The sequence below is a fragment of the Glutamicibacter halophytocola genome, from assembly GCF_001302565.1.
GTDB lineage: Bacteria > Actinomycetota > Actinomycetes > Actinomycetales > Micrococcaceae > Glutamicibacter > Glutamicibacter halophytocola.
Genome location: NZ_CP012750.1, coordinates 458567 through 913105, shown reverse-complemented (window position 1 = coordinate 913105; position 454539 = coordinate 458567). Strand labels below are relative to the sequence as shown.

429 protein-coding genes, 13 tRNA genes, 7 rRNA genes, 1 pseudogene and 5 riboswitches (2 of these 455 only partly in view) are annotated in these 454539 nt (G+C 59.6%); of the genes and pseudogenes, 162 read left to right on the top strand and 288 right to left on the bottom strand.

The window, feature by feature from the left end:
* The 3 genes in view from AOZ07_RS04300 to AOZ07_RS19180 are tightly spaced (each overlapping or abutting the next) and all read right to left on the bottom strand, a layout consistent with a single transcriptional unit that may run on beyond the window.
* Nucleotides 1-21 carry the 5' end (the start) of a DUF5719 family protein gene (locus AOZ07_RS04300; protein WP_060700868.1) on the bottom strand. 2553 nt of this gene lie to the left of the window's left edge, so only the first 21 of its 2574 coding nucleotides appear in the window; the start codon lies at nucleotides 19-21; the stop codon falls past the left edge of the window.
* On the bottom strand, nucleotides 21-3551 hold the full coding sequence (locus tag AOZ07_RS04295) for a glycosyltransferase family 2 protein (RefSeq protein WP_075972415.1): 3531 nt from the start codon (nucleotides 3549-3551) through the stop codon (nucleotides 21-23). Before AOZ07_RS04295 ends, AOZ07_RS04300 begins: the two co-directional genes overlap by 1 nt.
* The gene (locus tag AOZ07_RS19180) at nucleotides 3497-4021 is read right to left on the bottom strand and encodes a WhiB family transcriptional regulator (protein ID WP_075972560.1); all 525 of its coding nucleotides are present in this window, start codon (nucleotides 4019-4021) and stop codon (nucleotides 3497-3499) included. The genes AOZ07_RS04295 and AOZ07_RS19180 overlap by 55 nt, the downstream gene beginning before the upstream one ends.
* A 288-nt stretch (nucleotides 4022-4309) precedes the next feature.
* Here AOZ07_RS19180 and AOZ07_RS04285 point away from each other — a divergent pair, with 288 nt between their 5' ends.
* Nucleotides 4310-5038: a TIGR03089 family protein gene (locus AOZ07_RS04285; RefSeq protein WP_194943794.1), complete on the top strand. Its 729-nt coding sequence runs from the start codon at nucleotides 4310-4312 to the stop codon at nucleotides 5036-5038.
* Here the strand turns inward: AOZ07_RS04285 and AOZ07_RS04280 are convergent.
* Nucleotides 5035-5604: a GtrA family protein gene (locus AOZ07_RS04280; protein WP_060700865.1), complete on the bottom strand. Its 570-nt coding sequence runs from the start codon at nucleotides 5602-5604 to the stop codon at nucleotides 5035-5037. The genes AOZ07_RS04285 and AOZ07_RS04280 overlap by 4 nt on opposite strands.
* 176 nt (nucleotides 5605-5780) lie before the next feature.
* Between AOZ07_RS04280 and AOZ07_RS04275 the strand changes: the two genes are divergently transcribed.
* The 4 genes from AOZ07_RS04275 to manA all read left to right on the top strand — a co-directional run bounded on the left by AOZ07_RS04275 (nucleotide 5781) and on the right by manA (nucleotide 10475).
* Nucleotides 5781-6941 carry a 5-(carboxyamino)imidazole ribonucleotide synthase gene (locus tag AOZ07_RS04275; RefSeq protein WP_060700864.1) on the top strand — a complete coding sequence of 387 codons (1161 nt, stop codon included), beginning with the start codon at nucleotides 5781-5783 and terminating at the stop codon, nucleotides 6939-6941.
* A gap of 76 nt (nucleotides 6942-7017) precedes the next feature.
* Nucleotides 7018-7548, top strand: coding sequence for a 5-(carboxyamino)imidazole ribonucleotide mutase (gene purE, locus AOZ07_RS04270; RefSeq protein ID WP_171918595.1), 531 nt, complete (start codon nucleotides 7018-7020; stop codon nucleotides 7546-7548).
* 18 nt (nucleotides 7549-7566) lie between these two features.
* Nucleotides 7567-9201, top strand: coding sequence for an LCP family glycopolymer transferase (locus AOZ07_RS04265; protein ID WP_060700862.1), 1635 nt, complete (start codon nucleotides 7567-7569; stop codon nucleotides 9199-9201).
* A 65-nt stretch (nucleotides 9202-9266) separates the two neighbouring features.
* The gene (gene manA, locus AOZ07_RS04260) at nucleotides 9267-10475 is read left to right on the top strand and encodes a mannose-6-phosphate isomerase, class I (RefSeq protein WP_075972414.1); all 1209 of its coding nucleotides are present in this window, start codon (nucleotides 9267-9269) and stop codon (nucleotides 10473-10475) included.
* A 93-nt stretch (nucleotides 10476-10568) separates the two neighbouring features.
* Here the strand turns inward: manA and glpX are convergent, their stop codons facing one another.
* Nucleotides 10569-11603: a class II fructose-bisphosphatase gene (glpX, locus tag AOZ07_RS04255; protein ID WP_060703296.1), complete on the bottom strand. Its 1035-nt coding sequence runs from the start codon at nucleotides 11601-11603 to the stop codon at nucleotides 10569-10571.
* Nucleotides 11604-11787: 184 nt separating this feature from the next.
* Between glpX and AOZ07_RS04250 the strand changes: the two genes are divergently transcribed.
* The 3 genes from AOZ07_RS04250 to AOZ07_RS04240 all read left to right on the top strand — a co-directional run bounded on the left by AOZ07_RS04250 (nucleotide 11788) and on the right by AOZ07_RS04240 (nucleotide 14674).
* Nucleotides 11788-12432 (top strand): DUF4245 domain-containing protein, encoded by a 645-nt coding sequence (locus AOZ07_RS04250; protein ID WP_060700860.1) that lies wholly within the window; start codon nucleotides 11788-11790, stop codon nucleotides 12430-12432.
* A 68-nt stretch (nucleotides 12433-12500) separates the two neighbouring features.
* Entirely contained in the window at nucleotides 12501-13130 is a 630-nt protein-coding gene (locus AOZ07_RS04245) for a carbonic anhydrase (RefSeq protein ID WP_060700859.1), read from the top strand.
* A 131-nt stretch (nucleotides 13131-13261) separates the two neighbouring features.
* Nucleotides 13262-14674: a class II fumarate hydratase gene (locus AOZ07_RS04240; RefSeq protein WP_060700858.1), complete on the top strand. Its 1413-nt coding sequence runs from the start codon at nucleotides 13262-13264 to the stop codon at nucleotides 14672-14674.
* 149 nt (nucleotides 14675-14823) lie between these two features.
* Here the strand turns inward: AOZ07_RS04240 and AOZ07_RS04235 are convergent, their stop codons facing one another.
* Nucleotides 14824-15393: a GNAT family N-acetyltransferase gene (locus AOZ07_RS04235; RefSeq protein ID WP_060700857.1), complete on the bottom strand. Its 570-nt coding sequence runs from the start codon at nucleotides 15391-15393 to the stop codon at nucleotides 14824-14826.
* A 113-nt stretch (nucleotides 15394-15506) separates the two neighbouring features.
* On the opposite strand from AOZ07_RS04235, the gene AOZ07_RS04230 reads away from it, so the two are divergent.
* The gene (locus AOZ07_RS04230) at nucleotides 15507-16172 is read left to right on the top strand and encodes a TetR/AcrR family transcriptional regulator (RefSeq protein WP_060700856.1); all 666 of its coding nucleotides are present in this window, start codon (nucleotides 15507-15509) and stop codon (nucleotides 16170-16172) included.
* 33 nt (nucleotides 16173-16205) lie between these two features.
* The gene (locus AOZ07_RS04225; protein ID WP_060700855.1) at nucleotides 16206-17915 is read left to right on the top strand and encodes an MDR family MFS transporter; all 1710 of its coding nucleotides are present in this window, start codon (nucleotides 16206-16208) and stop codon (nucleotides 17913-17915) included.
* Between the two features lie 87 nt (nucleotides 17916-18002).
* Here AOZ07_RS04225 and AOZ07_RS04220 read toward each other — a convergent pair whose 3' ends face one another.
* Together AOZ07_RS04220 and AOZ07_RS04215 are read right to left on the bottom strand one after the other, a co-directional pair.
* Nucleotides 18003-18467, bottom strand: a complete 465-nt coding sequence (locus AOZ07_RS04220; RefSeq protein ID WP_060700854.1) for an NUDIX hydrolase — start codon at nucleotides 18465-18467, stop codon at nucleotides 18003-18005.
* Between the two features lie 4 nt (nucleotides 18468-18471).
* The gene (locus AOZ07_RS04215; protein ID WP_060700853.1) at nucleotides 18472-18975 is read right to left on the bottom strand and encodes a prepilin peptidase; all 504 of its coding nucleotides are present in this window, start codon (nucleotides 18973-18975) and stop codon (nucleotides 18472-18474) included.
* Between the two features lie 83 nt (nucleotides 18976-19058).
* Between AOZ07_RS04215 and AOZ07_RS04210 the strand changes: the two genes are divergently transcribed.
* Nucleotides 19059-19838, top strand: coding sequence for a hypothetical protein (locus AOZ07_RS04210; RefSeq protein WP_060700852.1), 780 nt, complete (start codon nucleotides 19059-19061; stop codon nucleotides 19836-19838).
* A gap of 91 nt (nucleotides 19839-19929) precedes the next feature.
* Here AOZ07_RS04210 and AOZ07_RS04205 read toward each other — a convergent pair whose 3' ends face one another.
* The 5 genes from AOZ07_RS04205 to mca form a co-directional block, all read right to left on the bottom strand.
* Nucleotides 19930-21246: a PhoH family protein gene (locus tag AOZ07_RS04205; protein ID WP_060700851.1), complete on the bottom strand. Its 1317-nt coding sequence runs from the start codon at nucleotides 21244-21246 to the stop codon at nucleotides 19930-19932.
* A 249-nt stretch (nucleotides 21247-21495) separates the two neighbouring features.
* Nucleotides 21496-22257 (bottom strand): isoprenyl transferase, encoded by a 762-nt coding sequence (locus tag AOZ07_RS04200; protein WP_060700850.1) that lies wholly within the window; start codon nucleotides 22255-22257, stop codon nucleotides 21496-21498.
* Between the two features lie 110 nt (nucleotides 22258-22367).
* Nucleotides 22368-24497 (bottom strand): thioredoxin domain-containing protein, encoded by a 2130-nt coding sequence (locus AOZ07_RS04195; protein WP_075972413.1) that lies wholly within the window; start codon nucleotides 24495-24497, stop codon nucleotides 22368-22370.
* Between the two features lie 32 nt (nucleotides 24498-24529).
* Nucleotides 24530-24811: a hypothetical protein gene (locus AOZ07_RS04190; RefSeq protein WP_194943793.1), complete on the bottom strand. Its 282-nt coding sequence runs from the start codon at nucleotides 24809-24811 to the stop codon at nucleotides 24530-24532.
* A 43-nt stretch (nucleotides 24812-24854) separates the two neighbouring features.
* Nucleotides 24855-25721 carry a mycothiol conjugate amidase Mca gene (mca, locus tag AOZ07_RS04185; RefSeq protein WP_060703295.1) on the bottom strand — a complete coding sequence of 289 codons (867 nt, stop codon included), beginning with the start codon at nucleotides 25719-25721 and terminating at the stop codon, nucleotides 24855-24857.
* A gap of 242 nt (nucleotides 25722-25963) precedes the next feature.
* On the opposite strand from mca, the gene AOZ07_RS04180 reads away from it, so the two are divergent.
* The 3 genes from AOZ07_RS04180 (at nucleotide 25964) to greA (ending at nucleotide 27172) form a co-directional block, all read left to right on the top strand.
* The gene (locus AOZ07_RS04180) at nucleotides 25964-26383 is read left to right on the top strand and encodes a DUF4307 domain-containing protein (protein ID WP_060700847.1); all 420 of its coding nucleotides are present in this window, start codon (nucleotides 25964-25966) and stop codon (nucleotides 26381-26383) included.
* 145 nt (nucleotides 26384-26528) lie between these two features.
* A complete protein-coding gene (locus AOZ07_RS19150) occupies nucleotides 26529-26654 on the top strand; it encodes a hypothetical protein (protein WP_257720420.1) in 126 nt (41 codons plus the stop codon).
* A 20-nt stretch (nucleotides 26655-26674) separates the two neighbouring features.
* On the top strand, nucleotides 26675-27172 hold the full coding sequence (greA, locus tag AOZ07_RS04175; protein ID WP_060700846.1) for a transcription elongation factor GreA: 498 nt from the start codon (nucleotides 26675-26677) through the stop codon (nucleotides 27170-27172).
* A 79-nt stretch (nucleotides 27173-27251) separates the two neighbouring features.
* On the opposite strand, the gene ilvA is transcribed toward greA, so the two are convergent.
* The 25 genes from ilvA to AOZ07_RS04050 form a co-directional block, all read right to left on the bottom strand.
* The gene (ilvA, locus tag AOZ07_RS04170; protein ID WP_060700845.1) at nucleotides 27252-28523 is read right to left on the bottom strand and encodes a threonine ammonia-lyase; all 1272 of its coding nucleotides are present in this window, start codon (nucleotides 28521-28523) and stop codon (nucleotides 27252-27254) included.
* Nucleotides 28524-28526: 3 nt separating this feature from the next.
* Nucleotides 28527-29834 (bottom strand): AI-2E family transporter, encoded by a 1308-nt coding sequence (locus AOZ07_RS04165; RefSeq protein ID WP_060700844.1) that lies wholly within the window; start codon nucleotides 29832-29834, stop codon nucleotides 28527-28529.
* Between the two features lie 186 nt (nucleotides 29835-30020).
* Nucleotides 30021-31460, bottom strand: a complete 1440-nt coding sequence (locus AOZ07_RS04160; RefSeq protein WP_060700843.1) for an APC family permease — start codon at nucleotides 31458-31460, stop codon at nucleotides 30021-30023.
* Between the two features lie 344 nt (nucleotides 31461-31804).
* The gene (locus AOZ07_RS04155) at nucleotides 31805-32617 is read right to left on the bottom strand and encodes a Bax inhibitor-1/YccA family protein (RefSeq protein WP_060703294.1); all 813 of its coding nucleotides are present in this window, start codon (nucleotides 32615-32617) and stop codon (nucleotides 31805-31807) included.
* A 262-nt stretch (nucleotides 32618-32879) separates the two neighbouring features.
* Nucleotides 32880-32964, bottom strand: a tRNA-Leu gene (locus AOZ07_RS04150).
* Between the two features lie 117 nt (nucleotides 32965-33081).
* Entirely contained in the window at nucleotides 33082-34449 is a 1368-nt protein-coding gene (locus tag AOZ07_RS04145; RefSeq protein ID WP_060700842.1) for an NAD(P)/FAD-dependent oxidoreductase, read from the bottom strand.
* A gap of 191 nt (nucleotides 34450-34640) precedes the next feature.
* Nucleotides 34641-36119 (bottom strand): S8 family serine peptidase, encoded by a 1479-nt coding sequence (locus AOZ07_RS04140; RefSeq protein ID WP_236995308.1) that lies wholly within the window; start codon nucleotides 36117-36119, stop codon nucleotides 34641-34643.
* Between the two features lie 88 nt (nucleotides 36120-36207).
* A complete protein-coding gene (locus AOZ07_RS04135; protein WP_060700840.1) occupies nucleotides 36208-37146 on the bottom strand; it encodes a Ppx/GppA phosphatase family protein in 939 nt (312 codons plus the stop codon).
* Entirely contained in the window at nucleotides 37146-37847 is a 702-nt protein-coding gene (locus AOZ07_RS04130) for a DUF501 domain-containing protein (RefSeq protein ID WP_060700839.1), read from the bottom strand. The genes AOZ07_RS04135 and AOZ07_RS04130 overlap by 1 nt, the downstream gene beginning before the upstream one ends.
* A gap of 30 nt (nucleotides 37848-37877) precedes the next feature.
* Nucleotides 37878-38717, bottom strand: coding sequence for an FtsB family cell division protein (locus AOZ07_RS19025; RefSeq protein ID WP_236995263.1), 840 nt, complete (start codon nucleotides 38715-38717; stop codon nucleotides 37878-37880).
* A gap of 124 nt (nucleotides 38718-38841) precedes the next feature.
* A complete protein-coding gene (eno, locus tag AOZ07_RS04120) occupies nucleotides 38842-40122 on the bottom strand; it encodes a phosphopyruvate hydratase (RefSeq protein ID WP_060700838.1) in 1281 nt (426 codons plus the stop codon).
* A 90-nt stretch (nucleotides 40123-40212) separates the two neighbouring features.
* Nucleotides 40213-40911 carry a MazG nucleotide pyrophosphohydrolase domain-containing protein gene (locus tag AOZ07_RS04115; protein WP_060700837.1) on the bottom strand — a complete coding sequence of 233 codons (699 nt, stop codon included), beginning with the start codon at nucleotides 40909-40911 and terminating at the stop codon, nucleotides 40213-40215.
* A gap of 108 nt (nucleotides 40912-41019) precedes the next feature.
* Nucleotides 41020-42222 (bottom strand): adenosine deaminase, encoded by a 1203-nt coding sequence (locus AOZ07_RS04110; protein ID WP_060700836.1) that lies wholly within the window; start codon nucleotides 42220-42222, stop codon nucleotides 41020-41022.
* 91 nt (nucleotides 42223-42313) lie between these two features.
* Nucleotides 42314-42988: a DedA family protein gene (locus tag AOZ07_RS04105; RefSeq protein ID WP_060703292.1), complete on the bottom strand. Its 675-nt coding sequence runs from the start codon at nucleotides 42986-42988 to the stop codon at nucleotides 42314-42316.
* A gap of 285 nt (nucleotides 42989-43273) precedes the next feature.
* Entirely contained in the window at nucleotides 43274-44587 is a 1314-nt protein-coding gene (locus tag AOZ07_RS04100; RefSeq protein ID WP_194943792.1) for a thymidine phosphorylase, read from the bottom strand.
* 43 nt (nucleotides 44588-44630) lie between these two features.
* Nucleotides 44631-45041, bottom strand: a complete 411-nt coding sequence (locus AOZ07_RS04095; protein ID WP_060700834.1) for a cytidine deaminase — start codon at nucleotides 45039-45041, stop codon at nucleotides 44631-44633.
* A 9-nt stretch (nucleotides 45042-45050) separates the two neighbouring features.
* Nucleotides 45051-46295 (bottom strand): ABC transporter permease, encoded by a 1245-nt coding sequence (locus tag AOZ07_RS04090; protein ID WP_236995262.1) that lies wholly within the window; start codon nucleotides 46293-46295, stop codon nucleotides 45051-45053.
* 23 nt (nucleotides 46296-46318) lie between these two features.
* Nucleotides 46319-47530 carry an ABC transporter permease gene (locus AOZ07_RS04085; protein WP_060700832.1) on the bottom strand — a complete coding sequence of 404 codons (1212 nt, stop codon included), beginning with the start codon at nucleotides 47528-47530 and terminating at the stop codon, nucleotides 46319-46321.
* Nucleotides 47527-49128, bottom strand: coding sequence for an ABC transporter ATP-binding protein (locus AOZ07_RS04080; RefSeq protein ID WP_060700831.1), 1602 nt, complete (start codon nucleotides 49126-49128; stop codon nucleotides 47527-47529). Before AOZ07_RS04080 ends, AOZ07_RS04085 begins: the two co-directional genes overlap by 4 nt.
* Before the next feature lie 140 nt (nucleotides 49129-49268).
* Nucleotides 49269-50357, bottom strand: a complete 1089-nt coding sequence (locus AOZ07_RS04075) for a BMP family lipoprotein (RefSeq protein WP_060700830.1) — start codon at nucleotides 50355-50357, stop codon at nucleotides 49269-49271.
* A gap of 286 nt (nucleotides 50358-50643) precedes the next feature.
* On the bottom strand, nucleotides 50644-51840 hold the full coding sequence (locus tag AOZ07_RS04070; protein WP_084793358.1) for an amidohydrolase: 1197 nt from the start codon (nucleotides 51838-51840) through the stop codon (nucleotides 50644-50646).
* A gap of 142 nt (nucleotides 51841-51982) precedes the next feature.
* Nucleotides 51983-53554, bottom strand: coding sequence for a GMC family oxidoreductase (locus AOZ07_RS04065; protein ID WP_060700828.1), 1572 nt, complete (start codon nucleotides 53552-53554; stop codon nucleotides 51983-51985).
* 16 nt (nucleotides 53555-53570) lie between these two features.
* The gene (locus tag AOZ07_RS04060; protein ID WP_084793129.1) at nucleotides 53571-55121 is read right to left on the bottom strand and encodes an aldehyde dehydrogenase family protein; all 1551 of its coding nucleotides are present in this window, start codon (nucleotides 55119-55121) and stop codon (nucleotides 53571-53573) included.
* On the bottom strand, nucleotides 55114-57339 hold the full coding sequence (betT, locus tag AOZ07_RS04055) for a choline BCCT transporter BetT (RefSeq protein ID WP_084793128.1): 2226 nt from the start codon (nucleotides 57337-57339) through the stop codon (nucleotides 55114-55116). Before betT ends, AOZ07_RS04060 begins: the two co-directional genes overlap by 8 nt.
* Before the next feature lie 160 nt (nucleotides 57340-57499).
* On the bottom strand, nucleotides 57500-58615 hold the full coding sequence (locus AOZ07_RS04050) for a mannose-1-phosphate guanylyltransferase (RefSeq protein WP_060700827.1): 1116 nt from the start codon (nucleotides 58613-58615) through the stop codon (nucleotides 57500-57502).
* Nucleotides 58616-58861: 246 nt separating this feature from the next.
* Between AOZ07_RS04050 and sdhC the strand changes: the two genes are divergently transcribed.
* From sdhC to AOZ07_RS04030, 4 genes are read left to right on the top strand one after another with little or no spacing between them, the layout of a single operon-like run.
* On the top strand, nucleotides 58862-59275 hold the full coding sequence (gene sdhC / locus AOZ07_RS04045; RefSeq protein ID WP_206693663.1) for a succinate dehydrogenase, cytochrome b556 subunit: 414 nt from the start codon (nucleotides 58862-58864) through the stop codon (nucleotides 59273-59275).
* A 3-nt stretch (nucleotides 59276-59278) separates the two neighbouring features.
* Nucleotides 59279-59725, top strand: coding sequence for a succinate dehydrogenase hydrophobic membrane anchor subunit (locus tag AOZ07_RS04040; protein WP_060700825.1), 447 nt, complete (start codon nucleotides 59279-59281; stop codon nucleotides 59723-59725).
* A 56-nt stretch (nucleotides 59726-59781) separates the two neighbouring features.
* Nucleotides 59782-61569: a succinate dehydrogenase flavoprotein subunit gene (gene sdhA, locus AOZ07_RS04035; protein WP_060700824.1), complete on the top strand. Its 1788-nt coding sequence runs from the start codon at nucleotides 59782-59784 to the stop codon at nucleotides 61567-61569.
* Nucleotides 61569-62351 carry a succinate dehydrogenase iron-sulfur subunit gene (locus tag AOZ07_RS04030; RefSeq protein ID WP_060700823.1) on the top strand — a complete coding sequence of 261 codons (783 nt, stop codon included), beginning with the start codon at nucleotides 61569-61571 and terminating at the stop codon, nucleotides 62349-62351. Before sdhA ends, AOZ07_RS04030 begins: the two co-directional genes overlap by 1 nt.
* 65 nt (nucleotides 62352-62416) lie before the next feature.
* Here the strand turns inward: AOZ07_RS04030 and AOZ07_RS04025 are convergent, their stop codons facing one another.
* From AOZ07_RS04025 to AOZ07_RS03990, 8 genes are all read right to left on the bottom strand, one after another.
* Complete coding sequence (locus AOZ07_RS04025) at nucleotides 62417-63739, bottom strand: cation:dicarboxylate symporter family transporter (RefSeq protein WP_236995261.1); 1323 nt, start codon at nucleotides 63737-63739, stop codon at nucleotides 62417-62419.
* A gap of 197 nt (nucleotides 63740-63936) precedes the next feature.
* A complete protein-coding gene (locus AOZ07_RS04020) occupies nucleotides 63937-65034 on the bottom strand; it encodes a tartrate dehydrogenase (protein WP_060700822.1) in 1098 nt (365 codons plus the stop codon).
* A 114-nt stretch (nucleotides 65035-65148) separates the two neighbouring features.
* Nucleotides 65149-66054: a LysR family transcriptional regulator gene (locus tag AOZ07_RS04015; protein ID WP_060700821.1), complete on the bottom strand. Its 906-nt coding sequence runs from the start codon at nucleotides 66052-66054 to the stop codon at nucleotides 65149-65151.
* Nucleotides 66055-66061: 7 nt separating this feature from the next.
* On the bottom strand, nucleotides 66062-66565 hold the full coding sequence (locus AOZ07_RS04010; protein WP_060700820.1) for a 2'-5' RNA ligase family protein: 504 nt from the start codon (nucleotides 66563-66565) through the stop codon (nucleotides 66062-66064).
* Nucleotides 66565-67581: a tryptophan--tRNA ligase gene (gene trpS, locus AOZ07_RS04005; protein ID WP_060700819.1), complete on the bottom strand. Its 1017-nt coding sequence runs from the start codon at nucleotides 67579-67581 to the stop codon at nucleotides 66565-66567. Before trpS ends, AOZ07_RS04010 begins: the two co-directional genes overlap by 1 nt.
* Before the next feature lie 10 nt (nucleotides 67582-67591).
* A complete protein-coding gene (locus tag AOZ07_RS04000; RefSeq protein WP_098945536.1) occupies nucleotides 67592-68407 on the bottom strand; it encodes an exodeoxyribonuclease III in 816 nt (271 codons plus the stop codon).
* A gap of 119 nt (nucleotides 68408-68526) precedes the next feature.
* The gene (locus AOZ07_RS03995) at nucleotides 68527-69024 is read right to left on the bottom strand and encodes a hypothetical protein (RefSeq protein WP_060700817.1); all 498 of its coding nucleotides are present in this window, start codon (nucleotides 69022-69024) and stop codon (nucleotides 68527-68529) included.
* A gap of 69 nt (nucleotides 69025-69093) precedes the next feature.
* Nucleotides 69094-69870: a GAP family protein gene (locus AOZ07_RS03990; protein ID WP_060700816.1), complete on the bottom strand. Its 777-nt coding sequence runs from the start codon at nucleotides 69868-69870 to the stop codon at nucleotides 69094-69096.
* 110 nt (nucleotides 69871-69980) lie between these two features.
* Between AOZ07_RS03990 and AOZ07_RS03985 the strand changes: the two genes are divergently transcribed.
* Nucleotides 69981-71147 carry a sensor histidine kinase gene (locus AOZ07_RS03985; protein ID WP_060700815.1) on the top strand — a complete coding sequence of 389 codons (1167 nt, stop codon included), beginning with the start codon at nucleotides 69981-69983 and terminating at the stop codon, nucleotides 71145-71147.
* Nucleotides 71144-71812 carry a response regulator gene (locus AOZ07_RS03980; RefSeq protein WP_060700814.1) on the top strand — a complete coding sequence of 223 codons (669 nt, stop codon included), beginning with the start codon at nucleotides 71144-71146 and terminating at the stop codon, nucleotides 71810-71812. Before AOZ07_RS03985 ends, AOZ07_RS03980 begins: the two co-directional genes overlap by 4 nt.
* Here the strand turns inward: AOZ07_RS03980 and AOZ07_RS03975 are convergent.
* Both AOZ07_RS03975 and AOZ07_RS03970 read right to left on the bottom strand, forming a co-directional pair.
* Entirely contained in the window at nucleotides 71760-72116 is a 357-nt protein-coding gene (locus AOZ07_RS03975; protein WP_060700813.1) for a VOC family protein, read from the bottom strand. The two genes, AOZ07_RS03980 and AOZ07_RS03975, sit on opposite strands and share 53 nt — an antisense overlap.
* Before the next feature lie 32 nt (nucleotides 72117-72148).
* Complete coding sequence (locus AOZ07_RS03970; RefSeq protein ID WP_060700812.1) at nucleotides 72149-73048, bottom strand: LysR substrate-binding domain-containing protein; 900 nt, start codon at nucleotides 73046-73048, stop codon at nucleotides 72149-72151.
* A 123-nt stretch (nucleotides 73049-73171) separates the two neighbouring features.
* Between AOZ07_RS03970 and AOZ07_RS03965 the strand changes: the two genes are divergently transcribed.
* Nucleotides 73172-74554, top strand: a complete 1383-nt coding sequence (locus AOZ07_RS03965) for an MFS transporter (protein WP_060700811.1) — start codon at nucleotides 73172-73174, stop codon at nucleotides 74552-74554.
* A gap of 52 nt (nucleotides 74555-74606) precedes the next feature.
* On the opposite strand, the gene AOZ07_RS03960 is transcribed toward AOZ07_RS03965, so the two are convergent.
* The 5 genes from AOZ07_RS03960 to AOZ07_RS03940 all read right to left on the bottom strand — a co-directional run bounded on the left by AOZ07_RS03960 (nucleotide 74607) and on the right by AOZ07_RS03940 (nucleotide 78180).
* Nucleotides 74607-74840, bottom strand: coding sequence for an SHOCT domain-containing protein (locus tag AOZ07_RS03960; RefSeq protein ID WP_060700810.1), 234 nt, complete (start codon nucleotides 74838-74840; stop codon nucleotides 74607-74609).
* A gap of 135 nt (nucleotides 74841-74975) precedes the next feature.
* Nucleotides 74976-75314 (bottom strand): TM2 domain-containing protein, encoded by a 339-nt coding sequence (locus AOZ07_RS03955; protein ID WP_084793125.1) that lies wholly within the window; start codon nucleotides 75312-75314, stop codon nucleotides 74976-74978.
* Nucleotides 75315-75408: 94 nt separating this feature from the next.
* Nucleotides 75409-76080, bottom strand: coding sequence for a response regulator (locus AOZ07_RS03950; protein ID WP_060700809.1), 672 nt, complete (start codon nucleotides 76078-76080; stop codon nucleotides 75409-75411).
* Nucleotides 76077-77195 (bottom strand): sensor histidine kinase, encoded by a 1119-nt coding sequence (locus AOZ07_RS03945; protein ID WP_060700808.1) that lies wholly within the window; start codon nucleotides 77193-77195, stop codon nucleotides 76077-76079. The genes AOZ07_RS03950 and AOZ07_RS03945 overlap by 4 nt, the downstream gene beginning before the upstream one ends.
* 79 nt (nucleotides 77196-77274) lie before the next feature.
* Complete coding sequence (locus AOZ07_RS03940) at nucleotides 77275-78180, bottom strand: LysR substrate-binding domain-containing protein (RefSeq protein WP_194943791.1); 906 nt, start codon at nucleotides 78178-78180, stop codon at nucleotides 77275-77277.
* Between the two features lie 106 nt (nucleotides 78181-78286).
* On the opposite strand from AOZ07_RS03940, the gene AOZ07_RS03935 reads away from it, so the two are divergent.
* The 4 genes from AOZ07_RS03935 to AOZ07_RS03920 are packed head-to-tail and all read left to right on the top strand — an operon-like array spanning nucleotide 78287 to nucleotide 82552.
* Complete coding sequence (locus AOZ07_RS03935) at nucleotides 78287-79552, top strand: cytochrome P450 (protein WP_084793123.1); 1266 nt, start codon at nucleotides 78287-78289, stop codon at nucleotides 79550-79552.
* A 19-nt stretch (nucleotides 79553-79571) separates the two neighbouring features.
* Nucleotides 79572-79895, top strand: a complete 324-nt coding sequence (locus tag AOZ07_RS03930) for a 2Fe-2S iron-sulfur cluster-binding protein (RefSeq protein ID WP_060700807.1) — start codon at nucleotides 79572-79574, stop codon at nucleotides 79893-79895.
* 1 nt (nucleotide 79896) lies between these two features.
* Entirely contained in the window at nucleotides 79897-81120 is a 1224-nt protein-coding gene (locus AOZ07_RS03925; protein ID WP_060700806.1) for an NAD(P)/FAD-dependent oxidoreductase, read from the top strand.
* Nucleotides 81121-81163: 43 nt separating this feature from the next.
* Entirely contained in the window at nucleotides 81164-82552 is a 1389-nt protein-coding gene (locus AOZ07_RS03920; RefSeq protein WP_060700805.1) for an MFS transporter, read from the top strand.
* A 47-nt stretch (nucleotides 82553-82599) separates the two neighbouring features.
* Here AOZ07_RS03920 and AOZ07_RS03915 read toward each other — a convergent pair whose 3' ends face one another.
* A complete protein-coding gene (locus tag AOZ07_RS03915; RefSeq protein WP_060700804.1) occupies nucleotides 82600-83466 on the bottom strand; it encodes a bifunctional methylenetetrahydrofolate dehydrogenase/methenyltetrahydrofolate cyclohydrolase in 867 nt (288 codons plus the stop codon).
* A gap of 40 nt (nucleotides 83467-83506) precedes the next feature.
* Nucleotides 83507-83583: riboswitch (ZMP/ZTP riboswitch) on the bottom strand.
* A gap of 53 nt (nucleotides 83584-83636) precedes the next feature.
* Here AOZ07_RS03915 and AOZ07_RS03910 point away from each other — a divergent pair.
* Nucleotides 83637-84671: an FAD-dependent oxidoreductase gene (locus AOZ07_RS03910; protein ID WP_098945488.1), complete on the top strand. Its 1035-nt coding sequence runs from the start codon at nucleotides 83637-83639 to the stop codon at nucleotides 84669-84671.
* Nucleotides 84672-84680: 9 nt separating this feature from the next.
* Here the strand turns inward: AOZ07_RS03910 and AOZ07_RS03905 are convergent, their stop codons facing one another.
* Nucleotides 84681-86537: a hypothetical protein gene (locus tag AOZ07_RS03905; protein WP_060700803.1), complete on the bottom strand. Its 1857-nt coding sequence runs from the start codon at nucleotides 86535-86537 to the stop codon at nucleotides 84681-84683.
* A 215-nt stretch (nucleotides 86538-86752) separates the two neighbouring features.
* On the opposite strand from AOZ07_RS03905, the gene purU reads away from it, so the two are divergent.
* Both purU and AOZ07_RS03895 read left to right on the top strand, forming a co-directional pair.
* Complete coding sequence (gene purU, locus AOZ07_RS03900; protein ID WP_060700802.1) at nucleotides 86753-87595, top strand: formyltetrahydrofolate deformylase; 843 nt, start codon at nucleotides 86753-86755, stop codon at nucleotides 87593-87595.
* Between the two features lie 37 nt (nucleotides 87596-87632).
* On the top strand, nucleotides 87633-88151 hold the full coding sequence (locus tag AOZ07_RS03895; RefSeq protein WP_060700801.1) for a gamma carbonic anhydrase family protein: 519 nt from the start codon (nucleotides 87633-87635) through the stop codon (nucleotides 88149-88151).
* On the opposite strand, the gene AOZ07_RS03890 is transcribed toward AOZ07_RS03895, so the two are convergent.
* From AOZ07_RS03890 to AOZ07_RS03870, 5 genes are all read right to left on the bottom strand, one after another.
* Nucleotides 88148-89797 carry an HNH endonuclease signature motif containing protein gene (locus tag AOZ07_RS03890; protein WP_060700800.1) on the bottom strand — a complete coding sequence of 550 codons (1650 nt, stop codon included), beginning with the start codon at nucleotides 89795-89797 and terminating at the stop codon, nucleotides 88148-88150. The genes AOZ07_RS03895 and AOZ07_RS03890 overlap by 4 nt on opposite strands.
* A 63-nt stretch (nucleotides 89798-89860) precedes the next feature.
* A complete protein-coding gene (locus tag AOZ07_RS03885) occupies nucleotides 89861-90730 on the bottom strand; it encodes an AraC family transcriptional regulator (RefSeq protein WP_060700799.1) in 870 nt (289 codons plus the stop codon).
* A gap of 71 nt (nucleotides 90731-90801) precedes the next feature.
* Nucleotides 90802-92007: a cystathionine gamma-synthase gene (locus AOZ07_RS03880; protein ID WP_060700798.1), complete on the bottom strand. Its 1206-nt coding sequence runs from the start codon at nucleotides 92005-92007 to the stop codon at nucleotides 90802-90804.
* On the bottom strand, nucleotides 92004-93308 hold the full coding sequence (locus AOZ07_RS03875; protein ID WP_060700797.1) for an O-acetylhomoserine aminocarboxypropyltransferase/cysteine synthase family protein: 1305 nt from the start codon (nucleotides 93306-93308) through the stop codon (nucleotides 92004-92006). Before AOZ07_RS03875 ends, AOZ07_RS03880 begins: the two co-directional genes overlap by 4 nt.
* A gap of 88 nt (nucleotides 93309-93396) precedes the next feature.
* A riboswitch (SAM riboswitch) is annotated at nucleotides 93397-93487 on the bottom strand.
* A 232-nt stretch (nucleotides 93488-93719) separates the two neighbouring features.
* Entirely contained in the window at nucleotides 93720-94661 is a 942-nt protein-coding gene (locus AOZ07_RS03870; RefSeq protein ID WP_060700796.1) for a LysR family transcriptional regulator, read from the bottom strand.
* Nucleotides 94662-94783: 122 nt separating this feature from the next.
* On the opposite strand from AOZ07_RS03870, the gene AOZ07_RS03865 reads away from it, so the two are divergent.
* The 3 genes from AOZ07_RS03865 to AOZ07_RS03855 are packed head-to-tail and all read left to right on the top strand — an operon-like array spanning nucleotide 94784 to nucleotide 97371.
* Nucleotides 94784-95776: a DUF1852 domain-containing protein gene (locus AOZ07_RS03865; protein ID WP_060703286.1), complete on the top strand. Its 993-nt coding sequence runs from the start codon at nucleotides 94784-94786 to the stop codon at nucleotides 95774-95776.
* 19 nt (nucleotides 95777-95795) lie between these two features.
* Nucleotides 95796-96836: a methionine synthase gene (locus AOZ07_RS03860; protein ID WP_060700795.1), complete on the top strand. Its 1041-nt coding sequence runs from the start codon at nucleotides 95796-95798 to the stop codon at nucleotides 96834-96836.
* Nucleotides 96823-97371: a flavin reductase family protein gene (locus AOZ07_RS03855; RefSeq protein WP_236995260.1), complete on the top strand. Its 549-nt coding sequence runs from the start codon at nucleotides 96823-96825 to the stop codon at nucleotides 97369-97371. The genes AOZ07_RS03860 and AOZ07_RS03855 overlap by 14 nt, the downstream gene beginning before the upstream one ends.
* A 268-nt stretch (nucleotides 97372-97639) precedes the next feature.
* Here AOZ07_RS03855 and AOZ07_RS19020 read toward each other — a convergent pair whose 3' ends face one another.
* The 7 genes from AOZ07_RS19020 to AOZ07_RS03825 form a co-directional block, all read right to left on the bottom strand.
* Nucleotides 97640-98371, bottom strand: coding sequence for an SAVED domain-containing protein (locus AOZ07_RS19020; RefSeq protein ID WP_236995259.1), 732 nt, complete (start codon nucleotides 98369-98371; stop codon nucleotides 97640-97642).
* 427 nt (nucleotides 98372-98798) lie between these two features.
* Nucleotides 98799-100682, bottom strand: coding sequence for a ThiF family adenylyltransferase (locus AOZ07_RS03845; RefSeq protein ID WP_075972409.1), 1884 nt, complete (start codon nucleotides 100680-100682; stop codon nucleotides 98799-98801).
* The gene (locus AOZ07_RS03840; RefSeq protein ID WP_060700792.1) at nucleotides 100679-101704 is read right to left on the bottom strand and encodes an SMODS domain-containing nucleotidyltransferase; all 1026 of its coding nucleotides are present in this window, start codon (nucleotides 101702-101704) and stop codon (nucleotides 100679-100681) included. Before AOZ07_RS03840 ends, AOZ07_RS03845 begins: the two co-directional genes overlap by 4 nt.
* Entirely contained in the window at nucleotides 101701-102057 is a 357-nt protein-coding gene (locus AOZ07_RS18685) for a hypothetical protein (RefSeq protein ID WP_194943790.1), read from the bottom strand. Before AOZ07_RS18685 ends, AOZ07_RS03840 begins: the two co-directional genes overlap by 4 nt.
* Before the next feature lie 336 nt (nucleotides 102058-102393).
* Nucleotides 102394-103560 (bottom strand): hypothetical protein, encoded by a 1167-nt coding sequence (locus AOZ07_RS03835; protein WP_194943789.1) that lies wholly within the window; start codon nucleotides 103558-103560, stop codon nucleotides 102394-102396.
* 826 nt (nucleotides 103561-104386) lie between these two features.
* Complete coding sequence (locus tag AOZ07_RS03830; RefSeq protein WP_060700790.1) at nucleotides 104387-104851, bottom strand: hypothetical protein; 465 nt, start codon at nucleotides 104849-104851, stop codon at nucleotides 104387-104389.
* Nucleotides 104839-105498: a hypothetical protein gene (locus AOZ07_RS03825; RefSeq protein ID WP_060700789.1), complete on the bottom strand. Its 660-nt coding sequence runs from the start codon at nucleotides 105496-105498 to the stop codon at nucleotides 104839-104841. Before AOZ07_RS03825 ends, AOZ07_RS03830 begins: the two co-directional genes overlap by 13 nt.
* Nucleotides 105499-105930: 432 nt before the next feature.
* Here AOZ07_RS03825 and AOZ07_RS03820 point away from each other — a divergent pair, with 432 nt between their 5' ends.
* The 3 genes from AOZ07_RS03820 (at nucleotide 105931) to AOZ07_RS03805 (ending at nucleotide 108394) form a co-directional block, all read left to right on the top strand.
* Complete coding sequence (locus tag AOZ07_RS03820) at nucleotides 105931-107316, top strand: hypothetical protein (RefSeq protein ID WP_194943788.1); 1386 nt, start codon at nucleotides 105931-105933, stop codon at nucleotides 107314-107316.
* 111 nt (nucleotides 107317-107427) lie between these two features.
* A complete protein-coding gene (locus AOZ07_RS03815; protein WP_060700787.1) occupies nucleotides 107428-107661 on the top strand; it encodes a DUF2188 domain-containing protein in 234 nt (77 codons plus the stop codon).
* A gap of 304 nt (nucleotides 107662-107965) precedes the next feature.
* Nucleotides 107966-108394 carry an 8-oxoguanine DNA glycosylase OGG fold protein gene (locus AOZ07_RS03805; RefSeq protein WP_335334231.1) on the top strand — a complete coding sequence of 143 codons (429 nt, stop codon included), beginning with the start codon at nucleotides 107966-107968 and terminating at the stop codon, nucleotides 108392-108394.
* 550 nt (nucleotides 108395-108944) lie between these two features.
* On the opposite strand, the gene AOZ07_RS03800 is transcribed toward AOZ07_RS03805, so the two are convergent.
* On the bottom strand, nucleotides 108945-109175 hold the full coding sequence (locus AOZ07_RS03800; protein ID WP_060700784.1) for a hypothetical protein: 231 nt from the start codon (nucleotides 109173-109175) through the stop codon (nucleotides 108945-108947).
* A gap of 132 nt (nucleotides 109176-109307) precedes the next feature.
* Here AOZ07_RS03800 and AOZ07_RS03795 point away from each other — a divergent pair, with 132 nt between their 5' ends.
* The gene (locus AOZ07_RS03795) at nucleotides 109308-110228 is read left to right on the top strand and encodes a 2-hydroxyacid dehydrogenase (RefSeq protein WP_060700783.1); all 921 of its coding nucleotides are present in this window, start codon (nucleotides 109308-109310) and stop codon (nucleotides 110226-110228) included.
* Nucleotides 110229-110268: 40 nt separating this feature from the next.
* Complete coding sequence (locus AOZ07_RS03790) at nucleotides 110269-111801, top strand: deoxyguanosinetriphosphate triphosphohydrolase family protein (RefSeq protein WP_060700782.1); 1533 nt, start codon at nucleotides 110269-110271, stop codon at nucleotides 111799-111801.
* Nucleotides 111802-113180: 1379 nt separating this feature from the next.
* Here the strand turns inward: AOZ07_RS03790 and AOZ07_RS18675 are convergent.
* Nucleotides 113181-113318, bottom strand: coding sequence for an NADP-dependent isocitrate dehydrogenase (locus AOZ07_RS18675; RefSeq protein WP_194943854.1), 138 nt, complete (start codon nucleotides 113316-113318; stop codon nucleotides 113181-113183).
* Between the two features lie 156 nt (nucleotides 113319-113474).
* On the opposite strand from AOZ07_RS18675, the gene AOZ07_RS03785 reads away from it, so the two are divergent.
* The gene (locus tag AOZ07_RS03785; RefSeq protein ID WP_194943786.1) at nucleotides 113475-114737 is read left to right on the top strand and encodes a hypothetical protein; all 1263 of its coding nucleotides are present in this window, start codon (nucleotides 113475-113477) and stop codon (nucleotides 114735-114737) included.
* 273 nt (nucleotides 114738-115010) lie between these two features.
* Here AOZ07_RS03785 and AOZ07_RS03780 read toward each other — a convergent pair whose 3' ends face one another.
* The 4 genes from AOZ07_RS03780 to AOZ07_RS03765 all read right to left on the bottom strand — a co-directional run bounded on the left by AOZ07_RS03780 (nucleotide 115011) and on the right by AOZ07_RS03765 (nucleotide 118865).
* On the bottom strand, nucleotides 115011-115436 hold the full coding sequence (locus AOZ07_RS03780) for a type II toxin-antitoxin system VapC family toxin (protein WP_060700780.1): 426 nt from the start codon (nucleotides 115434-115436) through the stop codon (nucleotides 115011-115013).
* Nucleotides 115433-115666, bottom strand: a complete 234-nt coding sequence (locus AOZ07_RS03775; RefSeq protein ID WP_060700779.1) for a FitA-like ribbon-helix-helix domain-containing protein — start codon at nucleotides 115664-115666, stop codon at nucleotides 115433-115435. The genes AOZ07_RS03780 and AOZ07_RS03775 overlap by 4 nt, the downstream gene beginning before the upstream one ends.
* 157 nt (nucleotides 115667-115823) lie before the next feature.
* Nucleotides 115824-118046, bottom strand: a complete 2223-nt coding sequence (locus AOZ07_RS03770; RefSeq protein WP_060700778.1) for an NADP-dependent isocitrate dehydrogenase — start codon at nucleotides 118044-118046, stop codon at nucleotides 115824-115826.
* A 219-nt stretch (nucleotides 118047-118265) separates the two neighbouring features.
* Nucleotides 118266-118865: a TetR/AcrR family transcriptional regulator gene (locus AOZ07_RS03765; protein ID WP_194943785.1), complete on the bottom strand. Its 600-nt coding sequence runs from the start codon at nucleotides 118863-118865 to the stop codon at nucleotides 118266-118268.
* Nucleotides 118866-119011: 146 nt separating this feature from the next.
* On the opposite strand from AOZ07_RS03765, the gene AOZ07_RS03760 reads away from it, so the two are divergent.
* A complete protein-coding gene (locus tag AOZ07_RS03760) occupies nucleotides 119012-120478 on the top strand; it encodes an MDR family MFS transporter (RefSeq protein WP_060700776.1) in 1467 nt (488 codons plus the stop codon).
* 868 nt (nucleotides 120479-121346) lie between these two features.
* Here AOZ07_RS03760 and AOZ07_RS03755 read toward each other — a convergent pair.
* Nucleotides 121347-121898 carry a hypothetical protein gene (locus AOZ07_RS03755; protein WP_194943784.1) on the bottom strand — a complete coding sequence of 184 codons (552 nt, stop codon included), beginning with the start codon at nucleotides 121896-121898 and terminating at the stop codon, nucleotides 121347-121349.
* Nucleotides 121899-122184: 286 nt separating this feature from the next.
* On the opposite strand from AOZ07_RS03755, the gene AOZ07_RS18670 reads away from it, so the two are divergent.
* Nucleotides 122185-122412, top strand: a complete 228-nt coding sequence (locus AOZ07_RS18670) for a hypothetical protein (RefSeq protein WP_194943783.1) — start codon at nucleotides 122185-122187, stop codon at nucleotides 122410-122412.
* A 253-nt stretch (nucleotides 122413-122665) separates the two neighbouring features.
* A complete protein-coding gene (locus AOZ07_RS03745; RefSeq protein WP_060700773.1) occupies nucleotides 122666-124348 on the top strand; it encodes a formate--tetrahydrofolate ligase in 1683 nt (560 codons plus the stop codon).
* Between the two features lie 191 nt (nucleotides 124349-124539).
* Here AOZ07_RS03745 and AOZ07_RS03740 read toward each other — a convergent pair whose 3' ends face one another.
* Nucleotides 124540-124737, bottom strand: coding sequence for a hypothetical protein (locus AOZ07_RS03740; protein ID WP_194943782.1), 198 nt, complete (start codon nucleotides 124735-124737; stop codon nucleotides 124540-124542).
* Between the two features lie 153 nt (nucleotides 124738-124890).
* Between AOZ07_RS03740 and AOZ07_RS03735 the strand changes: the two genes are divergently transcribed.
* From AOZ07_RS03735 to AOZ07_RS03715, 5 genes are all read left to right on the top strand, one after another.
* The gene (locus AOZ07_RS03735) at nucleotides 124891-125649 is read left to right on the top strand and encodes a LamB/YcsF family protein (protein ID WP_060700771.1); all 759 of its coding nucleotides are present in this window, start codon (nucleotides 124891-124893) and stop codon (nucleotides 125647-125649) included.
* Entirely contained in the window at nucleotides 125646-127244 is a 1599-nt protein-coding gene (locus tag AOZ07_RS03730; RefSeq protein ID WP_060700770.1) for a 5-oxoprolinase subunit B/C family protein, read from the top strand. The genes AOZ07_RS03735 and AOZ07_RS03730 overlap by 4 nt, the downstream gene beginning before the upstream one ends.
* A 15-nt stretch (nucleotides 127245-127259) precedes the next feature.
* On the top strand, nucleotides 127260-128999 hold the full coding sequence (locus AOZ07_RS03725; RefSeq protein WP_060700769.1) for an acetyl/propionyl/methylcrotonyl-CoA carboxylase subunit alpha: 1740 nt from the start codon (nucleotides 127260-127262) through the stop codon (nucleotides 128997-128999).
* Between the two features lie 52 nt (nucleotides 129000-129051).
* On the top strand, nucleotides 129052-129729 hold the full coding sequence (locus AOZ07_RS03720) for a GntR family transcriptional regulator (RefSeq protein WP_060700768.1): 678 nt from the start codon (nucleotides 129052-129054) through the stop codon (nucleotides 129727-129729).
* Between the two features lie 385 nt (nucleotides 129730-130114).
* Nucleotides 130115-131104: an adenosine deaminase gene (locus AOZ07_RS03715; RefSeq protein WP_060700767.1), complete on the top strand. Its 990-nt coding sequence runs from the start codon at nucleotides 130115-130117 to the stop codon at nucleotides 131102-131104.
* Between the two features lie 71 nt (nucleotides 131105-131175).
* Here AOZ07_RS03715 and AOZ07_RS03710 read toward each other — a convergent pair whose 3' ends face one another.
* Together AOZ07_RS03710 and AOZ07_RS03705 are read right to left on the bottom strand one after the other, a co-directional pair.
* A complete protein-coding gene (locus AOZ07_RS03710; RefSeq protein ID WP_060700766.1) occupies nucleotides 131176-131985 on the bottom strand; it encodes a putative hydro-lyase in 810 nt (269 codons plus the stop codon).
* A 12-nt stretch (nucleotides 131986-131997) separates the two neighbouring features.
* Entirely contained in the window at nucleotides 131998-133218 is a 1221-nt protein-coding gene (locus tag AOZ07_RS03705) for an NRAMP family divalent metal transporter (RefSeq protein WP_060700765.1), read from the bottom strand.
* An 847-nt stretch (nucleotides 133219-134065) separates the two neighbouring features.
* Between AOZ07_RS03705 and AOZ07_RS03700 the strand changes: the two genes are divergently transcribed.
* Genes AOZ07_RS03700 through AOZ07_RS03690 form a run of 3 tightly spaced genes read left to right on the top strand, consistent with a single transcriptional unit; the run spans nucleotide 134066 to nucleotide 136691 of the window.
* A complete protein-coding gene (locus AOZ07_RS03700) occupies nucleotides 134066-134818 on the top strand; it encodes an ATP-binding cassette domain-containing protein (protein ID WP_060700764.1) in 753 nt (250 codons plus the stop codon).
* Nucleotides 134818-136098, top strand: a complete 1281-nt coding sequence (locus AOZ07_RS03695) for a hypothetical protein (RefSeq protein ID WP_060700763.1) — start codon at nucleotides 134818-134820, stop codon at nucleotides 136096-136098. Before AOZ07_RS03700 ends, AOZ07_RS03695 begins: the two co-directional genes overlap by 1 nt.
* Before the next feature lie 35 nt (nucleotides 136099-136133).
* Complete coding sequence (locus tag AOZ07_RS03690) at nucleotides 136134-136691, top strand: hypothetical protein (protein WP_060700762.1); 558 nt, start codon at nucleotides 136134-136136, stop codon at nucleotides 136689-136691.
* An 89-nt stretch (nucleotides 136692-136780) separates the two neighbouring features.
* On the opposite strand, the gene purH is transcribed toward AOZ07_RS03690, so the two are convergent.
* Both purH and AOZ07_RS03680 read right to left on the bottom strand, forming a co-directional pair.
* The gene (purH, locus tag AOZ07_RS03685) at nucleotides 136781-138451 is read right to left on the bottom strand and encodes a bifunctional phosphoribosylaminoimidazolecarboxamide formyltransferase/IMP cyclohydrolase (protein ID WP_060700761.1); all 1671 of its coding nucleotides are present in this window, start codon (nucleotides 138449-138451) and stop codon (nucleotides 136781-136783) included.
* 97 nt (nucleotides 138452-138548) lie between these two features.
* Nucleotides 138549-139325 (bottom strand): hypothetical protein, encoded by a 777-nt coding sequence (locus AOZ07_RS03680; protein ID WP_060700760.1) that lies wholly within the window; start codon nucleotides 139323-139325, stop codon nucleotides 138549-138551.
* 150 nt (nucleotides 139326-139475) lie between these two features.
* Here AOZ07_RS03680 and AOZ07_RS03675 point away from each other — a divergent pair, with 150 nt between their 5' ends.
* Nucleotides 139476-140813, top strand: coding sequence for an MFS transporter (locus AOZ07_RS03675; protein ID WP_060700759.1), 1338 nt, complete (start codon nucleotides 139476-139478; stop codon nucleotides 140811-140813).
* Between the two features lie 130 nt (nucleotides 140814-140943).
* Nucleotides 140944-141441, top strand: a complete 498-nt coding sequence (locus tag AOZ07_RS03670) for a hypothetical protein (RefSeq protein ID WP_060700758.1) — start codon at nucleotides 140944-140946, stop codon at nucleotides 141439-141441.
* Nucleotides 141442-141594: 153 nt separating this feature from the next.
* Here the strand turns inward: AOZ07_RS03670 and AOZ07_RS03665 are convergent, their stop codons facing one another.
* Nucleotides 141595-142167, bottom strand: coding sequence for a TetR/AcrR family transcriptional regulator (locus AOZ07_RS03665; protein WP_060700757.1), 573 nt, complete (start codon nucleotides 142165-142167; stop codon nucleotides 141595-141597).
* A gap of 267 nt (nucleotides 142168-142434) precedes the next feature.
* On the opposite strand from AOZ07_RS03665, the gene AOZ07_RS03660 reads away from it, so the two are divergent.
* A complete protein-coding gene (locus AOZ07_RS03660) occupies nucleotides 142435-145455 on the top strand; it encodes an alpha-mannosidase (RefSeq protein ID WP_060700756.1) in 3021 nt (1006 codons plus the stop codon).
* An 83-nt stretch (nucleotides 145456-145538) separates the two neighbouring features.
* On the opposite strand, the gene AOZ07_RS03655 is transcribed toward AOZ07_RS03660, so the two are convergent.
* Nucleotides 145539-146057, bottom strand: coding sequence for a COG4315 family predicted lipoprotein (locus tag AOZ07_RS03655; protein WP_075972408.1), 519 nt, complete (start codon nucleotides 146055-146057; stop codon nucleotides 145539-145541).
* A 123-nt stretch (nucleotides 146058-146180) separates the two neighbouring features.
* Between AOZ07_RS03655 and AOZ07_RS03650 the strand changes: the two genes are divergently transcribed.
* Nucleotides 146181-146762 (top strand): sigma-70 family RNA polymerase sigma factor, encoded by a 582-nt coding sequence (locus AOZ07_RS03650; protein ID WP_084793119.1) that lies wholly within the window; start codon nucleotides 146181-146183, stop codon nucleotides 146760-146762.
* 9 nt (nucleotides 146763-146771) lie between these two features.
* Here the strand turns inward: AOZ07_RS03650 and AOZ07_RS03645 are convergent, their stop codons facing one another.
* Together AOZ07_RS03645 and purN are read right to left on the bottom strand one after the other, a co-directional pair.
* On the bottom strand, nucleotides 146772-148286 hold the full coding sequence (locus AOZ07_RS03645; protein WP_060700754.1) for an SDR family NAD(P)-dependent oxidoreductase: 1515 nt from the start codon (nucleotides 148284-148286) through the stop codon (nucleotides 146772-146774).
* A gap of 61 nt (nucleotides 148287-148347) precedes the next feature.
* Nucleotides 148348-148917, bottom strand: coding sequence for a phosphoribosylglycinamide formyltransferase (gene purN / locus AOZ07_RS03640; RefSeq protein ID WP_060700753.1), 570 nt, complete (start codon nucleotides 148915-148917; stop codon nucleotides 148348-148350).
* Between the two features lie 108 nt (nucleotides 148918-149025).
* Between purN and AOZ07_RS03635 the strand changes: the two genes are divergently transcribed.
* Nucleotides 149026-149556, top strand: coding sequence for a DinB family protein (locus AOZ07_RS03635; protein WP_060700752.1), 531 nt, complete (start codon nucleotides 149026-149028; stop codon nucleotides 149554-149556).
* A 42-nt stretch (nucleotides 149557-149598) separates the two neighbouring features.
* On the opposite strand, the gene AOZ07_RS03630 is transcribed toward AOZ07_RS03635, so the two are convergent.
* From AOZ07_RS03630 to AOZ07_RS03615, 4 genes are all read right to left on the bottom strand, one after another.
* Nucleotides 149599-150909 carry a cell division protein PerM gene (locus AOZ07_RS03630; RefSeq protein ID WP_236995257.1) on the bottom strand — a complete coding sequence of 437 codons (1311 nt, stop codon included), beginning with the start codon at nucleotides 150907-150909 and terminating at the stop codon, nucleotides 149599-149601.
* Between the two features lie 84 nt (nucleotides 150910-150993).
* Nucleotides 150994-151803 carry an aldolase/citrate lyase family protein gene (locus AOZ07_RS03625; protein WP_060700750.1) on the bottom strand — a complete coding sequence of 270 codons (810 nt, stop codon included), beginning with the start codon at nucleotides 151801-151803 and terminating at the stop codon, nucleotides 150994-150996.
* A complete protein-coding gene (gene hpaH / locus AOZ07_RS03620; protein ID WP_060700749.1) occupies nucleotides 151788-152573 on the bottom strand; it encodes a 2-oxo-hept-4-ene-1,7-dioate hydratase in 786 nt (261 codons plus the stop codon). The genes AOZ07_RS03625 and hpaH overlap by 16 nt, the downstream gene beginning before the upstream one ends.
* Nucleotides 152574-152705: 132 nt before the next feature.
* Nucleotides 152706-153392, bottom strand: a complete 687-nt coding sequence (locus tag AOZ07_RS03615; RefSeq protein ID WP_060700748.1) for a CE1759 family FMN reductase — start codon at nucleotides 153390-153392, stop codon at nucleotides 152706-152708.
* A 121-nt stretch (nucleotides 153393-153513) separates the two neighbouring features.
* Here AOZ07_RS03615 and kynA point away from each other — a divergent pair, with 121 nt between their 5' ends.
* Together kynA and AOZ07_RS03605 are read left to right on the top strand one after the other, a co-directional pair.
* Complete coding sequence (gene kynA / locus AOZ07_RS03610; protein WP_060700747.1) at nucleotides 153514-154380, top strand: tryptophan 2,3-dioxygenase; 867 nt, start codon at nucleotides 153514-153516, stop codon at nucleotides 154378-154380.
* Nucleotides 154370-155248 (top strand): PaaX family transcriptional regulator, encoded by an 879-nt coding sequence (locus tag AOZ07_RS03605; protein WP_060700746.1) that lies wholly within the window; start codon nucleotides 154370-154372, stop codon nucleotides 155246-155248. The genes kynA and AOZ07_RS03605 overlap by 11 nt, the downstream gene beginning before the upstream one ends.
* Here AOZ07_RS03605 and AOZ07_RS03600 read toward each other — a convergent pair.
* A complete protein-coding gene (locus AOZ07_RS03600) occupies nucleotides 155210-156580 on the bottom strand; it encodes a CoA transferase (RefSeq protein WP_236995256.1) in 1371 nt (456 codons plus the stop codon). The genes AOZ07_RS03605 and AOZ07_RS03600 overlap by 39 nt on opposite strands.
* 111 nt (nucleotides 156581-156691) lie before the next feature.
* A complete protein-coding gene (locus AOZ07_RS03595; protein ID WP_060700745.1) occupies nucleotides 156692-157438 on the bottom strand; it encodes a transglycosylase family protein in 747 nt (248 codons plus the stop codon).
* 675 nt (nucleotides 157439-158113) lie between these two features.
* On the opposite strand from AOZ07_RS03595, the gene AOZ07_RS03590 reads away from it, so the two are divergent.
* Entirely contained in the window at nucleotides 158114-159271 is a 1158-nt protein-coding gene (locus tag AOZ07_RS03590; protein WP_194943781.1) for a YihY/virulence factor BrkB family protein, read from the top strand.
* On the opposite strand, the gene AOZ07_RS03585 is transcribed toward AOZ07_RS03590, so the two are convergent.
* Nucleotides 159254-159973: a M50 family metallopeptidase gene (locus AOZ07_RS03585; RefSeq protein WP_060700743.1), complete on the bottom strand. Its 720-nt coding sequence runs from the start codon at nucleotides 159971-159973 to the stop codon at nucleotides 159254-159256. The genes AOZ07_RS03590 and AOZ07_RS03585 overlap by 18 nt on opposite strands.
* A gap of 159 nt (nucleotides 159974-160132) precedes the next feature.
* Here AOZ07_RS03585 and AOZ07_RS03580 point away from each other — a divergent pair, with 159 nt between their 5' ends.
* Together AOZ07_RS03580 and AOZ07_RS03575 are read left to right on the top strand one after the other, a co-directional pair.
* Entirely contained in the window at nucleotides 160133-160534 is a 402-nt protein-coding gene (locus AOZ07_RS03580) for a hypothetical protein (protein WP_236995255.1), read from the top strand.
* A 28-nt stretch (nucleotides 160535-160562) separates the two neighbouring features.
* Complete coding sequence (locus AOZ07_RS03575) at nucleotides 160563-164018, top strand: TM0106 family RecB-like putative nuclease (protein WP_060700742.1); 3456 nt, start codon at nucleotides 160563-160565, stop codon at nucleotides 164016-164018.
* A 20-nt stretch (nucleotides 164019-164038) separates the two neighbouring features.
* Here the strand turns inward: AOZ07_RS03575 and AOZ07_RS03570 are convergent, their stop codons facing one another.
* Nucleotides 164039-165295 carry a polysaccharide deacetylase family protein gene (locus AOZ07_RS03570; protein WP_060700741.1) on the bottom strand — a complete coding sequence of 419 codons (1257 nt, stop codon included), beginning with the start codon at nucleotides 165293-165295 and terminating at the stop codon, nucleotides 164039-164041.
* 224 nt (nucleotides 165296-165519) lie between these two features.
* On the opposite strand from AOZ07_RS03570, the gene AOZ07_RS03565 reads away from it, so the two are divergent.
* The 3 genes from AOZ07_RS03565 to AOZ07_RS03555 are packed head-to-tail and all read left to right on the top strand — an operon-like array spanning nucleotide 165520 to nucleotide 170993.
* Nucleotides 165520-166980, top strand: coding sequence for a DUF3375 domain-containing protein (locus AOZ07_RS03565; protein WP_060700740.1), 1461 nt, complete (start codon nucleotides 165520-165522; stop codon nucleotides 166978-166980).
* The gene (locus AOZ07_RS03560; RefSeq protein ID WP_060700739.1) at nucleotides 166977-167663 is read left to right on the top strand and encodes a DUF4194 domain-containing protein; all 687 of its coding nucleotides are present in this window, start codon (nucleotides 166977-166979) and stop codon (nucleotides 167661-167663) included. The genes AOZ07_RS03565 and AOZ07_RS03560 overlap by 4 nt, the downstream gene beginning before the upstream one ends.
* Before the next feature lie 3 nt (nucleotides 167664-167666).
* Nucleotides 167667-170993: an ATP-binding protein gene (locus AOZ07_RS03555; protein WP_060700738.1), complete on the top strand. Its 3327-nt coding sequence runs from the start codon at nucleotides 167667-167669 to the stop codon at nucleotides 170991-170993.
* Nucleotides 170994-171059: 66 nt separating this feature from the next.
* On the opposite strand, the gene AOZ07_RS03550 is transcribed toward AOZ07_RS03555, so the two are convergent.
* From AOZ07_RS03550 to AOZ07_RS03530, 5 genes are all read right to left on the bottom strand, one after another.
* Complete coding sequence (locus AOZ07_RS03550; protein WP_060700737.1) at nucleotides 171060-171404, bottom strand: DUF6176 family protein; 345 nt, start codon at nucleotides 171402-171404, stop codon at nucleotides 171060-171062.
* A gap of 101 nt (nucleotides 171405-171505) precedes the next feature.
* Nucleotides 171506-174001: an ABC transporter permease gene (locus AOZ07_RS03545; protein ID WP_060700736.1), complete on the bottom strand. Its 2496-nt coding sequence runs from the start codon at nucleotides 173999-174001 to the stop codon at nucleotides 171506-171508.
* Between the two features lie 3 nt (nucleotides 174002-174004).
* Entirely contained in the window at nucleotides 174005-174754 is a 750-nt protein-coding gene (locus AOZ07_RS03540) for an ABC transporter ATP-binding protein (protein ID WP_060700735.1), read from the bottom strand.
* A gap of 142 nt (nucleotides 174755-174896) precedes the next feature.
* Nucleotides 174897-175823: a cation diffusion facilitator family transporter gene (locus AOZ07_RS03535; RefSeq protein WP_060700734.1), complete on the bottom strand. Its 927-nt coding sequence runs from the start codon at nucleotides 175821-175823 to the stop codon at nucleotides 174897-174899.
* 2 nt (nucleotides 175824-175825) lie between these two features.
* Nucleotides 175826-176197: an ArsR/SmtB family transcription factor gene (locus tag AOZ07_RS03530; RefSeq protein ID WP_060700733.1), complete on the bottom strand. Its 372-nt coding sequence runs from the start codon at nucleotides 176195-176197 to the stop codon at nucleotides 175826-175828.
* A 318-nt stretch (nucleotides 176198-176515) separates the two neighbouring features.
* Between AOZ07_RS03530 and AOZ07_RS03525 the strand changes: the two genes are divergently transcribed.
* Nucleotides 176516-177109 (top strand): DNA-3-methyladenine glycosylase I, encoded by a 594-nt coding sequence (locus tag AOZ07_RS03525; protein ID WP_060700732.1) that lies wholly within the window; start codon nucleotides 176516-176518, stop codon nucleotides 177107-177109.
* A 5-nt stretch (nucleotides 177110-177114) separates the two neighbouring features.
* Entirely contained in the window at nucleotides 177115-177966 is an 852-nt protein-coding gene (locus AOZ07_RS03520) for a DNA-3-methyladenine glycosylase family protein (protein WP_060700731.1), read from the top strand.
* A 353-nt stretch (nucleotides 177967-178319) separates the two neighbouring features.
* On the opposite strand, the gene AOZ07_RS03515 is transcribed toward AOZ07_RS03520, so the two are convergent.
* The 8 genes from AOZ07_RS03515 to AOZ07_RS03480 all read right to left on the bottom strand — a co-directional run bounded on the left by AOZ07_RS03515 (nucleotide 178320) and on the right by AOZ07_RS03480 (nucleotide 186473).
* Nucleotides 178320-179174 carry a siderophore-interacting protein gene (locus AOZ07_RS03515; RefSeq protein ID WP_060700730.1) on the bottom strand — a complete coding sequence of 285 codons (855 nt, stop codon included), beginning with the start codon at nucleotides 179172-179174 and terminating at the stop codon, nucleotides 178320-178322.
* 63 nt (nucleotides 179175-179237) lie between these two features.
* Nucleotides 179238-179705 carry an acyl-CoA thioesterase gene (locus AOZ07_RS03510; protein ID WP_060700729.1) on the bottom strand — a complete coding sequence of 156 codons (468 nt, stop codon included), beginning with the start codon at nucleotides 179703-179705 and terminating at the stop codon, nucleotides 179238-179240.
* Between the two features lie 14 nt (nucleotides 179706-179719).
* Nucleotides 179720-180793 carry an App1 family protein gene (locus AOZ07_RS03505; protein ID WP_060700728.1) on the bottom strand — a complete coding sequence of 358 codons (1074 nt, stop codon included), beginning with the start codon at nucleotides 180791-180793 and terminating at the stop codon, nucleotides 179720-179722.
* A gap of 91 nt (nucleotides 180794-180884) precedes the next feature.
* Nucleotides 180885-181742, bottom strand: coding sequence for a 3-hydroxyacyl-CoA dehydrogenase family protein (locus tag AOZ07_RS03500; protein ID WP_060700727.1), 858 nt, complete (start codon nucleotides 181740-181742; stop codon nucleotides 180885-180887).
* Nucleotides 181743-181777: 35 nt separating this feature from the next.
* A complete protein-coding gene (locus AOZ07_RS03495) occupies nucleotides 181778-183241 on the bottom strand; it encodes an aldehyde dehydrogenase family protein (RefSeq protein WP_236995254.1) in 1464 nt (487 codons plus the stop codon).
* Between the two features lie 30 nt (nucleotides 183242-183271).
* On the bottom strand, nucleotides 183272-184450 hold the full coding sequence (locus tag AOZ07_RS03490; protein WP_060700726.1) for an acyl-CoA dehydrogenase family protein: 1179 nt from the start codon (nucleotides 184448-184450) through the stop codon (nucleotides 183272-183274).
* Between the two features lie 49 nt (nucleotides 184451-184499).
* Nucleotides 184500-185645, bottom strand: a complete 1146-nt coding sequence (locus AOZ07_RS03485; RefSeq protein WP_060703282.1) for a CaiB/BaiF CoA transferase family protein — start codon at nucleotides 185643-185645, stop codon at nucleotides 184500-184502.
* Nucleotides 185646-185753: 108 nt separating this feature from the next.
* Entirely contained in the window at nucleotides 185754-186473 is a 720-nt protein-coding gene (locus AOZ07_RS03480) for a GntR family transcriptional regulator (RefSeq protein ID WP_060700725.1), read from the bottom strand.
* A gap of 109 nt (nucleotides 186474-186582) precedes the next feature.
* On the opposite strand from AOZ07_RS03480, the gene AOZ07_RS03475 reads away from it, so the two are divergent.
* Nucleotides 186583-187449 (top strand): inositol monophosphatase family protein, encoded by an 867-nt coding sequence (locus tag AOZ07_RS03475; RefSeq protein ID WP_060700724.1) that lies wholly within the window; start codon nucleotides 186583-186585, stop codon nucleotides 187447-187449.
* 70 nt (nucleotides 187450-187519) lie between these two features.
* Nucleotides 187520-187732, top strand: a complete 213-nt coding sequence (locus tag AOZ07_RS18665) for a hypothetical protein (RefSeq protein ID WP_146277706.1) — start codon at nucleotides 187520-187522, stop codon at nucleotides 187730-187732.
* A 94-nt stretch (nucleotides 187733-187826) separates the two neighbouring features.
* Here AOZ07_RS18665 and AOZ07_RS03470 read toward each other — a convergent pair whose 3' ends face one another.
* The 4 genes from AOZ07_RS03470 to AOZ07_RS03455 all read right to left on the bottom strand — a co-directional run bounded on the left by AOZ07_RS03470 (nucleotide 187827) and on the right by AOZ07_RS03455 (nucleotide 191838).
* A complete protein-coding gene (locus AOZ07_RS03470; protein WP_060700723.1) occupies nucleotides 187827-189470 on the bottom strand; it encodes a thiamine pyrophosphate-binding protein in 1644 nt (547 codons plus the stop codon).
* Nucleotides 189470-190456: an agmatinase gene (gene speB, locus AOZ07_RS03465; protein WP_060703281.1), complete on the bottom strand. Its 987-nt coding sequence runs from the start codon at nucleotides 190454-190456 to the stop codon at nucleotides 189470-189472. Before speB ends, AOZ07_RS03470 begins: the two co-directional genes overlap by 1 nt.
* 305 nt (nucleotides 190457-190761) lie before the next feature.
* Nucleotides 190762-191178 (bottom strand): hypothetical protein, encoded by a 417-nt coding sequence (locus AOZ07_RS03460; RefSeq protein WP_194943780.1) that lies wholly within the window; start codon nucleotides 191176-191178, stop codon nucleotides 190762-190764.
* Between the two features lie 96 nt (nucleotides 191179-191274).
* Nucleotides 191275-191838 carry a helix-turn-helix domain-containing protein gene (locus tag AOZ07_RS03455; protein ID WP_060700721.1) on the bottom strand — a complete coding sequence of 188 codons (564 nt, stop codon included), beginning with the start codon at nucleotides 191836-191838 and terminating at the stop codon, nucleotides 191275-191277.
* Between the two features lie 175 nt (nucleotides 191839-192013).
* On the opposite strand from AOZ07_RS03455, the gene AOZ07_RS03450 reads away from it, so the two are divergent.
* The 3 genes from AOZ07_RS03450 (at nucleotide 192014) to AOZ07_RS03440 (ending at nucleotide 194222) form a co-directional block, all read left to right on the top strand.
* Complete coding sequence (locus tag AOZ07_RS03450) at nucleotides 192014-192598, top strand: DinB family protein (protein WP_060700720.1); 585 nt, start codon at nucleotides 192014-192016, stop codon at nucleotides 192596-192598.
* A 72-nt stretch (nucleotides 192599-192670) separates the two neighbouring features.
* Nucleotides 192671-192783: riboswitch (SAM riboswitch) on the top strand.
* 13 nt (nucleotides 192784-192796) lie between these two features.
* The gene (locus AOZ07_RS03445; protein ID WP_060700719.1) at nucleotides 192797-193063 is read left to right on the top strand and encodes a hypothetical protein; all 267 of its coding nucleotides are present in this window, start codon (nucleotides 192797-192799) and stop codon (nucleotides 193061-193063) included.
* A gap of 55 nt (nucleotides 193064-193118) precedes the next feature.
* Nucleotides 193119-194222, top strand: coding sequence for a VIT1/CCC1 transporter family protein (locus AOZ07_RS03440; protein WP_060700718.1), 1104 nt, complete (start codon nucleotides 193119-193121; stop codon nucleotides 194220-194222).
* A 77-nt stretch (nucleotides 194223-194299) separates the two neighbouring features.
* Here AOZ07_RS03440 and AOZ07_RS03435 read toward each other — a convergent pair whose 3' ends face one another.
* Nucleotides 194300-195478, bottom strand: coding sequence for an LOG family protein (locus AOZ07_RS03435; protein ID WP_075972407.1), 1179 nt, complete (start codon nucleotides 195476-195478; stop codon nucleotides 194300-194302).
* Nucleotides 195479-195564: 86 nt separating this feature from the next.
* Between AOZ07_RS03435 and AOZ07_RS03430 the strand changes: the two genes are divergently transcribed.
* The 3 genes from AOZ07_RS03430 to AOZ07_RS03420 all read left to right on the top strand — a co-directional run bounded on the left by AOZ07_RS03430 (nucleotide 195565) and on the right by AOZ07_RS03420 (nucleotide 201480).
* Nucleotides 195565-198912, top strand: a complete 3348-nt coding sequence (locus tag AOZ07_RS03430) for a DEAD/DEAH box helicase (protein WP_060700717.1) — start codon at nucleotides 195565-195567, stop codon at nucleotides 198910-198912.
* Nucleotides 198913-199074: 162 nt separating this feature from the next.
* Nucleotides 199075-199359, top strand: coding sequence for a hypothetical protein (locus AOZ07_RS03425; protein WP_146277698.1), 285 nt, complete (start codon nucleotides 199075-199077; stop codon nucleotides 199357-199359).
* Nucleotides 199360-199929: 570 nt separating this feature from the next.
* Nucleotides 199930-201480, top strand: coding sequence for an MFS transporter (locus AOZ07_RS03420; RefSeq protein WP_060700715.1), 1551 nt, complete (start codon nucleotides 199930-199932; stop codon nucleotides 201478-201480).
* A 208-nt stretch (nucleotides 201481-201688) separates the two neighbouring features.
* Here AOZ07_RS03420 and sucD read toward each other — a convergent pair whose 3' ends face one another.
* The 3 genes from sucD to pcrA form a co-directional block, all read right to left on the bottom strand.
* Nucleotides 201689-202591 carry a succinate--CoA ligase subunit alpha gene (sucD, locus tag AOZ07_RS03415; protein WP_060700714.1) on the bottom strand — a complete coding sequence of 301 codons (903 nt, stop codon included), beginning with the start codon at nucleotides 202589-202591 and terminating at the stop codon, nucleotides 201689-201691.
* A 16-nt stretch (nucleotides 202592-202607) separates the two neighbouring features.
* Complete coding sequence (gene sucC, locus AOZ07_RS03410; RefSeq protein WP_060700713.1) at nucleotides 202608-203780, bottom strand: ADP-forming succinate--CoA ligase subunit beta; 1173 nt, start codon at nucleotides 203778-203780, stop codon at nucleotides 202608-202610.
* A gap of 241 nt (nucleotides 203781-204021) precedes the next feature.
* On the bottom strand, nucleotides 204022-206400 hold the full coding sequence (gene pcrA, locus AOZ07_RS03405; RefSeq protein ID WP_060700712.1) for a DNA helicase PcrA: 2379 nt from the start codon (nucleotides 206398-206400) through the stop codon (nucleotides 204022-204024).
* Between the two features lie 83 nt (nucleotides 206401-206483).
* Here pcrA and AOZ07_RS03400 point away from each other — a divergent pair, with 83 nt between their 5' ends.
* The 3 genes from AOZ07_RS03400 (at nucleotide 206484) to AOZ07_RS03390 (ending at nucleotide 207722) form a co-directional block, all read left to right on the top strand.
* Nucleotides 206484-207146 (top strand): hypothetical protein, encoded by a 663-nt coding sequence (locus AOZ07_RS03400; RefSeq protein WP_146277696.1) that lies wholly within the window; start codon nucleotides 206484-206486, stop codon nucleotides 207144-207146.
* A gap of 65 nt (nucleotides 207147-207211) precedes the next feature.
* Nucleotides 207212-207285: transfer RNA gene (locus tag AOZ07_RS03395), tRNA-Arg, on the top strand.
* 230 nt (nucleotides 207286-207515) lie between these two features.
* The gene (locus AOZ07_RS03390) at nucleotides 207516-207722 is read left to right on the top strand and encodes a hypothetical protein (RefSeq protein ID WP_060700710.1); all 207 of its coding nucleotides are present in this window, start codon (nucleotides 207516-207518) and stop codon (nucleotides 207720-207722) included.
* Between the two features lie 50 nt (nucleotides 207723-207772).
* Here AOZ07_RS03390 and AOZ07_RS03385 read toward each other — a convergent pair whose 3' ends face one another.
* The 4 genes from AOZ07_RS03385 to AOZ07_RS03365 all read right to left on the bottom strand — a co-directional run bounded on the left by AOZ07_RS03385 (nucleotide 207773) and on the right by AOZ07_RS03365 (nucleotide 212750).
* The gene (locus AOZ07_RS03385; protein WP_236995253.1) at nucleotides 207773-208366 is read right to left on the bottom strand and encodes a recombinase family protein; all 594 of its coding nucleotides are present in this window, start codon (nucleotides 208364-208366) and stop codon (nucleotides 207773-207775) included.
* A 201-nt stretch (nucleotides 208367-208567) separates the two neighbouring features.
* On the bottom strand, nucleotides 208568-210352 hold the full coding sequence (locus tag AOZ07_RS03380) for a DUF262 domain-containing protein (protein ID WP_060700708.1): 1785 nt from the start codon (nucleotides 210350-210352) through the stop codon (nucleotides 208568-208570).
* Between the two features lie 295 nt (nucleotides 210353-210647).
* Nucleotides 210648-211430: a hypothetical protein gene (locus tag AOZ07_RS03375; protein WP_060700707.1), complete on the bottom strand. Its 783-nt coding sequence runs from the start codon at nucleotides 211428-211430 to the stop codon at nucleotides 210648-210650.
* Between the two features lie 1092 nt (nucleotides 211431-212522).
* Nucleotides 212523-212750: a MerR family transcriptional regulator gene (locus tag AOZ07_RS03365; RefSeq protein ID WP_060700705.1), complete on the bottom strand. Its 228-nt coding sequence runs from the start codon at nucleotides 212748-212750 to the stop codon at nucleotides 212523-212525.
* Between the two features lie 393 nt (nucleotides 212751-213143).
* Between AOZ07_RS03365 and AOZ07_RS03360 the strand changes: the two genes are divergently transcribed.
* Nucleotides 213144-214328 (top strand): tyrosine-type recombinase/integrase, encoded by a 1185-nt coding sequence (locus tag AOZ07_RS03360; RefSeq protein WP_060700704.1) that lies wholly within the window; start codon nucleotides 213144-213146, stop codon nucleotides 214326-214328.
* Nucleotides 214329-214577: 249 nt separating this feature from the next.
* Here the strand turns inward: AOZ07_RS03360 and AOZ07_RS03355 are convergent, their stop codons facing one another.
* The gene (locus AOZ07_RS03355) at nucleotides 214578-215807 is read right to left on the bottom strand and encodes an ROK family transcriptional regulator (protein ID WP_060700703.1); all 1230 of its coding nucleotides are present in this window, start codon (nucleotides 215805-215807) and stop codon (nucleotides 214578-214580) included.
* A gap of 187 nt (nucleotides 215808-215994) precedes the next feature.
* On the opposite strand from AOZ07_RS03355, the gene AOZ07_RS03350 reads away from it, so the two are divergent.
* The gene (locus AOZ07_RS03350) at nucleotides 215995-216405 is read left to right on the top strand and encodes an NUDIX hydrolase (protein WP_084793117.1); all 411 of its coding nucleotides are present in this window, start codon (nucleotides 215995-215997) and stop codon (nucleotides 216403-216405) included.
* Nucleotides 216406-216447: 42 nt separating this feature from the next.
* Here AOZ07_RS03350 and AOZ07_RS03345 read toward each other — a convergent pair whose 3' ends face one another.
* The 4 genes from AOZ07_RS03345 to AOZ07_RS03330 all read right to left on the bottom strand — a co-directional run bounded on the left by AOZ07_RS03345 (nucleotide 216448) and on the right by AOZ07_RS03330 (nucleotide 220317).
* Complete coding sequence (locus AOZ07_RS03345) at nucleotides 216448-216942, bottom strand: HNH endonuclease (protein WP_060700701.1); 495 nt, start codon at nucleotides 216940-216942, stop codon at nucleotides 216448-216450.
* Between the two features lie 239 nt (nucleotides 216943-217181).
* Nucleotides 217182-217913, bottom strand: a complete 732-nt coding sequence (locus AOZ07_RS03340) for a C40 family peptidase (protein WP_236995252.1) — start codon at nucleotides 217911-217913, stop codon at nucleotides 217182-217184.
* Between the two features lie 103 nt (nucleotides 217914-218016).
* A riboswitch (cyclic di-AMP (ydaO/yuaA leader) is annotated at nucleotides 218017-218187 on the bottom strand.
* 123 nt (nucleotides 218188-218310) lie between these two features.
* A complete protein-coding gene (locus AOZ07_RS19015; protein WP_060700699.1) occupies nucleotides 218311-219357 on the bottom strand; it encodes a M23 family metallopeptidase in 1047 nt (348 codons plus the stop codon).
* Nucleotides 219358-219361: 4 nt separating this feature from the next.
* Nucleotides 219362-219527, bottom strand: a riboswitch (cyclic di-AMP (ydaO/yuaA leader).
* Between the two features lie 91 nt (nucleotides 219528-219618).
* Nucleotides 219619-220317, bottom strand: a complete 699-nt coding sequence (locus AOZ07_RS03330; protein WP_060700698.1) for an iron-dependent transcriptional repressor DtxR — start codon at nucleotides 220315-220317, stop codon at nucleotides 219619-219621.
* Between the two features lie 261 nt (nucleotides 220318-220578).
* Between AOZ07_RS03330 and serC the strand changes: the two genes are divergently transcribed.
* Nucleotides 220579-221700, top strand: coding sequence for a phosphoserine transaminase (gene serC / locus AOZ07_RS03325; protein WP_060703279.1), 1122 nt, complete (start codon nucleotides 220579-220581; stop codon nucleotides 221698-221700).
* A gap of 65 nt (nucleotides 221701-221765) precedes the next feature.
* Here the strand turns inward: serC and AOZ07_RS03320 are convergent, their stop codons facing one another.
* Both AOZ07_RS03320 and AOZ07_RS03315 read right to left on the bottom strand, forming a co-directional pair.
* Nucleotides 221766-222386 (bottom strand): DUF3027 domain-containing protein, encoded by a 621-nt coding sequence (locus AOZ07_RS03320; RefSeq protein ID WP_060700697.1) that lies wholly within the window; start codon nucleotides 222384-222386, stop codon nucleotides 221766-221768.
* A 3-nt stretch (nucleotides 222387-222389) separates the two neighbouring features.
* On the bottom strand, nucleotides 222390-222773 hold the full coding sequence (locus AOZ07_RS03315; protein WP_060703278.1) for a cold-shock protein: 384 nt from the start codon (nucleotides 222771-222773) through the stop codon (nucleotides 222390-222392).
* 253 nt (nucleotides 222774-223026) lie between these two features.
* Between AOZ07_RS03315 and AOZ07_RS03310 the strand changes: the two genes are divergently transcribed.
* From AOZ07_RS03310 to AOZ07_RS03290, 5 genes are all read left to right on the top strand, one after another.
* A complete protein-coding gene (locus tag AOZ07_RS03310; protein WP_194943779.1) occupies nucleotides 223027-223245 on the top strand; it encodes a hypothetical protein in 219 nt (72 codons plus the stop codon).
* A 59-nt stretch (nucleotides 223246-223304) separates the two neighbouring features.
* Nucleotides 223305-224012, top strand: a complete 708-nt coding sequence (locus tag AOZ07_RS03305) for a response regulator transcription factor (RefSeq protein ID WP_060700695.1) — start codon at nucleotides 223305-223307, stop codon at nucleotides 224010-224012.
* Between the two features lie 76 nt (nucleotides 224013-224088).
* Nucleotides 224089-225582, top strand: coding sequence for a sensor histidine kinase (locus tag AOZ07_RS03300; protein ID WP_236995251.1), 1494 nt, complete (start codon nucleotides 224089-224091; stop codon nucleotides 225580-225582).
* Nucleotides 225583-225706: 124 nt separating this feature from the next.
* A complete protein-coding gene (locus tag AOZ07_RS03295; RefSeq protein WP_022874761.1) occupies nucleotides 225707-225997 on the top strand; it encodes a WXG100 family type VII secretion target in 291 nt (96 codons plus the stop codon).
* Nucleotides 225998-226039: 42 nt separating this feature from the next.
* Complete coding sequence (locus AOZ07_RS03290) at nucleotides 226040-226930, top strand: DUF4031 domain-containing protein (RefSeq protein WP_060700693.1); 891 nt, start codon at nucleotides 226040-226042, stop codon at nucleotides 226928-226930.
* 90 nt (nucleotides 226931-227020) lie between these two features.
* On the opposite strand, the gene groL is transcribed toward AOZ07_RS03290, so the two are convergent.
* The 3 genes from groL to AOZ07_RS03275 form a co-directional block, all read right to left on the bottom strand.
* Nucleotides 227021-228658 carry a chaperonin GroEL gene (gene groL / locus AOZ07_RS03285; RefSeq protein ID WP_060700692.1) on the bottom strand — a complete coding sequence of 546 codons (1638 nt, stop codon included), beginning with the start codon at nucleotides 228656-228658 and terminating at the stop codon, nucleotides 227021-227023.
* Nucleotides 228659-228954: 296 nt separating this feature from the next.
* A complete protein-coding gene (locus AOZ07_RS03280; protein WP_060700691.1) occupies nucleotides 228955-229566 on the bottom strand; it encodes a LytR C-terminal domain-containing protein in 612 nt (203 codons plus the stop codon).
* Between the two features lie 42 nt (nucleotides 229567-229608).
* Nucleotides 229609-229899 (bottom strand): DUF3263 domain-containing protein, encoded by a 291-nt coding sequence (locus AOZ07_RS03275; RefSeq protein ID WP_060700690.1) that lies wholly within the window; start codon nucleotides 229897-229899, stop codon nucleotides 229609-229611.
* A gap of 156 nt (nucleotides 229900-230055) precedes the next feature.
* Between AOZ07_RS03275 and AOZ07_RS03270 the strand changes: the two genes are divergently transcribed.
* The gene (locus AOZ07_RS03270; protein ID WP_236995250.1) at nucleotides 230056-230829 is read left to right on the top strand and encodes a uracil-DNA glycosylase; all 774 of its coding nucleotides are present in this window, start codon (nucleotides 230056-230058) and stop codon (nucleotides 230827-230829) included.
* On the opposite strand, the gene AOZ07_RS03265 is transcribed toward AOZ07_RS03270, so the two are convergent.
* On the bottom strand, nucleotides 230826-232496 hold the full coding sequence (locus AOZ07_RS03265) for a threonine/serine exporter family protein (RefSeq protein ID WP_060700689.1): 1671 nt from the start codon (nucleotides 232494-232496) through the stop codon (nucleotides 230826-230828). The genes AOZ07_RS03270 and AOZ07_RS03265 overlap by 4 nt on opposite strands.
* 201 nt (nucleotides 232497-232697) lie before the next feature.
* Here AOZ07_RS03265 and AOZ07_RS03260 point away from each other — a divergent pair, with 201 nt between their 5' ends.
* The gene (locus AOZ07_RS03260; RefSeq protein ID WP_060700688.1) at nucleotides 232698-233744 is read left to right on the top strand and encodes an Atu2307/SP_0267 family LLM class monooxygenase; all 1047 of its coding nucleotides are present in this window, start codon (nucleotides 232698-232700) and stop codon (nucleotides 233742-233744) included.
* A gap of 66 nt (nucleotides 233745-233810) precedes the next feature.
* Here AOZ07_RS03260 and AOZ07_RS03255 read toward each other — a convergent pair.
* A tRNA-Val gene (locus AOZ07_RS03255) sits at nucleotides 233811-233884 on the bottom strand.
* Nucleotides 233885-234297: 413 nt separating this feature from the next.
* On the opposite strand from AOZ07_RS03255, the gene AOZ07_RS03250 reads away from it, so the two are divergent.
* Nucleotides 234298-234915: a GNAT family N-acetyltransferase gene (locus AOZ07_RS03250; protein WP_194943778.1), complete on the top strand. Its 618-nt coding sequence runs from the start codon at nucleotides 234298-234300 to the stop codon at nucleotides 234913-234915.
* A 3-nt stretch (nucleotides 234916-234918) separates the two neighbouring features.
* Here AOZ07_RS03250 and AOZ07_RS03245 read toward each other — a convergent pair whose 3' ends face one another.
* From AOZ07_RS03245 to AOZ07_RS03225, 5 genes are all read right to left on the bottom strand, one after another.
* Nucleotides 234919-235845, bottom strand: a complete 927-nt coding sequence (locus AOZ07_RS03245; protein WP_236995249.1) for a hypothetical protein — start codon at nucleotides 235843-235845, stop codon at nucleotides 234919-234921.
* Nucleotides 235846-235847: 2 nt separating this feature from the next.
* Nucleotides 235848-237497, bottom strand: a complete 1650-nt coding sequence (locus AOZ07_RS03240) for an HsdM family class I SAM-dependent methyltransferase (RefSeq protein WP_060700685.1) — start codon at nucleotides 237495-237497, stop codon at nucleotides 235848-235850.
* A 106-nt stretch (nucleotides 237498-237603) separates the two neighbouring features.
* Nucleotides 237604-238554 carry a DUF808 domain-containing protein gene (locus AOZ07_RS03235; RefSeq protein ID WP_060700684.1) on the bottom strand — a complete coding sequence of 317 codons (951 nt, stop codon included), beginning with the start codon at nucleotides 238552-238554 and terminating at the stop codon, nucleotides 237604-237606.
* 200 nt (nucleotides 238555-238754) lie between these two features.
* Nucleotides 238755-238831: transfer RNA gene (locus AOZ07_RS03230), tRNA-Thr, on the bottom strand.
* A gap of 170 nt (nucleotides 238832-239001) precedes the next feature.
* Nucleotides 239002-239868 (bottom strand): DsbA family protein, encoded by an 867-nt coding sequence (locus AOZ07_RS03225; RefSeq protein WP_060700683.1) that lies wholly within the window; start codon nucleotides 239866-239868, stop codon nucleotides 239002-239004.
* A 402-nt stretch (nucleotides 239869-240270) separates the two neighbouring features.
* Between AOZ07_RS03225 and AOZ07_RS03220 the strand changes: the two genes are divergently transcribed.
* The 3 genes from AOZ07_RS03220 to AOZ07_RS03210 all read left to right on the top strand — a co-directional run bounded on the left by AOZ07_RS03220 (nucleotide 240271) and on the right by AOZ07_RS03210 (nucleotide 243687).
* Nucleotides 240271-241734 carry an alpha,alpha-trehalose-phosphate synthase (UDP-forming) gene (locus AOZ07_RS03220; RefSeq protein ID WP_060700682.1) on the top strand — a complete coding sequence of 488 codons (1464 nt, stop codon included), beginning with the start codon at nucleotides 240271-240273 and terminating at the stop codon, nucleotides 241732-241734.
* A 40-nt stretch (nucleotides 241735-241774) separates the two neighbouring features.
* A complete protein-coding gene (gene otsB / locus AOZ07_RS03215) occupies nucleotides 241775-242554 on the top strand; it encodes a trehalose-phosphatase (protein WP_060700681.1) in 780 nt (259 codons plus the stop codon).
* A gap of 65 nt (nucleotides 242555-242619) precedes the next feature.
* On the top strand, nucleotides 242620-243687 hold the full coding sequence (locus AOZ07_RS03210; protein WP_060700680.1) for an ABC transporter ATP-binding protein: 1068 nt from the start codon (nucleotides 242620-242622) through the stop codon (nucleotides 243685-243687).
* Between the two features lie 118 nt (nucleotides 243688-243805).
* Here the strand turns inward: AOZ07_RS03210 and rrf (AOZ07_RS03205) are convergent.
* From rrf (AOZ07_RS03205) to AOZ07_RS03185, 5 genes are all read right to left on the bottom strand, one after another.
* Nucleotides 243806-243922: ribosomal RNA gene (gene rrf, locus AOZ07_RS03205) — 5S ribosomal RNA — on the bottom strand.
* Between the two features lie 225 nt (nucleotides 243923-244147).
* Nucleotides 244148-244783 carry an IclR family transcriptional regulator gene (locus tag AOZ07_RS03200; RefSeq protein WP_075972406.1) on the bottom strand — a complete coding sequence of 212 codons (636 nt, stop codon included), beginning with the start codon at nucleotides 244781-244783 and terminating at the stop codon, nucleotides 244148-244150.
* A 133-nt stretch (nucleotides 244784-244916) separates the two neighbouring features.
* Nucleotides 244917-245033 (bottom strand): 5S ribosomal RNA (gene rrf, locus AOZ07_RS03195).
* A gap of 170 nt (nucleotides 245034-245203) precedes the next feature.
* A 23S ribosomal RNA gene (locus AOZ07_RS03190) occupies nucleotides 245204-248335 on the bottom strand.
* 646 nt (nucleotides 248336-248981) lie between these two features.
* Nucleotides 248982-250507, bottom strand: a 16S ribosomal RNA gene (locus AOZ07_RS03185).
* Together the 16S, 23S and 5S rRNA genes form the textbook arrangement of a ribosomal RNA operon.
* Nucleotides 250508-250604: 97 nt before the next feature.
* Between AOZ07_RS03185 and AOZ07_RS18660 the strand changes: the two genes are divergently transcribed.
* Together AOZ07_RS18660 and AOZ07_RS03180 are read left to right on the top strand one after the other, a co-directional pair.
* Nucleotides 250605-251102: a hypothetical protein gene (locus AOZ07_RS18660; protein ID WP_194943777.1), complete on the top strand. Its 498-nt coding sequence runs from the start codon at nucleotides 250605-250607 to the stop codon at nucleotides 251100-251102.
* A gap of 1248 nt (nucleotides 251103-252350) precedes the next feature.
* Nucleotides 252351-253547 carry an IS1249 family transposase gene (locus tag AOZ07_RS03180; RefSeq protein ID WP_060700362.1) on the top strand — a complete coding sequence of 399 codons (1197 nt, stop codon included), beginning with the start codon at nucleotides 252351-252353 and terminating at the stop codon, nucleotides 253545-253547.
* Between the two features lie 146 nt (nucleotides 253548-253693).
* Here AOZ07_RS03180 and AOZ07_RS03175 read toward each other — a convergent pair.
* From AOZ07_RS03175 to AOZ07_RS03165, 3 genes are all read right to left on the bottom strand, one after another.
* Nucleotides 253694-253766 (bottom strand) — tRNA-Glu (locus AOZ07_RS03175).
* Nucleotides 253767-253814: 48 nt separating this feature from the next.
* Nucleotides 253815-253886: transfer RNA gene (locus AOZ07_RS03170), tRNA-Gln, on the bottom strand.
* 526 nt (nucleotides 253887-254412) lie between these two features.
* Nucleotides 254413-254730 carry a hypothetical protein gene (locus tag AOZ07_RS03165; RefSeq protein WP_060700678.1) on the bottom strand — a complete coding sequence of 106 codons (318 nt, stop codon included), beginning with the start codon at nucleotides 254728-254730 and terminating at the stop codon, nucleotides 254413-254415.
* A gap of 488 nt (nucleotides 254731-255218) precedes the next feature.
* Between AOZ07_RS03165 and AOZ07_RS18080 the strand changes: the two genes are divergently transcribed.
* Both AOZ07_RS18080 and AOZ07_RS03160 read left to right on the top strand, forming a co-directional pair.
* The gene (locus AOZ07_RS18080) at nucleotides 255219-255437 is read left to right on the top strand and encodes a helix-turn-helix transcriptional regulator (protein ID WP_075972405.1); all 219 of its coding nucleotides are present in this window, start codon (nucleotides 255219-255221) and stop codon (nucleotides 255435-255437) included.
* Between the two features lie 48 nt (nucleotides 255438-255485).
* Entirely contained in the window at nucleotides 255486-256058 is a 573-nt protein-coding gene (locus AOZ07_RS03160; RefSeq protein ID WP_060700677.1) for a hypothetical protein, read from the top strand.
* 60 nt (nucleotides 256059-256118) lie between these two features.
* On the opposite strand, the gene AOZ07_RS03155 is transcribed toward AOZ07_RS03160, so the two are convergent.
* From AOZ07_RS03155 to AOZ07_RS18515, 69 genes are all read right to left on the bottom strand, one after another.
* Complete coding sequence (locus tag AOZ07_RS03155; protein WP_060700676.1) at nucleotides 256119-256490, bottom strand: hypothetical protein; 372 nt, start codon at nucleotides 256488-256490, stop codon at nucleotides 256119-256121.
* 115 nt (nucleotides 256491-256605) lie between these two features.
* Complete coding sequence (locus AOZ07_RS03150; RefSeq protein ID WP_060700675.1) at nucleotides 256606-257004, bottom strand: hypothetical protein; 399 nt, start codon at nucleotides 257002-257004, stop codon at nucleotides 256606-256608.
* Nucleotides 257005-257017: 13 nt separating this feature from the next.
* A complete protein-coding gene (locus AOZ07_RS03145) occupies nucleotides 257018-257818 on the bottom strand; it encodes a M15 family metallopeptidase (RefSeq protein ID WP_060700674.1) in 801 nt (266 codons plus the stop codon).
* A gap of 144 nt (nucleotides 257819-257962) precedes the next feature.
* Nucleotides 257963-258439 (bottom strand): hypothetical protein, encoded by a 477-nt coding sequence (locus AOZ07_RS03140; RefSeq protein ID WP_060700673.1) that lies wholly within the window; start codon nucleotides 258437-258439, stop codon nucleotides 257963-257965.
* A gap of 49 nt (nucleotides 258440-258488) precedes the next feature.
* Entirely contained in the window at nucleotides 258489-260567 is a 2079-nt protein-coding gene (locus AOZ07_RS03135; protein ID WP_060700672.1) for a glycosyl hydrolase family 18 protein, read from the bottom strand.
* Nucleotides 260564-260944 carry a hypothetical protein gene (locus tag AOZ07_RS03130; RefSeq protein WP_060700671.1) on the bottom strand — a complete coding sequence of 127 codons (381 nt, stop codon included), beginning with the start codon at nucleotides 260942-260944 and terminating at the stop codon, nucleotides 260564-260566. The genes AOZ07_RS03135 and AOZ07_RS03130 overlap by 4 nt, the downstream gene beginning before the upstream one ends.
* A 101-nt stretch (nucleotides 260945-261045) precedes the next feature.
* Complete coding sequence (locus AOZ07_RS03125; RefSeq protein WP_194943776.1) at nucleotides 261046-261786, bottom strand: hypothetical protein; 741 nt, start codon at nucleotides 261784-261786, stop codon at nucleotides 261046-261048.
* Between the two features lie 30 nt (nucleotides 261787-261816).
* On the bottom strand, nucleotides 261817-264399 hold the full coding sequence (locus AOZ07_RS03120; RefSeq protein ID WP_194943775.1) for a phage tail protein: 2583 nt from the start codon (nucleotides 264397-264399) through the stop codon (nucleotides 261817-261819).
* 72 nt (nucleotides 264400-264471) lie between these two features.
* Nucleotides 264472-265260, bottom strand: a complete 789-nt coding sequence (locus AOZ07_RS03115; protein WP_060700668.1) for a phage tail family protein — start codon at nucleotides 265258-265260, stop codon at nucleotides 264472-264474.
* Nucleotides 265257-268868, bottom strand: coding sequence for a phage tail protein (locus AOZ07_RS03110; RefSeq protein ID WP_060700667.1), 3612 nt, complete (start codon nucleotides 268866-268868; stop codon nucleotides 265257-265259). Before AOZ07_RS03110 ends, AOZ07_RS03115 begins: the two co-directional genes overlap by 4 nt.
* Before the next feature lie 81 nt (nucleotides 268869-268949).
* Nucleotides 268950-269351, bottom strand: a complete 402-nt coding sequence (locus AOZ07_RS03105; RefSeq protein WP_194943774.1) for a DUF5361 domain-containing protein — start codon at nucleotides 269349-269351, stop codon at nucleotides 268950-268952.
* A 74-nt stretch (nucleotides 269352-269425) separates the two neighbouring features.
* On the bottom strand, nucleotides 269426-269776 hold the full coding sequence (locus tag AOZ07_RS03100) for a hypothetical protein (RefSeq protein WP_060700665.1): 351 nt from the start codon (nucleotides 269774-269776) through the stop codon (nucleotides 269426-269428).
* 97 nt (nucleotides 269777-269873) lie between these two features.
* Nucleotides 269874-270407 carry a phage tail tube protein gene (locus tag AOZ07_RS03095; RefSeq protein ID WP_060700664.1) on the bottom strand — a complete coding sequence of 178 codons (534 nt, stop codon included), beginning with the start codon at nucleotides 270405-270407 and terminating at the stop codon, nucleotides 269874-269876.
* A 36-nt stretch (nucleotides 270408-270443) separates the two neighbouring features.
* Nucleotides 270444-270836, bottom strand: a complete 393-nt coding sequence (locus AOZ07_RS18655) for a hypothetical protein (protein WP_194943773.1) — start codon at nucleotides 270834-270836, stop codon at nucleotides 270444-270446.
* Entirely contained in the window at nucleotides 270829-271071 is a 243-nt protein-coding gene (locus AOZ07_RS03085) for a hypothetical protein (protein WP_060700662.1), read from the bottom strand. The genes AOZ07_RS18655 and AOZ07_RS03085 overlap by 8 nt, the downstream gene beginning before the upstream one ends.
* A 2-nt stretch (nucleotides 271072-271073) precedes the next feature.
* On the bottom strand, nucleotides 271074-271418 hold the full coding sequence (locus tag AOZ07_RS03080; RefSeq protein WP_060700661.1) for a hypothetical protein: 345 nt from the start codon (nucleotides 271416-271418) through the stop codon (nucleotides 271074-271076).
* A 2-nt stretch (nucleotides 271419-271420) separates the two neighbouring features.
* Nucleotides 271421-271816, bottom strand: coding sequence for a hypothetical protein (locus AOZ07_RS03075; protein WP_060700660.1), 396 nt, complete (start codon nucleotides 271814-271816; stop codon nucleotides 271421-271423).
* A gap of 2 nt (nucleotides 271817-271818) precedes the next feature.
* A complete protein-coding gene (locus AOZ07_RS03070) occupies nucleotides 271819-272214 on the bottom strand; it encodes a hypothetical protein (RefSeq protein ID WP_060700659.1) in 396 nt (131 codons plus the stop codon).
* A gap of 70 nt (nucleotides 272215-272284) precedes the next feature.
* The gene (locus AOZ07_RS03065) at nucleotides 272285-273307 is read right to left on the bottom strand and encodes a major capsid protein (protein WP_060700658.1); all 1023 of its coding nucleotides are present in this window, start codon (nucleotides 273305-273307) and stop codon (nucleotides 272285-272287) included.
* A 12-nt stretch (nucleotides 273308-273319) separates the two neighbouring features.
* Nucleotides 273320-273688 carry a hypothetical protein gene (locus tag AOZ07_RS03060; protein ID WP_060700657.1) on the bottom strand — a complete coding sequence of 123 codons (369 nt, stop codon included), beginning with the start codon at nucleotides 273686-273688 and terminating at the stop codon, nucleotides 273320-273322.
* Nucleotides 273689-273718: 30 nt separating this feature from the next.
* Nucleotides 273719-274363 carry a hypothetical protein gene (locus tag AOZ07_RS03055; RefSeq protein ID WP_194943772.1) on the bottom strand — a complete coding sequence of 215 codons (645 nt, stop codon included), beginning with the start codon at nucleotides 274361-274363 and terminating at the stop codon, nucleotides 273719-273721.
* Nucleotides 274364-274506: 143 nt separating this feature from the next.
* Nucleotides 274507-274752 carry a hypothetical protein gene (locus tag AOZ07_RS03050; RefSeq protein ID WP_194943771.1) on the bottom strand — a complete coding sequence of 82 codons (246 nt, stop codon included), beginning with the start codon at nucleotides 274750-274752 and terminating at the stop codon, nucleotides 274507-274509.
* The gene (locus AOZ07_RS03045; RefSeq protein WP_060700654.1) at nucleotides 274745-275848 is read right to left on the bottom strand and encodes a VG15 protein; all 1104 of its coding nucleotides are present in this window, start codon (nucleotides 275846-275848) and stop codon (nucleotides 274745-274747) included. Before AOZ07_RS03045 ends, AOZ07_RS03050 begins: the two co-directional genes overlap by 8 nt.
* A 37-nt stretch (nucleotides 275849-275885) precedes the next feature.
* On the bottom strand, nucleotides 275886-277319 hold the full coding sequence (locus AOZ07_RS03040; protein WP_194943770.1) for a hypothetical protein: 1434 nt from the start codon (nucleotides 277317-277319) through the stop codon (nucleotides 275886-275888).
* A gap of 19 nt (nucleotides 277320-277338) precedes the next feature.
* Nucleotides 277339-278808, bottom strand: coding sequence for a hypothetical protein (locus AOZ07_RS03035; RefSeq protein ID WP_060700652.1), 1470 nt, complete (start codon nucleotides 278806-278808; stop codon nucleotides 277339-277341).
* Nucleotides 278809-278885: 77 nt separating this feature from the next.
* Nucleotides 278886-279287: a hypothetical protein gene (locus tag AOZ07_RS03030; protein WP_060700651.1), complete on the bottom strand. Its 402-nt coding sequence runs from the start codon at nucleotides 279285-279287 to the stop codon at nucleotides 278886-278888.
* 10 nt (nucleotides 279288-279297) lie between these two features.
* On the bottom strand, nucleotides 279298-279831 hold the full coding sequence (locus AOZ07_RS18075; protein WP_075972404.1) for a hypothetical protein: 534 nt from the start codon (nucleotides 279829-279831) through the stop codon (nucleotides 279298-279300).
* Between the two features lie 269 nt (nucleotides 279832-280100).
* Nucleotides 280101-280406: an HNH endonuclease gene (locus AOZ07_RS18070; RefSeq protein WP_075972403.1), complete on the bottom strand. Its 306-nt coding sequence runs from the start codon at nucleotides 280404-280406 to the stop codon at nucleotides 280101-280103.
* Between the two features lie 168 nt (nucleotides 280407-280574).
* Nucleotides 280575-280976, bottom strand: coding sequence for a YheU family protein (locus AOZ07_RS03020; protein ID WP_194943769.1), 402 nt, complete (start codon nucleotides 280974-280976; stop codon nucleotides 280575-280577).
* Nucleotides 280977-281376: 400 nt separating this feature from the next.
* Nucleotides 281377-282033 (bottom strand): FmdB family zinc ribbon protein, encoded by a 657-nt coding sequence (locus AOZ07_RS03010; protein ID WP_194943768.1) that lies wholly within the window; start codon nucleotides 282031-282033, stop codon nucleotides 281377-281379.
* Between the two features lie 490 nt (nucleotides 282034-282523).
* Complete coding sequence (locus AOZ07_RS03000; RefSeq protein ID WP_060700646.1) at nucleotides 282524-282745, bottom strand: hypothetical protein; 222 nt, start codon at nucleotides 282743-282745, stop codon at nucleotides 282524-282526.
* Between the two features lie 5 nt (nucleotides 282746-282750).
* Nucleotides 282751-283125, bottom strand: a complete 375-nt coding sequence (locus AOZ07_RS02995; protein ID WP_060700645.1) for a hypothetical protein — start codon at nucleotides 283123-283125, stop codon at nucleotides 282751-282753.
* The gene (locus AOZ07_RS02990) at nucleotides 283122-283361 is read right to left on the bottom strand and encodes a hypothetical protein (protein ID WP_060700644.1); all 240 of its coding nucleotides are present in this window, start codon (nucleotides 283359-283361) and stop codon (nucleotides 283122-283124) included. Before AOZ07_RS02990 ends, AOZ07_RS02995 begins: the two co-directional genes overlap by 4 nt.
* Complete coding sequence (locus AOZ07_RS02985; RefSeq protein WP_060700643.1) at nucleotides 283358-283537, bottom strand: hypothetical protein; 180 nt, start codon at nucleotides 283535-283537, stop codon at nucleotides 283358-283360. Before AOZ07_RS02985 ends, AOZ07_RS02990 begins: the two co-directional genes overlap by 4 nt.
* A gap of 190 nt (nucleotides 283538-283727) precedes the next feature.
* Entirely contained in the window at nucleotides 283728-283901 is a 174-nt protein-coding gene (locus AOZ07_RS18650; RefSeq protein ID WP_194943767.1) for a hypothetical protein, read from the bottom strand.
* The gene (locus tag AOZ07_RS02975) at nucleotides 283898-284173 is read right to left on the bottom strand and encodes a hypothetical protein (RefSeq protein WP_060700641.1); all 276 of its coding nucleotides are present in this window, start codon (nucleotides 284171-284173) and stop codon (nucleotides 283898-283900) included. The genes AOZ07_RS18650 and AOZ07_RS02975 overlap by 4 nt, the downstream gene beginning before the upstream one ends.
* Before the next feature lie 26 nt (nucleotides 284174-284199).
* Nucleotides 284200-284406: a hypothetical protein gene (locus AOZ07_RS02970; protein WP_060700640.1), complete on the bottom strand. Its 207-nt coding sequence runs from the start codon at nucleotides 284404-284406 to the stop codon at nucleotides 284200-284202.
* A gap of 259 nt (nucleotides 284407-284665) precedes the next feature.
* Nucleotides 284666-284962 carry a hypothetical protein gene (locus tag AOZ07_RS02960; RefSeq protein ID WP_060700638.1) on the bottom strand — a complete coding sequence of 99 codons (297 nt, stop codon included), beginning with the start codon at nucleotides 284960-284962 and terminating at the stop codon, nucleotides 284666-284668.
* On the bottom strand, nucleotides 284949-285251 hold the full coding sequence (locus tag AOZ07_RS02955; protein WP_060700637.1) for a hypothetical protein: 303 nt from the start codon (nucleotides 285249-285251) through the stop codon (nucleotides 284949-284951). Before AOZ07_RS02955 ends, AOZ07_RS02960 begins: the two co-directional genes overlap by 14 nt.
* Nucleotides 285251-286171 carry a phosphatase domain-containing protein gene (locus AOZ07_RS02950; RefSeq protein ID WP_060700636.1) on the bottom strand — a complete coding sequence of 307 codons (921 nt, stop codon included), beginning with the start codon at nucleotides 286169-286171 and terminating at the stop codon, nucleotides 285251-285253. Before AOZ07_RS02950 ends, AOZ07_RS02955 begins: the two co-directional genes overlap by 1 nt.
* Entirely contained in the window at nucleotides 286164-287210 is a 1047-nt protein-coding gene (locus AOZ07_RS02945; protein WP_060700635.1) for an RNA ligase, read from the bottom strand. The genes AOZ07_RS02950 and AOZ07_RS02945 overlap by 8 nt, the downstream gene beginning before the upstream one ends.
* A 77-nt stretch (nucleotides 287211-287287) precedes the next feature.
* Nucleotides 287288-287749 (bottom strand): RusA family crossover junction endodeoxyribonuclease, encoded by a 462-nt coding sequence (locus tag AOZ07_RS02940; protein ID WP_075972402.1) that lies wholly within the window; start codon nucleotides 287747-287749, stop codon nucleotides 287288-287290.
* Nucleotides 287707-287904 carry a hypothetical protein gene (locus tag AOZ07_RS02935; protein WP_060700633.1) on the bottom strand — a complete coding sequence of 66 codons (198 nt, stop codon included), beginning with the start codon at nucleotides 287902-287904 and terminating at the stop codon, nucleotides 287707-287709. Before AOZ07_RS02935 ends, AOZ07_RS02940 begins: the two co-directional genes overlap by 43 nt.
* 1 nt (nucleotide 287905) lies before the next feature.
* Nucleotides 287906-288361, bottom strand: coding sequence for a hypothetical protein (locus AOZ07_RS02930; RefSeq protein WP_194943766.1), 456 nt, complete (start codon nucleotides 288359-288361; stop codon nucleotides 287906-287908).
* A complete protein-coding gene (locus AOZ07_RS18955) occupies nucleotides 288358-289281 on the bottom strand; it encodes a hypothetical protein (RefSeq protein ID WP_207758469.1) in 924 nt (307 codons plus the stop codon). The genes AOZ07_RS02930 and AOZ07_RS18955 overlap by 4 nt, the downstream gene beginning before the upstream one ends.
* Nucleotides 289282-289290: 9 nt before the next feature.
* Entirely contained in the window at nucleotides 289291-289650 is a 360-nt protein-coding gene (locus tag AOZ07_RS02920) for a hypothetical protein (RefSeq protein ID WP_060700631.1), read from the bottom strand.
* Nucleotides 289647-289964 carry a hypothetical protein gene (locus AOZ07_RS02915; protein WP_060700630.1) on the bottom strand — a complete coding sequence of 106 codons (318 nt, stop codon included), beginning with the start codon at nucleotides 289962-289964 and terminating at the stop codon, nucleotides 289647-289649. Before AOZ07_RS02915 ends, AOZ07_RS02920 begins: the two co-directional genes overlap by 4 nt.
* Nucleotides 289954-290565 (bottom strand): DUF6378 domain-containing protein, encoded by a 612-nt coding sequence (locus AOZ07_RS18950; protein ID WP_207758468.1) that lies wholly within the window; start codon nucleotides 290563-290565, stop codon nucleotides 289954-289956. The genes AOZ07_RS02915 and AOZ07_RS18950 overlap by 11 nt, the downstream gene beginning before the upstream one ends.
* Complete coding sequence (locus AOZ07_RS02905; protein WP_060700629.1) at nucleotides 290562-290777, bottom strand: hypothetical protein; 216 nt, start codon at nucleotides 290775-290777, stop codon at nucleotides 290562-290564. Before AOZ07_RS02905 ends, AOZ07_RS18950 begins: the two co-directional genes overlap by 4 nt.
* Nucleotides 290774-291055 carry a hypothetical protein gene (locus AOZ07_RS02900; protein WP_194943765.1) on the bottom strand — a complete coding sequence of 94 codons (282 nt, stop codon included), beginning with the start codon at nucleotides 291053-291055 and terminating at the stop codon, nucleotides 290774-290776. The genes AOZ07_RS02905 and AOZ07_RS02900 overlap by 4 nt, the downstream gene beginning before the upstream one ends.
* Nucleotides 291055-291288, bottom strand: a complete 234-nt coding sequence (locus AOZ07_RS02895) for a glutaredoxin family protein (RefSeq protein WP_060700627.1) — start codon at nucleotides 291286-291288, stop codon at nucleotides 291055-291057. Before AOZ07_RS02895 ends, AOZ07_RS02900 begins: the two co-directional genes overlap by 1 nt.
* Before the next feature lie 121 nt (nucleotides 291289-291409).
* The gene (locus AOZ07_RS02890; protein ID WP_060700626.1) at nucleotides 291410-291901 is read right to left on the bottom strand and encodes a hypothetical protein; all 492 of its coding nucleotides are present in this window, start codon (nucleotides 291899-291901) and stop codon (nucleotides 291410-291412) included.
* Between the two features lie 9 nt (nucleotides 291902-291910).
* Nucleotides 291911-292408: a single-stranded DNA-binding protein gene (locus AOZ07_RS02885; protein WP_060700625.1), complete on the bottom strand. Its 498-nt coding sequence runs from the start codon at nucleotides 292406-292408 to the stop codon at nucleotides 291911-291913.
* Nucleotides 292409-292591, bottom strand: a complete 183-nt coding sequence (locus AOZ07_RS02880; protein WP_060700624.1) for a hypothetical protein — start codon at nucleotides 292589-292591, stop codon at nucleotides 292409-292411.
* Nucleotides 292592-293164: a hypothetical protein gene (locus AOZ07_RS02875; RefSeq protein ID WP_194943764.1), complete on the bottom strand. Its 573-nt coding sequence runs from the start codon at nucleotides 293162-293164 to the stop codon at nucleotides 292592-292594.
* A 20-nt stretch (nucleotides 293165-293184) separates the two neighbouring features.
* The gene (locus tag AOZ07_RS02870) at nucleotides 293185-294006 is read right to left on the bottom strand and encodes a lambda exonuclease family protein (RefSeq protein ID WP_194943763.1); all 822 of its coding nucleotides are present in this window, start codon (nucleotides 294004-294006) and stop codon (nucleotides 293185-293187) included.
* 301 nt (nucleotides 294007-294307) lie between these two features.
* Entirely contained in the window at nucleotides 294308-294688 is a 381-nt protein-coding gene (locus AOZ07_RS02865; protein ID WP_060700621.1) for a hypothetical protein, read from the bottom strand.
* Nucleotides 294689-294790: 102 nt separating this feature from the next.
* Nucleotides 294791-295030, bottom strand: a complete 240-nt coding sequence (locus tag AOZ07_RS02860) for a DUF7446 family protein (RefSeq protein ID WP_060700620.1) — start codon at nucleotides 295028-295030, stop codon at nucleotides 294791-294793.
* Nucleotides 295027-295479, bottom strand: coding sequence for a hypothetical protein (locus AOZ07_RS02855; protein ID WP_060700619.1), 453 nt, complete (start codon nucleotides 295477-295479; stop codon nucleotides 295027-295029). Before AOZ07_RS02855 ends, AOZ07_RS02860 begins: the two co-directional genes overlap by 4 nt.
* Nucleotides 295472-295750, bottom strand: coding sequence for a hypothetical protein (locus AOZ07_RS02850; protein ID WP_060700618.1), 279 nt, complete (start codon nucleotides 295748-295750; stop codon nucleotides 295472-295474). The genes AOZ07_RS02855 and AOZ07_RS02850 overlap by 8 nt, the downstream gene beginning before the upstream one ends.
* 162 nt (nucleotides 295751-295912) lie before the next feature.
* On the bottom strand, nucleotides 295913-296158 hold the full coding sequence (locus AOZ07_RS02845; protein ID WP_060700617.1) for a hypothetical protein: 246 nt from the start codon (nucleotides 296156-296158) through the stop codon (nucleotides 295913-295915).
* Nucleotides 296159-296590: 432 nt separating this feature from the next.
* Nucleotides 296591-296737, bottom strand: coding sequence for a hypothetical protein (locus AOZ07_RS18645; protein ID WP_194943762.1), 147 nt, complete (start codon nucleotides 296735-296737; stop codon nucleotides 296591-296593).
* Nucleotides 296730-297026, bottom strand: coding sequence for a hypothetical protein (locus AOZ07_RS02840; RefSeq protein WP_194943761.1), 297 nt, complete (start codon nucleotides 297024-297026; stop codon nucleotides 296730-296732). Before AOZ07_RS02840 ends, AOZ07_RS18645 begins: the two co-directional genes overlap by 8 nt.
* Before the next feature lie 25 nt (nucleotides 297027-297051).
* The gene (locus AOZ07_RS02835; RefSeq protein WP_060700615.1) at nucleotides 297052-297390 is read right to left on the bottom strand and encodes a hypothetical protein; all 339 of its coding nucleotides are present in this window, start codon (nucleotides 297388-297390) and stop codon (nucleotides 297052-297054) included.
* Nucleotides 297387-297668, bottom strand: a complete 282-nt coding sequence (locus AOZ07_RS02830; protein WP_060700614.1) for a hypothetical protein — start codon at nucleotides 297666-297668, stop codon at nucleotides 297387-297389. Before AOZ07_RS02830 ends, AOZ07_RS02835 begins: the two co-directional genes overlap by 4 nt.
* Before the next feature lie 147 nt (nucleotides 297669-297815).
* Entirely contained in the window at nucleotides 297816-298643 is an 828-nt protein-coding gene (locus tag AOZ07_RS02825) for a phage antirepressor KilAC domain-containing protein (protein ID WP_060700613.1), read from the bottom strand.
* Nucleotides 298644-298826: 183 nt separating this feature from the next.
* Nucleotides 298827-299051, bottom strand: a complete 225-nt coding sequence (locus AOZ07_RS02820) for a hypothetical protein (RefSeq protein ID WP_060700612.1) — start codon at nucleotides 299049-299051, stop codon at nucleotides 298827-298829.
* 118 nt (nucleotides 299052-299169) lie between these two features.
* Entirely contained in the window at nucleotides 299170-299415 is a 246-nt protein-coding gene (locus AOZ07_RS02815) for a hypothetical protein (RefSeq protein WP_060700611.1), read from the bottom strand.
* The gene (locus tag AOZ07_RS18515; RefSeq protein WP_075972401.1) at nucleotides 299412-299648 is read right to left on the bottom strand and encodes a helix-turn-helix domain-containing protein; all 237 of its coding nucleotides are present in this window, start codon (nucleotides 299646-299648) and stop codon (nucleotides 299412-299414) included. The genes AOZ07_RS02815 and AOZ07_RS18515 overlap by 4 nt, the downstream gene beginning before the upstream one ends.
* A gap of 188 nt (nucleotides 299649-299836) precedes the next feature.
* Here AOZ07_RS18515 and AOZ07_RS02810 point away from each other — a divergent pair, with 188 nt between their 5' ends.
* Nucleotides 299837-300271 carry a hypothetical protein gene (locus AOZ07_RS02810; protein ID WP_060700610.1) on the top strand — a complete coding sequence of 145 codons (435 nt, stop codon included), beginning with the start codon at nucleotides 299837-299839 and terminating at the stop codon, nucleotides 300269-300271.
* Complete coding sequence (locus AOZ07_RS02805) at nucleotides 300240-300662, top strand: ImmA/IrrE family metallo-endopeptidase (protein WP_060700609.1); 423 nt, start codon at nucleotides 300240-300242, stop codon at nucleotides 300660-300662. The genes AOZ07_RS02810 and AOZ07_RS02805 overlap by 32 nt, the downstream gene beginning before the upstream one ends.
* A gap of 48 nt (nucleotides 300663-300710) precedes the next feature.
* Here AOZ07_RS02805 and AOZ07_RS02800 read toward each other — a convergent pair whose 3' ends face one another.
* The 10 genes from AOZ07_RS02800 to AOZ07_RS02755 all read right to left on the bottom strand — a co-directional run bounded on the left by AOZ07_RS02800 (nucleotide 300711) and on the right by AOZ07_RS02755 (nucleotide 314292).
* Nucleotides 300711-301898: a tyrosine-type recombinase/integrase gene (locus AOZ07_RS02800; RefSeq protein ID WP_060700608.1), complete on the bottom strand. Its 1188-nt coding sequence runs from the start codon at nucleotides 301896-301898 to the stop codon at nucleotides 300711-300713.
* 84 nt (nucleotides 301899-301982) lie between these two features.
* A tRNA-Pro gene (locus tag AOZ07_RS02795) sits at nucleotides 301983-302059 on the bottom strand.
* Nucleotides 302060-302163: 104 nt separating this feature from the next.
* Nucleotides 302164-303540 carry an FAD-binding oxidoreductase gene (locus AOZ07_RS02790; protein WP_084793356.1) on the bottom strand — a complete coding sequence of 459 codons (1377 nt, stop codon included), beginning with the start codon at nucleotides 303538-303540 and terminating at the stop codon, nucleotides 302164-302166.
* 243 nt (nucleotides 303541-303783) lie between these two features.
* Nucleotides 303784-303900, bottom strand: a 5S ribosomal RNA gene (gene rrf / locus AOZ07_RS02785).
* Between the two features lie 170 nt (nucleotides 303901-304070).
* Nucleotides 304071-307202, bottom strand: a 23S ribosomal RNA gene (locus tag AOZ07_RS02780).
* 645 nt (nucleotides 307203-307847) lie between these two features.
* Nucleotides 307848-309373: ribosomal RNA gene (locus tag AOZ07_RS02775) — 16S ribosomal RNA — on the bottom strand.
* 560 nt (nucleotides 309374-309933) lie between these two features.
* Complete coding sequence (rlmB, locus tag AOZ07_RS02770; RefSeq protein WP_060700607.1) at nucleotides 309934-310881, bottom strand: 23S rRNA (guanosine(2251)-2'-O)-methyltransferase RlmB; 948 nt, start codon at nucleotides 310879-310881, stop codon at nucleotides 309934-309936.
* A 44-nt stretch (nucleotides 310882-310925) separates the two neighbouring features.
* A complete protein-coding gene (gene cysS, locus AOZ07_RS02765; protein ID WP_060700606.1) occupies nucleotides 310926-312377 on the bottom strand; it encodes a cysteine--tRNA ligase in 1452 nt (483 codons plus the stop codon).
* 85 nt (nucleotides 312378-312462) lie between these two features.
* The gene (locus AOZ07_RS02760; RefSeq protein ID WP_075972400.1) at nucleotides 312463-313701 is read right to left on the bottom strand and encodes a bifunctional 2-C-methyl-D-erythritol 4-phosphate cytidylyltransferase/2-C-methyl-D-erythritol 2,4-cyclodiphosphate synthase; all 1239 of its coding nucleotides are present in this window, start codon (nucleotides 313699-313701) and stop codon (nucleotides 312463-312465) included.
* Between the two features lie 105 nt (nucleotides 313702-313806).
* Nucleotides 313807-314292: a CarD family transcriptional regulator gene (locus AOZ07_RS02755; RefSeq protein WP_022877089.1), complete on the bottom strand. Its 486-nt coding sequence runs from the start codon at nucleotides 314290-314292 to the stop codon at nucleotides 313807-313809.
* Nucleotides 314293-314645: 353 nt separating this feature from the next.
* Here AOZ07_RS02755 and AOZ07_RS02750 point away from each other — a divergent pair, with 353 nt between their 5' ends.
* Entirely contained in the window at nucleotides 314646-315185 is a 540-nt protein-coding gene (locus AOZ07_RS02750; protein ID WP_060700605.1) for a hypothetical protein, read from the top strand.
* A gap of 79 nt (nucleotides 315186-315264) precedes the next feature.
* Here AOZ07_RS02750 and AOZ07_RS02745 read toward each other — a convergent pair whose 3' ends face one another.
* Both AOZ07_RS02745 and AOZ07_RS02740 read right to left on the bottom strand, forming a co-directional pair.
* Nucleotides 315265-315945 carry a response regulator transcription factor gene (locus AOZ07_RS02745; protein WP_060700604.1) on the bottom strand — a complete coding sequence of 227 codons (681 nt, stop codon included), beginning with the start codon at nucleotides 315943-315945 and terminating at the stop codon, nucleotides 315265-315267.
* A complete protein-coding gene (locus tag AOZ07_RS02740) occupies nucleotides 315942-317147 on the bottom strand; it encodes a sensor histidine kinase (RefSeq protein ID WP_060703273.1) in 1206 nt (401 codons plus the stop codon). The genes AOZ07_RS02745 and AOZ07_RS02740 overlap by 4 nt, the downstream gene beginning before the upstream one ends.
* 235 nt (nucleotides 317148-317382) lie before the next feature.
* On the opposite strand from AOZ07_RS02740, the gene phoU reads away from it, so the two are divergent.
* Nucleotides 317383-318036: a phosphate signaling complex protein PhoU gene (phoU, locus tag AOZ07_RS02735; protein WP_060700603.1), complete on the top strand. Its 654-nt coding sequence runs from the start codon at nucleotides 317383-317385 to the stop codon at nucleotides 318034-318036.
* A 176-nt stretch (nucleotides 318037-318212) separates the two neighbouring features.
* Here phoU and AOZ07_RS02730 read toward each other — a convergent pair whose 3' ends face one another.
* The 4 genes from AOZ07_RS02730 to AOZ07_RS02715 form a co-directional block, all read right to left on the bottom strand.
* Nucleotides 318213-318515 (bottom strand): DUF4193 domain-containing protein, encoded by a 303-nt coding sequence (locus AOZ07_RS02730; protein WP_022877094.1) that lies wholly within the window; start codon nucleotides 318513-318515, stop codon nucleotides 318213-318215.
* Between the two features lie 198 nt (nucleotides 318516-318713).
* Nucleotides 318714-319460, bottom strand: a complete 747-nt coding sequence (locus AOZ07_RS02725; protein WP_060703272.1) for a phosphoglyceromutase — start codon at nucleotides 319458-319460, stop codon at nucleotides 318714-318716.
* Nucleotides 319461-319590: 130 nt separating this feature from the next.
* Nucleotides 319591-319896, bottom strand: coding sequence for a DUF2516 family protein (locus AOZ07_RS02720; RefSeq protein ID WP_060700602.1), 306 nt, complete (start codon nucleotides 319894-319896; stop codon nucleotides 319591-319593).
* 48 nt (nucleotides 319897-319944) lie between these two features.
* Entirely contained in the window at nucleotides 319945-321102 is a 1158-nt protein-coding gene (locus AOZ07_RS02715; protein WP_060703271.1) for a trans-sulfuration enzyme family protein, read from the bottom strand.
* Between the two features lie 146 nt (nucleotides 321103-321248).
* Between AOZ07_RS02715 and tmk the strand changes: the two genes are divergently transcribed.
* The 4 genes from tmk to AOZ07_RS02695 all read left to right on the top strand — a co-directional run bounded on the left by tmk (nucleotide 321249) and on the right by AOZ07_RS02695 (nucleotide 324767).
* On the top strand, nucleotides 321249-321902 hold the full coding sequence (tmk, locus tag AOZ07_RS02710; protein ID WP_060700601.1) for a dTMP kinase: 654 nt from the start codon (nucleotides 321249-321251) through the stop codon (nucleotides 321900-321902).
* Entirely contained in the window at nucleotides 321899-323053 is a 1155-nt protein-coding gene (locus AOZ07_RS02705; protein WP_060700600.1) for a DNA polymerase III subunit delta', read from the top strand. Before tmk ends, AOZ07_RS02705 begins: the two co-directional genes overlap by 4 nt.
* A gap of 22 nt (nucleotides 323054-323075) precedes the next feature.
* Nucleotides 323076-324614, top strand: coding sequence for an alpha/beta hydrolase (locus AOZ07_RS02700; RefSeq protein WP_060700599.1), 1539 nt, complete (start codon nucleotides 323076-323078; stop codon nucleotides 324612-324614).
* Nucleotides 324615-324695: 81 nt separating this feature from the next.
* Nucleotides 324696-324767 (top strand) — tRNA-Thr (locus tag AOZ07_RS02695).
* Between the two features lie 66 nt (nucleotides 324768-324833).
* On the opposite strand, the gene AOZ07_RS02690 is transcribed toward AOZ07_RS02695, so the two are convergent.
* The 6 genes from AOZ07_RS02690 to AOZ07_RS02665 form a co-directional block, all read right to left on the bottom strand.
* Nucleotides 324834-325148: an EthD family reductase gene (locus AOZ07_RS02690; RefSeq protein ID WP_060700598.1), complete on the bottom strand. Its 315-nt coding sequence runs from the start codon at nucleotides 325146-325148 to the stop codon at nucleotides 324834-324836.
* A 92-nt stretch (nucleotides 325149-325240) separates the two neighbouring features.
* On the bottom strand, nucleotides 325241-326083 hold the full coding sequence (locus AOZ07_RS02685) for an aldo/keto reductase (RefSeq protein ID WP_060700597.1): 843 nt from the start codon (nucleotides 326081-326083) through the stop codon (nucleotides 325241-325243).
* A gap of 68 nt (nucleotides 326084-326151) precedes the next feature.
* Nucleotides 326152-326601, bottom strand: a complete 450-nt coding sequence (locus tag AOZ07_RS02680; RefSeq protein WP_060700596.1) for a hypothetical protein — start codon at nucleotides 326599-326601, stop codon at nucleotides 326152-326154.
* Between the two features lie 148 nt (nucleotides 326602-326749).
* Nucleotides 326750-326941, bottom strand: coding sequence for a YbdD/YjiX family protein (locus AOZ07_RS02675; RefSeq protein ID WP_060700595.1), 192 nt, complete (start codon nucleotides 326939-326941; stop codon nucleotides 326750-326752).
* Between the two features lie 2 nt (nucleotides 326942-326943).
* Nucleotides 326944-329187 carry a carbon starvation CstA family protein gene (locus AOZ07_RS02670; protein ID WP_060700594.1) on the bottom strand — a complete coding sequence of 748 codons (2244 nt, stop codon included), beginning with the start codon at nucleotides 329185-329187 and terminating at the stop codon, nucleotides 326944-326946.
* 101 nt (nucleotides 329188-329288) lie between these two features.
* Complete coding sequence (locus AOZ07_RS02665; RefSeq protein ID WP_060700593.1) at nucleotides 329289-330266, bottom strand: NAD(P)H-quinone oxidoreductase; 978 nt, start codon at nucleotides 330264-330266, stop codon at nucleotides 329289-329291.
* Between the two features lie 62 nt (nucleotides 330267-330328).
* Between AOZ07_RS02665 and AOZ07_RS02660 the strand changes: the two genes are divergently transcribed.
* A tRNA-Ser gene (locus AOZ07_RS02660) sits at nucleotides 330329-330416 on the top strand.
* Nucleotides 330417-330463: 47 nt separating this feature from the next.
* Here AOZ07_RS02660 and AOZ07_RS02655 read toward each other — a convergent pair.
* Nucleotides 330464-332467, bottom strand: a complete 2004-nt coding sequence (locus AOZ07_RS02655) for an FAD/NAD(P)-binding protein (protein WP_060700592.1) — start codon at nucleotides 332465-332467, stop codon at nucleotides 330464-330466.
* A 69-nt stretch (nucleotides 332468-332536) separates the two neighbouring features.
* On the opposite strand from AOZ07_RS02655, the gene AOZ07_RS02650 reads away from it, so the two are divergent.
* The 3 genes from AOZ07_RS02650 (at nucleotide 332537) to AOZ07_RS18640 (ending at nucleotide 335102) form a co-directional block, all read left to right on the top strand.
* Complete coding sequence (locus tag AOZ07_RS02650; RefSeq protein ID WP_060703270.1) at nucleotides 332537-334624, top strand: prolyl oligopeptidase family serine peptidase; 2088 nt, start codon at nucleotides 332537-332539, stop codon at nucleotides 334622-334624.
* Nucleotides 334625-334687: 63 nt separating this feature from the next.
* Nucleotides 334688-334779 (top strand) — tRNA-Ser (locus tag AOZ07_RS02645).
* Between the two features lie 86 nt (nucleotides 334780-334865).
* Nucleotides 334866-335102 (top strand): hypothetical protein, encoded by a 237-nt coding sequence (locus AOZ07_RS18640; RefSeq protein ID WP_171919333.1) that lies wholly within the window; start codon nucleotides 334866-334868, stop codon nucleotides 335100-335102.
* 1507 nt (nucleotides 335103-336609) lie between these two features.
* Here the strand turns inward: AOZ07_RS18640 and AOZ07_RS02640 are convergent.
* Both AOZ07_RS02640 and AOZ07_RS02635 read right to left on the bottom strand, forming a co-directional pair.
* Nucleotides 336610-337524, bottom strand: a complete 915-nt coding sequence (locus AOZ07_RS02640; protein WP_060700591.1) for a hypothetical protein — start codon at nucleotides 337522-337524, stop codon at nucleotides 336610-336612.
* 30 nt (nucleotides 337525-337554) lie between these two features.
* Nucleotides 337555-339675 carry a RecQ family ATP-dependent DNA helicase gene (locus AOZ07_RS02635; RefSeq protein ID WP_060700590.1) on the bottom strand — a complete coding sequence of 707 codons (2121 nt, stop codon included), beginning with the start codon at nucleotides 339673-339675 and terminating at the stop codon, nucleotides 337555-337557.
* 176 nt (nucleotides 339676-339851) lie between these two features.
* Here AOZ07_RS02635 and AOZ07_RS02630 point away from each other — a divergent pair, with 176 nt between their 5' ends.
* The 4 genes from AOZ07_RS02630 (at nucleotide 339852) to AOZ07_RS02615 (ending at nucleotide 343614) form a co-directional block, all read left to right on the top strand.
* Nucleotides 339852-341276, top strand: coding sequence for a phosphomannomutase/phosphoglucomutase (locus AOZ07_RS02630; protein WP_171918632.1), 1425 nt, complete (start codon nucleotides 339852-339854; stop codon nucleotides 341274-341276).
* A 12-nt stretch (nucleotides 341277-341288) separates the two neighbouring features.
* The gene (locus AOZ07_RS02625; protein WP_060700588.1) at nucleotides 341289-341759 is read left to right on the top strand and encodes a hypothetical protein; all 471 of its coding nucleotides are present in this window, start codon (nucleotides 341289-341291) and stop codon (nucleotides 341757-341759) included.
* A gap of 77 nt (nucleotides 341760-341836) precedes the next feature.
* The gene (locus AOZ07_RS02620) at nucleotides 341837-342295 is read left to right on the top strand and encodes an RrF2 family transcriptional regulator (RefSeq protein WP_060700587.1); all 459 of its coding nucleotides are present in this window, start codon (nucleotides 341837-341839) and stop codon (nucleotides 342293-342295) included.
* Nucleotides 342296-342438: 143 nt separating this feature from the next.
* Nucleotides 342439-343614, top strand: coding sequence for a globin domain-containing protein (locus AOZ07_RS02615; RefSeq protein WP_060700586.1), 1176 nt, complete (start codon nucleotides 342439-342441; stop codon nucleotides 343612-343614).
* Between the two features lie 66 nt (nucleotides 343615-343680).
* Here the strand turns inward: AOZ07_RS02615 and AOZ07_RS02610 are convergent, their stop codons facing one another.
* The 3 genes from AOZ07_RS02610 to AOZ07_RS02600 form a co-directional block, all read right to left on the bottom strand.
* Nucleotides 343681-344733 (bottom strand): alpha/beta fold hydrolase, encoded by a 1053-nt coding sequence (locus AOZ07_RS02610; protein ID WP_060700585.1) that lies wholly within the window; start codon nucleotides 344731-344733, stop codon nucleotides 343681-343683.
* Complete coding sequence (locus AOZ07_RS02605; protein ID WP_060700584.1) at nucleotides 344730-345257, bottom strand: PadR family transcriptional regulator; 528 nt, start codon at nucleotides 345255-345257, stop codon at nucleotides 344730-344732. The genes AOZ07_RS02610 and AOZ07_RS02605 overlap by 4 nt, the downstream gene beginning before the upstream one ends.
* 177 nt (nucleotides 345258-345434) lie before the next feature.
* Nucleotides 345435-347267 (bottom strand): phosphoenolpyruvate carboxykinase (GTP), encoded by a 1833-nt coding sequence (locus tag AOZ07_RS02600; RefSeq protein WP_060700583.1) that lies wholly within the window; start codon nucleotides 347265-347267, stop codon nucleotides 345435-345437.
* 316 nt (nucleotides 347268-347583) lie between these two features.
* On the opposite strand from AOZ07_RS02600, the gene AOZ07_RS02595 reads away from it, so the two are divergent.
* The 3 genes from AOZ07_RS02595 (at nucleotide 347584) to AOZ07_RS02585 (ending at nucleotide 348496) form a co-directional block, all read left to right on the top strand.
* A tRNA-Arg gene (locus AOZ07_RS02595) sits at nucleotides 347584-347657 on the top strand.
* Between the two features lie 58 nt (nucleotides 347658-347715).
* Nucleotides 347716-348261, top strand: coding sequence for a GNAT family N-acetyltransferase (locus AOZ07_RS02590; protein WP_060700582.1), 546 nt, complete (start codon nucleotides 347716-347718; stop codon nucleotides 348259-348261).
* A gap of 161 nt (nucleotides 348262-348422) precedes the next feature.
* A tRNA-Arg gene (locus AOZ07_RS02585) sits at nucleotides 348423-348496 on the top strand.
* 68 nt (nucleotides 348497-348564) lie between these two features.
* Here AOZ07_RS02585 and AOZ07_RS02580 read toward each other — a convergent pair.
* The 6 genes from AOZ07_RS02580 to AOZ07_RS02555 all read right to left on the bottom strand — a co-directional run bounded on the left by AOZ07_RS02580 (nucleotide 348565) and on the right by AOZ07_RS02555 (nucleotide 356688).
* A complete protein-coding gene (locus AOZ07_RS02580; protein WP_236995248.1) occupies nucleotides 348565-349578 on the bottom strand; it encodes a LacI family DNA-binding transcriptional regulator in 1014 nt (337 codons plus the stop codon).
* 104 nt (nucleotides 349579-349682) lie between these two features.
* Nucleotides 349683-351101, bottom strand: coding sequence for a GH1 family beta-glucosidase (locus tag AOZ07_RS02575; protein ID WP_060700580.1), 1419 nt, complete (start codon nucleotides 351099-351101; stop codon nucleotides 349683-349685).
* Nucleotides 351101-351988, bottom strand: a complete 888-nt coding sequence (locus AOZ07_RS02570; RefSeq protein WP_098945485.1) for a carbohydrate ABC transporter permease — start codon at nucleotides 351986-351988, stop codon at nucleotides 351101-351103. Before AOZ07_RS02570 ends, AOZ07_RS02575 begins: the two co-directional genes overlap by 1 nt.
* Nucleotides 351981-353081 (bottom strand): carbohydrate ABC transporter permease, encoded by a 1101-nt coding sequence (locus AOZ07_RS02565; protein ID WP_236995247.1) that lies wholly within the window; start codon nucleotides 353079-353081, stop codon nucleotides 351981-351983. The genes AOZ07_RS02570 and AOZ07_RS02565 overlap by 8 nt, the downstream gene beginning before the upstream one ends.
* A 90-nt stretch (nucleotides 353082-353171) precedes the next feature.
* A complete protein-coding gene (locus AOZ07_RS02560) occupies nucleotides 353172-354503 on the bottom strand; it encodes an ABC transporter substrate-binding protein (protein WP_060700578.1) in 1332 nt (443 codons plus the stop codon).
* Nucleotides 354504-354771: 268 nt separating this feature from the next.
* Complete coding sequence (locus AOZ07_RS02555; RefSeq protein WP_060700577.1) at nucleotides 354772-356688, bottom strand: ExeM/NucH family extracellular endonuclease; 1917 nt, start codon at nucleotides 356686-356688, stop codon at nucleotides 354772-354774.
* A 198-nt stretch (nucleotides 356689-356886) separates the two neighbouring features.
* Here AOZ07_RS02555 and AOZ07_RS02550 point away from each other — a divergent pair, with 198 nt between their 5' ends.
* Genes AOZ07_RS02550 through AOZ07_RS02540 form a run of 3 tightly spaced genes read left to right on the top strand, consistent with a single transcriptional unit; the run spans nucleotide 356887 to nucleotide 360604 of the window.
* Entirely contained in the window at nucleotides 356887-357666 is a 780-nt protein-coding gene (locus AOZ07_RS02550; protein ID WP_060700576.1) for a hypothetical protein, read from the top strand.
* Nucleotides 357666-359996, top strand: coding sequence for a YhgE/Pip domain-containing protein (locus AOZ07_RS02545; RefSeq protein WP_060700575.1), 2331 nt, complete (start codon nucleotides 357666-357668; stop codon nucleotides 359994-359996). Before AOZ07_RS02550 ends, AOZ07_RS02545 begins: the two co-directional genes overlap by 1 nt.
* Nucleotides 359993-360604 (top strand): TetR/AcrR family transcriptional regulator, encoded by a 612-nt coding sequence (locus tag AOZ07_RS02540; protein WP_060700574.1) that lies wholly within the window; start codon nucleotides 359993-359995, stop codon nucleotides 360602-360604. The genes AOZ07_RS02545 and AOZ07_RS02540 overlap by 4 nt, the downstream gene beginning before the upstream one ends.
* Here AOZ07_RS02540 and AOZ07_RS02535 read toward each other — a convergent pair.
* From AOZ07_RS02535 to AOZ07_RS02520, 4 genes are all read right to left on the bottom strand, one after another.
* Nucleotides 360558-362162: an ABC transporter transmembrane domain-containing protein gene (locus tag AOZ07_RS02535; RefSeq protein ID WP_194943760.1), complete on the bottom strand. Its 1605-nt coding sequence runs from the start codon at nucleotides 362160-362162 to the stop codon at nucleotides 360558-360560. The two genes, AOZ07_RS02540 and AOZ07_RS02535, sit on opposite strands and share 47 nt — an antisense overlap.
* 8 nt (nucleotides 362163-362170) lie before the next feature.
* Complete coding sequence (locus AOZ07_RS02530; protein ID WP_060700572.1) at nucleotides 362171-363298, bottom strand: hypothetical protein; 1128 nt, start codon at nucleotides 363296-363298, stop codon at nucleotides 362171-362173.
* Nucleotides 363299-363526: 228 nt separating this feature from the next.
* Nucleotides 363527-364054: a SixA phosphatase family protein gene (locus tag AOZ07_RS02525; protein ID WP_060700571.1), complete on the bottom strand. Its 528-nt coding sequence runs from the start codon at nucleotides 364052-364054 to the stop codon at nucleotides 363527-363529.
* A gap of 69 nt (nucleotides 364055-364123) precedes the next feature.
* Nucleotides 364124-364909 (bottom strand): winged helix-turn-helix domain-containing protein, encoded by a 786-nt coding sequence (locus AOZ07_RS02520; RefSeq protein ID WP_060700570.1) that lies wholly within the window; start codon nucleotides 364907-364909, stop codon nucleotides 364124-364126.
* Between the two features lie 616 nt (nucleotides 364910-365525).
* Between AOZ07_RS02520 and AOZ07_RS02515 the strand changes: the two genes are divergently transcribed.
* Together AOZ07_RS02515 and AOZ07_RS02510 are read left to right on the top strand one after the other, a co-directional pair.
* Nucleotides 365526-366266, top strand: coding sequence for a response regulator transcription factor (locus AOZ07_RS02515; RefSeq protein ID WP_022875560.1), 741 nt, complete (start codon nucleotides 365526-365528; stop codon nucleotides 366264-366266).
* Nucleotides 366263-367780 (top strand): sensor histidine kinase, encoded by a 1518-nt coding sequence (locus AOZ07_RS02510; protein ID WP_060700569.1) that lies wholly within the window; start codon nucleotides 366263-366265, stop codon nucleotides 367778-367780. The genes AOZ07_RS02515 and AOZ07_RS02510 overlap by 4 nt, the downstream gene beginning before the upstream one ends.
* 31 nt (nucleotides 367781-367811) lie before the next feature.
* Here AOZ07_RS02510 and upp read toward each other — a convergent pair whose 3' ends face one another.
* A complete protein-coding gene (gene upp, locus AOZ07_RS02505; protein WP_060700568.1) occupies nucleotides 367812-368459 on the bottom strand; it encodes a uracil phosphoribosyltransferase in 648 nt (215 codons plus the stop codon).
* Between the two features lie 147 nt (nucleotides 368460-368606).
* On the opposite strand from upp, the gene tadA reads away from it, so the two are divergent.
* Together tadA and AOZ07_RS02495 are read left to right on the top strand one after the other, a co-directional pair.
* Nucleotides 368607-369083, top strand: coding sequence for a tRNA adenosine(34) deaminase TadA (gene tadA / locus AOZ07_RS02500; protein ID WP_060700567.1), 477 nt, complete (start codon nucleotides 368607-368609; stop codon nucleotides 369081-369083).
* Nucleotides 369084-369177: 94 nt separating this feature from the next.
* Nucleotides 369178-369268 (top strand) — tRNA-Ser (locus AOZ07_RS02495).
* A gap of 62 nt (nucleotides 369269-369330) precedes the next feature.
* Here the strand turns inward: AOZ07_RS02495 and AOZ07_RS02490 are convergent.
* The 9 genes from AOZ07_RS02490 to modA all read right to left on the bottom strand — a co-directional run bounded on the left by AOZ07_RS02490 (nucleotide 369331) and on the right by modA (nucleotide 377196).
* The gene (locus AOZ07_RS02490; protein ID WP_060700566.1) at nucleotides 369331-370533 is read right to left on the bottom strand and encodes a glycerophosphodiester phosphodiesterase family protein; all 1203 of its coding nucleotides are present in this window, start codon (nucleotides 370531-370533) and stop codon (nucleotides 369331-369333) included.
* A gap of 97 nt (nucleotides 370534-370630) precedes the next feature.
* Nucleotides 370631-371173, bottom strand: a complete 543-nt coding sequence (locus AOZ07_RS02485; protein WP_060700565.1) for a YaeQ family protein — start codon at nucleotides 371171-371173, stop codon at nucleotides 370631-370633.
* A gap of 58 nt (nucleotides 371174-371231) precedes the next feature.
* Nucleotides 371232-372686: an HNH endonuclease gene (locus AOZ07_RS02480; RefSeq protein WP_060700564.1), complete on the bottom strand. Its 1455-nt coding sequence runs from the start codon at nucleotides 372684-372686 to the stop codon at nucleotides 371232-371234.
* A 95-nt stretch (nucleotides 372687-372781) separates the two neighbouring features.
* A complete protein-coding gene (locus AOZ07_RS02475) occupies nucleotides 372782-373054 on the bottom strand; it encodes a DUF6457 domain-containing protein (protein WP_060700563.1) in 273 nt (90 codons plus the stop codon).
* A gap of 1 nt (nucleotide 373055) precedes the next feature.
* Entirely contained in the window at nucleotides 373056-373637 is a 582-nt protein-coding gene (gene mobA, locus AOZ07_RS02470; RefSeq protein ID WP_060700562.1) for a molybdenum cofactor guanylyltransferase, read from the bottom strand.
* Nucleotides 373634-374881: a molybdopterin molybdotransferase MoeA gene (locus AOZ07_RS02465; RefSeq protein ID WP_060700561.1), complete on the bottom strand. Its 1248-nt coding sequence runs from the start codon at nucleotides 374879-374881 to the stop codon at nucleotides 373634-373636. The genes mobA and AOZ07_RS02465 overlap by 4 nt, the downstream gene beginning before the upstream one ends.
* Nucleotides 374878-375630, bottom strand: coding sequence for an ATP-binding cassette domain-containing protein (locus tag AOZ07_RS02460; RefSeq protein WP_060700560.1), 753 nt, complete (start codon nucleotides 375628-375630; stop codon nucleotides 374878-374880). The genes AOZ07_RS02465 and AOZ07_RS02460 overlap by 4 nt, the downstream gene beginning before the upstream one ends.
* Complete coding sequence (locus AOZ07_RS02455; RefSeq protein WP_060700559.1) at nucleotides 375627-376433, bottom strand: ABC transporter permease; 807 nt, start codon at nucleotides 376431-376433, stop codon at nucleotides 375627-375629. The genes AOZ07_RS02460 and AOZ07_RS02455 overlap by 4 nt, the downstream gene beginning before the upstream one ends.
* Entirely contained in the window at nucleotides 376426-377196 is a 771-nt protein-coding gene (modA, locus tag AOZ07_RS02450) for a molybdate ABC transporter substrate-binding protein (RefSeq protein WP_060700558.1), read from the bottom strand. The genes AOZ07_RS02455 and modA overlap by 8 nt, the downstream gene beginning before the upstream one ends.
* Before the next feature lie 132 nt (nucleotides 377197-377328).
* Here modA and moaA point away from each other — a divergent pair, with 132 nt between their 5' ends.
* Nucleotides 377329-378369 carry a GTP 3',8-cyclase MoaA gene (moaA, locus tag AOZ07_RS02445; protein WP_084793352.1) on the top strand — a complete coding sequence of 347 codons (1041 nt, stop codon included), beginning with the start codon at nucleotides 377329-377331 and terminating at the stop codon, nucleotides 378367-378369.
* On the opposite strand, the gene AOZ07_RS02440 is transcribed toward moaA, so the two are convergent.
* The 3 genes from AOZ07_RS02440 to AOZ07_RS02430 all read right to left on the bottom strand — a co-directional run bounded on the left by AOZ07_RS02440 (nucleotide 378366) and on the right by AOZ07_RS02430 (nucleotide 380106).
* Entirely contained in the window at nucleotides 378366-378914 is a 549-nt protein-coding gene (locus AOZ07_RS02440) for a DUF6036 family nucleotidyltransferase (RefSeq protein ID WP_075972399.1), read from the bottom strand. The genes moaA and AOZ07_RS02440 overlap by 4 nt on opposite strands.
* Nucleotides 378905-379498, bottom strand: a complete 594-nt coding sequence (locus AOZ07_RS02435) for a helix-turn-helix domain-containing protein (protein ID WP_060700555.1) — start codon at nucleotides 379496-379498, stop codon at nucleotides 378905-378907. The genes AOZ07_RS02440 and AOZ07_RS02435 overlap by 10 nt, the downstream gene beginning before the upstream one ends.
* A 62-nt stretch (nucleotides 379499-379560) precedes the next feature.
* A complete protein-coding gene (locus AOZ07_RS02430; protein ID WP_060700554.1) occupies nucleotides 379561-380106 on the bottom strand; it encodes a DinB family protein in 546 nt (181 codons plus the stop codon).
* Between the two features lie 104 nt (nucleotides 380107-380210).
* On the opposite strand from AOZ07_RS02430, the gene AOZ07_RS02425 reads away from it, so the two are divergent.
* From AOZ07_RS02425 to AOZ07_RS02415, 3 genes are all read left to right on the top strand, one after another.
* Complete coding sequence (locus AOZ07_RS02425; RefSeq protein WP_060700553.1) at nucleotides 380211-381167, top strand: helix-turn-helix transcriptional regulator; 957 nt, start codon at nucleotides 380211-380213, stop codon at nucleotides 381165-381167.
* A gap of 363 nt (nucleotides 381168-381530) precedes the next feature.
* Nucleotides 381531-385730, top strand: a complete 4200-nt coding sequence (locus AOZ07_RS02420) for an NACHT domain-containing protein (RefSeq protein WP_060700552.1) — start codon at nucleotides 381531-381533, stop codon at nucleotides 385728-385730.
* 413 nt (nucleotides 385731-386143) lie between these two features.
* Nucleotides 386144-387280 (top strand): SIR2 family protein, encoded by a 1137-nt coding sequence (locus tag AOZ07_RS02415; RefSeq protein WP_194943759.1) that lies wholly within the window; start codon nucleotides 386144-386146, stop codon nucleotides 387278-387280.
* A gap of 37 nt (nucleotides 387281-387317) precedes the next feature.
* Here the strand turns inward: AOZ07_RS02415 and AOZ07_RS02410 are convergent, their stop codons facing one another.
* Both AOZ07_RS02410 and AOZ07_RS18400 read right to left on the bottom strand, forming a co-directional pair.
* Nucleotides 387318-387533 carry a hypothetical protein gene (locus tag AOZ07_RS02410; RefSeq protein ID WP_060700550.1) on the bottom strand — a complete coding sequence of 72 codons (216 nt, stop codon included), beginning with the start codon at nucleotides 387531-387533 and terminating at the stop codon, nucleotides 387318-387320.
* Nucleotides 387534-388016: 483 nt separating this feature from the next.
* Nucleotides 388017-388187, bottom strand: a complete 171-nt coding sequence (locus AOZ07_RS18400; RefSeq protein WP_236995246.1) for a molybdenum cofactor biosynthesis protein MoaE — start codon at nucleotides 388185-388187, stop codon at nucleotides 388017-388019.
* 491 nt (nucleotides 388188-388678) lie between these two features.
* Here AOZ07_RS18400 and AOZ07_RS02405 point away from each other — a divergent pair, with 491 nt between their 5' ends.
* Nucleotides 388679-389872 (top strand): M20 metallopeptidase family protein, encoded by a 1194-nt coding sequence (locus tag AOZ07_RS02405; RefSeq protein ID WP_060700549.1) that lies wholly within the window; start codon nucleotides 388679-388681, stop codon nucleotides 389870-389872.
* A 43-nt stretch (nucleotides 389873-389915) separates the two neighbouring features.
* Here the strand turns inward: AOZ07_RS02405 and AOZ07_RS02400 are convergent, their stop codons facing one another.
* Both AOZ07_RS02400 and AOZ07_RS02395 read right to left on the bottom strand, forming a co-directional pair.
* Entirely contained in the window at nucleotides 389916-390323 is a 408-nt protein-coding gene (locus tag AOZ07_RS02400) for a molybdenum cofactor biosynthesis protein MoaE (RefSeq protein ID WP_060700548.1), read from the bottom strand.
* Nucleotides 390320-391501 carry a ThiF family adenylyltransferase gene (locus AOZ07_RS02395; RefSeq protein WP_060700547.1) on the bottom strand — a complete coding sequence of 394 codons (1182 nt, stop codon included), beginning with the start codon at nucleotides 391499-391501 and terminating at the stop codon, nucleotides 390320-390322. Before AOZ07_RS02395 ends, AOZ07_RS02400 begins: the two co-directional genes overlap by 4 nt.
* Nucleotides 391502-391538: 37 nt before the next feature.
* Between AOZ07_RS02395 and AOZ07_RS02390 the strand changes: the two genes are divergently transcribed.
* From AOZ07_RS02390 to AOZ07_RS19195, 7 genes and pseudogenes are all read left to right on the top strand, one after another.
* Nucleotides 391539-391790, top strand: a complete 252-nt coding sequence (locus AOZ07_RS02390; RefSeq protein WP_060700546.1) for a MoaD/ThiS family protein — start codon at nucleotides 391539-391541, stop codon at nucleotides 391788-391790.
* A gap of 3 nt (nucleotides 391791-391793) precedes the next feature.
* Nucleotides 391794-393026: a molybdopterin molybdotransferase MoeA gene (locus AOZ07_RS02385; protein ID WP_060700545.1), complete on the top strand. Its 1233-nt coding sequence runs from the start codon at nucleotides 391794-391796 to the stop codon at nucleotides 393024-393026.
* Nucleotides 393019-393495, top strand: coding sequence for a cyclic pyranopterin monophosphate synthase MoaC (gene moaC, locus AOZ07_RS02380; RefSeq protein ID WP_060700544.1), 477 nt, complete (start codon nucleotides 393019-393021; stop codon nucleotides 393493-393495). The genes AOZ07_RS02385 and moaC overlap by 8 nt, the downstream gene beginning before the upstream one ends.
* Nucleotides 393485-393976: a MogA/MoaB family molybdenum cofactor biosynthesis protein gene (locus tag AOZ07_RS02375; protein WP_060700543.1), complete on the top strand. Its 492-nt coding sequence runs from the start codon at nucleotides 393485-393487 to the stop codon at nucleotides 393974-393976. The genes moaC and AOZ07_RS02375 overlap by 11 nt, the downstream gene beginning before the upstream one ends.
* A gap of 35 nt (nucleotides 393977-394011) precedes the next feature.
* Complete coding sequence (locus tag AOZ07_RS02370) at nucleotides 394012-394221, top strand: DUF1653 domain-containing protein (RefSeq protein WP_060700542.1); 210 nt, start codon at nucleotides 394012-394014, stop codon at nucleotides 394219-394221.
* Nucleotides 394222-394337: 116 nt separating this feature from the next.
* Nucleotides 394338-395264, top strand: a complete 927-nt coding sequence (locus tag AOZ07_RS02365; RefSeq protein ID WP_060700541.1) for a ketopantoate reductase family protein — start codon at nucleotides 394338-394340, stop codon at nucleotides 395262-395264.
* A gap of 108 nt (nucleotides 395265-395372) precedes the next feature.
* Nucleotides 395373-395786: pseudogene (locus AOZ07_RS19195) on the top strand (phosphotransferase); the annotation flags it as partial.
* A 365-nt stretch (nucleotides 395787-396151) separates the two neighbouring features.
* Here AOZ07_RS19195 and AOZ07_RS19010 read toward each other — a convergent pair.
* Nucleotides 396152-396583, bottom strand: coding sequence for a MarR family winged helix-turn-helix transcriptional regulator (locus AOZ07_RS19010; RefSeq protein WP_060700540.1), 432 nt, complete (start codon nucleotides 396581-396583; stop codon nucleotides 396152-396154).
* Between the two features lie 78 nt (nucleotides 396584-396661).
* On the opposite strand from AOZ07_RS19010, the gene AOZ07_RS02355 reads away from it, so the two are divergent.
* Nucleotides 396662-397759 carry an ABC transporter permease gene (locus AOZ07_RS02355; RefSeq protein ID WP_060700539.1) on the top strand — a complete coding sequence of 366 codons (1098 nt, stop codon included), beginning with the start codon at nucleotides 396662-396664 and terminating at the stop codon, nucleotides 397757-397759.
* 41 nt (nucleotides 397760-397800) lie between these two features.
* Here AOZ07_RS02355 and AOZ07_RS02350 read toward each other — a convergent pair whose 3' ends face one another.
* From AOZ07_RS02350 to AOZ07_RS02335, 4 genes are all read right to left on the bottom strand, one after another.
* A complete protein-coding gene (locus AOZ07_RS02350) occupies nucleotides 397801-398586 on the bottom strand; it encodes an IclR family transcriptional regulator domain-containing protein (RefSeq protein ID WP_060700538.1) in 786 nt (261 codons plus the stop codon).
* A gap of 75 nt (nucleotides 398587-398661) precedes the next feature.
* The gene (locus AOZ07_RS02345) at nucleotides 398662-399318 is read right to left on the bottom strand and encodes a 3-oxoacid CoA-transferase subunit B (protein ID WP_060700537.1); all 657 of its coding nucleotides are present in this window, start codon (nucleotides 399316-399318) and stop codon (nucleotides 398662-398664) included.
* Nucleotides 399318-399989 (bottom strand): 3-oxoacid CoA-transferase subunit A, encoded by a 672-nt coding sequence (locus AOZ07_RS02340; protein ID WP_060700536.1) that lies wholly within the window; start codon nucleotides 399987-399989, stop codon nucleotides 399318-399320. The genes AOZ07_RS02345 and AOZ07_RS02340 overlap by 1 nt, the downstream gene beginning before the upstream one ends.
* Before the next feature lie 66 nt (nucleotides 399990-400055).
* Nucleotides 400056-401267, bottom strand: coding sequence for a thiolase family protein (locus tag AOZ07_RS02335; protein ID WP_060700535.1), 1212 nt, complete (start codon nucleotides 401265-401267; stop codon nucleotides 400056-400058).
* A gap of 208 nt (nucleotides 401268-401475) precedes the next feature.
* Here AOZ07_RS02335 and AOZ07_RS02330 point away from each other — a divergent pair, with 208 nt between their 5' ends.
* The 8 genes from AOZ07_RS02330 to pcaC all read left to right on the top strand — a co-directional run bounded on the left by AOZ07_RS02330 (nucleotide 401476) and on the right by pcaC (nucleotide 408968).
* Complete coding sequence (locus AOZ07_RS02330) at nucleotides 401476-402669, top strand: MFS transporter (protein ID WP_060700534.1); 1194 nt, start codon at nucleotides 401476-401478, stop codon at nucleotides 402667-402669.
* Between the two features lie 9 nt (nucleotides 402670-402678).
* The gene (locus AOZ07_RS02325) at nucleotides 402679-403428 is read left to right on the top strand and encodes an IclR family transcriptional regulator (protein ID WP_060700533.1); all 750 of its coding nucleotides are present in this window, start codon (nucleotides 402679-402681) and stop codon (nucleotides 403426-403428) included.
* A 181-nt stretch (nucleotides 403429-403609) separates the two neighbouring features.
* Nucleotides 403610-404806 carry a 4-hydroxybenzoate 3-monooxygenase gene (locus AOZ07_RS02320; protein ID WP_060700532.1) on the top strand — a complete coding sequence of 399 codons (1197 nt, stop codon included), beginning with the start codon at nucleotides 403610-403612 and terminating at the stop codon, nucleotides 404804-404806.
* Between the two features lie 32 nt (nucleotides 404807-404838).
* A complete protein-coding gene (gene pcaH, locus AOZ07_RS02315) occupies nucleotides 404839-405645 on the top strand; it encodes a protocatechuate 3,4-dioxygenase subunit beta (protein WP_060700531.1) in 807 nt (268 codons plus the stop codon).
* Nucleotides 405645-406223 carry a protocatechuate 3,4-dioxygenase subunit alpha gene (gene pcaG, locus AOZ07_RS02310; protein ID WP_060700530.1) on the top strand — a complete coding sequence of 193 codons (579 nt, stop codon included), beginning with the start codon at nucleotides 405645-405647 and terminating at the stop codon, nucleotides 406221-406223. The genes pcaH and pcaG overlap by 1 nt, the downstream gene beginning before the upstream one ends.
* A gap of 143 nt (nucleotides 406224-406366) precedes the next feature.
* The gene (locus AOZ07_RS02305) at nucleotides 406367-407773 is read left to right on the top strand and encodes a lyase family protein (protein ID WP_060700529.1); all 1407 of its coding nucleotides are present in this window, start codon (nucleotides 406367-406369) and stop codon (nucleotides 407771-407773) included.
* The gene (locus tag AOZ07_RS02300) at nucleotides 407755-408552 is read left to right on the top strand and encodes an alpha/beta fold hydrolase (RefSeq protein ID WP_060700528.1); all 798 of its coding nucleotides are present in this window, start codon (nucleotides 407755-407757) and stop codon (nucleotides 408550-408552) included. Before AOZ07_RS02305 ends, AOZ07_RS02300 begins: the two co-directional genes overlap by 19 nt.
* A 17-nt stretch (nucleotides 408553-408569) precedes the next feature.
* A complete protein-coding gene (gene pcaC, locus AOZ07_RS02295) occupies nucleotides 408570-408968 on the top strand; it encodes a 4-carboxymuconolactone decarboxylase (protein ID WP_060700527.1) in 399 nt (132 codons plus the stop codon).
* A gap of 62 nt (nucleotides 408969-409030) precedes the next feature.
* Here pcaC and AOZ07_RS02290 read toward each other — a convergent pair whose 3' ends face one another.
* Both AOZ07_RS02290 and AOZ07_RS02280 read right to left on the bottom strand, forming a co-directional pair.
* Complete coding sequence (locus tag AOZ07_RS02290) at nucleotides 409031-409477, bottom strand: acyl-CoA thioesterase (RefSeq protein WP_060700526.1); 447 nt, start codon at nucleotides 409475-409477, stop codon at nucleotides 409031-409033.
* A 429-nt stretch (nucleotides 409478-409906) separates the two neighbouring features.
* Entirely contained in the window at nucleotides 409907-410659 is a 753-nt protein-coding gene (locus AOZ07_RS02280; RefSeq protein WP_194943756.1) for a hypothetical protein, read from the bottom strand.
* 179 nt (nucleotides 410660-410838) lie between these two features.
* Between AOZ07_RS02280 and AOZ07_RS02275 the strand changes: the two genes are divergently transcribed.
* A complete protein-coding gene (locus AOZ07_RS02275; RefSeq protein WP_060700523.1) occupies nucleotides 410839-412686 on the top strand; it encodes a calcineurin-like phosphoesterase C-terminal domain-containing protein in 1848 nt (615 codons plus the stop codon).
* A 126-nt stretch (nucleotides 412687-412812) separates the two neighbouring features.
* Nucleotides 412813-413784 (top strand): D-2-hydroxyacid dehydrogenase family protein, encoded by a 972-nt coding sequence (locus AOZ07_RS02270; RefSeq protein WP_060700522.1) that lies wholly within the window; start codon nucleotides 412813-412815, stop codon nucleotides 413782-413784.
* Here AOZ07_RS02270 and AOZ07_RS02265 read toward each other — a convergent pair.
* Nucleotides 413753-414466, bottom strand: a complete 714-nt coding sequence (locus tag AOZ07_RS02265; protein ID WP_171919580.1) for a phosphatase PAP2 family protein — start codon at nucleotides 414464-414466, stop codon at nucleotides 413753-413755. The two genes, AOZ07_RS02270 and AOZ07_RS02265, sit on opposite strands and share 32 nt — an antisense overlap.
* 63 nt (nucleotides 414467-414529) lie before the next feature.
* Here AOZ07_RS02265 and rlmH point away from each other — a divergent pair, with 63 nt between their 5' ends.
* From rlmH to AOZ07_RS02245, 5 genes are all read left to right on the top strand, one after another.
* Entirely contained in the window at nucleotides 414530-414988 is a 459-nt protein-coding gene (rlmH, locus tag AOZ07_RS02260) for a 23S rRNA (pseudouridine(1915)-N(3))-methyltransferase RlmH (RefSeq protein ID WP_171919581.1), read from the top strand.
* A gap of 61 nt (nucleotides 414989-415049) precedes the next feature.
* Complete coding sequence (locus tag AOZ07_RS02255) at nucleotides 415050-415523, top strand: hypothetical protein (protein WP_060700520.1); 474 nt, start codon at nucleotides 415050-415052, stop codon at nucleotides 415521-415523.
* The gene (locus AOZ07_RS18050) at nucleotides 415507-415806 is read left to right on the top strand and encodes a transcriptional regulator (RefSeq protein ID WP_075972397.1); all 300 of its coding nucleotides are present in this window, start codon (nucleotides 415507-415509) and stop codon (nucleotides 415804-415806) included. The genes AOZ07_RS02255 and AOZ07_RS18050 overlap by 17 nt, the downstream gene beginning before the upstream one ends.
* Nucleotides 415807-416003: 197 nt before the next feature.
* A complete protein-coding gene (locus tag AOZ07_RS02250; protein WP_060700519.1) occupies nucleotides 416004-416612 on the top strand; it encodes a GNAT family N-acetyltransferase in 609 nt (202 codons plus the stop codon).
* A 192-nt stretch (nucleotides 416613-416804) separates the two neighbouring features.
* Nucleotides 416805-417386 (top strand): nitroreductase family protein, encoded by a 582-nt coding sequence (locus AOZ07_RS02245; RefSeq protein WP_236995245.1) that lies wholly within the window; start codon nucleotides 416805-416807, stop codon nucleotides 417384-417386.
* 234 nt (nucleotides 417387-417620) lie between these two features.
* Here the strand turns inward: AOZ07_RS02245 and AOZ07_RS02240 are convergent, their stop codons facing one another.
* A complete protein-coding gene (locus AOZ07_RS02240; RefSeq protein ID WP_060700518.1) occupies nucleotides 417621-418076 on the bottom strand; it encodes a GNAT family N-acetyltransferase in 456 nt (151 codons plus the stop codon).
* Between the two features lie 230 nt (nucleotides 418077-418306).
* On the opposite strand from AOZ07_RS02240, the gene AOZ07_RS02235 reads away from it, so the two are divergent.
* The 4 genes from AOZ07_RS02235 (at nucleotide 418307) to AOZ07_RS02220 (ending at nucleotide 425848) form a co-directional block, all read left to right on the top strand.
* Entirely contained in the window at nucleotides 418307-422971 is a 4665-nt protein-coding gene (locus tag AOZ07_RS02235; protein ID WP_060700517.1) for an ATP-dependent helicase, read from the top strand.
* A gap of 25 nt (nucleotides 422972-422996) precedes the next feature.
* Entirely contained in the window at nucleotides 422997-423821 is an 825-nt protein-coding gene (locus AOZ07_RS02230; RefSeq protein WP_060700516.1) for a DNA-formamidopyrimidine glycosylase family protein, read from the top strand.
* Nucleotides 423822-423859: 38 nt separating this feature from the next.
* The gene (locus AOZ07_RS02225; protein ID WP_060703266.1) at nucleotides 423860-424873 is read left to right on the top strand and encodes a pseudouridine synthase; all 1014 of its coding nucleotides are present in this window, start codon (nucleotides 423860-423862) and stop codon (nucleotides 424871-424873) included.
* 75 nt (nucleotides 424874-424948) lie between these two features.
* Nucleotides 424949-425848: a hypothetical protein gene (locus AOZ07_RS02220; RefSeq protein ID WP_060700515.1), complete on the top strand. Its 900-nt coding sequence runs from the start codon at nucleotides 424949-424951 to the stop codon at nucleotides 425846-425848.
* 20 nt (nucleotides 425849-425868) lie between these two features.
* On the opposite strand, the gene AOZ07_RS02215 is transcribed toward AOZ07_RS02220, so the two are convergent.
* Nucleotides 425869-426645 carry an SDR family NAD(P)-dependent oxidoreductase gene (locus AOZ07_RS02215; RefSeq protein ID WP_060700514.1) on the bottom strand — a complete coding sequence of 259 codons (777 nt, stop codon included), beginning with the start codon at nucleotides 426643-426645 and terminating at the stop codon, nucleotides 425869-425871.
* A 141-nt stretch (nucleotides 426646-426786) separates the two neighbouring features.
* Nucleotides 426787-428235 (bottom strand): MDR family MFS transporter, encoded by a 1449-nt coding sequence (locus AOZ07_RS02210; protein WP_060700513.1) that lies wholly within the window; start codon nucleotides 428233-428235, stop codon nucleotides 426787-426789.
* Between the two features lie 208 nt (nucleotides 428236-428443).
* Between AOZ07_RS02210 and AOZ07_RS02205 the strand changes: the two genes are divergently transcribed.
* Complete coding sequence (locus tag AOZ07_RS02205) at nucleotides 428444-428983, top strand: NUDIX hydrolase family protein (RefSeq protein WP_060700512.1); 540 nt, start codon at nucleotides 428444-428446, stop codon at nucleotides 428981-428983.
* 2 nt (nucleotides 428984-428985) lie between these two features.
* Here the strand turns inward: AOZ07_RS02205 and AOZ07_RS02200 are convergent, their stop codons facing one another.
* The gene (locus tag AOZ07_RS02200; protein ID WP_236995244.1) at nucleotides 428986-430077 is read right to left on the bottom strand and encodes an FUSC family protein; all 1092 of its coding nucleotides are present in this window, start codon (nucleotides 430075-430077) and stop codon (nucleotides 428986-428988) included.
* Between the two features lie 133 nt (nucleotides 430078-430210).
* On the opposite strand from AOZ07_RS02200, the gene tgt reads away from it, so the two are divergent.
* Nucleotides 430211-431509 carry a tRNA guanosine(34) transglycosylase Tgt gene (gene tgt / locus AOZ07_RS02195; RefSeq protein ID WP_060700511.1) on the top strand — a complete coding sequence of 433 codons (1299 nt, stop codon included), beginning with the start codon at nucleotides 430211-430213 and terminating at the stop codon, nucleotides 431507-431509.
* A gap of 69 nt (nucleotides 431510-431578) precedes the next feature.
* Here tgt and AOZ07_RS02190 read toward each other — a convergent pair whose 3' ends face one another.
* The 4 genes from AOZ07_RS02190 to AOZ07_RS02175 all read right to left on the bottom strand — a co-directional run bounded on the left by AOZ07_RS02190 (nucleotide 431579) and on the right by AOZ07_RS02175 (nucleotide 435107).
* Complete coding sequence (locus AOZ07_RS02190; RefSeq protein WP_060700510.1) at nucleotides 431579-432034, bottom strand: GNAT family N-acetyltransferase; 456 nt, start codon at nucleotides 432032-432034, stop codon at nucleotides 431579-431581.
* 9 nt (nucleotides 432035-432043) lie between these two features.
* A complete protein-coding gene (locus AOZ07_RS02185; protein ID WP_060700509.1) occupies nucleotides 432044-433645 on the bottom strand; it encodes a hypothetical protein in 1602 nt (533 codons plus the stop codon).
* Entirely contained in the window at nucleotides 433635-434330 is a 696-nt protein-coding gene (locus tag AOZ07_RS02180) for an ABC transporter ATP-binding protein (protein ID WP_075972396.1), read from the bottom strand. Before AOZ07_RS02180 ends, AOZ07_RS02185 begins: the two co-directional genes overlap by 11 nt.
* A 66-nt stretch (nucleotides 434331-434396) precedes the next feature.
* The gene (locus AOZ07_RS02175; protein WP_060700507.1) at nucleotides 434397-435107 is read right to left on the bottom strand and encodes a queuosine precursor transporter; all 711 of its coding nucleotides are present in this window, start codon (nucleotides 435105-435107) and stop codon (nucleotides 434397-434399) included.
* A gap of 350 nt (nucleotides 435108-435457) precedes the next feature.
* On the opposite strand from AOZ07_RS02175, the gene AOZ07_RS02170 reads away from it, so the two are divergent.
* From AOZ07_RS02170 to AOZ07_RS02150, 5 genes are all read left to right on the top strand, one after another.
* A complete protein-coding gene (locus AOZ07_RS02170; RefSeq protein WP_060700506.1) occupies nucleotides 435458-436165 on the top strand; it encodes a TetR/AcrR family transcriptional regulator in 708 nt (235 codons plus the stop codon).
* Between the two features lie 125 nt (nucleotides 436166-436290).
* Nucleotides 436291-436905: a hypothetical protein gene (locus AOZ07_RS02165; protein WP_194943755.1), complete on the top strand. Its 615-nt coding sequence runs from the start codon at nucleotides 436291-436293 to the stop codon at nucleotides 436903-436905.
* Nucleotides 436906-436940: 35 nt separating this feature from the next.
* Nucleotides 436941-437762: a bifunctional hydroxymethylpyrimidine kinase/phosphomethylpyrimidine kinase gene (thiD, locus tag AOZ07_RS02160; protein ID WP_060700504.1), complete on the top strand. Its 822-nt coding sequence runs from the start codon at nucleotides 436941-436943 to the stop codon at nucleotides 437760-437762.
* Nucleotides 437763-438131: 369 nt separating this feature from the next.
* On the top strand, nucleotides 438132-438620 hold the full coding sequence (locus AOZ07_RS02155) for an FBP domain-containing protein (protein WP_060700503.1): 489 nt from the start codon (nucleotides 438132-438134) through the stop codon (nucleotides 438618-438620).
* Nucleotides 438621-438980: 360 nt separating this feature from the next.
* Nucleotides 438981-442268 carry a S8 family serine peptidase gene (locus AOZ07_RS02150; RefSeq protein ID WP_060700502.1) on the top strand — a complete coding sequence of 1096 codons (3288 nt, stop codon included), beginning with the start codon at nucleotides 438981-438983 and terminating at the stop codon, nucleotides 442266-442268.
* A gap of 91 nt (nucleotides 442269-442359) precedes the next feature.
* Here the strand turns inward: AOZ07_RS02150 and AOZ07_RS02145 are convergent, their stop codons facing one another.
* A complete protein-coding gene (locus AOZ07_RS02145) occupies nucleotides 442360-443400 on the bottom strand; it encodes a glycoside hydrolase family 3 N-terminal domain-containing protein (RefSeq protein ID WP_060700501.1) in 1041 nt (346 codons plus the stop codon).
* Between the two features lie 34 nt (nucleotides 443401-443434).
* Here AOZ07_RS02145 and AOZ07_RS18635 point away from each other — a divergent pair, with 34 nt between their 5' ends.
* Entirely contained in the window at nucleotides 443435-443593 is a 159-nt protein-coding gene (locus AOZ07_RS18635; RefSeq protein WP_194943754.1) for a hypothetical protein, read from the top strand.
* 76 nt (nucleotides 443594-443669) lie between these two features.
* Here AOZ07_RS18635 and AOZ07_RS02140 read toward each other — a convergent pair whose 3' ends face one another.
* The 3 genes from AOZ07_RS02140 to AOZ07_RS02130 form a co-directional block, all read right to left on the bottom strand.
* Complete coding sequence (locus AOZ07_RS02140) at nucleotides 443670-444962, bottom strand: Y-family DNA polymerase (protein WP_060700500.1); 1293 nt, start codon at nucleotides 444960-444962, stop codon at nucleotides 443670-443672.
* A complete protein-coding gene (locus tag AOZ07_RS02135; protein WP_084793103.1) occupies nucleotides 444952-445368 on the bottom strand; it encodes a LexA family protein in 417 nt (138 codons plus the stop codon). Before AOZ07_RS02135 ends, AOZ07_RS02140 begins: the two co-directional genes overlap by 11 nt.
* A gap of 72 nt (nucleotides 445369-445440) precedes the next feature.
* Nucleotides 445441-446583 carry a glycosyltransferase 87 family protein gene (locus tag AOZ07_RS02130; protein ID WP_060700499.1) on the bottom strand — a complete coding sequence of 381 codons (1143 nt, stop codon included), beginning with the start codon at nucleotides 446581-446583 and terminating at the stop codon, nucleotides 445441-445443.
* A gap of 442 nt (nucleotides 446584-447025) precedes the next feature.
* On the opposite strand from AOZ07_RS02130, the gene AOZ07_RS02125 reads away from it, so the two are divergent.
* A complete protein-coding gene (locus AOZ07_RS02125; RefSeq protein WP_060700498.1) occupies nucleotides 447026-447880 on the top strand; it encodes an NAD-dependent epimerase/dehydratase family protein in 855 nt (284 codons plus the stop codon).
* 67 nt (nucleotides 447881-447947) lie between these two features.
* Here the strand turns inward: AOZ07_RS02125 and AOZ07_RS02120 are convergent, their stop codons facing one another.
* On the bottom strand, nucleotides 447948-449225 hold the full coding sequence (locus tag AOZ07_RS02120; RefSeq protein WP_060700497.1) for an NAD(P)/FAD-dependent oxidoreductase: 1278 nt from the start codon (nucleotides 449223-449225) through the stop codon (nucleotides 447948-447950).
* A gap of 323 nt (nucleotides 449226-449548) precedes the next feature.
* Here AOZ07_RS02120 and AOZ07_RS02115 point away from each other — a divergent pair, with 323 nt between their 5' ends.
* Nucleotides 449549-450754 (top strand): hypothetical protein, encoded by a 1206-nt coding sequence (locus AOZ07_RS02115; RefSeq protein WP_060700496.1) that lies wholly within the window; start codon nucleotides 449549-449551, stop codon nucleotides 450752-450754.
* A 324-nt stretch (nucleotides 450755-451078) separates the two neighbouring features.
* Here the strand turns inward: AOZ07_RS02115 and AOZ07_RS02110 are convergent, their stop codons facing one another.
* Together AOZ07_RS02110 and AOZ07_RS18630 are read right to left on the bottom strand one after the other, a co-directional pair.
* Nucleotides 451079-452281, bottom strand: a complete 1203-nt coding sequence (locus AOZ07_RS02110) for a sensor histidine kinase (protein ID WP_060700495.1) — start codon at nucleotides 452279-452281, stop codon at nucleotides 451079-451081.
* Nucleotides 452282-452327: 46 nt separating this feature from the next.
* The gene (locus AOZ07_RS18630) at nucleotides 452328-452516 is read right to left on the bottom strand and encodes a hypothetical protein (protein ID WP_146277551.1); all 189 of its coding nucleotides are present in this window, start codon (nucleotides 452514-452516) and stop codon (nucleotides 452328-452330) included.
* An 84-nt stretch (nucleotides 452517-452600) separates the two neighbouring features.
* Here AOZ07_RS18630 and AOZ07_RS02105 point away from each other — a divergent pair, with 84 nt between their 5' ends.
* Nucleotides 452601-453275, top strand: coding sequence for a response regulator (locus tag AOZ07_RS02105; RefSeq protein WP_060700494.1), 675 nt, complete (start codon nucleotides 452601-452603; stop codon nucleotides 453273-453275).
* A 126-nt stretch (nucleotides 453276-453401) separates the two neighbouring features.
* Nucleotides 453402-454539, top strand: partial view of an ATP-dependent Clp protease ATP-binding subunit gene (locus tag AOZ07_RS02100; protein WP_060700493.1) — the 5' portion only. The gene runs 1421 nt beyond the window's last position; only the first 1138 of its 2559 coding nucleotides appear in the window; its start codon is at nucleotides 453402-453404; the stop codon falls past the right edge of the window.

The window sequence follows — 454539 nt, the reverse complement described above, 5'->3', positions numbered from 1 at the left end:
CACGTTCTTCTCGTCGCTCACTACTTCTTCTCCTGCTCGGCGTCATCGCCCGATATCCGGTCGTTGAGCTTCGGGGTCAAGTTGTCTCGGATCTCGCTGGCCCGTTCACGGGCTTCGCGTCGGCTCTGTGGAAGCATGCCAGTGGCCGCAGGGGGGCTGTGCACTTCGGCCGCGGCGAGAACCTCAGAGGCGTCAGCCAGTGCTTCGTCCTCTGCGCGGGGTTCGCGGAACCGGTACTCGCTATTGCGGTAGTTCGCGAAACGCCGCGAGCTTGGCACCGGAATGGCCAGCAACACGGTAATCAGCAGGACGACGCAAGCCAGAATCAAGAAAGGCATTGCCATGGCTTCCTTGTGCGACAGCGACAGTTCGCCGCCGCCTGCTGGAATCTCGAAGGCCTGTGCCCAGCGGGTCTCCGAATCCTCCGGGTAAGCCACGGAGCGCAGTTGCTCGCCGTCGATGCTTGCCCGCAGTTTCGGATCTGCTGCCGTGGCCAGAACCAGGGTGCGTTCCGAATCGGAAGCCGGGATCTGCACCTTGCTGATCTTGCCGCGGCTGGCAGGAAGCACGGTGACCGCGCCGTCCTCGCCGACGATGCGGGCAAAACCGGTGCCTTCGGCGCCGGCTGAGGTTCCATAGTCCACACGCCAGAGCCATCCGCTGTCGGTTTGTCCCACGGCGGCCAATCCGGTAGCAGAGTCAAGGGCGCGTACGGTTGCCGGAACCGATTCGCCGGTTTCGTTCAACACGATGTAGCCGATGCCCAACTCACGCAGGGACTTGCGGGAATCGAGTGCCGATTCGGAAAGCAGCATGGCTACGGCCTTGCTCTGCACCGATGCGGTAATGGAGCTTTCGTTGCGTTCTGGATCCAGCATGCTTCCCCGAAGCTGCTTGACCTGCGAATACCGGCTGATGCTATCGAGAGTTTCACCGGAGCCGGAGACCAGCTGGCTATCGATTTCGCCGGAAGACCGCGGACTGAGCACCAGGGTGCGCTCCTGGAATTCCGAACGGCCCGCATCCGCTGCTGTAGCCGGCAGGGTGCGCGGCTGCGAGGAGCCAACCTGCTGGGTGTTCACCAGCTTGGCCATGGATTCCGATGCGGCAGCTGGATTCAGCTGAGTCGCCAGGAGCACCGAGCCGGAGGCCAGTACGGCCACCACGCTGAGCGCAGCTGTCAAGGCCAAGGCCAAGCGGGGTGCGCCTGCGCGGACAGCGCGCGGCTTGTCCTCGTGCCGCAATGCGGCCAAAGCGTTCGCCGCGGCGGCGATCAACGCGAAAACCGCAAAGGAAACAAACGGACCGGTGTAGGCGGTGACCGCAGTGTGCGAATCCATGGTGACCGGGACGAAGCCAACAGCCCATCCAGCGGCCACAGCGATCACGGCGCCCCACAGCAGCCGCCGCGAGTTCCGGCGCATGACGGCATTGACGCTGAATGCGGAGCTCAGCGTGCCAAAAACGGCCATGAAAATGACCGGGGCGCCGACCAGCAGGGCTGCTACGAGCGCCCATGGACCGGCTGGCAGGATGTCCCAGCCCACCAGGCCGACCGCCGGGTTAAATGCTTCCGGGAAGCCCAGCAGCATCTGCCACGGCGACGCAGGCGAAAACGCTGTCGCAGCACCGGGCTCGGTGAACAACAGGCGCGGGTCGCCCAGTGCGGCAACCAGCAGAGGAAGGTTCCACACCACAGCAGGCAACGGGATCCACCACAGGCTGCGAGCTCGGCGCAGCGAGGAGAGAGCCAGCGCGTAGACCAGCACGGTTGCGGTCAGGAAGAATGCCATTGAGCCGGCGGAAATGGCCCAGAGCAGCAAGGCGGCAGACGCTGATGCGGTCCATGCGGATACGGATTGCTGCTTGGGGGTTTTGGGCTTGGCGCCTTCAACGGCTACCTGTGCGTTCACGGAACGCATGACAGCGAGCACAAAGACCGGAAGGAGAATGTGCACCATGGCCGAGCCAATTCGGCCCGATGCCAAGGAGGAGCCCAGCGATGGAAGGAACGCCCAAATAAGTGCTGCGAAGAATCGCACGGCGCGCGAGCGGCTCACCGCGCCGATACCCCACCAGGCGGACAGCGCGGCAAGCGGCATGGCGGCGAGGAACAAGTAGGGCGATGCTTGATTCGCGTGGCCAAACGTGACCAGCGAGAAGAGCCAGAACAGCACGTCCGAATTATCTGGCGGCGCGCCCGCTCCGGTGGAGATGCTTTGCCACCACGACAGCGCATTGGCGCCGATTTCCTCTGTGCTCTGCGAGAACGGGCGCAAGGCGCCGCCGGAGAGGGCCGAAGCGCCGAGCACATTGCGCCAGGCAATCAGCGAGGCAGCTGCCGAAAGCAACAGGGCAAGGATCAAGGAGAGCACCGCAGTGGTGCGTGGTGGGCGGGCGATGCGGACGAAGTCCGAGAAGTTGTCGCCGCTTGGCTCAACCATGGCGTCGGCGCCGCTGCCGTCGCCATAGACTTCAGTGTCGTCGCGACCGGTAGTCAGGTTGCGGCGGTATTCGCGAACCTGGGCCGCCGAGGTCATCAGCTTGCGTACCTGCCGGCGCGGAATCTGGCGAATCTGTGCGACATTGCGGCGCGAGGCCGCCAGCTTGCCTGGGGTAAACAGGCCACGCAGGACGGCACCGAGGTGGCTGAATCCATGGCCAGGATCCTTGGCGAGCAGGGCCAGCAAGAAGTGGCCAATGCCTCCAAGGAGCAGGCCGACCCACAAGAACGGCAATGCCAGCGGCGAGGCGAACTTCAAGCGCTGGAAAACTTCTGAACGCTTCGCTTCGCGCGGTCCAGCCAGGGAGTCGACAACCTCGACCTGGTGGTACATCTTTGCTATCGGAACCACTACTACGCGGTGCCCGGCCAGGCGGTTTCGCCAGCACAAATCCACGTCGTCGCCACGGCCCGGAATGGCAGGATCAAATCCGCCGAGGTCCTCGAATACTTCGCGCCGGATGAACATGCCCGCCGAGGAAACGGCAAAGTAATCGCTGCGGCCGTCGTACTGCCCTTGATCGACTTCGTCGGTATCGATCATGGTCAGCCGCTGGGCCTTGCGGTCTACGCTCAGGCCGACTTCGGCCAGGTGCCGGGGGTTGTCGATATCCAACAACTTGCATCCGGCGATGGACACGGACTCGGATGCTTCAACGGCACGAGTCAGGTGTTCAAGTGCATCGGGCGCCGGCATGGAGTCATCGTGGATGATCCAAAGCCATTCGTCACGGTCTTGCCGAGCTTCTGGCAGTTGTGAAACGGCCAATTCCAGAGACAGGCCCAAGGACCCTTCCTCGGCTACCAGCAGGGCTGCGTTGGAAGGCAGATTGGCTTGGAGCACCTCCAGGGAAGCATCGGAGGAAGAAGCATCGACTCCGACAAATCGTTCAATAGGCCGGGACTGGTTGCGCAGCGCGGCTAAGGTGCGTGGTAAAAAGTCAGCGCCATCGTGCGAAGCAACGATGGCGGTGACGTGAATTGGCGGACGAATTAGATTGCTCGTTTCCGTAGACGGCGACGTTCGCGCTCTGAGAGCCCTCCCCATATGCCGAAGCGCTCATCATTGCTCAAGGCATATTCTAGACATTCAGAACGGACAACACATGCGCCGCAGACACGTTTCGCGTCGCGAGTCGAGCCGCCCTTTTCAGGGAAAAACGCTTCAGGGTCAGTTTGCGCGCACAGCGCGCGGGCCTGCCAGCCCAGTTCGCCTTCATCAACTTCGCCGCCAACACCGAGCCATACTGCCTTGATGGTGTCGCGTACTTCATCGTCCTCATCGAGCTCCGGCGCCCAGGAACCAACTGAAGGAATTTCTTCAGCGTCCAGTTCCGCGTCGTGCTCTTTGAGATAGTTGTCGGCCGCGGTCTCCAGATCGGCTGCTACTGCAACACGTGCGGACTCACCGGCTTGAGGGTCGACAAACCAGTCAGACGGTGCGTCTTCGAGCCCGTACTGAGCGGACGCAACAGCCGAGGTCGAAAATTCGGAGTACCCCTGCTCCAGATTCGCCATGGTGATGTTGACCTTTCGATTGGTTTGAGTGGATTGGGCCATCTATGGTCCCTACCCATCCGGCAGCATTTATTCCATCAATCTAGAGAATGTGAGGGATCCTGCCGGACTCACACTCTAATTACATCCGTGTAACTCCGCTAGAGTCAAGTGGGGAGGTCATTCTAAGAAGACTTCTCAGGAAACTCTCGGCACAACACGCCGTCAAAACAGGCAGATGAGACGGGCGAGTCTTCACTTGCTTGAATTCTCGGTGAATTCTCAGTATCTAATTTCAAAGGACGTTCAATGAGCAGCATTCAACCACAACGAACTTTCGTGGAGGATCTACTTGCACCGCGACGGGCCTCGGCCTCGCCGTGGCTGACGTGGCATTCACTGAGCGGTGAGCGCATCGAGCTCTCCGGTCGAGTTTTTGACAATTGGGTAGCTAAAAGCGCCAATTTGCTCAGTGATCTTTTTGACCTCGACGAAGAGACCACCGTCGTCATCGATCTCGCCCCGCACTGGAAATCCGTGGTGCTCGCTCTGGCTGCTTTGCACCATGGCGCTACACTCGTTGACGCCGAACACAGCGACGCAGCTCATGCCGCGCTGTGGATCAGCTCCGAACCCAATGATGAACGCATTCCCGCAAGCAGTGAAATCCTCGCCGTGAACCCGGCAGCTCTCGCGCTGTCCTTCGGCTCGGATCTCGGCCCCGTCGCAGAGGACTTTAATGCTTCGGTGCGTTCATATGGCGACCAGTTCTACCCGTCAGCTGTTGCTTCTTCCGCAACGGCACTGGCCGCCACTGGCGGTTCTGCTATGACGCTCAATGAGCTTTTTGGGAGTTCCGTTCCAGCACGGGGCACCATTCTGGTGCGCGCACAGCAACCGCTGCTGCCCCTCCTCCCCTATCTGGTGAGCCAGTGGGCAGCCGGTGATGCAGTGGTTCTTGTGGAAGACGGCGTGGAAGTCACTGAGCGCCTGCGTGAAGGCGAACGCATCAGTTTCGACTACGAGCCTGCCAGCTAGCGCAAGACCTTCGGCGTGGAACCGGTATCGGTTGGACCAGTGGATCCATTCGCAGCCGCACCGATATCGGTTTTAGGCCGTCCGAGAAGTTCGTGATCGTGAGCGAACTCTTCCTCCTGGTCCATTTCCTTGCCAAAGACCCAGAACCGGTAGGCGAAGAAGCGGAATATGGTGCCCAGGATCAAACCGACCACCGAACCGGCGATGAACACCGAGGTCGGGTCGGTCAGGCCCATCCAGTATTTGGTGACCCACACACAGGCTGCGGCAATGCCCAGGCCGATGGCATTCATGATGATGAACATCACCAGCTCGCGCACCACGTTGGCTTGGCGGCGATGGCGGAAGGTCCAATAGCGATTGGCCACCCACGAGAAAATGGTTGCCACGACACCGGCAATAATTTTTGCCTTGACCTGCGAGTCGCTCATTGAGCCATGCAGCAGCCAGACATAGATGCCCGAGTCAATGATGAACGCGACTCCACCAACGACGCCGAACTTCGCAACTTCACGCCAGAACAGCGAGATGAGTCCGGCAATTTTTGATTTGATGCGTTCGAGCAAGGGTCCTCCAGGGAATGAGATTCCCGTCTGGCTAGCAGTAACAGGGCGCACAAAGTACAACTTGAAGCACGCGATCTAGCTATTTTATCGCCAATTTCTGAGGATTGTCCGAATTGTGAGAGTAATCAGACATCTCGCATGCGAATCTGATCCGCGCTTTCGATACCCTAGATAACGTGAGCTTTCCAAAAATTGGCGTGATTGGTGGCGGGCAGCTAGCCCGAATGATGGCCCCTGAGGCCCTGAACCTAGGATTCGAACTTCATATTCTGGCCGAAGGGCCTGAAGTTTCGGCTGCCCGAAGTGTTCCTGACGCACCGGTAGGTGACTACAAGGACCTCGATACCCTGCGCGCTTTTGCCAAGGGCAAGGACGTAGTCACCTTTGACCACGAGCATGTCCCCAACGAATTTTTGACCACGCTGATCAACGAGGGTGTCAATATCCAGCCTCGCCCCGCGGCACTGATCCATGCCCAGGACAAGCTGGTGATGCGCGAGGCCATTGAACGCTTGGGCCTTCCCAACCCGGCCTGGGCCAAGGTGGAGAACGTCGAGGAGCTGATCAGCTTCGGCGAACAGACCGGCTGGCCCATTGTGCTCAAGACCCCGAGGGGCGGCTACGACGGCAAGGGCGTGCGCATGCTCGATAGCATCCAAGATGCCAAAGACGCCGCCGACTGGTTTGCCAACGGCCCATTGCTGGCCGAGGACAAGGTCGGCTTCTCCCGTGAGCTCTCCGCCCTGGTGGCGCGCACCCCTTCCGGCGAAGCCAAAGCCTGGCCAGTAGTCCACACCATTCAGGTTGACGGGGTCTGCGACGAAGTGATCGCCCCGGCCCAGGACCTTGACGAGGCCACCGCACGCAGCGCCGCCGAGGCGGCCCTGCGGATCGCCAACGAATTCGGAGTGACCGGCGTCATGGCCGCGGAGCTGTTCGAGACTCCCGGCCAGGGAGCCGGCTATGTCATTAATGAATTGGCGATGCGCCCGCACAATACCGGGCACTGGACCATGAATGGTTCGGTCACCAGCCAGTTTGAGCAGCACCTGCGTGCCGTCCTTGATCTTCCGCTGGGCGACACCCGCGAGCTGGGGGTCACCGTCATGAAGAACTACCTCGGCGGCGCCAACCAGGACCTCTACTCGGCATTCAGCGCTGCACTGGCCGCGGCCCCCGAGGTCAAGGTGCACGCCTACGGCAAGTCCGTTCGCCCGGGCCGAAAGATCGGGCATGTGAACGTGGTGGCAAATGCCGGGCAAACCGTAGATGAACTTCGCGTGCAGGCAAACAAAGTTGCCGCGCTGATCCGCGACGGCGTCGACTCCAAGAACTAACCTGATATTCCGGCAAGAGCCACTGCGCGCAACGGCGCAGTGGCTCTTGCCAATGACACAACCAAGGATAAATCTGATGTCTGAAGCACCTCTTGTCGGCCTGGTCATGGGTTCGGATTCCGATTGGCCAGTAATGCGCCTGGCTGCCCAGGCCCTGGCCGAGTTCGGAATTCCATTCGAAGCCGACGTGGTCTCCGCCCACCGGATGCCAACCGAGATGATCGAGTACGGCAAAAAGGCACATGAGCGCGGGTTGCGCGTGATCATTGCTGGAGCAGGCGGCGCGGCCCACTTGCCCGGCATGCTCGCAGCTGTTACTCCGCTGCCTGTCATCGGAGTTCCAGTTCCACTGGCTAAGCTTGATGGAATGGATTCTCTGTTGTCCATCGTCCAGATGCCAGCAGGAGTCCCCGTCGCAACTGTTTCCATTGGCGGTGCACGCAACGCAGGCTTGCTCGCGGTGCGCACCCTAGCCGCGGGAACGGATGAGCTTGCACAGTCGTTGCAGGTAAAGTTGCTTCAGTTCGCAGATTCACTGCGCGAGTCAGCCCACGCCAAGGGCGCTGCACTGCGCGATGAAGTAGCCAACGAGAATTTCGCTTCCTAGGGAAAGTCAAACAAGTACATGGGTTCTGCCAGTCACCGCGCACCGAGTCCGTTGCGCCAGCCGGAGACAATTAGCGCTCCGCAACGCAGCAAACGTGCGCTGATCTTGGTTCTTCTGACCATCTTCTTCCCGGGCAGCGCTCAGCTGGTTGCCGGCAATCGAAAGCTCGGAAGGCTTGCGGTCTCCATTACGATGCTGTGCTGGGTCGCCATTCTTGGCATCCTGGCAATCTACTTCATCAACCGGTCGGTCATCCTCGGCTGGGTAGCGCACCCGAACTTCCAGCTGTTCCTGATCATCGTGCTCGGCAGCTTGGCTGTCGGCTGGTTCATCATGTTCATCAATACCCTGGTAATCATTCGGCCCGGCATGCTGGCTCCCGGCATGCGCGCCATCGTTACCGTTTTCACGCTGGCCGCGGTGGTCGCCACCAGTGGCGTGTTCATCTACGGTGCGTCCTTGTTGAATACCGGACGCGAGACCATTGTCTCGGTCTTCGATGAAGGACCTGCTTTTGACCCGATCGATGGCCGTTACAACATCGCGGTGTTCGGCGCTGACTCGGGATCCAACCGAGAGGGTGTGCGCACCGACTCGGTGGCACTGCTTTCGGTGGATGCCAAGACCGGCAAGACCCTGCTGATCTCGGTGCCGCGTAACTTCCAAGGCGCGCGCTTTGCAGATGACTCGCCAATGAAAAAGATCTGGCCCGACGGCTACAACTGCGGTAACGATTGCATCTTCAATGCCATCTACCGCAACGCGGCTGACGAGCATGCTGATGCTTTCCCGGCGTCCGTGAAGAATGTAGGCGCGCAGGCGGCCATGGATGCCCTGGAAGGAACTACCGGACTGCCCGTGCAGGGCTACGTCATGGTGGACATGGCAGGATTTGAGCAGTTTGTCGACGCCCTGGGCGGAGTCACCATCAATTCCGGCGGCTGGGTTCCATACAACGGCAAGTACTACCCCAACAGCACCGTGCGCACCCACTGGTTCGCCCCTGGCACCCAAACCTTCAATGGCAAGCATGCCCTGTGGTTTGCCCGCTCCCGCGACTTCACCGACGACTACCACCGCATCAAGCGCCAGCAGTGCTTGCAGCAGGCCATCATCAAGCAATTCACTCCGCAGACCATTCTGACGAACTTCACCAGCATCATGTCCGCTGGCGAGCAGCTGGTGGAGACAAACATTCCAGCCGGCCAGCTCGGCTCCTTCGTCTCCTTGGCCGAGAAGGTCTCTTCACAGCCGATGGCACGCCTGACCTTGGGCGCACCGGACTTTGAGCGATCCTTCTCCACATACCCGGACTTTGACAAGCTCCAGGAGCGAATCCGCACCCTGATTGCCAAGCAGTCGGAGAGCGAGAAGAAGAAGACTGAGAAGTCCGATTCTTCTAAGAAGAGCGAAGATTCTTCCAAGGCTTCCGAGTCCCCCAAGAGCTCGGAAAGTGAAGAAAGCACTGAAGAGAGCGCGGATACCACGGATATCAATAACGCTCCCAAGCTTTCCGGCGGCGGAGATCAGGAATTCACCCAGCCTGATGGAAGTCCAATCACCGAGGAGTACTTGGTGCAGCTGGAAATGGCTGGATACAACACCCGCATTTCACAGATCGCCGCTAACAACGACGAATGCTCTGTTCCGTAAACGGTTAGACCCCCCGACCGCAATGCAACCCAATCACTGTTCTTGAAAGGCTATGGTCAAACAACGTGTTCGAGTTGAAAAACGCGATGAGGGATTACCACTGGGGTTCTGATTCCCAGATCTCTGATTTGCTGGATCTGCCTGCGGATATTTCCCCGCAGGCAGAGATGTGGCTTGGCGCCCACCCGGGATGCCCCAGCCGGCTGGTTGATGAAGACATTGCCCTGAATGACTTCATCGCCCAAGACCCGCAGCAAGTACTGGGGGCAACTGTTGCGCAGCGATTTGGCCGCCTGCCCTACCTGTTCAAGGTGCTCTCGGCGACCCAGCCCCTGTCGATCCAGACGCACCCGACGCTCAAGCAGGCCCAGGAGCGTTTTGCCCTGGAAAACTCCAGTGGCAAGCCCCTTGATGCGGCCGACCGCAACTATCGGGATGACAATCACAAGCCAGAGATGCTTTATGCACTGACTGATTTTGTGGCGTTATCCGGATTCCGCCAGCCTGGCCAAATCATCAAGGATCTGCAGTTGTTGTCCGCCGGGCTGCCGGAAGACAAGCTGGGCGAGATTGAGACGATCATCCGTTCATTGCAGGGGCAGGATCCACTGGCCGCCGCTTTCAGCCATGTGCTGACCGCCGGGGAACCTGTTGCCCAAACCGTGGAGCTGATCTGCTCAGCCATTGAGTCCTCGGATCAGTTGAAGGCCAACGCGCACTTTGCCGAGCTGGTGTCGATCAACAAGATCTACCCCTCGGATCCAGGCGTATTGGTCGCACTGCTGCTGAATCTGGTGTTCTTGGAACCGGGCCAGGCCATCAGCCTGGGCGCTGGAAATGTTCATGCCTACTTGCGCGGGCTAGGCATCGAAGTCATGGCCAACTCGGACAACGTTCTGCGAGGCGGATTGACCAGCAAGCATATCGATGTTCCCGAACTTCTGGATGTCACCATCAGCCAGCCCTCCCCTGCGCCGGTCCTTGCCCCGGTCGCGCTGGACTCGCACGACCGCCTGTACAAGCCGGACTTCGAAGAGTTCCAGCTGCAGGTGCTCGATCCGCAGGCTGCAGGCCAGGCTTCCGAACTTCAGCTGCACGGTGCTGGAGTGGTCTTGTGCACCGCGGGCGAGTTCTTGGTGAAAACCCAGGAAGGCCAGCGAAGCATCAAGCGCGGACAGTCCCTCTTCATTACCGCCGCCGAGCTGCCTGCGACGGCGACATTGCAGGGCAATACACCTGGCCAGCTCTTTGCCGCCAGTGCACAGATCGATTAAAGAAGTCTCCTTGCTGGACCGAATCTAGCTCGGATACGCCGATGGCCATGAACCTTGAAAAGGTTCATGGCCATCGGCGTATCCCAGAAAGATTTAGCGGGTGTAGGCTTCCCACTTATCCTGGTGGTGCTCGCCTTCAACGAAGCGGATGGTTCCGGACTTCGCGCGCATCACGATCGACTGCGTGCTGATGCGGTTGCCCTTGTAACGTACGCCGCGCAGCAGGTCGCCATCGGTGATGCCGGTCGCTGCGAAGTAGCAGTTATCGGAAGTCACCAGATCGTTGGTGGTCAATACGCGGTCCAGCTGGTGGCCGGCGTCCAGTGCCTTCTGCTTTTCGTCGTCATCAGTTGGCCACAAGCGCCCCTGGATGACACCGCCCAGCGCCTTGATAGCGCAGGCGGTCACGATGCCCTCCGGCGTGCCACCGATACCCATCAGCGCGTCAACGCCAGTGCCTTCACGAGTTGCGGCGATGGCGCCGGCGACGTCGCCGTCCATGATCAACTTGGTGCGAGCACCAGCAGCACGGATCTCCTCGATCAGTCCGGCATGGCGCGGACGGTCCAAGATGGTCACGGTGATCTGGCTGAGCTTCTTGCCCTTGGCCTTGGCGATCAAGTGCAGGTTCTGCTTCACTGGCAAACGCAGGTCAACAAGGTCAGCAGCTTCTGGGCCGGTGACCAGCTTTTCCATGTAGAAAACAGCTGAAGGATCAAACATGGATCCGCGGTCAGCCACTGCCAATACCGACAGCGCATTGTTCAAGCCGAGGGCTGTCAAGCGGGTTCCGTCGATCGGGTCAACAGCTACGTCGCATTCGGCACCGGTGCCGTTGCCGACTTGCTCGCCGTTGAAGAGCATTGGGGCTTCATCTTTTTCACCCTCACCGATGACAACAACGCCATTGAAGTTCACGGTGGAGAGCAGACCTCGCATAGCGTCTACTGCAGCGCCGTCGGCCGCGTTCTTGTCGCCGAATCCAACCCATGGCGTGGACGCGATGGCGGCAGCTTCAGTAGCGCGCACCAGTTCCAGTGCTAGGTTGCGGTCCGGCTCCGAGTCGGTTACCGACAGTCGCGAGGAAAGGTGGGCATAATTGTTCTTTTCGGTCACGAAAGATCCCATCACTGAGTCGTAGTCATTGCGCCTATGCAAACATATTCATTCTATCTCTTTAGAATTTGCAGTGACAGTTCGTGTCGCCAGGGCTTTCGAAGCCCAACGTGGGGTTGGGCACGCTAGTTCCAATTACACAGAATCTTCGGGGAGAATAGAAGACGTGCAACTTGAGAACAACAGTGGGAACACCATGCCTGTGAACGAGCCGTCGGATCAGTCCGCAAAGTCGGCACCGGAGCCTCGTCGCGATTTGAATGATCCTGAGGCGACCTTTGAGGACTTGCCGTTCAAGCCGCAGCTCACCGAGAAGCAGGCCAAGCGTGCCAACCAGACCTTCAAGGGCATGGTGCTCTCGGTTGGCTTCACCCTCGCTGTTGTTATTCCGCTGGTCTTGCTCAACCCAGCTCCGAAAGATGAAGCCTTCGAGAGCAAGGTGAACTTGCAGCAGACCGCGGAGCAAACCGAACAAATTGCAGGTTTCGACGTCTTCGCGCCAAGCCTGGGCGATGGACAGTATGCCAACTTTGCCCGCTGGCAGGCCAACACCGCTCAAGGTGTCCCCTACTGGGAATTTGGCATCGTGACCAAGAACAAGGATTTTGTCTGGGTACGCCAGGCCGCTGAAGCAAACGCCACGTGGATCGCCTTGACTACCGACACCGCCGTTCCGACCGGCACCAGGACCATTGGTGGCTGGGAATGGGAAGTCCGGGTCAAGGACGAAACCACGTATCTGATTTCGGAGCGCAAAGAGTCAACGCTGATCCTGTCCACGGACACTTCCGAGCAGCAGCTTGAGGATGTGGCCGAGCTGGCAGAATCCACGCTTAGCTAGTCGGTATTGTGACTTCACTCTGACCGCAAATATTCGATATTCGAACATCTTCCCGTAGACTTTGGCTTATGCGATCTGAACCAACCACTCAATCCTTGTCCCCCAAAGAGGCTTGGGAGAAGCTTAGCGCCGGTAACCTGCGTTTCGTCAATGAAGAAACCGAACACCCTAATCAGGACAGTGCCCGGCGCCAGTCGCTGATTTCAGGCCAAGAGCCGTTTGCGGTGATCTTCGGTTGCTCGGATTCCCGGCTCGCAGCCGAAATCATCTTCGACGTCGGCCTCGGCGACATGTTCGTGGTCCGCACAGCTGGCCACGTGATCGATCCGGCCAGCCTCGGTTCGCTGGAGTTCGCGGTTGACGAGCTCAACGTGCCTTTGATTGTCATTCTGGGCCACAACTCTTGCGGCGCAGTCACGAGCGCCATCAAGGTCAAGGAGTCCGGGGACATGCCCAAGGGCTTCGTCCGGGATCTGGTCGAGCACATCACTCCATCCGTCCTGGCCGCCGAGCGCAAGGGCATCACCGATGTCAACGGCACGGTCGTTGAGCACGTAAAGCAAACCACGGACCGCCTTGTCGATCTGTCCACCATCATCGCGCACGCTATCGAAGAGGGCCGCACAGCCGTAGCTGGCGTGGCCTACCACCTCGACGATGGCCGGGCGCAGCTCGTCTCAAGCTTGGGCCTGGACTAGGGAGCATCCGCAGTGCGGTAACCGCCTTGCAGCGTGGGTTTTATTCCCGTATCGGCGCAGCGTCACTAGCGGTTGTGATGTTTGCTTCAGAGTCCTGTCCTTCCATTGCATTCGAGGCGTAATCTGGGCGCATGACTAACAGTGACGATTTCCGCATTGAACATGACACCATGGGTGAAGTCCGAGTTCCAGCCCAGGCTTTGTATCGCGCACAAACTCAGCGTGCGGTCGAGAACTTTCCAATCTCAGGCAAAACGCTGGAGTCATCGCATATCAAGGCCCTCGCCCAGGTGAAAAAGGCCGCGGCCCAGGCAAACCTCGCATTGGGTGTGCTTGATGCCGAGCGCGCCGGAGCTATCACCGATGCTGCCGAAGAGGTGGCCAGCGGAAAGTACGACGAGCACTTCCCCATCGACGTCTTCCAGACCGGTTCGGGAACCAGCTCAAATATGAACACCAATGAGGTCCTTGCCGAATTGGCCACCCGCGCATTGAAGGCAAAACAGAGCGCCACCGAAGTTCATCCCAATGACCATGTGAACGCTTCGCAGTCCTCCAATGACGTATTCCCGACTTCGGTCCACGTTGCTGCCACCGGCGCCCTGATCAATGACCTGGTCCCTGCCTTGGGCCAGCTGGCCGCCGCTCTGGAAGCAAAATCGGCCGAATTCAAGGATGTCGTCAAGTCCGGCCGCACCCACCTGATGGATGCCACACCGGTCACCTTGGGACAGGAGTTCGGCGGTTATGCAGCACAGGTGCGCTACGGCATCGAGCGAGTCGAGGCGGCCTTGCCACGAGTTGCCGAAGTCCCGCTGGGCGGCACCGCAGTCGGCACCGGCATCAATACTCCTGAAGGCTTCCCGCAGAAGGTGATCGAGTTCCTTCGCGAGGACACTGGCCTGCCTATTACCGAAGCACGCAATCATTTTGAAGCCCAGGCCAACCGCGATGGCCTTGTCGAGGCATCGGCTGCCCTGCGGACCATCGCCATATCGCTCATCAAAATCGCCAACGACTTGCGTTGGATGGGCTCTGGCCCGAACACCGGCCTGGGCGAAATCTCCATCCCTGATCTGCAGCCAGGCTCGTCGATCATGCCTGGCAAGGTCAACCCGGTAATCTCCGAAGCGACCATCCAGGTTGCCGCCCAGGTCATCGGCAACGACACCGCCATTGCGTGGGCAGGCACCAATGGAGCCTTTGAATTGAACGTGGGCATCCCGGTCATGGCCTCGAACCTGCTTGAATCAATCCGGTTGCTGGCCAACACCGCCACCGTGATGGCAGAGAAGATGATCGATGGAATCAAGGCCAACGTTGAACGCGCCCGCTTCCTGGCCGAGGCATCGCCATCCATCGTCACCCCGTTGAACAAGCTGATCGGCTACGAGAACGCGGCCAAGATTGCCAAGAAAGCCGTCGCCGAAGGACTGACCGTCCGCGAGGCCACCATTGCGCTGGGATTCGTCGAGCGCGGCGAAGTCACCGAAGCCCAGCTTGATGAACTGCTTGATGTCTCCACCATGGTGGGCAAGCACTAGAGCTCTCATAGACCAAGCGGCGGCCCCTTGCTATCCGGATCAATGATCGCGGAAGGCAAGGGGCCGCCGCTATTGCGGGGCTGGCAAGCTAGCCAGCCCCCGGAGCGCCCGAACAGCTCGCATCGGATAGCAGCTGCATGAAACGCCTGCTAATCCAGCGTGATCCAGTAGCGGCGCACATCCTCCGGTGAACCGAATATCGGGCCAACTTCGCTTTGCGGCTTGATGCTTTCAAGCACACCGCCACATGATTCGATAGTGCGAGCGGATCCGATGTTGGAGTCATTGCACGTGATCAGGACTTTCGGCAGCCCCAGGCTCCGTGCTTGCTCCAGCGATCCGGCGAGCGCCAGCTTGGCCAGGCCGCGCCGCCGCGCGCTGGGACGGATGCCGTAGCCTATATGGCCGCCGACCTCCGCCAGATAGCCGGTGCCAAGATCATGCCTCAGGCTCACGGCGCCTAAGTACTTGCCGTTTTCCACTACCCAGAGCGTGCTTTGCGAAACGAATCCTGGCGCTGGCGTGAATTCTGGCTTTGCCAGGTCGTTGAGAAGCTTCACCCAGCGCTCAAAATCCGTGTGGTCAGCCAAGTCCCAGCCATATTTAGCTGCGAAGAACATCGAAGCGCCGTCTTGTTCCTCGCCGTTCCATTCTGCGGTGCTTTGCATAAATGATTGGTGCAGGTCAGTGGTTGGCTCACAGAGATCTATCTGGCTCATGGGGTCAGCCTAGTACAGATCGCCATCCAGCTTTCCGCCCAGGCTTGGCAGGGATGGAATGCCGCAGATCACTTAAGTTGCACCCTCAAAGTCATAGTGCAATACTGCACTGTATGAAAGATAGTGCAAAAGACGCAGCGGGAGTGCCCACCGAGGCACCGACGTTGAGCGGACGCATGCAAAAAACCCGGACGTCCATCACTCGCCATTGCCGCGAGCTAACGGCCGAGTTCGGCTTCAACGGTTTCACCATTGAACAGGTATGCGAACGGGTAGGCATCTCCCGGAGAACCTTCTTCAACTACTTCCCCAGCAAAATCGACGCGGTCTTCGGGCACGATGCCGACGCCATGCCAGAAGGCATCATCGAGCGTTTCATGGCGGCTCGGCCGGAGGGCATCACCGGGATTTCCCCCACGCTTCTGGCGGACTTGGTGGACATGGTCATTGAACGGCTGAGTTTTGATGAAACCGAAATCGTGAGCACCCATGGGTTCTTCTCCGTGGCACACCGCGAACCGGAACTCCTTCAGCACATGGTCCAGGTCGGACCCAAGAAAGACGCGGAGTTCCGTGAACTCATTGCATCGCGCGAAGGAGTCGATCCGCAGGATCCACTGCTCTCAAGCCTTTTGCACATTCTCAAGCACACCACTCTCCAAGCCATCGAGGCTTATGTCGAAGGTTCTGGGAAACGCTCGCTCACCGAGGAGTTCCTGGAACTGATGGGCCGGATCCAAAACATCATGGGCCAGCCCCTGAGACGCAGCAACGACTAAATAATTCCTTCAACACCTCTCGCAAGGATTGCAATGACCGCAACTACCGGTTCCCGGGAAACCCCGGGCGATGCGCCCCTGGTATTGACCCAGCGGCGCATCTGGATCATCTTCTCCGCCTTGATCGCAGGAATGCTCCTGTCATCACTGGACCAAACCATCGTCTCCACTGCCATGCCAACCATTGTCGGCAAGCTCGGCGGCGTTGAGCACCAGGCCTGGATCACCACGGCCTACCTTTTGGCCACCACCATCGTGATGCCCATCTATGGCAAGTTTGGCGATGTCCTCGGACGCCGCAACCTGTTCATGATTGCCATCGCGTTGTTCACCTTGGCATCTGTCGGTGCCGCCTTCTCCACCACCTTCTGGATGTTCGTCGTCTTCCGCGCCATCCAGGGCCTGGGTGGCGGCGGCTTGATGATCCTCTCGCAGGCCATCATCGCTGACATCGTCCCGGCTTCCGAGCGCGGCAAGTACATGGGACCTCTGGGCGGCATCTTCGGCTTGTCGGCCGTCGCCGGCCCGCTGCTCGGTGGATTCTTCGTGGACCACATGACCTGGGAATGGGCGTTCTACATCAACATCCCTGTTGGCATTGCCGCCTTTGCCATCGCCTGGTTCGCATTGACCCTGCCAAACAAAAAGGCAGAAAAGAAGATCGACATCCTGGGCGTGCTCTTGCTGTCGATTGCCACAACCTGCCTGATCTTCTTCACCGACTTCGGCGGCTCCGCCGCTCACGGCTGGGGAGCTCTGGAAACTTGGGCCTGGGGTGCAGGCCTGGTGATCGCCGCTTCGCTGTTCATCCTGGCTGAAGCCAAGGCCGAAGACCCGATCATCCCGCTGAGCCTGTTCAAGAACAAGGTCTTCATCAACGCCACCGCCATCGGTTTCACCCTGGGCATCGGGATGTTCTCCGCGATCGCCTTTGTGCCAACCTTCCTGCAGATGTCCTCGGGCACCTCCGCCGCCGTTTCCGGCCTGCTGATGGTTCCAATGATGGTCGGCATGATGGGTACTTCCATTTACTCGGGCATGGCCATCTCCAAGTCCGGACGCTACAAGGGCTACCCGATCGCCGGAACCATCGTCACCGTTGCCGCCATGCTGGCATTCACCACCCTGACCGCGCAGACCCCGCTGTGGCTGATCTGCGCCTACCTGTTTGTCCTCGGCGCCGGCATGGGCCTGATCATGCAGGTTGTCGTCCTGGTAGTTCAGAACGCTGTCGGACCAGAGATGGTCGGCACCGCCACCTCCACCAACAACTACTTCCGTGAAGTCGGTGCATCGCTGGGTGTGGCCATCTTCGGCGCCTTGTTCACCAACCGCCTCTCCGAGAAGCTCCTGGATGTCTTCTCCGGCGCTGGAGCCAGCGCTGCTGATGCCGGACATGCGGCATCCACCTTGGATCCGCAGACGCTGTCATCACTGCCGGACGCTTTGCGTGATGGCATCGTGGACGCCTACGCCAGCTCTTTGGCGCCGGTGTTCTGGTACCTGATTCCGTTCCTGGTTGTGGCGTTCGCCCTGGCCTTGTTCCTCAAGCAGGTTCCACTCTCCGACACCGCAGGCATGGTTGCCCGCGGCGAGGCCATCGGCGGAGAAGAAGCAATAGCTTTCGAAGAGGCCCAGCGCGCCCAGCAGGCTGCGCCTGGGGAGAATGCAATGGAGTCCGAGGGCAATGTCTTGGTCGCTGAGCGCCCAAGCGACAAGAGCACCCCGCCGGAAGCCAAGTAGGGTTTCGGCAGCCACTAGTTCTATTGGCTCAAGAGCATCGGGATGCGGACCAGCTGGTCCGCATCCCGATGCTCTTTCCATTGTCAGCTAGGCGAAATAGCCACCTGGACGGGGTTCCAGCGCCCATGACAAAGCCCGTTCATGCAAGGGCGGCAGCTTAGGACGGTCCTGCAGATCGAAGTAGCCGACTTCGAGGTTTTCGTCATCGTTTATCCTCGCCTGCCCGGAAAGGTGCCGGGCCTTGAAGACGATGTCGAGATATTGGGCATGATCTCCATTGGGATAAACGGTTGGCGCGGTCACTCCTACCCCCACCAAATCGGTGACTTCGCAGGACACCCCGGTCTCTTCCTGGACCTCGCGCTGGGCAGTATGCGATGGCTCTTCTCCCGGGTCAATGATGCCGGCAGGCAAAGTCCACAGCCCGTTATCGGCACGGCGCACCAGCAGCACTCGATCACCGTGGAATACAACAACTTTTACCCCGGAGAGCCACAGCATCTCGTGCCCTATATGTGTTCGCAGCTTGGTGATGAATTCCGGAGTTGCCATAAATTCATCGTGCCACAAGCAGCACCGCAAATGCCCCAATGACCATGAATGGCCCAAACGGCACGGCCGACTTCAATGTCAGCTTGCGCACGATCACTCCCCCGATCACCCAGAATGTGGCCAAGACAAAAGTTAATAACGTGGCAAGAAACAGCGCAGGCAGGGAATAGTAACCCAGATTCAGGCCAAGGACGCCGGCCAGCTTTACATCGCCCATTCCCATGGCCCCAGCTGAAATCAGGCTGATCAGCAAATATCCGCCGCCGAGGAGCAGCATCCCCAGGAACCCTTGCAGAATTCCCAGCAGGCCCCCGCTGCTGGCGCCCAAGCAAATCACCAGGGCCAGGCTGGCCAGGAGCCACGAGCCCACAAGCCGATTCGGCAGTCGATGGCTGGCGATGTCGGCCTTGGACAGCAGTACTCCGAAAACGCCAAAGCACAGCAATTGGAGCGCCACCAGGACTCCCTCGATCGGCCCTTCTTGGGCAACGCTCCATATCTGCGACATGTATAGAGCATAGGCATCTTCCCAATGCCATGGGATGGCCAGCTCGCCCTTGTGAATAATTCAGGCACTTATACAATTAGATTATGGACGTGCCTTCAGCTCCGTTGTACTTCCCCGGCTCCCCTGAGCCGGATTCCACCGCGCGGCGAAGATTCCGCGCCTTGGCCCGGTCCGCGCCCTGGCTGAGCACCTCGCTCAAAGTCGAAATCGACATTCCCGATGAGCTGGGCGATCCCGGGCGCGGCCTGACCGGCACAGTGACCGCCAAAATTCGCCAGCGCGAAGGAATCGCCGTGCATAACGCCGCGGGCGCGCTGGTCTTCCAGAAAGAGACTTTCAGTGCCCAGCGAAGTCGTGATTATGTCGCCGCCACCAATGCGTCGTGGAAGTTGCCATCAACGCTGATCACACCGGTTTATACGACGGATCACCTAGTGCTCCGCCGCCCGGAGATCGCAGGATTTGATGGCTTGCTGCCGCTGGAATACTGGGCGGCGGTTTTGGATCCGGTGGAAATTGCAGGTACTGAGCCCGCAGCGCAGGACTTGGCCTTTGACCATCCCACCTATATCCATGAACTCAGCGAGATCATGCATGAGGGACGTCCAGCCTTGGCAGCGGTGCTCAGTTCCGGACACACATATCAAGCGGCCCTTGCCGATTTCGCGCTGGTTCCCGCTGGCACGCGCACGCTGCTGGTTTTGGATCTGGGCACCGGCGTTTGCCTTCTGCGCCAGCGGCTGTCCGGCCCCGCTCCAGCCGCACCTGATCTGAGGCTTCGGATTCTGGCCCAGGATGAGTACTACATCAATTCGCACTTCCAGAAGGTTCATTGGCTTGATCAGCCGATAGTGCGCTCGTAGCCCCCGTTCCATGCTTGCTCACGCAGTTCCGGCTCCCGTGCCGCTGGTGTTTGACCACCCGCGGCACGGGAGCCGGCGCATGTCCTGGAAGCTAGCGCAGCATCGGCGCATCGAGCATTTCGGTCACCAAAGCGGCGATCGCTGAACGCTCGGAACGAGTCAGCGTCACATGGCCAAACAGCGAGTGCCCCTTGAGCTGTTCCACCACCGCTGCAATGCCATCATGGCGTCCCACGTGCAGGTTGTCCCGCTGGGCCACATCGTGGGTGAGCACCACCTTGGAGTTCTGGCCGATGCGCGAGAGCACCGTGAGCAGCACATTGCGTTCCAGGGACTGCGCTTCATCAACAATGACAAATGAGTCATGCAGGGAACGCCCGCGGATGTGGGTCAGCGGCAGGACCTCGAGCATGCCGCGCTCCAGCACCTCGTCAATGGCGTTCTTCGACACGATGGAACCCAGGGTGTCGAACACGGCCTGGGCCCACGGGCCCATCTTTTCGCCTTCCGAGCCCGGCAAGTAGCCCAGCTCCTGGCCGCCCACGGCGTACAGCGGTCGGAACACGGTGATCTTGCGGTGCTCGCGTCGCTCCAGCACCGCTTCCATTCCGGCGCACAGAGCCAGAGCCGACTTGCCAGTACCGGCGTTGCCGCCCAGCGAAACGATGCCTACCGAAGGATCCATCAACAGGTCCAAGGCGATTCGCTGCTCGGCGCTGCGGCCGTGCAACCCAAAAGCCTGCTGGTCTCCACGAACCAGCTTGAGGGTAGTGTCATCGGTCTTTCGAGCCAGCGCGCTGCCGCGGGGCGAGGTGATGACAAAGCCGGTATTGACAGGCGCGTCGGCTGCCGCTGGCAAATTCAAGAGCTGCTCGCGCTCATACAGCGTGGCCATCGATTCCTCGTCCAGGTCCAGCTGCTGTATTCCGGTCCAGCCGGTGGAAGCGATCAGCTCGTTGCGGTACACCTCGGCGTGGATCCCCATCGCTGACGCCTTGATGCGCATCGGCAGGTCCTTGGTCACCAGGGCAACATCAAGTCCTGAATCCAGCAGATGCTTGGCGACGGCGAGGATGCGCGCGTCGTTGTCGCCCGAGCGCATGCCCACAGGAAGAACTTCCGGCGCTATGTGGTTCAGTTCAATGCGCAAGGTGCCGCCAGCCGATGACACGGGAACCGCCTGGGCAAGTCCCCCGTGGCTGGCGATCAGGTCATCGAGCAGGCGCAGGGCCTGGCGCGCGAAGTATCCGAGGTCTGGATCCTTGCGCTTGTGTTCCAGCTCGGTGACCACGGTCAATGGAATCACCACATGATGCTCTTCAAAGTGGAACATCGCTTTCGGATCGGAAAGCAATACCGAGGTATCAATGACGTAGGTTCGTACGTCCTGTTCGGCAGTTCGGCTCATGGCAGCGCACCCATTCTCGAATCCGGCGTGGGGACTCTCCCCACGCGTTAGTGGGGAAGCCCAACACCGGATGTCCAAGGCGTGTCCGGTAGCTGTACCGGCTGGCGCTGCTTTTGGTCATCTAGTGCGGAACCCTTCGATCAGCTGGAGCTTGATGCCCCTGCCTTATGATCACCATAGTCCTTGCACGGCCACCAGCAAGCAACTTCTGGGTAACGATTATTTAAATTCTGTTCGCCCAGCCGGGCGCTAGGCACCGAACCTGCGTTGGCGATCGGCAAAGTCGCGCAGGGCTCGCAGGAAATCAACACGCCGGAAGTCAGGCCACAGCGCTTCGCAGAAGTAGAACTCTGAATAGGCGCTCTGCCAGGTCAGGAATCCGCTCAGGCGCTGCTCGCCACTGGTGCGGATGACCAGGTCGGGGTCGGGCTGGCCCTTGGTGTACAGGGCCGATTCGATGTCATCCGTGGAGAGGTTTTCGGCCAGCTCTTCTAGCGTGCGTCCGTCGTGTGCGGCCTGCCCCAAAAGCGCTTTGAAGGCATCCAGGATTTCCCGGCGGCCCCCATAGCCGATCGCCACATTCACGTGGACTCCGGCGCGGTTTTCGGTAACGGTTTCCAAAGCCGCCAATTTCTGCGCCAAATCCTCTGGAAGCAGGTCCTTGGCACCGACTTGCTGGACCTTGACCCTGTTGGTTTCGCCCAAGCGGTCAAGGGTTCCGCCGATGACCTCCAAGAGGTCGCGCAGTTCGCTCGCCTCGCGATTCAAGTTGTCCGTGGAGAGCATGTAGAGCGTGACCATCTTGATGTTCAGCTCTTCGCACCAGTCCAGGAATTCCAGGATCTTGTCCGCCCCAGCTTGATGGCCGGCCATGGTTGGCGTACCTGCGAGCTTGGCCCAACGGCGGTTACCGTCAACCATGACTCCAATGTGGTGCGGAAGCCTGTCGGCTGGCAGTGACTTCGCCAAGCGCCGTTCGTAGTAACGGTACGCAAGGTTGGGAAGCTGCACCGTGGCACTGCCTTTCAATCGAATCCAAAAAGTCTAGGTTCTAAATCTACCGCGAATCCCCCGGCCCTTTGCTGATCTGCCGGGCGCAGCGGAAAAATGCCGGGCTATTCTCAGTTTGCCGATCCCCCTGCCCGGTCATTGATCTGCAGCAAATCCATTAATTTTTCGAAGCCCTCGACCGGCATCTGGCATAGTTCCTCGCGGCACGGCTGGATTTTGAGCCCCGCTGCTTCACCAGCCAATTCGGGCGCGTAATGAACATTCAATCCCAGCGCCCAGGCAAGCTTGCGAACCCGCTGGGCTTCGGCAGTGTCCCAGGAGCTCAAGGCCAGATAGTGCACGGGAGCAGAAATGATGCTCTGCACTTCCAGGGCGGTAGCCACTTGGGTAGCGGCCTCGGAAGCCAGCGCCACCGCATGGGCCGAAAGCGCCCGCGCGGTTTCGAGGCTCGCCGCATGGTTTTCGGAATAGTTTCCTTCGGCCATGCCCTGCATTGCGCGCAGTGCCAGGGCCTTTGCATAGAGCGCACCGGCAGCCGGAAGGGCATCATCAAGCACGCTGACCGCAGCGACGTCGCTGCGCTGCGCGGCAATACGCGCATCGACCTGGATAGCGTCGCGGGGCACCCCGGTCGCCGGGTCGACAAAGTCCTCGGCCCTGAGCAGCAGCTGGCTGGCGCGTTGGCCCCACTTCGCCTCGCCGGTAGCCTGCTTCAATGCCAGGAAGGCCAGGGCCAACGCGGCATAGTCCTGCAAGGTCCCTTCATTGTTCGGCGCTGGGCGACCGGCAAAGCTCACCCTGGCCAAGCGACATGTCTCTTCATCCCAGTGGGTGGCCCAGAGCGAGGCCGCAACACGCTCGGCGAGCTCCAGCGCCATGGGCTCCCCAAGCAGCACGAAGGCATCGCAGAGCGCTTCGATGGCCAGGGCATTCCAGCCCGCAACCACCTTTTCATCACGCACCGGCCGGATGCGCGAGCTGCGCAACTGGCGCAAAGCGCAGGCCAGTTCATCGATCGTGCCTTGTTCCCCGGGCTCGGGCATCCGGGCGAGCGAGAAGCAAAAGTACTGCGGATCCTCGGCAATGGGCGCAAAGCGGACCAGTCCCTGAGCTAAGCGGGAACGCAGTTGTTCGGTGGCCTGGGTAATCTGCTCGCGGTTGTAGCTGTAATAGGCGCCTTCGATCTGTGCGCCATCACGGGCTGAATCCGCGTCGAGGGATGCGGCAAAGGCCGGGTGGGGCCCGGATTCGATCAGCAGTTCTTCATGGAGGAAGCCAATGATGCCCAGGGCACTGCTCCTGGCCAGCTGCGCCAGGTTCTGCGCCCGCTCAGCAGCCTTGCCGCTGGTGCCTGCGGCAACTTCGGATGCCAGCACCGCGCTGCGCGCAGCCAGCGAAAGCAGCCCGGCATTGTCGTAGAGCATCTTTTCAAAATGCGGCACCGACCAGTTTTCATCCACGCAGTACCGCGCGAATCCACCGTCGACATGGTCCTGCAACCCGCCCAGGAACATCGCTTCGAGGCTGGTAGCGGCGGCATTGAAGGCTTCTTGGGAGCAGTCCGGGCGGGTGATGATCGAATGCCACAGCGTCTTCAGCGCCCAGGTGGGAGGGAATTTGGGCGCCGGGGTGAATCCGCCCTCGGCCCTGGTCGTGAGGATCCAGCGTTCGGTGGCCGTGGCCAGAGCCGACTGGGCCGGTTCCCGGGAGTCCAGGGCCAGCAGCGCGCTCTGCCTGCTGCCGAGTTCTGCCAGGTGATCGGCGAGCATTGCGGCCTGCTCTTCAAGGCCTTCGCGCTTGGTTTCCCAGGCTTCATGGACGGCCTGGAGCACCTGGCTGAACCCCGGGGTGCGGCCGCGGGGTTCTTTGGGGTAATAGGTCCCCGCATGCACGGTGCGCCCATCGGGCAGGGCAAAGATGGTCATGGGCCAGCCACCGGCACCGGTGAGCGCCTGGGTGGCCATCATGTAGGTATCGTCAACCAGCGGGTGTTCTTCGCGGTCGACCTTGATGGCCACAAAATTCTCGTTGAGCAGCGCGGCGATCTGCGGATCGTCGAATGACTCGTGGCTCATGACATGGCACCAGTGGCAGGCGGCGTAGCCGATGGACAGCATCACCGGCACATCTCGCAGGCGGGCCTGTTCGAAGGCTTCATCCCCGTAGGGGAACCAGTCGACTAGTTGGTGCGCGTGTTGTCTGAGATATTGGCTGGCAGCGCCAGCGAGTCGTTGAGCCACGCTTTCATGCTATCGCGTGGCTCACACCGCAGCTACTGGGATTCGTCGGTCTTCGGATCGACCGGGCCCTCGGGTTCTTGCAGCTTGCGCTGCTCGCCCTTGGCCACCATATCCTGCTGCTTGGACTCCGCTTCCGAGGTGTAGCGCACGCGGCGCACACGACGGACCATGTCGCGGATCAGGAAGATCACGGCGATGACCATGAGCGCGGTGAAAATGAAGCCGAGGAATCCGGGACCGTAGTCGCTGCTGGTCTCCGTGCCCAACTTGGTGGTCTGAGAAGCTACGGCCAAGGACGCGAAGATCGTACTCACGATGTACAGACAACTCTTTTCTGGAACGAGGAAGTGCTTATTGCTATCTTAGTCCGGCGAAGAGGTCCGACTCGGGCAAATCGGTGGATACCTTGGATGAGATCAAGGTGTAGTCCTCCCATGGCCAGTGCTCAGCGTAGACGTGCTCCGGCACCGCGAAGAAGAAACCTTCCGGGTCAATCTGGGTTCGGTGGGCCAGCAGCGCCTGATCACGCTGCGAGAAAAAGTCTGCGCAGTGAATCTGGGTGGTCGTGGTATGTGGCGAAACCCACTTGAACATCTGGTTGTCTTCGTCCGCTTCCCACTGGGCGACCCGTTCCGCATACGGCGAATCGTAGCCGGCTTCGATCATCGCGTAGTGCAGGGCGCGGAAGCGGTCCGGCGCGAAGGCGCGGTCGTAGTACAGCTTGCTGACCGACCATGGCTGGCCCAGCTCCGGGTACATCTCGGGGTTCGCGGCATGCTCGAAGGCGAAGGTCGCCACCTTGTGGCTGTGGATGTGGTCCGGGTGCGGATAGCCGCCATTCTCGTCGTAGGTCGTGATGACATGGGGACGGAATTCTCGGATCAGCTTGATGATGCCGGCAGCGGCAACTTCGACCGGCTGCAGGGCAAAAGCGCCAAAAGGCAGGTCGGGCAGCGGGTCGCCTTCGGGCAATCCGGAGTCCACATAGCCTAGCCAGCGGTGCTTAATGCCGAGCACCGCGGCCGCCTCGGCCATCTCGGTGCGGCGCACGCCGGGCAGATCGCGGTGTGCGTGTGCCAGTTCTCCTGCTGCTGCGTTGAGAATGTCTCCACGTTCGCCGCCGGTGCAGGAAACCACCATCACTTCTGCGCCTGCGTCGACATAGGCAGCCATGGTGGCAGCGCCCTTCGAAGATTCATCATCGGGGTGCGCGTGAATAGCCATGAGCCGGAGCCCCTGCGATGGGCCAATTTTCTTCACGTCGTGAATCTCCACTGATCTACTTTCCTTCGCCACTATGCTGAACAGCGGATTTTTTGAGAAAACTGTTCACCATTGATATCAACTGATACTCGACTGCCGGTTATTCCCAATTCAGCTCAGGCGGTAAACTTGTTGAAGGAACCAACATACGGCATTCCCAGTTCAAATGCCGCCCAGGCACAGAGAGTGGTGCAAGACAAGTAATGTCTGATCCAAGCTTAACGGCTCGCTACAACAACCCCAAGAAACGCAGCCTGAGTAAATCCTCGCGCAATTGGCTGATCACTTCGGCCATTGCTCTTGGCGTGGCCGGCGCCGCCTACATCGGGTTCAGCAACTACAGCGCCATTACCGCCCAGGACATTCATTATGAGGTCGTTTCGCCGACCTTGACCAAGACGACCATCGCCGTGGAATACAACGCCAAGGATCGTGTCCAATGCGATATCCGCGCGATGAACGAGTCCAAGGCTGTTGTCGGCTACAAGACGATCCTGCTTGATCCGGGAGAGGCCACCGGCTTGATCAATCAGCAGATCGACGTCGATCTGCACACCGATAACCTTGCGGTGACCTCTGGCGTCGAGACTTGCTACGAGGTTCCCCAGGACTACAAGGGTTAATATTTCAGCCCGTTCATTCCCTAATAGCTGAATCTATTGGGCTTAAAGCGTTTTGGCGACTACTATCGTTGAAAAGATACGTTTCGCCCCGCATCCGCGATTGGTCCAGGTATAAACCAGATCATGAAGCTGGCGGGGTCTTTGCTTGCATCAACAGAACAACGCAAGCCCGCAGATCCGTACCGAATCCGACTTCGTCGACGCCACCGTTCAGGTGGCGTTCGGCTTTGAGGGGCTCTTTGCAGTCCACCAAGCCACAGCGAAGTCCTAACTGACCAAAGGAAGTACAACGTGAGCACCAACAGCAACGAACCTGTCGTTTGGCTGACTCAGGAAGCCTTCGACCGGCTCCAGAACGAACTGACTTTCCTCTCAGGCCCGGGACGCGCCGAGATCGTTGCCCGTATCGAGCAGGCCCGTTCCGAAGGTGACCTGAAGGAGAACGGCGGCTACCACGCTGCCCGTGAAGAGCAGGGCAAAGCAGAAGCCCGCATCCTGTACTTGAAGGACCTGCTGCGCCGGGCCAACGTCGGCGAAGCGCCTGCAGATGACGGAATTGTCGAACCTGGCATGATGGTTGTCGCGAGCATCGCTGGCGATGAAACCACCTTCCTGTTTGGCTCCCGCGAAGTCGCTGGCGATACCGATTTGGAAGTTTACTCCGAGCAGTCGCCAATCGGCGTTGCCGTGCACGGCGCCAAGGTGGGCGACAAGCTTTCCTACGTGGCTCCCAACGGCCGCGACATCAAGGTTGAAATCATTTCGGCCAAGCCGTACGAAGCTTCCTGATACTGCTTCAAGCTTTAAAGTCCTCGCCGGCTGCCAGCTCCTTGAGCTGGCAGCCGGCGAGGACTTTTTTTGCTATAGATCAGGCGACGGATCCGCCAGCGTTATTGGTGATCTGCGGGTCAAAGCCCTCGGCCCGGAGGTTATTAAGCACGGCTTTGGAATGCTCATGGCCCTTGGTTTCCAGATCGATGGTGATTGCCACGTCGCCCATCGATAGCGAACCGCCGATGCGCGTGTGGTCCAAGCGGGTGACATTTGCATCGGAGTCGGCGATGATCCGCGAGATCTGGGCCAGGGCGCCGGGTCGGTCTGGCAGCATCATGCGGACGGTCAAGAATCGTCCAGCAGCCGACAAGCCTCGCTGGATCACCTTGAGCATCAGCAGCGGGTCGATATTTCCGCCGGAAAGGATCACCGCGGTGGTTGCCGGGTTGATCCCGTGCTCTTCGAGCCGGTTTTCCAGGAGGGCGGCGACGCCCACGGCGCCGGCTGGTTCAACTACCAGCTTGTTGCGTTCCAAGAGCACCACCAGCGCGCGGGCCAGGGCATCCTCGGAAACGGTCACCACGTCGTCAACGAGCTCCTTGATGATGGTGAATGGCAACTGGCCCGGCTTGCCGACAGCGATGCCGTCAGCGATGGTGTGCACGGTGTCCAGTGGCACCAGGGCATCGGCAGCCAGGGATGGCGGGTAGGCCGCGGCGTTTTCAGCCTGCACGCCAATGACCTTGATTTCGCGGCCCAGCTCGCGCGCCTTTTCTTTCAATGCTATGGCCACGCCTGCAAGCAGCCCGCCGCCGCCCACGCCCATCAGCACGGTCTCCACTTCTGGAAGCTGCTCCAGGAGTTCCAGGCCGATGGTGCCCTGTCCGGCAATGATGTCCGGGTGGTCGAAGGGGTGCACGAACACAGCACCGGTTTCGTCGGCGTAGCGCTGGGCTTCGGCCAAGGCCTCGTCAACGGTATCCCCGAAGAGCACTACCTCTGCACCGTGATCGCGGGTTGCAGTGAGCTTGGGAAGTGCGACGCCACGCGGCATGTAGATGCGCGCTTTGATCCCCAACTGGCTGGAAGCTTGTGCGACGCCCTGGGCATGGTTGCCCGCCGAGGCCGCGACCACGCCGCGTGCCTTCTCTTCAGCGCTGAGCTTGGACATGCGCACATAGGCTCCGCGGACCTTGAAGGAACCGGCACGCTGCATGTTTTCGCACTTCAGGAAGACCTCGGCACCAATGTGCTGGGAGAGCACTCGTGAGTGCTCCACTGGAGTCAACGCAATAACGGGTTTCAAGACCTGTGCAGCTGACTCGATATCTGCCAGGGTGACCGGCAACGTAGTTTCTGTGGTCATGGGTTATTCCTCATCTGCTGTTGTCTCAGGTTGCCGGTTCTCCGGCGAGGTGTGGGTTTCAGGGGCGCCCGGGCTGGCCGGCGTTTGCGCCGCCACGGTTTTTGCTGGTGGTTCCGGGGGCAGCTGGATGCCGTATTGCTTGAGCACGAATTCGTCGCTCTCCCAGGCCCTGCCGGAGAGGTATTTGACCACCGCGTTGAGCACCGCCAGCAGTGGCACTGCAAATAGCGCACCGGGGATTCCGGCGAGCATGGTTCCGCCCGCGACGGCCAGCACGACGGCTAACGGGTGCAGGCTGACGGCCTTGCCCATGATCAGCGGCTGGAGAATATTGGATTCCGCCTGCTGGACGAGGAGGACAACGGCCAGCATGATCAACGCATTGACCCAGCCGTTGGCGACCAAGGCGAGCAGCACGGCCAAGGCTCCGGTAATCAATGCACCCACCACAGGGATGAAGGAGCCGATGAATACCAAAACGCCCAACGGCATGGCCAGCGGGACACCGAGGAAGAAGGCGCCAAATCCAATGCCAATGGCATCGATGAAGGCAACAAGCATCTGCACTCGAACGTAGCTGACCAATGAGGCCCATCCACGGGTGAGCGCTCCGTCCATGGCTGGGCGGGCCCGGCGCGGCAGGAGGTTCACCAGGAACAGCCCAATTTTCCGCCCGTCGAGCAGCAGGAAGATCAAGACAAAGAGGGCCAGCAAAGTTCCGGTGAGGAACTGGCCTATGAACGAGGTCCAGCTGATGGCTTCGCTCAGGATGTTGGTGGCGTTGCCGCGCAGCTGGGCCAGGGCATCATCCAAAACGCCCTGCAGGTCATCGTTGGTGAGCTTCAGCGGGCCGTTGAACAGCCAGTCCTGGACCTGCTCGATGCCAAAGAGGGCTTGGCTCCACAGGGCGGTAAACCCCGCTGACAAGCGTTGCCCAGCCAGCGACAGTCCGGCAATGACCAACACCAAAAAGCCGATGAGCGTAATACCCACGGCAAGGCCGCGGGGTACTGCCAGCTTGCGATTCAAGGCATTGACCACGGGAGAAAGAAGTCCGGACAGCAGCGCTGCAACAAGTACCGGAATCACCAGGAGGGACACCTTGGACAGGGCCCAAACCAGCACGCCCAGGGCGGCTACGATGATCAGGAATCGCCACGCCCAGCTGGCCGCGAGGCGCACGGCATAGGGCATGTCTTCGGCGCTTTTGAAGTCGACAACTTCGGCGCGCGGCGCTGCGGGTTTCTCTGCGGACTTGCCCGGAAGGGAGACGCGAATACGTCGCAAACGTTCCAACCGGCTACTCTTCATGCAACTACGCTACCGCGTTTGAATCCTTGCCACTTGATCCATGTCGGAAATGTGACAAAAAACAAGGAGCAGTGCCCGATTTGGGCACTGCTCCTAGATTTCTAGTTCAATATGTTTATCGACAACCACAGAAATGGCCAGATTGTTCATCCCAGTCCTGTCGGTTGTTCCGCCGGCGCGGGTTTGCTATTTCCGCCGTGCTCGCACGGCCATGAGCACCTGCTCTTCGGCATCGATGCCCGGGGCGATGCCGCCGGGTACCTTGAAGAAGAACACTGCGCCAAGTACCCACCACACGGCAAAAATAACCCATGGTTCCCAGCTCAGCGAAGCGGGCATTCCGGGCATATAGAGGCTAAACAGTGCTGCCGTGAGGATGACCGATGCCCAGCCAATGACCAACCCTCCCGGGCCATTGCCGCCCACCTTCAGCGGCCGGTCCATCTGCGGTTCCTTCCGCCGCAAAACCAGGAAGGTTACCGACACCAGCAGGTAGGCCACGATAATGCTCGGGGCACCGGAATCCACCAGCCATCCGAGCATCTCAGCGCCGAAGAATGGTGCGAGCATTGAAATGCCGCCGATAAAAATCAGTGCATTGGCCGGGGTGCGATACTTCGGATGCAGCTGGCCGAACCATTCTGGCAGCATGCCGCTTCGCGCCAATGAATACACCAGACGCGAGGCTCCGAGAAGCAGTGAATTCCACGAGGTCAGGATGCCTGCGACGCCACCGGCGATGAGCACTTTGGCCATGAAGTCTGAACCGAAAAGGGCACCAAATGCGTCTGCCGTGGCGATATCGACACCGGACAATTGATCAGCGGGCATGGCCGAGGAGGTGGTCAGCACGACCATGACGTACCAGATGGTGGCAAGTACGACAGAGAAGACCACGAGCTTGCCAATTTGCTTGGCAGGGATATTCACTTCTTCCGCCGACTGGGGAATGACGTCGAAGCCGATGAACAGGAACGGGACTGCCACCAATACGGCGAAGAACCCGCTCATCCCGTTGCTGAATAGCGGCTGCATATTCTGCGCTTCGCCTCCGACAAAGGATCCAGCGATCAGCAATGCGCCGATGGCCAACAGGAAGATCACCACAAAGGTTTGCAATGCGCCAGCGTGCTTGACGCCTCGGATATTGATCCACGTAATCACGATGGCAGCGAGCACGCCAACCAGCGCCCAGGTGAGATTAACTTCGAATCCGGCGACCGTCCACAACGGGATTTGGGACATCCCTGGCAAGATGTACTCCACGGTGCGGGGAAATGCCACGGCTTCGAAGGCCACAATAGTGACGTAGCCGCCGGTGATAGCCCATGATCCAAGGAATGATGGCCGGGGCCCCAATGCACGAAGAATGAAGTTGTGCTCGCCACCGGCCTTGGGCATCGCCGCGGTGAGCTCTGCGTAGGCTAGCCCGACAACACCCATGATGCCGCCACCGACAATCATGGCAACAACCGCTCCCATGGTGCCCGCATTTTCTAGCCAACCGCCGGTCAGGACGACCCAGCCGAAGCCGATCATCGCGCCAAAGCCGAGAGCCAAAGCGTCAATATTGCCTAGCGTTTTAACCAGGCCAGGTGAGCTGTTTGGTGCATGACTGGTGCTCATAATCTCTCCCTCGTCGAACTGCGTGTGATGTGGAGCATCATAATGACTCTGGGTGCTCTTTGGGGCCAAACATGCAGAAATTCAGGCGTTCTTCAGTCCATGAGTCACCATCCGGGAGATCACACGTCGGCGCAATGCCAGCCCATTGCCTGAATATCAGCGGATTCGCATCATCATGGCATGCGGAATTATTACGGCGCCGTCGCAGTCCCCGTCCTATTTTCCATGTGCGTTTGTTGACCATAGGGTGATCTCCGCGGGTCGCTGCTACTGGCCTGAATCCATCTGGAGGCACTAAAAAGGACCAGCACCCGAAGGTGCTGGTCCTTGTCAGTTTTCAGTTACTAGTCGTCGCCACGCAGGATGGCCAGAATGCGCAGGATCTCGGTGTACAGCCAGATCAAGGTCATGGTCAGGCCGAAGGCACCGCGCCACGCCATGATTGCTGGAGCACCCTGGTTGGAGAGTTCCTCGATCATGGTGAAGTCGGAGACCAATGCGTAGGTGGCCAGCAAGACCGCCACAACACCGATTACCAGGCCAAGTACGCCGCCGCGCATGCCGAACATTCCGTCGATGACGCCTGTCATCATCAGGACCATGTTCAGAAGCGAGAAGACGACCAGGCCGATCATGCCGACCATGAAGATCTTGTTCAGCTTCGGAGTCATCCGGTACTTGCCCGAGCGGTACAGGGCCAGGGTTACACCGGCCACGCAGAAGGTTGCCAGTACGGCCTGGATGGCGATGCCCTGCATTCCTGGGCGCGATTCCAGGAAACCGGACAGCCCTCCGAGGAAGAGGCCCTGCGCTGCGGAGTACAGCAGAATCAGGGCTGGCGATGGGCGCTTCTTGAAGACGTTGACCAAGCCGAGGACAAAACCGACCAACGCGCCTGGGAGCATCAGTGCTGGCATGATCCAACCAACTGCTGCACCGATGACAACGAGGGCGAGGCAGAACACGGTCTTGTTGATCGTGTCGCCAATGGTCATGCGACCCATGTCGGCACCGGTAGCAGCAGGCTGCTGGTACATGTGCTGCAATTGGTCAGAGCTCATATTGGCGTTGTCACGGAATCCAACAGGACTTCCAGGCTTGGTCCCCCAAGCCTCTGATTGGCTGTTGGAACCAAAAATCGGGTTGCTCAACGTCATTCCCCCATAGGTTGCGATTGTGCAGCTCGCGGCTCGCGAGAGTTCGTTGCTGTCAATCCTATTGAGCATGCCTGTGAATTCACTCAGTCGGAAGGATGATATTGGCCGATTTTCCGGGGAAATACTACTCTCTGAGCGATATTCTTGAAAGTCTTACCAAGCATGGGGTGGCAATGGCTGTCTTTGGCCCCGCGACGCGGCGCCGCCCGCAAAAAGCTAGGCCCCTGCTCCCCGGCAATCGGGACAGCAGGAGCCTGAATATTGGTACCCCCAGTGGGACTCGAACCCACAAGCCTTGCGGCAGCTGATTTTAAGTCAGCCGTGTATGCCAATTCCACCATGGGGGCAAGACTCTCAAATCTTACGTGATCGTGAAAGCAAATAAAAAATCCGCTCTACGCAAGTGTGCGAGGGGCTGATTAGCTCAGCCCCTCGCTACTTAGTCGATCACCTAAGCCTTGCGCCTACTTCTTTGGCTTTGCCGACTCTTCGAAAGCAGTGCGTGGTGCTTCGAGGTTGTTCAGCTGCAGTGCATCGCGCTTGAAGAACAGCGCAACCAGCCAGTCGCCGACAACGCGGAACTTGCGCTCGAAGGTTGGCATGGCCATACCGTGGTAACCGCGGTGTGCCATCCATGCTGGCCAGCCCTTGAGCTTGATGCCAACAACCTTGGCTACACCCTTGTTGCGGCCGAAGCCGGCAACTGCACCGAGGTTTGCGTGCTTGTATTCCTTGATCGTGCCAACACCGTAGCGGGCAGCGTAAAGGTTCTTTGCCAACAGCTTTGCCTGGCGCACAGCGTGCTGGGCGTTTGGAACGCAGGTACCGTCTGGCAAGCCACCGGTAACGTCCTTGACGGCCGAGATATCGCCGGCAGCCCAAGCGCCTTCCAGAGGTTCGCCGTTGGCGTCCTTGATGCGCAGGTCGGTGCGGGTTTCGATACGGCCGCGCTGCTCGATTGGGAAATCGGTGGAGCGGACCATTGGGTTAGCCATAACACCGGCACACCAGATCAAGGTGTCTGCGCCGAATTCGCCCGCTGAGGACTTGTCAGCCATGTTGATCAGCTCGAGGTTGCCATCCACTGCGCTATTGAGCGAGGTGTTCAGCAGAACCTCTACGCCGCGGCTGCGCAGGTGGTCAACGACCCACTCGGCCTGCTGCTCGGTAACTTCTGGCATGATGCGGCCCATGGCTTCAACAAGAACGAAGCGGGCTTCCTTCTCATCGATGCGGTCGTTGAGCTTGATCAGGTGGCGAGCCATGTCTTCAAGCTCGGCAATGGTTTCGATGCCGGCGAAGCCGCCACCGACAACCACGAAGGTCAGTGCGCGCTTGCGAGCTACTGGATCGGTCATATTCGAAGCGGACTCGATGCGCTCGGCAACCTTGTTGCGCAGGGCGACAGCCTCTTCGATGGTCTTCAGGCCAATGCCGGTTTCAGCCAGGCCGGTGATTGGGAAGGTACGGGTGATCGCACCAGCCGACATGACAATGTCGGTGTATTCCAGCTCGAACTGCTCGCCGTTCTCCGGAGCGACGACAGCCTTCTTGTTGGCGTGGTCGATGCTCAGCACGCGGCCGTTAACCAGTTCGGAGTGCTTCAGGTGCTGGCGGTGGGAAACCACTACGTGGCGTGGTTCAATCTGGCCACCTGCAACTTCTGGCAGGAATGGCTGGTAAGTCATGTATGGGTTCGGGTCGACAACGGTGACGATGCCGCCGTGTGCCTTGACTTTCTTCTGCAACTTCATCGCGACGTACAGGCCAACATAGCCACCGCCAACGATAAGAATGCGCGGACGCTTCTGGGAGGATTCAATGATCGACATACTCTTGATTCTACGCGGATTTTCCGAGTTAGTGAAAACATTCACTAACTATTTACGTCAGATGTGTCACGTGGAGCTAACCGGCCGGTTTTCGGGTGTGAATACGGGCTATGACCGCATTGCTTCGCGGTTGGCGGGCACAACAAAAACTGGGGCGAAACCCGTAGGTTTCGCCCCAGCTTGGAGATGAATTATCTGTCTTCTTCGGGAATGTCATCGAAGAGATCATGTTTGCCCGCGGCCTTGCCGACCTTCAGCGAACTCAACGATGCCGACGCCACGCTCTGCGTCAGCCGCTCACGCCGGCGGCGCATCAGGGTCTGGGCGCTTCCAGCAGCAATGACCAAAAGCAATAGCACCCCTGCCCCGATGACCAGCAGCGGCTGCAGTGCCGGAGTCGACTGATCAGGCTGGATGGGTTCTGGAGCTGCGACCTGCTTGAGGTCCGATTTTTCCATCGAGACACCCGGAGCCGGGGCCTCGGTGGATTTCACATTGTTCCGGCGATGCACTCGAATCCATTCTTCAATGGTTCCCAATGGGTTTTCGGAGACCGATGGCACGTTGTTGTTCACTGCGGCATTGGCATTGATGATTCCGTAGCCATAGAGGTTGTCAACTCCGGCAGCACCGGTGTCGCGCGCAGTCTTCAGGATCCGGTTGATGACATCGGGAGCCTTCATATCCGGGTACTTGGATCGAATCAGTGCAGCCACGCCTGCAACCAATGGCGCGGCTCCGGAAGTACCGGACCAGCGCGCGTAGCCGTTATCCGGCAGCCCGCCAACGAGCTGTTCGGCTGGCGCGGCAACGCCGATGGAAATGCCCTCGGTGGACGAGTCCTGCGAGGCCTTGCCGCTTTCGTCAACACCTGCCACGGTGAGCACGCCCGGGATGGTGGCCGGGGCACCGACCTGGCTCATGCCACCGGAACGGTTGCCAGCGGCAGCCACGATTACGACATCATGATTTTCCGCGTACTTGAATGCATCGTCCCAGCTTTCGGGCCATGCAGGGCTGGTGGAGCCCAGGGACATGTTGATCACCTTGGCACCGGAATCCACGGCCCACTTCACGGCGCGGGGAATCTGTTCTTCCACTGGGATGTTGGCTGGATTGCCTTCGCCCATCCACAGCGAGACCGACAGCAGCTGCGCGGCCGGTGCTACGCCGAGCACTCCGTCGCTGCCAGCGGAAAGCTTGGGGACATCCTCGTATTCAGGTTCCTTGGGGACTTCAACGTCCTTGTCGTCGTCCTTCTGCTTTTCGTTTTCTTCCTCGGCTTCAGACTTGGCCTTTTCCCACGCGGCCTTGAGCCGTTCGTTTTCGGATTTAACCCGATTGATCTCGCCCTTGTTGTTGCCGCGTCCAGCCAGCAGGGTAGCCACCAAGGTGCCGTGTTCGCTCATGACGCCAATGGGCTTATTGCCGCCGGCTTCGCCGGCACCCGACATGTCCGCACCGCCAACAACGGCGCCCTTCAGATCAGGGTGCGAGGTATCAATGCCGGTATCAATGATCGCGACTTTAACGCCTTCGCCCTTGGTGCTCTGGTGCGCCTGGGTAATTCCCAATGAATCCAGCCAGTACTCCGACTCGCGCATGTTGTCAGCATGCGCCGGGGTGACCACGCTGAGCATAGCCAGCGCGAGGATCGCAACGACAAGCATTGAGCCGTACTGTTTCAGGCCCATCGCTTTCTTAGCGCGCAGAGCTGTGCTCAAGAGAGATCTCCTTGGTCGGTTCCGAATCAACGGGCTAGGCGTTGGCGGCTGCCGTAGCAGCGATTCCGTCGAGAATATCGTGTTCCGATGCAATTAGCCGCATCGGGCGCTGGCCGCTTGCCGACTCCAGATAATGGAGAATGCGCTGGACGATCGCTGCGCCAGCGCGAATGACGTCAACCCGGCCAGGGTGCATGAAGCCCAATGCCGCCCGCTCTTCACGCGAGTAGGAGAGCATGGCGCTGGTAGCTTCGCGCATCTGGTCGAAGCTCAACTGCGCGCCGTGGATCTTCTCGGACTCGTATTTCTCCAAGCCCAGCGCCTGTGCCGTGAGCGTGGTGAAGGTTCCTGCCACCAGGATCACCGCGTCAACTTCCGAAACATCTACGGCGCCATCCAAAGTCTGCAACGTGCTGTCCATGAACGCAACGGCTTCCGGCGATTCCAGGCCCTGCTGCTCGAAGCGCTCGGTGACGCGCACGCAGCCCATGTCAAGGCTCTTGGCGGCCACCGGCCCTGAATTATCGCCCAGGACGAACTCCGTGGAGCCGCCGCCCAGATCGATGACCAAGCTGCGGCCGGGCTGTCCGGCACGCACGGAAGCGGCACCGTTGAAGGACAGCGATGCTTCCTCGTCACCAGTGATGACTTCGGGTGCAACACCGATGATCTTGGTGATCTCTTCGGCAAAAACCTCGCGGTTGGATACGTCGCGGGCCGCTGAGGTGGCCACGAAGCGGATGGCCTCCACCTGATGCTCGTCGCACAGTGCCCGGTACTCGCGGGCGGCCGCAAAGGTGCGCTCCAGCGCTTCCGGAGCAAAGGCACCGGTTGCATCGACGCCCTGTCCCAGGCGAACGACGCGCATGGTGCGCAGGACATCAACAAGCCGAGTCCCGTTCGAATCCTGTTGCACATCAGCGATCAACAGGCGAATGGAGTTCGTTCCGCAGTCAATTCCGGCGACGCGCATTAGGCATCATCCTGGGCGGCTCGTTCTTGGGCTTCACGGGCTGCGCGCTTGGCTGCACGCTCGGCTCGCTTGGCCGCGGGGTCCTGCAGTTCCTGGGTCTTCACGTGACGTGAACGATCGCGGCTAGGCGCTGCCGATTCCGTATCCCAAGCCCCTGCGCAGTAGCACTTGTCCTTGGTCCACCACTCGGCAATTGCTTCCAGGGCCTCATCGCCCAACGGGTTCACGCCTTCACCGGCAGCCAGTGAATGGCCGACCAGCACGTGCAGGCATTTCACGCGGGTTGGCATGCCGCCAGCGGACACGCCATCAATTTCAGGCACCGCCCCGGTGCCAGAACGCGCGCCGATGGCATCGCGGTTGGCGAGGTACGACTCGTGGGCCGCCACGTAGGCCCGGGCCAAAACGGAATCGCCGCCCAGGCGTTCGTTCATCTCGTTCATCAGCCCGGCCGCTTCAAGGCGCGAGACAGCGGCGGTGATCACCGGGTGGGACAGGTAGTACGTGGTCGGGAATGGAATTCCCGAGGAAAGCCGTGGCGCGGTGGTGGCAACCAGCGGGTTTCCGCAGACGCAGCGTGCACCGATTTCCACCACATCGCGCACTGGTCGGTTCAGCTGGCGGGACAGGGTGTCAAGGTCGGCTTCGCTTGGTACTCGTCCGGCAGCGTCAAGGGCTTCGCGGATTGGCTGTTCAGTCACGGGTATTGGTTCTCTTCATGTTCAAAGTGGTTAGTCAGTGGCAGAACGCCGGACCGAGTCAAGCAATGCATCGACCCATGGAAGCTCTTGGCGCACCTCGAAGGTGCTGCCGTTGGCTTCGGTGTCCGTCTCGTTTTCTTTCGGCCGGTCGCCGACGACCATGTATAGCTTTTCGCCAGGCATGACCAAGTTTATCCGCTCGCGCGCTTGCTGCTTGATGTACAGCGGGTCATCCCAGCGGGCAATCTCGGCCTTCAAATCGTCGCGCTGCGCTTCCAGGGAATCGATGGAGGCGTGGAGCTCGTTGAGCTCGGCCATCTGGGTCCGGTAGTAATTCACCGTTGGCACCAGCATCACGGCGAAGAATGCGAGCACCACGATCAGCGCGGCAATGCGGCCGGAAAAACGGTGTGCGGCTACCGGTTCGCCCTCGGGCGTCGGCTTGCTCTCAACCGGTTTTTCCCCTGGCTTGCGGCGTACGGCAGCGGAGAATTTCATCCGGTCATCACGGCGCCGCTCGTTCTGCTTCTCCTTGGCCCGCTCGCGCAGCGGCACCTTGGGCTTGGCAGCATAATTGCCCGCAAATTTTTTTGGCTCACGTGACGAATCTGACGCCCGGCGTGCCTGCGCTGAGGCTCCCGGCGCGGTGCGCGGCGCAGTTTTCTGCGCGCTGCCGGCAGGCTTGGGGCGCGGCACTGAAGGAGCCTTCTTGGCTGGGGGTTGCGGTGCCACTACGTGCAATGCGTCGGTGGGCGGATCTGCAACTGTTCCTGGATCGGTATATTCGGACTGGTCAACAGGGTTATTCTGAGACAGTTCTTCCGGATCCGGAGTATTACGCCGAGGCATGCGTGGTGGTCGCTGTGCCATACTCCCCCAATTCCCCATAAAGCTCTACGCGCTGTGCTGCCGTGGAAACGGCGCATATGTCCATTAAATAACGAAAAGCTCGCCGGTATCCACTACCGACGAGCTTATTCGCTACAACTGGTAATTAGCTGTTGAAACGCGGGAAAGCGTCGCGACCAGCGTAAACCGCCGAAGCGCCCAGGTCTTCCTCGATGCGCAGCAGCTGGTTGTACTTGGCTACGCGCTCGGAGCGAGCTGGAGCACCGGTCTTGATCTGGCCAGCGTTGGTTGCCACGCAGATGTCGGCAATGGTGACATCTTCGGTTTCACCCGAACGGTGCGAGGTGATGGTGGTGTAGCCAGCGCGCTGGGCCATGGTCACAGCGTCGATGGTCTCGGTCAGCGAACCGATCTGGTTGACCTTCACCAGCAGCGAGTTGGCGGTGCCCTTGGCGATGCCGTCGGCAAGGCGCTCCGGGTTGGTCACGAACAGGTCGTCGCCGACCAGCTGGACCTTGTCGCCGATGGCGTCGGTCAGGGTCTTCCAGCCGTCCCAGTCGTTTTCGTCCAGTGGATCCTCGATGGAGACCAGCGGGAAGTCGGCAACCAGGGCAGCGTAGTAGTCGCTCATTTCCTGGGCGGACAGTGCCTTGCCTTCGAACTGGTATGCGCCGTTCTCGAAGAATTCAGAGGAAGCAACGTCCAGAGCCAGTGCGATGTCTTCACCCGGGGTGTAGCCAGCGCGCTTGATGGCTTCGGTGATCAGTTCCAGTGCTGCACGGTTGCTCGGCAGGTTTGGAGCGAAGCCGCCCTCGTCGCCCAGGCCGGTGGACAGGCCCTTTTCCTTCAGCACGGACTTGAGGTTGTGGTACACCTCAACGCCCCAGCGCAGGCCCTCGGAGAAGGTCTCGGCGCCCAGTGGGGCGATCATGAATTCCTGGATGTCGACATCCGAGTCGGCGTGCGAGCCGCCGTTGAGGATGTTCATCAGCGGCACTGGCAGCACGTGGGCGTTCGGGCCGCCCAGGTACTTGTACAGCGGCAAGTTGGAGCTCACGGCTGCGGCGTTGGCCACGGCCAGCGAAACACCGAGGATGGCGTTTGCGCCCAGCTTGGACTTGTTGCTGGTGCCGTCCAGGTCAAGCATGGCCTGGTCGATAGCGCGCTGGTCGGTGGCGTCCAGGCCTTCGAGCTCGTCGGCGATCTCGTCGATCACGGACTCCACGGCTCCAAGCACACCCTTGCCAAGGTAACGGTCCTTGTCGCCGTCGCGACGCTCAACTGCTTCGAACTGGCCGGTGGAAGCACCGGATGGAACTGCTGCGCGGCCGTGCGATCCGTCAGATAGCAGGACCTCAACCTCAACGGTTGGGTTACCGCGGGAATCAAGAATTTCGCGCGCGTGAATGGCGTCAATCAATGCCATGAGTATGGACTCCTTGTAGAAAGGGGTGGTCTAGGGGAAGGTCCGCCAGCGGTGCTGAAAAGACCGTCGGCGCCTTTGCCAGTCTCTAGCCTAGCGCTTCGAAGGTGATTTAGGCGATATCGTTGCAGTGAATTCCGAGCCGTACTGTTTCGACAAGGTTGCGCGCAAAACAGATTCTGCATCTAATCCCAGCTCTTCTGCCCGTGCAGAGACCTCCAAGAGGGCAGCAGCCAAGCTCTGTTCATCGGTAATTTTCGTACGGGTTGCCTCGGAAACTTGATGGCCCCCGGCCTTATCAGAGCCGTCTCTGGCGTGGCGGTCCAGCAGCTTCTGGGCCAAGGCCAGGGCCGGCAGGCCCGCAGGCAGCCCGGCATTTTTGCGTGGCTGCGGCTTGCCTTGGCGCTCGGCCTGCTTGGCCGCATCCCAGACCCGGATAATTTCCTCAACGTCCGTGATGATCTCTTCGCGCACCACGCCTTCTTCGTCAAAAATGTGCCGGTTTCGCCTCAGCAGCTTTTCATTCAGCGTCTGCGAAACATCGTCAAGATCGAAGTGTCCCTGCTCGGCTGCAATCAGCGCATGCAGCAGGATTTGGAAGTACAGGTCCCCGAGTTCCTCCTTGAGCAGCTGGGGATTCTGTTCGGAGATCGCGTCCAGAACCTCATAGCTTTCCTCGATCAGGTAGGTCCGCAGGGATTCATGGGTCAGGGCCTGGGTCCAGGCGCATTTATCACGCAGGATCCTCACCGTAGTGATCAGCTGCTGGGTCTGCGTTGAGTTCTGCGCCATGCTCCCATGCTAGCGAAGGCGGAGCCAGGCTCGGCGCAAACGCAGCTGAAGGCCGATTCCCCTTGGGGAACCGGCCTTCAGCTGCTTGCAGCCTGGCTGCGCGGAGAACTAGTCGGCGACGTTTTCGTATTCGTCTTCTTCGTAGTCCTCGTCGTCGTCATCGTCGAGCAGGTTGTCGTAGTAGTCGTTGATGTATTCAACAAGCAGCTCGCGCATTTCCAGCGGAACGAAAGCGGCTTCAGCCGCGTTCAGCGTCAGGTCCAGCAGGTCTTCCAGGTCATAGTCGAAAGCTTCGACCAGCAGCTCGAATTCCTCGGACAGGCTGGTGCCGGACATCAGCCGATTATCTGGCGAAATGGTGACGTTGAATCCGGTCTGGACCAGCAGGTCAATCGGGTGATTGCGGATGCCTTCGCCAAATTTGGCGGTGGCACCGGTCTGCAGGTTGGAGGACGGGCAGACTTCCAGCGGGATGCCGCGTTCGCGCACCCAGTTGGCCACGGGGCCCAGGGAAACCAAGCCGGTGTCGTCGCTGAGTTCTTCACCGTTTTCGTCGATGGCGCCGAACTCGATCTCGATATCTTCGGCAACACGCACGCCGTGGCCCAGGCGCTGGGCACGGCCGACCAGGATTGCGTCCTTGATCGATGCCAGTCCAGCGGCCTCGCCGGCGTGGACAGTTGTCGGGAAGAGGTTTTCGGCCAGCAGGTCGAAGGCTTCCTTCATATTCGATGGCGGGAAGCCATCTTCCGGTCCGGCAATGTCGAAAGCTACGACGCCGTGGCCGCGGTGGCGCAATGCCAGCTTGGCGATTTCCACGCCCTGATCGGATTGGCGCATGGCGCTGAGCACCTGGCCGACCTGCATTGGATGGCCTTCGCTGTTCAGCTGCTCGCAGGCCTGGTCAAGGCCTTCCTGGACTGCGTCAACGACGTCGTCCAGGCTCAAGCCTTCGCGGCGATGCTGTTCCGGGGCGTAGCGGACTTCACCGTAGATCACGCCGTCTTCAGCGAGGTCCTCGACAAATTCGCGGGCAACGCGGATCAGCGCTTCGCGGGTTTGCATCACCGCGAGGGTGTGCTCAAAAGTTTCCAGGTAGCGTGGCAATGAGCCTGAATCTGCAGATTCACGGAACCAGTCGCCCAAAGCCTCGGCTTCGGTCTCGGGCAGCTCGTGGCCAATTTCGGCTGCCAGGTCGATGATCGTTTGAGGGCGCAGTCCACCGTCAAGGTGGTCATGTAGCGAAACTTTAGGCAGATCCCGGAAGTCGAACTCGGGATCGTAGTCAGGATGAATCAATTCTTCAGTCACACCACTGAGCCTAGTCGCAATCCCGCGGAACTGACAGCTCCAGGAGGTAAAGATCTGCGAGCCACAATGTGACCCTGCTCAATACCGCAGGTTAACTCTCGTCGGTGCTTGGCGGCACCGTCTCGCGTGCTTCCTGCGCTGCGCGTTGCGCGGCCTTCTCAACGCGCACGTGGTAGCGATTCAGCGCCCAGCTGACGATTCGGTCAATGATGAACCCGAGCACCACGGCGATCACAATCGACAGCCCGATGCCCAGCAGCTTGTTGTCATGCATCCAGTTGCCGGCCAGGGCGCCGATGCTCACCGAATAGGCGGCCCACGTCAGCACTCCGATGGTGTCGAAGAGCGTGAAGCGCTTGTGGCTGAATCCGGTGGCGCCGGCGGTGAGGTTCACCGCGACGCGGCCGATCGGAATGTAGCGCGCGGTGAAAATCAGCAGCGCTCCGGAGGTTTCAAGCTTCTTTTCTGCGTAGTGCAGTACTCGTTGCGCCCGTTTGCCGCGCATCCACTTGAATCCGTGCGAACCGATGCTCCGGCCAATGGCGTAGGTGATCTGGTCCCCCAGCAGCGCTCCGGCGGCACCGAGGGCGCCGATCAGGAAGAGGTTCGGCGATCCGGAATGGATGCCTACTGCGGCCAGTGAAACCAGGAAGGATTCGCTGGGCACGATCGGGAAAAATGCGTCAATCAGGCAAAACAGGAACAAGAGAGGCAGCACCCACCATGCGTTGGCTGCCTGCGTAATGGCCTCGTTAACTAGTTCCATGTGGACTTGCATCTTCTTTCCCCAAAGCGCGTAGCGCGCTGCCTGTCCAACCATTTTCGCTCGAGCAGCTGCAGGGGCGCATCCTACTGATGTGGCAATGTGGACTTCTTTCTACCCCGACCTAGGTAGGAGCTAATCTTCCAACGATTGAACCGGGCCAGATGGTTCCCGGGGCATGTCTTGCGGACCTTGTTGCTTGTCCGGTTTCCTTCGCTTTCCAGGGCGGCAAATGCGAAAAGAACCGGGTCACCAGTGGTGATTCCCGGTTCTTCCCTGGAATATCAGTTACGAAGCGGCGATGCGATCGAGGATCAAGCGCATGTCCGGGCGGTCGTGCTCGGAGCCGATCATGATGGCCCGCTCTGCCAGTTCGATGGCGCGCGGCAGCTTGTCCGGGGTATCGGTCAGCAAGGTGGCGATCGGTTGGCCACGGCGCACCAAGGCGCCCGGCTTGACGTGCAGGCGCACTCCGGCTCCGGCCTGGACACTGTCTTCCTTGCGGGCCCGTCCTGCTCCCAGGGTCCAGGCCGCCAGCCCGATATCCATGGCATCCAGCTTGATCAGCACGCCTTCAGCTTCAGCCACTACGGTATGCGATTCCTTGGCCACCGGCAGCTTGGCATCCGGGTCGCCGCCCTGGGCGGCGATCATGGCCCGCCAGCTGTCCATGGCCCGGCCGTTCTTCAGCGCTGCACGCACATCAACGCCGTGAACACCAGCGCCAGCCAGCATTTCAATGGCCAGGGCCACGGTCAGATCGACAACGTCCTCGGGTCCGCCACCGGCGAGCACCTCCACCGATTCCTCGACCTCGATGGCGTTGCCAGCGGTCAGGCCCAGTGGCGTTTCCATATTGGTCAGCAGGGCGACAGTGTTCACCCCGGCATCGGTGCCGAGGTTCACCATGGTCTCGGCCAGTTCCCTGGCCATGGCTTCGTCCTTCATGAACGCCCCGGAGCCCACCTTCACGTCAAGCACCAGGCTGCCGGTGCCTTCGGCAATCTTCTTGCTCATGATCGAGGAGGCAATCAGCGGGATGGCCTCCACCGTGGCGGTGACATCGCGCAGCGCATAGAGCTTCTTGTCCGCCGGTGCCAGCCCGGCACCGGCCGCGCAGATGACCGCGCCGACTGAGGAGAGCTGCGAGAAGAGTTCTTCGTTGGACAGGTTGGCCCGCCATCCGGGGATGGCCTCCAGCTTGTCCAGGGTGCCGCCGGTGTGGCCCAAGCCGCGGCCGGACAGCTGTGGCACCGCAACACCGAAGCTGGCCACCAGCGGGGCCAGCGGCAAGGTGATCTTGTCCCCCACGCCTCCGGTGGAATGCTTATCGGTGGTCGCCAGCTTCTGGCCCGACGGGTTGGCCAGGGTGGAGAAGTCCATGCGTTCGCCGGAATTGATCATCGCGGTGGTCCATCGCGAAATCTCGCTGCGGTTCATGCCCTGGAAGTAGATCGCCATATTCAGCGCGGACATCTGCTCTTCGGCAATGACTCCGCGGGTATAGGCGTCGATGGTCCAGTCGATCATCTCGTTGCCCAGTTCCGCGCCGTCGCGCTTGGCACGTATGACTTCCACTGCGCTGAATTGTTCGGTAGCCATTAGCGGCACCATCCGTTCTGCTTGTGGCCGGTGATCGCCGGCACTAGGCGTTGAGGTTTTGCGGCCCGAAAGCGTCAGGCAAAAGGTCTTCGATGCCGACGATTCCACGGGCGGTCTTGATCAACAGGTTGGCTCCGCGGTGCTCGAAGAGGATCTGTCGGCAGCGCCCGCACGGGGTGATCAGTTCCAATTCCCCCTCGGCGAGCTGGCCGAAGCACAGGAAGTACTCCAGGGTTCCGCCGCCGGTGGCGAATAGCTGGCCGATCATGGAGCATTCGGCACAAAGGGTGACGCCGTAGGCGGCGTTTTCGACATTGCAGCCGGAAATCATGCGGCCGTCGCTGGTCTGGGCTGCAGACCCTACACGGAACGTCGAGTAGGGTGCGTAGGCCTGAGACAGCGCGGCCGCAGCCGCAGCTTCAAGCTGCGACCACGGCGCGGTGTTGGCAGTCATCTGTACCGGTTATTCCTTCACGTAGGGTTCGCCCGCAGCTGCCGGCCCGCGGGAGCGCCCCACGAGTCCAGCCACCGCGAAGATGGTCACCAGGTACGGCATCATGGCCATGAACTGGCTCGGCACGGGGGTGCCGATGATGGTCAGGATGACCTGCAGGTTATCGGCAAAGCCGAAGAGCAGGGCAGCCAGGAAGGCGCCAATCGGGTTCCAGCGCCCGAAGATCACCGCGGCCAAGGCGATGAAGCCGCGGCCGCCGGAGATCTCCTTGGTGAAGGAGTCGATGGCCACCAGGGTGAAGAAGGAGCCGCCGATGCCTGCCACGATGCCGCCGAGGGTGACATTCCAGAAGCGGGTGCGGTTGACCTTGATGCCCAGGGTGTCGGCAGCCTTGGGGTGCTCGCCCACGGCACGCACCCGCAGGCCCCATTTGGTCTTGAACAGCCCGAACCAGACGATGAACACCGCCAGGTACATCAGGTAGCCGATGACCGACTGCTTGAACAGGATCGGTCCGATCACCGGAATGGCTGAGAGCAGGGGAATCTCGATAACCGGCAGGTGCACCGGCGAGTTGAAGAGCTCGGGATCTTCCTGCATCACGGTGGTGAACAGGAATCCGGTGATTCCGGAGACCAGCACGTTGAGCACCACGCCGACAATGATCTGGTTGACCACGTACTTGATGGAGAACAGCGCCAGCACCAGGGAGACCAGGGCGCCGGCAATGCCGGCGGCGATCAGGCCCAGGAACGCGTTCTTGGTCAAGGAGGAAACCAGTGCCGCGGTGAACGCGCCGCCCAGCAGCTGGCCTTCGATGGCGATGTTGACCACGCCGGCTCGTTCGCAGAGCACGCCCGAGAGGGAGCCGAACACCAGCGGGACAGCCAGCACCACGGCACCAGCGAGCAGGCTGGCCAGGGAAATGGTGCTGATATCGGCGCCGGAGACCACCCAGATCAGGAAGGAGAGCACAAAGAGGACTGCGGCGATGGCAACCATCCAGGTCGCCAGGGTTTGGCCCTTTTTGCGCTGCATCCAGGAGTAGGCAGCGATGCCCACAAGCAGCAGTCCGATCACGATGTTGCTGGCCCTGCCCGGGAACACCAGTTCCGGCAGCTCAAAAGCATCGCCGGAGCTGTTCAGCTGGAAGTGCGCGCTTTCGCTGTTGCCCAGCAGGCCGAAGCACAAGAAGACGATGACGGCGATCGCCGAAAGGATGATCGAGGTCTTCTTGCTAGGCAATACGCTCATTGCCGGTTGCAAGGTGGAAGAGGTCACTTGGCACCTGCCTGGGTAGTTTCTAGCTTGGGGCTGCGCTTTTTCTTCTTGCGGTTCATGCCGAAGATCGCCTTGACCAGTGGTGGAGCGGCGATGAAGAGGACGATCAGCGACTGCACCACCGAAACGATATCGATCGGGGTGCCGGTGGTGATCTGCATGTTCACCGCACCGGCCTGGAAGGCGCCAAAGAGCAAGCCGGCGAAGAAGGTTCCCCATGGGGTGGAACGGCCCAGCAGCGCCACGGTAATCGCGTCGAAGCCCAGGGAACCGGCGATGCCGCTGGTCAGCACCTTCTCGGTGCCGGCCACCTGTGCGACACCGGCGGCGCCGGCCAAGGCGCCAGCCAGGGCCATGGCGATGATGGTGCTGCGGGCGACGTTGATGCCCGCGGTCTGCGCGGCATCGGGGTTATGCCCCACTGCGCGGAATTCAAAGCCCACGGTGGAGCGCTTGAACATCCAGGAAACCAGGATGACCAGCAGGAGGGCCATCACGAAGCCCAGGTGCAGGCGGGAACCGGGGATGGAGGGGAAAACTGCCGTCGAATCCAGGATCGGGGAAATCGGGTTGGTTTCGCCCGGACGGCGGAAGGCCTGGGTGTTCATCAGGAAGTCGATGAAGTACACGGCCACGTAGTTGAACATGATCGTCAGGATCACTTCGTGGGCGCCGGTCTTCGCCTTGAGCAGGCCGACCAGTCCGCCCCAGATGGCGCCGCCGATCAGGCCGAAGACGATGACCAGCAGCAGGTGCAGTCCCAAGGGCAGGTGCCAGGCGAACCCCACGTAGGCGGCCAGTACCGAACCGATGATGATCTGGCCCTGGGCACCGATGTTGAACAGGCCCGCGCGGAAGGCGACGGCCACACCGAGGCCTGCGCAGATCAGCGGGGTGGAGACCGTCAGGGTTTCCAGGAAGGGCTTGAAGCCCTGGGCCGAGTTGTAGATGGCGCCGTTGAACAGCGCCACATAGCTTTCGGTCGCCGCGCGCCATAGCTCGGAGAGGAAGTCGGCAGGACGGGCGAAGAAGTAGCCGGCCGTTTCGGCGACCTTTTCGTCGGTGATGGCAATGAGCAATCCGCCGATCACCAGTGCCACGATCACGCCGAGCACCGAGACCAGTCCCGGGCCCTGGGTGATTTGCTTCAAGAGGTCGTTGCCCGGTTTGCCGGGGTCGGGAATGACCGGTGATTTTTTCTCGCTCACTGGCCTTCTCCTTCCTGGTTTTCGCTGTGCTCGCCAGCCGGTGCTGCTTCCACGGGCTCGTTATCTGACTTGGTAAATTCCGCTTGTTCGGCGGCTTCTTCGGCCGAAACGCCGGCCATCATCAACCCGAGGACTTCGCGCGAGGTATCCCCCGGCACGATCCCGTTGATCCTGCCCTTGTAGAGCACGGCGATGCGGTCGGCCAGCTCCATGACCTCATCGAGCTCGGTGGAAACGATCATTACCGGGGTGCCCTTGTCGCGTTCGGCGACGATGCGGCGGTGCAGGAATTCGATGGACCCCACGTCCACGCCGCGCGTTGGCTGCGAGGCGATGAACAGCTTCAGCTCGCGGCTGAGCTCGCGGGCCATGACGACCTTCTGCTGGTTGCCGCCCGAGAGGCTGGAGGCCGGATTCAGCGCATTGTCGGTGCGCACGTCGAAGTCCTTGATCTGCGCGGCCGCGTTCTTCTTGATGGCATCCAGGTTCATCGAGATGCCCTTGCCGAAGGGCGCGCGGTCGTAGAGGTCCAAGACCAGGTTCTCCTCAATGGAGAATTCGGTGACCAATCCGTGCACCGAGCGGTCTTCCGGAACAAAGCCGACGCCGGTGCGCAGCACCTGCTTGACGGATTTGCCCACCAGTTCTTCGCCGGCCAGCTTGACCGAGCCGCCGGTCACGGCCTGGGTGCCCAGGATGGCTTCGGTCAGTTCGGTCTGGCCGTTGCCCTGCACGCCGGCCACGGCCAGGATCTCGCCTTCGTGGATATCGAAAGTGACCGAGTTCAGCGTGGTCGTGCCTGCATGGTCAACGACCGTCAGGTCCTTGACCTGGAGCACAGCCTCGCCCGGGGTGGCTGGGGCCTTGTTCAGGTTCAGTTCCACGGCGCGGCCCACCATCAGGTTGGCCAGCTCGGTGGTGGAGGATTCCGGGGAGACTGAGTCGATGACTTCGCCGCGGCGGATCACGGTGATCACATCGGAGACGGCGCGCACCTCGCGCAGCTTGTGCGAGATGAAGACGATGGAGGTGCCGTTGGCCTTGAGCTGGCGCATGATTTCGAGAAGCTCGTCGGTCTCCTGCGGGGTCAGCACGGCAGTTGGCTCATCCAGAATCAGGATTTTGGCCTCGCGCACCAGGGCCTTGATGATTTCAACACGCTGCTGCACGCCGACCGGCAGGTCTTCGACAATGGCGTCCGGATCCACGTCAAACCCGTAGCGGTCCGAGATTTCGCGGATCTTCTTGCGCGTGACCTGGAGGTCCAGCACGCCGCCGGCCTTGGTGGTTTCAGCGCCGAGGGCAATATTTTCTGCCACGGTGAAGACCGGGACCAGCATGAAGTGCTGGTGCACCATGCCGATGCCGGCGGCCATGGCGTCGCCCGGACCGGAGAACTCGACGGGGTTTCCATCAAGCAGGATTTCGCCCTCGGTCGGCTGGTACAGACCGTAGAGCACGTTCATAAGCGTGGATTTTCCAGCACCGTTTTCGCCGAGCAGACAGTGGATCTGGGCGTCATCAACCAGCAGGTCGATATTTTTATTGGCGTAGAAAGAACCGAAGGCTTTCGAGATTCCCCGTAGTTCGAGTTTCACGATTCCACCATCTTCATAGTTCGTTGTGCGAGGTAGTTTAGCCCGATAGCCGCTTTGGCCTCTAGGCATTCATAAAGCGCGTCACCGGCCCGCCGGATGCCGGCAGGCGGTGACGCGCTGAATGAAATAGGTGCCAAAGCCTACTTTGGGCTTGCTGCCGATTCGACCTTCAGGTCACCGGAGATGATCTGGGCCTTGAGGGCTTCGATCTCCTTCTTGGTGTCCTCGCCGATGGTCGAGTCGAAATCGTGGAACGGTGCCAGCGCGACACCTTCGTTTTCCAAGGTGCCGACATAAGGAGTAGCGTCGAATTTGCCTTCGGCATCAGCCTTGATGACGTCTTCTACAGCCTTGTCCATGGTCTTGACGACCGAGGTCAGCATGTATTCCTTGTAGTCAGGTGCGGTCAGGAAGCCATCGGAGTCGACCCAGATGAGCTTGGCCTTTTCGCCGCTCTTGTTGGCTTCGGCTACTGCAGCGCCAGCGCCCTTGCCCACTGGACCGGCAACCGGCATGATCACGTCAGCCCCTGCGGAGATGAAGTTCTTGGTGATCTGCTTGCCCTTGTCCTGCTTCTCGAAGTCGCCGGAGAAGGTGCCGTTCTGCTTCTTCTTGTCCCAGCCCAGCAGCTTCACGTTCTCGCCCTTGTCTTCATTGAACTTGGCAACGCCGTCGGCGAAGCCGTCCATGAAGATGGTGACGGTAGGAATCTGGATGCCGCCGAAGGTGGCAACGGTGCCAGTCTCGGAAGCAGCAGCCGCTGCGTAGCCAGCGAGGAAGGCCGCCTGAGCCGTGTCGTAAATGATCGGCTTGACGTTGTCGATGTTCTTCTCGTACTGGTTATCGACGATGGCGAAGTGCGAATCCGGGTTCTTTGCCGCTGCATCAGCAGTAGCGTCGGCCAGCAGGAAGCCCACGGTGACGGTCAGGTTGCAGCTAGCGCCCATCATGCCCTGGAGGTTGGTGGCGAAGTCGGCGTTGGACTTCGACTCTGCTTCCTTGATCGTGATGCCCAAGTCCTTTTCGGCGTTCTTCAGGCCGCGGTACGAAGACTCGTTGAAGGACTGGTCGTCGAATCCACCGGAGTCCGAAACAATGCAACCTACGTAGTCCGGGTATTTGCCAGCTGAGCTGGACTCTTCCGGTGCAGCGCCGCAGGCGCTCAAAGCCAAAGCCGAGATGCCGAGCATGGCCGCTGCCACACCGGTCTTGCGCGATACGAAGCGCATCTATTCCTCCAAAAGTCGTGCGAGATCCTGTGGGAGATAAGACACCAGCTACCGTTGTAGAGCACCTTTGCCTGGGCTTTACGCGAGCACGCCTAAAGTCGTAGCTTCCCCATCGTTTCCATAGCCTATCGGAGATACGTCACAGGTAAAGACGATAAAGATTACAAACGGATAACTAAGCGGCCTCGAAACGGCAAGCGCTTAACGTCAAATCCCAAGTCACTCAAACAATTGAGAAAGTGTCAAAGACTAGTTAAAAAGTTTTGAGTTTACTGTGACCAACACGCTATTTGGCGTTGGCTTCGCGCACGGCCTGCATCGCCGCGGCGGTCATTATACGCACGCCGATGCCAATGCAGGATTCATCTGGCATGTAATCGCCGCGGTGCAGGTCATAGGTCTTCCCGCCCGGAGTTCGCGTGCCCAGGCGCAGCATGGCCCCGGGAACCTTCTGGGTCATCCAGGCAAAATCCTCCCCGCCCATGGACTGCGGGGTCAGCTCGATCGCTTCAGCACCGAACTCGCGACGTGCGGCATCCTCGATCAACGCCGTCTCTGCGGGCGCATTCACGACCGGTGGAACGCCGCGCGTGTGCTGCAGCTTGATTTCCACGCCGTACGGAGCGGCAATCTGGCGCACCACATTATCCAGAAGCTCGCCGGCTTCGTACCAGATATCGCCATCCAGGCAACGCATGGTTCCGGCCAGGTATCCGGTGGCAGGGATCGCGTTGGGCGCGCTGCCGGCATGAATCTGGCCCCACACCACCGAGACCGCCGAGCGCACGTCGACTTTGCGGCCGAGCACTGCGGGAACCTGGGTGGCGATCTGGCTCATCGCAAAAACGATATCTTCGGTCAGGTGCGGCCGGGAGGTATGCCCGCCGTGGCCGTTGACCTCGATGCGGATCGTGTCGCTGGCAGAAGTGATGGCACCGATGCGGGTGCCGATATGCCCGGCGTCGATCCGCGGGTCGCAGTGCAGGGCCAATACCCGGGGCACCTCGTCGAGCAATCCCTGCTCGATGACCGAGAGCGCTCCCCCGGGAAGCTTCTCCTCGGCTGGCTGGAAGATGACGCGTACCCGGCCATTGAGCAAGCCGGCTTCATTGAACCTGCCCAGCGACAGGGCGACTCCCAGCATCACCGTGGTGTGGATGTCGTGGCCGCAGGCGTGGGCCACGCCCTCGACCAGCGAGCAATACTCAAGATCGGTTTCCTCGATGACCGGCAGCGCATCAATGTCGGCGCGGAAGGCGATCCGGATCGGCCCTTCGCCAATGTCCACATAGGCGCCGGTATTGGTCATCTTCTGGGGCGAGAGCCCCGCAGAACGCAGCCTTTCAAGGATGCGCTCGGTTGTCTGGTGTTCCGCGAAGGACAGTTCCGGGTTCCGGTGCAACTCGCGCCGAAAGTCGATCAGCTGACCGATTAACGGCTCGGTGAAGTCGCTGACGGAGGCAACATTGTCATAATCATTCACGGTGGACACCTTTCGAAGATACTCGTCCAACAGCTGCAGATAACAGTTCTTCGTAATGTTTGGCCACAACGCGAAACAGTTCGGAGCACGCAACCGGTGGTGGCCACCGGTTTCCCGATGGCCACCACCATTGTTTTGCGCCCTAGTTTTCGCGGATCAGCTCGGCACAACGCTCGCCGATCATCATCACCGTGATATTCGGGTTCACGGTTACCAGCTCCGGCATCACCGAGGCATCGGCAACACGCAGGCCGCTGACGCCCTTGACCCGCAGCTGCGGATCCAGAGGGCTCATCTCATCGTCCTCGGCGCCCATGCGCACCGAGCCTGCCGGGTGGTAGACGGTGTTGTGGGTGCGGCGCAGGTAATCGAAGATCTCCTCGTCGCTCTGCACATCCTGGCCCGGGAACTGCTCAACGCCGGCCCAGTCAGCCATTGGGGACTGGGCGACGATCTCGCGGGCCTTGCGGATGCCGAAGGTCATCACCCGCTTGTCGTGGCCCTCTGGATCGGTGAAGTAGCGCGGGTCCACCTTCGGCTTGTCGCGGAAGTCGCAACTGCGCAAGCGCACCGTGCCCCGCGACTTCGCATGCGTGACATTCGGAGTCAGGCAGAAGGTGTTCTCGCTGGTCGGGTAGCCCTGGCGCAGGGTATGCATATCGAAGGGCACCGAACCGTAATGCATCATCAGATCCGGGCGATCCAGCCCTTCCTCGGTGGGGGTGAAGATGCCGATTTCCCACCACTGGGTGGAGGATTCCACCATTGGCTTCTTCGCCTCCCACTGGATCACGCCTTCCGGGTGGTCCTGCAGGTGCTCGCCCACGCCCGGGGAGTCGACCAGCACCTCGACGCCGACCTCCTTCAGGTGCTCGGCCGGGCCGATGCCCGAAAGCATCAGCAGCTTCGGCGAATCGATGGCTCCGGCCGAAACGACGACCTCCTTGGCGGCATTCAGGGTCACGGTGCGGCCGAAAGCGCCATCCACTACGTCGACGCCGGTGCAGCGCTTGGACGCATCGAAGTTCAGCTTGCGCGCCTGCAGCCCGGTGAGCAGGAAGAAGTTCTCCCGGCCCTCGATCGGGTGGATGTAGGAGACCGAGGAAGAGGAACGGGTTCCATCTGGCAGGCGGTTGATCTGGAAGAAGTTCGCGCCGTTGATGACCGTCTCGTTGTTGTTGAACTTGGCGCGCGGGATGCCCGCCTGCTGCGCGGCATCCAGGATGGCCACGCCGCAAGGGTCGTTGGCCGGCACGTTCATCAGCTTGACCGGGCCCGAATCGCCGTGGTGCGGCGCCTCCGGCCCGGCATCCTCATTGGTTTCCAGCTTCTTGTACAGGCGGTAGGCCATCTCGGCGTTCCACCCGGTGGCGCCGAATTTCGACTCCCACTCGTCGATGTCCTCGCGCGGAGCCCAGAAGGCGATGCACGAGTTGTGGCTGGAGCAGCCGCCCATGACCTTGGCCCGGGCATGGCGCATGAAGGAGTTGCCGTTTTCCTGCGGCTCGATCGGGTAGTCCCAGTCAAGGCCCGATTCGAGCAGCTCCATCCAGCGGTCGAGCTGCAATACCTCGTCATAGCCGCGGTCGTCCGGACCGGCCTCGACCAGCGCAACGGAAACGGAGGGATCTTCGCTCAATCGCGATGCGACCGCGGCGCCTGCTGAACCGCCGCCAACAATGATGTAATCGAAGTCTTTTTTGTCAATGCTCATTTTTCTCCCTTTCCCGCTACTTCTCGGCAAACCAGCCGGTAACCTGCGGGTTCAGATTCTGGTAGATGTGCTTTGCTTCCTGGTACTCGCCAAGCCCGGTAGGGCCAAGCTCGCGGCCGTTGCCGGACTGGCCAAAGCCTCCCCATTCCGCCTGCGGCAGGTACGGGTGGTAGTCGTTGATCCAGATGGTGCCGTGGCGCAGGCGATTGGCGACGCGCTGGGCCTTGCCGGCGTCCTGGGTCCACACCGCGCCGGCCAAGCCGTAGACGGTGTCGTTGGCAATCTTGATGGCCTCTTCTTCGGTGGTGAAGGTTTCCACCGTCACGGTCGGGCCGAAGGCCTCGTCCTGGGCCACGCTCATGGAACCGGTGACCTGGTCGATCACGGTCGGCAGGTAGAAGTGGCCGGAGCCCAGGCCAGAGCCGTCCTCCTCGGTGGCCTTGCGCCCGCCGCAGCGCACCCGGGCGCCCTCGGCGATGCCGCCCTGCACGTAGGCGTCAACCTTGGCCAGGTGCTCGGCGGAAATCAGCGGACCCGTCTCGGCCTGCTCGTCGAACGGGCCGCCCAGGGTGATCTGCTCGGCCTTGCGCACCAGCGCATCCACGAACTTTTCGGCAATGCTTGCTTCGACCACTAGGCGGGAACCGGCCGAGCAGACCTGGCCCGAATGGACAAACGCGCCGTTCAGGGCGTTGTCCACGGCAGCGTCGAAGTCCGCATCGGCGAAGATCACGTTCGGGTTCTTGCCGCCCAGCTCCAGGGCCACCTTCTTGACCGTCCCGGCGGCCGCCGCGGCGATCTTCCGGCCGGTCACCAGCCCGCCGGTAAAGGACACCAGATCCACCTCCGGGTGCTCCGAAAGCACCGCGCCAGCAGTGGCTCCCGCACCGGTGACCAGGTTGGCCACGCCGTCGGGCAGGCCTTCCTGACGCAGCACATCCATCATGAGCACCGCGGTGGACGGGGTCAGCTCGGCAGGCTTGAGCACGAAGGAGCAGCCAGCAGCCAGCGCCGGGGCGATCTTCCAGGCTGCCTGCAGCAGCGGGTAGTTCCACGGGGTGATCATGGTCGCGACGCCCACCGGCTCGTAGGCGATGCGGCTGAGCACATTGGCGTCATCCGCGTCGACGATCCGCCCGGCATCCTGCCCGGCGAGCCTTCCGAAATACTCGAAGCAGGCGATGATGTCGTCCATGTCGATCCGGGACTCGATAATCCGCTTTCCGCTATCCAGGGTTTCGGCCAGGGCGAACTCCTCCTTGCGCTCGGCCAGCCGGGCCGCGACACGCAGCAGGAAGCGTCCGCGTTCCGGTGCCTGCACCGAGCTCCACACCCCCGAGTCGAAGGATTCGCGCGCCGCCTTGATGGCCCGGATGGAATCCGCTTCAGTCCCCTCGGAGGCCAGGGCAACCTGCTCGCCGTTGGCCGGGCAATGGATGGCCCGGGTTTCCCCGGAAGCCGACGGGCCGAAGCTGCCGCCGATGAAAATGGTCTCCCCGCTGGCCAGCAATTGCGGGTTGGGGCTGCCCTTGAGCTGCACCGAGCCCGAATCGAGAGTATTAGTCATTGAGGTTCTCCTTGATTTTTTCGTCGTCTTCGATTGCAACTAGTTCCTTGTCCAGCTCATCGGAATCCGATGGCGGCTGGATCCGTGGCAGCATGCCGGTGTCAAAATCGCGTTCCCAGTCGGTCTTGGCGCATCCGTCATCGTTGATCTGGCTCTTGGAATCGTGCAGGTTCTGGTGGTGGATGAATTCCATATGCGTCTCGTACTGGTCCAGCACATCGGCGATGACCTGTTCCTGGGACAACGACATCAGGTCGAACCCGTGGCTGCCTTCCTGGTTGAAGGCTTCGAGCCGGAAGTAGACGTCGGCGCTGCTGGAGACGCGGGAATAGGTGGGCAGATCCATGCGCACCGGATAGACCTGGTACTTGAACGGCCGCTGGTCGGCGTGGGTCACGGCGACCAGGTCGATGGAGTTGAGCCTAAGCTCGCCCACCGGCCTGATCTCCAATTCGACCTCAACACCCTGGGCGGCGAATTCGTCATGGACATCGCGCAGGGCCGGCTCGATCACTTCCTGGATGTAGCGGGCGGTCTGCCGGCGTCCTGGATAGACCATCGTGCGCGACAGGCGCTGGCGCCAGTTGCGCTTGTCCCCTGCCGTGCTGCTGCGGCTGGTGAGCATCGCGTGCAGCGACTTGTCGTAGCTGTCGGCCAAGGCGGTCTCGACCCTCAGCGATTTGTACAGGCCCAGCATCACGAATATCAGGACCACGGAGAACGGCAGCCCCATGATCACCGTGGCGCCCTGCAAGGTGGGCACTCCGCCGACCAGCAGCATGGCCAGCGTCAGGATGCCGATGGCCAGGGACCAGAACAGCCGGACCGGCTTGGAGCCATCTGCCTCGGAATCCTTCAGATGCGAGGTGAAGTTCGCCATCACCAGCGCGCCCGAGTCGGCGCTGGTGACGTAGAACAGCAGGCCAGTGAAAGTTGCGATGCCTGCCACCAGCGGCACGGCGGGATACTGCTCGAGCAGCGCGTAGAAGGCGCGTTCCGGGGTGTTCATGGCGATTTCGCCGAATTCGGTGTTGCCGTTGATGATCAGCGCCAGCGCGCTGTTGCCGAAGATGGAGATCCAGATCAGGATGAAGGCCATCGGCACGACCAGCACGCCGGTGACGAACTGGCGGATGGTGCGTCCGCGGGAAATGCGGGCGAGGAACAGGCCGACAAAAGGCGCCCAGGCGATCCACCAGGCCCAGAAGAACAGCGTCCAGCTGTTCAGCCAGGCATCAGGGCGGTCATAGGCGAAGGTATCGAGCGCCATGAACGGGAACTGCGCGAGCATGTCTCCCACGTTGCCCACCAGCGCGTCCATCAGGAATGCGGTATTCCCGGTCACCAGGATGTAGCCCAGCAGGACAATGCACAGCACCACATTCAATTCGGAGAGCCGCCGGATGCCCTTCTCAACACCGGTGAGCACCGAGATCGTGGCCATGACCACCGACAGCCCGATCAGGGCAATCTTCCATGCATTGCTCTCCGGAACGCCGAAGATGAAGTGCAATCCGTAGTTCAGCTGGGCGACGCCGATGCCCAGCGAGGTGGCGATGCCGAAGATCGTTCCCATGACCGCTGCGATATCCACGCCGTGGCCGATGGCGCCGTTGATCTTCTTCCCGAAGATCGGGTACAGGGCCGAGCGGATGCTCAGCGGCATGTTGTGGCGGTAGGCGAAATATCCAAGCGCCATCCCCACCAGCGCGTACAGTCCCCAGCCGATGAGCCCGTAGTGGAACAGCGTCCAGACGAGCGCCTGGCGGGCGGCCTCGGCGGTGGCTCCGTCCCCGCGCGGCGGAGCCAGGTACTGGGTCACCGGTTCGGAAACCGAGAAGAACATCAGGTCGATGCCGATGCCGGCGGCAAAGAGCATCGAGGCCCAGGTGAAGAAGCTGAAGGTCGGACGGGCGTGGTCCGGTCCCAAGCGCGTCTTGCCGACCTTGCTGATGGCTACGAGAATGACAAAAACCAGGACCGAAACGACGACCAGGGTGTAGAACCAGCCCAGATTCTTGCCGACCCAGCCGACTAGGGCGTTGATCGCCAGATCGGCCGATTCCTTGTCGAGTATGGCCCACAGGGCGATGGCCAGCACGCCGGCCGCCGAGCCATAGAAAACTACCTTGTTGATCCGCGTGCGAGGTTCGACTTCATCCGACGAACTCCCCAGCGTCGGCCCACTGCGATCGCTTGACTCGTGTTTGATTGTCATGCCGCTTGACCCTAGCAACGACAACAGATCACATTCAAGGTATTGATATATCAATAATATATGTGCTTCATTTACAGCCATCATTTTTCAAAACAGGAAAATAACAGGTCAAATGCGCATTAGCCACCCGAAGCCTTTGGTGGATCCCGGAAGAAAATTCCTACAAAACGTCTTCGCGACCCTGTTCCTTAAGCCTTTCGACCGTCTGTTTCACCCGCTGCGCGTGCTCTTTTGTGGTCACCAGCAGCGCGTCAGCGGTATCCACCACCACCACGTCCTCGATCCCCACCAGGGCGATGACCCGCGGGCGATCCGAGTAGACCACGCCGGTGGCGTTATCGGCATAGACGCGCACCTGCTTGTCACCGAGGTTGATAATGCCCTCCTCGGCGCTGGCCTTGTTCAGGCGGCCGATCGCGGCGAAATCTCCCACGTCATCCCAGTTGAAGACACCGGGGATCACGGCTACATCGCCGGCAGCAGCGGCAGGCTCCGCCACCGCGTAGTCGATTGCGATCTTCGGCAGCCCTGGCCAGACTTCGCGCATGACCTGATCGCGGCGCCCGGTCTCCCAGGCGTCGGCAATCTTCATCAACCCAGCGTGCAGCTCCGGCTCATTGGATTCGAGGTGCTTGAGCATCAGGCTGACCGGGGCCACAAACATGCCTGCGTTCCAGAAGAAGCCGCCGGAGGCCAGGTACTTGCGCGCGGTATCCTCATCGGGCTTCTCCACGAATTCGACCACGCCGCGCGCGGTCGGCGCATTGGGCACGTCCAGCGGTTCGCCGGTGCGGATGTAGCCGAACCCGGTGGACGGATGGGTGGGGTGAATGCCGATGGTGACGATCTTGCCGGTAGCGGCAGTATGAATCGCTTCGCTCAGCGCAGCCTGGAACACTTCCACCGGCTCGATCACCTGGTCCGCGGCGAAGGACCCCATGATGATGTTGGGGTCGCGGCGGTAGAGGATGGCCGCGGCCAAGCCGATGGCGGCGGCCGAGTCGCGGGGCTCGGGCTCGAGCACCAGATCCTCGTCGCACAGCTCGGGAAGCTGGCTCACCACGGCTCCGCGGTGGGCGCGTCCGGTGACCACCATGATGCGCTCGCCTGCCAACGGCACCAGCCGGTCATAGGTGGCACGGATCAGGGTTGAGCCGGACCCGGTCAGATCGTGCAAAAACTTGGGAGCGGATGCCCTGGACAGGGGCCACAGTCGGGTACCGACACCGCCAGCGGGGATCACGCCGTGGAATCTGGATAATAGGTCTGCATTCACGCATTCCAGACTAATTCATCCGGTGGATAATCCGTTCCATTGAAACTGGGCAACCAGTGGAAATAGGGAAGAAATCCATGCGGTATTACGGGCGAAAATTCAGCATTACAGGGCATTTCCACCGCTATACGGTGAACCTCCTCACAGGAGCTCGACACGAAATAGATTGGAGTGCGCCAAGTGGTTTAGACTCGCACAAGGAACGCTCGCACAAGTGCGTCAAATCTCATTGTGTGCAATATACACATGCGCCGTTGCGAGCCTTGGAGGTTTAGTTCAGTGTCGAAGACTTCGTCAGGCACCCTATACCGCGGCCATGAAGGCATGTGGTCCTGGGTGGGACACCGAGTCACCGGTGTCGTTATTTTTCTCTATCTGCTGGTGCACGTGCTGGACACGGCGATGGTCCGCGTTGATGCCAACGCATACAACGCCATCATCAGCACCTATCAGACCCCGTGGATGGCATTGGGTGAAACCGGTCTGGTTGCAGCAATCCTCTTCCACGCATTCAACGGCCTGCGCTTGATCCTGGTCGACTTCTGGAAGCAGGGCACCAAGTACCAGCGCCAGATGCTCTGGGGCGTATTGATCCTCTGGGTTATCGTCTTCGCGGGCTTCGCCATCCGCCACCTGTCGATCGCATTTGGGAGCCACTAAGCCATGAGCGTTTCTATTCCTGCTCCGCGCAGCCAGCGCATTGATCCTAAGTACAACCGCGGCCCCAAGTCCCGCGGCAGCTTCGAAATGCTGGCCTGGCTGTTCATGCGCCTGTCCGGTGTTGTGCTGATCGTCCTGATCTTCGGCCACCTCTTCGCAAACCTCATGGTCGGAGAAGGCATCTCCGGCATCAGCTTCGGCTTTGTCGCCGGCAAGTGGGCCTCGCCAATCTGGCAGTTCTGGGATCTGGCCCTGTTGTGGCTGGCCATGCTGCACGGCACCAACGGCGTGCGCACCATCATCAACGACTACGCAGAGAAGCACGCAACCCGCGCTTGGCTCAAGGGCATCCTGTATGTCGCAACGATCTTCATCATCGTGCTCGGTTCCCTGGTGATCTTCACCTTCGATCCTTGCGTAGCTGGCAGCCAGCTGCAGCAGTGCTTGTGAAACTCCCCCGTTTCAGCCGATAGCCAGATAGATTTTTAGAAAAGAGAGCATCAAGAATGCAGGTACATAAGTACGACGTAGTCATCGTCGGTGCCGGTGGTGCAGGCATGCGTGCAGCGATCGAATCCGGTCAGCGCGCACGCACCGCAGTGCTAACCAAGCTTTACCCAACCCGCTCGCACACCGGTGCAGCCCAGGGCGGCATGTGCGCAGCACTTGCCAACGTCGAGGAAGACAACTGGGAATGGCACACCTTCGACACCATCAAGGGTGGCGACTACCTGGTTGACCAGGACGCAGCCGAGGTCATGGCCAAGGAAGCCATCGACGCCGTGCTCGACCTGGAAAAGATGGGTCTGCCGTTCAACCGCACCCCAGAGGGCAAGATCGACCAGCGCCGTTTCGGTGGCCACACCCGCGACCACGGCAAGGCCGCCGTGCGCCGCGCCTGCTACGCCGCCGACCGCACCGGCCACATGATCCTGCAGACCCTGTACCAAAACTGCGTCAAGCACAACGTCGAGTTCTACAACGAGTACTACGTGCTGGACCTGCTGATGGTTGAAGAGGATGCCTACCGCGAGGACGGCACCGCCTACAAGCAGAAGCGCGTCGCCGGCGTGGTCTCCTACGACCTGGCCACCGGCGAGCTGCACGTCTTCCAGGCGAAGTCCGTGGTCTTCGCCTCGGGCGGCGCCGGCAAGGTCTTCAAGACCACGTCCAACGCGCACACCCTGACCGGCGACGGCATGTCCATCGCCTTCCGTTCGGGCCTGCCGCTGGAGGACATGGAATTCTTCCAGTTCCACCCAACAGGCCTTGCAGGCCTGGGCATTCTGCTCACCGAGGGTGCACGTGGCGAAGGCGCCATCCTGCGCAACTCGGATGGCGAGCGCTTCATGGAGCGCTACGCTCCAACCATCAAGGACCTCGCACCTCGCGACATCGTGGCCCGCGCCATGGCCAACGAGGTTCGCGAAGGCCGCGGTTGCGGTCCAAACAAGGACTACGTGCTCCTTGACCTGACCCACTTGGAACCAGAGCACATCGAATCCAAGCTGCCTGACATCACCGAATTCGCCCGCACCTACCTGGGCGTGGAGCCATTCACCGATCCAGTGCCGGTGTACCCCACCGCTCACTACGCCATGGGCGGCGTGCCAACCAACATCAACACCGAGGTGCTGCAGGACAACGACACCGTCGTTCCAGGCCTGTTCGCTGCCGGCGAGGTTGCCTGCGTTTCGGTGCACGGCTCCAACCGCCTGGGCACCAACTCGCTGCTGGACATCAACGTGTTCGGCAAGCGCGCCGGTGTGGCAGCTGCCGAGTACTCCAAGACTGCCGACTTCGTCGAGCTGCCGGAGAACCCGGAAGCATTTGTCATCGACCAGATCGAAGGAGTGCTCACCGGCAACGGCACTGAGCGCGTCTCCGACCTGCGCTCGACCCTGCAGGAGACCATGGACGCCAACGTCCAGGTGTTCCGCGACGAGCGTTCGCTGAAGGAAGCACGCGACGTGATCGAGGATCTGCGCCGCCGCTACAAGAACATCAGCGTCCAGGACAAGGGCAAGCGCTTCAACCTGGACCTGCTCGAAGCCATCGAACTGGGCTTCCTGCTCGACTTGGCCGAGGTCATCACCGTTGCAGCCCTGCACCGCAAGGAATCCCGCGGCGGCCACTACCGCGAAGACTTCCCGGACCGCGACGACGAGAACTTCATGAAGCACTCGATGTCCTACCGCGATGGCGAAGCCGTCACCGAGGACATCAAGGGCATCCGCATGGAGACCAAGCCAGTGGTCTTTACCCGTTACCAGCCAATGGAGCGTAAGTACTAATGAGCACCGAACTGCCAGAACCAGCGTCAAAGATCGAGCTGAAGCCAGGTGTTGGCGGCGGCGGAGAAATCCCAAGCTTCGACATCACCCTGCGCGTTCGCCGCTACCTGCCAGAAGCCACCGCGGATGCCTATTGGGAAGACTTCAAGCTGACCATGTACGGCACCGACCGCGTGCTCGACGCCCTGCACAAGGTCAAGTGGGAGCAGGACGGCACGCTGTCCTTCCGCCGCTCCTGCGCCCACGGCGTCTGCGGCTCCGATGCCATGCGCATCAACGGCCGCAACCGCCTGGCTTGCAAGACCCTGCTCAAGGACCTGGACACCTCCAAGCCGATCACCGTTGAAGCCATCAAGGGCCTGCCCCTTGAAAAGGACCTCATCGTCGACATGGAACCGTTCTTCCAGTCCTACCGCGAGATCATGCCATTCCTGATCTCCAAGGACCACGAGCCAACCAAGGAGCGCTACCAGTCCGCCGAGGACCGCGAGCGCTTCGACGACACCACCAAGTGCATCCTGTGCGCCGCGTGCACCAGCTCCTGCCCGGTGTTCTGGACCGATGGCCAGTACTTCGGCCCGGCTGCGATCGTGAACGCACACCGCTTCATCTTCGACTCCCGCGATGATGCCGGCGACATGCGCCTGGAGATCCTGAACGACAAGGAAGGCGTGTGGCGCTGCCGCACCACCTTCAACTGCTCCGAAGCATGCCCACGCGGCATCCAGGTGACCAAGGCCATCGCCGAGGTCAAGCAGGCAATCCTCTCGCGCACCATCTAGGAACGCAGAGCAAAGGCCCGAACCAGTTCAAACTGGTTCGGGCCTTTATTGCATCCCCGGGCTGCCTAGCGGATCACGGCTCCGGTCAGGGCCCCGGATTGTGCCGGCCCTGCCCGCAGGCCCTGTGGCACGCGCACCGGCTCGGACTGGCCAGTCTCCGCCCCGGTTGCTTCCACAGCCTCCAGCGGCGGTACGTCTTCGCCATTAAAAACTGCTCGCACTCGCTCGATGTCCAAGGACTTGTCCCACCAGGCGATGAACAAGGTCGCCACCGCATTGCCGCAGAAATTCACCAGCGCCCGGCATTCGGACATGAACTTGTCGATGCCGAAGATCAGCATGATTCCGGCGGCCGGAATCGTCCCAAGGGTGCTCAGGGTGGCGGTCAGCGCAATGAATCCCCCTCCGGCCACACCGGCTGCGCCCTTGGAAGTCAAGAGCATCACCGCCAGCATGCCCAGCTGCTGCCCGATGCTCAAATCCGTATTGGTGGCCTGGGCGATGTAAACCGCGGCCAGCGAGAGGTAGATCGCTGCGCCGTCCAGATTGAAGCTGTATCCGGTGGGAACAACCAGGCCGACCGTTTCCTTCTTGACCCCGGCATGCTGCAGCTTTTTCATCAGCCCGGGCAACGCCGGTTCTGCCGTCGAGGTACCGAGGATGAGCAGCAATTCCTCCCTGAAGTGGCGCAGCATCTTGAAGATGTTCAGCCCTAGAAAGGCCATGATGCCGCCGAGGAAGAACACGACAAATACCAGCGAGGTTCCATAGAACAGGAGAATCAGCCAGCCGAGGCTGGAAAGCGTCTCCACGCCATACTTGCCCACCGCGAAGGCCATCGCGCCGAAGGCACCCAGTGGAGCGGCTTTCATGATGAAGTTCAAGACCTTGAAGATCACCGTGGTCAGCCGCTGCACCATTTCCAGCACCGGCTCCCCGATCTTGCCCACGGAGTTGATGGCGATGCCCACCACCACGGCCATGAAGATGATCTGCAGGATATCGCCCTCCACGAAGGGCGAGACCATGGATCCTGGAATGATGTGCGTGATGAATTCCCACCATTGCAGGTTTTGGCCCTGGTCGATCAGGTCGGCGGCTTTGCCGGAGGTTTCGATCTTTGCCGGATCCGCGTTCACTCCATCGCCCAGGCGGAAGATGTTGATGGCCACCAAGCCCAGCACCATGGCGCAGATCGTGCCGATCTGGAAATATCCCAGGGCCTTGAGCCCGGTGGCGCCGACCTTCTTCAGGTCGGCGACCCCGGCGATCCCGCCAACGATGGTCAGGAACACGATCGGGCCAATGAGCATCTTCATCGCCTCGACGAAGGTGGTGCCTATCGGCTGCATGGCTTGCCCGGTGTCCGGCGCCAGCCAGCCAGCCAACGATAATCCCGGCGACAATCGCCATCAAGACCCAAAAATACAATTGCTTGTACCAGCGCTTGCGCACCGGCACAGTGTGCTCAGTGGTGTTCTGCATTATTCCTACCTCGTTGTTGGAAAGAGCTCGGCGTGGCTGTTCTATGGCGTGGCAGCCGGCCTCGACATGCTGCGGAGGGCCGGTGCCCGCGCCGGTGCTTCTAGACGGCGGCCAGGGTGCTGCTCAGCGCCTCGACAATCGCTTCGGTGACTTCGCTGGTGCCCGAGGTGCCGCCGATGTCCGCAGTGAGCCTGCCGGCAGCAGTGGCCGCTTCGATGGCTGCTTCCAGGCGGCGGGCTTCATCGTCCAGGCCGAAATGCTCCAGCATCAGCGCGGCACTGGCAATGGCGCCGATCGGGTTGCAGATTCCCTTGCCGGCAATGTCCGGGGCGGTCCCATGCACCGGTTCGAACATCGAGGGGAAGCGGCGTTCGGGGTTCAGATTTGCGCTCGCTGCCAGTCCCAGGCTTCCGGACAGGGCCGAGCCCAGATCGGACAGGATGTCGGCGTTGAGGTTCGAAGCGACCACCACCGAGAGGTCCTCCGGGTTCAGGATGAACTTGGCGCTCATCGCATCGACCAGCACGCTTTCGGTGCGCACGTCCGGGTAGTCGAGCGCCACGCGCTGGAAGACTTCGTCCCAGAGCACCATCCCGTACTGCTGGGCATTGGACTTGGTCACCGACGAGACCTTCTTGACCGTGCGGGTGCGGGCCAGGTCGAAGGCGAAACGAATGATGCGCTCGCATCCCTTGTCGCTGAACAGGGCGGTCTGCAGGGCGATCTCATTGCCCGGGCCACGCCCTGACAGGTTGCGCCCGCCCAGCCCGGCATATTCGCCTTCGCTGTTTTCGCGCACGACGATCCAATCCAGCTCCGTGTCATCGGCCTTGCGCAGCGGGGAGGTCACCCCGGGCAGGAATTTCACCGGGCGGATATTCGCCCACTGGTCGAAGTTCTGCGTGATGTTCAGTCGCAGGCCCCAGAGGCTGATATGGTCGGGAACGTTCTCCCAGCCCACGGCCCCGAAATAGATGGAGTCGAAGTCCTTCAGGGTATCCAGGCCTGCCGGGTCCATCATCACCCCGTGCTCTGCGTAGTACTCGCAGCCCCAGGGGAATTCTGTCCATTCAAAGGCGAACTTGCCAGCGGATTGCCCGGCCATGGCGTCCAGCACTCGACGCCCAGCGGCAACAACTTCCTTGCCGACGCCGTCGGCGGGGATTGAAGCTATCTTAAAGGTCCTGGTCGAGCCCATCGGTCTTTCCTCCTGATACAAAGTGTTCCGCGTCACAAGCGGCTTGGTATCAATTAGACCGGCGTGCTTCGAGTACGTCTAAGACCAGGATTGCATCCGCTGGATAGGCAAAACCTATATGGACTGTTCAGACACGGTATCGGCATAGGCGCCGGCAACACCGAGGAACGCTTGCGCCGCGGGAGTCAGGTCGCTCTTCCTGCTGACCAGCGCAACATGCAGTTCAGTGGCCGGCTCCAGGCGCGCAATGCGCAACCCCAATTTGCGAGCCAGGGGCGCCCACGAAATTGGGAGGATGGCATGCCCCGCTCCTGCCAGCACCAGGGGCAGGACCGAGCTTCGATGGGCCACTTCGGCGGCGATTTCAACATCAATCCCGTCGGCCCGCAAATCGTCGACCAGCGCGCGCATGAGCGAGCCACGCTGCGAAATGACAATCCGCTGGCCGCCCAAATCCGCGCCGGCAATCACTTCGCGGTCGCCAAAATCATCAATTTCGGGGTTGATCACCAATACCAATGGCTGGCGCTCGAGCTGCACGACATCCACCTCGGGCGCTGAGATGGGCTTGTCGGAACCGAGCAAGCCGATCTCGGCGCCGCCGCTTCGAACCGCGCTGATGACATCCTCCGCGGTGAAGGCCGCCGAGGTGCTCAGCGCGACCCGCGGATACTGCCGGGAGTAGCTGGCAATCAACGTGGTCAGCGGTTCAACAGCCGGCGAAGGCATGGCGGTGAGTTCCAGCCGGCCATGGCGCACGCCCTTGAGCGAAGCCATCGTTGACTGCGCCGCTTCCAGATCGCGCACTACCAGCCGTGCCGGGCCCACCAGTTCCTTGCCAGCGTCGCTGAGCAGGGAGCGCCGGCCCACCCGGTGGAAAAGCGGGACACCGACTTCGTGCTCCAGGGCCTTGATGGTCTGCGACAACGAGGGCTGGGCGATCATCAATTGCTCGGCAGCCCTGCTGAAGCCTTCGTAATCCACGACCGCCAGAAAATAGCGCAGCTGCCGAACGTCCATGTTCCTCCTAGCCCAGGGCGATGTCCTCGCTGAGGTTCCATTCGCCGCCGCGCGTATCAAAAAGCTGCACCTGGTCGGCCTCGAAGGCCATCTGCACCTGGGCCAATCGGGCCTGCGCGGCATCCAGCTGCTGCGCCGGCACGTTTTGCGCGATGGTCAGGTGCGGATGGTAGGCGAAGCCCGATTCGTGGCGCAGCGCATCGCCCAGCAGCTGCCGATGCAGCGCCCAGCATTGATCGGCCCCGGAGAGCAATGGCAGGTACACCACGTCGCTGGCCGGGCGGAAGGTGCGCGCCGCGCCCAGCTCGATGGTGAACGGCTTCATGCCCGAAGCCACCTGGCGCACCTGCGCGGCGGCCTTCTCCCAGGTATTGAGGTAGGACCCGGAGACCAGGGTGATATGCGGGGCGATCGGCTCGGTGGCCGCTCCCCCGAATTCCTGGCGCCACGCGCGCAAGGCATCCCGGTGCGGCTGCGGCACCGGGATCACTACGCCCAGGGTGTATTCCATCAGATTCCCAGCGGCGGCAGGAAGCCGACCTTCTGGTAGACATCGGCCACGGTCTTCGAGGCCACTTCCCGCGCCTTGGCCGCACCGGCCAGCAGCAGGCGGTCCAGCTCGGCCGGATCGTCGAGCAGCTCCAGGGTGCGGGTGCGGATCGGGGTCAGCCGCTCGACCACGGCGTCGGCCACGGCCACCTTCAGGTGCCCGTACATCTTGCCTTCGAACTCGGTCACCAGTTCCGGCACGTGCTTGCCGGTCACGGCGGCCAGGATGTCCAGCAGGTTCGAAACGCCCGGCTTCTCGGACCGGTCGTAGGCCACCACGGAGCCGGCATCGGTGACCGCGGACTTGATGCGCTTGGCGATCTGCTTCGGGTCGTCGAGCACATTGATCAGGCCCGCCGGGGACTCGGCGGACTTGGACATCTTGGAGGTCGGGTTCTGCAGGTCGTAGATCCGCGCGCCCTCCTTGGGGATGAAGGCCTCGGGCACCACGAAGGTTTCGCCGAAGCGGTGGTTGAAGCGCTTGGCCAGGTCGCGGGCCAGCTCCACGTGCTGGCGCTGGTCATCGCCCACCGGCACGCCCTGCGGCTGGTAGAGCAGGATGTCCGCGGCCATCAGGATCGGGTAGGTGAACAGCCCGACGCTGGCGGCATCCGCGCCGCCCTTGGAGGACTTGTCCTTGAACTGGGTCATGCGGCTGGCTTCGCCGAAACCGGTGATGCAGTTGAGCACCCAGGCCAGCTGCGCGTGCTCGGGCACCTGCGACTGGACGAACAGGGTGGACTTCTGGACGTCGATGCCGCCGGCGATGTACTGGGCGGCGGTGACGCGGGTGCGGTTGCGCAGGTCTTCGGGATCCTGGGCCACGGTGATCGCGTGCATGTCCGGGATGAAGAAGAACGAATCGTGGTCGTCCTGGGTCTTGACCCAGTTGACCAGCGCGCCCAGGTAGTTGCCAAGGTGCAGCGAATCAGCCGATGGCTGCATGCCGGACAGGACGCGGGAACGGGTTGTTTGCATGGGAATCCTTCTAGAACTGGTAGTCGACGACCAGCGGTGCGTGGTCGGAGAAGCGCAAATCGTAGGCCGAGGCACGGTCTACGTGGGACTTGATGGCCTTGCCGGCAAGGGCGGGCGTGGCCATTTGGTAGTCAATGCGCCAACCGGCATCGTTGTCGAAGGCCTGCCCGCGGAAGGACCACCAGGTGTAGGGGCCCTGGGTCTCGCCGGCGAGCTCGCGCGCCACATCCTTGTAGCCGATTTCCGGCCCGAAGAAGCCGTCGAAGTAGGCGATCTCCTCGTCCATCACGCCGGCGCGCTTATTGTGGTTCGGCTTCCAGTTCTTGATGTCCTTTTCGGTGTGCACGACGTTCAAATCGCCCACCACCAGCACATGGTCCTTCTCGTTCTTCAGCTCCACCAGGCGCACGTTCATGCGCTGCAGGAAGCGGTACTTGTCGACCTGCTTCTGGGTGCCCAGCTCGCCGGAGTGCACGTAGGCGGAGACCACGGTGAAGATCTCGCCGTTGACTTCGAAGTCCGCTTCCACCCAGCGTCCGGCGTCGGCGAAGTAGTCCTCGCCGATATTTTCGCGCACGGCCACCGGCTGCGTGCGCGAGAGCACGGCCACCCCGGCCCGTCCCTTGTCCTTGGCCTCGGCATGCAGGATATGCCAGCCCTCGCCGATCAGGTCGCGCAGGATCGCATCCGGTGCGCGGACCTCCTGCAGGCAGAGGATGTCCACGTCGCGGGCGGCGATCCAGTCGGCCATATTGCGCTTGTAGGCGGCGCGAATGCCGTTGACGTTGACCGACGCGACGCGCAGTGCGCCGGCGTCCTTGCTCAGAATTTCCACGCTGGTAGGTATCACCTAACCAGCTTACAAAATTCTGCGCCCAATTACGCGCTGTTCGCCCCTGCGCCGGGGCAAACAAAAAGGGCAACGCATGTGCGTTGCCCTCGAAGCTAGTCGATGATTTCGCCGTCCATCGGCGTGGCCGGCTTGATCATGTCCCGCGCATTGGCCGCGGTCATCTGGATTGTCTCCAGCGCCCGGTCGATCATCGCCTCGGACTCGGGGCCCTTGGCCTCGCGCTGCTCGGAGACCACCCGGGCCTGGACCTGGACGATCTTGAAGGAGTGGTCCAGCTTCATATCGCGCTGGCTGGTGGATTCATCCACCACAACCGTGCCGGACTGGGCCCGCGGGGTGGCCGCGGCGGTTGCCTCGCGCAGCGAGTTGTTGATCTTCTCGGCCCCGCGCTTGAGGCCAAACATCATGAAGGCGGCCAGCAGCAGCCAACCGGCGGAGATGACGACAACAAACCAGCCGACGATCTCATTGGAGTTGGCGGCGAAGACTACCGCCACCAGAAGAACGATGACCATGACGGACATTGCCAAAGTTGAGGCGTTGAGGGTGACTTTTTTGCCCTGCTTCGCGCTGCTGCCTAGAGGTTCCATAGCACCAATTCTCGCACCACCTGCCCACCGCAGGCCAATTGGCGGCCCGCGCTTTCGCCCACAGCGTGGCTAGCCGAACAAGCTGTGCAGGTCCTGCCCGGAAAGCGATGCGCGAATCAGCAGGAATCCGCCAATGCCCACCACCCAGCCCAGGGTTTCCTGGGCGTAGGCGCCTGCTTTGTCCCCGAGCTTTTGCATCCAGTGCTCGATCCGTGCGCCGGCCAGCGCGCGGGCAGCCACCAGCAGCAATGCCGGGACGATCATGACCAGGCAGTAGCCAGCCAGCGCCGCCAGCTGCAGGCCGGCACTCCAGCCGGTGCCCTGCATGACGCCCACTGCGGCCAGGTAGGGCAGCATCGTGGGAAGCTCCAAGAGGCCCGCGAACAGGGCCAGGGCGATCAACCCGGTGCGGGTATCCAGCGCTGCGCCCACCCGGCCGCGCAAGCGGCGCGGCAGCGGTGCCGATTCGGAAGCCGGTTCCAGTCCCTGGGCTGGCCCTCCGGCAGGCGCCTTGGCCTTCTTCCGGGCGCTGGCCTGTTTTTGCGCATCGGTGCGGTAGGACAGCGCCCAGATGATCATCAGCGCACCAACCGCCAAACCAGCCAGCCTGGAGAACCGGTGCTCGAAGATCCCCGGATCGACCAGCAGCAGCCCGCTGCGCAGCAGCACCCCGACGCCCCAGTAGAAGACCGCGATCACCCCCAGATAGACCAGCACCTTGACGATGGCCTCGCGCCGCCCGCGCAGCAGCAGCCACAGCGGAATGACCAGGGTGCCGATGCTGGTCGAGTCGATCAGCGCCAGGATGACCAGGGAAAGTTCGGGATGGCCCGTCATGATGTCCATGGCTTCCACTGTTCCGCGGCTGGCTGCCTCGCGGTATCGGCCGGTGGGCTGGGCGTTCTCCTCCTTAAGGGGGATACCCGGTGGCTGGCGGATCGGGGATGCTTGAAAGCATGAACTTCATTCGGCGGATGGGCAGCGGCGACAAGGAGCCGGAGGTCGCCGGCACCTACCTGGTTCTGGTCGTCATCCTGCATCTGGCCGGCGTGGCCAATTCGCCGTTGATCCCGGACAGCGGCGTTGAATGGATCCTTCTGCTGCTGCTTGGCGCGGGCGCGATCCTCATTCGCCGCCGCTGGCTGCTGCCCAGCACCGTGGCCTTGGCGCTCTGCGGGCTGGGGATGCTCGCGGTGGGAAGCATCGGCGGCTATTTCCTGGTCTTTGAATGCATTTTCGGGTCGTTCCTCCTCGGGTCGGCCCGGGTCCGAACCGTGATGTTCTTCGTCTTGGCAGCAGCTGCCCTGTCGCTGGCGATCGCCAGCTGGCTGGCGACGCGGAACCTGCAGGAGGTGGTGCTGAGCCTGTTCATGGCCGGCTTCGTCCTGTTCATCCCGATGCTCTGGGCCGAGAATGTGCGCACTGCCAAGGAACTGGCCAGAGCTGAATCCCAGCGGGCGCACGCCCTGCAGACGGCGGCCATGGCGCGTGAAGACCGCCTGGTGGCCGAGCATCATGCTGCGCGGATCGAAGAACGCACCGCCTTGGCCCGCGAGATGCATGATGTGCTTTCGGCCAGGTTCTCTTCCATTGCCTTGCTTTCCGGGGCGCTCTTGCCCGCCGCCTCCCACAGCGCGCGAGGTCCCTTGCAGAGCATCCGCGACGAGTCCGTTTCAGGCCTTGAGGACATGGCGGGCATGGTGCGCATGCTGCATCAAGGCGGCCAGGCATTGCAGGCGCGCATCGAGGATCTGCCCGCAGTGGCTGCGGGCTTCGGCGAGCCGGTGCGCTGGGAGTACCGGGTCGAGGATCCGCAGCGCTTCAGCCCGGCGGTGCATACCGCCGCGCACCGCACGGTGTCCGAGCTGCTGGTCAATCATGCCAAGCATGCCCCCGATACGCTCTTGGAACTGAGCATCGTGCAGCACCACGGGTTGAGCATCGTGGCAAGGAACAGGATGCCCGGTGCGCCGGGATCGGATGCGCCGGGGGCCGGGATCGGGCTGCGCAATATCCGCACCCGGGTGGCAGCCCTGGATGGGCGGTTTGCGCTGCGCACCGGCGACGTGTTTGAAGCGCGGGTCGAATTCCCCGAGATCGCGCAAGGAGCGGCGAAGCCATGAAGGTCCTGATTGTTGACGACCACGCCACCGTCCGCATGGGCATCAGGCTGGTTTTGCAAGCCGCGGAGGATCTGGAAGTGATCGGCGAGGCGGCCGATGGGCGATCGGCCATCTCCATGGCCAAGGCCCTGTCCCCCGATGTCATCCTGATGGACCTGCGCATGCCGGTGCTCGATGGCATCGAAGCGACGAAGGCGCTGCATGGGTCCTGCGCCGTGGTGGTGCTGACAACCTTCGACGACGACGAGTACCTTTTTGGCGCGCTGCAGGCCGGGGCCCACGGCTTTTTGCTCAAAAGCGCGCAGCCGCAGGCGATCATCATGGCCGTGCGCGCGGCCGGCCGGGGTGAAGCGGTGCTGGATCCCCAGGTGACCTCGCGGATCCTGGCCCGTGCCCTGGCCCCGGAACCCGCCGGGGCGAAGCTGCCCGAGGGGCTGACGGCGCGCGAACGCGAAGTGCTCGACGGGCTGGCTCAGGGATTGAGCAACCCGCAATTGGCCCGGCACCTGGGCATCGGGCACAGCACGGTGAAAACGCACGTTTCGCAGGTGCTGGCCAAGCTCGGGGTCTCCACCCGGCTTCAGGCGGCAAGAATCGCCTTCGCGGCCGGTGCTACCAGCTCACCAGGCAGAAGGGATGATCCTGCGGATCCAGGTAGACCCTGAAGGTCTTGGAACCTTGGCCGGTGGCTTTGGCCCCCAGGTGCAGCACCTGCTCCTCGGCCAGGTCCAGGTCGGCGACTTTCACGTCGATATGGGCCTGCTGCGGGTGGATGTGCCCGGGCCATTGCGGTGCGACATAGGGGCTGACGGCTTGGAATGCGAGCGCCGGGTGGTCCGGGGCGTCGCCGATCGACACCCAGTCCGGCTCGTTGTCGATGCGTACCATCCCAAGGAGCTGTTCGTAGAATTCGGCCAGTGCATCGGGGTCCTCGCAGTCGAAGACCATGGCCTGCCATGTGCCAATCATGGCCCCATTATGCGCTCGGGTTCCGCCCGCGTCTACCAGGACTCAGCCATTGCGCAGATACAGTGGTCGATCAGCGCCTGCACCCGGGCGGGAATGCGCACCGAGCGCGGGGTGATGGCCACCACCGCGTTGGAATAGTTCGGCGCCTTCAGATCGCGGTAGGCCAGCGGCCGTCCCTCCACGGAGACCGCGGCGTTGTTCGGCCGGCGCATCAGCAGCCCGTAGCCCAGCCCGCGCCCGACCATGGCGGAGACCAGGATCATCTGCGGGACGGCGGCGGCGATTCTGGGTGACAGCCCCTGGGCGGCGAAGAGCTGCATCTGGTGATCGGTGCTCGGCTCCGACTCGTACATGATCAGCGGCTCTGGCGCGAGGTCCGCCAATTCCAGCGGCCGCTTCAGCTTGGCCAGCCGGTGTTCGGGGTGCAGCACCACCTGCATTTCGGTGCGGTACACCTGCTGCTTGTCCAGGTCCGCGGGCAGCGAGAGGTCGTAGACAAAGGCGACGTCCAGCTCCCCGGTGCGCAGGGCGGGCAGCAGCTCGTCGTGGGTGCCCACGCGCACTTCGAGCTGCACTTCGGGGTGGTCGAACCCCTCAAGCGTGGCCGGGATCAGGTGCGGGGAGAGCGAGGCAAAGCATCCGAAGCGCACCGGCCCGCGCAGCCTGCCGCCGGCCTGCGGGAAGGTGGCGCCCAGTTCCCCCACGTCGACCAGGATTTTCCGGGCCATCTGCGCGAAGTGGTGCCCGGAGGCGGTGAGGGAAAATCCGTGGGCCTTGCGGCGCAGGCACAGGCTCTCCCCGGCGAGGCGCTCGATCGCGGTAATCGCCTGCGACAGGGCCGATTCGGAGATCCGCAATTCGCTGGCGGCCGATCCGAGCGTGCTGTGCCCGGGCAGCTCGGCCATGATTTCCAGATGGCGCATCGAATACATAAGCCCGCCTTCAGAAGTTCTGCAGATATTTGAAGTTTACCTTACCTGTATCGGCTGTCACACTGAAGTGATCCACAACCCAGGGGCGAGCGGCAGCTGTGCCCCGCTCGCAAGGGAAGCTACATGAGAACAGCACACGCCGCCAAGGCGAACCAACGACGCGTCGCCTTCGCCACCGTCATCGGCACCACCGTGGAGTGGTACGACTTCTTCATCTACGCCACCGCCGCCGGCCTGGTCTTTTCCAAGCTCTTCTTCGAGCCGGCCGGCCAGGAGATCGCGCTGCTGATCTCCTTCGCCTCGGTGGGCCTGTCCTTCCTCTTCCGCCCGCTCGGCGCGTTTTTGGCCGGGCATTTTGGCGACAAGATCGGCCGCCGGGCCATGCTGGTGCTCACCCTGGCCCTGATGGGCGCCTCCACCACCCTGATCGGTGTGCTGCCGACCTACGAAACCGCCGGACTGTGGGCGCCGGTGCTGCTTCTGCTGCTGCGCATCCTGCAGGGCATTTCGGCCGGCGGCGAATGGGGCGGTGCCGTGCTGATGGCCGTCGAGCACGCGCCCGAAGGCCACCGCGGCCGCGCCGGCTCCTACCCGCAGGTGGGCGTGCCGCTGGGCATGCTGCTCGCCTCGGGCACCATGGCGCTGATGACCGGTGTCATCTCCCCCGGCGAGGCCTTCATGGCCTGGGGCTGGCGCGTGCCCTTCCTGGTCTCGATCGTGCTGATCCTGGTCGGCTACTTCGTCCGCCGCGCCGTGGACGAGTCCCCGGTTTTCGAGGAGATCGCTGAGCACAAGGCGCAGACCAATGTGCCGATCCTGGTGCTGTTCAAGAAGCACTGGCCGCTGGTGATCGTCGCGGCCCTGGTGTTCGCCGGCAACAATGCCGCCGGGTACATGACCACCGGCGGGTTCTTCCAGTCCTACACCACCAACCCCGAGGGCCCGGTCGGCCTGGAACGCACCGACGTGCTGCTCGCGGTTGCCTTCGGCGCGGCCATCTGGCTGGTCATGACGCTGGTGGCCGGGCTGCTGGCGGACAAGATCGGCCGCAAGCGCACCTACCAGTTGGGCTTCATCATCCTGGCGATCTCGCTGTTCCCGGTGTTCGCCCTGGTGAATTCCGGCTCGCTGGGCCTGCTCTACGTGGCCTTCGGGCTGTTCTCCATCGGCCTGGGCCTGACCTACGGCCCGCAGGCGGCCCTGTACTCCGAGCTCTTCCCCGCCTCGGTGCGCTTCTCCGGGGTCTCGATCTCCTACGCGATCGGCGCGATTGTCGGCGGCGCCTTCGCCCCGACCATTGCCCAGGCCCTGGTGCAGGCCACCGGCGGCACCACCGCGGTGGCCGTGTACCTGCTGATCGTGGTCGCAGTGTCCTTCATCGCGGTCAGCCTGATTCGCGATCGCTCCGGCATCGACTTGTCCTTCCGCAACCAGGCCGAGCAGGAAGTGGGCGCGCTGGTCTTCGATAAGCGTCCCAAACCCGTACAGCCAGCCGAGATGGTGTAATCAGCCAAGCCAGGGCCCGCTCTTCACGAGCGGGCCCTGGCTTTTCTGGCGGCTATTTCCTGGTGCGCAAGACCTCGAGACGCTGCCGGTACTCGGTGTCGTCGATCTCCCCGCGGGCGTAGCGCTCGCGCAGGACGCCCTCGGCGCTGGCCGGTCCTTGATGCCGGCGGCGCTTGAAGCAGAAGATCAGCAACCCGATCACCAGGATCCAGAAAATCGGGAAGAACCAGAACGGGCCGGGGCCGTAGCCCCAGGCGTGCGCTGCGATTGCCAGGGTCGGGATCATTGTGGAACTCCTTGGTAGATGTGCGGGACCTCGCGTCCCATGCATCCACTCTCCCGCTCCCGGCGCTTGGGCACATCCGCTCGGGGAAGGCACTTTGATCGGGCGGCGTACTCCCCCGGGCAGACTGCCGGTACGCTATGCCATGTAACGGGTGGTGCCGCGCTGGTTGATGCGCTGCACCGTGCCGGGGATGGTGAACAGGTCGATAATCAGCAAGATCCACAGCACGCCCAAAGGCACCCAGCCGATCAGGATGAAGGTCGTGGCCCAGCCGATGACGCCCAGCGCCAGGTACACGATGCCCGCCACTACCTGGCCGAGGTAGAACTTGTGGATGCCCAGCTGGCCAAGGAAGAACCACAGCACATAGGCCAGCAGGGTGCTCTTCTGGTTCACGATCACGATGTGGTTGTTGATCTGGATGGGCTGCTGCTCATAGGGGCGTTGCGGCTGGCCGCCAGTATTTTCCGTCATGGGTACCTCGCTAGATTCTCTGTGCTGCGTGCGATGATGCATTCACCACCACTTTATCCGACAACTTGAGAATTGCGTCCCAATCCGGAGTGGGTTACGCGTTGCCCAGCGCTTCGCCGGGGGTGATCAGGCCGGATTCGTAGGCCAGCACCACCAGCGAGGTGCGATCGCGCACCCCCAGCTTGCCGATGATCCGCGAAACATGGGTTTTTGCGGTCAGCGGGGTGATGAAAAGTGCTGCCGCGATCTCCGCATTGGTTTTCCCGGTGCCGATCTGCACCAGCACTTCGCGTTCCCGGGCGGTCAGTTCGGCCAGGCGCGGGTCGGCGGGAAGCTTCTTCTGGATCCCGGTGGCGACCTGGCTCAGCAGCGTGCGGGTGACGCTCGGCGAGAGCAGCGAATCGCCTGCCGCCACAATGCGCACCGCCTCGATCAGCTGCGCCGGCTCGGTGTCCTTGACCAGGAACCCGCTGGCTCCGGCGCGGATCGAATCCAGGATGTACTCTTCGAGCTCGAAGGTGGTCAGCATGATCACGCGGGTGGGCAGCTCGGCTGTGATCTGTGCGGTCGCGGAAATCCCGTCGCCGTGGGGCATGCGGATATCCATCAGCACGATATCCGGCTTCGTGGCGCGCGCCAGCTGCACCGCCTCCGTGCCGCTGCCTGCGGTGCCGAGCACCGTCATGTCGGCTTCGGCTTCCAGCAGCGCGCTGAACCCGGCGCGAATCAGCGACTGGTCGTCGACGATCAGTACCCCGATGCTCATGATGCCTCCTGGGGTGCCGGAATGCGCAAGGTGACCACGGTGCCAGGCCGGGCGGCCCCGGGCAGCTGCGCCGGTCCCAGCGAGACGGTTCCGCCCAGTTGCTGCACGCGTTCGCGCAATCCGCGCAGGCCGTTGCCCTCTACAGCGGCGCCCAAGCCGATGCCGTCATCGGCGATGGATGCCACCGCTTGCGTGCCATCCGCCCTCAACGCGACGATCGCGGTGGAGGCATGCGCATGGCGGACGATATTGGTCAGCGATTCCTGGACCACCCGGTAGATAGTGTTCTCCACGCGCTCATCCACCCAACCCGGCAGATCTCCGGGAGGGGTGTAATGCACCGCCAGTTCGCCGGAGGAAACCCGGGCCGCCAGATCCGGCAGCTGCCCGATGCGCTGGCTGGGGATCCTGGGCGCATCGTGGCGCAGCACCGAGAGGACCTCGCGCACCTCGGCGAGCGCATGGGAGGAACCGGACTTGATGTTGCCCAGCGCCTCGATGAGCTTGCCCGGATCGGGGTCCTTCTGCGCCAGGTGCAGGGCCACCGACGCCTGCACATTGATCATGGACAGCGAGTGGGCCACCACGTCGTGGATATCGCGGGCCAGCACCAGCCGTTCCTCGTTGCGTTCATGCCGCCGGCGTTCGGCTTCAGCCTTGCGCCGGTCCTCCCGGCGACTGCGCCCTGCCTTGGCGAGCTCGCCGGCCAGCAGAAGCACTGCCAGCCAGGCCAGCAACAGGTAGATCCTCAGCTCGGCATGCTGCACGGCCAGCAGCCAAGCCCCGGCACCGAATGCCACGGCAGCGCCCCAGGCCCACCAGCGGGCATCGAGCACTACGGCAATGAACAGGGACGCCAGCAGGCTGGGCAGGAACGGCCCGAAGGGGAACCCGGCAGCCAGGTAGGCCAGCGCGACAGCGGCGGCACCTGCGGCCATGGGGCCGGGAGCCCGGCGGCGCAGCAGCAGCAAAGCCGGACCAGCCAGTAGCACAAGGGTGGCTGCCAGCGGCCGGGATACGCCCTGATGCGCGGTGGCGGCGCCCAAGCCGGCTAGCTGGATGACCGCCACCACGACGGGCAGGATCGCCAGCGGAGGGCGTCGACGGGTATTCATGCACCGAGGATACTCCGGAAGCCGGCCTCGCGGCATCGGCCACTGGGAGTATCCGGCTGCTCCCCTGGGAGCAGCCCGGTCACCGAGCTGGCTTATGCAGTTCCAACGCCAGAGCATGCATGGCGGTGGCCGCCTTGGACGGGGCGATCGCCCGGGGACGGGCCAGTGCGACGCGCACCGTGCGGGCCACCGGGTGGATCGGGCGCGCCACCAGCTCCAGCCCCTCGTAGGAGACGTCCGCCGCCGGGCGCTGGACCAGCACCGCGTATCCCAGCCCCCGGGCCACCATCGAGCGGGTGACCTCGAAGTCGGCAGTACGGTAGCGGATCCATGGCTCCACCGCGGCGGACTCGAACAGGTTCTGCGTATGCTCCCGGCTTGGCGGGACATCCAGCAGGATCATTGGTTCGCCGGCCAGCCGCACCAGCGGCACTTTCGGCTCGGCGGCCAGCGGGTGCTCCGCGGGCAGCAGTACGTAGGGTTCGGTGCGGAATAATTCGGTGCGCTCGATGCCCTCGGGCAGCCCGAAGTCGTAGACGAACGCCAGGTCCAGATTCCCGGCGGCCAGCATCTGGAAAATCTCCTGCTGCGTGCCCGCGAAGAAGTCGACCTCCACCTGCGCGTAGCGCTTCCCGTACTCGGCCAGCAACCCGGGCAGCACCGTGGGAGCCAACGACGAGTAGCAGCCCACCCGCACCTTCCCGGCCAGCACTTCGCCAGCTCCGCTGGCCATCTGCTCCAGGTCCCCGGAGGCCTGCAGGATTCCCTGCGCCTCGTCCAAAACGTAGCGTCCCGCCGGGGTCAGGCTCACGCCGTGGGCCTTGCGCCGAATCGTCAGCTGCGTATTCAGCACGCGTTCGAGCTCATTGAGCCCTCCGGTCACCGCCGAGGCTGACAAATTCAGCGACAGCGCGGCAGCGCTGATGGAGCCCAACTGCCCCACGGCGGCCAGGCATTCGAGCTGACGCAGCGTAAATTTCGGCACTATTCCTCGCTTGCTCAGTGGATATTCCTCACTTATAACCATTTTACCCGTGGTTATGGCCTCCCTCACACTGGTGATTGACCAAGCATCTTCAAAAGGAGACAGCATGAGCAGCACCTCAGCGGCCTGCCCCTTCACCGGCGCACAGGCCAGCACCGGCACCGCGCCAGCCACGTACGCCAACACCGCGAACGCAGTTCGCGAGGCCCCGATCGCCGATTGGGTAAGAATCGAGGACATGTACCGCGACCCGTTCCCGATCTACCAGCGCCTGCGCGCCGAAGCACCGCTGCATTGGGTCCCGGCAGTCAACCGCTACATGGTGACCTCCTATGCCGCCTGCCACGAGATCGAGCAGGATGAAGCCCGCTTCTCCGCCAACGAACGCAACTCGCTGATGAAGCGGTCCATGGGCCACTCGATGCTGCGCAAGGACAACCCGGAACACCAGGTGGACCGCGGCTCCTACGGAGCGACGCTGCGCCCGGGCACCATCAAGAAGCTCTGGAACGGGATCTTCGAGCAGAACAACCGCAAGTACCTGGGCGAGCTCCTCGCCAAGGGCCCGGGCTCGGACTTCGTCTGGGACTACGCCGCCCCCTACACCGCGGAGAACTTGCGGCTGATCTGCGGATTCCACAACGCCACCCAGCAGGACATGCAGCGTTGGAGCCAGACCATGATCGACGGCACCGGCAACTATGCCGACGACCCCAAGGTCTGGGCCAAAGCGGCCGCCTCCTCGGCCGAGGTCGATGCCGCCATCGACGAGATGCTCCCCTATCTGGCCAAGAACCCGGACCACTCGCTGCTTTCCAATCTGGCCTCCGTGCCGATCCCACTGGAAGCCATCCGGGCGAACCTGAAGATGACCATCGGCGGAGGGCTGAACGAGCCGCGCGACGTGCTGTCCACCACCGTCTGGGCGCTGTTGGAGAACCCCGAGCAGCTGCAGGCGGTCCGCCACGACCCTGCGCTGTTCCCCAAGGCCTTCGAGGAATCGGTGCGCTGGGTTGCCCCGATAGGCATGTACCCCAGGGAGACCACCCAGGAGCTGGTACTGGAAGGCGTGAGGCTGCCAGCCGGCGCGCGGCTGGGCGTGGTGCTCGGCGCTGCTAATCGAGACCCGGAGGTTTTCGAAGACCCCGAAACCTTCAACATCTTCCGCGAGAAGAAGCCGCACCTGGCGTTTGGCGGCGGCGTGCACTTCTGCGCCGGCACCTGGATCGCCCGGGCGCAGGTCGCCCAGGTCGCCCTGCCAGCGGTCTTCGAGAACTTGCCGAACCTTCGCCTGGATCCATCCAGCGGCAGCGTCGATGCCGGCTGGGTCTTCCGCGGCATGACCAAGATGCCTGTCCTCTGGGACGCCTGAGAATACAAGGAGCCTTCCGATGCCTATCATCACCTTTGAACAGCCCAACGGCACTGCCACCGACGTCGAGGTCGCTGAGGGCGGCAACATCATGCGCGCCGCCGTCGCCAACGGAATCGCCGGGATCGTCGGCGAATGCGGCGGCCAAGCCATGTGCGCCACCTGCCACGTCTACGTGCACCCTGAGGATGCCGCGGCCCTGCCCGAGCCGGGCGAAGACGAAGATGAAATGCTCGACTGCACCACCGCTGAGCGCACCGGGACCAGCCGGCTGGGCTGCCAGGTCGTGCTGGGCGGCGCGCTGCAGTCCATCCGGGTCGCCGTTCCCTCCGAACAGGTTTGAAATGAGCGAGAGCATCCTGATCATCGGCGCCGGCCATGCCGGCGTGCAACTGGCCGAATCGCTGCGCGAGCACGGCCACGACGGCCCCATCACCCTGGTCGACCAAGGCGCGCAGCAGCCCTACCAGCGCCCGCCGCTGTCAAAGGACTTCGTGGCAAGCCACCAGGCGCCCGAGATGCTGCCGCTGCGATCGGAGGGCTTCTACGCCCAGCAGCGCATCGAGCTGCTCACTTCGGTGAGCGCCACCGCGGTAGACCGTGCGGCGCGCACCGTGGACCTGTCCAATGGGGAGCAACTCGGCTACGACCGGATGGTCTTCGCCACCGGCGCGCGCAATCGGGAACTGGCCTGCCCCGGTGCCAGGGACCCGCGGGTCATCGGACTGCGCACGCTGAACGACGCGGAAAACCTGCGCCAGAAGCTGGACGGCGCGCAACGCGCCGTCGTGGCCGGTGCCGGCTTCATCGGCCTGGAGTTCGCGGCCGCGGCCCGGGCCCGCGGGATCGACGTCACGGTGCTGCACTCGGCGTCCAGGGTGCTGAACCGCTCGGTCTCCCGCCGGCTCTCCGAATGGTTCACCAAGGCCCATCGCGGCGACGGCATCGACCTGCGCCTGAGCGAAGGAGTGCAATCAATCGACGCGCACGACGACCTGCAAGTGCATTCCACCGAAAGGGAAAGCTACCGGGCCGATCTGGTGGTGTACGGCATCGGCGTGCTGCCCAACGTTGATTTGGCAGAAGCATCGGGCCTGGCCTGCGAGAACGGCATCCTGGTGGATGCCTCGCTGCGCACCTCCGATGAACGCGTCTACGCAATAGGCGACTGCGCCAATGTCGACCGAGGAGGCACGCGGGTACGCCTGGAATCGGTGCAGAACGCCACGGACCAGGCCCGCAACCTGGCCCGCACGCTGTGCGGCGAGCCCGCGGCATATTCGGAAGTTGCCTGGTTCTGGAGCGTCCAGGGCCGCCACCGCTTGCAAATCGCGGGGCTGGCCCAGCCCAGCGACAGCAGCATGCTGCTGGGCGATCCGGAGAGCGGCAAATTCTCCATCGCCCAGCTGCGCGACGGGCAGCTGGTTGCGGTGGAATCCGTGAACCGTCCCGCCGACCACGCGGCCGCCCGCAAGTTGCTGTCCCGCGGCGAGAGCATTACCGATGCCATGCTCGCCAGCGCCGGTTCCCTGAAAGAACTGGCCTGCGCCACACCAGCCGCGGCCTAGGCCGCGCACCCCGCAATCACTCCAATCTAAATGAGGTCAGCTCATGAGCACACTCACCCGACGCCCCGGCACCAGCCAACGTCGCATCGCCTTCGCCACCGTCATCGGCACCACCATCGAGTGGTACGACTTCTTCATCTACGCCACCGCGGCGGGGCTGGTCTTCGCCCACTTGTTCTTCGAGCCGGCCGGCGCGCAGATCGGCCTGCTGCTCTCCTTTGCCAGCGTCGGCATTTCCTTCCTCTTCCGCCCGCTGGGCGCGTTCCTGGCCGGGCACTTCGGGGACAAGATCGGCCGGCGCGCCATGCTGGTGCTTACTTTGGCGCTCATGGGCGCCTCAACCACGCTGATCGGCGTGTTGCCGACCTATGAGACCGCGGGCGTGCTAGCCCCGGTGATGCTGCTGCTCTTGCGCATCATCCAGGGCATCTCCGCCGGTGGCGAATGGGGCGGAGCAGTGCTCATGGCCGTTGAGCATGCCCCGAAGGACCGCCGGGCCCGCGCCGGCGCCTACCCGCAGCTCGGCGTGCCGCTGGGCATGCTGCTGGCCTCGGGAATGATGGCGCTGATGACAGGGGTCCTCTCCCCCGGCGAACAGTTCTTGGCTTGGGGCTGGCGAGTGCCATTCCTGCTCAGCTTCGTGCTGATCGTCGTTGGCTACTTCATCCGCCGCGCGGTGGATGAATCCCCGGTATTCGAGGAAATCGCCCAGAAGAAAGCGCAGACCCGCGTGCCGATCGTGGTGCTGTTCAAGAAGCACTGGCAGCTGGTCCTGATTGCCGCGCTGATCTTCGCGGGCAACAATGCCGCCGGCTACATGACCACCGGAGGGTTCCTGCAGGCCTACATGACCGACCCCAACGGTCCGGTGGGCTTCACCCGCACCCAGGTGCTGCTGGCGGTGTCCTTCGGGGCGGTCATGTGGTTCGCCTTCACCCTGCTTTCGGGGGTCGTGGCCGACAAAATCGGACGCAAGCGCACCTACCAGATCGGCTTCGTCAGCCAACTGCTGTGCATCTTCCCGCTGTTCTGGCTGGTCAACACCGCGAGCCTTCCGCTGCTCTACCTGGCATTTGCCCTGTTTGCCATCGGCTTGGGATTCTCCTACGGGCCACAGGCTGCACTGTATTCCGAATTGTTCCCTGCTTCAGTGCGCTTCTCTGGGGTTTCCATCTCCTACGCCTTCGGCGCGATCCTGGGCGGAGCCTTCGCCCCAATGATCGCCACCGCACTGGTGCAGGCCACCGGCGGGACCACTGCGGTCGGCTGGTACCTGTTCGCGCTCACTGCGCTGTCGCTGGCAGCGGTCAGCCTGGTGCGTGATCGCAGCGGCATCGACCTGGGCATCGGCAACCAGTCCGAGCAGGAAGTCGGGGCACTGGTCTTCGACCGGCGCACCGCAAAGCAGCCCGTGCCGCACGACGCACTGTAGGCAAAAACCGGCAGCCCACCATTGGCGGACTGCCGGTTTTTTCGCGTCTACTTGGCTGCGTTGCGCTCGGCGGCCTCGACGACGTTGTTCAGCAGCATGGCGCGGGTCATCGGGCCTACGCCGCCCGGGTTCGGGGAGATCCAGGAGGCCACTTCGGCGGCGGCCGGATCCACGTCGCCGGTGACCTTGCCATCCACGCGGGAAACGCCCACGTCAAGCACGATCGCGCCGGGCTTGATGGCGTCGGCCTTCACAATATGCGGAACGCCGGCGGCGGCGATGATGACATCGGCCTGGGCGAGCAATTCGGGAAGGTTGGTGGTGCCGGTGTGCGCCAGGGTGACGGTGGCGTTCACGCTGCGGCGAGTGAGCAGCAGGCCGACCGGGCGGCCGATGGTTACGCCGCGGCCCAGGACCAGCACGTGCTTGCCGTTCAGGTCGATATCGTGGCGGGCCAGCAGGTCCACGCAACCCAGCGGGGTGCACGGCAGCGGCGAGGTCATCGGGCGGTTCACGTTAGCCACCAGGCGGCCGAGGTTCATCGGGTGCAGGCCGTCGGCATCCTTGGAGGGATCCATCGCCTCGAGGATCACATCCTGGTCGATGTGCTTGGGCAGGGGCAGCTGCACGATGTAGCCGGTGCAGTCCGGGTTCTCGTTCAGTTCGCGGACCTTGGCGAGCAGCTCGTCCTGGGTGGTTTCCTCGGGCAGGTCCACGCGGATGGACTCGATGCCGACCTCGGCGCAGTCCTTGTGCTTGCCGCCCACGTACCATGCGGAGCCTGGATCGTTGCCGACCAGAATGGTGCCCAGCCCGGTGGTGTGGCCCGCAGCCTTCAGCTTGGCGACACGTTCAGCCAGTTCCTGCTTGATGGCGGCCGCGGTGGCCTTTCCGTCGAGAATGCGTGCGCTCACGCGTATCCTTCCGTAGGCGCCTCGTTCCCAAGGCGGGTGGTGTGCGGACCCAGGCGCGCGGCTCGCACAATTAGCTCCCCGGTGGTTACCCACCTAACGCCAGTCACGCGTTCCAGTGTAGCGAAAATGCCCCCAGGAATGATCTTGTAGTGCGCAGAGTTACCTTTAGTGTGTACTCGACAATTGTGATCGGCGCCGGGCAAGCCGGGCTCTCAGCCGCCTACCATCTGGCCAAGCGCGGCGTGGACTTCCTGGTGCTCGATGCGAACCCCGGACCCGGTGGCGCGTGGCAGAACCGCTGGGACTCCCTGACCCTGGGCGCCACCCACCATATCCACCCGTTGCCCGGCTTCCCGCTGGAGGACCAGGACTCCACGAGGCCTGCCTCGGGGGTGGTCAAGGAGTACTACGGCGAGTATGAGCGGCGCTTTGCGCTGCCGGTGCGGCATTCAACCACGGTTACATCGGTGCAGCGGGTGGAGGATCACTTCGAGGTGCATGCCGATCAGCTGTACACCGCGCGCACCCTTATTAATGCGACCGGTACCTGGACCAATCCGTTCTGGCCGGTGTACCCCGGGCATTTTGACGGGCTGCAGGTGCATACCAATGGGTTTGCCTCTCCTGCCCAGTTTGATGGGAAGCGAGTCCTGGTGGTGGGGGCCGGGGCCAGCGCCACCCAGTTCATCGTGCAGCTGCGCGAGGCCGGAGTCGATACCCTCTGGTCCACTCGGCGAGCGCCGGATTGGCGGGAGTTCACCGGGGCGGAGTGGGGACTGGAGGTGGAGCGCCAGGTCAACGAGCGCACCCGGGCAGGATTGCCGCCCAAATCGGTGGTCGGAACCACCGGGCTGGCGCTGACCGAGAAGATGCGCGCCGGGATCGCTTCCGGGGCGCTGGTATCGCGCGGGAAGATCGCCCGGCTGGAATCGGACGCGGTGGTCTTTGCCGACGGTTCGCGGGAGAAGATCGACGCGATCCTCTGGGCGACCGGCTTCCGCCATGCCCACCGCCACCTGCGCGACCTCAAGCTGCACACCGAGTCCGGCGGCATCCTCATGGACGACGATGGGGTTTCCGCCACCGCGATGCCCGGGATCTTTTTTGTCGGCTACGGGGCTTCGGCCTCCACGCTCGGGGCCACGCGGGCCGGCCGAAAGGCCGCACTGGCGGCGAGCAAGTTCCTGACCTCGGTGGCGGTATAGCCTGCCGAGTTACTTCTTGCTCACCTTGGTGACCACGGTGGTGTAGCCGAGTTTCGATGCGGTCACCCGCACGCTCAAGGTCTTCCGGGCATCGGCTTTCACTACCTTGTAGCTTGGCTTGGTGGCCTTGGGAATGCTCTTCCCCGAGCGCATCCACTGGTAGGAGATCTTCACGTTTTTCGTGCTGTAGCTGCCTGCCGTGGCTTTCAAAGTCTTGCCCGTGGATTTCTTTCCGGTCATCACCGGCTTCTTCAGGACTTTCAGCTTGGCGGCTGCGATCTTCCCGGTCGCAGTGCTGGTCACGGTCTTGGTGGTGTAGTTGGTCTTGGCATAGGTCACCGAGACCGAGATCCGTTGGTTCAGATCTGCCGGTTTGAGCGTGTAGGTCGTTGCCGTGGCGCCCTTGATCTTCTGGCCGCTGCGCAGCCACTGGTACTTAGTGGACTGGGCGGCTGGAGCCGCTGTGGCGGTCTTGGCGGTGAGCTTCGAACCGACTTTTGCGGTTCCGGAGACCTGAGGCCTGGCAACGGTGATCATGCCCTTGACGACCTTGACCGCGGTGCTGTCCGGCAGCCATACCGATTCTCCGTCCGCCGCGTGCAGAGTTGCCCGCACGGCGATCTTGCGGTTGGCATAGGACTGGGGTGGGGTATAGGTTTTCGCGGTAGCCCGCGGAATCTCGAATCCGTCGACTAGCCACTGATAATGGCGTGTGAACTCCGGGAAGTATGCGCCGTCGAGGGAAGCGGTGAGTTTCTGTCCCACGATCTTGCTGCCGCTGATCGTGGCCTTGGCGATCGAGGCCACTGTCGCGGCAATCGGCGCGCCGTACGTCATCGTCCCCTGCGCCGAGGGGACCCATACTTCGCCGTTTTGACGAACTTCTTTCGACTCAAAATTCAGCGCGATGACTTTCTTGGAGTCTTCGCGCACCAGCTGGTAGCTCTCTCCTACGGCACCGGGGATCGGTGCCCCGTTGCGGGTCCACTGCAGGGCCGTATATGGGTAGTTGCTTATCGGTGCCAGCAGATCATCTCCCACTACCGCCGCATCGTGTCCCTCCAGCGACGGGTTCCTGTTCAGTGAAATACGGCCAAGCTTCACGGTATCGCGCACGCCCACGTGCCAGCCTGCCGCATAGCTGACAGACCTCAGGTTCTCCTGGCCCGGGATCACTGCCTCGAAATCGTTGAGTTCTGCCTTCAACCCCGCGTACCCGGCCTTGTTCGCGGTGAAGCCGGTGGGGCTGATCTGGCCCAGGATACGTACACTGCTGTATTCCCAAGGTTTGAGCATCGTTCCATCTACGGTGATCAAGGGTTCGATCTGCGCGCTGGCACCGACCTTTAGCTCGATGAGCGGCCTGGTGTAGCTGGCGAGATCCAGTACTTCGAGATTGGTCAGGTCCTTGGCCCAGCGGTAATCGGTCGAACTCGTTGCCACCACTTCAAGTTCCTTCAGGCCCGATAGCTGGCCCAGCCCAGCCAGTTGCACCTGCTTCCCCTTAGGGAAGACTATGGACAGCGATTCCAACTCCGGCAATTTGGCTAGTTCCGGGATGATTTCCTGTGGAGCCTCGCTGATCCGAACCGATTGCAACTGGGGGTTTGCAGCCAGGACTTCCAACCCACCGAGTGTCTGCTCCTTCTGGGTGTCGACGCCAATCCACTGGATATTGCCGGTCATCGGCAGATCCTGCAACGATGCCACATTCTTGCAGGACAGCCCCACGACGACACTGGCGGTCTCATCCGTGTGTTCGAAGCAGTCTGCAGAGCTGATAGCACCGTGGGCCGGGGGCACGAGCCCGGCGAAAACCAAGGCGGCGGCGCCTATAACCGAAGTAAAACGATGCAGCAGCCTCATGTGTTTCCCCAAGCGTCAAAATACCAGATTTTATAGACATCATGTCATAGCTCTACCCAGTACGAATTATTGATTCGCAAGATGCCTTTGAGGACGCACCAAGCACTGCCGCTGGGTGCGGAATGTGGTTGTTGATCGCTTTTTCGCGACACATGACCGTGTAACGCCATCGCGACGAATGTGCGTGCAGCGCGCCAGCCGGTTAATCTCAATGCATGAACAATTTCATCGTCACCCTCTCCTGCATCGACCGACCCGGCATCGTCCACGCCATTTCCGGAGGTCTGCTGGGTGCCGGTTGCAATATCACCGAGTCCCAGCAGTTCCTCTCGCCGGAGACTGGCACCTTCTTCATGCGCATCGAGGTCACCACTGAGCAGTCACTGGTGCAGATCCGCGCGGGGCTCGCACCAATCCGCGACGACTTCCACATGTCCCTACGCGTGGCTGACGGCGCCAAGCGCACCCGCACCATGCTCATGTGTTCCAAGGCGGGGCATGCGCTCAACGACCTGCTGTTCGCCCAGCGTTCCGGCACCTTGCCCATTGATGTGCCGGTGATCGTTTCCAACCACCTTGATTTGAAGCCGATGGCCGACTTCTACGGCGTGGAATTCGTTCACCTGCCGGTGACTAAGGAGAACAAGTCGCAGTCCGAGGCCGAGCTGCTCAAGCTCACCGAGGACTACAACATCGAACTGGTGGTGCTGGCCCGCTACATGCAGATCCTCTCCGACTCGCTGTGCGAACGGATGGAAGGCCGCGTCATCAACATCCACCATTCCTTCCTGCCATCCTTCAAGGGTGCCAAGCCCTACCACCAGGCCTATGCACGTGGCGTGAAGCTGATCGGCGCCACAGCGCACTACGTGACCGCCGATCTGGATGAGGGCCCGATCATCGACCAGGAAGTCACCCACGTCTCGCACACCCGCACCGCCGAGCAGCTAGTTGAGCTGGGGCGCAGCGTGGAGGGCCGGACGCTGACCCGTGCGGTGCAGTGGCATGCCGAGCATCGCGTAATGCTCGACGGCCAGCGGACCATCGTCTTCTCATAACTCGCACCGTGCCCCCTCGACAATTAGAGTGGGTGGCATGAGCCACATTATTACTATTGACGGGTCGACCCCGCAGGTCGCCGAGAACGTTTTTGTCGCCCCCACCGCCGTGCTGAGCGGGGACGTGGTGCTGGAGACTCGGGCCAGCGCCTTCTACGGGGTTTCCGTGCGCGGCGACTCGGCTCCGATTCGCGTGGGTGAAGGCACCAATTTGCAGGACAACGTGGTGCTTCACGCGGATGCCGGCTTCCCGTGCACCCTGGGCGCGGGAGTGTCGGTCGGCCACTCGGCAGTAGTGCACGGCGCCACCGTGGGCGACGGCTGCTTGGTGGGCATGAGTGCCACCATCATGAACGGCGCGGTGATCGGCGAGCAGTCGCTCGTGGCCGCCGGCGCGCTGGTGCTGGAAGGCACCCAGGTTCCACCGCGCTCGCTGGTGGCCGGCGTTCCGGCCAAGGTGCGCCGTGAACTCAGCGATGAAGAGGTTGCAGGGTTGAACGTCAACGCCGAGCATTACCTCGAATTGGCGGCCAAGCATTTGGCTGCGAACTCCTAAGCCGCAGCGAACTCTACGGCCATCAGCCCCGAACGCCACTGGGTTGTCATCCGCTCAGCCAGTGCTTCGGCGGCCAGCGCTTCAGTTGGGGTCATGAAGTAGGTATTGATCCTTAGCCGTTGTTCCGGGTCGAGCTCCCTAGACAGTAATACCAGGGGCCGGCTTCCGGAGACCTTGACGGTCCTAAAGAGTCCGCAGTGCCGGCCGATGTGGTGGATCGGGCAGTTCAGGTCTGCCGAGGCGATGTCGGTGCGCCCGCCCTTCTCCCACGGATCCAGATGGTCGAGTTCGCATCGTTCGGCGGGCATGCTGCAACCAGGGTAGGAGCAGCCTCTATAGGCGGCGCGGATTGCCCGGCCTTGGGCCTTGGAAAAAAGCCGCTGGGTACGGCCAAGGTCCAAGGGCAGAGAAGTGCCATTGAGCACCAGCGGGTAAACACCGGCGGTACAGAGTGCGGCTCGTGCTTCACCGGGGGTGAGGGGCAATCCGCTGGAAGTGACAGCAAAGTCCGTGAGCTGCTGTTGCATCTTTTCCCAGTTCAACACGATGCTGACCTGCGCTGCGGGCGGTGTTGACATACCGGAACCGGTGGGAGAACTTCCCATCAACAGAGTTAGCAGTCCCAGTAGCCGGCGGCGTTCGGGCTTCATGTCTTCCCACGGTTTGTGTTCATCCGGTCTCGGCGAACTTGGCGATGTTTCCGGTGGTGCTGATTGCTCCGGCTCGGCGGGTCCAGAACGGTTCCCGCCCTTGGCCCAGTCTGGCATCGACTCCTCAACGTCCCAGTCGCTCCCCGGTTCCCCGGTGAAATGAGCTTCGGCGTCCTTCAAGTGCTCGCGGTTACCGGCCATGGTAGCCGGATTGTCCATCTTGGCGAGGTAGGCCTCGATAAAGGCCGCCTGAGAAGGAAGTAAGCGCAGCACATATTCGACCAGGCCTTGGCGCATGCCGCGTCTAAAAATTCCGATGCACTCAAGCAGGGCCTTGATCGGGCGTTCGCCGGATTTCACCTCGGCTATGAGCGCGTTAATGTGTTTGCGTGCGGACTTCGGTTCGGTGCGCAGGAAAGCAAGTGCGTCGGCTTGGAGTTGTTCTTTCTTTTTACGCCCGGCTTTGCCCTCGCCCAGATCTTTGCGGGCTGAATGCAGTTTCGTGGCCGTGGCAGCGACCGGGCGTGGGTCGACGTCAGGATCCATGAATTGTTCGGCGAGCTGAGGCAACCACGGGGCGATGGGTTGACCTGCATCATTCACCCCGCCAATCAAGCAGTCGGCTTGGATCAGGCGGGACGAAGCGGTGGCCCGTGGAATATCCAGCCAGTCGTGCAGCAACCCGGAAGCACTATTAAAGTGGGTGCGGCCGGCGGTGGTGTGACCGGCCGCGGCCTCGATCTGCTCGATCGTGGGGTTGGTGCCAGCGTCGGTGATGGCTTGGAAGGAAGCCCGATCGAGCTTGTGGGCACCGGTGCGGCGCAGCGCGTGGGCAGCCTGGATCTGCGCGCGGGTTTGCTGCTGGGCCAGGTGCTCGGTGAGCAGCGCGAAGTAGGCGGCGTGGCCGGCGGGCAGGTCGCCGGAAAGCACAGCCGTGGCCGAGGCGACGAGCCGGGCCGCCTCGGCCAGATCCTTGAGTGCTTGTGCTGTGCTCATGGGAACGAGCATGCCCCGCAGAAAAGGATCCGCGGGGCAGGCATCGACGAGGTGTGGATAAGGCTAGCGGTCGGCCTCCACCGGCAGCCAGAGCTCGCAGGTCGCGGTGCTGAAGTCCGCGGCCCGATCGAGCACGGCGACAATGGACGGGCCGGGACGCAAACGCCACGGGTTGGACGGGAACCATGCGGTGGCCGTGGAGGCCCAGAGCTCCTGCAGCGCCGCCGGGTAGGGGCCCGACACGCTGAACACCGCCCAGGCCCCGGCTGGAACCTGGATGGAATCCAGGTCCTCGGGCACCGGGGCCTCGGCCGGCACCGCAACTCCGTGCAGGTAGGTCAGCTCGCTGCCTTCGCGGTAGTCCGCATCGACCTGGTCGCTGACCTGCAGCAGCCCGGCGGGCTCGGCGGCCGACAGCGCCTTGAGCCGGGCATGCTCGGCCATCGGGATGGAGGCGATGTGCTCCTGGATGTGCGGGTTGGACCCGTGGTGGATCAGCGGGACGCGTGCGGCGTATCCGATGAGCTGGAAGTTTTCTCGTTGCGCTATTCGTGCATCCATGGGGCGTTTCCCTTCGACGTTCAGGCTGAACCTGATGATTGGCTGGCTTCGAAGGGGGCCGCCTGATCTGCGGACCTCGCCCGCGCTCGCACCGTGCACGGACCGGAAGGCCCGGCCGAAAGCTTCGGCTGAGCCGTAGCCGTAGCGGATCGCGATAGCTAAGAGGTCATCCCCGGCGAGCAGGTCCGCGGCGGCCAGGGACATGCGCCGGCGGCGGATGTACTCGGAGACCGGCAGGCCGGCCAGCGAGGAGAACATCCTCCGCACGTGGTATTCGGTCGTGCCTTCGCCGCGCAGCAGATCCGCGAGGCTGATCTCGGCGTGCAGGTTCGCCTCGATATGCTCGACGAGCCGATTGAGAATTCCGATCATGTTTCCACCCTTCCCCAATTACTATTCCGTGGGGAAGGGGCGCGCCGCCCGATTATTGCGGTTCGATGCGATCAGGCGTTTTCCAGGGCCTTTTCGCGCACGGTGCTCACAGGCCGGGTGGCCCGGGCGGCGGCCAGGCCGCGTTGAAGATCGGCGATCAGATCCTCGGCCTCCTCGATGCCCACCGAGAGGCGGACCAGGTTGGCCGGGATTTCCAGCGGCGTGCCGATCAGCGAGGCGTGGGTCATTTCGCGCGGATAGCAGACCAGGGATTCCACCCCGCCCAGGGAGACCGAGAGCTGGAAGTACTCCATGGATTGGGCGAAGGCGCGGGCAGCGGCCTCATCTTCCAGGGCCAGCGAGACGATCCCGCCAAAACCGCGCTGCTGGCGGGCGGCCAGCTCGTGCCCGGGGTGCGATTCGAGTCCCGGGTAGTAGACCCGGGTGACCTCGGGCTGCGCATCGAGCCAGCGGGCCAGGGTATCGGCCGAGGCGCAGTGGCGCTCCATGCGCAGGCCCAGGGTTTTCAGCCCGCGGGCGGCCAGGTAGGAATCCTGCGGGCCGGCCACAGCTCCGCCGGCGAACTGCTGGTAGCCCACCGCTTCGGCCAGGGTCTGCCCGCGGAAGTGATGGTCGGCCACGATCACCGCGCCGCCGAGCACATCGGAGTGCCCGCCAATGTATTTGGTGGTGGAGTGGACCACCGCGTGGGCGCCGAAATCCAGCGGGCGCTGCAGATACGGGGTGGCGAAGGTATTGTCCACCACCAGCAGGGCGCCGTGCTCGCGGGCGATGTCCGCCCAGCCGGCCAGGTCGGCGATGCCCAGCAGCGGGTTGGAGGGGGTCTCCACCCAGAGCAGCGCGGTGTTCGGGCGCACCGCGGCGCGCACCGAATCCAGGCTGGTGATGTCCACCGCCGAAGAGGTGATCCCCCACTTGCTGTGCAGCTTGGAGATCAGCCGGTTGGTGCCGCCGTAGCCGTCGGCGCCGAGGATGATGTGGTCGCCCGGTTCGAGCACCGCGCGCAGCAGCGCGTCTTCGGCGGCGATGCCGGAGGCGAAGGCGAAGCCGGCGGCCCCGCCTTCCAGCGCGGTGAGCTGGTCCTGGAACCCGTCGCGGGTGGGATTCGAGCCGCGGGAGTATTCATGCCCGGAGCGCAGCACGTTAATGCCGTCCTGGACGAAGGTGCTGGTCTGGTAGATCGGCGGGACCACCGCCCCGGTGTGCGGGTCCTTGTGCTGGCCGGCGTGCACGGCGAGGGTGTTGAAGCCGCTCATGATGCTCCTTGGGTTTGCGGGGCCAGGGCCTGGGCCAGTGCGTGGTCCAGGGCCTGGGTGAGATCTGCGAGCAGGTCGGCGGGGTCTTCCAGGCCGACCGACAGGCGCAGGGTGGCGGTGTTCAGCCCGGCGGCGGCCAGCTGCTGCTCGGAGAGCCGGCAGTGGGTCATGGTGGCCGGGTGGGAGATCATGGTGCGGGTGTCCCCCACATTGGCGGCCAGCGAAATCAGCTTCAGCCCGTCGATCAGCGGGGAGACCAGCGTGGGATGGGCCAGCTCGATGGCCAGCACGCAACCGGTGCCCTTGGGCGTGATCTTCTTGGCCAGCTCGTGGCTCGGGTGGGTGGACAGCGAGGGGTGGTGGATGGCCACAATGCCCGGGTGCGCCAGGAGCTCGCCGATCAGCGTGGTGACGCTGCGCTGCACATGCCCGGCGCGTACCGGCAGGGTTTCGATGCCGGCCAGGATGCCCTGGGCGCTGGCCGGGGCCAGGGTCGGGCCCAGGTCGTGCAGGAATTTGGAGCGCACCAGCATCGCGTAGGCGGCCGATCCATGGCGCTCAAGCAGCGAGGTGTTGTTCAGCCGCACGCGCGGGGCGGCGATCTGCGGCCAGCGGGCGGCATCGGAGAAGTCGAATTTGCCCGAGTCCACGACGATCCCGCCCAAAACAGAACCGTGTCCGGCCAGGCCCTTGGTGGCCGAGTGCACCACGATGTCCGCGCCATGATCCAGTGGCCGCACATTCAGCGGGGTGGCCAGGGTGTTATCGACCACCACCGGGATATTGTGCTCGTGGGCGATGGCCGCGATGGCGGGAAGATCGGCCACGGTGCACAGCGGGTTAGAGACCGACTCCAGGAAGAACGCCCGGGTGTCTTCCTCGATAGCGCCGGACCAGGCGGACGGATCGGCCTGGTCGACAAAGCTGATGCGGATGCCGAAGTCGGCGAAGGTGTCGGTGAGCAGATCCACGGTGCCGCCGTAGAGCGAGGAGGAGGCCACGATGTGCTTGGGGCCCTGGGTCAGGGCCAGCAGGGACAGGGCTACCGCGGACTGGCCGGTGGCGGTGGCTACCGCTTGGGCGCCGCCTTCCAGTGCTGCCACGCGCTGCTCGAGAATCGAGACGGTGGGGTTGCCGGTGCGCGAGTAGGTGAAGCCGGCCTGGCGCAGCGCGAACTTCTCGATCGCTTCGGCATGCGACTGGAATTGGTAGGCTGCGGAATTGTGCAGTGGCGGCAGCATCGGGCGGAAGTCTCCGCTCGGGCGATATCCGGCATGGACCGCGTCGGTTCCTTGGCTCATAGCTCCTCCTCGTTCTCTGCGAGGGAGTGCACCGATTAGGCATCGTGTGGCAACACGAAGCACAGCACGCAAAAGCGCGTTCGGAACTGCTCCATCGTTCCTGGCATTAGCACCTTTCGGTTTCCCGATGGTTGCTGCGACGTCTTCGAGCCAGATCTCTTAGTCGCTCTTGATGGTTTGTTGTTCTTCCATGGTTGGCCACGGGCCGCAAACGGCGCAAGCGCTATCGGGCGGCCAGCTTCATACAAGGCCGCCAAGCTTCATATGTCGTGAACTTGTCATGATGACGCGGTGGTTGGCACCACTTTATGACGCATAGTTTTGAACAGAACCTGCGTGATTTCAAGGTTTTTGCCGAAGTTTGTGACGATGCGCCGGTGATCGATGACCGGGAGTTACGCCGTGGGCGGCTCAGCCGAGCACCTCGACCCCGAAGCTGGCGACCACCGCGCGAACTTCTTGCAGGTAGCGCTGGGCCTGGTCGGTCAGCGGAATGGCGGCGTGGTCGATCCAGCCGATCTCGATCCGCTCCTCGATCGCCAGCGGGATGGCAACGATGGAGGGATCAAGCTCGTCGCTGATGATGCCGGTGGAGATCGTGTACCCGCCCAGGCCGATCATGAGATTGAAGATGGTGGCGCGGTCCGAAACCTGGATTTCGCGTTGGCTGGAGCGCGTGGAGAGCACCTCCTCGGCGAAGTAGAAGGAATTGTTCGCGCCCTGGTCGAAGGTCAGCCGCGGCAGGTCCTCGAGGTCTTCGAGCGTGACCTGGTCCCGGGTGGCCAGCGGGTTGCTGCGCGAGATGAAGATGTGCGGATCAGCCAGGAACAGCGGGTGGAAGGCCAGCCGGGATTCGCGCAGCAGCTTGTCGATGACCTTCCGGTTGAAGTCGTTGCGGTAGAGGATCCCGATGTCGCTGCGCAGGGTGCGCACGTCCTCGATGATCTGTTCGGTGCGCGTCTCGCGGAGCGAAAACTGGTATTCCTCGGCGCCGCTGGCCTGGACCATCCGGACAAAGGCGTCCACCGAAAATGAGTAGTGCTGGGTGGAGACGCCCAGCAGGCGCCTGGCGGAGGGCCGGCCGAGGTAGCGGTGCTCAAGAAGCTCCACCTGCTCCAGGACCTGCCGGGCATAGCCGAGGAATTCTGCGCCTTCGGCGGTGAGCGTCACTCCCCTGGCCGAGCGCACCAGCAAGGTGCGCCCCACCCGAGATTCGAGCTCCTTCATCGCCGCCGACATGCTGGGCTGCGCGACGTAAATCAAGTCGGCTGCGGCGGAGATCGAGCCTTCGGAGGCGACCGCCACGAAATAGCGAAGCTGCTGCAGTGTCAAGCCATTTGTTCCCTGAACCATAGATTGAGTCTATATGAATCCATAGTTATATCGAGTTACCTGATATCAAGAATCACCCTGCAAGATTGACGCAACGACTTCCCCTCGGCCTGCCCAGGCCTCCCAAATACAGATTGGCCATCATGGCAGACGCATTAAATTTCAGCATTAGCACCACCAGATTCGACGAGAATTACTCCCCTTCGACAAATTCGCGCACCACGACAAACTTCGCTAATTTGGCACGCGGAGAGCGCCGCGAAGAGAACCTGCGCAATGCCCTGACGATGATCAACCGCCGGTTCAATTCCTTGGCTCACTGGGACAATCCCCAGGGCGACCGCTATTCTCTTGAATTGGAAATCATTTCCGCAAATGTGCACTTTTCTGCCGATAATACCGACCAGAAATTCCCTCTTTTAGAAGTGCTTGAAACCACGATCGTGGATAAACTCACCGGCACTCGGTCCCAGGGCATGGTCGGCAATAATTTTTCTTCTTATGTCCGCGATTACGACTTCAGCGTTGTGCTCCCAGCATCGTGTAATGACAGCGGAGCTCCGGTGCTTCCCGAAGATTTTGGCGATCTCCACGGACAGCTCTTCCAGCATTTTTTGAACTCGCAGGCATACCGTGAGCGTTTCGCCCAGCTGCCGGTGGTCTGCATCAGCGTCTCCACCTCCAAGACCTATTTCCGCACTGGCAACAGCCATCCGGTGCTCGGCTTGGAATACCAGCAGGACGAGAACTCGCTCACGGATGCGTACTTCGGCAAGATGGGCTTGAGCGTTCGCTACTTCATGCCGCCGGGCGCCGTCGCGCCGCTGGCCTTCTACTTCCGTGGCGACCTGCTCAACGATTACACGAACCTGCAGCTGATCAGCCTGATCAGCACCATGGAGACCTTCCAGAAGATCTACCGCCCGGAGATCTACAACGCTAATTCGGCGGCTCCCGCGGTATACCACCCGAGCCTCGGTGCCGAAGATTTCTCCCCCACCCGCGTTTTCTATGACCGCGAAGAACGCACCCAATTGGGAAAGATCCAGGGCAAGTTCACCGAGGAACACTTCATCGCCCCAAATCGTGAACTGCTAGATCAGTGGTCTTCCTCCTACCCGACTCCTGTCGCCTAAGATCCAGAAAGATTCTTCTATGACTTCCCCGCTTATCCCCACGTCAATTGTCGGCAGCCTGCCCAAGCCGTCATGGCTCGCCGAGCCTGAAAAACTTTGGTCCCCTTGGAAGCTTGAGGGCGCGCAATTGCGCGAGGGCCAGCAGGACGCCATGCGTGCTGCGGTCCTCGAGCAGGCCCAGCGCGGCATCGACATCATTTCCGATGGCGAGCAGTCCCGCCAGCACTTTGTCACCACCTTCATTGAGCACCTGAGCGGTGTCGACTTCGAGAAGCGCGAGACCGTGCGCATCCGCAACCGCTACGACGCCAGTGTTCCCACCGTCGTCGGTGCAGTAGAGCGCGAAAAGCCGGTCTTCGTTCAGGACGCGAAATTCCTGCGCACGCTGACCGACCGCCAGATCAAGTGGACCTTGCCTGGCCCGATGACCATGGTTGATACCTTGTACGATGCGCACTACCGCAGCCGCGAGAAGCTTGCCTGGGAATTCGCGACCATCTTGAACCAGGAAGCCCGCGAGCTTGAGGCAGCCGGGGTGGACGTCATCCAGTTCGACGAGCCTGCCTTCAACGTCTTTTTTGATGAGGTGGCCGACTGGGGCATCGCTGCCCTGGAGCGCGCCTGCGAGGGACTCAAAGCCGAGACCGTCGTGCACATCTGCTTTGGCTACGGCATCAAAGCGAACAATGACTGGAAAGCCACTCTCGGAGCTCAGTGGCGCCACTACGAGAAGTCCTTCCCGCTGTTGCAGGCTTCCTCCATCGATACCGTCTCGCTGGAATCCCACCATTCAAATGTTCCGCTTGAGGTTGTCGAAATGGTCCGTGGCAAGCGAGTGATGCTCGGAGCTATCGACGTGGCCAATGACGCTGTGGAGACTGCCGAGGAAGTGGCGCAGACCCTGCGCAACGCACTCGAATTTGTCGATGCCGACAAGCTGATTGCCAGCACCAACTGCGGCATGGCGCCGTTCCGCCGCGATGTGGCCCTGGCCAAGCTCAGCGCGCTCAGCGCAGGCGCTGGCATCCTGCGCGAGGAGCTTGTTGGTGCCCGCGTCTAAAGCGACAGAATCGGCCACACCATCGTTGCCCGCAGATGATTTCAAAGCGATCTTCCGCGGGCACCCTGGCGGCGTCAGCCTGATTACCGCCGATGCCGGCGACGGACCAGTTGCCCTCACGGCAACGTCTGTGGCTTCGATCAGCGTTGATCCGCCATTGCTCGTCTTCTCGATTTCTGCGCTGTCCTCGGCAGCCAAAGTGCTCACCCGCGCAACAACCGTTGTCGTTCACAGCCTGGATGCACAAGACATCGATGTGGCGAAGCTCGGTGCAACCAGCGGCATCGACCGCTTCGCACAGAAGCAAACGTGGTCTAGGCTGAGCACCGGCGAACCGGTATTCGATGGAGTCCGCGCTTGGGTGCGCTGCGAGGTCATAGAACGAGTCCAGGCGGGCGCCTCCACGGTTTTTGTGGCCCGGGCGCTTCAGTCGCAAATTGAACGCGACAGCGAACTCGGCCAACCCGGCAACGGTTTGGTGTATCACAACCGGACGTGGCACGGTTTGGGTGAGCATTCCCGCTTGGATAGCTAAATTCTTGCATGCCCCGGGGGTGTCGTTGATCGGCGCACCGTCAGGAGGCTGCTTTTGTCCGTAATTGACGTCTGAATTCTGGAGCTAGCCGAGAACGTACTTGAGTAGCCCTGCGACCGTCGGCTAGAACTGAACTATGCGACACACAATCTGACTCCTTGGCGTTATCTGAAAGCCGGCAACAGCATGACGTTACTGGCGCGAATCCGCCCCAGCGCATTGTTCAAATGCGTTCATTTTGTCCGCGCCGATCGTTCCCCGACACTCCCTAGTTATTGATCGTAATGACTGCTTCGTAACCGGCATTCATGCGCTCGTAGATCGTCACGGGCGGATGAATGTCTCGAACTACCGCTCGCCCAGCCTCAATCGCTGCTGTGACCGGTGCAGACGCTATCAGGTGCCATCGACGAGCGTTTGGGAAATGCGCTTCGGCCAAAGCTAGCGCTTCTCGCCACTGCTTGGCAAAGTTGGTGAGTGATCGCTCGTTAGAAATGAGAATCGGCCCAGCCTGCGAGTCAATAGGCCTCACTTCTATGGTCGGCAAACCGGAGACCTCGGACGGCAACGCGGCCTGGTTCACTTCGCTTGTCAATGCACAAATCAGAATGACATCTTCGGCGGATTCATCTTGTTGAGAGGCCACGATCTCAAAGTCAGCTGGATCGCTCTGTTCTCTCCACGACCATCCTATGAACTGGTCTCGGTGCTTCTGGAAGAGCCGGGTTGGTGTTTTATCGTCAAGATGCCAACCCAAATAAACAAGTAGTGGTACGGGAGCAATCGCAAAAACAGAAATATGTTCAACGTCCCCGCTATCAACAGCTTGCTGAACCTGCGCGAGTACGTCATCGATCGATTGCTGCCCAGCATCCCAAAAGCCACGCCCCTCAACTGAGCCGCTAATTCGACAAGCGAAGTCACCACTGCGTCGGGTCTCAACTAGGCCCAGATAGTTGGCCGCGAGCAGTGTTTCGCCGACCTCACGCCGGGATGCCATCGCAAATGACCCACGTATAAGACAACCAACTCGAAGAGCAGCAGTTCGCGTTAGACCACCGTCGTCCGTGACCATCTCGATCCTTCGCTCAAAGGATTCCTTGATATCTCGAAGTTTCTCTGGCGGGAAAAAGCCAACGTGATCTGGGTTATCAATGATCTTGTGACAATCGTGGCATAGGAGAAGTAGGTTCTCTTCTGCCTCAGTGTCGTCAACGTCCCTGTTAGTTGCGCTACGAGGCGATCCAGCTCCGGCGATAGCGCCGACATTGTGAGCCAGTTCCGCCAACAGAACTGAGTGCAGGTATGTTCGTTGATCCCCGAGTAGACGACGGTTACAGAACGTGCAACGTCCAGCTGTTCGTGCCCAAAGCGCGTTGCGCACCGAGTCTTTAATGCCTCCGCGTTTGACGGTAGTATTCCGCGCATCAATTCGACTCAAAATGTGTTCCTCCCGTTTGATTTTTAGACAGTTCATCTTTCTCGACACTTCCTCGAAATTCCAACAGAGCTCCGCCTTCGCCCGATGTTTTGATGCGGGATACAGGCACGAATCTTCGTAATGGCCCCGCTTCGCCATGGGGCAGGGAGATGAGGTGAGTGCCGGATACAGGCTCGCTGGAGCCAAGGTGCGAGCCCAGCAAGCTAATTAGGCTCGCGGCGATGCCGCTCATGTCGGCAGCTGAACCGTGGTAGGTGGGGGTAGAACAGCCTCTGGTTGGGATAATTTCATCAGCATCGGTTGCGGAACCCCACAATTCGTGAAAGGGCTCCAGAGCTCCATCCGCTCTCACTACACGTCCTGCTTGCTGGTCGATTGTTAGGCAACCTGCGCTATCCGGTGGCATCGAGACACTCAGGATGCCTAGCGTTCCGGTACGCACGTCGCAAGCTACCTGTGCAAAGAGTGGACGTCCCGCCGCCGGAGCTGCAGCGTCGAGCGCTCTACCCACCGCGACACTGACGGTGGCATCGATGATGACATCGGCATCGACCAAATCCGAAGCGTCAGGAAAGTGTGTTGCCCGTGGTACTACTTCAACGACATCGCTAATTGAATGTAGGCGTTTGGCAAGTGCTTCCGCTTTGGACATACCAACGTCCGTTTCGAGGAAGTTCTGTCTGGCCAAGAGCCCGCCTGTGATCCTGCCTGGGTCGCAAAGAACGACTTTCGTGGCACCAGCTCGAACAACAAACTCGGCAATCCAAGATCCAAGACCACCGCAACCCCAGATATGCACAGACTTGCCTATGAAAGAGGACACCGGACGTCTTGAGTCGCGGCGAGTTGTAACCTCTGGACGTTCATCTGAGACAGTAAGCCAGTCAAGCTCTATGGTTGAATCAATTGCAGCCGGATCGATATCGATACTGGAGTTCTTTCCTCTGCTAGTACATGCCAGAGCCCGCACTTGATCAGCACCAATCGATGGGATGCTAGCGATTAATAGGTGCGGTGGCCCTCCTGTCGGATGCGGTACAGCGATCACCAGACGCTGAGGCGTACCGTTCACCTTGCGGATTGCACTTGCCACGAGCGTGGACAGCAGTGGAGCAGCATACCCTGTGGAAAAGCGCTTGACATAAAACTCGTCACCGGAAGCCGAATGCCCTGCATATGGGTCCTCGATGAGGCTCAATAGAGAATGCAAACTACTGCCTGCACCTAGAGGGAGCGCCGTATCAAGTTGGATGAGCGGTACGTGTTCGACGGGAGATGAAAAGGATGCGTCCTGCGCGAGTTGCCGCTCAAAGGTCAGGTCGAATCGCATCGGGGTCCGTTGAATGAGCCAACTGTGTTGGATGAGACCATTGGCAGGGATGGAGTCCCGTACGACAACACTGGTTGAACCTTCCGTTTCGTGCAAGACTCCGCCAACGGCATGATACAGAGCGGTTTGTTCATTGAAGCGCCTTGCGGCAGCGTCACTGAGCCATTCCATGAGTCGGTCGATGAATCCACCGAACCCGCCAGAGGGATCCCATTCACGGGACGGGTCCAGATAGAGGCAGAGTCTCGTACCTTGGAGTACATGAGCGTGGTTTAGGAATCGGAGGTGGTTGACTTCAATCCTCGGAGGCGAAACGTCAAACTGGCCCACGGTAACGAAGAAGTCCTCGTACTGGCGCAAACGAAGACCGCCTTCTTCATGTTTGAGTCCACGAGTGCATACCCGAAGACGCAACAGCATCTCACCAGCCTTGTGCCGGGGCTCGCCGACCTGCTCGACTTCGCCTGGGTATTCCAAAGCGAAAGTACGCAAGTCATTGCGTACTCTGGTCTGCCATTCGCTGATGCGCTTCGAACTCACCCTGCGCGACCAGAATGCTTGATTGTTGACACAGCAGTTGCTGCTGTCACGGCAGATACGGTACTGAACTTTCCGATTCCCTCGCTTTTGGAATCCTCAGAACTGGTTGGTGGTTTGAAGCCGTCTCCGAACAACGCCTGCCATTTCTTGACACTCTCGTCTAGATCAGTTTCGTGATACGCATCCCTAATTTCCGCTGCGTGTACATGAATTCGTTTACGCAAGTGTGCATAGGTCTCTTGAGTCCAACGATGGTCGAATGATGTTCCGGAGCCTGACGGATCCATGATGACTGGCTTGTATGGGTGGGCTTGGAGGTACTCGTCGAGGTCGGAGACGATGTGTAATAGGGCCGTCGGGAGGTCGCTGTAGTAGCCGGTGTCGAACACCTTACGCCATTCCTCGACTCGTTCGCCCAATAGTGTTGTGAGGAGGATCGACTTGGTACCTGTCCAAGAGCCCTTGTGGTCTCGCAAATATTTCATGATCCGAATGACCTCGCGCAGGTGTTTGCTTGCGATGCCGTCCTTCTTTTTCATCCATTCCGTGAATCCGTCGGGGTCTGTGCGCTCCCAGATGTTGTTATCACGGTTGATGATCCACTGGGTGCCGTCAGAGCGCACTACGAATGGAACGATGTCGACGTGCATCGCATTTTCGGCATAGTTGACGTAGACGCACCGGCATTTCCGTCCATGCGGCATGTTTTTGTACGGCGAGGCAGTGTGAAGCACTCTGTAGATGGCGTCACCGTACTTCTTCAGGTCGTATGCCCAATCTGGATCCTCCGTCATCTGGATCATGAAGTCACCGTCAAAAGCGTTCCCATTGACCGGCTTGATGATGGTCCGCTGGGGCCAAGAACCCTGGGGTATTTTCTTCTTAACTACCTGACCCACATCTGGGTCAGCCTTGAGACAGTTGTAGATCGAGTCAACCCGGGAACTGAGCAGGTCGAGCTTCGACTGAGGCAAGTTTACGGTGTTCTCAAGGAAGTTTCTGAAGTAGTTGATGTGCTTCATGATTCGCCTCCAGGCGTCGTCGGAATTCCGGAGTCATCTGATAACTCGATAATCGGCGAATGTGCTGAGATATAAAGACTTGAAATGTGATCGGAAAATCCAATGAAGGAAAAAGAGCGACGCATGACCTTCACCGAAGGAGCAGATCCACGAGTTCCCTGGGGAGGTGAGCCGAATAAGAATCGTTCTTTTCCGACTACGGGTTGGTCGATGTAAACGAAATTGTGTTTGCTAAAGAAATTCATTCTACTGCTTGGCTCGTTCCAACTCGTATTAGGCTCTATGGGGCCTGTTGCCGACCCAGTTTGATTGAACCAGTCGCGTTTCTTGAATTTTGCATGAAGTACACCCATGGAATTACTTTATGCCAAGGTACCGACATTTTTCAGAGAGTATTTAAAAGCATCTTTAAAAACAAAAAGTGATGCCTCGATACACCTGGTTGGGTCCCCGAAAAGTAGTCCAATTGCTAAATGCGGTTAGTCGGTACCTCTAGTCCGGACAGATGGTGTGAAATCTCGTGACTTCTTAGACACCGAAACTCACCACTTCATGGACAGTGGATCTTAATACTTCATAGGTAGCCGGACGTGCGGTACCAACAAACCCTATTCAGCAGTTCGGCCACCGCCTCAAAGACGGTGGCCGAACAGCTTCAATTGGCATTTCGCCAGTAGTATCCCGCCGAGCTAGTGCTTGGCCAATTTCCGGCGGCCCAGGGCAACAACGACTGCACCGGCCAGAGCCAGCAGTAGCCCCGCCCCGGCAGCAGTGACACCGTCAAAACCGGTGTTCGCCAGTGCTGGCGCAGCTGCGTCGGCGCTCTTCTTTGGCTCTTCCTTCTTGTCCGAAGATGCTGCCTTTACCTGGCCTGCAGGCTCCATAACAGCATTGGCCGAGGGAGATTCGGTCTGGGACGGAACCATTTCTTCCTCAGTTGAGGTTCCGTCGGTACCATTGTCCTCGGGAGCGGCCTCGATGCCGAAGTACAGCTCAAGGTAGTACGCTCGCAGTTCGGGATCATGGGCAAATACTTCTTCGAGGAACGCCTGGAACTCAGCGGCGTCTTCATCGCTTTCGATGCTTTCGGCGATGAATGGCAGCATTAGGTCAAGTAGTTCGAGGCCTTGGTCGGTGTTGAAATAAGCTTCCCACTGCGCTTCGTCCCAGTCGAAGCTTTCCTCGGGAAGAAGTTCGGTAATGGACTCCCAGAAAGCCAGTTCTTCATCAGAAAGGTCGAATTCTTCGTCCCAGTTGATATCTTCAGCAAGCAGTTCATCAAGAAGCCGGTTCATCTCCTGCCCGGCTTCGGTCTGATCGAAAGCTTCCCACTGGGCTTCGTCCCAGTCCTCGCTGCCCTCAGGCATCAGCGCATCGATTTGGGCCCAGCGAGGGTCTTCGTCCTGGTCTGCAACGTCCGTTGATGGTTCGGTGGCCTTGGCCGACTCACTAACTTCAGCAGTGAGCTCAGATGCAGCGTCAGGTTCTGCCGAAGCAGCTGATTCCGCCACCGCGGGTTCTGGTTCTTCGTCCACATCGGAAACAGCAGTTGGAGCAGCCGAGGACTCGGTTGCCGGATCGATGGCAGGTTCCGCCGTTTCTGCCTCAATTGGCTCGTCGGCATCGAGCATCGTCTCTGGCTCAGCTGGAAGGATACTTTCCTCGGATTCAACGACGTCCGCTACAGGAGACTGAGACGCAACTGGCACCGCCTGCACGTCCACCGACGTTGACGATTCCACTGGTGTGGAGATGACCTCATCCGAAATCACTTCTGCATTTGCTGCCGGGCCACTGAGCACCAATCCCGTGATCAGTGCCGTCGACATTGCTGCCGCGCTTAATTTAGTTTTCAATTATCCTGCTTCAAAGAGTGCGAATCGGCGCAAAAACCTCACAACAGAATAAATTAGCGATTATCGCTAAAGCCGCTCTGCCCCGTGCCGATGAATTGATGATTAGGCTAAATCTAGCTCATTACCCGAACATTCACAAAGAAATTTTTTTACATAAAACTCGTTCCCTGCAAGCCTAGTCAGAGGAGGAATATTAGAGACTGATCTTGCCACCTTCTAATGCCTAGCGACCCACTAGCAAGGTTCCAACCACCGACTAAAAATCTGCTGGAATCTGAGCATCAATAGAGTCCTTTTTGCGGTGGGAACTCGATTTGGACCGCAGTTTTGGTTCTGTCACCGGAGCTCCGTTTCAACCTGCCACAGGTCGCAACCGGCACTGATTGAGGAGACCTTGTAATCCCTTTGGAACCTGTGGGCGATCGGCGACAAGGCGGATGAGCTGGCAGTCGTGGGTGTGCGAGCCCGGTCGTCAAAACTAGCTGGCCAGCCTTCGGCCCGGCCCCTCGGGAATCAAGCCTTCGCAGAGTCCCTATCCGGCTACAGATTTCAGTCAGCAGAGCAGAATGACAGGCTGACATTGAGCAAGGAGTGGAAGACCGCTCGATTGCTGACAAGTCCCGAGGCCGGAGGACAGTATTTCAGCGCCAGCGAATATTGGACCATCACTCGCCCGAAGTGAGCACGAAAGTGGCGCGGAAAGGCTACAAACTCGAGCCCGATTACTCTGGGCTAAGGCTGTCTTCAGCGGCCACGGGCTCAGCTTCCCAGCGCCTCTAGAATCCATCCCCGGTAATCCCTGCCGGATTGAGTCCCACCGAAACCGCTAGTCTTCAAGGAGCTCCCCCACACCACGAAGATTCACATCACCGACCATTACCTCTTGCAGATGGTAGTCGGAGGCTTTCTGCTCGGCTAGATCCCGCCGACAGTAGACAGCTGTTGGGCTAGGCGACTGCATAATGCCATAAACCGGACTGCCGTCAGCGCCCTCGGTGTAAGGCTCCAGGGTGGAATGAGCTAGGTAGAGTAAGTCCCCGTTTTTTACAAAGTGGTGCGCAGAACCGTAAACCGCTCTGGTTTCCCAGCTTACTGCCACGTCCTTGTACGCTTCTTGTAGTGCGTAGCAATCGCTCTCCGCAACCACGATTGCGATGATCGGTTCTATATAATCGAGCTCAGGATACGGACTGCTTTGCTTGCCGTATACCAGGAATATTTCCTGCTCACTTGGTGTCTTCTCGCGCAAGTGGCTTCTCATGTCCTCGGCTATCTTTTTCAGGGACGGCATGGCACATTCTTCTGAATCGGGGCATACGCATCTGCGTAATACGTTTTGCCATTGTAGACGATGGTTCCCAAAGTCCGTCCTGACCAGGTCGTCCCCTTGGTTGACTTGCACGAAATGGAATGATTCTTCTGCGTGAAGACCGACGCATAAGGGGTTTTCTTGTAATATCCCGACTTCACAATTTTCGGCGAGTCACTGATTTCGAGTCCACCCTTGATCCACCAAATCAGGCGCTTGTGCCGCGCCTGAGATGAATGAGTTATCTTCGACACGCGCTTGGTGCAGTAAGTAGTGGATTTGAAACCACCCACTTGGTAGTCACCGGATTTTCTCGCGTGAAAACCCTCCGCAACGATTTTGCATGGTCCGTAATTGACCTTGGCCATGGTCGCCACATTGATCCCCGCGGCGCGCAGTTGGTCCAATCTGTCCAGCTTGGCCACAGCGTCCTGCGGTGAATCGGCTTCAACATAACTCGCAGTTGCAGACGAATCGTCGGGGAAGAACTCCGACTCGAGCAATGCACGCGAGGTGATCGACTGATGAACGGACTCGGTATTCACGCCAGCGGGTGAGCTTGCTGGTGATGCCGGCGATACTGCGATCAAGGAAAGCGCCATGGGCACAGCCAAGAGGGACAGCTTCAAAGTCGTTCCAATCATTCAGGCGGCGAAATGCAACAACACTTGAACCGCAAATATTAATTCCATCGAATGTTATCATGACTTTGGCGAAGAATGGCGATTAAACGACTTGTGTGATTCCGGCCGTTCAGACAATAGGGCCCCAACACCGTTAGTGCTACCCGCGAAAATAATTGTGTCGTGGACTGATGCCGGACCGAGAGCCTGACGAATGCACGGGTTTGACACGTACTCATCCCGGTCGGCTGCATCGCGAAAGTATTCGCCACACCGGCGCAGCACATTCCAGTTCGCTGCCCGTCGAGCAGGGGATGATGCGAATTGCGGCCGCGCATCGGCAAGTCCGTTCTGCCGTGCCCTGACGTCGAGACGCTGTACTTCCCGGTGATTCATCTCAACTCAAAGACTTCAAGCAGAAGAGGAATTCAGACGGCAATGACGTTCAAGGAATCCAGCACAAAACCAACCCGATCCAGCGCGTCCGGTGACGTGCCAAACAGCACCACCGGTCGGAGCGACACCATGTTGATCTTCATGCTGACGACTGGCGTGATCTGCTGGGCGCTCGCGGGCATCTTGGCGATCGCTCCCGCGGGGCAGTTCGACCTCTTCATGGTGTTTGCCGCGTTGGGGAACATCTCTTCGGAATTCACCAAGACGTTCTCCATCGGGATCTTCGCTGCGTCATTGGCAATGCTCGGTCTAACATTCAGCGCGCTATCACTAAGTAAGCAAACTAAGAACGAGTTCTTGCCGTACGAGTACAGAAAGAATTTGCGCAACCTTGCCCAGGGTTTCTGCTGGTTCAATACCTCCATGCTCGCATTCGCAATCGCTTGCTCGCTGGTATCAATGACCAATTCCAATTATGCGTTGGAACTCCTAAGCAAGTCCCTCGATTACGGACTGGTCACTTCTTCAGAACAAACTGCAACTCTTACCATGCAGGCAGGGATTAGCTTCTTGTGGATCATGATCCTGTTCTTCTTGCTACTGCTGAACGATATGGCCGAAAAGGCGACGGTTTCCCTCGTGAACCCGCACCGCGCAGAAACTGCCAAGGCGGAGCTAATCGCCCGGGCTGAAGAGATCGACCAATTGTCTGAGAAATCAAAATCCCTACAGGAACGCCTGCTCAGCACTAAAGCTCACCGACGACTGGCACCGACCCTGGTTTGGTTTTTCGCGACAGCGGTCATAGTTTGCTCCGTAGTTGGAATGATCGCCACAATAACCTCGCGGATTTCGCGATTTGCTTCAGGCGATGAACCCTTCTCCAACTTCTGGAGTGCAGCCAGTGCCGCAACATTACTGGCCCTCTTCCAGTACTACATTTCAGGGCTACTCGCAGCTCCGATAAAGTCGAAGCGTTGGCAGAAAATCGCGAATCAGAGCCTGACCGCCAATCCGCGAAATGGCCGAATAGGTGCCCTCATCCGGACTGCAGGTTTCGTAGCAGTCCCGTTGCTCCTGCAGGCCTTGCTCTTCTATTCAGGCGACTACTCAAACCATGCGTTTCAAGCGCTATGCCTTTTCGCAGCGACTTGGCTCATACCTAATGCATTAGCGCTTTCCAACTTCTCAAAGGGAACCGTCAATTCTCTTATGGCGTGTAAAGCCGTAGATGATCTAGAAAGCAAGATTCGTGCGCTGTCGAGCGTTCAGGAGGAAGAGCAGCAAGCACACCTGAAGGAAACAGTCATCCCACAGCCGGTGGGTTCCCCCATCGCTGACGATAATGGCACCGAATCGAAACTAGTGATACAGCTGGGTTCTCTGGGTATTTCGATCTCGCGCACCCGAAAACGCGGTAGTGAGTGATCTCATCCGAAGCGTTTTGAGCTTGTTGCGGAGTGCGCCGGTCAACGCGAACGCCAAAGTGTCGGTACAGCGAATTAGCCTATAAGTACCTACAAGAAAGGAGTCGCAACCATGGCCGACTACGATGTTCAGTTCAACAAGAACACCGGTGATTGGAGCGCCAAACGAGCTGGCGCGTCTAAAGCTGCTGCACGCTTCGACACACAGGCTGCCGCACACGACGCTGCACGAGGTTTTGCCGAGCGAAGCGGAGGCGGAGAAGTCCGCGACCACCGCAAATCGAACAACACCATCAGGAACACCGATACGATCGGCAAGAAGGACCCGTTCCCTCCCAGGGGATGAATCGCTTGCTCCGAAGAGAGATCACATGACCCTACCTGCGATTCCCACGGCGCTGAGGCTTAGACTTTCGGACGAAATCCCACCCCAACGCGCATTCAGGTGGAATCGAATCCCATGGATGGAGGTAGTCCATGACCTCCCCGAGGCCGCCGAAACGTTGCTTTCGCTCCCTGCAGAACTGGACCGGGTAATCATCCGGAAAACAGTGCTAGACAACCTGCAATCCGGCCGGGCCCTGGCAGCGTTCGTTCCCGTCGTAATCTGGGGCGGACCAGGCGGTTATGAACCGTTTCGTGCGTGATCCATCCTCACAGCCACGAGGGGCCGTTCCAACAGAAGCGCTAGCATCGTTCCTGACCTCCAGGACCGGCTCCGAGACGGAGCAGCATCCGTGCGCGACGACGGGGCAGCAGAGGCTTTCCGGCTGATGAACAATGAGGGCAAAGCGAAGTACCTAGGCGGTGCCTTCTTCACGAAGTGGTTGTCTTTCGCATCGATGGTCGATTCAGTCGGCGGTCCGCGAGTAGCACCGATCCTCGACAAGCGTGTCCGCGATTGGATCGCGAGCAGCACGCCGATGGTGCAACCCTTCAAGCTATCTACGACGTCCACTGCAGATTACCGACGCTACCTCGAATTGCTTGACGCGTGGGGCGGTCCCTATGGGCGGACGCGCGTGCAGGTCGAGCAGTCGATCTTCATCCTGACCAGGGATCGGCCAGCAGACAGTTGACCGTCTGGAGAGGCGAGAATTACCCGTCGGGGCAAGACGTTGCGCTTCGATTCGTCGTGACGACAGCGTGGTGCCTTGAGCGACGCACCCCAACGAAAAACTGTGGCCCCGGGTGTCCTGGTCACGAATGGTCCGAATAGTCAACCGTACGTTCAAAGCTTGGTGCTGCCACTAGTCACTTTTGCGGCCTGACTGTTCGCGCAGACGTGCCGCTTCTGATTCGATCTACGCCAGCCACCGTTCTGCATCGTCACGTTCCGCTGCTTCCTGCGCCCTGGCCACGTTTTTCGGGTTCTGCCCGTGGCCCGAGCCAGCCGATCCCCTGGTATCCGGTAATGCGCCGAGCGTGCAAGCAAGTTCGGCGTTCCGCTTCCGGTTTCGGTTTCGGTTCAGCTCAAAGGGAATCGACGATCTGCTGGGCTAGTCAGAAAACAGCTGCCGATCCCGATGGCCCCAACATCGTACGCCAGCAGCGTCAAATCAGCGATTCGCCAGCCTGCCACATACCCCTGATGCACTCTCGGAGCCGGTAGAGCGCGGCGGGCGGCTACTAATCGATTGCGGGCATTTCTTCTTCTCTGCTGTTTTGCAGTACTTCGAATGCATTCCGCTTCCTATTCAACGCCTCGGTGATCATGCCGCCGCTGATCTGTACCGCACCGGCGATCGCCAACAGCGCGCCGACCAGCGGGTCGAAGAATAGCGCGGCGAGGCCAAGGACAAACACCGTCCAGCCAAGCGCCATCAGCGTGGTGGTTCCAACAATCCCTTTGTGAGCCATTGGTTCAGCCTACTAGTTATTTGATCTGCAATCTGGAATAACTGATGCGGAGCAATGGACCGGTCACCAGATTTTTCATCGCTACCAGCCAACGGACACAATAGTCATAGCACCTGAAAGGACATTCTTCGCATGGCACTACGTGTATTGCTCCCCTGGCAGGATCTCGTCGACCGGTTGCGGCTTCCGGGAATCGAACCGATCCTCTGGCACATCGATGATGACCCCAATGACGCCCCGCCGGCCGACGTGCTGGTTACCGAACGTCCGAGCAATCCTGAACTGCGTTCAAGGGTCTCCCGCATCAAGGGACTGAAACATGTCCACCTGCTCTCCATCGGATACGAGTGGGTCCTGGAACACCTTACTGAACAAGTGTCATTGACCAATTCCAAGGGAGCCGTGGAAGACGCCACCGCCGAACACTGCCTCGCGCTGGTCCTGGCATCCCTGCGCCAGCTGCCGCAGGTCGGACAGCAGCAGCGCGAGCGGCAGTGGACCAGGACGTGGACCGGCTCGCTACACGGGTCCAAGGTGGTGCTTCTCGGTGCCGGCGGAGTCGGCAGCGAAATCCGTGCGCGGCTACTGCCCTTCAAGCCTGCCGAGCTTTCGTCTTTTGCCCGCACTGAACGAGTCCATGAGCAGGGCCACCCCATTTATTCTCTCGATCGGCTCTGGGCTTTTCTTCCCACTGCCGATGTGGTGATTGTTGCCCTGCCGCATACCCCGGAAACCGAGCAGCTTATCGATGCCGAATTCCTCTCAGCAATGAAGGACGGATCGCTGCTGGTCAATGTGGGACGCGGGCCCATCGTCGACACCGAAGCCCTGTTGCCGGAGTTGCAAGCCGGCAGGCTGCATGCGGCCTTGGATGTCACCGATCCTGAGCCACTGCCGGCAAACCACGCACTATGGAGCGCACCGAATTGCATCATCACCCCGCACATGGCCGGAGACACTGGACAGTTCATCTCGTTAGTCTCCGAACTGGCAGTGGAGCAGGTCATCGCCTTTGCGCACGGTGAAGAACTCGCCAACCAAATCATCAATTGACTCGGCGTTAAGCAGTTGATCCCCTAGGCTGGTTTCTACCATGGAATACAGGGCCAAGACTCATCAAAGCGGCGGGCGGGATCGCGCCATTGCCGAGCCGAGCCTGAACGACGAGGACGAGTTCCGCGTCGATATCGAGCGCATCCGCTTCTCCCCCTATTTCTCCCGGCTGTCCTCGGTCACCCAGGTGATCCCCCAGGCAGGCTCCGGCACCCTGGTGCACAACCGGCTGACCCATTCGCTGAAGGTCTCGGCGGTGGCCCGCTCCATCGCCATCCGGCTGCGTAACGCTGATGAATCAACTAGAAGACTCGTCGATCATTTGGGTGGCTGCGACCCGGTAGTCGTGCAGGCCGCCGCGGCGGCCCACGACCTGGGGCACCCGCCCTTCGGCCATCTCGGCGAACTGGAGCTGGATCGCGTGGCCCGGGGAACGCTGAACTTGCCCGACGGCTTCGAGGGCAACGCCCAGACCTTCAGAATTCTCACGGCGCTGGACAGCTGCGATGCCACCGCCCGCGGCATGAACCTCACCCGTGCTGTGCGCGCCGCCGTCCTGAAGTACCCGTGGACCCGCAATGAATGGCGCGCGCTGGCCCCGCTGGCCCCGGAGATGCTGCCCCGCGGCGTGGGGACAGACCCAGCGGCAGGGGCATTGAAATATTCGGCCTACGATGTCGACGCCCACGAGATGGCAGACGTACTCTCAGTCTTCCCCAACATCGGCCAGCACCAGCAGACCCTCGAGAGCTCGGTGATGGACATCGCCGATGACATTGCCTATGCCGTGCACGATCTGGATGACTTCTATCGCGCCGGGGTGCTGCAGTACACCAGCGTCTCGGCGGAATTGCGCGCCTGGCTGGAGCATTCGTCGAGCCTGGGACAGCTGAAGCAGGCCGAGCTCGATGCCCGGCGCCCGGGGCACGCCTTGGAGCAGACCTGGCGGCGGGCACTGGCCAAGGATCCATGGATCGCCGATGCGCAGGCATTCCGGGAGTCCGTGGAGCGGGTGGGCCACGACCTGGTCGACGGGCTGCTGGCGGTCCCCTACGACGGCGGACTGGAAGCAGATCGCGCGGTCACCGCATTCACCCGCCGGTGGATCGAGCGGCTCCAGCAGTCGGTGACCGTCGAACAGACCCCCACCGTGCGCAGCGGCCACGTCCGGTTGGGAGATGAGGCCTGGCACGACGTGATCGTGCTGAAATTCGTCCACTCGCGCTTTGTGCTTGAGCGCCCGGATTTGGCCGTGTACCAGCGCGGGCAGACCAGGATCATCCGCTCGCTGGCCGAAGGGTTCCACAACTGGCTCAATGATCCCGATGATGCCGGGCGCGCCCCGCGCCGGCTGCTCGATTCGGTCGAAGCCGCCACCGAGGAGTACCGGAACCTGCGCGAGCTGTCCCCCGAGCTGTTCCGCCAGGCCGGACCGGATGAGGTGCAGCGCCTGGGCCAGTCCCGGGCCATCGTGGACTACATCGCCTCGTTCACCGATGCGCAGGCCGTCTCGCTCAATGCGCTGCTGACCGGCACCGCCGACAACCTGTGGGAGGCTGGGCGGGGGCTGTAAGTTGTACCTGTTCATTTAGTCAATACCGCAGTCCACGACTGAACGACGCAACTAAATCGGGGAGCAATTGCCCATAGACATAACTGCCGGATACTTCCAGTCCAATTGCGAAACCGACTGAAACGAAGGATTCTGTAAAGTCACTCTCACCCTGTCTGAGGTTTCGCAGAATTATTGCTAGAGAAGGTGACGGCAAAAGACCCCATAGAGTACGCAGATGCATGCGGGAGACCAATGCCCACAGGCTCCCTGTTCTATTCTTTTGCGCTAGGGCGATTCTTCAAGATCTGAACTACCTCGGCGGTTGCGCCGACCCAACTCCCAACCGCCGGGCTGATTCCATGCAGTAACCGCGTAGATGTTCTGAAGTATGATTTCGAGTCGGTATTCAACAGCGGTTCGTGATGAGCGATTCGGTTTCTCAATGCATGCGCGCGCTGAAGGTAGTACTGAACTACGTATACATTGGTCAGACCTGGGAAGGCGTTGGAAAGGGCCGTCGTCCAAAGTCTTCTGGCGGCCGCCTCTTTAGCTCGATCCTGCTGATTGAGTTTGGATAGCGGAGTATGGCGATGTTTCGGATTGGGGAGTAGATGCAGCCAAAAACCAAAGGTGGTGTGCGCAATTATGTCATCGTGAGTGACATGTGCAGCGAACCTTGGGTGGGCCGGGTCTCTTTCGTTACTCCCATCGATAGCTCGACGCAGTGACCCATCGTACGTTGACAGTATTTTGCCCGACCGTGTTCTTGTATTCACTAATTTGAATAGCAACGGTGCTGGATGTTTCAGCCATTCCTCGGAACTCCCACCATCTCGCCCACGAGCGTCATTGCAATTTGGCTGTCCGTTGGTTAGCGGCTGGGCAGCGTTCCAGACGCGAAGCTGCTGATCCAGCGCATGACGGAGGACAACTTCCACATGTCCCAGAACGCGTGAAAGTTCTGCGGCCAACTTCGAGTTCCACGTGTAGGTTGCTAATGCCAATTGTCGATCGTTCTGGCAACAATCCAAGTATGTTTGGAACCGCGCTCCGGCAAGAAAGCTGCCAAAGTCCGCTATTTGATTTGCTGGGGTCATCAAAGTAGGATATTAGACAGAAGCTGGACCGCCTAACTTGTAAAAGTTGGGATTGTGATCCGTGCATATATCATTGGGAAGTCCTCGTATCGCAACGCGGTATGGGGCTTCTTTTTGTTTATGATTGTTTATGATCTGAACCGGGCCTGCCCGTCATCATCGGTATTCTGACCGTCATCGCCATGCTGACCTCGTGCGGTGGTGAACGTCCCGTTACGTCACCCAACTTCGCCCGCAGAACGTTAAAACAGGCAAGCGCCACCCCAACGGGGCGGCGCCTGCCTGTTCAACTCGGGAGGACTACTTGGTCAGCAGTTCCAGAGCCTTGTTCAGGGTTGCGCTTGGGCGCATCACAGCTGAAGTCTTGGCTTCGTCTGGACGGTAGTAGCGAGCGATATCCACGGCCTGGCCCTGGACCTCGGCGAGCTCGGAAACAATCGTTTCCTAGTTCTCCTCCCGTGCCTTGGCGACTGCGGCGAACGCGGAAGCCGCTCAACGCCTAGTTGACCGGCTCCGCCGACAATTTATGGGAGACCGGGCGGGGGCTCTAGGCTGTTGGCCATTTTGTCCGTGGCGGATGGAAAAATCAGGCCCATGAATGGCAAAGTTCAATTTCATGGAAATCTCCGCTCGGCAAGGAAGCGACGAGCGCAGGACATGTGGGATCAGGAACCGGAGAAGGCGCTGCCCAATCAGCTGCGCGAATGGACCGGCACCCAGATGCTGGGCGTCATCTTTTGCATGGCGTTCGTGCTCCTTTCGTTCGTCATGGGGTCCCCCGTTCGACTGGAATCGGCCGTGAACACTCCGGCAATTATTCTCGACGCTGTGCAGGTCCGAAAAGACACTGTCCTTACCGCCTTGGCGGTCTTGGCAACATTGATAGTTGCGTTGGCGCTGAGCACGCGCTCATTGGCAGTCTCCACGCACGATGCGCGGGAAGAAACTCGCAGACGCGAACGTCTGCGCCTCTCCACCTGGATCTGCGGGAGCCTGTCAGTCATGTTCGGGCTGCTCTACCTAGCTGGGTTCCTGGCCATGAGCTCTTCCGTCCCCACAGACGCGACCGACGCTTTGATCATTGTGTGCCTTTCGCAGACTCTCGCCTACGTCGCATCAACCTTCCGCTTGTCAGTAAGCGAGCATCTTTCGGCGGTCCAAGGCCGGCTGCCGGAACTGCTGTCCAAGCACCTTCGTGCAACGGAGGTGTCATTTCGCCGATGGTACTTCACTCCACGTGATTCAGTTCGGGTGCCGAAGCTGGTGCTATCACTGGCGAGCGCGGTCCTGTTGCTGATCGGGTTTGTCATGGCTATGCTCACCACACCCCGAAACGTGTTGGACGCGGACCAAGCCCGCTATGTCGAGATCGTAGTTCTTCTCTGGGTCATGCTCTTGATGCTGCTGCTGATTGCCTGCGCCGTCGGCGTCCAGTGGCTGTTGCCGCAGAATCGTTCTCGGCTGGCCGCGGTAGTGATGCTCGTGCCGCTGGGGGCAAGCATTGCGTTCCTGGCGATCCTCACTGTCATGATGCTGGCGAGCGATGAATACGCAGGGACCGAAAAGACGTCGGCAATGATCATCGCGGTCCTTGCCGCCTCATCGCTCTGCAGCTGCCTGCTGGTGCTGCCGCTGGCATTGACTCGCTATCCCCGGTCGCCGAAGCTCAGATCGGCTTACGTCAGGCTTTGCTATCCCGCACACATTCTCCGCTATTCAGTATTGGCTAACGCACGGGCCATACGTCGGCAAGAAATCCGCAATGGGCAACGCCGCATGCAGGCTCTGGAGTCGCTCGCGCTTCCCGAACAGTGCAACGACCATCGAACCGCTAAGATTGGCGCAAACCCGCAGTAAATCATGGAAGACAGCCTGCAGTCTGAGTGCTGCTAGTCGGTGATCCGTGCCGCTCCCAGACTCCAGGTAAAACGCTATGATTGGCATCCGGCAGCCCGGTACCCGGACGCGACGCCGCGATGACCTGAACTTCAGAGCGTGATTAACCATATGGATGTTCGGGTTCCTGCCCTCCGCACTCACCCAGATGCCAGCTGTCCAAGAGCCGTCGGAGCTCGCTCAGATCCGCTTCGGTGAAATCGTCCTGAGCGATGACCTCGAGCACGGAACAGGTCACCCGCCAGCTATCCACGGATTAATCAGGTCAATGCCGGTGTGTTCGAAGTCCTTGGTGTTGCGCGTCGCGCACGTCGCGTCATGCGCCAGGCAAATCGCGGCAATCTGAGCATCGGCCGTGCTGATCGGCGCTCCGGCGCCCTCGCGGGCTGCCAGTACGACCGCGTAGCATTCCGCCGCCGCTTCATCGAACGGCAGGACCGATCGACTTCCCCGGTACTGTCCGAGCACCGATTCGATGCTCTTCGCCAGCGCTGTCTTTCGGCGGCCGTCCGGCAGCTTCCTCACCCCAGAGAGCAGCTCGGCGAGCGTCACCGATGTGATGGCAACGTCCCCCGTCAGCGACGCGAGCCACTCGACGACGTGAGTCTCCGGCGAGGGCCGGAAGATCTCTGAGAGGACATTCGTGTCGAGGACTATCACCCGAAGTCCACCGATCTTGCGATGTCATCACGCCCTGGAACTGGAAGTTCTTGGACACCGCCGGCCTCTTGAGCCGCAGCCAGCAAGGCCATGCCGATGTTCGGCCGCCTGGCTGCCTTGGTGAGGATGTCGCGGACTTCGGCTTCCATGGACCGGCCGTGTTCCTTCGCCTGCGCGGCGAGTTGCTGCTTCACCGCGTCGTCAAGACCGCGAACGATGATGGATGGCATCGATCACCACCTCCTCTGCTATCACTCATGATAGCGCGATCGACGCAGTCACACCAGAGGACGTCGGAGCATATGCGCAGTCCAACTTTGCCTGCTCCCGTTAGAAAAACAGGCGCCACCCCAACGGGGCGGCGCCTGCCTGTTCAACTCGGGAGGACTACTTGGTCAGCAGTTCCAGAGCCTTGTTCAGGGTTGCGCTTGGGCGCATAACAGCTGAAGTCTTGGCTTCGTCTGGACGGTAGTAGCCAGCGATATCCACGGCCTGGCCCTGGACCTCGGCGAGCTCGGAAACAATCGTTTCCTCGTTCTCGCCCAGTGCCTTGGCAACTGCCGCGAACGCCTCAGCCAACTGAGCATCCTTGTCCTGCTTGGCCAATTCCTCTGCCCAGAACTTTGCCAGGTAGAAGTGGCTGCCGCGGTTGTCCAACTCGCCCACCTTGCGCTTAGGCGACTTGTCTTCCAGCAGGAAGGTGCCGGTTGCGGCATCCAAGGTATCAGCCAGGACCTGGGCACGAGCGTTGTCGTTGTTCACTGCCAGGTGCTCGAAGGAAGCACCCAGGGCCATGAACTCGCCCAGCGAATCCCAGCGCAGGTGGTTTTCGTTCACCAGCTGCTGCACGTGCTTCGGAGCCGAACCACCGGCGCCGGTCTCGAACAGGCCGCCGCCAGCCAGCAGCGGAACGATCGAAAGCATCTTGGCCGAGGTGCCCAGTTCCAGGATCGGGAACAGGTCGGTCAGGTAGTCGCGCAGCACGTTGCCGGTCACCGAGATGGTGTCCTCGCCCTTGCGGATGCGATCGATGGAGTACTGGGTCGCCTCGACTGGGGACAGGATTTCGATGGTCAGGCCATCGGTGTCGTGTTCCTTCAGGTATTCGTTGACCTTGGTGATCAGCACGGCGTCGTGTGCGCGCTTCTCGTCCAGCCAGAAGACAGCAGGAGTCTGCGAAGCGCGAGCGCGGTTCACGGCCAGCTTGACCCAGTCGCGGATGGCAACGTCCTTGGTCTGGCAGGCACGCCAGATGTCGCCGGCGAAGACCTGGTGCTCGATGAGCACGGTGTCGTTCTCGTCGACGATCTGCACGTGGCCGTTGGCAGCCAATTCGAAGGTCTTGTCGTGGGAACCGTATTCCTCGGCCTTCTGGGCCATCAGGCCGACGTTTGGCACGGTGCCCATGGTGGTTGGGTCGTAGGCGCCGTTGGCACGGCAATCATCGATGACAACCTGGTAGATGCCTGCGTAGGAGGAATCCGGCAGAACGGCCAGGGTGTCTGCGGTATCGCCCTTGGCATCCCACATCTTGCCGCCCAGGCGGATCATTGCCGGCATGGAAGCGTCAACGATGACATCCGATGGGACGTGCAGGTTGGTGATGCCCTTGTCGGAATCGACCATGGCAACTGCCGGGCCTTCTTCCAGGCCCTTGGCGATCAGCTTCTCGACGCCGGCGCGAACCTCGTCGGAAAGTTCGTCCAGGCCGCCGAGGATGGCAGCAAGGCCGTTGTTGGCGTTCAGGCCAGCAGCAGCCAGCTCGTCGCCGTAGGTGTCGAACAGCTCGGAGAAGTAGGCCTTGACCACCTGGCCGAAGATGATTGGGTCGGAAACCTTCATCATGGTGGCCTTCAGGTGGGCCGAGAACAGCACGCCCTCTTCCTTGGCGCGGGCCACGGCGTTCTTCAGGAACTCGGACAGGGCCGCGACGTGCATGACGGTGCCGTCGATGACTTCGCCTTCAAGAACCTTGAATGGCTTCTTCAGGACCTTGACTTCGCCGTCTTCGCCGACGAAGCGGATCGAGATGCTCTTGTCCGCATCGATGACGACGGACTTCTCGTTCGAAGCGAAGTCGTCAGCGCCCATGGTGGCGACGTTGGTCTTCGAATCCGCGGACCATGCGCCCATGGAGTGCGGGTACTTGCGGGCGTAGTTCTTGACGCTCAATGGTGCGCGGCGGTCCGAGTTGCCCTCGCGCAGCACCGGGTTCACGGCGGAGCCCTTGATCTTGTCGTAGCGTGCGCGGACGTCGGTCTCTTCATCCGAAGATGGGTTGTCCGGGTAGTCAGGCAGTGCGTAGCCGGCAGCCTGCAGTTCGGCGATAGCGGCCTTGAGCTGCGGGATGGATGCCGAGATGTTTGGCAGCTTGATGATGTTCGCTTCTGGGGACTTGGCCAGATCGCCAAGTTCGGCCAGGGCATCGGAAATGCGCTGCTCTTCGGTGACATAGTCAGGGAAGGTAGCGATGATGCGGCCTGCGAGCGAGATGTCGCGGGTCTCGAGCTCCACGCCTGCGGTCGACGCGAAGGCCTCCACGATTGGCAGGAACGAGTGAGTCGCCAGCATTGGCGCTTCGTCGGTGTGGGTGTAAATAATCTTGGCCATAGGTGTGGCGTCTCCCTGAACGTCGTGCGGAAGCGGGGTTAACCGCCCTGAACTCAACGTTCCAAATCTACCCGATTTTGCCCTGCACCACACTTTCACGGCATGCGAATAGTTCTTGGGAACCCCAATTTTTCCCCGAAATGCCGGGATGAATAGCGTGGGAGCAGTTTGTCACATTTAAGTTAATCTGCCATAACTCAATCTCGTTTTACATGCTGCTCAGGGTCCCGGGGTGCCGATAGCGGAAATCTGCAGCATTTCATGAACCGACTGCTCGAAGAATTCCGAAGGCGCTGCAGCACTGCCAGCCCTTTCGGCCTGGGTGAAGCACTGCCAGGCAACGCGCCAGGTTGATGCGACCATCTCGGCGATCAGCAGGGACTGCATTTGCGTCACCAGCCGCCGGTCGGACAGCGATCGGCTCAGCTCGATTACCAGTTCCTGCTCCCTGCTGGTGGCGATCAGCAGGAGCTTGGGATCCGAGATCATCAGGCGGGTGACACGGCGGAACTCGTGCTGCTCGATTTCCGCGGAAAAATGGTCCCGGCACACCTGGAGAAGGGATTGGAAAATTTCCGCCGGCGTTGCCCCCGGGGCAGGGGCAAAGCCCATCAGCGCGACAACCAGCTCGCCCTGCCCGGGGACGATGGCCGATTCCTTGGAATCGAAATAGCGGAAGAACGTGCGATCCGAGATGCCAACGCGCTGCGCAATTCGCGCCACGGTCGTGGCCTCCAGCCCGAGCTCTTCAACAAGATCCAACGCTGCCGCTTGAATCTTGCGCGAGGTCTCTGCCTTGCGCTGATCCCGTATCCCCATGCAGTCCTCCATAGCTGTAGCTTCCAGCGATCGTCTCATAAGCGGGAAGGAAAGTAGTTTCCTGTCACACTCTGACAGTTTTCCTTACGAAATTGTGTCACTCTATGACACTATTTGACAGTTGAGAACTCCAAGAAAGAGGAAAAGTGACGTCAGAACCCACAAAAACAGAGGTCCACGCTTCGCCACCACCTGCGCCTCAAGCGGCGCTCAGCACCAAGCAGCTCACCGGAATCATTGCGGCGCTCGCCTTGGCAGCCTTCATGATGATCCTGAACGAAACAGTGCTGACCGTGGCACTGCCGGGAATCATGGCCGATATGAGCATCACCGCGGCCACCGGGCAGTGGCTCACCACCGGCTTCTTGCTGACCATGTCGGTCGTCATTCCCACCACCGGCTTCCTGCTGCAGCGGTTCAACCATCGCCCGCTCTTCATGTTCGCCATCATCAGCTTCCTGGTGGGCACGGTCATAGCCGTCATCGCTCCGAGCTTTGCCTTTTTGCTCGTAGCGCGCATCATCCAGGCGCTTGGCACGGCCATCATCCTGCCCTTGCTCATGACCACTACGCTCTCGCTGGTTCCGATCCACAAGCGCGGCACCATCATGGGCCTGAATTCCATCGTCATTGGCGTGGGTCCCGCGATCGGTCCAACCGTCTCGGGTGCTGTGGTGCATGCCTTGGGATGGCACTATATCTTTGCGATGATGCTCCCCATTGCAGCGGTAGTCCTGATCTTGGGCATCATTTTCTTCAAGGTTCCCTCCAGTGCCCGCAACATCCGAGTAGATGGCGCTTCGGTTGCACTCTCCGCGCTGGCTTTTGGTTTCCTGGTGTACGGAATTTCCAGCATCGAGCATGCCTCCACCAACCCGGCACTGACAATTCTCAGCTTCGCCATTGGCCTGGTATCGCTGGCGATTTTCATCAAGCGCCAGCTGTCGCTGACCAGCACGGGACGCGAGCTGCTCAACCTCTCCGCGTTCAGCTCGCGTGGATTCACCTTCTCGATCGTCATGATCATGATCGCCTTTGGCACCCTGCTCGGCTCGTTGATGATCGTTCCGCTGCTGCTGGAATCGGGCAAGGGCATTGACTCGCTAAAGATCGGCATGATGCTGCTCCCCGGCGGTGTTGCCCAGGCGATCGTCTCTCCAATTTTCGGGCGCATCTATGACAAGCGCGGCCCACGCCCAGTTTTGATCCCGGGCGCCATCATGCTCGCTGCTGGCCAGTGGCTGTACACGCTGATCAACGCCGAGACCGAATTGTGGATGTTCATGATCACCCACATCGTCTTCTCCATCGGCTTGGCATTGCTGATGACCGGGTTGATGTCCTCGGCCATGGCTTCGCTGGATCCACGGCTCTTCGGCCACGGTTCGGCCATCTTCAACACCGGACAGCAATTAGGCGGAGCCATCGGCACCACCATTTTCGTCACGGTGATGTCTGTGATCTCGAAAGCGAAAGTCGATGCTGGCACCGGGGCTGCCGAGGCCCTGTTCTCGGGTGCCCATGTGGCGTTCATGATCGGCGCAGTGCTGGCAACAATCGGGATCTTCTTCGCTTGGTCAATCACGGGCGAAAAGTCCCAGGCAAATCACTAATGCACTGCCCGTGGGTCGATTCGCGTAGAGGTTCGGAGCAGCACGAGCGCTGACGCCCGGGCCAGCGGCAGATGGCCAAGATAAATACGGTGTTCAGCCCGAGTGGAAGAATTCCTGCCGGAATTCCTCCACTCGGGCTTTGCTGGTTTCATGACCGGTTCCCGGCCTGACGCATTGGAAGAAAATGGGCAAACGACAGGAATGACGAAATGTCTAGAAACAGACAGCCCTCCGACCCCGGCCGCCACTGCCCGGCGTGCTCCAATCAAGCGCTAGCCAGAGAGTTCAATACAGCCTGAGCGAACCAGTTATTGAAGGCAACTAACGGTAGAACCGGGTCGTGCGCTCGTAAGCATTCACTCGTAGGAGACTGCAAAAACGCAGGACGAAACCTACGCCACCGAAAAAGAACACAGCCTAGGAGCATGACTGCACGCACAATATCAGCGAAGGGCTGAAAATCGACTCGAGTCAAGGAAATTAGAAGCGTTAGAAATTGTGATTATTAAGCCGCAAAGCCGTAGCCAAAGCTGGAAGTAGACTGTTTTCATGATCGTGATTTTTAAAATCAGGTAATCGTTGCGGTTCCTGCAGTCGACTTCGATAATCTCGGTTCTCACAACTCTTCTTGGTCATTGCGATGGTCTTTAACTGCGGTCAAAGCTGCAGTTACGAGTGCAAATGCAAACGCTATCCAGAGATTCCCCAGCACTTCAAGGAAATGGCGGTTGGCCAACGCGCAATAAACACCAGTCAACGCCGAAAGGCCAAGGATAGATATCGTAAGATACAAAACGACTCGACGAACTACGAGTTTGCGGGCCCATCTCATATTAGGCAACTCCTGACTGAATCTGCAGCTCCCACGCTATCCCGGGTATGGAGCATTGCGAATCGGAGCGAGTTGCGCTGCTGTCAGACCAACAGCAGCCAATGCTGCGGCAATTTTCTTTCTATACTTCCAAACCAAACGCGCTACACGGACCAAAATCCAAGACGTCGCAGGAATTCCAACACAGCCAACAATCACTTCCGTGACCTGCATGATTACTTGGTTCTTAGTGACGCCTTTTCGGAAAACCCAGAGTGCGGTTAACGCGCAACTTACAATAGCAGCTGGGCCAGGGAGCGGTAACCCTGCGGGTTGCATTACACCCAGATCATTCAATCGCTTCTGACGCTTAGCCATCTGGGCAATCTCAATGTCCGAGACTGAACCGAATTCTTCAAACGCTCGCTCGAAATCTTCGATATCCTGCAAGCCTTTGCTATCAGGATCACAGGTATTGCAATCGTTTAGTGACGTTAATCTGTCTCCCGCATGCTCACTGCTCCCTAGTTTGGCTGCTTGTGGAGCTAGTAACCCTAGTAGAACCACTGGGGCAAGGTTGAATACTACATTCCGCCGATCTAACGACATCGCATCCAGTCTTTCTATTTTTTAGTGATTAATTCTGTCTGTAAACAGAAACTACCAGTAAAATTGAGATATTCCAATCGATTTTTGGAATATCTACATACCGTAGTAATGAGGTGCGGCTCGTTGGGACGCCATGGTGCTTCTGAGAAACTTCACGAACCTCAAGCAGCATATCCAGGCTAGCGAGATCCTACTCTTTGTGGCGCTCGCTCCCTGCGAAGTCTTTAAGAACGGGAGCTTCTTCAGGGTTGGCAATAATCCTCCCCTAGCGCAGGGCAGGACTCGAATGGCTTCTGAATTGAAATGTCGCCAGCAGTTCAGCGAACTTTTATCACCGGGACCGCGCCCTGAAGCTGGCCTCGATGGGGCGCTTATGCGGCCGTTTGAGATTGCGGTTCTGCCGATTTTATACGCGTATATCACTTTGCAGCTCGAAAGTCTGACTCGTGCTAATGGCAATCGGACGATGCGGTTGCACTACCCGCTCGATGGCAACGCGGTTTCTTCCAGCTGAATCCGACAACGCAAGATTTACACATGAGTTTTTGAAACGGCGGGGCCGACATAGGTGATTGCTCATAAGTTGGTCTGGGGATCGCACCACTTACGCCCCTGCCCGTTCCCGGAGAAGTTCCGATCCACGTTCTGCCCGGCGCAGCCTTCTCGTCTCGCCTACAAGGTGGTAGCTTGAAGGCCATTCAGGGAAGTCCAGAAGCCTCGGTCTTCCTCATCCCCGGATCTCCGGGCCTCCAGATAGGGGACGTAGCATGACAGCAATGCCGGACTCCGACATGAGCGATCTTGCGATTGCCTCGCGGGCAGTGCTCGCATCGATCTCCCGGATCGCCGAAGCCGCCGGAATCCCGGACGCTGCACTGGAACCCTATGGCAAGTACAAGGCAAAGATTGATCCGGCCCTGCTGCCCACTGGAACCCGGCGCGGAAAAGTAGTCCTGGTCAGCGGCATGTCTCCGACACCGGCAGGTGAAGGGAAGTCCACCATGGTGGTGGGGCTGGCCGACGCACTGGCGGCCACCGGGGCCAAGACCATGATCGCGCTGCGCGAGCCCTCGGTCGGCCCGAGTTTCGGGATGAAGGGCGGAGCCACCGGCGGCGGCCAATCCCAGGTACTGCCCATGGACGAGATTAATCTGCATTTCACCGGGGATTTCCACGCCATCACCAGCGCGAACAATCTGCTCATGGCAATGCTCGACAACCACCTGCAACAGGGCAACGCCTTGGGCATCGACCCGCGGTCCGTCACCTTCAAACGGGTGCTGGACATGAACGACCGGGCGCTGCGCCACGTGGTGATAGGCCTGGGCGGTACCGCCAACGGAGTGCCGCGCGAAACAGGCTTTGAAATCACTGCCGCCTCCGAGGTCATGGCAGTGTTCTGCCTGGCCACCGGGCTCGCGGATCTGCGTGCCCGGCTGGGCAGGATCACCGTCGGATACACCTATGCCAAGGCTCCGGTCACCGCCGATGATCTGGGTGCGGCAGGTGCGATGGCGCTGCTGCTCAAGGAAGCCATCAAGCCCAACCTGGTGCAGAGCATCGGCGGCACGCCAGCGCTCATCCACGGCGGGCCCTTTGCCAACATCGCCCACGGCTGCAACTCGGCCATCGCCACCAACACCGCCCGTGCACTGGCCGATGTGGTGGTGACCGAGGCCGGTTTCGGCACCGATCTGGGCGCCGAGAAATTCATGGACATCAAGGCCCGCTACGCCGGGTGCCCGCCGGACACGGTGGTCATTGTCGCCACCGTCCGGGCACTGAAGATGCATGGTTCGGTGCCCAGGGAAGAACTGGGGACCGAAAACGTCAAGGCCGTGCAGGCCGGGTTGTCTAACCTGGAACGCCACGCCTCGATCATCGCCAAGTTCGGTGTCCAGCCGGTGATCGGCATCAACCGCTTCACCACGGATACCGACGCCGAGCTGGAAGCAGTCACCAGCTGGGCAGCGCAGCAGGGCATCGCCTGCGCCATCGCCGATGTCTGGGGCCATGGCGGGACCGGGGCCACCGAGCTGGCCGCCGCGGTGCTGCGCGCCATCGAGGAACCGGGAAATTTCGCCCCGCTGTACGAGCTGGAGCAACCGGTCGAGGAGAAGATCCTGGCCCTGGTGCGCGAAATCTACGGGGGCGAAGGCGTCGAGTACTCCCCCAAGGCCCGGCGGATGCTCCAGCAGATCAATGACAATGGGTGGTCCCACCTGCCGGTCTGCATCGCAAAAACCCAGTATTCCTTCTCCGACGACCCGCAGCTGCTCGGCGCCGCCAGCGGCTTCACCGTGCAGGTCCGCGAGCTGATTCCCAAGACCGGTGCCGGTTTCATCGTGGCCATCACCGGGGCACTGACGACGATGCCGGGCCTGCCTAAGGTGCCGGCCGCCGTGCACATGGATGTCGACGAGCAGGGCAACGCTATCGGATTGTCCTAGCGTCCGGACTCGCCGCGGATGCTGCCTGCGCGAGGTTCTGCGGCGGGCGAACGTGGTAGTTCTCTGACCGCGTCAGGCCCCGGGGGTCCCGGGCTAGGCTTTGTGGAGCAGCACCCTTCAGCTGGCATCATGACAAGGCACGGAAGAAGGGAAGCAACCAGGGAATCGCAAATCACGACGAAACCACAGGACTACGCCAGACCCCGGATCCAGAGGGCAAGAATACTGCTGCCCCTGATCCGGACGACACCCAGGGCGCGCCCATCCCGTTCGGCCTTGAAGATACCGACGGCGAAGAAGAGGACGAAGGCTAAGCGGCGCGCGTCCCAGCCCGAGCCCTGCCCAGTGCCGGGAATTTCATACGGAATCCCCGGCACCGGGTTTTCCATGTCATTCGCAATGGTCCTGCTCAGCACCCAATTCGGAGCACTTTCATCTGCCCTTCGAAGCGTCGATCTCCAAACAAGACGTCTAGATTGTTGAACAATTATCGAAAGTAGGGCATTCTTTTACCAAGACATGTTCACGAGACGGGGATCACAATGCCATTCATAGACCTGAATTCCGACGTAGGCGAATCTTTCGGCAATTGGAAAATGGGTGATGACGCCGCCATCTTCACCTCCGTCTCCTCTGCAAATATCGCTTGCGGTTTCCACGCCGGAGACCCGAGCACCATCGCGCAAACCTGCCGCGATGCTGTCAGCGCGAACGTCACCATCGGCGCGCACGTAGGGTACCGGGATCTGGCCGGCTTCGGCCGCCGCTTCCTGGATTGCTCGGCTACCGAGCTGGCTGACGATGTCCTGTACCAGCTCGGAGCATTGCAGGCTTTGGCTCGCAGCGCCGGTGCAGAAATCAAGTACGTCAAGCCCCACGGCGCCCTCTACAACACCATCGTGCATCACGAGGCACATGCACAAGCGGTCATTGATGCGATCAAGGCCTTCGGCACGGACCTTCCTGTTTTGCTTTTGCCTGGCTCGCTCGCCCTGCAAAAGGCCGAAGCCGCTGGGCTGCGTGGTGTTGCCGAAGCTTTTGCCGACCGCAATTACAACCCCGATGGAACATTGGTATCCCGCCGCGAAGCCAACGCGGTTCTGCATGACGCCGAAGTGGTCGCCGCCAACATGATCCGCTTGGCCACCGAAGGCACCATTGTCGCGGTGGATGGCAGCACCATCACCATGCCGGCCGAAAGCATCTGCCTTCATGGCGATACCGCCGGAGCAGTTGCCATGGCTCGTGCTGTGCGCAGCGGCTTGGAAAGCGCCGGCGTGCAGATCCGGAGCTTCGCGTGAGCATCCGCGCCATCCACCGGGCAGGCTCGCAAGACCTGCTCATCGATCTCGACTCGCTTGACGCAGTCTTGGCGCTAAATGCCGCTTTGGAAGCTTCTCCCCTGCCCGGACAGCGCGATCTGTTGGCTGCCGCTCAGACGGTGCTGCTGAAGTTCGATTCGAGGCACAGCGCCGAACGCGCCATGGAAGCCCTGCCAGGACTTGCAGTGGCCTGTGCAGTTCGCACCGCGGGCAAACTCGTTGAAGTTCCGGTGCATTACGACGGCGAAGATCTTGCCGCGGTCGCCGAACTGACCGGGCTGAGTGTCGAAGCAGTGGTCAATGCCCACACAAGCCAGACATGGCGCGCGGTATTCGGCGGATTTGCTCCCGGCTTTGCCTACCTGCTCGGTGAAAACCAGGAATTGAATGTCCCGCGCCGGGACACACCGCGAACCAAGGTTCCGGCCGGAGCTGTGGCCCTGGCAGGCGAGTACTCGGCTGTTTATCCCCGCCAATCCCCCGGCGGCTGGCAGCTGATCGGACATACCGACCTGCACATGTGGGACCTGCAGCGCGAAAATCCTGCATTGATCCGGCCGCAGGATACCGTGCAGTTCGTCCCGGCTACCCAGAGGCTGTCTCTGAACCAGCCAGCGGAGGCATTGGACGAGCCCTCCGGGCAGGCACACAGCGGCGGCCTGAAGATCATCGATGCCGGCCTGCAATCCCTGCTCCAGGACGCCGGGCGCATCGGCTACGGAAACCTCGGAGTTGGCGTGGCCGGAGCCGCTGACCCCACCGCATTCCGCCAGGCCAACCGGCTCGTGGGCAACCGCATGGACCAGGCGGTCATCGAGAATCTGGGCAGCCGCATCACCGTCGAGGCCTGCGGGGACCAAGTCCTGGCGCATGCCGGGGCACAGGCGCAGCTGTGGATCACTCCGGCGGAAGATGACCAGGTGCGCACCACCCGGCAGGTAGCCAGCAACGCTCCCTTTGCGCTGCTGCACGGCGAGCGCTTGAGCGTGGAGCCCGGCGGCCAAGGCTTGCGCAGCTACCTTGCGGTGCGTGGCGACATCACCCTCAAGCCGGTGCTCGGTTCGCTGTCTACCGATACGCTGTCCGGAGTCGGTCCCGATCCGCTGGTTTCCGGAACCGTCATTCCGGTCCAACAGCCATCCGTCGGGCACATTGTCGGCAATCCCCAGCCGAGCACACTGCCGGTTCCCGATGACCGGGGCGTATATCAGCTCAGGGTTCTGCCCGGTCCGCGCACCGAGTGGTTTGGCCCCTGCGGGTTGAAGCAGCTGGCAAAACAGCTCTGGGACGTCACCAGCGAATCGAACCGGGTAGGCATCAGGTTGTCTACCGGGGACCAGCCGTTGCAACGCGTCCTAACCGGCGAACTGGCCAGCGAAGGCGTCGCCCGAGGCTCCTTGCAGGTTCCGCCCTCCGGCCTTCCCGTGCTCTTCCTCGCTGATCATCCGGTCACCGGCGGCTACCCGGTGATCGCCACGGTCATCTCCGAGGATCTCAGCGCCGCGGCCCAGCTTCCCCCGGGAAGCAAGATCCAATTCGTCCTCCAGCCCCCAGCCGCTTTGACGGCCAAATAACTTCCAAGGATTGTCATGAAAAAGGTTCTCATCGCCAACCGCGGCGAAATCGCAGTCCGCATTGCCCGGGCGGCCACTGACGCAAATGTCGCCTCGGTAGCTATCTACTCCGATCCGGACGCCGACGCGTTGCATATGCGGCGTGCCGACGAGGCCTACCCGCTGCACGGTTCCACCGGGGCGGACACCTACTTGAACATCGAGAAGATCATCGCGATCGCGAAGCGCTCCGGAGCCGACGCGGTTCACCCGGGCTACGGCTTCCTCTCGGAAAACGCCAGCTTTGCCCAGGCGGTCATTGACGCCGGGATGAAGTGGATCGGCCCCTCGCCCCAGGCCATTGAGGACCTGGGCAACAAGGTCACTGCACGGCAGATTGCCGTTCGCGCCGGCGCACCATTGGCTCCTGGCACCGATGGCCCTGCCGAAAATGCCGAAGAGGTTCGTGCCTTCGCCGAGGAATACGGTGTTCCTGTGGCCATCAAGGCCGCGTTTGGCGGTGGCGGCCGTGGCATCAAGATCGCGTATACGCTCGATGAGATCACCGAGGCCTTCGAGTCGGCCACCCGCGAGGCCACGGTAGCCTTTGGCCGGGGCGAATGCTTTGTGGAGCGCTTCCTCTCCAAGCCACGGCATGTCGAGGCCCAGGTCCTGGCTGATGCGCACGGCAATGTTGTCGTCGTTGGCACCCGGGATTGCTCGCTTCAGCGCCGCCACCAGAAGCTGGTGGAGGAAGCGCCAGCCCCGTTCCTCAGCGACGAGCAGCGAACCCGCATCCACGAATCCGCCAAGGCGATCTGCAAGGAAGCTGGCTACGTCGGCGCCGGCACCGTCGAATATCTGGTGGCCCAAGACGGCCTGATTTCCTTCTTGGAGGTCAATACCCGATTGCAGGTGGAACACCCGATCACCGAGGAAACGGCCGGCGTGGATCTGGTGGCGGAGCAGTTCCGCATCGCTGATGGCCTGCCGCTGTCCCTGGCCGAAGACCCAACGCCCCAGGGCCATGCCTTTGAATTCCGCATTAATGCCGAAGACCCTGCCCGCGGATTCCTCCCTGCCCCGGGGACGGTAGAGCGCTTCGAGGCCCCAACCGGCGCCGGGGTGCGTATCGATTCCGGTGTTCGCAGCGGTTCTGTCATTCCGCCGTTCTACGACTCGATGATTGCCAAGCTGATTGTCCACGGCGCCGACCGCAACCAGGCCCTGCGCCGGGCACGCTTGGCGCTGGATGAGATCACCATTGCCGGCGTGCCCACAGTCCTGCCTTTCCACCGCGCGGTCATTGACCATCTGGATTTCGCTGGAGAGCAGCTGAAGGTCTACACCACCTGGATTGAGGATGAATTCCTCAATGAAGTCGAGGCCAGCGACCAGATGGATCTCGACCAGCTGGATACCAGCCGGGAAACGATCACCATCGAGCTGGATGGCAAGGCTGTGCAGCTTGGACTGCCCATGGCTCTCACCAACGCGTTGCGCAACCCGTCGGGGGCTGGCGCCATGAATTCGGCGCAGGCTCAGCAGGCTTCCGAGCACGATGCGGCCGCGGTGCTCAGCCCGATGGATGGCAACCTCGTCCGGTTCGCTGTCGAAGATGGCCAGGCCGTTTCCAAGGGACAAACGGTGGCCGTGGTTGAAGCAATGAAGATGGAGTCTGCCGTAGCGGCTCATCGCGAAGGCGTTTTCACTGCGGCGGACCTTGAGATCGGGGCTGCGGTACGGCGTTCCGACGCGTTGGGCAGCATCCGGTAACCGAGTTGGCGCTTGTTCCTTTTCCAGCATCGAGTTGGGATAAATTGGACTAATGAACTCCAGCAGCAGTGTCTCCGCGCTTCCGGCCAAAGCACCCCATGCGCATAGCAGTGTTTGGGCCGCGAATCTTTTGCGCACCCGAATCGCAGAAGGCGAGTTGTTGCCCGGAGACAAGCTGTCAGAGCAGTCCTTGGCGGAGTCGCTGGGGCTTTCGCGCAATACCTTGCGTGAAAGCTTCACCCTGCTGGACAGTGAACTGATCATCACCAGAATCCCCAACCGCGGGGTTTTTGTTGCGTCGCCGGATGCTGATGATGTGCGGGAAATCTACGCCGTGCGCCGCACCATTGAGCCGGCCTGCCTGGCGTGGGGCCCGGAACTGGATTTGGAGCAGCTGGGCACCATCATCGTTGAAGCGCGCGCCGCCTTGGCCGCCGGGGACATACCTCGGATGGCCAGCGCCAATCAGGCCTTCCACCAGCAACTGGTTCGTTCCTCGGATAGCAGCTTGGTCCAAGAACTCATGGGCCGAGTACTGGCACGGATGCGTCTGGTCTTCCATGCGATGAGCGATGCCCCGGATTTCCACTCGCACTATGTGGAGCAAAATGCCCGCTTGGTAGAACTGCTGCGTGAAGGCCAACGCGATGAAGCGGCCACGGCCCTGCGGGGATACTTGGACAAGGCTGAAGCAGAGTTGCTCGAACACATCAACAGGGCAGCAGAATAGCGCCAGCACCCCCTGTGCCACAGCGGATGTCTTGCGATTTCTGTCTCACCGATAATGCGGTCACTCAGAGTCTGCACGTTTAGCTTCTTGCGGTGCATCCTCGTTGCCCGTTGCCGAGAAGGGCATGGCCGGCATGGCGCCAAGAGGGCATCATTCTCTGAATTTTCGCGATTTTTGGCGTTCTTGCTGCCTGTCGATGGCCCAGTTGCTCGAAGGGCCACTCATGATGGGCTCCCAGCGGCGTTCACCTGATACATTGGCTGCGGATTCGAAACCCCGGCCTGCAAGCACCTGTCCTGTCAGCGTATGGTTTAAGGCAATCTTGCGAGTTCCTGCCTTGTCCAGTGAACCCGCACCCAATAGCCGTTGCTGAAAGGTTCCGCCCGTGAACTTGCCCGTTGCCGAATTGCATATCCATCTCGAGGGAACCCTGGAACCCGAGATGATCATGTCGCTGGCCGCAAAGCACTCGATAGAACTTCCCTACAGCTCAATTGACGAGCTGCGGGCACAGTATGAGTTCAGCAATTTGCAGTCGTTCTTGGATCTGTTCTACGCCAACGTGCTGGTGCTTCGCACCCGCGAGGATTTCCACGAAATCACCATGGCCTATTTGCAGCGTGCACACGCCTCAGGCGTGCGCCACGTGGAATTGTTCTTCGATCCCCAGGCCCATGTTGAACGCGGCATGGACCTGCGCGATGTCATCGCAGGAATTCGTGACGCACTGGGCGAAGCGCAGGATCGCTGGGGAATCTCGCATAAGCTCATTGCCTGCTTCTGGCGCCATGCACCGGCCAGCGAGGCCTTGGAACTGCTGCGCCTGATGATTGCGGAGAAGCACGATATCGACGGCATCGGGCTGGACTCCTCCGAGCTTAGTTTCCCGCCAGAGCTCTTTGTCGAAGTTTTCGACCTGGCCCGCGAAAGCGGTTTGCACGTGGTCGCCCATGCCGGTGAAGAAGGCCCCGCAGACTACATTTGGCAGGCCCTGGACCTGCTCAAGGTGGAGCGCGTGGATCACGGCATTCGCTGCCTGGACGATGAGAAGCTGGTGCAGCGGCTCGTTGCAGAACAGACGCCGCTGACCGTCTGCCCGCTCTCGAATATCCGGCTGCGCGCGGTGGATACGATGGCCGATCATCCGCTGCCATCCATGCTTGAAGCGGGCTTGAAAGTTTCGGTGCATTCCGATGATCCGGCGTATTTCGGCGGCTACATGGACGCCAACTTCGCTTCGCTGATGAAGACTTTCAATTTCAGCACCGAGCAATTGGCACAGTTGGCGCGCAACTCCTTTGAATCATCATTCATAGATGAGTCTGCGAAACGAGAGCGCCTGGCCGAAGTAGAAGCTTGGGTTAATCAGCGCTAGGCAAGGCTTGCAGTTTAAATGAGTGCTGCGGTGTTCTTCCCGGAAGGGGCGAACACCGCAGCACTTTTTAGCTATGGCACTTGATACTGCGAATCCTTGATGTCGGTGATCAGCATGTGGCCGGGCGCGTGGCCGATGGCCAGAGACGGCTTTGACTCCATGACAGCAGCTTGCGGCGTGACGCCGCAGGCCCAGAACACTGGCACGCTGCCTTCCGGGATGTTGACGGCATCGCCAAAGTCTGGCTTCGACAGATCAGTAATTCCTAGCTCTTCCGGATTGCCGATATGTACCGGCGCCCCATGCACTGCTGGATACCGGGAGGTGATCCGAACGGCATCCGCTACCTGCGACGCGGGTATGGGCCTCATCGACACCACCATTGGACCGGAGATAGCCCCGGCTGTGGTGCTCCGCGTAGTGGTCTTATACATGGGAACGTTGACGCCCTGGTCAATGTGCGCGACGGAGATTCCGTTGTCCATCAAGGCTGACTCAAAGGTGAAAGAGCAGCCGATGATGAAGGTGACCAAATCTTCGCGCCAATACTCGGTCAAGTCGGTGGGTTCAGCAACCTTGACGCCATTTTCGTACACCACGTACTTCGGAACATCGGTTCTGATGTCCCCTGAAGCAAGCAGCTCGCTGGACACTTCCCCTGCTTCAAGCACACCCAGCACCGGGCAGGACTTGGGATTGCGCTGGGCGAAGAGCAGAACATCAAATGCCAGCTCTCGCGGCACGATCATCAAGTTCGCCTGCGCATACCCGGCGCTGATTCCCGCCGTGGGAAGCACTTGGCCTTTGCGAAAAAACTCTCGCGCTTGCTTCGGGGACAATGCGGCTCGTTGGCCCAAGTCCAGGTCTTTGATGTTTTCCATTCTCTTGCCGCCTTAGGCCCGCCAGAGCGCGGCCAGGCCGGTCAACGAGTTCCATCCGAGGAACACGCTCAGCAGCCAAGCCAGCACGCCCACGAGCAGCAGGACCTTCGGATACTGGTAGCCGCTCATGAGGTCCCTGCGTCGCCAGGCTACCCATAGAAGAACTGCGAAACCGACAGGCAGGATCAAGCCGTTGAATGCGCCGGCGAAGATCAGCAGGGTGGCTGGCGCCTTGCCCAGGAACAGGTAGATGACGCCGCAGACCGCGATGAAGGCGACGGTGATCAAATTGCGGGTGCGTTCCGAGGTGCTTCGCTTGGTAATAAAGGAGACCGAGGTGTAGGCCGCGCCGATAACGCTCGTCAGGGCCGCTGCCCAGAGGATGATGCCGAAGGCGCGAATGCCGATGTCGCCTGCGGCGTGGCCGAAGGCTTCGGCCGCCTTGTTGTCGCTGGCCAGAACCACGCCGCCGGCAACAACGCCGAGGATCGCCAGGAACAAGAGCACTCGCATGACGCCGGTGACAATGATGGCCAGGATCGAAATGTTGGAAATTGATTTGACGTGCTCAATGCCGCTGGTGCCCGAATCAATCATGCGGTGGGCGCCAGCGTAGGTGATGTAGCCGCCAACGGTGCCACCGATCAGGGTGGTGATAATCAGGAAGTCGATCTTCTCAGGCAGGACCACGTTGCGCAGGGCTTCGCCAACAGGTGGGGCGGCCACGATTGCTACGTACATCATCAAGAGGATCATGATGGCACCGAGCAGCACGACGATGCGGTCCAAAGCCATTCCGGCTTTCTTGGACAGGAAGATCAGGATTGCGACGACAGCCGAGATCGCTCCGCCAATCTTGGCATCCACGCCGAGCATGGCGTTGACGCCAAGTCCGGTACCGGCGATGTTGCCGATGTTGAAGACCATGCCTCCGATGAATACAAGGACTGCCAAGAACCAGCCCACGCCGGGCAGAACCTTATTGCCAAGTTCCTGGGCGCGCATCCCGGTAACGCCAATGACGCGCCAGACGTTCAGCTGCACCGCGATATCAACGAGGATCGACACGACAATGGCGAAGGCGAAGGCTGCTCCGATTTGTACCGTGAATTCGGTGGTCTGGGTAATGAACCCGGGACCGATGGCGCTGGTGGCCATCAAGAACATCGCTCCCAGCAGGGCGGTGCGCCGCGCCTTGGGGCTCATTTCAGTCTTTGACTCAGGAAGTGCCATGGTGACGTTCCAATGCGATAGTGGTGACAGCTGTCACAGAATCAATGTAACGCACAAGACATTACAGGTTGTTGAACAACCTTGGCAAGATGTTGTTGAACAATTTTATGTTTCGCAAACTTCACCCCTCCCAGGTAGACGCGCTCAAAGTAGAATTCATCTGCCATTCCTTGCGTTACTCGATCCGGATGCAGGTATTGTCGCAGTCCTGAAAATCCGCATAACCACCCCTCCCTATTGACTCAGAAAACACTGAAGTCGATGCGGCCGTTACTCGCATTAGACAAAGAGATACATGAAATCAAACCAGATTAGATCGTTACGATAACTGGTTTAAAATGCCTCTGATTTAAGATTTTACTGCACACCGTTTATAGTTTCTTGACGTGCGGTGGGGGCTGCAACTAGAAAATACGGGATATATGATGAAATTTAGAGGAAAACTCTCACTAGTAACCACACTAATTGCTGGGCTGGTTATCATCCCCGCGGCACCGTCATTGGCCGAAGGATCATGGAGTTCATCCATCACCAACGCTCTCACCGGATTTTCGTCTCGTAGCTGGAACGACCAAAATACTGATTCCGTAGCAACCAAAACAACTTTCAAAACTTGCTCAGAAACTTGGGGAACGCCAAAAAGCGTCGGAAGCATTACCGTAGCACTGGTAGATCATCGAGGCGCGCTCCTCCCGGCAAAAACAGTTTCTACGAAGACCACCAAGGGATGCGGTTCAGTAAACTTCGGTGACCGCAAAAAGAGCACCTATCACTTTACAATCAAGAAAATTGCTGGCCTATCCTCCGGAGTAAGGCTCACTGCCAAAAAGGTCACGCAAACGTACTAATGAAAAAACTGAAAATCACGAATCTGTCTTTTTCCTACACTGGCGGTGATCCGCTCCTCGACGCGGTGAGCATGGCTTTCAATTCAGGGAAGACAGCTATCCTTGGACCAAATGGTGCAGGAAAAACGACACTCTTATCCTTGCTGGCAACTGCTCTGCACGCTAACACCGGGATCGTCGAGCTTAAGCATGGCGCAGGATCAGTGCAGTTTACAAACATTCGGGCGTATCGCAAGCACGTAGCTTGGTTGCCCCAAGACTTTGTGCCCGTTGCAGGTCTTTCGGTGGAAGAACATGTTAGGTACTCGGCGTGGCTCAAAGGTGCCAGTCGGAAAGAAGCCAAGTCCGCCGCACCTATTGCGCTGGAACAAGTCGGTCTCACTGAGATGGCAATGCATAAGGCAACTGCGCTGTCTGGCGGCCAGCAGAGGCGGCTCGGTTTAGCCGGCGCGTTGGCGCACGATGCTTCTGTCATCTTGTTAGATGAGCCTACGGCAGGATTGGATCCTAATCAGCGTGAAAGATTCCAGAAAATTCTGCAGGGCATGGATCCGAAAAAGATTGTTCTCGTATCAACTCATCAGACCGAGGACATAGACGGAACCTTCGACTCGGTATTAGTTTTCGATCAAGGCCAACAGAAATTCCACGGCTCAGTTTCTGAATTCATGCAGCTCGGCGGCGACCAGCACGTTGACCCGCGTGATCGAATTCGTGCGGCTTACGGACAGCTTGTAATGGGTGAACGCTGATGCTCCCCCTGAAAAAACGTCCGTCGTTGTGGCTGATGCCAATCTTCTTGATTGTAGCTCTCGTCTATTTGTCCAGCTATACGGATATGGATTCCGTCCTAGGCAACGGTCCCGCCGCAGTTTCAGGAGCATCAACCACACTGTTATTCTCTTGCCTTCTGGCCTCGATCGGTTCCTCGCTAGAGTCCAGCCGAGAAAGAAGTAGCCGAGGAGTTCTTGAACTTTCGTCGCGCGGCTACTCAGCACGCATTTTTGACAGGCTATGGCCAACTTTCTTGGCCGCGTCTGTGATTCAGATTGTTATCGTTGTCTATCTGCTAGTCCCATCAGGGCAACTATTTGAGCCGAAACTCTGGCTCGTAGTCGTCGGCTATCTGTTGGCAATTCTTGCCCATTCAGCCTTTGGCTACTTGCTTGGGCAGTGGCTACCTGGACGATTCGCAGTTCCGTTGGCGCTGGTGTTGAGTTATCTTTTCCTTGCGTTTACCGGAACATCAGATTATTTCCCTGCTCATTATCTAGCCGGCATGACTCTAAACGGTTGCTGCATGGCTGCTCAATCGTTGGATTATCGTGCGGTGTGGACGCTGATCGTATTTTCGTCGCTCATCTCAATTGGTTTTTTGGCGTTGGCTGGAAATAGCAACCCTTTGGCGAAAAAGAAAATTTCCGGTCGGGCAAGCAAGGGCAAGTATGCTTTGGGATACTCATTTATTGTGTTCGCGCTAGTGGCTGGACTTTCGATATCTAGCCCCCTTGATGGCACTCCGGTAGTCAACGATGCAGCTGAAGATTTCACATGCACGGGCCACCGTCCCAAGGTTTGTCTCAACGAGGTCCAGCGCTTTGGAGGTGACCGAAGTGAGTTGGTGGCGCAAAGCGTAAGAATCTTCTCTGACTTAGGTTTCCCCGAAGCAGACAGAGTCACCGCGGAACGCAATGATGATGCCAAAGTGGTCCAAACCGGCGTATTGGTCACGTCATTTGAACCTTGGTACACCGATGATCAAGTCGTTTACGCTGCTGCGAGCTCCTACTCGGCGGAAGTCCTCAACCACTTGTGCGACAACGACGATTACGACAAGCAATACGCGGCATTTGAAGTATTGCAGGATTGGAGCACGGCGTACGCGCTTAGATCGGTACTGGGTATTGATACCGAATCCAGCAATCAGAAGCTCAGAAGCATGTCACCGCGGCAGCAGCAAGATTGGGCTCTGACTACCTATGAACAACTTTCACGATGCGAAGTTCCGCAATTGCCGAAGGGCTCTAAATGATTCTGGCCTTGCGTACCCGGGGAATTGTTCTATGCATGGTCAGCGCAGTACTTTGCGGTGCAGCGGCCGGAGTCTTTGGCCAACAATTTATTGCAATACCCTTTTTGGGTTCTTTATTCATGCCTACGCAAATGCCCGCTCCGGTCGTTCCGGCCTTAGTGCTTAGCATCATCCTCGGTGCGAGCATTCATGGATCCCATTGCCGCTGGATGCTCTCGTCAGTGCGCAATATTTGGGCGCATTCTATGGGGTTCGCAGGCGCAATGCTGGTCATTGCGTCCGTTGTCTGCGCGCTGGCTGTCGCCCTGGCCGGGGGCGGGCAATTCCCAACCCTCGTTTTTGTTAGGGATCTAGCGACCCTGATGGCATTCTGGCTTGTGGGAATATTGTTCGGAATGGGCGCAACTGCAACGGTAGTGCCCGTCGCCTACGTTGCATTCTGTTCGGCCTTCGCCCGCAGCAAATCCGGAGAGTACTTTCCGTGGGCCTGGATCATGCAACCGCATCCGTATTCTTGGCTTGGGCTCATCTCGATTGGTGCAGGTATCGGTATTGCCTTGTTGCTGATCAAACGCAGGAGGCCCCTGCGCTAGAAATATGATGCTTTCCGAAGCAAAAGGCCCAGGCTCCGAATCCTTTAGGAATCAGAGCCTGGGCCTTTATGGCGAACCGCTGTTACTTCCTAGTGGAAGAAGTGGCGTGCACCGGTGAAGTACATCGTGATGCCGGCTTCGTTCGCAGCAGCGATGACTTCCTCATCGCGCACCGAACCGCCAGGCTGCACAACAGCCTTCACGCCGGCATCGATCAGGATCTGCAGGCCATCAGCAAATGGGAAGAAGGCATCCGAGGCAGCCACGGAGCCCACAGCACGCTGCTCCGAAGCAGCTCCGTCAGCATTCTCGGCACCGCCGGCAGCATCCGCGCCCGACTCGACCTTCACACCGAGGGTGTTAGCACGCTCAACGGCAAGCTTGCAGGAATCGATGCGGTTGACCTGGCCCATGCCAATGCCGACCGCTGCGCCATTGCTGGCCAGCAAGATGGCGTTGGACTTCGCTGCGCGCACCGCGCTCCATGCGAACTCCAAGTCAGCAAGGGTTGCCGCGTCAGCAGCCTCGCCCGCAGCAAGGGTCCAGGTCTCTGGCTTGTCGCCTTCGGCGTCGATCTTGTCGCCTGCCTGCACCAGCATGCCGCCGGAAACCTGGCGGAACTCGTTCTTGTTCCGGTCATAGCCTTCTGGCATCGCCAGCAAGCGGATGTTCTTCTTTGCCGAAAGGATCTCGACGGCTTCAGCTTCGAAGTCCGGTGCGATAACGACCTCGGTGAAGATGCCCTTGACGGTCTCGGCCATTTCCTTGGTCACCGTGCGGTTAGCGGCAATCACGCCGCCAAAAGCGGAGACAGGGTCGGTAGCGTGCGCCTTGCGGTGCGCGTCGGCAATCGGATCGGCAGCATCGTCGGAAGCCACGGCAACGCCGCAGGGGTTGGCGTGCTTCACCACAGCCACCGCCGGCTTCTCGAAATCGAAAGCGGCACGCAATGCAGCGTCGGCATCAACGTAGTTGTTGTAGCTCATTGGCTTGCCGTGCAGCTGGTCAGCCTGGGCGATGCCGGCTGGCGCCGCTTCGTCAACGTAGAGCGCTGCCTGCTGGTGCGGGTTTTCGCCGTAGCGCAGCACGGCCGAACGCTGCAAGGCGACGCCTGCGTAGGCTGGCCAGTCGATGACGCCGTCGCCATCTTCGTCCAGGAACTGGCTGGCGGTCCACGAAGCCACCGCGGTGTCATAGGCTGCGGTGTGGGCATAGGCCTTGGCAGCAAGACGCTGGCGGGTCTTCAAGTCGAAGCCGCCATCAGCAGCTGCGGAGATCACCTGCGGGTAGAAGGCCGGGTCGACAACGATCGATACCGCTGCGTGGTTCTTGGCAGCCGAGCGGACCATGGCTGGGCCGCCAATGTCGATCTGCTCGACAACTTCATCCTGGGATGCGCCGGAAACAACGGTCTGCACGAAGGGGTAGAGGTTGACGACCACCAGGTCGATCTGCTCGATGTCCATCGAGGACAGGGTGTCCATGTGCTCGGAAACGCGGCGGTCTGCAAGGATGCCACCGTGGATGCGCGGGTGCAGGGTCTTGACGCGGCCGTCGAGCATTTCAGGCGAACCGGTCACCTGCTCAACCTCGGTCACCGGAATTCCAGCAGCGGCGATCTTCTTGGCGGTGGAACCGGTGGATACCAGCTGGACGCCTGCAGCGTGCAGTCCGGCGGCCAGCTCCTCCAGGCCGGTCTTGTCGTAGACGGAAATCAGTGCGCGGCGGATGGCGACTTTGTCCAGGACGGTCTTACTCACGAAATTTTTCTCCCGGCGGTGAGAATGAATGGGGCGGGCAGCACACAGGCCACCGCCCTCATTCTAGCCAAGTCCTTGCCCGATTTTTCAGTTCGTGTCATTCCCCTTCAACGAGCGCGGAGAGCTGCGGGAAATACTTGGAAAGCTGCTGGTCAGTCAGGCAAAGCCGCAAGAGCTTCTCGGCATGGTCCTCATCGGCGACGTAGCAAACAAGATCAGCGGGGGTGCGCTGCTGGAGCTCTTCGCGCAGTGCCTTGGCCACGGCCACCAGCGTGCCGTAGTAGCGCTTGATGGTCGGTTCCCACCCCTCGCGTGAAGCAAGGCCGGTCATCGCATCGGACCACAGCGTTGCCGCCGGGTCCTCGCATAAATCAATAGCTGACCAGTGCCAATCGCTCGGCTCCCACTTATCCGAGTAGAAGCTTTCGGCGTCATCGGCCTCCAGGCCTTCTTCGAGCGAGGCAAGAACCTGGTCAAGATCGTCTTCTTCGACGCCCTCTTGATCTTCGTCGTCGAGGTCCTCGTCGTCAGCGTCGGAAATCACAATGGAGTTTTCTTCCAATGTGACTTCTTCGGATTCCAACGGGCTATCCACCCGGGCATCCGGGCGGTCCTCGTAATCGGCTGGTTCATCGGCGTCCTCGCCGCGTTCCACCAATTCTTCGCGGGATGCCGTGGCACGGTCTCTTTCGAGAGCCTGTACTGAGTTCAGCGCGAGCAGCGGCATCGCGATGCTCTCGCTTTCCTCCGTGCTGACCCCGTGCAGGGCAATGGCATAGAAGTCTTGGTCCGGGTGTCCAGCAATCACTTCCGCCGCGTGCCGAAGGGCGGTCACCCGTATCGCCTCTTCGAGAGCGGCCCAATCTACTCCCATGCCCAGAGATTACTCCCTCCCCCGCGCTGACAACAGGTCTTGACGTGGCCAGCAAAGAAGCGTAGAGAGCTACGGACCTGAAATGGTTTTCGGCTATGCTTCGACGCGGTACACACTCACTTTTGCTCGCACTGAGAAAGGCGCCGCACCGTGTCTTCTGCACTCCCGCCCTCGGGCACGACCATCGTGCAAGAACTACCCTTCAAGTGGAAGGTCCAAGGCGCCATTTTCATCATTGGCGGCCTGGGGTTCATGTTCGATGCCTGGGATGTGACATTGAACGGGGCCTTGATCCCGCTGGTTGCCCAGGAATGGGGCCTGGAACGTCCCACCGCGGCGCTGCTGGGCACCTCCAACCTGGTGGGCATGGCCGTGGGCGCCTTCTTGTGGGGCGGCATCGCGGACAGGTTCGGTCGAAAAAACGCCTTCAGCATGACTCTGCTGATGTTCGCGGTGTTCACCGTCTTGGGCGCGCTGTCTCCGAATTTCGGGTTCTTCGTCGCATTCCGCTTCCTCGCCGGCGTCGGGCTGGGCGGCTGCATTCCGGTGGACTATGCATTGGTCGGCGAATTCACGCCAGCCAAGTTGCGCGGGCGGGTTCTTACCGCCATGGACGGGTGGTGGCCGATTGGCGCTGCGCTGTCCTTTTTCGTCTCGGGCTGGGTCATGGCCACCGCCGATAACTGGCGGCTGATCCTGGCCGTGATGATCCTTCCGGCGTTCATGGTGTTCCTGGTCCGGCGTTCCGTGCCTGAATCCCCGTTGTATCTGGCGGCCAAGGGACGAGAGGCGCACGCGCGTGCCGTCATTGACCAGCTGGTCGAGCGCACCGGCGCCACGCCGCGCGAGTACATCATCGAGCAGCCTGCCGCCGAGCGCCCGGCGCGCTGGTGGGAGCAGGTTGTGGCGCTCTGGCGCTACTCCTGGAAAATCACCGCGACCAGCTGGCTGCTGTTTGTCACCGTGCTGCTGGTGTACTACCTGGCGCTGACGTGGCTGCCCTCAATTCTCACCGAGGCCGGCATGGCCCAGTCGGCCTCCTTCTTCGCCACCGCTGTCATGGCGCTGATGGGCTTGGTTGGCGTGGCGGCCGCGGCCTTGCTGGTGGAACGCGTGGGCCGCAAATGGCTCTTGGCGATCTCGGCCCCGCTCTCAGCAATTGTGCTGATCCTGGTGGCGCTGAACTTGCAGGTTCCCTCGGCGGCCGTGGGATGGGTATTGGTCTTCGGCGTTATCGTCCAGGTGGCCATCCCGGTGCTGTATGCCTACGTTTCCGAGCTGTATCCGACCAAGCTGCGGGCTAGCGGATTCGGCTGGGCGTCGACCATGTCGCGCTTTGCTGCAGGCTTCGGCCCGCTGCTCTTTGCCGCGCTGTGGCCGGTGATTGGCTTGCCCGGGCTCTTTGCCGGAGCAACGGTTCTGGTCATCATCGCCGTGATTTTCATGGCCAAGTTCGCCCCCGAGACCAGGGGCCGGGAACTGGGCTAGGCTGCCGCGGCGCAAAGCGGCCACAGTGTCCTGTCGCCCATACAATTGGAGGACTACACCTCTTCAGCAGATAGATCGTCGCAGCATCTTTGGCGGTAAGCATGGCGAGGCACAGCGACGGGAACAATCAATGACCTTTGACCAGAAGCACCTCAAAAACGACGGATTCACTGCCTTCCGCTCCATCGCCTCGCTGGAAATCAATCGCATCCCGCAGCGCCAAGGGATATTCGCCGTTCTGGCGCCCAAAGGCTTTGAGCCTCGGTTCCTCAACTGCAGCACCGCTGGCACATTCAAGAAGAAAAATCCGTCGCTCAAGCCTGACCAGCTGGCGAGCGAATGGGTCGATGGCAGCGAGGTCCTGTATATCGGCAAGGCTGGCCCCGGGAGCCAGGGAAACCGCGGCTTGCGCCGGCAGATCCAGGAATTTGTCGATTTCGGGCAAGGGAAACCGCCGGGACATTGGGATGGCCGGTTGATCTGGCAGCTGGCTGGTTCTGCAAAGCTCTTGATCGCCTGGAAAGAGCTGCCCGCTGAAGAGCTGAATGCCGCGTTGGCGGCGTACCACGAGAATTTTCACGCCAACTTCAGCAAACTGCCCTACGCCAATCTGGTGCGGGCGCGATGACCCGACAAGGAGCCAAAAAGCGCCATCGTTTTCGGTGGTTGCGGGAAAACTGGGATGAGCTGATCGGGCGACTGCCCGATCTGTTCCAGCACTGGCACTGAAGCGGTCGGCAGGCCAGCAGCCCAGCTCTGGCCGATTTGCGCTCTCCCTGTTTTATGCGAGAACCGTCACGGCTTTTGGCTTAAAGCCGTCCAGCATGAGCTGAACCAGTCTTTCCTGAAGCTGAGGGGCTTGATCCTTGAAGGGCCGTGGCAAGGGTCGGGTGGCCGCGCCGATGGCGGTTACCAGCTCGACTCCATCGAGATCTTCACGCACCAGATCGTGGCCCTTGGCCAGTTCGAGGACCCGGCTCACCGCTTGAGCGCATTCCCGTTGCACCAGCAGCACCCGCTCGCTCAACGCCGATGGCAAGGCGGCCCCGAGCGCTTCGCTCAACGCGCCGAGATTCAGCTTGACCAGGTTCTCCAGGAAATCGGTCCAGGCCTGGGGTTCCCCATGCAAGTTCGACTCGGCGCTGATGGCGGCATCCAGAATTTCTTGCAGGGTCGTGACGGTGACTTCTTCAATCAGTTCGGCCCGAGAAGCGAAGTTGCGGTAGAGAGTTCCGATGCCCACATTGCTGTGCTGGGCAATGAGGTCCATTGCAATGGTGGCGCCATGCTGGGCGAAGAGCTCCCGAGTTGCACGGAGAATCGTCTCGCGTCGTTGCAAAGCATCTGGGCGCATTAGATCTTTGAGCCTTCCAATTCGGATCCCGGACGGCATGCTGATATCGCTCTGCCGGTGCAAGGACCTTGGGTCGATTGCCTGATTGGCGTATTCCAAGCCATGGCGATTTTTCCAGAAACGGAAAGTGCCGGCTACGATCCCAAGCCATTTGCCAGAAAACTTTCCCCACTCTTCGAATAAATAGCTGTTTCATCAGTGATTTTGGGTAGTCTGGCAGAGAACCACCCCGTTGATTTTCGGGGTAGCACCCTGGGAAAGGCAGCAATGCACGACGACACCTCACTGACCACCGGTCGAGTCAAACGAGTACTGCAGGAGCGTGTCCTGCCTGCCATCTACTCCCAGTCGGTTCCCCTGAAGGTGTCGTGGCATGAGCTTCCCGGCGAACCAGTCACCCCGGGCGAAGGGCTGGCCCTGGAATTCTCGCCAACACAGGTGGGCACCCCATGGGGTGCCGCGTGGGGCACCACGTGGTTCCACCTGCAGGGCACGGTTCCCGCCAGCTGGGCTGGGCGCCGCGTCGAAGCAGTCATCGACCTCGGCTTCGATGTGAACATGACCGGCTTCCAATGCGAGGGACTGGTCTATCGCCCGGACGGCATCACCATCAAGGCGCTGAACCCGCGCAACCAGTGGGTGCCGATCGCGGAATCTGCCGCTGGCGATGAAGTGGTCGATTTGTACCTTGAAGCCGCATCCAATCCGGTGCTGCTGGACCACCACCCGTTCCTGCCAACAGAGCAGGGCGATATTCTCACCTCCTCGAGCCGCAAGCTCTACACCACTCGCCGCATGGATCTGGCAGTCTTCGAATCAGCCGTCCATGACCTGGCACTGGATCTCGAAGTGCTGCTGGACCTTCAGGAGCAGTTGTCCCAAGGCCCCCGGAAGATGCAGATTCTCCAGGCCCTGGATAACGCCCTGGATGTTCTGGACCTGCAAGACATCACCGGCACGGCGCAGCGGGCCCGCGGCGAACTCGCCGGGGTGCTATCCGCACCCGCCGAGCACAGCGCGCACCAGATCTCGGCGATCGGGCACTCGCATATCGACTCCGCGTGGTTGTGGCCGCTGCGTGAAACCATCCGCAAGGTTTCGCGCACCTGCTCGTCCATGGTTGAGCTGCTCGGCGATGAACCCGAATTCCTCTACGGCATGTCCAGCGCCCAGCAGTACAAGTGGCTGAAGACCCACCGCCCCGAGGTGTGGGACCGGGTCAAGCAGGCTGTTGCCGACGAGCGCTTCCTGCCCCTGGGCGGCATGTGGGTCGAGTCCGATACCGTGATGCCCTCCGGCGAATCGCTGGTTCGCCAATTCCTGTACGGCCAGAAGTTCTTCCGCGACGAATTCGGGATGGCCTCCAAGGGCGTGTGGCTGCCCGATTCCTTTGGCTACTCCCCTGCCCTGCCGCAGCTGATGCGCCGCGCCGGCTTCGAGTGGTTCTTCACCCAGAAGATCTCATGGAACCAGCAGAACAAGTTCCCGCATCACTCCTTCGATTGGGAAGGCATCGACGGCTCGCGCATCTTCAGCCATTTCCCTTCCATGGACACCTACAATTCGCAGCTTTCCGGCGAGGAAGTGGCCAAGGCATCCCGCCAATTCCGTGAAGCACGCGTCGCCAATAATTCCATCGCCCCGGTGGGGTGGGGCGATGGCGGAGGCGGCACCACACGCGAGATGACCGGGAAGGCCAAGCGCCTGGCCAACCTCGAAGGCAGCGCCCAGGTGCGCTGGGAACACCCCAACGATTTCTTCGACCGGGCCAAAGCGGAGCTTCCGAATCCCCCGGTCTGGGTGGGCGAGCTCTACCTGGAACTGCACCGTGCCACGCTGACCAGCCAGCACCAGACGAAGCAAGGGAACCGCCGCACCGAGCAATTGCTGGTGGAAGCCGAATTGTGGGCCGCCACCGCCGCCGCATACACCGGCGCCGAGTACCCCTACGAGCAGCTGGACGAGCTCTGGGAAACCGTGCTCCTGCACCAGTTCCATGACATCCTGCCCGGCACGTCCATCGCATGGGTGCACCGGGAGGTCGTGGCACGCTACGCCCGGGTCGTCGAGCAAGCCGAGCAGCTGATCCATGAAGCCCAGCAACGGCTGGCCGGTACCGGATCCGCGCCCATCACCTTCAACTCGGCAGCATTCACCCGCAACACGCTGGCCTTTGGCGAAGCCAAGGCGCTGGACTCCAGGCCCACATCCCAGGTACAGGCAACTGCCGCCGACGGCGGCTATGTCCTCGATAACGGCGTGATCCGCGTGGTGATTAATGCCCAGGGCCTGATCACCTCGGCGGTGGATTTGGCGACGGGACGCGAGGCCATCGCGCCGGGCCAGGAAGCCAACCTCTTGCAGCTGCACCAGGACTTCCCGAATATGTGGGATGCCTGGGACGTGGACAAGTATTACCGCAACCAGGTCACCGATCTGCGCGATTGCGACTCATTGGAGCTGGCCTCGCGCGAGGACGGCAGCCAGGTCATCACCATCCGCCGCAGCTTCTCCAAGTCCGCCGTGGTGCAGGAAGTGTCGTTGGCTCCCGGCGAGCGCACCGTGCAGATCTTCCAGAGCACCGATTGGCACGAGGCAGAGAAGTTCCTCAAGGTGGCCTTCCCGCTGGATGTGCGCGCCGAGCAGATTGCCGCCGAAACCCAATTCGGCTATCACAAGCGCGTGACCCACGTGAACACCAGCTGGGAGGCCGCGAAGTTCGAGACCTCCATGCACCGTTTCGCCCTGGCTGAGGAACCCGGCTTCGGGGTCGGGGTGATCAATGATTCCATTTACGGTTTTGACGTCACCCGCGACGCCAAGGACGCCCAGGTCACCACAACGATGCGCCTGTCCTTGCTGCGTGCTCCGCGCTTCCCCGATCCGCAAACGGACCAGGGACTGCAGACCCACCGCTATGGCCTGGTCGTTGGCGCGGATGTTGCCGCGGTGACCAAGGCCGGAGCCTTGCTGAACAGCGCCGAGCGCACCATCAGCGGTTCCCGGCCCGTGGCTCCTTTGGCGAGGATCACCGGCGAGGGGCTGGTGGTTTCCAGCGTGAAGCTGGCCGCTGACCGTTCCGGCGATCTGCTGGTGCGAGTCTACGAGTCGCTGGGCCGCCGTGCCCGCGGCGAGCTGCAGCTCAACGTCCCGGTGGCCACAGCGACTGCGGCGAGCCTGCTCGAGGATCCGTTGGATGACGGCGCGATCGGCCTCGCCGACGGCTCGCTGCCGTTGGCGCTGGGCCCCTTCGAGGTGCGCACCCTGCGCTTCAGCCTGGCGCAGTAGCCCGCAGGCATGAGGGGCCAGGATCGGCACGCGGCTGCGTGCCGATCCTGGCCCCGTTCTTTCCCTTGGATATAACTCGCTGCCTACTGGATCATGGTGCCGTCCGGGGCCACCGCGTACCAGACCCCGCCCACACCCTGTCCGGAGGTATCCCCGGGCTTGGCGTCCTGGGCGAAGGTGTATAGCGGCATGCCGTTGAGCGTCAGCTGCTTTTGCCCGTCGGGGCTTTCGATGACGTTCACCTCGCCGGAAACCCCCTCCAGCGTCGGGTCATCGCTCGTGGTGGTGGCAATCGGCCACTTGGCCAGGCAATCCCCGGTGCAGGCGCTGGTCGTGGTGTTTGGCTCATCCTTGGTGAAGAAGTATAGGGTCATCCCCTGCGAATCCACCACAACGTCGCCCAATTCTGTTGCCGCCACCCCAAGATCCACCCCTGAGGATGATTCCTGAGGGGCTTGGCTGGTGCTTTCCCCGCCTCCTCCATACATGCCGCCGGTTCCGCCCTCCGAACCGCCATCGCCTGAGCAGCCTGCCAGCAGCAACGCGGCGCCGAACAGCGCGGCCACCCCGGCCGCGCATTTTGTGCCATTCTTGATACCCATGATCCGATCCCCTCTCGAAAGCTGGACCCACCTCAAGCGTGGGCATTCAGCCCCTACCTTGTAGGACGCAGGGAATCCCCGCCAGGTTCACCGCCGGGAAAGAATCTTGCCCATACTTGGGCCATGGAAGAATCACCGGCCACCCTGGCGTGTTCTCCAGGACCTAGTGCCTTGCCCCGGCCACGACCGGGCGGAGCCAAGGCGCCCCAGGATGCCCAGCTGGTGTCCGAGATCTACCGCGAGCATGCAGATGCCCTGCGCCGCTTCGCGTTGCGCGGGTACTGCAGCCGGGAAGAAGCCGATGACGTGGTGCAGGAAACCGTGCTGAAAGTTTGGAAGGCCGCACCGGAAATCACCGGGTCGCTGCGCGGGTACCTGTTTGCAACGGCGCGGCATGTCATCATCGATGAGCATCGCCGGGCCGCGGCGCGCATTCATGCCGACCTGCTGGGCGATGCGGATCCCGCAGCTGCCGGAGCCGAGGATGGCAATGTCCAGGTTCTGGACCGGCTGCTGATGCAGCAGGCGCTGATGCGCCTGAGCGCCGAGCATCGGCTCGTCGTGCTGCATTTGCACTTTTTCGGTTCCACGGTGGCCCAGGCAGCCCATGACCTGGACATTCCCGAAGGCACGGTGAAGTCCCGGGAGCACTATGCCCTGCGCAACCTGCGCGGGATCCTGGCAGAAATGGGCGAAGAACCGTGAATCAGCGGCTTACCAGGGCGAAGGTTCGTAGTCCTTGAGGAAGCAGCCGTACAGATCGATTCCGCGTTCCCCGTCGACAATTGGCTGGTAGACCCGCGCCGCCCCGTCGATCAGGTCCAGCGGTGCGTGCCATCCTTCGGCGACCATGCGGACCTTGGAGTCATGCGGGCGTTCGTCGGTGATCCAGCCGGTGTCCACCGCACTCATCAGGATGCGGTCGGTTGACAGCATTTCTTCGGCGCTGGTGCGGGTGAGCATATTCAGCGAGGCTTTGGCCATATTGGTGTGCGGGTGCCCGGCGCCCTTGTAGCGGCGGGAGAACTGGCCTTCCATGGCCGAGACGTTCACGATGTACTTGCGCCGTGCATCGCTGGCGGCCAGCGCAGGGCGCAAGCGGGAAGCCAGCAGGAAGGGCGCGGTGACATTGCACAGCTGCACTTCAAGCATTTCCAGGGCATCCACGTCGCCCAGAATTTGGGTCCAGGAATTTTCGGTGACCACGTCGGGGACCAGTCCGCCGGCATCGATGGCGGTGCCTGCGGCAATTCGTTGAAGCGAGGCCGATCCGGCTTTCATGGCCAGTTCGGCCAGCTTCTGTGCGTCGTAGCTGCCCAGCGGTGCCGGAGCCAGCAGCGCGGAGTCCTCCAGCCTGAACGCGGTGGCCAGGGCCTTGGGATGCTCGGCGGGCGGGTTGGCTTCGCCCCAGAGTTCCGGGCCGCCATGGCTTGCGAGCAATTCGCGGCTCAGCGGCTGCTGCTCGGATTCGATCAGGTGCTGGTAGGAGTTGGTGGTGCGCCGCACGGTCTGGGCGGCGTTGTTGATCAGGATATCCAGCGGGCCTTCGGCGGCCACACGATCCGCCAATGAGATCACCTGTGCCGGGTCGCGCAGGTCGATGCCGACAATCCGCAACCGATGCAGCCATTGCCCGCTGTCCTCGATGGAGGCGAAGCGCCGGGCCGCGTCCTTGGGAAAGCGCGTGGTGATGGTGGTGTGCGCCCCGTCGCGCAACAGGCGCAGGGCAATATGCATCCCGATTTTTGCGCGTCCGCCGGTGAGCAGCGCGCGCTTGCCGCTCAGGTCGGCACGGGCCTCGCGGCGATCGCGTCCGGCCGCCGCGCAGTCTGGGCAGAGGTAGTGGTGGAAGGCATCCACGGTGGTGTAGCGCTGCTTGCAGATGTAGCAGCCACGGGGCTTGCGGAATTCTCCGGCGCTCTCGCCCTGGGTTGGCGTGCTCAGGTCCAGGCCCAGGGTTTCATCATCCAGGCGCTGCGGCGAACCGGTGGCGGTGCTTTCGATCAGCGCACGGTCCGCGGCGCTGATTTCGGCGCGCTTCTGCGACTTGCGGTAGCGCTTGGCGGCTTTGAACATGTTGCTGGTTGCACGGCGCACCGCGATATGGCGCTGGTCATCGGAATCCAGCTGGTGCACCACCGACAGGACCTTCAGCGCGGTGGCCAGTTCCGCGTCGGTGAACAGTTCGGTGGGTGCAGCCGTTTCGGCCTGGGGTGTTTGCTCAGTCATCTCGACATCAATTTTACGCACCTTGGCGGCTCACCCTCCGGCGCCAAGACGAGCGGGAAGGCTACTTGCCCTGTGCCAGATCCGCGAGGGTGGCAATCAGCAGGCGGCGCTCCACCACCTTGATCCGCTCATGCAGGGTCTCTTCGGTGTCATCATCGTCAATGGCCACCGCTTCCTGGCGCAGGATCGGCCCGGTGTCCACGCCGGCATCGGCAATGTGCACGGTGCATCCGGTGACCTTCACGCCATAGGCCAGCGCATCGCGCACTCCGTGGGCGCCCGGGAAGGACGGAAGCAGGGCCGGGTGGGTGTTGATATAGGTTCCATCGAAGGCATTGATGAATTCTTCGCCGACGATGCGCATGAAGCCGGAGGACACCACATAGTCCGGCGCGTAGGAAAGGCACTTTTCGGTCAGCGCGTGGTTCCAGTCCTTGCGATCCTCGTAGTCCTTGAAGTTCACCACAAAGGTTTCGATTCCGGCCTGGGCCGAACGTTCCACGCCGAAGGTATCGTGCTTGTCGGCGCCGACAGCCGCGATCTCGACGTTGGGCAGTTCGCCGGCCTGCACCGCGTCGATGACTGCCTGGAGATTAGAACCGGTGCCTGAAACCAAAACCACAATGCGCATGGGCTCAATTCTACGGTTCGCGGCGGCTAGTTATTCATTCGGCACCAGATTGTTGCTTGCCCCAGTCGCAAACTGGCAAGGCCTCCGGGCACGGAGGAAGATGAGCTCATGAGCGAAATTGTTCCGGATCAGAAGAATTGGACCTTTGTCCTGGAATCGGTTTGCCCGCAGTGCCGATACGACGTCCGCGCGGTAACTCCCGCAGACGTCATCGGGCAATTGCCAGATGGCGTGGAACGCTATGTGTCCGCACTGTCCAGGCCGCAAGCGCGCGTGAGGACCAGCCCCGCGCGATGGAGCGATCAAGAGTACGCCGCTCACGTGGCGCAGATGCTGGAGATCATGAATGGCCGGCTGGATCTGATGCTCCAGCACGATGCCCCCACCTTCCCCAATTGGGATCAGGACCAAGCCGCGGCCGAAGGCAATTACAACGCGCTTGAGCCTGGTGACGTCGTCACGCGGCTTCGGGATGCGGCAACAAAGTATGCGCAGAATTTAGGCAGCATCGATGAGGCGTCCTATTCGCGGCGTGGACTGCGCTCGAATGGCTCGGCGTTTACCGTGGAGTCCTTGAACCAGTATGCGTGGCACGATTTTGTGCATCATTTGTGGGATTTGGATTCCAGCGCCAACTGAATATGGTCCGCCGGAGCCTGTTCGAGTCGACGTTCGACGACGCTACCCCTCAAGTACCGGGTCGGTTTCAAATAGCGGAGCAATCAGGTAGCCGATGGCAGTGCCCACGCCAACTTGCAAGACCAGGGCGCCGGCGGTGAGCCAGAGGTTGGGGCCAAGGTCGACCAGCCGGCCAATAGCCAGCGAGCCGGAGGCCAGCCACGAGCCAATCAGGCTCAGGGCAGCGGCGACAATACCGGTGAACAGCGCCAGGCAGGCCGTTGAAAGACCCAGGGAGAGCATGTTGAACGGGATGCGGCGGGCGAACCAATCTTCCAGGTGGTTCTCTCCCCCGCGCAAGAAGTACCAGCCGGCCATGATGCCCGCAGCCACCGGCAAAAGCAGGAACAGCCACTGATGGGACATCTCGCCCGTCGGAAGCGAAGCCAGCATGGGAATCGAAGGCAGCGGGCCGACGGTGGTTTCCAGCGTCGACAGGGTGCTCCCGGTGCCAAGGGTGAATCCGCCACCGCTAATCCAGGACAGGACCCAGAAGACCGCGTTGGGAATCAGGGACAGCTGCACCAGGGTCAGCGCGGCCGAGCCAATCGGCCCCGGCCGCAGTTCCTGGTAGACGTTGGCGACTTCGGTCCAGTGCAATCCCAGATTGATGGTCAGCAGCAGGCCGCTGATGCCAACGGCAGCGACATAGCCCAGGAACCCGGCCACGATCACGTGCCAGACATAGGATCCGGCCCAGCGGCGGTGCGGGGAAATCCGCTGGATATAGGCGGCCATGTCGACGCCGAAGAGCCGGGCCCAGGACCCTGCCTCGCGTCGCGCTCCGATGATCAGCCCCAGCGCCGCAATGACCAGCGGGATGAGCGTTGCGGCCAGCACGTTGACTCGCCCGTAGCTGTTATTGGACAAGGAACCCACCGCAGCGCCGATGCCGCCATAGGCGATGAAGGCGCCGAGCAGCCCCTGCCACAACTGGTCGGTGTAGGAGGCGCGGGCAATGCGCCGCCCGGCACGCAGGCAGAACAGGAACGGCAATAGCGACAGTCCCAGCGGAATGAGCGTGACCCACCCGGAGACGGACGCCGGGTCGGCTTCCGGCCCGAGGTTCAGCAACTCCACCGGGACCCCATGAATCAGCAGCCAGGCAAATCCGGCAAACTGCAAGATGATGTTGAAGGAATCTTCCAGGAACCCGCCGCTGAAGTACACAGCGACCAAGGGCAGCATGATCAAGGCCAGGCAGAACACGACCGATTGCAGGATCTCGAACACGCCCTGCAACGCCAGGGGCATTGGCCAGCCGATGCGCAGACGCAACATCACGGCCTTCATGGGTTTCTTTTCGCGACTCATCACTGTCAATGTTGCCACCATTCAGCGCGCCCTGTGCCCTTCGACGCGCAACCTTGCCCTGGGCGATTGCCCAGAACCAGCGCTTTAGTAGCTCTTCGGTGCTGGTGCCTGTTCTCCGGAATTGAAGCTCGCGGCCAGCGCCTCGGTGGCACGGGCCAGCAACGCCACATCTGCGCCGACTCCGACAAAATCAGCTCCCGCATCCATGTACTTGCGGGCGCTGTTCTGGTCGAAGGCATTGACCCCTGCGTATTTGCCCGCGGCCTTCGCGGCGTTGATGGACGTGATCACCGCCGCCACCACGTCGGGGTGGTTTTGCTGGCCGATGACACCCATCGAGGCTGCCAGGTCGGAAGGCCCGATGAAAATTCCGTCGACGCCGTCGGTTTCGACAATTTCCTGGACGTTGCGCACGGCTTCATCGGCTTCGATCTGCACCATCAGGGTGATGGTTTCATCGGCACGGGCCAGGTAGCCGTCAATGCGGTTCCAGCGTGCCGAACGTGCCAGCGCCGAGCCGACACCGCGCACCCCCTTTGGCGGATACTGGCAGGCAGCCACAGCCGCTGAGGCCTGTTGCGCATCATTAACCATGGGAATAATCAGCGACTGCGCGCCGAGATCCAGGAACTGCTTGATGACAACCGGGTCGTTGACCGCCGGGCGCACCACTGGCACCACAGGGTAGCTGCGCACGGCTTGGAGCTGCGCCAGGATGTTCTGCAGGTCGTTCGGAGAATGCTCGGCGTCGATGAAAACCCAATCGAATCCGGCTCCGGCGCAAATTTCGGCAATCAAGGGCGAGGCGGAGCACACCCAGATGCCGGCCAGCGGGCGGGAGGCATCTTTCAGCGCATCCTTGAGCGATGGATCCGGTTCTACTCGAAATGGCATGTCACAGTTCCCAGCGGTCCGTAGTCGGCAAAAACAGTGTCGTTGGCGTCCACCCACATTGGGCGGGTGAAGGATCCGGCAAGGATCAGTTCTCCTGCCTTGAGCTTGTCGCCATGCGGGGCGATCTTGTTGGCCAGCCAGTACACGCCGGCGGCGGGATGATTCAGCACGCCGGCAGCCACGCCCGTTTCTTCCACTGTCTGGTTCTTGAACAAGATGCCCGAAACCCAGCGCAGGTCCACGGCGTCGGGCTTCACGGGGTTGCCGCCAATGACCATGGCGCCCATGGCGGCGTTGTCGCTGATCGTGTCCACGATGGTGCGCCCTTCCATCTCGATGCGGGCATCGAGAATTTCGAGGGCGGGAATCACGTATTCGGTAGCTTCCAGCACATCAAAAATGTTGGCGCGGGGGCCTTCGATGTCCTTCTTGAGCTTGAAAGCCAGTTCCATTTCCACGCGGGCACCGGTGAATTCGGAGAAGTTGAATGTGGCCCCGGAGTCGTGGACCATGTCGTCAAAAATGATTCCGTAGTCAGGTTCGGTGATGCCGGTGGCCATCTGCATGGCCCGCGAGGTCAACCCGATTTTGCGGCCCACCAGTACCCGGCCGGCGGCCTCGGAGCGCTGGCGCCAGAGGTTTTGCACGCGGTAGGAGTCTTCTACGATCATTTCCGGGTAGCGCGCGGTGAGACGCGGCACCGGAGTTCGCGTTTGGCCGGCCTGGACCAGCTCATCGGCAATGGCCGTGATTGTTTCCTCGGATAGCATCGGCGCTGCACCTTTCACTTCAGTTCAAACCAAGGTGAGCACCCACCGACCGACTCAATGAGATGGCTCACGTTTCTTGATCGTACCCAGCTTCTGGGTGCAGGGCACATCGTACTAACATTTCCGGCCCTGCTAGTTGCCCAATGCCTTCACATTGGCCAGCAGCTCTTCAAAGGGAAGCGAGGTCATCTCGTCGTTCGGATCCGCAAATTCGCTGACCGACGGGGCGATCGAGCGGGTATCGCCTAAAGCAGCATCAGCCTCAAAGCGCCCGTCAAAAGCGCCGAGGGCCAGTAGCACTTCGCCGGCTGCCCGGCGAGCGCGTTCAGCCAGGGTTCCGGCGATGCCTTGCCCGCCGAAGTCCTCAGAGGCCGCGAAGACCGACGTCGGCATGACGTTGGCCCTCAGGTAGCTGAAAATCGGGCGCATTGCATAGTCGATCGCCAGCTGGTGGCGCTGGGTTCCTGCCGTTGCCGCGAGCACCACCGGCTTTCCATCCAGCGATTTGGGATCGAGGATGTCAAGGAATGACTTGAACAGGCCAGAAATCGATGCGGTGAATACCGGGGTGACAGCGACCAGGACGTCTGCATTGATGACGGCATCAATCACGCGCTGCAGGCTGGGGGCTGCGAAACCGGTGAGCATGTTGTTGGTGATGTCGCTGGCATGCTCGCGCAGTTCAATGTTGCTGACATCAGCCTGGACGCCTTCCGATGAAAGCTTTGCTGCGATGCTTTCGCCAATTTGTCGCCCCAGCAAGGAAGAGCTGGAGGGAGAACCCAAACCACCGCTGATCACTACAACCGACTTGCTCATTGCTGCCGCCCTTTCGATTTTTATATGCGTATGCATGTATCAACCCAGCGGCCGCCAATTGTATTCCCGATCCATATTTTCAATACTGTGACGATGGTAAGAATATTGATATGCTGATGCCATGAGCAGCCAGAAGCCACAGACCGAAAACCAGCACGACATCGAAGAGGGCGTCCGCACCGATTTCAGGAACACCATGTCCTATGGCAGCTATCTGGACCTGGACCGCGTGCTCTCCGCGCAGCACCCGGTCAGCGTGCCCGAGCATCACGATGAAATGCTGTTCATCATCCAGCATCAGGCCAGCGAGCTATGGCTCAAGCTCATGCTCCACGAGCTGCTCGAAGCCCGGCGGCTTTTGGGCCTCGATGACATCGGCAAAGCGCTAAAGTGCCTGGCCCGTGTGAAGCACATCCAGAAGACCCTGACCGAGCAATGGTCGGTCCTGGCTACTTTGACGCCCCGGGAATACGCGCAGTTCCGCGGCTTCCTCGGCTCCTCCTCCGGCTTCCAGTCCTTCCAATACCGCGCTGTTGAATTCATCTTGGGCAACAAGCACGAAGGGATGCTCAAAGTCCACGAAGCAGATCCTAAGGCCCACGAGCTGCTGGCCAAGCTGCTCCACGAACCAAGCCTCTATGACGTTTTCCTGGCGGCGCTGGCCCGCCGCGGATACCAGATCCCCGTGGAGATCCTGTCGCGGGACCTCACCAAGCCGTGGACTTTCCAAGAAGCACTGGTGCCAGTGTTCAAGGAAATCTACGAATCCGAAGAAACCGCGTGGAGCCTTTACCAGGCTTGCGAAGACCTGGTTGACGTTGAAGACAATTTCCAGGCTTGGCGCTTCCGCCATCTGCGCGTGGTCCAGCGCACCATCGGCTTCAAGCGCGGCACTGGCGGTTCCTCGGGGGTCGATTTCCTCAAGCGCGCCCTGGATCTGACCTTCTTCCCCGAGCTTTTTGCGGTGCGCACCGAAATTGGCAGCTAGCACCCCGATATCGGCGTTCAGCCTCGACGACTTCGAGGCCCGCACAGGCAGTGCCACATCCATCATCCGAACCATTACCGGACTATACCTGCGCCGCCAGCCCACCCCGATACCGCGATCGCACGTTGTCGAGCTGGCTACAGCGGCGGGAATTTCCACGGCAGCAGCGCAGACTGCCATTTCCCGCCTGATCGACAAGCAGGTGCTGGAGAACGGCACCGATTCGGCCCTGCGCGTACCGCAGATGGCCCAGGCAATGTTCGAACGCGGCAGCCGCCGCATCTTCACTCCCCGGCAGATGTCCGCCATGGACCGGTGGTGCCTGGTGGCCTATTCCCTGCCGGAAACGCTGCGCCCGCTGCGCCATCAGATACGCAAGCATTTCCTGCAGCTCGGCGGCGGACTGGTGGCTGCAGGCTTGTGGATCTTTCCGGAATATCTGCGCGAAGAGGTCGACGCGGCCTTGGAGGCGTTGCATGCTCGAGCGCAGGCAACGATCTTCACAGTCCAGCAACCGCACTTCCCCGCCACGGCCCGCGAAGCCGCCGCGCAATGGTGGGACCTGGAACAGCTTGGCTCAAGGCATCAGCAATTCCTTGAAGCTACCGCCGGGCTCAGCGCGGATCAGGCAGATCCGGCCGGGGCCTACCGGGGCTACGTGGGCATGATTGACGCTTGGCGCGCCCTGCCCTACCTTGATCCAGGACTTCCTGATGGCATGCTGCCAGAGGCTTGGCCAGGCAAGCAAAGCAGGCAGCGATTCCTGGCGTTGTCGAGCGCCTTGAGGCACCCCGCCGAGCAATTTGCTGCTTCAGTGCTCGGCCATGGGCTAAAGCCAGATCGGTTCGTCCTGCCCGTAGGCCGGTGACGCTGCGCGATAGTCAAGCAGATGCCCATCGATGAGAAAAGGCGTCAGCGCATACTCCAGCTCGCCATAAGAGCTTGCCATCCGCCCGGTACGAGGATCTTCCAGTTCCCTGTCCAGGATTTCCGGTGCCCCTAGCGCGAAGAGCGCCTCCGCCGTGCGCGCGAGGGAAAAGCGCACCAGGCCAACGCCACGGCGCTCTGAACGAGCCTGAACCATGGCGATGACAGCCGCAGCCAGGCCGTATCCCGTTGCGTGATCCAAGGCCTGTACCGGCAAAGCGCCAGGTTCACCACGCTCGGTGCGATAGGCATCGGAAATTCCGCAGGCAGCTTGCACAATGCTGTCGAAGCCCCGGCGGCTGGCCCACGGGCCCTCATAGCCCCAGGCATCAAGTTCAGCAATGATCAGCTCTGGATATTTCTCCTGGAGGCTCTGCGGGTCCAGGCCAAAACGGCTCAGTGCGCCTTGCCGGTACCCGGTAATCAGCACGTCGGCCCCCTCCAGTAGGCGAGCCATGCGCTCACCATCAACTGGTGAAGACAAATCCAGCAAGGTGCTGCGCTTGCCGAAGCCGGTATCAACATGCTGCGCCTGCAGCTCCGGCAGCTGCGGGGCATCTACGCGTAATACTTCTGCGCCAAAGGCGGCCAGCGTCCGGCTCGCGGTCGGCCCGGCAATAACGCGCGTCAGGTCCAGGACCCGCAGGCCTTCCAGTGGCCGGTTGACACCAGGAGCGTAGCTCCAGGCCTCGTTTCTGTTCGCCTCATGAAGCGTGAATTGTGCCCATGCACCGCGCTTGGCCGCCTGGCCTGCAGCTGATCCTGCCCAATCGGCACGAGTCTGCACTGCCGCGGCCACTCCGCCCGAAGCCACGATGAGCTCTTGGGCTTGAATTGACGAGAGCCCTGCCAGGGATTCGCGAAGGCCGCCACCGGCCGAAGCCCCCACAGATTGCAATAGCCTTTGTTCATGATGCGGGTAATTCGCGTGAGTTCTTATCCAGCCATCACCCGTGCGATAAAAGCCCGAGTGCTCGGCGAAGCCCTGGGATTGTTCGCCATTGATCCGCAAAAGGCTTGAGGAGCCAAAGGCGGCTGCCACTTGATCCGACTGGATGCCCACATCCAGTCGGCCTGCGCTGAGCGAGCGCAATGCTGCAGCTACCAGGCCAACCGATCCCAGCGCGAGCTGCTCGACATTCAGCGGTCCGTTCCACCACGATCGAGGCCCTTGCATCTTGACCGCCACCGGAAATTCAAGCACCCCGGATTCGACAAAACCGCCACCGAGGATCTTTTCGGTCGTTTGCCTAGCATCATCGGTTGTTCGCATGCCACCAGCGTACTGCGCATTTTTGCTCCCATGCACAGGTGCGTTAAATGCAGCTAGGTCCGCAGAGCGCCAATTGGCATACTGCGGACCTAGCTTGCTGGTCTAGCGAAATTAGTTCGCTGGAACGTTCAGAGTCTGGCCAACCATGATCAGATCTGGGTTGGTCAGCTGATCGTCGTTCAGAACGAACAGGCCGCGCCAGTCGTCAACACCAAGCTGGTCAGCAATCTTGGCCAGGGTGTCGCCGGACTTGACGGTGTAGTTCTTGCCCGAGTCGGTGACATCAATGTTGAACACTGGAGCCTGTGGAGCCGGAGCCGCGTGCTTGCCCGAGGTGCTTGGAGCAGCCTGCTTGGTGGACTTGACCGAGTTGCTGCTCTCGGAAACCTGTGGAGCGGCCTGCTTGGTCTGGGTGGCCTTAGGAGCAGCCTTCTTGGTTTCGGCAACCTTTGGAGCGGCCTGCTTGGTCTGGGTGCTCGACGAGGAATCGCTCGAGGACCCACCGGTTGGGGTTCCGCTGATGCCCAGTTTCGCGGTACATGCTGGCCATGCGCCCCAGCCCTGCGAAGCCTGGACCTTGGTTGCGATGCGGATCTGCTCGGCCTTCGATGCCTGGTTTGGCATGCCGGAGCCGCCGAATGCCTTCCAGGTCGACAGCGAGAACTGCAGGCCACCGTAATAGCCGTTACCGGTGTTGATGGACCAGTTTCCGCCGGACTCGCACTGAGCCAGCTTGTCCCAGGTGCTTGCAGCATTTGCTGGTGCAGTGGTGGCAACGATTGCGCCACCGGCTACTGCTACGGCTGCCAAGGAGGCTCCGCCGCGGCGGATCAATTTCTTAGTCTTCTGCTGGATCATGATTCTCCAGTGCTCTTCCCGCGCTCAGGTCGTCCAAGACCATCTTCGTGCACCGCTCAGCGTCGCATTTCGACGTTGTATGAAGCACTACCCTGGCGAGCGGTTTGGAAGTCCCGGTAGTACCTGTTTCCCCAATAACACAGCGAGTGTTATCGAAACGTTATAAAGACCCTAACCCAGACCCCCGCCCCCTTCGCAACTCAGGAAACGTCCAGATTCCGCGTAATTACAGGTCACCATCTCGGAAAAAAAATAAATTTGGGCGGCACGAAGATCCTTAAACTCCTTGTGAACCGGCGAGAATGTTACAAATCTGAACTGGATATCAAACAAGTTTCTGTGATATAGCTTTCAATCCGTTCCCGTCCCCTGAAAAGCGCCAGAATCGCGTGTCAAGATCGCCGCTTCGCACGCTCCATAGCGAGGTCCTTGGCAATCAGCAATTCACCAATTTCGGCGCCTTGAGCATGAACATTTCGTCAAGGCGCCTCGGCCTCCCTGCAAGGACACTTGGATGCTCGCTCGGGAAGAAGACACGACGCTGATCTAAATGACCTAGTCACCGGAGAGATGGTTAGGTAGTGTGATGTGCGAAAGCAGATCGTCGCACTGATGAATTCATTAGCCAGACAGGGGAACCACATGCCAGACAAAGGCAGATTCACCAAAGAGCACATGAAAGAGTCTCTCAACTGCTTCCCCCGCGCATTGCGTGAATTCTTCAGAAACGATGGCTTGGATGTCGCAGCGTCCCTCTCGTACTTCATGGTTTTGGCCATGTTCCCGGGACTGTTGGCACTGATCTCGCTGCTGTCATTGGCAGGCGCCAGCGATAGCGGGACCAAATGGATCATGGAGATCTTGGAACAGGGTCTGGCTCCGAATGGCCAAGCATCGAATGGCGATTCGCAACAGCTTCTAGACACCACCGAGCAGCTGCTTGAAGGATTGGCATCGCAAGCCAGCGGAACCTTTTGGGCCATCCTCGCCGGTTCCCTCGGTGCTCTTTGGAGCACCTCTGGATATGTCACAGCGTTCGGCCGCAGCATGAATCGGCTCCATGGCGTGCCCGAAGGACGCCCGCAGTGGAAACGCCGTCCGCAGATGTTCCTCATCACCGTATTGATCATGCTGGTTGCAGTTCTCACGCTTGTCCTGCTAGTCACTTCAGGATCCATTGCCCGCGGTATCGGCAACGTCGTCGGCCTGGGCGATAGTTTCGTGCTGATGCTCAACATCGCCAAGCCGCCGATCATGCTGGTGATGATTCTTCTCGTGTTGGCATTGCTCTACTACTTCACCCCGAACGTCAAGCGTCCGCGATTCCGCTGGTTCTCTGCCGGAACCCTAACGGCCCTCGTCATTTTGGGACTGTCCCTCGTTGGATTTGGAATCTATCTCTCGCAGTTCGCCAGCTATTCAGCTACCTACGGGACTATCGGCGGTGTCATTATCCTGGTGCTGGCCTGCTGGATCAGCAACATCGCGCTGCTGCTCGGCGCGCTGGTTGATATTGAGTTCATCCGCCTGCGCCGTCTGCGCGCCGGATTGCCCGCGACCGACGACATCCTGCTCCCCTTGCGCGATGACACCCTGGTGGCCAAGCAAGAGCTGGCTAACTACAAGGACCTCGTCCAAGCGCAAGAAGTCCGCATCAATCATGGTGGCGACCCGCTCCAGGACATGGAAATGGATCCGCAGAGAACCGGCAAACGCAAAATAAAGCTTCTGCCGATAGGAGCAGCTGCCACCGCTGCTTGGGTAATTTCCCGGGCCACGACGCGCCGAACGCTGCGCAAGGACATGAAAAACCGCTCAGAACAACGTCAATAGGCTGTTGCTTGCCCACCACAGAGCACCGGCCCCAAGGGCAAGTATCACCAAGAGCCACAGGCCAGCAAAGGTGTGCGTTGCCCGGGCAATCAAGTAGGCGTCGGACTGGGCCACGTCGCGGCGCCGCCAGGTATGTACTGCCAAGAGCTTCGCGTAGTCACGCAATCCTGCAATCAGCAAGAATCCTGCGATGAGCAGAGAGAGATAAAGGTAGGCGTCCACCGGGGCGAAGAAGACGACACCCAAGGCGATGAGGGCGCTGACCGTACACACCACAAATGCCGGCCAGTTGCGGACAAAAATCAGTGCAAGCAGGAAGAAGAGCGCGTAGATCCCCAGCGCCTGGCCTGCGTAGCCGATGGAAATTGCCCAGAACATCAAAGCTGAAACCCACAACGGCGCGGGATATCCGAATATCCCTGAAACAATCACCGAGAATTTTCCGCGCCCGCGGCTCACGACTTCGCCGGAATGATCCCACCCCAACCGCAGTCCAGTGACAAATCTTCCGGTGAACAACGCGGAGACGATATGGCCGAGTTCGTGGACCAGCGTTGAGTACAGTCCGGTAATGCGCCATGCTGGGGCCGGAATCACCATCGCCAGCACCACAGCAGCAATAATCAGCCATTGCCATGAGTTCAGATCGACAACCACCGGCTGTGCCAGGCGATGCCAGGCTTCAGCAATATCCAAATTCATTCGAGCTCCTCAATCGCCCATCGATGTTCCCCATTCTCGCAAGCACCTCCGGAATGCAGCAGATCCGACCCAGCCTTTCACCTGCCTTCTGGGAAACATCACAGGTGCAAGGCATAATCTGCATAGCGAGATGTTGTGCAAAATATTTGGAGGATCTTCATGTCTCGCTTAGCTTCAACCGCATTGGCCGTCACCGGCTTGGCTGGCGGATACGCTACCGGCCGCGCCACCAAAAAACGCCCACTGGCTGCCGTGGTGCTCGGTGCAGCTGGCGTTGGCTCGTTCCTCATCTGGAAAAAGGATGCAGGCACAGCCAAGGCAATCGCACTGATTAGCGCTTATGTTGGCGGCTTCGGCGCTTCGCACCCATTGGCAAAGAAGATCGGTGCATGGCCAGCGGTCAACAGCGTCACTGCTGGCGTGGCCCTGCTCTCCCTCTTGCTCGGCGGTTCCAAGAAGTCGAAGGACGAAATTTCCTGGGAACATACAGGCAGTGAACCACGTCGTCCACGCTGCAGAACAATGATTCTGTCCGGGGCCGGTGCTACGTTGGCTAGGTAGATACCAGTCAGCGAAAGGCGCCGGCCCCGTGTTCTTTTTAGAGGATCAGTTCATCTTCTCAGCCAGTGACCTTGCCGTGTCTGTCGATTGCAATTTTCAGTCGTTATTTCTCCTGGACGTGAAACTTGGCCGCCGTCCAGCAGCAGAAAATGCCAGGGACGAAATGCTGGAACGCACCGCCATCCTCGGTGATGTCCACGAACACAATGTCCTGGAAGAACTGGTGCAAGCCTACGGCGACTATGATCCGGCCCAAGGCACCGGAGTCAAGCAATTCCATGACCGCCCAACGATGACTCCCGAAGGCCTGCGCACAGCCCACGAGCAAACAATGCAAGTCTTGCGCAATGGAGCCGATGTCATTTTCCAGGCCACATTCTTTGATGGTTCCTTCATTGGATTCGCCGACTTCTTGGTGCGCCAGCCAGATGGTTCCTGGGCTGTTTGGGATACGAAGTTGGCTCGCCACGCGCGGGTCAGCGCCCTGTTGCAAGTTGCCGCCTACGCGGATCAGATGATCGCGGAAGGCATCAAAGTATCTGCCAAGACCACTCTCGTCCTCGGAGACGGCACGCATTCCGTTCACCGCGTGGATGAGGTGCTTCCGGTCTTCCAAGCCCAACGTGCACGCTTCTTGTCGATGATCCAGCAGCATCGCAATTCCTCGGAGCCGGTTGCATGGAACTCGGATTTGATGCGCATTTGCGGCCGCTGCGATTACTGCGCTGAGCAAGCCCAGGCAACCCGAGACGTGTTGCTGGTGGCGGGAATGTCCATGGTGCAACGTGAAAAACTGCGAAAACGCGGCGTATCCACCATCGACCAATTAGCTGCCCTGGAAGCACCGCCTGAATCCTCGCTGGCTCGAATAATCGATCAGGCGCAAATGCAGCTTGGGTTGGGCCGCGTTGATGGAGAGGTCCAAGGCGTCAGTTTCAGGGTCAAATCCAGCCAAACCATTTCGCAGCTTCCTGCTCCCGACACCGGCGATATTTTCTTTGATTTTGAAGGCGACCCGCTATATCAGGATCGTGCCGACGGTTCGTGGGGTTTGGAATACCTGTTCGGAGTCATCGAACATGACACCGGGGAACCGGTGTTCAAGCCCTTCTGGGCGCACAGCCGCGCCGAGGAACGCCAGGCGTTCCTGGATTTCATCGGCTACGTTCAGCAACGCCGGCAGCGGTATCCGAACATGAAGATCTACCACTACGCCGCTTACGAAAAGAGCGCCCTGCGCAAGCTCTCGCAGGTGCACATCGCGGGTGAAGAAGAAGTCGATACCTGGCTGCGCGAGAACCTCCTCGTGGACCTGTATGAAACCGTCCGGAATTCCTTGGTAGTCTCCACCCGTTCCTACTCCATCAAGAAACTTGAGCCGCTATACATGGGCCAGCATCTGCGCGCCGGAGACGTCACCGATGCCGGCGCCTCAGTAGTTGCCTACGCACAGTACATGCAGGCACGCGATGCGCACGATACTCCCACAGCCAACGAGATACTGGCTTCGATTGCCGACTACAACGAGTACGACTGCCTCTCGACCCTGCGCTTGCGCGACTGGCTGCTTTCCCTCGAAGAACACCAGTCTCAAAGCCTTCCTGCTATTCCATTGCAGGAGGAATCCAAAGAACAGTACGAGCCCAGCGCGGAAGAACTGCGTTTGCAGGACTACCTGGCAAACCTTCCCCAGGGACAGGCACTCAGTGATGACGACCGCGCCATCGCCATGGTGGCTGCCGCTACCGGCTATAACCGCCGGGAGAAAAAGCAGTTTTGGTGGGAGCACTTCGACCGGCTCTCCGCACCAATTGATGACTGGAGCGATGTCCGCGGAGTTTTCTCGGTGGATAGCGCCGAAGTCCTCGAAGACTGGCACAAGCCCACCGAACGGGCCCGGACCTTCGCACGGATCACCAAGCTCAACGGCGCGCTGGCCGAAGGTTCGCTGCTCTCCCCCGGGTCATCGGTATTTGCCATGTTTACGGCCCCTCTGCCTGAGGGCATGGAAGTCGACCAGTCGCTTCGTGGAGGAGCATTTAATGCAACTGTGGTGGAAGTTGGTGAAGGGTGGATTATCGTCTCTGAAAAATCGAGCGGCAAGATCCCTCCCTACGGTTCACTTCCCATGGCGTTGACTCCCGATAAGCCGTTGATGACCAAGAGCATCGATGATGCCCTGCTGGAGATTGCCCAAAAAGTCGGATCCACTGTCCCGGTTCTGCCGCAACAGCCGGGAATCGATATCTTGCGCCGTACCGCCCCGCGATTCAAAACGCTCACGGCACCCGCAGCACCGATGGTGGCCGACGGCCAGCCCCAGATCTATCAAGCGGTCGTGGAGTCGTTGAAAGATCTTGACCATTCATACCTTGCCGTCCAAGGTCCTCCCGGCACTGGAAAAACCTTCGTGGCTTCCCACGTGATCCGCGAGCTGATCAATGAAGGATGGAAAGTCGGGGTCGTGGCCCAGTCCCACGCAGTGGTTGAAAATGTGTTGCGCAAAGCAGTCGAGGCGGGGGTAGACCCGGAAGTAGTCGCCAAGGAGGTCAAGCACAAGGATCCAGTACCGTGGGCCGGAACCTCCAAGGACTCGATCTCTGAAGTTCTGGGTTCGGCCGATGGCGCGCTCATTGGCGGCACGGCTTGGACCCTCACCGGGTCCAAGGTGCCCGCTGGCAGTCTCGACTTGCTGGTCATCGACGAGGCCGGCCAGTTCTCGCTGGCTAATACCTTGGCCGTCTCCCGAGCTTCGCGCAACCTTTTGCTGCTCGGCGATCCGCAACAGCTGCCCCAGGTTACCCAGGGATCGCATCCGCAGCCCGTTGACGAATCGGCCTTGGGGTGGCTCTCTGCTGGCGAACCCGTGCTGCCGCCACAGCTGGGCTATTTCCTGGCTGCTTCAAGGCGCATGCACCCGGAACTATGTGCCAAGGTTTCGGCCTTGAGCTATGACCACCAGCTGTTTTCGGCCCCGGCTGCGGGTCAGCGTGTGCTTGAAGGCACGCCTGCGGGAGTGAGCACTACGCTGGTCGCGCACCGTGGCAACACCGTTAGCTCAGTCGAGGAAGCCGAAACCATCGCCCAGCTAGTTCGCGATCATCTTGGCATGCTGTGGACTCCCGGCCCCGGTAAACCCCAACGAGCGTTGGAACCCACCGACATGCTGGTAGTCGCCGCATACAACGCCCAGGTCAATCTGGTTCGCGAGGTACTAGCCTCGAAGGGGCTGGACGCGGTCAAAGTCGGGACTGTGGACAAGTTCCAGGGCCAAGAAGCGCCGATTGTCTTGATGACCATGGCCTGCTCCAGCGCGGACGATGCTTCTCGAGGCATCGAGTTCCTCTTGAATCGAAACCGGGTTAACGTCGCCGTCTCCCGAGGACAGTGGAAAGCGATTATCGTGCGCAGCGAGCGGCTCACCGATTATCTGCCGTCTTCCCCGCAGGCACTGTCACAACTCGGTGCGTTCATGGCGTTGTAGGTTGGTGCTCATCGATCCGCTCATTTCCTGGCCGGGTCGATGACTTTTTCAACGTCGAAGAAGGAACCCAGGACCGGGCGGTCGCCCCTTTCTTCCTTGGCAAATTGCAGCCCATCAACGTTGATGCGCATTTGGCGCTGATAATCTGAGCGCTGCTGCATCCAGGATTCTGTGGTGCCATCCACGCCATAGAAGTACCTGAACCCTTGTTTCTTCAGGTACTCATAGCGGGGACCCGAATATTCGCTGGTGTGCGCTATGTCAGAGCCAAAAGGATAAATGAACTGGTCTGTCGCTCCAACGATCGGTTCAACCTCTTTTTTCCAAAGCTTGGTATCGCGTTCCAGCCGACCCATGCTCACCGTTCCAGTCTGGATGTGGCCCCATGAATGCGACGCGAAGACCCAACCGGTTTCCTTCATGGATTTTGCGATCGCAGTAGCCTTTTCCTGATCTTCTTTCAGATTCTTGTTATTCGGATACTGGCTCGCAGAGGTGCGGTAGCCGAACACGCCGTTATAGCCGGTCATTGCTACCAAACCTCGTGCTCCGCGATAGGTGAAGTCCGGGTGCTTGTTGATGAAGTCGTCAACCATCGTGGTCACGTCGTAGGCACCGACGTGTTTTTTACCGGCAGCATCGACATATTCGTTGCGGACTTTGCCATCTTCATCAAGCACCAGCTTGCTGGCGAAGCCATCGCCTTCCATATATTCGTAGTAGCTGACATCATCAACGGAAAGCACCAGGGGCTTTTTGCCTTTGGGGAGCATGATCTTTCGATATTCCATCTTCTTCTGCTTATTGAGGCCAGCGAAGTCATGCGGATTGACCAGTACATAGTCTTTTGCATAAAGCGATGAAAGGATCGCGGAAAATTCCTTTTGGGTCACCATGTAGTCTTCGTATCCAGCAGAACTGCTTTCCTTGTCGAAGGCGCGGTCGGTGTCCACAATGAGCGAGTGGAAAAACAAGTGCGGAATTTTATCCGGCTGATCCCACGCCGTGGTGTGTTCTTTCTCGTCTTCGAGGCCGGCGACCATTGAAGACAGGCTGTCGTCACTGTCTTTCTTGGCAAGTTTTATCGCGGCGTCATAGTCATAGCCATCAGCGAGCCTGTTGATTTCGGCTTTAACGCTGCTGACGCGCTGTTGTTCCTGTTGTGATTGCTCCGGTGCGGCAGAATCCGAGCTCGGGGTTTCCGGGGTGGTTTGCGCGCTACAGGCTGCCAACGCCATGGCAAGGCCGACGGATACTGCTAAGCGCAAGGACTTCATTGATTGCCCCCTCCGTGCATTCTGTCTTGGCTATGAGCTGACAGAAAACAGGTTGTCATCTTCATAATTCGACCCTACACAGAATGAGGTTTTGGCAACACCCCCGGCAACTGATTCTTTCTCAAGGCCCGGGATTAACGGGCAGGAGCAATGGATTCACATTTACTGTTGAGGCCGATGATTTAGAATTGTTTAGTTAGGCGTCCTAAAGATCAAGGAAGTACATGCAGCCCTCGCACCGCGCGAATAGTTTGTGGCTTCAAGCTCAACAGTTCAAAGGCTCGGCAGCATATCGTCTTCTGACGGCCCAACCATGGGCGGTTGCCTTCATCCGAGCCGAGTTCACCGCCGATCGCTCCCGCGTAGCGCTAGAGCTGTTCCATGCTTCATTGGATTCGTTCTTGAAGCAGGCGCGTCAAAGCGACGAGCAGATTCCGCAGTCATACTCTGCCCAGGATTTTGCCGAGACCTGGGTCAAGCAAGGAATTCTCGCGCGACCGCTGATCGATGGGCGATTCGTTTATGAGCCCAGCGCGCAGACCCTGCGCACATTGCGCTTCCTCTCAGATTTTTCCACCGACGATTCCCACCTGAACTCCTCGCGATTGAACACCTTGCTTTCATCGCTGGAATCCCTGGTGCATGAAACGGACCCGGATCCTGAAGCCCGAATCCGCGCCTTGGAATCCCAGATCGCCCAACGCCGGGCACAAATTGAGCAGTTGCGCAGCGGGGATGATCCCGCGGTGCTCTCGCGCACAACAGCCTTGTCCGCAACGCGTTCGCTGTTGGACCTCGCCTCCAGCCTTCCTGCGGACTTCCGCCGCATGCGCGATGGTGTCCAAGACATGCTGCACTCCCTTCGCGAAGGCATCCTCGATGCTTCTACCGCCAAGGGCGTCGCGGTGGGCCAGGTGCTCGAAGCCGATCGCCAATTGCGCTCAACCGCTGAAGGGGAAACCTTCAGCGGGTTCACCGAATTCCTGAATTCTCCCGATGCCCAGCAGCGCTTCCGTTCAGCGTTAGCAGAAGTGCTCGAACGCGAATTTGTTGACGACCTCGATGCCACCGAGCGCCAAATCCTCACCAACCTGCTGCGCGAGCTGCGCCGGCAGGCGGCCGAAGTCCATGCGTCCTACGGCAAGCTTTCCGAATCCCTGCATGCGTTCGTCCAGTCCGAGGACTACAAGCAGGCGGAGCTTCTGCGCCAGGCTGTCAGGCAAGCCGAGCTGGCCATCACCAAGTCGTCGGCGCTCAAGCCGCGCAGCGGCCTGGCCCCGATGGATCTGTACACTCCACAGCTGATGACGCTCTCCGGCTTGGGGATCTACGATCCGTCCGAACATGTTGCGCCTCCCCCGCTGGCCCAGGCACCGGAATTCAGCGAGGCCGACATTGTCCGCAGTCCCGCGACGCCACAAGCCAATATGCCATTGCTGCGCGAGTCGATTACCCGGCAGTTGAACCACGCGCCAGCCGGAGCAGTGCGCATGGATGAAGTATTCGCCGCTTTGGACGATGAGCATCGGCATTTGAATACCATCCGCGCACTGGTTGAGATTGGACGCACCAATGGCGAATCGCTCAACGAGGCTGAATTGGTCAACATCGATTTCCAGCAACTTGATGGTTCCCTGAGAACCGCCATCCTGCCCGCCTTAAGCTTCACGAAGGAGCCGCTATGACCACGAGCGATGCCTACGCCGCACCGATCGCCGAACCGCTGTTCGACGGTGATACCGGAAAATACTCCCTGCCGTTGCGCCAATTGCTGGTTCGCCTCTTGCGTGGACCCTACCTTGATGGCACGGTGGATGCCTCCGCATGGCAGCTCTTGCTTGATCAGCAGCAGACGATCACCGATTACTTCTCGGAGATCTTCTTGGCGTTGACCATGGATATGGACCGCAAAATTGCGATGCTGTCCCCGGTCCAGATTGACCAGGTCCACACCGCGCCGATCGCGCCTCGCCGTCCGCTGAAACGCGATGAAACCCTCTTGGCCCTGCGCCTTCGGCTTTTGCTGGAGCAGAACTCCGGCAACGGCAGCGACGCGGTGGCCTCACGGGCCACCATGCACGAGATCCTGGCCGAGCACCGTCAGGCCGCTGACCGTGATGACAAGCGATTTGCCGAATCCTGTGATGCCGCCATCTCCCGTCTGCAATCCCTGCGATTGCTGACCAGCACCGAGCTGGAGAACGAATTCCGCATCTCTCCGGCGTTGGCCATGGCACTGCCGCTAAGCAGCATTCAAGACATTCCGCGCTACATCGCGGCGATTGATGCCAACGAGCCGGCTTTTAACCTTTCGCCCGACGACAACGATGAACTTGCTGAACAGTCCCCCGAGTTGGTGCAGGAGTAACCGATGAGCATTGAAATGACTCTTCCGCTGGGCGGCGCGATCAACCCCGGCCAGCATCGCCTCAGCCGGGTGCAGATCGTTAACTGGGGTACCTTCCACGGGCTGCACGACCTGTCCGTGGACCGGGCCGGGACACTGGTCACCGGGCACCCCGGTGTTGGCAAATCCACCCTGTTCGACGCCATGGGCCACGTATTTTTCGCGACTCCCCGCCTCAATGAATCAGCTAACGACGCGGCCACCCGCGAAGACCGGCGCACCACCTTCTCCTATATGCGCGGACGCCAATTCAAGACCAGCGAAGGCACCGTTTACCAGCGTCCGGGCGCCACCTGGAGCGCCATCATCCTCAGCTACGAGGACGGCATGGGCAATACGGTGACTGCCGGGGCCGTTTTTGATCTGCCCGATGCTGGGCTGGAAGGCCAAGTTTCCAAGCACTACCTGTTGTGCGAAGGCAAGGTGGATATTGCTGAGCTGGAGAACCACGGGCCGCGCCGCTTCACCGTTTCCTCGCTATCCAAGGCGCTAGCACCCACCGAAGCCTTCGATACCCACAAGGCGTTTATTGAGCGTCTTCGCCGCCGCCTCGGGGTGGAAAGCGATAAGGCCTTTGCCTTGTTGCGCACCCTGCAGAACGGCAAGGGCCTGGCCAAAGGCGTCAACCAGTTCTTCCGCCATGAAGTTCTCGAAGAACCGGCAACACTCAAAGCCGCCGCGGCGGCAGTTGAGGACTTCGCGCACCTTCGCGGCATCTATCGCCAATTGGACACCGCCCGTGCCCAGCGTGACGCGCTGGCCGAGGTTCCCCAGCAGGATCTGGCCTACCGCCAGTTGGCCAAGAAAATCGCCGAAACCCGCCACCTGCTGGACAGCGACGTGCAGGCCCTGGAAGCCCAGGTCCGCCAGCTGGTGATGCGCAATGATCTCTCCTCCCACCAGAGCGAACTAGCTGCCCTGCAGATCGAAGAAGGGGAACTTCGAGCGCGCAAGGAGCAGCTCGATGACCAGTTGCAGTCCTTGGAAGCGGCGCACGATTCGGCCGGTTCCGCCTCGCTCATGCTTCTGGAGCGCGAGGCCGACGTTGCTCGAAAGGCGCTGAGCGAAAAGGAAAATGCCCTTCGCGCCCTGCAGCAACAGGCGACAGATGCTGGTTTGAGCTTTGAGTTCTCCGCCACCGGCTTGGATGAGTTGCGTGCCAATGCGGCCCGCACTTTGCAGCAGCTGTCTTCGATCACCCACGACGCGCAAACCGTGGAATATGAAGCCATGGCATCGCTGGTCAATTTGCGCAAGCGCGCCGAGACGCTGGCCGAGCAGATCCGCTCCTATCAACGCCGCGCCAGCAATATTGATGACCGGTCCATCGCAGCACGCCGGGCAATCGCTTCGGCGTGCTCGCTGAGCGAAGACCAGCTGCCTTTTGCCGGCGAGCTGATGGATGTTTCCGCTGATTCCTCGACCTGGCGCCTGGCCGCGGAGAAGGCCCTGCATTCCTTGGCCCGCACCCTGCTGGTGCCGGGCGACCTGCTGGGGCAGGTGACCCATGCTATCGACCAGCTTGATGGCCTGGGACGTGTTCGATGGATCGATATTTCCCAGCAACCCAAGGAGGGTACGGCGGGCCCGGCAGATCTGGTCACCAAACTCGACTTTGCCCCAGGCGATGCGGGCAATTGGCTAAAGTCGAAGATCACCGCGGATTATCCGCTGGCTTGCGTGGATAACGATGCCGCCATGCATGTGCATCCCAAAGCCATCACCCCTGCAGGCACCATGAAAACCGGTGCCGGAACCTTCGAACGCGATACTCGCGGACTTCCGGCCTCCGAATACTTGCTCGGCTTCACCAACGAATCAAAGATTTCCGAGCTGCAGTCAAAGGCTGTGCGCTTGGAGGAAAAAATCGCCCAGGCACAAGCGTCTGCCGATGAACGCAGCGCCGCCAAGAACAAGGTGGTTGCCAAGTCGCTGCTGCTCAAGGCGATCATTGCCGACGAGCGCAGCTTCAGCCAATTGGATTCTTCCCCGGCTTTGGAAGCGTTGCGGCGTGGCGAGCAGAAGCTTGGCGATGCCCTGTCGCTCTCGGGTGATTCCTCGCGAGTGCGCCAGCAGATTGAAGCAGCCAAGGCCGAAGCGGAAAAGCTTGTCGGCGACCTTGCACTGGTCCGTTCCCGCATCCGGGACCTGCAGCTCCAGGTAGAACGTGCTCAGCAGGTCCTGGCCACGGCACAGGAGCCGGCTGGCGATTGGGAGCAATCGATTCCGGCGCCATTGCGCCAGCATCAGTTGCTCGGTCCGGTCCTTGACCAGGCCATTTCAGGCAAGTGCCCACCCAGTGAGCAAATCAGCGAGGCCTTCGCCGAGGTCAAGCTGCAGCTGGGAAGCCAGATGAACTCGCTGAACAGCCAGCACCAGGAAATTGGCAGCGCCCTGAGTGAAACTTTCCGTCGCTTTGCCCGTGATTTCGGCACCTCGCACGCCCAGACCCACGGTACCTCCGCGGAGGCAGCCGAGCACTACACACAGCTGCACGATCAGATTGTTGCCGATGGCCTGCCGCACCACGAAGCGCAATTCCGTGAATACTTCGCCAACCGCTCCTACGAGCGCTTCAGCGATCTGTTGCAATTGCTTGATGAAGAGCGTCGCATGATCTCCGAACGCATCAAGCCATTGAACCAGATTCTGGCCGAGGTGACGTTCGAGCATGGATCCATCCTGCGCCTGGAGGTCGAGAATTCGATTCCGGTGGAGGCCGGGAACTTCCGCAAGGAGTTGAAGGATGCCTTGCAGGAGGCCTACACGACCAAGGATGAAACGACCTTGGCCACGTCCTACCAGGCGCTGGAATCCCTCGTTACCGCCTTGAGCGATCCTTCACTCAACGCGTGGCGCTCCACGGTGCTGGATGTTCGTCAACACGTGGTCATCAGCTGCAATGAGCACAAGACCAATGGTGAAATCGAAACCGGCTTGGAACCTGGAACCCTTTCCGGTGGCGAGGGCCAGCGCTTTACTTCCTTCATCATGGGTGCTGCTTTGGCCTACCAGCTTGGCTTCGCTTCGGCGGGCTTCACTTCCTTCGGCACGGTGATGATCGATGAAGCGTTCATTCAGGCCAATTCGGAGTATGCGGCCGCCGGTATACGCGCACTGCAGGAATTCGGCTTCCACCTCGTGCTTGCCGCGCCGGAAGACAAGATCGACCTGAGCCGGCATCTGGGGTCGATTACCGACATCATCAAGCACCCGGGATCCAATATCTCTGGCTTCGTGACCACCGGCCGTTCACCGGCCATGGCCACCACCATCACGCTGCGCAGCTAGCGCCCCACCCGACATTAAAGGTCCAGTTCCCCTGTGAAGTGGACCTTTAATGTCGCGGTGCTGCATTCACTTCATGAGGGACTGAATGCGTTCAGGGATCATATTCACTCGAGGGCGCAGATCCTGCGGTGCGTAGTCGGGGTCAATGCATTCTTTCCAATACCTCAAGTGGGCCTTGTCGATCTCGTGATTCGAGTCCTTGACCTCGACACCGTTCTCGCCTTGGATGCTGTACCAGTACAGGTACTCGACCCCGTCGATGCTTTCGCTAAAGATCGTTTCGACGTACATCTTTTCTTGCTCCAGGGTCTCAAGGACCGCAGGCAAGCTGGAGTTAAGCAGTTCCATCCATTCGTTGACCGAGGCAGTCTTTCCGGGAAGCACCCGGAACCGGGTGAGTTCTATGTTCATGGGGCCAATCTATATCTGCAACTGCAATTGCAGCGAAAAGGCCGAGCCCGGAGAACAGGATCGCTGTTATTCCGGGCCCGGCCTTGAGCACTACGCGGCTATTACTCGGTTGCCAAGCCTTCTACTGGTGAAAGCCTTGCAGCCCGTCGCCCTGGGGTGATGGATGCCAGGAGCGCAGCGATCACGCTCACGGCAAGGACTGCTGCCAGCTGCCACCACGGGATGGAGTAGGTCAAGGTTCCCATGGATGCCAATGCCGACTGGGCACCCAGCAAGCCGTAGGCAACTCCGAGGACCATGCCGAGCAAGGCCGCGACACCACCGATAAGGACCGCTTCGGTGGCCAGCATGCTTTGCAGCTGCTTCTTCTTCAGGCCCAAGGCCCGAAGCAGCGAGTTCTCGCGGGTCCGTTCAAGCACCGAGAGGCTGAGCGTATTGGCGACGCCAATCAATGCGATGAGCACCGCGACGGCAAGGAGCGCCGAAACAATGGTCAGAAGCACATCAATGATCTGCGTGAACATCGACTTCATGACCACGCCGCCGTCAATCATCGAGGATTCAACGCCGGTGATGTCCGAAATTTCGGTCACCAGTTCATTGATCTGCGAGCCTGCGATACTGGAATCCACCTTGACGATGATTCCGGGGTATGAACTCGGATCCTTGATCTCCAAGGTTTTGAGGGTCTCATTGGTGATCAGGTTTCCTGAGAGCAGCGCGCCTGATTCTTTGACCTTGAGCGACTGTCCAGCGACCTCGATGGATTTCTGGTCGGTCTCCCACTGGGACAAGATCAGTTCGCCATTCTCGGGCACGACCTTCTGGTCCAGAACCGTCTTGGCGTACTCCTGCGGATCAACAGCAATCAGCTGGATGTTGACCGGTTCGCCCATGTCCAGATCCGCATCGGCATACGAGCTGGTGAAAGTCGAGGTGGCGCTGACGCCGTCAACGCCATCGATCGTCTTGGCCAGCTCTTCCGCTTTGGCTTTGCTGGTCGCTCCGTCGTAGAACGAGACCATCATGTCCACGGGGTACTCGGCAGCAACCGAATTGTTCAGGCTGGCCTTGGCGGTCTGGCCGCCAACCATGATCATCGAAACCAGCGTCACGCCGATCAGCAAGGCAGTCGCCGTGGCCGTGGTGCGCCCTGGATTGCGCACCGCGTTCAATGCAGCCAGGCGGCGGGAGGTCGACTTGCCGGCAATCGCCTTGCCAATACCGGCGACGCTGCTCGGTACGAACAGCGAGGCGAGCATCAAGATCCCCGGGAAGGACACCAAGCCGCCCAGGAAGGCTACGACCAGATTCCCCTTGACTGCGCCGAAGACCAGCAGGCCAACACCGATGAGGGCCAACACCGCTCCAAAGACGATGCGCACAATGCCCGCGCGGTTCTTCACGCTCGCAGCGTCAAACGGGCGCAGAGCGGCCAGCGGCGCCAGCTTCATGGCCCGGCGAGCAGGCAAGCTTGCAGCAACAACCGTCATCAAGATGCCGACAGCAATTGGAACCGCGAGACCGACAGGGGTCATCGAGAGCGTTGCGTATGACATGGCAGGGACCAGGGTGTGCAGCAGCTGGATCAAACCAGCCATCAACGCGATGGCCAGCAAGACGCCAATCACCGATGCCACGATGCCAATCACGAGGGCTTCAATCAGTACCGAGCTGCGGATCTGCTTGCGCTTGGCGCCCAGGGTGCGAAGCAGCGCCAATTCCCGGGTTCGCTGTGCAATCACCACGGAGAACGTGTTGACTACAACCAGGCCGGTAACTACGAGCGCGATCAAAGCGAAAATAATCAGGATTATGCTCAGCTGGTCGGTGCCACCGGTCATCTGGGCCACTTCGTCAATAACCTTTTGATCCGCGGTGACCACTGCGACGTCAATTTTCTTCTGGTCTGCAAAGTAGTCTTGCAGGTCCTGCCGAACAGCCTCAATGGAACCATCGCTATTGATGACGATGTCGCGGAATATGGCGCTGTCGCCGGCGAAGTGGCTCCATGCCTTTTCGCTCATGCCGCCCAAGGCGTAGGCGGAAGTCTGCGGGTTAGCCGAGGAACGCTGAATACCGACGATGTTGATGTTCTGGGTCTTCCCCTGGTCGTCGCTCAGGGCCACAACATCTCCGACGGAGATGCCCATGTCCTTGGCATGGGAATCATCGATGATCATCTCGTTGTTGGCCAGCGGAGCGCGGCCTTCGAGAAGTTCCATTCCACCCAGCCCCTGATTCGGGTCGACCGGCTGGATCTGAATGGTGTATCCATTATCCGCGGTATGCAATTGGCCATAGGCATAGCCCAAGCCATAGGCGGTAGACACTCCTGGGAGATTGCGAACGCCATCGATTTCTTTGGCGGTGAGCTCAGTTGTCTGGTCGGGGTCGGCGCTTGGGCTTGGATCCCAGTAGGCCACCAAGTCGGCGGACTTGTAAGAATCCCCCAAGGAATTCTTCAAGGTCGCCTGTGTTGACGAATTCACTGCCAGCGTTGCCGCGAGGAACGCGGTGCCGATGGCCACGGCAAGCACGACGGCGATATAGCGCCGGGCGTAGGTCTTGATATTGGAAAGTGCTACGTGCAGCATCGTTTACTCCGCCAATGAGGCGAGTGCCTCGGACACGGTAGCCACGGTTGGCTCCTCGATGGTTCCGACGATCGCGCCGTCTTTCATGAGCAGCACGGTGTCTGCGTAGGATGCTGCCACGGGATCGTGGGTCACCATGATGATGGTCTGTCCCATTTCGCGAGTGGAAGTACGCATCAGCGACAGGACTTCGGCGCCGGTTCGGGAATCCAAGTTGCCAGTTGGCTCATCGCCAAAGACAACCTCAGGGCGGGTGAGCAGCGCACGGGCTACGGCCACGCGCTGCTGCTGCCCACCGGAGAGTTCATGTGGCTTGTGGGTCAGGCGGTCGCGCAAGCCCAAGGCATTGATGACCGTGTCGAACCAGGCCTTGTCGTGCTTCTTGCCAGCCAGGGACAGGGGCAGCAAGATGTTGTCTTGCGCGTTGATGGTGGGGACCAAGTTGAACGACTGGAAAACGAAACCAATCTGTTCGCGGCGCATCTCGGTGAGCTGATCGTCGCTGAGCGAGAGCAAGTTCTTGCCGCCGATGATGATTTCGCCGCTGTCTGCCGAGTCCAGGCCAGCCAGGCAATGCATCAGGGTTGATTTGCCGGATCCGGAAGGACCCATGATGGCAGTGAAACGAGAACGTGCGAACGAGACATCGACGCTGCGAAGAGCCTCAACCCGGGTGGTGTCATGTCCGTAGGTTTTGGTCAGCCCACGAGCGGCGACCGCATGGTCAGTTTTTGGCAGGGTTTCAGAAGTCATACCAAAAGAATATAAATTCCCTAGCCAGATGGGCATCCACCAACAGGCTTGACTTGATTAGGCAGCGCATCATACTCAGGTATGACCCAGCCCCGGCAAAACTAAACCACAGGTTATCCGCCGGGTTTTCCAGCCGCCCTTGCTAGCAGCCGTGCTGGTGCTCGGTGCTTTGATGCGAGGATGGCTCGATCTGGAACGTCGAATGCTCAATGCTGATCGGGAAGTGGTCGGCCACGCAATTTTGCAGGTTCTTCAGCAAGTCTCCCGCGACTCCAGCCGAGAACATCGAATCCTCGACGACCACATGGGCGGTGAGCACCGGCAGGTTCGAGGCTATCTGGCTAGCGTGCAGGTCATGCACGGCAATGACACCGGGCTGGTTCTCCAGGTGCTCGCGCACCGCAATGAGATCCAGCCCTCGCGGCGTGGATTCCAGCAGAATATGAGTCGTTTCGCTCAACAGCTTCATGGCACGTGGAACGATCAGGGCGCTGATGACCAGGGCAGCAATCGAGTCTGCTGCCATCCATCCGGTAGTTGCGATGACAACGGCGGCAACGATAACTGCCACCGAGCCCAATGCGTCATTGACAACTTCAAGGAACGCTGCGCGCATGTTCAGGTTGTTCTTGCGTCCCGCGGAGATGATCCACATGGAAATGACATTTCCCAGCAAACCGATCACGCCAAAAACGAGCAGGCCTGTTGGCTGGATTTCTGTTGGCGTGAACAGCCGGCGAACGGCATCGATGGCGGCGTAGATGCCGACTGCGAGCAGCAGCGCTGATTGCAGTGTTGCCGAGAGCACTTCGGCGCGCCGGAATCCCCAGGTTCGCTTGGTGGTGGGCTTGCGCGCAATCAAATTGGCCGCGGTGAGCGCCAGCAGCAGCCCGAGGGTATCGGTCAGCATGTGTGCCGCGTCGACGAGCAAGGCCAACGAGCTAGTGACAATGGCCCCGATGATTTCGGCAATGAGAATGGCTGCCGTGATGCCAAAGGCCCAGGCAAGTCGAGAGCGGTTGGCCTCCGAATGATCGTGGGAGTGGCCGTGCGAATGATCGTGGCCCATGGCTACACCTCTACTTGCTGGCTTGAGTGCGCTTCTTGCCAGTGATGCGCCTGCGATTGGTTTGGGACGATTAGCTGTGCCAAGGTGAGCAGCTGGTCCAAGTACTCGGCCTGCCCCAGTGCGTAGATGCTCGCCCGCCCCTGGCTCCGGACAGTGACCAAATCAGTATCCCGAAGGCAGGCAAGATGGGCACTGACCGTGCTCTGGGCCAGCCCTAGATGATCGGTCAGTTCCCTGACCTTGTGCTCACCGGTTTTCAGATGTTCAAGGATCAGCAACCTTGTCGGGTCAGCGAGGGCATGGAAGAGCGCAGCTTGCCGCATCTTGCCGTCGCGATCCAGCAAATCATCGCTTCTAGACTCTATCATCGCCATATAACGATGATAGACGGTTGAACTGGAAAATTGAACCCCTTGTGAAAGCCAATCAGGGCCAGGGCATTAACTGCGCCAGCTGAGCGCCTGGCAACTTCCGATTGTTACGCGCACGCCCCGGCAGGCCACGCATATGCTGACCGCGAAGACGCAACTTTTTCACCTCGTCGGCACTCTTCCCCAGCGGTGGAAATTCAAGGATGGGACGCCCAGGACGTGGCCCGTGCGCGGCTGCCCAAGCACCACCGGGGATTTACTAAATTCTGAAGCATTTCTTCAGTACATGCCCTTGACCTCATATAATGCGAAGATAGATTCATGACTGAAGATCTTGTTATCGGCGAAGATGGCCTTGCCCGCCCGCAATGGGCTGCCACCAGCGATATGCTCCGCACCTATTACGATTCCGAGTGGGGCATGCCGGTGAACACCGAAGCAGGAGTCTTCGAACGGTTGAGCCTGGAATGCTTCCAATCCGGGCTCTCATGGGCCATCATTCTCTCCAAGCGGGAAGCCTTCCGGGAGGCGTTTGCCAACTTCGACCCTGAAAAGGTTGCGCTGTTCACCGAGAATGACTTTGATAGCCTCATGGACAACCCCGCCATCGTGCGCAATAAACTGAAAATTCGCGCCACCATCGCCAACGCGGAAGCCACGCTCATGATGCGCGAAGAGGGAGGGCTGGCCGATTTCATCTGGTCCTTCAAGCCAGAGCAAACTCCAGCCCCGCGGATCGCGGCAGAAATCCCGACCCAGAGCGCCGAATCCAAGGAGCTGGCCAAGGAATTGAAGAAACGCGGGTTCAAATTTGTGGGGCCCACGACAATGTTCGCGCTCATGGAAGCCATCGGCATGGTCGATACCCATTTGGTGGGATCCCATCGCCGAGGCAGCTCAGGAATCTGGGCCTGAAGCCCATGGCATTGCGCCTGGAGGCAGCCGGAACACTGGACATCGTACATGCTTTGTCCGTGTTGCGGCTCCATTCCCTTCCAGCCCAGGAAAGAATCGAGCCGTCCACCGCGGAAGTTCGCCGGATCCTGCGCGTTGGCGGACACCTCATCGATGTCCACCTGGCATTGGACCCGTCAGGAATATCCGTAGAGCATGATGCGCCTGCCATATTAGTCCCCAGCCTGCAAACCATCATCAATCACTGGTTCGGATTGCAGCAAGACACCTCTCCAGCCTATGAATCCCTTGCGAAGATGCCGGGGCTCGACGCGATGGCTGCGTCATTTCCGAATCTGAGGCTCATCAGCTACCCGGACCGGTTCGAGGCTCTGGCGACTACGGTCATTGGCCAGCAGGTTTCCCTGGCCGCCGCGCGAACGCTCGCTGGAAGGTATGTCGAACACCTGGGCGAGGCGCACGCATCAGGGCTTCGCGCGTTTCCGACTGCCGAAGCAACGTCAGCACTGAGCGCGCCCGAAATTCAATCCATCATCCGGTGCCCATTGGCGCGAGCAGCAACACTGCATGCCGTGTCGCAGTGGTATATGGAGTCCGGGGAATCCCTGGTTCACCGGCCAACCGAATTCCTGGCGCAACTGCTGTCTTTACGCGGAGTAGGACCTTGGACCAGGGACTATATGGCACTGCGCGGGCTACGGGATTCACAGATCTTCCTGGATTCTGATCTTGTCGTCAGGCGCGCGCTCAAGAATTCAAGCATTCCCCCGGCCATCAGGGAATCGCTTCCCGCCGGCGCGGGATACCTGGCCACACTGCTCTTATGGGCTTATGACTCCGAGCATCGCGAGCAATGAAAAAGGAACTTGCCAAGGTGTGCAATCCTGGCAAGTTCCTTTTTCTGCGATCCGGATGACTGAGCAGGCCACCCGATTCCCTATTCCCCTTATTCAAGCCGGCTAAGCCGACCACTAGGTCGAGGTGAGCAACCTCGAACCGTAGTGAACTGGCCGATGATATCGGTCAAGTTAGTCGCTTCTCCCGACCACACACGGGAGAAGCTCTGGAATAAGCATAACCTAACTAGCCCTAATAACGTCAAGCCCTAATCACCTAATATTCTGAATTTTTTATTAGGTACGTCTAACTTAGGTTGCTGGGCCGCCCGCAACACTCAATGAGCGCCCCGAATAATGGCGACGGGCCCGCTTCAGTCAGCGAAGATCTTGCCAACCTCGGTGCGCTTTTCGGCTTGGAACGCATCTTCTGCCCGGCCAAACGCCCAGTAGGCGGACAATGACATATCGCGGCGATCGACCCCGCGCTCATCGTAGAAGTAGAGGCGAAGCCGCTTCATGACTTCGCGCTCGCCATGGGCAAAGACCTGCACTCGGCCACCGGGCCATGGGTACTCGCGCACGGCGTTTTCCAGAACAGTGTTCTGCGGGGTGAAGGGTGCGTTGCGGTGCAGCCATCGAACTTCAACACCCTCTGGGTGCACAAGCTCCAGTTCATCGGCTCCGTCGGCGACCTCGATGACGGCCAGCCCCTTCATTTGCGGGGACATGGCCTCCAAAGCCGCGGATATGGCAGGAATAGCTGTCTCATCACCGGCAAAGAAATGGAAATCGAATTCTTCGCGCGGCACGAACAGCCCGGCAGGCCCAGCGAAGCAGATCGAGGAACCGATCTCGGTATCGCGTGCCCATTTGCCGGCCAATCCCTCATCGCCGTGAACGACAAAATCAATTTCGATCGTTCGAGCTTCAAGATCGCTGCGGCGCACGGTGTAGGTGCGGCGCACCGGCATGTCTTCGGGGGCCAGCTTGCTGCGCAGCTCCTCCATGTCGTAAGGCATTTCCAGGCCAAGCTCCGGCTTGGCAAACAAGAATTTGACGTAACGGTCCGTCACGTCCTTGTCGACAAAGTTATCGAACCCAGGACCGCCGAGAGTCAGCCGCACCAAATGCGGAGCAATATGCTCGCGCTTGAGCACCTGCAAGACAACTTGAGGTCGTGCAGGTCGAGCCTCGGTTTGCAGACGTCCGCCAGCTGGCTGAGACATAACATCACTTCCTGTCTGAATAAGAGTAGATAGATCAATCCTAATTGACAGAAAGGCCAGAGCTTACTTCGGGAAGGTTGATGCACCATCGAAAGCGCTCAGTCCCTCGCGTTCTTCAGGGCTCAGCCTTTGAACTCGCGAAGTAACCGGGTCAAAATACGCCAGCGTGGTGGCCGCCTTGACGCATAGGTAATCCTCAATTGGGTCCCGGAATTCGTAGCAGATTTCAAAACTGGCTGGCTTGATGTTTGCCACCCACAAATCCACATTCACCGGAACATTGCGGTATTCCAAAGGCCTGGAGTACCGCACGCGATGCTCAACGACCAGGATCTGGATTCCTGGCGGCACCGCGGAAAAAATATCTGCCTGCGGTTCAACTCCGGGAGCACCGGTTCCGCCAGGAACTCCAAAGCCAGCAATACGCGCTTCTTCCATCAGCCTGATCAGGTTGACATTATTGACATGCCCGTAGGCATCCATGTCGCCCCAGCGCATGGGCACCTGCACACGAAGCATTGATTCAGCCATTACCGTTCTTTCCTCTACAAATTCTTCGCGTCAGCATCAACCAGGCCAAGCTTCACCAGCTGGTCGAGGATTCGCGCGCCATCAGGCTCATAGACCCAGCGCACGCCCGGGGTCGTGCGCCGCAACTCGTTGGAGCGTCCGCCAGCCAGCACAGCCTCGGACGGCGTCAGCTGCCGGATCACTATCGCCCGGACCAGCTCTGGATAGCGTCGCGCGAATTCTGCGTAGATCGCCGGGTCGTGCTGGCCATCGTCGCCGACCAGGATCCAGGAGATATGTGGAAACTCCTGAGCCAGCCGCCGCAGCTGGTCCACCTTGTGCTGCATGCCGCTGCGGAACCAGGAACGGTCCGTGGGTCCCCAGTCCGTGAGCAACAACGGGCCTTCGGGATAAAGGTTGCGGGAGATGAAGCGCTGCAGAGTTTGCGCAACATTCCATGCCCCCGTGGAAAGGTAGACCATCGGTCCACCGGGGTGCTCTTGCCGCGCTTGCTGCAACATGACAGCCATGCCCGGAGTTGCAACGCGTGCGTGCTCTGAGAGCACAAATGAGTTCCATGCCGCCAGCAAGGGTCGCGGCAGTGCCGTGACCACCACGGTATCGTCCACGTCGCTGATCACGCCGAACTTCTGAGCCTGGTCAATGACCATGACTCGGGCTGTCGCCTCGTCGCCGTCGTGGGCTTGAAGGTGTATCTCGTTCCAGCCCGCCGGCAGGTCAACGGCCAGCTTTGCATCTATGACGCCGCCGCGGTCCGCTTGCACCTCGAAGCGCTGCTCTCCTACGACGATGCTGACCTTGCCAAATGGAAGGATCGGTGAAATGAAATTTCGAAAACCCCTGATCCCGTCGGCGATCACCTGCGCCTGATGCTGGCCGAATTCGAAGGCTCCGGGGCCGGCGAGCACGACTCGCGCTAGTACGCGAATCCAGCCCCCTTCGGGTCCGGTCGAACCGTAGCCGGTGTAAGGCAGGATGACCGCCCCTTGCCCCTTGGCTTGTGCCCGCTTGGCACGCCAGTTGTGGAATTTGTCTTCCACCCGCGAAGCAACGTGGCGAGCTCGTTGATCAGTCGAAATGTGACTCATGCTCACAGTCTTTCATGTTCTCGCCGAACCCTGGAAAACGACTGGCATGCGAAGCCCTGCACGCGATTCAACCTCCAGGCCCGCGGAGTGGCTACGAGTAAGGGTAGAACCCTTCACCGCTCTTTCGGCCCAGGAGACCTGCTTGGACCTTTTCGGTAATGAGCGGATGCGGCTTATCGGCTTCATTGCCCGTTTCGGCGAAGGTTGCCTGGGCGATGAAATCGATGACGTCCAGGCCAACCATGTCCATCAGCTCGAAGGGGCCCATCGGGTGCCCGAGTGCTGTTTTGGCGGTGGTGTCGATATCTTCGATGCTGGCGATTCCTGCGTGGGCCAGGTTCAATGCCTCGGCGTTGATAGCTCCCATCATGCGGTTCGCGATGAATCCCGGGATCTCCTTGTTCACCAGCACCGGCTGCTTGCCCAGCCGCGTGGCCACGGCCGTCACGGCTTCAACCGTTTCATCGCTGGTCTGCTCATTGCGGACCACTTCAACGCACTTCATCACCAGTGCAGGGTTGAAGAAGTGCATATTGCATACCTGCTGGGGGCGCCCACTGGCCGCGGCCACGCGCGATGAGGGCAAGGTCGAGGAATTGGTGGCAAGGATCGCGTGGGCTGGGGCATGTTCACCCAAGGTGGCGAAGATCTGCTCCTTGATATCCAGCCGCTCCACGGCTGCTTCGATCACCAGATCGGCCGTACTGGCGCTAGCTGCCAGATCCGTGCTCTGGGCCAGCCGGTTCAAGGCCGTGTCCGCGTCCGACTGTTCCAATTTGCCCTTGGAAACCCTGGACGCGGCCCACGCTTCGAGGTCTGTGCGCGCAGCGGTCAAGGCCTGCTCAGAGATGTCTTGCAGGAGAGTCTCGTAGCCGCTCAAGGCGCAGCTCATGGCGATTTGCCGGCCCATGGTTCCGGCGCCGATAACCAAAATACGTTCAATCATCATTGATCTTTCCTTCTTCGGCACTTGAGCTGGAGCAATCAGCCCCGCAAATAAGTGGTGGTCGTGTGCGTGTAGAACTCGCGGGCCGCTGCTCCTTGTTCCTTCGGCCCATAGCCAGATGCCTTGACACCTCCAAATGGCACGTGGGGATCCGCGCCTGCTGACTCCGAATTTACATGCAATATGCCAACATCCAGTGCTTGTTCAGCAGCTAGTGCCACGGAAAGATTGCTGGTGAACAGGGCCAGGCTCAGCCCGAACTCCGAGTCTTCGGCTGCTTCAAAAGCCTGATCTGTGCCGCTGACGGTGCACACCGCAAGAATCGGGGCAAAAAATTCCTCGCGCCAGGCACAGTTCTCCCGGCCGGCTTCACCTGTTGGCAGCTCCAAGATGGTGGGCGCCAGATAGCTTCCCGTTTCTGGAGCCTTGCCTTGGAAGCGCAGCAGCGCTCCTTGGCCCAGGGCACGGTCAATTCCTTCGCGCGCCGAGGCCGCTGCTTTGGCATCAACTAGTGGTCCCATGTGGACTTTGGGATCCAGCGGGTTGCCGGTAGTCCACTGTTCCAGGCGCGTGATGAGTCTGGCCAGGAAATCCTCGGCAATCCCGTCGTCCAGGATGAGCCGACTGGTTGCAGTGCACTTCTGCCCGGTAGAGCGGAAGGCTCCGAAAAGCACTTGTTCGCTGGCTAGATCCAGGTCGGCATCGGCCAGCACCACCGCGGCGTTCTTGCCTCCCATCTCGGCCTGGACCGGAACACCGCGCGCAGCGCCGGCGGCACAGAGCCGGCGGCCTACCGCGGTTGATCCGGTGAAGGACAGGCCGTTGAGGTGCTCATTGGCAATGAATCGGTCTCCCAGCGCCCCTGGGCCAATGACGAGGTTGAGCACTCCTGCGGGCAGTCCGGCATATTCCAAGGCCTGGACAAGGCGCAGCGCCAGAATCGGAACCAGGCTGGCTGGCTTGAAAACGACGGTATTTCCGAAGACAAGTGCCGGCGCGATTTTCCACGCTGGAATGCCGATGGGAAAGTTGAACGGCGTAATAATGCCCACCACGCCCAGCGGCTTGCTGGTCACCAGGATCTGCTCTCCGGCGCGAGGAGACCGGAATACCGTCCCGGCAGCGCGTTCCGCTTCGCCTGCGTAATAGGTGAAAATTTGGGCTGCTCGCAGTACTTCGCCAATTCCTTCGGCCCGAGTTTTGCCTTCTTCGCCGGCCAGTTCCTCTCCGAACTGCTCAGCGTGCTCCTTGAGGTAGCTTGCGGCCGCGATCAGGTAGGCTGCGCGTGCAGCCATCGGGGTGGCCGCCCAGCTTTTCTTCGCCTGGTGGGCGGCGGCGAAAGCTGCATCGACTTGCTCTTCACTGGCTGCGCGGCCCCGGGCAAGTACCTGCGAGTTATCAGCGGCAGCTCTCGAATCGATTTCGCGTCCCTGGCCCTCGGCCCACGTGCCGTTAAGGTACTGGTGCAGGGCCACCGGGGTGGAAGCCAAGTCCATCATCATGTTCCTCTGGATTCTTTTGCGTTGCGCGGTTTAGCGGAAGGCGGGGACGCCGGTGAGCTTATGGCCCAAGATCAGGGTGTGGACTTCATCAGTGCCTTCATAGGTGCGCACTGACTCCAAGTTGTTGGCGTGGCGCAGTGGCGAGTAGTCCAGGGTGATGCCGTTGCCGCCAAGGATAGTCCGCGCCTCGCGGCAGATCTTGATGGCCTCGCGGCAGTTGTTCAGCTTGCCCGCCGAGATCATGTGCAGATCCAGATTTCCTGCATCTTTGAGCCGGCCGATGTGCAGGGCCAGCAGGAAACCCTTGTTGATCTCCAGAGCCATGTCCACCAGCTTCTGCTGTGTCATCTGGTAGCCGGCCAGCGGCTTGTCGAACTGAAGACGTTGCTGCGCGTAGGCCAAGGCGTCTTCAAATGCATCGCGGGCTGCGCCCATGGAGCCCCAGAGAATTCCGTAGCGTGCTTCGTTCAGGCAGGAAAATGGCCCCTTCAATCCCCTGGCGTTTGGCAGTACGGCCGTACCCGGCAAGCGCACATCAACCATCTCGATGTCGCACTGGATGGAAGCACGCATGGACAGCTTCTGCTCGATCGGGGTTGCGGTGAATCCCGGGGTGTTAGCCGGTACTACAAAACCGCGGATCCCCTCTTCGGTTTGCGCCCAGATGACTGCTACCTGTGCCACATTGGCCAGGCCGATCCAGCGCTTGGACCCGTTGATCAGCCAGTCATCACCGTCGCGGCGGGCGAAGGTTTTCATGCTTGACGGGTCGGATCCGGCCGTTGGCTCGGTCAGCCCGAAGCATCCGATGGCCTGGCCGGCGGCCATTTTCGGCAGCCATTCCTGTTTCTGCTCTTCGGAACCGTGCTTGTGGATGGCGCTCATCGCCAGGGAGCCCTGCACGGAAACAAAGGTGCGCAGTCCCGAGTCGCCGGCTTCCAATTCTGCTCCGGCGATGCCGTATTCCACCGCGGAGCGGCCAGCACAGCCATAACCGTTCAGGTGCATGCCCAACAGGCCCAGCTTGGCCATTTCCGGGACGATCTCCAGCGGGAAGACCGCGTCGTTGTACCACTGGGCAATATTCGGTTTGATGTGTTCTCTAACGAAGGCGCGCACGGTATCGCGCAGGGCCAATTCTTCACTGCCAAGCAGCGAATCGAAGTTCATCAGATCGGCGGGGTCGAGGATGTGTTCAGTGGTGTCCATAGTCGCTCCTTGGAGGTTGCGTTGGTTGGCGGGTTCGCGCGCTGGCCGGCTAAGCGCGAGCTGCTTGTTCGAAGAGTTCTTGATGCTGGCCGTGGGCCGGCGGGTTGCTCCGGTATTGAGCTGGCGTGCGGGAGAGCCCAATGGGGCTGGCAAGGTGCGTGGCTGTTTCGCCGGTGCCGGGATCGTTGATGACCGCCACCGGATCCAGGCCCAGCTCCTGGGCAAAGCCAATGGCTTGCGCGATGGTGTTGACCTTGCCCGCGGGCACCCCGGACTCCATCAGGCAGCCGGCCCAGCTGGCCGCGCTGCGTTCAGCGGCGGCCGCTTCAATCAGCGCCTTGAGCTCGGCACGGTGCGCGACCCGGTCGGTGTTGGTGACGAACCGGGGGTCCTCGGCGAGCGCGGGATCGCCCAGTTGCCGGCATAGCGCGGCAAATTGCCGGTCGTTGCCTACCGCGATCGCGATGACGCCGTCGCCGGTATTAAAGGTTTCGTAGGGCGCGATGCTCGGATGGGCGTTGCCCAGGCGCGCCGGTGATGTTCCGGTCGCCAGGGTGCTGCTTGTCTGGTTGGTCATTCCGGCCAGCACCGAAGAAAGCAGGTTGACGCTCACCCGCTGCCCCAGGCCGCTGCTCTCCCTTTCCCGAAGGGCCAGCAGGATCCCGGTGGCGGCGTTGTGCGCAGCGAGCACGTCAACCAGTGCAACCCCCACCTTGCTGGGGGCGCCATCGGGTTCCCCGGTAATGCTCATCAGTCCGCCCACCGCTTGGACCAGGAGGTCAAAGCCGGGGAAAGCTGCGCCTTGCTGTTCGCCGAATCCTGAAATGGAGCAATAGACCAGTTCCGGGTTCAGCTCTTTCAACCGGGAGTAGTCCAGTCCGAATTTGGCCAGGACACCGGGCCGGAAATTTTCCACCAGAACATCAGCGTCCTGGATCAATTCCAGAAGCCTCGCCAGGTGTTCGGGATTGCCGAAGTCGGCGATGACCGCCTGCTTGTTCCGGTTCACCGACCAGTAGTAGGTGCTCACGCCCTGGGCATTGACCGGCGGGGTCCACCCGCGGGTTTCATCCCCGGCCTTGCTTTCCACTTTCAGCACCTGGGCGCCGAAGTCGGCCAAGGTCATGGTGCATAGCGGACCGGCAAGAATGCGCGAGAGGTCGACGACTTTGATCCCGTCCAGCGGTTGGCCCATCTTTGCCACCTCGTTGTCATTCCCAGCTGAGTTAGTTACATGTTGCATGCTACTCTATGTTGCGCAGCTCACTCATGGCAAGACCCGGTGAAAAGGATCCGGGCTCCGCTAGGAAATCAGGTCGTCAAGACGGTCCAGGAAGGGCTGGGCCACCAGCGCCTCGGTCCGCGAACAGATGGAGCGAATCAGCATCTGTGCGGTGCGCATGATGTGGCCCCGCACCGCCGTGGCCGCCGCGGGCGCATCCTCGGCGAGAATCGCGGCCATGAGTTCTTCGCGGTCCCCCGCCAATTCCTGGCTGCTGCGGGCATAGGGCACCGTTGTCTGCCCATGCGCGAGCACCAGGTTGCGCAGCTCCCCCACCACGGAGTCAAGCTTCTTGTTGCTGGCCAGCCCCAGCAGGTACAAGTGGAATTCCTTATCGGCTTCCAGGGTCGCGCGCCCATCGCCAGTTTGCCCGGCCTGCAGCAATTGCTCGTGCAGCTGCACCAGCCGGGCACGGTCGGCGTCGCTGGCGTTGATGACCCCGCGGGCCGCTGCAGGCGGTTCAATGGCCAGCCGCAGCTGGAAAACCTCGACGATGTCTTCCAGGGAAATCTGGTTGACCCGGACGCCGCGGTTCTTGGCGACGGTCACGATGCCTTCTTTTTCCAGCAGCTGCAGCGCTTCGCGCACCGGGGTGCGCGAGACGCCGAGCTTCTCGGAAATGCCGATGGCCGAATAGTGCTGCCCGGGTTCCATCTCGCCTGCAACGATGGCCGCCCGAATCATCGTCGTGACCTGCTCGGTCAACGAGGCCTTGGGCGCGATCGGTTGCATGCTGCTCATGTGCAGAAGCTTATCCTGATTCGCACTCGCGGCACCCGATAGCCACTCGAATCGAGCTGCGCCGCAGAACTTCCCCCGGCGGGCACCGGCCGCACGATAAGCTGGCACGGTGAGCGAGCAAACAGCAATCTGTGAAAAAACCCGCGCCGAAGAACTGCGCGTGGCCGCCCTGGACGCGGCGCGCAGCGCTGCGAGCCTGCTGCGTGCCACCTTCCGCACCTCGGTGGATGCCGAGATCAAGACCAACGCCCACGATCTGGTGACCGAGATTGACCGGCGCAGCCAGCAAATTATCACCGAGTCCTTGTTGGCCGCGGTTCCTGGTTCGTGGGTGCTCGGCGAGGAGAACATTTCCACGCAATCGGGCAACGCCGCGCCAGGCTCAGTCCAATGGATTGTCGACCCCATTGACGGAACCAGCAACTTTGTCCACGGCATCGCATTCTTCTGCATTTCCATTGCCGCCGCCATCGATGGCCAGCTGGCCGCAGCGGTGATCATCGATCCCATTGCCGGCGACGAATTCACCGCCAATGCCGAATCAGCGCTGCTCAACGGCGCAGTCCTGAACCCCGCGCGGCGCCCCGAACAAGCCCGTGCCAATTTGATGACCGACTATCCCGGTGCAGAATCCCTGGTGCACGACGGGGATCTGGCACTGCAGCTCTTCGGCCAGTGGATCCAGGACTTCGCCACCGTGCGGCGCAAGGTCAGCGCCGCGCTGGCCTTGGCCCATGTGGCCGCCGGCTGGTGCGATGCCACCATCGGTTTTGACACCAAGGTGTGGGATGTGGCCGCCGGAGCCCACCTGGTGCGCATGGCCCACGGGACCTTCCGCGGCTTAGCTTACGGGCAAGAGGGCCTGGCAGATCACGAATGCCCCGGATTCATTGCCCAGGGACCGGGAGCGGACTACCGCTCGCTGCACGTGGCGGCGCAGAAAATCCATGAGCTGCGCACCGGCACGGACGCTTAAGAAGTCTGACAATATCCAGAATCTTGCCCAGGACCTCGGATCCGCGTCGAATCGGACGTATCATGGCGGCATGGAAACACTATTCCACCGGACCGCACACTCCGCCGTGCGGCACCATGGAGGCGGAGGAGTGATCCTGGGAGGTATCGGAGCGATAGTTCTCTTCGGTGCCTTCGCAGTGATGTTGGCAGCCCAGTCCTTGGATTGGGAGCCACTGCTCATCGGAATCAGCATGGGCGTTTCCGCAGTGCTCTTTGGCGTGGTCTACCACTTCACGCATTAGCCGCTGACGGTTCTGGATAAGGCTGTGGCCCCGGACGCTGGCACTTGCCAACGTTCCGAGGCCACCATATTTTTGCCGGCACTCGGCACTGCCTTTACAGGTGCGTTGGGGCGAACATCTTGAGCAGAGTTTTGACCACGATGACATTCGGCCCTTGCCCGGCCAGCGCTTCTTCGAGGGCGTCGCCAATCTGCTCGACGGCCACCTCGCGGGCAGGAACGCCAAAGGATTGGGCCAGCGCCACAAAATCGGGCCGCGCCAGTTCGGTGGCCGTCGCCTTGCCAAAAGCGCCTTCCATATATTCGCGCAGGATGCCGTAGCCGCCGTCGTCAACGATCAGCCAGGTCACCGGGGCCTGATGCTGCTTGGCGGTAGCCAGCTCGGCGATCGAATACATCGATGAGCCATCGCCGCTCACCGCGAGCACTCGCTGGCCGGTGCCGATGGCCCCGCCAATGGCCGAGGGGAAGCCGAAGCCCAGGCCGCCGGCACCCTGTGCCGAGTGGAACTGGCCCTCCTTCGCATCCCAGCAGCTCCAGCCCCAATAGGCCGCGATGGTCATGTCCCAGAAGGTCTGCATCCGGGCCGGAACCGCTGCACGGATATCGGCCATGAACTTTCGCTCCTTGGCCAAATCCTGCCCGTCAAGACGAGCCTGGATCTTCTCCAGGGTCTGCGCCACCACCTGCACTGGGCTCTGGCCATGCCAGGAGGCCCGCGGGGCGAAACCGGCGGCGTGCAACTGGCGATCAAGGAATTTCAAGGCTTCGCGGGCATCGGCGCGGATTCCCAGGGCCGGGGTATTGGATTCCAGCACTCGAGGCTCGGCGTCGATCTGGATCATCTTGCCGCGCGGTTCCAGGGTGAAGTAATTGCTGGTCACTTCCCCCAGGGCCGAGCCGATGACCAGCAAGACGTCTGCATCTTCCATAATCTGAGTGGCGTGGCGATCCTCAACCCACGATTGCAAGGACAATTCGTGGTTCCAGGGGAACGCTCCATTGCCGCCGGGGCTGGAGAGCACCGGTGCCTGCAGGGTTTCGGCCACCGCGAGCAATTCGGCCTGGCCGCCGGCACGACGCACCCCGCCACCGGCGATAATCGCCGGGCGGTCTGCGAGGGAAAGCCAATTGACCGCTTCGCGGATCAATTCCTCGCGCGGCGGGTGCTCATAGGCTTCGGCCAAGGCATCCTGCACCGGCGGGACCATCACCTGGGCCAAGAGCACATCCTGCGGGACTTCCACCCAGACCGGGCCCATGGGCACGGTGATGGCGCGTGCCCAGGCATCCTGAATGGCCGAGGGAATGCCCGAGGCATGGTGCACGGTCTGCTGGAACTTGGTGACGTTGGCGGCCGAGGCCTTCTGGTCATCGAGCTGGTGCAGCATGCCCTTGCGGCGCGCACCCAGGCCGTCGAGCGGAATCTGGCTGGCGATGACGACCATGGGCACGCCGGTGGCGTAGGCTTCCTGCAGCCCGGCCAGCGAGGTCAGCGCCCCGGGACCGGTGGACAGGAAGAGCACGCCCACCTCTCCGGTGGCGCGGGAGTAGCCGTCGGCCGCGAAGGCGGAGTTGTTTTCCACGCGCGAGGAGACAAACTCCAAGGTGGAACGTGAGAGCGCGTCGAACAGCCCCAAGGCGTGCTGTCCGGGAATGCCGAACACGGTTTTGGCGCCCAGCGCGGTGAGGGTCTCAATGACCAGGTCGCCGCCGTTGCGTTGAGGCTGTTCGCTCATTACTTGTTCAGCCCCTGGTTAGCCCGGAAGTCGCTGATCAAGCTGATCAGGTCGTAGGTGACATGGCTGGCAGCCACGCCGGTCAGCTCCGCGTGGTCATAGGCCGGAGCGACCTCGACGATGTCGGCGCCCACGATGTTCAGCCCGCGCAGGCCGCGCAGGATCTCAAGCAGTTCGCGGCTGGTGATGCCGCCGGCCTCGGGGGTGCCGGTGCCCGGGGCGTGGGCCGGATCCAGCACGTCGATGTCCACCGAGATGTACAGCGGGCGGTTGCCGATGCGCATCCGCAGCTTGTCCACGATTTCACGCACGCCCTGGTAGTAGACATCCGAGCTGGTCACGATGCCGAAGCCGAAGCGCTTGTCGTCTTCCAGGTCCTTCTTGCCGTACAGCGGGCCGCGGGTTCCCACATGGCAGATGGCCTCGGTGTCCAGGATGCCTTCTTCCACCGCGCGGCGGAAGGGGGTGCCGTGGGTGTATTCGGCGCCGAAGTAGGTGTCCCAGGTGTCCAGGTGGGCGTCGAAGTGCAGCATGGCGACCGGGGCGCCAGCGCGCTGGGATGCCGCGCGCAGCAGTGGCAGCGCAATGGTGTGGTCGCCGCCGATGGTGACCAGGCTCGAACCGTCCGCGGTCAGCTCCAGCGCCTCGTGCTCGATGGTCTCGATGGCTTCGTTGATGTTGAACGGGTTCACCGCGAGGTCGCCTGCGTCCACCACCTGGCTCTGCGCAAACGGCGAGGTGTCGGTGGCAGGGTTGTACGGGCGGATCAGGCGCGAGGATTCGCGCACGTGGTTGGCGCCGAAGCGCGCCCCGGGCCGGTAGGAGACACCGGTGTCAAAAGGCACGCCGATGATCTTGATATCCGCGTTCTGGACCTGGTCCAGGCGGGGCAGCCGGGCATAGGTTCCGGCCCCCGCATAGCGCGGGATGACCGCTGCGTTGATCGGACCCAGATGGCCGTTTTCCTCAATGCGGACTTCTTTCATGTTCTTGCCCTCCCGGCGTTTCACGGCTTTCACCGTAGTTGCCCAATATGAAACTTCAGTTTCCTATTATGCTATTTTGTTGGCGCGGTCACGTCAAGGCTTAAGCCATGGATCCGGGAGCTGGGGCGCGCAAAAGGGCAGAATGCCGCCGCCAGGGCATGCGGGGGCAGGGTTCAGCGCTGCGGCAATTGGCACGCGGTCCTATCCGGGGAGGAGCAGCGTGAGTGATGGCCCGGGGGCCGGTGCAAGAAAGGAGCTGGATCGCTGGGCCAGTTGGCTGGCGCAGCGGCATGATCGCCGGAAGACTAGGCGCCGCGGAAGTTCTTCGTGCTGGCATTAACCAGCGAACGATCGATTTCATGGATCGCCACGCAGAACCCGGCGGAGAGGATCAGGGACTTGAGCATGAGCTCGGAGAGGTCATCGGCTACGTAGACCAGTTGCAGGGGCCCGACCAGGATCATGAGAATGATCGCCCAGAAGGCATATAGCCACGAAACGCGGGCCTGCGCCATTTGCGGGAAGCGGGCCCTGCGCCGAATGGTCCGCAGGCCGAGCACCACAATCACCACCGCGATAATAACCGCCCCGATGAAAAAGAAATTGCGCTGCGTGCGGATCCACGTCAGGGTCGTGCCGGCAAGAAGTCCGACAAGCACCGAAGCCCACCAGCTGATGCAGCGAAGCTGATCCCGTGCGCCAGTATCCTCGCTAGTCCTCACGCCACTCCCATCGATCACCGCACTGTGTGCGCACGCCGAGCACACCTTTTTAGAATACGCGCTCCACAGCACCGCAACGAAAAGGAGCGCTTGAAGCTAGAGGATCAAGGTCCAGGTCACCAGGGCTGCCTCATCGGACTCGTTTTCCCAGCTGTGCGGCTCGCGCCCGGGAAAGGTCATGGTGTCCCCGGCCTGGAGCTCAACACGCTGCTCGGGCAGCACGAGGGTGAATTTCCCGGCGATCACATGGAGCACTTCCAACTCGCAGTCCACCGAATACAGCTCGGCTTCGCCGGAGCCCTTGGGAGCGATTTCGGCTCGGATCATCTGCACGCGCTTCTCGCTGCGCGGCGTCACCAGCTGCTCGGTGATCCCCTCCCCGCCCAGCGACACCCGCGGCGCTTCTTCCAGCCGCACCAGCATGGTTTCGGGCACTTCAAATAGCGTGCCCACCTCGATGCCGAGCACCTCGCACAATTTCAGCAGCGTGGAGACCGAGGGGCTGGTGAGATCTCGCTCAACACGCGAGAGGAAGCCCTTGGTCAGCCCAGACAGCTCAGCGACCTGGTCGATGGTCATTCGCTGCCGCTGGCGCACCCCGCGCAACCGCGAACCGATATTGATCGCGGCACCGCTTGATTCCACGGGCAGGGTCTTCATGCTTTCGCTCCATCACTTCGCTTGTTGCGGCACGCCAGCAGCCAAAGGGGCGCTCCGAAAAGGCTGCGGCGGCAAGTTTACCAATAGTAAACAGAGCATAGCGCGAGTCCTGCAAATATGCCGTGTCCCACACGTTCCGCGCTCCAGATCCCCACACGCTGGCTAGACTCTGATCATGGATCACAGCAAGGAACTGCTCCAGGAATATCTCTCCGACGCGCGCGACGCAGTCATCTACAAGGCCCAGGGGCTGAGCGCACAGCTGGCACGCAAACCGCTGACGCCCACCGGAACGCACATCCTCGGCGTCGTCCACCACCTGGCCATCACCGAGTACGGGTATTTTGCCCAATGCCTCGGCCGCACAGTGGATGACCCCTATATCCAAGAGCTTCTGGATGCCGATGACCCGCAGGCCGACTTCCTGCCGCCGGCCCGCTTCAGCGCCAGCGGGATTATCGAGCTGTACCGGGAGTCAACCGCCTTCTCGGATGCTGGCATCAGGGCTTTGCCGCTCAGCGCTCCCGTCGAAGTGCCCTGGTGGATCCGCCGCCGGCACACCACGCTGGAACATCTCATGGTGCACATGATCGCGGAAACCTCCCGGCACGCCGGCCACCTCGACATCGTGCGCGAACAGCTTGATGGCTTCACCGGCTTGCGCCCCGAAGCGCCCAACCTCCCGGACTATTCCGCAGCGCAATGGGCCCAGCAGTTCGAATCGATCAACCGCCTCGCCATCGGTGATGACCACCAGTAGCCAGGAGCCCAGGTCATATTACGGAACAGGCCTTCATCGCGGACAGCGCAGGCGGTAGCATCACAAGTGTTGCTTCACGAGACACGGCGCCAAGCTCCGACTGGCCGTGCACCAACCCCAGATTCATGGGTGGTTCGGATGAAGAAGCGGTCCGTTCACACACTGTGCTCGGGCAAGAACACAGCGAGAGCGCATCACATGGCCTATTCCGTCCTGCCCATCGTCGACCGCCGAACCGGCCAAGTGCAATTCAAGGTCCACGGACTCTGGCATATCTGCTACGTCGGCGATCCAATTCTGCTCGAACAGCTCCTGGCCCGCTGCGCACGCCGCCCGGTCTTCGATCCGGAAACTTCCCAGCTGCTCCTGGGCGTTGCCGCCGCAGGGGAACCGCAGGGGCGCAACGCCGCTTTTAGCCTTGCCAAATTCCCAACGCCCCATCCCCTTACTAAAATCGGTAGCTGACCCGTTCACCGAGTTTCGACAAGAAATTCGACCTGCCAAGAGAGCTGTTTTCGTGATGTCGAACCAGTCAGCAACCGAACCTACCCGTGCCCAAGTCCAGCGCTGGCGAAAATACCTGGCCGATGAAGTCGCCGAAGGCGCCATCTACCGCACCCTGGCCCAGAAGAAATCCGGGCAGGAAAGGCAGATCCTGCTGGGACTCGCCGAAGCCGAAGCGCGGCATGAGGCGCACTGGCGGGCCAAGCTGGGCGAACACGCCAAGCCGGTCCGCCCATCATTGCGCCGCACGATCTTGCGCTTCTTGGCCCGCAATTTCGGCTCGGTCTTCGTGCTGGCCATGGCACAGCGCTCCGAGAGCAATTCGCCGTACCGCGACGACAAGGACGCGACCGCGCAAATGGCCGCCGACGAACAGGTGCATGAAGAAGTAGTCCGCGCACTGGCCACCGCCGGCCGGGCTCAGCTCTCGGGCAACTTCCGCGCCGCGGTTTTTGGCGCGAATGACGGCCTGGTCTCCAACCTCGCCCTGATCATGGGCATCGGCGCCACCGGGGTATCCTCCACCTTCGTGCTCTTTTCCGGCATCGCCGGGCTCTTGGCCGGAGCGCTATCCATGGCGGCCGGCGAATTCGTCTCCGTGCGGTCCCAGCGCGAGCTTCTCACCGCTTCACGGCCCACCCAGGTGACGCTGACGGCAGCACCCAACCTCGATTTGGCGTCCAACGAGCTGGTGCTGATCTACAAGGCCCGCGGCATGAGCGATGAAGATGCCGAACACCGCGCCGCAGAACGCATGGGGCTTTTCACCTGTGATTGCAACCCCGCCTTCTCGCTGAACCCCGAGGAACGCGCAGAGGAATTGGAAAACGAACACGAAGAGCTCGGCTCGGCCACCGGCGCGGCAGCCACTTCCTTCTGCCTCTTCGCTTCCGGCGCCATCATCCCGATCCTGCCCTATATCTTCGGTCTCGGCGGCTTGGCGGCCGTGGCCATCTCCGTGATCCTGGTGGGGATCGCCTTGATGATCACCGGAGCCATCGTCGGCCTGCTCTCCGGAGCCTCGCCGCTCAAGCGCGGCCTGCGCCAGCTGGCCATTGGATGGGGCGCCGCAGCGGTCACCTACTGCCTGGGCCTGCTCTTCGACGTGCAGGTGGCATGACCGGCTGTTGGCTCGGCTTCAATCGCCCATGACCCCGCGGCATCATCTGATGCCGCGGGGTCATTTGCTTGGGGGCGCTACCAGCGTGTGCGCCGGCGCAGCGTGCTCATGGAGCTGATGAACTCCATCGCCTCGGCCGCGGTGTCCACCAGGGCAATCTTTTCTCCCATCACCCGATCGGCGGCTAGCGCCTGGAGCAGCGGCCACACCGGCAGGGTCCTGGTCCAGTATTCACGGCCGAACAGGACCATGGGAACCACCCGGGCGCCGGTGGCATAGTAGTTTTCGCAGGCATCCTGGAAGATCTCCTGAACCGTGCCGGCGGATCCGGGCAAGACAATCAGCCCGCCATTGGACTGCTCCAGGAGAATTGCCTCGCGGATGGAGTTGGCGAAGAACTTTGCGATCTTCGTGGCAAAAAGATTTGGCGGTTCGTGGCCGTAAAACCATGTAGGCACCCCCAATGACTGCTGCGAGCTGGGGAAACGATCCTTGACGGCGAGCGCGGTCCTGGCCCATCCGGTGCGCTGGTGAATGGCGTCGGGCTGTTCGGCGAGCATTTCCAGGGCAAGGTTGAGATCCTTTTGCTGGTAGCCTGCCAGCCATGCCCCGGCATTGGCAGCTTCCATGGCTCCCGGTCCCCCGCCAGTGGCCACGCCATAGCCGGCCCGGGTAATCAATTGGCCCAGTTCCACTGTTTGCGCGTACTCGCGTGAACCGCGGCGCATCGCATGGCCGCCCATAACCCCGATGAGCGGGGAATCCTTGAACACGCCCTCATAGACTTCCGAAATCAAAGCCTGCCCAACGTGGTGATCATGCAGGGTCCTGGCCATCGCATCTTCGGGATTCAGCGCAGCCGGTGCGGTGTGCTGTTGCGAATAGGCGTAGATCTTCGCATCCGGGACCTGTTCGTAGCCCTGCGCGCGGATCCCTTCATAGAGTTCTTCCGGGGTATACAAGCTGCGTTCCCCCGTGGTGAAGGGCAGTTCTTCGCCAGAGCTCATGCACAGGCCACCGGTCGCCTGAACCAGTTCCCGCCCATGCTGCGAGTATTGGCAATCGATGAAGATCGCTTCCGACAGGTCCAGGGAGCGAAGGACGGAGTCCCGTTCACGCAGATCAACCCGATGCACGCGCCAGCTGAATCCGCGGGGGTGGAGGGAGGAAAGCGCGTCGGAAGCCAAGCGATCAAACTCGACGAGCGAGGTGATATTCACTGCCCTCGCCGGTAGATAAGGCCAGATGTGCGACATGCGTCAACGCTACGTCATAGATAGTGATTATTCACAGACAGGCCCTTGAACTTTCACCGCGGGCCGGAACGTGAAACGATGAGAGGATGAGTGATTCTGTTCCCCCAACCATCGACGCGCGCCACTTGCTGCGCTATCTGGGCGATGTCCCTTTCTTTTACGGAAAGAACATAGCAGCTGAAGAAAATTCTGTGGTTGACGTGGAATTTGATGAATCCACCCGGCAGATCGAAGGCACCGTGCGTGCTAACGGCGAAGAATTTTCGCCGATGATCCAGGTTCAAATGGCCGGCGACGACTGGCAAATCGAGCTTTGCGAGTGCACGTGCGACAAGCCCGGCATCTGCGCGCACATTGCCGCCTTGGCCATCGTCTCGAACAAGATTGCTTCGCAGCCGCGCCTTGTGGCCGTGCCGGAAGAAAAAAGCTCGGCCGCATGGGCCCAGCAAATCGACTCGTGGTTCCAGCCCTCTGAACCTGGCCCAGCCGACGGGCTGCTCGGCTCGCAGCACGACCCCGTGGTAGCCATGGGTTTGCAATTCATGCTCTTCGATGCGAAGAACACCACGCAGCAACAACAGTGGATGCCGACCGGCACCATTCCGCATCCCACCCGCAATAAGCGATTCCGCCTGGGCGTGCGGCCGATGGTCCGCAATACCGAAGGCCGCTGGGTTCGCGGGCAGCTGCGCTGGACCACCCTGGGCTTCAAGACCTATGGCTGGAATTTGTTGCGCTCGCAGCACCACTGGTTCACCCGTTTTGCGTCCATGGCCCGCAGCGATACCCAGTTGCAATTCAAGGTGGATGAAGACTGGCTATTCATGGACGAATACGCTTCCGACCTGCTGTGGCCACTGCTTCAGCAGGCTCAGGAGCTGGGCATTGAGCTCATCTCCACACGCTCCGAACAGCGCATTCGAATCGTTGACCCGGCCAGCTTCAGCATGCAGGCGACGCTCGATGACCAGTTGATGCAGCTGAGCGGCATTTTGCATGTCGACGGCCAGGACCTGGTGCTTGATTCCGAGTCGCCTAGCGGCGTTATTGCAGATCATGGGTTCTATGCGCAGTTGGGCCAGCCTGACGAGATCTGGTTGGCTCCGAGCAAGGAACCCGTGGCAGAGGCGCACCGCCGCTGGTACGTTGACCGTCGCCCGGTGGCCATTCCGGTCGCGGAAATCGACAGCTTCTTCGATTCGGTCTATCCGCGTCTAGCGCGCCGCTTTGATCTGCGCAGTGCCAGCGAGGAACTGGTGCTCCCGGACTTGAAGCCCCCATATGTGCAGGCTACGGTCACCTACAAGCGCGATGTGAATGACAAGGGCGAGCCGAATGACTCGGCAACCTTGGAATTCCAGATCCGCTATCCCGGGGTTCCGGATCAGCACGAAGTCTACGATCGTGAAATCGAAGAACAGCTTCGCGCAGCTATTGATGAGGTCTTCCTGCAGACTACAGAAACGGGGAATCCCGATCTTTCACCCAAGTTCTACTCGGGCGAAAGCGTCATTACCTTTGTCTCTGAAATCTTGCCTGCCATCGAGAGCCTGCCAATAGTGAAGCTGAGCGAAAAGGGCACCCGGCCGGTATTCCGGCAACTGCGCGAGCTTCCCCAGCTGAAGATCAACGCGGTCAACCACGAGCGCACTGACTGGCTGGATCTGGGATTGCTGATCACCGTTGGCGACCACGAGGTTCCTTTTTCACAAATCGTTGAGGCCATGAGCAATGGCCAGATGAAGATCAAGCTCCCGGACAATACGTGGTTCTCCTTGAACCAGCCGCTGTTCGCCAAGCTCAAGGCCCTTGTTGATGAAGCCCAAGCACTCAACGACAAGCCAAAAGAAGGCGATCTGAAGCTTACGGTTTTCCAGATTTCCATTTTCGAGGAGCTCGATGAGCTCGCCGAAGGCATCGACGGCGCAGATTTGTTCATTGCGCGAATGCGTTCCCTGCTGAAGGTCGCTGAAGGCGAGCAGGCGTCCGTGCCTGAAACGCTGAACGCGCAATTGCGCCCTTATCAGGTTGACGGCTTCCGCTGGCTGAGCCGGCTGTATCAGGGCGGCTTTGGCGGCATCTTGGCCGACGATATGGGCTTGGGCAAAACCCTGCAGACCATCGCATTGATCCTGCATGCGCACGGGCTGTGGAATGACAGCGAGGCTTGCGCCAAGCTTCCGGCAGCCCAGCGCACTGCTGCCCCATTCCTTGTGGTTGCGCCAAGCTCGGTCGTCTCGAACTGGGAAACCGAAGTCAAGCGATTCGCTCCAAGCTTGCGCGTGACCAGCATTGAAGGAACGCTGAGTTCACCGCGGCAGCTCAGCGAGCTGGCGGAAAACTACGACGTCATCCTCACCACCTACACGCTGTTGCGCCTGAATGATGAGATTTATGAGGCGCAGCGCTTTGCTGGCCTGATCCTTGATGAGGCCCAGTTCGTGAAGAACCGCTCCACCAAGGCCCACCGCACTGCTGTGAACCTGCAGACCAACTTCAAGCTGGCCGTTACCGGTACCCCGATGGAGAACAATCTCTCTGAACTCGGTGCGCTGTTGTCGCTGGTGGCACCGGCCCTGTTCTTGAACACGAGCCGTTTCAACCGCCAATTCGCCCGCCCTATTGAAGTCCTGGGCGACAAGGAAACCCTGGCGTTGCTCCAGCGCCGGATCAAGCCGTTTATGCTGCGACGCACCAAGGAATCGGTGGTGCTCGATCTGCCAGCCAAGCAGGAACAGCAATTGCTCGTCCGGCTCTCCGATGAGCATCAGCATGTTTATGACACCCATCTGAACCGTGAACGCCAGAAGATCCTGCACCTGGTGGAGGACTTGGATCGCAACCGCTTTACGATTTTCCAGTCCCTGACGCATCTGCGCATGCTTGCGCTGGAGCCTTCGCTGGTCGATCCCGAGCTATCGGATGTTCCGGGTTCGAAACTGGAAGCCTTATTTGATCAGCTTGATGATGTTCTGGGCGAGGGCCACCGCGCTCTGGTCTTCAGCCAATTCACTTCCTATCTGAAAGTGCTGGCCGAGAAGCTGACCGAGCGAGGCGTGAATTTCGTGTATCTCGACGGAAATACGCGTAATCGTTCCAAGGTCATCGAGCAGTTCAAGGAAGGCGAAGCTCCGCTGTTCTTGATCTCGCTGAAGGCTGGCGGCTTCGGATTGAACCTGACTGAAGCAGATTACTGCTTCCTGCTCGACCCCTGGTGGAATCCTGCAGTTGAGGCGCAGGCTATTGACCGCACGCACCGTATCGGCCAAACTCGTCAGGTGATGGTTTACCGGATGATCTCCCAGGGCACCATCGAGGAAAAGGTTGTTGCGCTGCAGGAAAGCAAGCGCAAGCTGATCTCGACCGTTATGGACGAAGCTGATGGGTTCTCTAAGGCGCTCACTGCACAAGACATCCGAGGACTTCTCGAGTAACAGGTTGATTAATTCTCTGGGAATAAGAGACGACTGCTGGCCAGACGCGATATATTCAATATGTCAGTTGGTATGCGCTAATCCACACATAGTGCGCCCATCGGTCACTGGCCTGAGCGGATCCTCGCTGAGGCGAAACGAACGATAAAGGCGGTAATAACCGTGTCCCTGATTAAGTCGGAGACTATCAGTACCCCCGATGACGACTGGATGCGTGCATCGGTTAGTACGGAAAAAGATCGTGTGGTCATCGAAACTGGGCAGCAACGCTTGTCCTTGGAGAACGACCGCCTGCTGGAAAAAGTCCACCGGGTCCTGGCATCTCCGCTCGAAGAGATTTTTTACAACCCCAAGCACAGGATGCTTTTGATTCCTGGAGCTTTTGCCGTCATCGGTTCTTCGTTCCTGCGAATCGATGCAGAAGCGACTGTCGGCCTACGAAACTAGCAATCGCGCAAAATAGATGCCCCAAGATGCCCCACCGGCAGCCTTGGGGCGTTCTTGTATCTGCTCCAATGCACTAATCGGTGGGATGGACACATCGCCGCCTGGCGTTCCGCGAAGCAAAACCCTTCTCAAGGCACCACTGTGTCGAGCTAGTTTATTGCGTTTCCACAGATTTCCCGCCGTGTCGCATAGAGTCCTTCGCCACACTTTTATCGCTTCAACACCACACTTGGAAGTCCCCATGGATTCTTCTCGATGCCTATTGCCTTCAACTGTTTCAGCCGTTGCGCTTACCTCTTCAAGAGCGCTGCAAACGCCCCGCACGAAACGTGGAGGCAGGCCAACTTTGGGGGAAGTGGTCATTTTTTTGCTAGACTAGATAACTATCCGCTCAAGCGTTTCATCACTCGAGTCCCGTAATTAGGCGGTTTTTCGAGTAGGAATCTATCGATTTCGATGAGTCGCCCGGCGTCCAAACGTGACTTTAGCGAGTAATTTTTGACTCGCCTGCCACGACATGGAGGGCGCCGGTTCCACGACAAGATCAAGAAAGATACGAGGAGTGAAACTATGGAAGCAGCAAATCCACGTAAACAACTGTTCTTTAGAAAACGTCGCCTGAAAGTAGAAGATGTCAACGTTGTTGACAACTCAATGCTGAAGAAGGCTATCGGCGGAACTGTCGTCGGTAACCTCATGGAATGGTACGACGTTGGTGTCTATGGCTACTTGGCCGTCATTATCGGCAAGTTGTTCATGCCGGACACCGTTGACCCCGCAATCCAGACATTGTTCAGTCTCGGCGTATTCGCCGTAACCTTCGTTGCGCGCCCACTGGGCGGCGTGATTCTTGGACAACTAGGAGATCGCGTTGGCCGCCAGAAAATTCTGGTTTTCACCTTGCTCATGATGGCCCTGGCCACGTTCGGCATCGGCATCCTTCCGGATTACTCGGTATGGGGCGTAGCAGCACCAATTCTGCTCGTCGCGTTGAAGCTCATCCAGGGTTTCTCCACCGGCGGCGAGTACGCGGGTGCTACTACGTTCATTACCGAATATGCGCCTGACAAGCGACGCGGTTTTTTTGCCTCGCTTTTGGACCTTGGCTCCTACATGGGCTTCGCGTTGGGTGCGGCCTTTGTATCGATCCTGCAGCTCACCTTGGCCGAAGATGTCATGGAAGGATTCGCCTGGCGCATCCCATTCCTGGTCGCCTTGCCGCTGGGCGTCATCGCCTTGTGGTTCCGTTCCAAGATCGAGGATACCCCCGCGTTCAAGGAAGCCCAGGAAGCAGCCAACCGCGCCAGCGAAGATGCCAAGAACTCGCCTGATGCTCCCAAGGGTGTCATCGCCTTGGTCAAGTCCTATTGGCGTGAGCTTCTGACCGGCTTCGTCCTGGTTTCCGCAGCTAACACTGCTGGCTACGCTTTGACCAGCTACATGCCGACCTACCTGACCGAGACCCTTCATTATGACCCGGTCCACGGTAACCTTCTGACCCTGCCGATCCTTGTGGGCATGTCCTTGTGCATCCCGCTGGGCGGCAAGCTCTCAGATAGCATTGGCCGCCGCAAAGTGCTATTCATTGGTTCGGTCTCCGCGATCGTTCTGGCGATCCCTGCCTTCTTGTTCATGATGCACGGCGCTATCTGGTCCACGTTGGTTGGCCTGTCCCTGCTGGCGTTCCCTGTGACCTTCTACGTGGCTAACCTTGCCTCGTCGCTGCCGGCCTTGTTCCCAACCGCTTCGCGCTACGGTGGAATGGGCATCTCGTACAACTTCGCAGTAGCGATCTTTGGCGGTTTTGCTCCATTTATCATGCAGGCTTTGGTGACTGTGACCTCGTCGTCGCTGGCACCGGCATTCTGGGTGATGGGCACGTCAGTAGCCGGGTTCATCGCGGTGTGCTTCCTCAAGGAATCTGCGCGCAAGCCGCTGCCGGGTTCGCTGCCTTCGGTTGCCACCGAAGAAGAAGCGATTGAACTGGTCAAGACCCAGGAGGAGAATCCTGATCTTGATGTTGAGGAGCTGTTCGAGCAGGTTCCAGCCCTTGAGGAAAGCTACCAGCTGGAATTGACTGAGCAGGGCAAATCCGGCAAGGACTTGTCGGCGCAGCCGTAGAGCGCCTTCGAGACCCTGCACGCTATCCCTGCTTCGGCAATGCTGCGCCTGCGGGCGTCGCTTACTGGATAGCAAAGGGGAAGTCCGCCAGTCCGGCGGACTTCCCCTTTTCTGCGCTCTCAGGCCCGCTGGCCGTCGATGACGCCATATGGGTAAAGAAGAGCCCCGGGTCAAGGACCCGGGGCAGAACTTCTAGCTCAGCGTCAGCTTAGAGAGCAGCGAAAACTTCGCGCAGCAGCACAGCAGTCTCCGAAGGAGTCTTGCCGACCTTCACGCCAGCAGCTTCCAATGCTTCCTTCTTGGCCTGGGCGGTGCCAGCCGAGCCGGAAACGATGGCGCCTGCATGGCCCATGGTCTTGCCCTCAGGAGCGGTGAAGCCAGCCACGTAGCCAACAACTGGCTTGGTGACGTTGGCCTTGATGTAATCAGCTGCGCGCTCTTCAGCGTCGCCACCGATTTCACCGATCATGACGATGGCCTTGGTCTCTGGGTCAGCTTCGAAAGCGGCCAGTGCGTCGATGTGGGTGGTGCCGATCACTGGGTCACCGCCGATGCCGATTGCGGTCGAGAAGCCCAGATCGCGCAGTTCGTACATCATCTGGTAGGTCAGGGTGCCGGACTTGGAAACCAAGCCGATTGGGCCCTTGCCGGTGATGTTGTTCGGGGTGATGCCGACCAGTGCTTCACCTGGGGTGATGATACCTGGGCAGTTAGGACCGATGATGCGGGTGATCTGGTTGCCGTCGGCGTCAACCTTCGACTGCGCCAGAGCCCAGAACTCAGCGGAGTCCTGTACTGGAACACCTTCGGTGATGACAACAACGAGACCGATTTCAGCCTCGATAGCCTCAACGACTGCGTCCTTGGTGAACTTTGGTGGCACGAAGACGATCGATACGTCAGCGCCGGTCTCGGCCTTGGCTTCTGCCACGGTGCCGAACACCTTGATGTCCTGGTCACCGTGGGTGACGGTGGTGCCAGCCTTGCGGGCGTTAACGCCGCCAACAATGTTGGTGCCAGCCTTGAGCATCAGGGCGGTGTGCTTGGTGCCTTCGCCGCCGGTGATGCCCTGGACGATGACCTTGGAGTCCTTGTTCAGGTAAATGCTCATTGTTCGCTTATCCCTCTTACTTCGCTGCGTTGGCGAGCTCGGCAGCCTTGTCGGCGCCCTCATCCATGGTTGCTGCCAGGGTGACCAACGGGTGGTTGGCCTGGGCCAAGATGGCACGACCCTCTTCAACGTTGTTGCCGTCCAGGCGGACAACCAGTGGCTTGTTCGCCGAGTCGCCCAGGGTGTTCAGCGCGCCAACGATGCCGTTTGCGACAGCGTCACAAGCGGTGATGCCGCCGAAGACGTTGACGAAGACCGACTTGACCTGTGGGTCGTTCAGGATGACGTCCAGGCCGTTGGCCATGACCTCAGCCGAAGCTCCACCACCGATGTCAAGGAAGTTTGCAGGCTTGACCGAACCGTGGTTCTCGCCAGCGTAGGCAACGACGTCCAGGGTGGACATAACCAGGCCAGCACCGTTACCGATGATGCCTACTTCGCCGTCCAGCTTGACGTAGTTCAGGCCAGCGGCCTTTGCCTTGGCTTCCAGTGGATCGGCTGCGCCCTTGTCTTCCAGCTCTTCGTGAGCTGGGTGGCGAACCTCGGAAGCGTTGTCATCCAGGGAGACCTTGCCGTCCAGCGCAACGATGTCGCCGGCGCCGGTCTTCACCAGTGGGTTGACCTCAACGAGGGTTGCGTCTTCTTCCTTGAAAACAACCCAAAGCTTCTGGATGGTTTCTGCAACCTTGGCACGCAGTTCTTCTGGGAAGTTTGCGGTCTCAACGATCTCGGCAGCCTTGGCTGCGTCGATGCCAACGATTGGGTCCACTGCGACCTTGGCCAGAGCCTCTGGGCGCTCAACTGCGAGCACCTCGATCTCCATGCCGCCTTCAACCGAGCACATTGCAAGGTAGTTGCGGTTCGCGCGGTCCAGCAGCACCGAGAAGTAGAACTCCTCAGCGATGTCGGCGCCCTGAGCAATCATGACCTTGTTAACGGTGTGGCCCTTGATGTCCATACCGAGAATGTTGGATGCGTGCTCAAAAGCCTCATCGGCGGTCTTAGCGACCTTAACGCCGCCAGCCTTGCCACGGCCACCGACCTTGACCTGTGCCTTTACTACAACAACGCCGCCGATCTTCTCAGCTGCGGCTTTGGCTTCTTCCGGGGTGTAAGCGACGATACCGGCAAGCACGGGAACGCCGTGTGCCTCGAATAGATCGCGCGCCTGGTACTCATACAGGTCCACGGGTTTGTGTCCTTCGTTCGAAGTTCATGCTGACTCGCGGCATGGCCATGGACCGAAATCCATCCCATACCTAAGAGAGCGCACCGCAACAAACGGACGTCATAAGGCGCCGTAGCCCGTGCGCACCTCTCAGACTATCCCGACTTCCGCAAAGTTCCCACTTTTACAACACGTAGAGAAACCGCGGGATTACGCCGAGAACCAAGGAAATGTGACGAAGAAAACTCGGTCTTCCGGTTGACTACTCGACGATTTCAAGTGGCGCGTAGCGCAGCAGCAAACGCTTTTCAGAATCAGGGAACTGGACCTTGGCCACGGTCTTGTCGCCGGCACCTTCCAAAGCAATAACAGTTCCCAAGCCAAAGGCGGAATGCTTGACCGATTGGCCGACCTTCGGAACGGTGATGTCCTTATTTTGCACCACGCGTTGCTTGGATACTGGGGCCGCGTTATGCCCGCGCTGTGGCGTGCTGCCAGAAGTTCCGGCGCCCCAGTGACTTCCACGCTCATATCTGCTCGTGGCGAAATTCACCGCTGCGTTACCAAAGCCGAAGCCCATTCCGCCGCCAGATCCTTCACGTTTCCAGTCGATCAGCTCGCTCGGAACCTCTTCTAGGAACTGGCTCGCAGGGTTGTACTGGGCCTGCCCCCAGAGGCTGCGCTGTTCTGCGCGGGTCAGGTACAGGCGTTCGCGGGCACGGGTCAGCCCCACATAGGCCAGGCGGCGCTCTTCTGCCAGTTCCTTTTCATCGGTCATCGAACGCTGATGCGGGAATACACCGTGCTCCATACCGGTCAGGAATACGACAGGGAATTCCAAGCCCTTGGCTGTATGCAGGGTCATCAACGTGACCATGCCTTCTTGCGCGGCCATGGCAGCGCCTTCGTCATCGCTCGGAGCCTCGGGAATCTGATCAGCGTCGGCGACCAGAGCCACACGTTCCAGGAATCCAGCCAGTCCGCCTTCAGGATCTTCATTGACGAAGTCCCGAACCACGGCGACCAGCTCGGCCAAGTTCTCGACCCGGGATTCATCCTGGGGGTCTGTCGACAACCGCAGGTTCTCCAGGTAGCCGGTCTGTTCCAGCACCGCTTCGAGCGCTTCAGCCGGGCCGGATCCTTCGGCAACGGTTTGCAGGTCATCGATCAGCGAAACAAATGCAGCGGTCATCTTGATGCCGCGGGTCCCCAAGCCAGGAGCTTCATCCGAACGGCGCAGGGCCTCCATAAAGGAAATGCGTTCCCGGTCCGCCAGCGCTGCAACGGCGCCTTCAGCGCGATCCCCGATGCCACGCTTCGGCTCGTTGAGGATACGCCGGACGTTAATGTCGTCCTCCGGGTTCACCAAAACGCGCAGGTAGGCCAGCGCATCCTTGATTTCCTTGCGGTCGTAGAACCTTGTTCCGCCAACAACGCGGTATTTGAGGTCAACGCGCATCAGTTGTTCCTCCAACGCGCGCGATTGGGCGTTGGTGCGGTAGAAGATCGCCACGTCGCCGGGGCGAACGTCGTTTTCGTCGTTGAGCCGCAGGATCTCCTCAGCAATCCACCGTGCCTCGTCGGATTCCGATTCGCCGACGTATCCCGTGATCTGTTCGCCGTCGCCGCTCGCAGTCCACAGCCGCTTGTCGTTGCGGTCCGGATTGCGCTTGATGACTTCGTTGGCCGCGGAGAGGATCGTCTGCGTAGAGCGGTAATTTTGCTCCAGCTTAATCGTCGCCGCGTTGGGATAGTCTTTTTCAAATTCGATGATGTTGCGGATATCTGCGCCACGGAATGCGTAAATGGACTGGTCAGAGTCACCAACTACCGTCAGCTCACCAGGTGTCGTCTCCCCTTCGATGCCGGTCAGCTCGCGGATCAGCGAATACTGGGCGTGGTTTGTATCTTGGTATTCGTCGATCAGCACGTGGCGGAATCGACGCCGGTATTTGTCGGCGACCCTTGGGAAGGCCCTGAACATGAAGACCACCTGGCCGATTAGGTCATCGAAATCGAGCGCATTGGCCGAACGCATCCGCCGGGTGTAGCCGCGGTAGACCTCGGCGACGGCCCGAGAAAACGGGTCGTTGGTGTTAATGGTCGATGCATAATCTTCGTCGTCGATGAGTTCGTTCTTCAACGAGGAAATTTTGTGCGCTATGGCCTTGGGAGTGAATCGCTTCGGGTCGATTTCCAAGGACTTGGCCACCAGGGTGATCAACCGGAGGGAATCGGTTGAATCATAGATGGAAAAGTTCGATTTAAGGCCAATGGTTGCGGCTTCACGACGAAGGATGCGAACGCACGAAGAGTGGAAGGTTGAGATCCACATTTTTTTTGCTTGCTCTTCCCCGATCAGCTCCGCAGCTCGCTCGCGCATTTCTGCGGCGGCCTTGTTGGTGAAGGTAATTGCCAGGATCTCATGGGGGCGCGCACGACCCGTGGCCAATAGATAGGCAATACGGTGCGTGAGAACACGGGTTTTCCCCGATCCGGCTCCTGCCACGATCAGCAAGGGGCCGCCGGCGTAGCGGACGGCTTCTTCCTGCTGCGGATTCATGCCCTGCAGTAGGTCTTCTGCACTGGGCATTACCTGCGGTGTGGTGTCGGTGGCGAAATCATCAAAAAGAAAATCCATGATGTAGCCAGTCTACGTGGCGCTGCAGACACTTTCAGTGCTTGCAGAAAAGTACCGGTCCAGGCACAGGCATAATGGACTATATGGCAAAGCAGGTCAAAAAAACCAAAGAGTATCGCAAGCCTGGTCACTTCAATAACCAGCAGCCCGCATCGTCCGACGCTGCAGTGGCGCGACCCACGACCAAGATTGACTCACAGGAAAACAAGTCGAACCCGATGATTCTCATCTCGGTTGGTCTGGTTGTCTGTTTGGCGCTCTTCACGTACTACCACTTGCTCACCATGTTCCAGATGAAGGATCTGAGTGATGCGTTGCCCATGCCTGATCAGCGGATCTTCGGATACACCGTGGCAGATATCGAGGCGCTGCGAGGTGCCATGGATTCGGATGCCGTCGGGCAGTTGAATTACCTGCACAAGACCGCAGGTTTCCTCTTTCCGATGTTCACGGCTGTCTTCTCGATGCTGCTGTTCATCCGCTGGATTCCTAATCGACAAACGCGTTGGCTGGCGTGGTTGGCTCCACTAGGCTTCGCTGTTGCTGATATTTGGGAGAACTTCGCCATCGATGCACTGTTCAACCATGATCTCAGCGCAGGTGCAGTCCTGCTCGCTTCAATTTTGACTACGGTCCGCTGGGCACTGCTGATTATTACCGCTGGTCTGGTCGTCGGGCTGGGTGCTGTCCGAGCGAATCGAGGGCTGAAGCGCAAGATGCTGGCAATTCGTGAGGGCACTAGCTAGGCGGCTACGTGAAATTTACCCTCAGCATCCTTGTAGGATAGTGTTGTTGGTGTTTTCACGCCCATGCCTCTGTAGCTCAGTAGGATAGAGCGACCCTCTCCTAAAGGGTAGGCCGTCGGTTCGATTCCGGCCAGGGGCACAGCAAGAAAAGGCCCTGCATCCCAGTAAATATAAGGGATGCAGGGCCTTTGCTGTACCTAAGATGGTTTGTCGCTTGATTGTTTTTGAGTCGTGTGCTTACCCGTGTCTTACCGGCTTTTGAAAGCCTTATCGTAACTTTTTCGTAAGTTCCCGAGTGGCCAAGCTGGCAATGTTCGCACTAATCAGCCCGGCCTCGCCGGGCTGGCACTAACACTAGGGTCAACCTCCATGACTAATGAGTCCTTTGAACTGTTGTTAGATACGCCAGAGCTAGCCATCGCACTAATCGACGGCACCCTATACGCCAGCACCATGCACACCGAAGCAACTGACGACGAGATCCTAATAGCAGCAGCCACCGCAGCAGCCCATCAGTTGCCACCAGAGCCACGCAAAAAGCTAACACCGCTGGACTGGACACCGCCAGTCAACTAACCCCAGATACAGTAAGAGGGGCCCGGCGTTAGCCGGGCCCCTCTTACTGTCTAGCGCAGATCCACACCTAGCGCCTTAGCCCTGCGCCATAGCGTTTGGTAGCTTACGCCGCGTGCCTCAGCCGCAGCCGCAGCACTCACGCCTGTAGCGATCTCAGCGATAGCGCCGTGCACCTGATCATCTGTCAGCTTCACACGGCGACCGCCCAGGTCGCCACCCTTAGCGCGACGCTTAGCCACACTGTCGCGAGTGCGTTCACGCTTCACCTCTAGTTCCATCTGTGCCAGCGCTGCCATAACGGTAAACATCATCTTGCCCATGGGGCTAGACGTGTCAACGTCGCCGCCCCCTAGATTCAAGACGCGCAGATTGACAGCGCTATCCTGAAGCTCAGTAGCCAGCGCGAGCATGGCCTCGGTCGACCGACCTAGCCGGTCAAGCGTAGTAATCACCAAAGTGTCGCCGCTGCGCAGCATGGCCCGCGCTTGATCCAATGCGGGGCGGCTAGCCTTAGCACCGCTAACGCCGTTGTCCACGAATAGATCCGAAGGCAGTACGCCAGCCGCCAGCAGGTCGGCCTGCTGCCGTTCCGTATCCTGTGAGCCAGTAGAGACACGTGCATATCCAATGAGCTTGGAAGTCAAAAGTTGGATCTCCTCATCCATAACAAAACCGATGATGCTTACATCAAACGTAACACACAGTTTCGTTATGGTGTTGCGTTATGTCAGATCCGCTTGTTTCCGTGCGGCCAGCCATAACGCTAGAAACATAACGCAACCGATCGGATTTGTTAGTTCTTATATCTTTCTGGAAAGAAGGATCTAAGCAGCCCACCTGGACATTTAACTGAACCGTTTGAATATCTCCACGACTTCCGGTCCCTTAGCAATCTCCGTTGAATTACCACGTCGATAATAGAAGTCACCTCCAAATGACGTGGGGTGATCCATCGCTACTGGGTTCATGGACCATAGCAAGTAATCCCTGTAGTGAAACGGCTGAAGGCTTTCAGCCAGCGAGTTAGCGAAATCCTGCTCCAAGTCAGAGTTTCGGATTTGCTGAACCAACCATCGATAGTGATCGTCGACGGATCTATCTAGGAGGTCCATTTCATGCTGGGTTCCGGTGACGATAAATTGGTTCAACTTGTGCCCCGAGATACCGTACAACTGTTCAATGCGTTGCGCATCAGCAGCTTGATCGGCTACACCGAAAAATATGTAGCCCGTTACACCAGGTTTTCGGTTGGCCATTGCACTGGCCGTTCTCAAAACCTTTGCAAACGACGTTTCATCTAGGGCACCTGTCGCATCCATCCGAGTAAAGCCCTGTTTCAGTTCGAACATGGCGCTCTCCGTAAGCGCCATGTTCATTTCCATTTCAAACTGCAACGAGAGTTCTTGCTTTCTCACAGATACAGCATCGTCCTTGCGCTTAAAGAACTTTTCCAGCTGCGCTATTACCGAGCTATTCAGCCCCTCTTTACGCTTACCGCTCCAGTTCCCTCCGCCTCCCGTTATAGTTAATTCTCTGTCCCAAAATCCGTGCAAAGCGTCTGTCAGGCCTGGAAAATCATCGACTACCATGTTTTTCTGAAATTGAATGTCATGTAGCGCGATGAATAGTGCGTGAAAATAGCGTGGGATTCCTCGCGGATTAGACTGAGTGATCATCCAAGTGGCCAGACTTGAACCGGACAAATCAACGACTTTTCGAATAATATCAAGTGTTTCAACGAACCTATTAGAGATAGTCTCGATACCCACCGACTTAATCCTTGATTCCACAGCAGGCAACGAAGTGGCAGAGCTTACGTCTCTTCCGTATGCAGCATTTCGATAAACACTTCCTGTGACAGGCAACGGGCGAATAAGAATATCCAGGAGCAGATCTAGAACTAGCTCCTCATCCCTAGATTCCCTCACAGAATCTTTATCGAGAATTCCATTCTTGACCCAAAATATGGAATCATCTGCGATTCCATAAGGTAAGTTACGGCTAGTGATACTAATTTTCGGCATTTCCTTCAATGGAAGTATGTCCGTGAGAGTGGCATCCCCCCTTACTCCGGCGCTTAGGCGACGTACCAAGTTAGCCAAGCTCGAGGTAACACCCGCTTGACGGATTTCCTGAAGACTCAACTTACGCCCAGAAGAGTTGATACGTCGAAATACTTCATCCACAGACGATTCGGTCGCCGACCTATATATGGATATCGGCAGTTGATAATTCACTATTGCCAAGCAGGTGCTGCGTGGCAAGGTTGGCGTCTTCTGGACGAGAAGATTTGAGTCACGTAAATACTTTGTATCTGCCAAGGACTCAAGATCGAAGTAGGCCCCCTCATATGAGAACTCATTTTCAATGAATGCGAATATCGCATTAAGCCGCTGAAGACCGTCGATAATCTCAAAGGAAGAAGACCGATCCTCCTGATGCTCAGCCAATAGAATGAGCGGGATTGGAAGCTGGGCAATAATCGAGTCAATCAAACGTTCTTTCTCATCAACAGCCCAAACAAGTTTCCGCTGATACCGTCGATTGACGAGAAAAGTGTCTTTTGCGTATTGCGTATAGAGCGACTGTAAGCTCTGACCCTGGACGGTTAATTCCGTTGCTTCAACCAATGTGTTCCTTACTAACTAGGCACTGATATTCGTGTACTAACTAGAACTTACGGCAACTCAATACAAGTTCCGAGTACATTTCAGCTAATTACCCAGCACCCTACCGGGGGGCACCCATTTGCGCGCAAAGGCAGCCCGGAGGGTGTTACCCATTTTTCATACGGACGGATTCAAGGGTTTTCTAGGAGATAAAACACCTATGCATCCCTTTGTTCGCGGCGAAGTTGCAGGCAATGCGCGGAGTGACTTTGGGGGCGGATTTCCCCGCCCCCTTCGGCCACCGCCGCCTACCGCCCTAAGCCGCTACGAGGCTCATAGCGGAGCGGGTAATAATCTCTCGCTCCTCACGCTCACGCTCTGCCTTTGCCGCCTCCAGATCGGCCTCTGTGGGCTGCGCCCACATCGACACTGCCGGAGCTTCTGCCGCCACCTGCGCAGCCTCCGCGATCCTTTGCCGCATCTGCTCCTCGTACTTAGCATCGCTGGCTTTCACGGCGAGTTCCAAGTCCACCTTGTCGATATAGCGGCTAAGAATCTTGGCAGTTTCACCTGCCCACATAGCCCGGTGCGTAGCACCGTCGATGGAGACGCGTGCACCTAGGTGATCAGCCTGCCCAGCTAGGCCAGCAGCAGCCAGAGGCGCGATGTCGTGGGTCTTCTCAAACTGCTGAGCCTTTCGGGCCGTTGAATCAATAGCCTCGTTGTAAGCGTCATCCTCAGCCTTGAGCTCTTCCATCTCGGCAAATGCCTTAGCCGCGATAGCCTTAGCCCGTGTCTCAAAGTCAGGCTTTCCCTTGACGGCCTCCACCGCTTCGGCCTTGAGGTCGCGGGCCAGAGCATAGACCAACTCGGCCTGTAGATTGGCCATTTGATTGTTGATCTGCTTGATGGCACTTTGAGCCGCTAGAGCTAGCCCGTGTTCGTCGGCCCCCTCGCGCTGTTCCTTGGTGGTCACGGCGAGCGCTAGGCGTTCACTCTTTGCAGCGTGGTCGGCCAGCTCGGTTTGACGCTTAGCTTTGATCCCCTCAAGCTCATTGATGTGCTTGCGGATTGCTTCGGTGTTGCGTAGTTCAGTCATGTTGTAGCCTCCTGGCTAATTGTTGTTTAGGTGCGCTTGTGCGCGTAGGTTCGATAGCTTGACGCGGTGAGCCTTGCCATAGGGCAGGCCCTCGGCCTGCGCCCAACTATCAATTCGCGGGTTGGATCTAATGAGAACGGTGTGTTGCCAATAGTCAAGATCCCCCGCTAGAGCACGTTGGTGCTGAAGCGATTTGTTATCGGTGCCAGTGATGGGCCACAGATGATCGGGCCTCACACAGTCTGTCGTGTTGCACATGTGATCGAGCTGCTTGCCTTGATCATGGCCACCATAAAACCAGACGTAGCTATATCGATGGGCATACCAACTACCCTTAGCCGCCCATGCCATGCCGTAGCCGTCGTGCTTAGACCCCACCCATAGCCAACACCCGGTCTTATCGTTAGGCTCAATCTTGGAACGGAACGATGTTAGCCACTTCTGCTGTCGTTCCTCCGTGACACCCTCGGTCAGGGCCAACCCTTCGTGCGGGCGGCAACGTCCGTGACCAAGGGCCACCCGCTTGCATCCCTCAGTCATGCACGCGGGTTGCGCCCTTCGCCAGCGTTGGTAACACGTTGGACACAGCCCTCTGGCGCGGTGTTCCTTGCGCCTCCCACACTCTGGGCATGTGATCATTTTGGGCATAATTTACACCTCCTTGCGTGTAGAGGATTTTTCTGTGGAATAAGTAAGAGAGATCCACGGATCCCCGGTATAAGTGGCGGGATGTACGCCGATCGGGCTACCGAAAATAACGGAGGTGACTACTATGGGTTTAGCCCCTCCTGCGCACCGTCGCACAGGCTCTGCCGGCCCTGCCAGCGAGGCCCACGGAGTGAGGCCTCCACCTGCTCGCCGGTCACCTGCTAACGGCACAGCGTCACACGATTAGCCATGCCTTGAATGTGGTAGCGCTCAATCTCGATTAGCCCCATGGATTCCAGATCGCACATTGCTAGGCCAGCTGGCCCGTGCTTTAGTCCTGTGACTCTGCTCAGATCCCGCCTCGACACCGGGCCTCCGCCCGGTGGAACAAGGGCCTCTAGAGCCTTGAGCGCTAGCCTCTGATGCTTGGAAAGACTGAGCGCGTTAGCTGGCAAGGCGCTGCTCCATCCAGAGATCCAGATCCGCCAGCTTATGGCGAACCTGCCCGAAGGCCTTATAAAGCTTGGGGCCACTAGCCTTGTTGTTTGCTAGCGTCTGTTCACCGATGCCCAGATACTTAGCCGCTTCGCGGCGGCTAAGCCACGTGTTGCCGCTTAGCTTCCGAGCTTCAGCTGCCGTCATGGGTTGGGATTCAGATAGACCTATGGTCATAGTGGTTTTTCCTCCTACAAAAACGGGGGCGCATCCAATAGCAGAGGGGCACCGTGGGCCATTGGGCCTCGGATTGCCAGCGGGTCACAGAGTGCTATCTCTCGCCGCTTCTTGATGCAGGTGCTACCGTTCAGGTAACACAAGGACAATTGTTAGTTGACGCAGAAACCTTTGTCAAACCGTAGTAGGCAGCGGTAAACCCTGCCTCACTTCTACAAGACTGTCGCATTGTTAGAAATTGCATGGCCTTGTGACCAACAGCACCCAAGCATAAGTGAACCCCCAAGCCCACTGGCTAATAATCATCCAATTCAATTAGCTCACCTATCTCATGGACTCGCGCCCCCGGCGCGAGTACCTACCCTCTTTCGTAACTTATGGGATACTTCAAATATGGCAGTCAAAGACAGATTCAAGGGAGTCCCCAAAGCCGAGCAGCGCGGCAAACGCTGGAGTGCCGACTACACAACCAAAGCGGGCAAGCGGATAACGGAACGCTTCGACACCAAAGAGGCGGCGGAGACTTGGCACAGTAAGCGTCTCGCGGAGAAGCGCGCCGGGGTAACTGTTGATTTCAAAGAGGGCCAGCGCACCACTGTTTCAATGCTGTGGCCAGAGTTTCGCGAGCGTCTGCTAGCGGGTGGAGCTAGGGGCGGTAGCCCCTCCAGCCCTAAGACCATGAGCAGCTACGACGCCATCTATAAGAACTACATTGCGCCCAAATGGGGCACCGCCCCATTGGGCAACATTCATTACAACGATGTGGAGGATTGGATTAGCACGCTACAGGGCGTGACCGGAGGCCCCGCCTCCCCCTCGCTGCGCCAAGAGGTCGCCAAGAAATTTCGAACACTCATGGATCACGCTGTCCGCAAGCAGTACATTCAATATAACCCGGCCAAGGATGCCGTGGGCCGCGCTGATTACATCCCCCGCCCTAAGACGGCGAAAGAGCATGTCTATCTGACCATGGCCCAGCTCCGAGCGCTCGCCGACAACTGCGACGGCTACACCGATATGATCCTCACAGCAGGCCTTTGCGGCCTGCGCTTTGGTGAGGTCACTGCTCTGCAAGTTCAGGATGTCCAGCTAGGCAGGCAGCCACAGCTACGCGTCTGCCGGGCGTATTCCGACGTTAGGGGCACGGTTACCCTAGGCACCACTAAGACGGGCGTAGAGCGCTCCGTACCGCTCCCTAAGGCTTTGGCCGATATGCTGGCCCTGCGTATTGCCGATAGGCCCGCAGAGGCCCGTGTGTGGGATGCTCCTAATGGTGGCTTCATCCGTCATGGATCTTTCACGAAAGCGGGCAGCAGGTTTGCTAAGGCCAAAGGCGCGGCGATAGCCGCAGCACCTGTAGATGATCCGTTTCCTAATCTCACGTTCCACGACTTACGACACACGGCTGTATCGCTTCACATTAGTGCTGGGTCTAACGTGAAAGTAGTGCAGGAAATTGCCGGGCACCAAGACGCTACGGTTACCTTGAATACTTACGCCGGACTCTTTGACGCTGATAAGCACGATAGCGCCGCGCGAATCAACAAAGTTTTCGAGGCATTGGCGCGTAAGGCCTAGAGATCTTCGTAACTTTTTCGTAATCCATCTAGCCCTTAGCCAATGTTTATAAAGGATCTACAGACCCCCTCCTAAAGGGTAGGCCGTCGGTTCGATTCCGGCCAGGGGCACAAATGGAGCTTTGCTACCAGATTTATTCTGGCAGCAAAGCTCTTTTGGTATCTCCATACTTTTTCGCTACTCGCTCGTGACAGCAAATAAGGGCACGTCCGATAAGAACGTACCCTTACTTGGTTATAGCTAAGCGGTTTAGCGAAGTAGCAATGCAGTTGCCTTTGGCGACAACGAAGCATCCATAACTACGCAAGCGCCACCGACGGCACCAACATTCGAACGAAGTTCGGAGGTGCGAGTCTCAATCTCGTGAACTCCTCGTAGCGCAAAGCGACGCTCGATAGCCTCCCGGACCTCGTCCTCGACTAGTTCGCGTACCTTGTCCCACTGCGGGCCACCGAAAACGACTTCGCGGACATCGAGCGAATTGGCAAGCTGTCCTGCAACTTCGGCAACCATGGTCATGGTTTCAGAAACCAGTTCCTTGGCGACCTTGTTGCCTTCATGGGCCAATTCGTACAGGCGGTTCATGCCTTCAGCGCGCTGTTCCGGGCCAACGATTTCGTATGTTGGCAGTTCCAGACCGCGTTCCTTGGCCTGGTTGGAAATGTATTCGTACGAAGTGCCTGCTGCCAAGCAGTCATCAGCACCGCATTCTTCACACGTGAACGATTTGTGGCCGGTGGAGTAGTGCCCGATTTCACCGGCGTTGTTGCTGGCTCCGTGGTGCACGTCGTTGTTCAAGACAAGGCCAGCGCCAAAGCCATGGCCGCAGTAGATGAAGACGAAGTCGTTGTTCTTCTCTTCCTTGGACTGCCACAGCTCGCCCACGGCCGATGCAATGGTGTCCTTTTCGATGATGACCTGCAAACGCAGAAGCTTGCGCAGCGGGTTGACCAGTTCAACGTCGGCCCAACCGTCCAGCAGAGGCGGGTTGAGAACCACGCCGTCTTCGACGTTGACTGGACCTGGCACGGCGATGCCGACGCCAACAATGTGCTTCTTTGGAATGCGGATTTCAGCGATCAGTTCCTTGACCGTGGTGGCCATCAGCTGGATCGTTTCCGCTGCAACTTCCAAGTTGGGAACTTCGATGCGGCGTTCGCGCAAGACCTCGCCGCGGAGGTTCATTGCTACGAAGCTCAGAACACTGGGGTCAAGGTGGATGCCAATGGAGACCAACCGGTTGCCTTCAAGCTCCAGAACGGTGCGAGGCTTACCTGGGCCGGATACAATCGTGCGGTCTTCTCGAACGATTCCGTCATCCAGCAGACGTCGCACAACGTTCGAAATAGTCTGTGGAGACAGACCGGTAGATCCTGCCAGCTCGACACGGCTGATTCCCTCAGGCGCGCGTCGAATCGATTCAAGAATGACCGCTTGGTTGAAGTCTCCCAAACGGCCTAGATTTGTACCCCGTCGCATTATTGCTCCATTGTTCTGTAAATTAGATGGATCGATCTTCCTGTTCCAATATTCTTGGTAGCTATGAGCCTGTGGTCTAATTACTGCGAGTAAGGCGACCGCCCATAAACTACAACTAAAAACGTTGGAGATCCATTTAAGCACGTTACCACCAATGTCGTTTGGATACACACGATATTGTGTTTTGGTGAAGAAAAATTTGACGATATCAGCGGTATGTTTAATCAACAACCAAGGACAAATCCTCTTGGTGCGGAAACGTGGCACCTCGAAATTCATGCAGCCTGGCGGAAAACCGGAGTTTGGAGAATCGCCGTTACAAACTGTCATTCGAGAAATTCATGAAGAGCTGGGCATCCAATTTGCAGCCGAGGATCTGGACTTCAACGGCGTCTGGGTTGGCCCGGCGGCCAATGAGGATCAGACCTCTATTCACGCATCGTTATTTACTGCGCACTACGACGGCACGCTGTCGCCGCTAGCGGAGCTCGAAGAACTGTTGTGGATCATGCCCGAAGATGCCATGAAGCGAGATGATTTGGCACCTCTGCTGCGTGAGCACGTACTCCCCCAGCTCATCAAGAAAGCCAGCAGCTGATCAACGGCGCGTTCTGTCCCTACAGCATGTGGCCCGACGGCTCTAGCTTGCTTGCAGGAATTCGTCCCACGCGGCATCGATATGCTGGAGCCCAGATACGAGATGGCCGCCCATCCGCGGCCGATGCGGTGTAATGCGCAACTGCCAGCCCAGCTGGGAGAGCATCTTGTCAGCCTTGCGGCTGTTGCAGTGCAGGCATGCAGCGACGAGGTTCTCCCAAGTGTTCTTGCCTCCCCTGCTCCGTGGAATGACATGGTCGATCGTATTAGCGGATTTTCCGCAGTAGGCACAGGTGTAGGCATCACGACGCAAAACGCCCCTACGCGTGACATGAAGCATGTCGCGGTAGGGGCGTCGCACATAGCGTTTTAAGACAATGACGGTTGGTCTGGGTAACTGTCCGTGTGAGCTGCGAACAGGCGAGCCTTCATCCTGGAGAACGATGGTCGCCTTGTCGGCCATGACCATCAAAAGTGCTCGTCGGAAAGTCACGACGGCTAAGGGCTCGTATCCTGCGTTTAAAACCAGTGTTCGCATGCTTGGTACTTCCTTCTTGAACCGATAGCTACCATCTGGCATTGATGGAGCTCGCGTTCTAATCGGAGTGTCTCTACTCGCTAGCCTATTCGATTACTTTGCTAGTTAGTGCGCATCCGAGAAAGAAATCAAGCGTTTTTCACTTCCCTGCCTTGTGCAGTTCACCTGTTTTGACGTTTAAACGAACATAGGCCACCGAACGATTGATTCGTTCGATGGCCTATGAAAAGCTGTGAAAATTAGCCAGCCAAGGTGTAGTAGCCGTACAGCGGGTTGCGGGTTACCGAACCGACAATGGTGTCCACGGTTGGGTTCTGCGCGCCGATCATCTGGCCGCCGCCCAGGTAGATGCCGACGTGGCCGCCACCGTTCTGGAAGACCAGGTCGCCTGGCTTAGGGTTGCTGGTGCGCTTGAACTGGCCGGATCCAAGGATGGCCGAAGTTCCGCGGGCAATGTTGATGCCGTGCTGCGCGTATACATACTTGACGAAGCCGGAGCAGTCCCAGCCGCCAGGAGTGTTGCCGCCCCAAACGTATGGAACGCCGACATACTTGGCAGCAGTTGCTGCGATGCCGGAAAGGTTCGAGGTCTGTACCGGAGTTTCGGTTTTCACCTCGGCCTTTGGCTGAGCTGCTTCGCTTGGCTGGGTACGGCCGGCGCGGCTATCGCGGGTCATAGGAGCCATCGGGTCCGCAGTAGCGGAGTCGCTGCTGGTGGTTGGCTCAACGTCATTGGCCACGGCGATGACGACTGGCTTTGGCTTCTCCTTAGCGGTGAAGCTTGCGCGCTCAATGTCGACCGAAGCGTCCTTGCCGGCAGCAACGCTAACCGACTTGACTGCAACGCGCTCGGGGTTGATGGTGTCAACTGGCGATGCCGAAACATCGCGTGGGGCAGAAGCCTGACCTGGAACACCCAGGGCAACGATCAAACCCGATGCTGCAGCAACTACTGCTGCCTGACGGCCCACTGAACCAGCGTTCGAAGATACAGCCTGCGAAATCGCCTCTAGCGAGTTAGTGCGTGGTACGTCAGCACGGCGACGCCCATGAGTATGACTCTTGGTCACTATTATTGCCTCTCCTTGATACCTACGAGGTAAGCTGTCGGGTTCGAAGTGGAGTTACCTCGGTGGATTCGAAGTTTCCTTCTCTATCCACTTCACCCCTAGGGTTATTAGCCAAAGCTAAAGACCCGATGATGGTTCCCCCGCCACTGCCGTACGAGTTGTGTATAACTGCTCATTGCGTGTTGGCAGTGCTCGGTTCTCACGCAAAGTTGCCCAGGGTTTCCCATGGCACGGATATAAGCCTATAGGATGATTTTTGAAATGTCACGTTTTGATCACGGAATAGTGACGAACGTCGTTATAACCATCCGGCTGGGTCTTTGAACTGCCCGTCGACGATCACTTCAAAGTGCACGTGGGGCCCGGTTGAGTTTCCCGTGGTGCCGGCCAACGCAATGACGTCACCACGCTTAACGTGGTCGCCAACCTTAACCAGTACCTTGCTGTTGTGGCTGTAGCCGGTCTCTAGTCCACTTCCGTGATCCAGGGTGACTCGGTTGCCCGAATGTCCAGCCCAACCAGCAACTTCAACAACACCATCTGCTGCAGCGTAGACCTTGGTTCCGCTGGGAACACCGTAGTCGGTACCGCTGTGGATCATGTACCCAGCCCCGGTTGGGTTCTTGCGATGCCCGAAGGATGAGGTAATTCGCTGAGTGGTCACCGGTGCGGAAAGCAAACCAGCAGTTTCCTTGATGCTCGTGATGTCGCCACCCGAGGCAGTCATGATGTCCGAGAACTTCTCTTCGCTCTTGACCTCTGGGCTCAGCTTCGAGGACAACGCGGCACGTTCCACGGACAGCTCCGCAGCGTTGCCCGGAGCCTTCACGTCAACAACGGCCGAGGTCGCAGTGCGCTCAGCGGCGGCAACTGCCTTGTCTTCTTCACCAGTATTGCCTGACAGCTGTGGTGCAACAGCAGCCAAGGCCAAACCGGAAACCGCAGCGACCGCAGCGACCTTGTGGGTAAACCCAAGGCGGCTGGTCTTGCGGACTTTAGCCTTGACGCTGGAGATGAATTCAACGTTGCTGGATGCCTGGACCGGAGCCGGGCTGGAAGCCTGGACCTCTACAGCGCCAGGCAGAGCGACAACATTGCTGTCCGCGGCCTTATGCGCCAGCTCTTTTTGGGTTGGTGCAACACCGTAGCGCTGAATTGAGTCGAAACGTCGACCCACGAAATCTGCATGAACCGGCTTAGCCGGGCTAATAGTTGGGACGGCTTCAGCGGCGCGTGATGCGCGGCGTCCACTCGTGCGCTGGGTTGCCGAAGCAGCGATCTCGGTGATCACATCAGCCTCGGTGCCAGCAGCGCGACGTCGTCCCGCAGTCTTGGTTTCTACCAAAACATTCCTCTCACTGTTGCGCCTACGAAGTTAGCTGTCGGGTTCGGTTCTGGAGAATGAACCGGCCTGCATAAAGCAGAGCTTCACCCCAAGGCGCTTGCACGCCGAAGTAGTGGGTCCCCCGTTGTTGCCCTCAAATACTGGTAACCGACTTCCGGCGCAGGGCAACACTAGGCGGTCGCGACGGAGTCGGGCGATGCCGGTCAGATCGACGGCATCAGTCACTAACGTTACCGGTCATCCGGGAAAGTTACAATTTCGTTATCTTTTTTGCGCCCGCACAAATACATGTCCGCTAACCTCGACTGGCAGCTCCAAGGCGCCCTCGATACCCTGCACGCGGACCACTACGTAATCATCTGCTCGTTCCAAAGTGACAATTGCTCCAGGCCGAATTCCGCCTTCGTTCAGTTGTCCGAGCAGGATTGGGTCTGTTTGGATCGGCTCAGCCAAGCGCTCAATGGCCACCGGGCCAATATTTCCCGCGAGCAGCGCGTCATCCAGATTCTGGACTTCATATGAGATTTCAGCCACACTCGGTCCGCCGAGGACCTCCAGGCCCGGGATCGGGTTGCCATAAGGAGACACCGTCGGCTTGCCCAGCAGGTCGTAGAGACGGCGCTCCACACGCTCGCTCATGACGTGCTCCCAGCGGCAAGCCTCGTCATGAACATACTCCCAGTCCAAGCCGATCATGTCCGAGAGCAAGCGCTCCGCCAACCGATGCTTACGCATCACGCTCGTTGCCAATTCGTGACCTTTTTCAGTCAGCGCAAGATGGCGATCTGAAGACACGACCACCAAGCCATCGCGTTCCATGCGGGCTACGGTCTGGGACACCGTTGGACCCGAGTGGCCAAGACGTTCTGCAATTCTGGCGCGCAAAGCCACGATCTCCTCTTCTTGAAGTTCAAGAATGGTACGCAGATACATCTCAGTTGTATCAATAAGATCAGACACAGCAGCCGCTCCTGGAAGTCACAACAGTTAAGTTCGCTCGAATAATACGTGGCGTCGATACCCCACTCTACTTGGTTTATCGGACAGAAAGCGGATGTAACCCGCCCAGCAGATTTCGTAACCGACGGTCGCGTTTTTCTCACGTGCCCTTGCTATTTGCAAAGATGTTTATTGAAACGCCACGGCCACCCTTGAATATTCCGAACCATGGGCATCGGTGGCCTGTTAGGCACTTCAATCTATCGCTACAAGAGGAGCGCGATGAGCACGGACATCAAAATTCCACAAAACCTTCTGCCCGCCGACGGTCGATTCGGTGCGGGACCTTCCAAGGTACGCGCAGAACAGGTTCAGGCCATCGCCGACGCCGGATCCAAGTTGCTGGGCACCTCCCACCGCCAGGCACCGGTCAAAAACCTCGTAGCTTCGGTTCAGGACGGCCTCAAGGAAATGTTCAACGCGCCTGAGGGCTACGAAGTCCTGTTGGGCGTTGGCGGCTCCACCGCATTCTGGGATGCAGCAGCATTCAGCCTGGTCCGCTCCAAGGCGCAGCACCTGTCATTCGGTGAATTTGGCTCGAAGTTCGCCAAGGCCACCGACAAGGCTCCATTCTTGGAATCTTCCACGATTATCGTTGGCGAGCCCGGCACCGTTCCGGAACCGGTCGCTGAAGCCGGCGTCGATGTGTACGCCTGGCCGCACAACGAGACCTCGACCGGTGCCGCGGCACCGATCACGCGTGTTGCCGGAGCCAGCGAAGATGCCCTGATCGTCATTGACGCCACCAGCGCAGCAGGCGGCCTCGACGTGGATCTAGCCGAGACCGACGTTTACTACTTCGCTCCGCAGAAGAACTTCGCATCGGACGGAGGCCTGTGGCTGGCTTTCGTTTCCCCGGCAGCCATCGCGCGCATTGAGGAAATTGCCGCTACCGACCGCTGGATCCCAGACTTCTTGAACTTGAAGACGGCTCTGGATAACTCGCTGAAAAACCAGACGTACAACACTCCGTCGTTGACGACTCTGGTTGGCCTGGACGCCCAGATCAAGTGGATCAATTCCAACGGCGGCCTGAAGTGGGCTGCGGATCGCACCGCACAGTCCGCAGGCCTGATTCAGGCCTGGGCAGAAGCCTCCTCGATCGCCTCGCCCTATGTAGCCAACCCGGCTCACCGCTCCAACGTCATTTCCACGGTGGATTTCAATGACTCGGTCGATGCTTCGGCGATTGCCAAGGCCCTGCGCGCCAATGGCGTGGTGGACGTAGAACCGTACCGCAAGCTGGGACGCAACCAGCTGCGCATTGCCACCTTTGTGGCCATCGAGCCAAGCGATGTTGCTGCGCTGCTCAAGTGCATCGACTTTGTCATCGAACAGCTCTAGCTCGTAAAACAGCGGGAGGGGCTCCGGAGAACAGATGTTCTCCGGAGCCCCTCCCGCTGTTTAAGCTATTGGTTTTCTTTGCGCGTGCGGTTGCGCTGCGCTGCCCGCCGACGGGCCGCGGTGCGCTGAGCGGTGCGACGGCGTCGAACTTGACGTCGTGCCGGCGACTTGTGCGGTGCGTCCTCCGATTCGGCGTCATCCGGCTCATCGGCGTCATCCAGCTCTTCGGCGTCTTGCTCCGGGGCTGGCGATGCATCATCGGCGGCTTGGCCGGATTCGGAATCCGAGTCCGAACCGGCGTCCTGCGGCTGGTCGGTTTCGGACTCGCCGGATTCCTCGGCAGCTTCCGCGGCCTTGGCAGCTTCGATTTCTTCCTTGGCCAGCCGGTCTGCCCACGGCACCCAGGCAGGAGCCAAAAGCGAATCGTCACCAGCAATGATGCCGACTTCGCAGACGGTGAGATCCTTTACCTTGGCCCGAGGAACCCGTGCGAGGGTAGCGAACCAGGTCCATCCTTGATACCCCTTTTTATGGGAGACAAAACGATGGGTGACAAGTCGCTCACCTTCCGCCATGACCCCGAGGTGGTCGCCGATTTCTTGCGCGCTGGCAATATCGGCGAGCGCGCCGCGTGCAGCGTCCACTGCGTCGGCGAGGATGGTGTCCAACTTGGGTTTACGGGCCATTATTTATGCGTCCAGATCGTCGGCTACCGCACGAAGCACGGTAGCTACCTTCTTGCCATATGCCTGTTCAGGATAACGCCCCTTGTGCAAGCTATTGGAAACGTTGTCGAGTAACTTGATGAGATCTTCAATGAGAACTGCTTCGGCTTCGGGCTTTTTGCGCTTGGCGCGCGCCACCGAAGGAGCTTGTTCCAGCAGGCGCAAACTCAGTGCCTGGGGTCCACGGCGGCCTTCAGCGACACCAAATTCCAATCTGGTGCCAGGGCGCAAATCATGAACGCCCTCGGGCAGCGCAGCCGCATTGACGTAGATCTCTTTGCCATCCTCTGCGGTAATAAAACCGAAGCCCTTGGCCTTTTCGTACCATTTAACCTTGCCGCTAGGCATGATCATTTACCTCGTTCGTTCTTTAGCCCAATGCACCGCCGAGGCCTGCTCAGCGCGATGCATATTCATATGTACGATTTCGCGGAGTCACAGCCGGGGTTCTTCTTAGCTTCTTGCCGGGTACTCAACGTACGAAATCGCTTCAAGTCGTTTACCTAAGATTATGTCATCCCTGAAGCACTGAATTCATCTTTGCGCACCGAGGGTCGGCAAGGCACTCTGGGCACCCCTGGTCGAGGCTAAGCTAGAAGCCGTGAGCACAACATCAAAAACCATGACCGTTATTTCCCGGTTGGCAATCATCATTGCCGTCATTTCGGCTCTCGCTTTGATTGCCACGCTGGTTCTCTACTTCCAGAACATCACAATTCCGCCAGTGGTCATGGCCTTTGCTGTCTGGGGACTTCCGGTGGCCTTTATCCTCGCCGCGGCCGTTGTCATCAGCAACATCGCCAAGCGCCGCAACACCTGAAGAACCAGAATCAGCAATCATTCAGCAGACTCCCAGACTTCTTGTGCAGACTGGGGTTCATGAGTGCAAAACCCACTGAAGCAAAACTTCTCGTTGTTGACGACGAACCGAATATCCGCGAATTGCTCTCCACGTCGCTGCGTTTCGCCGGCTTCGAGGTTGTTGCAGCTGCCAACGGACGCGAGGCACTGGCCGCGGTCGAAGCAGACGAACCGGATCTGGCGGTCCTGGATGTCATGCTCCCGGACATGGATGGCTTCACCATTACCCGCAAGCTCCGCGCGGCAGGCCGCCATTTCCCGGTTCTGTTCCTCACCGCGCGTGATGACACCAGCGACAAGGTCACCGGCCTGACCGTCGGCGGCGATGACTACGTCACCAAGCCATTCAGCCTCGACGAGGTTGTGGCGCGCATCCGTGCCGTTCTGCGTCGCACCGCGAGCGGCGAAGAGGAGAATGCCACGATCGTCGTCGCCGATCTTGAGCTGGATGACGATGCCCATGAGGTGCGCCGTGCCGGAGAGATCATCGATCTGTCCCCCACGGAGTTCAAGCTGCTTCGCTACCTGATGATGAACCCCAACCGGGTGCTCTCCAAGTCGCAGATCCTGGATCATGTGTGGGAATACGACTTCAACGGCGACGCGTCGATCGTCGAGTCCTACATCTCCTACCTGCGCCGCAAGGTGGACCGTCCGGAATGGCCGGCCTTGATCCAGACCAAGCGCGGTGTCGGCTACCTGATGCGCACCCCGGATCGCCGCTAGTAATTCACGGAGGAACACGAAGGCCTTGTAAAGTCTGCATATGAAGTCGATTCGAGCCAAATGGCGCCGAACCTCTATGAGGACCAAGCTCGTCACCGTCATGCTCGGGCTGATGATCATCGCGATCTTCGCGACCGCGCTCAGTTCTTCGCATACGCTGAAGATCTCGATGACCAACCAGATCGATGACCAGCTCAATGCTTCATGGCCCACGATGGCCTACGGGCTTAACAAGGCCTACGTGAATTCCCTCGATGACAACGACGGCTCCGACGGGAACGGGGACTTCGACCCGACTTTGCTGGGCCTCAATAGCTCCTACGCCGACATCCGTGATGAAGAAGGCAAGATCGTCTACATCATGCCGCGTTCGCGGGTGAGCCCCAGCAGCACCTCGGATCTGCCGCTGCTCAATCCCCAGCAAATCGAGCAGCTGGCAGCCACCCCCCTGGTTCCTTCCACCGTGCCCGGCAGCTTCCCCACGTCCTCCGGCTGGCGAACCATGATGGTGCCGCTGGAAAGCAGCAACCTCAACCTGTTCCTGGCTCTGCCGCTGGATACCGTGAACTCCACGGTGCGCCAGACCGCAGTGCTGGTGCTTTCTACCGGGTTGCTCGCCGCACTGGTCATGTCCATGATCGCCTACGGCCTTACCGGCAGGTCGCTGCAGCCGTTGAACAACGTGGAGCGCACCGCCTCGATGATTGCCGCTGGTGACCTGTCCCAGCGTGTGAAGGACTATCCTTCGGAGACCGAGGTCGGCCGGCTCTCCCGTTCGCTGAACGCCATGCTGGCCCAGATTGAAAAGGCCTTCCATGACCGGGAGGCCTCTGAACGCAAGATGCGCCGCTTCATCCAGGATGCCTCGCATGAACTGCGCACTCCCCTGGTCACCATCCAGGGATACTCCGAGTTCTACCGCTACGGCGGCCTGGCGGACCCCGAAGCCATGGACTCGGCCATGGGGCGCATCGAAGCCGAATCCAAGCGCATGGCCCGCCTGGTTGAGGACCTGCTCATGCTTGCCCGCCTGGATGAGCAGCGCCCAATGGAGAAGCAGCCGGTGGATCTGCTGGTCCTGGGCCAGGACGCCGTGGAAGACACCAAGGTGCGGGCGCCAGACCGTGCCGTCAAGCTCGTCGGTTTGACCAGCGATCGCCCCAGCCCGGCAAGCACCGTGGGCGATGACGCTCGGATCCGCCAGATCATCGCCAATCTCCTGACCAATGCGCTGCGCTACACTCCCGAGGGCACGCCCCTGGAGATTGCCGTCGGGGTGCGTTCGCTGGTGGCCGGCGCCATGGACGCGGTCATCGAGATCAGGGACCACGGGCCCGGCATCCCAGAAGAAGATGCCAAGCGGATCTTTGAGCGCTTCTACCGCGCAGATAGCTCCCGCCAGCGGGAAACCGGCGGCTCGGGCCTCGGGCTGGCCATCGTTGCTGCCATCGTCCAGCAGCATGGCGGATCGGTCGCCTTGGCTGAAACTGCCGGTGGCGGTGCCACCATGTCCATTTCCCTGCCATACGTGCCACTGATCGAACGGCCAGAGCCGGAGATCGAAGACTGAGCGCCGGGCCGCACCGCGCGGTGTTATCCACATTCAGCGCTCGCTTCCCTCGACGGCGCTGGACGGCTTTCTAGATTGGTTGCATCGAGCTTTCGATACAGCCACCAAGGAAAGGACCAGGTCCGTGAGCACGTTCTCCACTAATACCGGCGAGATGCAGGTTAAGTCCCAGGCAGTCATGAATACCATTGATCGATTGCGCCACGAGGTCTCGACCATGCAGATGAATCTGGACCAATTGCAAAGCACCTGGCAAGGTTCAGCAGCCGCTTCATTCCAGTCCATCGTTGCCGAATGGCGTTCCACGCACGTGCAGATCGAAGAGGCGCTCAGCAGCATCGCCAGCGCCTTGAATCATGCCTCGATGCAGTACGAGGAAGTTGAACAGGTCAACACGTCGCTGTTCCGATACTGATCGGCAACTGCGCTGCGGCTGGTTGATCAGTAGGCTTGGCTCATGAGCATTCTGATCGACCCGCCGCGTTGGCCTGCGCATGGCACCGTCTTTGCCCATTTGGTCTCGGACACCTCCCTGGAGGAACTCCATCAATTCGCCGCACAGCAGGAAATCTCGCCGCGGGCGTTCGACAAGGACCACTACGACGTCCCTGCAGAACGCTATGAACAGTTTGTCCAGGCCGGTGCGAAGGAAGTCACCGGCGGCGAGCTGGTGCGCGCGCTGATCGCCTCGGGCTTGCGAATCCCTGCCAAATACCGCCCTGAAAAGCTCAACGCCATATTGCGCCGGCGGTGGTCGCGGACGTTGCCGACCGAGCCGCAGCTAGGCCAGGAGCTGCTCGAGATGTGGTCCCAGGACCACCGTTATTATCATGACCGCGTCCATCTGCTTTCGGTGCTCGAAGCGGTGGATCGCCTCGGTGAAAAGCTTTCACCTGGAGAACTCCTGCTGGTACAGCTGGCGGCGTGGTTCCACGACGCGGTATATGAAGGGACCAGCGAGGATGAATTCAAATCTGCAGTGCTGGCACGTGAAAGACTAGACGGGGTGCTCTCTCCGGCTGCTGTTGGCGCGATCAGCGACCTGATCTTGCTGACCGCGGGACATAACCCGGGCGAAACGGACCGCCTGGGACGGATCTTGTGCGATGCGGACCTGGAAGTATTGGCCCGCCCCGAACCGGCCTATCAACGTTATGCCCATGCGATCTATCAAGAGTATGCCCACCTTCCCCGCCACGTTTTGGCTGAAGGTCGCAGCAAGATACTCTCGGCCCTGCTGGCCAAGGTCTCGATTTACGCTACGGCAGCTGGGCGCGAACGGTGGGAATCGGCTGCGCGGACCAACTTGGGTCGAGAGCTGGAGCATCTGCAGAGCTGGATGCTCTAGCCCGTATTCGCCACGTTAACTGCTGATGGCCTGGTACCCGAAGGTACCAGGCCATCAGCGCAGGTGATGCACTAGATCAGCATGGAGGGCTTAGAAGCCGCCCATTCCGCCCATGCCGCCCATGTCATCGCCACCGGCTGGGGCAGCGCCAGCAGGAGCTGGCTTCTCTGCAACAACAGCTTCGGTGGTCAAGAACAGGCCAGCGATCGAAGCTGCGTTCTGCAGTGCCGAACGGGTCACCTTCACTGGGTCGTTCACGCCAGCTTCCAGCAGGTCAACGTACTGACCGGTGGCAGCGTTCAGGCCGTGGCCAGCGGCCAGGCCCTTGACCTTGTCGGCGACAACGCCTGGCTCCATGCCAGCGTTCAGTGCGATCTGCTTCAGTGGAGCTTCGATGCCAACGCGAACGATGTTCGCGCCGGTTGCTTCGTCGCCTTCCAGCTCAAGCTTTGCGAATGCAGCAGCGCCAGCCTGGATCAGTGCAACGCCACCACCGGCGACGATGCCTTCTTCAACGGCTGCCTTGGCGTTGCGCACGGCATCTTCGATGCGGTGCTTGCGCTCCTTGAGCTCCACCTCGGTAGCAGCGCCGGCCTTCAGCACAGCGACACCGCCGGAGAGCTTCGCGTGGCGCTCCTGCAGCTTCTCGCGGTCGTAGTCCGAGTCGGTGTTCTTGATCTCGGCTGCGATCTGGGCCTTGCGGCCGTCGATTGCGTCGGCTTCGCCGCCGCCTTCAACGATGGTGGTCTCGTCCTTGGTGATAACGACCTTGCGGGCGGTACCCAGAACTTCGAGGCCAACGTTGTCCAGGGACAGGCCGATTTCCTCGGAAACAACCTGGCCACCGGTCAGGATGGCGATGTCGGTCAGCATGGCCTTGCGACGGTCGCCGAAGCCCGGAGCCTTGACGGCAACGGACTTGAACAGGCCACGGATCTTGTTCAGGATCAGGGTGGCCAGGGCTTCGCCCTCGACGTCTTCGGCGATGATCAGCAGCGACTTGTTCGACTGCATGACCTTCTCCAGCAAGGTAACCATGTCCTTGACCGAGGAGATCTTCGAGTTGACGATCAGGATGTATGGGTCTTCCAGGACGGTTTCCTGGCGCTCTGCGTCGGTGACGAAGTAAGCGGAGATGTAGCCCTTGTCGAAGCGCATGCCCTCGGCCAGCTCCAGCTCCAGGCCGAAGGTGTTGGACTCTTCAACGGTGATAACGCCCTGCTCGCCGACCTTGTCGAGAGCTTCAGCGATCAGGCCACCGATTTCCTTGTCGCCAGCGGAGATCGAAGCGGTAGCAGCGATCTGCTCCTTGGATTCGATCTTCTTCGCTGCGGCGAACAGTTCTGCGGTGACGGCTTCTACAGCCTTGTCGATACCGCGGCGCAGTGCGATCGGGTCGGCACCTGCAGCAACGTTGCGCAGGCCTTCCTTGACCAGTGCCTGTGCGAGCACGGTAGCGGTGGTGGTACCGTCGCCAGCGACGTCGTCAGTCTTCTTGGCAACTTCCTTGACCAGCTCTGCGCCGATCTTCTCGTAAGGATCTTCGAGGTCGATCTCCTTAGCGATGGACACGCCGTCGTTGGTGATAGTAGGAGCGCCCCACTTCTTCTCTAGAACAACGTTGCGGCCGCGTGGGCCCAAGGTCACCTTTACCGCGTCAGCAAGGGTGTTCAGTCCGCGCTCGAGTCCGCGGCGTGCTTCCTCGTCAAATGCAATCATCTTGGCCATAGTGGCTTTCGGTCCTTTCGGGACGATTTTGCGAAAATGCAACCGACAGACAGCGCCCGCGACGGACGAGTGGACCGGTGCGGCATCGGGCCGGCAACCGTTTCAACTCTCGCTATCTGAGGTATTTTCCACGCTCCATCCGCCATGGCGCTAACCGGTGCGCTCGCGTTCCGCAGGGAACGCAAAAACCGACCGGCGTTAGCAGTCACAGCGTAAGAGTGCTAATACAAATATTGGCACTCTCGCATGGCGAGTGCAAGCCGGTCGGCTCTGAGCGAAGGGAATTTATGAACGAATTATTCGTTCAGCCCCAGCGGGTCATCGGTGCCCAGCACGACGCTGACCCGATCGGGAATGTTGTTGGTCTGCAGAACTTCGTCAATATTAAGGACTTCAGCAGCTTTTTCCGCGGTGGTGCGGTAGGCCTCTGACATGTAGTACACAGCGGAAACATCCGCCGGCTTGCTCCAGTTATCGGCGACGATGTTGGTGAACCCGGCTTCTGCCATGGCCTCTTCGCCAGCACCCGCGACGCCGGCAACATTTGCGCCGTTGTACACGCCGATCTTCTGGCCAAAGAGCACGTCTGCTTCATCAATGGTGCTGGATGGCGATGCGGATTCGCTCGGTGAAGCCTCCTGAGAACTATCGGCAGACTCCCCGCCGCCTTGGGACTGCAAGCTCTCATCGCTGGAAGGGCCCGCGAGGCTGTCTTTGAGCTGGGGGCCGAAGATGAAGGATGCTACGCCGATGGCCAGGACGATCACGGCCGTCAGCACTACCCACAGCAATTTGCCACCGGTTGACTTTGAGGCCGCGGACTGCGCCCATCCGTGCGCATGGTGTGAACCGACACGGGTGTTGAACTCCGGAACGCGATCAAATTCGTCACGCGGGTAGTTGGTCATTCTTGTCCTTGCTCGAGGTCTGACTGGTCACGGCAGGCTGGGTTATCGTCCCGAGCCGACCTTACCGCCCACACGACGTTTTGTTGAACGTGTTCTGCGCAGTCGCTTAACCAGCATCGGGTCGTAGGCCATCGCCGCATCCGTCTCAATCAGCTGGTTCAGCAGCTGATAGTAATTGGTTGGAGACATGGAGAACTGCTTGGTAATCGCTTGTTCCTTGGCTCCGGCATACTTCCACCACAATTTTTCCAAGCTCAGGATCTGTTGCGAACGTTCGTCGAGTTCCGAGTCTGGGTTCATCACAAAATCCACCAACAACTCTTTCTCAGCCATCCGTTCTCACCTCTGTCCTCGGCTCAGTTTTTGCGCATTTCATTCATGCATGTACTCCACCATTGGTAGACATACCACCGACATTCTAACCAATCTCTTTAGCTATCGCCGTGTGGCCTGGCACAGGCACGCCAGAAAAACGGAACAATAGCGTCTATGGATGAAATGCAAGAACCCCTGTTCGAGGCTCCTGGGCCACCGCCGGCACCCGTGTATGAACCAGCAGAATTCCCGTTCTTCCACGGCGCGCAATCCATGGCCGACCACGGATTTATTGCTCAAGATTGGGTTCCTGCGCTCAGCAAGCAAGATGAAAATCTTCGCCAGCTTGCCCTCGAATTAACCGAACGTTCATCACGAGGCGAAACATTGCTCCCCGATCCCGAGGTGATGTTCCGCGCACTATCTTTGCCTTTAGCTGAGGTCAAGGTCCTGATCATCGGCCAAGACCCCTACCCGACACCGGGGCATCCCAACGGATTGGCCTTTGCGGCCAACAAGCGTGTCCGCCCCTTGCCACGCTCGTTGAATAACATCTACAAGGAGCTCGAAGCCGACTTGGGGATCACCCCTGCGTCGCATCCTGATTTGAGTGCCTGGCAGCAACGCGGGGTACTGCTGCTCAACCAGGTGCTTTCGGTCACCGCAGGCCAGGCCGGTTCACACCAAAAGATCGGGTGGGAACCAATCATTGCGTCCCTGCTGTCCGCGCTGAACGAGCGTTCCGCTCCCCCGGTCGCCATTCTCTGGGGCAATCATGCACAGAAGTTCTCGCCTGCCCTGGGGAATCTGCCGCAATTGCGAAGCGCCCATCCATCGCCGCTCTCGGCTTCGAGGGGATTTTTCGGCTCAAAACCCTTTTCAGAGGCCAATCGGCTCCTGTCCGCACAGGGACAAGAGCCGATTGACTGGAGTTTGCCGCCAGCCTAGCGGCGGCGGATGCGTCGCCGTTCGCGCCGGGCGTTAGAGGTTAGCGGGCGGCATAGGGTTTCACCGAAGACGACTCCTCCGGCGATGGAGAGCATGATGGCCATCGCGTTAAACATCTCAACGAGACCTGTAGCCATGTCATCGACGTTGATCACGATGCCGTACATGGCCCGGAAGATCATGAGGCCTGGAAGCAGGAACATGACCGCCGGTGCTGCCAGAACCAGCTGCGGCGTGCGCAATTTGTCTGATGCGAAGCGAGCCGCAAAGCCGACGACCGTGGCGACAAGTGCTGGAACCGCACGGTCGCCCAGGCCCATGTTCTCGGCGAGCAGCTGCACGAGGTAGCCGCCCACCGCAATGCCAGCGGTAGGCAGCAGCAAGCGCAGCGCACTTTGCTCCGTAATGGCACCGGCAACAATGGCGACAGCTACCAGCACGACCAAGAGCCATGCGGGGTACTCGGTAGTCACGATCTGGTGTACATCGACTTCCCCGCCGCCGAGCACATCGGAGACCACCAAGGCGGCGGCAATGCCGCTCAAGATCGCCCCGTAGGTCAGGCTGGCGGAGAACAAGCGCCCCACCGCAGTCACCGGGAAACCGTTGATCGCATCTTGCAGCGCCGAGACAAACCGCCCCGAAGGCAGCAAGAGCAGGATACCGCCGGAAACCACCAGCGCCGGATCCAACGGAGCATGCAGCTGATGCCCAATCAATGCGATGCCGGTGATGACCATCGTCGATGCGGCAATAGTGAAGAATTCCGGGACCCGCCAGCGCGAGCCGTATCGGCCAATCTGGGTGACCAGGCTGGAGGAGAACATGGCCACCAGCGCACCAGCCCATGAGCCGCCAATGAAAAGCACAAATGCCGCTGCGAACAGGGCACGCCCGCAAGCGACAATCCACCGGGGAAAGGGCTTTGGCCGGCGCGTAATTTCTTTCAGGCGCTTGGCCGAAGCGCTGCGCGACACCCCGCCCGCGATGATGTCCGAGACCAGCTCATGCACCAGGACGAGCCCTGCGTAGTTGGAGGTGTAGGAACGGACCACGCGCAATACCGAATAGCTTTCGGCATCAGGCGGGCTGTAGTTCAAGTGCAAGGACTGGTTGGTGATGTCCACGTCCAAATGGCTCAAGCCCAGCGCTGCGGTCACCGCGATGATGCTGGTTTCCACTTCCAACGCGCCAGCGCCGTAGCGGATCAGGGTCTCTCCCAAGTCCAGGGCGAATTCCATGGTGCGGCGCGATGAAGCGTCCTGCTGGTCGTTGACCTTGGGATTGGCGTAAGGGGTTCCCTGCAGACGCTCGACAATGTTCAGCGCCTGGGTTGGCGGGGTGTCCGAGATCCACATTTTTGCCAGCAGCCGGCGCGCAACCGGGTTGGCGCGCGTTGGCATCAGGGTGATGCCTTCATCGGTGGTGTGGACCTGGCCGGTGCGCCACTCGATATCCGAGGCGTCGGCAGCGGCCACGTTGGCGCTGACTGCCGTGTTCAGCGGGAGCTCAGAAGCAGTGGGCGGCTCTTCTAGCGGTTCTTCCGGGTGAAAGCCCATGTTGATTTCACTGGTGGAAATACGAGGTAGTGCACCGGCCGATGGCGCCGGATCTTCGCCGATCCGTGGTGGCACTGCACCATGCTCTTCGTCAGATCGATGCGCCACTAATTTTGCCCCCTCAGCCAATGCTTTCCCATGCAATTTACGATACAACCCATGGGCAATAAGTTCGCGTGAACGTGCGTAAATCACTAGGTAGCGCCGAACACATTTCCCGGCAATTCCCGCCTGCGGAATATCGCTGGCCCGATGGTGGTTGCAAGCATTTGAACTTAGATGCTTTTGCATACATATCGGAGGTCATTGATGAGCAGCAAACTTCTCTTGCCGGAGATCGGCGCCGAAACCTTTGGCGACATCAGCGAGGACGCCCAGGGCAATCCGCTGACCCATGCGCAAGTGATTCGCAACGTCATCGCCCAGGGCCAGGCGGCCGAAGCAGCGAATCTGGACTTCTTTGGCGTCGGCGAACACCATCGCGATGATTATGCCGTGTCATCCCCGGAAATCGTATTGGCCGCATTGGCCAGCACCACCAAGCAGATCAAGCTGGGCACCGCCGTGACGGTCCTTTCCAGCGATGATCCGGTCAGGGTGTACCAGCGCTTTGCAACCCTCGATGCCATTTCCCAGGGGCGCACCGAAATCGTGGCCGGGCGCGGATCTTTTATTGAATCTTTCCCCTTGTTCGGCTTCGAGCTTGATGACTATGAAGCGCTCTACGAGGAGAAGCTGGATCTCCTGGCCAGATTGCGCCATGGAAATCCGGTGGTCTGGCACGGGAAGCACCGCTCCGCGCTGCGCAACCAGCAGGTTTATCCCCTGCTGGAGAACCAGCCGCTGACCACTTGGGTGGGCGTCGGTGGCAGCCCGCAGTCTGTTGTTCGCGCCGCGCGCCACGGGCTTCCGCTGTTCCTGGCCATCATCGGGGGCCAGCCCTCGGGCTTTGAAGGACTGGTGCATTTGTACCAACGTTCCCTCAAGGAATTCGGGCACGATGAACAACCGGTGGCCGCGCACTTCCACGGGTTGGTGGCCGGCAGCGACGAGGAAGCGCTGGAAACCCTCTGGCCTCATTACCAGCGGACCATGAACCGGCTGGGCGCCGAGCGCGGATGGCCGCCCGCGAGCAAGATGCGATTGCAGGCCGCCATGGGGCCGGAGGGGGCAATGATGGCCGGCAGCGCGCAAACCGTGGCTTCGAAGCTCGCCTCGGCCACCAGGAAACTCGGGCTATCCCGCGCTGACATCAAGTACTCAGCCGGATCATTGCCGCATGAGGCCATGATGAACAGCATTAGGCTGCTGGGCGAAGAAGTGAAGCCCCGCGTCCACGAATTGCTCGGGGCCTAGAGCCCGCTTCGCATGGCGAAGCTCCATGAACGCAAAAATGCCACCATCTCTGGTGGCATTTTTTCGTGGATCTTACTGGACTCGAACCAGCGACCTTTCGCGTGTGAGGCGAACGCTCTAACCAACTGAGCTAAAGATCCATACTTGCGCTTTGACCGCAGGGCCAAGCACCTAAATGATCTTAGCTGGTGATAACTCGCGCACCAAATCGGCAGCCTGCTTCAAGCGGCAGAGCGCACCGCGGCAGACGCGCTCAGACCCAGCCGCACGACGACCTTTCCGCCTCCGGATATGCCACATGATCAGCCCGGAAAAACCGCGCCAAATAGTTTATTTTCATGTCACCTGAAAGTAGCTGTTTCCACTTGTCAAAACGGGACTTTAGGCTCCATAATTTTTCTAGCTCATCGAGCTCAAACTGGACCCTACAAGGAAGTTGCCGGAAGCCGCCGGCATCGGTCCCCTCAAGGCCAACGAAACCGCACGGCAGGTCAGACCTGGTCGCGCAAAAGCCTCATTTTTCGTTCGTTCTTTTTCTCTAGGACCGTACCCAGTGTTTGAAAACCTGAACTTCTCCTTGTCACCGCTCTGCATTCTGCCAGAGCAGCGTGAAGAATTGGCACAGCTCTACCCTGTCATCGACCAGCGCTGGCACCAGAAATTCGACCGGCTCAGCCTGCTGGTCACGGTGCGCGACCGTGGCACGCTCGTGGCTGCCGGGTTGGTTCACGACTCGATCGTCGCACCCACCGACTCGATGAACGCCGTGGAGCTGGGCTGCATGGCCGTGCGCCCCGAGTACCGCCGGCTGGGCATCCGCCAGCATGTGACCTCATTGCGCCTGGAGCACGCAGTGCGCTCGGGCAAAACGCCCATCATCGTGATCGATGCGCAAAATCCTGCTTCCTGGGCCTTCTACGAACGCTCCGAGATGTGGGACCGCGAACGCAGCTTCGAACAGGAAGGCCGGCTGAAGTTCATCTACCGCGCTACCCGGGCCGCCTGGGAATGGGTGGAGAACTTGCCGCAGGCTGCAGAAGACCGCGTGGAGATCATCGCGCCGCCAGCCGCGATTCCTGCGCCATGTTTTGCCACAGCCCCGACAATCGGGCCGTCTTTGGGCATTCAGCTGCCCCGCGGCGACCAGATGCCGGCACTTGGGATGATCTAGAGCCTAGAACAGGGCGTCCTGCTGCTCGTCGACCCATTCATGACCGGGCAGCGGCGCCACTTCGCCGGCTCGGCGAGCGCGGGCCGCTTCGTGGAGGTCGATGGGGGTGACTTTAAGGACGGTGTCGACCATGGCATTAAGGAACTGCGCCGTGGCGATGTCCTGGGGCACCGGAGGGTGCACGCACCTGACTTCCGGGTTATCCGCGGCATCGTCCCAGTCGACCAGCAGCAGGCCGGTCGCGGTATAGCCAAACCCATCGCCGAAGTCCCGCAGCTTGCGGATCATGTCCACGGTGCGGCGGAAGGCCGCCGGTTCCGATTCAAGGATGGTGGCGCGTTGCACGAAGAAGAACCCGACCGCTGCCAGCGGATACCGCGCGCGAAGATTCGCTGCGTCTCCATAGGCTTCTTCATAGCGGTTGGCGAGGTTCTTGCCGAACGATGACGTCATGGCCTTGGTGCTCAGCAGCAGCTCGGGGCCGGTGGACCAATGGGTCATCACCACATCGGTCTGTTTCATGTAGGCGCGGCCCAGGATCCTCGCATCGGTGCTTCCGGACTTGCCGGCCATGATCGACTCGTGGACCTCGTCGGCCAATCGCTCCGGCAATCGGCGCAACAGGTCCAAGATGTCGCTGGAGAGCACCCGCGGCGCCTCGGGCCGCGGCCAGACAAGGTCTGCGTCGAATCCGGCACGACGCAGCTCGTGGGCCAGCCAGGCGTCCACGCCTTGGGCAAAGCGCCCGGATCGGGTGACGGCCTTATTGCGCACCGGAATGCTCAACAGCCGTTCCAGCACGGAATAGGACGGGTTGAATTCTTCGGTGACCGCGCCGTTGCTCAGCCACGGCGAGTCTTTGGCCGCTGACATCAATGTGGTATCAAATTCCGCAAAGGCCAGGGTTTTCTCAACCACAGGATTAGCCACGTTTATCCCTTCACCGCTTTGCTTCGCGCCTTGCGGCGATCGAGCATGTTGCTGCGTGCTGCGCGCAGGGTTTCCACCGCTGCCTGATCCAGCTCGAGCATTTGTTCCAGAACGATCCGGTCTACCGCTTCGGTGGCTTCTTGCTTATGCCCGGCCGCCAGCATTTCGCGCACCTGCGGCTTGATGGCGTGCAGTTCCCGTGCGAAGCGCTGCACCATGTCGATGGAAGGCACCGGAAGCACGTCGGCCTCGCGCGGTTCAAGCTTGAGGATCCCGCCGCCATAGGACCGCCCGACCATTTCGGCGCCCAGCATGGTCAGCGTGTTCAGCGAGGCCAGGGGCAATAGGCCGCGGCCCAGCTCGCGCACGTCCGCGCCGAGGTAAACGCCGTGGATCGAGTTGATGTGGTGCACGCCGGCTTCGTTGGCTGTCAGCCTCGGCGTATCAGCGTTCATATAGGTCATGAACAGATCCGGCACCGAAAGCACCGGCACCCGCCACCATGGCGAGCGCACCTTGCACTTGTAGGCCTGGTCCACGTTGGACAGCTCGCCGCTGGCCACAAGATGTTCCCCCGCGGCGCTCGGTTGGCCCGAGGGCCTGAACAGATAGGTCGCCGCTCCATGATCCCGCAGTTGTTCCCACCCGGGCTGGTCTAGCTCCAGTCCGCGAAGGTGCCTGGAGCCAGGCGGTGAAATGCGAATCAGGTCCGCTTCCGGCAGTCCGAGCTCGTGGATCTCATCGCTGCTGAAGGTGAACCACTTGTTATTGCCGGTGACCGCGCCGAGCGAAGTTTCGCCCCAGGATTTGAGCGGGGCGAAATGGCCCTGGGCGCTGGCGGCGGCGAGAATGCCCTGGGCTTCGAGCCCGACCAGCGAACCGGTCCAGCGATCCGCGGCACGCTGCGGTTCGTGGCGGGTGCCGGATCCGAGCTGGACCAGGTCCTGGGCGTTGCGGAATTGATGCAGCTGGAAATGGCCGCTGGGGCCCTGCTGGTAGCCTTCGGCCAGCAGCAGCACCACCTCTTCCTGGGCGTCGGTAAAGAGCCGTTCTTCAAAGACTGCCAGGTGGACGGTGGCAAAGCGCTCGAGCAGCATCGCCCGCACCACGCCGGCGTAGTTGACGAACATCAGTTCCGCGGGCAGCACCAGGGCCATCCGCCCGCCCGGTGCCAGGAAGCTGGTCGCGTGAACCGCGAAGGCCGCCCAGATGCTGGCCAGCTCGTTCAGTTCCACCCCGGCTGCTTTGGCCGCCAGCCGCGAACGCTGGCGATCCGTTCCCCGGTGCAGCTGGTAGCGCACATAGGGAGGGTTGCCGATCACCACGTCCATGTCCGCGGTGCCGTCGATATCAAAAAAGTTCGCTTGTTCAATTCGCGCGTTGATTCCCTGGGCGGCCAGCCGCTCGCGGGCCTGGGCCACGGTGGGCTCGTGCAATTCATAGCCCAGCAGCTGCACGCCGCCCTGTCGCTCCCCCAGCTCGCGATGCACGGCTTCAAGGAATTGAGCGTCACCGCACGAGGGTTCCAGGACGCTGGTGGCCTGGCCATCAAGGGCCCATTGCGCCATGAAGGCGGCAACGGGTTCCGGGGTGAAATAGGCTCCGCGCGCATGACGGGCGGCAACCGGCTCTTTTTGTTCTTTACTCAACACGCATCGATCTTTCCATGGCGGCCAGACAGTTTGGCTGGACGCGGATGACCGCGCCTGGGACGGCAACTTATCCATTGTACGCGGGGTGCCGGCCCGGGCTTGGGCCTTAGTGGGCGGCCTCGGCCTTGCCCTTGTTCCGCAGCTTTTGAATCCCCAGGACGATCACCGTAATGATCGCGCCCATGATGAATCCGGCCACGCAGGAGAATGCGGTATTGACGCACCATCCCAGCACCGCGCCTGCTGAACCGGTTGCGTGATGCACCAGCACTTCGACATGGTGCACAAAGCCGTACGGGGCGTGCCAGCCAAGTTCGTCCATGCCCACCAGCAACAGGTGTCCACCGACCCACAGCATCGCAACCACGCCGACCTTGCTGAGCACGGACATGATGATCGGCATGGCCTTGACCAGGCCGCGGCCAATTTTTTGCGATAGCTTGCGCGGCTTCGCGGCCATGTGCAGGCCGATATCGTCCATCTTCACGATCAGTGCCACCGCGCCGTAAACCACCACGGTCATCATGACGGCAACAACAACCAGGATCAGCGCACGGGTCAGGAACGGTTCGTGGGCTACCTCGTTGAGCGAAATCACCAGGATTTCCGCCGAGAGCACCAAGTCGGTGCGCACCGCTGAGTTGATGATGGACTTTTCATCACGCTCCTTGCCCGCTTCGCCGGCGCCGTGATGCTTGATCCAGCCGAAGGCTTCAAGAAGTTTTTCCGCACCCTCGAAGACCAGGTAGGCGCCACCGAGCATCAGGATCGGGGTCAGCGCCCACGGGGCGAAGTAGGACAGCAGCAGGGCGGCCGGCAGGATGAAGACCAGCTTGTTGCGGATGGAGCCCACCGCGATTTTCCAGATGATCGGCAGTTCCCTTTTGGGCGAAATGCCTTCCACGTACTGCGGCGTGACCGCAGCATCGTCGACCACCACCCCCATGGCCTTGGTGCTCGCCTTGGCGGCGCCCAGAGCTATGTCGTCAAGGGATGCTGCAGTCACCTTCACCAGGGCAGCTACGTCGTCCAAAAGTGCTACAAGGCCTCCGGCCATGGTCGGCTCCTTTAAATGGTGATGAACATCGGGCCGATCCGCCCTGGCTCAAGGATTGTGGTCTCGCTAGGAATTCTACCGGTGCGGTGCACAACCGGTTTGCAGGCACGGCTTCAGCTCCATGATGCTGGTGGCAGAAATGAAAGAAACCGCGTCATGGGAGATCATGAACACGGTTCTCATCTGGGCTACGTCCAGTGTGGAGCCCCCTACCGGATTCGAACCGGTGACCTTCAGTTTACAAGACAGACGCTCTGGCCAGCTGAGCTAAGGGGGCGTACCGGATAAGAATATCTGAAAACACCGCTGGTCTGCGAATCGGCAGGGGTTGCGGGCAAGACAAAGGGGAAGAAAACCACGGATGGCTTTCTTCCCCTTTGTATTGGTGCGAGATCAATAAGAAATTTTACCGGATCGCGCCTGGTTGTCTAGAGCCTGGCTTTGGACTTACTTATTGGCCTTGATCGCTTCTTCAACCTTGGTCGGGAAGTCATCGGTGCCCAAAGCGAGTTCCTTGCCCTGGATGAAGATCGAAGGGGTTCCCTTCACGCCATCGTACTGGCCTGCGGTGGTCGCATACTGGACGAATGGGCGGAACTTGTCGCCCTCGATGCAGTCGCTGACCGATTCGCTGGCTCCATTGTCCACTGCCATCTGGGCCAGTTCAGCGTTCTTCATTTCGCCCTCTGGGTAGTGGCCCCACAGTGCCTTCACGAACTTCATGTAGGCAGCTGGGCTCTCATCGGCGACGCAAGCAAGAGCGTTGGCGCCACGCGAGGAGAAGTTGGTTGGCGAACCGCCATCGAGGTATCCAACGTTGCGGTACTCGACGTTAACGTCGCCATTGGCCAGCCATTTTTCGATCTGGTCGCCGTAAGTGGCTTCGAAGTCGGCGCAGTGCACGCAATTGGCATCCACGTACATGGTGATATTGATTGGCTCGCCCTTCTTGGCGACAATCAGGTCACGCGGTTCAGGAGCAGCCAGCGGCTCTTCGGGAGCGGTCAGCTTCGTAACGTCTACCTGGTCGGTAGTTTTCTCAGCAACCGAGTCAGCGGAAGTTACCACGATGCCGCCGGCAGCCGTCGCGCCCTGAGGAGTGGCACCGCTGTCTTCAATCTTCGCATTGTTGTTTCGGACGATCAGCGTAACTACCAGTGCGATAACAATAATGACGGCGACAAGAACGCCAAGCTTCACGAAAAGTGACTTGCGTTTTTGAGCGGCTTCTTGGCTGGCTCGTAGCTGGGCAGCCTTTTCGCGAGCGCTCGCGTTGCGCTGCGCCTTAGTTGGGCGCGGATTATTCGTAGACATAAATTTGGTGGTTCCTCAGTCAGCAGCGAACAGTCATCTGGGTCAAGCTTAGCCAACTCTTTGCGCAAATATCCCTGAAAACCCCAGATTGCCCACCCTTCACAGGACACGCATATCTTGTGCATACAGCGCCCAAAGCGCGACCCGAGCCTGTACTTGAGCATTCAACCAAGTCATGGGCGCAAGGCATCCGATTCAGGGCAGGGCCCGCTGTGACGCACCGCTTAGCGTGCCTCACCTCACATGGCAAGAGAAAAAATTCAGTATGATTTTAATAGGAGTGGCTTTTCACCAAGGCCTTCCGCAAAGCGCAGCAGAAAAAATCGAATACAAAGTCATTCACTCAGAACCGACGAATCCGCACCCCGCCGGTGCACAGTTTGATCAAACCAGGAGGTTTAAGTGGGTACCCCAGCACCAAGCCAAAATACCGAGCAATCCTACGATTTGGTAGTCGTAGCCAACAGGCTGCCCGTTGACCGGATCACGAATCCCGACGGGACACAAGGCTTCCGGCGTTCTCCCGGCGGCCTGGTGACTGCTCTGGCGCCGATCATGGCAGCTTCGGACGGTGCTTGGGTTGGATGGCATGGTGGTGTTGACGAAGAATTGGAGAGCTTCGACAAGGACGACATCCATCTGGTCCCGGTTCCGCTGAGCGAAGACGATCTGGAGCTGTACTACGAAGGATTCTCGAACTCCACCTTGTGGCCGCTCTACCACGATGTAATCGTGCCTCCGGAGTACCACCGCACATGGTGGGACCGCTACAAGAAGATCAATCAGCGCTTTGCCGACGCGGTGCTGAAAATTGCCGCCCCGAATGCCACCGTATGGGTCCATGACTACCAGCTGCAGCTTGTGCCGCAGATGATCCGCTTGGCGCGGCCGGATCTGAAGATCGGCTTTTTCCTCCACATCCCGTTCCCGGCAGCCAGCCTCTTCTCGCAGCTGCCGTGGCGTACCCAGATCCTGCAAGGCCTGGCCGGCGCCGATCTTGTTGGTTTCCAGCGCGAAGCCGATGCCTCCAACTTCCTGCGCTGCCTGCGCCGCTTTACCGACTACTCCACCAAGGGCGACGTCGCCACTCCCCCTGCTGACAATCAAATGCAGAATCTCTGCCGGGCCAAGGCCCACCCGATCTCCATTGACACCGAGCAGATCGCAAAGCTTTCCCGCGACCCGCAGATCATTGCCCGCGCCGCGCAGATTCGCAATGAGCTGGGCAATCCAAAAACCGTGATTCTCGGTGTGGATCGCCTCGACTACACCAAGGGCATTCGCCACCGACTCAAGGCCTACGGCGAGTTGCTTGCGGACGAGCAACTGCGCGCCGGTGATGTGTGCCTGATCCAGGTGGCCAGCCCGAGCCGCGAAAACGTCGACACCTACATGGAGCTGCGCGACCAGGTCGAACTGATGGTGGGGCAAATTACCGGACAGCACGACACCCTGAGCCACACCACCTTGCGCTATCTGCACCAGTCCTATCCGCTGCGCGAGATGATTTCCCTCTACCTGGCAGCCGATGTTTTGCTGGTGACCGCGCTGCGTGATGGCATGAACCTGGTCGCCAAGGAATTTGTCGCAGCCCATCAGGATGGCCGTGGCGTGCTGGTGCTTTCCGAATACACGGGCGCCGCTGACCAGCTGACCCAAGCCGTGCTGGTGAACCCGCACGATATCGACGGCATGAAGGACAAGATCATCCAGGCCGTCAATATGAACGAGGCTGAGCAAGAGAAGCGCATGCGACGGATGAATCGGCACCTGAAGGTGAATACCGTGGCCCGCTGGTCAGAGGTTTTCCTCGCGGAACTTGCTGAAATCAGCTCCGCTTCCTCGACAGATGCCATCGTCCGCTAGCCCGGCACCAGCATCCGCACACTCTCGATGGGATACAAACGTGTCTGACCTCGACCCAGAACTGCACGCCGCGCTGAGCAGGTTTGCAGCTCATCAGAATATTCTTGTGGCCTTGGACTTTGACGGGACAATGTCGCCAATCGTCGACCGCCCCGAGGACGCCCGGCCTCTTCCGGAGTCTGCCGAGGTTTTTGAAAGGCTCAGGCAGCTGCCTGGCGTTTTTGCCGCTTTGGTTTCCGGCCGCAATTTAGCTTCCCTGGCGCAGGTTTATCCCGAGCCCCTGCCGGAAATCTGCATTGGCTCGCACGGTGCTGAGCGCCTGCTGCCAGAGCCCTTCAAAGGGCAATGGATCGAAAAGCCGCTGAGCAGCGAACAGCAGGATCTGCTGGCTCGCATCACCAAGGAACTCGCGGCCGTGGCCGATTCCTACGAGGATGTCAGCTTGGAATACAAGCCTTCGGCGACCGTGCTGCATGTACGCCGCGCAACAACAGCTGCCGCCGACGCCGCGCTCAGCGAGGCCAAGGCCGCTTTGAACGCCATGGGCCGAGTCAAGCTCCTCGAGGGCAAGGCGGTCCTTGAAGCCTCGGTGCATCAAGGAGACAAGGGCGAGAGCTTAACGTGGCTTAAAGATTTGTTACAGGTTGATGCGGTGCTTTTCATCGGTGATGACGTCACCGATGAAAACGGATTCAAGGTACTGGAGCCCAATGATCTTGGGATAAAAGTAGGTTCCGGGCCGACTCTGGCCACGCATCATATAGCTTCTCCGCAGCAGTTGCCAGAGCTTTTGCAAATTCTGGTTTCCATGCGAGACTAAAGTGTCCTATTTCACTTTCACTATGGATCGTCGGGCACGTACCTGCCCGTGAAAGGATTGTCATCATGGCAACTGTGACCTTTGATAAGGCCACCCGTATCTACCCAGGCGCTCTCGTGCCCTCCGTGGATGCAATCGACCTGGAAATCCAAGACGGAGAATTCCTCGTGCTCGTGGGCCCGTCGGGTTGTGGCAAGTCCACCACCTTGCGCATGCTCGCAGGCTTGGAAGAGGTCGATTCCGGTCGCATCCTCATTGGCGACAAGGACGTGACCAACGTCCCGCCAAAGGACCGCGACATCGCAATGGTTTTCCAGAACTACGCGCTGTACCCTCATATGACCGTTGCCGAGAACATGGGCTTCGCGTTGAAGATTGCAGGCGTAGACAAGGAAGAGCGCAACCGCCGCGTTCTGGAAGCAGCCAAGCTGCTCGACCTGGAGCAGTACCTGAACCGCAAGCCGAAGGCTCTCTCCGGCGGTCAGCGCCAGCGTGTGGCCATGGGCCGCGCAATTGTCCGTTCGCCCCAGGTCTTCTTGATGGATGAGCCGCTGTCCAACTTGGACGCAAAGCTGCGTGTGCAGACTCGTACCCAGATCGCTTCGTTGACTCGCCGTCTTGGTGTCACCACCGTATACGTGACTCACGACCAGGTTGAGGCATTGACCATGGGCGATCGCGTTGCAGTGCTCAAGGATGGCGAACTGCAGCAGGTCGGTACTCCTCGCGAGCTCTATGACCGTCCGCGTAACGTCTTCGTTGCCGGCTTCATCGGCTCCCCGGCCATGAACCTGGTCAAGCTGGAATCTGCTAACGAGCAAGTGGCCTTCGGCTCTACCCTGATCCAGGCTCCGGGCGCCCAGGGTGGAACCACGCTGGGCTTCCGCCCGGAAGACATCGAGATCGTGGGTGCCGGCGAGGGCGTAGAGATCATCGTTGACGTGGTCGAAGAACTCGGCGCAGACGCCTACATCTACGGTTCTGCTGAGCTTGCTGGCGAAACCCAGGTGGTTGTGGTTCGCGTTGATGGCCGCACGCCACCTGCACGAGGCCAGAAGCTGAACATTGCGCCTCGCCCGCAGCACATGCATCTGTTTGATACAGAGAGCGGCCTGCGTCTCAGCGAAGCCTAAACCGCGCGAAGCCGAGGGCCGGAAAAGCTGTCTTTTCTGGCCCTCGGCTTTTTCGCATTAACGCGCCGGTTAAACATCGAAGGCCCCGAACTTTCGTTCGGGGCCTTCGGCAAATTATGCCCGGCGATGACCTACTCTCCCACACCCTCCCGAGTGCAGTACCATCGGCGCTGTGGGTCTTAGCTTCCGGGTTCGGTATGGGACCGGGCGTTTCCCCCACGCTATGATCGCCGTAACTCTATACCTCATGGCTAGCCATGGGAAAACTACGGTGTCATCCGCGATTGCGACAACTCCATAACTATATCAGGCCTGCTGACAGGGTGCCAATCCAGAGGCAGGTCAATAAGGTGTCCTTCGGCACACGCCGGCGCATGTTCACCACCCGTGGAGCGGCCTCACGCTTTCGGCAAGCTGGCGGTTCCCCCGGCATCCACGGTGCCCGACGGCTTTGCCCGGGCTAGAGGGCGCCTGGCTGGAGGCGCGAATCCAGTTGCGCAGAAAGCTCATCGGCCGCTGAGCACACCGCGGCACCGTGGGCCGCTACCGCTTGCTCGCCCATCCGGAAGCTCGGTCCTGCAATGCTCAGGGCCGCGACGATCCTGCCCTGCGCATTGCGCACGGGGGCGCCGATCACTGTAGCGTCGGGGTCCTCGACGGCCACCATCACCACATAGCCCGGATCCGGGACCCGCCCCTCCAGGACTTCTCCGGTCACCGATCCGCCCATGGGAACCGTTCGCCCTTCCCAGCCGTCGAATCCGACATACCGGACGGGCAGCGAGCTTTGCACCTCGCGCAGGAAGGTGCAGGTGTTGGCCGGGCTGGGCACTGCCAGGTAGCTGGACTCCGAGGTCTGCTCCGTCAACAGGCCCATAATCGGCCCGGAAGCGTCGATCAGGTCCTCGACGCTGGTCTGGTCATTGACTACCCGGGACTGGACGAAATGCTGCCCGAGGGAATATTGCCCATCACTGGCCCGGGAGACGTAGCCCCAGTGCTCAAGAACGCGCGGCATCCGCGATGTGGTGCTGGTGGGCAGGTTGCTGGCACGGGCAATGTCGCTAAGGTGCCGCGGTCCCCGGTCAGCATCCAACGCTCTTTAAACAGGAAAAAAAAGGGGGGCCAGGCACCCACCCGAACCCCCACCAACCTGTTTTGCTGGTTAAACAAGCAAGGGCCCTGACACAAACTGTGTCAGGGCCCAAACCACATATTATCCAAGTTAAGTCCGGCGGTGACCTACTCTCCCACACCCTCACGAGTGCAGTACCATCGGCGCAATGGGCCTTAGCTTCCGGGTTCGGTATGGGACCGGGCGTTTCCCCCACGCTATGACCGCCGTAACAATCACGAAGCACACAAACCAACCATTCCTGGTCATATGTGTTTCCAGTGCCAGGACCGAAGCCCTGCACCTGCAAAAGTTTTATGGTTTCAGAGGTTGTTGTCTCGTAACCGCATAGTGAACGCGAGCAGCATTGAAAAATTGTTAGTTCAAATAATGCTTTATTGTGTGTTGAAAGTCATCGGCCTATTAGTACAGGTCAGCTACACAAGTCTTCAGTCCTTGCTTCCACATCCTGCCTATCAACCCAGTGGTCTAGCTGGGGGCCTCACACACTCAAGGTGCATGGAAATCTCATCTCGAAGCAGGCTTCCCGCTTAGATGCTTTCAGCGGTTATCCCTTCCCAACGTAGCTAATCAGCGATGCACTTGGCAGTACAACTGACACACCAGAGGTTAGTCCGTCCCGGTCCTCTCGTACTAAGGACAGCCCTTCTCAAATTTCCAACGCGCGCAGCGGATAGGGACCGAACTGTCTCACGACGTTCTAAACCCAGCTCGCGTACCGCTTTAATGGGCGAACAGCCCAACCCTTGGGACCTACTCCAGCCCCAGGATGCGACGAGCCGACATCGAGGTGCCAAACCATGCCGTCGATATGGACTCTTGGGCAAGATCAGCCTGTTATCCCCGAGGTACCTTTTATCCGTTGAGCGACGGCCCTTCCACGAGGTGCCGCCGGATCACTAGTCCCGACTTTCGTCCCTGCTCGAGCTGTCACTCTCACAGTCAAGCTCCCTTGTGCACTTACACTCGACACCTGATTGCCAACCAGGCTGAGGGAACCTTTGGGCGCCTCCGTTACATTTTAGGAGGCAACCGCCCCAGTTAAACTACCCATCAGGCACTGTCCCTGAACCAGATCATGGTCCGAAGTTAGGTGACCGATACAGCCAGAGTGGTATTTCAACGATGACTCCACCTGAACTAGCGTCCAAGCTTCACAGTCTCCCACCTATCCTACACAAGCTGCACCGAACACCAATACCAAACTATAGTAAAGGTCTCGGGGTCTTTCCGTCCTGCTGCGCGTAACGAGCATCTTTACTCGTACTGCAATTTCGCCGAGTTCATGGTTGAGACAGCGGGGAAGTCGTTACTCCATTCGTGCAGGTCGGAACTTACCCGACAAGGAATTTCGCTACCTTAGGATGGTTATAGTTACCACCGCCGTTTACTGGGGCTTAAATTCTCAGCTTCGCCTTACGGCTAACCAGTCCTCTTAACCTTCCAGCACCGGGCAGGAGTCAGTCCGTATACATCGTCTTGCGACTTCGCACGGACCTGTGTTTTTAGTAAACAGTCGCTTCCCCCTGGTCTCTGCGGCCCACACCCGCTCACAACTGCAAGAGCTGATCACGAGGCAGGCCCCCCTTCTTCCGAAGTTACGGGGGCATTTTGCCGAGTTCCTTAACCATGATTCTCTCGATCGCCTTAGTATTCTCTACCTGATCACCTGTGTCGGTTTGGGGTACGGGCGGACTGGGACCTCGCGCCGATGCTTTTCTAGGCAGCATAGGATCACCGAATCACCCACCAAAGCGGGCGCCTATCAGGTCTCAGAACATATGAGCGGCGGATTTGCCAACCACTCTTCCTACACCCTTGGACCAGGTCAATTCCATTGCCTGGCTCGGCTACCTTCCTGCGTCACACCTGTTAATACGCTGACCTCACTGCATCGGTTCCCACCACATCACACAACCAACAACCCGAAGGCTGCAACAATCATGATCCATCATGGTTAGCATCCACAGCTCAGTATGGGCGGTCCTTCGCCGGTACGGGAATATCAACCCGTTATCCATCGACTACGCCTGTCGGCCTCGCCTTAGGCCCCGACTAACCCAGGGCAGATTAGCTTAACCCTGGAACCCTTGATCATTCGGCGGACGGGTTTCTCACCCGTCATTCGCTACTCATGCCTGCATTCTCACTCGTATAGCGTCCACCGCTGGTTTCCACCGCGACTTCACCCGCTATACGACGCTCCCCTACCCATCCAAACACCCAATCGAAACCAGGTTAATATTTGAATGACGCAACTTCGGCGGTGTGCTTGAGCCCCGCTACATTATCGGCGCGGAATCACTTGACCAGTGAGCTATTACGCACTCTTTCAAGGGTGGCTGCTTCTAAGCCAACCTCCTGGTTGTCACAGCAACTCCACATCCTTTCCCACTTAGCACACGCTTAGGGGCCTTAGTTGGCGTTCTGGGCTGTTTCCCTCTCGACTATGAAGCTTATCCCCCACAGTCTCACTGCTGCGCTCTCACTTACCGGCATTCGGAGTTTGGCTAAGGTCAGTAACCTTGTAGGGCCCATCGCCTATCCAGTAGCTCTACCTCCAGCAAGAAACACGCAACGCTGCACCTAAATGCATTTCGGGGAGAACCAGCTATCACGAAGTTTGATTGGCCTTTCACCCCTACCCACAGCTCATCCCCTCCATTTTCAACTGAAGTGGGTTCGGTCCTCCACACGCTCTTACACGCGCTTCAACCTGGCCATGGGTAGATCACTTCGCTTCGGGTCTAGACCGTGCCACTCAAACGCCCTATTCAGACTCGCTTTCGCTACGGCTACCCCACACGGGTTAACCTCGCGACACAGCACTAACTCGCAGGCTCATTCTTCAAAAGGCACGCCATCACCCAGGAACAAGTCCCAGGCCCTGACGGATTGTAAGCGCACGGTTTCAGGTACTATTTCACTCCCCTCCCGGGGTACTTTTCACCATTCCCTCACGGTACTGATTCACTATCGGTCATCAAGTAGTATTCAGGCTTACCAGGTGGTCCTGGCAGATTCACACAAGGTTTCACGGGCCCCGTGCTACTCGGGTATCAACACTAGAACGGCAGACACGCATTACACCTACGGGACTATCACCCTCTATGGTCCGGCATTCCAACCGATTCACCTATACGCCTGCACCTCATCCCACCAGCAAGATAGCACTGGTACATGTCAACCCCACAACCCCGATGATGCAACGCCTATCCGCTATCACACACCAACCGGTTTAGCCCCATCCGCGTTCGCTCGCCACTACTAACGGAATCACTATTGTTTTCTCTTCCTGCGGGTACTGAGATGTTTCACTTCCCCGCGTTCCCTCCACACAGCCTATACATTCAGCTGCAGGTCACACCACATAACATGGTGCGGGGTTCCCCCATTCGGAAATCCTGGTATCAACGTCCGGTTATCGACTCCACCAGGCTTATCGCAGATTCCCACGTCCTTCATCGGCTCTTGATGCCAAGGCATCCACCGTGCGCCCTTAAAAACTTCAACACAAAACAAAGTTCTCAGAATTGAGCAATAAAACAATCTAACAAAATCACGCAGACAAGACTCAAACACCCCAGAATCCAAGGAAAAGGACCCCAAAGCTCATCTCATCTGCAAGATGCTCGCGTTCACTATACAGTTCCCAAACAACAACCCCGCACCCCCGCAAACACACCCCCGCGGCAACAACCCGCAACCCCCACCCCAAAGGATGAAAACCACAAACCACCACCACGCCAGGCACGCCCACGGCAAACACAGGACAAACACCGAAACACCAAGAACCCCTTGCAAACCCCAACCAGCAACCACCACCAACCCCCAACACGCACAAAACGCATCAAAGGCCAACAGCCAATCACCAGCCAGGCAAGGAGGCTTGTTGCCTCAAAACCCAACAGCATGCCAAACCATACAAGCCACACAACACCACCACCATCTTTCCAACACCCCAAAGGATGCGTACTCGACAACAACAGCGCCGCACAGCCACAGCCAGTACCCCGCCCGCACCACACAACCCCACCAAGGGGCCGATCAGGCACACGCGCTTTCCAGTACTGAGTTCATTGATATTCCACCCATGAGCAACCCACCCGGACAACACTCGTGTCCAGCATGGGCAACCAAAAAATGGTTAGCTCCTTAGAAAGGAGGTGATCCAGCCGCACCTTCCGGTACGGCTACCTTGTTACGACTTAGTCCCAATCGCCAGTCCCACCTTCGACGACTCCCCCCACACAAGGTGGTTAGGCCATCGGCTTCGGGTGTTACCAACTTTCGTGACTTGACGGGCGGTGTGTACAAGGCCCGGGAACGTATTCACCGCAGCGTTGCTGATCTGCGATTACTAGCGACTCCGACTTCATGGGGTCGAGTTGCAGACCCCAATCCGAACTGAGACCGGCTTTTAGGGATTAGCTCCACCTCACAGTATCGCAACCCATTGTACCGGCCATTGTAGCATGCGTGAAGCCCAAGACATAAGGGGCATGATGATTTGACGTCATCCCCACCTTCCTCCGAGTTGACCCCGGCAGTCTCCCATGAGTCCCCACCACTACGTGCTGGCAACATGGAACGAGGGTTGCGCTCGTTGCGGGACTTAACCCAACATCTCACGACACGAGCTGACGACAACCATGCACCACCTGTGAACCAGCCCCGAAGGGAAACCCCATCTCTGGAGCGGTCTGGCACATGTCAAGCCTTGGTAAGGTTCTTCGCGTTGCATCGAATTAATCCGCATGCTCCGCCGCTTGTGCGGGCCCCCGTCAATTCCTTTGAGTTTTAGCCTTGCGGCCGTACTCCCCAGGCGGGGCACTTAATGCGTTAGCTACGGCGCGGAAAACGTGGAATGTCCCCCACACCTAGTGCCCAACGTTTACGGCATGGACTACCAGGGTATCTAATCCTGTTCGCTCCCCATGCTTTCGCTCCTCAGCGTCAGTAAATGCCCAGAGACCTGCCTTCGCCATCGGTGTTCCTCCTGATATCTGCGCATTTCACCGCTACACCAGGAATTCCAGTCTCCCCTACATCACTCTAGTCTGCCCGTACCCACCGCAGATCCGAGGTTGAGCCTCGGACTTTCACGGCAGACGCGACAAACCGCCTACGAGCTCTTTACGCCCAATAAATCCGGATAACGCTTGCGCCCTACGTATTACCGCGGCTGCTGGCACGTAGTTAGCCGGCGCTTCTTCTGCAGGTACCGTCACTTTCGCTTCTTCCCTACTGAAAGAGGTTTACAACCCGAAGGCCGTCATCCCTCACGCGGCGTCGCTGCATCAGGCTTCCGCCCATTGTGCAATATTCCCCACTGCTGCCTCCCGTAGGAGTCTGGGCCGTGTCTCAGTCCCAGTGTGGCCGGTCACCCTCTCAGGCCGGCTACCCGTCGTCGCCTTGGTGAGCCATTACCTCACCAACAAGCTGATAGGCCGCGAGTCCATCCCCCACCGATAAATCTTTCAACAACCCACCATGCGGCAGGAAGTCATATCCGGTATTAGACCCAGTTTCCCGGGCTTATCCCAAAGTCGGGGGCAGGTTACTCACGTGTTACTCACCCGTTCGCCACTAATCCACCCAGCAAGCTGGGCTTCATCGTTCGACTTGCATGTGTTAAGCACGCCGCCAGCGTTCATCCTGAGCCAGGATCAAACTCTCCATAAAAAACAAAAAGCCACCGAAACCCCTCGGAAAATAAGGGAGAATCAATGAAAAAATCCTGGCGAATAAAAAACACTCAAGAACATCACACGGGGGTGCAATGCCTCAAGCAAATGTTATGTATTCACCAAATAAAAATATTCGGTATCAACAAACTTGGCACACTATTGAGTTCTCAAACAACAAACACTTACCGGTTCTCCACAACCCGTCAATTCGAGCCATGATTTCGTCCAGCGTTATATTTCTCAGATATTTATTTCGCTCAAAATTACTTGAGCTTTTTCTGAGTGATTGTCACCGGATTTGGTATCAGCTTCAAGCTGACCTCGTTGCGGCGACAGATAAAAACTATACACAGGTTTTCGGACAGTTACAAATCGGATCGGTGCTTTTAGAGGTGACTGTGGTTACACCTGCAGTTTCCAGTCCAAAAGCAGGCTTGATGGTCATCCGTCGTGACAACCCTGGCGCCCATGCGCGTTCCGGTACCCGCAAAATTCGTTGCTGTACTTTGGCAGCCAACACAGGAACCTACAACCACAGCCGCTACACCCGGGGGGCCTTCCGAACTCCTTGCTTGGTTCTCCGTAGTTGATCGACTTCGGCTTGCTACAAGAGTGGGAACGAGTCATTGCTGCTGTCGCTTGTTCTCGTTTTCCAGATTCGCGGTCGACTGCGACTCCGCCATTCACCGAGGCGTAGTTGAACTACCTCCCTCTTACCCATGACTGGCCAAGGAGTGCGTCGCTGTCAGTCACCTCGGATTGACCGCTGTACTGGAAGCACTTGCAACAATGTCAAGATGACAATCGATCATTCCCCACCCACTCATATATGGACGATCAAATTCAGGCAGGAAGTTGGTCCGGGGTGTTCCACACACAACTTGGCGTTGTCAGCTATCCGAAACAGCACAGCCTAATCTGCCGCCAATCTTGTCCTCGTAGACTTCGCGCTGGAATTGGTCTCTCCTCGATTCACGTATTTGGGTCATAGCACATTGTCCAGAAACGTAGACGGGACCGTCTGAAACATCATTCGATAACTGCGCTACGCGAAGTGAACATATAAGAGCCGCAAAGACGCCTGCGTTTATCACTCGAAACCAGTTCAGCAGATCCTGCCGTTCCAGGATTTGGATGCATGGAAAACTCTGCGGTGAATGATGACCAGGGCATTCCGTTTCTCAAGGTAGAGCACATAGCGTTTTGCAAGGAGGTAAGAATTGGGTGTTCCCGGTTCCAGCTTTCCCGTACGTATACAGATCGCAGTCAAAACACCTCTGGATGCTGTTCGACAGTTTGTGGCCCACCTGAGTTCGCACCTGGGATGTTGTAACGCCACTGTGCTCGTAAGATTCGAAGATTCCTACTAGCGCTTCTTATAAACGTCGTCTCCGTCGGCTTGCGACGAGCTCGAGGCTCGCTAATAGCGGGCTTCCCGTGAAGACTCACTGCACCAGCTCAGGCTCCATGCGGTGGATCCGCCTATCTGGTTAGCAATGCATTCCCTAAATACTTTCCAGCGCTGATTGGCCACACAGGTATGTAGACAGAAATGGTTGGCACGGCTGTACACCCCAAAGAGTGCCTGGGGCCGGCAAATCCCAGATTTCCTCACCCCTCGCAGAAGTTGGATAAGTTCTACGATTAGCGCGCCCGCCACGGCGCAATACTCTTTGCTAGCTGCCATGCAGCCAACCGAGGTTTCCGTGCTAGGGATCCATTATGTCTACAGGCGTACAGCACTGAACACACGAGAACAGGATTCGGGCCTATAGGCAATAAGTGGTGTCTGAAAACTTGATTCTGCCCCGGCACTCCGGGGCAGAATCAAGTTTTGCATGGATTTCGTTCCCATAGGTGTGACCCTTAAGAGAAAAAACACCCACCTATGTAGTATCTGCCAAAGTCCCCAAAAGAAGAACGGGAAACGCAACGGCAAGCAACGATGGCGATGCATTAGCTGCAATGCCTCGACCACTCATCAACGACCAGATACGACCCAACGCAACGTCCTCATCGGCTTCGTCAACTGGCTGCTGAGCAAGCAAACCCAAGCCGACCACGCTGGCGGCACTGGCAGGACCTTCCGCTACCAAACCCAGTGGTGCTGGGACGTGTATCCGTACCTGAACCAGACCGGCGAAGTCTTTGACGAGATCCAGGTCGACGGGATCTACCTGCGCCCAGGCTGGTGCCTTCTCATCGCTATCGCCAACGGCAAAGTCATCGGCTGGCAATGGTGCGACCACGAAAAATCAGCTGCTTGGATTGCGCTGCTCAAACACTTCCCACAACCGAAAGTCGTTGTCACCGACGGTGGCTCAGGACTGCTCAAAGCGCTGAAAATGCTCTGGCCCGGAGTGGAAGTCCAACGATGCCTAGTGCATATCCAACGCACCATACGCACGTACCTGACCCTGAAGCCACGAATGGAAGCAGGCAAGTCACTACGGCATTTGAGCTTGCAATTGACCAGGATCAAAGACCAGGACGAAGCCGCCTGTTGGGCGGCTGCCTTAGCTGAATGGCAGTCAAAGTATCAGTATCTGCTCGATGAGCGCACCTACGCCAAAGACTGGGCTGGGCCCTGGCCCAGAGGCATCAGTCAGTCCCGGAAGTCCTGGCCGACCCACGAGCGATTGCTCAAGGCTTATAACGCAATGAACTCTGTTTTGAAGCGTGGCCATCTGTTCACGTATCTGAAGCCGGAGCTCATTGGTCTTGGCGTCAGTACGACAACGAACATGATTGAAGGAGCGATTAATTCCGGGATCAGAGAGATGATTAGGCTCCACCGTGGCATGCCCATTGAGCATCGCCGGCGTGCGTGTGAATGGTTTTGCTGGACGCACGCGGATTCGTTGGAACGTCCGGCGCTGCCTTTGATCATCAAGGAATCAGAGCTCTTGTTGAAGGAGCGGGAGGTGGCCAGGAAACCTGTTCCGTACCTGGTTGGTCCTGAGGTTTATGGCACTGCTTCTATTGCTGAGGAGGGTCTTTATGCTCGGGCTGGTTGGGGTGGGCGTAGCCGCTAATTCTGGGTTTTGAGGTGGTTTGGTCCGGGTGGCATGCCCGGGCCAGACACCATTTATTGCCTATAAGCCAGGATTCGGGTCAATGACTATTCACGGAACATGTTTGGGCATAAAAAAATCGCGGAACCGAAGTTCCGCGATATTTGTGACCCCAACGGGATTCGAACCCGTGTTGCCGCCGTGAGAGGGCGGAGTACTAGGCCGCTATACGATGGGGCCGTATGCTGAAGATAAATCTTCAGCTCACCAAATTGCTTTGGTGAAGCGCTGGGATACCAGGACTCGAACCTAGAATGACGGAACCAGAAACCGTTGTGTTGCCAATTACACCATATCCCAATATGACTTGCTATTCATTTGCTTGATCAGATATCCGATCAGCAATGAATGCCTTAGCACGAGATATAACTATACCTAAAAAGTTCCCTGAACGCACATCCAAAGGCGCCATCCTCGAGTGATCTACAGCTCGTTAGTCAGCTGAAAGGCAAAGATGCGCGATGTTCGCGTTATCTGGAGCCAATATCGGGCCTAGGGATTTCCCTCGGGCCGATCCCGATTGTCTCAAGAATAAGAAAAAGGGACCCAGTAGAACTGGGCCCCTCTTAATCGTTATTGGTCGGGATAACAGGATTTGAACCTGATTCGAAAACCCGGTTCCGCCCCGGAATCTCGCGGTTTTTGCCCTACTACCCAAACCAAAATCGCCAAAGATTCCAAGGCCTCCAAAGATTATTTTTCGTGGTGATACCTTTGGCATCACACTTCGTCATCTTTTGTCTCTACCTCTAGTTCGTCCCACCATTGCCTGATTTTGGGGTCTTGGTAGGGGCCGAGGTTTCCATATTGATCCATGAGGCGAATTCTAGTCGTGCTTCACCCCGGGCTGATAGTTGATGGTCTTATCCCGGTCCATATGCCATTGCATATCGTCATCGGTATGCGCCCACCGCGCATCGGCTCGGCGCACCTGCTTTGCATTGTCCTTATGTACCCATCGGAGTTCCGGGTCACCCTCGAAGGTTCCGGCGGCGGTTCGAGGCGGATACTCAATCTGAATCAGGTCGCCCGCCCTCGCCTTGACTCTCGCATGTAGTGGTGCCTGGCCTCGTGCCTCTACTATGACGTACGGATAGCGCCCTGCCGGGTATTCATGGGCATGCTCTTCAGGTGAAACGCTCATGCACTCGATTGTCTCTTAACGCAGAAAACCCGCCCCACTTTCAGGAGAAGGCGGGGCGGATCTTTCTTGGAACTATTTTGCTAAATCCTTATGCTCAATTTGCAGAATGCAAGTTGAGCATATAGAATATAAGAGTACCGACAAGCACTAGCAAAACGAAAGGAGGTAGCAACTGTGGGAGACTTCGGAAACCTGCTAACGGGAATCGGAACCTTACTAGCAGGAATCGCGGCTTTGATAGTCGCTCTCAAGAAGTCCGACGAGGACTAGCTTGAGCCGACTCCCAGCCCTTGCCGGGGCTGGGGGTTGGCCTCCCTCCCACTATTGCACACCACCATGAAATTGAAAATGCTCATTGCTATCACCGTAGCAATCGCAATCATCGCAACATTCGTACCGATGCCGGATTTCGCGCGCCTGATCTTCGGGATTGGCGTTCTTGCCTTCGGTGTCGCGTCCATCATCACAGCGATAAGGATTCGGAAACAGTGACAGTTCACTATCTATCAGTCAACGGCGTGGCGAACCGACTCGGCGTTTCTCCGCACACCGCGAAGAAATATGCCGACGATGGCCGCCTGCCTGAACCCGACGCAGAAATCGGCGAACCTCCCCGCAACACGCGGGGCTGGCTACCGGAGACCATCGACGCATGGAACGCCTCGCGTCCTGGCCATGGCGGGCGACCGAAGAAAACCAGTTCATAACGTCGCCGGTTGGCGTTAGACTCTTAACAAACATCACTTGGAGGAAACATGTCGCGCTCAGCTAAGCGAATCGTAGGCAACATTTCAGTGCTTGCAGTAATCGTTGCATTAGTCGCCGCTCTGGTCGTATCCGCTGCAAATCCAACGCTTTTGAACAGTGACGCGAAGCTGACCGCTGAAGCCAACGCCGGTACGCCGATTGTTCAGGCAGCGCCTGAAGCGAAGTCGGACGAAGACCTTTCCCCATCACCTGACGATCCCCAAGTGAAGTACAAAGGAGCTACAGCATCACTCGCCAAATGGGCAGAAAAAAAGCATCAGCAATGGGTTGACTTCTACCTGCGCAAAGACGAAACCGGCTTCGTTGGAAGTAGCTACTCGATCTATATTCCAACTTCAGACGGCGGATACATGTGGGCTCGGAACTTGTCATGGAATGCCCCCTCCGAAGGTGAACTCGAAATAACGGTCAAAGGCAGCAACTGGACCGAAGCCGATCTGAAGTCGGTCGGCGGTTACGTTATGGAAGTTCTCGGCAGTAGAGATTCGTCTCTGAAGAGCGTCACGGCAATCAGCGAAGACGGGCTTACTTCCGTAGCATCCACAGGTTCCGACGTATAAGCGTTAAACAAAAATGTTGGGCACGCTATAAAAGCGTGCCCAACATTTTTTACCTAGAAACTACGCCCGTGCTTTGTTCAAGAACCGCTGAATCGCCTTGCAGAACGTAGCGCTGTTACCCGGGTACCGACCCTTTGGCCAAGGGAGAGTAGGGCTGTACAAGCCATAAAGAGCAAGACGCATGCCCAGAGCTTCCCAGGTCATGTCTCCGGCCTTGCCGTCCAGAAGCCCCGAGTACCCCGACAGATTGCTGCCCGGGCCATACTTCAGCCACTTTTGCAGGGCCAACTGCGACCAATAGCCGAAGACCCCATCGCACTCACGGGCTTGCGCGTAATACCCTTCGCTTTTCAAGAAGTGCTGAAAAGCAGCTTTGGTGTACTGGCCCCAGGACCCGTCAATTTGCAGAATTACCCAGTTGAGTTCAGCCATTTCGTTGGCTCCGTTTCTGCCCGATTTTTGGGCATAGAAAAAGCCCCGCGCCGGTTGACGCGAGGCATAGGAAAGCCCGCCAGAATCGTTTCTGGCGGACTAAATCATTACGGGGTTACTTGTCGCTCTCGTAGCGGGCGGGGTCGGCCTCGGTGGGCGCGTGCGGGCCAGTGACCGGGTAAGAATCCTTGCCTTCCCGTAGCAAGGCATCGAACTCCGAAACAGTAGGTTCACCGGTCACGTTCGGGTCATTCCGCTGGGCTGCCGACAAGAACGGGAGGAAACGCTGCAGGAACGCCTCCACGCCGGGGATGGCCATGATGCGGGTGATCGCGCCAGCAGTTACCAGCGCGCCGCCGATAGCTCCGGTGGCCAGCTCTGGGGACTGCTGCGCGGCGGCGGTGTAGATCAGCGGCGCGAGCGCAGCCAAGGCGATGACAGCGGCGAAGATGGTTCGGACAGTGGCGCGCCACGGGTGCGCGCCCTGGGTTGTAGTTGCTTCGTGCTTAGCCAAGATATTGACTCCTTTACTTTCCGTTTTGGGTATTCAGGTACTTCTGGAAGGCTTCGATAGTTGCCGGGCCAAACTTTCCATCGAGCAGCCACTTCGAAGCCGGATACAGCCCCTTCTTGCGAAGGAACTGCTGCAGGGCAAGATAGGTGTAGTAACCCGGCTTCCCGTCGATTGCGCGCTTGTATAGCCCAAGGCCGTTGAGCCATTCCTGAACAGCCTTCCAGGTGTAAGTTCCCGGGTCGCCGTCAATCGCCCGCTCGTAAAGGCCGATCTGTGACATGAGGATCTGAGTAGCCTCAATGGACTTTTTGCCGAACTTTCCATCAGTCGCGAGGTCCGCGTAGTCCGTTGGGCGCTTCGAAGTCGGCTTAGGTGCTGGCTTTGGCTTGGATGTGCTGCCGGTCGGCTTCACATTGCCGATTGCCCCGCCTCGAATACGGTCAGCAACGCGCTTCAACAGAGCAAGACCACCCTGAAGCTCGAAGTGCATTTCATCCTTGCGGCCCCCGTAGTCGCCGCCCCAGCGAACTGCGCCGCCCAGATCCTTTAGGAGTCGACGAATTGCGGCCTCGTCGGACTTGCTGAACGTGTCCACAAGGCCAAGGCCATGGATTGGGGCGTTGAGGTCAATGGCCCAACCGGTCTGATGCTCGGAGGGGATGCCCGCGGCCTCGCGCACGTCGCGCTTGGCATAGCCCCAGGACCAGCCCTTGACGATTGGCTCAACTTCAGAGTTGAAACGCTGGCAAAGGTAATCGAGGATCACCTGACCGTCGCCGGTGCGCACCTTGCCGGTGATCCATTTGAAGCTCACAAGCCGGGAAGAGCTAGGCTCTAGCAAATCCCAGCCAAGACGCGAGATAGCCATTTTCAAGCTCGCTTTCTGCCCTGGTTTTGGGCATAGAAAAAGCCCCGGCGCGATTGCGCAAGGGCATGAAAAAACCGCCTCGCGGGCGGTTTAGTTGTTCTTGGTTTTTGTTCCCCATGTTTGGCCTAATTGCTCAACTATGGGTTGGATCTTGTTGACCTTGTCGGCAAGTGCAGCGACCCGGTAGGCGGTTTCATCGCCTTCTTTGTCCTTGGCCTTGGCAATAGCAACATGCTCTTTGAACTCTTGTTTGAGTTCTTCCACGTTTGCCATGATTTTGTCTTGGTCATCGCGCATGTTGCTTGAATGGTCGTTTTCCACTTGGTGCCGGACGCGTTCCAAGATTTCAGCCTGGCCATCGAGCTTCTTCGTTTGCTCTTCCTGCCACTTCTTCAAGCCGGGCTTCTCATCCGTCCCGACCAAGGTATTCACCAACGCAACGAACTTGCTAAGGAATGGGAATAGCTTGAAGGCGGTTTTGATCATCAGCCAGAAGATGAACAGGATGATTGCAGTAGGCCAGAGAATGGCCGGTTGAGCTAGCTGTTCAATCCATCCAGGCATCATGCCACCTTGCGGGTTTCAATTTGTTCAGCATCCGATGTACCTTTCAGGATTATTCGTCTAGTCGTTTCGTGTTCGCTGGCAAAAGGCCACCTTCAAGCGATTCGTAAAGTCGCATGTCTTCCTGACCGAGCGACCACAGGGCGATGCCCTGAAGCCCCCAGTCAAGAACTGCGCGCCCGCGCCAGTGCGTGATTGTCGTGGCATCGGTGAAGTACACGATGCTTGCCCCGTCGCGATCCAGCACCATGAGCCGACCCAACCAAAGGTCATGGTCAAGCGGTCGGACCCGGTACGTGGTGTTGACTCCGGTCGTGATCGGCAGGTCTTTCCAATGCGCGTAAACCCAGTCAAGGGAAACACCGGTCTCCCGCGTCGCGGATTCCTCCACGTCGGCATTAGGTCGGAACCGGTTCTTGTCATCCCAAGTAACGCCCGTGCGCTCAATGCGACCCAGCACTTTGGACACTCCATTGATGACTATTTCCACGGCTTCACGGGGCTGATACCACCAGCCGTCGCCAAGGTAGGAATGATCGATCCATGCCGTGCCGGTTGAACTGAATTCGGTCGGCCCGCCCGGTGGTGTCGTGCTCACTTCAAGCTGCATAGGGATGCTTGTTTCCGCGTTTGAGAAGTACACGCGGGCACTGTTCTCACGCACACGCAACGCCAGCACGCAACGGCCAACCTGAGCCGCCCCGCCAACTACTTGCGCGCCGAGTTGCTTCGTAGCCAAGGCAGTTGACCCGCGCAGCAGCTTCAATTCGCCAGTGCTGGATAGCTCGGCGGTGATTCCCTGCGACGTGACACTGAAGCGGCCAGCGGTCGCAAACTGGAACCGCGCCATGGCATAAAGCGACTGCGCGCCGAAGTCATTTCCGAAGCGAAGCGTTCCTGTTCCCCGATATTGCTTGTAGCTCGACGTGACCTGCTGGTACGTCCACGCGCCAGAAGGTTGCGTGTAAACAGCGTTGAGCTGCTGGGCAGAAGTCGCATAGTCATCGATGATTGTCGCGGCCACCGGTTCACGCTGAATGATTTCAGCGGTCAACGTGTAGCCAACCTTGGGCGAAACGGTGTCACCATTGGACGCGATCACCGGTTCGGCGTTGAACTCATAGTCAACGTAGCTTGAGCCAACCGAGTTATCGGCGACTGACCATTGAGGAACGCCCGCCGGCAGCCCGTACCTGACCGCGTACTCGCGGTTGGCGAATATGCCTGAGAACACCCCGTTTGAGTCTTCCCATTGGGTCGGCTCTTTCCAGTCGTAGCAATCCAGGAAACCCCAGGCGCTCATGCTTGAAGAGTCGCGGTAGGCCACCCAGCCGATCGGGTAATGACTGCCCGAATCTGACCAAGCGCGGGAACCGGAGAAGTACTGCCAAGCGCTGTAGTAGGTTCCCGAGATGCCCCGCCGGGTCGCGCCCCACGATTCGGGGTAGTCATGAATTGACCAGAAGTAGGCGTAGAGAGGCAAGCCCATGCTGATCTTGGACGGCGTAATCTGCGAGCTCGCCCAGTTGTAAACCTCTTCAAGCCAGAATCCTGGCGACACAGGGCCGGGTGCTGAGCCTGACCACGCGAAGTCGTAAGACATGATCGAAACGTGATCGAGCATCGCGCCGAGCTGCTTGTAGCGCACCCAATCTTCGCCACCCACCGAGCCGGTGGAGGTCAGCGCCGGCAGAGCCGCCGAAGCCTTCATGTTTCGCCCGTGCGCGAGGTCGGCAACCTGCTTGAACAATGCTTCGGCGGCAACGTTGTTTGACGCTGCCCCGCCTTGCTCTAGGTCAATGTCGATGCCGTAAAGCCACGGGTGCGTGTCGATAACGTCGCCGAGGTCGGACATGAGCCGTTCGCGGGCGGTCGCATCGTTGCGCAGCGCAGTGAATATTGAGCCGATGCCGTCATTCCTGAAGCACAGCCAGAAACGCAAGTGGGGCCACCTAGCCCGGTATACGTCCAGCAGTGACGGGTCAAAGGTCTGCTCTAGTGCGCCGTTGGCTCCGACCCGCCAGCCGAATATCGAAACATCGGTGAGCCGGTCGCCGTAGTTCTCTAGAACCATGCGGATTCGTTCAGTCCAGCTCAGCCCGACCCATACCCAGACGTTAGGTGTCATCATTCCCTTTCGTTCCAGGCGAGGCGCAAATGCAGCCGCCCGGTTGCGAATGCTTCTAGATTGAGGTTGGATCGCTCGGTAATTGTCGGCGGTCTCCCCCAGCCTCGTGTTGCCAGGTGCTGGCGTGCGTCGGCTACTGCGGTTCCGTTGAGCTCGCCGTATCGGTAGGAGCCGATACGGGTTTCGCCTTTGGCGTTGCGGACCTCCATGCGCACAGGTGAAGCCGTGTCAGCGTTGGACAAGGCGACTAGGGTCATCCGGTTGTTCACCACGCCGTTCCGGTACTGCTTGCCGAGTTGTTTAGTCCCGGCTTCCAGCGCGTTCGGTACAACACCGGTAGCTAGTTCTCCGGCTTGTAACTGAACATCGGTGATGAGCACTGATGACGATTCTGGAACGTCCGTGGCCGTGATCCTGAGTCGAATTGATTTCAATCGTTTATCGACATAAATCGGTTGCTGTACACGCATCTAACCCCCGGTTACGTTGGAACACCGGGCAAGGATGTTGGCCATGGGTCAGACGTGTGCCACGTCCACTGTCCAACAACGTCCGAATAATCGTCCATCGGTGCTTCTTGGTTGTAAACGCCGTATATGGCTCCCCCGCTGATCTGCATAAGTACTGACTTTGCATCCAGCCGTGTATATGCAGACGTAGTCACAAGGGTTGCTGTCGAAGGCTTAAAGCCGGACGGCAGCATGTACTTCATCACTGACCCGCCGTCTTTTGCAAGGTTCAACATGAGGGTGACACTATCGCCCTCGCGATACATCCAGGCTTGTGAGTACGATGGCGCGCCGGGCATCCCATTGTCCCAGTCTGCGGTAATGTTTCGAACCCCCGTGCTTGCCAGCAGGGTTACGTCACCGTCTGTTTTCTCCAACGTGGCAACCGTGCCCGAAGTTCGATCTACGGTGACCGTCGCCTTGTCGTCGAGAACGGCTTGCAAACCTTCAACATCCGCAATCGCATGAGCATGATTCGCGGGCGGGTAAGTCAAAGGCTTGCCCTCAATATCTTCCCAACGAATGACCACGCCGCCACCTCCAGAATCCATATCAGTCACGCCAGACACCCAAGGCATTTCCGTGACGTGCGGCAGCCAGCCGGACACCGAAGCCCCAGGCTGAAGCATCACGTCCGTGATTTCGACATTGGCCGAAGCCGGTGCGCCCGACGATTTGATGCGAAGCTTTATCTTCGCCGGACGAGAATTCACCCTCAATACACCACTAGGCACACCAGCCCCCTAAACAAGATCAATTTCGATAATCTCCGTTGACCCATCCTCATAAGTGACTTCAGCTTCAGCCTTCACGTTGGGAACCCAGCCAGCCGGCCCGCCCGAAGACAGATCGAAACTCAGCGCGTAAGCCGACCGGTTATCAGGCTGAACTGTTTGCTCAATCCAGCGTTCGCCGGCGCCACTCAGCGCCACCGCATAATCGCCAGTAACGCCGCCCTCGACATGCTGCGCACCGAAGTGCGCCCAATGCTCAAGAGCATTATCGAACCGGCCATTGAGCAGCAGATTGAAAGGCACCAGGTCGAACGTGGCCACTCCCGAACCGGTGTTCAGTGTGCCCGAATCGTTCACGTCATCCGAGCCGGCCTCGCGCAGCGTTGCCGACAACGTGATTTCAGAATCCCAAGGATTCACCACGTCGTATTCGAGCCGAACGATTCGTTGCGCCTCGGAAATGCCCAGCTCGTTATCGACAACCGTCACCACATCACCAACGCCGAACCGGTCAAACTGCGCGCCAGACTGAACGGATAAATCGCTGACCTTGAGCTCATATGAATACTCGGGCCGGGCGCGCTTGGCAAGCACTGCCTGAGCCATTTCGAGCATCGTGAATGGCGTAGTGCCTGACTTGAACTCGTAAGTGTCAACGCGAACATCGCTCGTGAAACCGAAGTCGTCAATGTACGGCTTACCTCCGTTGACGCTTGCGATTGTTAGCCCGTCTTCGTTCTTCACATACAAGCGCGTTACCAGCGCAGTGGTGTCGGTGATGCGCCGCGCCTCGTTCAGCCCGCGACCATAGAAGAACCCAACGCCCTGAGTGCGCCCTGACTGGGTTACCAGTGAGACTTTTTTGGCGTTGTTGTCGAACACCAAATCGCCGCCGTGGTTCTCCTGGACTGTGCGCAGCAAGGCCAGAGGGTTGGTTTCTTCGGTCTCGTAGGTTCGAAGCGTGGTCACGTTGGCAACGCCGACGGTCCAGCCCGTGCCGGACAAGGCAGTTGTCATGACTTCGCCCGCCGTGACCTGCTTCCAGTTCTTGGCGCTGACCTTGCCGGCTGTAGCCAAATCGTAGAACTGCGCTTCAGCGTAAACGTCAAGAGTCAGCTCACCGCCCGAGCGGCCTTTCTCAATGCGTCGGACGCGGTATTTCTCCCCCGCCACCGACACGTATCGCTCATTGTCGATAATGCCGGCAAACTTGTGCGTCGGCGAAAGAGAAAACTCGAACTTCTGCTCGCCATTCACTTCGTTAGTGACCACAGCATCCAACGGATCAATCAGTACCGCCTCAGGCAAGGACTCGCCCCAAAGAACAATCGGCGAATGAGCCAGCTCGGGCGCATCCGGTTCATCCCACTGGCGCGGGCTCACGGTCACCGTGAATGACCGTGAAACCGACCGATTCAAATCATCCGACAACGTCACCGTGACCAAGCCCGACCCGGTTTGGAAACCCGCTGCAACCGACATGACCCCATCAGTCACGGTAACGCCCGCTAGCGCTGGTGCTTCAACCGTCCACGTTGGGGCGCTATAGGTGAAGAACTCCAACGGCACATGCACAATGTCGCCCTGGTCTAGCGAGCGGTCTGCAATCGGCTCCAACGTCGGCGGAGGTTCCACGGGCTCAACCACATCGAACCCGCTGAATGATTGCCCTTGGGCGATGGGGACCGTCCAGCGCAACAGGCCGCTAAAAGGCTCTGGCAGTTGGGCACCGGTCTGCCACGAAGCGCCATTATCGGAGGACCAATAAGGAACTACACCAGCCGGTGCGCCGACCAGCACCGGGCGCGCAGTCCACGAAAGACGCTCAGCGCCCGTTGAAATCTCCCGGTTCGCACCGTTAGGCACGATGCCCGATTCGGACACCGTGAAGTTGGTGCGGTTCGCGTTCAACTGCCCGTCAGCCCACAAGCCCAGCGACATTGAATCAACAAAATCGGCAAGGCTGAATGCGCCAGTCGGGTGGGCTACAAGCGCTTCGTCAAAAACGCCTGTAGTCCACACGCTGCCAGTCGGCAGCATGTATACGTCAAGATCAGCAGTACACGCGGAATTCGGTGTGCCCGTGAACGTGCGCACCGGCCCGAGCCAAGTCGCCTTGGTTGCCTGGTTGACCGAGAACATCTGAGACGTTTTCGCGGTCATGTCCAGCAGTTGCCCGACGAACTGCCAACCAGCCGTCTGAACCCAAGGATGATCTTCGTATTGATCCAGGATCGCCACGCCAGCGGAGTTGTAAACCTGATGGCGCAACCGACCGGCTGCGGTTGTCGCCACGTAGGCAAGCGGTGTGCCGCCACGCGAGGACATGAGCGGGCTGTGCGCCATGACGTAGTTCTGCCGCGTCCACAAGCCCATGAGCAATTTGCCTGAGGACGGCCACAAGCCCGCGAAATGCGGTAGCTTGAAGCCGCCCTTATCCGTGGCCGGATTGACGCTGTTCAGGCTCATTTGGTAGCCCCACGCGCCCTGAACATAGCCGTCGTTAGCGCCACCGACCACACGCGACCATTTGCGCGCTGGCGTGACACTGTCGCTGTAGATCAGCCCAGCGTCAGGGGTGATGCGTTGCAAGGCAACAGGGTTTAGGCCGGGGAACCCCAGAGGGATTTCGCCCGACCAGGCAAACCGGTCATCGTACATTGACTAAACCCTCCGATTATTCGGATACAGAACCACGCCGGAGACGTTCGCCCCAGACTTGGTGACACTGATCGAAGTAGGCACGCCCTGGGCCAGCATCGGGCGATCGTAATGGCTCATGAACGGAACCAAAGAAGCCACCCTAGCGCCCGAGGCATTCAGCAAATAGAACTCGTAAGTTTCCCAGTCCAAAGAGGCGCGCAACCCCGTGGCAATGCCCGACTTGATTTCAACTGAGAAGGAACCGACCTTGACCACGAAAGGCGGTTGGCCAGTCGCGTTCGTCGCCGGAAAAGTGATCTTTGGATATGTTGCCGTGTTGCCTCGCGACAACGTGAACAAAGTCGATCCAGTGAACGGCACTGATTGCGGGGCAACCTCCCGGGCATCCGGCAAACCAACCGTTTCGAAGGTGACTTCAGCACGAAGGTTGAAGCCCGAACCGCGCTGCCAGCCGAAACGCTCCCACTTGATCGCATCCGAAACCATCACGTCTTGCCATTGCCACAACGTATCGAACTCAACGACCAGCGGACGCGGCCCGCGAGACGGGTCAATCATGCCAACGAAATTATCGCGACGCTGAGCAACCTCAGTCGCCGAAGCTCCTGAAATGATCACGTCGAAAACGAACTGCGAGTACTCGCGAGTCGTCCCGTGATACGTTCGACCGTCGTGCCCCGGTATCGCATCAGTGACAAGGCTCAGGCCGTCCAGTGACGGCCACTCGGTAAGAGTAGCCGTCACCCCGGCCAGGCTGGTCGAATCTGTACCGCCATAAATGAAACTCAACGCGTCACCCCAGCCATAGCAGTCTTTCCTTGCGCCCGAGCCGAGCGGGAACCGCGAGTATGCAGTTCCTGCGCGACCTGCTTCACGCGACGGTCACTGTCAACAACCATGCGATCCACCGACACCAGCGGGCCGTTGACCGTGAACCCGTCAGCCAGTGCGCCGTCCACTCCAACCGCCGGGGCTGTCGCCATGGTCTGCGTAGCCGGTGGCGCGGTGCGAACCATGCCCGCAACCCGGTTATCCAGCGCGCCCTGTCCCTGATCAATGCCGGCAATAACACCCGCCGGAATGTAAGCGCCAACCTGATCACGGAACACGCGAGACGGCGAATGGATACCCAACGCCTTGCGAGTCGCCTTGGTCAGCTTCGAAGCCAGGTTCTCAGCCGCTTTCTTCAGCTTCTTATCATCGGATTCAAGCCCCTTGATAATCCCCTGTTGCGCGGCAATGCCGACACCGAAGAACTCTTCAGCAGCCACGGTTCCGAAACGATTCGAGGCCGATTCAAGCCCCTTCCAATCCTTGGAAAGGTTGGACTGCTGCTTCTTCGTGCCCGAAAGAATCGCGTTCGCAACCTGAATGCCCTCAGTCGTGCCATAACCCGCAATCTCCTGAATCAGTCCAGGAGGAATACCGGCCTTGCCCAAAGCCGCCAGCTTGGAGGCGAACTGCTTCGCCTTGGCCGCCAACGACTTCACACGCGAAGAAACCTCGGCAATACTGAGCTTCTTTTTCTTCCCGTCCTTGTCCTCGGTCGGCTTCAAATCGAGCTCACCCATAATGCGCTCGGCGTTCTGGTTGCGGTATTCAACCATTTCATCGAGGCGCTTATTAGCGGACTCGATGCGATCAGCCATGACCTCGCGAGCCTTGGCCAAGTCCGCGAGGGTTGCCGAACGGGTTTGCTTGGTCGCGTTCCGCGTCCACTTGCCCGCCTTGCTCAGCGAGTTCACGAGACGCTGAACGCCCTTGACCCCGCCAAACTCCCAGATGCCAGCCGTAGTTTTCGCCTGGGCATCCAAAAGCCTTTGCGCCTTGGACTGCGCTGCCTGAATCGTCCGGATATTCCGCTTAGCGGCCTTCTCTGCCTCGGCCTTGGACAAGGTAGGCAACTTGTCCTTTTTATTGGCGTTGTACTCGGCCCGCGCCGCCTTCTTAGCAGCAGTGCGAGCCTTGGAGCTCTTCAGCTTGTCGGCCTTGGCCAGAGCAGCATCACGCTTCTTGGCCAAAGCCTTGTTGTGCTTCGCGATCTGCGCATTCGCCTTGGTTCGATCAGCTTTGGCGTTAGCCGTTTCCTGCTTGATCGCCTTCTCGCCAGCCTTGGCAACAGCCTTCGACAAGTCTTCAACCGCTTTCACGGCCTTGTCCTTGTCGGCAGTCACACCAGCAGCCAGACCCCGGCTAATCTGCTTGCCAACCTCGTCACGGAACACACGCGAAGGCGAATGGATGCCGAGGAATGACTTTGCCTTGTCGATTGCGCCCTTGGCCACGCCAACGATGGAATCGACAACTTGCGTTGCCATGGCCTTGATGCCGTCGATCATGCCTGTGATCATCTGGCGGCCAATCGTGCCTAGCTTGCCGGGCAGGCTTGCCAGGGCTCCGGTGATGTTGCCAATGAGGCCTTTGAAGAAGTTCACCACGGCATTCAGGCCGGTCTGCACCGCCGTGCGCACCGCAGCCATTCCGTTGGTGACTAAGCTCTTGACCGCGTTGAATGCCGTCGAGAAGAAATTCCTCACGGCGTTGAGAGTTCCCTGCACGATGCTTCGAACCAGATTCATTCCGGTTTGAACAGCAGCTTTGACACTGCCAAGAGAGCTTTGAACGGTGGACTTTACAGCGTTCCAACCGGTGGTGAAGAGACCTGTGATGCTCTTCAACACGGCCATGATGCCCTTGACCATCTTGCCGACGAACCAAAGTTGAATCAGGTTCCACACCGCTTGGACCGCGCCGGAAACGATCTGCTTCAGCGACTCCCAGACCTGCGCCCAATTGCCTGTGAACAGCGCCCCGATCAGCGAAATCACGCCAGTGATCACGCTGACCAGACCTTGAATCGCGCCGATCACGTTGTTCACGATGCCCTGGACAATGCTGATCACAATCGGCATGAGGATCTGAAGCGCCGGAATCAGAATCGCAAGGATCACGTTCACCACGGGCATGATTGCGCTCATGATCGCCGTGAACGCTTGCCCCAGCATGGGTAGAACACTTGATGCTAGTTGCCCCAGGATCGGGGCCAGCGCGCTCACCAGTTGCGCCACAAGCGGAGCAAACGCCGAAACGAGAGTGGTCACCAGTTGGATAACTACTGGCAGGATCGTTGACACCAACTGGGTGAAGACAGGAACAATTGCCGTCATCAACGTTGCCGCCAACGGAAGAACCGCCGCGACAATCTGACCAAACGCTGTGCCAAGAGTGCCGAGCATGGCAGCGACCTGAGGCAACACCGGCAACAGCGCCTGAACAATCAGCGAGATAGGCGAGAACGACGTAGCGAACTCAATAATCTGAGGAATCAACGGAGTAATCGCCGCGCCGATCTGCGCGAACACAGGACCGAGCGCTGCGCCAATCTGGCTTACCAGCGGGCCAATCGCGCTGCCAAGTTGAGCCAGCATCGGCCCCATAGTCGAATTGACCTGGGCAGCTAGCGGGCCGAGCACGTCGCCGACTCGCGAAATCGCGTCGCTGATACCTGAGAACACGGCTGGCATGTTTTGCTGCGCCCACTGCCCGAAGGCCTCCATGGCTGGCTTGATCGCAGCGTTGATACCGTCCAAAACGGGAATCAAAGCATTCGCGCCAACGCGGGCGATCTCCAAGAATGGGGTTGCGACCGTTGCGCCGATACGCGAACCAGCAGCCGAAAGGTTAGCCATGGAACCGGTGAAGGTCTTACCCATTTCAGCCGCAACGTTGCCTGATGCCTGGGTCATGGCGGCTTCAAACTCTTTGAAACCAATCTCGCCCTTAGAAGCCATTTTTTCGACTTCAGCACCGGTCTTGCCAAGTTGCTTAGCAAGGGTTGCTGTTAGTGGGATGCCCTTCTCGTTGACCTGAGCGAGAACGTCACCCTGAGCTTTGTTCGAGGTTGCGACCTTGTTATAAATCGCGCCCATTTCATCCATGCCCACGCCAGCCGAAGCCGCCGAGTTAGCAACAGACTTGAGCATGCGCTCAAGCGCCTCGCCGGGCTTGATGCCAGCGGCAACCGCGCCCGCTGCCGTCGTAGCCGCTTCACCCAAACCAAAGGATGTACCGGACACGGACGCAAGCGCGTTATCCATGATTTTTGAGACGGTCTGAGTGTCGTTGCCCAAACCTTTGAGCTTGGCCTGAGCGTTCTCAATGTTCAGCGCACGCGAGATGCCACCCTTGGCGGCCAAGCCAATACCGACCGCCGCGCCAATCGCCCCGGCCTTTTTCACAACGCCAGCGAATGCCCCACCAAATTTCTTGCCTGAGCTCTTGCCAGCATTCGTGCCCGCAGTATCAGCGGCCCCGCCAAAATCACGGTTGAGCTGCTTGCCCATACCCTGTGTGACGGCCTGAATCTGAACGTAGGCGGTAGCAAGATTGGTAGCCACAAAACACCCCTTCCCGCCCGATTTTGGGCGTGCAAAAGAGGGGTTGAGCTAATGAACGCTCAACCCCTCAGTGGTAGATATTTAGCGGGATTTGCGATTGAAGTAGGCGGCTTGCTTCGGCGTGATGCGAAGAATGCGACCGTCTTTCGCCCGATACTCAACGAGCCCATCGTCAGGCTGGCGAGCGCGCCTTTCGGCCATGCGTTTCTGCATTTCCTTGATGGACACAGGCCGAGCGCTAAAGTTCTGCGAAGACGTATCTTCGAACCCTGGACGGGGAATTGGCTTAGGGGGCTTCTTTCCCTTTTGCCCATCCTTGGTTTTCTGCCAAACCAGCACGCGCAGTTCATCAATCTGCGCGGCGGCCAACTGATGCGCCAATGACCAGCCGCCAGCAACCGCCGTCAGAGTCACTGATTCCTCGGGAAGATGAACCACAAGGTCAGTCGCTTCACGCAAGCCAAGCGCCCGCAACTCTGCCATGCTCAGGCCGTAGAACCTGCGCACGTCAGCTCTAACCTGCCCGCCATACTCTGATAAGAGATAGGCGAGCTTGGTTAGTTTGGGGTTGCTGCTTCCAGCAGATCAGCGAGCAACTGCGCACCATCCGTGATGTTCACGCGGCCAGTCTCTTCGTCGCGGATCTTCTCCAATAGCTCGTCATACTTGGGCTTGCCGACCATTCGACGCAACAGCCGTCCCGAGTAGCCGGGGTTTTCGTCAACGTAGCTCAGTTCATCCAACAGTTCGAAGTCATCGAACAGCTCTTCACGAATGCGAAGCTCAATGCCCCGCAGCTCGATGACGCGGTAGCCATCTTCAATGACGACTTTCTTCTTGCGGTCCTGGGGCTTCTTAGCGCCAGCGGGAATCTTCGTGGAATCAGTTACCTTGATTGCTTCAGCCACAGCGGGGCCTCCTAAAAATGGTGAGCAGGGCAAAAGGTTTTAGAATCCTGTCGGGCGCGGCCCCGCTAAAGCACGCCCGACAGGTGGTTTTCAGTGGCTAGGCTTCGCCGTCATCCAGGTAGATGTAGGCCTTCACGCCGTCCGCGTCTGGGTAAGCGGTCAACGTAATGTCGTAACCGGTAGCCTCTTCGTTCTGGTAAACGATTTCGCCTCGCTCAGTCACCTGCGCATCAGGCAAGACGATTCGAATCGAGTGCTTGTCATCGAGAACGTCGATGACAACGACGTTGTGTGGCGACTGCGCGCCGGTCACCTTGACTGCCGAAGCGGTGGCGGTAGCGTCCGCGTAATAGATCTGCAGCGACAGCGCGTTAGTTTCCAACATGACAAGCTGGAACGTCACGTCATGCGAGGTCTGAACCTTGCGAACGGTGTCGCCGTTCTGCCACGCCGTAATGTCGGTAACGTCTGTTTCGATGGCCTGAGTAACGCCGTCAGGGCCGATGTATCCAACGTCCTTGAAGGCGGCTGCGAGCGCCGCAACAGCATCGGTCGGCAGTGTTGTCGCGATGGGTGCGAACGACACGGCGCCGGTAGTGGCGACGCGAACATTCTGAGCAGTATTCACCATGACTTACCCCTTTCTGGGCATAAAAAAGGAGCGAAGCTAAATAGCTTCGCTCCTTGTCAAGATTTCGTAATTTTGTCTAAAGCGTGGAACCTTCGCATCAGGGTCAGGCATCCACACGATCCCGCCAGACGGGCGAGCTTTATAAATGAGCACGCTCTTCAGCCGCTCATTCCGTAGCGCTTTCAAATGCGCTTCAACGTCTAACGCGAGGTCAAAAGCTTCGGCCTCGCTTGCACCCCAGGAATCAACAATGACGGACCGCCAACCATGCACAATCGATTCATCGCTACCCCCTGAAGGCTCTATGAGAACGAACTTCGTCGGCCGTGGATTAGGCACGCGAATAACTGCAATGCGAACCGCGAGGGGCGTAGACAGTGCCGCCTGGATCGCTGACAAATGATTGCCGTAACGTAATAGTTCAGCCACCGCCCACCGCCTTAGACAGAGCGCCAGCCTTCGCCTCTGCACGCATCGCATCGGCTGTTTGTGTGTAAACGTTCGCGATTACACGATTGCCCATCTGATGCACTCCAACTTCGAAGCCCTCGCCTGCTTTGACAGCGATGCGCTCAGCTTCGCCGCTCACTACTGCCTCAACTTCGCCGCGCTTACGAAGCTCGTTGAATCCGGCAATGTGCAGCTTCACTTTGGTTTTCGCCATGGTTACCCCTCTACTCTTTTGAGCCTGATTCGATAACCGGGCGTGAATCCAAATGGTCCGTGGTTGAAGTCCTCGGGCTTTCCCTGCGCCTCCAGTGGTTCCGGTTCGTTAGGTAGCGTCACCTTGTCCCGGTGCTGGGTGAACGGCTTGGAGCAATATAGGTCAATGTCGTGGTCAATGCCTGAGGAAAGATCGCGAATAGGCTGATCCGGGCCAGGAGGCCCCCACCCGTAAACGCTGACTTCAATCGGCGGCAAGAAAACCTCGATAGGGTTTCCCCAATCGTCTACCGCGTCAACAGCACGCGCTTCATGCAAGACTTTGAACCGCTCAGGAAAAACCGGCATGCTCACCGCCCTGGAATGATCATGAATGCCTTGCGGTTCCGATTCCCTCCGCCCAGCAATTGCCGGTGCAACTTGGTAAGGAACAAGGAGGCCTCGCGGGCGCGGAAGGAAAGCGACTGAGAGAACGGGCCAGCCGTAAATGTCTGTTGAGAAACATCGTCGCCGTCGCTTGCATCAACTTCACGCTTCAACGCTGTTGCGACCATTTGGCACACAACAAGCTTCACAACATCCGTGTCTAACTTGCCCGAACTGATACGCCCATCGATACCGGGATAAAGGCCCCGAATAATGGTGCTCGCCTCGGCAAGTTTCGTTTCCGCGACCTCGCGAAGTTCCTCAGGTAAGTCCGGCCAGTGCTTCACCAAATCTTCAAGACTAGCGAAAGGCTCGGCCATGACTATTCAGCCTTGCGAGGGCGACCGCGCTTAGGCGTGGCTGGCTTAGTGAAGTCTGGTTCGCCCGATTCCTCACCCTTGCCGTTTGCGTCGCTCTGCGCGTCGCCTGTGCCCTCTGTGTTTGCATCAGGGTCGGAAGCGACCTGCGCCTTGGCTTCGGCAAGAATGGCCTTTGCCTCAGCTTCAGCCTTAGCGATGATCCCCGCCGCGTCATTCTCGGCGCGAGCAATGATCAAGCCAACTTCATCCGGCGCGCCCGAAGTGAACTGCACGGCAAGCGCATTCGAGTCATTGCGCTTAGCGGTAACCCAATCGGGCAATTCGTCGCCCGGCTGGAACTCGTGCAACTTGCCGGATGCGTCAAGCGCCGAAGAATGGCCTAAAGAAATGTTTCCCATAATAGGAACCTCCAAGATTGATGCCACGTTGGGCCGCCCAAACTTTGGACGGCCCGACGTTGGCTAGTGGCTAGGTGAGCGCCAGGCCGGAAAGGGTCAGGTTTGCGTTTGGAACTACCGGCAGCGCGATTGCAGACGCCTTAGTCCACTGAGACACTGGGTCATTGTCCGAGTAGGAGCCAACCACGATGCCCGGCGCGTCGGTCGAGTCGATGCCGTAGTTCTCGTCCAGTGCCTCGGCGGTAACGCCCCAAAGGGTTTCGCCGATCTTCTGGCCCGCAGGTGGCAGGAACAGAACGCGCTTAGGGTCAAGGATTGACTGCGCGTTGCCGTCCTCCCCCTGAATCTGGGCTTCGTAAACGGTGAACTTAGGCAACTGGAACGAAGCCAGCAGCGCGTTCAAGGCATCCACGGTGACGATGTTCTGAGTCGAACCCGCTGGCAGGATGTAGCCACGGATTGCGCTGTTGCGCAAAAGCACCGAAATGAGCTGGTCGGAAACCAGCGCCTCGGCAGGTCGGATACCGTTGGTTGCCTTGTACACGGCAGACCATGCCAGCAAGTCCGCGATAGGGTCGGAACCGGCCTGATCCCATCGAATTACAGCGGTCTGCGTATGGCTTGCCTTGCGACCGAAATTGGCCTCAAGTGCAAGCCCGTTCTCAGACAAGGTAACCTTGCCCAAGTTCAAAGCCTCGCCACGCGCAATCTCAAGACGCGCCTTGATTGCTTTTGCGAGCTCAACCGCATCATTCAGAATCGCATTCTTGATGCCTTCGTCAAGCTTGCGCATCTTCAGGCGGTCGTACTCGCCCAGGCGGCGCTTCTCCGAAATTGGAGGCAGCTCGCCATTGATGCGAGAAATGCCGGTACGGCCCGAAATGGGCGACTCGGCATCGTAGGCACGGAACGAAGCAGCGCGAGAGAGGCCGCCGCCGCCAACCGACGCACGGAAGTCAATGTCATCGGTTGTAACGTCCGGAAGGTAAGCCGACAGGGCGAAAGCGTTCTGCGGCAGATCGGCCAGCGCAGAGCGAACATAACCGGTCAGCTCGGCGGGGTCAATGTATTCAGTGGATAGCACTAGTGCCATTTAGGTTGCCTCCTAGGCGAAAATGATTCGACCGGCAGCAGTTTCCTGACCGGCAGCGTCTACGGATACGGGCAGCTTGGCGGTCTTCACGCGACCATGCTCAAGAATCGCGCCGCCGATTGGGGTCGCGGTATCCTCGGGAACTCGCACAGTAGTGAACAAGAAGCCAGCCAAAACGGCTTCAGCAGTCCAAAGAACGTACTTCTCGCCGGATTTAGCCAGCGGAAGGCCAGACTTCAGCCAGCCGTCAGGGTAATGAGTAGCCTTAGTGAACGTCGAAGCGTCCAAGGTAATGGTCTGCGCCGCGTTAGTGCCGTGGGCAGAGCCGAGCCAAGACTGGTCATCCTGGCCGAAGGATTCACGCTTGATAGTGATATCCATGGTTCCCTCCTAAAGGGGTAAAAGGTTTGCTTACTTTTTTCGGCTTTCGTAGAGGTCGCGCCCTGCGTCCAAAGAGCTCGCGGGCGCTCCACCGCCGCCAGCGCCAACGCGTCGGTTCACCCGGTTGCGCGCATCGGTCGCTAGTCGCTTGGCGAGATTCGACCGCTTGTCGGCATCGGTTACTGAAGTCAGCAGTTCAATGTCCGATTCGTCTTCGATGTGGTGGGCTGCAGCCAGCTTCAAGACCTCAATCTGAGAATCCTTAGCGGCCAACTCGGCATCTTTCGTGGCAATCGTCGCGTCGCGTTCGGTGATGGATTCGGTCAATGCCTCGTTCTCGGTGCGCAGTGAATTGCGGTCATCACGCGCTTTTCGCAGGTCGGCTAGGAGCGATTTCTTGGATTCGTCGGACTTGAAATCGTCCTCAGGCTTTTCGCCTTCGTCGCCCTCAGGTTTGCCGTCTTCTGGCTTTTCGCCGCCTTCTGGCTTGCCTTCGTCTCTTGGCTCGCCTTCGTTAGACGCGTCGTTATTCGAGCCTTCGCCCGAATCTTCGCCGCCCGGCTTGCCGTCCGCGCCAGAACCGTCGTTGCCCTCAATGAACCGAGCTCCGCGCATGCCCATCACGGACATGTAACTAGGGACCTGCTCAAAAATAGGCATAGCAAAACGAGACATTCTTACCTCCACAGTGATTTTTTGCCGTCTCGGCAACTACCCCGGCACCATCTAGGGCGGGAAAACTAAAGCCCGAAAGCAAACAGCTTTCGGGCATGAAAAAACCCCGCGTCACCAGGACACGGGGTTAGGAAAATATTTGGTTAGGCGGCGGTGCTTCGCCTAATAACGGCGGCAACGCGTTTGGGGTCGCCAAACTGCTTGAACTCGTCGATAAGTTCACCGTCCACGGGGAAATCGTTTTTTGCCGCAAAGGACATGGCAACATCAGCGGCAAGCCATTCTTCGCCAGCATCGTTGAATTCATCAACCAGTTCAATTTCTTCTGGCTTCAAACCAGGGCGCACGTCATCAGCTAAACGCTGCGCGAAATCTACTAGGTTACTCATAAGTCCTAGGATACCTCGATCTGTCGATGTTCCGAAGCTTCTCTGGCTTCAGCCCACTTTCGGTAAGTTTGAAAATTTCGGCGCCTCGCATTGGGTACGCGCTGTGAATGGCACCCTCCTTGACCACGACTCGAATCAGAATGTCTTGATATATTCCTTCGGCCAGCTCAAGTGCATCATCTGGAGCGGATTTTTTCCCTCGGCGAAGTGTCGTAAATATAGCGTGATCGATCTGAGGCTTGCCCCAGTTTTTCGGGAATAGGTTCTTTCCCAATTTCCCGCTGGAAAACAAGTGGCCGCCGCCTTGTTCATCACCGTGCAAGATGTGGTTCCATGCTTTTTCAGTCGGCTTCAGTTGCGGTTTCCCGTCCGTGAAATCATCCGGGAACATCTCGCGCATGCGCCCCGCAATCGTCTTATCGTCAGGCTGCAAACCATCAGAAAGAACTTCATCACGCGCCTTGTTGTACTTCTCTTCCAGCGCATCCGGGTCATAACCGGCGAGCGCGGGCGAATCATCGAATGACGGGATGATCATGCATCGGTCATCGTTGTGGAACTCGTTGCCGACACCGCCAGCGGTTTGCTCGGTTGCGTAGACCCATCCGCGAGAGGCCAGCATGTGGCACCATGCGCACGTTTTACCGCCAGCCGGTACACGCGCCCAGAAGGTGCGTGCTGTGTCTTTAGAGGCGTTGACGTGAACGGTTTCGCGTGCCGTGTATTCCACGAATCGTTGCAAGCGCCCGTTGAGTGAAGCGACTACCTTGGCGGGGTTATCTGATTCGAATTGCTGGGCCGAGTATTCGTAGGCGTTCCTGGCTTGTTCGTCGGGAACGTTTGGCGCGAGCGTTGCGCGATAATCTGCCGTTGCGCTGGACTGTTCCCGCAGCAGGTCGTAGAACTCGGCCGCAACCGTGCCGGACAGATTACCGTATCGGCGACATAGTTCAACAAACACATCGCCAAGGGCTTCGCGCTTTTGATCGATAGGCCAATCAGACATTAGGGCGTAGGCGTCCGAAAGGTCTTTCTTCGCCGAATCAGAAATTTTATCTAGCGCCGCACGATACTTGTCAACATCGGCACGTTTCACTTCGCCCCCTAACTGCTCAAAGGTCGCTCAGTGAAAACTAGGCGATTGGCTCGGTTTCCGGTTTCGGCGCTGGTTCGTTCGCGGGCTGCTCCGAATCGGCGTTTCCTTGTGGGTTTGCCATTCGGTCCAGCATTGAGCGTGCTTCGCTCTTGCGCATGTAATCCATGTTTCGGCTGATCTGGTCATCCGATAACCCATAGAGCTCCATGGAGAGTTCGGGGTCGCCGGTTGGGAACGCCTGGGCATATTTCAGGGCCGCATCCGACCGAGCAGCAACAGTAGGTGTGCCAGGGTCAGCGAATCTGATAGATAGCCCGCGAGTATCAGCCTCAACCGATGCGAACGAAGCGCCACGCTTCACAGCGAGAACCTTGCGCGCAAGATTCAACATCGCCGATTCGTAAGACAGTTCAATCTGATATTCGATCAGCGAAACCATGTCAGCTTCAGCAGCTCGAATCGCGTCTGCCGACGCCGGTTGATTCTCCTGGATGCCCAAATAGCTCATGGGCATAGAAGTTTCTGAAGCAACCTGCAAACCGATTGACTTGAACATGTCCGAATGCGGTTGCATCGAAGCCTGAGAAAGCTGTTGCAACTGTGCACGAACAAGCTTGCCTTCTTCGTCATCCCAAATATCGGGTAGCGCCCAAATGCCGCCCGTTATGGCCTTCCAAACATCAATTGGTTTGCCGTCTTTGTCAGTGAAATGCTCTTCACTCGCACCAAGCAATGCACGCTGAGGAGCACTAAAGAACTCCGCAGTTACTTCCATGCGAAGCAAAGTGCGAACGCCACGCTCAATCGAGCCAATCAGCGGACGGGTAATACGCGAGCGGCCAAAAGGCCGGTCAATATCCCAATCCCAAATGAAAGGCTCGCAGCCAACCACGTCATGATCTTGGCGCGCTTTCTCAACGACAACCCAACGTCCGTCTACGCGGTCAACGGCAAGAATCCAGCCGGGCACATGCAGATTGGTCTTGGAACCGTCTAGAACTTCTAGAGCCGCCGAAACAGTGCCGGTGCGCGGGTCCATAATGCAGGTAGATTCAAGCGCCGACCGGACAGAGATGACAACCTCAGGTTCGCCCGCATCCATGACGCCTTTAGAAGTGAAGACGAAGGCCGGGCCATGCTTCATTGAAGACTTGATAGCGCCACGCAAGGAACGTGCAACGTAGCGGCCTTCAAATGTCTCTTTTAGGTCGGCCAGGGCGCTAGCGTTGCCCGGCAGCCGGAATCCTTCTGGGCGAATACGAGATGCCGGAACTGAAACAGTTTTTTCAGCCCAGCCGACCGGCGTTTGAAAGTCAACCATATGCGGAGGAACTGAAAAGCCGATGCGATCTAGACGGCGCTTTGAATCATGCAAGTTCTTTCGCAAATTATTGCGGTGAGAGCGCTTGCGAATGGTGCGAAGCATTCCTTCGAATAAAGAGCGCTCCGATGCGTCCAATTCACGTTTCACGCGCATCGCCGCCTTTCAATTAGAGAACTACCGCATGGCGTTTCTTCGTAGTTTCTTTAGATGTTGACCGTTGTCGCCGAGCAAACTTCGTCGCTCCGAATAGCGCGCAAGTGGCTGCCATGGTTGGCATTAGGTCAACTTCCAAATCTGTTCGGTTCCATTTGAATGAACCTGGTCGATTTTTGATTGGGTCCTTGACTGTGCATTTCAATGACTCGTAGAAGGCGTCTTGCTCAACGAACCACGTCACCGACTGTTCACGGTGGAATGCGTGATAAAGCTGGCCGCAGCCCTGGGTGAACTCGTTGGCGTCCAGAACTCGAACCATGAGCCCGCGCTTTTTCAACGGCGTCTCTAGCAGGTCGCGAGCTGGGCTGTAAGCATCAAGTACTACCGGGATTCGACGCTTGCACCGTTCCCAGAACCATTCGACAACCGCCGAAATGCCGCCCGAATCAAAATCAGTGTTCGCCGCAAGTTCCAAATGCATCGCGTCATCAGTCGGCAACGCCGCGCAAATCGAAATACGGGTTTTCTCAGGATTCATATCCAGCCCGAAAGCAATCGGCGCAACCTCAGAATCAATCTGCTCAGCAGTCAACGCTTGGCGCTTCAAAACCTTCTCAGTGAACGCCAGTTCCAACTTCGCTGCAGGTGACGGGAACATGTTCAACCGTTCACGCGCAAAGCTTCGCGCTGACATACGCTCGCATTCGCCTTCAATGGTTGATTCAGCGATACGCGACCCGCCAGCTGGGTTTGCATCAGCCCAGTTCTTGCGGTCGCGAACGAAGGCCTGAAGCTCAATCTCGGTCATCTTGTCCAACTCGCCCTGGGGTGAATGCTCTACCCAAGCAGAACGGTTAGACCGGCCCGTAACAGCAGCCGAGCGAACACGAATAAAAGGCGCGCCTCGCTCGCCGTCTGTCTTCGGAGGCGTGCCCATATAGACAATCACCGGGTCACCCGAAGGCGAAGCTGAAACGGTGGCTTCTAGAGCCTCCTGCTCGTCTTCCTCGTATTCCTGAGCTTCGTCAACAATCAAGAAATCGAACGAAGAGCCACGACCAGCGCCACCAGTACGGGCGCCGACCTCGATAAGCCCACCATTGCTAAGCTCAATCGCCTCTTGGCCGTTCGTTTTACGAATCTCAACAACCATTGCATTGAGCTCAGGGAACGGCGCGTTAGGGTCATTGACCTTGCGACCAAAGAACGACATGAGACGCTTGAACGCCTTGCGCGCCGACGTGAGCAAGTGCGAAGTGTGCAAAATCTTGAATCCGAGAACAACCATCAGGTAAAGCTCCACGGCCTCAAGTGCGCCATTCTTGCCATTCTGGCGAGCAACAGACAGCCCCCAAGTAGAAGCTACCCATCGCCCTTCTTCAGTCATGCGAAACCAAATGCGAACCGCATTCGCTTGCCATTCATCCAAGATCAGCCCGTAAGCGGCGGCAAGCTCAATACACGCTTCAGCGTGAACCAAACTCGCATTCTTGCACTTAGGCGAAATCTGATAGCGAGCGGACTGATTACCGGCGAATGACACGACAGAATCACCCGCTAACCAGTTTGTTGAGCCACCCTCGCCCGAATTTCGTCAAGAGCAGTCACGCCAGCCGGAACCGGCTTAGCCTCACCGCCCTTAGGTGCGGTTGCTGAAAGCCCGAAGCGAGCAATCTTTTCGACCAAAGTCGCGAACACCGATTGCTGTTGGCGAGCTTCGCTAAGGACATTTTGAAACTTCACTTCAACCGAAAAAGGTTCATCCTCGGCTTCAGGGAAATCAAGCCGGAAAACCATCAGCTCTAAAACACCCTTGCCCTGAATGACGTTATCGAGTTCATCCAGGCGATCAGCCGTGCGAGCGGCCTCAAGCACCAGAGCATCGCGAGCAATCTCGCCCGTCCTTAGCGCCTTCCAAATCTCAACGCCACGTTCACCAAGCCCAACAGGAATATCCACCGGTTACCCCCTACAGCTTGAAGATGCGCCCCGTAACTGCGATGTAACGGCCCGCCGTGTATCGTTCGATGTTCCGACCGTCGCGAATCTTGCGCCCCGGCCCCTCTTCAGCTTCAACGAAGACATGAACGCCCTCGGAAGACTGCGAAATCTCAGTGAAAATAATCCGTTCAGGAATCGCCTGGATTGCCTCAGCAGCCCAACCGGCAACCCGCCCATTCGCGATGCAATGGTCAAAGTCGTAACAGCCGATACCGTCACCCAAAACAAAACCCATGCCAACGCCAGCAGATGACCCGCGAGCAGTCGCAAAGTCCGACCATGTGCGCGAATCCGTAGAACTCGCCGGACTGCCTGAAGCGGTCACCGGGCGCTTGGAATTGGTACGCCTTACCCAACGGTCACGCGAAGTCATCTCAACCGGGAAACGCTTTTCCTCGCGGTGCGCGTAAACCCTGCATTTCGAGCTGCAAAAGCGTGCTCCAGCGCGAGGCAGGTTCATCGGCCCGCCACATTTTGCATACGCGCAACGCTTCGTTTCCATGCCCTAATTCTACCATTTTGTAACGGATAAACCCCGGAATCACGGGGATTTTTACGGGCGCGCAACCTAACCGAAACCAAGCCTAAAATCGGTCGAAACGGCCATTTGCAAAACACCTAGTCAGAGGCAAAAGCCAGCCAAACGCCCAAGCCAGAAAGCTCGGGGGGATATTTTCGCTATGCAAGGAGGGGCGAACCCGGCACCCCCTGTCAACCCCTTACCCCCACCCTTTTTGCCCGCGACTTTTTCCACAGGCTGTGGGTTTCGCTTCACCATTTGCGTGAGGTTTTGAGGGGTTGGCGGGCGAGGATGCTTTTTGTTTTGGGGGCGGTGCGGTTGCCTTTGCTGATGTTGCATTGTCGGCAACAGACAACAAGGTTTGAGGGGTCATCGGTGCCGCCTTTGGAATGCGGGATGATGTGGTCAACCTGTGCGCCGTTGAATGCTCTTCGGTCTTGGTAGTTGAGCCTATGTGAGCAGTAAACGCATTTGGTTTGTCCGTTGTCTTGCGCGTCTCTTAGGACTTTGCGGGCGGTATTTAGCCATTGGCTTGTGCCTGTGCGTGATGTGGCCATGGTTCACCGCCTTGTTGCTTGGCTTCGTTGCCTTGCGGGTGTTGCGTGGTTGTTCTCGGCAGAGTGTGCGCCCGACCGTAAGGAGTATCGGGCTTGCTCATGGCGGCTCACTCTTCGTTCCTATGTCGCCCACATGACAAAGCGGATAGGTGACGTTGACCGAGGGTCTTAGGGGGCAGGGGTGTTGCCGGGGTGGAGGTACTGCCCAGGGTCTTCGCCTGGGGTGGGGGTCTTACTGAGCAGGGGGGCTAGGTAGCCGAGTACATCGCCACCGGTGGCTATGACCGGCGCGAGTTCGGCGCGTTTATCAAGACTAAGGTTTGTTGGTAGCACTAGGAGGTTGGCAACTAGGCCTCTCCCATGTCCGCTGGGTCGTATGACCTTTACCCATGATCCGTTATCAATTTCGATTGATTCGTGACCGTTGGACCAGCGCACTACTGCGATTCCCGCGAGGCTTTCAGTGAGTTGCTTCACCACTGCCAATGGTTGCTCGTGAACAATGACAACGTTTCCTTGGTCATCGTCAACGGTGTTTATTATGGCTTCGATGATGTGCTTGTTCAGCAAGGCGCCTCCTAGGATTGTGGCCGCGACTGGCACCAGCATGTGCCTAGGTAGTGTCCGCTTGGAGAGTGGATTCCCAGTAGTCGGTTGATCCATTTTCGGGCGAGACGTTTCATTAGGTCTTCCCTTCAAAGTTTGTGACGGTCTGCACTCTGCTCACTCGCATGGATGCTTTGTTGAGGGTGGCCCGTCTGGTGCCGATGCCGTGATTCGAACACGAAACCTACCGCTTACAAGGCGGTTGCTCTGCCGTTGAGCTACTAGGTCATTAAATGCCGATAGCGCCAACTGAAGGGGTTGAGTCTTTCAGTTGGCGCTATTTGGGCATGAAAAAAGCCACCGTTTCGGGTGGCTTGGCGGGGATACAGTTTTCCCCTAGAAATGAGGGTAACAGACTTTTTGCTTACTCGCGAATCTTTTGGTGTGCGGCGAGTAGGTCGATTGGGAAATAGAGACGTCGCTCTTTTTCGCCAAATCCGATTCGCTCTAGCACGTAGCGAACGTGTCGCCGATCAACCCAGTTTTCGAAGGTTTTCTTATTGAGCTTCACGCCGCTTTGGGTTTCGAGTTCTTCGCGGGCTTCTCGTGGGGGTAGTGGGGTTTTTCGAAAGTAGGCCGTCCTTTCTGCCCTGAGTTGGTCCAGGTCGTACCAGGCGCCGCAATTTGGGCATTCGGTGCTGTCTGCGTCGGGCGCGGCTTGTAGCTGTTCCCCGCATTCGTATTCTTCGCCGGTTGCCCCGTCTGTGAGCATTGTTAGGCAGTTGCCGTAGACGTGTTTTTCCATGGGGTTATCTATGGCACGTTCGGCTTTCGCTAGTAGGCCCTGCAACATCGGCAGGAATTTCCCGGCGAATTTGTCCTTGGCTAGCTTCGAGGCATCGAGCGCTACTATCTCGCCGTTGGTTTTGATTTCTACCCATAGTCGGAGTGCTGAGCGTACTTCGAGCGCTCCGACGCGAACGGGCATTGCTGGCTCTGTGGTCATGCCTTCGCCGCCTTCGCGGTTGCGCGGGGCGGTTGCGTCGAGCCGGGCCATGGTGATGAATAGTTCGTCCATCATGTCGGGGACTTTGTCTAGCCAGGCTTGCAGGTCGCTTATGCATTGCCCGCAAATGGGTTGTTCGGTGGGGTTTGCGCAATCGTCTGAAGTGCATTCTGCCACTGTGGTTTATTCCCCTTCGTCGGTTAGGTGGGCTTCAATTTTGATTACGGTTTGTGGGTCGCTTCGAAATTCTCGGCTTAGCCCTCGGTCGCGAACTTTGATTTGCGTGGTGAGGAATCCGTGAGTGATTTCGGCTATGCGTCCGCTGAGGCCCCCATTGCCGGGCACGAAGACTTCCAAGCCGAAATGGTCGATGTTGTTTAGCCGCCCCAGCTGGATTGGCTGCATGTCTCGCGAAGTGTTCAGCATTGCCGTTTGCCCTTTGAGTGGTTGCGGCGGCTTTCGGTTTTGATTGATCCGATTGCTGCTGCTACGAAGATTGCGGCGGTTGACATGGCGACGATTGCAATTGCTGTGCCTACAATCCAGCCGAGAAGTGTTAGGGCGCTCATAGTTGTATGCCTCCGCTGCTCCCCAGGTTGTCGAAATCTTCGGGCGTGATTGGTTTCGGGGCTTCACCCCTTGCGACCAAGGCGGCATGGGGTGGCCGTGTCGGGCGTTTTTGGTTTACGTCGATTGTGATCGGCAATTCGACTTTGCCGAGGTTGATTTCTTCGCCGTTCGGAGTGCGGGCGAAGAGGTCTAGCTCGATGTTGTGGATTGCAGCCATGTTGGTTAGTTACCTTCCATGAGTTGGCGGGTGGCGAATCGTTGAGATGCTTGGTCCAGGTAGAAGCGCATCCGGTTTTTGCCGTCATGGATTTCCCATAGTTCAGCTTTTGGGATTCTGGGCATGGGTGCGGGTCGATTGATCCATTCGGCGACGGTGGCACGCAAGGCATAGATGTCGAAGCCGAGCATGGCATTGACGAACTCTTTCGAAGGCGAGAATTCGAATGAGTGTGTCATTTCGGTTGGAGTGTGAAGTCTCTGTTCGCTCATGGCCTTGATTTCGGGTTCGATTTCGAGAATGGCTTCGCTGATCGTGCCGAGCTCTTGCCAGTTGTCGCCGTCGATTGGTTCGCCTGGGGGTGCAAAGTAGACGGTCATCGTTTCGCCTTTCGTAGTCCTTTTTTGATGCCGTATTTGAAGACTTTCTGACCGGCAAAGAATCCTTCGAGGCATTCGGCGCTTCGAAGTGCGGCGTAGGATTCACGTTCTTTGAGTCGGCCTTCATTGCCGGTGGCTTTGCCGAGTCGATAGCCAGCCAGATACTCGTCGGATTTCGAGAACAGGAATAGAGCCTCGGAGGTTCGAGGGCCGATTTTGCCGTCATGCGGAGTCATCGCCTTACCTCCTTGCTGTAGGCGAGGTATGAGCGCAGAAGGGCGTAGGCCATTGCTGGGCGGTCTGCGCGGGCCATTCGTTGCGCGCCTCGCATGATCAGCCATTTCTTGCCGAGTTTGAAGAGTCGAAACTTTTGGTCTTCAGCGGTCAGGGCCGCGATTACTAAGTTGCTCATTTGGTGCTCCTGAATCCGATTCGTTGGCGGTCTTCCCATTCGGGTTCTCGGTAGTGCCGGTGCCCTTCGTTGGGTTCGTACTGGTTTGCGTGTTCAACTTGCGAGGTTGCTCCCTCTGGGGCTGGTTCTTCACTGCGGATTGCCTCGGTCATTGCTTCGAGGTATTCACAAGCGGCGCGGTAGAGGCGAATCATTCGTTGTTTTCTCTCCCGTCGAGTGAGTGGTGGGTGTGCAGCCACCGGTCGCCGTCTTCGTGGTAGATAACTTCGCTGGTCGGACCGCACACGCATTGGTCTTGGTTTTCGGTGTCGTGGTCGATCAGGTCACCGTCTGGGTAGACGTGCCAGTGTCGTGGGTCGCTCATTTGACTGCCTCAAAGGGCACCCGAACCCGGTAGGTTCGAATCTTGATCGGCAGCACCCATTCGCCGTCCTCGGCTCGTTGAATCCGGCCGCTCGACCAGCGCGTGTTCTTCTGGCCAAGCCGTTCGAGATCGAAGGTGGGGATAATCAGCCGATTGCCGGTGAAGATGATTCGAGCGTCCTCGGGGATATGGTGGCGTAGCCCGTTGGCGGCGAACCATCGAATCAGTCTGTTGATCAGGGCTGGCGAATGGATATGTTCTGTGTAGATCATTCCGGGTTTCATTTGGTGGCCTCGATTCATTGAATGTTGACTAGGTGATCTTCTTGGAGGGTGGCGCCGAATATTCGCCCGTCCTTGCGGAGCTTGATTTTGGTTTCGTAGGTTCCGGTGTGCTCGACGCTCCACAATTTCCCGGCGAAGTGCCGTTCTGGGTTTGTGAGGCTGAATGAGACGTGCTTGCCTCGGTCTACGCCTGATAGGCGTTTGGCTTCGATGTTGATCATCTGGTTTCTTTCGCTTGGTGGTATCCGTGTCTGCCGTAGCCGTAGATTTCGGCTGGCGTTGGTTTGTCGGCGAGAACGGCGAGCAGGTGAAGCATTGCGATGCTGCCTGCCTTCGCCGTTGTCACGTCTTCAGGGTCAAATCGGGGGTCTTTGATCACTTCGGGTATTAGCCGGGTGATCTTTGTTGCGAGCCTTTCGATTTCGGTGTGCAAGGCATCGCGGTTCGTGCGTGCGGGGTGGCCTTGCGGTTTCCGATTGCTCACTTGCGCGGCCCTGCTAGCGCGTAGTTTGATTTGCGGTCTATTTCGGATTCGGGCGCGAATGCTTTGGCGAAACTTTCGAAAATTTGCGCCCATGCTTGCCCGGCTTTGGCTATCCCGTCGCCGATGGATTCGAACGCCGTGGTTAGCTGTCTTGCTTGCCATCCGATGGGGTTGAGCTCGCGGCGTTTCTGGTCGGTTTGCTCTAGCGCTTTGCGCATGTACATGTTGGCTATGCGTGGTTGCCGGGTTTCGATTGCTCGACGTGCGCGAGTGATCAGTTCATCGGTAGTCATCAGGGTTGCCTCCTGTGATTTCGTGGATTCGGTCAATTGATTGCGCGGTGGATTCAGGGGCGCGGGTATGAATTTGGTATCCGCGGATGCCGCTGATGGTGATTTCGGTTTGCGAGCCGAGGTGTAAAGGCCGGTACATGCGCCCGTCGAATGAATCTTCAATCTCCACTTGCTGGTCGATCTGGATTTCAGCGCCTGGGCTTTCGGTGTAGAGCATGATCTGCTCACCGTCAGCCATTTCGACAGCTAATCCGATGCGCCGGATTCTGCGAGGGTCAAAGGTGGCCATTAGAAGTTCCCTTCGGCGACTTGGAAGACGGTGAGGCCGATTGCGCGCCACATGTCTACGACTTGCTTGCGGTCATCGAATACGCCGGCGACGTTGTACTTTCCTCGGATGTGTTCGTTGAACAGCTCGTGCTTGACTGTGGAATCTTTGCGCTTGTCGCCGGCGGGTCGCATGTGCAGTTCGGTTTTCATGAACCGCCCGATGAATTCGTGATTGGCGAGCCATTGAACGGTCTCGGTTTCAAATTCCTGGCTTCGGCCGGTCATGAATACGATTCGGTGACCCATGGCTGCCAGGATCTGGACGATGTGAGCCACAGGCTTGTTCACGGTGTCCAGGTGAACCTTTGACCCGTCGTAAATGTCACGGTCCCCGCAGAGTGCGATGGTTCCGTCAATGTCCACGAGGTAGACCGATTCAAGCCCTTCGGTTGGTTCCCACGGTTCCCATTCCTCGGCTGCTGGTGTATCAGCCTCGGGGTGTGGGAGTGCTCGCCCGTTGAGGAACTTGGCGTGCATTTCGCGAATGACTTTCTCAGGCACAACCTTGTCTGCTGGGCGCTGCAAGTTCTGTGCAAGCACGGTTTCAAGGGGAACTTGCGTGAAGTCCTTGACTTCGAATTCAGCGCCGACGACGTTGGCCAGCGTGGCCCATTCGCGGGCATGGCGTTGGCGCAGGTTGGTGTCGTCCACGATTACTTCGAATTGGGCGCGCAGGTAGGTGCGTGCGAGGTCGTGGCTGACCTTGGTGATTGCTTGTTCGGTTTCGTGGATGCTGTTGCGCTGGTCGAAGTGGATCATGGCGCGCAGTGCGTCGCGGTTGATGCGTACGCGTCGTGCTGGGTCTTGTAGTACCCAGGCTTCGGCGTAGGTGGTTTTCCCGCTGCCGGGCAGTCCTCGGGTGATGGTGAGCTTAGACAATGGTGCCCTCTTTCTGGGTGGTTGGGCGTACTTGCTTCCATGCCCATTCGGTGATGGGCCAGTCATCTAGGAGCTGGAATAGTGCAGGGCGGAAGTGGGAATATTTGACGGCTTCGATGGCGAACTCTTTGCGTCCCCAGCCGTCGGGGAGGGTTTCGAGGATCGCTTTGTATTCGGATCGTGCGCCGAGCTCGATAAATTCTTTGGCGCGGGTTAGTTCACCGGCTGTTTCGGTGGCCCAGCGGTGGAATTCGTCTGGAAGGCCTTCAATGAGCTGTTCGAGGGTTTCGCCAGTGGCGAGGTGTTCCCAAATGGTTCGTTCGTTCCACCCGGTGACGATGCGGTGAAGCCTCACGTAATCGTCTTGCTTGATCTTCACGCGGACGTTCGAGTGCGCGAACCAGATCACCATTCCTTCGGCGTTCTTGCGCGGTGGAGCTGCGAGAGCCTGGGCAAGTGACGCGTATGGAAGCTGCTCTACTTCTTCGCCAGGCCAGTCGATGTGCTGGGTTTTGACGTAATCGCCGGTCTTGATTGAAATTCCGCCAAGAAGGACAAGATCATCAGTGTCCCCGTAGTCGAGAACGATCCTGTTTTCGGGGTAGATGATTTCGAACAGCGGGGTTACGCCGGCTGGTGGTTTCCAGTCGGGGTATTTCTCCGCCAAGATCCGGGTCGCATGCAATGCTTGTTCGCTGACCAGGGAGCCACGGGTTGCGATTCGGACTGTCCCGTTTATCGTGTAGGCGATGCCTAGCGAGCCGTCCATCTTGTCGGTGATGATCACCGGTTCGTTGGGGGTCTGCGCTTCAGGTTCGTTGTGGTTGAAGAACTTCGGGAATGGGCGAGCAATCACCGTGCCGGCTTCGTTCGTGATGATGCCTCGGCACTGGCTGGTTGCTTCGTTCCATCGGCGATCCCACTGTGCTTTGTCGGTGTAGTTGTAGATCGTGATGCCGTTGATGCTGCGGGCGGTGATGTATCCGGCTTTGATTTCGTCGGCTAGCAGTTCGGGGTTGATGATTTCTGAGATGTGCATGGTGTTTCCTTTCGTTTTTGGGCATAAAAAATGCGCCTGTGCGGCGCTAGGGGTTGTTCGGGTGTGGTTGTTTGGGTTTAGGGTTGTTCGCCTCCCAGTGAGGCGCGCAGCGCTTCCCAGAGTGGTTCGACGGTGATTGATGCGCCGGGGGCATCGTCGGTGAAGCGTTTCTTCGCGTTCCAGGTGACGATGCGGGCATCATCCTTGAGTAGCCCTGACTGTTGCAGTGCGTCGCCTACAGCCCTTTGCAGTTTGTCCAGGTCGAATGGGGTCGCTGGGTAGTCCTTGAACTTCGGTGTCTTCGGGCGCAAGATCCAGAACGTCACTGTGACTTTCACGGGCTCATCCATGGGCTCATCGGGTGCGTGAAGCTTGGCGACACGGGTTACTTCATCCCGCCATGGCTTTAGCTTTTTGGATGACTCAGCCATCCTGCCCTTGCCGTAGAACGTCTTCGATCCCTGTCCGGCTGGCGTGCCGGCAACAAAAAAGTTGATCACTTCTGTTTCATCTCCAAACTGGTTGCTTCGATTGACCATTTACCGACCGCCTTTGCTTCGTCGTCGTAGGCCAGAAGCCAGAAGCCCCCCCGTTTGGGTGACTTGTCCAAGACCTGCCAAAGTCCGGGATACTCTTCGTGGCGTACGATCATGCCGATCTTCGGCTTCACTGGGTTGAGTTTCTTCTCGGCCATTTCACTTCTCGCTTTCGGATACAGAAAAGCCACCCTCGTTGAGAGTGGCTTGCATGTGTTTGGGTGGGTCTACTTTGATTCCGCGTCGGGTGAGTTCGTTGTACCTGTCCTCAGCGCCTTGACGAACCAAAGCATCCCACCGTTCAGGATCTCGTTTTCGGAAACTGACCGGATTGGGTGCTTTGTTCTTTGGTGGCTCCAATGCGCGTTCGGTTTGTTCGCGCCGGTTTAGTTCGGCAGTGATCAAGCGTCGGATCGTTGCAGGATTGATTACGTGCGCACCTTCACCGTTAGCGTTCTGCCCCGCGTAGTGCTTCTTGATAGCCCAACGAGCAGCGTTTGCGTCAACAGTGCGTAGACCTTCCCACCAAATGTCTACGTTCGCGTCGTTCAGTTGGACGCGGGGATCTGCCTGATTTGCATAAGTTAGCGCCTGAGCAACTTCGTGTTCCATCATGATTCAATCTCTTTTTTCTCGAATGGGTCGCAATCAAGTCCACCCTTGCCCTTGGCTGCGACACGTTGCACTAGGTCAAAGCCTTGCTGTAGACGCTGGTCTGATTTCGATAGGTCAGCCCGTGGTGGCAGTGGGTCGTCTTCCCAGCGGTCTTGGTTTAGCCAGGTTGAGGGCATGGGGATGAGCTTGCCTTCGGGGAGGTTTGGGTCATCTCGCAGTCGTTCTGCCCCGGCGATGATGGTTTCGACGTTGGCACGCTTCTTGGCTTTGATGAATGCTGTGCATGCTGCGCCTTTGCCTCCGCGCCGTGGGTATATTTCCCAGAATCGGGTGAAGTCTGCTGGGTAACCAGGAGTGGTGTCTACGTCATCGACTGGCAGTTCCTCTTCGATGAGTTCGAATTCTTCTGGCTCGTGGTCTGGCGCGTCAGCGTCGGACAACGTAACCCGAAGTTCTGTTCCTCTGTTCCCCTGTTCCTCTGTTCCTCTGTTCCCCTGTTCCTCTGTTCCGGGCGCGAGGGTTTCGGGAAGGCTCGCGACACTCTCGCGAATCTCAGAGTCTCGATAGTTCCAAGTGCCGTCTGGCCTGGGGTTTCTTCCTTTTCCAGGCTTGTCGATCCGTTGGATACTCTCCCACCAACTGATGTACAGCAGACGGTCGGTTTCGGTGGTGTACCGATGCACCAAACCGGCTTGGTGAAGCTCGGTAATAGCTTCGGACACCCTCCCGACGGTCTCGCTACCTTTCGCGAACATGTCGCGAGGGAACACATCGGTAACGATCAGCTCGATATCATCGATGCCCACACCGTTATCGTCAACGTAGGATTCAAGGCCCTTTAGAACTAGTCGCGCATCCCACGAAACTGAGGCGATGCGCCGTGACTTCCAAAACTCAGGCTTCGTAGAACGAATGCGCATTATTGCTCCTTATTTCATTTGTTGGTGGATTAGGTATCGGATGAATGAACGCCGGTTTTCTTCGTGGTCGCTGAGTGCATACCGGTAGCCGTCATCTTCGGGTTCGTATTCTTCGCCCTCAAATTCGAGGCACCTGCCGTCTAACCGGTGGAGGTCTTGAACTTCGGATAGGATCTCGGTGATCTTTGCTGGTGTGGGTACGTTGCCAAGATGTGGGCTAATGGCTCCTATCAGCGTGGTTTCCTGATCCGCGGTCAGCGTGAGCGGGTACTGGTTGCTTTTCTGCTGTTCCAGGTACGCGGTTTCAAACGCGCTGAGTACAGCTTCGACAGCCTCACTAACACGCGGCGTTACGGGTTGAATACTCATGACTGTTCCTCCTTGTACTGGTTAGCGCGGGCACGGATTATCCGTATGATGTGGCGCCCAGCAATGATCTGCCCGTTTTCATGAGTGTGTCCGGGGATATCCGCTTCGAGAACATGCGCCATGTCGGTGAGCGCTTCTGCTTTCGCTTCGGCGCGTACCTGGTCGAGCCAGCGGTCGAATGCTGAAATGGCCTTTTCGTCTGGAGTTCTCACATGACGCTTTTCGCATTCCATGTAGGCGGCCAATACAACGTCGGTGCTCGGCGTGTATTCCCCGCCGTGGGTGGTCGCTGCGTGCTTCTCATTAGCGCCCATCGTGGGTCTCCTTGTTTGCGATTTCTCCGCCGAGTGCGATGTACCCGGCAGCGTCTACCCATGAGTCCTTGTGTGCGGGGCTGGTGATGAGGCGTGAGACCTTCAACTGGGTTAGGCACAGGGCAACATCGGTCGCGGTTACTTCAACGCCTAGAATCGGTTCCCACAGGTTGGCGATGCGTTGGAAGTTTTCGGATGCGTCACCGTAGTCTTTTGCCCGGTCGCCGTTGATCAACTGCTCGGCAGTGGTGAGCACTGTTTCGCGGGCGAACTTGGCTGGCTGGTCTGGCACTTGTGCGAAGACCATCACCCCGCTTTCGATGCAGTCCAAATCAATCTGCTCACCAAGCGGGGCGTTCTGGATCTCACCATTCTCGGCTGGCCGCATTAGCTTTTCGATGCCATTGTTATGATCTGCTTCAAGGTCAATACGTTCGTCAAGCAGTTCAAGGAACCTCTCGTTGCCCCTCAGTCTCCTTCCGCTATCCATGAGTACGTGCACCTCGTGTCCACTGGTGGATTCGACAGTCCCAATTTCTCTGTATCGGATGCTTCTGTGGTTGGTGACTCGTACACGGTCACCCTTGTTGAAATTGCTCATTTCTTGCTCGCTTTCTGTTCGCGCAACACATTGCTGATAGCCGTGCGTGCGGTCGTGTCCTTGTAGGTCAGTGCGTTGTATTTCTTGCGTGATTTGAGTTCCTGTTGAATGTGGCATTCGCACCCTGGTTCAAGAACGCCCTTGGGCTTGTCCTTGCAGAAGAAGAACGGGCTGATACCACGGCAGATTGCGCAGCATGGGAAGTCGTTCATCGGATCACCATGTGTACTTTCCTGCGCTGTTCCATGCGGCGTCGATCTGCGCTGATGCGGTTTAGGAACACTTCGAGGTTCTGCTTGTTGCGCAGTGTTTGCGGGTCGTTGCCTCGCCCGTTTTCTGCTTCGCGCTTGGTCTTGGTGCATGGGTTGCACATTCCGTAGTTGCCCATTGCCATGGTTTTTGGGTATTCCTTGGACTTGTATTTCCTTGGGCGCATTGGGCGTTCGCATTCAGTGCATTTGGGTAGGTCCTCGTAAGCTGGCTTGCTCATTAGTTCACCGCCAATTCGTTGATGAGGTCCGGACGGTATCCGTACCAGTGCGAATCTTCAGTGACGACTACTGGGGCTGCTTGGTAGCCGAGCGTTTGGGTGACGTACTTGTATGCGCCGGCATCCTGGGTGATGTCGATCTTCGTGTATTCAAGACCAAGCTGGTCAAGCTTCCTCATGGTTTGGGTGCACTGGACGCAGGATGGCTTTGAGTAAACGGCGATTGCGGTCATGAAAAAAGTCCTTAGATAGTGGTTTGGGCTGGCACCGTGATTGATGCCAGCCCATGTTCTGGATACTAAAAAAGCGCTACCCGGTGCGGGTTAGCGCTTGTGAGTAACTGTGTGAATACTGCTATTCAGTGGATAGCTCGAATGACTCCGTTACCGTTCCGTTCGGAACACGGAACTCGAAGTTTTCCGCTGAGTACATATCGAACGGTGCCAGCCACCATGGGCTACCGGAATAGTGTCGGGTGATCAGAGTGGGGTCTTCATCGACTTCATAAATGGTGCTTCGTGAAGCATCCACACGCTTGAGCTGCGAACCTCCACCTTCTAGCTTCTCGATGTAGTTGATTACTGATTTATCCGACATGTAACCAGTGCCGAGGAAGAAGCTGCCGCTTGCCCCTCCACTGTTCCCCATGGCCTGTAACTTGTGGGTAGTTTCGCTCTGGTAAGGAACCTGAACGAAGAGGCCAACTATGATCCAAATTAAGAGGAAGGTTAGCCCGGCGACGATACTGCCGAAAAAGGCGGATGACACGAAGCCGAACACTCCGTCTTCAAGGGTGAACCCAACGATGACAAGCGCGAGGATGACGCACAAAATTATGAAGATCATTGGTTCTCCTTAGAAAGCTGGGCTGTCGGACGGGTCGCCCCACCCGCCGTTGTTCTGCTGTTGTTCTGGTTGCTTCCACGGGTCGGCCTGTGTTTGCTGTCCACCCCATGAACCACCACCACCCTGCTGCGGGGTCACCTGCTGGGCAGGAGGCTGGAAACCACCACCGTTACTGCTGTCGCGCTTAGGGATCACATGAACACCCCACGCGTTCACATCCAACGAAACACCCTTGCCGGAACCGTCCTTCTTGTCATACTCGCGCTGGTAGAACTCGCCCGTGATCTTTACCCGCGTGCCCTTGGTGAGCTGCTTGGCGTAGAACTCGGCAAGCTCACCCCAGATCGCCACGTTGAACCAGTTCTCAGCCAGCGTGTCCCAACCGCCCTGGTCATTCTTCTTCGACTTGGAATCAGCGATGCGGAAGTTCAAAACAGAACGTCCACTAGGTGTGGTGCGCAGTTCCGCGTCCGCCGCCAGATTTCCAGTTGCAATAATCTCAGCCATTTATTTGGCCTCCTTGATTTCGATGGTCATTGTGTAGGTCTTTTCGATGTCGCCTTCGTCGCTGTACTGCTCAACGACGATGCTCTTGCCGTCACTGGATGCGCTGTATCCGTAGTCGCCTCCCACCTCATTCGCGAGGGATAGATCAGCGACCAATTCTTCGATGTTGAAATCCTTAGCCATTTACTTACCTTCTTCGTTGTTGTCTTCTCGTACTGTTGCGAGGATCTTTTGCGCGTCCTCAGTGCTGATCTTGTTTGGGTGATCCCAGTTAGCGCCGACAATCTGTCCAGCGTGCGCGAGCATTGCCGGACCGTCACCCTGATAGCCCGCCACAGTGAGCGCATTGGTGATTGCCTGCCACTGAGCCACCCACGGTTCGGTTACTGGCTCGGCAAGAACGTCAACGTGGTGTTGCTTGACCTTCTTCTGGCTGATGCGAACCGGGATAGTGAACGCCGCGTCAATGTGCGACATGGCGACTACTTCCACCCCGCCAACCTTTTCGCCCGCATAGATCACTTCAGGGTTATTGACCAGTTTCACTAGCCGGCCAATCCATTTATCCGTCTCAGTCCCCCACCGGTATGACAGGACACGGAGCATGCCCTTGGATGGCTTCCAAGGCCTACCGTCCATGCCAGCGAGGTCGATGATGACCGGCTTGTTACGATCGCCAGGGCGAACATTTTGGATAGTCGCAATGACCGGTGCGCCGGTCAGATCCGACGCGTTGAGCTGGTCACTCTTAGCCACGAGAGCTGCTGAAATGTCCATTAGAACGTGAACTCCGTTTCTGGGAAATGCTCGATGTATTCAGTAGCGGGTCTGTTCGCAACCGCATCGAGGTATTGGCTGATTGTTTCGGTCGCGTGTTTTTCGAAAGCGCTCACTGCTTCGATAATCACTGCGAACCATTTGGGGTCTGGATAGACACGTTTCACATACAGTGGCATCCCACCGCAATAGGACACGTAATCAATCCACTTGGCACCCTTGACCAGCAAGCCAGTCTGTAACTGAGCCATATTCGCTGCTGGCACTTCGTCAGTCAGAATCGTCAGCAACTGTGTCTTCTGGTCACGGGACTTGATCTCGATCAAACCGTCATCCCCAACAAGGCCATCGGGTGAATACCCAAGAACGAATCCATGCTTGTCCTCGGTGATGAACCCAACCTGATCGACCTTTACGCCCTCCTCCTTCTCGTAGGCCATGCGTGCATAGGGTTCGTCAAGGACGCCGCGTTCCATTGCTCTATTCATGGGTATCGGCTCCACACGGCCTGTAATGCGTTCAGCGATCAGAGTCCGCATAAGTGACTTAGCGGTGTCACCAGTGGACGGAACAAGCCGTGTAATCGGTGCGCTGCGTGCCGTCTCAGCGCGTTCCGGGTGAATGGTCTTGATTGGTTTACCGTTCACCCCATAGCAAGGATCATCAGGGTCTGCCATGCACTTCGGGCAAAGATACTCGATAGCGCCCGCAGTGCTTTTGGTGATGAGTTGCCCGACGGTTGAGGCGGTTACGAGTCCTGCACGCGCTTCCAACCATTCGGGCGTTCCCTGTTCTAGCTGGTCATAGATCTTGATCGCCACAATCCACCTCCTGGTCGCTTTCGGGCATAAAAAATGACCCCGAGTTTTCGAGGTCTAACGGTTCACAGCAACCACAGTTCGCGTCGCAGTGCTGGGCGTATGGGTGCTGGTAACGGCTCATGGCTTCCTCCCTCGGTGTAGTAGCGGTTTCATGCGCGGGTTGCGGATGACGTGGCTCGGATCGTTGAGGTACCGGCCGCCTCCATATTCGAAAATCTCCCGCCTACCTGCCTTCCGATTCCAGTTCAGAAGCTGCGAGTTGTTCGGCTCCATATACTTTCGGTCTAGGTGCCGTGGCTTCTTAGACATCGTTCACCTCCGGGATGTACAGCACACGGGCGGGGAGTAAGTCGCGTTCGTATGCTTCTACTTCTTCGCCTATGGTGCACCAATGGGGAGGGTACGGGCTGTGGCGAATCTTCTCGCCAACCAGATCATATTCACCGCCTCGTACTACACTGCCCACCGGCAGCGCGTCGAGTTCTTCCACGCTGTTCACTACCGGCTGGGCGACGGCGAGGTAAGTGGAAACGGCTGGTTCAACGCCAATGTTTCGGTACTCAACCGGGGCTTGCATGTACCACGGCTCTCGATGGTTATCGAGATTGATCCCCATCGCTTCGTCAAAAGCATCTTTCGCCTTATTGAGCGCGTCCGGGTTTAGCGGGGTCGGGTTAGGCATTGTCGAAAGCTCCTAATGCTTTGAGGATTTGATAAACGATGAACCACCCTGCACTGAGGGAGATAGTCACCGGGATCATGAGTGACCAGAACATTTCCCAGTTCACTTCTCTGCCTCCTTTTCGATGCGGGTGACTTTGATTTCGACTTTGAGGCCAACACCGGGATAGGTGAATTCGACTCCGCCGCCGTAGTTCGCTTCGACGTACTCAGCCACAGCACCAATGCACTCGTCGGTGACAGTCTGCTTCTCGCCAAGGAACACATTCCCGGCTTTGTTGAGACGGCCTGCCTGGATTTCCTTGGAGAACGGGGCAAAGTGAATACCGATCTTGTTGCTCACTTCTCTGCCCTCATTTCGGCTAGTTCGCGTGCACGGCGGGCTACGGCGATTGCTGCCTCCTGCGCAATGGCGTGAACTTCTGATAGGTCGCGTACCAGATCGACTCCGAGCGCTCCCCGTTCAGCATTCAGCAGTTCCAGCGCTTCGGCTTCAAACTCCGCCTGCTCCTTGGCGTGCCGTTCATTCACTTGCTGTAGGCCTACATACTCGATGAGGTATCCGAGCGCCCTCTCCGAACCGTCCGCAATATCGTGCGGAACGTTCTCCACCCCCGCTGCTTCGAGGATTGCGAGGGCAAGCGCAGGAGCATCAGACGGGGCGATGATGACACCTTTCACCCCATGAGAATTGTGGTCAACAGATACTCGGATACCCGCATCAACTTCGGCAATATTCAACTGTTGATAGCTGTTCTCCTCATGGACGCTATTGAAAGTCTTGCTAGTCATTGTCGTCTCCTAGTCCGAGGCGTTCCCGAACCTCTGCCTGTAGTTCGTCATATTTTCCGTCTGTCACGAGGCTGTCACTGAGCAGCGCGTGGACTAGTGTCGCCGTGCGCTGCTCGTATGCCAGGGCGAGAGTGGCAGTGGCGTGGTTCTCGATTGCCGACCAGATCAAAGTCGCCTCTGTTTGCCCCAGGTCTGCCACCATGCCCTGGCCGACTTGGTGATACGTCTCCTCGTGCGTGTCTGCAAACGGGTTGCCGGGTAGGTTGCTCAATTGTTTTCTCCTTGGTTGATTCGTGCCATGCTGACAACGCATGGCCAGTCGTTCCCGCATTCTTCGCAGTGCGGCCCCTCTTCGAGCAGCTGCTTTATGAGGGACGCGTCAGATACTTTTTCGGGGTCGCAGTACCACTCACGGCACGGCCTGTGCTCAGAGTTAGTCATCGTCGCCGAACTCGTCATATTCGGCTTCCATCCCGTTTTCGTGCATCTTGGCGAGTAGGCTCAGATCGCCCTTGGCGATGAGGTCTTGGATGACCTGTTCGAATCCTGTCTCGGCGGTGTGCTGGAAGATCTGCCATGCGATCAGGCCTTGATTGTCGGGGTATTCGACGGTGATTTTGACTGGGATCTCTACGCCGTCGTTGGTGGTGGCGGTTCCGGTGATGTCGAAATTCTGCACGTTATTTCTCTCCTTGGTTGTTAGTGCATTCCGGGCATGGTGTGAACACGGTGTAGTCGGCTTTCAGGAGGACAGCGGTTCCATTGCATCGATCGCATTTCTCAGCCATGTTCACCCCTCGTCATACGGTCGGCGTAGGCGATAGCTTCAGCGTGGGTGGGGAAGTACTTGTGGTGCTCACCTAGCCAGCCGCTCCAAAGCCGGTACGCGATAGCCTTCGGCGCGGTAGGGTGTCCCCAATTGATGCACGCGACTTTCCAGCGGTAACCGCTCATTGATCCCGCCACCCCTCATGCTCTTTGCAAAGGATGTGCAGGCTCGAAAGTTCGAAAGCGCCATCGCTGAAGTGCTCAAGGTGGATATCTCCGGTGTAGATTGATTCGCTTTTATCGCAACCCACCCTGGCGCAATGCAGGAATATATAGTGGCTGCTCATGATTGATTGCCTTCCATGGTGTTGTGCTCGTTCGAGTAGGGAGAGTTTTGGAATGGTGCGCGGTCGAAAGTAGGGTCGTATTTTCCGTCTCGGTCGTAGCCCCAAAGATCAAACCCGGCATCGCAGAAAACGTGTTCACCCACGTTCCCCACCTCCTAGTCCTTCGTCGGCCAGCTTGCGGGTCGGGCAAGGAAAAGGAACGTCGTCGTAGTTACCCGCTGCGTCGTACGCCGCATCGTCAATCTGTTCTTTGATTGACTCAGGAGTGCACTCTAGGCATAGCCGGGCAACTACGATCTTTTCTCCGTCAGAGTTGAGACCGAAGTCGCCGCTGTCGTGATCCCACTCGTAGATGGTGAGTTCCGCATGCTGTTCTTGGATCGCTACCAACGCGGTGTGCATAGCGCCCACGCAGTTACTTGCTGCGTTCACTTTGTCTCGCCACTGGCTTACTGGATCAGCCACGTCCATCACCGTCCTTAGTCTTTTCAAACGCTGCGACCATTGCGCTGATCAGCGTCTCAAAGTGCGGGTTATTCGATAGGTACTCATCCGCCTTGGCATACGACGCATCGATCCCGTAGCGGACGCTCATGAGCGCGGACGCCATGACACCGACCTTGATATTTGGGTTATGCCGATCGAGCTTGATTCCCTTAGCGTCAGTTGCCCCATTAGGAAAACGTGACTCTAAGCGATCCCAGTTCACAAAGTCGTATAGCTCGAAAGTCTTATTGGACTCTTCGCTGGTGATCGTGAACGAACCGTCAGGAGCGGTAATGAAAACCTCGCTCATGCCTGATCACCGTCCAGGGCGCGGAGGAGATCGTCTGAGTGGACCCAGAACATCTTTTGAATGTCGGGATCATTAGGAATCAGGCCCCGCACCCTTGCGACGGCCTGTTCAGCCTGTTCGAGTGTTTCGGCGCGCTGCTCGTACAGCGTCTGGTACGTGTCCGCGTTCCGCTCAGCCTGTTCGAGGCGGTCTAACAATTCCGTTGCCTGATCAATGTCCAGGACACCGTGCTCATTGACCTCAACGCGCATCTCATCAATACTCAGTTCGTCACTCACGCTGTTACTCCTATAAGAATGGCTCCCACCAAGTAGGAGAAGCCGACGATTGCAAGAACGCCACCAGCCGTAACAGCTAATAGCCAAAACGAAGAAGGCACGTCATCAACCGGCTCAGGGTCAACAACATCAAGGGCACGGATTGGATCAGGCAGCATCGGGCAACTCCTTCAACAAGCGAGTTCGGATAGCATCCAAACCCTTGCCAGTGATACGAGTCTGCGGATTATTCGACAGCTTCTTCTCACCCGTAACCTGATCCGTGTAAGTCTTCGCCTTCTCAGTCAGCGTCTTAGCGTCAATCTGAGTCTGATAAGCACGGACCGAACGCGTCTTACCCTTAGCCTTTTCTTCAGGTGTGGCAACAGGTCGGAAGCACCAACCCCAGTCCATAAGCTTTTCAATCAGTCGTACCCCGCCGATGGTCACGCCACCTTCTTCACTGATGACCTTCGCGGCATCACGGAATGACAACGAGCCAGCAGAAGAAACAAGGTCGTGCCACGCATCAGCCTTAGGGGTCAGTTCAGCGATTGCGGTGTCCTTGGCTGCGATAACCTTCTGAGCTTCGACAACAGCCAAAGCAAGCAACTCTGGACCGGACGGCAGTGCTCGAACCTGAGTCTCAGCAACGCGTGTTTGAATCGCGAAGTATGCCTGAGCATCAGCAACTTCAGTCTTGCGAGGGTCGCCATTCATTGCCACGAGGTAGCAAGCAAAACGAGCGAGCTGGAAATCTTCACGAGGGCGACCGCCGGACTTTTCAGGGTTGACCCTAAAAAGGGCGTGGCGGTCATGTCCTTGCGCTTCAGCGGACAAGATCGCACGGCTGATTGCTGGGGTGAACTCGTTCCAGCGCGGGTAGCCCATCACAGTCATCAGGTCACGCGCTGACCAGTACTCGTTGCCATAATCATCAGTCCGCATGATCACATCGAACGGCGACGTGGTTGCAGGTACAATAGGGTTATTCATTTTTCCTCCTCAGGAAATGACAAAACCCGCTAGTTGCTGCTAGCGGGTTTTACTTATTTGGTTACTGGTTGTTGCGCCGTGCAATATCATCACCCGACACCGGCCAATCAGGTGAAATAACCTCACCCGTCGTGGCATCAACACGGTCATGCTGAAGATCATCCACACGCATCCACAAAGGAATCATGCCGCTGCCTCCAGGTTCCGTACCGCGTCACGGGCGGTAGGGTCGGAGATGATGCCCATGATGCGCAACGCCTCGTAGAAGTCCAGCTCAACCATCTGCGACTCAATCCGGCGGGCAATGCGGATGCCGATCTTCTCGGCTTGCTTCTTGCTCACCTGAATCCCAAGTGCCGGGGCTTCCTCTAGTAGACGGTTGCGGTAACCGGTTGCGGTGATAGCCATGACTGCTCCTGTGTTTTGGGTACGCCAAATGACGCTGATTTCAGCGCCAGTGTGCGAAACTCTGGTCGGTGTACTACGGGTGAGTGTTTGCCCTGACTGTTGGGGCGAGGTGCCTGATTTAGGCGGATTGGCGGCTGATGACTTTCAGCGCTTCGTGCATTTTTGATTTGCGTGACCTGCGCTGTGGTTCTCGCATGCCCTGCGCAATTTCTTCGTATTGTTCTTCGGTGAAGCGGTAGATCCGTGGTGCGAGCTTCGTCCATTCCCATTCGCCTGAGTGGCCTTTGTTGAGAACGGTTTGAGTTGATACGCTCAGCCGGCGAGCCACCTCAGAAGGTTTGATGAACTCTGGCTGGGTGCTCATGCTGCTACTTCCTCTGCAACCTCGTAGATCTCGAACGCTTCGCCCAGTCCGAGCCCGTAGGAACTGCATAGAGCTGCCATGAACTTTGCGGATGGCTGTTCGCCGTTCTTGACACGGTTTATGGTTGCGCGGTCAACTCCGAGCATTCTTGCTTGCGCGTCGTCTGAAGTGATCCCGGAGAATGTTCGAAGTCGGTCCAGAAGTCCAGGTTTGATTCGAATTCGCTGGCTCATTGGCTACACCCCTTAAGTTTGTTGCGTTTTTGCTTTTTGATGTTTCGAGTCTGACACACATACGGACAGAATTGCAACAGTGTATTTCGAATTTGAATCACGCGATGTTCGAATGACGCAACACACAATTGTGCTGACTTGCATCAATAGCCTTGCGCATGTAGCAAAAATGCAACATAATTATTTTTATGAACACGAACATCTCACAGTGGCTCGAAGCGAAAACCGGCGACACCAAGCGCCAGATGGCCATAAAGCTCGGACAGCAACCAAGCACGTTCAACCGCAACATTGAAACAGCGGAAGTAATCATCGCAGTGTGCCGCGCATACAACCTGAACCCAGTAGACGGGCTACTAGCAGCCGGACTACTGGAAGCATCCGAGGTAAACGACGCAGCAGCTGAAGCCAGCCTCAAGGACGTTCCCGAAACCGCCTTACTTGAAGAAGTCCTGCGCCGAGCAGCCGGACGCCAAAACATCGACAACGTCCGCAAACTTCAACTCGTAGACGACGACCCCGACTACTCCAAAATGTCGGCAGAGGATGCTAGAAATTATGGTCTAGCAGCAAAGAAAGCAGATCCAAACATTGGACCAGACGACAGCCCACACGAACCTTAATGCCATAGCAGAGGCGTTGGGTGTGCGCGTAAGAGAAGCGCCCACACCTAACGGACTCTGGGGCATCTACGACAAACCCCGACACCTCATCACACTCTCCCCCGGCCTCAGCGAAGCCCAATACCGTTCCACCCTCGCCCACGAAATCGGGCATGCCAGATACGGGCACCACGGGCACCACCCAAAAACAGAGAGACTTGCCGACAAGTGGGCAGCGGGGAAGCTGCTCAACTTCGACATGATCCTTGAACAAGCACGATTCACGCTTGCCACTAGTGAGATAGCCGCACAACTCAACGTCATGCCATGGGTTGTAGAAGCGTTCGTGAACACCCTCAACGCCAAGCAAGTAGTTGAGATGATGAATCAGGTAGCCGAATTTCAGGCATAAAAAAAGACCCCCACTAGATCCGAAGATCCAGTGGGGGTCTCATAGTGTTTACTGCTCGATAGCTTCCAGTTTCTCTGCGTCGATTTCTTTTTGCGTCTTGATGTTGAACAGGCCGCCCATCGTTTTGTTCATGGTGGCCGCGCCCTTGCGCCTCGATTCGGGCATCAGGTGCGAATACACGTTGGCTGTGGTGTTCACCGAGTCGTGGCCCATGAACCGCGACAGGTCGAAGATGCTCGTACCGCCTGCCAACTGCCATGAGGCGTAGGTGTGGCGCAGGTCGTGAATGCGTGGGGTCTTCTTCAGCCCGTCCTTTTGAGCCGCTAATATCGCCGGCTTCCAGACCTTGTTGTAAACAGCTTGGGAGTGTGTTTCTCCGCCCTGCTCCATCTTGAACACGTAGTCATCCGGTGCGCAGTCTTGAATCAGCGGTGCAATTTTCAAGGCCAGATCCTCACCGAAGGAAACACTGCGACGTGCTTTCTCCGACTTGGGTGGACCGATCGCACGGCGCTGTGTAGATGACTTCTTCCACGCCCTACTGACCGTGACAGAGTATTCCCCATTCGCGTCCGAGAAGTCGCCAGGGCGCAAGGCCATAGCCTCTGAGAAGCGTAGCCCAGTGCCGACAAGGAACAGGACCATCGGGTGGAAGTGCTTTTTTGTGTGCACCAAGATTAGCGCTAGTTCCGCCTTGGTGAGGTAGGTATTCTTTTCCTCGGTCGCGTCGTTCTTTGGCAGGCGAGTTTCTTCGCACGGGTTGTCTGCGCGATACTTGCGAGACACTGCCGTTTTCATGAGCGAGTAGAAGAAGCCGTGAACGTTCGCGATGGTCTTCGGTGAGCGCTTCTTGTCTTTCATGTAAGCCACCCATTCGGCGAGGTCATCCTCATCGATTGTTTCAACTGGGGTGTCCTTGAACATGGGCGCTATATGGTTTTTCCAGTCGCGCCGGTACCCCGTCAAGGTTCCGTCTGATAGGTTGGTGAGTCGCGCCATGTGCTGCTCAAATACGGCAAATAAGGTTGGTGACCGGTTTGACGCACGGATGATCTCACGTTCGGTTTTGACCGAATCGTGGTTGTTCATTTCGAGGATGCGCTTGAACGTCTCAGCGTCGCGCTTGTCTTTGAATCGCTCGTATTCTAGGGGTGTTTCGCGCCCGCCCCTGCGCCATTGGACGCGGTAAGAGGTGACCTTGCCGTCCTTATTCTTGCGCTCAATTAGTGATGCCATGGACTTAGTTTAAACCAAAATGGCATCACCGTTTTTAGTTTTGGTATCACCCGCTAGAACTTGGTTGAGTTTTAGCGGGTGAATTGGTCGGGATAACAGGATTTGAACCTGCGACCTCGTCGTCCCGAACGACGCGCGCTACCAAGCTGCGCCATATCCCGTGATCAAGAACGTTTTTACTCTACACCCTGAGCATTCTGATCACATAATCCTTTTCCGATAGACCGGTAGGGCCAAGGACCGGCATCAGCCAACAGCGTTACAGTTATATAGCTTTACCCGGGTTCAGGATATTCAATGGATCCAGTAGTGACTTGATGCTGCGTTGAAGCTGCAGCACATCTGCCGATTGTTCCCATGGCAACCAGTCCTTCTTGATCAGGCCAACACCGTGCTCACCCGTAATCGTTCCTCCCATTTCCAAAGCAATGCGCACGGAACTCTCAACGGCGCGGTGCAATCGAGCCAACGGATCGCCAACGTCGTCAGGTTCTACAGAAAATGTGGGATGCAAATTGCCGTCGCCAACATGGGAGATCATTCGCAAGTCGACTCGCTCTTGCTTTGCAGCCGCCTGCAGCCGGTGAACGTACTCCACCATTTTGCTCTTCGGAATCGCTACGTCTTCACCGGTCCTGTAGGCATCATCTTTGGTGTCTCCCCTGCTGGTGCGTCGCATTTCGATGAGTTGAGTAGCCTCGCTGCTTCCAGCCGAGCTGAGTACGACATTGCGATCTGCAAATACCTCGCGGATGGCTTCCTCTTCACGAGCTGCTCCATATCCGTCTAGCCTGGCCAACAACATGGCTCCACCTGACGCAGAGAGATTGGTTGAATATTGTTTGTCCAAGACCTGAATGGTCGCGTGGTCGATCAGTTCCAGAATCGCTGGCTGGATCCTGGCTTTTGCAATGAGCTGCACACCGTGAACCGCTTCTTCGAGTGAAGGGAAAAGCAAAGAGACGTCACGTTCGTCTACAGGCAGGTAACGCAATCGAAGCACTGCTCGCACTACAACGCCCAAGGTTCCCTCAGATCCCGTGAATAGCGCTGTTAGGTCGTAGCCGGCTACACCCTTGAAGGTATTCTTGCCAACGCGTATCAGGCGCCCGTCAGCAAGGACAACATCCAGAGACAGAACTGATTCGCGCGTAACTCCATACTTTGCGCAGCGTAGACCACCCGCATTCGTAGCGACGTTGCCGCCTAGGGTGGACATCTTGTAGCTTGCCAGATCGGGGGCATACATCAAACCAAATTTGGCGACTGCCACATTGAGGTCGTGATTAATGACCCCAGGCTCGACAACAGCAATTTCGTCATCGGGACGGATATCGAGGATCCGGTTCATCCTGCTCAGATTGAGAATGACGGCTTCGCCTAAGACATGGACACCGCCAGATACGCCTGTGCCGGCCCCACGGCTAATCACCGGCATTCCAAATTCAGTAGCCAGTTGCATGAGCTGCTGGACCTGTTGCGCTTCTGTAGGAAAGACGACTGCAATGGGATTAATCGGCATCTCGGATAACTGTCCGAAGTCCCTAGAATTTTCCGATAAAACTAGTTCATCCTGGACTACCGATTCATCAGGAAGAACCTTCTTAAGATTTTCAAGAAAAGACACTTGCTTACTAGACACCTTTGTCTCCACGGTCGCTGGGAATCCGAATTCACTTTAGACACTACGACCAAAGAAGTGTCATCGAAAGTTCATGACCGCTTTCCGCACGGCCCAGATGCCATCTACTGCCGATCACCCACTAAAACGAAAAGGGGGGCCAGGCACCCACCCGAACCCCCACCAACCTGTTTTGCTGGTTAAACAAGTAAGGGCCCTGACACAAACTGTGTCAGGGCCCAAACCACATATTATTCAAGTTAAGTCCGGCGGTGACCTACTCTCCCACACCCTCACGAGTGCAGTACCATCGGCGCAATGGGCCTTAGCTTCCGGGTTCGGTATGGGACCGGGCGTTTCCCCCACGCTATGACCGCCGTAACAATCACGAAGCACACAAACCAACCATTCCTGGTCATATGTGTTTCCAGTGCCAGGACCGAAGCCCTGCACCTGCAAAAGTTTTATGGTTTCAGAGGTTGTTGTCTCGTAACCGCATAGTGAACGCGAGCAGCATTGAAAAATTGTTAGTTCAAATAATGCTTTATTGTGTGTTGAAAGTCATCGGCCTATTAGTACAGGTCAGCTACACAAGTCTTCAGTCCTTGCTTCCACATCCTGCCTATCAACCCAGTGGTCTAGCTGGGGGCCTCACACACTCAAGGTGCATGGAAATCTCATCTCGAAGCAGGCTTCCCGCTTAGATGCTTTCAGCGGTTATCCCTTCCCAACGTAGCTAATCAGCGATGCACTTGGCAGTACAACTGACACACCAGAGGTTAGTCCGTCCCGGTCCTCTCGTACTAAGGACAGCCCTTCTCAAATTTCCAACGCGCGCAGCGGATAGGGACCGAACTGTCTCACGACGTTCTAAACCCAGCTCGCGTACCGCTTTAATGGGCGAACAGCCCAACCCTTGGGACCTACTCCAGCCCCAGGATGCGACGAGCCGACATCGAGGTGCCAAACCATGCCGTCGATATGGACTCTTGGGCAAGATCAGCCTGTTATCCCCGAGGTACCTTTTATCCGTTGAGCGACGGCCCTTCCACGAGGTGCCGCCGGATCACTAGTCCCGACTTTCGTCCCTGCTCGAGCTGTCACTCTCACAGTCAAGCTCCCTTGTGCACTTACACTCGACACCTGATTGCCAACCAGGCTGAGGGAACCTTTGGGCGCCTCCGTTACATTTTAGGAGGCAACCGCCCCAGTTAAACTACCCATCAGGCACTGTCCCTGAACCAGATCATGGTCCGAAGTTAGGTGACCGATACAGCCAGAGTGGTATTTCAACGATGACTCCACCTGAACTAGCGTCCAAGCTTCACAGTCTCCCACCTATCCTACACAAGCTGCACCGAACACCAATACCAAACTATAGTAAAGGTCTCGGGGTCTTTCCGTCCTGCTGCGCGTAACGAGCATCTTTACTCGTACTGCAATTTCGCCGAGTTCATGGTTGAGACAGCGGGGAAGTCGTTACTCCATTCGTGCAGGTCGGAACTTACCCGACAAGGAATTTCGCTACCTTAGGATGGTTATAGTTACCACCGCCGTTTACTGGGGCTTAAATTCTCAGCTTCGCCTTACGGCTAACCAGTCCTCTTAACCTTCCAGCACCGGGCAGGAGTCAGTCCGTATACATCGTCTTGCGACTTCGCACGGACCTGTGTTTTTAGTAAACAGTCGCTTCCCCCTGGTCTCTGCGGCCCACACCCGCTCACAACTGCAAGAGCTGATCACGAGGCAGGCCCCCCTTCTTCCGAAGTTACGGGGGCATTTTGCCGAGTTCCTTAACCATGATTCTCTCGATCGCCTTAGTATTCTCTACCTGATCACCTGTGTCGGTTTGGGGTACGGGCGGACTGGGACCTCGCGCCGATGCTTTTCTAGGCAGCATAGGATCACCGAATCACCCACCAAAGCGGGCGCCTATCAGGTCTCAGAACATATGAGCGGCGGATTTGCCAACCACTCTTCCTACACCCTTGGACCAGGTCAATTCCATTGCCTGGCTCGGCTACCTTCCTGCGTCACACCTGTTAATACGCTGACCTCACTGCATCGGTTCCCACCACATCACACAACCAACAACCCGAAGGCTGCAACAATCATGATCCATCATGGTTAGCATCCACAGCTCAGTATGGGCGGTCCTTCGCCGGTACGGGAATATCAACCCGTTATCCATCGACTACGCCTGTCGGCCTCGCCTTAGGCCCCGACTAACCCAGGGCAGATTAGCTTAACCCTGGAACCCTTGATCATTCGGCGGACGGGTTTCTCACCCGTCATTCGCTACTCATGCCTGCATTCTCACTCGTATAGCGTCCACCGCTGGTTTCCACCGCGACTTCACCCGCTATACGACGCTCCCCTACCCATCCAAACACCCAATCGAAACCAGGTTAATATTTGAATGACGCAACTTCGGCGGTGTGCTTGAGCCCCGCTACATTATCGGCGCGGAATCACTTGACCAGTGAGCTATTACGCACTCTTTCAAGGGTGGCTGCTTCTAAGCCAACCTCCTGGTTGTCACAGCAACTCCACATCCTTTCCCACTTAGCACACGCTTAGGGGCCTTAGTTGGCGTTCTGGGCTGTTTCCCTCTCGACTATGAAGCTTATCCCCCACAGTCTCACTGCTGCGCTCTCACTTACCGGCATTCGGAGTTTGGCTAAGGTCAGTAACCTTGTAGGGCCCATCGCCTATCCAGTAGCTCTACCTCCAGCAAGAAACACGCAACGCTGCACCTAAATGCATTTCGGGGAGAACCAGCTATCACGAAGTTTGATTGGCCTTTCACCCCTACCCACAGCTCATCCCCTCCATTTTCAACTGAAGTGGGTTCGGTCCTCCACACGCTCTTACACGCGCTTCAACCTGGCCATGGGTAGATCACTTCGCTTCGGGTCTAGACCGTGCCACTCAAACGCCCTATTCAGACTCGCTTTCGCTACGGCTACCCCACACGGGTTAACCTCGCGACACAGCACTAACTCGCAGGCTCATTCTTCAAAAGGCACGCCATCACCCAGGAACAAGTCCCAGGCCCTGACGGATTGTAAGCGCACGGTTTCAGGTACTATTTCACTCCCCTCCCGGGGTACTTTTCACCATTCCCTCACGGTACTGATTCACTATCGGTCATCAAGTAGTATTCAGGCTTACCAGGTGGTCCTGGCAGATTCACACAAGGTTTCACGGGCCCCGTGCTACTCGGGTATCAACACTAGAACGGCAGACACGCATTACACCTACGGGACTATCACCCTCTATGGTCCGGCATTCCAACCGATTCACCTATACGCCTGCACCTCATCCCACCAGCAAGATAGCACTGGTACATGTCAACCCCACAACCCCGATGATGCAACGCCTATCCGCTATCACACACCAACCGGTTTAGCCCCATCCGCGTTCGCTCGCCACTACTAACGGAATCACTATTGTTTTCTCTTCCTGCGGGTACTGAGATGTTTCACTTCCCCGCGTTCCCTCCACACAGCCTATACATTCAGCTGCAGGTCACACCACATAACATGGTGCGGGGTTCCCCCATTCGGAAATCCTGGTATCAACGTCCGGTTATCGACTCCACCAGGCTTATCGCAGATTCCCACGTCCTTCATCGGCTCTTGATGCCAAGGCATCCACCGTGCGCCCTTAAAAACTTCAACACAAAACAAAGTTCTCAGAATTGAGCAATAAAACAATCTAACAAAATCACGCAGACAAGACTCAAACACCCCAGAATCCAAGGAAAAGGACCCCAAAGCTCATCTCATCTGCAAGATGCTCGCGTTCACTATACAGTTCCCAAACAACAACCCCGCACCCCCGCAAACACACCCCCGCGGCAACAACCCGCAACCCCCACCCCAAAGGATGAAAACCACAAACCACCACCACGCCAGGCACGCCCACGGCAAACACAGGACAAACACCGAAACACCAAGAACCCCTTGCAAACCCCAACCAGCAACCACCACCAACCCCCAACACGCACAAAACGCATCAAAGGCCAACAGCCAATCACCAGCCAGGCAAGGAGGCTTGTTGCCTCAAAACCCAACAGCATGCCAAACCATACAAGCCACACAACACCACCACCATCTTTCCAACACCCCAAAGGATGCGTACTCGACAACAACAGCGCCGCACAGCCACAGCCAGTACCCCGCCCGCACCACACAACCCCACAAGGGGCCGATCAGGCACACGCGCTTTCCAGTACTGAGTTCATTGATATTCCACCCATGAGCAACCCACCCGGACAACACTCGTGTCCAGCCTGGGCAACCAAAAAATGGTTAGCTCCTTAGAAAGGAGGTGATCCAGCCGCACCTTCCGGTACGGCTACCTTGTTACGACTTAGTCCCAATCGCCAGTCCCACCTTCGACGACTCCCCCCACACAAGGTGGTTAGGCCATCGGCTTCGGGTGTTACCAACTTTCGTGACTTGACGGGCGGTGTGTACAAGGCCCGGGAACGTATTCACCGCAGCGTTGCTGATCTGCGATTACTAGCGACTCCGACTTCATGGGGTCGAGTTGCAGACCCCAATCCGAACTGAGACCGGCTTTTAGGGATTAGCTCCACCTCACAGTATCGCAACCCATTGTACCGGCCATTGTAGCATGCGTGAAGCCCAAGACATAAGGGGCATGATGATTTGACGTCATCCCCACCTTCCTCCGAGTTGACCCCGGCAGTCTCCCATGAGTCCCCACCACTACGTGCTGGCAACATGGAACGAGGGTTGCGCTCGTTGCGGGACTTAACCCAACATCTCACGACACGAGCTGACGACAACCATGCACCACCTGTGAACCAGCCCCGAAGGGAAACCCCATCTCTGGAGCGGTCTGGCACATGTCAAGCCTTGGTAAGGTTCTTCGCGTTGCATCGAATTAATCCGCATGCTCCGCCGCTTGTGCGGGCCCCCGTCAATTCCTTTGAGTTTTAGCCTTGCGGCCGTACTCCCCAGGCGGGGCACTTAATGCGTTAGCTACGGCGCGGAAAACGTGGAATGTCCCCCACACCTAGTGCCCAACGTTTACGGCATGGACTACCAGGGTATCTAATCCTGTTCGCTCCCCATGCTTTCGCTCCTCAGCGTCAGTAAATGCCCAGAGACCTGCCTTCGCCATCGGTGTTCCTCCTGATATCTGCGCATTTCACCGCTACACCAGGAATTCCAGTCTCCCCTACATCACTCTAGTCTGCCCGTACCCACCGCAGATCCGAGGTTGAGCCTCGGACTTTCACGGCAGACGCGACAAACCGCCTACGAGCTCTTTACGCCCAATAAATCCGGATAACGCTTGCGCCCTACGTATTACCGCGGCTGCTGGCACGTAGTTAGCCGGCGCTTCTTCTGCAGGTACCGTCACTTTCGCTTCTTCCCTACTGAAAGAGGTTTACAACCCGAAGGCCGTCATCCCTCACGCGGCGTCGCTGCATCAGGCTTCCGCCCATTGTGCAATATTCCCCACTGCTGCCTCCCGTAGGAGTCTGGGCCGTGTCTCAGTCCCAGTGTGGCCGGTCACCCTCTCAGGCCGGCTACCCGTCGTCGCCTTGGTGAGCCATTACCTCACCAACAAGCTGATAGGCCGCGAGTCCATCCCCCACCGATAAATCTTTCAACAACCCACCATGCGGCAGGAAGTCATATCCGGTATTAGACCCAGTTTCCCGGGCTTATCCCAAAGTCGGGGGCAGGTTACTCACGTGTTACTCACCCGTTCGCCACTAATCCACCCAGCAAGCTGGGCTTCATCGTTCGACTTGCATGTGTTAAGCACGCCGCCAGCGTTCATCCTGAGCCAGGATCAAACTCTCCATAAAAAACAAAAAGCCACCGAAACCCCTCGGAAAATAAGGGAGAATCAATGAAAAAATCCTGGCGAATAAAAAACACTCAAGAACACTACACGGGGGTGCAATGCCTCAAGCAAATGTTATGTATTCACCAAATAAAAATATTCGGTATCAACAAACTTGGCACACTATTGAGTTCTCAAACAACAAACACTCTCGACACCACAACCACCACAAACTCGGTGACTGCTTCGCTCCGGAGCAACTTTTCAAGCCTACCATCATGTCAACCAAAGTCAACTCGATGTTTCCAGCTTGTTCACCCCGCTGTTTCCTGCAGGCCTTTTCGGCCCGTCCGGATCAGCGGCGCGAGATAAAACTCTACACGGATTCCCACCAGACGCAAAATCGGCCTGCGCACTCATCCTTGGCTTCAAAAACTCCGAATTCTCGCGGTTCCTGAGCGGATAGGAGTGCATCCTCCCCAAAAACAACTGAAATTTGTTGTTATGAAGCGGGTCACTCTACGAAAAAAGGGTTGCCACCTGTCTCTCGACAAGTGGCAACCCTTTGAAGAATGCCCAGTGCTACTTGGTGCCCTGATTACGCAGACGGGAAACTTCGTACAGCGAAATGCCGACGGCCATCGACGCGTTCAGCGATTCCATGGCGGAGTCGATGGGGATCGAGACAATGGCGTCGCAGTTTTCGCGAACCAGTCGGGACAGGCCCTTGCCTTCCGAGCCAACCACGATGCACAGTGGGCCGGTCGCCAGTTCAAAGTTTGGCAATTCCATGTCGCCACCGGCGTCTAGGCCGATCACGAAGATACCGGCGGCCTTGATTTCCTTCAGCGCACTGGTCAGGTTGCTGCACTTGGCAACAGGAACGCGCACGGCAGCGCCGGCGCTGGTTTTCCATGCCGAGGCAGTCATGCCAACACTTCGACGCTCAGGGATGATGACGCCGTCTGCGCCAAATGCGGAGGCCGAGCGAACGATCGCGCCAAGGTTGCGCGGGTCGGTGATGCCGTCCAAGGCAAGGAACAGCGGCTGGGAGTTGGTGTACCCGCGGTCGTAGTCCTTGATAGTCTTGGTCGCCAACTGAACGGCGTCCTTGTATTCGTAGGGCGGAATCTGCAGGGCAAGGCCCTGGTGGATCGCGCCATCGGTCATCCGGTCGAGCTCCTGCTTGGAGGCTTCCATCAACGGAATGCCCTGGGCCGCAGAAAGCTTGAGGGACTCGCGCACGCGGTCGTCAACATCAACGCGGATGGCTACATGCAGCGCCTTGGCAGGGATGCCGGCGCGCAGTGCTTCAACCACCGAGTTGCGGCCGGTGACAAATTCGGCGTTGACCTTGATGCGGTCGGTGCGATTGCCGGTGCTGCGCTTGGCTGCCGAGCGCTCGGAAAGCTGCTTGGCGCGGTAAGCCTTGTGGTACGGGCGGTCTTCTGCCTTCGGGGTCGGGCCCTTGCCCTCGAGGGAACGTCGTCCCTTGCCGCCACTGCCCTTGGTTGGGCCCTTTTTGCTCATGGTTTGTGTCCTTAAAGTTGAGTTTGTTGTAGCCGCTAGGTCGGCTAGTTGTTCAGTGTCCAGCGGGCGCCGTCGGCCGAGTCGAGCACCGTGATTCCAGCGGCGGCCAAGGCATCGCGGATCGCATCCGAGCGGGCCCAGTCCTTGGCGGCTCGCGCCTGGGCGCGTTCAGCCAGCTGCGCCTGGATCAGCTGATCCAGGACATCGTGCTCGGCAGTTGCCTTGGAATTCTGCTGATTGCCGGCATCGTCCAGTCCGAGGACCCGGGTCATCGCCAAAACCTGGCCCAGTGCGGTGGCCGTGGCTGCGTCGTCGTGCTTGTCCAGCGAGGCATTGCCGTGGCGCACGGTTTCGTGCAACGCCGCCAGGGCCATCGGGACGTTCAGGTCGTCATCCATCGCACTGGCGAATGCCTCCGGCACCTGCGTGGCAACGATCGAATCTGCCGCGGCACCCAAACGGTAGCGGGCGTTGGAGATGAAGGTGTCGATGCGTTCCACCGCGGCACCGGCTTCGGTCAGCGAGTCCGGACGGTAGTCCAGCATGGAGCGGTACTGGGCCTGGCCCAGGAAGTAGCGCACCACTCGGGCGTCGGCCAGGGCGAGCATTTCCTCGGGGGAAATGGTGTTGCCAATGGACTTGGACATCTTCTCGCCCTCGTAGGTGACCATGCCATTGTGCATCCAGAAGTTGGCGAACCCGTGGCCGGCCGCATTGGACTGCGCCATCTCGTTTTCGTGATGCGGGAAACGCAGGTCCAGTCCGCCACCGTGGATGTCGAACTCGCTGCCCAGGTATTTGCCGGCCATCGCCGAGCACTCAAGGTGCCAGCCCGGGCGGCCGCGGCCCCATGGGCTTGGCCAGGAAGCGGTGCCCGGATCGGATTCCTTGTGCCCCTTCCACAGGGCGAAGTCGCGGGCGTCCTTTTTGCCTCGCGGATCGGAGTCCGCGGCGTCCTGCATGTCCTCGATCTTCTGCCGGGTCAAGGCACCGTACTGCTCGTACGAGCGCACGTCGAAGTACACATCGCCGGAGCCATCGGCGGCCGGGTAAGCGTGGCCTCGCTCGATCAGCTCCGAGATCAGCTCATGCATTTCGGTGATGTGCCCGGTAGCGCGCGGCTCATAGGTCGGCCGGCGTACACCGAGCGCTTCATAGGCGCGGGCGAATTCCTGCTCGAAGCGGTAGGCCAGGGCAAACCATTCTTCGCGCGGCTTGTAGTGCTTGTCGGCCTCGAAATCTGCGGTAAAGGAGTTGGCGGACTTCTCCAGGATCTTGTCATCGATATCGGTCACGTTGCGTACCGTGGTGACCGCAAACCCGCGGTATTCCAGCCAGCGAACCAGGACATCGAAAACGATGGCGCTGCGCACATGGCCTACATGCGGCATGCCCTGTACGGTGGCGCCGCAGTAGTACAGCTTGACTTCGCCTTCGGCTAGCGGCTGGAAGTCGCGTACAGATGCTGTTTTGGTGTCATAGAATCGCAGGCTCACGCCTTTAAGGTTATCCGATGGACACGGCCTTTGTACTTCACTTGTGATGCGCTCGCTGATCTGGGCATTCGCCGGGCCTGCGCGCTCACCGCTGCCGGGGGAAGACCAGGGCGGTGGCGTAGGCGGTAATTCCGGTGCCTTCGCCCTCGTACCCCAGGCCATCGCTGGTGGTTGCGATGACGCTGACTGGGGCGCCTATCGCATCGCTGAGCACCTGGCTGGCCTCTTCGCGGCGGGCCGAGAAGCGCGGGCGCCGTCCCACAAACTGCACGGCGACATTCCCGATTTCGAACCCTGCCTCGCGAACCAGGCGGGCCGCTTCTGCAAGCAGGCTCACACCGCTGGCCCCGGAGAATTCCGGCCGGTCCACCCCAAAGTGGGTTCCCAGATCGCCGATCCCGGCAGCGCTAAAGAGCGCATCGCAGGCAGCATGGGCCACCGCGTCGCCGTCCGAATGCCCCGAAAGGCCAACATCGTCCGGGAAGTGCAGGCCAGCCAGCCACATTGGCCGGGCGGGGTCCTGGCTGACGGCGTGGACGTCGATGCCGTTGCCGATGCGTGGCAGAATCATTGTTTCCCTGGCAGTGTTGGCGGAGCTGTTCTGGTCGGTGGCCAGCTGGTTGGCGGTCTCCAGGTCCTCGGGGTGCGTGACCTTCAGCGCCTGCTGCGCTCCGGCGACGACCTGCACCTTTTCTCCCTGCGCGCTCACGATCGAAGCGTCATCGGTAACTTTTTCCAGTTCGGCTTCGGTGCAGTGGTCGAGCTGGGCATGGGCCTGGCGCAGCACCGCTGCGTTGAATCCCTGCGGAGTTTGCACCGCGCGCAGGGTGGATCGCGGCGGTGTGTGATCGATGAATTCAGCACCCGCCGCGCCTCCCGGCTCCACGACTGAGATCGTGTCGGTTACCGGCAGCGCGGGGATGACCGCATTGGCTTGCCCCTGGTCCAGGGCATCGAGGACCCGGTCGTAAAGCTCTGCGGGGGCAAAGGCGCGGGCGGCGTCATGAACCAAGATGGCCGAGGCCCCGGGATTGACCGCTTCGAGCCCGCGGCGTACAGAATCGGCGCGGCTGCTTCCGCCGGGCACGGTGCGCAGCATGGAACCAAAGGCGGCTAGCGCTTCGGCCATGCGGTGGTCGCCAGCGGGTGTGACCACGATGATTTCGGTGATCCGCTTGACCTGGAGGATTCGGTCGATGGCGTGCTCCACCAAAGTTTTGCCGGCCACCTGGACCAGTGCTTTGGGGATTCCGGCGCCGAGCCGCGTGCCCATTCCGGCAGCAACCAGGATCAGGCTCGAAGAATGCGATGGGGTTTGCTTCACAGCGCCCAGCTTATCGTGTTCATCGGCAAGTGATTGGGCTTTTAACGGCAACAGCCGTGAAACGCTTTATAGCGCTCCACGGCAAGATGCAATCGGGAGTTTTGCCTAGGCCGAAGCCAAGACCTCATCCAACAGGCCCTCGGCCTTGGTCTCATCCAGGTCCTTGGCCAAAGCCAATTCGCTGATCAAAACCTGACGGGCCTTGGCCAGCATGCGCTTTTCGCCAGCCGACAGACCACGATCATTTTCTCGGCGCCAAAGGTCACGCACGACCTCGGCAACCTTGATGACATCGCCGGAAGCCAGCTTCTCGACGTTTGCCTTGTAGCGGCGCGACCAGTTGGTCGGCTCTTCAGTAAATTCAGCACGAAGGACATCGAACACATGGTCCAAGCCTTCCTGACCTACCACGTCACGCACGCCAACCAGATCAACGTTCTCTGCAGGAACTTCGATGGTCAAATCGCCCTGAGCCACCTTGAGCTTGAGATACATTTTCTCTTCGCCCTTGATCTTGCGCATCTTGATCTCTTCGATCATTGCGGCGCCGTGGTGCGGGTAGACAACAGTCTCGCCAACCTCAAAAACCATGTGGATAAACCCCTTTCCCACAAACTAGTCTAACATGTTTACCATCAACGATCCCTCGTTTGTGCCCCATATAACCGCGAATTCACGCGGAATCGCCTCTTCCATTCGCAAGAGAAACATGGTAAGAAGAAAGTACGCTGAACAGGGTTTTATACCTCTTCATCCCTTTCCCGGTTCTCTACCACTTGTCGAAAAGCGTGTGTTGCACGTCGCTAAATCGCGTCTTTGCGTTAAAAACAGCTAGGCTTAGAGGTAATCGTGGTCTAAATCTTGGGTTGCCCCTGCTCTGGGCGCAGCCAGGCAGATAGCCTCGAACCGAAGCAACTCATTATTCTCACCGAGGAGTTAGTGTCGTGATCACCGCACGCATGACCGCTGGACGCCGCATTGCCGCGTCCCTCGCTGTGGCTGCCCTGGCATTCGGTGTCACCAGCTGTGGCGCCATCAACGAGCAGTCCACCAACACCGACTACGCTGCCAGCGATGGCGTGCATGTCGACGTTGCCGACGCACAGGTCCGCAACCTGATGTTCGTTACCAACAGCGACGGCTCCAAGGCGCGCCTGATCGGCACCGTTGTCAATGATAGCGATTCCTCGCTGACCCTGACCGTCAAGGCAGCCAGCACCCAGCCGGTAACCATCTCGGTTCCAGCCGACGAAAGCGTCAAGCTGGAAGACGACGCAAACCAGAAGGTCATCTCCGGCCTGAACATTGCAGCCGGCGAGCACGCAGAGACCGCTTTCACCGCATCTGGTGAGACCGTGGACTTCAGCGTTCCAGTCGTAGACGGCACCTTGGCTGAATACCGCGACTTCGTACCAGGCGGATCCGATGACTCGGTCACCGACCACCTGAAGAAGACCGAGAGCCACTCGACTTCGGGCCACTAGGGCTCAGCAGAACAGGGAGCCTGGGAGCGAATCCTTTGATTCGTTCCCAGGCTCCCTGTCGTTTAAGTATTGTTGCCGGCTACACCACGAACTTGTAGCCCAAGCCGCGCACGGTCACCAAGTGCTCTGGCGTGGCCGGGTCGGGTTCAATCTTCGAGCGCAGGCGCTTGACGTGAACATCGAGGGTCTTGGTATCCCCCACATAGTCGCTGCCCCAGACGCGGTCGATCAGCTGGCCGCGAGTGAGCACTCGGCCGGCATTGCGCAAGAGCATCTCAAGCAGTTCGAACTCCTTGAGCGGCATGGACACCTCGGTATTGTCGACCGAGACCATGTGGCGTTCAACGTCCATGCGCACCGGGCCGGCGGTGACCACATTGCTGATGAGCTCCTCGCCCTCGCCCTGGCGGCGCAAGACGGCACGGATGCGGGCCAGCAACTCGCGCGATGAGTAGGGCTTGGTGACATAGTCGTCGGCGCCCAGCTCCAGGCCAACCACCTTGTCGATTTCCGAATCCTTGGCGGTGAGCATGATGACCGGGACCTGGCTATTGAGTCGGATCTGGCGAATCACCTCGGTGCCCGGCTGGCCCGGCAGCATCAGGTCCAAGAGCACCAGATCGGCGCCGTGGCGTTCGAACTCGGTGACGGCAACCAGCCCGTCCTCGGCGATCCGTACTTCAAAACCTTCGCGCTCCAGCAGGAAAGACAGCGGGTCAGAGAGCGATTCCTCATCCTCTACGATCAATATGCGGGTCATCGTCGTCCTCCTTCGCGATCGGAGGTTCTAGCCTCGACCGCTCGTTCCTTCATCATCTCGTCGGCGGCACCATCGGTGCCCGTCCGTTCTTCATCCGCTAGGGGAAGTCTTAGGGTAAAAGTGGAGCCTTGGCCGGGCTGCGACCACAGGGATACTTCGCCACCGTGGTTGGCCAGCACGTGCTTGACAATGCTCAGCCCCAGTCCGGTGCCACCGGTTTGCCGCGAGCGTGCCGAGTCCACCCGGTAGAAGCGCTCGAAGACGCGTTCTTGCTCTTCGGGTGAAATGCCCGGCCCCTGGTCGGTGACCGAAATCTGCGCGTAGCCATCACGCTGGCGGATCCCCACGCCCACCTTCGTGTTCGCCGGCGAGTAGCGGATCGCGTTATCGATGAGGTTGCGCACAGCGGTCATCAGCAGGTCGGGATCGCCCAGGATCGGTTCCTCCAGATGTCCGCCCACGGTGATGCTGATGCCCTTTTCCTCGGCAAGCAAGTGGCTGCGGTCCACCGCTTCGGCCACCACGTTGTGGATGTTCACTTCCCTGCCCTGCACAATGGCATCGCTGGCTTGCAGCCGGGAGAGCTCGATAATGTCCTGGACCAGCGCGGCAAGCCGCCGCGATTCCTTGTCCATCCGGGTGGAGAAGCGGCGCACAGCTGTCGGATCGTCGGCGGCTTCGGTAATGGCCTCGGCCAGCAAGGAGATCGCACCGACGGGTGTTTTCAATTCGTGGGACACGTTGGCCACGAAGTCATTGCGCATGGCTTCGGTGCGCGTGATCTCGGTGCGGTCATCGGCCAGCAGCAGAATATACTCATCACCCAGCGGCGCAACACGCACGTGCACAATCAGCTGGCCGGCGCCGAGCGTTGAGCGTTGCAATTCGTACTGGCTTTCAGCGATCACGCCGTCCGCCCGGACCTGGCGCACCAGGGCCAGCAGTTCGTTGTGCACGAGCGTATGCCCACGAACCAGCCCGTAGGCATAGGAAGCCGGATTGGCCCGCACCACGCCGTCGACATCATCGAGGATCACGAAGGCGCGTCCGATGACGGACAGGACAGCGGCTGCACCTTCAGGGAGCAGGGGCTCGTCAACCTGCGGCAGTCGGGCGGTCCGGCGCTGCGACATCCTGAAAGCGATCACGCCAACGATGCCCAAGGCCAGACCGAGGACACCGGCTATCAGAGTCGAGATCACATCGTTCACCCTTTTAGCCTAGCTTCCCCGCTGGGTTCCTTCGTTCCTAAATGACGCGAAAACGGCCAAATCGGCGCGCTGTTCACCAAACGTTCACGTTTCGTGGCATATTCGTTAATCACCCGCTGACAGGCTGGAGTAAGACCCTCCACCATGCCATAAATCTGTTTGGGGTGGTTCGCTGCGAAGACAGGGAACCCGCTGGCATGGGAACCGACACTCGAAAGGAACTGCTGTGCGTAAGGTTTTTCAGGCAGATCTACAACAAATTGGCGAAGAACTTATTGAGATGGCCAACCAGGTCGCGACCGCAATGGATCGCGCGTGGGATTCATTGGCGAATGCCGATGTGGAGCTAGCCCAGGAAGTTATCGCGGCGGACGCGAAAATTGATTTCCTGCAGAACCAGCTGGATGAACGAGCCATCGACACCCTGGCACTCCAGGGCCCCGTGGCCAGCGATCTGCGCATGATCGTCGGTTCGCTGCGCATGAGTGCTTCCCTGGAACGCATGGGCGACCTCGCACGCCACCTGGCGCAGCTAGCCCGCCTGCGTTTCCCGCAGCCGGCAATTCCAGAAAGGATCTCGGCAACCTTTTCTGAAATGGCCAGGATCGATATCCAGATTGCCCAGGCGGTAGCCCGCCTGCTCGATACCCGCGATCTGAAGATTGCCGCGGAAATTATTGAATTGAACCACGAAGTCGATCGCCTGCACTCCAGCGTGTTTGCGCGAATTGCGGAAGCGGATTGGGATGCTTCGGCACCGACTACCGTTGATGTTTCATTGACCAGCCGCTATCTGGAGCGTTTCGGCGATCATGGTGTTTCGGTAGCACGCAAGGTGACCTACCTGGTTACCGGCGAGTGGGACCCGTCCGACGCCTGAGCCAGTGAGCGCGTGCTGAATTCTTGACGTAGTGCCTGTTGCCGGAGAACTCCGGCAGCAGGCACTACTTTTTTGGCCATGTGCGCCATGAGCCGTTAAGGCGAAGGGCAACCCGCCAATTGGCGGGTTGCCCTAGAAATTTTCGACGCACTAATAGCGCCAGCGTAAAGCGGGTTTTAGCCTTCGCACTCTACGCAGAAACCTACATTGCCTTCTTCGCGAACCAGCTGTGAGCGGTGGCGAATCAAGAAGCACGAGCCACAGATGAACTCGTCGTCTTTCTGTGGAATGACGGTAACCGTCAGTTCCTCGTTGGACAAATCTGCACCTGGCAGATCCATACCATCAGTGTGATCGGCTTCGTCGAGCTCGCGCACGACGGACTTGGCGTCCGGTGCGTTTGCGGACTTAACCGCATCCAGAGAAGCCTTACGTGCCTCAGCAACGTCTGGGCGGACTTCATCGTAATCAGTTGCCACGAATTGCATTCCTAACGTGAGCCATTGAGCCTATTCGAAATAGGAGATTACAGCATACTAATGCCAAAAATACAATCGTGCGCAGTAGTTTCGCTCACAGCCATATAGCCGGCCCATATTCGCGCTTAAAGCCGAAACGGCGGCACCAGCATTTCCAAGCTCAAGGCCTGGGGTTCTGGTACCGCCGAATAGTGGGTCTTACTTGCGTCCCTGGTTTGCGACAGCCTTGATGGCGTCGGCCGCAGCTGCAGGATCCAAGTAGGTTCCGCCGGCGGTGATCGGCTGGAAATTGTCGTCCAGCTCATAGACCAGCGGGATGCCGGTTGGGATGTTCAGGTTGGCGATGTCTTCATCGCTGATGCCGTCAAGGTGCTTGACCAATGCACGCAGCGAATTGCCGTGGGCGGTGACCATAACGGTCTTGCCTGCGGACAAATCTGCCTTGATGTTGTTTTCCCAGTAGGGAAGCATGCGGTCGAGCACGTCCTTGAGGCACTCGGTGCGTGGTGCGGAATCGCCCAGGGCGGCGTAGCGCTCGTCGTTGATCTGGCTGAATTCCGAAGCGTCGTCCAGGGCTGGTGGCGGGGTGTCGTAGCTGCGGCGCCATTCCATGAACTGCTCTTCGCCGAACTCGGCCAAGGTCTGCGCCTTGTCCTTGCCCTGCAGCGCGCCGTAGTGGCGTTCGTTCAGGCGCCAGTCGCGGTTCACTGGGATCCACGAGCGGCCTGCGGCCTCCAAGGCCAGGTTGGCGGTGACAATCGCACGGGTCAACAGCGAGGTATGCAGCACCTCTGGCTTGTATCCGGCTTCTGCCAGCAACTGGCCGCCGCGTGATGCTTCAGCACGGCCCTGTTCGGTCAGCGATACGTCGTACCAGCCGGTGAACAGATTCTTTTCATTCCATTCGCTCTGCCCGTGGCGAAGCAAGATCAAAGTGTGACTCATGTAATCCATCCTATCCAATGCTCCAGCGCAGACGCGCCAAAGTTAAGGAGTGTTCATTAATTGAGAAGACCCGCCCCTCCATCTGCAGGAGAGTGCGGGTCATCAAAAGATTCATGTTCTTTGCCGGGGCCTAGTAGTTGTACCAGCCGCTGACTGCTGGTTTCACATCGGCCAGGTAGACACAGGCAATGCAGGCACCAATCAACTGCAAGAAGCCGATTCCACCCCCGCTGAGGATGCCCAGCAACGAGACAACGGCACTGGCAGCCGTCAGGCCGGTCCAAAAGCCTTTGGTGCGCTTGCCTTCCTGCGCAAAGCGCTGTGCACCATGGCGCAAGCAGTCAATTACCGCCCAGACCGCGAGCACCAGAATGATCACGCTCAGAGCCAGCATCAAGTAGTACTCGATCAGGTGGGCAACATACATCATGGACATATCTTCACTCTACCTATGGGCGTTGGAATTTTTTGGTACTGCCACGCGCTAGAGCTGTTCCAGCGCCTGCTTCAGATCCGACCACAAGTCCTCGACATCTTCAATCCCGACCGAGAGGCGGATCAGGTTCTCGGGAACGGTCTGCGGCTCCGACGCATGGCGTGCCCGGCGCTCGGCCAAGGTTTCCACCCCTCCCAGGGATGTCGCTCCGGTAATGAGGTTGAAGGCAGCGACAACCTGGTCGGCGTGCTCGGCGCTCTGCCCCGCTTGGAAGGCGATCACCGAACCGAAGCCGTCCATCAGCTGCGCAGCGCGCTCATGTCCTGGATCCTGTGCCAGGCCGGGGTAGCGCACCGCCTGCACCTTGGGGTGTTCGGCCAGGCGCTGTGCCAGCACCTGGCTGTTGCTCTGCGAACGATCGATGCGCACCGCCATGGTGCGTACACCACGCAAGGCCAGGAAGGTATCCATCGGGGAGGCGATGGCGCCATGCAAGGTCCGGTAGCCATGCAGCTTCTGGCGCAGCGACTCATCGCTGGTCACCAGCGCGCCCATGATGACATCGGAGTGCCCTGAGAGGTACTTGGTGACAGAGTGCACCACTACGTCGGCTCCCGAAGCCAATGGACGCTGCAGCAACGGGGTGGCGAAGGTGTTGTCCACGATGCTCAGCACGCCGCGGGCCTGGGCTTCTGCCAGCAGCACTGGCAGGTCTGCGACCTCCAGCATCGGGTTGGTCGGCGATTCCACCCACAGCACGTCAGCACCCTGCAAGGCGGCGATCACTTCATCGGTGTCGGCAATATCCACCGGGCGAATGCTCAGCCGGCCGGCAGCTTGCAATTCCGAGCTCAGGGCCAGCGAACCGTTATAGGAATGCCTTGGCATTACCAGCACGCCACCGGCGGGAACCAAGCTCAACGCTGCAGCAATGGCAGCCATGCCCGAGGAGAATACCAGCGCCGGCAACGCGGCAACTTCCAGCTGGCCCAAGACCTCTTCAAATGGGTCCCAGGTCGGATTGGAGAAGCGCGCATAAACGCGTTCATCGGCAGCGGCTTGCCCATGGGAGTGATAGGTCGAGGTGAAGGTCACCGGATGGTTCACCGGTGCATCGATGGCATGGGCCGGACGGCCACCTGCAACGACAAGGGTCTTCGGATCCCACTCGGGGCGCGGAGCTGATGGCGTGCTGCTGGAGTTCATGGAAAAAACTTTACGCGCAGCCGCCGCACAGCGTTGGATGGATTTCACTACATTTCATCTGACGAATCCACCACACTGGGCGATTAGTTGCGCACGGCCCAGGGGTTGCGCAGATGTTTTGCCGGCTCCTTGGATAGGCTAGAGGGGTGAATAACGAATCGAGCGCGCCGGCCCCAGGCTTGTTCATAGTCTTTGAAGGCGGCGACGGCGCAGGCAAGTCCACGCAGGTCGCCCTCGCCCAGCAATGGCTGGAAACACGTGGGTCCAAGGTCATTACCACCCGCGAGCCAGGCGGAACCCAAATCAGCGAGGCACTGCGTTCGCTGGTACTTGAACACGGCCATGGCGATATCGATTCACGCACCGAAGCCCTGATCTACTCCGCAGCCCGGGCCGCCCACGTCCAGCAGGTCATCACCCCGGCTTTGGCCGCTGGCACCCATGTCATTTGTGACCGCTTCGTTGATTCCTCACTGGCTTATCAGGGAATCGGACGCGCCCTGGGAATTGAGTCGGTCGCAGGGATCAACCATTTCGCCACGAACGGGTTGAAGCCAGATGCCACGATCATCTTGGACATCTCTGCAGCCGATGGCCGAGCCCGGCGCATCGCTGCTGGTGGCGGTGTGGAAGCGGCCGACCGGCTGGAAGCAGAACCCGACGATTTCCACGAACGCATCCGCCAGGCCTTCCTGGAACTGGCTTCCCTGGAGCCGGACCGCTATCTCGTCCTGGATGCCAACAGCAGCGTCGAAGACCTGCACCACGCTGTCACCACACACCTGGCTGGACTGCTGTGAGCCGCCCGGTCTTTGGCGATCTGGCTGGCCAGCAGCGCGTCATCGATACGCTGTGCGCCGAGGTCGACCGCGGCAATCCAACCCATGCGTGGCTGGTCACCGGCCCTCCTGGCTCGGGGCGAACTACGGCGGCCCGCGCCTTTGCGGCAGCCTTGCAGTGCACCACCAGCCCAGCCGGCTGTGGCGAGTGCGAGAACTGCAAGCTGGTGCTCGCTTCCTCGCACCCGGACGTATCCTTTGTCTCCACCGACAAATTCGAATACCAGATTGCCGATGTCCGCCACCTGATCACCCGTGCGCAGGAAAGCGCCAGCACCGGGCGTTGGCGCATCATCATCATTGAAGACGCGGACCGCATGTCTGAACGCAGCACCAATGTGCTGCTCAAGGCCATCGAGGAACCGCCAGCGCGGATGATCTGGATCCTCTGCGCTCCCTCCCCGGCCGACGTCTTGGTCACCATCCGCTCTCGTTGCCGCGCGGTGAATCTTTCGGTGCCCTCCACCGCAGACGTGGCGGACCTCTTGGTGCGCCGCGACGGCCTTGATCCGCAGCAGGCCCTCTTCGCTGCCCGAGTCTCGCAGTCGCATATTGGCGTGGCCCGGCTGCTGGCCCGCGATGAGCAGGCACGAATCCAGCGTGAAAAGGTTGTTACCCTGCCACTGCGCACCACCACTTTGCCCCAGGCCATGGCGGCCGCCGCGGAAATCTCCAAGTTGGCCACGGAACGCGCGGAGAACATCACCGGCACCGATCTGCAGAAGAAGACCGAACAGCTGCGCCATGCCAATGGCCTCGGCCCTGAAGAAACCATTCCTCCTGGGTTGCGCGGCCAGTTCAAGGCCTTGGAAGAGGATGCGAAGCGATTCGCGCGACGTGCCAGCTTTGATGCCTTGGACCGGACTTTAACCGACTTGACCACGTTTTTCCGTGATGTCTTGAGCCTTCAGCTGGGAACCGGGATCGAGCTGATCAACGAGCATTTGCGCGAGAAGCTCGAAGCTTATTCACAAGGCCAGAGCAAAGAAAAATCGTTGGCCCAGTTGGACGCCATCAACCAGACGAGAAGCCGCTTGGCCGCCAACGTCAATCAGCTCATGGCTTTGGAAGCATTGATGACTCGACTCCTTCCGAACCCGGGTCGCCGCTAACCAACGCAAGGAGACACTCAACGTGCCTGTACGCTCATCCAAACTGCGTTTAATTGCGGTGGCGACCCTGCTGGCCTTTGCCGGGCTGACCAGTTGCTCCGCTGGATCGACGCTCCCTGACTCCGAAGGGACCGACGCCACTCCGAGCGCCAGCAGCGTCGAAGCCCCGCAAGGACTGGAGAGCTACTACTCCCAGCAGATCGATTGGGAGAAATGCGGCGATGTTATTGAATGCGCCACGATCAAGGTGCCGCTGGACTATGCAGACCCAACCGGTGACAGCATCGACCTTGCACTGAACCGGCGTGTTTCCGAGGGAGCCAGCCGAAACCTGCTCGTGAATCCTGGCGGTCCCGGTGGTTCTGGGCTGGATATGGTCGAATCTTCGGTGCAAGCCATGTTCAGTGCAGACTTGCAAAAGGCCTACAACGTGATCGGCTTTGACCCGCGTGGCGTGGGTGAAAGCACCCCGATCACTTGCCAGAGCGATGCCGAGACCGACGAAGGAAGGCAGGAGAACCTGCGCGCCTGGTTGCCTGAAGATCAAGAACAGATCGTCGAGGAAACCGAGCACTACGCGGCCGATTGCGCGGCCAACACCGGGAAACTCTTGGGCCACGTTGATACGGTCTCGGCTGCCAAGGACATGGATGTCATCCGCGCGGTGCTCGGGGACAAGCAATTGGACTATCTCGGGTTCTCCTACGGAACCTTCCTCGGGGCAACCTATGCGGACCTGTTCCCGCACAAGGTGGGTCGCTTTGTCCTTGATGGAGCCATGGATCCAAAAAGCCAGGCCGCTGACCTGACCAAGGCGCAGGCCGTTGGTTTTGAGCACGAGATTGAAGCTTGGCTGGCCCAGTGCGTTGAATCCGAAGGCTGCCCTTTCAGCGGAACGGTGGAATCCGCCAAGGTGCAGTTGCAGCAGTTCTTCGCCCAGGTCGAGAACGAGCCCATGACCTCCAGCGATGGCCGCACCGTGCCAATCATCGATTTTGTCAACGGCTTCATCTTGCCGCTGTACGACAATTCAAATTGGCCGTACCTGACCCAGGCCATGGCATCAGCGGTGAATGACGGGAACGTCGATGCCATTCTCGGATTTGCCGACCTCGCCGCCGATCGGCAGGCCGATGGAACTTACGGCTCGAATTCCAGCGATGCGTTTGCTGCCATCAATTGCTTGGATCGGCCAATGAATGCCGATGCTGAGGCAATGGGGAAGGAAGCCACCGAGCTGATGCGCGTAGCTCCGACGCTGGGCAAGTATCTGTCCTACGGCGAGATCGCCTGTGACGCATGGGATCACAAGCCCACTGGCAAGGCTGGAGCGCTGGACGCCAAGGGTTCCAGCGAGATCCTCGTCGTTGGTACGACCTCGGATCCTGCAACCCCGTACCAGTGGTCGCAGTCGCTGGCCAAGCAGTTGGATAACGCCACGCTATTGACCTACCAAGGGCATGGGCACACTGCCTACGGCCGTTCCAATGACTGCATCACCGAAGCGGTCGATGGCTACCTGATTGACGGGAAGGCCCCGGCACCGGATACACAGTGCTGAGCGGGGCGTTCATGTCTTCCTCGTTTTGACGATCAGACAATTCCTCGGATAAAGTGACGTGGTGCCTGTTTGCAGGTACAGGCCTCCTTAGCTCAGGGGTAGAGCAGCTCCCTCGTAAAGAGCAGGTCGCCGGTTCAAATCCGGCAGGGGGCTCGGTTGTGAAGAAAAACCCCGGAATCATGTGTTGCATGATTCCGGGGTTTTTCGCATTGCCGGCCCTTAGCTTCCACCGGTGATTTCATAGTCGAGTGTTATTGCTCCCCCGGTAGCGTAGTTGGGAACGTCAGCGGCGACAGCTTGACCCTCGGGTGAGCCCATCGCAGTGCGGAAGGCTTCAACATCGCTGAACTCGGCCTCGAAAATCGCGAAGTACCCAGCTGCCTGGCCTTGCGCGTCCGGGGAAATCCCGGTCGAGTAGCGCCACGCACGAAGCCCTGGAAGCTTTGCCGCGAGCGGCAAGTGGGTCTCTTCGTAGTATTTGATAAAGGCGTCGCGATCAACTGGTTCTGGATATAGGACGATGAGCTTGTGCATGGCGAAGTCTCCTCATGGATTGCCGGTTATCGGGAGCGCAACGGCCCCTCGAATTCTTGGAAATCCGAGGGGCCGTGCGCAGGCTTAATGACCTATTCGAAGTCGGCAGTAGCGGGGTCAGCCGCGATGCGCCCTTCGGGTCCACGATCCAGGGTAGCGATCGCTTCGATATCTTCAGCGTCAAGGGCTACCTTCAGGGATTCGAAGTTCTCGACGATGCGCGCATCGGTCACGGACTTCGGGATCACGACGTTGCCCAGGGCCAGATGCCAGGCGATGACAACCTGTGCCACCGAGGCGCCATGCTTCTTGGCGATGCCTTCGAGCACTGGGTCCTTGAGCAGGTCCCCGCCCTGGCCCAGTGGCGACCACGACTCATGCAGGATGCCGTGTTCCGCTTCGTAGGCGCGCAGTTCGGCCTGCGGAAAGTACGGGTGGGTTTCCACCTGGTTGATCACCGGGCGCACACCGGTTTCGGTGTAGAGCTCTTCAAGGGCTTCTACGGTGAAGTTGCAGACGCCGATGGACTTCGCTTTGCCGTCCTTCTGCAGCTGGATCAGCGCCTTCCAGGTGTCCACGTAGGTGCCGCGCTTCGGCTGCAGCCAGTGGATAAGGTACAGGTCGACATAGTCCAAGCCAAGGCGCTCCAGCGATGCCTGGGCAGCTGCGATGGTCTTCTCATAGCCCTGGTCCGCGTTCCAGACCTTGGTGGTGATGAAGAGGTCTTCACGGGCAATGCCGCTTGCGGCAACTGCGCGGCCGACGCCAGCCTCATTGCCGTAGATCTTTGCGGTGTCGATGTGGCGGTAGCCAGCCTTCAGCGCCTTGCCAACAGCTACTTCCGCTTCGTCGTCCTTGACCTGCCAGACGCCGTAACCCAGCTGGTCAATGGTGTTTCCGTCGAGGAACTTACTTGTGGGTATTGTTTGGGTCATGCAACCAATTTAGTGCACGGCTTGCCCCGATTTCTAGGACCACCACGCAACTGATCGGGAAAAGTCAATTATTCGCTGTCAGCGAGCAGCTGCATGGCCCGGCCAACGTCTTCCTTGACCAGCTGCGCGCGATGGCGGACCGATTCAATATCGATCGGCTCCCCCGCTTCAGCCTGCATCCGCATCATTGCAATGACCTGTGCGGTGGTCGCAAGGTCGTTGGCCGACTTGGTGAGGCTGCGGTGCACCCCTGCGGTGGATTGCGGAATATGCTCGTCGTTGCTCGGCGTGATCCGGTGGGCCATGCAGCAAAGCTGACGCACCGCGGGCAACAGATCCGCCATCTCGTTGGCTTCCTTCACCAGCAGGTTATACACCTGGTCATCGGCGATGCCTTCGACCACCTGGAAGACGCGATCCAGGGACCGCTGGAAGCGGTCGTGGGCGCGGCGCCAGACGCCCTCGCCAAGTTCGCGAGTGGCTGCGCGCTCAGCGCGAAGTCGTGAAAAGAACGCCATGACACTTCTTTGCCGGTGATGTACAAGGATCGATAGCTCTAGCCTACCGGTGACCAGGCACCGCTTAGACCTCGAGCACGACACAAAACGAAACCGGTCCCGGAGCCTGCCGCAGGTGCGGCGGGTCCAGGACCGGTTATTGATGCTTCTAGCAGCAACGCCCTTCGGGATTCTTCTCTTGCCAGTCGGTGTAGTCCTTCCAGAATTCCCGTTCACTCATCGGTTTCTGGTCCGGATGGGTGCGGGCTTGGTGTTCCAGATAGTGCTGGTATTTATCCGCTCCCAGCACACCGTCCACAAACTTCTTGGCCTGCGAGAGGCGTTCCATCAGCGAAGACATGGCTAGTGGCCGCCACGCTGAATTTGTGATGCCGCCGGAACCTGCTTCCATTCCTTCTCCAGCTGCTTTTCGGCAGGAGTGGAAATCAGCCCCGAGGGTGCGTACATCTTGGAAGGAACAGCGGGATCCTCTGTATCGTTTCCGCCACCGTTCTTCTTGGCCTTGATGGTCGCCATGACAGCGGTGACAATCACCACCGCGGTCAGCAGCAAGAAGAGCACCGACAGCCAACCCTGAACTCCGGTATTGCGGACCACGGCTTCCATCGCTTCAACTGTCTTGGCCGAACCGAGGGAAGTTTCGCCGTTGGCCAGCGCCTCCTTGTAGGCATTATGGTTGGCGAAATAGCCGACCTTGGCATTGGTTGAGAAGATCTTCTGCCAGCTGGCGACGAAGGTGACCACCACGGTGAAGGCCAGCGGCAGCGCGACAACCCACAGGTATTTGAAGTTGTTCCGCTTGGCGATGATCGTCATCACCACGGCCAAGGCGATTGCCGCCAACAGCTGGTTGGCAATGCCGAAGAGCGGGAAGAAGGTGTTGATGCCGCCGAGCGGGTCGGTCACGCCCAGGATGAGGATGTATCCCCATCCAGCCACCATGACCAGGGTGCAAATCCACACCCCGGGACGCCATGAGGTGTCCTTGAACTTCGGGAAGAAGTTGCCGATGGTGTCCTGAAGCATGAAGCGGGCCACGCGGGTGCCAGCGTCAACTGCGGTGAGGATGAACAGTGCCTCGAACATGATGGCGAAGTGGTACCAGAAGCCCATCATCGCGGTGCCGCCGAACCATTGGTGCATGATGTGGGCGATGCCCACAGCCAGGGTCGGCGCGCCACCGGTGCGCGAAACCACACTGGTCTCGCCCACGTTGGCCGCCAGCTCGGTGAGGGTATTCGGTTCCAGATTCACGCCGGCAAGGCCCAGCGAGTTCACAAACGCTACCGCGGTTTCCACGGTGCCGCCGGTAGCTGCCGCCGACGAGTTCATGGCAAAGTACACGCCACGGTCAATCGAGATCGCTGCAACCAGCGCCATGATGGCCACCATGGATTCCATCAGCATGCCCCCGTAGCCCAGGAAGCGGGTCTGCTTCTCCTTTTCAACCAGCTTCGGGGTGGTGCCCGAGGAGATCAGTGCATGGAAGCCCGAGAGCGCGCCACAGGCAATGGTCACGAAGAGGAACGGGAAGATATGCCCGGAAACCACCGGGCCATCGGCGCGCCCGGCGAACTCGGAGAACGCAGGAACCGTGATTTCCGGGCGCACAATAATGATGGCTACGGCCAGCAGGCCGATGACGCCGATCTTCATGAACGTGGACAGGTAATCACGCGGAGCCAGCAACAGCCAGACCGGAAGAACGGCGGCGATGATGCCGTAGATGATGATGGCCCAGGCAATGGTGGTGCGATCCAGGTGGAAGAATTCAGCACCCCACGGCGATTCGGCGATCCAGCGCCCTGAGATGATCGCGAACATCAACAGGACAAAGCCGATGATGGAGATTTCCAGAACCTTGCCCGGGCGGATGAAGCGAAGGTAAATGCCCATGAACAAGGCGATCGGAATGGTCAGGCCCACCGAGTACACGCCCCATGCGGATTCGCCCAAGGCGTTGACCACAACTAGTGCCAGGATGGCAGTAATGATGATCATGATGGTCAGCGTGGCGATCAGGGCGGCGGTGCCGCCGATCAAGCCGAGTTCCTCGCGGGCCATCTGGCCCAGCGAACGCCCGCCACGGCGCATCGAGAAGAACATCACCAGGTAGTCCTGGACTGCGCCGGCCAAAACTACACCGACAATAATCCAGATCGTTCCCGGCAGGTAGCCCATCTGGGCTGCCAGAATCGGGCCAACCAGCGGGCCGGCACCGGCGATAGCCGCGAAGTGGTGCCCGAAGAGCACACGGCGGTCGGTGGGCACGAAGTCGCGCCCGTTGTTCACCGACTCTGCCGGGGTTGCGCGGAAATCATCGGGCTTGACGATCTTGCGTTCGATGAACTTCGAGTAGAACCGGTAGGCGATCAGGTACGTGGCCACGGCCGCGAAGACAAACCAAATCGCATTGATGGTTTCTCCTCGCGAAAAGGCAAGGAAAGACCAGGCAATGCCACCAATCAGGGCGATGGCAATCCAGACGGCGATCCGCAAAGGCGTCCAACGCTTTTCTTCGCGTTGGGCGACTTCAGGATCAACGCCGGCCGGGGGCAGCGTATTTTGGGCACTCAAGGTGAGCATCCTCCTCAGGGCGTGACAAGTGATGTGCGCGACCGGCCCCTATAAGATCGGTCACGTGATTAAGGCTACTGTGTCACTTTACGCGCCTGAAACATTTCCGGCTAAACCCTCACGACGATCTTTCCCGTGTGCTCACCTGAATCAAAATACTCATGAGCACTAGTCAGATCGGAAAATTCGAAGACTTTGGACACGTTGATGGACAGTTTGCCCTCATCGACCAACGGCATCACTCGTGCGACGGCCTGCTTGATGATCTCGCTCTTCTGCTCCAGCGGCCTGGACCGGAGAGTCGTGGCGATCACCCGCGCCCGCTTTCCGAGCATCACGCCCAGATTCAGTTCAGCTTTCGTTCCTCCCTGCAGGCCAATAACTACCAAACGCCCATCCACGGCGAGCGCATTGATGTTGCTCTGCAGGTACTTGGCTCCGATAACGTCAAGGATCAGGTTCACTCCCTGTCCATCGGTCAGTTCCTTGACGCGCTGCTCAAAATCCTCTTCTCGGTAGTTGATGCCCTCATCAGCTCCCAGCTGCTGGCAGTACGCAAGCTTCTGGGCCGATGACGCCGTGACAATCACCCGTGCGCCGGCCGCCTTGGCCAGTTGAATCGCCATGGAACCGATGCCGCCAGCGCCACCGTGAATCAAGATTGCCTGGCCTTCTTGCAGCCCGCCCTCGATGAACAGATTGGAGACTACCGTTGCGGAAACTTCTGGCAGCGCGGCGGCTTCCACGCTGGAGAGTTCATCGGGGATTCTGATGAGCAGTTCGGCCGGCACGTTGACGTACTGCGCATAGCCGCCTCCGGCCAGCAGGGCCGCTACGCGGGTTCCAATGCTCCACTCGGTCACCCCGGCACCAACCGCGGCAATGCTTCCGGATACTTCCAGCCCTGGAATGTCGCTGGCACCTGGAGGAGGTGGATACACGCCCTTTCGCTGTTGGACGTCTGCCCGATTCAAACCAAAAGCTTCGACCTTGACTAGTACTTCCCCGGGGCCGGCAGCAGGGATTTGCCGTTCGGTAAGTTCAATAACTTCTGGCCCGCCACCAGCGTTGTAGATGTAGGCATTCATTGTTTGGCTCATGGGGCCCAATTCCTTTCATTCGGGGTTCATGCCGTATACTTTTTCGGGTTGGATGGTTGTCCGAGCGGCCGAAGGAGCTGGTCTTGAAAACCAGTAGGCGGCAACCCCGTCTCATGGGTTCAAATCCCATACCATCCGCGTTATGAGTTTGGCGGGCTGATCTTCGGATCGGCCCGCCAAGCTGTTTAATGCCGTTCGGCCGGCAGCCCTTCGCCCACCAGGAAACCGGCAAGGCGCGCCACTTCGTTGGCCACGTGGGTAGCGTCCTTGAGTGTTCGTGCTGCGGGATTGTTCAGGTCACCGGCTTGCGCAGCAATGGCAGTCCCCCATTGGGCTGAGGATAGCTGCAGTCCCATCACAAAAATGCCGCGGTGGGCCAGGGCCTCGCTGTTGACCAGCCGGTAGGGTTCGCCAACAACATCAAATCCCGAGCCCGGGAGGCTTTCACCTTCAGAATTGCGCCACGTGTGCGCCCGGCCAACGTGGTCCTTGAGCAACTGCCTGATCAGCGTTGTGTCATTCTGCAGTACGCGGTTGCTGGGCATCATTGCTTCGCACATGGTCTTGGCTGTGTGCACTTCTGCGTCCACCCATGGCGATGAAGCCGTGAACTGGCCAGAAACTTCATCAAAGGCGAACTCGGGCTCCGGGCCGATAAAGGTCACGATGCCAGCGCGGGACAGCGCCAGCAGCTGTTCAATGCGTTCCAAGGGCGGCCCGGAGGCCAGCCCCTCGACCAGCGGCTCGAAGTGTGCCTGGATCTCTTCTATTCGAGATTGCTCGTCGATAGCGCCTGCGACTATCAGTTCCTTGACCAGCATGCGACCGGCGTTCATGGTCATGATTGCGCAGGACAGCGGGTCATCGAGTCCCGCTGAGCTGTGCCGGGCATTGCTGGCCAGATAATCCTGCACTGCCAGTTGGTAGTCCTCGTTGGAGGCAAAACCGATCTCTTCAAAGGGGCGTGCGAGCTTGGGAACATCCAGCCATTGAATCTCCGGGAATTGCGAGATGAATTTGCGCAGCTCTCCCAACCACACCTGGCTGCCTTCACGGTGTTCGGCTACGAGGATTGCCTCTAGCTGGTCAACGAATTCTTCTGCTGTGGACCCCGCAGGCGCACCGCTGATCTGGACGCACTGCCGATAATAGGCAAAGAGCACATCACGATGCAGCTTGGGCCAAATATGCCGCGAGAATTCTAAAGTGGCGTTTGAATTTGTCGCCCGGATCTCGGCCAAGTGGCCGATCAGATCCTGGACATCAAGAAAGCGCAGTTGAATCTCATCGGGAATGAACTGGTCAACTACCGGCTTGCCCCAGTACGGAGTTCCGCGGCGCGAGGCGACAATGAGTTCCGGCTCCCTCCCGGAACCAACGTACTCAAGGCGCTGCCCTGGCTCGGCACCGACTTCCCGGAATATGCCGCCTCGGCCCAAGGTCAGTTCTGCCATGCAGTCAAAGAAGTTCAATCCCAGTCCGCGAATCAGCGCTGGCTGGCCCCCTACGAATTTATTGAAATCCAGGTCCGCCGGGATATTCGGGGGCAGATAGGTAGCGCCGGAATTAGTCGCGGCTTCCTGAAGCTGCTTTTGCCACGGATTCAGCTCTGCACTTTGATGCCCCAGAGCCAGCACCACTGCGTCCACCGGCAAATGCTGCACCTCGGAACCGTGAGCCGCCGCTTGGTATTCCAATTGGTACCCGTTGCCCTGCGTCCGCAGCGCCAGAACCTCGGCGGCAACATGCTGGATGCTGAAGGAATCATGCTCACGCAACACCTCGCAGCTTCGGTCAAAAACATGCTCCAGATATTCGCCGTAGATGGCCCGTGAGGGATAGGTCCCCGCGTCAATGCGCTCAATGGTTCTCGCATGGTCTTCGCTGAGCTGCCGTCCATCGCCCTTCAGCTGCACAAACTGCCTGAAACTCAGGCCAGGCTCATCGGTGGCCCGTTCCGGCGCGACCGTAGGAAATGAAGCGGGGGTGTTCATCCAGAAGTTCTCCGACTGGCGTGGATTCCAGACATGCCCCGATCCGGGACGGTACGGGTCAAAAACCACAATGTTCAGCCGGCTGCCTTTGGGCGTCAGCTTTAGTGCCAAGTCAGCAAATCTTTCGACCACACTGGTGCCGCGCGGGCCCGCCCCGACAATGGCCAGGCTGTACTCATTCTTGGGGTTCTCCATCACGGTGCTCACTCCTATAGGTTATTACCTTCAACGCAGGCCACGAGCCCCAACGCATAGACTATGCCCATGACTGAGCAAGTTTCTAAGGCGACGAGCACCGATCCATATTCATGGCTGGAAGGGACCCGCGACGAAGCTGCCCTGAATTGGGTACGCCAGCAGACGCAGCGGACTGAAGACGAGCTCTACGATGACTCGTTCCGCGGACAGGTCCAGCACATCAAGTCTGTTCTCGATGCCCAGGACCGCATCCCGATGGTCACAAAACGCGGCGAGCACTACTACAACTTCTGGCGCGACTCGGAACACCGTCTGGGACTTTGGCGGCGCACAACCTGGCAGTCCTATCTCACCGATGCTCCTGAGTGGGAGGTCCTGCTCGATCTGGATGCCTTGGCGATCGCCGAAGGACAAGAATGGCATTTTGCTGGATCCTCGCTGCTTCGTCCACAGAAGTCAGAACCCTACGAACGGGCGCTGATTCGCCTGAGCCCCGACGGTGGCGATCAGGTGCGCGTCCGCGAGTTTGACTTGACCAGCAAGGGTTTTGTCGAAGACGGCTTCGACTTGCCGTTGGCCAAGACCCAGGCCTCCTGGATTGACCGGGACACCTTGCTGGTCGGCTCAGCCAGTAGCGGGCAATTCACCACGCGATCCACCTACTCGAGCACGCTGCGCCGCGTCGGTCGGGGCATTGGAATTGAAGAGGCGCCGATACTGTTCGAGGTCGACAAGGAGCATGTGGCTGCCTTCGGCTACTACGATTCCACCCCGGGCTTTGAGCGCGTGGTGACCACTGACGCCATTGATTTCTATCATTCGATCACCGGGGTCTTCCTCGATGGAGAGCATCATGTAATTGATGTGCCCACCGATGTTCAGGTCAGCCTTCACCGGCAATGGGTGCTGTTCGCCCCGCAAACTGATTGGGAGCATCAAGGCCAGGTCGTCGCAGCCGGCTCATTGGCGATCGCCCAGCTCGATGTGTTCCTAGCCCATGGAACTATCGAAAGAGTGCTCTTTGCCCCCGATGAAAGCACTGCCTTGGAGTCTTTGAGCTTCACCGCAAACTATCTGCTTCTCACTATTTTGCATCACGTCGCCGCTCAGGTGCGCGTCATTAGCCTGCGCGATAATTTCAGCGAATCGCAAATGCCGCTGGAAGATCCGATGCTGAGCATTTCGGTGGGTGCCGTCGACGATGAAGACGGCCTCGCTGGCGATGACTATTGGATGACGGTCACCGGTTTCACCACTCCGACGACGTTGTTGAGAGGTGCCGTCGGTTCCAAAGCCGCCACGGTGAAGAAATCACCAGAACGCTTCCCCGCCGATGGACTTGCTGTCACCCAGCATTTCGCAACCTCAGCTGATGGCACTCGGGTTCCCTACTTCCAGGTGGCGCCCGAAGACGTGGTTCTTGATGGGCAGAACCCGGTACTGATGGATGGCTATGGCGGATTCCAGCACAGCATGACCCCTGGCTATGCCGCCGCGATGGGCGTGGGATGGCTGTCTCGCCACAACGATAGCGGCCGACGAGCAATATACGTGATGGCCAACATTCGAGGAGGCGGCGAATATGGTCCGGCTTGGCACCGTGCGGCCCTGCGCGAAAAACGCCACCGGGCCTACGAGGATTTTGCGGCGATCGCCGAAGACCTGGTGCAACGTGATGTGACCTCACGCGAGCATTTGGCCGCTACCGGCCGATCCAATGGCGGTCTGCTCATGGGCAACATGATTGCCGGGTACCCCCAGCTGTTCGGCGCCATCTCCTGCGGAGTCCCGCTGCTTGACATGCAGCGCTACACCCAGCTCGCCGCGGGGCATTCATGGATCGCCGAATACGGGGATCCTGAAATCCCCGAGGATTGGAAGTTCCTTCGGACGTTTTCTCCCGTGCATCGCCTCAGTGACCAGCCTCATCCAGTGGATGACTATCCTGCGTCGTTGATTTGGACCACAACCTCCGATGACCGGGTCGGTCCCTCGCAAGCACGCATCATGGCGGCCAAAATGATGGATCTGGGTATTGATAATGTGCGGTATCACGAGCCAGAAGGTGGCGGCCATGCGGGTTCCACCGACAACGAGTCAACCGCGAAAATGCTGGCTACAAGTTACGAATTCCTCTGGCGACATGTGCAGTAGCCGACTCGTTTTGGAACACGCGCCTATCTTCAGGTAGGCTAGATTCTGCTGGAAACAGCGGATGGACACGTGCCAGAGCGGCCGAATGGACTTCACTGCTAATGAAGGGTCGGGCTAAAACTCGACCGGGGGTTCAAATCCCCCCGTGTCCGCCATAAAACCCCTACTCAGGTAGGGGTTTTTTTCTTCCAACGCCATGGAACCGGGCAAAAGCGTCATAGCCTTGCCGCATACTAACTTCATGGCAAGCTTCGACACCTACACCAGCCGAAAAACATCACGAATTACCGTGTCCGCTGGTACTCAGATCACGATCTCCTATCGCAGATATTCGACACCGAAAAAGACGCGCTCCGATGGTTCAGATGACCTAGCAGGTGCGCGCGCCACAGATGGTATCGTCCAGGTAATTCTCAATGCTGTTCCTCTCCCCTTCTTGTCCATGTCGATGACTCGCACGATGCCGCCGACCGCATAGCGCGCGGGTTATGGTGAGTCATGCGAGCCGGATGTGGCAGATCCCCCGATCCATCCATCGGAGGCTTTGTCGTGGTTGGGTCAGCGGGTGTTGGCATCGATGTGAAGATCCACAAGGGCAGGAGCAAGAAAGTAGTTCATAGTCGAATTCTTTCGGGCCGAGGAAAACCCAGAGACCTCTCGTGCCCGGGCATTAGACAAGCCACCGCGCTGGGTGGCTTAGGTTTCTGGTGTGTAGTTCGGCTTCAGCTTGCCGACATCCCTGGCAAGTTTGTTTAGGGCTTGTCAGATTCCTCTGCGATCGCTTTATGCTGGTTGAGCGTTGCGATGTTCTCAGCGAGTTTCTCCGCATTCTCCGCCAGCATATAGGCTGTTTTGTTTCGCGAACTTCAATGCGCTCCGTCTGGTCTTTGACTGATCCACCCTGAGTCGACGTGACCTCACGTTGGATCCGCCCAGTCCTTTTCTCCAAAGCGAGGGTCTTAGCGGAGACACCAAGCGCTGCGGGCTGGATGGTTTTTCCGGCGCGGCCCTTCTTCTCTGGTTTCCCGTTCCACTCGTCGAGCAAGTCCGCGAATTCTCGTAGCCGGCACCCGCTGACCCCAGCGGCTTCAAATAGAACGCCGCAAGAGTACGAGGGTGGATATTATCCCCATCGCTTGAGACCAGCTCTTAGGAATTCAGGGATCGGGGGCATCAGTCCTCCATATGCCTGACAGTGTGGTTGGCATAATTACTTTGTTTTATAACTTTTGTGCAACGTTGGACTATTGGTGCACAAATAGCCCAAACCTTGTGATTAGCTGGGAATCCACGAAATGCTCATTGGGGGAAAATTGGGGTCAAGCAAAAGGTCATCTTCGGAATTCAGACCATTCAACGCGCCGTTGATTATAAGAGCCGCCGATGCAATCCATGATGATCATGAAGTCTACGAGGTAGCATGGCAATGCCCCGAATGTTCGCACAATTCGCTGGCGTCCGCTGCCTGCAGAGCGTCCGGATTTGACCCTGAAGTCTTCGCCGGAACGAACGAGTTTTGCCCGAATTGCGCTCAGTCGTTTGAAGGAAAAGCCGAAGAGTACTTCCTAGGGCCGTTGGCCAGGCCTGCAGGGGGTCATTAGATTATTGGCGAACCAGCCTAAACTGCTTGGAACTAGAAGGACAGGGCCTGACGCCACCCTGGTGAACGATGTCTCAGGACATGCAGGCCGTGTCAGCAAATGGTTCCGGGTGGCGGAATTGCTGTCGTGGTGGGCCGGATGGATATGTTGGAACCAGAGGCAGAACCGTCACCGATGTCCCAAGAGAAAACAATTTCTTTTTAATCCGCAAATTCACGCGCAGCTCAGAAGCCGCCTGCACCGCGAACGCCCAAGAAAGCCTCGAAGACTACTTTCCTGATGCTATCGGCGCCCGATTCCCTGCAACTGAAATCAAAAAAGGCGCCCCGAGCTTGGTGCTCGGGGCGCCGATTTGAAATCCTGCAGGCGAATCGTCAGCCTGCGCTAGTCCTTGCGCTTAACAAAGGTCTGCAGCATGTTCTGCACGATGTCTTCCGGCAACGACGTATGACGCACGATAATCTCTGACATGCGGTCCAAGTCAGTATCGGCGATCGCTTCAAAGAGTGCTTCACGGTCGGCTTCAGGCAGTTCCGCCGCGTCGAAGTGCACAGGTCCGTCAGGTCCTTGGCCCTCAAAACGGAAATCAGCAACACTGCCATCGGTTGCTCCACCGGACATTGGCGAGGTCGCGATCATCCGCTCCAGGTCTTCCACCGGCAGACCGGTGTAGCCATGCAAAATTTTTGCCGCTTCTTCAAAGTTGGAATCGCGCAGCATGGAGAACAGCTGGTCGTATTCATTTGCTGGCAATTGCTCGCTGGAGAATTCGCGGCTCTCGCCATCGAGCTCAAAGGCCATCTTGAAGTGGGTAGCGCTCGGCTCATTTTCCAAGCCGAACTGCTCGCTCCACTCCTGCGGAACCACCCAAAGGTCATCAGTGGATTCCGGATGGGAGTCCTCTGCCTTGTCCGTGGATGCCTCGCGGTCTTCACGCTCGACCTGGGCTTCCAGCTTGTCGCTCAAGGCCTTGATCTCAGCATCATCAATTGGAAGTTCCTTGGCTGGAGCAACCTGCGGGTACTTATCGAGGCTGCGCACCGCGATGACGCAGTTCTTCACCGAATCGCCGGTAGCCGCACGGTAGATCTGCACGGCCCCCATGACATCGCCCTTGGCCAAGTTGCGGTAGACCGAGTTGCGAGAGGAATCATCTAGTTTCGCGTTAGCTGCTTCGGCCGCTTCGCGGGAGATCGCCTGCGCAACTTGCGCAGTGTTCTTCTTCCGCAATGCCTGCAGACCGAAGTAGCCCAGGGCAATCACGGCAATGACGACGACGAGCCAGATGATAATTTCCATACATCCAGACTACTTCGTTTAACTGTGCAATCACCCTGCTACGCCCAAAGTGAAAGGCAGGACACCTGGCGCCCCGGCAATCCGCAAAGCACGGCCGGCCATCGCCAGCGACCATCGCGAATCTGCAAGGTCGTCAACCAGCAAAATCGGACCGGGAGCCCCCGAAACCAGTTGTTCCAAGGCCATCGGAAGTTCGAAGGCGTCGGCTACCGCGGCCACGCGGAACGCGGAGTTGCCCCCGGAGCCGTTTTGCGGCCCCGCGCCCCGATACTCCAGCTGCCCCAAGTATCGAAGCCGCCCCACCTCGGCCAAGTTCTGAGCCAGCGAGGTGATCAGTTGCGGGCGCTTATTCGAAGGCATGGCAACAACACCCACCGGGCGTTCTTCCCAGTTCCATTCGGCCAGAACCTTGACACAGGCATCAAGCATCGCCTTGTCGATGGGGTGATCGGCCGGGTCGGCAAACAGCTGGCGCAAGCGATTGCCCCACCCGAGATCGGTCAGCCTGGCCAGTGCGCGGCCATTGGCCAGCTGCTCATCAACAGGAATTTTCCCCTTGAGCGAATAGCCCAATCGGTCCAGTCCCGAGGGGTAGAGCTTGCGCGGCTCGATCGGGATGCCGACCCGTCCCAACGCCGCCTGGGCGCTGTCCTTGGAATTTTCTGGAATGTGGTCATCGAACCAGACCCCGGCACAATTATCGCAACGGCCGCAGGCCACCGAGCGCGGGTCATCCAGTGCCTCGGTCAGAAACTGCATTCGGCAACCCCGGGTGTTCTCGTAGCTGACCATCAGGGTTTGCTCGTGAATGCGGCTTTGCGCCACGCGCTTGTACCGATCAGCGTCATAGGCCCACGGCATATCGGTGCGCATCCAGCCACCGGCTACGCGTTCCACGGCCCCGTCCACGGCCAGCACCTTCAGCAATAGCTCCAGCGGGGAACGGCGCAAATTCACCGCGCTCTCCAAGGCAGGAACGCTCATCGCGCCATCGGTGCTGGCCAAGGCGTCAAGCACCTGGGTAGCGCGGAGCTGATCCGGCATGGAACTGGTGGCGAAATACTCCCAGATTTCCGAATCGTCCGGGCCAGGAAGCAGCAATACGTCGGCATTCACACTGCCACGGCCGGCACGGCCAACCTGCTGGTAGTACGCTACCGGCGAGCTCGGGGCACCCACGTGAAGCACAAATCCCAGATCTGGCTTATCGAAGCCCATCCCCAGCGCGCTGGTTGCAATCAGCGCTTTGACCTCATTGTTTTTCAGGGCTTGTTCTAGCCGCTCGCGCTCCTCCAAATCGGTGCGCCCGGTGTAGGCGGCCACTTCATGCCCGGCTTCACGCAATAATCTGGCGATATCCTCAGCTGCGGACACGGTGAGCGTGTAGATAATGCCGGAGCCCTTGAAGTCGTTGATGTGGCTGAGCAGCCACGCCAGCTGCATACGCGGAGATGGCAGGCGCAGCACGCCAAGGCGCAGCGAATCACGGGCCAGGGTGCCGCGCAGGGTGAATACCTGCTCGGTCCCGCCGGCCAGTTGTTCAGCGACGTCTTCAACCACGCGGCTATTGGCTGTTGCGGTGGTGGCCAGCACTGGCAGGCCCTGGGGCAAGCGGGCGATCAGGTCGCGAATGCGGCGATAGTCCGGGCGGAAGTCATGGCCCCAGTCGGAAATGCAGTGCGCTTCATCGATTACCAGCAAGCCCAAACGCTGCATCAGCATGGGCAATTGCTGTTCGCGGAAGGACGGATTGTTCAGCCGCTCGGGCGAGACCAGCAGCACATCAAGTTCATTGCGCTGCAGCTTGTCAAGAATTTCACGCCATTCGAGCACATTGGCCGAGTTGATGGCCGCGGCACGGACCCCGGCACGTTCTGCGGCGGCCACCTGGTCGCGCATCAGTGCCAGCAGCGGGGAGACGATCAGGGTCGGGCCATAGCCTTGCTGCCGAAGCAGCAGCGACGCGATGAAGTACACCGCGGATTTTCCCCAGCCAGTACGCTGGACCACCAGCGCGCGGCGGCGTTCAGCGACCAGGGCTTCGATCGCTTCATACTGTCCGTCGTGGAACTGGGCTTCCGGGTTTTGCACCAGGGCGCGCAATTTCTGCAGCGCCAGTGTTTTCAGATCCACCTGCATTGAGCCATCCATGGCTCAAGTATTTCAGTTTCCTCCCCTGTTTTAGTTCCGGGGCGGGACGATTTGTGCAAGAAGCGGGAAACAGAGGGTGACGGGAACCTTTATTTAGCGGAAGTGTTAGGCATTTCCCATGCACAATAGCGCCATTCTCGATGATTTGAATCAGTCAAACCGGTAGGCTGAAAGGTGTGAGTGAAGAAATTGATCTTAATCAGAGCTTTAAGGCCTACGACGTTCGCGGCGTAGTCGGCGAGAGCCTGAATGCCGAAGCGATCGAAGCTATCGGCGCTGCCTTTGTCGATGTCTTGTCCCTGGCCGGCAAGGACGTATTGGTCGGTGGCGACATGCGCCCGTCCTCGGCAGAATTTTCCCAGGCCTTTGCCCGCGGTGCCACCTACCGGGGCGCCAACGTCATCATGCTCGGATTGATTTCCACTGACGAGCTGTACTTCGCTTCCGGCAAGCTGGATGCAGCCGGCGTCGTTTTCACCGCCAGCCACAACCCTGCCCAGTACAACGGCATCAAGATGTCCAAGGCTGGCGCTCGTCCGATCTCCTCGGCCACCGGCCTCTTCGACATCCGCGACCTCGCGCAGCAGTACCTGGACGAGGGCCTGCCGGTCTCCGGCGATGCCCCGCAAGGAACCATCTCCGAGCGCGATGTCCTGGCAGACTACGCCGCCTACCTGCGCGAACTGGTTGATCTCTCGGCCATCCGCCCATTGAAGATGGTGGTGGATGCTGGCAACGGCATGGGCGGCATGACCACCCCTGCGGTCCTCGGCGATACCGTGCTTGCGGCGCTGCCTTTGGAAATCATCCCGCTGTACTTCGAGCTCGATGGCACCTTCCCCAATCACCCGGCCAACCCGCTGGAACCGGAAAACCTCAAGGATCTTCAAGCCGCGGTGCTGGAGCACTCCGCCGATCTGGGACTGGCCTTCGACGGGGATGCCGACCGCTGCTTCGTGATCGATGAGCGCGGCCTGCCGCTCTCCCCATCGGCGATCACCGCACTGGTTGCGGTCCGCGAAATCGCTCGTGTGCAGGCCGCCGGCGAAGCGAACCCGGTGATCATCCACAACCTGATCACTTCCAAGGCTGTTCCTGAATTTGTCGCCAAGTCTGGCGGCACCCCGGTGATGACCCGCGTGGGCCACTCCTTCATCAAGGCCGAGATGGCGACCCAGGGCGCGGTTTTCGGTGGCGAGCACTCCGCCCACTACTACTTCCGCGATTTCTACAATGCCGACACCGGCATGCTTGCTGCCATGCATGTTTTGGCGGCGCTGGGCGGGCAGGACCTTCCGCTCTCCGAACTGGGCGCCGAGTATGAGCCCTATGTTGCCACCGGCGAGATCAATTCGCAGGTTGAGGACAAGGAGGCCGCCACCGCTTCGGTGCTCGCGCACTTTGACGGACAGCCGGTGGATGTGATGACCATGGATGGCACGACCATTTCTGCTGCCGACGGCAGCTGGTGGATCAACCTGCGCCCGTCCAACACCGAACCATACCTTCGCTTCAACGGCGAGGGCCGCACCGCAGAAATCATCGAGCCTGTGCGCGATGCCGTATTGGCGATCGTGCGCGGAGAAAACGCCACCAACTAGCAAAGGGAAGACATGAATCTCGAATCATTGGATGAGGGCGTCAAGGACGCGCTGAACAAGGTTCTGGGCACCGCGCTGGGCGTGGCTCGCGAACAGCTTGAAGAGCAGGGCGTGTTCCTCCCCTTCGCCATCGCCCTGGAGCCGAAGGAAGGCGAAGACGAGCCTGAGCTGCGCCTGATCGCCGTCCCGCCAACGGACGATCCCGAGGATCCGGACGCCGATATCGACACCGAAGCCATGGCCTCCGAGCTGGTCCAGGTCCTGAATCAGCAGGGCACCCACTTCGAGTCCATCGCCATCGCCTCGGACGTGCTGCTCCAGGAAAACGATCGCGACGCCATCCACGTGGTGGCCGAGCACCGCGTGGGCGCGGCCCTGGCGATCGTCCAGCCGTACACCATGCCGGCAGAACCAGGCGGCGAGTGGCTCTTCGACGAGCCTGCTGCAGAATCCGCGGAGGCTGTCTGGGCCAACGCGCTCTAGAACCGGCCTTGCAGTTTTGGGGTCAGCATGGTCACTATGCTGACCCCAAAATGCTTTCCCCGCGTAAAGTAATAAGCATGAAACTCAGCGCCTTCACCGATGTGTGCCTGCGAACCATCATGGTTCTGGCAACACCCGGCACCGGGCAGCTGACCAGCCGCGAGATCTCCGATTCGGTTGGAGTCCCCTATAACCACGTCGCCAAGGCCGTGCTGGAATTGCGCACGCTGGGAATTTTGCAGGTCACTCGCGGCCGCAACGGCGGCGCGGCCTTGGGCGATAACGCGTTGCACACCTCGCTCGGCGGGCTGTTGCGCCAATTGGACAAGCGCACCGATATCGTCGATTGCTCCGAACATGACGCCCAAACGGCTTGCCCGCTGTCGGGCAATTGCCGATTGCGGGCTGTCTTCCGCCAGGCTCGTGAAGCTTTCTACGCTTCCTTGGATCCCTTGACCATCCAGGACATCTGCCCTGGATCATCCGCGTCGCCGATCACGTCGCTTCCGTTCCCGATGGTGCGCGATTTTTCCTAGCTTCTCCTCGCCGCTGAAGTGATTTCGCTTGCTCTTCGCGGGTGGCCCGCCGATGAATTTGCAATCTTCTTCTACGAGGCGTAGAAATGAATCATAAATCTTGCATTTCATATGCGAGTTATTCCTACTCCCAAGGAGACCCGATGCTGTCCCCCAAGTCCTTCCCTTTCATTGAGGCCACTTTGCCGATCATCGCAGAGCGCATCTCCAGCATTACCCCGAACTTCTACAACCGCCTGTTCGCAGCCCACCCGGAACTGCTCGACGGAATCTTCTCCCGCTCGAACCAGAAGAACGGCACCCAGCAGCAGGCCTTGGCCGGGTCGATCGCAGTTTTTGCCACCTATCTGGTCAAGCACCCTGGCACGGCTCCTGAAACGATGCTCGCCCGCGTAGCCCACAAGCACACCTCCCTTGGGGTCGCCGAGGAACAATACCCCATCGTCTACAAGCACCTGTTTGATGCCATTGCCGAAGACCTGGGCGACGCGCTGACCCCGGAGATCGCCGACGCATGGACAGAGGTCTACTGGCTGATGGCCCACGCGCTGATCAAGATCGAGAAGGGCCTGTACGCGCAGCAGGCCAATGCCGGGATCTACGCCCCGTGGAAGCTCGTCGAGCGCGCTGAAACCGGCGTTGATTCGGTAATCCTCAGTTTTGAACCGGCTGACGGCACTCCAGTCACCGTGGCCAAGCCGGGCCAGTTCGTTTCGGTGCGCATGCCGATGGCCGACGGTCTGCGCCAGGTTCGCCAGTACACCCTGAGCAACGATGTCGAGCATGCCCGCCGCCGCACCATCACCGTGAAGCTGGATGTGAACGGCGAGTTCTCCCCGGTAATCCACAACAACCTGGAGATCGGCGGCGTGATTGAGCTATCGAACCCCTATGGCGACCTGGTCATCGACAACGAGGGCTCGCCCCTGGTGATCGCCACCGCCGGCATCGGCTGCACTCCTAGCGCCGCCGCATTGCAGACCTTGGCTGCCCACAGCTCCACCCGCAAGATCACCGTGCTGCACGCAGACCAGGAAATCACCACGTGGCCATTGCGCGAGCAGATGCTTGAATCCATCGGCAAGCTGCCAGGAGCCACCCTCAGCACCTGGTTCGAACGCGGGGAATTGCCCGAGGGGCTGAACGCCCAATCCGGCTATATGCACCTCGCCGCGGCGCTGTCCGAGGATGCCCAGGTCTACCTTTGCGGTCCCCTGCCATTCATGAACGCCGTGCGCACCCAGGCGCTGGAAGCCGGTATTCCAGCCGAGCGCATCCACTATGAGGTCTTCGGTCCCGACGTGTGGCTCGCCGCCTGATATCAAGGGTGCACTTCGGCGCTGCCGGCGGATTCAGGCAGAATTCGCCGGCAGCGCCTTGTGCCGCTACTTTTCGGTATCCGCAGGATCTTCCCGGCGATCGCCTTGCTGCGGCTCCTTCTTCTTGAAATCGAGTTTCGCGGTGAACCTGCCCGGCTTCTTCTGCCCGGCTTCTTCTGCCGCCCCCATCGATTCCGCGGCTGCCCGGCTTTGATCTGCCGGTGCTTCAGCCGGCTGTTCCGCTGGCGCCGGCTTGGCGCCGCGTGCCGGTTTCACCGCCTGCGGGTCAACGAGGATCTGGTGCAGGCCGCCATCGGCAATCCACTTGCGCAGCACCGAGTTGAAGAGGATCGGATTCTCGATATTCCACTGGTGATGCATTCCCGGAACCACTCGGGTGATCGCCTGCGGAAGCTTCTCGCGCAATGCCGCGAACGACTTCTGCACGATTTTCGGCTCTTTGGCGCCCACCAGCGCAAGCACCGGCCCTTGATAGGCTTCGAGGTTCCCAGGCAGCCCGCCAGGATCCAGGTCGTTCATGATGGCACGCATATTTTCGGGCTTCAGCTTGACCCCGTGTTCGGTGAACAGCTCGCGCTCGTCGTCAACCATGCCGTAGGCCCCGGCTTGGAAACGCCAGTACCATTCGCTGCCGATCAGCTTCAGCTGCATCCGGTGGAAGGCGCGGGCTGTGGCGCTGGCCCCGGTCACCGGAGCACCGGTGATCAGCACCGAGTCCACCAGTTCGGGATGCCGTGCAGCCACGTGCAGGGCAATGACCCCACCGAGTGAAATGCCAACCAGGTGCACGCCGCCTTCGGAGACTTCGTCGGCGATCAGCGCTGCTACATCGTCGGCGGCCGATTCCAAGCCCTCCCAGGTTTCCTCGAAGCGGGCTCCGAAGGCCGGCAGGTGCAGGGTGAGGATGTTGAAGTCGCCGAAGGCCAGGACCTGGGGGTCCCAGCTCCAGTTGCCGACGTTGCCTCCGTGCAAGAAGACCAGGGTTGGCACCTGGCGCTGGCCCTCTGCCGCCCGCCCCGGGTGGACCTCGGGGTAGTCGGTGGCGTCACGCGCTGTGCCTTGAGCTGGCTTGGGCCCGGAATCTTTGGCGGAAGTCATGGCAGGTACTCCAATACCGCGTCGAGCCATTCCAGCTCGGCGGCTTGTTGTCGGATCGCATGGTCAAGGGTGGCGGCCATCAAGAAGCTTCGCCGGTCGGCGGCCGCGCGCATATCGATGCCTTCGCGCTGGGAGAGGTAGTCATCGAGGATGAACTGGGTAGCTTCGCGACGCTGCACCAGCAATGCTTCGATGTCTTCGCGCTCCAATTCGGCGGCGAAGAACACCTGCCCCATGAAGGGATCACGTTCTGGAGATTGCACGGCTCCTGCCGACAGCCACCCGGTGAGGACTTCGCGTCCCGCGTCGGTGATGTGGTGTTCTTGGCGGTCAGGGTAATTGCTTTGCGCTACGGTGCGCACGGTGGCATAGCCCTTATCAACCAGCTGAGCCAAGGTGCGATAAATCTGTGCCTTGTCCGCATTCCAGAAGTGGTTAATAGAGGAGTCAAAGTGCTTTTTGAGCTCATAGCCAGTCATCGGCGACAAGCACAGCAGCCCAAGAATCAAACGTGCCAAAACCATAGGGTTATCTTTTCACAGTTAGTTGATTTTGCACCCACTTTGGCTCGGTGTGGGAAAACTGTGCCCGGATTGTGACAATTGCGCGCCACGGTTGCTTTTTGCGCAGGCAAAAGGCTCCTCGCCTCTGGAATCCCAGAGGCAAGGAGCCTTTCATCCCTTATTGACCAGCGTTTCAGCCTAGGCGTTCAGGCGCGACTTCAAGCCATCAAGCTCGGCCCGCAGCGAAGCTGGCAGCGCGTCGCCGAAGTTTGCGTACCATTCTTCGATGCCCTCGACCTCGGTGGCCCATTCGTCCTTGTTCACGGCTACGGCAGCCTCGACGTCGGCCGGGGTGAAGCCTTCCAAGCCGGTCAGGTCGATGGACTCGCCGGTTGGCACGTTGCCTATGATGGTTTCCTTGGCATCGGCGGTGCCTTCGATGCGCTCGATAGCCCACTTGAGCACACGCGAGTTGTCGCCGAAACCTGGCCATGCGAAGCCGCCATCGGCGGTGCGGCGGAACCAGTTGACCAGGAAGATCTTCGGCATCTGCTCAGGGTTGAGCTTGGCCGAGATGTTATCCCAGTGGTTCAGGTAGTCACCTGCGTTGTAGCCGATGAATGGCAGCATGGCCATTGGATCGCGGCGGATCACGCCGGTGGCGCCTGCGGCTGCCGCGGTGGTTTCCGAGGACAGGGTGGAACCCATGAAGATGCCGTTGGTCCAGCTGCGCGCTTCGGTCACCAATGGGATGGTGGTCTTGCGGCGGCCGCCGAAGAGGATCGCGTCAATCTTCACGCCGTTTGGCGAGTAGTAGTCCTCCGAGAGCATGTCGACCTGCGAGATCGGGGTGCAGAAGCGCGAGTTAGGGTGCGCTGCCGGGCGTCCGGACTCCGGGGTCCAGTCATTGCCCAACCAGTCGGTCAGGTGTGCTGGAATCTCGTCGGTCATGCCTTCCCACCACACGCCGCCTTCGTCGGTGAGGGCCACATTGGTGAAAATGTTGTTGCCCTTGGCAATGGCGCGCATGGCGTTCGGGTTGGTGGACCAGCCGGTGCCTGGCGCTACGCCGAACAGCCCGTATTCCGGGTTCACGCCGCGCAGTTCGCCGTCCTTGCCGATGCGCATCCAGTTGATGTCATCGCCCAGGGTCTCTGCCTTCCATCCATCGATGGTTGGGTCCAGCAAAGCGAGGTTGGTCTTGCCGCAAGCCGATGGGAAGGCAGCCGCGATGTGGTAGGCCTTGTTCTGCGGGCTGGTCAGCTTCAGAATCAGCATGTGCTCTGCAAGCCAGCCCTCATCGCGGGCCATGGCCGAGGCAATGCGCAACGAGTAGCACTTCTTGCCCAGCAACGCGTTGCCGCCGTAGCCCGAACCGAAGGACATGATGGAGCGCTCTTCCGGGAAGTGCACAATCCACTTGTTCTCGTTGCATGGCCACGCAACGTCTTCCTGTCCTGGCTTCAATGGTGCGCCGACCGAGTGCAAAGCCGGTACGAAGAAGGCATTCTCCGCTTCCATCTTGCGCAGGACTTCAGTTCCGATCTTGGCCATGATGCGCATGGAAGCCACGACGTAGGCGGAGTCGGTGATTTCTACGCCGTAGGCAGGAGTTTCGGCATCCAGCGGCCCCATGACAAAAGGAATAACGTACATGGTGCGTCCGCGCATCGACCCGTCAAACAGGCCATTGAGCATGGACTTCATCTTCTCCGGGTCTTCCCAGTTATTGGTGAAGCCAGCGTCTTCCTTCTTCTTGGAGCAGATGAAGGTGCGCTCTTCTACTCGCGCAACGTCCTTGGGATCCGAGAATCCAGCGTAGGAGTTAGGGAAATTTGGATCGGTCAGCTTAACCAGGGTTCCGGCCTCGACCAGCTCGGCGGTCAGTCGATCGGCTTCTTCAGCTGATCCGTCTACCCAATAAACACGATCCGGCTTCGTCAGGGCGGCCACTTCTTCAACCCAGCTTGCCAACGCCTTGTGCGAAGTGGCGGCTGCGTCGATAACGGTCTGATCCGAGCTCGTGCTCATTATTTGTTCCCTCCATTGGGCTCAACTAGCAATGAATCAAGGCTATGGGGAGCATGCGGAGCCGACCGTGTGATTGAGACCTCAGAATTCTCACGCGCGTTAATTCAGAAGTAGAAAATTCCCGAAATTCCGGGGAAGGGGAAAGCGCGACGTGTAAAAATATGTGACGAAGGTCACGTAGACCGGTACCCTTTAGCCCGCTTCATATATCCTTTTGTTCACCTCGGCACGGTAGCTTTGCCCGCCAATTTGTACATGCCGAAAACGACCTGTATAGTAATTCGAGGTTCGTGAGAACGAATCAACAACAGAATATGCGCCCATAGCTCAGCTGGATAGAGCGTCTGTCTACGGAACAGAAGGTCAGGGGTTCGAATCCCTTTGGGCGCACAAATTGAAAATTCCCACTCAACCGAGTGGGAATTTTTTTGTTCCCACGGAGAAGTTGATGCGCCAGCTAACCCTTGATTCGCACACCGCCCTTCGACTGCTCAAAGTCAGCGACGCCTCGCAGCTTGCCCAGGCTTACCTGCGCAACAGAGAGCATCTAAGCGAATGGGAACCAGAGCGGGCCGACGAATATTTCACCGAAGCCTGGCAGGCCGAGAATATTTCACAAGTCCTTGCTGCACATCAAAACGGGCTGGCCTACCCCTATGGACTCTTCCGAGGAGATGCGCTGGTCGGCCGTTTTAATATCGCTTCAGTCGTCCGCGGCCCCTTCCAGAGCGGCAGCCTCGGCTACTGGGTCGATCACAACTTCACCGGCCAGGGCCTCGCCTCGCGCGCCGTGGCCGCGCTGCGCACCGAAGCCACCGATTCCCTTGGCTTGCACCGGCTCGAAGCCAGCACCCTCTTGCACAATCACGCTTCGCAACAAGTGCTCCTCAAAAATGGCTTTGGCAAAATCGGCATGGCACCGAATTACCTGAAAATCGCTGGCAGATGGCAAGACCACAACCTCTATCAGGCGATACTCCACGACCGAGCCTGATCTCCCGGGCACAGGCCCTGGATTCTATGGCAATCAAGCCATTCAATGCCCTCTCCACTAGATATTTTGTGAATCACGGCACTTTTGCCCATTTCGGTTTTTTCTCCGCCTCAAACTCGTGTACAGTTATTCAAGTCGTCAAGACGACAACAAATAAATATGCGCCCATAGCTCAGCTGGATAGAGCGTCTGTCTACGGAACAGAAGGTCAGGGGTTCGAATCCCTTTGGGCGCACAAATTGAAAATTCCCGCTCAACTGAGTGGGAATTTTTTTATGTTCTTGCCGGAATTCGACCTGCCAGCTAGTGGGAATCGCGCAGCACAAGTTTGGTGTCCATGATGCTCCACTCGGGCACCTGCTCGCCCTGGATCCTCTTGATCAGCAATTCAGCCATGATCTCGCCCTGGCGTTCAGGGAACTGCGCAATTGTGGTCAGGGGCGGGGTGGAACTGCGCGCGAACGAGTCGTCGTCCACCGCAGTCACCGATACATCCGCGGGCACTTTGAATCCTGCTTCGGCCAGCGCCTGCAATGCTCCGAAACCCATCTGCGCACTGGCGGCAAACAAGCCATCAAAATCGGCCTTGCTTTCAATCAGCTGCTGCATGATCCGGTGTCCGCTGGCGGGTGTGAAATCACCAATCCTTATGACCGCCGGTTCTAGCCCGGCGTTGTGAACTGCCTGCTGGAATCCGGTCAAGCGGTCCAAACCGGCGCCCATGTCCTGCGGCCCGGCGATCATCGCCAGCCTGGTGCGCCCCTGGGCAATGATGACTTCGGTTGCTTGGCGGGCGGCAGCAATATTGTCGATGTCTACTACATAGATTTCATTCTGGTCGGTGCTCATGGTGCGTCCGCCGTAGACCAGCGGCAGCAGGGAGCCCAGATCCGCATAGGAGCGGTCCGCCGCATGATGCGACAGCACCAAAGCCCCATCAACGTTTCCGCCCTGAAGATAGCGGGTGGTTTTTGCAGGATCCGATTCGGTCGAGAGCAACAAGGTCAGCATGAATTCGGTGCCCGCCACATATTGAGCGGCCCCCTGAACCACCTTGGCAAAATAGGGATCTGCGAAGAACTTCGCCGTATTTTCGGGAACCACGAGCGCAATCGAGTTGGTCCTCCCCTGGGCCAGCGAACGAGCTGCCCGGTTGGGGACATAGTTCAGCTCCCGGATCGCCTGTTCAACGGCCTTCCTGGCATCAGCTTTCACCCGGTCCGAACCGTTGACCACACGCGATACCGTGGCGCGCGAAACCCCGGCTCGCTCTGCGACCAATTCCAGTGTTGCCTGCGGCTTGCGTGGTTCTTGCATGCTCATTCCTGTGCGCCTGGGTCCGGGTAGTTTGCTGGCCACCCAAGCACGCAAGATGGTCCGCAACGCCCCTAGCCGGGGCCGCGGACCATCACGCTCAGGTGTTATGCCATTGTACGATTAGCGGCAATCAGGCTTGCGTAGGCCCGACCGCTATTCTTGATGATTCGTTCTTGGCTCTGGTAATCGACATAGATGATGCCAAAGCGCTTGTCATAGCCCCAGGCCCACTCGAAGTTATCCAGCAATGACCAAACGAAATAGCCACGGACATCTACGCCGTCTTCGATGGAACGGGCAACTTCATCCAGATGGTCCAAGATGTATTCGCTGCGCTCGTGGTCCTCGACGGTTCCCGCTTCGCTCACCTCATCGGTGTACGAGGCACCGTTTTCGGTGATGTAGAGCGCCGGCAGGTTCGCGTAGTCCTGCCGCAAACGGTTAAGCAGCACCCGCAATCCCTGCGGGTTCACTTCCCACCCCATGGCGGTGCGAGGCAAGTCGCGCGCCGGGAAGGTCACGTACTCGCTGCCCACGAATGGAGAAGACTTGGCGGAATCCGTGGGAACCACCGCAGCTGGCTGGCCTTCTGGAAGCGGGTGGCCGGACACATTGTCATCGTGGTAGTGGTTGACGCCAAGGAAATTGATGGGCTGGTGGATGATTTCCAGGTCCCCGGGATGAATCACGCCGGACAGCCCCAGATGGCCGACATCCTCCAAGAGGTCTTCCGGGTAGGAGCCCTTCAGGACCGGATCCAGATACATCCGGTTCCACAACGCATCGATGCGGCGGGATGCTTCAAGGTCCACCGGATCGGCAGGGTCATTGGGCACGGCATTGGTCAGGTTCAAGGTGATGCCAAGTTCTTGCGCACCCAATTCGCGCAGCCGCCGGGTGGCAAGCCCGTGGGCCAGATGCTGATGGTGCATGGCGGCCAGCGCGGCCTCAGGTTCTTGGCGTCCCGGCGCATGCTCGCCGGCGGCGTAGCCGATCAGCGACGAGCACAGCGGCTCGTTGAAGGTGGTCCAGTGCTGCACGCGGTCGCCGAGCTTGCCGTAGACCGCCTCGGCGTACTCGACAAATTGGTAGGCGGTATCGCGGTTGGCCCAGCCACCGCGTTCTTCCAGCGCCTGGGGCAGGTCCCAGTGGTAGAGGGTCAGCCATGGCAGGATGCCGTTCTCCAGCAGCTCGTCAACGAGGCGTGAATAAAAATCCAGCCCCTGCTCATTGACCGCGCGGCCGCCGGGCACCACCCGGGCCCAGCTGGTGGAGAAACGATAGGAATCAAGCCCCAGTTCCCGCATCAGCCCTACGTCTTCGCGGTAGCGATGATAGTGGTCTACCGCCACCTCGAGGTTTTCTCCCCCGGCGATGGCTCCTTCCGTGCGGGCAAAGGCGTCCCAGACGGAGTCTTCCTTGCCATATGAATGGCCTGCGCCCTCAATTTGAGCCGCCGCGGTGGCCGAGCCGAAGAGGAAGTGCTTGGGCCACGAAAATTCTTGGGATAGGTGATGAGTCATTAGCCCTTTACAGCTCCTGCCATAATTCCGGATACAAGTTGTTTGCCTGCCACGACGAAGAGCAACAGCAGGGGAATCGTGGCCATTAGCGCGCCAGTCATCACGATGGTGTAGTCGACATATCGGGCAGATTGCAGCTGGCTCAGGGCCACCTGCAGGGTGGGTGTTTGCGGGGCCACGAGCATCGGCCACAGGTAGTCGGTCCACGCGGTCATGAAGGTGAACAGCGACAGGATCGCCATGGCCGGACGGGCCGCCGGCACGCCAACATGCCAGAAGGTGCCAATCATTGATGCTCCGTCAACGCGGGCAGCTTCAATCAGTTCGTCCGGGATGTTGTCCACCAGATACTGGCGCATGAAGAAGACTCCAAAGGCAGTGACCAGGGTCGGGATCATGATCGCTCCGAGGGAGCCAGTCCAGCCCAGCTGCTTCATCATCATGAACATCGGGATGATGCCCAGTTGGGTCGGCACCGCCAATGTGGCGATCACGAAGATCAGCAGTCCCTGGCGCCCGCGGAAGCGCAGCTTGGCAAAAGCATAGCCTGCCAAGGTGGAGAAGCTGACAACCGAGAAGGTGATCACCGAGGCGACGACCAGGCTGTTGCCCAGCGCCGCCCAGAAGTCGACCGAATCGAACACCTCGGCCACGTTGACCCAAAATTGCCCGCCGGGCAACAGCGGCGGCCAGGCCGAGGAGAAGACGGCACCGGTGGAGGAACCAATGACGAAGGAATACCACAGCGGGTAGGTGCTGCCGATGAGGAATGCCAGCAGGATGCCGTAGGTGAGGAATCCGGGGCGCCGGTCGGCGGAAAAGTTCTTTCCCCGGCCCGGGCGCGCGACCTTGGGCACCGAGGCCCGTTGCACGGTGGCGTTACTCATCTTTGGCACTTCCTGTCTGCAAGCTGGCGAAGCGATTCCTGGCACGTTTGTCGGCGCGGTTGACCGCTCGGCGGAGTTTCTTCTGCTCCGATGACGAGGCGATGGTGCCGGAGATCAAGAAGTTGATCACGCCAATGACGATGATGATCAGGAACAGGATCCAGGCCACGGCCGAGGCGCGGCCGAAGTCTCCGCGGTTGAAGGCCAGGTCCCACAGGTAGAGCACGGTGGTTTGGTATTGCCGATCTGGCCCGCCGGGGACCGAGCTGCTGGGGTTGAAGAGTTTTGGCTCGGTGAAGATCTGCAGGCCGCCGATGGTCGCGGTGATGATCACGAAGATCATTGTGGGGCGGATGCTGGGCAGCGTGATGGAGAAGAAGCGGCGAATCGCCCCGGCCCCGTCAATGGCTGCCGATTCATGCAGTTCACGCGGTACCGCCTGCATGGCCGCGAGCAGGATCAGCGCGTTGTAGCCGGTCCAGCGCCAGTTCACCATGGTCGCGATGGCCATATGCGAGGGGAACACCTCGGTCTTCCAGGCGATCGCATCCAGGTTCAGGGCACCGAGCAGGTTGTTGATCAGGCCATACTTCTCGTCGAAGGCTGTGGAGAAGATCAGCGTCACCGCCACCGGGGTGACCACATAGGGCACCAGCACGCTCATCCGCCAGAAGGTCTTGGCGCGAATGTTCTGGTCGAGCATCGCGGCAATGAACGTGGCCACCACCAGCTGCGGGATGGCCGAGAGCAGGAAGATGCTGAAGGTGTTAAACAGCGAGTTCCAGAACAGCGGGGATGCCAGCTCGGCTTTGTAGTTATCCAGGCCCACCCAGTCGCCAGCCCCGCCCAGCAGGTCCCAGTCGTTGATCGACACCACAAAGGTATAGATCAGCGGGAAGAGCCCGACCAGTGCAAAGAGGATGAAAAAGGGCGAGATGTAAAGATACGGCGAGTATTTAAAGTCCAGCCGCCCGCGCAGGTGCCGTCGGCGCATGGCGCGTTCGCCCTTGGATTCCTCCAGTTTTTCGGCGGTGGGAGTGCTTGGTTTTTCGGCCGCGGGTTTCGGCCGTGACATAGGTGTCGTGGTGCTCATCAGTGTCATCTTTTCTGCTGCTGTTGCGTTGTGCGGGGCCGGGCCCGTAGGTGCTGCCCAGCCCCGCACCATGCGGTGGTGGCTATCGGATTACTTGATGTCCAGTTCCTGCAGCGTTGACAGGGCGCTGTTCCAGGCCGCTTCGCCGTCGGTGCCCTGGTCGATGGCGATGGTTGCTGGCCCGAAGACCTGCTCCTGGATGACCGAATCCTCGGCGCCCTTGAACTGGGCCTTCACTCCTTCGGCACGGTGGCCGAGGATTTCGCCGATGGGTGCGCCGTTGAAGAACTTGGTCAGCTCGTTCTCGCCGGTGACGGCCTTGGACTTCTGGGCTTCAAGGTTGCTCGGGAAGGCTCCCGCTTCTTCGAAGGAAATGGCCTGCGAGGTGGCGCTGGTCAGGTACTGGGCCAGCTTGGCTGCTTCGGCAGGGTGCTTGGAGGTGCTTGGCACCGTCAAGAATGCGCCACCCCAGTTGGCCGGGCCGCCCGGGAAGACATCGGCAAAGTCCCAGCCGTCCTTCGCATCGCCACCGGCGCCTTCGACTTGGCCCTTGACATTGCCCAGCATCCAGCCTGGGCACGGCATCACGGCGAAGGAGCCATCAACGAAGGCCTGGCCCTTGCCCCAGTCCCACTGGGTCTGCCCCGAAGACAGACCCTTGGACGCCGCAGCGGACAGCTGGTCCCAGCGCTGGCGCAGTTCGGTGTTCGAGTCGATGTTCAAGGTGCCGTCGGTCCTGTAGTAGCCTTCATCGAGCTGGTTGACCATGGCATTCCAGACGAAACCGGACTGGTCGTAGAAGGCCTTGCCGGATTTCTTCACATAGTCCTCGCCGACAGAGAAGAAATCCTCCCAGGTGGCGTCGTCGCCGCCGAAGAGTTCGGCCACCTTGTCGCGATCGCTGGGCAGGCCGGCATCCTTGAAGAGCTTGCTGTTGAAGCACAGGCCCATGGGGCCGATGTCGGTGCCGTAGCCGATGGTTCGCCCGTTGGCATCGGTGGCCTGCTTGACCTTCCAGTCCACCCAGTCGCCCGAGATTTCGCCCGCGCCATATTCATTAAGGTCGGTGAAGCTGTCGGAGACGGTCATGACCTGGCCGAGCCAGCCTTCTTCCACGGCCTGGACATCCGGCAAGCCCGCACCGGCGGCTTGCTTGGTCTTCCAGTCGGTCAGCGCGTTGCCGCCGGTGTCGATATTGGTGGCTTCGATGGTGACGCCCGGGTTCTCTTGTTCGTACTTCTTGTAGAGGGGATCCAGTCCCTGGGTGCCGAAGGTGGTGACCGCCAGGGTCACGGGATTCTCGGCCGAGGCTGGCTGGACGGCGTCTTTGCTTTCGCCCGATGAGCAGCCTGCGGCGAGCAGTGCGATGCTTGAGGTCAGTGCTAGTACCTTGGCAAGCCGAGTTGTTCGTGAGGGGTTCACGGTGACTCCATTCAAGTTCGGTTCGTGCGAGTGGGTGGGACCAACTAATTTTGAGAGCGCTCTCAAAATACAGCAAAAATAATAGGGCCCATCCCTGAACCCTGCTTGCCATGGCAATGAAAGCAGCTCCGCTTAGTGATTTTGTGAGCGCTCTCACAAAACTTCTTCATCAATTCTCCACGATGGAACTTTCTTGTCAAGCCCCAAAGAAAAATTGGCCGGGCACCCTTCACGAGGAAGGGTGCCCGGCCAATCAAAGGGGCGGCAACTAGCCCTTTTTATTCAGTTCCAGTCCGACGAGCACCGGATCATGATCCGATGAGCGGTACTGGTTCGCGGTAAACAGGTCGGTGATGTTGTAGTTGTAGCGGCTGTATTCATAGCCCACGGATTCGATGGCGTTGATATTCCAGATATCCTGCCCGGTCACCTTGGCGGCCAATTCTGGCGAGGCCAGAATATGGTCCAGGGAACCGCTCAATCCGTCATAGATGTAGCTCTGCGAATCCGCCGAGGCGCCCAGGTCAACGTAGCCCGCATCGGCGAGCACCCGGATTGGATCCTCGGCGGCGTAGGAGTTGAAGTCTCCAGCCAGCAGCACCTTGCGGGTATTGCGCGACTGCTTGAGCTGATCGGCAAAGCCAACCAGGGCCTTGGCCTGCTCAACGCGGTCGGCATTCCAGGCTCCCTGTCCGTCGCCGGAGTCGGCATTGCCCGAACCGTCATCGGGGTTGGATCCCTTGGACTTGAAATGGTTGGCCACCACGACAAAACGGGTGTTCTGGTTGCCGCCGACCTTCTGGAAAGCCTGGCCCAGTGGATCTCGGGCATTGCCAAAGGCCTCATCGTCGAGGATGACCGATTCGTCAATCGGCTTCACCGTCTTGGCGCGATAGATGATCGCGGTGCGGATCACATCTTCGTCAGCCGGAATAGCCGCCGGGCTTGGCACGTAGCTCCAGATCTTCTGGCCGGCAGCCGAGTTCAGCTGCTCCACGAGGTGGGCGAGGGCGGCGTCGCGGTCCTGTCCGGAACGGGCCGAGTTTTCGATCTCTTCGAGCACCACCACATCGGCGGTGAACTTGCCCAGCGCCGCAACAATCTTGGACTGCTGGCGTGCGAAGCTCTCCGCGTTGGCAGCTCCGCGGGCATCACAGCCCTGGCGCACGGTCAGCGGATTGCCCTCGCGGTCAGTGTAGTACTTGCACCCTTCGAGCTGGTCTCCGGTGGTGGTGAAGTAGTTCAGCACGTTGAAGCTGCCGACACTCACATTGCCGCCTACTTCTTGCGGTGCTTCGTTGTCGATCTGCTCAAATGCCAGGGCAATGTCCGCGTCGTCAGCGCCAATCACCTGGCCCTGGGGCTGCAGCCGCCACAAATCGTAGCGGTAGTCCAGGATCATCGGACCGGTGAAGGCGGCGTTGGCGCCAACGCTGACCCGCTGTTCGGCGTCAATGTAGGGCAGGGCCACCGTGGTGTTCTTGGCGGTGCTGAAGTTCAGCGTGGCGCCGTCGTCAACCACGATGGAGCGCTGCGCATTTTCTTCGGCGAGCGCGGCAGCCTGGCCACTGCCCGGGGCAAAAACATCGGTGGGCTGGCGGAGCAATTTTTCACCTGGCAGGATCGAGCTGGTTCCCATGGCCAGGCTCAGCTCGCCGTACTGGTTCAGCAAGTAGTTATCCGAGACGGTGAACTCGCCCTGCGGTTCTACGAGCATGGATTCGATCTGCTCGCGCCCGGCCTCGTCGCTGGGCAGGGAGATGGCCAGCGGCTTGATGGCTTCGGCGGCTTCCTCCAGGCCCTGGACGCTTTCGGCTTTGATCTGGGTGAGCCCATAGTACTCGCTGACAGTCCCGGAAACCTGCAGGTGATCCCCCACCTGCACGGAGGACACCTCGTCGGGAGCGTAAACGAATACCGCCGGGCTGCCGCCGGTTGGCAGCTGGGCCCCGGTGCCGGCGCTTTGCAGGTAAAAACCGCGGATCCCGCCCTCGGCGTAGGCGCCGGTGACCACCCCGCGCACGGTGGCTTGCTGGCCAGCCAGCGCAGAGCTGTCGCCGGTGCCCTGCACCTGCTCGATCGGGGTGATCTCGATGGTGTCGGCCTGGGCTGCGCTGAAGCTGGTTGCGGCAACCGCCCCTGACAACAACACTGCTGCAATGCGCGTAGTTCGTCTTTTGCTCATGATGTCCCTCAGTTGATGATCGATGGTGTCCAGGCCTGAAGATAATCAAAGTCCGGTGAACGACTCATGAACTTCACCCGGTCTTTGCAAGGCCTATCCAAGAACCATCCAAAAGCATCAAGCGGTTTACGTCCAGAGGTGATTAAAGGAATATTCGCACTAATTGAACTGACCGGTCAGTTCAATTAGTCTGTAACTGTGCTTATCGCAGATTCAGTCACCGTCAATGGACGCCACGACCAGCTGGTGCCGCCTACCTCGCTGCAGGTCATGCCCGGCGAGGTCCACCTCGTGGTTGCCGACCCGCAAATTTCGCGCACCGCACTGGCCCTCGCGCTCAGCGGACGGATGAAGCCCACCACCGGCGCGGTGTCCTGGGGCCACGCCGACTCGCTGAAAACCCTGCGCCAGCACACCGCCCTGCTCGATTCCCCCGAGGTCAACGAGCCCGAATCCCATATGAAGGTCCGCGATGTCATCGTCGAGGATCTCGCCTTGATCCCCGGCCCGATCTGGCGCAAGCCGCGGCCCAAGAAGTGGATGGAACAGCACGGATTCAGTGATGTCGCCACGCAATGGGCCGATGCCATCGACCCGGTCCGGCGCCTTGAACTGCTGCTGCTGCTGGCCGCCGAGAACCCGAAAATCCAATCGCTGGTCCTCGACTCCCCTGACCGCCACGACATGCACGACGAGATGTGGCTGGGCCTGCTGCTGGACTTTGCCGAATCGCACCGCGAATTCGCGGTGGTCGCCATCGTCGCCAATGTCCCCTACGACTGGGATGGGCCGGTCAGCCACCTGGGCTCCAGCTGGCAAGAACCCCTTGAAATTTCCCCGCCGGAAACCGGCCTGCTCGATACGGCACTGCTGATCGACGAGGCGCCGGAGGAAGAAGAGCCGGCAGCCGAAGAATTTGTGCAGGAAGAACTGGATCTGGATCTTCCCGAACCAGCCAGCGAAGCAAAGGACAACTAATGACGACGTTGCAGCTCGCGCTCTCCGAACTCAAGCGCATGACCCGCGGCACCCTGCCAAAGCTGGCGCTGATCGCCCTGACCTGCGTACCGCTGCTCTACGGAGCGCTCTACCTCTATGCCAACTGGAACCCGCAGGGAAACCTCGACAAGGTCACCGCGGCCGTGGTCAACCTCGATGACGGAGCCAAAAAGGACGGCGAGTTCACCCGCGTCGGCGATGACGTGGTGGAGAACCTCGAAGAGGACGGCACCTTCAGCTGGGCCCACCTCGACACCCGGAAAGAAGCCGAAGACGCCGTAGCCAGCGGCGAATACGCGTTCGCCCTGGTGCTGCCCGATGACTTCTCGGCAGCGCTGGTCTCCCCCGGCGACTTCAAGGATGCCGACCAGGCCGACCTTGAGCTGCTGACCAACGACGCGAACAACTTCATGGTCTCCAATTTTGCGCGCACCCTCGCCGGAGAGGTGCGCACCTCGGTTTCCGAAGAGGTCGGCACGGAAACCGCCTCGGCAATGATCGCCGGCTTTGTGGACATCCACAGCTCCATGGGCGATGCCGCCGACGGCGCGAAGAAGCTCTACGACGGAACCCTGAGCCTCGGAGACGGCGTGCTCACCCTGGCCGATGGCACCACCAAGCTGGTCGACGGAAGCAGCGAGCTCTCCGAGGGCAGCGTGAAGCTCAAGGACGGCACTTCCCAGCTCTCGGGAGGACTGCAGGATTTGCTGGCCGGACAGAAAAAGCTGAGCAATGGGGCCAGCGATTTGGCCGACGGCACCGGCGAATTGGCCACGGGCGCGGACAAGCTGAGCAAGGGGCTGCAAACCATGCAGGCCAAGACCAAGTCCCTCCCGAACTCGGTCAGCCAGCTCAACGACGGCACCCAGAGCGCCAAGGGCGCTGCCGATCAGCTGGCCACCGGCTCGCGCCAGGTCGCCGACGGCAACCAGCAGCTGGCCACCACCGCCGATGAGGCGATCTCGGTGATCAACCAGCTGCAGGCCGACACCGACCAGCGGCTGGAAAACGTCAAAACCGACGCCCAGGCGCAGCTGGATCAGCTGGTCGCCGATGGCACGCTGAGCGCCGAACAGGCCAAGGCCATCAAGTCCACGATCAGCCAGAGCGTCGAGGAATCCGCTTTGCCCAACGCCCTGGAATCCAAGGTGGACCAGGTGAACAGCGGCTTGTCGTCAATGCAGTCGAAATTGCACGCGCTTGCCGATGGCTCCGAAAAGGTCGCCGATGGCAATCAGCAGCTGGCCACCGGCCTGGGCACTCTGGCCGAGGGGACCAAGAAGCTGGACGCCGCGGTGCCAAGCCTGGTGGATGGCATTTCCAGCGCCGCCGACGGCTCGGCCGCACTGGCCACCGGCGCCCACAGCGCCAACGACGGAGCCAAGAAACTGGCCGCCGGGGAAAAGTCGGCGCTGGCCGGAACCTCCCAGGCTGCCGGCGGCGCCAAAGCCCTCGATGAAGGCGCCGGAACCCTGGTGCAGGGAACCGATGCGCTGCACGGCGGACTGGTCAAGCTCTCCGACGGCGTCGGCGACCTGTCCAAGGGCGCCGGACAGCTCGAAGACGGATCCTCGCAGCTCTCCAGCGGCCTGCATGACGGGGTCAAGCAGGTCCCGAACCCGGATCAGAAGACCAGCGACCAGCTGGCCGACGTCATCGGCTCCCCGGTGGCGCTGGATAACGTCAAGCAGGCCGAAGCCCAGTCCTATGGCGCCGGCTTGGCCCCCTTCTTCATGACCCTGGCCACCTACATCGGCGTTTTGGTCCTCACCCAGGTCATGCGCCCGATCACCAAGCGCGCGCTGCTCTCCAACGGAAGCAACTGGAAGATCTCGATCGGCGGGTGGCTGCCTTTCGCCGCCATCGCGGTGGTGCAAACCAGCCTGCTCTACGCAGCCGTGCACTTCGGCCTGGGCCTGACCACCGCCCACCCATGGATGGCCTGGCTCCTGCTGGTCTGCGCCGCCCTGTGCTTCAGCGCCCTGATCCAGGGGTTCTTCGCCCTGCTGGGCACCGCAGGAAAGTTCCTGGTGCTGGTGCTCATGGTCCTGCAGCTGATCACCGCCGGCGGCACCTTCCCCTGGGAGACCCTGCCGGAGCCGCTGCAGTTCCTGCACCAGATCCTGCCGATGGGCAACGTGGTGATCGGCATGCGCCACCTGGTGTACGGGGCCGATCTGGGCGTGCTTTCCACCGTGCTCGGCTCGCTGCTGATCTACACCGCCCTGGGCTTGCTGCTGAGCATGCTCGCGGTGCGGAAGAACAAGACCTGGACCCTGAAGGTCCTGCAGCCGGAGCTCAAGGAATGACCACGCCAGCCAGCCAGCGCCGGCGGGTGCGCGCCACCGATTCCAAGGAGCGGATTTTCGAGGCGGCCATGACCTTGCTGGGCACCCGGGCCCCGGAGGCCGTCTCGGTGGACCAGATCGCCGCGGCCGCCGGGGTGTCCAAGGGCACCGTCTACTACAACTTCGGGTCCAAGGACGAGCTGATCAGCCAGATCCTCGACTTCGGCGCGCAGAAGCTGATGGACGAGCTGAACCGCGCAGCCGCCGGGCCGCAGCCCTACCTGGCGCTGAAGCACATGGTGGAATTCGCCATGGACTTCGTGGCCAGCTACCCGGCCTTTGTCCAGCTGTGGATGCAGGAGCAATTGCGCGCCGATGACACTAGCGACTTCAGCACCACGACGCTGCATCGCCAGGTCACCGATGTGCTGCTCCAGGTCCTCGAACGCCTGGTCCGGCTCGACGAGGCCGAAAAATTCCCGGTGGCCACCACCATCTTCGGCGCCGCCCTGTTCACCGCCCGGATGCGGGCCACCGGCCGCACGGATTTGGCGCGCGATCAGGTCATCAGCGCCGTGATGCTCACGGTTGACGGGCTGCTGGCCACCCGCCCGCACGCCACGAGCTAGTCGGTTCAATCCCCGGCAGCTGCCCGGAGTAGATCACCACTCCCGGGTAGCGCTCCAGCCATTCCAGCAGTTGGGCATAGCCCTGGGCCGGCAGCCGGGTGGCCAGCTCATCGAGCACCAGCACCGGCGGCTCGCGCAGCAGGGCGCGGGCCACCAGCAGCGCCGCCTGCTGGCCGCGTCCCAGCGGCTGCCCGCCTCGGCGCAGCCTGGTCTCCTCCGCCTGCGGCAGCGCTGCCAGGTCCAGCCCGCACTGCGCGGCCAGCGCCAGCGCCTTGCCCATCGAGGCTCCGGGGTGGCGGTAGCGCAGGGCCCGCCCCAGGCTGCCGCGTTCTGGCACCATCGATTCCAGCGCCGCGCCCACCAGCTTGCGCCGGGAGGCTTCAGGCAGGTCCTCGCTGCGCCCTTCGGCGATCCACACGCCGGCTTGGCCCTGGCCGCACTGGCCATAGCTCCCGGTGGCGATGGCCGCCAACAGCCTGGAGCACTGCTCCTGGGTCCCCAGCACCTCAATGCGTTCGCCCGGCTGGGCGCGCAGCACCGGGAAGCGGTCCGGATCCCGCGCCGGCGGATGGATCCGCACCGCCGAAGGCTGGCCCAGCAGCTCCCTGGCATCCCGGGTGCTGGCCTGCCGCGCGTCGCTGCCTCGCCATTGCTCTTCCTGGGCCAGCAGCGGGGCCAGGATCCGGCGCCCGGCCTTGTAGTTCTGCCGGTACTCCACCGCCTTGCCCCATTCGCCCAGGCTTCCGGCGCAAATCCCCATCAGCGTCAACGCCGTAGCCACCGCGGAGCCAGGCAGGCCAGCCGCCGCGCAGACGCCGACCACCAGCGCGGTGCCCAGCAGCGGCACGGCCAATGCCGAGCCGCGCAGGGCGGCGGCATAGCGGGCCCGTTGCACCGACGCGTCGATCACCTTCTGCGCAGAACCCTGCACCCGCGCCACCTCGCGGTCGATCCCTCCCCCGGCGGCGATCGCGGTTCGCGCGGCCACGGTGTCGGAGATCCGGGCCGCCAAATTCCCTCGATGCCGGCGCAGGCTCCTGGCGCTGGCGAAAGTCCCGCCAGCCAGGCCCGCCAAAAGCGCCGCCTCGAGCAATAGCGTCAGCCCCAGGCTCGCGGCCAGCAAGGGATGCAAGAGCCACAACCCGGCACCGCTGACCAGCAACAACGGCAGCCCCGCCACCAGCGGCACCAGGCCCTGCACAATCCAGTTGCGGATCGAGGACAGGTCATTGGTGGAGCGGGCGATGGTGATCCCTGCCGAAGGCCCGCGCGCGCTGCGCAGCGCATGGGCGATCAGCCCGCGCCGCAATTGCGCCACATAGTGCTGCCCGAGTTTCTCGGCGAGCACCCGTTCCAGATACTTCGCCGCAAAAAACCCGATCACCAGCCCAATCACGGCGCACAGCGCAGCGGTGGCATAACCAGCGGAAAGCTGCCCGATCAGCCAGCCGATGGCGATCGAGAGCAGGCCGGCGAGAATGCCCAGGCCCAAGAGCCCCGCCAGCAGCCTGCGCCGCCCTGGCGCAACCAGCCGGGGCAAGCGGTCCCCAGATGCCAATGGCTGCACTACTTGGCACGCAGCAGGCTGGTGGCTACCTCGGCCTGGCACAGCTCAAAGGTGCCGATCACCGGGGTGGACAGCTGGCTCTGGGCTTCCTGCGCGGCCAGCGGCGAAGCGGTCACCACCCCGCTGACCGCGGCCAGATCCAGCCCGGCTTCCAGCAAGATGCGCTCCCCGGCCTGCGCCCCGAGCGCGTCCTGGGCGCTGAACAGCACCCGGTCCACATGTTCGGCAAACATCGGGTCGGCCAGCAATCGGGAGGTTTCCCCCTGGAACAGCCCGTCGGCGATCTCGATGATCACCGCATCTGCTCCGCTGGCGCGCTGCTCCCGGATCATCGCCACGAGCAGCGAGCGCACCGTCTCATAGTCCAGCCGGTAGGTGGTCGGGTAGCCGAAGTCGGTGAAGTCGCACACGCTGAACGCTCCGGCATCAATGAACAGGTTCGGGTCGTTGCCGGCCCCGGTGCCGGTCGCCTTGCCCGCGGCCACGCTCATCCCGGCGTTGACCAGCCCATTGACCAGGCAGCCCAGGGTGGTGGACTTCCCGGAGTTCATCGAGGTGCCCAGCACCGCAATGACCGGCGGGCGCACCGCTCCGGCGTGCGCTGCGCGGGGCGAATCGTTGTTGATGTCCAGCGGCGCGAAGTCCAGGAGGTTCACCACCTTGCCGTGGCGCACCAGCAGCCCCACCGGTTCCAGCTGCGTGGCTTGGTCGATGGATGCGTGCTGCTCGATCACTTCGCTGGCCACGCCGCCTCCGGCCACCAGTTGGCAGGGCCCCAGATCCTGGGGAACGTGCGCCAGGAACTGGTCCGGCGCGTAGCGGTGGCCGTAGGCCACCATGATTTCCTGGCCAGCAAAAATCAGCTGGCGGCGCGAGGCAGGGGACTGCAAATGCTTATGCTTGCCCAGCTCGGTCACCTTCGCGATCACCACGTCTCCGGGGCCTGGAACCATCCGCGTCTGGCGCACGATCTGGAAGTCCTGCGGATTGCGCTGCAGTTCCGCGGCGACGAAGCGGGTGGTGTAGGCGGCCCGGATTGCCCGGGCACGTGCAGCGTCGATGCGCTGCTGCACGTCTTTGCGTGCGGCGGTGCTCTGAACTGGAAGTGTTTCTGCGATGACGGCCATGGTCCCATTCCTCTTTCACGCAAGGCCCGGTGCACCTGATGGTGTTCCGGTGCTGGCTGCGGTGCCAACAGTCCTTAGTGAATAGAGCAATGATTAAGAGAAGATGAACGAGGACTGAGGCCTTGTGGTGCAATCGATGAGAGGGCTTTCATCTGCTTCTCATAACCGCAGATCATCCATATAACGCGGGTTGACTAGTAGATAAGAATAAACTTGGTGAGAGTTTTCTCATTCTGGCCGCGGCGCAAGGAAATGCGTGACGCGGGCATCGCGAACATCCAGATGCGAGTACGGGTAGCTGGTTTCCAGCACGGTGGTACCGAGCGTTGGATAGTTCATCGCCAGCTCGTACACGGCTTCTTCATCGGAGTCGGCCGAGGCCAGCCGCAGGGCCAGTTCCTGGAGAACCGGCTGATGCCCGATCACCAGCAGATTGCTCACCGTATCGGGCACCTCGTTGATGATGGAGCACAGCTGCGCGACACCGGCGCCATAGATTCGCGAGTCCACATAGGGCGTTGGCCCTTTTTCGCCCAGTTCCGAGAGCACCCATGCGCAGGTGGACCGGGCCCGCAACGCGTCCGAGCACAGGATGTAGTCGGGAACCAGATCCTGTTCCACCAGCCAGGCGCCGGCCGATGGGGCCTCGCGGTGCCCTCGGGCAGCCAGCGGCCGATCGTGATCCACGACGCCCAGCGGGTAGTCGGCCTTGGCGTGGCGCATCAAGATGAGCTTGCGCGAATGCATGGTGTTCATCTTCCCAGCTTAAGACAGCAGCGGCGGGCAAACCGAATATGGTTTGCCCGCCGCTGCCAGGTGATGAAACTAGATCGAGTATTCAGGAGCTGCCCAGACGACAACTTCCGGGTGCTCGTAGAAGCGGTAGCCCTGGCCGCGCACGGTTCGCACGGTATTGGCCAGGCGGCCCAGCTTGGAGCGCAGGCGACGGATGTGCACGTCGATGGTGCGCTCATTGGGCACCTCTTCGGCATTGCGCCACAGGTTTTCCAGCAGCTCTTCGCGCCCGACGGTGCGGGTGCCGTTCTCCACGAGGAAGTTCAGCAGCTCGAATTCCTTGAAGGTCAGGTTCAGGGTCTCGCCGTCCAGGTACACCTCGCGGCGGGACAGGTCGATCAGCACACCCGATGGGCGCGGGGTGCTTGGACGGGCTTCGGCCCGCGGACGGCGCGAGACGGTTGGGTCTCCCAGCGCCTGGCGGACAACATCAATAGGCTCGCCCTGGGCGCTGGTTGGCGCCAAGGCTACCGCCGCGTGGGTCTGCGCCTGCGGCGAGAGGGTAGCGAGGAATGCGCGAACCTGGGTAGCCAGCTTGCCCAGCGAGGTGCCCTGTGCCTGGGCTGCGGTTTCATCCAGGCCCACATACAGCACGAAGCCGCGGGCTGAAGTGTCAGCGCTTGCCTGGCCCACTGGCTGTACCGGGGTGCTGGTCGGCTGATGAGCGGCTTCACGAGTTTCCTGGACGCTGGAAACAGCGCGCAGTGGGCGATAGCCCGCTGGTGCATAGTTGCCAGCTGCCTGGCGCTGTGCAGCAGCTGCGCGGTTCTGCGCGTTGCGAATTGAAACGTGGACGTATCCGGATCCAGCCGACATGATGATTTCCTCTTTTAGTGCGAAGGCCAAGTGGCTTGGCGCTCGTGCTTCGGGTTTTGCTTGCGCTGTTCGCGGCCTTCGTCCACGTCCAGCAGTTGGGTTTCCCGTCAACGACCGGCAAAATCTCGATTATGAAAGGCTCATAATTCCGTTTTTGCGCCGTTGACGCCGAGCATTCGATTGCAACATGCATCGGCAAACCTCGGCTGTCCGCCGGGATGCTTTTTGCTGTTCTGCGCCGTACTCACACATCTAGTTTCCTCGTAACATTGTCAACTTGCAAGTAACAAACCAGGCGGCTGTCCATATAGTGAGATGAAAACGCCCAAAGGTGATGCAGGACACTTTAGGCATATCTAGGGTATCTAAGCGCTTAACTACTCAATATGCTCAAGCTTTCCGACCAGATCATGCATACCGACCAGTCCATTCACGTCCCTGAATATCCATTCACCCCATAGCGTTGTCCACACTCCAATCATTCGCCGAACGCAAGGCTTGACCAAATTAAGCACTACCGGTCAGCAAAATTCCTGCATAAACTCGACATGCAGTCATAGCTCGCACACAGCAAAATCATATTCTTACCCCAAGGCAATAGGAGAGGCTGTTAAACATGAATGAATCCCGGTTTTCACCTTCGCAGCTGCCCCGCCTCACCCATCCCGACGGCACCCCCATCAAAGTCCTCGTCGTTGACGACGAACCCTCGCTGGCCGAACTGGTCGCCATGGGAACCCGCATGCTCGGTTGGGAAGCCACCATGGCTCATGACGGCCCGGAAGCTGTAGCCACCGCGCGCTCGCTGGCACCGGACGTCCTCGTTTTGGACTGGATGCTGCCAGGCTTTGATGGCCCAGAAGTGCTGCGCAAGGTCCGCACCCATTTCCCCGAGATCCCGGTCCTCTTCCTCACGGCCAAGGATGCGGTGGAAGATCGCATCGAAGGGCTCGGCGCGGGGGCCGACGACTACGTGGCCAAGCCATTCAGCCTCGAAGAAGTCCTGATCCGCTTGCACCGCCTGGTTGAGCGCTCCGGGGCAGCCGCCGCGGATACCGCCGAACTGGTAGTAGGGGATCTGGTGCTGAATATGGATTCGCATGATGTCTCCCGGGCTGGTCGCGATATCTCGCTGACCGCCACAGAATTCGACCTGCTCAGCTACCTGATGAGCAACGCCCGGCGCGTGGTGTCCAAATCGCAGATCCTCGATAACGTGTGGCACTACGACTTCGACGGCCAGGCGAATATCGTCGAACTCTACATCTCCTATCTGCGCAAGAAGATCGACGTTGATGCAGAGCCAATGATCCATACCGTGCGTGGCGTCGGCTATGTGCTGAAGCCGGCGGCATGAGCTTTTTCTCCCCCAGCACCAAGGTCAGCTCGCCGCATTCCTTGCAGCGCAAGCTCCTGCTCATCCTGTTGACCTCGCTCACCGCGGTCTCCGTGCTGCTCGGCCTGCTGTACAACGCCGGCATGCGCCAGACCCTGATGGACCAGCTCAATAGCCAGCTGCGTCTGACCACCGAGCGCGCACTGAATTATTCGCAGGGCGCTCCCGCGGTGAACTCCCGCTTGGATGCCCCGGGCCAGGCTGCCGGCACCCTGACCGCGCGCTTTGTCGACAAATATGTCTTCAACGGCGGGGTGCTCGACGAGCGCACCGGCGAGCGGCAGCAGCTGAGCCAGGAAGATGCCATCCCGATGGTGGACCTTGAACTCAGCGACCTGCATCCCGACAAGGATAATTTCCATCCGGTACGGGCCCATCTGACCGTGGGCGACTACTACCTGGTCGCAGTCAAGGATTCGGGCTCCAACGGGATCCTGATCGTCGGCTTGCCGCTGCATGGCACCGACCTGGCCCTGCGCGGCATGGCCTGGCTGACGCTGTTTATCGCCCTGATCCTGATCGCCGGCGCCGGATTGGCCGGCTCGTGGCTGATTTCCCGCTCGCTGGCCTCGCTCAAGCGCGTGGCCTCCGTGGCCGCATCCGTTGCTGCCGAGGACCTGGATTCGGGCAAGGTGGCGCTGACCCAGCGGGTCCCTTCCGCGGATGCGATCCCGGGAACCGAAGTCGGCAATGTCGGCAACGCGCTGAACGCCATGATCAGCAACGTCTCCACGGCGCTGACCGCTCGCGAAAAGTCGCAGGCCCAGATGCGCCAGTTTGTCGCCGATGCCTCGCATGAATTGCGCACCCCGTTGTCCTCAATTCGCGGCTACACCGAGCTGCTCTCCGCCACCGAGCACTTCTCCCCTGACGGCCAGCGCTCGATCGACCGGGTCTTGCAGCAAAGCAGCCGGATGGGGTCGCTGGTGGAGAATCTATTGCTGTTGGCACGACTGGACGAAGAAAATTCGTTCAAGCGCAGCAGGCTTGATTTGGGCATGCTCACCGCCGACATCACCGAGGACTTCAAGCTGACCGCCAGCGACCATCACTGGGAATTCGAGTGCTGCGCCGAGCAGACCATGGTTTTCGGCGACTCAGCCTCGCTGCGCCGGGTGATCACCAACCTGCTGGCCAACGCGCGCAAGCACACCTCTGCTGGCAATACGGTCACCGTGACGGTGGACCAGGACGACGAGACCGATGAGGCGGTGCTTGAGGTGCACGACACCGGCGAAGGCATTGCCCCAGAGTTCCTGCCGAAGGTTTTCGAGCGATTCACCCGTGCCGACAAGGCGCGCTCCGGTTCCGATGGAACAACCGGGCTGGGACTGCCGATCGCCAAGAGCATCGTCGAAGCGCACGGTGGCAGCATTTCCGTGAGCTCCGAGCCCGGCAATACCGTCTTCGAGGTTCGCCTGCCGCTAGCCGGCGAGGAAACTGGGCCGAAAACGCCAGAGGCCGCGGTCAAGTAACCGCAGCCTCTGGGCTATTGCCTGGTGCTTGCTAGGCGATAGGCGGGGTGACACCGTACAGGCGGTCACCGGCATCGCCCAAGCCTGGAATGATGTAGGACTTCTCGTTCAGCTTCTCATCCAGCGAAGCGAGCACTACGTGCACGCGGTTGTCGTCGCCGTGGATTTCTTCCAGGCGGGCGACGCCCTCAGGGGCCGCGATCAGGCAGATGCAGGTTACGGACTCGGCGCCGCGATCGAAAATGAACTTGATCGCCTCGGCCAGGGTGCCGCCGGTAGCCAGCATCGGGTCCAGCACGAAGACCTGGCGGCCGGTCAGGTCGTTGGGCACGCGATCCGCGTAGGTGATGATGTCCAGGGTTTCCTCATTGCGGGCCATGCCCAGGAAGCCGACCTCTGCGGTGGGGACCAGGCGCGTCATGCCTTCGAGCATGCCCAGTCCGGCACGCAGGATGGGGACAACCAGCGGGGTTGGCTTGGCAATGGCAGTGCCGATGGTGGTGGCGACCGGGGTCTGGACCTGGACGCTTTCGGTCTTCACCTCGCGGGTGGCCTCATAAGCCAGCAGGGTGACCAGTTCATCGGTCAGCTGGCGGAAGATCGAAGACGGGGTGTTCTTATCTCGAAGAACCGATACCTTGTGTGCCACCAGCGGGTGGTCGACTACCTGTACGCGCATAAGTAGAAATCTATCAGCACACCGGCGGGCGAATCGAGGAAAGCGCCCGAAATTCCGCTGTCCAACGAGTTTGGTGTGCCCAAGGAAACAGGAATTGCGCGCCACGGCCAGCCTTGGACGCCCGAAAGCACGTAGAGTAAAAGCACTATGGTGCACGAATACGATGCCTGGATGGACCTCGCTTTGGACGAGGCGCGCGCGGCGCTGGCCACCGACGACGTGCCGATCGGCGCGGTGGTCATCTCCCCCGAGGGCCGTGTGCTGGCCACCGGGCGCAATGAGCGCGAAGCGATCAAAGACCCCACCGCCCATGCCGAAGTGGTCGCCATTCGCCATGCGGTGCGGGCCTTGGAAGAACGCGGCCAAGACGACGGTTGGCGCCTGGCCGACTGCACACTAGTGGTCACATTGGAGCCCTGCGCCATGTGCGCCGGCGCAATCGTCCTGTCTCGCATCCCCAAACTTGTTTTTGGTGCCTGGGATGAAAAGGCCGGAGCCTGTGGATCGGTGTTCGACATCGTGCGCGAACCGCGCTTGAACCACTGGGTCGAAGTCTATTCGAGGGTCAAAGAGCAGGAATGCGCCGAACTCTTGCGCGAATTTTTCAAGGCAAAACGCGGCTAATCGCCCCCATTTGTGTGTTTCGAGCCACTTCAGGGCGATTATCGCGCTCTCGTTTTTGTATTCACCTTTGGTTCGGTATAGAGTTATCAGGTCTGGTGACGTGTCCGAGCGGCCGAAGGTGCAACACTCGAAATGTTGTGTACGGTAACCCCGTACCGTGGGTTCAAATCCCACCGTCACCGCCAATGAAAACCCCGGAAATCCTTTGGATTTCCGGGGTTTTGCTTTGCCTAGAACCAGATGCGCACTAGTTTGCGAAAAGGTCGGTGAGCTTGCCCTTGGCATTCCACAACGCCAGCGAGTCGCCGTCGTTGTTCAGCACGCCTGCTCCGTCAACGTAGAACGCTTCATCGCTGTTGGTGCCTGGTCCGGAGTACACACGCAGCTTCGCGCCCGGTGCCAGCTCGTAGCCTTCGCCGATCTGCAGCTTGTTATTGGCCGCATCGCGAATCAGGTAGCCGCTGACGTCAATGGTGCGCTGGCTGGTGTTCTCCACGATGACGTGTTCGCCGTTTTCCGGGGTGACATCGCTGCCTGGCACATCGTTGACGGCATCCGATATCAGCACGCCGTTGTTTGCGGGGAAGACCTTCTGCCCTTCGAGGTGTCGATCAATCTGCTGCGGGAAGTCCCCGGTGATGCGCTCGACGCCCAGAGCCATGGCTTCGTCGGCCGCTTCAGGAGCGTTGACCGTGTAGACGCCCAGCCCCAGGCCGGCATCCTTCACGCGTTGTGCCCCGGCCGCGTCGAGAGTGCGGTAGCTGGTGCCGAAAGCATCAGCATAGGTTGCGTAGTGCTCCAGTTCCTGCGACGAGGGAACGGTTCCGGTCAGCTGCTGCAATGGCACCTCAGGGGCCAGCTGGGCGAAACGTTCGTTGGAGGCCGCATCAAAACCAAGAACTTCAATCTTTCCGGACTCCAGCAAGGACTTCCACTGGCCATTCTTAGCCAGAGCGTCAGCGACTACCTGTTCGACTCCAGGGGACTTCGCGGGGTCCTTGATCTCGATGAACACGCCGGTCTGGCCAGCCAATGCGCCGGGAACATCATCGAAGTGCGGAATCTTGGCACCGGCAAAACTGGCTGAGAAGTACGAGCCGGGGTCCAGCTGCTGCAATTCAGCCCAGGTGAACGAAGTAATCGGATCGTTAGCACGTTCTGGGAACACGTCTTCAACATTTGTGGTTCGGGCCGGAGTTCCGTCATGGAAGATGAACGGGACGCCGTCTTTGGAAAGCTGGACATCGATTTCGATGAATTCGGCACCCGACTGGCTTCCGGCCTTGATGGCTTCCAAGGTGTTCTCCGGTGCTACACCTGCAGCGCCACGGTGCCCAATGACCAAAGGGCCGGAATCCGATGACTCAATCTCCGTTGCTGCTGCCGGTGCACTAACTCCGGCAACCAGGCAGAGGGCTGCTGCCCCGAGGGTGATGTTGCGCAGTTTCATGGTGGATTTCCTTTGGTGTTGTTGATGAACACCAGCCATGCTTCCGCGCGCGCATGACCTCCACCTCAAGGTCAGTTGAAGCAGAGATTAATGTTTACTACTCAATAGCGTGTTCGCTGAATTGCGTCTCCAAATTCGTTCCATTCAGCTCAAGATAGATCTGGCCTTCGGTCACCGAAACGGACATTGTGTTTCTGCGGGTTAGGCAGCGCACCGCCTCATCAATGAAAACGGAATCAAAAGATCGAAAGCGAATATCTTCAGCTTGGTGAATGGTTTTGCCCCGCCAGGCCGAAAGCAGCTTGGCAGGATCCCGGTGAGTGTAGATGGCCGCGCGGTCTGCTCGTTTGCTGCCAAGGTGAACCCTCTGTGCATCCGGCGCACCTACTTCAATCCATGCCGTGATCAGCCCAGTCAGATCCTTGACCAGGATCGCTGGCTCTTCGCCCGTGGATACGCCACCGGCCGAGAAGGTGATCCCTTCTTCGTATTCCAAGCAGTAAGCCAGAACGCGCGTGATCATGTAGGCATCGGTTTCAGAAGGATGCTGCGCCACGCGCAGAGACAGATCCTCGTAAACCCCGCGATCTACATCAGCAAGTTGAACTTCAAAAGTGTGCATAGTCGCGCCGATAGCCATAGTTCTCGAGTTTACAGCGCGTGCGGCACCGCGAAGTGACATCCTCCGCTTTACGGAATCAGGATGCTTCAGGGAAGATTCGAATGATGCGGACGTTCCGAGGGGTTTCCGGGATCTTCGTCCGCTTATTGATCCGTCTGGTCAGCGACTCGTCCATTCTTGCTAGACCAGTTATTGGCGGAGGCGAAGATTCGTAGGTGACGCTCCCTGGAGGATGAATTCTGATCTTGTGCGGATTCTCCTGAACAACTTCTTCGGTCCAGCCCGGGGCCTCTTTGGCCAAATTACAGAAAGCGCATTTCATGCATCCGTTGACGCAACAGGTCTTTCCGCCCTTGCTGTGCTGATGAACGTGGTCTGCGTGGCGGGGCTTGTTGTTGCAATATGGTGTGCGACAGTACGGGTCCCGTAATTGCAAAAGTTTGCGCAGCGACCCCTTGAAGAGCCGCTCTTTGGAATCCATGGCGACCAAATCCTGCGCACCAGGCAACGTATAGAGCCGCCGGATCATCGGGTAGGCCCTGATTCTGCGACGCAATGCAGCAAGTTCTGAAATCGGTGCGCAATCATCGATCTCGCCATAATTTTCAATCAGGCGCCGTGCATACTGTGCTGGAACGGTGCCATAGCCGGGCATTGAAGCCGGCTCTTTTCCGTCCATCAACAGAGCCATATCCGTCATCACGAGATTTACGTGAAGTTTAATTGGCAATGGCTTATCCGCCGGATGCCCCGTCAGCCTGGAAACTAAAAGATCTGCTTTGAGCTGGGCGATGGAGCGTTCGTCGCCAGCATTCTTCAACTGCTGAGCTTCATGCTCAAGCGATGCTTCTACGGCAATTCCCACTTCAATGGGAAGTCCGGCGCTCAGCCTGACGCAGTCTTTTCCCTTGAAGAAGGACACTCCACGATGTTCTGCCTTGCGGTCAATATCTTCATCGCGATTTTCACCACGCACTTCGTCAACAGCTTTTTGTGCAAGGTCGCGGGCTTCGTTGACGGATGCCGTGTCAAACATGGCGGGAGCACTGGCAAAAAAGCTATCAAACTCCCGGCGTTCCGACCTGCTCATCTCTTCCAGCGGGGCCAGGATGGCCATAACCAACTTTTCGCTGAAGTCGCCATGCTGATAGCGCGAAAAAAGATACGGCAAGTCAGCTATCAAGAAATGCATGCGACGCACATAGGCGACAGAGGCATTTTGTGAGCGACGACGGGCCATTGCCACCTGGTGGGCCATCCCCCGCTGCTTGGCAGTCACCGGACCGTCAACAGTCCCGCCCTGAGTAATATCCAAATGAGCTGCAAGGCGGGCTTGAACTGAAGCGAGGAAGGCAGCCTGGGACTCGATTTTCTGAAGTGCTATGACGCTCAGGGTCGGATCATCCTCAGTGAGTGCCACGTTGATAAATGACAGATCGCTTTCAGAAAGGCAAGGAGCATTAGCGAAGCCGGTTCCCACTGGAATCGCGTCTTCGAAATTACTACCGAACACTCCATTGTCTTCGAACATATATCCAGTATACGCCGGATAACCCCGGAACAACAGGGATTATCCACAACAACTAATTCAACAGCGGACGTGGGTAATTCGAAAACCTGTCCGCATTAGGCGTCGTTTTCCGGGTGATCGTCGGACCACGAGTGGGCACGAGTGACCAGCTGTTGAGCGAGGCCGGGCAGATCGCCCTTTGCACTGCCCAAAGCGACGCCGAGCAGGAACGTGCTCAAGGGTGCCGCCGGGCGGGCGACTTCGTGGGCCACGTGCTTGGCGACGTCCAAGACCGTGGCGATGTCGATCTCGGTCGCGTCCAGGCCCAGCTCCCGGGTCGCGGCTTCGAGCCATTCGTTCAGTGCTTCGGGAGGCAAATGCACAGCCATGTCAGTTCCTTTCGTCGCGGCGGGCGCGTTCTAGCGCCTGCTTGGTATCGATGTCGTTGGTGGTCTCATCATCCACCGGCAGGTCGGCTAAATCCAGTTGGCCCAGCGCCGCGCGCACCGGGGCATTGACCAGCCGATCGCCAAGTTCGGCGCAGGCTTGGGCAACGGCGGCCGTGCGGTAGAAGCCGGCGAGCCATTGCGCATAGCCGTGGGCATCGCGCAACACCAATCCGTCGGAGGCCCGGTGATCGAGGTTATCGAGCAGGACTTGGACGACCGCCTCGGGATGCTCCAGGTCGCAGGCCAAGATCAGGCACCAGGGGTTTTGCACTGCCCCGATCCCAGCGGCGATGCCAGCCAGCGGACCGGCAAAGGGCGGATCCTCGCGCAATACCGCATCAGCCAGGGCTCCGCTGGCCCTTTCGCCGGCCACGACCACGCGGACAGCACCTGCGTGGCGGGCGGCATGGATGACGCGGTCGACCAGTCGCTGCCCGTGCAGCAGCAGTTCCGGCTTGTTCACCCCGCCCAGCCGGGTGCCGCGGCCGCCGGCGAGGACGAGCGCGTCGAAATCGGGGCTCATGGAATCATCCTCAGAACCTCGACTTCATCGCCGGGGTTGATCTGCGTGGCTCCGGCCGGAACCAGCGCGTACCCCTGGGCCGCTCCAAAGCCGCCGACCGAGTGGGAAATGCTGCTGGCCTGGACCGCCGGGGCGCAACGCAGCGTCGGCCCGTGCTGGAAAACCACGGGAATGACCTGCATGCGCCCGGCCGCGGCTTTCCACCCCACGGCGGCCACCGCCCGCAGGGTGGGGCGCAGCACTTCGCGGTGGCCCTGCATGGCGCGCAGGCAGGGGCGCACGAACAGTTCGAAGCTGACCGCTGCGCTGACCGGGTTGCCGGGCAGCGCGAAGACCATCGCGCCGGATTCCAATCGACCGGCGCATTGCGGCTGCCCCGGTCGGATCTTCACCCGGGCCGCCTGGACCCCCGGTTCGGCCTCCAGAACCTGGCGCATCACGTCATAGGCGCCGGGGCCAACGCCTCCGGTGCTCAGCACGGCATCATGGGTGGCGCCGAGGATATCGAGCTGTTCGCGGACCGCGCAGATGTCATCCACGCAGTGCACCACCGTGGCTGCCTGGATGCCGGATTCGGCCAGCAGGCCGGCCATGAGCAGCGAATTGGTTTCCGGGATCTGCCCGCGCGAAAGATCTTCGCCAGAGGCACGCAATTCCGCCCCAGTGACCAGCACGGCCACCCTGGGCGCGGTGCGCACCACCAGCGTGCTGGCACCGGCGGCGGCCAGGGCCGAAAGCCTGGCTGCGCTCAGCGTCTCGCCGGCGTAGGCCATCAGGTCCCCTGCGGCCTTGTCCTCGCCGCTTCGCCGGATATCCTTGCCCGGCGGCACCTGCACGTTGACCTGCACGGTGTCCACATCCCAGCCGCCAATGGCCGCCGAGGTATCCTCGATGCGCGCCACCGCATCGGCATCCGTCGGAATCGGGGCACCAGTCATGATCTTCACGCACTGGCCCGGTTCGAGCTTCGGGTCCCAGCCGCTGCCGGCCGGAACTTCGCCGATCACCTCCAAGGCAACCGGCGCTGCCGCGGTATCGACCGAGCGCACCGCATAGCCGTCCATGGCCGAGTTGTCCCACAGCGGCAGCGGGTGCGCGGAGGCGACATCTTCAGCCAGCACCGCGCCGTGCAGGGCGGCAAAGCCGCCAGAGACCTCGATGCTTTGCGGGGCCAGCGGCGCAATCTGCGCAAGCAACCGCGCGCGATGGGTTTCGAGGTCTACGGGTTCATTGCCGGTGCTCATGGTTGTCCCTCCTGGATGCTTCGCGGATGCCGGGCGGGCAGCGTAGCCACCACTGCGCGCACAAAGCGGTTGGCCGGGGCGGCGAAGACCTGCTCGACGGTGCCCCGCTGGATCACCTGTCCGCGCTCCAGCACCAGCAGGTCATCTGCGAGGGCCAGGGCGTCGGTGGCCGAATGCGAGATGACGATGGCGCTGGTCGCGGTGCGCTCCAGCTCCTCGCGCACCAGCGCGCGCATGTCCATGGCCGCTTCGACATCCAGTGAGGCGAAGGGCTCGTCGATCAGCAGCAGCCTGGGCCGGGCAGCCAGGGCACGGGCCAGGGCGATGCGCTGGCGCTGCCCGCCGGACAGCGCCGCCGGGCGCTGGCTCGCCAGCTCCTCCAGCCCCAGCCGCGCGAGCCATTCGCGGGCGGTGGCCAGCGCCGCGGCTTTGCCCGCCCCCGAGGCGTGCGCCCCGAAGGCTATGTTCTTGGCCGCGTCCAGATGCGGGAAAAGGTGCGATTCCTGCCCCAGCAGCCCCACCCCGCGCAGGTGCGGGGCCAGATGCCGGCGTCCATCGGCCAGGATCGCGCCATCGAGTTCGATCCGCCCGCCAGCGATTTTCTGGGTTCCGGCAATGGCGTTGACGATGGTGGACTTGCCGGCGCCGCTGGGCCCCATGATCGCCAGCGTGCTGCCGGAGCGCACCTCGAATTCCACGTTGACCTCGAAGCCGGTGCGCTCAACCCGCAGCTCGGCGAGCAGCCTCATTTGATGGCTCCCGGGCGCCAGGCGCGCACGCACAACAGCACCAGCACCGCGGTGGCCAGCAGCAGCAAGGACAGCGCCACGGCGGTATCCCGGCCCGCGCCGGCGCCATTGAACGCGGTGTAGATCGCCAGCGGCATGGTCTGGGTGACCCCCGGCGCGTTGCCGGCAAAGAGCGCGGTGGCCCCGAATTCGCCGATCGCCCGGGCGAAGCACAGGATCACCCCGGCCACCAGCCCCGGCGCGGCCAGCGGCAGGGTGATGCGGGTGAGCACCATCCATCGCCCGGCGCCAAGGGTCGCGGCGGCCTGCTCGTAGCCGGTGCCGGCCGCGCGCAGCGAGCCCTCCACCGAGAGCACCAGGAAGGGCAGGGCCACGAAGCCTTGCGCGATCACCACGGCGGCGGTGGAAAAGGGCAGGGTGAACCCCCACAGCGAATCGATCAGCTGGCCGATCGGGCTGGTGCGCCCGAAGAGGAAGAGCAGCGCCACCCCACCGACCATCGGCGGCAGCACCAGCGGCACGGCAATCAGCGCGCGCAGCAATTGCGCGATCCTCGGGCCGCTGCGGGCGATCACCAGGGCCAGCGGCACCCCGAGCAGCACGCAGAGCGCGGTGGCCGCCACCCCGGTGCGCACCGAAAGCCACAGGGCCGCCACGGCCTGTTCGCTGGTGGCATCGGCCAGCAGGGTGGACCAGCTGGCGCGGCCCAGCAACGCCAGCAGCGGCAAGACCAGCAGGGCCAGGCCCAGCACCGCCGGGGCGAAGGTGAAGGCCGGGACGCGCAGCCCGGTATCGCTAGCCATTGCCCTGCGCAGCCCCGCTGCCAAAACCGTACTCGGCCAGGATCTCCTGGCCGCGCTCGCTAATCACGAAGTCCAGGAATTCCTGGGCGGCCGGGTTCTCGTCCAGGGTGGCGATCGGGTAGCTGTTGACCACCTCGTCGGCTCCCTCGGGCACGATGGCGGCAAGATCCGGTTCGTCCTGCACGTCGCTGGCGTAGACCAGCCCGGCGTCGGCTTCCCCGGCGGCCACCTTCTGCACCACCGCGGTGACATTCTGCTCTTCGCTCACCGGCTTGAGCTCTACGCCGGCATTCTCCAGCAGCTGCCGCGAGGCATTGCCGCAGGGAACCTGCGCTGCGCACAGCACCGTGCTGGCCCCGGCCAGGTCCGATAGCGAGCCGATGTTGGCAGGGTTGTCCTTGGGCACCGCGATCACCAGGGTATTGCTGGCAAAGATCACCGGTTCGTGGCCGAACCCGGCCTCGGTCACCTCGGCCATGGTGCGTTCATCGGCGGAGGCAAAAACGTCCACGTCGGCGCCTTCCACAATCTGGGTGGCCAAGGTGGAGGAGCCGTCATAGTTGATGCCGGCGATCTGAACCTCGGGGTGCTCGGCCTGGAATTCCTTGGCGATCTGGTCGAACGCCTCATGCAGCGAAGCCGCGGCGGAAACCGTAATGACCTGCTGGTCAGCGGGCTTGTCGCTGCTGCACGAAGCCAGCGCAAGGGTGGCAGCGGTGCCTGCCAGCAGGATTCGGGCAGCCAGCGGCCAGGTTACGCGCATGAGTTCTCCAGTACTTGGGGTTTGTGCCCATGCTACAACCGGGCGCCGGGCAAGCACGGTATTTTACGTGCTGATTTGCTGTTTTACCCGCCCATCTTCCGCCTCTTGCCTGCGCCAGCTACGCTGGTAGCTATGACAGTTCTACCGGCCGGGGATATCGCCGACGCCCGCGGACGGCCCTTGCATGATTTGCGGATCTCGGTGACCGACCGCTGCAATTTCCGCTGCGTCTACTGCATGCCCAAGGAGATTTTCGGCCGCGACTTCGCCTTTCGCGAGCGTTCGGAGCTGCTGAGTTTCGAGGAGATCGAACGGCTCGCCCGCATCAGCGTCACGCTCGGCGTGACCAAGCTGCGGCTGACCGGTGGCGAGCCCCTGCTGCGCCGGGGCATTACCGAACTGGTCTCGATGCTCGCACAGTTGCGCACCCCCCAGGGCGCGCCGGTGGATCTGGCGATGACCACCAATGGCTCGGCTCTGCCCAAGATGGCGCAGTCGCTGAAGGACGCCGGGCTGAACCGCGTGACCATCTCGCTGGATTCGCTCGACGACGCCAAGTTCAAGGCTATCAACGACGTGAACTTCCCGGTCGCCCGCGTGCTGGAGGCCATCGAGGTGGCCCGCGAGGTCGGCCTGGGTCCGGTGAAAATCAATACTGTTCTCAAGCGCGGGGTCAACGACGATGAAATCCTGAAACTGGCCGAGCATTTCCGCGGCACCGGGGCGATCCTGCGCTTCATCGAGTACATGGACGTGGGCACCACCAACGGCTGGAAGCTGGACGAGGTCTTGCCCTCGGCCGAGGTGGTCTCGATGATCAACGAGCGCTGGGCCCTTGAGCCGGCGGCCAAAACCGAGCCGGGCGAAACCGCCAACCGCTGGCGCTACACCGATGGGGCCGGGGAAATCGGCGTGATCTCCAGCGTCACCAATGCCTTCTGCGGCAATTGCTCGCGCTCGCGGGTTTCGGCGGAGGGGCAGCTCTACACCTGCCTGTTCGCCGGCTCCGGCTATGACCTGCGCAAGCTGATGCGCGATGGGATCAGCGACGAGGATCTGGCCAAGGCGCTGGCCGGCCACTGGCGCAAGCGCGATGACAATTATTCCGAGCTGCGCGCCGCGCTGACCCCGGGAAACCGCAAGCGCATCGAGATGTCCTACATCGGGGGCTAGGAGTTTTTGTAGCGTGCCAATTTGATAGCCTGGGCGGCCACGATTTCCGCGTCCTGACGGGCTATAGGCGGATAGGCGACATCATCATCACCGTAAAGTTCCTCGGCGATTTCCACGGCTTCATGGGGATCCGTGATTTCCAGCTGTGTAACGAGGTAGCCGAGATCTTCCATATCGCGTTGCCTAGCCGAACTGAGTTTCATGGCCAGCAGCGTTCGTGGTGTTGCCAGATCAATACGATAGCCACCGCCCAGCGCAATTGGCTGCCATCTGGCGCCTGAGGGGATGAATGCTGCGGCGGACGAGTTCATCCAGTTCCGCGGCAGTCCGCGCTCTTGCGCGATGTCCCGCACGATCTTGTCGACGGCAAGTACTGGCGCATAGGACGCGTCAATATCAACCGTGACCCTTCGGTCTCTGCCAGAAAGCGCCATGGCAGCACCTCCAACTAGTCGCACAGTCGCCTGAATCCCGGCATTCTCCAGTCGTGCGCATATCTCACTCAGAAGCTCTCGGATATCATCCCGAGTCAGTTCTATATGCATAGCCGCTCCAAGGAATTGTCTTTGAGGAAGATGTTGAATTCTGCGAAGCGCCGTGGAGTGCGCCGGATGGTCAGCGCCCGAAACTCATCGGTCAGCTCCATCACGTCATCCGCTGGGAACCATGGTTCGGAAAGCTTCGAACCCCAGCGCGGTGGCGTAGAAGGGTGCTGATCAAGCACCGCTCTTGCCCCGGCTGCGAGCAGAGCATCAAAGCGCAGCGACCCAGTGGCCGGAGGCTTTTTTAACCGCGACGGATTCATTGACTTCAGTTGCAAGAAGCAATCCATCGCCAGTTGCAGAGCGAACTGCGAATCCCCGTTGGCGACTTCCAGGGCAATGGCCCGCGCTGCCTGGTCCAAGATCGTCTGCGGCGTGGGAGCCGGCGCATTCCATACGATATCCATGGCGGCGGCGACTTTAAGCGCGGCTCCCAGCTCGACTGATTCTTTGCCCATTTCCAGGTCGCCAATGTATTTGCGGGATAGTCCGCTCAGCTCGGCCAGCGCTTGCTGGCTAAGCCCTCGCTCAATGCGAGTCCCGCGAATGGCTTGGCCCAGCGTTTGAGCGGAATCTATCGTTTCCATGCTCGCATTATGACACCGTACGGCGACAAAATGAAGCGGAAATTGTGAACCGAATTGGATTCCTATCCCATGGATTTTTGCCCATCCAAGGATTCGCGGATGATGTCCGCATGCCCCGAATGCTGGGTGGTCTCGGCGATGATATGCATCAAGGTGCGGCGCACCGACCAGTGGGTGTCGACAAACCATGGAGCCGAGGGCAATTCGTGCACGGCATCCAGATCCACTTCGGCCAGCAGCGCGTCGGTGCTCTCGGCAATCAGCGCATAGTTTTCCAGCAGCGCTTCCAGGCTGTCCCCGTCCTGCATGCGGAATTCGTTGAGGAAGGCCTCGATCGCCTCGGGTGGCATCTGGCTGAAATCCGCTCCGTCCCAGGCCATGGCGGCCCGGCCCTTGACCATGAATTCCTGCCACTGCTTTTCCACGGCGCACACATGCTTGATCAACCCGCCGAGGGTCAATTCGCTCACCGTGGTGCGCTGCGCGGCCTGCTCGTCGTTCAGGCCCTGGACGGTGAAACGCAGGAAATGCCGCGCGTTGGCCAGCGCTTGGAACAGGTCGGCACGTTCGCCGCTCAGCGTGGTGTTGGTGATGGCCATGGTGCTCATGATTGCCTCCTGGCATAAGCTGCAGCCGGTATTTCCAGCTGGCAATAACCAGAGTAGAAGTGAAAAGTGCCAGTTTCTGTCCTAAATCAAGGCAGACTTGTTGCATGAGTACCAGCACCAGATTCTTGCGCCTGCTCTCGCTCTTGCAGACCCATCGGTATTGGTCCGGGGACGAACTCGCCGACCGCCTGGACGTCAGCTTGCGCACCGTTCGCCGGGACATCGAGCGGCTGCGCGATCTCGGTTATCCGGTGCAGGCTGATCGCGGCGTAGGCGGAGGCTATCAGCTGGCCTCCGGCACCGCGCTGCCTCCCTTGGTGCTCGACGATGAGGAAGCCGTGGCACTGGTGGCCGCATTGCAGTCCACGGTGCACGGCGGATCCTCGGCGCTGGCCGAGGCGGCACTGCGGGCGATGGGGAAGGTTCTGCCCGTGCTTCCAGCCAGGTTAAGGAAGCGGGCGCAAGCGCTGACCGCGAGCACCGTCCCGCTCAATTCCCGGTCCTCGGCACCGGATCCCGTGGACCCTGCAGTACTGGTGGCTTTTGCCCAGGCCTGCCGCGACCACGAGCGAATCGCCTTCGACTACAAGGATGCCAAGGGAACCAAGAGCTCGCGCCGCGTAGAGCCGGTCCAGCTGGTGAATGTGGGCAACCGCTATTACCTGGTGGCTTTCGATCTGGACCGCGATGATTGGCGCAGCTTCCGCGTGGACCGCGCGCAGAACGCCTCGCCCAGGGCGTTGCGCTTCATCCCCCGGCCGGTGCCTGGTGGCGATGCGGCGGGGTTTGTCCGCGCAGGATTGCGTGGCAGCGGGCAGCCAGGAGTGAGCGCGCGAGTTTACGCCAATGCAGAAAAGCTGGAGCCGCTCATTGGCCGCTGGTTCGAGATCCAGCAGATCGATGGGGACAGTTGCCTGGTGCGCACCGAAAATATGGATCTTCGCTGGGCCGCGTTCGGACTGGCCATGAGCGAGGCAAAAGTCAGCGAGGTGCAGCCAACGGAACTGCGAGCGCTTCTGGATTCCTGGATTTCGAATATCGGTTCCACGCCACGGGAGTGAGGACCACGCGAACTGTATTTCTAAACAAAAGACATCTCTCGGCTAGCGGTTTGATAATCCGTTGTCCAGCAATTCGGCTGCATTGTGAAAAATCAGGATTGGGAGGGACTTATCTACGCTGACACAAGAACTTTCCTGAGTCTTTCTTGCCTTTACCTAAAACCGAAAAATTGGCGTCAGCATAATTCCTCTATCGAATTCCCGATAATGTACTTTGCTCGATGCAATGCAGCATTTACTTAATTTAGTGCAAAATGATATTTTCCCACCTGACCTGCCGCAAGGCAGACAATTCCGAATTACCAAGCAGATAATTTTTGAATCAAATATCATCGCCCTTGAAGCTCCCATAATATTAGATTCATGTCACCAACCTCCAAGATACGTCTACACGACATTCGTGCGCATGAAGGAAGCCAAGCGCGAGCATGGGAAGAACTCGTCTACCAGGTCAGACCGCTACCCGGCACAGGACATGTCGAAACTCGAAAAACGAAAGCTCCTGATGCTGGTGTCGAATGGTACGAAATCTATGCGGACGGCCACGAGGAAGGCTTTCAGGCAAAATTTCATAACAACTTGGCTGATGCACTCGGTGGCATGCTCGAATCTGTCAGGGCTGTAGCAGGCAAGCGTCCTCGCATGACTCGCCTGACTTTCATTGTGCCTTACGACTTCACGGACAGCGGTGAGTCAGCAACCAAGTCTGACCAGGATCGATGGAATGATGCTGTTACGCGTTGGAAGAAGGACGTAGTAGGTGCCACCAGGTTGGATTTTCGTGTCCTTCGGGCTGGTGATATCACTGAAAAGCTAATGCTCGCCGAGCACGCAGGCCGCCGTGCATACTGGTTTGGACATCTCGAACTCACTGATGCATGGCTATCAAGCCGCCTTCGGGAATCGCTCGCAACCGCCGGAGAACGGTACACGCCGGAGGCCGACACCTACTCCGCGATCAACGACTTCATCGACGCAGCCGCGAAGAGTCAGCGATTCCTGACCGGTCTCAGGAAAATGATTGACCGCACGCTTCGGGCGTGCAGGCAAGACATCGGGGTGTGGGGTCCCAATACGGAACAAGTTGAGGAAATGTTGGAAAAGCTCGAATCGTGGGCTCTTCTATCACTGTCTGGGGAGGATTCCCAGGTACAAGAAGTTCTGGTTCGTGAACCAGATTTTAGGACCTTGGCGGAAATCGCTTCTAATCTAAGAGAAGCAGCGAGCATAAGTCTTGCGGATCTAGATTCTTTCCAACGGATAAAAATTGAACGTTTGCTGCCCTTGATAGAGCATCTAGAGGACTTTGCCATTGGAAAGTTAGCTGCGCTCTGCACCGGTCGCGCACTGGCCATCGAAGGTCCAGCTGGTCAAGGGAAAACCCATTCCCTCATGGCTGCTGCGCAACGACTCCATGAACAAGGAGTCCCCACCATCGCTTTGCTCGGGCAACGGATGAAAGATGCGACTTGGTGGAGGGCCTTGTCGGATGTTCTGGGAGGGGTGCCGACGACTAGCGAGGAGTTCTTGCAGGCGCTCGATTCACTTGCAGAAGCCAAGAATTGTCGCGCCGTGATCATCGTGGACGCCCTCAACGAATCAGAATCTCCCCGACGTTGGGAGACTGAACTGGTCGCGCTACATTCGCGTGTCCGCGAATTCGCTCACATCTCGCTCATCGTTTCCTACCGGAATGACTACCAAAATGTTGTGCATCCATCGAGAAAACTCCCGATCGTGCGCCACCCAGGACTAGCCGGCCGAGAGACAGACGCTATGGAGAAATACTGCGCCCTCTTCAGTATCCCACTGCCAGGTCGTTCTCTCTTCGATCCATCCTTCAGCAACCCTCTCTTTCTCCGCATGTATTGTGAAGTATTAGCGAGCGAAAAGAGCCGACATACGGACCCCATAACCCGGTCTAACCTATTCGAGCGATTTGCAAAGGCACGTTCCCGAGAAGTTCTGGCACGCCTGGAGCTTTCCCCTTCGTCTGAGGTCGTATCTAAGGCCATCGAAATCGTCGCCGATCTACTTCTAAATCATCGCGGGCAACCCGTTCCACGTGCCATCGCAGAACAGAAGATTGACGCCCTATTGCCAATACGGCAATGGCCAAAAACTCTATTCCAACAGCTGGGTAGCGAGGGGCTACTCGAACTTCGGCCAACATACGACGGCGAGGAATCTGTGAGTTTCCCCTTTCAGGCCTACTCCGAACACCTTCTGGGAGCTCGACTTATCGAAGTACTGGCTCCAGCTCAAAAGCGCTCCTGGTGGCGTAGTTTTCTACCCGGCCGCAACCAGCCACAGACCCAGATCGCTATACGGTTGCGGAACGAACCGTGGTTGTGGCGAGCCATGGCGGTGTTGTTACCAGAAAGACTGGGAGTAGAACTTTCCGAGCTCCTTCCTGATAAAACCAAAGAACACCGGCTTCGTGAAGCGCTGAGGCAGAGCTTAGTCGAGAGGTCGCATGATGCATTCGGAATGCGAGCCCACGAGTTGCTAGAGGGCATGCTGGTATGTGAAAACATGACCGAGGCCGTCGACACCGTATTGTCGCTGGCCCCACGAGAATCTCATCCGGCAAACGGCGACTGGCTACACCAGCGACTCATTCGTATGGACATGCCAACACGGGACGCGTCCTGGTCGATCGCTTCTTACGACGCAGGATCTGAGTCCCCGGCGTTCAGAAGGCTCACAGAATGGGCACGCCGTGTAACGACGACTACGAGTGATGAAGAGATACGACTTGCGTCGCTTTCCCTCATGTGGCTTCTATCATCACCAAACCGCTTCCTGCGTGACAGCGTGACCAAGACCCTTGCGCACCTTCTAAGCTCACGCCTCTTGGTCAGTGCCTCCCTCCTCCGCGCGGCACGGGAAGTGGACGACCCATACGTTCAAGAACGTGTGTTCACCAGCATCTACGGTGCCGTTATGGTCGGAGGAGAAACCCAATACGATGCGGTTGAACTGATCTGTGAGGAGCTATCCGACTGGGCAAACGCGGGTCTACCCGTCAATGTCCTTGCACGGGACTCAGCCCGGGGAACTATCGCATGGGCACGCTATCGTGGAATTGCTACGGACGAGCTTCAAAATGCGTTTCTACCCCCGTATGGATCAGCTGCCCCCACAGAGCCCCCCACTGCCGACGAACTTCGAGTGTGGCACGGACATGAGGAAGATAAAGAAGGCGATATCACCCGCTGGCGCGCTTTCTCGATTCTTGACTCATGCCTCGATTGGATGGGTGACTTCAACAAGTACGTGGTCAAGAGCCATGTGGGTAAATTCAGCAAGCACCCGTTGCTGTTGCCTGTGCCTTGTTCAGAGGGCAAGCGGATCGACCCGCTCGGAGAAGTCGAGGGCGACTGGGCAGGCCGGTGGATTGCCCACCGGGCTCTCGAAATGGGTTGGACTGAAGAAAGATTCGGTGATTTTGAACGAGAGCATTGGCACGGAAGAGGTAGGGACTCACATAAGGCGGAACGATTTGGCAAGAAGTACCAGTGGATGGCTCTTCACGAACTGCTGGGCCGACTTGCCGACAACTATCACCTGACGCTTCAGCCGTGGGACCAAGAGCGTGATATTTACCAGGGCCCTTGGATCTGGTACGGCAGGGACATTGATCCGAGCCTCCCACCGAGCGTGACACGTCAAGACAACTCCAGATTCTGTGACATCGCTCAAGAAGCGAACGCGGAGTCGTGGGCAAGCATTGCTTCACCCGACCTTGATACTTCCATCTCGCCCGACGAATGGGTTGCCAATACCACTGACCTTCCTAGCGCCTCTGCAATGTTTGAATCGCAGGATATTGAAGGGAAAAGGTGGATCGCGCTGCAGAGATATTGCACGTGGAACCGGAAAAATGACCGACGAACAGGCATCTCGAAACGCGTACGTGACGTCTTCTTCTTGCAGTTTGCCTGGCTCACACCCAAAGGGCAGGGGCAGTCTCTACAAGATCTTCTCATCGCTCAAGGTCTAGGTGGCCGTTGGATGCCCGATACCTCCCGAACACACACGCAGTATCTCGGAGAACTGGGGTGGGCGCCCGTTGAAACAGCCCGAAATCATGATCGTGATATCCCCGAGAAGCTTCGTGATGCGGGCATTGAGGCTTGGCCCGCCGTGGAGCAATACCTCTGGGAAGGAAACACCCTGGACTGCTCCCTGGATGAAAACGTAGACTTCTACATGCCGACTGCCGAGCTGTTGGGTAACGCTCGTTGGATTGGGCACCGTGCCGAATGGTCCTTTAACAATTCTGTGGTTTGCCGAGCTCTGAAACTCGACGACGAAGAGAATGGCCAAGATGTCGTATTGGTCGACGCTGATTGGCTAAACCGCCGGCTCGCAGAATTGAACGCGGATCTAGTCATCGGAACCCTTGGCGAAAGACATGCCATGCCAATCGACGACAGCGATGATTACAAAATGGCATTTTCCGACATTTCCTATATCGCCCTCCTTCAGCCTGGCGAGCCCATCCAAACCAACGGACCTAACCTTTCGGTTCGTCAGACTGAAAAACCCAATACATAAAACGATCAGCAACTCACCCAAGTCATGAAATGAACGTTCTTCCTGCTAGAAAAATGAAACTAAACAATAAGACAGGTTGAAAGCTCATCAACTTACCGGAGGCACGCAACGAATGAAAAATTGGGTCAAAAGGGGCGATGAAGGAGCATGCCCCAACAATACCGACATTTCATTTGTTTGATAGCCCTCCATGCCAAGTCTCCGTAGTTGTGTGCAAGGGTGTTGATAACGTGACTTTAAGTCCGGTAAAAGCCCTAAAAATTCCGATAATCGTCTAGTCAGGGCCGATCCGCTCAGGCTGTCAGCGTGACGAAGTCTCATGAGTCCCGTTCCGTATGCATAATGGTCAACTCTCTAACAGTTGCAACTACAAGCAATAAACTTTGAATAGGCAACCGAAAGGAGTCCGGGAATTGGATCAGCCTAGAAATCTCGCGGTCATTGCAGGAAATGGTTTGAGTATCGCCTTCTCAAAGGAACTACTCCTCAACAAGATCACTGAGCGTCTTGTAGCGGAGTTCGATGCATTGTCGGGAGATGAGACTGGTGTTCTAGGGACTTTGCGAAACTTGGCCGACCGGATTGAAGATAACGGCACGATTGACGAAAATGATTTCGAGCAATTGGTGGGATCATTCGAAAGTCAGGCCGCTCTCCTAAGCGACTTGGCTGAATTAGCTGCCCTTCTCCCAGAAGGGGGAACGGCTCTTCCTGCGGCTATCGAAGAGGTCCGTAATTTCACAAGCAAAGTTCTAAGTCGCGGGACCGGAATAGTGCTGAAAACTATCCTTGAAGCCTCGGATAGTTATTCGGAATCGGCCGAAAATATAAACAAACTCTTCAGGGAAATTGACAATTGTTTCGCAGGTACAGTTACTTTCGCAAATTTGAACTACGACATCCTTGTCCTAAAGACGCTATTGGGCCTTCGTTTCACAATGTGCGATATGGGCAAGGGATACGGGAATGTGAAGCTCTCAATTATGAATGACCGAGGCGAACTTCTCACTAATTATAGTGGAAAGCCGTTGCGCACTTCTCTAGATTTCCCGGAACAAGCCAAATTTCGGCTCGTTCACCCTCATGGTTCACTGACCTATTGGAAGAACACCGAAACAGGAGTAATTGGCAAGGTGCCTATTGAAGCACTGAGATCTCATGACCTTTTCTCTAGCCTTGGAGCGTCAGAAGGGAAGATCAGGCCAGCGGTAGTGTTGGCGAATTCTCGTGAAAAGCAAAAGCGAGTCAAGGAATACCCCTTCAACTTGGCTTACCAAGCAATGTCCGAAAGCCTGAAATCCTCCGATCATTGGCTGATCGTTGGGTACAGTTTCCGTGACGAATCCGTGAATAGCGCACTTCGTATAGCACTCGCCAATAGAAAGCGTAAGCCCATGATCCTTGTTAGTACCTTCGGAGACGAACTCACCAAAGAAATGGTGCTCAATGAGATTGGTTGGGATGGCCCATCTATTCAGAATGTCTATATTGACCGTGGCGGGGTAGAAGGTTTGGAACGACGATGGGATTGGAATCTCTTTAACCTCTAAACCCAATAGGAACGACCTTTTTGAAGCGTCCTTGAAATCATGTCACTAATTCACGAGCAGCAACACCAGGCACCGCGCCGATGATTTCAACATAGAAGAGTTCCTCGAAATCCACCGGATACCGGTGGACTAAAATCGAAAGCATCCCGATATGGTTGCACCAGCGCGCCCGCTTTACGATCACGTCGGCCTTCGTAGTCAAAGGGCCGGTGGCGAACGGGGAATCCCTGACCACTTCCTCGTTCTCGTACAACCCCGCTACTGTCAGAGCATTGGCGTTGCCGGTCGTGTCCCTGTTGGTGCCGCGGAGGGGACCAGCCCTGTACCTTTTCGGCAGCTCTTCAATCAGAGGATGATAGGAACTGTCGGATATCAGTCCCTACGATCCTCTTTTAGGAGTTGTCAACAACTTAACGGGTGTTGGCAGGCGCCCTAGACGGGCTTGAGTCGGTCTAGGGCGTTTATAGGACGAAGGTGACGGTACTGCCACTGGCTTCAGGGGCGTACTACTTGGGCATGTGTTACGGTCTCCCAAATAGGAACGGCATGAAACTCGTAACAACTCAAGTTGTTCTAATACACCAAAAAATCAATTACAGTCCATCCGGCTATACTCGAATGCGGACGGTCACGGCACCACTCCTTCAGAGGTACACGATATGAAGTGGCACTTGTACGTTATCGGTACCTCGACCTTGAAGCGCTCCATCTGGTACTCATTGAAATTGAATACTTCCTAGCGGTCTGCTGCCGACAAGGCAGTCACCAAAGTGGCATTGCCAATCTGCAGCGGCCCCACGCGGTGCACTGCGAAAAGCTTTGACCTAGTGCGAACTTCTTCTACAAAAATGATCTTCTTCAGGAAGTCTTGCATCCGCGGATGAAGCGAGTAAGCCAAGTAGTTCACCGATTGACCACCTTCGTGGTTACGAATGCTCCCATGGACCGTCACCAGCAACCGGCGGAGTCGGACTGCGCGGCATTGCTGACGACAGCCTCGTCAATGGGTTCATCAGTGATCAACGTCAAGCTCATGAGTGGACTCCTTGTCGGCGCTGGTAACCGCTACTAGTCTGAGGCATTTCATTCGGTCTGGCCATGAGCGAGGCAAAGGTCAGCGAGGTGCAGCCAACGGAACTGCGCGCGCTTCTGGATTCCTGGATTTCGAATATCGGTCCCAGCCAGGAAAGTTGTGAGATGCAACAAAAAACGTCGTGACAGCTTGACGGTGCCACAACCGCGAGGCGTATAGTCGCTGGCGTGCTCATTGCATTCAAATCGTTCGGAGTAAACGCTTTGATTAGCGAATACTTAAAGATTGAATCTTCGGCATAGTCAGATCCACGCACCCTGAGGCGCTCTGCCCGCCCGTCGACTACGCCTAAGAAAGGCTGATTCATGACCACTGCCGACTTTACCGCCGATGCACAAACGATACTTCCCGAGCTGGTTGAACTGCGCCGCGCATTGCATGCGGACCCGGAGCTCGGACTGGATCTGCCCCGCACCCAGCAAAAAGTACTTGACGCACTTCAAGGGCTGCCCTTGGAAATCACTACCGGCACGCGCACCAGCTCGGTGACCGCAGTGCTTCGAGGCGAACTGCCCGGACCGACGGTCCTGCTTCGCGGCGACATGGACGCATTGCCGATTCTCGAAGAGACCAATCTGGACTTCGCCTCTGTTAATGGCAACATGCACGCCTGCGGCCACGACCTGCATACTGCAGGACTTGTCGGCGCAGCCAAGTTGCTCTCGGCTCGGCAAAGAGAGCTTCATGGCTCGGTCATCTTCATGTTCCAGCCAGGCGAAGAAGGCCACGGCGGCGCCAAGATCATGCTTGAAGAGGGGCTGCTTTCGGCAGCCGGAGAACCTCCGGTTGCCGCCTATGCGATCCATGTAGGCCCCGGCCCGCGCGGAGTCTTCGCAACTCGGGGCGGCCCGGTAGCCGCCGGGTCAAACCAGCTAACCGTGAAGCTGAAGGGACGCGGCGGACATGGCTCGCAACCCCACCAGACCTTGGATCCGGTACCGGCAGCCGCGGAGCTCGTCCTGGCCTTGCAGAGTTTTGTAACTCGGCGGTTCAACGCCTTCGACCCGGTAGTTCTCTCGATCACGCGGCTGTCCACGGGAGACGGAGCGATCAACGTCATCCCGGAAAGCGTCGAGCTGGCTGCCACCATCCGCACCATGTCCCACGACTCGCTGGCCGTCCTTGAAGAAGGACTGCCGCGAGTCGTCCACGGCGTGGCAGCAGCCCATGAGCTCACCGCAGATGTGTGTTTTGAAACGCTCTACCCGGTGACCGTGAATGATGCCGCCGAGACCGAGGCAGCGCTGGAAACAATGCGCGAAATCTACGGTGAACAGCGCGTAGCACTGATGCCTTCGCCGATGATGGGCTCCGAGGATTTCGCGTTCGTGCTCGACGAGGTTCCGGGCACCTTTATTGGACTACTGACGTCTCCACCCGAATTGCCTGCCGAAGAAACCGAGTGGAACCACTCGCCACGGGTGGTTTTTGACGACTCAGTGCTCGCAGAGCAGGCCGCAGCCCTGGCAGCCATCGCGTTTAAGCGAACTGCCAGCTGAAACTGGACAGGGAAGTGTTCGAGCTTATACCGGCTGGGAACTGCTAAAGCCCTACCCATTCGGAGCTGCCGGAAGTGAAATGCTGCTTCTTCCAGATCGGGACCTCGGCCTTGATGCGTTCCACCAGGTTCTCAATGGCATCGAATGCTTCCTTGCGGTGTGCCGCCGCCGAAGCAGCGACCAGCGCGGCATCGCCGATCTTCAGCGGACCCACGCGGTGCACTGCGGAAAGCTTCAGCCCGGTGCGTTCTTCTTCCTCGGCAATGATTTTATCCAGGAATTCCTGCGCCTGCGGATGGTGCGAGTAGTCCAGGGAGTTCACCGACTGGCCCCCATCGTGGTTGCGGATGATTCCGTGGAAGAGCACCACTGCGCCTGCAGTATCTGACTGCACGGCATCGCGCACTGCGGCCTCGTCGATAGGTTCTTCGGTGATCAACGCGTAGCTCATGAGCGGGCTCCTTCGGTATGTGCGTGTTCGGCCAGCAGCTGCGGGGCCACTTCAGCCAGTGCGGGAAGCCCGCCTTCAAGGTAGTTCGTTTTGATGCCCCGGCCAGCGAGCAAGGCGGCCGCGCGTTGCGAGCGCGGACCGCGTGCGCAGTAGACCGTTACCTGTGCCGGGATCTGTTCCAGCTCTGCGCCGGATTCAATAGCTGCTTCCAGTTGAGGTAGCGGCAGATGCAAGGAACCGGCGATGTGCTGTTGTGCGCGTTCGTCATCATTGCGCACATCCAACAAGGCTGGCGCTTCATCGCCAGATAGTTCTTCTGCGAGCGCCTTGGCATCAATGCCCTGGACCTCTGGCAGAGAACCGGAACAGAAGAGCACGTAGTCAATCAGCTCAGTGACTTCAGCACCTTCGGGGTCCCGGGAAAATTCGAGGGTGCGCGTGCTGGCTGCCAGCGCATCGTAGATCAGCACCTTGCCCACCAGCGGGGTGCCGATTCCGGCGATCAGCTTCAGCGCTTCGGTGGCCAGCAGCGAACCGACAGTGCCGCACAATCCGGGCAGCACTCCCCCAGCGGCGCAATCCGGGACGGTGCCCGGGGCAGGAGGAACCGGGAACAGGTCGCGGTAGCCCGGACCATATTCATGCCAGGCCACGGAGACTTGTCCGTGGTGCTGCAGAATGGATCCCCAGATCAGCGGAATGCCCGAAAGCTGCGCTGCGTCATTGGACAGGTAGCGGGTCGGGAAGTTGTCGCTGCCATCGATGACCAAGTCATAATTCGCAAAGATCTCCAGTGCGTTGGAAGAATCCAGGCGCAGATTATGCTCGATGATTTCCACATTGGGGTCCAGCGACTTGGCAGCCTGGGACAGGGAAGCGGTCTTGGCCAGGCCGATATTTGCGGTGGTGTGCGTAACCTGGCGGTGCAAATTGGATAGTTCCACCACGTCATCATCAACGATGCCGATGGTGCCTACCCCCGCTCCGACAAGATACGGAACGCTGGCGCTGCCTAGCCCTCCGGCGCCGATCACCAGTACCCGGGCGGCAGCCAGCCTGCGCTGCGCGGTGTCATCAAATCCGGGCAGGGTCAGTTGGCGTGCGGCGCGAGCAGCCTGTTCCTCGCTCAGTGGCGGCCCGGGGGCCACCAGCGCGGGAAAGTCGCGTTCACTTTTCATCGTGCTCCTTATCGCGTTGGCGCGATAGCATGAAGTCATGTCGAAGATTACGATACGCTACTTCGCTGCCGCGGCGGCAGCAGCGGGCTGCGAGCAGGAGAGCTGGGAACGCCCGCAAACGCTCGCCGGGCTGCGTAGCGAACTGATCGATTCCTACGGGCCGGAAATGGCACAGGTTTTGCGTGCCGGAAGTTTCCTGATCAACGGCGTGGTGCGCCGCGATGCCGGCGAACTGGGCTCGGCCGAAGATCTCACGGTGGACGTGCTGCCACCGTTTGCTGGCGGATAGCCGATGACCTGCACCCTGGAGAATCATCGCGCAGAACTTGAAGCGCTGTTGTCCCCGGTCTTTGCTTCCCTGGACAGCGAAAAGCTGTTGGCTGATAGCCCCGAGGCAAACGGCCGCATCCTCAGCGAGGATCTGTACGCCCTGTTGCCCATCCCCGCATTCACCAATTCGCAAATGGACGGCTACGCTGCACGCAGCGCGGACTTGGCCACGGCAACGCCGCAGTCCCCCATCACCTTGCCATTGGGTTTCACGGCGGCCGCCGGCGACCGGCAAATCACCTTGGCTGAAGGAACTGCCAGCCCGGTGATGACCGGGGCCATGATCCCGCTGGGGGCCGATACCGTGATCCCCATCGAGGAAAGCAGCTCCGGGGTTTTTCCGGACTTGGTTCGGGCAGGCCGCGGCACTCCGAGCGGAAACGCGGAGTTCACTGCTCCCAGCGAATCAGGCCGTTTCATCCGCCCCGCCGGCGTCGATCTTGAAGCCGGCGCCCTGGTGGCCCGGGCCGGAACCCGGCTGACCCCGACCATGATTGCTGCACTGGTTTCCAGTGGACTGCGTGAAGTACCGGTACGCCGCGCATTGAAGGTGGCCGTGTGCACTACCGGTGACGAGCTCAGTGATGATCAGCCTTCCCAGGGCCAGATCCCGGATTCGAACTCCCCCATGCTCACCGCCTGGCTGCGCCAATACCAGGTGCAGGTGCGCACCCTGCAATTGCCTGATGATCCCAAGCGCTTCGCGCTGGCTATTGATGCGCTGCAGGAACAGGTTGACCTGATTCTGACCGTAGGCGGAATCAGTGCCGGTGCTTACGAAGTGGTCCGACAGGCTCTTGCGCCGCTGGGCGGTGCGTTCCACCACGTGGCGATCCAGCCTGGTGGTCCGCAAGGCTTCGCCCAGCTGCCCCAGGCAGCGGTGCTGTGCTTCCCCGGCAACCCGGTCAGTGCGCTGCTATCGGCTGAACTATTTTTGGCCCCGCTGCTGCGCAAGCTCAACGCCTTGCCCGATCCGGTGCCGCAGCACTACCCGCTGGCTTCCGATGCCACCTCGCCCGGGCATAAGCACCAGGTACGCCGGGCTGTGATCCGTGGTGGCCTGGTGGAAATCCTGGATCCGGGTTCGCATCTGGTCCACGATCTGGCCCGCGCCGATGCGCTGGTGCATATCCCTGTAGGCATCAGCCAGCTGATAGCTGGGCAGCAAATTGAAACTTGGAGCATGAATGTCTGAAAAACTTACCCACCTGCGTGAAGATGGCAGCGCCCACATGGTCGACGTCAGCGATAAGGCTGTCACCAAGCGCGTTGCTACCGCGGAAGCCATCTTTGCCACCCGCGAAGATGTCGTCCCGATGCTGATGACCGGCAACCTGCCCAAGGGCGAAGCATTGGGCACCGCCCGAGTCGCGGGCATCATGGCTGCCAAGCGCACCTGGGAGCTGATTCCGCTGTGCCACCCGCTGCCGATCTCCAAGGTCTCCATTGATTTCGAGGCGCAGGATTCCGCCGTGCGCGTGATCGCCCAGGTGACCACCAAGGGTGTCACCGGGGTGGAGATGGAAGCGCTGACCGCAGCAAGCGTAGCCGCGCTGACCCTCTATGACATGGTCAAGGCCGTGGACAAGCACGCCGAGGTTCGCTCCGTTAAAGTCTTGGCGAAGTCCGGCGGCAAGAGTGGCGACTGGGCCCGTGAAGACTAGCCGCCATGCGGCAGTCGTGGTCGCCTCGACCAGCGCTGCGGCGGGAACTGCCCAGGACAAGACCGGCCCGATGATCGCCCGGTGGCTGGCCGAGCGCGGGTTCGAGGTCCCCGGCCCGGTGGTGGTTGCCGATGGCCAGCCGGTGCGTTTCGCCGTGGATGACCTGCTGGCCGATGACGCGCAGGTGATCATCGTGACCGGCGGGACCGGGGTCAGCCCGGATGACCAGTCCCCCGAAATGGTTGCTCCGCTGCTGGATGTGCAGTTGCCTGGGATCATCGAGGCCATTCGCCGCCGCGGCGAGCCGAACACGCCGCTCTCGATCATCACTCGCGGGGTGGCCGGGTTCGCCGGTAGCAGCTTCGTGATCACCTTGCCTGGTTCTACCGGCGGGGTCAAAGACGGGCTGGCGGTGCTGGATCCAGTCTTGGAGCACCTACTGTCTCAACGTTGCGGCGGCACCGGCCACGGGCCACGCTGAAAAACACCATGTACTTTGATCTGGAAGGCTGAAGGATGAGCGTCGAACCTGGAATCTACGAACACTTCAAAGGGCAGCGCTACGAAGTGCTGGCCGTGGGCAAGCACAGCGAAACCGAAGAACCCCTGGTCTTCTATCGCAAGCTCTACGATGACTACAGCTTCTGGGCGCGACCGCTGGCGATGTTCGAAGAAGCCGTTGACCGCGACGGCTACAGCGGCCCGCGTTTTGCGAGGGTCGCCTAGCGGACGACAAGCCCGGAAGCCGCAGCCTTCTCAGGTTCGAGCATTGGACCGGTCCCGCGCAAGGCGCCCGAGCATCGCTGCCAGATGCGCAACTACGAGAAAGCATGGAAACGAGCATGAAAATTGGAGTCATCGGCGCAGGCGGAGTCGGCGCGTATTTCGCAGCAGCCCTAGCCCGCAGTGGTGCCGAAGTGCATCTGCTCGCCACGGAGCGCCACATCGCGCCGATTGCCGAACATGGCATCACTGTCACCAAGGGTGATGGCACGCCAGGATTCTCCGCCCGCGTGGCCAGTGTCAGCACGAAGGCTGAAGAAATCGGGGCCTGCGATGCCGTGATCCTCACCTGCAAAGCCGGACAGGTGACCGAAGCGATGGATGCCGCGCATGCATTAATCGGCCCGGAAACTGCAGTTCTTCCGCTTCAAAATGGAGTCACTGCTTCTGGTCGAATCGCTGAATCCGTCGGATCAAGCCACGCCTTGGGCGGGGTATGCGTGATCATCTCCTACCTGCAGGAGCCCGGTACCGTGCACCATGTGGGCGGACAGCCAGCAATTATTCTCGGTGAAATCGACGGGAGCATCTCGCCGCGCGCCACGCAATTGTCGGAAGCGTTGGCTGCTGCCGGTGTCAGCACAAGCGTGTCATCCGATATCGTCACCGACATGTGGCGCAAGTTCATGCTGATCAGCTCGTATGGCGGGGTGGGAGCACTGTGCAGGGAACCAGTTGGCCGCACTCGCGCAAATCCGCTGACGCGGTCATTGGTCGAAGATGCCATGCGCGAAGTCGCCCTTCTGGCAGGGAAAGTTGGCGCAAAACTTGGCGAACAAGATATCGATCAAATGATGGCCCAGGTCGATGCATTCGCCCCGGACAGCACGGCATCCATGCAACGCGACCTCATTGCAGGACGTTCTTCAGAACTAGAAGAGCAGAACGGAACAATAGTCCGGATGGCTGAACAGCATGCGGTCGCAGTGCCAATCCACCACACCATCTATCGGGCCATGGCGCTGCTCGACGGTTCAGCAATGTAGCGGCGCAAGCACGAGTCCACGACGCCTTGCCTCATCTGCACTTAGGCCGGTTCCAGGCCGAGCCTCAAATTCGGCGTGATGGGTGATGAGGAAGGCTAGGCTGTTGCCATGGAGGAGATTCTGCTCGCTGGCGGCAACGCATCCGATGGCGTGGTGCGAGTTGGCTCTACCGTGCGCAAACCGTGGGCGGAGTCCACTCCCAGCGTTCTCCATTACATGCGGGCCCTGCGCGCCGCAGGCATCGATGTTCCCAAGGTGTATGGCCAGGACCCGCAGGGACGGCAAATCACCGAGTTTGTTCCAGGACGCCTTGCCATGGATTCGGAGCCGTTGACTCCTTCGCAGCTATCAAGAGCGGGGCGCCTGGTGCGCTCCATTCATGATGCAAGTCAGGCGTATCGGCCAGAAACGGGATCTACTTGGACTCCACCCATTGCAGCCCCGGGTGCCGAACTGATCTGCCATAACGATCTGGCCCCGTGGAATCTGCTCGTTGGTGATCGGTGGGTATTTATCGACTGGGATGCGGCTTCTCCAAGTACCCGGCTCTGGGACCTCGCCTATTCTGCCCAGGCTTTCGCTTTGAATGATGCTTCAGCCGACCTGGTCAACGCGGCCACGAATTTGAATGCCTTTGTTGATGACTATGGGGCCAGCGGCGAGCTTCGCACAGCTCTTCCTGCCGCGATGCGGCAAAGAACAACAGCCATGTACAAACTGCTCAAGGACTCCCACGCTGGGGCAATAGAACCCTGGGGAACCATGTTTGCGACCGGGCACGGCGAGCATTGGAAGGCAGTGACGGAGTTCGTGGAGAACAACCAGTCGCATGGGCACGGGCGCTGGAATAACCCGGATTGGCTCACCACGGGCCGTGGAGCGCTTGCCTATTGCGAGTCAGCCTCGTTGTATCGCTCAAGAGCTGCCGCGAAGTCATTGATCTGCTCCGCGCTCCAGCCCTCCAGCCGCTCGACTACCGCGGCCCGGTGCACCGCCGCTGAAGCATTCAGCCGCTCTTGTCCAAGTTTGGTCAGTTCCAGGACACGGCCTCGACCGGCTTCGGAATCGTCGTAAGCCGCGTATCCCAGATCCAGCAGGGTACCGACTTGCCGGGAGACCGTTGAACGATTCAGCGAGAAGGCCTCGGCGATATCGGTAGCCCTGGCGCCTGGGGTGTCAGCGATGAATCGCAATAGCGAATGCTCCACCATGCTCAGGGGCTCGGCTAGCTGCCGTGAGCGCGAGTTGGCTCGTCGAGTGATCAGTTGCATGTGGTGGTAGACCGACTCGATGTCCGTCTCCCGTTGTTCCCTGCCCATGGTTCCGAGTCTAGTACGTGTCGGACAACTCAAGATATTCTGTTGCACAATGCAACATTAGCGGTATTCTTAATACATATGACTGCCACCGACACCACCGCACCCAGTACCCCCGCCGCCAAGCATTCCAACTCCGCACCGCCAGAACCGGCCACCGCCCAACGCGCACCGAAGGGATGGGGAAAGCTGGCGCGAACCATGCTGATCCCGTTCTTCCTCTGCGCCATCATGGGCCTGTTCTACCTCGGAGCCTTCCATCAGCCAACGCCGCACAACGTGCAGGTAGCTGTGGTTGGAGATTCAGCTGCAACCAAGGTCTTCGCCCAGACGCTGCAAGATGAATCGGATGGGGCGCTGACCGTGCGCACTGTCGATAATGGGGAATCCGCCCGGCAGCTGGTCGAAGATCGCGAAATCGTCGCCGCCTACGAATCGACCAAGGACTCGGCAACGCTCTACGCTTCCAGCGCAGCATCGGAAACCTCGGCGAACATCGCCCAGAAGGTCTTCATGAATGTGGCCTACAAGCAGGGCCAGCCGTTCCACGTGGAGGACGTTGTCCCCGCCGGAGAACATGACAGCACCGGGCAGGGCCTGTTCTTCCTGCTCGTCGCGCTGAGCATTGGCGGCTACGCCAGCGCCGTGCCGCTGGCAGGGTTCATGGGCAAGGTCAAGCTGCCCATCCGCTTCGCCATGGCCGCAATTGCTGCCGCAGTGATCGCATCGATTGCCGTGATCGTTTCCGGTCCGATTTACCAGATCATTCAAAACCACTACGCCAGCATTTGGCTGATTTCGTGGACCTACGCGGTTTCGATCATCATGCTGGGCATGGGCCTGCACCCGATGCTGCGCCACTGGACCACGCCGGTCTTGACCATGTGTTTTGTCGCCTTGAACTTCACCAGCTCCGGCGGCATCTTCCAGCCGGCCATGCAGCCCGGATTCTTCGGCGCGCTGAACACCTTCTGGAACGGCGCCGGCTGGCTGCACGCAGTTCAGACGCTGGTCTACTTCCCGGACCAGGGCATCGGCATGGATATCCTGCGGCTGATCGTGTGGCTGGTTCCCGGTGCGGCGCTGATATTCGCAACCCACGCATGGAGCGTGCACAAGACCCGCCTGGCCAATGAAAACGCGGCCATCCAGGAAGTGGAAGAGGCCGTCGCCGCATAGCGGATCCGCTGGGCCTCCAGGGGCCCGAGGCCGCCCTTCTGCTAGCGGCTGGAAGCCAGCGCTTCGCGCACCTGCTGCGCTGCCTGGAGCAGCCGAGGCAGTATCTTCTGGGCCGCTTCGTCAGCGCTTTGCTCGCTGGCCGGGTGCACGCTCATGGATACGTTCATGGCCGCCGCCACGGTGGAATCGGCGTTGAAGACCGGCACCGCAACCGAGCGCAACCCGATCTCCAGCTCCTGGTCAACCACCGCGTAGCCCTGTGTACGGATCTTTTCCAGTTCCTTGCGCAGGGCTGCTGGCGTTTTCAGGCCCAGCCCGGTGCGCGATTCGAACCCTTCGGCCAATACGGATTCACGAAGCTCCTCGGGCCCGAAAGCCAAAAGCACCCGGCCCATGGAGGTGTTCACCGCAGGGAATCGGGTGCCCACGGAGATGCCGACGCGCATGATCGAGCGGGTGTGCACGCGGGCGATGTACACGATGTCGGTGCCATCGAGCACGGAGGCCGAGGCGGACTCGTGCACCTTCGCCGAGAGCTCCTCAAGCACCGGCTCGATCATTTGCGGCAAGGTGGCGCTGGAGAGATAGGCATAACCCAGCTGCAGGACCTTGGAGGTCAGCTCGAAATGCTTGCCGTCAGAGCGCACGTAGCCCAGTTCCTGCAAGGTGAGCAGAAAACGCCGGGCGGTGGCGCGCGAGAGCCCGGTGCGCGCTGCGACCTCGGAGAGCGTCATTGAGATATGCTCCGCATCAAAGCAGCTGATGACGGCCAAGCCGCGGGCCAGTGACTGGACCGACGTTGAAGGTGTTGCCTGCTCGCTCACCATGCTCCTTGCACGCGCTGAAAACTGTCATGGGGTGCCTCCGCATGTTTGAAGGCACCCCACTAATCTACTGTGTCTCTAGGCCCAGGTCAGTTCCACCGGGACCTTGGCCTGCAACTGGTCAAAACTGATGCCGTGCACCGAGCGCACCAAGACCTTCGCATCGCGCAACTCGAAGATGGCCACTTCGGTATAGATCCGCGAGACGCAGCCCAATCCGGTGACCGGGTAGCTCAGTGTTTCAACCAGCTTGGATTCGCCGGTCTTGGTGAACAGGCTCATCATCACCCAGGTCTCCTTGGCCCCGATGGCCAGGTCCATGGCGCCGCCCACGGCAGGGATCGCGCCTTCGGCCCCGGTATGCCAGTTGGCCAGGTCCCCTGCCTGCGAGATCTGGAAGGCCCCGAGCACGCAGACATCCAGGTGCCCGCCGCGCATCATGGCGAAGGAGTCGGCATGATGGAAGTAGGCGGCGCCGGGCAGTTCGGTCACCGGGATCTTGCCGGCGTTGATCAAGTCCTCGTCGATGTCCTCGCCGGTGGCGACCGGGCCCATGCCGAGCATGCCGTTTTCGGTATGCAGGGTGACGCCCTGGTCGGCGGTGAGGAAGTTGGAGACGTTGGTCGGCTGGCCAATGCCCAGGTTCACGAAGGCCCCGGCAGGAATATCGCGGGCTACTAGCTGCGCCATCTCGTCACGGGTCAGTTTTTCTTCGGTGGTTCGCACGTCAGCCATTACTTTTCTCCTCCAAGAGCTACCACGGTGTCGACATAGATCCCCGGAGTGATCACGTGCTCCGGATCGATGCTTCCGACCTCGACGACCTCGTCAACCTGCACGATCGCGGCCTTGGCGGCCGTGGCCATGATCGGCCCGAAGTTTCGCGCGGTCTTGCGGTAGACCAGGTTGCCAAAGGTGTCGGCCTTCAGCGCCTTGATCAGCGCGAAGTCGGCGTGGATGGGCGTCTCCAGGACGTAGCCGCGCCCATCGATGACGCGGGTTTCCTTGCCCTCGGCCAGCAGCGTGCCGTAGCCGGTAGGGGTGAAGAAGCCGCCGATGCCGGCGCCCGCGGCGCGGATGCGCTCGGCCAGGTTGCCCTGCGGGACCAGTTCCAGCTCGATCTCCCCGGCGCGGTAGGCCGCGTCGAAGTGCCAGGAGTCGGACTGGCGCGGGAAGGAGCAGATGATCTTCTTGACCCGGCGTTCCTTGATCAGCAGGGCCAGGCCGGCGTCGGCCTGCCCGGCGTTGTTGTTCACGACCGTCAGGTCCTTCGCGCCGCAGTCCATGAGTGCGTCGATCAGTTCCATCGGCTGGCCGGCGTTGCCGAAGCCGCCGATCAGGACGGTGGAGCCGTCGGTGATTTCGGCGACGGCATCCGCGGCCGAGGTGGCAATGCGTGGTGCCATGATTCTGCCTTTCTGAATTCAAGATGCTGTAGGACCGGAGGTTCAAATCCCCCCGTCGTTCAGCTTCTACTTGGTTGCGTTCACGTTCTCGACCACGACGGCCAGGCCCTGGCCGACGCCGATGCAGATGGCCGCGAGCCCAAAGCGTTCGCCGGATTCGGCCAGGCGGCGGGCGACGGTGCCCAGGATGCGCAGGCCCGAGGCGCCCAGCGGGTGGCCGATGGAGATGGCCCCGCCCCAGGCGTTGACGATCCCCTGGTCGATATCCCAGGCGCGGATGCAGGCCAGGGACTGCGCGGCGAAGGCTTCATTGAGCTCGACGGCGGCGATATCCGACCACTTCAGCCCGGCCTTGGCCAGGGCCTTGTTGGCGGCGTCCACCGGGGCGAAGCCGAAGAACTGCGGATCCAGGGCGGAGGCGCCGTTGGAGACGATGCGGGCGATCGGGTCCAGGCCCAGCAGCGTTCCGCCCTTTTCAGAACCAATGAACGCGGCCGAGGCGCCATCGCTCATCGGCGAGGCGTTGCCTGCGGTGACGGTGGCGTTCTCGCCGGTGCGGAACACGGTGCGCAGCTGGGACAGGGTTTCGGCGGTGGAGTCGGCGCGGATGGTTTCATCACGGGTGAATTCGGTGCCGCGCTTGCTGGCCGGCGGCACGGGAACCACCAGGCTCTCATACTTTCCGGCATCCCAGGCAGCCGCGGCCTGCTGGTGCGAGAGGGCGGAGAATTCGTCCTGGTCCTCGCGGGAGATGTTGTGCTTTTCGCGCAGCTGCTCGGTGGCCTCGCCCAGCGAGACGGTCCATGCCCCCGGCATGGCCGGGTTGACCAGGCGCCAGCCCAGGGTGGTGTTGGCCAGTTCCAGGTTGCTCATCGGGAAGGGCCGCTCGGTTTTTGGCAGAACCCAAGGTGCGCGGGACATTGATTCCACGCCGCCCACCAGCACCAGATCGGCGTCTCCGGTGGCTACCTGGCGGGATGCTGCAATGGAGGCATCCAGCGAGGAACCGCACAAGCGGTTCATGGTGGTGCCAGGCAGCGAGGTGGGCAGGCCAGCGAGCAGGGTGGCCATGCGGGCAACATTGCGGTTCTCTTCGCCGGCGCCGTTGGCGTTGCCGAAGATCGATTCGTCGATGGTGCTGGTCTCGAGCTTCGGGGACCGTGCGACAAGTTCGCGCACCACATGCGCGGCGAGGTCGTCGGGGCGATGGCCAGATAGTGCGCCACCGATCTTGCCGAAGGGGGTACGAATTGCGTCGTAGAGGTACGCCTGCTGCATGGTCTCACTGCTCCATTGCTGAAAGATGTTCACAATGTGAACTTAAGTTCGTAGAATGAACTTTATCAGCCTTCACCAGCCCGATCAAGAGGTTGCCAGAAAAGTTCGCTTTGTGAACTTTGGTGCGCACAATGAAAATAGTGCTAGGATCACAACGCCGTGGCACCCATCACGTGCCAGGCACCAAGAGATCTCGAAGGGGCGACTCATGTCTTCACCACAAACCGATACCCGGAAACTCGAACTTGGCGGCTGGATCGCTGCGCTGTGCTTCTTCATCGTGGTCTTCGAGGGCTACGACATTGTTGCCCTGGGCGCCACGATTCCAGTGCTGACCGATCCAGGCGTCGGCGGGTACAGCGTCAGCGAGATGAACTGGGTCAACACCTTTTCGCTGATCGGGGTCGGCGTTGGCGCGGCAACCATGGGACGGCTGGCCGACCGCTTCGGGCGGCGGCGCCCGCTGCTGATCGCAGTTCTCGTCTTTTCGGTGTTCACCTTGCTCTTCCCCTTCCTTCCCAGCGCTTTGCTGATGGGCGCATTCCGCTTCATCGCGGGCCTGGGCCTGGGCGGCTGCATGCCCGTAGCCCTGGCACTGATGCAGGAGAATGCTCCGGTGGGCCGGCGTGCACTGGCCAATAACCTGCCGATGGTCGGCTATCACCTGGGTGCAGTCCTGGCATCGCTGGCGGGCAAGGCAGCCGGGGTGCACTGGTCGGTGCTGTACTTCCTCGGCGGCGGGCTGGGCCTGGCCCTGCTGGCGCTGCTCTGGTTCAAGCTTCCCGAAAGCGATGTTGTCGCCAGCAATGAGCGCACCTCGATCTCCGATGTGCTCAAGCCCAAATACCTGCGCACCTCGATCGGCTTGTGGATTGCCGCGTTCATGGGATTGGTCCTGGTCTACGGGCTGAATGCCTGGCTTCCCAAGATCATGGGCGCTGCCGGCTATCCGGTAGCCGATTCGCTGACGATGCTCTTCGTGCTGAATCTGGGGGCCATCGCAGGGCTGGTCATCAGCGCCTACGCGGCCGACTCCAAGGGCATCAAGCTCGTCTCGCTGATCTGGTTCGCGGCCTCTTCAGCGTTGTTGCTGCTGCTGGCAGTGCCCTTTGGAAGCCAAGTGCTTTTGACCGCGTTCCTCTTTGTCACCGGCGTTTTTGTCTTCTCCGCCCAGTGCCTGATGTACGCCTACGCAGGTCACGTGTACCCGCGCAACCTGGTGGCCACCGGCATTGGACTGGCTTCGGGCATCGGTCGCTTTGGCGCGATCATCGGCCCCTACGTCACCGGCCTGATGGTGGCTGCCGGCACCGCGTACCCGGGGGCGTTTTTCCTGTACGGCGGGGCAGCGCTGCTCGCCGTTGTCGTCATCGCGCAGATCCCCAAGCCGCAGCGTGGCTAGAGTTGTCCCATGGCCAATTCTCCCAGCGGGGATTCAATGCTGGACCGCCTGGTGCGGATCCTTGACTCCTTTGACGCGAAAACCCAGTCGCTCAGCGTCAGCGTCCTGGCGCGCCGGGCCGATATACCGGTAGCGAGCATGTACCGGCTGCTCGATTCGCTGGTGGAACACGATTTGCTCAGCCGCGATGCCTCGGGCCAGGTTCGGCTGGGCTTGCGGCTATGGGAGCTGGCGAATCGCAGTGCGGCCACCCAGGATCTGCGCACGGCAGCTCTGCACTTCATGGAGGACATCAACCAGCTTCTGCGGCAAAACACCCAGCTCTCGGTGCTGCACCAGGACGAGGTGCTGATCATCGAACGGCTTTCACGCCCTGGCTCGGTCGTCAATCAGGCGAATGTCGCAGGCCGCATGCCGGTGCACCGCACCTCCATGGGGATGGCCCTGCTGGCTTTTTCCCGTCCGGAAGCCATCCGGGACTATTTATCCCGCCACCAGGCGATCATGGCTGCTACCTACCCGGATTTCCGGGCTGAAATGGCTGAGATACGCCGCACCGGCTATGCCACCTTCGATGGCTTCATCGATCCGGAAACAACCGGCGTCGCGGCTCCCATCCTTGATGATGCCGGATACCAGGTAGCCGTGATCTCCGTGGTGCTCCCCCGCCAAACCCGAGCGGTGCAATCCGCCGGACTGGCATTGCGCACCGCCGCGCGGGGCATTTCCAGGGCGCTGCAGCCGGGCGGATCGGCCTAGGACGATGGGCAGATCAGCGTGCGGATCCCGCGCCATTTTTCTCATTCAATGAGAACCGTGCTGATCGCAGGCCCGTCCCGCGCGCATCCTTATGCAAGACCCCATTTCCCCGGCCAGCACCGGACCCCTGCACTGCAGCTGGGACTCCGCCCGCTGGTCCCGGCACAGACAGGTAGGACCCATGGCACAGGCGCCACGCATCCTGAAGACCAAGGTCGGCATCATCGGCGGCGGTCCGGCAGGGCTCATGCTCTCCCACCTGCTGGCCGCAGCGGGCATCGAGAACATCGTTGTAGAAATGCGCGAGCACGAAACGATCCGCAACACCCACCGCGCCGGCATCCTCGAATCCCAAGCCGTCTCCATGCTCACCGAATCGGGCGTGGACGGACGGGTGCTCAGCCACGGAGACGAGCACGCCGGGATCGACCTGCGCTTCAACGGCGAATCCCATCCCTTGGACTTCCGGGACCTGGTTGACGCCACCGTGACCCTGTACGCGCAGAACGAGGTGTTCGTGGACCTGGCCGCCGCCCGGCAGCGCGACCAGGGCGATGTGCGCTACGGCTGCGAGGTCACCGAGATCCTGGACATGGAAACGTCCACCCCGAAGTTCCGCTTCACCGATGCCGACGGCGGCCTCTTCGAGGTGCACGCAGATGTGATCGTCGGGGCCGACGGATCGCGCTCCTTCGCCCGCCGCCAGATGCCCGACACCTCGCGCCAGGACTTCAAGGTCTCCTACCCGTTCGCCTGGTTCGGCATCCTGACCGAGGCGCCGAAGTCCGCGCCGGAACTGGTCTACGCGAACTCGCCGCACGGCTTTGCGCTGATCTCCCAGCGCAGCGAAACCGTGCAGCGCATGTACTTCCAATGCGACCCGAACGAGGACGTGAATGCCTGGAGCGAGGACCGCATCTGGGCCGAACTGCAAAAGCGCGTGGATGGGCCGGATGGCTTCGAGCTGAAGACCGGGCCCATCTTCGACAAGACCGTGCTCGGCTTCCGCTCATTCGTCCGCGAACCGCTCTCGCACGGGCGGATGTTCCTGATCGGCGATGCCGGGCACACCGTCCCGCCCACCGGGGCCAAGGGCCTGAACCTGGCCTTCGCCGACGTCAAGGTGCTCTTCGAAGCACTGGATTCCTTCTTCTCCACCGGCAGCGAGAAGCTGCTGGAGGGCTACTCGGATCTGGCCCTGAAGCGAGTCTGGAAGGCGCAGAACTTCTCCTACTGGATGACCTCCATGCTGCACACCCCGGTGGGCGGCGATCCGTTCATGGCCAAGCGCGCACTGGGCGAATTGGATACCGTCACCTCCTCGCGCTTCGGACAGCAATTTCTGGCCGAGTCCTACACCGGCTGGCCCCACGCCTAAGCCCACCCAATAACCACCAGAAAGGAGCCGACATGAGCGCCAACACCAACGCACTGGATCCCGCAGCCTCCGCGGCCACGCAGGAAGATATCAGCGCAGAGATCTCCAGCATCCACGAGGACTACCGCCAGCAGCTGCTGGCCGGCAAAAAGGCCGAAACCCAGCCACGGGTGGATTTCGCCCCCTACCGCTCCTCGCTGCTGCGCCACCCCACCAAGAACCTGCACCACGCAGACCCTGAAACCATCGAGTTGCACTCCCCGGCCTTCGGCCAGCGCGATGTGCACGCACTGGAGTCGGACCTGACCATCCAGCACAACGGCGAACCCATCGGCGAGCGCATCGTTGTCTCCGGCCGGGTGCTGGACGGCGACGGCCGCCCGGTCGCGGGCCAGCTGGTGGAAATCTGGCAGGCCAACGCCGCCGGCCGCTATGTGCACAAGCGCGATCAGCACCCCGCGCCCATTGACCCGAACTTCACCGGGGTGGGCCGGGCCATCACCGGAGCCAACGGCGAATATTCGTTCACCACCATCAAGCCGGCCCCGTACCCGTGGAAAAACCACCACAATGCCTGGCGTCCGGCCCATATCCACTTCTCGCTGTTCGGCACCGACTTCACCCAGCGCATGATCACCCAGATGTACTTCCCGGGCGATCCGCTCTTCGCCCTGGATCCGATCTACCAGTCCATCACCGATCCCGCGGCGCGCGACCGCCTGGTCGCCACCTACGACCACTCGATCACCTCCCACGAATGGGCTACCGGCTACAACTGGGACATCGTACTGACCGGATCCAACCGCACTTGGATGGAAGAGGAAGAGGCAGAGCACTAATGAAAAAAGCTCCAGAACTGAAGCTCGTCCCCACCCCGGGACAGACCGTCGGCCCGTTCTACGGCTACGCATTGCCCTATGACAAGGACAATGAGCTGGTCAACCAGGGGCACCCGAATTCGGTGCGGCTGCACGGGGTGGTTTATGACGGCAAGGGCGAGGCCATTCCCGATGCGCTGCTGGAAATCTGGCAGGCCGACGAGCAGGGCAACGTGGTCTCCCGCGAAGGCTCGCTGGTGCGAGATGGCTACACCTTCACCGGCTGGGGGCGCACCGCGGTGGACAATGCCGGCCACTACACCTTCACCACTCTCAACCCGGGAGCCACCGAAGCCGGCAAGGCGCCGTTCATCATGCTCACGGTGTTCGCCCGCGGCTTGATGAACCGGCTGTTCACCCGGATCTACCTGCCCGAGGATGCCGAAGCGCTGGCCAGCGATCCGCTGCTGTCCTCGCTGTCCGAGGCCGAGCGCAAGACCCTGATCGCCACCCGCGAGGACGACGGATCCTTGCGCTTGGATCTGCGCTTGCAGGGCGAAGAAGAAACCGTCTTCCTCTCCTATCCGCGCGAAAGCTAGAAACGGGCTCGGCCTTCTTGGCGGCGGCTTGCGCGTGCGGATTATGACGGGCGCGCCAGCTGATGCCGGTGGCAACCAGCGCTCTGGCGCTAGAGTTCTAGAGCGTGGGAACAAATTGAACCAGTGAAGAATCGAGGGTCTTGATGGATGGCGCAGACTACGGCGTGCTGGCCCCGGCGTGGGCCGGCACCGCGGCAGCTTCCTTGTCCAGCGACACCGCATTTGTCCAGGCCATGCTGGATGTCGAGGCTGCCTGGGTGCAGGTCCAGGCCGATGCCTCACTGTGCAGCGCCGAGGACGCGCAGGCAGTTCATTCGGTAGCCAGCGTGGAACGCTACGACCTGGCGCTCTTGGCTTCGCGGACTCCCGATGGCGCCAACGCGCTGATCCCCCTGCTGGGCATGATGCGCGAACTGCTCGCCCGCGATGGCGCGCCGCAAACCGCAAGCACGGCCCTGCACCGCGGGGCGACCAGCCAAGACATCATCGACAGCGCGCTGATGCTGGTCCTGTCCAAGACCCTGGCCCAGACCCAGGCCGATCTGCGCAGTGCCGCCGACGGGTTGGCCCGCCTCGCGCAGGCCCACCGCTCAACGGTGTGCATTGCCCGATCGCTGACCCAGCACGCGTTGCCAACCACCTTCGGCTGGAAGGCCGCCAGCTGGCTCTCGGCCATCGTGGACGCCGAAAAGCAGCTGGACACAGCTTCGAGTCAGCTGCGCCTGCAGTGGGGCGGGGCGGTGGGAACCCTGGCCTCCCTGGAACAATTCCTCGAAGGGGCAGGCGGCACCACGGCCAGCAGCCAGCAGCTCAGTTCCCAGCTTGCCCGCGTCCTGGGCCTGCACGATCCGGGCACGCCATGGCACACCAACCGCATGCCCATTCTCCAGCTCGGCTCCGCCCTGGGCGCGGCCATTGCGGCGCTGGGCACCTTTGGTGCAGATGTGCTCACCTCTTCGCGTCCGGAGATCGGCGAGCTGTCCGAGCCACGCGAAGCGGGCAAGGGCGGTTCCTCGGCCATGCCGCAAAAGCAGAATCCGGTGCGCTCGGTGCTGCTGCGCAATGCCGCGTTCAGCGCTCCCGGTCTGCTCTCCACGCTCTTCACCGCTGCCGGCACCGCGGTGGATGAACGCCCCGACGGCGGCTGGCATGCCGAATGGGGCGCACTGCGCGAGCTGGCCCGCCTGGGAGCAGGAGCCGCATTCCACGCAGCGTTCCTGGCCAACGGCCTGGGCGTCAATCTTCCGGCCATCGCACGGAACCTCGCCTTGGGCGGCGACGCGGTGCTGTCCGAACGCCTGGCTTCCGTCCTGGCACCGCTGGTGGACGGAGGCAAGGCAGCCATCCAGAAGCTGGTGCGCCGCAGCTTGGATGAAGAGCTGTCCCTGCACGAACTTCTGCGTTCGCAGATTCCCGCAGATCGCCTGGGTGATGCCGAATTGGCCGAACTCTTTGATCCCGCCGGCTACCTTGGTGCCGCGGATCGCTTCACCACAACTGTATTAGCCGATTATTCGGCACGGAAGGAACAATGGCAGTCCCAGAACTAACTCCGTCGCTGCTGCATACCGACAGCAAGCTCCCCACCCTCATCGCAGGACCCTCCCTGGGCACCGCGGCCCTTCCTCTGTGGGCCCCTGCCCTGCCCTACCTCAAAGAGCATTTCCAGGTCATCGCCTGGGATCTGCCCGGGCACGGAGCCAGCAAGCCATCGACGCAAGGCTTCACGCTGGCCGAACTCGCCAGCGGCATCACTGCCATGGTAGGGGCCCTGCGGGCTGACGGGGTCATCGCCGAAGGCGCCAAGCTGTTCTATGCCGGGGTTTCGGTGGGCGGCGCCACCGCACTGCAACTGGCCGTGGACCATCCCGGCTTCTTCAACGCCTTGTCCTCGATCTGCTCGGCCGCCAAGATCGGCACTCCCGAGGGGTGGACCGAGCGCGCCGAGCTTGTTGCCAAAGCCGGAACCCCGACCATGGTTGCCGGTTCCGCCCAGCGCTGGTTCGCCCCGGGGTTCATCGAGAAGGAACCCGAGATTTCCGCAAGCCTGCTGCACAGCCTGCAGGATGCTGACCGCTTTGCCTACGCCCATGCCTGTGCCGCATTGGCCGGCTTCGATGTGCGTGGGCGGCTCTCGGCCACCACGGACCGCATCCTGGCCATCAACGGCGCCCAGGACCAGGTGTGCCCTCCGGCTGATGCGCAGTTCATCGCCGAGAACGCCCCGCAGGGCCAGGCGGCCATTATTGACTCCGCAGGCCATCTGGCTCCGGCTGAAGCACCGGAAGACACCGCGGCCCTGCTGGCCGAATTCTTCCTGGCCAACTAGGAAAGGGCAGTACTTCCATGACCGATTCCCAGCGCCTGCCAGGCGATACCTACGATGCGGGCATGAGCGTGCGCCGCGAAGTCCTTGGCAACGAGCACGTTGACCGCTCTACCAAGAATTCGAACGAGTTCACCGACGAGTTCCAGGAAATGATCACCCGCTATGCGTGGGGAACCATCTGGACCCGTGACGGATTGCCGCGCACCACGCGCAGCGCCATCACCTTGACCGCCATGATTGCCGGAGGCTACTGGGAAGAGCTGGAAATGCATGTGCATGCAGCCCTGCGCAATGGAATGACCCCGGAGGAAATCAAGGAAGTCTTCCTGCAGTGCGCCATCTACTGCTCCGTGCCCGCCGCGAATGTGGCCTTCAAAATCGGCAAAAAAGTCCTGGACGAGTACGCAGCGCAGTAGGTACCGCTCTCGCGGCTCGTTCAACGGACAGCTGGCCATTGAGGCGCAGCCACAAGATCAGCTCAGTTTCGTGATCGTGCGCCAGCGGCTGGAATCAGCGATGATTCCAGCCAGCTGCGTTCCTGCTCGGTGAGCGCCCGAGAGGAAACGCCATCGGAGGCCAGCGGCACCATGACAGTGGTGGAATCGAACACCGGTTGCCCGTCCTGGTAGCCGATGCCCCGCACAGTGAACGACTTGTTGCCGACTCGGCTGATTCCCATGCGGATCAGCATTTCAGACTGGTAGTACAGTGGCCGTTTGTAGTCGATCTGGATGGAAGCCACGACCGTTCCGAATTCGAATCGTCCTGCCTTCCCGTCTTCCCGGGTCCAGCGGATGCGCGCTTCTTCCATTAGCGTGACGATGCGGGCATTATTGACATGCCCCAAGGCGTCCTGATCCGACCAGCGCAGCTGCAACATTATTTCCGTTGCGGCTGCCAATTCATTTGCTGCTTCATTGCTCATGAGCTCATTGGATCAGAGTTCAAGTACATCGCCCCCAGCGTGACAGAGCGTTAACCCCTAGAGCCTTCGTCCAAGACCCAGTGCGCATTATTGCTGTTGGCATCCACGCATTTCCAGTATTGCGATGGTTCGCTCTCGAGCAAGCCATCGATGAACCAATACGTTTTGCCGGGGTCCCACCCGGCTATGAGCGTAGCGAATTTAGCATCTACCGGCAGGCATTGTCCGGCGAGCGCGAGGTAGGCGCCGATACTCAGATGCACCCCGTCATAATTGCGTGCTACCGCTAGCCAATCTGGAATGACCCACGCACCGTCACGGCCCGTGACGTGATACCAGTCGTGGCGTTTCTGTGCAGTGACCTCGATTGGGTGATCTTGGCAGAGCTTGACCCAATGCTCCGCTGAGGAAATTTCCAGAACGTTGGAGCTAGGGGGTATGTCTACTAATCTTGTGGTTGCTTTTTTCCCACCCGAAGCCGTCTTCAACGCAAATCAAACCAACGGGTTGCGCCGTAGCGAATTCTCCGCACGTTTCCTCTAGGTACATGTTTGGCGCCGACCACCATTCACCGCCGAAATTTCCTATAGGGAGTGACTGGTTCTCCCGGGCATCACGCATTTCGGTTCGGAGCACGTGATCTTTCCACGCGATCAATGATTCAAGACCAGTCCGCTTCTTATCCGTACCAGGGGCAAGAGACCCCGCAATATCGAAATTCACCCGGTGCTGCGCTGCCATATCCAACGGGTCGAACCAATAATCTATTTGCCCCGAAGCCGCTATGTGTTTTGCGATTCTCTCCAGTTGGACGCTGAGGATCGGGGATGCCAAGACGAATTCTTGCCCATACGGTGGTTGCCAGTACATCGCCGCGTCGACGGAACTTTCCAATGCCGATTGCAACATGCAATGCTTTACTTCGAAAAGTTCGGTACGTTCAAGCAATTCGGCGAGCTTCTCTGCCCCTTCCCGCACGGTGCGCTCAATCTCAACGATCACGTCGGATGATTCGAGCCCGCGATACTGCAGGCCATCGATACCGGTTGAGGCGTAGTACATCGCCTCGTGCAAAGGATGCGGGGAAAAATCAGTTTGCGATTCGTCTTCGCCGACCGTCATGAACTCCCACAACAGTCGCCGCCCTCGCTGCCCTTGCAACAGTGCGTCAACAATCTCCATGGTCACCTCCGCTTTCCCTGGTCATAGATTGCTAAATACGCCCAAGACACCATGTAAGTATTTACGGAATCGATAATTCAACATTACCTGAGCGGGTGCTGTTATTCATCTGAGATTGACAGCGTTGGCGAAGGCCGGCCAGAGGGCCGGCAGATTGCCACCACCCCGGAGGAACGCACGTGAAATTCTTCGCTCGACCCGGCAAAACCAATCACATCACCCCGCTGCGCATCACTGCAGGAACACTCGTTGTCCTGGCAGCTTCGGCCGCTCTCACGGCCGCCAATTCCGCACCCGATCCAGAACCAGCAGCTACGACGGCCGTGGACTGGAACTCCTCAGCCTACCGGGGATCAGTCCAGGTGGTCCGTGCCGCCGGCAAAAAATCTCCAGCAGCAGGCAAGACGCTGGAAGGCGTCGTTTTCGAGGACCGCAACAAGAACTCCAAGCAGGACGCCAACGAGCCAGGACTGCCCAAGGTCACCGTTTCCAATGGCCGAGATGTTGTCACCACCGATTCGCAGGGCCGCTATGCACTGCCTGCCTTTGAGAACATGACAGCCTTCGTCACCCAGCCACGAGGCTTCCAGGTGCCAGTCGACGAAAATAACGTCGCGCAGTTCTCCTACATTCACCTGCCAGACGGCTCCCCCAAGCTGAAATACGGCGGCATTGCCCCCACCGGCGAATTGCCAGACGCCGTGAACTTCCCGCTGGCTCGCAGCGAAGCCACCCAATCCCCTGAGCAGAGCTGCGCCATCGGCGCCGATGTGCAGACCTATAACCAGCAGGAAGTCGAATACGCTCGCAAGGGCGCCTTCGCCGACCTCGCTGCCCGCACCGACTACACCGGGTGCGGGGTGCTGTTCATCGGCGACCTCGTCGGCAATGACCTGTCCTTGTTCGCCCAGACCCGCGAACTGACTTCCATGCTCAATGGCCCGGCTCGTTTTCTTCCCGGGAACCACGACATCGACTTCGACTCGCTCGACGGCGTGCACGAATTTGATACCTACCGCGCCCAGTTCGGCCCCGAGTACTACTCCTACGACACGGGCAAAACCCACGTGGTTGCCCTGAACACCATCGAGTACCCCACCAAGGTTCCTGCCAAGAGAAGCGACTACACCTACCAGCTCGGCAAGCAGCAGCTTGAATGGTTGCGCGCAGACATTGCCAAGGTGCCGAAGAACAAGGCCATCGTCCTCGCCGGCCACAGCCCATTGCTGGAATTCTTCTTCAACGATGAGCACACCACCAAAGAGGTCAAGGAAATCTACAAGATCCTCAAGGGCCGCGAAGTGGTCTCCCTGGGCGGCCACACCCACATGTCTGAAAACCTTCGCGAAGGCGATCTGATGAAGGGCTGGCTGGACGAAGTCGGCGAGGATGGCCTGCCCTTCACCCACCTGACGGTTCCGGCAGTTGCCGGCCAGTGGTACGGCGGGCGAGTCACCGAGACCGGTTACCCGACCTCCCTCCAGCAAGACGGCACCCCTCCTGGGGTGCTGACCTTGGACATCAAGAACACCAAGATCACCGAGCGCTTCACCCCAACCGGCGGTGATGAGAGCAACCAGATGGCCGTAGGCCTGAACACTCCTGCCTACCGTGATTGGTACAAGGAAAATGTCGACAAGGAATACGGCACCATCGAGGCGCTGGAGAACCCGTTGTCGGTGAGCCGCAGCGGCTTGGCCGAGGACACCTGGCTGACCACCAACTTCTGGATGGGGAGCACCGGTTCCACGGTGGCGGTTTCCATCGATGGAAACGCCCCGGTCAAGTCAACGCGCACGCAATCGCTCACCGGAGAAACCGCACGAACTGGCGCCAAGTACTCTGACCCGGTGGCTATCGCCGAGCAGTTTGTCCACGGCGGCGGACTGCCTGAGAAGACCAGCCATTTGTGGCGTCTTGAACTGCCAGATGATCTGGAAACCGGATCGCACACCGCTGAAGTGACGGCCACGGATGTCCACGGTCGTTCCTTCACCGACAAGCTCGAATTCGAAGTCACCGACTAGCAGCCAATCTGTGAACGGCGGCTGGTGCCCTGGGTGCCAGCCGCCGTTGTGCATTCCGGCTGCCTAAAGGCGGGCAACGAAGTAACTAAAGGGTCACCACGGCACAGGAACACCTAGGATGAACTCATGCGCATTGCCATTTTGGATGACTACCAGAACGTCGCTACCGACCTCGCAGATTTTGAAGGCCTGGCGAACGAGCTCAACGCCGAGCTGACAGTATTTACCGAACACCTCGGACATGACGACACAGCTGTCTGCGCTGCGCTGAAGGGCTTTGATGTCATCGTGGCTATGCGCGAGCGCACGCCGTTTCCCGCGTCGCGGTTCGAGCTGTTGCCGCAGTTGAAACTGCTGGTCACCACCGGACGGCGCAATGGCGCCATCGATCTGGAAGCTGCCATCGAGCACGGCGTCGTGGTGTCGCATACCGGCTATGTCCCCACCGACGCGGTGGAACACACCTGGGCATTGATCTTGGCTGCGGCCCGCAGGCTGGATGTAGAGCTCTTTTCCTCGAAGTCCCCTCGCTCCGAAGCCGAACCGTGGCAAACGAGCTTCGGCATGGGCCTGGCGGGGAAAACCCTTGGCGTGTATGGACTGGGGAATTTGGGTTCCAAGGTGGCGAAGGTCGGGTTGGCTTTTGGCATGCGGGTCATTGCCTACAGCCAGAACCTCACGAAGGCTCGGGCCACCGAGGTCGGCGTGGAATTGGTCTCCGAGGCGGAGCTTTTTGCCACCAGCGACATCGTGACCATTCATCTGAAACTCTCGGAGCGCAGCACCGGTGTCATTGGCTCAAAGCAGTTGGCCTGGATGCGGCCGGAATCCATTTTGGTGAATACTTCGCGCAGCCGAATCGTGCAGACTCCTGCACTTATCGAAGCCCTTGAAAACGAACGACTCTACTTGGCGGCCCTCGATGTTTTCGACACCGAGCCATTGCCGGCCAAGGACCGACTGCTGGGCACCCGTGGCGTGATTGCAACCCCGCATATTGGCTACGTAACCATCGAGCAGTTCTCGATGTTCTACCGGGACGCTGTGGAGGATATTCGAGCTTGGGCTAGCGGTTCACCGATCCGCGTGCTGAGCTAGCAACCCTGCGCCACGGCACGAAGAAGTAGTGCAGGATGGCGACGACGGCAGCCCACGCGGTTCCAATCAGCAAGCCCACCAGCACGTCCGAAACCCAATGGTGCCCAATGTAGATTCGCGATGCGCCCATGGCCAGAACAAACAACGTTGCCACGATAGCGATGAGATAGGCGTAGCGGCGCAGCCCGTAAATGATGGCCAGGTAGCCAGAGATGCCAATCAGCGCCGCGGAATTAAGCGTATGGCCGCTGGGGAACGAATAGGACAGCGGTGGCGTCGGCCCGCCTGGAATGCCTTCCGGGCGGTGCACTTGCAGGCTGGCCTTGAGCAAAATGGTCAGTCCGACAGAAACCGCTGCGGTCAGCGCCACGGCAATAAATGGCCAGATGCTTCGTGTTTTCCAGCTCAGCAGCCCGGTAATCAGCACCATGATGATGCTCATGCCCGGCGTTGATCCCCAGAAGTACAAAAAATCGGAGACCGCAAAAAGGGCCGGCGACTGGTTGTTCAAGACCCATTGATAGGCAGGTGCATCCAGGTCTGTGGCCCATCCGCCTGCATGCAATGAGACCAGCACCCGCCGGGTGAAATAGAAGATCGCGGTGACGATGCCAAAGATCATCCAGAGCACCTGCACGCCGCTTGGTTGTTTGCCTTGCGGAAGTGGTCTGGGGTTTCTCATATCCTCCATCGTATCGGTGCCTGATCCAAAGCAACCAACCGGGGAATGCGGAACAATGGAAGCATGACAATCAAGGTGCTGGCAGTAGGCAAGAAACATGAGTCGTGGGTCGATGAGGGAATTTCCCGCTACGAGAAGCGGCTCAAGAAGCCGTTTAACCTCACCTGGCAGCTGCTCAACCACTCATCGCGCGAGAACGACGCTGCCCGCACCGAAGAGTCCGCACGCATCCTGGCGAAGATTGATGATCGCGACTTCGTAGTGTTGCTTGATGAGCGTGGCAAAAACGTGGACTCCCCGGCATTGGCAAACAAGCTACGCGCACCCATCGATGCTTCACGCAATGTCGTGATCATTATTGGCGGCGCCTACGGCGTGGATCCCACGGTGCATTCCCGGGCCGACTTCACCTGGTCCTTGTCCAAGCTGGTCTTCCCGCATCAGCTGGTGCGCTTGATATTGACCGAGCAGCTCTACCGTGCGCAGGACATCTTGGCCGGCGGAAAATACCACCACGTGTAAACCGAATTGTTGACTTTCCATTGCGGAAAGACGAGACTTTCCGTAACGGAAAGTAGGCATCATGGATTCGCCAGAAGATCGCAGGGACCAAGAGCGCGCAGCCAAGCTGCTGCTATCTGTCGCACACGATTCAAGGCAGATGGTCAAAGCGTCCGGGAATCCGCGTGGATTGCTCACCAGCGTTATCGCAGTCTCAGCTTTCGTCTTCACGTTGTGCCAGGCCTATCCACCCCGGGCTTATTGGCTCGTGTTGCTCTATCTTCCATTGATTGCCTGGTATGCCTTGGCCCAGCGTGGTCGAGCCAAGCCGCGTTCATTGATCAATAGCCCGCATCTTCTGACGGGCGCTTACGCAGGATACTTCTTTCTCTGCATTCTGCTGATCAATTGCCTCAGGTTCTGGGAAGCAACCCAGGTGGATGAAGTTCTTGCGAAGATTCTTGTCACGTTCATCAGTGCCATGTTTTTGGTGACCAAGATGCAGGCCGCCTATAACAGGGCTCGCGTCGAGGACGGCAATGACCAGGCCAACTAGCAAAGCCCAATTTGATGAATTGATCCACGCGCCATTACGGTTGCGGATATGTGCGAGCCTTGCCCCGGTTGACTGGGCAGAATTCGCGCATCTCAAACAGAATCTGGGCGTCGCTGACTCGGTGCTCAGCAAGCACCTGAAGCAACTGGGCGACGCCGGTTACGTTGATATTGAACGGTTCACGAAACTGGGCCGCAGCCACGTGAGAGTATCGCTAACCACGGCTGGCCGTCGAGCCTATGTTGGCCACGTAGCCGCGCTTCGGGAAATTACCGCAAATTAGGTAAAGGCACCGCCATCCGCGGACAGGTGGCCATGTTTAAAAGTCAGAGTCCATCCCGAGCCAGGATCAACAAGTCCTGCCGTCTTGACGGTCGCTGAAACCTGGCTCACGGGCGAAAGATCATTGCCACTGCCTGCGGAGCGGGGCCCCGAAACTGCACAGGCACGGTTGGAGCACAGGGAAGCTAAAGTGAGGTTATGGCTAGGCTCAATCCAGTAACCCTGCGCGGAAAATATGTCACTCTCGAACCGCTAAGCGAGAACCATCATGACGGGCTTGTCGATGCCGCCTGCGATGGTGAACTTTGGAATCTTTGGTACACCGCTGTGCCCCGTCCCGAAGAAATGCGCAGCGAAATCCAGCGTCGCTTATCAATGCAAGAAGCCGGATCCATGCTTCCCTTCACGACACGGCTGAATGATCCAGTGACTGGTGAACCCGGAAAGATCATCGGGATGACCACGTACTGCGACATTGACGCTGAGCTGCCACGCTTGGAGATCGGCTACACTTGGAATGCAGCCAGCGTGCAAGGAACGGGAACTAATCCCGATAGCAAGCGGCTGCTGCTGGCCCACGCATTTGAAACCCTGGAATGCGTCGCCGTGGCCTTCAGCACGCACTGGATGAATATGCAGTCCAGAGCCGCAATTGCCCGTCTGGGTGCAAAACAGGATGGCGTCTTGCGTTCAACAAGCCGTATGGCCGATGGTTCACTTCGAGACACCGTCTATTTCTCGATTATTGCCTCTGAGTGGCCCCAAGTTCGCAGCGGGTTGGATCTTCGGCTCTCGAAAAAACGCTGAGCGGACACTACGTGGCGGTCGATGATCTTGCGCGTTCGACCTTGCCAAACACCAAGAACAAGAATCAACGCCAGTGCCTACCACTGCCGTTATCTCAACTAAATCCACGTTGACCAGGTGGTATCGCGTAGCGGCCTTGCGGCGGGAGTACCACTCGATAGCTTCGCCGCCCAGGCTATGAGCTGCTGGAGAATGAAGAACATGAACAAATGCCCCGTCCCGGCCGATCCAGCCCTGCACCCAGCGTTAGCAGGCCGTTTCAGCCCAGTGCAATTCGACCCCGAATCCACTGTGACAAGCATCGAAATCGACGTGCTGTTGGAAGCGGCTCGACGTGCGCCGTCGGCTGGAAATTCACAGCCCTGGAAATTCATTGTTGCTCGACGAGGCGATGCAAACCATGAGCAAATACTGCGCCGTTTGGCGCGTAGTTCATCTCTGTGGGCTCCGAGCGCTTCGCTGCTGGTAGTGAATCTGGCACATATCTTCGTTGAAGGCACTGAAGATTGGGAGTATTCAGAGTTTGCGCGCTACGACCTTGGACAGGCAGTCGCTCATATGACAGTTCAAGGCCTATCGATGGGCTTGGCGGCTCATCAGTTCCGCGCCTTTGACCGCGACGGAATCGGCTCGGACTTCGCCGTGCCATCTCACTGGGAGGTAACGTCGATAACCGCGTTCGGTACCGCAGACCCCTGCGCAGATGAAGTAGAAGCGCCCGGTACCAGTCGAGAACGCCTGAGTCTTGATGAGATCACCTGGTCGCGATGCTGAACGTTCTGGCCCGGACAATAACTACTTTATTCACGCGGGATTTTGCTTCCTCATAGGAATTCATATCCGGCCATTCTTGAGTCAGCAATGCTCGCTAAGCATCCTCGTAGAATTCCCGGCCAATTCCGTTGCGGTACAACCGGTATCCGAACGTGAGATACGCGGTTCATTGCCCGCAGGCCGCCGACACATTGGGTTTGAGTTCGAGTGCGATTCTGTGCCGAAGTGATTCCCCTAGAGCTGCCGGCTCCAGGCAACCTCACGTTCAAGCTGGCCTGTTTCAGCAAAGAGTTGCACCTGGTGCGTCGAAGCCAGGGCCACGGCAAGATCCTTCGTGTCTGCTGAACTGAATCCAGCTTTCTGCCAAAACGGACCGGACCTGCGGCTAAACAGCCACGCTTGTTTTGCTCCAGCTTCGACAGCTCGATCCATCGCAAATTGTGCAAGTTCCAATCCGATGCCGCCGCCGCGCAGCTCGGGAGCCACCGCGACGCTTCGGATTAGTGCATGCAGGCCGTCTTCGCTGCTTTCAAATCCAGTGGTGGCGACAATGCGGTCCGTTGTTGCATCCCGCAAGATCCACAAATGCACATTCGGTGAATCAAGCCCGCTCAGCGTGAGGTCAGCGATGCGCAGGAACTCTGAAACTTCTGCACTATCGATGCCTGTTGCACGCACTAGCTCGAGCATCCTTCAACGCTACCTCTCCACGATTCGAACGCCGAAATATGACCGCGTCCCATTAGGAAGTGCTGCAGGAAGAGCCCAAGGTGCCTCCGGCGAAGGGCAGGCTCGGCCCGGGAAAAACCCTGTGCAGGAACTTCTGCGCCAGAAGCCAAAATGCGCTGGGTCTGCCAATACCCAGCGTTCGCAGGAATGCCGTTCTCGAACTGTCCTGCCGAGAACGTAGTATCGATTCCATGAGTGATGTGCTTTCCCGGTTTGGCGCGGCCACCCGCAAGTGGTTCACCGATGTCTTCTCTGCGCCCACGGTTGCGCAGAGCGGAGCCTGGGAATCCATCTCCGACGGGAAGCACACCCTGGTCATTGCGCCGACCGGCTCCGGCAAAACCCTGGCCGCATTCCTCTGGGCCCTGGACCGGCTGCATCATGCAGAACTCGATGCTCCAGCATTGCCGGGAATGGAATCCGATGCCGATCACCCGGCAGGCAATGGCACCAAAGTCCTCTATATTTCTCCGCTGAAAGCCCTCGGGGTGGACGTTGAGCGCAACCTGCGCTCCCCGCTGGCCGGCATCCGCGCCACCGCGCACGAGATGGGACTGTCCCAGCCTTCGGTTTCGGTGGGCGTGCGCTCGGGAGACACCCCGGCTAATGACCGGCGCAAGCTGCTCAAGGACCCGCCCGAAATCCTGATCACCACGCCCGAGTCCCTGTACTTGATGCTCACCAGCCAGGCACGAAAAACCTTGGCCCAGGTGCATACGGTCATCATCGACGAGGTCCACGCCATCGCCAATACCAAGCGCGGCACCCATTTGGCCTTGTCCTTGGAACGCCTCGATGCGCTGCTGCCCGCCCCGGCCCAGCGCATCGGGCTCTCAGCCACGGTGGAACCGCCCGAAGAGGTCGCCCGCTTCCTGGCAGGGTCTGCCCCGGTGAATATCGTGCGTCCGCCCTCCACCAAGAAGTGGGAACTAGCCGTGCGCGTCCCCGTGGAGGACATGACCGATCTGCCTTCGGCTGCCGGCGCCCACGATCTTGGACCGGGATCCTCTCCTGCCGCCTCGGCGAGCATTTGGCCCCACGTCGAAAACCAGCTGGTGGATCTGGTGCTGGAAAACCATTCCACCATCATCTTCGCCAACTCCCGCCGGCTGGCCGAGCGCCTCACCGGGCGGCTCAACGAGATCTATGCCGAGCGCGAGGGATTCAGCACCGAAGATGCTTCCACCTCGACCCCGGCGGCGATGATGGCCCAGGCCGGCTCTACCGCGGCCTCAAATCCGGAAGCACCCCTGCTGGCCCGTGCCCACCACGGCTCGGTCTCCAAGGACGCGCGCGCCCAGATCGAAGAGGATCTGAAGCTGGGCAACCTGCGTGCGGTGGTGGCCACCAGCTCGCTGGAACTAGGCATCGACATGGGCCTGGTGGATCTGGTCATCCAAGTCGAATCCCCCAATTCCGTCTCCTCCGGACTGCAGCGTGTAGGCCGTGCCGGGCACCAGGTAGGTTCGGTCTCCCAGGGCATCTTCTTCCCCAAGCACCGTGCGGATCTGCTCTCCACCGCGCTGGTGGTCACGCGAATGCGCCAAGGATCCATCGAGAAGATGGTCATCCCGGCCAACCCGCTGGATGTGCTGGCCCAGCAGACCCTGGCCGCGGTGGCCATGGAAGACCTGGAAGTCGAGAAGTGGTTCGAGACGGTACGCCGGTGCGCGCCCTATGAGCAGCTTCCGCGCAGCGCCTATATGGCCACCTTGGACATGCTCTCGGGCAAATACCCCTCGGATGAATTCGCCACCCTCAAACCACGGCTGATCTGGGATCGCGATGCCGGCACGCTCAGCGCCCGCCCCGGGGCGCAACGCCTCGCGGTCATTTCCGGCGGCACCATCCCGGACCGCGGGCTCTTCGGCGTCTTCCTCGCCGGCGCCGAGGATGACAAGGCTCCCAAGCGCGTGGGCGAGCTGGACGAGGAAATGGTCTACGAGTCGCGGGTCGGGGACGTTTTTGCCCTGGGCGCGACCAGCTGGCGCATCGAAGACATCACCCATGACCGCGTGCTGGTCACCCCGGCCTTCGGCCAACCCGGAAAGCTGCCGTTCTGGCACGGCGATGGGCTGGGCCGCCCGGTGGAACTTGGCTCGGCCCTGGGCGAATTCACCACCAGCTTGCTGGCCAGCGAACGCACCGAGGCATCTGCGGTTTTGCGCACCGGCGGACTGGATGACTTCGCCGCCAATAACCTCTTGAACTATCTGGGAGAGCAGCGCCGGGCCACCGGCCAGGTGCCCAACCACCAGAACTTCGTGATCGAGCGTTTCCACGATGAGCTCGGCGATTGGCGGGTCATCCTGCATTCGCCCTTCGGCCTGGCTGTCCATGCCCCGTGGGCACTGGCCGTGGGTGCGCGGGTGCGCGAACGCTGGGGACTGGATGCTTCGGCGATGGCCGCCGATGATGGCATTGTGCTGCGCATTCCGGCCATGGATGACCAAGCACCGGGAGCAGACCTTTTTGCTTTTGAAGCCGATGAAATCATCGACGTGGTCACCTCGCAGGTGGCGAATTCTGCATTGTTCGCCTCCCGTTTCCGCGAGTGCGCGGCAAGAGCCTTGCTGCTGCCCCGGATCAATCCAAGCAAGCGCACCCCCTTGTGGCAGCAACGCCAGCGGGCCAGCCAGCTGCTTGATGTCGCCCGGAATTACCCGGACTTCCCGATCATCCTTGAAACCGTGCGCGAATGCCTGAACGACGTTTATGATCTGCCGGCCCTGTCTTCGATTCTGTCCAAGGTCTCGTCGCGCGCGATCCGGCTGGTGGAAGTCACCACCGAGCTGCCTTCGCCTTTCGCCCAGTCCCTGCTCTTCGGCTATGTTGCACAGTTCCTCTACGAATCCGACGCACCGCTGGCTGAGCGCCGCGCGGCAGCGCTGAGCCTGGACCCGGTGCTGCTTGGTGAATTGCTAGGCCGCAATGATGTGCGTGAAATCCTGGATCCTCAGGTCATCACCGGGTTGCAGGAACAGTTGCAGTACCGGGCGGAAAACCGGCGCCTGGCCGGCATGGAAGGCGCAGCCGACCTGCTGCGCTTGTTGGGCCCGTTGGCTATTGAACAGCTGGCCACTCGGCTGCGTGATCCGAATGATGACAGCGCGCCGCTGGACCCAGCAATGGCCCGGGAACATGCCGAGGCCCTGGTTGCCACCCGGCGGGCCTTTACCCTGCGCCACGGCGGGTCCTTGGCCTACGCGGCGATCGAGGATGCCGGCAAGTTGCGTGATGCCCTGGGCACCCCGTTGCCCACAGGAATTCCTGCCGCATTCCTGGAGCCAGCGACGGACCCCATCCAGGACCTCATCTCGCGCTTCGCCCGCACCCATGTTCCGTTTACGCTCACTGAAATTGCCGCCGAGCTTTCACTCGGCGTTGCGGTGCTGCGGCCCATACTCGACCAATTGGTAGCCGCCGGCCGGCTGTCGGTCGGCGCGTTCCGCCCGGTGGAACTTGTTCCCGAAGGCATTAGCGGTGATGAATACTGCGATGTCCAGGTGCTGCGCACCATCCGCACCAGGTCCTTGGCCGCCCTCCGCGCCGAAGTGGAGCCAGTTGACCAGAACACCTACGCCCGGTTCCTTCCTGCTTGGCAGCAGGTGGGCTCAACGCTCAGCGGCGCTGACGGCCTCTATGAAGTCGTCGCCCAGCTGGCCGGGGCCGAGGTGCCTGCCTCGGCGCTGGAATCCTTCATTCTTCCTGCCCGGCTCAAGGGGTACCAGAGCTCTTGGCTGGATGAGCTGTGCAGTGCAGGAGATGTCCTGGTGTGCGGTGCCGGTGCGGCCGGAGGCAAGGATGGCTGGTTGTCATTGCATACCGCCGAACACGCCGCGCTCTCCCTGCCAGCACCTGATTCCAGCGATTTGCAGGCACTGGATCTGCGCGTGCTCGAAGCCTTTGAATCAACAGGCGCCTACTTTGCCGAGGAGCTCGCCGCCCGGATCCACCATCCCGATAAGCCTCCAGTGAGCGCCGTCGATATTGCGGAGTCATGCTGGCGGCTTTTCTGGGCGGGTTTCATTTCTCCCGACACTCTGGCACCGATTCGCGGTTACCTGGCGGGCGGAAGCACTGCGCACAAGATTGCCAAGCCGGCGCCGCGGGCTCGGGCTGCCAGGCTCAATCGCCTCTCGGGTCTCAACCGCTTGGCCCAGGACCACGGGGGATCCCCCATGCGTGGCCCGCGTGGTTCCGCACGATGGTCGCTGCTCCCCCAGCCGGTGGCAGATCCAACCATTTCAGCCCATGCCACAGCCGAGATCATGCTGGAACGCTACGGAGTGCTCACCCGCGGCTCGGTCGCGGCCGAAGCAGTGCCCGGAGGTTTCGGCCAGCTCTACCGGATCCTGTCCAAGCTGGAAGAAGCCGGTCATGCGCGGCGGGGCTATTTCGTCGAAAAACTGGGGGCCGCCCAGTTTTCCACTTCCACCACCATTGACCGTTTGCGCGCTTATCAGCTTTCCGATGACCCGCGCCGGCAGCCTGTGGCCCAGGTGCTTGCGTCGACCGACCCGGCGAATCCCTACGGTGCGGCGCTGGGCTGGCCAGCCACGCAAACCGGGCACCGCCCCGGGCGCAAAGCCGGGGCCATTGTGGGCTTGCTGGATGGCCAGCTGTGCTTCTATCTGGAGCGCGGCGGTCGCACCGTGTTGACCTTTGCCCAGTTGGCTGAAGAGTCGTGGAACATTATTGCCACGCATTTGGTGGCAGCTTTGCGCACGGCCAAGGTGGAGAAAATCGCCATCGCTACCGTGGACGGACAACCAGTCCTGGACCATCCGGTGGGAATCGCACTATTGGCCGCGGGATTCTATTCAACGCCGCAAGGCATTCGTTTCCGGCGCTGATTGACCGGCAGAAAGAAGAGCTCTCATGCCCGAAGGGGATTCCGTCTATCGTGCCACTGCCCGGCTTCATCAGGCGCTGGCAGGGCAAACACTGTTGTCCTCGGACTTTCGAGTTCCAGCCTTGGCGACAACAGATCTCACGGATTATTCAGTGCATGAAGTAGTTCCGGCCGGCAAGCATCTGCTGATGCGATTGCGTCCCCCTGCTGCTGGGTCCTCCGGGTTCGCCGCTAAGCCGCTGACCTTGCATTCGCATTTGCTCATGGAAGGCCGTTGGGATCTGTATGCGGACAACGAACGCTGGAAGAAACCGGCTCACACCGCACGCGTAGTGCTCAAGACCCCTGCGGTGACGGCCGTGGGCTTCGATATTGCGCAGGTGCGTTTGGTGCCCACCGAGCAGGAAAACGACCTCATCGGCCATTTGGGCCCTGATCTGCTGGGTGCGGATTGGGACCCGGAGCTTGCCGCAGACAACCTGCGCCGCAATCCGCGCCAAGGCATCGGCCAAGCATTATTGGATCAACGGATCATGGCCGGCGTGGGGAATGTGTACCGTTGCGAGATCCTGTTCCTCCGCCGTTTGCATCCGCTGGTTGAAGTCGGGCAGATCGCTGATCTGCTGGCAGTGGTGAATCTGGCTCATCGGCTTCTGACAATTAATAAGGACCGGCCACGGCGCGTCACCACCGGCCAAGAACGAACCCGGGAACCTCTCTGGGTTTATGGGCGTGCCGGAAAACCTTGCCTCCGCTGCGGCGGCCCCATCGCCATGCTCAAGATTCCTTCCACCCCAGAAGGCGCCGAGCGGGATTGCTATTGGTGCCCGCATTGCCAGCCGGCGGTCTGAAGTCCTGGCGCCGGGATGAAAGAATAGCCCTTATGGCTATGGAATCCCCGCTCCCCGTTCGCAATGGTGTTAATGCAACCCGATTGCGCCTTCCACACAATGGAGCGTGGGCCACCGTCGCCGAATATCTCCTGGAGCGCTTCGGCCATGTGGACCCCGAAGGCATCCTGCGGCGCTTCGACAACCAAGAAATTGTCGGCCTCGGAGGAGTGCCGCTAGACCGGCAGACTCCCATGGGTGAGCATGAGTTCATTTGGTACTATCGTTCGCTTCCGGTAGAAACGCCGATACCTTTTGAGGCCAAGATCCTGCATCAGGATGAGCACCTGCTGGTAGTTGATAAGCCGCATTTTTTGCCAACCACCCCCGGTGGCCGGTTCATCCAGGAATCGGCTTTGGTGCGCCTGCGCAACCAGACCGGCATCGATGATCTTGTGCCGATGCATCGGCTGGATCGGGCCACCGCTGGCGTGATTCTTTTTGCGGTCAACCCGGAAACCCGTGGCGCCTACCAAATGCTTTTTGAACGCCGTGAAATCAGCAAGCGCTACAAGGCCGTCGTTGCACTGCAGCCCGGCCCCGGGCTGGAAACTGGCCGGGTTCTCCAGCCCAACGGCGAACACTCGCTGGTCAAGGACACAACCCAATTGCATGATCTGCTTGGCCAGATGCCCCTGATTTACGAAAATCGGATGTCCAAGGTCAAAGGCCAGTTGCGATCCATCGTCGAGGACGGCGCACCGAACGCGAAGACCTTTATTGATGTTGAATCCGTGGGCTATAGCGCCGGCCACCATGCAGGTTTGGAGGTCGCGTTGATGGATCTCAAGCCGCATTCGGGCAAGACCCACCAGTTGCGCGTTCACCTCGCCTCCCTGGGCCTGGGGATTATCAATGATGCCTTTTACCCGCGCTTATGGGATTTGGCTCCGGATGATTATCAGCGCCCGCTCCAGCTGCTGGCGCACACCATTTCCTTCACCGACCCGCTGAGCGGAATTGAGCGCAGTTTCAGCTCGGCGCAGCAGCTCGCCGAAGCTCCGGCGGCCTAGCCGGGGTTTCTGTTCGCCAGCGAAGTACCCTAGGCTGTTGCTGATAACTCAGCAATCGTTAGGGACTCCAGCATCATGTCCGAGCAGCATCCGACCCCACCGCTCAATTCACTGATGGAGTCCGGCCAGCAGGCCGCGCCCGCGCACTCCGCCGAGCACGAGTCCGTGCTGCCCTACCCGGCTCCGGATCACCGTCCCAATCCCGAGGTTGAGCCGTTCGACATGATTCGCGGCTGCCTATTGGCGGCGGCATCCTTGCTATTGCTCATTACTTCGCTGGTGTTTTCTTCCTCCATGAACGGGCGCGATCGCATTAGCCTGCTTGACAGCAGCGCGGTTCCGGCGGTGATCTGGCCAGCTGCGGCAGTCTTCTTGCTCGCTAGCGCCGTGTTTTCGCTCCGCAAGGATCAGCGCTCGGCCCGCCGCCAGCGAGTGGCCAGCCTTTATGCGATCAGTGCCGCTGCCTTGTGCGCCTGCGCGATCGTCCTTGCGGCTGGATTCCTTCCGGCCGCTGCGGCAATAGTCGCTACGCTCGCTTCGCTCTTGTCCCTGGTGGGGGTTCACCAGCTGAATCGGCTGACGGCACGCACCAAGGCCGAACGCTGGCTTGGTGATGCGCCACTGAGTTTCCTTGCTGGTTTTTCCATGGCGTACACGCTGCACCTCTGGTTTGCCGTGGCAGGCTGGAACGATCTCAGCCATTCCTTGCAGGTTTCCCTGGCAACTGCTGCGGTGTCCTTGGCAGCCGCCGGATTTGCGCATACCGGGCGCGGGCGACACGCCCTGGCCAGCGGTTTTGGCATCGCCATGATTGCCGCGGCCATCAACGGGTGGCTCTCGGAGGCGACCGCATTGTGGGTGAGCGCGATCTGCATTCTGATGTCCTTGCTGGTATTCCTGATGGCCGAAAACCGCCGGTTCCGGATCAGCCACGCAGAACATCGGGCCCAGCGCGGCAAGCCCGTGGAATTCTAGGGCCTGCCGCCGCGTGGTTCCTAGCGAGGGGCCATGCGGATGGCGCCGTCCAGGCGGATGGTTTCGCCGTTGAGCATCGGGTTGGCCACGATATGCTCCACCAGGGCCGCATACTCGTCCGGGCGTCCCAGGCGCGAGGGGTGCGGCACCTGCGCCCCGAGGGAATCCTGTGCCGCCTGCGGCAGGGAATCCATCATCGGGGTGTGGAAAATGCCCGGCGCAATGGTCATCACCCTGATCTGGTGGCTGGCCAGCTCGCGAGCCAAGGGCAAGGTCATTGCTGCCACAGCGCCCTTGGAGGCGGCATAGGCAGGTTGTCCGATCTGTCCATCGAAGGCCGCCACCGAGGCGGTATTCACGATGACTCCGCGTTCGGTCGTCCCATTGTTGTCGGTCAGCGCTTCACTGTGCACCATGGATTCGGCGGCGAGGCGCAGTACGTTGAAGGTGCCATTCACGTTGATATCCAGCACCTTGGAGAAGCGTTCCAGCGGCAAAACGCCGTCGCGGCCCAGCACCTTGCCCGGGGTAGCAACTCCGGCGCAATTGACGACAACGCGCAGCACGCCAAGTTCCTTGCACCGCTCGATCGCGGTGGCGACCTGCTGCGGGTCGGTGACGTCGGCCGGGGCATAGCGGACGTTTGATCCGATCTGCGCCGCGATTTCATCGCCGTCATCGCGAGGAAGATCCACCACGAGAACGTGCTTGGCCGTGGCGGCGAGTCTCTGGGCGGTGGCCCGGCCCAAGCCCGAAAGTCCGCCGGTGACCAGCGCGACCGAATCCTGCAACTGCATGCTTACCCCTTTGTAGTCAGTACACTTATCCGCCAGCCTACTGCCGTGCCAGCTGCGGCAAAAGCAGCCCAAAGGTCCAGAGACAAAAAATTGCTGGATGTTCGGCAAGAACATCCAGCAATTTTTGAGCCCAGAATCGAATTAGTGCTTTTCAGCCGCAGCTGGTTGGGCGTCGAGGCTCACCAGGTCCTTTTTGCCGCCAAGCAGGAACCCGATGATGATAATGCCGACGCTGCAGCCGGCACCGATCAAGAAGCCAGGCTGGAAGCCGTCCACTGCAGCGGTCACCTGGTCGCTGCCCGAGGCCAGCCTTGAGGCGGTGGTCGATGCAACCACGCCTACGAGCAGCGCGGTGCCCATGGCGCCGGCCAGCTGCTGCAGGGTGGAAAGCAGTGCCGAACCATGCGAGTGCAGGTGGTGCGGCAGCGGGTTCAGCGCGGTGGTGAACGCCGGGGTGAAGATGAACGCCAGTCCCAAGCTCATCACCAGGTGCAGCACGACCAGCAACCAGATGGGGGTGCTTTCATCCAGGATCAGCGCATAGCCCAGCAGGGAAGCCAGCAGGATGATGGCACCCGGAACGATCAGCGGGCGAGCACCTACGCGGTCGTACAATTTGCCAACCATCGGAGCCATGATGCCCATGAGCAAACCGCCGGGAAGCATGATCAGGCCGGTGGTCAAGGTTTCGATCCCCAGCACATTGGTGAAGAACATCGGCAGCAGGATGATGACACCGAACAGGGAGATCATCGCGAACATCATCAGCAACAGCGAGAGCGTGAAGTCCTTGAAGTTCAGCGGCCGCAGATCCAGCAGGGCCTTGTCTTCCTTCTGCAACCGCAGTTGCAGGAAGACAAAGGCGGCCAGGCACAGCAGTGCAATGACCAGGATGCCAATGTTGACCGGGCTGACCCCCGCGGACAGCCGGCTCAGGCCGAAGACCAAGCCGCCGAAGGCAGGGATGGCCAGGATGACCGAAGCCGCCGACAACGGGGTGGATGCGCCGTCCACCTCGGTGGACAAGCGCGGGGTGCCGATGACCAGGGCAGCGATCGCGATCGGGATGATCACGATGAACATGAAGCGCCAGGACAGGTACTGCAAGATCAGCCCGGACAGCGTGGGGCCGATGGCCGGAGCCACCGAGATCACGATGGACACGTTGCCCATCAGCACACCACGGCGTTCGGCCGGGACAAGGTGCAAGATGGTGGTCATCAGCAACGGCATCATGATGGCGGTACCGCAGGCCTGGATCACGCGGGCGACCAGAAGGACGGTGAGCCCCGGTGCCGCAGCGGCCAGGATGGTGCCCAGGGTGAACAGGCCGATGGCCAGCACAAATACATTGCGCACGCTCAGCCGTTGCAGCAGGAATCCGGTCATTGGAATGACCACTGCCATGGTGAGCATGAAGATCGTAGACAGCCACTGGATGGCGTCCGGGGTGACGTTGAATTCATGCATCAGAACGGGCAAGGCCACGTTCATGATGGTCTCGTTCAAGATGACCACGAAGCTGGATACGATCAGCACCGCAATCGTGGTGAAGTTCTTTTTGCTCAGTCGTTCTGGAGCGTTCGTCACGGCAGAATTCTGCTTCCACGAGTAATTGAAAAGGGGATGTGCTTTCCGAGGCCCGCATTGAACGCACAGGCAAGGGATTGGGATAGCTCAATCAATTTTATCCGGAGAACTCCAGCGGCACTAGAGCGCGCTGGCAGCCAATTGGTGAGTTACGCAACACAGATACAGCTTCATGGATCAAATGGGGTTTGTGTACGAAGATAGAAGCATGAACGTGCGCACCCCAGATCCTTATCCCGGATGGCTTTCTGATGAAGATCTCTATGAGGCGCGCCAGCGCCTGCCAATGCTCTACGTTGAAGCGATTCCAGTTCGCCTCGACCCGCTGGGCTACGTGAATGAAGTAGGGCTTCTGCTGACCGGCGACGACGACGGGCGCATGCTGCGAACCTTCGTTTCCGGACGCGTGATGTACCGCGAAACAATTCGCGCTGCCCTGATTCGGCACATCGAAAAGGATCTGGGCACCTTGGTGCTGCCGCAGCTCCCTGCTTCCCCGGTTCCATTCACCGTGGCGGAGTACTTCCCGGCTCCGAGCGAAACGGGCCTGACCGATGACCGCCAGCACGCGGTATCCATGTGCTACATCGTCCCGGTGCGAGGCGAGTCCTCTCCGCGCCAAGACGCGCTTGAACTGACCTGGCTTTCGCCTGCGGAGGCGTTGAGCTCCGACATCCAGGGCGAGTTTGCCGGCGGCCGTGAAAATATTCTCCGCCAGGCATTAGCCCACGTAGGCGTGAATATCTAAGTTCAGCTTCCGCTCTTGGGAAGCAGGCCCTGCTTGCGCTTGAGGACCAGGCCGAACCAGCTTCCCAAGAGCACGCCGAGCATGCCCACGGCGCAGCCGATCAGGGTTTCGACCACACGGTCGTACATCACTGCGCCACTGAGCCCGGTCCCCAGGGATATTCCCACCAGCGCCATCGGCGTAATGAAGACCTGTGCCAGGAAGTAATTGCGCATCACCAGCAACTCGGCCAGGAATTGGCAGACTGCGATCACGGCCAATAAGATCCAAACCTGCGGATTGAGCCAGATCAGCAGCGCCATCAAGATCATGCCCACCAGGGTGCCAAGCACACGGTGCACACCACGGCGGATTCGCAATCTGGTGGTGTGTCCAACCAGCGGCACCACCGCGGCCACCATGGCCCAATAGTTGTGGCCAGCCGATAGCTGGGATCCCACGGTATTGGCAAGAATTCCGGCCACCCCGGCCGAAAGTATGTAAAACAGCCCTTCCCACCAGATCGCCTTGCGCACGTTGTCGGAAAGCGGCGGCAAGGGGGTCCTCTGCCAGAGATTGGCCCACTGCCCCAGGGCTCCTGCCGACCCAATGACCAAGGCCAGCAAGATGGTCAGTGCAGCCACCAGCAGGGCTTCGCCCATCGGCGCCGGATGGGGGATCGAGGCAATGGCCGCAAAAGCGAAGATGTGGAACAGGGAACCGCCGGGGCGCAATCGCATTAAGCCAACAAGCACCGAGCAGATGCCGGCGACCAGGGTGGTTGCACCGACAATCTGCCACTTCATCACCTCTGGATTTTCATGGTCAATCCACCAATATGAGGCGGACAGGGCCACTGCGATGACGACAAAGAACAATAGCCCCGAGCGAATCTGCATCCGCAGGCGGTTCCAATAGCCATCAACTCGGCCGTAGACACCGGTGAAGGCGCCGAAGACGGCGAAGACCACGAGGTCCAACCGGTCGATGGCAAAAAGGGTGATGAGCGGCGCAAAGATGCCGATGCCGGTGCGCAACCCAATCCAGTGGTCATTGCGGGCCGGGCCGAGCGTGATCAGCGCTTTGGTTGATTCCTTCAGTTTCTCCAGGCCCACAGTTTCCTTCCGTCGCGTTGGACACAACGCACATCTCCCATTATTCGCTCATTGCCTTGTGAGGGGCTAGGTATGCGGGCACATTGGCACTGTCGTTTTCCTCACCGACGCGTTAATACGGCACACTTGGTACGTGCCCGAAAAGAACTTTGACCCCAGCGCCCCACATGCCCGCCAGGAAGAATTCGGATTTGAGGTCGGAACCCGGCTCACCGCACCCGACGGCTCCCCCATGCTGGGCCGCACCGGTGTAATCCGCACGCCGCACGGCGAGATCAAAACACCTGCGTTCATCGCGGTGGGCACCAAGGCTACCGTCAAGGCAGTGACCCCGGCCCAGGTTGAAGAGCTCGGAGCCCAGGCGGTCTTGTCCAACGCCTACCACCTGTACCTGCAGCCGGGTGCGGATATCCTCGATGAGGCCGGCGGGCTGGGCAAGTTCATGGGCTGGCATGGTCCTACCTTCACCGACTCCGGCGGATTCCAGGTGATGTCCTTGGGCTCCGGTTTCAAGAAGGTCATCGATATGAAGTCCGTTGACCAGTCAGGCCCGGATGACGCGGTAGCGCCGGGTAAGGAACGCCTGGCCAACGTAGACGAGGACGGCGTCTGGTTCAAATCCCACCTTGATGGCACCAAGCATCGTTTCTCGCCAGAAATATCCATGGGGGTCCAGCACCAGATCGGCGCGGACATCATGTTCGCCTTTGACGAGCTGACCACCTTGCAGAATTCGCGTGGCTACCAGGTTGAGTCCTTGGAGCGCACCCGCCGCTGGGCTGAGCGCTGCATCGCCGAGCACTTCGCGCTGACCGATTCCCGCGAAGGCAAGGAATACCAGGCCCTGTTCGGCGTGATCCAGGGTGCGCAGTACGAGGATCTCCGTCGCAAGGCCTGCCAGGATCTTGGGGCCATGGCCTTCGATGGTTTTGGCATCGGCGGCGCCTTGGAGAAGGAAAATCTTGGAACCATCGTTGGCTGGTGCGCCGAGGAGCTTCCGGAGGACAAGCCTCGCCACCTGCTGGGCATTTCCGAGCCTGATGACATCTTTACGGCCATTGAAAACGGTGCAGACACTTTTGACTGCGTCTCCCCTACTCGCGTGGCCCGCAACTCCGCTTTCTACACGCCGTGGGGCCGCTTCAATCTTTCAGGCGCCCGCTACAAGCGCGATTTCACCCCTCTGGTGGAAGGCTGCGATTGCTACACCTGCCAGAACTTCACCCGCGCGTACATTCACCACTTGTACAAGGGCAAGGAACTGCTCAGCCACACCCTGATTTCCATCCACAACGAGCACTTCACTGTCGGCTTGGTTGAATCTGCCCGCCAGGCACTGGAGGATGGCACCTTCTTCGAGCTCAAGGATCAGGTCTTGGCAAGCTACTACGCTGGCAAGCCGGATCCACAGGGCCAGCCGGCCGCTAAGTAGCCAAGACTATAAAGCTGTGGGCATCGTTGTCCCGCCGTGCGGCGGGACAACGATGCCCACTTTTCGTATTTAGGCCGAAGCTGCCACTACTTTTCTGATCATTGGCAGATGCATGATTCCATCGTCGTCAAAGTCTTCGCCGCAGCGTTCAAAGCCGAACTTTCCGTACCAGCCTTCCAGCTGGGTTTGCGCGCCAAGGTGAATCCGGGCGTCGGTTCGGCACATGTCCACCGCTCGTTCCATCAGCATTCCAGCCACCCCGCGGCCGCGGGCTTCAAGCTTTGTGGCAACCCGTCCAATATGCGGGTCCTCCCCGTGAACGTCAAGGATGCGCACGGTGCACAGCAATTCCCCGTCTTCCCATGCGCTCAGATGCACCGTACCCTCGGCAAGGTCCAAGCCATCCAAATCCGGGTAGGACGAACGCTGCTCGACAATAAAAACGTGGGTACGCAATTTGAGCAACGCGTACAGCCGCTGGGTGTCGAGATCTTCAGGGTTTTGAATTGCTATTTCTACGTTCATCGTCTCATCCTATCCACGCGATCTCCTCGGAAACTCTCCGACCAGTAATCGTAAAGCAGGGACGGTGAATACCGAGGAAATCACCCATAGCGGCCAGGCAATTTCAGTGCTCGGGCTAAGCGCCAGCGAAAACATCGGAGCAAAGGTCGCCATAGCGCGAACCAGCGTGGAGAGTTCGCTGAATAGGACGAAGCCAATCGTCGCTTCGCTGGTGGCACTGCCCAGCAGGCTCTCCCAGTCGCGTTCCTTGCGTTGTGCATGCCCGAGGCTGGCCGCTGCGCTGCCCAGGGCCCCGATGACCAGCGCAGCGCACCACAACCAGAAGCGGCTCAGGTCCACAATGCCCAGCAGTCCTAGTCCCCCGGTCAATGCGCTCAGCGCTACGGCGCTGTAGAGCACGGCAAATAGGGCCGCTGTTTGGCTCAATCTGGCAGCTGATTGCCCCAGGTGTTGTGTCAGTTGAGGCTGCGTGAGCAATGGGGCAATGACTCCCGAGAGATTCAGGGCCAACAGCACGCCGAGAGCCGCATAAAAGACCACGGCGCTCAACGGGTTCGCGACCTGGTCAACGGCCGCCGCCAAGGCCATCACGAGCAGCAGATAGCCAGCGGTGGTGCGCCAATAGCCGGCTCGCATCAGGCGCAACGCCAGGATCCTCCAGATCACTGGCAGCCTCGCGGCGATGAGCGTTCCGTGTCGGCGTCTGCGGCCGATGGCAACCGCTGAAGGACCGGTGGCGGCCCGGCCATCGGCCTGCATTAGAGTACCGAGCGCCAGCTGTTGCTTCTCGCCTGATGAGCGGAGGGAGCGCGAGCCAATGTGCCGGTTGCGCTGCATCGCCCACCAGGTGCCAATTATGCCCAGGGGCAGCAAGATGGCGGAGGCATAAGTCCATGTGCGTAATTGCAGAATTGAAGCAGCAACGCCTTGCACTGCGCTCATGGTCCATTGGTTCTCCGCTGCCAGCAAGCCCCAGGAGACCGCAAGCACAGCAATGATTGCCATGACAGATCTTCCGAACCAGCGTTGCGCCGGGCTTTGCAGCCCGAAGCTTTGCACGATGACTCCTGCATTGGCTAACAGGAGGCCGGCCAGGACAAAGCAAGCCAATGCACAACCAGCCAGCAGCGGGTCGAAGGCACCGGTTAGGCCGTAGAGGACGATCAGCCACAACACCCCGGCAAAGGCGCTTGCGAGCATCCCGAATAACAGCGCCTTGCGCAGGGCCCGGGCCCGAAGGGAGGCGGAACTAAGCGGCAAGGGCAACCACCAGTCGGCCGTGGCCGCATTCACGGCCACCGGGCCCAGGTGCAATAGCAATCGCAACAGCCAGATGGCGGCAAGCACCAGCAAGATTGGAGACAGCTCTTGGAGGCTCCATACTGCAATCGGCATTTTTGGGTGCGCTACGCCTTGCCCAAGCAGGGCGAAGATGAGTCCGAAGATCGCGCTGAACAAATATGCCAGGGCCACAAGAGCGGCCAGCACCCATACGTAGGCGTCCGAAAAACTATCAAAGCGTTCTGAAAAGTTCCGCCGTCGCTTGGCTCGGAGGATGAGTTGCTTCGGATCGAATCCGGAAGCTCCGACCAATCCTTCGCTATCGTTCAAGCCACTGCGCTCCAGCCTCGGCGCTGAGAATTCTGCCTTGATCCTCATCTAGCAGCAGGGCATGGTCAAGGCTCTGGCGAAGCAGTTGCGGGTCGTGAGTAACGACGAGCAAGGTCGTTGCGCACTGCCGCAGCGCAGCTAGCCGTGCATAGAGCTTCTGCCTGATCCGCAGGTCCAAACGCTGTTCTGGTTCGTCGAGAAGCACCAGCTGGGCTGGCCGAATCAAGGTTGCAGCCAGTAACACCTTGCGCCTTTGGCCCGAGGACAGTTCACCGGGAAGCAATCCGGCGACTGCTTGCAGATTGAAAAATTCGAGCTCTTCTTCAACTTTCTGTTGCCATGAAAGCAATCCGTGGCCACGAGCCACCAATTCAAGATGCTCGGCGACACTGAGTTCCTCGAAGAATGTCCCGTCGGCGATTTGGACTGCTACCTCTCGGCGGAAGGCCTTCGAATCCTCATCCACGGGCAGACCAAGGAATTGAACCTCGCCGTGCATCGGTGGAAGATGTCCGAGGATGGTGCGAATCAACGTGGATTTTCCGCTGCCGTTGGCCCCGATAATTCCCACTCCCTGTCCTGCGGACAGGTGCAGGTTCAGTGGTCCGCAGATGGTTCGTTGCGCATATCCGATGGTCAGGTCTTTTGCTTCCAATTGGTATTCAGTGCTCTGACCTGTCTGCATGGTGACAACGTTAGCCTCCGGTTACAGCTGTGGGCATCGTCCTTGCGGATGATGCCCACAGGTTGCCTAGCTTGCGTTGGCGGCTTGGATATAGCCTGGCTCGCGTTTCTTGAACCATCGGATGACCAATGAGGTCACCGGCACCAGAATGATTTCAACAGCTGTCTTGTAAACGAATCCAACGACTACGTAGTTGATGAAGTTCGGAGCGTCGCTAATACCGATGACCGGGGCGGCGATGGCGCAGAAGATCAGCGTATCCAAGAACTCGCCGACGCCGCTGGAGCCGATCAGGCGTCCAATCAGCCCGCGTTCACCAGTGCGTTCCTTGAGCTTGACCAGCACCCACGAATTGGCGAACTGGCCGACGAAGAATCCACAGGCCGAAGCAAGGACAATCTGCCAGATTGGCCCCAAGGTCCGTTCCAAGGCTTCTTGCCCATCGTAGAATTCCGCGGAAGGCAGCTGGATCATGATCCAGAACGAGATCACCGCGAAGATGGCCAGCGCAAAGGTGAGAATGATCGATCGGCGAGCTGCTTTCAGCCCGTACACTTCCGAAATGACGTCGCCGAGGATGTAGGCCATTGGAAACAGGAAGAAGCCGCCGTCGGTAATGACAGGTCCGAAGCTCACGCCTTTGGAGGCGCCGATGTTCGAGAGGATCACGATCGCGCCCATCAGGGTGAGTACCGTGGAGAAGTAGGGGGAACCGGCCGAAGCGAAGACCGCTTTTTTGGTTTTGGTCAGATTATTTGCGGCGTTGATTTCGCCCATGCTAGTTGTCCTTGTCAAAGTGGTTCGCCAGAATTTTGCGACGAAGGCATGCCCCTGCCCTGTAAAAAGGTGGAGTTTCAGCCTGCGTGCTGTTCCGCTGTATTAGCACTTACCTAGCAAGTATCCCATGTTGGTCCCTGGTGGTTGCTGATTGCTTTAGCACACAACCAAGTTCTAGGAATAAAAAATCCGAGAATTCAGCATCTCACTACTACTTCTTCGAAATATTAAATCGAGGAATCTAATACCGCAGTGATCACTCTCCCGTGCATCCGCATGAATTTTTTCATTTTTTGAACGCGTTCAAAAAATGCTAGACTGAACTTCACCACATTGCTTTTGAAGGGCCGATGAGTATCCAACCACGCACCGAAAAAGGTCGTCAGACGCAGGCCAAGCTCCTATCGACCGCTTTGGACTGCTTTGCCGAAGATGGCTACCGGGCGTCGAGCATGCGAATTATTGCCGCCAACGCCGGAGTGTCCCTTTCCCACGCCTACTACTACTTCCAATCCAAGGAAGACATCGTCGCCCAGCTGCTGCTGAACCTGCGCAACGAGCAGTACGGGCTTTGCCAAGGACGCTTGGATGAGGGCAATACCCTGGAATCCAATATCCGCGCGGTACTGGATGCCGGGGTCCTTGCGTTGGCGCCCTATCATGAGTTCGGTCCGGTCTTCTTGAAGGTTTTGCTGTCCGACGAATACGCCAATGAACAGGTGTCGAAAATTGAGCTCTCGCTGTGGGAACAAGCCGTTGCTGGCGCCCGGCCGTTGCCGCCGCTGGGAATCCGCCGCGATCTGCCGAAGTTCCTTCTGCTGGTGTCCCGCCATGTCTTTTCCGCGTGGGCCTATGACCAGTCGGCGCAGCAGCGCCGCTCCCGAGCGCTGATGAAAAATATGGCACCGGTGGTCGCCAAGTTCGCGGTGCTTTGCCGCCTGCCGGTGGTCCGATCCCTCTTTGAGGACATCTTGGCCCTGATGGATTCAAAAGCCATCGACAAAGCCGAGGTCGACCTGCCGGTTCGCTCGACTTTGCGGCGCCCCAAGGCCTCCTAGTTCCAGCGCCATCCGGCGGGGACATTGCAACAGGGCAACCCAGTTGAGTATTGCCCAGTTTTTAGGCGTAAAGTCTGTGTTGCCGACAGGTGATCCCTAGCGAACCAAAAGGAGAACGCAACACCATGAGCTCAACTGCGCGAACATTGCCAAGTTGGACCAGCGACTACGCATTACTTCGCGACCGCATTGCATCCTTCCCCAACCAGCAGGAAATTCGTTCGGTGCACCAGGACGGCGATGACGTAGAAATCTTGCGTTATTGGCCAGAGGATTCATGGACCGCGCCGGCAGATGCGCAGCGATTGATCTTCTTGGGTCCCGCCAACAACAGCACCCGAGCCAAGCTGCAGGGCGAGGGGTGGCAGCACAGCGCAACGATGCACCTGCTGGCAGGAAAGCCCGAAGACGTTGAACAGGTCGTCAAGCTTTCCGACACCTCTGGGCTTTTCGAAGCTCCCATGGAAAACTACGATGTCGTCGAGGTAACGGACTTCGACCGTCCCGTAGCCCGCGGCCGAATGCATTTTGGCCCAACCTATGGCCTGCTCAACGATCCCGATCTGTTCTCCCCCGATGATCCGGACACGGCTCGTCGCGCCGTGCTGGCCAACTTCGCCGGCTCGGCTTTCAGCCACGGCCTGCCCTGGCTGCTCTTGGTAGCCACAGAAGAACATGCCGCGCACCTGCCGGCCGGATGGTCCAAGGCGACCGAGCTGGCCTTCTGGCAGCATAATTAAATCGATTCCATTCCGCACTACTTTTAATTGAGACTATGACTAATACAAACACTGTTGACCCAGCCATCACCTTGACCATCGCCGGCTCCGAAGCCACCGGTGGCGCTGGCGCCCAGGCCGATCTGAAGACTTTCCAGGAACTGGGAACGTACGGCATCGTGGCATTGACCTGCATTGTCTCTTTTGATCCCAAGGATTCTTGGAACCACCGCTTTGTCCCAGTGGACCAGCAGGTCATTGAAGATCAGCTCGAAGCGATCCAGACTTGCTACGAAGACAAGCTGGGCACCGTCAAGCTGGGCATGATGGGCTCGCCTGCAACCATCAACACCGTCGCCACCGCCTTGAAGTCCCAGAAATGGGACAACGTGCTGCTGGATCCAGTGCTGATCTGCAAGGGCCAGGAGCCTGGCCACGCACTGGATACCGACGAAGCGCTGAAGTCGGAATTGCTTCCACTGGCGACCTTCGTGACCCCAAACCACTTCGAAGCCGAGCAGCTCTCGGGCCTGAAGATCAGCACCGAAGAAGACCTGATCGCAGCAGCCAAGAAGATTCACGAAATCTCCGGTGCCGCGGTTCTGGCCAAGGGCGGCGTGCGCATCTCCGGCGAAGACGCCGTCGACGTCTTCTACGACGGCACGACCCTGGAAGTGCTGCGCGAGAAGAAGATCGGCGAAGTCGCTGTTTCCGGTGCAGGCTGCTCGCTGGCCGCTGCCGTCACCGCGGAACTGGCCAAGGGCGCGACCGCCTTGGACGCAGCGCGTACCGCCAAGGCTTTCGTGACCGAAGGCATTCGCAACCGCGTTTCGGGCAACACCCCATTTGATGCCCTCTGGCAGGGCGGACGCCGCTAGATCGGGCTTCCTTCCCTGCAAGAACCATGATGCCGGCCGTGTCCCTGATGGATGCGGCCGGCACCAGCTTTAAGCGTGATCATGCTCATTGGCATCATCTGGCGACTCTTGCTACGGTAGTTGTAGAACATCAATCATCGACGCGTGAATTAGCCACGGGAAAGGGCGGTCGGCTATGCAAGCCACTTTGACGCTCCACCCGTTCGTCTGCGCGTCGAACGGGGCCGGCAAGTAATAACCGCCCAGGGCCTTGTCCTTTGGGTTTTTCTTGGCTGCCCATTCTTTCGATTCATTGCAGACCTCAACGTCCCTTTTTGACTAATACCTTCGCGCGCCATTTTTCTGTGCGCGGACTTATTGAGGATAATCATGCAGCCCTTAACCGAAAAAACCATTCGTTCTTCCTTCATTAACGCCAGCCGCCAGGAAGCCAAAAAACTGACGCTCCCCGAAGACTTCAACTCCCTCGACTGGGATTCCATCGATTACCTCGGTTGGCGGGACCCCAAGATGCAGCAGCGCGGCTACCTGTTCCACGCCGATGAATCGGGCCGGACCCGGGGCATCTTGCTGCGTCCCACCGAAAGCGGACGCAAAACGAGCAACGCCGCCATGTGCGAGATGTGCCGAGACGTCAACATCCCTGCCGCCGTGGGCATGTGGACCACTCGCCGAGCAGGACAGGCAGGCCGCGACGGGGACACCCTGGGAACGCTGATTTGCCTGAACTTCGAGTGCTCACGCAACGTGCGCATCCCGCCTCCGGAGAATCCGATCTACCCGGATCCGATGGTCGTTGTCGCCGAGCGCATCCAGCTGCTCGACGAGCGCGTGCACAGCTTCTTGAACCGCCTCTAGGAGCACCGCGGACCGAACCCATGTCCCGATCGCCAAACCCGTTCGGCGCTGGCCAACTGATGAGTAACAAAGCGACGATTTTTTCTAAAAAATCCTCGTGCTCAACGGCTAGCGCCGGGCGGGTTTGTCGCAGTGCTGCGCGGTTTTTATTGTGAAATGGCCCAACCGGCCCGAGTGCCGTTTACAGAATATTATTCAACAACCCCTTGATATATGCCGTGCGTCACCTAGGATTCCTAGCTATAGGACGACGCACCAGCGGACGTCGCCTCGGACGATCATCAAAGCTCGCACCGCTTTGCCATTTTCGCCCGCCCCGTGACGGGAGCAGTACCGCTACCCAGCCCAGCTAGGAGAACCATGGTCACTCGGCGCACGCAACGAGTGCCGCGCCTGATTTTGGGGTCAGCCACTGCACTTGCAATGGCTGTCACCCTTTCAGGTCCGGCAAGTGCAGCAGGCATTCCTCAACCAGCAGATGGCGAACAGGCTTTCTCGCTGCCGATTAGCAGCTCCCAGGCGCTGTCAAAACTCAAAGTTTCAGGACCACTAGCCAAAGCCTCCGGCAAGGTATCGGTGTTCGTGCAGCTTGAGGGCGACGGCGCGTTCGAGGCCGTCAAGAAGTCTGGCAAGAAAAAAGACACCGCCAAGGTCAAGAAGATGGGCAAGGACGTCAAGGCCAAGGGCAAGCAGCTCGCGGCCGAAGCGAACTCCACGATCATCTACACCACGCACAATGCTTTGCGGGGCGTGGCCCTCACCGGCGACGCTGATGACCTGCGCAAGCTCGCAGAACGCAGCGACGTTGCAAAAATCAGCTCCATCGTTCCGAAGAAGCCGTCAAACCGCAGTTCCGTGGTTGATACCGGAGCCCTGGAATCGTGGAAGTCCCTGGACAAGACCGGCGAAGGCATCAAGGTCGCCATCTTGGACACCGGCGTGGACTACACCCACGCAAGCTTCGGCGGACCCGGCACCCTGGAAGCCTACAAGGAAGCGCAAGCCTCCGAGCAGCTGCCTTCAACCGACTCCGGGCTGCGCGATGGCAACAAGTTCATCGGCGGCTGGGACCTGGTCGGCGATGACTACAACGCCAACGATGCGGATGAAAGCTACCAGCCCATTCCGCACCCGGACCCCAACCCGCTGGACTGCGAGGCTGCCGGCCACGGCTCCCACGTTGCAGGCACCACCGCCGGCTACGGCGTGAACGCCGACGGCTCCACTTTCACCGGAAACTACGCTGACTTGGATGCCAAGGCCCTCTCCGAGATGAAGGTCGGCCCCGGCTCGGCACCCGGATCGCAGCTGATCGGCATCCGTGTCTTCGGTTGCGAAGGCTCCTCCTCCGTGGTGGGCCAGGCACTGGATTACGTCCTGGATCCCAATGGCGACGGCGACTTCTCCGACCGCGCCCAGGTAGTGAACATGTCTTTGGGCTCGGATCACTCACCGACCGAAGACCCGGAAAACGACATCGTTGATGCCCTGACCAAGGCGGGCATCCTCTCGGTAGTGGCCTCGGGCAACGCAGGCGATGTCACCGATGTCGGCGGCTCCCCCGGCAACTCGCGGTCCTCGCTGACCGTTGCCAACTCGGTTGGCTCGCACGTTACCCTGGACAAGATCCAGGTCGACGAGCCTGGCGATGTTGCAGGTACTGCTTCGGGCCAGTACTCCGCAAACTTCAACTACACCACTGCTGACCCAGCAAAGCTCTCCGGTGAAGTTGTGATGGCCCCGGCCGGCAACGAATATGGTTGCGACGCATTCGAAGCGGGTTCACTGGAAGGCAAGTGGGTTTGGCTCAAGTGGAGCGAGAACGGCGAATTCCCTTGTGGATCCGGCGCTCGTTTCAACAACGCCGAAGCCGCCGGTGCCACCGGTGTTCTCCTGGATTCCGAAGCCAACCTCTTTGATGCCGGTATCGCGGGCAACGCCACCATCCCAGGTGCCCAGTTCACCTTGGATGAGTCGCAGCGACTGCGCCCAGCTGCAGAGGCTGGCACGCTGAAGGTGACCCTGTCTCCTGAATTTGTTGGAGGCTCTTCCAGCGAATCCGGCGCCGGAGATACCTTGAACTCCTCGTCTTCGCGCGGCGTTCATGGCACCAACGGCGTAGTCAAGCCTGACGTTGCCGCACCGGGCACGCAGATCGGCTCGGTCGGTGTCGGCACCGGCACCGGCACCGCCGTCATGTCGGGCACCTCAATGGCCACCCCGCTGGTGGCAGGCATTGCGGCACTGGTTCTTGAAGACAGCGACTACACCCCCTATGAGGCCAAGAGCGTCATCATGAACACCGCTGCCACCGACATCAAGGCCGCCAACGGCGAGGCCTACGGGCCGAACCGCGTAGGCGCTGGCCGGGTGATGGCCGATGCCGCCATCCAGACCCCTGCCTTTGCCTACGATTCCGAGGCACCGGATCTGACCAGCGTGGTCTTCGGAGTTATCGAGCTCGACGGCAAGAAGGGCTACTCCGCCCAGCGCCAGATTACCGTTCAGAACACCAGCGACAAGGCCCAGACCTACCAGGCCGGCTACGTTGCTTCCACGCAGATCCCCGGTGCAACCTACACCCTGGACCGCAAGAGCATCACCGTGGAAGCAGGCAAGAGCGCGCAGCTGACCGTGACCCTGCGTGTTGATCCGAAGAAGTGGGCCAAGACCATCGATCCAACGATGGACACCACCCAGTCCGGGCTGTCCCGTGCATGGCTGGCCGATGCTACCGGTCGCGTTGAGCTGACCAGCAGCGACGCTCCAACCCTGCGCATCCCGGTCCAGGCAGCTCCGAAGCTGGCCGCCGACATGTCCGGTTCGGCGAAGAAGCTGAAGAAGGGCTCGGACACCACGATGCTCAGCTTGAAGGGCAAGGACATCACCGCTGGGCAGGGCGCTACCGAAGTGACCTCGTTGCTCGGTGCCTTTGAACTCGGTGCTTCCAGCGAACGCGGCAACGCCTCGCTGGATTCCATCCCGGCAGCACGATCCATGGATCTGCAGTATGTCGGCGCTTCGAGCACCGCGCCACGCACCGGTGTGGCCGATGGACAGCTGAACATCGGCATCTCCACCTGGGATAACTGGGCCCACCTGGCCGGTGGCACCGAGCTGGATGTCGAGATCGACACCAATGGCGATGGCGAGGCCGACTTTGTCACCTTCACCGCCGCCATGGATGAGGTCGACCTGGATCTGGCAGCGACCTTCGATCTGGCCACCGGCGAGCAGGTTGACCTGCAGCCAGTGAACGGCGTGCTGGGCGATGTTGACACCAACACCTTCGACACGAATACGGCAATCCTGCCCGTCTCGCTTTCGGCTCTGGGCCTGAGCGAGGACGCAGCGCAGATCTCCTACCGCGTCCTTGGCTACACCTGGTACAACACCGATGAGGCCGGCTCGATGGTTCCTGTGGACCAGACCGGCTGGATCGACTTCAACGCGGCGACGCCGCAGGTTGATTTTGGCGCAGAAGGCTCGCTGTTCACGGACCTGAAGGGCAACAAGATCCCGGTAACCGTTGCCGATAGCACCAAGGCTTCCAAGGCGCTGCTGCTGCACCTGCACAACGCCAGCGGGGACCGTGCCCAGGTGCTGGACATCGTTTCCGGCAAGACCGGAAAGCCAAAGGGCAACTAGCCTCCAGCTTTCCCGAGACCAGGTCCGGGGCGCTTCCTAGCGAGTAGGAATGCGCCCCGGACCTTTCTTAACCCCAAAAGCGGGGCAATGCTCAGTTCTGGCGCAGCTTTGCTTCCAGAATCGCCGTTGCCGCCTCACGGACCTGGTCTGCGAACTTCTGATCGCCCTTGGCTTCTTGAGCCAGCGCCTTGGCCATGACGATCGCCTGATCGGATTTCACGCATAGCGGCACGGTTCCGCCAGCCGCCACGAACTTCACTGCCCTTTGGCCCACGGGAACCGTGCTGACCTGCTGTGCCTCGCAAAGGTCATCGGAAATCACCACTCCCTCATAGCCCAGGTCCTGGCGCAGCAGCCCGGTGATGATCTTCTTCGAGAAGGGCGCATCATTTTTCGCATCAAGTTTCGCGTAGCGGGCGTTGGAGATCATGACCCACGCGTTGCCTTGGCTGATCGCCTGCTTAAAAGGCTCGAGGTCGGTGGCCTGCGCACCGATCACCGTGTCGGTGACGCTGGTGGAGGTGTCGGTATTTTTCAACACCCGGCCCAGACCGGGGAAGTGCTTGACCACCGGCTGCACCCCGGCTTTGCCCAGGGCGTCATTCACGGTGGTGATGGCCGAGGAAACCTCGCCGGCGGTGTTGCCGTACTGCCGCCCGAAATAGCCGATGGGCGCGTTGCTGGTGCCGATCGCGGCGGGAACGACATCCGCCACCGGTGCGAGGTTCACATTGATCCCGGCCTCGGCCAGCTCCTCACCGGCTTGCTCGATGCGCGAGGACAGCTTGCCGGTGGACCATTGGCCCTGTTCGGAAGCGGTGGGCAGCTGGCTGAACCCGGCGCCCTGCAGCACCCGGACAAATCCGCCTTCCTGATCGGTGGCCACCCAGACCGGAAGCTTGCCCGGAACATTGGATTTCAGGGTTTTGGCTATGCTCCCGACTTTCGCAGCGGTTTGCTTGAGTGAAAGCTGCGACCGCCCGCGCAAGAATACGTTGCCGATGCCCTGCTTCTTCATGGCGTTCAGTTCGCTGCTGCCGGCTCCTGTCGCTGGGACTCCTGCCATGACCAGGCTTGCTGCTTGTTGCTCAATCGACAGCTGGTCTGCCAGTTCTTCCGCCTGCTGGCGCACCGTCGGTTTCTGGCTTGGCGGGGGCGGTGCTGAAGTGCTGGACGCGGGACCGGATGGCCTGCCAGTGGGCGAGGCTGGGGCTGAGGGCACGGCGCTCGTTGAGCTGGGAGCATTGTTCTGCGAGCTGGGCGCGCTGCAACCACTGAGCAAGAGCATCGTGAGCATTCCCAACGACATGAGCTGTCTGACGTGAGTAGTCATGACTCCATCCTCCCACCCGGATCTGCGAAGACGCCGAAAGCTTCTTCAGGTGGACTTTGTTCAATGTTCTAGGCCCGGACTTCCAGAAGCTCATCCCACTCGGTGGTGTAGCGCTGGGAAATATGTTCGCGCTTCATCGTCCAGGCCGGGCTCTGGGCCATCCCCGCGGGACCCAAGCCGATGGACTTCGCCCCGAAACGGGCGGAAATATCCTGCACAACCGAAGAAACGTTCTTCTGCTCTTCCTCCTCCTGCTCGTCGCCAAGCCCGAAGAGATCCAGCTGCTTTTCTCCCGGCGAATCGCTCAGCCCGGAAAGGATCACTCCTCCGCGCACGTAATCCATGCCCGGCTGCATCAGGTCCCCCATGGCGGCGATGGCCAGCTTGCTCAGCAGGATCGGATCGCGTGTTGGCCGAGGCAGGCGCACCTGCGCGCTGGGGAACGACGACTCGCCCTGGGCAAATCTGCTGGTCCCCGCGGTAACTGTCAGCAGCGAGGCATAGCGCCCTTCGCTCGCCAATCGGCTGGCGGCCTTTTGCGCGTAAATGGACATGACTTCTTCCATGGCCTCATGGGTGCGCACCGGGGTCGAGAAGGACCGGGTGAACATGACCTGTCCACGATCCGCGCGTTCTTCCACCGGGCCGATGCAGCGCTGCCCATTGAGCTCGAACACGGTGCGCTGCAGCACGACCGAAAATTTCTTGCGGATGAGCAACGGGTCGGCGTCCCTCAAATCCGCGATGGTTTCAATGCCCATGCTGGCCAGCTTGGCTCCGGATTTTCGCCCGACGCCCCACACATCGGTCACGGGAACCCGGGAAAGAATATTGTCCAGAACCCGCTGGTCCATCAGTTGCTGAACGCATACGCCGCCGAGGCCCGGATTGTGCTTGGCGATATGGTTGGCCAGCTTGGCCAGGGTTTTGGTGGAAGACACTCCGACGCAGACCGGGACACCAACGACCTTGTCGATGGCCTTGCGGATCTGCGCCGCGGTGCTGCGCACCTGTTCCAGGCTCCCTTCCAAGCCGATGAACGATTCATCGATGGAATACACCTCATGCCAGGTTCCGTAGCGGCCGAGCAGTTCCATGACGCGGGCGGACATGTCGCCGTAGAGTTCATAGTTGCTTGAGCGCACGGCCAGGTGGTGGCTGTCCATGAAACGCTGGACCTTGAAGAATGGCTCGCCAGTGGCTATGCCCAGGTCTTTGGCTTCCTGCGACCGGGCGACAACGCAGCCGTCGTTATTGGAGAGCACGACTACCGGCCGGTTGCGCAGCGAGTAGTCGAAGGCCCGCTCGCAGGAGACGTAGAAATTATTCACGTCCACCAGGGATACATGGTCAGCGGACATGATGCAGGCACCTGGTAATCACGCCGAAGACTCCCACTTCATCGCCTTCGTCGAGCCAGACCGGCAGCGGCGATTCGTCGCTGAGCAATCCTACTTTGGGCCCATCGATATGCCAGCGCCGCACCAGCATCTGGCCGTTGAGGTTCACAATGACCACCGAAGCATGGCGGACCGGTAGCGAGCGGTCGACGATCACTTCATCGCCATCATGAATCCCGGCGGACTGCATGGCATGCCCGCTGACCCGCATGATGAAGGTGGACACCCGATCCCGGACCAGCAGCCGGTTCAAATCCAGGCCGCCGTCGAAGTAGTCGCGCGCTGGCGAGGGGAACCCCATCGCGGATACGGCTTGCACCGGGCCCTGGCTGGCGTCCGGAGGCATCAGTTCCTGTTCGTCGGCCACACCCACCACTCCCTGCCGCAAGCTAGTACAAATGTTCGAATACAAGAATTGTACAGCGCCCGGCAGGATGCTTCACACCGGTGATGCTTCGAGCAGCTCCCGCGGCTTGGCCCACAAGGCAATCACCAGGCACAACACCATGCCCACCACCGGGACGGCAGGCCAGATATACCACCAGGCCGCCAGCTCATGATCCGGATGGATGCCAAAGAAGCGGATGGTCCATTTCGCCGAAACCATCAATTCCATGCTGAACAGCACCAATATCGCCACCATGATCCGCCGCGGCCATGCGTCCAGGCGGAGGGCCACCACGGCCCACGCGTAGGCCATCACCGGGCCCCACACCCAGTGGTGCGACCAGCTCACCGGGGACACCAGCAACGGGCACGTTGCGGCAATGCCCAGCAGCACCACCGGCTCAACGGTTCCATCCAGCTTGTAGAGCAGGGCAATAAACGCCAGGCCGACGGCGAGCGCCAGCACAAACCAGATCAGCGAACCCGCGCCCAGTCGGGTCAGGAAACCCTGAAGGGAAATATTGTCGATATAGCCGACATTGCCCACGCGCGAAGGGTCGCGCACCACGTCGAACCAGTAGTCCAAGGTGTTGCGCCATTGGAAGACCAGCCCAATGGCCTGGGTACCGAAAAATGCCAGGGTGCCGATGATGACCGCTCGCCATTTGCGCATGGCCAACGGAAGAATCAGCAGGGCAATGGGGGTGAGCTTGATGCCCGCGCAAATACCCACAGCAATGGCAAACGGGGTCATGGACTTGGAATTCACCAACGCCAAATAGCAAGCGCCGAGAATCAAGATATTAATCTGCCCGAACCAAATGGTGTCCCGGAAGGGCCCGGAAATCAGCATCAGGCAGGTCAGGGTCAATGGGGTGACCCAGCGGCCGAGCGGTGGCCAGCGCCGGGCAATTCGGGTGGCCAGGTCCTTGCCGACAAAGAAGGTCAGGACTATGGAGGCCAGCATCGTCACCGCCACCGAGACCCAATACGGGAAGATCGCCATGGGAAGGAAAAGCAAGGCGGCAAAGGTCGGATAGGTAAAGGGCAACCCCGGATCGTTGATGGGACCCACAAAGGGCCCGTACAAATCCTCGGGTTCGCGCAGCAGGGTCAGCGCGCCTTCGCGGTACACCGACAGATCCCAGCCGGTAGGCTCGATGGCGATCAACGTCCAGGCCAGGATCAAGACCATCGCTATTTCCAGGATGGCTGTTGAACGCGGAACTGGCCTGATGATTGAAGAACGGATAAATCATCACCCTAGCATTGGTGGATCTGGCGGCCCGGCAATCCAAGCGCCTGGCAGCAGTAAAGGAATTCTGAAAGCACGAACAATGAATTCAGGCGGAGCGGCTTTCATCATCGGTGCCGGTCCGCGCCAATTCCTCATTTGCGCCTGCCATTAACCCTAGAGCAAAAACCGAAAGCCCCATTCCGCTGCACTGTGCCTTTCATCCTCGCCAGAATTCTGGAACAAACCGGTGGAATCAGGACAGCCAACAATATCCCTAGCCCGGCGACCCCGATAAGGGTCTGCGCTGAATCCATCGCAGCACCATGAAAGCAGACGGAACTTTTCCATCGGGCGAGAAGTTCTAATCTTGAAGCAGAAGAATTGCCCACGAAGGAGCGCAGTGAAAGTTCTACTAGTCAGTTGCGGCGATGTCGCCACCGAAGCCGGACTGCGCTTCCATGCCCAGGGACACGAGGTGACCGGGTGGCGACGCAACAGCAGCAAGCTTCCCGAGCAGTTCGCCGGACAGGACGTCGACCTGCTGGATCCTGGCCACTGGCCGGACATGGATCCCGAGACCGAAGTAGTGGTCCTCACCCCGGTCCCGGTGACCCGCGATGTCCAAGGATATGAGCGCAGCTATCTGCAGGTGGCCCAGGAACTTTGCGCCCGGCTTCGCGAGCAGGCGCCACGACTGCGCCGCCTGGTCTACATCTCCTCCACCGCCGTGATGGGCGGCGAGGACGGCGAATGGGTCAATGAGCAGGCACCGGTGGCCGCCACCCGCGACACCGCAAAGGTTTTGGCACGTACCGAAGCCGCGCTCGCCGAAAGCGGCCTGCCGGTGACCATCTTGCGCGCCTCGGGCATCTACGGCCCGGGGCGCACCAGGCTGATTGATCTGGTTATCTCTGGCACCGCTAGAATTCCTGCAGGTTCGCACTGGACCAATCGGATTCACCGCGATGACCTGGCCGCGGCCATCGTTCACGTGGCCAGCCTGGGCGGCCAGGCGGCCGATCTGTATCTGGCCTCGGACAGCACTCCGGCCCAGCTGGGCGAGGTGTACCAATTCCTCGCCGCCGAACTGGGCCTGGAGCGGCCGGAGCAGGAAATGGCGCCGGCCACGCGGCGTGCCGGTGACCGGCGCTTGGATAACTCCGCGCTGCTGGGCAGCGGCCTGGCATTGCAATTCCCAAGCTATGCCGAGGGATACCGCCAGATCCTGTCCGGCGCCTCTACCCGGCACGCCTAGCTCCAAGGCATCGCTGGGCCAGCTGGATCAGCACCCATCTCAAATGCCCGCTGCGCCTAGCCCGGGCCTAGAATCCCTTGCGCAGCGGATTGAAGTGACGGGCAATGGCTGGAACTTGTTCACCAGTAATCTGGGCAGCCAAGATCTTCCCGGTCAGCGGGCCCAGAGCCACTCCCCACATGCCATGGCCGCCGCCTACCGACACGCGAGCCGATCCAGTTTGGCCAATGAGCGGCAGTCCGTCGGCGGTGCAAGGACGCCCGCCCACCCACTCTTCCCTGCGGTGCTCCCAGTTGATGCCCTTGTAGACCGGGGCTGCAGCGGCCACGATGGCTTCGATGCGCTTCGGCTCCAGCTTGTGGTTCACATCCCGGAATTCCATGGTGCCGGCGATCCGGAAACGGTCGCCCAGTGGGGTGCAGGCCACGCGTTGGGTCGGGAAGTAGATCGGGTGCGTCGGCATATGTTCGGGCTCGACGGTGAATGAGTAGCCGCGTCCGGCCTGGACCACTACGTTGACCCCGAACTTCTTGGCCATATCGGTCATCCAGGCGCCGGTTGCCAGCACCACGTGGTCCGCGGTGATTGCCCGCCCCTCGGAACCGATCGCAGTCACCGAGTTCTTGTTGTCGCGAATGTCGGTGACGTTAAAAGATCCAATAATGTCGCCGCCGCGCTCAACGACCGATTCAGCGAGCGAAGCCATGAACTTCGGCGGGTTGATGTAGCGCTGGTTCTTGATAGCAACACCAGCGGCAACGTTATCCGAAAGTGTTGGCTCTATTCCGCGCAGCTGGTCGCCGGTGAGCAATTCATAGTCGACGCTGCCGCCGGTTTTCTCGATCATCTCAAATTCATGCAGGAACGATTCGCGGTCCTTGAACGAGGTGAATCCGGTGAGGAAGGGGTTTGCCGGCTTGGTCAATTCAAGCACGCCAGGACCCGCTGTCGTGGCCTGGGCAATCTCGTCGAAGGCGTCAAGGCCGCTGCCTCCGATTTCCGAGAAAATGCGCATGGCCGCTTCCCACCGCTTGGGCATCGAGTGCCACGCGAAGCCGAGCAAGAAGCGCAGCAACTTTGCATCGGCCTTCAACGGAATGTACAGCGGCGAGGTCGGGTCAAGCATCATTTTCAGGCCGTTGGCAAAAATCGCCGGCTCCGCGATGGGCAGGGTCAAAGCCGGAGTCAGCCACCCGGCATTGCCCCACGATGAGCCTGACGCTACGCCGCCTCGATCAACAACCGTGACTTTCACGCCGGCTTCTTGCAGGTACCAAGCCGTGGACAAGCCTACGAACCCCGCACCGACAACGACAACATGATCTGGCGCAGTTACCCCTGCCATGGCCCACTCTCCTTGCAATCTTTTGGCCCCTTAACACGAGGTCGCATGTGTTCACTGTCGCGCGAACCGCAGTGAAATTCAACGCGTTCTGAGGATTTAACGGTGAGCGCCACCACACTACGGTGTGATGTGTGTTTTCTGCGGAAATCCTTACCATTCGCCGCACTTTTAACAATTCTCTGACGAGAGGCGAAAACTTTAACCGCACGGGATGCAATGAAGCACATCAAGAAATCACGCCTGAACCGTGCCCTGCGTACACTGAAAGGAAGCGAAAATTGCCCTTTCTCGATCAGCCATCTCAAAGGAACACCACCACACACATGGCCTCACGCAAACCAGCCAAGAAGAAACCAGCTCAGGGACATCCAGCTCGCCGTGCAGGCGCCAGCTCCGTACCTTTTGAAACAGAGGTGCGACAGGCACTTCAGCCGTTCAAATCGCAGCTCTTCCGTCACTTCCAAGAAGAAGGCCAGCCTGCCAGCGAAACCCGCGCAGCGCTCGAAGGGTTGACCACCCTGCTGACCGCCCATGCCCAGTTGCGCAAGAGCGTTGACGTACAGTCACTGGATCCATCAATTCTTGGTGAGCAGCTCGGCCACCTGTCCTCCCTGGGCAAAGAAGTTGCCGCAACTAGTGCAGCAATCCTCAAGCACTACCTGACGTTCTTGGGCACCTCCGCCAATTTTGGCGGCAGTGTGGAGGACTTCAAGCAGACTTTTGAGTTCCTCTCCCGCATGGCTGGTGACTCACCGATCGTCGCGCCTTACCTTGAAGACGAGGAAGCAAATGGCGCTTTCGAATCCATGCCATTCGTCTTTGCAGCGCGCGAGCTGATCCAGTGGGTTGGCGATGGCAAGCCCACCACACCGGCCGGAGTATTGACGGCGGAAACCTTGCAGGACGCAGCCGCGGCACTGGGCCTGTTCATCAAGGTCGACGGGAATGCTCCAATCCCCGAGGATGCCATCTGGGAACCAGAAGATGGGACTGTCGTTCCTTCGCTGGCAGACATCCCCCGGCTTTCCGCCTACTGGGATGCGCTGATCGGCACTGCCATGCTGACCTACCAAGCACCTCACGCCAAGCCAACAGAGTCGCTCAGCGAAGCGCTGTTGGCTTCCAGCGGTGCCGGCGCACGCGTGGTCAAGGAACTGATCGCGGAAGTGCTGTACTCGCACATCCTGATCAACACTTTGGAGAAGCCAGGCCAGGCGCAGATCGCGGAAATGGTGGCCGGGGTCTTGAGCAACGCCGCCTCATCCACGCCCCCACGCGCCGAGTTTGCCTTGCAGATTCCAACCACGGATGACCTTCCCGAAGAACAGCACCACCTGATCCCAAGCCTCGAGGAGGTTGTGCCACAGGTTGAATCGCTGCTGCGCGTCTTCGAGCGCGAAGGCCTGGTAGAAATCGACGAGCACATTACCGTTCCCATTGTGCTTCGTTCTTCATTGGAGCGCGCATTGGGCAAGGTTTCGGATCATGTGCTGAAACAGGACACGGATTCGAGCGCCCCGGAAGCGTAAGACCCGCAGTTGCCCAAATGCGATGTGCCCGGAGGATCTCCAGGCACATCGCATTTTTATGTGATTCTCAGATATCGGCGAGACCACGTCGGTCTGGACTTAAATTATAAAAGGTACGTTGCATTGTAGACAGACAACGACGGGCGATGGGGGCGCAGCCGCCGATGAAAGATCAGTCCGTTTATTCAATGCAACGTACCTTTTAATCACCCTCAGGTCCTTCATGATGCCACTCGCAAAACACCACCAAGTACCTTATTGGTGATCGGTCTTCACCGATACATGTCTAACTTATCGCGTTCACAAGAATTTCGAAATCATACTTTAGTAGGAGGGTAGGGCCTTGAACGGTATGCTGGCCCGAAGTGTCCACAGTCCCTTTTCGGAGCTGGTCGAGAACTTTCCGCCAAAAGTTCGCATGCGGTCGGACATTCCAATCAGCCCGCTGCCACCCTCTGGCAGGCCCTTTGCCTTTCTGCCTGAAATGTCTATCTGATTAGTAATTTCAAGTACAGCTTCCGTGCCGTTGGATACCAATTCCAGGGTGCAGACACTACCTGGAACACCATGCTTTATGACATTCGTTGTAGCTTCTTGCATCACGCGATAGATCGCTGTCTGCGCCGAACGGGGAAGATCAGAGATCTCCTCATCCGTGGTTGAGTTCACTTTAAAGTTCGCGTCTTTGAGGCGTTGCGCGAAAAGTTCTACTCCTTGAAGCGCGTAAACGGTCGTTGCAGCCGGCTTGTCGACACCCAACGCCGCTTCGTCCGACATCGTGCCATCAGCCCGCAATACGTTGAGCATCAGACGCAAGTCGTGCAGGGTTTCGGAACTCAGCTTGGCAATGACATCCAAGGCATCGAGAGCCATTTGGCCGTCGTTGGCAAATTTCGCCGCTTTCGACTGCATGGCCACGATGGTGATGTCATGCGCAACAATGTCATGAAGATCGCGGGCGATGTTCTTGCGCTCCCTTTCAATAGCTGAGCGCGTTTGCTCTTGAGCCCTGAGCATTTGCTGCACGACATCTGCGTTCTTCTCTCGCAGGATGAAAATGCTGCGAGTCAGAAAGTAGGCCAATGCTGTCAGCGGGATCAGAGCCACCAGCAATATGGCGTCCTGATCCGCTTGGAATCCAAATTGGACCATCCAGGCGGCCGACAATGTCAGGAATAACCCACGAACACTCCGGGCACTCACCGTGGCCGCAAGGGCAGCAAAGATCATGAACGAGACGATCGTCCATACAAACAGGAAACCCGCATTGAGAAAAAAGTAGGCAACAGCTACAAAAAGGCCCAATGACACCGCAACCCAGCGCGTTGCCAATAGCAAGGTAACGCAAAGCATGAGCCCTACCAGAGCGCCTTGAACCGATACCTCAGAGGAACCGCTGAATCCATCTTCCAGCAGGGTCAAGAACTCGCTGCTGGACATCACAACGAGTACCGTGATGCCAACCCAAATAATGACACCCCGACCAGCCAGGAGCTTGGTCAGGGTGCTTTTCAGTCGTTCACTCATAGGCCGAATAATTCACGGCAACGCTGATCAAGTCAAATAATTCCGCTTATGGGCAGCCGACACCGTAACGCTCGCAGACCCACTTGGAAAAATCTGCACCCCAACCTGCAGGTGTTGCGACCGGACCGCTATTAACGCTTATCTGCAGCTGCAACGCTGCAGATGCGGGAGCGGCCACGGCGGTCACCGGCGCCAAAGCGAGTGCGGCAACGGCCAGCACCTTCAAACCCTTCATAACAAACCCCACATCTCGTCAACTTATATACTTACAAGCAAGCAGTCCTCTGGAAGGACCGCAACATCGACACTAAGGAAATGAATGGAACAGATTAAGGTCCTAATCGTCGATGATGAACCACTAATTCGTCATGCGTTGGGCACAATCCTAGCAACGGATAACGGAATTGTAACTGTATTTTCTGCAGAAAACGGCAAGCAGGCAGTCGACTATTGTTCCGACAATGAGATCGACGTAGTTCTGATGGATTTGCAGATGCCAATCATGGACGGGGTTAGCGCCACACGCGCCATTAAATCACGCAAGGACAGCCCCGCAGTCCTTGCAATTACCGCATTTTCCTCGGATGAATATCTAGTTCCCGTTCTTACCGCAGGAGCCAGCGGGTACCTCGTCAAGGACTCTGAACCAGGCGAAATAATTCGTGCAGTTCATGCAGTGCACCAGGGCACCGCCGCTATTTCTCCATCGGTTTCCTCAGATCTAATTTCGGCGGTGCGTGAAGCCTACGCCGACAATTCCCAGGCTGTCGAAGACATCATTTATGATCTCGGGATTACCAATAGAGAAATTCAGATTCTAAAACTCCTTGCGCAGGGATTAAATAACACTGAAATCTCTAAAACTCTGGGGATCACAGAAACCACGGTGAAGACCCACATGGCCAAGATCTTCGTCAAGCTTAATGTCCGCGACCGCGTACAAGCGCTCGTGGCCGCCGCCCGCATGGGAATTGTTGAAATCCCGAAGCACTGAATTTCGCGTCGCCCCAAGTGTGACCTCGAGCGCTCGGGAAGATATTTCGAGTGCCACGGGAATATCTTGAAGCCTCATGCGTTGAACATGAGCATAGACCGCTCAAGTTTCTACTAGGAGGCTCACTTGCCAGCATTTTTTGGTGCACCATCAGACGGCTCGTTTGAGGAATTCCTCTCTCGGTTCCTCTCTTCGCGAGCTCAGGCAGCACGTCCAATCGACATCACCCGCCTGCTTTCCACGCGTACCCATGAGGCAGTAGCAACGGCCGCAGCGATCTCGCATGAGCACGGACACGACGAGATCGACTCCTTGCACCTGCTCGCAGCGCTGATACGCACAGAACCCATCGGTGAACACCTCGCCGCCATGGGCATCGACATCGAGGCGTTGAGCCAGGATGCCATTGCCCACATGCCAAAGAGCCAAGAAAAGGGCGAAAAGCCAACACGGCTATCCTCTGCTGCCCAGCGCAGCCTCTTTGATGCCTACCAGGTGGCACGCAACTACGGTTCGACCTACATCGACCCTGACCATCTATTCCTTGCCTTTGTTTTCAACCCGGAATCCCCGGTCAGCCACTTGCTGGCCCAGCACGGAATCACCGGCCAGTCCCTGCAGCAGGCAGCCATGGAACAGGCCCAGCGCGCCCAAAACGGCGGACAGGACCAGGGCCAGGACGAGTCCGACGCCTCGATGCTCGAACGATACGGAACCGATCTGACGGCGCTGGCCGCCGACGGACAGATCGATCCGGTCATCGGTCGTGACGACGAGCTGGACCAGGTCGTGGAGATCCTGGCTCGCCGCACCAAGAACAACCCTGTGCTCATCGGCGAGGCCGGCGTGGGTAAAACCGCCATCGCCGAAGGACTGGCACGGGCCATCGTTGATGACCAGGTTCCAGAGCAGATCCGCGGTTCCCGGCTGATCTCCATCGACCTGCCCGGCATGCTGGCCGGCACGCGCTACCGCGGCGACTTCGAACAGCGCCTCACCGGCCTCCTCGAAGAAATCGCCGACGCCGAGGGACAGGTATTGGTGTTCATCGACGAAATGCACCTGCTGGTTGGCGCCGGCTCCGGCGAATCCGGAAATATGGATGCAGCCAACATCCTCAAGCCGCGCTTGGCTCGTGGCGAGTTGCACCTGATCGGTGCCACCACGCTCGATGAGTTCCGCAAGGTGGAGAAGGACAGCGCTTTGGCCCGCCGCTTCGGCAAGGTCATGGTTGACGAGCCATCGCAGGAAGTCAGCCTCGCCA

Excerpts from the sequence above, each read along its gene's own strand:
- AOZ07_RS03650 (WP_084793119.1), top strand. The coding sequence starts at position 146,181 with ATGGAAGAATCACCGGCCACCCTGGCGTGTTCTCCAGGACCTAGTGCC.
- AOZ07_RS03275 (WP_060700690.1), bottom strand. The coding sequence starts at position 229,899 with ATGGCTGAGAAAGAGTTGTTGGTGGATTTTGTGATGAACCCAGACTCG.
- AOZ07_RS02325 (WP_060700533.1), top strand. The coding sequence starts at position 402,679 with ATGGCCAATTCTCCCAGCGGGGATTCAATGCTGGACCGCCTGGTGCGG.
- AOZ07_RS03705 (WP_060700765.1), bottom strand. The coding sequence starts at position 133,218 with ATGGCACTTCCTGAGTCAAAGACTGAAATGAGCCCCAAGGCGCGGCGC.
- AOZ07_RS03935 (WP_084793123.1), top strand. The coding sequence starts at position 78,287 with ATGAGCAGCACCTCAGCGGCCTGCCCCTTCACCGGCGCACAGGCCAGC.
- AOZ07_RS03490 (WP_060700726.1), bottom strand. The coding sequence starts at position 184,450 with ATGGACACCACTGAACACATCCTCGACCCCGCCGATCTGATGAACTTC.
- AOZ07_RS02675 (WP_060700595.1), bottom strand. The coding sequence starts at position 326,941 with ATGTCTTCGCTGATGGAACGCCTCTCGCAGGCCAAGAAGTTTGTGGAC.
- moaA (WP_084793352.1), top strand. The coding sequence starts at position 377,329 with ATGACAGTTCTACCGGCCGGGGATATCGCCGACGCCCGCGGACGGCCC.
- AOZ07_RS02230 (WP_060700516.1), top strand. The coding sequence starts at position 422,997 with ATGCCCGAAGGGGATTCCGTCTATCGTGCCACTGCCCGGCTTCATCAG.
- AOZ07_RS04285 (WP_194943794.1), top strand. The coding sequence starts at position 4,310 with ATGAGCAGCATTCAACCACAACGAACTTTCGTGGAGGATCTACTTGCA.
- AOZ07_RS02620 (WP_060700587.1), top strand. The coding sequence starts at position 341,837 with ATGAAACTCAGCGCCTTCACCGATGTGTGCCTGCGAACCATCATGGTT.
- AOZ07_RS03670 (WP_060700758.1), top strand. The coding sequence starts at position 140,944 with ATGACCTTTGACCAGAAGCACCTCAAAAACGACGGATTCACTGCCTTC.
- AOZ07_RS18670 (WP_194943783.1), top strand. The coding sequence starts at position 122,185 with ATGGCTTCTGAATTGAAATGTCGCCAGCAGTTCAGCGAACTTTTATCA.
- AOZ07_RS02330 (WP_060700534.1), top strand. The coding sequence starts at position 401,476 with ATGTCTTCACCACAAACCGATACCCGGAAACTCGAACTTGGCGGCTGG.
- AOZ07_RS19020 (WP_236995259.1), bottom strand. The coding sequence starts at position 98,371 with ATGGCATCCCGGCGTGAGGTCGGCGAAACACTGCTCGCGGCCAACTAT.
- AOZ07_RS02820 (WP_060700612.1), bottom strand. The coding sequence starts at position 299,051 with ATGGCTATCACCGCAACCGGTTACCGCAACCGTCTACTAGAGGAAGCC.
- AOZ07_RS03420 (WP_060700715.1), top strand. The coding sequence starts at position 199,930 with ATGGAAGCAGCAAATCCACGTAAACAACTGTTCTTTAGAAAACGTCGC.
- AOZ07_RS04225 (WP_060700855.1), top strand. The coding sequence starts at position 16,206 with ATGACCGCAACTACCGGTTCCCGGGAAACCCCGGGCGATGCGCCCCTG.
- AOZ07_RS04165 (WP_060700844.1), bottom strand. The coding sequence starts at position 29,834 with ATGAAGAGTAGCCGGTTGGAACGTTTGCGACGTATTCGCGTCTCCCTT.
- AOZ07_RS03695 (WP_060700763.1), top strand. The coding sequence starts at position 134,818 with ATGCTCCCCCTGAAAAAACGTCCGTCGTTGTGGCTGATGCCAATCTTC.
- AOZ07_RS02220 (WP_060700515.1), top strand. The coding sequence starts at position 424,949 with ATGTCCGAGCAGCATCCGACCCCACCGCTCAATTCACTGATGGAGTCC.
- AOZ07_RS04235 (WP_060700857.1), bottom strand. The coding sequence starts at position 15,393 with ATGAGCCAGATAGATCTCTGTGAGCCAACCACTGACCTGCACCAATCA.
- speB (WP_060703281.1), bottom strand. The coding sequence starts at position 190,456 with ATGAAAGAAGTCCGCATTGAGGAAAACGGCCATCTGGGTCCGATCAAC.
- AOZ07_RS02280 (WP_194943756.1), bottom strand. The coding sequence starts at position 410,659 with ATGGAGATTGTTGACGCACTGTTGCAAGGGCAGCGAGGGCGGCGACTG.
- AOZ07_RS03400 (WP_146277696.1), top strand. The coding sequence starts at position 206,484 with ATGGCAAAGCAGGTCAAAAAAACCAAAGAGTATCGCAAGCCTGGTCAC.
- AOZ07_RS03075 (WP_060700660.1), bottom strand. The coding sequence starts at position 271,816 with ATGGCCGAGCCTTTCGCTAGTCTTGAAGATTTGGTGAAGCACTGGCCG.
- AOZ07_RS02985 (WP_060700643.1), bottom strand. The coding sequence starts at position 283,537 with ATGAGCAACTTAGTAATCGCGGCCCTGACCGCTGAAGACCAAAAGTTT.
- AOZ07_RS18075 (WP_075972404.1), bottom strand. The coding sequence starts at position 279,831 with ATGGAAACGAAGCGTTGCGCGTATGCAAAATGTGGCGGGCCGATGAAC.
- AOZ07_RS02880 (WP_060700624.1), bottom strand. The coding sequence starts at position 292,591 with ATGGCTAAGGATTTCAACATCGAAGAATTGGTCGCTGATCTATCCCTC.
- AOZ07_RS18660 (WP_194943777.1), top strand. The coding sequence starts at position 250,605 with ATGCCTCAAGCAAATGTTATGTATTCACCAAATAAAAATATTCGGTAT.
- AOZ07_RS18685 (WP_194943790.1), bottom strand. The coding sequence starts at position 102,057 with ATGGGTGTACTTCATGCAAAATTCAAGAAACGCGACTGGTTCAATCAA.
- AOZ07_RS04245 (WP_060700859.1), top strand. The coding sequence starts at position 12,501 with ATGCGATCTGAACCAACCACTCAATCCTTGTCCCCCAAAGAGGCTTGG.
- AOZ07_RS03785 (WP_194943786.1), top strand. The coding sequence starts at position 113,475 with ATGAATGGCAAAGTTCAATTTCATGGAAATCTCCGCTCGGCAAGGAAG.
- AOZ07_RS04040 (WP_060700825.1), top strand. The coding sequence starts at position 59,279 with ATGAGCGTTTCTATTCCTGCTCCGCGCAGCCAGCGCATTGATCCTAAG.
- AOZ07_RS03975 (WP_060700813.1), bottom strand. The coding sequence starts at position 72,116 with ATGATTGGCACATGGCAGGCCATGGTCTTCGACTGCGAGGACCCCGAT.
- AOZ07_RS02370 (WP_060700542.1), top strand. The coding sequence starts at position 394,012 with ATGAGCGTCGAACCTGGAATCTACGAACACTTCAAAGGGCAGCGCTAC.
- AOZ07_RS19025 (WP_236995263.1), bottom strand. The coding sequence starts at position 38,717 with ATGGCACAGCGACCACCACGCATGCCTCGGCGTAATACTCCGGATCCG.
- sdhC (WP_206693663.1), top strand. The coding sequence starts at position 58,862 with ATGCGCCGTTGCGAGCCTTGGAGGTTTAGTTCAGTGTCGAAGACTTCG.
- AOZ07_RS02255 (WP_060700520.1), top strand. The coding sequence starts at position 415,050 with ATGGATTCGCCAGAAGATCGCAGGGACCAAGAGCGCGCAGCCAAGCTG.
- AOZ07_RS03865 (WP_060703286.1), top strand. The coding sequence starts at position 94,784 with ATGGCAGACGCATTAAATTTCAGCATTAGCACCACCAGATTCGACGAG.
- hpaH (WP_060700749.1), bottom strand. The coding sequence starts at position 152,573 with ATGCTATCCGAGGAAACAATCACGGCCATTGCCGATGAGCTGGTCCAG.
- AOZ07_RS04250 (WP_060700860.1), top strand. The coding sequence starts at position 11,788 with ATGCCTGTGAACGAGCCGTCGGATCAGTCCGCAAAGTCGGCACCGGAG.
- AOZ07_RS02665 (WP_060700593.1), bottom strand. The coding sequence starts at position 330,266 with ATGAATGCCTACATCTACAACGCTGGTGGCGGGCCAGAAGTTATTGAA.
- AOZ07_RS03055 (WP_194943772.1), bottom strand. The coding sequence starts at position 274,363 with ATGTCTCGTTTTGCTATGCCTATTTTTGAGCAGGTCCCTAGTTACATG.
- AOZ07_RS03800 (WP_060700784.1), bottom strand. The coding sequence starts at position 109,175 with ATGGCTCACAAAGGGATTGTTGGAACCACCACGCTGATGGCGCTTGGC.
- AOZ07_RS02190 (WP_060700510.1), bottom strand. The coding sequence starts at position 432,034 with ATGAACGTAGAAATAGCAATTCAAAACCCTGAAGATCTCGACACCCAG.
- AOZ07_RS03095 (WP_060700664.1), bottom strand. The coding sequence starts at position 270,407 with ATGGTGAATACTGCTCAGAATGTTCGCGTCGCCACTACCGGCGCCGTG.
- AOZ07_RS03525 (WP_060700732.1), top strand. The coding sequence starts at position 176,516 with ATGACTGAAGATCTTGTTATCGGCGAAGATGGCCTTGCCCGCCCGCAA.
- tadA (WP_060700567.1), top strand. The coding sequence starts at position 368,607 with ATGGTGCACGAATACGATGCCTGGATGGACCTCGCTTTGGACGAGGCG.
- AOZ07_RS04210 (WP_060700852.1), top strand. The coding sequence starts at position 19,059 with ATGGACGTGCCTTCAGCTCCGTTGTACTTCCCCGGCTCCCCTGAGCCG.
- AOZ07_RS03550 (WP_060700737.1), bottom strand. The coding sequence starts at position 171,404 with ATGAACATAGAACTCACCCGGTTCCGGGTGCTTCCCGGAAAGACTGCC.
- AOZ07_RS03735 (WP_060700771.1), top strand. The coding sequence starts at position 124,891 with ATGCCATTCATAGACCTGAATTCCGACGTAGGCGAATCTTTCGGCAAT.
- AOZ07_RS03920 (WP_060700805.1), top strand. The coding sequence starts at position 81,164 with ATGAGCACACTCACCCGACGCCCCGGCACCAGCCAACGTCGCATCGCC.
- AOZ07_RS04100 (WP_194943792.1), bottom strand. The coding sequence starts at position 44,587 with ATGGCTACCGAACAATTCAGCGCAGTGGAAGTCATACGTGCCAAGCGC.
- AOZ07_RS03430 (WP_060700717.1), top strand. The coding sequence starts at position 195,565 with ATGAGTGATTCTGTTCCCCCAACCATCGACGCGCGCCACTTGCTGCGC.
- AOZ07_RS03700 (WP_060700764.1), top strand. The coding sequence starts at position 134,066 with ATGAAAAAACTGAAAATCACGAATCTGTCTTTTTCCTACACTGGCGGT.
- AOZ07_RS03820 (WP_194943788.1), top strand. The coding sequence starts at position 105,931 with ATGACGTTCAAGGAATCCAGCACAAAACCAACCCGATCCAGCGCGTCC.
- AOZ07_RS02995 (WP_060700645.1), bottom strand. The coding sequence starts at position 283,125 with ATGACCGTCTACTTTGCACCCCCAGGCGAACCAATCGACGGCGACAAC.
- AOZ07_RS03500 (WP_060700727.1), bottom strand. The coding sequence starts at position 181,742 with ATGATGATTGAACGTATTTTGGTTATCGGCGCCGGAACCATGGGCCGG.
- AOZ07_RS02575 (WP_060700580.1), bottom strand. The coding sequence starts at position 351,101 with ATGACTCATCACCTATCCCAAGAATTTTCGTGGCCCAAGCACTTCCTC.
- AOZ07_RS03985 (WP_060700815.1), top strand. The coding sequence starts at position 69,981 with ATGAACTTCATTCGGCGGATGGGCAGCGGCGACAAGGAGCCGGAGGTC.
- AOZ07_RS03880 (WP_060700798.1), bottom strand. The coding sequence starts at position 92,007 with ATGAGCGGCTTCAACACCCTCGCCGTGCACGCCGGCCAGCACAAGGAC.
- AOZ07_RS03795 (WP_060700783.1), top strand. The coding sequence starts at position 109,308 with ATGGCACTACGTGTATTGCTCCCCTGGCAGGATCTCGTCGACCGGTTG.
- AOZ07_RS02825 (WP_060700613.1), bottom strand. The coding sequence starts at position 298,643 with ATGAATAACCCTATTGTACCTGCAACCACGTCGCCGTTCGATGTGATC.
- AOZ07_RS02955 (WP_060700637.1), bottom strand. The coding sequence starts at position 285,251 with ATGGCCACCTTTGACCCTCGCAGAATCCGGCGCATCGGATTAGCTGTC.
- AOZ07_RS02175 (WP_060700507.1), bottom strand. The coding sequence starts at position 435,107 with ATGGGCGAAATCAACGCCGCAAATAATCTGACCAAAACCAAAAAAGCG.
- AOZ07_RS02425 (WP_060700553.1), top strand. The coding sequence starts at position 380,211 with ATGAGTACCAGCACCAGATTCTTGCGCCTGCTCTCGCTCTTGCAGACC.
- mobA (WP_060700562.1), bottom strand. The coding sequence starts at position 373,637 with ATGAGCCCCGATTTCGACGCGCTCGTCCTCGCCGGCGGCCGCGGCACC.
- AOZ07_RS02245 (WP_236995245.1), top strand. The coding sequence starts at position 416,805 with ATGAAGAACATGAACAAATGCCCCGTCCCGGCCGATCCAGCCCTGCAC.
- sdhA (WP_060700824.1), top strand. The coding sequence starts at position 59,782 with ATGCAGGTACATAAGTACGACGTAGTCATCGTCGGTGCCGGTGGTGCA.
- AOZ07_RS02605 (WP_060700584.1), bottom strand. The coding sequence starts at position 345,257 with ATGGTTTTGGCACGTTTGATTCTTGGGCTGCTGTGCTTGTCGCCGATG.
- AOZ07_RS02400 (WP_060700548.1), bottom strand. The coding sequence starts at position 390,323 with ATGAGCTACGCGTTGATCACCGAAGAACCTATCGACGAGGCCGCAGTG.
- AOZ07_RS04010 (WP_060700820.1), bottom strand. The coding sequence starts at position 66,565 with ATGGAATACACCCTGGGCGTAGTGATCCCGGTGCCGCAGCCGCACCGG.
- AOZ07_RS03135 (WP_060700672.1), bottom strand. The coding sequence starts at position 260,567 with ATGATGACACCTAACGTCTGGGTATGGGTCGGGCTGAGCTGGACTGAA.
- AOZ07_RS03065 (WP_060700658.1), bottom strand. The coding sequence starts at position 273,307 with ATGGCACTAGTGCTATCCACTGAATACATTGACCCCGCCGAGCTGACC.
- AOZ07_RS03875 (WP_060700797.1), bottom strand. The coding sequence starts at position 93,308 with ATGAGCCAAGGAACCGACGCGGTCCATGCCGGATATCGCCCGAGCGGA.
- AOZ07_RS02105 (WP_060700494.1), top strand. The coding sequence starts at position 452,601 with ATGGAACAGATTAAGGTCCTAATCGTCGATGATGAACCACTAATTCGT.
- AOZ07_RS03710 (WP_060700766.1), bottom strand. The coding sequence starts at position 131,985 with ATGGAAAACATCAAAGACCTGGACTTGGGCCAACGAGCCGCATTGTCC.
- AOZ07_RS03105 (WP_194943774.1), bottom strand. The coding sequence starts at position 269,351 with ATGGCAGAGTTGCGGGCGCTTGGCTTGCGTGAAGCGACTGACCTTGTG.
- AOZ07_RS02685 (WP_060700597.1), bottom strand. The coding sequence starts at position 326,083 with ATGACCCAAACAATACCCACAAGTAAGTTCCTCGACGGAAACACCATT.
- modA (WP_060700558.1), bottom strand. The coding sequence starts at position 377,196 with ATGCGCGTAACCTGGCCGCTGGCTGCCCGAATCCTGCTGGCAGGCACC.
- AOZ07_RS02900 (WP_194943765.1), bottom strand. The coding sequence starts at position 291,055 with ATGAGCAAGCCAGCTTACGAGGACCTACCCAAATGCACTGAATGCGAA.
- pcrA (WP_060700712.1), bottom strand. The coding sequence starts at position 206,400 with ATGGATTTTCTTTTTGATGATTTCGCCACCGACACCACACCGCAGGTA.
- AOZ07_RS18950 (WP_207758468.1), bottom strand. The coding sequence starts at position 290,565 with ATGAGCAATTTCAACAAGGGTGACCGTGTACGAGTCACCAACCACAGA.
- AOZ07_RS02420 (WP_060700552.1), top strand. The coding sequence starts at position 381,531 with ATGTCACCAACCTCCAAGATACGTCTACACGACATTCGTGCGCATGAA.
- AOZ07_RS02530 (WP_060700572.1), bottom strand. The coding sequence starts at position 363,298 with ATGGCCGTCATCGCAGAAACACTTCCAGTTCAGAGCACCGCCGCACGC.
- AOZ07_RS04265 (WP_060700862.1), top strand. The coding sequence starts at position 7,567 with ATGGGTTCTGCCAGTCACCGCGCACCGAGTCCGTTGCGCCAGCCGGAG.
- AOZ07_RS04095 (WP_060700834.1), bottom strand. The coding sequence starts at position 45,041 with ATGACTGCCAACACCGCGCCGTGGTCGCAGCTTGAAGCTGCGGCTGCG.
- AOZ07_RS04145 (WP_060700842.1), bottom strand. The coding sequence starts at position 34,449 with ATGTCGATCATTGAATCCTCCCAGAAGCGTCCGCGCATTCTTATCGTT.
- AOZ07_RS02455 (WP_060700559.1), bottom strand. The coding sequence starts at position 376,433 with ATGGCTAGCGATACCGGGCTGCGCGTCCCGGCCTTCACCTTCGCCCCG.
- AOZ07_RS03585 (WP_060700743.1), bottom strand. The coding sequence starts at position 159,973 with ATGAATTTGGATATTGCTGAAGCCTGGCATCGCCTGGCACAGCCGGTG.
- AOZ07_RS03720 (WP_060700768.1), top strand. The coding sequence starts at position 129,052 with ATGAACTCCAGCAGCAGTGTCTCCGCGCTTCCGGCCAAAGCACCCCAT.
- AOZ07_RS02935 (WP_060700633.1), bottom strand. The coding sequence starts at position 287,904 with ATGGCCGAGAAGAAACTCAACCCAGTGAAGCCGAAGATCGGCATGATC.
- AOZ07_RS03775 (WP_060700779.1), bottom strand. The coding sequence starts at position 115,666 with ATGCCATCCATCATCGTTCGCGGTCTTGACGACGCGGTGAAGCAGCAA.
- AOZ07_RS02755 (WP_022877089.1), bottom strand. The coding sequence starts at position 314,292 with ATGGTTTTTGAGGTTGGCGAGACTGTTGTCTACCCGCACCACGGCGCC.
- AOZ07_RS02265 (WP_171919580.1), bottom strand. The coding sequence starts at position 414,466 with ATGAGAAACCCCAGACCACTTCCGCAAGGCAAACAACCAAGCGGCGTG.
- AOZ07_RS03945 (WP_060700808.1), bottom strand. The coding sequence starts at position 77,195 with ATGAATACCCGTCGACGCCCTCCGCTGGCGATCCTGCCCGTCGTGGTG.
- AOZ07_RS18665 (WP_146277706.1), top strand. The coding sequence starts at position 187,520 with ATGGAAACACTATTCCACCGGACCGCACACTCCGCCGTGCGGCACCAT.
- AOZ07_RS03565 (WP_060700740.1), top strand. The coding sequence starts at position 165,520 with ATGCAGCCCTCGCACCGCGCGAATAGTTTGTGGCTTCAAGCTCAACAG.
- AOZ07_RS03595 (WP_060700745.1), bottom strand. The coding sequence starts at position 157,438 with ATGATCCAGCAGAAGACTAAGAAATTGATCCGCCGCGGCGGAGCCTCC.
- ilvA (WP_060700845.1), bottom strand. The coding sequence starts at position 28,523 with ATGACCACAGAAACTACGTTGCCGGTCACCCTGGCAGATATCGAGTCA.
- AOZ07_RS02350 (WP_060700538.1), bottom strand. The coding sequence starts at position 398,586 with ATGGTGAGCGAGCAGGCAACACCTTCAACGTCGGTCCAGTCACTGGCC.
- glpX (WP_060703296.1), bottom strand. The coding sequence starts at position 11,603 with ATGGGATCTTTCGTGACCGAAAAGAACAATTATGCCCACCTTTCCTCG.
- AOZ07_RS03860 (WP_060700795.1), top strand. The coding sequence starts at position 95,796 with ATGACTTCCCCGCTTATCCCCACGTCAATTGTCGGCAGCCTGCCCAAG.
- AOZ07_RS04180 (WP_060700847.1), top strand. The coding sequence starts at position 25,964 with ATGTCTGATCCAAGCTTAACGGCTCGCTACAACAACCCCAAGAAACGC.
- AOZ07_RS02745 (WP_060700604.1), bottom strand. The coding sequence starts at position 315,945 with ATGACCCGCATATTGATCGTAGAGGATGAGGAATCGCTCTCTGACCCG.
- AOZ07_RS03355 (WP_060700703.1), bottom strand. The coding sequence starts at position 215,807 with ATGCGACGGGGTACAAATCTAGGCCGTTTGGGAGACTTCAACCAAGCG.
- mca (WP_060703295.1), bottom strand. The coding sequence starts at position 25,721 with ATGGCTATTCACGCGCACCCCGATGATGAATCTTCGAAGGGCGCTGCC.
- AOZ07_RS03555 (WP_060700738.1), top strand. The coding sequence starts at position 167,667 with ATGAGCATTGAAATGACTCTTCCGCTGGGCGGCGCGATCAACCCCGGC.
- AOZ07_RS03725 (WP_060700769.1), top strand. The coding sequence starts at position 127,260 with ATGAAAAAGGTTCTCATCGCCAACCGCGGCGAAATCGCAGTCCGCATT.
- AOZ07_RS03000 (WP_060700646.1), bottom strand. The coding sequence starts at position 282,745 with ATGGCTGCAATCCACAACATCGAGCTAGACCTCTTCGCCCGCACTCCG.
- AOZ07_RS18955 (WP_207758469.1), bottom strand. The coding sequence starts at position 289,281 with ATGCGCATTCGTTCTACGAAGCCTGAGTTTTGGAAGTCACGGCGCATC.
- AOZ07_RS02140 (WP_060700500.1), bottom strand. The coding sequence starts at position 444,962 with ATGTCCGCTGACCATGTATCCCTGGTGGACGTGAATAATTTCTACGTC.
- rlmB (WP_060700607.1), bottom strand. The coding sequence starts at position 310,881 with ATGAGCAAAAAGGGCCCAACCAAGGGCAGTGGCGGCAAGGGACGACGT.
- AOZ07_RS03180 (WP_060700362.1), top strand. The coding sequence starts at position 252,351 with ATGGATTTCGTTCCCATAGGTGTGACCCTTAAGAGAAAAAACACCCAC.
- AOZ07_RS03225 (WP_060700683.1), bottom strand. The coding sequence starts at position 239,868 with ATGTCTACGAATAATCCGCGCCCAACTAAGGCGCAGCGCAACGCGAGC.
- AOZ07_RS02610 (WP_060700585.1), bottom strand. The coding sequence starts at position 344,733 with ATGACTTCCGCCAAAGATTCCGGGCCCAAGCCAGCTCAAGGCACAGCG.
- AOZ07_RS02390 (WP_060700546.1), top strand. The coding sequence starts at position 391,539 with ATGTCGAAGATTACGATACGCTACTTCGCTGCCGCGGCGGCAGCAGCG.
- AOZ07_RS03360 (WP_060700704.1), top strand. The coding sequence starts at position 213,144 with ATGGCAGTCAAAGACAGATTCAAGGGAGTCCCCAAAGCCGAGCAGCGC.
- AOZ07_RS04230 (WP_060700856.1), top strand. The coding sequence starts at position 15,507 with ATGAAAGATAGTGCAAAAGACGCAGCGGGAGTGCCCACCGAGGCACCG.
- AOZ07_RS02320 (WP_060700532.1), top strand. The coding sequence starts at position 403,610 with ATGGCACAGGCGCCACGCATCCTGAAGACCAAGGTCGGCATCATCGGC.
- AOZ07_RS03970 (WP_060700812.1), bottom strand. The coding sequence starts at position 73,048 with ATGTATTCGATGCGCCATCTGGAAATCATGGCCGAGCTGCCCGGGCAC.
- AOZ07_RS03755 (WP_194943784.1), bottom strand. The coding sequence starts at position 121,898 with ATGTCGTTAGATCGGCGGAATGTAGTATTCAACCTTGCCCCAGTGGTT.
- AOZ07_RS04060 (WP_084793129.1), bottom strand. The coding sequence starts at position 55,121 with ATGACTAATACTCTCGATTCGGGCTCGGTGCAGCTCAAGGGCAGCCCC.
- AOZ07_RS03165 (WP_060700678.1), bottom strand. The coding sequence starts at position 254,730 with ATGAGCGTTTCACCTGAAGAGCATGCCCATGAATACCCGGCAGGGCGC.
- AOZ07_RS02300 (WP_060700528.1), top strand. The coding sequence starts at position 407,755 with ATGGCAGTCCCAGAACTAACTCCGTCGCTGCTGCATACCGACAGCAAG.
- AOZ07_RS02465 (WP_060700561.1), bottom strand. The coding sequence starts at position 374,881 with ATGAGCACCGGCAATGAACCCGTAGACCTCGAAACCCATCGCGCGCGG.
- AOZ07_RS03345 (WP_060700701.1), bottom strand. The coding sequence starts at position 216,942 with ATGCGAACACTGGTTTTAAACGCAGGATACGAGCCCTTAGCCGTCGTG.
- AOZ07_RS02170 (WP_060700506.1), top strand. The coding sequence starts at position 435,458 with ATGAGTATCCAACCACGCACCGAAAAAGGTCGTCAGACGCAGGCCAAG.
- AOZ07_RS03635 (WP_060700752.1), top strand. The coding sequence starts at position 149,026 with ATGAGCGAAATTGTTCCGGATCAGAAGAATTGGACCTTTGTCCTGGAA.
- AOZ07_RS02625 (WP_060700588.1), top strand. The coding sequence starts at position 341,289 with ATGAATCTCGAATCATTGGATGAGGGCGTCAAGGACGCGCTGAACAAG.
- AOZ07_RS02565 (WP_236995247.1), bottom strand. The coding sequence starts at position 353,081 with ATGAGCACCACGACACCTATGTCACGGCCGAAACCCGCGGCCGAAAAA.
- AOZ07_RS18640 (WP_171919333.1), top strand. The coding sequence starts at position 334,866 with ATGGCAAGCTTCGACACCTACACCAGCCGAAAAACATCACGAATTACC.
- AOZ07_RS03365 (WP_060700705.1), bottom strand. The coding sequence starts at position 212,750 with ATGACCATAGGTCTATCTGAATCCCAACCCATGACGGCAGCTGAAGCT.
- AOZ07_RS02545 (WP_060700575.1), top strand. The coding sequence starts at position 357,666 with ATGACGACGTTGCAGCTCGCGCTCTCCGAACTCAAGCGCATGACCCGC.
- AOZ07_RS04105 (WP_060703292.1), bottom strand. The coding sequence starts at position 42,988 with ATGGAACTAGTTAACGAGGCCATTACGCAGGCAGCCAACGCATGGTGG.
- AOZ07_RS02250 (WP_060700519.1), top strand. The coding sequence starts at position 416,004 with ATGGCTAGGCTCAATCCAGTAACCCTGCGCGGAAAATATGTCACTCTC.
- AOZ07_RS03505 (WP_060700728.1), bottom strand. The coding sequence starts at position 180,793 with ATGAGTCACATTTCGACTGATCAACGAGCTCGCCACGTTGCTTCGCGG.
- AOZ07_RS02515 (WP_022875560.1), top strand. The coding sequence starts at position 365,526 with ATGAATGAATCCCGGTTTTCACCTTCGCAGCTGCCCCGCCTCACCCAT.
- AOZ07_RS04220 (WP_060700854.1), bottom strand. The coding sequence starts at position 18,467 with ATGGCAACTCCGGAATTCATCACCAAGCTGCGAACACATATAGGGCAC.
- AOZ07_RS03745 (WP_060700773.1), top strand. The coding sequence starts at position 122,666 with ATGACAGCAATGCCGGACTCCGACATGAGCGATCTTGCGATTGCCTCG.
- AOZ07_RS03235 (WP_060700684.1), bottom strand. The coding sequence starts at position 238,554 with ATGGCCGGAGGCCTTGTAGCACTTTTGGACGACGTAGCTGCCCTGGTG.
- AOZ07_RS03455 (WP_060700721.1), bottom strand. The coding sequence starts at position 191,838 with ATGAAGACCCTGCCCGTGGAATCAAGCGGTGCCGCGATCAATATCGGT.
- AOZ07_RS03080 (WP_060700661.1), bottom strand. The coding sequence starts at position 271,418 with ATGCCGGTTTTTCCTGAGCGGTTCAAAGTCTTGCATGAAGCGCGTGCT.
- AOZ07_RS02365 (WP_060700541.1), top strand. The coding sequence starts at position 394,338 with ATGAAAATTGGAGTCATCGGCGCAGGCGGAGTCGGCGCGTATTTCGCA.
- AOZ07_RS02155 (WP_060700503.1), top strand. The coding sequence starts at position 438,132 with ATGCAGCCCTTAACCGAAAAAACCATTCGTTCTTCCTTCATTAACGCC.
- AOZ07_RS18070 (WP_075972403.1), bottom strand. The coding sequence starts at position 280,406 with ATGGCCACATCACGCACAGGCACAAGCCAATGGCTAAATACCGCCCGC.
- AOZ07_RS04090 (WP_236995262.1), bottom strand. The coding sequence starts at position 46,295 with ATGAGCGTATTGCCTAGCAAGAAGACCTCGATCATCCTTTCGGCGATC.
- AOZ07_RS04075 (WP_060700830.1), bottom strand. The coding sequence starts at position 50,357 with ATGCGCTTCGTATCGCGCAAGACCGGTGTGGCAGCGGCCATGCTCGGC.
- AOZ07_RS02405 (WP_060700549.1), top strand. The coding sequence starts at position 388,679 with ATGACCACTGCCGACTTTACCGCCGATGCACAAACGATACTTCCCGAG.
- AOZ07_RS04240 (WP_060700858.1), top strand. The coding sequence starts at position 13,262 with ATGACTAACAGTGACGATTTCCGCATTGAACATGACACCATGGGTGAA.
- AOZ07_RS02435 (WP_060700555.1), bottom strand. The coding sequence starts at position 379,498 with ATGGAAACGATAGATTCCGCTCAAACGCTGGGCCAAGCCATTCGCGGG.
- AOZ07_RS03630 (WP_236995257.1), bottom strand. The coding sequence starts at position 150,909 with ATGAGTCGCGAAAAGAAACCCATGAAGGCCGTGATGTTGCGTCTGCGC.
- AOZ07_RS02720 (WP_060700602.1), bottom strand. The coding sequence starts at position 319,896 with ATGTCCATGATGTATGTTGCCCACCTGATCGAGTACTACTTGATGCTG.
- AOZ07_RS02130 (WP_060700499.1), bottom strand. The coding sequence starts at position 446,583 with ATGGTCTTGATCCTGGCCTGGACGTTGATCGCCATCGAGCCTACCGGC.
- AOZ07_RS02570 (WP_098945485.1), bottom strand. The coding sequence starts at position 351,988 with ATGAGTAACGCCACCGTGCAACGGGCCTCGGTGCCCAAGGTCGCGCGC.
- AOZ07_RS03480 (WP_060700725.1), bottom strand. The coding sequence starts at position 186,473 with ATGAGCAGCATGCAACCGATCGCGCCCAAGGCCTCGTTGACCGAGCAG.
- thiD (WP_060700504.1), top strand. The coding sequence starts at position 436,941 with ATGACTAATACAAACACTGTTGACCCAGCCATCACCTTGACCATCGCC.
- AOZ07_RS02115 (WP_060700496.1), top strand. The coding sequence starts at position 449,549 with ATGGCCTCACGCAAACCAGCCAAGAAGAAACCAGCTCAGGGACATCCA.
- AOZ07_RS02305 (WP_060700529.1), top strand. The coding sequence starts at position 406,367 with ATGGATGGCGCAGACTACGGCGTGCTGGCCCCGGCGTGGGCCGGCACC.
- AOZ07_RS02865 (WP_060700621.1), bottom strand. The coding sequence starts at position 294,688 with ATGCCTAACCCGACCCCGCTAAACCCGGACGCGCTCAATAAGGCGAAA.
- AOZ07_RS02650 (WP_060703270.1), top strand. The coding sequence starts at position 332,537 with ATGACTGAGCAAGTTTCTAAGGCGACGAGCACCGATCCATATTCATGG.
- AOZ07_RS03570 (WP_060700741.1), bottom strand. The coding sequence starts at position 165,295 with ATGAAGTCCTTGCGCTTAGCAGTATCCGTCGGCCTTGCCATGGCGTTG.
- AOZ07_RS02385 (WP_060700545.1), top strand. The coding sequence starts at position 391,794 with ATGACCTGCACCCTGGAGAATCATCGCGCAGAACTTGAAGCGCTGTTG.
- AOZ07_RS02475 (WP_060700563.1), bottom strand. The coding sequence starts at position 373,054 with ATGGCTGTGCATTTGCCTCCCGAAGCACTGAACGAATGGCTCGAAGCC.
- AOZ07_RS03890 (WP_060700800.1), bottom strand. The coding sequence starts at position 89,797 with ATGAGCACAGCACAAGCACTCAAGGATCTGGCCGAGGCGGCCCGGCTC.
- AOZ07_RS02430 (WP_060700554.1), bottom strand. The coding sequence starts at position 380,106 with ATGAGCACCATGGCCATCACCAACACCACGCTGAGCGGCGAACGTGCC.
- AOZ07_RS02345 (WP_060700537.1), bottom strand. The coding sequence starts at position 399,318 with ATGGCTGACGTGCGAACCACCGAAGAAAAACTGACCCGTGACGAGATG.
- AOZ07_RS04155 (WP_060703294.1), bottom strand. The coding sequence starts at position 32,617 with ATGACGTTGAGCAACCCGATTTTTGGTTCCAACAGCCAATCAGAGGCT.
- AOZ07_RS18650 (WP_194943767.1), bottom strand. The coding sequence starts at position 283,901 with ATGAGCGACCCACGACACTGGCACGTCTACCCAGACGGTGACCTGATC.
- AOZ07_RS02895 (WP_060700627.1), bottom strand. The coding sequence starts at position 291,288 with ATGACCGCAATCGCCGTTTACTCAAAGCCATCCTGCGTCCAGTGCACC.
- AOZ07_RS03485 (WP_060703282.1), bottom strand. The coding sequence starts at position 185,645 with ATGGGCCAACCGCTGGACGGGATCAAAGTCGTCGACCTCTCGCGCATT.
- AOZ07_RS04065 (WP_060700828.1), bottom strand. The coding sequence starts at position 53,554 with ATGAGCATTGACAAAAAAGACTTCGATTACATCATTGTTGGCGGCGGT.
- AOZ07_RS19010 (WP_060700540.1), bottom strand. The coding sequence starts at position 396,583 with ATGGGCAGGGAACAACGGGAGACGGACATCGAGTCGGTCTACCACCAC.
- AOZ07_RS02615 (WP_060700586.1), top strand. The coding sequence starts at position 342,439 with ATGCTGTCCCCCAAGTCCTTCCCTTTCATTGAGGCCACTTTGCCGATC.
- AOZ07_RS02340 (WP_060700536.1), bottom strand. The coding sequence starts at position 399,989 with ATGGCACCACGCATTGCCACCTCGGCCGCGGATGCCGTCGCCGAAATC.
- AOZ07_RS03955 (WP_084793125.1), bottom strand. The coding sequence starts at position 75,314 with ATGACGGAAAATACTGGCGGCCAGCCGCAACGCCCCTATGAGCAGCAG.
- AOZ07_RS02600 (WP_060700583.1), bottom strand. The coding sequence starts at position 347,267 with ATGAGCACGAGCTCGGATCAGACCGTTATCGACGCAGCCGCCACTTCG.
- AOZ07_RS02800 (WP_060700608.1), bottom strand. The coding sequence starts at position 301,898 with ATGGCATCACTAATTGAGCGCAAGAATAAGGACGGCAAGGTCACCTCT.
- AOZ07_RS04115 (WP_060700837.1), bottom strand. The coding sequence starts at position 40,911 with ATGGCGCAGAACTCAACGCAGACCCAGCAGCTGATCACTACGGTGAGG.
- AOZ07_RS02335 (WP_060700535.1), bottom strand. The coding sequence starts at position 401,267 with ATGCAGCAGGCGTACCTCTACGACGCAATTCGTACCCCCTTCGGCAAG.
- AOZ07_RS04030 (WP_060700823.1), top strand. The coding sequence starts at position 61,569 with ATGAGCACCGAACTGCCAGAACCAGCGTCAAAGATCGAGCTGAAGCCA.
- AOZ07_RS03290 (WP_060700693.1), top strand. The coding sequence starts at position 226,040 with ATGAGCATTCTGATCGACCCGCCGCGTTGGCCTGCGCATGGCACCGTC.
- AOZ07_RS03950 (WP_060700809.1), bottom strand. The coding sequence starts at position 76,080 with ATGAGCATCGGGGTACTGATCGTCGACGACCAGTCGCTGATTCGCGCC.
- AOZ07_RS02945 (WP_060700635.1), bottom strand. The coding sequence starts at position 287,210 with ATGCACATCTCAGAAATCATCAACCCCGAACTGCTAGCCGACGAAATC.
- AOZ07_RS03160 (WP_060700677.1), top strand. The coding sequence starts at position 255,486 with ATGTCGCGCTCAGCTAAGCGAATCGTAGGCAACATTTCAGTGCTTGCA.
- AOZ07_RS03390 (WP_060700710.1), top strand. The coding sequence starts at position 207,516 with ATGACTAATGAGTCCTTTGAACTGTTGTTAGATACGCCAGAGCTAGCC.
- AOZ07_RS03445 (WP_060700719.1), top strand. The coding sequence starts at position 192,797 with ATGGCCTATTCCGTCCTGCCCATCGTCGACCGCCGAACCGGCCAAGTG.
- AOZ07_RS02635 (WP_060700590.1), bottom strand. The coding sequence starts at position 339,675 with ATGGATGGCTCAATGCAGGTGGATCTGAAAACACTGGCGCTGCAGAAA.
- AOZ07_RS03990 (WP_060700816.1), bottom strand. The coding sequence starts at position 69,870 with ATGGACATCATGACGGGCCATCCCGAACTTTCCCTGGTCATCCTGGCG.
- rlmH (WP_171919581.1), top strand. The coding sequence starts at position 414,530 with ATGACAATCAAGGTGCTGGCAGTAGGCAAGAAACATGAGTCGTGGGTC.
- AOZ07_RS03680 (WP_060700760.1), bottom strand. The coding sequence starts at position 139,325 with ATGGGAGTAGATTGGGCCGCTCTCGAAGAGGCGATACGGGTGACCGCC.
- AOZ07_RS03790 (WP_060700782.1), top strand. The coding sequence starts at position 110,269 with ATGGAATACAGGGCCAAGACTCATCAAAGCGGCGGGCGGGATCGCGCC.
- AOZ07_RS03320 (WP_060700697.1), bottom strand. The coding sequence starts at position 222,386 with ATGGCCCGTAAACCCAAGTTGGACACCATCCTCGCCGACGCAGTGGAC.
- AOZ07_RS03450 (WP_060700720.1), top strand. The coding sequence starts at position 192,014 with ATGGATCACAGCAAGGAACTGCTCCAGGAATATCTCTCCGACGCGCGC.
- AOZ07_RS03300 (WP_236995251.1), top strand. The coding sequence starts at position 224,089 with ATGAGGACCAAGCTCGTCACCGTCATGCTCGGGCTGATGATCATCGCG.
- AOZ07_RS02440 (WP_075972399.1), bottom strand. The coding sequence starts at position 378,914 with ATGCATATAGAACTGACTCGGGATGATATCCGAGAGCTTCTGAGTGAG.
- AOZ07_RS03660 (WP_060700756.1), top strand. The coding sequence starts at position 142,435 with ATGCACGACGACACCTCACTGACCACCGGTCGAGTCAAACGAGTACTG.
- AOZ07_RS04020 (WP_060700822.1), bottom strand. The coding sequence starts at position 65,034 with ATGGGCTCGACCAGGACCTTTAAGATAGCTTCAATCCCCGCCGACGGC.
- AOZ07_RS03375 (WP_060700707.1), bottom strand. The coding sequence starts at position 211,430 with ATGACTGAACTACGCAACACCGAAGCAATCCGCAAGCACATCAATGAG.
- AOZ07_RS03140 (WP_060700673.1), bottom strand. The coding sequence starts at position 258,439 with ATGATGCCTGGATGGATTGAACAGCTAGCTCAACCGGCCATTCTCTGG.
- AOZ07_RS03870 (WP_060700796.1), bottom strand. The coding sequence starts at position 94,661 with ATGGTTCAGGGAACAAATGGCTTGACACTGCAGCAGCTTCGCTATTTC.
- AOZ07_RS03655 (WP_075972408.1), bottom strand. The coding sequence starts at position 146,057 with ATGGGTATCAAGAATGGCACAAAATGCGCGGCCGGGGTGGCCGCGCTG.
- betT (WP_084793128.1), bottom strand. The coding sequence starts at position 57,339 with ATGACAATCAAACACGAGTCAAGCGATCGCAGTGGGCCGACGCTGGGG.
- AOZ07_RS03580 (WP_236995255.1), top strand. The coding sequence starts at position 160,133 with ATGTCTCGCTTAGCTTCAACCGCATTGGCCGTCACCGGCTTGGCTGGC.
- AOZ07_RS04160 (WP_060700843.1), bottom strand. The coding sequence starts at position 31,460 with ATGAGCACCAGTCATGCACCAAACAGCTCACCTGGCCTGGTTAAAACG.
- AOZ07_RS02970 (WP_060700640.1), bottom strand. The coding sequence starts at position 284,406 with ATGATCAACATCGAAGCCAAACGCCTATCAGGCGTAGACCGAGGCAAG.
- AOZ07_RS03965 (WP_060700811.1), top strand. The coding sequence starts at position 73,172 with ATGAGAACAGCACACGCCGCCAAGGCGAACCAACGACGCGTCGCCTTC.
- serC (WP_060703279.1), top strand. The coding sequence starts at position 220,579 with ATGAGCACGGACATCAAAATTCCACAAAACCTTCTGCCCGCCGACGGT.
- AOZ07_RS04295 (WP_075972415.1), bottom strand. The coding sequence starts at position 3,551 with ATGGGGAGGGCTCTCAGAGCGCGAACGTCGCCGTCTACGGAAACGAGC.
- AOZ07_RS03540 (WP_060700735.1), bottom strand. The coding sequence starts at position 174,754 with ATGACTTCTGAAACCCTGCCAAAAACTGACCATGCGGTCGCCGCTCGT.
- AOZ07_RS03740 (WP_194943782.1), bottom strand. The coding sequence starts at position 124,737 with ATGGAAAACCCGGTGCCGGGGATTCCGTATGAAATTCCCGGCACTGGG.
- AOZ07_RS04140 (WP_236995308.1), bottom strand. The coding sequence starts at position 36,119 with ATGCTTGTCGTTGCGATCCTCGCGCTGGCTATGCTCAGCGTGGTCACC.
- AOZ07_RS18050 (WP_075972397.1), top strand. The coding sequence starts at position 415,507 with ATGACCAGGCCAACTAGCAAAGCCCAATTTGATGAATTGATCCACGCG.
- AOZ07_RS02510 (WP_060700569.1), top strand. The coding sequence starts at position 366,263 with ATGAGCTTTTTCTCCCCCAGCACCAAGGTCAGCTCGCCGCATTCCTTG.
- AOZ07_RS02940 (WP_075972402.1), bottom strand. The coding sequence starts at position 287,749 with ATGGTCAATCGAAGCAACCAGTTTGGAGATGAAACAGAAGTGATCAAC.
- AOZ07_RS18515 (WP_075972401.1), bottom strand. The coding sequence starts at position 299,648 with ATGAGCCAGCGAATTCGAATCAAACCTGGACTTCTGGACCGACTTCGA.
- AOZ07_RS03435 (WP_075972407.1), bottom strand. The coding sequence starts at position 195,478 with ATGTCGCACATCTGGCCTTATCTACCGGCGAGGGCAGTGAATATCACC.
- moaC (WP_060700544.1), top strand. The coding sequence starts at position 393,019 with ATGTCTGAAAAACTTACCCACCTGCGTGAAGATGGCAGCGCCCACATG.
- AOZ07_RS03765 (WP_194943785.1), bottom strand. The coding sequence starts at position 118,865 with ATGGGGATACGGGATCAGCGCAAGGCAGAGACCTCGCGCAAGATTCAA.
- AOZ07_RS03530 (WP_060700733.1), bottom strand. The coding sequence starts at position 176,197 with ATGGCGATGATAGAGTCTAGAAGCGATGATTTGCTGGATCGCGACGGC.
- AOZ07_RS02150 (WP_060700502.1), top strand. The coding sequence starts at position 438,981 with ATGGTCACTCGGCGCACGCAACGAGTGCCGCGCCTGATTTTGGGGTCA.
- AOZ07_RS02835 (WP_060700615.1), bottom strand. The coding sequence starts at position 297,390 with ATGAGCGAGGTTTTCATTACCGCTCCTGACGGTTCGTTCACGATCACC.
- AOZ07_RS03960 (WP_060700810.1), bottom strand. The coding sequence starts at position 74,840 with ATGATCCCGACCCTGGCAATCGCAGCGCACGCCTGGGGCTACGGCCCC.
- AOZ07_RS03260 (WP_060700688.1), top strand. The coding sequence starts at position 232,698 with ATGAGCAGCAAACTTCTCTTGCCGGAGATCGGCGCCGAAACCTTTGGC.
- AOZ07_RS03440 (WP_060700718.1), top strand. The coding sequence starts at position 193,119 with ATGTCGAACCAGTCAGCAACCGAACCTACCCGTGCCCAAGTCCAGCGC.
- AOZ07_RS02355 (WP_060700539.1), top strand. The coding sequence starts at position 396,662 with ATGACTGCCACCGACACCACCGCACCCAGTACCCCCGCCGCCAAGCAT.
- AOZ07_RS03885 (WP_060700799.1), bottom strand. The coding sequence starts at position 90,730 with ATGATCGGAATTCTCAATCGGCTCGTCGAGCATATCGAGGCGAACCTG.
- AOZ07_RS03060 (WP_060700657.1), bottom strand. The coding sequence starts at position 273,688 with ATGGATATCACTATCAAGCGTGAATCCTTCGGCCAGGATGACCAGTCT.
- AOZ07_RS04205 (WP_060700851.1), bottom strand. The coding sequence starts at position 21,246 with ATGAGCCGAACTGCCGAACAGGACGTACGAACCTACGTCATTGATACC.
- AOZ07_RS02235 (WP_060700517.1), top strand. The coding sequence starts at position 418,307 with ATGAGTGATGTGCTTTCCCGGTTTGGCGCGGCCACCCGCAAGTGGTTC.
- AOZ07_RS03520 (WP_060700731.1), top strand. The coding sequence starts at position 177,115 with ATGGCATTGCGCCTGGAGGCAGCCGGAACACTGGACATCGTACATGCT.
- AOZ07_RS03495 (WP_236995254.1), bottom strand. The coding sequence starts at position 183,241 with ATGATGATGGACTTGGCTTCCACCCCGGTGGCCCTGCACCAGTACCTT.
- AOZ07_RS02905 (WP_060700629.1), bottom strand. The coding sequence starts at position 290,777 with ATGAACGACTTCCCATGCTGCGCAATCTGCCGTGGTATCAGCCCGTTC.
- AOZ07_RS03545 (WP_060700736.1), bottom strand. The coding sequence starts at position 174,001 with ATGCTGCACGTAGCACTTTCCAATATCAAGACCTACGCCCGGCGCTAT.
- AOZ07_RS02480 (WP_060700564.1), bottom strand. The coding sequence starts at position 372,686 with ATGTTCGAAGACAATGGAGTGTTCGGTAGTAATTTCGAAGACGCGATT.
- AOZ07_RS03515 (WP_060700730.1), bottom strand. The coding sequence starts at position 179,174 with ATGTCTCAGCCAGCTGGCGGACGTCTGCAAACCGAGGCTCGACCTGCA.
- purE (WP_171918595.1), top strand. The coding sequence starts at position 7,018 with ATGTCTGAAGCACCTCTTGTCGGCCTGGTCATGGGTTCGGATTCCGAT.
- AOZ07_RS02520 (WP_060700570.1), bottom strand. The coding sequence starts at position 364,909 with ATGTCGGCTGGATCCGGATACGTCCACGTTTCAATTCGCAACGCGCAG.
- AOZ07_RS03560 (WP_060700739.1), top strand. The coding sequence starts at position 166,977 with ATGACCACGAGCGATGCCTACGCCGCACCGATCGCCGAACCGCTGTTC.
- kynA (WP_060700747.1), top strand. The coding sequence starts at position 153,514 with ATGAGCAGCCAGAAGCCACAGACCGAAAACCAGCACGACATCGAAGAG.
- AOZ07_RS03270 (WP_236995250.1), top strand. The coding sequence starts at position 230,056 with ATGGATGAAATGCAAGAACCCCTGTTCGAGGCTCCTGGGCCACCGCCG.
- AOZ07_RS02920 (WP_060700631.1), bottom strand. The coding sequence starts at position 289,650 with ATGAGTATTCAACCCGTAACGCCGCGTGTTAGTGAGGCTGTCGAAGCT.
- AOZ07_RS02815 (WP_060700611.1), bottom strand. The coding sequence starts at position 299,415 with ATGAGCACCCAGCCAGAGTTCATCAAACCTTCTGAGGTGGCTCGCCGG.
- AOZ07_RS03600 (WP_236995256.1), bottom strand. The coding sequence starts at position 156,580 with ATGCGAACAACCGATGATGCTAGGCAAACGACCGAAAAGATCCTCGGT.
- AOZ07_RS03590 (WP_194943781.1), top strand. The coding sequence starts at position 158,114 with ATGAAAGAGTCTCTCAACTGCTTCCCCCGCGCATTGCGTGAATTCTTC.
- AOZ07_RS02395 (WP_060700547.1), bottom strand. The coding sequence starts at position 391,501 with ATGAAAAGTGAACGCGACTTTCCCGCGCTGGTGGCCCCCGGGCCGCCA.
- AOZ07_RS02990 (WP_060700644.1), bottom strand. The coding sequence starts at position 283,361 with ATGACTCCGCATGACGGCAAAATCGGCCCTCGAACCTCCGAGGCTCTA.
- AOZ07_RS03615 (WP_060700748.1), bottom strand. The coding sequence starts at position 153,392 with ATGAGCAAGTCGGTTGTAGTGATCAGCGGTGGTTTGGGTTCTCCCTCC.
- AOZ07_RS02670 (WP_060700594.1), bottom strand. The coding sequence starts at position 329,187 with ATGCTCACCTTGAGTGCCCAAAATACGCTGCCCCCGGCCGGCGTTGAT.
- AOZ07_RS03625 (WP_060700750.1), bottom strand. The coding sequence starts at position 151,803 with ATGCCATTTCGAGTAGAACCGGATCCATCGCTCAAGGATGCGCTGAAA.
- AOZ07_RS03830 (WP_060700790.1), bottom strand. The coding sequence starts at position 104,851 with ATGCCGTCCCTGAAAAAGATAGCCGAGGACATGAGAAGCCACTTGCGC.
- AOZ07_RS02525 (WP_060700571.1), bottom strand. The coding sequence starts at position 364,054 with ATGAACACCATGCATTCGCGCAAGCTCATCTTGATGCGCCACGCCAAG.
- AOZ07_RS02555 (WP_060700577.1), bottom strand. The coding sequence starts at position 356,688 with ATGAGCAAAAGACGAACTACGCGCATTGCAGCAGTGTTGTTGTCAGGG.
- groL (WP_060700692.1), bottom strand. The coding sequence starts at position 228,658 with ATGGCCAAGATGATTGCATTTGACGAGGAAGCACGCCGCGGACTCGAG.
- AOZ07_RS19180 (WP_075972560.1), bottom strand. The coding sequence starts at position 4,021 with ATGGCGAATCTGGAGCAGGGGTACTCCGAATTTTCGACCTCGGCTGTT.
- AOZ07_RS03840 (WP_060700792.1), bottom strand. The coding sequence starts at position 101,704 with ATGAAGCACATCAACTACTTCAGAAACTTCCTTGAGAACACCGTAAAC.
- AOZ07_RS02680 (WP_060700596.1), bottom strand. The coding sequence starts at position 326,601 with ATGGCGTTCTTTTCACGACTTCGCGCTGAGCGCGCAGCCACTCGCGAA.
- AOZ07_RS03085 (WP_060700662.1), bottom strand. The coding sequence starts at position 271,071 with ATGGCGAAAACCAAAGTGAAGCTGCACATTGCCGGATTCAACGAGCTT.
- trpS (WP_060700819.1), bottom strand. The coding sequence starts at position 67,581 with ATGCAAACAACCCGTTCCCGCGTCCTGTCCGGCATGCAGCCATCGGCT.
- AOZ07_RS02715 (WP_060703271.1), bottom strand. The coding sequence starts at position 321,102 with ATGAACTCCAGCAGCACGCCATCAGCTCCGCGCCCCGAGTGGGATCCG.
- AOZ07_RS02590 (WP_060700582.1), top strand. The coding sequence starts at position 347,716 with ATGCGCCAGCTAACCCTTGATTCGCACACCGCCCTTCGACTGCTCAAA.
- AOZ07_RS03980 (WP_060700814.1), top strand. The coding sequence starts at position 71,144 with ATGAAGGTCCTGATTGTTGACGACCACGCCACCGTCCGCATGGGCATC.
- AOZ07_RS18630 (WP_146277551.1), bottom strand. The coding sequence starts at position 452,516 with ATGAAGGGTTTGAAGGTGCTGGCCGTTGCCGCACTCGCTTTGGCGCCG.
- AOZ07_RS02890 (WP_060700626.1), bottom strand. The coding sequence starts at position 291,901 with ATGATCTTCATAATTTTGTGCGTCATCCTCGCGCTTGTCATCGTTGGG.
- AOZ07_RS03930 (WP_060700807.1), top strand. The coding sequence starts at position 79,572 with ATGCCTATCATCACCTTTGAACAGCCCAACGGCACTGCCACCGACGTC.
- AOZ07_RS03280 (WP_060700691.1), bottom strand. The coding sequence starts at position 229,566 with ATGACCAACTACCCGCGTGACGAATTTGATCGCGTTCCGGAGTTCAAC.
- AOZ07_RS03535 (WP_060700734.1), bottom strand. The coding sequence starts at position 175,823 with ATGGGCCACGATCATTCGCACGGCCACTCCCACGATCATTCGGAGGCC.
- AOZ07_RS02165 (WP_194943755.1), top strand. The coding sequence starts at position 436,291 with ATGAGCTCAACTGCGCGAACATTGCCAAGTTGGACCAGCGACTACGCA.
- upp (WP_060700568.1), bottom strand. The coding sequence starts at position 368,459 with ATGCGCGTACAGGTAGTCGACCACCCGCTGGTGGCACACAAGGTATCG.
- AOZ07_RS02290 (WP_060700526.1), bottom strand. The coding sequence starts at position 409,477 with ATGAGCAATGAAGCAGCAAATGAATTGGCAGCCGCAACGGAAATAATG.
- AOZ07_RS02490 (WP_060700566.1), bottom strand. The coding sequence starts at position 370,533 with ATGAAACTGCGCAACATCACCCTCGGGGCAGCAGCCCTCTGCCTGGTT.
- AOZ07_RS03690 (WP_060700762.1), top strand. The coding sequence starts at position 136,134 with ATGGTCAGCGCAGTACTTTGCGGTGCAGCGGCCGGAGTCTTTGGCCAA.
- eno (WP_060700838.1), bottom strand. The coding sequence starts at position 40,122 with ATGGCATTGATTGACGCCATTCACGCGCGCGAAATTCTTGATTCCCGC.
- AOZ07_RS04015 (WP_060700821.1), bottom strand. The coding sequence starts at position 66,054 with ATGGACGTTCGGCAGCTGCGCTATTTTCTGGCGGTCGTGGATTACGAA.
- AOZ07_RS02580 (WP_236995248.1), bottom strand. The coding sequence starts at position 349,578 with ATGCAAGAACCACGCAAGCCGCAGGCAACACTGGAATTGGTCGCAGAG.
- AOZ07_RS03510 (WP_060700729.1), bottom strand. The coding sequence starts at position 179,705 with ATGGCTGAATCAATGCTTCGTGTGCAGGTGCCCATGCGCTGGGGCGAC.
- AOZ07_RS03815 (WP_060700787.1), top strand. The coding sequence starts at position 107,428 with ATGGCCGACTACGATGTTCAGTTCAACAAGAACACCGGTGATTGGAGC.
- AOZ07_RS02180 (WP_075972396.1), bottom strand. The coding sequence starts at position 434,330 with ATGCAGACAGGTCAGAGCACTGAATACCAATTGGAAGCAAAAGACCTG.
- AOZ07_RS03010 (WP_194943768.1), bottom strand. The coding sequence starts at position 282,033 with ATGATGGACGAACTATTCATCACCATGGCCCGGCTCGACGCAACCGCC.
- AOZ07_RS02855 (WP_060700619.1), bottom strand. The coding sequence starts at position 295,479 with ATGACTAGCAAGACTTTCAATAGCGTCCATGAGGAGAACAGCTATCAA.
- AOZ07_RS02915 (WP_060700630.1), bottom strand. The coding sequence starts at position 289,964 with ATGGGCGCTAATGAGAAGCACGCAGCGACCACCCACGGCGGGGAATAC.
- AOZ07_RS03770 (WP_060700778.1), bottom strand. The coding sequence starts at position 118,046 with ATGGCCAAGATTATTTACACCCACACCGACGAAGCGCCAATGCTGGCG.
- AOZ07_RS02205 (WP_060700512.1), top strand. The coding sequence starts at position 428,444 with ATGAACGTGCGCACCCCAGATCCTTATCCCGGATGGCTTTCTGATGAA.
- AOZ07_RS02540 (WP_060700574.1), top strand. The coding sequence starts at position 359,993 with ATGACCACGCCAGCCAGCCAGCGCCGGCGGGTGCGCGCCACCGATTCC.
- purU (WP_060700802.1), top strand. The coding sequence starts at position 86,753 with ATGAACAATTTCATCGTCACCCTCTCCTGCATCGACCGACCCGGCATC.
- AOZ07_RS03645 (WP_060700754.1), bottom strand. The coding sequence starts at position 148,286 with ATGACTGAGCAAACACCCCAGGCCGAAACGGCTGCACCCACCGAACTG.
- AOZ07_RS03895 (WP_060700801.1), top strand. The coding sequence starts at position 87,633 with ATGAGCCACATTATTACTATTGACGGGTCGACCCCGCAGGTCGCCGAG.
- AOZ07_RS02240 (WP_060700518.1), bottom strand. The coding sequence starts at position 418,076 with ATGCTCGAGCTAGTGCGTGCAACAGGCATCGATAGTGCAGAAGTTTCA.
- AOZ07_RS03470 (WP_060700723.1), bottom strand. The coding sequence starts at position 189,470 with ATGAGCGAACAGCCTCAACGCAACGGCGGCGACCTGGTCATTGAGACC.
- pcaH (WP_060700531.1), top strand. The coding sequence starts at position 404,839 with ATGAGCGCCAACACCAACGCACTGGATCCCGCAGCCTCCGCGGCCACG.
- AOZ07_RS02960 (WP_060700638.1), bottom strand. The coding sequence starts at position 284,962 with ATGACTACCGATGAACTGATCACTCGCGCACGTCGAGCAATCGAAACC.
- AOZ07_RS02975 (WP_060700641.1), bottom strand. The coding sequence starts at position 284,173 with ATGATCTACACAGAACATATCCATTCGCCAGCCCTGATCAACAGACTG.
- AOZ07_RS03905 (WP_060700803.1), bottom strand. The coding sequence starts at position 86,537 with ATGAGGCTGCTGCATCGTTTTACTTCGGTTATAGGCGCCGCCGCCTTG.
- AOZ07_RS03050 (WP_194943771.1), bottom strand. The coding sequence starts at position 274,752 with ATGAGTAACCTAGTAGATTTCGCGCAGCGTTTAGCTGATGACGTGCGC.
- AOZ07_RS02885 (WP_060700625.1), bottom strand. The coding sequence starts at position 292,408 with ATGGCTGAGATTATTGCAACTGGAAATCTGGCGGCGGACGCGGAACTG.
- pcaG (WP_060700530.1), top strand. The coding sequence starts at position 405,645 with ATGAAAAAAGCTCCAGAACTGAAGCTCGTCCCCACCCCGGGACAGACC.
- AOZ07_RS04135 (WP_060700840.1), bottom strand. The coding sequence starts at position 37,146 with ATGCGCGTCGCCGGAATTGACTGCGGAACGAACTCCATTCGCCTGTTG.
- AOZ07_RS03315 (WP_060703278.1), bottom strand. The coding sequence starts at position 222,773 with ATGCCTAGCGGCAAGGTTAAATGGTACGAAAAGGCCAAGGGCTTCGGT.
- sucD (WP_060700714.1), bottom strand. The coding sequence starts at position 202,591 with ATGAGCATTTACCTGAACAAGGACTCCAAGGTCATCGTCCAGGGCATC.
- AOZ07_RS02810 (WP_060700610.1), top strand. The coding sequence starts at position 299,837 with ATGAACACGAACATCTCACAGTGGCTCGAAGCGAAAACCGGCGACACC.
- AOZ07_RS02120 (WP_060700497.1), bottom strand. The coding sequence starts at position 449,225 with ATGGCAGGGGTAACTGCGCCAGATCATGTTGTCGTTGTCGGTGCGGGG.
- purN (WP_060700753.1), bottom strand. The coding sequence starts at position 148,917 with ATGCGCATTGTGGTTTTGGTTTCAGGCACCGGTTCTAATCTCCAGGCA.
- AOZ07_RS02270 (WP_060700522.1), top strand. The coding sequence starts at position 412,813 with ATGCGCATTGCCATTTTGGATGACTACCAGAACGTCGCTACCGACCTC.
- AOZ07_RS03305 (WP_060700695.1), top strand. The coding sequence starts at position 223,305 with ATGAGTGCAAAACCCACTGAAGCAAAACTTCTCGTTGTTGACGACGAA.
- AOZ07_RS03070 (WP_060700659.1), bottom strand. The coding sequence starts at position 272,214 with ATGGGAAACATTTCTTTAGGCCATTCTTCGGCGCTTGACGCATCCGGC.
- AOZ07_RS02655 (WP_060700592.1), bottom strand. The coding sequence starts at position 332,467 with ATGGAGAACCCCAAGAATGAGTACAGCCTGGCCATTGTCGGGGCGGGC.
- AOZ07_RS02215 (WP_060700514.1), bottom strand. The coding sequence starts at position 426,645 with ATGCAGTTGCAGGATTCGGTCGCGCTGGTCACCGGCGGACTTTCGGGC.
- pcaC (WP_060700527.1), top strand. The coding sequence starts at position 408,570 with ATGACCGATTCCCAGCGCCTGCCAGGCGATACCTACGATGCGGGCATG.
- AOZ07_RS02640 (WP_060700591.1), bottom strand. The coding sequence starts at position 337,524 with ATGGAAATTATCATCTGGCTCGTCGTCGTCATTGCCGTGATTGCCCTG.
- AOZ07_RS03155 (WP_060700676.1), bottom strand. The coding sequence starts at position 256,490 with ATGGCTGAACTCAACTGGGTAATTCTGCAAATTGACGGGTCCTGGGGC.
- AOZ07_RS02225 (WP_060703266.1), top strand. The coding sequence starts at position 423,860 with ATGGAATCCCCGCTCCCCGTTCGCAATGGTGTTAATGCAACCCGATTG.
- AOZ07_RS04215 (WP_060700853.1), bottom strand. The coding sequence starts at position 18,975 with ATGTCGCAGATATGGAGCGTTGCCCAAGAAGGGCCGATCGAGGGAGTC.
- AOZ07_RS02110 (WP_060700495.1), bottom strand. The coding sequence starts at position 452,281 with ATGAGTGAACGACTGAAAAGCACCCTGACCAAGCTCCTGGCTGGTCGG.
- AOZ07_RS03925 (WP_060700806.1), top strand. The coding sequence starts at position 79,897 with ATGAGCGAGAGCATCCTGATCATCGGCGCCGGCCATGCCGGCGTGCAA.
- AOZ07_RS02485 (WP_060700565.1), bottom strand. The coding sequence starts at position 371,173 with ATGGCTATCGGCGCGACTATGCACACTTTTGAAGTTCAACTTGCTGAT.
- AOZ07_RS03665 (WP_060700757.1), bottom strand. The coding sequence starts at position 142,167 with ATGCGCCCAGATGCTTTGCAACGACGCGAGACGATTCTCCGTGCAACT.
- AOZ07_RS02690 (WP_060700598.1), bottom strand. The coding sequence starts at position 325,148 with ATGCACAAGCTCATCGTCCTATATCCAGAACCAGTTGATCGCGACGCC.
- AOZ07_RS03995 (WP_060700817.1), bottom strand. The coding sequence starts at position 69,024 with ATGGAACCTCTAGGCAGCAGCGCGAAGCAGGGCAAAAAAGTCACCCTC.
- AOZ07_RS02930 (WP_194943766.1), bottom strand. The coding sequence starts at position 288,361 with ATGATGGAACACGAAGTTGCTCAGGCGCTAACTTATGCAAATCAGGCA.
- AOZ07_RS02460 (WP_060700560.1), bottom strand. The coding sequence starts at position 375,630 with ATGAGGCTGCTCGCCGAGCTGCGGGTTGAGCGCACCGGCTTCGAGGTC.
- AOZ07_RS03210 (WP_060700680.1), top strand. The coding sequence starts at position 242,620 with ATGGCAACTGTGACCTTTGATAAGGCCACCCGTATCTACCCAGGCGCT.
- AOZ07_RS02725 (WP_060703272.1), bottom strand. The coding sequence starts at position 319,460 with ATGAGTCACACTTTGATCTTGCTTCGCCACGGGCAGAGCGAATGGAAT.